Origin of the sequence: Actinomyces lilanjuaniae, assembly GCF_003606385.1 — a bacterium.
Taxonomy (GTDB): domain Bacteria; phylum Actinomycetota; class Actinomycetes; order Actinomycetales; family Actinomycetaceae; genus Actinomyces; species Actinomyces lilanjuaniae.
The window spans coordinates 1,090,961-1,552,333 of record NZ_CP032514.1; the positions used below are offsets into that span (position 1 = coordinate 1,090,961).

A 461,373-nucleotide genomic window follows, 5' to 3' on the forward strand; every position below is an offset into this window, starting at 1 on the left:
GGTGGCGCCACCGCGACTGCCGCCGCCCGCCCCGCCGTCGCCCATGACCCGTTTCTTTAACTGTTTTTATCCCTATCTGCCTCTCATGACGCTTCCGGTCCGAGCTGACCCGCTGCCCTGAGGGCAGAGCCTCACGCAGGAAACAACACAGAAAGGTGCCTCGTGTCCAACGACGAGAATGAGCCAGGGGCCAAGATCGTCTCACCCGTAGCTGGTGAGGTGATTGACCTGGCCGACGTCCCCGATCCCGTCTTCTCCGCCCGCACCGTCGGCGACGGTTTCGGCGTCCGGCCGCCGTCTGCTTGCGACCCCTCCCTGATGATGGTGGCTGCTCCCGTGAGCGGGACGGTGACCATGGTGGCTACCACCAGTCATGCTATCGGCCTGATAACCCCCCAGGGGCTTGAGGTGCTCCTCCACCTGGGGTTGACACGGTAGAGCTGGAGGGCAGGCCTTTTGACCTCAGTGTCGAGGTGGGTGAGAAGGTTGAGGCCGGCCAGCCTCTGGGGACGATGGACCTGGAGGTCATCCAGGCGGCTGGTAAGGACGCCACAGCGATCCTGGTGGTCACCAACACCGCCCAGAGGCTGGAGTCCCTAAGCGTCAGCCTGGGAAGCGCCCCGGTGGGCCAGGAGGTCGCCACGGCCGTCCTTACCCGGGACACGCAGGAGCAGGGCCGGGCTGGCGGCGCTGCCGCCCCTTCCGCCGTGGCCCCGCGCGAGGGTGGCGCGGCACCTGGTGGCCAGGAACTCAGCGGCTACGACGCCACGGCCCACGGCATCATCGCCGGTGTCGGCGGGGCGGACAACATCCGCTCCGTCATCCACTGCATCACCCGGGTGCGCTTCTACCTCAAGGACCAGTCCCTGGCCGACGACGCGGCCGTAACCGGTACCGAGGGCGTCATCGACGTCGTCAAGGCGGGTGGTCAGTACCAGGTCGTCATCGGGCCTGCCGTCGGGGAGGTCTACGAGGCGGTTGTCAGACAGCTGCCCCAGGGGGCTGGCGGGGGTGAGACCTCCGCCGAGGAGCAGGAGGAGGTGGAGCGGCCCACCACCCTGGTCGGCTGGGTCCGCTTCGGCTTCAGCTCGCTCATCGGCGTCATCACCGGCTCCATGATTCCCGTCATTGGCCTGCTGGCTGCCTCCGGCATCCTCAAGGGGATCCTGGCCCTGCTCACGCAGTTCGACCTGGTGGAGGACGGAAGCCCCACCTACACCATCATCAACGCGATGTCGGACTCGATGTTCTACTTCCTGCCCATCATCGTCGGCTTTACCGCTGCCCGGCGACTGGGATCGGACCCGATCGTGGTGGCCATCATCGGAGGCGTCCTGTGCTACCCCTCCATCGTGGAGATGGCCAGTCCTGACGCCGAGGGCTACGAGGTGACCGCCAGCATCGGCCGCACGGTGTTCAACGCCGACTTCTTCGGGATCCCAGTGGCCCTGCCTGAGGGCAACGCCTACAGCTACTCGATCTTCCCCGTCATCGTCGCCGCCTGGCTGGCCGCCCGGATCGAGCCTCTGCTCAAGAAGTACATCCCGGTGGTGCTGCGCTCGATCTTCGCCCCGCTCATTGAGGTCTTCGTGGTCTCAGCCCTCATCCTGGTGGTCTTCGGCCCGGTGGTCATGTTTGTCTCCGGCGGTATCGCCTCCGCGATCAACGCGGTCCTGGACCTGAGCTTCCCGTTGGCGGGCCTGGTCATCGGCGGCTTCTACCAGTGCCTGGTCATCTTCGGGCTGCACTGGGCCGTCATCCCGCTCATCTCCTCTGAGATCGCTGCCACCGGCAGCTCTGCGCTCAACGCCATCGTGTCAGCCACCATGATCGCCCAGGGCGGCGGCGCGCTGGCCATCTGGGTGAGGAGCCGCAACGCGCGTATCCGGACCCTGGCCGGGCCCGCGACCATCTCCGCCTTCTGCGGCATCACCGAGCCCGCGATGTACGGCCTCAACCTCAAGTACGGCCGGGTGTTCCTCACCGCCTCGCTGGGCGGGGCGGTCGGCGGGCTGCTGACAGGGCTGCTCGACGTCAACATGTACGGGTTCACCGGGGCCTTCGTCGGCTTCCCGTCCTTCGTCAACCCCGAGGGCATGGACTCCGGTTTCACCGGCTACTGGATCGCCTCCCTGGCGGCTCTGGTGGTGTCCTTCACCTGCACCTACTTCCTCGGCTACACCGACGCCGACGCCGACAAGGGCCGTGAGGTTAGGAAGGTCCGGCTGGGCAGGCGCGAGCCAGTGGCCTCCTCGTCGTAGCTTCCTCTGCCGTAGCGCGCCGCCTCCTTGTCACCGCGTCACCGTACGCGCCTGCGCCTGCCCTGGGCCGTCCCGGTCCCCGGACCATTCGTCTCAGGGCAGGCGCAGCGCGCTGCCGTGGAACTCGAAGCCTGCCGGGGCGTGGCGTGAGCAGGAGTACTCGAACATGAGCCCGGAGGAGTCAAAGGTGGCGCTGGAGACCACGGCTACGCACCCCATGTCCTCCAGGTCCAGGCGGGCGCGGTCCTCCTGCGTGGCCCTCTCCACAGTGACCGTGCGTGAGGCGCTGACGACCCGCACGCCCAGGACGTCCTCCAGGTAGGAGTAGATCGAGGTCTCCACGACCTCACGGGTTAGCACCGGTACCACCGAGGTCAGCAGCCAGGAGGTGTCCAGGATGAGCGGGCGGCCGTCCAGCAGGCGCAGACGGTGGACCCGCAGGACCGGGGTGCCCGCCTTCAGCCCGGAGCGCTCGGACAAGGGCTGGTCCACAGTGGTGGGCTCCAGGCTGAGCATGACCGTGCGCAGGTCCACCTCGTTGCGCGCAGCAGCCTCCGGCAGGGACTCGATACCGCCCAGCAGGAAGGTGGAGGCTGGCCTGCGCTGGTAGATCACCTGGCTGCCACTGCCCTGTACGGCCTGTACGTAGCCGCGTGAGGCCAGCAGGGCCAGGGCCTTGCGCACGGTGTTGCGTGAGCAGCCGAACTCGGCCGCCAGGGTGTGCTCCGAGGGGAGCCGGTCGCGGAAGGCGTAGCGGCCCTCCTCGATCTGGGAGCGCAGGACCTGGACGATCTGGTCGTACTTGGCCTGGGCCACGGCGAGTGTGTTCCTTCCTGTGCCTGGCTGCGGCACGTGGGTGCTGCGGCCCTGGCTACGGGCCTGCGGACCAGCCGTGCCGAGGGCCTCGGCTGAGGGCCTCAATCTAGCAAGCCGACGGGCAGCTCAGCGCGTGTGGTCTGTCCGGTGCGTGTACTGCGCTACGTTCCTGCAGCCTGGCCCGCAGGGCGGGCTTGCCCCGACGGCGACCTCCTGTGAGAATCGCACCGATCCCGTCCACGGTCCTGTCCGCGCGCCGCGTGAGGACCACGCTGCACAGGAAGGCCTGCCCTTGCCCACCACACCCCACTCGCAGACCCAGCCCCAGGACCGGCCGCAGGCCCGCTCCACCGGGGAGCGCGTCCTTGTCCTCATCAAGCCTGACGCTGTTCAGCGCCGTCTCACCGGTGAGATCCTGCGGCGCATTGAGGCCAAGGGCTACGAGCTGGTGGCCCTGCGGGTCCTGACCCCCGACGCGGCCACGCTGGCCGCACACTACGCCGAGCACGTGACCAAGCCCTTCTACCCCGGGGTGGTGGACTACATGACCTCCGGCCCGGTCGTGGCCGCAGTCGTGGCGGGGCAGCGCGTGGTGGAGGGGGTGCGCTCCCTCATGGGTGCTACCGACCCCACGACGGCCGCTCCCGGCACCATCCGGGGGGACCTGGGACGTGACTGGGGGACCTCAGCCATCCAGAACCTGGTGCACGGCTCGGACAGCGCCGAGTCGGCCGCCCGCGAGATCGCCATCTGGTTCCCTGAGCTGACGTGACCAGGCCTGCTGGCCAGGTGCTGGTGAGGGTGTGGACAAGGTAGACAGAAGGTAGTCGCCAGTCACTGCTGTTCCGTCCGGGAGCGGCGACGTTCCTGAAGCTGCAGGGCGGTCGGAGGTGCTGATGCCAGCGTCACGTCGTGTCGTCGTGTCCAGCCTGTGGCTGGTATTCCTTGTCAATGGGGCCGTGCTTGCCAGCTGGGCCCCGCGTATCCCCGACGTCAGGCAGCGCCTAGGGCTGTCCGACGCCGACCTCGGTGTCGCGCTGCTGGGCGTGGCCCTGGGCGCCGTGCCAGCCATGCTCGTCACCGCGCGCCTGGTGGGGCGTGTCAGCGACGTGGCCGTGTGCGCGGTGGCCGCGCTGGTGTTCCCCGCTGCCCTCCCGCTCATCGACGTGGTCACGGGCCTGCCCGGCCTCATGGCGGTGCTCATGCTCCTGGGCGCGGCCAGCGGCTGCCTCGACATCGCGATGAACACCCTGGCGGTGCGCCTGCAGGTGCTGTGGCGCACGCGGGTCCTGGGGCGCCTCCACGGCGCCTACAGCCTGGGTGTCCTGGCGGCTACGGCCGCCGCTGCCGTAGCGACCTACCTGGGCCTCAGCGTCGGCCGCCACTTCGTGGCCGTGAGCGCCACCCTGCTCCTGGCCGCCGCCAGCGCCTCAGTGGTCCTCCTCACCCGGGCACCCCGCACGGCGCCGACGCGCTCGTCCTCGGAGGAGCGGGCGGGCTCGGTCGGCTCAGGGGACGCGAAGCCCGGCCCGCCCAGGCGGGGGCGGCTGGCCGTCCCCGGGCTGACCTTGGGCGTCGGTGTCATCGCCGTAGGAGGCTTCCTGCTGGAGGGGCTCCTCACCGACTGGTCAGCCCTCCTGCTGCGCCGCGACCTAGGTGCGCAGCCCGCGCTGGCGGCCTCCGTGCTGTCAATGTTCAGCGTGGCGATGTTCGTCTCCCGGTCACTCAGCGACGCCCTCCTGCGACGGGTGGAGGAGGCCACACTGCTGCGTGCCGCTGCGGTGCTCCTCGCCCTGGCGGTCCCGACCGGTCTCGCCACGGGCTCGGTGCCTGCCACCGTGGTCGGCGTGGTGGTCACCGGAGCGTGCGTCGGCCCCCTGTTCCCGCTGGCGCTAGCGCACGCGGGCCGGGTGGCAGCGCACAACGCCGCTGGGGTCGCTGGGGTCGCCGGAGTCACTGCCCGCCTGAGCGTGGTGGGCTACGCGGCCCACCTGGGTGGTCCCGTACTCATCGGCTTCGCTGCCGAGGGGGTTGGCCTGCCCACCACCGTCACGGCGGTGGTGGTGGCGACCGCCGTCCTGCTGGCCCTGACCACCCTGCCCCGCCTCAGGACCTCCGACTCAGGACCTCCCTGAGGGGGACACGTGCGCCTGTCCGCGTCACCGCACGGGTGTAGACCCTGCCTGAGAGTGCGACGAGCAGCGGCAGGGCTACCAGGGACAGGGCCAGGGCGACACTCTGCTCCACCGTGCTGGACACGCCCAGGACCAGCCGTGCGGGCATGAGGAAGGGGGACAGGACCGGCAGGTAGGACAGCACCCGGTACACCACCATCTGGGGGTCGCCGATCGCCATGAGGATGGACACGCCGTAGGGCACTGCGAGGAGCATGGCCAGCGGTGCCGTCACGGTTCCCGCGTCCTCCTGCCGGCTCACGAGGGAGGCCGCCGCGCCGAAGAGCACGGAGACGGTGGCGTAACCGACCAGCATCCACCCGAGCATGGCCAGGAAGGTGGTGTCCAGGTCGAGGTCGGCCTCCGGCATGATCCCGGTGGCGTTGGCAGTGAGCACCGCCGCGCCCCCCAGGAGCGCGCTGGACAGCAGCAGCCACGTCCCAGTGCCCAGGACCTTGCCTGCCAGCAGGGAGGAGGGGCGCACGCAGGCCAGGAGGATCTCCACGATACGGCTGGACTTCTCCTCCACCACGCTCATGGCGATGACCTGGCCGCCTCCCATGATGACGAGGAACAGCAGGACGTCCATGGCCAGGAGGACGGTGTACCTGGTGAAGAAGTCCTCCGCGTCGCTCTGCGGGGGGTCCAGGGCGACCACCTCTGGGGAGGCCTGCTCCAGGACCTGGCCCAGGGAGGAGGGGTCGCCCCCTAGCGAGGTGACCTGGCTGGCCAGGGCCTGCTGCTGGAGCAGGGACGTCAGCGCCGCCGAGACGGCCTCGTCGGCCTCCTCGGCCACGAGCAGACGTGGTGAGGTCCCGGTGGTATCGACCACCATGTCGACCCGCACGTCCTGCGGGGCGTCGGAGTCCAGGGCAGTGGTCGGCTCAGCGCCCTGGAGGTTGACGATGCTGACTGGCTGCCCTGCGGAGTCCACTACCTGGTCCAGGCCGGTGAGCTCCTGGGGGCCGGCGACCGCGACCCGGTAGGGCTGGGTCTCGCCCCCGCTGAGGTGGGCGTAGGCCAGGATGCCGCCCACGACAAGGACCAGCATGACCAGGGTGGAGATGATGGTCGCCCGGTTCACTGCCTGGGTACGCAGCTCACGAGCGGCTACCAGCCGGATCTCCTCCCACCGGCTCAGGTGCGGGGACTCCTGAGAGCCCTGGGATCCCCGAGGCGTGGGGCGTGTGGGGCCAGCCGGGCTGCTCATGCGCGCGCCTCCTTGGCACGTGGGGTCCTGTTGTGCACGGGGTCGTCCGTGTCGTCATCGGTGCCGTCGTCGGCTGTCAGGGAGTCCTGGAAGACCTCAGTCAGGGATCGTCGCACCGCCCCCAGCTCGTGCACGGTGCCGATCCGCTGGGCGGCGGCCAGCAGCGGCTGCTCGTCCGCACCGCCTGCGGTGATGACGAGGCGGCCACTCGCCTCAGCCGGTGTGTGGGGCTGAGTAGTGGGAACCGCGGGAGAGCCCGTGGCGGCAGCAGCCGTGCTGTCTGCGCTGCCTGTGCCGACGGCGCCGTCGGCAGCGCTGACGCAGACCTCGGGCAGGCCCGCCAGCGCCTGGTCGAGCGCCGTCTGGGCCTCCTCGCTGTCGGGGCGGTCCGGCGTGACCACGACCCGCCAGCGTCGCCCGGAGCCGACCTGGAGCTGGGGCACGGTCCCCTCGGCGAGGACCCGGCCCGAGCGGATGACGACGACACGGTCGCACAGGCGCTCGACGACGTCGAGCTGGTGGGAGGAGAAGAGCGTGGGTACGCCCTCCTGGGCGCGCTGGCGCAGCACCTCGCTCATGACGGTGACCGCCACCGGGTCCAGCCCGGAGAAGGGCTCGTCCAGGATGAGCAGCTGCGGGTCGGAGACCAGGGCGGCAGCCAGCTGGACACGCTGCTGGTTACCCAGGGAGAGCCTCTGGACCTCCTCGCCCCGGCGCTCAGCCAGCCCCAGGCGGTCGGTCCAGTGGTGCACTGCCGTCCTCGCCTGTGCGGCACCCAGCCCGTGGAGGCGAGCCAGGTAGGACAGCTGGTGGGTGACCCTCATCCGGGGGTAGAGGCCGCGCTCCTCGGGCATGTAGCCGATGCAGCGGCGCACGGCCGCGTCCACGGGAGCCCCCTTCCAGGTCAGGGTTCCCGAGTCGGCGGTGAGCACGCCCATGATGATGCGCATGGTGGTGGACTTGCCCGCGCCGTTGGCGCCGACAAACCCGACGATCTCCCCTTGGGCCAGGTGCAGGGAGAGGTCGTCGAGGGCCTGGAGCCGTCCGAATCGCTTGGACAGGCGGGACACTGAGAGCACGGGTCTCCTCAGGGCAGGGGCAGGGCTCGCTCAGGGCAGGTGAGGCAGCCGCTGGCGGGAGCGGTAACGGCGGCATATCCTAGCGTATCGGGGGACGGGGCGGGACACCGGGCCTGCCGCACCGTCAGGCTCGTTCAGGCTCGTGCTGCCGGGCCGACTTGGCCGCGGCGTGGAGCGGTACCGTGGCTGCTGGCCGCTATCGTGGGGCCGTGCACCTGAAGACGTTGACGATCAAGGGTTTCAAGTCCTTTGCCTCGTCGACGACCCTGCGTCTGGAGCCTGGTATCACCGCGGTCGTCGGCCCCAACGGCTCGGGAAAGTCCAATGTCGTCGACGCCCTGACCTGGGTCATGGGAGAGCAGGGGGCCAAGAACCTGCGCGGGGGCTCCATGGCCGACGTCATCTTTGCCGGCGCCGGCTCGCGCCCGGCCCTGGGCCGGGCCGAGGTGTCGCTGACCATCGACAACACCGACGGCGCCCTGCCCATCGACTACACCGAGGTGACGATCAGCCGTACCCTGTTTCGCGGAGGGGGCTCGGAGTACCGGATCAACGGCACTTCCTGCCGGCTGCTCGACGTTACCGAGCTGCTCTCCGACACCGGTCTGGGCCGCCAGATGCACTCCGTGGTGGGGCAGGGCCAGCTCGACGCCGTCCTGACCGCCACGCCTGAGGACCGTCGTGGATTCATCGAGGAGGCTGCCGGGGTCCTCAAGCACCGACGGCGCAAGGAGCGTGCCCTGCGCAAGCTGGAGGCCATGCAGGCCGACATGGCCCGTGTCTCCGACCTGGCCCAGGAGCTGCGCCGCCAGCTCGCGCCCCTGGCGAGGCAGGCTGCTGTCGCCCGCAGGGCACAGGTCATCCAGGCGGAGGTCCGTGACGCCACGGCACGGCTCCTGGCTGATGACGTCGTCCAGGTCCAGGCGCTCCTGGGCTCGGGGGAGGAGGATTCCGCCGCCCTGGCGCGGCGCAGCCGCGAGGTGGACGAGGCGGAGACGACGGCCCGCTCCCGCCTGGAGGAGCTCGCCCGGCTGGAGGTCACCTCCGTGGAGAGGCTGTCTCAGGCCACGGACCTGTGGGAGGAGCTCACCCGGGTGGGGCAGTCGCTCACGGCGCTGGCTGAGGTCGCTGCCGAGCGGGTACGGCTGCTGGCCTCGGTCCCGGCACCGGTGCGCGGGACCGACCCCGACGAGCTCGACCGCCGTGCCCAGGCCGCGGCGAGGCAGGAGGAGGCGCTGGCCGAGTCCGTCGAGGCCGCCCGCTGCGTCCTGGACGAGGCCGTCCAGGAGCGGACCGAGGCGGAGAAGGCGCAGGAGGAGGCGGACAGGACGCTGGCCGCCCTGCAGCACGAGCAGGCTGAGCGCCGGGAGCGAGTGGCTCGTGCCGGGGGTCGGGTGGCCTCAGCCCGCAGCAGGTACGAGGCCTCCCTGGCTGCGGTGGAGCAGGCTCGAACCGCCCTGTCCGAGGCCCAGGAGAGGCAGGACCAGGCGCGGGCAGGGCTTGACGGCCTGGCTGAGGCGGGCGGCCACCCCGGGCAGGCTGGCCGGTCAGCCGAGGACGGTGCAGCCGAGGCGGAGGAGACGGGCTCCGCCCAGGCGGCTGCCGCGCACGAGCGGGCCACCCAGGTGCTGTCTCAGGCCCGTGACGCGGTCCTGGCCGCCGCTGACGCCCGTCGTGAGGCGGCGTCGAAGCACGCTACCTGGGTCTCGCGGCGAGACACCCTGGCCCTGTCCCTGCGTAGCCAGGACGGTACCGCGGCCCTGCTGGAGGACCAGCCTGGCGGTGTGCTGGGAGCCCTGAGGCAGTACATGAGCGTGCGCCGCGGCTGGGAGAACGCCGTGACCGGCCTGCTGCGCGGGCTGGCTGAGGCTGGGCTCGCTGCCGACGCCGACGCTGCGCTGCGAGCCCTGGAGCACGCCCGGGACCGGGACGCAGGACCGGTACGGCTGGTCGTGGCCCGGGCTCCCCAGGTCGGGTCGGCAGGGCCTGACGACGCGCCGTCGCCAGGAGGCAGCGCCCCAGACGCTGGTGCCCGCGACGGCGGTCCTCCCGACCCAGGGCCGGGGGCTCCTGGTGGCCCTGACGCCCTGGACGCCGACAGCCGTGAGGCGGCGCCTGTGGCGGGGCGGTCCGGGCCTCGAGCCTGGTGACAGCAAGGCTGCCAGGGCTCCATGGCGTGATGGACAGGCTCCTGGGCGAGGCCTGGGTGGTGGAGGACCTGGGGGCTGCCCGCCGCCTGCGCCAGGCGCGGCCGGACACTGTCGTCGCGACCCGGGCGGGTGAGGTCCTGGCACCCGGATGGGTGGCCGGACCGGGGCGCGCCTCCTCCTCCGTCCTAGAGCTGGCTGCGGCCTACGAGGAGGCCAGGGACGCGGCCCAGGCCGCCCAGGAGGAGGAGTCCCGGGCTGACACCGGTCTTGAGGACGCCCGTCATCAGGAGGAGGTCGCCCGCCGTGCAGTCTCCAAGGCCCTGGACACCCTGCGCCGCGCCGACGCCGAGGCGGCGCGGCAGGCGCAGGCCGTTGCTCGCCTGACCTCGGCGGTCCAGGCCGCGACACAGGAGACCCAGCGTGCTCGGCGACTCCTGGAGCGCGCGGAGGAGGAGGCGGCTCGACACGCTGCCGAGCTGGCCGCGGCCACGACAGCACTGGCTGAGTTCGAGGAGGCCCAGGACAGCCGGGCCACCGGGGCAGACAGGCAAGGGGGGCGACATACCGGAGAGGAGGCTGAGCTGGGGCAGGGCGCTCACGACGTCCTTGAGCAGGCCCGGACCCGCTGCGACCAGGCCCGGGCACAGGCCCGCCAGGCCCGCCAGGACGAGACGGAGGCCAGGCTGGCTCTGCGCACGGCCGAGGAGCGTGACCGCTCCGTGCGGGGACGGGCCGACTCCCTGCGTGCCGCCGCCCGGCGCGAGCGTGAGCAGCGGGAGGAAGCCCGCCGGGCGGCAAAGGCCCGGGCCGCTCGCCTGGAGGTGGCGACCGTGGTGCGGGACCGGGCGCGGGAGGCTGCCCGGGTGGCCCAGGTCGGTACCGAGGAGGCCTCCGCACGTCGTGCCGCTGTCGAGGCCGAGCGGGAGCAGGCCCGCAGCGCTGCCGACGCGGTGCGTGAGGAGATCGACTCCCTGGTCCGGGAGCGGACCCGGCTCAGCGACGCCACCCACCGTGAGGAGGTCGCCCGTGCTGAACGGCGCACGCGCCTGGAGGCGCTGGCGGACAAGGCCATGAAGGACCTTGGCCTCGAGCTCGAGACGCTGGTGGAGGGCTACGGTCCCCACGTGCTGGTGCCCGACCTGTCCGACACGGCAGACCCCGGTGCTGACGCGGGTCCTGACGGCGCTGAGGACGGTGAGGACCTCGACGACAGGCGGCGTGCACACCTGGTCGGCCAGGAGCGGTCGGACGGGGCGGGCAGACCCTACGTGCGCGCCGAGCAGGAGAGACGTCTGGCCCAGGCATCCCGGGACCTGGCACGGCTGGGCAAGGTCAACCCCCTGGCGCTGGAGGAGCACGCCGCCCTGGAGCAGCGCCACCAGTTCATCGCGGAGCAGCTGGCGGACCTCAAGCGCTCCCGGGACGACCTGCTCAGCATCGTGGAGGAGATCGACGCCCGTGTCCGGGAGGTGTTCACCAGCGCCTTCAGGGACACCGCCCGGGAGTTCGCCACGGTCTTTGACCGGCTGTTTCCCGGCGGGGAGGGGCGGCTGGTGCTCACTGATCCCGACGACATGCTCGCCACGGGTGTCGAGATCGAGGCCCGGCCTGCGGGCAAGAAGGTCAGGCGCCTGTCCCTGCTGTCCGGTGGCGAGCGCTCCCTGGCGGCGGTAGCGCTGCTGATCGCGATCTTCAGGGCACGGCCCTCACCGTTCTACGTCCTGGACGAGGTGGAGGCCGCCCTGGACGACACCAACCTGGGCAGGCTTCTGGAGATCATCACCGAGCTGCGGGCCTCCAGCCAGCTGATCATTATCACCCACCAGAAGCGCACTATGGAGGTGGCCGACGCCCTGTACGGAATCACCATGCGCGAGGGGATCACCAAGGCCGTCTCCCAGCGCCTGGCCAAAGGTGGTGAGCGCGGCGGGAGCCGTAGCAAGGAGCACGGGGAGGTAGGCGGGCGCAGCGGCGACCTGGGAGGTGACCGCCGTGGTCCCCACGACGGCGGCGGCTGAGGAGCCTCGACGGCGCTCGCCCTTGGCCAGGTCTCCGGTCAGCCCTCTTTGTCACGGCGTATGGATGGGCGGCTTGACGGACCCCGGGCGACAATGCCCGTCAGGGCGGCGAGGACTGCCGGATTCCCTCAACATCGATATCAGAGATTGATCAGGATCCACTGTATGATTGATGACATCGCCACGATAGGGCTTGGGTTTTTCGTCCCGCCGGTGCAGAATCAGGTCCATGGGTGTCATGATTGTTCCACTGGCCGTCGTCCTGGTTGCCGCGCTGCTCGTCCTGGGCGTGGTGATCGCTGACCGCTACCCTGTGCGCTCCTGGCCGCAGCGGGTACGCGGACTTGTGCAGGATGCTCGTGAGGAGGAGCCTGGCGTGGAGGTCGTCGCGCAGGAGGCCCACCTCTCTGAGCTGATGACCCGTGAGGGCCCTGCCGTCTATACCGGGACCGACTCCTTTCAGGGGCTCGTGGACGTCGTGGAGAAGGCCATGGACTCTGCGGAAAGGGCCAGGGAGAGCGCCGGGAGCAGGGCGCAGGAGCTGGAGGCCAGGCGTCGCCAGACTCGTGCGGCCAAGACCCAGGTCCAGCACAGCGGTCCTATCAACGGCTGAGCAGCACGCGACTAGCGCCGCGGCTGCTGCGCCACGCGCCCGCGCATCCTCAGGTGGACGGCCTGGTCCGTCCGTCGGCACCCTTGTCTTGTCACACCTTCCTGAGCGCCCGCCTGGGAGGCTGTTCCCGTCTTCCCTAGCGGGCGTTCAGGCGTGCCGTGCCCGGTCGTGCTGTCCCCGCTTACGACGTCAGGCCTAGCAGACGCAGGCAGGCTGAAGCCGGTGCTGGTTGATCAGGCATGATGTGACTATGGACCCTATCTATGTCGTACTTGCCGTCCTCGCCGTCTTCCTGCTTCTTGGCGGCCTGTGGCTCTACACTCGCCGGCGAAGGGGGCGGCTGTCCCAGGACCGGGGCACTCCCTCGCCTCCCGACAGGGATACCGCCCCCACTGAGCGGGGGCAGGAGCCGTCGGGCACGTCGTCGGGCCAGGCTGGGGTGGCACCCCCTGTGGAGGCGCCGGGCGGACCGGGCGGGGTCGCTACGGTGGAGGCCCCGGAGTCCATCCCCGGCCGCATGCAGCGCCTGCGGGCGCGCCTGGCCGGCTCCGGAGGTTTCGGGCGGGCCGTCCTGGCTGTCCTGTCCCGCGGCGACCTCAGTGAGGAGGACTGGGAGGAGATTGAGGACACGCTCCTGACGGCCGACCTGGGCCTCGACGTCACGACCGCCCTCATGGAGGAGCTGCGCACTCAGGCCAGGGTCCTTGACACCACTGACCCGCAGGCCGTCCGGGCAGTCCTTCGGGACCAGCTGCTCACCCTGGTGGACCCCACCCTGGACCGGTCCCTCAGTCTGGACCGTCCGATCCCGGCTGAGGGCTTTGACACCTCCTCAGGCTCTCCGGCCGCAGCCATCCTCATGGTCGGTGTCAACGGCACCGGCAAGACCACCACCTGTGGCAAGCTCGCCCGCGTCCTGGTCGCCCAGGACAAGACCGTCGTCATGGGCGCGGCCGACACCTTCCGGGCTGCCGCTGCCGAGCAGCTGGCGACCTGGGGCGAGCGCGTGGGGGTCGAGGTGGTGCGCTCCCAGCGTGAGGGTGCCGATCCGGCCTCGGTCGCCTTTGACGCCGTGCGGCGCGCGGCCGAGCAGGGCAGCGACGTCGTCGTGGTGGACACGGCGGGACGTCTGCAGAACAAGGCTGGCCTCATGGACGAGCTGGGCAAGATCAAGCGGGTCATGGACCGGGCGGCCCCGGTAGGCGAGGTTCTCCTGGTCCTGGACGCCACGACTGGGCAGAACGGGATGCGCCAGGCCCAGGTCTTCTCCGAGGCCGTGGGTATTACCGGTATCGTGCTGACCAAGCTCGACGGTACCGCCAAGGGTGGGATCGTGGTCACCGTGCAGAAGGAGCTGGGCGTGCCTGTCAAGCTGGTGGGCCTGGGGGAGGGGGCTGACGACCTGGCCCCCTTCGACCCGGAGGGGTTCGTCGACGCCCTGCTGGCCTGAGGCCGGGCTTTCCGGCTGCCCGGACAACAGAAACGTCGTAGGACAACGTGGCACCATGGTGTCCTACGACGTTTCTGTTGCCTAGGCTGCGGCGGGTTCGTGGTCTGCCCGCTATCCTGGTGCGCAGCCAGTCCCGGTCGGCTCCGCGCCCTGGGTGACGTACCTGTGCCTGTGCCTACCTTGTCTTACCTCGGCGGGTGTGCGACCGACAAGCAACGACCCCGGCGCCCGGTGCGCCAGGAAGGACCCCACGTGTTCGGCAATCTCTCCGACCGGCTCACTGCCTCCTTCAGCTCGCTGCGAGGCAAGGGTCGTCTGTCCGAGGCGGACGTCAATGAGACCGTCTCAGAGATCCGACGTGCCCTGCTGGAGGCTGACGTCGCTCTGCCGGTGGTGCGATCCTTCACGGCAGCTGTGCGCCAGAAGGCGACGGACGCGGCTCGGTCCCAGGCGCTCAACCCTGCCCAGCAGGTCGTCAAGATCGTCAACGAGGAGCTGGTCGAGGTCCTGGGTGGCCAGAGCCGGGAGATCCACTGGGCACCCACCGGTCCCACGATCATCATGCTGGCGGGCCTTCAGGGCGCAGGTAAGACCACCCTGGCCGGGAAACTGGGGCGCTGGCTGCGCGACCAGGGCAAACGGGTGCTCCTGGTGGCCTCCGACCTGCAGCGTCCCAACGCCGTCACCCAGCTGAGCGTCGTGGCCCAGCGGGCGGGCGTCCACGTGTGGGCACCTGAGCCGGGCAACGGGGTGGGTGACCCGGTGGCCGTGGCCCGCTCCGGGGTGCAGCGGGCGCGTGAGCAGGGCTACGACGTCGTGGTGGTGGACACCGCTGGGCGCCTGGGCGTGGACGCGGAGATGATGGACCAGGCGGTCCGCATCCGTGACGCCGTGGACCCTCACGAGATCCTCTTCGTCCTGGACGCCATGGTGGGCCAGGACGCGGTCAACACCTCGGTCGCCTTCCGTGACGGCGTGGGCTTCACCGGCGTGGTCCTGTCCAAGCTCGACGGCGACGCCCGCGGCGGTGCCGCCCTGTCGGTGCGGGGGGTGACTGGGGCTCCTGTGCTCTTCTCCTCCACCGGTGAGGGGCTGGGGGACTTCGAGCGCTTCCACGCCGACCGGATGGCCTCACGCATCCTGGACATGGGGGACCTCCTGACCCTCATCGAGCAGGCGGAGCGCACCCTTGACCAGAAGGAGGCCGAGGACGCCGCCGCCAAGCTGGCCTCGGGGACCTTCACCCTGGAGGACTTCCTCTCCCAGCTGCGCCAGATCCGCAGGATGGGATCGATGAAGAAGCTGCTGGGCATGATGCCTGGCATGGGCCAGATGCGCGAGGCCCTGGAGAGCTTTGACGAGCGGGAGGTGGACCGCATCGAGGCGATCGTGTGCTCCATGACCCCCGCGGAGCGCAGGGACCTGTCGATCCTCAACGGCTCACGCCGCTCACGTATCGCCAAGGGCTCAGGTACCACCGTCCAGGCCGTCAACGAGCTGGTGGACCGGTTCGAGGCCGCCAAGAGGATGATGGAGTCCATGGCCGCCAGTGGCGGCGGGGCAGGGGCGCTCGGTCCTGGTGGCCTGCCGGGAGCGGGCGCCATGCCCTCCAGCGGCAAGCACTCCAAGGGCCGCCAGGCCCCCCGTTCCCGTAAGAAGGGCAAGGGCGGGAAGAAGGGGCGCTCCGGCAACCCGGCCAAGGCGGCCCGCCAGGCCAGGGAGGTAGCGGCCAGCAGGTCCCAGGCGGCTCAGGCCGCCCCGGCCGCGGACTCAGCAGGTTCTGCCTTCGGCCTGGGTGGAGGCGCGGCGGGCTCCTACGGGATCATGCCTGAATCTGGCACGCAGGAGGCGGCCAGCGAGCCTGCTGACCCGGCTCAGGCGCTCGCCGCGCTCCCGGAGGACCTGCGCCGCCACATGGGGCTGGGCTGAGTGGAGGCGGGAGTCATATAACCTGGGCACATGACCGGCTCCACGTTCTCCAGGTTCAGGCTGAGTCGCCTGAGGTTAAGGAACTACCGCAGTATCCGCTCGTGCAACCTTGAGCTGGGACAAGTCACCATGCTGGTGGGCCCCAACGGGTCTGGCAAGTCGAACGTGCTGGACTCGCTGAGGCTCGTCCGGCAGGCCCTCGGCGAGACCCTTGACAACGCTCTCAGGGACCGTGGCGGAGTCAAGGAGGTCCGGAGACGCTCGACCGGCCGCCCCACCAGCTTCACGGTCACGATCGACTTCCTGGAGTCCGCAGGTGGTGCGGAGGGGACCTACGAACTTCAGGTCGGGGCGGTATCCGGTGGCGGGTTCCGTGTGGCAAAGGAGTCCTGCACCATCACCTCGACGGAGCCCGGCGGTGGGAGGCACTACTATGAGATCCGGGGTGGAGAGGTGGTCTCGACCTCGGAGGACCGCCTCCCGCGCCTGTCTGCCGACAGGCTGGCTCTGGTCTCCCTGTCGGGCATTGAGGTCTTCCGGCCTGTGTACGACGGGCTGTCCGCCATGGAGGTGTTCAGCCCGTCCCCTGAGGCCATGCGGCGACCTGTCGCACCTGATCCAGGTGATCTGCTGCGACGTGACGGCTCGAACATCGCCTCCGTCATTGAGCGCCTTGATCGTGCAAGACCGGAGGTCAAGCGCAGGATCGAGGACTACCTGCACTCGATCGTCCCGGGTGTCGAGTCGGTGCGACGCCTCGCGGTCGCGCGCTGGGAGACCCTGGAGTTCCAGCAGAGGGTACAGGGTGCGTCGGCCCCATGGTCCTTCCAGGCGACGTCGGTGAGCGACGGGACGCTGCGCGCACTGGGTGTGCTGGTGGCCCTCTTCGCCGGAACCGGCACCACCCTGTCCGCCGTGGGGGTGGAGGAGCCCGAGACAGCGCTGCACCCTGCCGCAGCCGGGGTGCTTCTTGACGCGATCCGTGACGCCTCTGAGCGGCGGCAGGTCCTGCTCACTACTCACAGCCCGGACCTTCTTGACTCCGCGTCGATCCGCCCTGACGAGCTCCTTGCGGTCAGGTCGGTCGAGGGTACCACCGAGGTCAGCCGACCCGACGAGGCCTCTCGTATGGCTCTCAAGGAGTCGCTGTTCACTGCCGGTGAGCTTCTGCGTGCTGACCAGCTCCATCCCGAGGTGCGTGAGGTGGTCGCCTCATGACTCCCTGTGTGGGAGCCGTGGTTGAGGGGCATGGTGAGGTCAGTGCCCTCCCTGTGCTCATCCGCCGTATCGCCGAGGAGCATGGTCATTACGGTGTGAGGACCACCCAGCCACACCGGCTGCCTCGAGCCGAGATGACGGGCAGCAAGGTGGCGAAAGCGGTGCGCATGCAGCGGCTGAGAGCCGGTCAGGGTGGTGTCGTCGTCTTGTGCGACGCCGATGACGACGATCCGCAGAAAGTTCGGCGCCTGACCTTAGAGGCCTTGGGCGGGATTCAGACGGTTGTCGCTGTGGCGGTGCGGGAGTACGAGGCGTGGTTCCTGGCTGCCGCCGAGTCGCTTCGTTCTCATACCGCCGTTCGTGACGACGCCAGCTTCGACGGCGACCCGGAGCGTCCTCGTGACGCGAAGGGACGCCTTGAGCAGATCATGACCGAGTCCTACAAGGAGACGCTCCACCAGGTCCGCTTCACAGGAGTGATGAGTCTGGAGGCCGCGCGGGGCCGCAGCCCGTCCTTCGCGGCGTTCGAACACGACCTGCTGGTGGCTTTGGGTGGCAGGGACGGCAGTGCGGATAGGGCATGACGGCGGGCACACGGTGATCCTGGATACTCCTAGGTGTAGGAACCTCTGCGGCGCCTGAGGAGACCGGTTGCAGCGGTGCTGTTGGTGGAGGTTTGTAGGTGGAGGTTTGACGGTCTCGGCTCATTCGGCCGCCCACAGCCACCCGTGTCACAGCCAGCCGTTGGTCTCGGCGGCGCGGGCTGCCTCGGTGCGGTTGCGGGCGTGCGTCTTGGCGATGGCGCTGGAGAGGTAGTTGCGCACGGTGCCTTGGCCAAGGTGGAGCGCCACGGCTATCTCCCGGGCGTCGGCGCCCCTCGCGGCCAGACGCAGCACCGCCCGCTCCCTGTCAGTCAGCGGGTTGGGACCCAGCAGTACCGACTCCTGGGCCAGGGCCGGGTCAATGACCCGCAGGCCCGCGTGGACCCGGCGCACCGCCTCAGCCAGATCCCCGGGAGGAGTGTCCTTGACCAGGAAGCCGCTGGCCCCGGCCTCCAGCGCGCGGGAGAGGTAGCCCGGTCGTCCGAAGGTGGTGACGATGAGGCTGCGGCAGGCCAGTCCCGAGGCGGTCAGTGCCGCGGTGGCTGCCAGGCCGTCCATGTCCGGCATGTCGATGTCAATGAGGGCGACATTGGCACGCTGGTCCCGGACGGCACCGACGACCTCCCTGCCCGTGCCCACCTGGGCCACCACGGCGATGTCCTTCTCCAGGCCCAGCAGTGTGGCCAGGGCGCCGCGCACCAGCGCCTGGTCGTCGGCGACAAGAAGGCGGATGGTATGGGCGCAGGGCGGGGTGGGGGAGGGCACGGAGCCTACGACGACGCTCATAGTCGCACCTCCAGGCAGGTGCCTGGGCGCCCGCCCGCGGCCACGGCTGTCCCGCGGTCCGGGGTGGCGACGCTGGCTGGGGCCGGGCTGGTCAGCACCAGACGGCCACCGGCGGCTTCGACGCGCCGGTGCAGTCCCAGCAGGCCGTTGCCCATGGGTGCCCCTCCTAGGCCCTGGCCGTCGTCGGTTACCCGGACCAGTCCTGGTGCCAGCTGGATGCTCACACGTGTTGCCCGTGCGTGGCGCAGGATGTTGGTCGTGGCCTCACGCAGGGTCCAGGCCACCAGCTCGCGCTGGGGCAGGGGCACTGACGAGGCACTGCCTGACACCGCGACGGTAAGATCTGCCGCGGCAAAAGCGGACCGGGATGACGCCAGCTGGCTGGCTAGGTCGGGCGTGCGCAGGCGCGACACAGTCGTGCGCACGTCGGCCAGTGCCGCGCGTGAGAGCTCAATGACCTGGGCCAGCTCGCGCTCGGCCGCCTGCGGGTCGTGGGCCAGCAGGCGGTGGGCGACCTCCGCCTTGAGGGTCAGAAGGGTCAGGGAGTGGCCGAGGATGTCATGGACGTCACGACTGATCTCCTCGCGCTCCGTGGCGGCAGCCAGGTGGCGATCGGCCTGCGCCTGGCGCCTTGAGGACTCCATGGACAGGCGTGACAGGATGATGATGACTCCCCCCGCGCAGCAGCCGAGGGCCATCCAGCGGGCGTAGGGAGAGGGTGCCCAGGTCAGAATGGCAGCGTCAAGGACACCTATGGCCACCATTACCAGACATATCCCGGGCAGCACTGGCACCAGCGGCGAGATATACAGCAGGAAGGCGCAGAAGAAGGGGAAGAGGTAGGCGGCTAGCCATCCCGTGGCCGCCGTGGTCAGGCCTGTGAACACCATCAGGAGCACCAGCCGGGACAGGGCAGGACCCCGCAGGGCCGACCAGCCGGGGCTGGCCAAGTCGGGCTGATCGGCACTTCTGGTGTCGACCATGAGGAAGGTGGCCCAGGTGTAGGTGAGGGTGAAGCCGATGATCCCGGCTGAGCCCGCCACGCGCCGCCAGGGCTCGACGTGCCCGGTGTGCAGCAGGATGAGGGGAAGGGCCAGGAAGCCGACCCAGACCACCGCCATCCAGTTGACCTTACGGAGGCTACTGACCCATCGGTGCCGTAAGGGCTGTGGCAAGGCTGGCACGGGAGGCCGCGGCACAGGCCGTTCGGTCGCCTCTGCGGTGCTCAGCCACTCTGATGCGGTGTTGATGGCAGTGTCACGCCCCTCGTTGCCGTGACCTGTAGTGGACCCTGTCACCGGCGCACCGTCATCCGGTGCCGGGCCAGGGCCACCAGCGCGGCGAAGATCAGTGTCCACCCCACCAGGTTAACGACCGGGATCCACAGGGGGTCCTGGAAGGACGGGGCGTCGGTGGCATAGACCCACCCGTGGGTCAGGGGCCAGCGGGCAAGTGCCGTGGGTCCGTACATCGGGGTGAGGCGCCCGATGCTCAGCAGCGTCTCACTGAGCGGCATGAACGTGTTGCCGAGAAAGCCGAAGAGGCTGACCAACGAGGTGGCGATCCCCACTGAGGCCTGGGGCGGCAGCCAGAGCCCGACGGCCAGGCCCCACAGGACGAAGGGGAGCGCACTGACCAGGCACAGGAGCGGCCCCAGCACCCAGACCCGGGCCGGCGCCTGCGCGGTGGTCAGGGCACCGGCTGCCACCACCACTCCCACCGGGACGGCTGCCGATGCCGCCGTCGCGAGAACCTTGACCTGGGCGTAGCCCACTAGGCCTCGGGGGGTGAGAGCCATCTGCCGTCCCCAGCCCTCGTTGAGCTCGACGGCGGCCGCGGAGGCGGTGCTGGCGGCGCTCAGACAGGAGCTGAAGCCCGCCATGGCCAGCATGATCGTGGCTGAGATGTAGTCCCCGTCCGCGCCGCTGGTGGCCTGGCCGGACACGATACCGCTGAAGACAAGGAACATGACCAGGGGAAAGGCGATGACGAAGAACAGGTTGGCCGGGTGGCGCAGGGTACGCAGTGTCTCCAGCAGTATGTAGGTGAGCAGGGGACGTACCCTGCCTATCCGGGGGGCGGCCGTGCCTGCCCCAGCGGGAGCGGTCCGCGCAGTGGTGTTGGAGGTAGTGCTGGAGGTGGTGCTGGAGGTGGGGGAGGGCATCAGCTGTCCTTTGCTGCTGAGGGCGCCGGGCTTGTGCCTGAGGAAGTCAGTGAGGTGAAGACCTCGTCGAGGCTGGTGGCGGTGACGCCCAGGTTCCGGGCCGGAGTGTCCGTCAGGAGCCAGCGGGCGAGGCCGTCGGGGTCAGTGGTGCGGATCTCCACGTGCGTACCGCGTACCACGGTGCGCAGAACCGTGGAGGACACGGGGCACCAGGCCAGGGCGGTGCTCAGGACGTGCTCGCTGGCGCCGGGCCAGGAGGCGGTGACGGTGGCCCCTGTGCCCAAGCCACGTACGTCGTCGACGCTTCCGTCGGCCACCACCCTGCCCTGGGCGATGATGACCACGCGGTCGGCGAAGGAGGAGGCCTCCTCCAGGTAGTGAGTGGCAAAGAGGACGGTGCGCCCCCGCCTGGTCTGGGAGCGCATGGTCTCCCAGAAGGTGATACGTGCCGCGACGTCCATCCCGGCCGTCGGCTCGTCCATGACGAGCACCTCCGGGTCGGGCATGAGGGCCAGGGCCAGGCGCAGCCGCTGACGCTCGCCGCCCGAGCAGCGGCTGACCCGCCTGCGCAGCACCTCAGACAACCCGGTGAGGGCCGCAAGGTCGTCCAGGTCCACCCGCCCGCTGCCCATGGAGGCCACCGCCCGCAGGGTCTCGGCCACGGTGAGGTCGCCGAGAAGACCCCCGTCCTGGAGGACGGCCCCGACGGCGCCGTCACGCACCGCCGCAGCCGGTGACCTGCCCAGGACGCGAGCCCTCCCCTCGTCGGGACTCGACAGCCCCAGGATCATGTCCAAGGTGGTGGACTTTCCTGCCCCGTTGGGTCCCAGGAAGGCAACGACCTCACCGGGGGTGACCGTGAGGTCCAGGCCGCTGACGGCGGTCAGTCGCCCAAAGCTCTTGCGCAGGCCCGTGGCCTCGACGGCAGGGGTCCGGGCAGGTCGCGGGACGGTCGGGGCCGGGCTGTGCGTGCCAGGCTGCGAGATGCTCATGGTGCCAGCATGTGCTCGTGGCCGACCTGCCGGTGCTGAGCCCTGTCACCGCCTGGGCATGACAGGTGTCATGCCTGCCGTGCGGCACGCGTGGCACCACGACGGTGTCGTGCCGCAGCCACGAGTGTGTGGGCGATCTCGCACGAGGAGAGAGTGGCTCGTGGTCCCGCACGGTGGCGTCTGTCGGCGCCGCTCTGGCAGAATTTCCGGCTGTACTCGGCTTCAGGTCGGCCCTCTCCCGCCTCCAGCCGCGTCATCGGCCCGTACCGGAGCCTGTTGCCAGCCCCCACCGGGAGCCGGCACGGACCACCTCATCCAGGACCAGGAGTTCAACCAAGTGGCAGTCAAGATTCGCCTCAAGCGCATGGGCAAGAAGTTCGCTCCCTTCTACCGGGTCGTCGTCCTCGACGCCCGCAAGAAGCGCGACGGCCGCGTCATTGAGGAGGTCGGTCTCTACGACCCGACGCAGGAGCCCTCGCTGATTCGTATCGACTCCGAGCGTGTGCAGTACTGGCTCGGCGTGGGCGCCCAGCCGACAGACGCTGTCTTCAAGCTGCTCAAGATCACCGGTGACTACCAGAAGTTCAAGGGTCTGCCCGGGGCGGAGGGCCGTCTCAAGGTCAAGGACGCTGACGCTGCCGCCACAGCCAGGGCTGCCGCCGTCAAGGCCGCGGCTGACGACGCGGAGAAGCGCAAGGCTGACGCGGCTCAGGCCAAGGCGCAGCAGGAGGTGGCCGGGGACGACTCGGCGGCCGACCAGCCTGCCGAGGGCGCAGCACCTGCTGAGGAGTCCTGAGATGCTAGCCGAGGCGCTTGAGCACCTCGTGCGCGGCATCGTCGACAACCCTGACGACGTGACCGTCACCTCCAGGTCCCTGCGCCGCGGGGACCTGCTGGAGGTGCGGGTCAACCCTGAGGACCTCGGCCGGGTCATCGGCCGTTCCGGCCGTACTGCCCGGGCGCTACGCACGGTCGTGGGAGCGCTGGCCGATGCCCCGGTACGCGTTGACGTGGTCGACACCGATCGGCGCTGAGCAGACCTGTGCGACGCGGCGCACGAGGCGCCTCCTCGTTCCACCGTTGTTACTGTGGTGCCCGGCCCCACCAGGGCCGGGCACCACTGCGTCCGTAGACCACGGTAGGTTTAGCACCGACCGTTACCACGACCAGGCAGGAGACCAGGTGCTGCTTACCGTCGCCGTCATCGGGGCCGCTCACGCCCTCAGGGGCGAGGTCCGCCTTGACATCCGCACTGACGACCCCCAGGGGCGCCTGGCCCCGGGGACTGTGCTGCCCACGGATCCCGTGCGGGTGGGGCCGCTGACGGTCACCCGGCTGCGCCGTGACGGCAGGAGGTGGCTGGCGGCCTTCGAGCAGGCCCCCGACCGCACGTCGGCACAGGCGCTGCGCGGCGTCCGCCTGCTGGTGGACACCGATCAGGAGCCGGACCGCGGGCAGGGTGGTTCCGGGCACAGCGAGGAGGGCTGGTACCGTCACCAGCTGGTAGGGCTGAGGGCGCGCCGTGTCGACGGGACCCACCTTGGCGAGGTTGTCGACCTGGAGCGCGGTGTCGCCCAGGACCGCCTGGTGGTGCGCACCCCGGAGGGCTCCCAGGTCTCCGTTCCGTTCGTCGAGGCTCTTGTCCCGGTGGTGGATACCGCCTCCGCCGTGGTCGTCCTGGACCCGCCAGGAGGTCTGTTCCCCGAGGAGGGCGGGACGGAGGCGCAGTGATGAGGTTCGACGTGGTGACAATATTTCCCGACTACCTGCGGGCGCTGGACCTCTCGCTGGTCGGCAGGGCCGTCGCCACAGGCACCCTGGAGGTGCACGTGCACGACCTGCGCCGCTGGGCCCACGACCGGCACCGCACGGTGGACGGTACCCCGGCTGGTGGCGGAGCGGGTATGGTCATGCGCCCTGACGTCTGGGGCAAGGCGCTCGACGAGGTCATGGGCCTGGACGGTACGGGCTCGTCCACGGACGGTGCCGACCCGGCCCCGGGACGTCGGGTGCTGGTGGTCCCCACCCCGTCGGGGGAGCTCTTCACCCAGCGCACCGCCGAGGACCTGGCCTCGGCGGCCACCATCACCTTCGCCTGCGGGCGCTACGAGGGCATTGACGCCCGGGTGGCGCAGCACTACCGGGCGCGTGGCGTCGAGGTCCGTGAGCTGAGCATCGGGGACTACGTCCTGAGCGGCGGAGAGGTTGCGGCACTGGTGGTTATCGAGGCTGTGGCCCGGCTCGTTCCCGGTGTCCTGGGCAACCCGGACTCGGTGGTGGAGGAGTCCCACGGGGCTGACGGGCTCCTGGAGCACCCCGCCTACACCCGTCCCCTCTCCTGGCGGGGCCTGGAGGTTGACCCGGTACTCGTCTCGGGGGACCACGCCCGTGTGCGTCGTCTCCGCAGGGACCAGTCGATTGCCCGCACGGCGCAGCGGCGCCCGGACCTGGTCGCGGTGCTAGGGGCCTCCGCCCTCGACGGCGCCGACCGTGCGGCCCTGGCCGCCCACGGGTGGGTGGTGCCGCAGGGGGCTGACCACCCGGTGCGGGCGCGGGTACGGCACGTCTGCCACGAGGACGTCGGGGCCGTGGCTGACCTGGCGGCACGGACCTTCCCGGACGCCTGCCCTCGGGAGATCACCTCGGACCAGGTTGCGGAGCATATCGCCACGAATCTGACACGCAGCCACTTTGCCTCCTGGGTGGAGGACCCCCGTGCCGAGCTGGTCCTGGCCGAGCTGGAGGACCAGCCGCAGGAGTGCCACCGTGTCGTCGGCTACGCCCTGCTCGTCGAGGAGCAGGCTGACCGGGACGGGAACGTGCCCGCAGGGCTGGATCCCCGGCCGGAGTGCGTCACGGCAGGTGAGGGCCGCAGGGTGGCCGAGCTGTCCAAGATCTATGTCGACTCCTCCATGCGGGGGTCTGGCCTGGCCCGGGCGCTGCTGGACCAGGTGCTGCACTGTGCCACCCAGCGGGGCGTGGACCTGGTGTGGCTGGGGACCAGCACCTCCAACAGACGGGCGCAGAGGGCCTACAGGCATGTCGGTTTCGCCCGGGTCGGCACCCGGACCTACGACGTCGGGGGACGCCTGTGCCGCGACGTCGTCATGGTCCGTGAGGCACGAGCCAGGACGGGCTCGGGGCCTCAGCCCGGGACAGGGCCGGGCGTGACGTCGGCAGGGACGGGAGCACGGTCATGAGCGAGGCCATGTCGGCCAGTCGCGGCCGAGAGTACCCCAGCATCTCCGGGGGCAGGCAGGAGCAGGATGCGGGCACGACGCCGGGCGCTGTAGCGCAGGCGACGAGGGACACGATGAAGAACGTCACTGAGACCACGGAGGAGATAGGAGAAGACGCGGTGGAGGACGGCGTGGATGATGACGTGGACGGTAGCGTGGACGGTGCCGTGACGGACGCTGTGAGGCGCGTGGAGGCCACCAGCCGACGCCGCGACGGTGTGTCAGGTGCTCGCAGAGGGCGTGCAGGCGCAGGCGCCGACGAACCCACGCGTTCCGTCAGCGGCCTCGCCCTGGCGCTGCGGTGGGGCTCGACGCTGCTCTATGTCGGTGTCGCGGTGCTTCTGGTGGCGCTGTTCCGGACCTTCGTGCTCCAGTCCTTCATCATCCCCTCCGGCTCTATGGAGAACACCCTCTCCGAGGGGGACCGGGTGGTTGTCACCATGTATGACTCCCAGGACATTGAGCGCGGTGACATCGTGGTCTTCACCGACCCCGACGGCTGGCTGGAGGTCACCGAGCCCTCTGGGCTGCAGGGCGTCGTCCAGGACGTGCTGGTGGCGATCCGTATCCTTCCCCAGGACGCGGGGCACCACCTCATCAAGCGGGTGATCGGCATGCCTGGGGACCGGGTCGTCGCGGACGGTCAGGGGAGCCTGAGCGTCAACGGCGTCGAGGTCGACGAGCCCTACATCAAGCCCGGGCGCTCCGCCTCAGAGATCGCTTTCGACGTGACCGTGCCGCAGGGGTACGTCTGGGTCATGGGGGACAACCGCTCCAACTCGGCTGACTCCCGCCTCCACCGTGATGACACCCATGGGGGATTCGTCCCCCTGAGCAACGTCGTGGGTGTCGCCAAGGCGGTGGAGTGGCCGGTCACTCACTGGACAGGCCTGGGTGGGGGCAGGGAGGTGTTCCGCTCCGTCCCGGCTCCCCAGGCCTCGCCCCTGCCCGGGGGCCAGGCGCAGGGCCACCCTGTGCTGGCCGGGCCTGGGGCGGCGGTCGCAAGGAACGGCCTGTGGTACGACGAGCTGTGCTACTCGGGCGTGAACTCTGGCACGTCCCTACGGTCTTCCCGCCTGGCGGTCTCTAGCGTGTGGCACACTTAGGCACGCTCTCGTGCGCCGTAGCGCCTCTGCCGCTGGGGAGGCCTGCGCTCAGGCGGCTCGGGGCGTCGCAGACCGGTCGGCCTCGTGGGGGGTCGCACCGCTGAGGTAATCACTCGTGACCAGCGGCATGGGTGTGGAGGAAGCAATGAACCTGATCGACGAGATCGACGCCGCGTCCCTGCGCCGGGACATTCCCGACTTCCGTCCGGGTGACACCCTGAAGGTGCACGTCAAGGTGGTTGAGGGCACGCGGACACGTGTCCAGGTCTTCCAGGGCGTCGTCATCGCCCGGCAGGGAGGGGGAGTCTCCGAGACTTTCACCATCCGCAAGATCTCCTTCGGTGTGGGGGTGGAGCGCACCTTCCCCCTCCACACTCCCTCGATCGACAAGATCGAGGTCGTCACCCGTGGTCGCGTCCGTCGTGCCAAGCTCTACTACCTGCGCAACCTGCGCGGCAAGGCGGCCAAGATCAAGGAGCGTCGCGAGTCGTGACCTTCCTGGTGCCTTGGTAGGTGCCCCGGGACGTCTCCTGGGGCACCCACCACCAGGACCATGAGGTCAGCGGGGAGGGAGACGTGAGCCTGTCGCAGGACGCCGATCATGAGAGCCGGGACCAGCAGGCCAGCGAGGGAGGTGTCCAGCAACCGGGGGACGAGCCGCCCCTGCCGCCCTCTATCCCTCCGCGTCGCAGTCCCGCTCCTGTCATCGTCCCGGTGCGGCGGCGCTCCTCACGCGCGGTGGCCTGCCTGGGGCTCATCGTCACCGTCCTCCTGGTGACGGCCCTGTTCAAGACCTTTGTCCTCCAGACGTACACGATCCCCTCGGCGTCCATGGAGGACACCCTCAGTGTCGGGGACCAGGTGGCGGTGACCATGTATGACTCGGGACAGGTCGAGCGTGGTGACGTCATTGTCTTTACCGATCCGGGCGGGTGGCTCGACGTCACTGAGCCCACGGGCCTGCACAGGGTCCTCCAGGAGGCGCTTGTCGCCCTGCGTCTGCTACCCCAGGACACGGGTCACCACCTCATCAAGCGTGTCATCGGCGTGGGCGGGGACCACGTCGTCTCCGACGGGCAAGGGGTACTGTCCGTTAACGGGACCGTCGTGGAGGAGACCTACCTCAGGGACGGCGAGCTGGCCTCACTGACCGCCTTCGACGTGACCGTGCCGGAGGGGTACGTCTGGGTCATGGGGGACAACCGCTCCAACTCGGCGGACTCCCGCTACCACCAGGACAAGGAGCACGCAGGCTTCGTGCCGCAGTCGAGTATCGTCGGTGTGGCCAGGTACGTCATCTGGCCGCTGGACCGCTGGGAGGTCCTTGACGAGGGGCGCACCGTCTTTGCTGACGTTCCTGGGCACTCCCGGTCTCCCCAGCCGACGGCTGCCTCCGGGGACGGCCAGTGACACCTGCTGCCAGGGACAGGCTGCGGCCTGACCGTTGCCTGGAGCGTGACCTGCTGGTGGACGCGGCCCTGGTGGGTGGCGTCGACGAGGTCGGCCGGGGCGCGCTGGCCGGTCCCGTCAGCGTCGGTGTGGCTATCGTCTCCCGGGAGACTCCTGACGCCTTCCCGCGGGGGCTGGCCGACTCCAAGCAGCTGAGTGCGCCCAGGCGCCGGGCGCTGGTCATGCCCTTGCGCCAGTGGTTGGAGGACTGGGCCGTGGCTCACGCCACCTCCGCTGAGATCGACGCCTACGGGATCACCGGTGCCCTGCACCTGGCGGGCCAGCGGGCGCTGGCGGAGGTCTCCGCCCGCGGGCACACCCCGGAGGCGCTCATCCTCGACGGGGTCTCGGACTGGCTGCGTCCCCAGGATCCCCAGGCCTCGCGCGGGGGCGCTACCGAAGCCCCCGACCTCCTCAGCGGGCTCGGACCCGCTGTCGGCCTGGGCGTCACCGACCTCCGCACCGGTCTCCACGACGTCCCCGGCCAGGTCCGTGGCCCGGGCTGGGCGGGCCCGCGCGTGCACCTGCGGGCCAGGGCTGACGCCACCTGCGCCGTCGTCGCGGCAGCCAGCGTCCTGGCCAAGGTGGAACGCGACTCGGTGATGACACAGCTGGAGGACCCCGGATACGGCTGGGCCTCGAACAAGGGCTACGCCTCGGCAGCCCACGTGGAGGCACTGGGCAGGCTGGGGGCCAGCGAGCACCACCGCCGCAGCTGGCGCCTGCCAGGGCTGAGCGGTCCCCGGACCTGACCCGGGGCGGGCACCCTTGGACCGACTCGCCCGGCTGACCACGCCCGCTGTGCCCGCCGGTCGTGCATGATGGCCTGGTGAGCGCCGACGACCTTGAGGCATATGAGAACGAGCTGGAGCTGGCCCTGTACCGGGAGTACCGCGACGTCGTCTCCCTGTTCTCCTACGTGGTGGAGACCGAGCGCCGCTTCTACCTGGCCAACGCTGTTGACGTCCAGGTCCGTGGCAACGGCGGTGAGGTCTTCTTCGAGCTGGCCCTGGAGGACGCCTGGGTGTGGGACATCTACCGTGCCTCCCGCTTTGTCAAGTCCGTCCACGTCGTCACTTTCAAGGATGTCAACGTCGAGGAACTGACTAAGCTGGAGATGGACATCCCCTCCTGAGGCTGCTTGGGACAGCCTGGTGACAGGCTCCGCCCCCGCTGCCTGAGCCTGCCTGGTCACCACAGGTGCCTGTGCGGGACCGCAGTCCACAAGGCGCCGGGCTCCCCTGCACCTGCTGCCTCCGCCGTGGGCCATGCTCAGGGCACTCAGGGAGGGAGGATGCCGTCGTGGAGGCACACACTACTGTCCGTCGTCTGCAGGAGAGGTCGGGGGGACAAGGAGAGCAGGGCACGGTACCGGTTTCGCAGCCCAGCATTGGTCGCAGTGCCGACCACAGTGCCGAGGTGGGCCGCCGTGGTGAGGACCTGGTCGCCCGCTACCTGGAGGACGCCGGGTGGCAGGTGCTGGAGCGCAACTGGCGGCCGAAGACCAGCAGGCGCGGTGAGCTCGACGTCATCGCGCTCGATCCGGGGACGGGATCGGGACGGGAGCAGGCCGCCCAGGGAGGCAGCGACACCGCCCGACAGCGGCCGGTCCTGGTCGTCATCGAGGTCAAGACCCGGACCTCCCTGGGCCGCGGCTGTCCGGCCGAGGCCGTGGGGGCGAGGAAGATCGCCAGGATACGCAGCCTGGCAGCGCTGTGGGCTGCCACTCATCGTGTTGTCCACGGCGGGACACGCATTGACGTGGTATCTGTCCTGCTACGTTCCCGGCGGCCTGCGCTCCTGCGCCACCACCGGGGGGTGGCACTGTGACAGGCCTTGCCAGGACGCTGGCGGTGACCCTGACCGGGCTCAGCGGGCACCTGGTAGAGGTTGAGGCCCACGCGACCCAGGGACTGCCGGGCTTCACCCTGGTCGGGCTGCCCGACACCGCGGTCAGGGAGTCCCGGGAGCGTGTCAGGGCGGCTCTGAGCACCTGCGGCCTGGCCTGGGGGGAGCAGCGGCTGACGCTCAGTCTCTCCCCGGCGGACCTGCCCAAGTCGGGCAGCAGCCTGGACCTGGCCCTGGCCCTGGCGGTCCTGGGAGCCCGTGGGCGGCTCACCAGCGACGCCTCGGAGATGCTGAGCCGCACGGTCTATATCGGCGAGCTCGGCCTGGACGGGACGGTGCACCCGGTGCGTGGGGTGCTTCCCGCCGTGCATGCCGCCGTGGAGTCCGGTGCGCAGGAGGTTGTCGTGGCTCAGGCGGCCGCTGCCGAGGCCAGGCTGGTCCCGGGAGCCCGGGTCGTGGCCGTGGACCATCTCGGTGAGATGATCCAGCGCTACGGAGGAGTGCTGCCAGCGGGGGCAGCCCACCTGGTGAGCAGCTCGGTCGAGCACGCCTTCCGCCGGTCTGGGGCACCTGCGACCCCCTCGCCTGCCCGGAAGCCGGACCTGGCTGACATCATCGGGCAGGAGGAGGCGCGCCACGCCCTTGAGGTCGCTGCGGCGGGCGGGCACCACCTGCTGCTGACCGGCCCACCGGGCACTGGCAAAACGATGCTGGCCGAGCGCCTCCCCACGATCCTGCCGCCGCTGCGACAGGAGGACGCGGTCACCGTCACCTCGATCCACTCCGTGGCTGGTGTGTTCAGCCCGGAGTCAGGTCTCATGAGTGACCCGCCTCTGCGCGCCCCGCACCACTCGGCGACACGGGCGGCGATGGTCGGTGGGGGCACAGGTATGCCCCGCCCCGGCGAGATCTCACTAGCGCACCGGGGCGTCCTCTTCCTGGACGAGGCCCCCGAGTTCAGCCCCGGCGTGCTGGACAGCCTGCGTCAGCCCCTGGAGTCGGGAACCGTCACCATCGACCGTGTCGGTGGCCGGGCCTCCTTCCCCGCGAGCTTCCAGCTGGTCCTGGCGGCCAACCCCTGCCCCTGCGGCAGGGGAGGCGGCAGGGGGCTGGAGTGCACCTGCACCTCCCTCCAGCGCCGCCGCTACCTCTCCCGCCTGTCCGGCCCCCTGCTGGACCGGGTGGACATCCAGGTGGAGGTCGCTGCCCACAGCGCGGCAGAGATAGCCGCCGCCAGGACAGGGGAGTCCAGCGTCCTCGTGGCCCGACGTGTGCTCCGGGCGCGTCAGCGTGCGGCCCGCCGCCTGGCAGGCACCCCGTGGCAGGTCAGCGCGGAGGTGCCGGGGTCCTACCTGCGTGGTCCCGAGGGTGGTCTGAGCCCGGAGGTGTCACGAGGACTCATGCGGGTGATGGACCGTGGGGACCTCTCCCTGCGCGGGGTGGACCGGGTCCTGCGCCTGGCGTGGACCCTGGCCGACCTCGACCGGGCTGACACGCCCTCCCCGAAGCACCTGGGGACCGCGCTGGCCCTGCGTACCCGGGGAGCGCGACCGTGACCTCCCGGACCTCCCGGACCTCCCGGACCTCCCGGCCGCCCCGGCTGCTTCCCTACGACGTGAGCGATACCAGGCTGGCCCGGGCTACCTGGTCCCGCCTGGCTGAGCCTGCCGATCCCGCTGCCGCCCGCCTGGTGGGAGCCTTGGGGCCCAGTCGGGCGTTGGGATGGCTGCTTGAGGAGGCGCTGACCAGGGATGGGCAGGTGCGCACGGCCGCGCCCCCGCCCCTGCCCGCTCCCGGTGATCCGGGGGAGGCGGGGGTCAGGTGGGCGCAGGCGGCGGCGCGGTGGGCGCCCAGGCTCCAGGGCCTGGACATACGACGTGAGCTGGACGTCCTGGAGCGCCTGGGCGGGCACCTGGTCCTTCCGGGGCAGCGGTGGTGGCCAGGGGGGCTGGACGACTTGGAACAGCCACCGTTCTGCCTGTGGGTACGCGGGGACCCTGCTGTCATGGTCGGTGGCACCCCTCCGGAAGCAGACTGTCCGGAAGGCCCGGGTGCTGTCGCAGTGGTCGGGGCTCGCGCCGCGACACCCTACGGGGAGCAGGTCGCCTCCGACCTGGCTGCCGGGCTGGCTCGTCGAGGCGTCGTCGTTGTCTCCGGTGGGGCCTTTGGGATCGATGCCGCCTCCCACCGGGGCGCGCTGCGCTGCGGCACCACCCTGTCCGTCAGTGCCGGGGGAGTGGATCGGTTCTACCCGCAGGGTCAGGCCAACCTGCTGCGGGCGGTTATCGACCGCGGGGCACTCGTGGCTGAGGTCCCCCGGGGTGCGCGCCGGCACGGCACCGCTTCCTCACCCGTAACCGGCTGATCGCCGCGACGTCCCAGGCCACGGTGGTTATCGAGGCAGCCTGGCGCTCCGGGGCGCTGTCTACGGCCCACCGCGCCCAGGAGCTGGGACGGCCTGTCGGTGCCGTTCCCGGGCCGGTCACCTCTATGACTTCGGTCGGGTGCCACCGGCTCCTGCGCAATGGTGCCGTGTGCGTGACCGACACCGATGACGTCCTGGAGCTGGTGTGCCCGCTGGGGACGGTGGACGCCGACGGGCTCAAGGAGGCTGAGCACTCCCTGGGCAGCAGTCGGCTGCTGGACGGCCTCGACCATGCCAGCGCTGTGGTCCTCGACTCGCTGCCTGCCCGCTCCTCGGCCTCCACCGAGGCGGTTGTGCGTGCCTGCGGGCTTTCACCCCGTGAGACCACGGCGGCGCTGGGGATCCTGGAGCTGGCCGGACGGGTGGAGCGGGTCGGTAGCCGGTGGCGACGACGCCGGTCGGCGCGTGCCTGACGGTGTCTGCCGCGGTCCGCTGCGTGCCAGCCGTGCCCAGGGGGCTCGGCTGGTGCCAAGGGCAGTGAACCGTGAGTGCCAGGAGGCGGCGTGTCGCGGGGCTCCTGGTTGGCGCGCCCTGGGAGTCTATGGGCTCCGTGGTCCTAGCCTGGGCCCGTGTCCGTCCCTGCATCCAGACCTGCGCCCGGCTCTCTGCCCAGTGCTGCTCCCCAGGGGCGCGGTACACCGTCGGGGAGCACGGGGGAGCGTCGCGAGGCTCCAGGTGACCCGGGGCGCTCCCCAGGCTCATTCACACGTGGCAGCCTGGTTGCGGGGTGGCTGCGCCACCTGAGCCTCCAGCGAGGCCTCTCCGAGCACACCGTGCGAGCCTACGCCGCCGACCTGCGCGACCTCCTCGGCTTCCTCGGCGTAGGACCCGGGGATGAGGAGCCGGTCGGGCCGGTGCTGGCCAGCCTGGGCCTGACTGACCTGCGCGCCTGGCTGGCGGAGCAGGCCGCCTCGGGTCGCTCGCGGGCGACGCTGGCCCGGCGGGCGGCGGCGGCCAGAGCCTTCTCGTCGTGGGCGCACGGGCTGGGCCTGATCCCCGCTGACGCGGCCGCCCGGCTGCGCTCCCCACGGCCCGACAACCGCCTCCCCGGTGTCCTGACCACGCAGCAGGCCGGTCACTTGCTTGCGACCGCAGCCGAGCTTGCCTGTCAGGAGGACCCTCTGGCCGTGCGGGACCTGGCGCTGGTCGAGACCCTCTACGCCACCGGGGTGCGGGTCTCAGAGCTCTGCGGTCTGGACGCTGCTGACCTTGACCGCAGCGCCCGCACGCTGAGAGTGCTGGGAAAGGGAGACAAGGAGCGGGTCGTCCCCTACGGCGTCCCCGCCGCGCGCGCCCTGGACCGGTGGCTGGGCACCCGCCCGCAGCTAGCGGGCACGGATGCTGGCCAGGCGCTCTTCCTGGGGGCACGCGGGCGTCGTATCGACCCTCGGGTCGTGCGGCAGGTGGTCCACCGCCTGTGCGCGGCAGCCCAGGTCCCCGACCTCGGCCCCCACGGCCTGCGGCACTCCGCAGCCACCCACGTCCTGTCCGGCGGCGCGGACCTGCGCAGCGTCCAGGAGATCCTGGGGCACTCCTCCCTGGCGACCACCCAGCGCTACACGCACGTCTCCGCCGAACGCCTGCGCGCTGTCTACGAGCAGGCCTTCCCCCGGGCCTGACCCGGCTGCCCGCCGGGGCTGCCAGGCCCGCTGGAGCAGTGGTCGGCTCAGTCTGCGCCTACCGGCTTGAGCCGGATGACGGCGGGCTGCACCAGCCGCAACGGGTTGACATAGCTCGTGGGACCGGTACGTGCACCCCAGTGCAGGGCGTCCCTCCCGTCGGTGCGGTGGCCTGCCACGAGGGTGCCCAGCATCTGTCCCCGGGTGACAGCCTGGCCTGCGCTGACCACCGGTTCCACCGGCTCGTAGGTGGTGCGTATTCCGTCAAGGTGGTCTACGGAGACCACCGGCCGGTCGACGACCACCCCGGAGAAGGCCACGGTGCCGTCGGCGGCGGCCAGGACGGGGGACCCGGCGGGAGCCCCAAGGTCGACCCCGCGGTGCCCGGCCCCCCACACGAGTGCCGGAGGGTCGAAGGGCTGCAGGACGGCTGCCGCCTCCCCGGTGGGCCACCCGTAGCGGGTCCCCGGCTGCGGCGGCACCTCCTCGGAGGGGACAGCGGCTGGCGGCACGGCCCAGGCGCGTGGGAAGCCTCCCGCTCCCGGTGCGGCGGCGAGCAGGAGAGGGGCGGTGGCGGCCAGGAGGACCGCGATGCCTGCCCGCAGCGGCCAAGGAAGCACCCTTGTCCCTGTAGCGGTCCTTGTAGCGGTCCTTGTGTCGGTCCTTGCGGTGCCGGTAGCAGGGCTGGCAGTGCCGGGAGCCTGGTTGGCAGGGGCAGCGGTACCGGGTGGAGTTCCAGGGGGAAGGAGTCTCATGGATGCAGGGTGGGAGGTGGCGTCGCCTTCGGGCCATGTCGGTATCACCGGCCTGTGGCAGCAGCCTGCTTGACCCTCCCTGTGGTGACCGGGACGACGACGGCTCATCCCTGCTCGGCTGCTGGGTGGAGCCTGCCCTGTGGTAGCCTCTGCTCCGCAGCATCCTGCGGATCGTTCCGGCGGCTCGGAGGAGCTGACTTCGCGTGCCCGCACCCGAGGTACCCTGAGGTACTCGGGACGTCCCTTCCGGACGACGCAGCCGTGGTCCCGCACCGTGAGGAGCGGGTGGCTGCGCGTCGCGGGCACCAGGCCCTGTGGCTGCCTTCCGGGGGGAGACCCCTGCGAGGCGGCTGACGGGGGTGAACCCAAGGTACAAGCCGGGACCCCGCTGGCCTCAGCATCAGGGTCCCCTGAACGACACGTGCGTCGAGCAACCTCTCGGCCCACACACGGAAGGACCTTCATGGCCGTCGTCACAATGCGTCAGCTCCTTGAGAGCGGTGTTCACTTCGGGCACCAGACCCGCCGCTGGAACCCCAAGATGAAGCGCTTCATCCTCACCGAGCGCAACGGTATCTACATCATCGACCTCCAGCAGTCCATCGAGGGCATCAACACCGCCTACGACTTCATCAAGGAGACCGTCGCCCGTGGCGGCAACATCCTGTTCGTCGGCACCAAGAAGCAGGCCCAGGCCGCCGTTGCCGAGCAGGCCCAGCGCGTGGGCATGCCCTATGTCAGCCAGCGATGGCTGGGCGGCATGCTGACCAACTTCTCCACCGTGCGCACCCGCCTGGACCGTATGCGTGAGCTCGAGCAGGTCGACTTCGACGACGTGGCCGGGTCCGGCCGCACCAAGAAGGAGCTGCTCATGATGCGCCGGGAGAAGGACAAGCTCCAGCGCACGCTGGGTGGTATCCGCGACATGAGCAGGCTGCCGGCAGCCGTGTGGGTCGTTGACACCAAGAAGGAGCATCTGGCCATCTCCGAGGCCCAGAAGCTGGGGATTCCCGTCATCGCCATCCTTGACACCAACTGTGATCCGGATGAGGCTACCTACGGCATCCCGGGCAACGACGACGCTATCCGCGCCGTCTCCCTCCTGACGCGTGTCGTGGCTGACGCCGCTGCGGAGGGGCTGCTGGCTCGGTCCGCGGGTCGCGGACGCAGCGGGGCACAGGCGCAGCCTGATCCCGTGGACGCCGAGCCGCTGCCGGAGTGGGAGGCCGAGCTGCTTGCCGGCGCGGAGGCCGCCTCGAGCGGGGCGGCTGCCGAGCCTGCCGGGGGCGCTGGGGCTGCCCAGGAGCAGGTGGCCCAGGACGCCGGGGACGCGGCCCAGGCGCCGGTGCAGGCAGAGGTTCCCGAGCAGGCCTGAGCCTGCGGCTGCCAGCCGTGTCGCGCAGTCATGCTCGCAGGCTGCGCAGCGCGGTGCTGGCGTGACTGAGACACGAGACACTTCAGGAGATATCTATGGCGAACTACACCACTGCTGACATCAAGGCTCTGCGTGAGAGGACCGGGGCCGGGATGATGGACGTCAAGAAGGCCCTCGACGAGGCTGACGGTGACGCTGAGAAGGCTGTTGAGATCATCCGGGTCAAGGGACTCAAGGGGATTGCCAAGCGCGAGGGGCGGGCGGCCTCCGCCGGGCTGGTGGTGGCCACGGTGGCTGACGACGGCCAGGGGCAGGTCGGTGTGCTGGTCGAGATCAACGCGGAGACGGACTTCGTGGCCAAGAACCAGAAGTTCCTCGACTTCGCTGACCAGGTCCTGGCTGCGGCTGTGGACTCCGGTGCCCAGGACGCTGAGGCCCTGGCCGAGGTCGAGGTGGACGGCACCTCCGTCAAGGACCTGACCGACGGCATGCAGGCGGTGATTGGCGAGAAGATCGTGGTGCGCCGCCTCGCCCGCCTCAGCGCCCCCGCGGTGGAGCTCTACCTGCACCGCACCAGCCCTGACCTTCCCGCCCAGGTCGGTGTCCTGGTCGGGACCGATGCCAAGGCCGCCGAGGTGGCTCACGACGTTGCCATGCACGTGGCCGCCTACGCCCCGGACTACCTTACCCGCGAGGACGTCCCGGCCGAGGTGGTGGACAAGGAGCGGGCTATCGCCGAGGAGACCACCCGGGCTGAGGGCAAGCCTGACAAGGCGATCCCCAGGATCGTCGAGGGGCGTCTGGGAGGCTTCTTCAAGGAGCACGTCCTACTGGAGCAGGCCTACGCCAAGGACCCCAAGGCCACCGTAGGCAAGATTGTCGAGGCCTCTGGCGGGAAGCTGACCGGCTTCGTCCGCTTCCGGGTCGGAGCCTGAGCCGTGTGGCCGTGGGGTGGCAGCGGGTCCCGCCGGGACCCGCTGCCACCCCACGGCTCCTCCTGTGAGGAGTTGTGCCCGCCCTGCTGCCTGCCGCAGCGTGTCTCGGCTTGTCACGGTCCCCGGCTGCCAGCCGCGCAGCGGCGTGCGGGTGGTGGCGCACGTCTCCGGAGAGGGTAGTCTGTGGCGGACGTCTGACACAACGGAACAACAGCTCAGGAGGCACCGGCATGAGTGAGTCCCCGGCCCGTGACGACCGCGTCGCCCACACCAGGCACCCGAGGCGGGTCCTGCTCAAGCTCTCCGGCGAGGTATTCGGGGGCGGGGAGGTCGGGCTGGACCCTGACGTCGTGGCCGACGCGGCCCAGCAGATCGCCGCAGCGGTGAGCCAGGGCGTGCAGGTCTCCGTCGTCGTCGGGGGAGGCAACTTCTTCCGCGGCGCCGAGCTGTCCGCCCACGGCATGGACCGTGCCCGCGCCGACTACATGGGAATGCTCGGCACCGTGATGAATGCCCTGGCGCTGCAGGACTTCATCGAGAAGGCCGGGGTCCCCGCACGGGTCCAGACTGCGATCGCCATGGGGCAGGTCGCTGAGAGCTACGTGCCTCTGCGGGCCATCCGTCACATGGAGAAGGGGCGCGTGGTGGTCTTCGGGCCGGGGCCGGCCTGCCCTACTTCTCCACCGACACCGTCTCCGCCCAGCGCGCCCTGGAGACCCACTGCGACGAGCTGCTCGTGGGCAAGAACGGGGTTGACGGCGTCTATACCGCTGACCCCCGCAAGGACGCCTCTGCCGTCCTGCTGGAGCACCTGACCTACGAGCGGGCGCTGGCTGACGGCCTCCAGGTGGTGGATGCCGCCGCCTTCTCCTTGTGCCGGGACAACAGGCTCACGATGAGGGTCTTCGGGATGGGAGAGCCTGGCAACATCTCCCGGGCAGTCCTGGGTGAGAAGATCGGTACCCTTGTCAGTCCAGGCTGACCGGGTACCGACCTGCCCTGCCGCCGTAAGAACCCCCACCAAGTTACGCTACCACCACCGGAGGGAAGCACCATGATTGACGACGTCATGCTTGATGCCGAGGACAGGATGGACAAGGCTCTTGAGGCTGCCAGGAGCGGTCTGGCCTCCATCCGTACCGGCCGGGCCAACCCCTCCATGTTCCACGGCATCATGGTCGACTACTACGGGGCTCCCACTCCTCTCCAGCAGCTGGCCTCCCTGACGATCCCAGAGGCGCGTACCGTGCTCATCACTCCCTTTGACCGTTCAGCGACGAAGAACATTGTCACCGCAGTGCGCGAGTCCGACCTGGGTGTCAACCCCACCGACGACGGTACCGTGATCCGGGTTACACTGCCGGCGCTCACGGAGGAGCGCCGCAGGGACTATGTCAAGCTGGCCCGCTCACGGGCAGAGGAGTCTCGTGTCCAGGTGCGCGGTATCCGGGGCCGGTCCAAGAAGGAGCTGGAGGCGATCAAGAAGGACGGCGAGGCCGGAGAGGACGAGGTCAAGCGGGCCGAGCAGGAGCTAGACGCCCTGACCCGGCGCTACGTGGAGCAGGTTGATGCGGCCTTGGCTGCCAAGGAGAGCGAGCTCTTGGACGTGTGAGCTCTTGGGCGAGCGTGCCCCTGGCTCGTCGGCAGTGCGACGTTGAGCTCGCCGCCGTGGCCAGGAGAGCCACGCCTGGACGGGAGGTGACTTTTCGTGACTGGAGGACTACTGATGACCTCAAGACGTGAGCCGTGGGTGTCGTGAGCACCCTGCTAACCCCGCCCCCCACACGTGACCGTGCCCCTCTTCCCGCGACGGGGCGTGCCGGACGCAACCTTCCTGCCGCTGTGGGCGTGGCGGTTGTCCTTGTTGTTCTAGTCGCGGGGTCGTTGCTGTTCTACAGGGAGCTGTTTGTCCTCCTGGCTGTGGTGGCCGTGTGCTCAGCGCTGTGGGAGATGGCAGGCGCGCTAGCCCGTAAGCGGATCCGCCTGCCGCTGGCCCCTCTGTGGCTGGGGACCCTGGGCACTGCCGTGTGCGCGTGGCAGGTGGGCGCCGAGGCAGCCTTTGGCGCCTACGTGGCTACCTCAGGGGCTTGTGTCCTGTGGTGCTTCATGGACCAGGCGGAGGCCGACACCGGTACGCCGCTGGAGGAGTCCGGCAACGCCGTGCCTCGCAGCGACCTCCACGACATGGTGCGCCGCTCCCGGTCCCGCTCTGCGGCGGCATCGGTGTTCGCCGCCACCTACCTGCCCTTCCTGGCCTCCTTCGCGGTGCTGGTGGCGGCGCAGGAGGAGGGGGCGCAGCGGGTGATGATGATGATCGCCCTGCCAGCCGCCAGCGACACCGGCGGCTGGCTGGTCGGCGTCCTGCTCGGCCGCCACCCCATGGCCCCTCGGTGTCTCCCGGGAAGTCCTGGGAGGGTTCATCGGCTCCCTGGCGGCCTCGGTCGCAGCGGGTGCGGGGATCCTGCACCTCCTGGACGGCCCTGTATGGGCGGGCGCGGTCCTGGGGCGTGTGTCGTGGTGGTCTCGACCCTGGGAGACCTGGGGAGTCGCTGCTCAAGCGTGACCTGGGTCTGAAGGACATGGGCACCCTCCTGCCCGGCCACGGGGGATGATGGACCGCCTGGACTCGGTTCTCGTGGCCGCGCCCGTGGTCTACGTCTTCACCCTCGTGGTGTGGTAAGCGGCCCTGAGGCCGCCCGGAAAGGAGCGTGAGGACAGTGAGTCCCACCAGTCACCGTCCTGGTGCCCCGGCCGGGCGCGGTCCCGCTGACCGGGGGCCAGCTCCTGTCAGCCGTACCGGTCCTGCTGGCCCGGCTCCTGGCGAGGCCCAGGTCCTGCCGACCGACCAGCCCCCCGAGGGCGCCACCAGTCCTGACGCCCGCCCCCGGCTGTCCCTGGCGGTGCCGACGCCTCGTGGTAAGGCGCCTCGGCACCTGGCGGACCTGGACCTGGCGGGTCGTAAGGCCGCCTGCCGGGACGCGGGCCTGCCAGGCTTCAGGGCCGACCAGGTCTCACGCCACTACTTCAGCCACCTCACACGCGACCCGGCGCGTATGACCGACCTGCCGGCATCCCAGCGGGACCAGCTGTGCGCCGAGCTGCTGCCGCCTCTCGTCCGCGAGGTCCGTGCCCTGCGTGCTGACGCCGGTCGTACCGTCAAGTACCTGTGGGAGCTCCACGACGGCGTGCGCGTGGAGTCCGTGCTCATGCGCTACGAGGACCGCACCACTTTGTGCGTGTCCTCCCAGGCCGGCTGCGGGATGGCGTGCCCTTTCTGCGCCACCGGCCAGATGGGGCTGACCCGGAACCTGTCCGCTGCAGAGATCGTCGAGCAGGTTCGTCACGCCGCGCTGGCCTCGGCCAGAGGCGACCTCACGGGCGGGCCCGCACGCCTGTCCAACGTGGTCTTCATGGGGATGGGCGAGCCGATGATCAACTACAGGAACGTGGTGGCAGCCCTGCACCGCCTTGTTGACCCCGCGCCGGAGGGCTTTGGAATGTCGGCGCGGAGCATCACGGTCTCCACGGTGGGGGTGGTTCCCCTTATCCGTCGCCTGGCTGGAGAAGGGATCCCGGTCACGCTGGCGGTCTCTCTCCACGCGCCTGACGACGCCCTGCGTGACGAGCTGGTCCCGGTCAACTCCCGGTGGAAGGTCGCTGACCTCCTGGACGCCGCCTACGACTACTTCCGGGCCTCCGGACGCCGCGTGTCCATCGAGTACGCGCTCATCAAGGACATGAACGACCACGCCTGGCGGGCGCAGCGCCTGGCCGAGGAGCTCAGCCGCAGAGGCCGGGGCTGGGCCCACGTCAACCCCATCCCCCTTAACCCGACCCCAGGGTCGATCTGGACCTGCTCTACGCCCCAGGCCCAGCAGTCCTTTGTCGACACGCTGCGGTGTGCTGGAATTACCACCACGGTGCGAGACACTCGGGGCAGTGACATCGACGGTGCCTGCGGCCAGCTCGCTACGGAGGTACTCAACCAGGAGAGGGCAAGGACGCAATGAGCAACATGTTTCCCAAGTCCATGCCCCTGCGACCGGGCTACCGCCCTGAGCAGGTGGACCGCTACTTTGAGACCGCGCGCGAGATCTACGACGCCGGCGAGCTCGACGAGATGGACTCCGAGGGTGTGCGCACGGTTGCCTTCGACATCGTTCCCGGGGGGTACCAGCCCGCTGCAGTCGACGCCGCCCTGGACCGTCTGGAGGCGGCCTTCCTGCAGCGACGCCGCGCCGACTTCGTGGCCCAGCACGGCCGCCGTGCCTGGATGGACCAGGTCACCCAACTGGCCACCACTCTCTACCCCAGGCTGCTCAGGCCCGAGGGGGAGCGCTTCCTGCCCGCTAGCGGTCAGGGCTACATCAAGGAGGACGTGGACGCGCTCATGGACCGGATCGCAGGCTACTTCGACTCGGACAACGCCCTGGCCTCCACCGAGGTCAGGGGCGCGGTCTTTCGGGCGGCGCGCGGCTCCAAGGCCTATGACGAGGCCAGCGTGGACCGCTACCTTGCCCGTGTGGTGGAGGTCCTGCTGTCGGTGGAGTAGCTGCCGGTGGAGCAGGTGGTGACAGCGGCTGGACCTGGTGACAGATCACCTGGGCGCTCCCGTGTAGGGTGTCCGTGGCCGTGCCTGTCGTGCGTGCACGGCAGCATCCACCGGTCCCGGACACAGCCTCCGGGCAGACACCCTCGGGCAGATCCTCATGACTGAACCTTCTCGTCTCGTCCTGCTGGGCTCTACGGGCTCTATCGGGACCCAGGCCCTCCAGGTCCTCACCAGGCTGCGCGATCGCGCACCGCAGGTGGCGGCGCTGGCCGCGGGCGGCTCCCGCCTGGACCTTCTTGCTGAGCAGGCCGTGGCCTGGCAGGTGCCGGTCCTGGCTGTCGCCTGCCGGGGGGAGGAGCAGGACTCTGTCCGGGAGCACCTGCGCCAGGCCCTGTCCCGGGCGGCTGCCCGCAGCGTGATGCCCGACCCTGTGACCACGGTCCTCACCGGTCCGCAGGCCACGGTGGACGTGGTGGAGGCTGCGGCTCCGGCGCGCAACGACACAGTGCTCAACGCCGTCACCGGCTCCGTGGGACTCCTGCCCACGTTGGCAGCCCTGCGCAGCGGTGCCCGTCTGGCCCTGGCCAACAAGGAGTCACTGGTCGTGGGAGGTGCGCTGGTGCGTGACGCCCTGCAGCGTCCGGGACAGGTGGTGCCGGTGGACTCCGAGCACTCCGCCATCGCCCAGTGCCTGCTGTCCGCCCGTCACGAGAGGGGCCTGACCAGTCCTCTGGTTACCGGCCGCAGCGAGGTGCGCAGGCTGGTGCTGACCGCCTCCGGGGGGCCCTTCCGGGGAAGGCGCCGCGAGGAGCTGGTTGGCGTGACCGCGGCCCAGGCCCTGGACCACCCCACGTGGTCGATGGGACCCGTGGTCACCGTCAACTCCTCCACCATGGTCAACAAGGGCCTGGAGCTCATTGAGGCCCACCTCCTGTTCGACGTGGCCCCCGGCGACATCGACGTCGTCGTCCACCCGCAGTCGGTGGTCCACTCCATGGTCGAGCTCCTCGACGGCGCCACCATCGCCCAGGCCTCCCCGCCCGACATGCGCCTGCCCATCGCCCTGGGCCTGACCTGGCCAGACCGGGAGGACCTGTCAGGGCTGGTCGAGCCCAACAGGTGGGAGAACCCGGTGGCCTGGACCTTCGAGCCCCTGGACTCCCAGACCTTCCCGGCGGTGGACCTGGCTCGCCAGGCCGTATCGGCCTCCGACACTCATCCTGCGGTCCTTAACGCGGCCAACGAGCAGGTGGTGGAGGCCTTTCTGACAGGCGGGCTGGAGTGGCTGGACGTCGTCAGCATCGACGCTGCGGTCCTGGCAGAGCACGAGGGCCTCAGCAGTCCTGGTCTTGACGAGCTGCTGGAGGTGGAGTCCTGGGCGCGTGCACGGGCCCAGGAGATGGTCAAGGACCGGTCGGGCGCCCGGACCGGGCACATGGGAGGAGACGCATGAGCCAGGCACTGGCCTACGCCCTGGGTATCGTCGTCATGGTGGCTGGTATCGCCGTGTCCGTGGCCCTCCACGAGCTGGGCCACATGCTGCCCGCCAAGAAGTTCGGGGTGAAGGTTCCCGAGTACTTCATCGGCTTCGGCCCGCGGTTGTGGTCGGTGCGGCGCGGGGAGACGGAGTACGGGGTCAAGGCCCTGTGGCTGGGAGGCTACGTCAAGCTTGTCGGCATGCTGCCGCCGGAGAACCCCGACCGTCCGGACCGGCGCACCAGCAGCGGCGAGCTGGGCATGGTGGGTCAGGCCCGGGCCGACTCCATGGAGGAGATCGCCCCCGGTGAGGAGGCCCGTGCCTTCTACCGGCTCAGCGTCCCCCGCAAGCTGGTGGTCATGGCCGGCGGCATTCTCACCAACCTCCTCCTGGGTGTTGTGCTGCTGGCCGTGAGCCTCGGTGTGGTAGGAGTCCCGACGAGCACCTCCTCCCTGGCCACAGTCGCCCCTGCGTCTCCTCCGACATCGACGCCGCAGCGCCCTGCACCGAGGAGGACCCGGAATCCCCGGCGGCCCGGGCCGGGCTGGAGCCGGGGACCGGATCATCTCCTGGAACGGTGTCCCGGTCTCGACCTGGCAGGAGGTGACTGCCCAGATCGAACGGGCAGGGACCACCCCGGCGGAGGTGGTTGTCGAGCGGGACGGGGCGCTCAGCGCTGTCAGCGTCACGGCCGTGGAGGTGGAGCGTGCCGTGCGCGATGACCAGGGCAGCCTGGTCACCGACTCTACCGGTACCGTTCTCACCCGGTCGCGACCCTACGTGGGGGTTGCTCCCGCCACTGAGATCCGGCGCGTGCCCCTGGGCGAGCTGCCGGGGATGGTCGCTCAGGCCGTCGGGGGGACGCTGCGGGCGATCGCCACCCTGCCGGTGGGGCTGTACCACGTGGTCGCCGCCGGCCTGGGGCTGGAGGAGCGCAGCACCACCGGGGTCATCGGCCTGGTGGGGCTGGGCCGCTACGCAGGGCAGGTCTCCAGCACGGGGGTCGGCGAGGGAACTGTTCCCTTCGCAGGACGGGTGTCGGCCATGCTGAGCCTGCTGGGAAGCCTCAACCTGGCACTGTTCGCCTTCAACCTGGTGCCGCTGCTACCCCTGGACGGCGGGCACGTGGCTGGGGCGTGCTGGGAAGGGCTCCGCAGGCGCTGGGCTGCCGTGCGCGGGCAACCTGACCCCGGTCCGGTGGACATCGCCCGCCTGCTGCCTGTCAGCCAGGTCGTCTTCGCCCTGCTTGTCGTCATGGCGGTGGTCCTGGTGTGGGCGGACCTCGTGGCGCCGGTGACCTGAGCCGTCGGCGCCACGGGAGCCTGGCAGGCTGCGGCATCTGGTCGCTACCTTCAGGGCCGACCCCGCCCGTGCTCGGGAGCAGCTGCGGAGGTCTGGGTGTCGTGGTTGCGCGGTGGTGCCGCAGGCAGGGAGCCATGCCACACGTCCGGGCATGATCGGCGGTGATCGCCGGTGCCATACTTGGGCGCGTGAGCGACGTGATCGATCTTGGTATCCCTTCCGTGCGTGCCGAGGCTCCCGTGCTGGCACCGCGCAGGCCCACGCGCAAGATCAGGGTGGGTGGTCTCGAGGTGGGTGGGGACGCCCCCGTCACGGTGCAGTCGATGACCACCACCAAGACCCACGACATCGGCGCCACTCTCCAGCAGATCGCCGAGCTGACCGCAGCGGGCTGCGACATTGTGCGCGTGGCCTGCCCGACAGACAAGGACGCCGCCGCCCTGCCGGTCATCGCCAGGCAGTCGCGTATCCCCGTCATCGCCGATATCCACTTCAACCCTAAGTACGTCTTTGCCGCGATCGAGGCCGGGTGCGGGGCCGTGCGTGTCAACCCCGGCAACATCCGCAAGTTTGACGACCGGGTGGCTGAGATCTGCAAGGCAGCCTCCGACCACGGCGTCAGCCTGCGTATCGGGGTCAACGGCGGGTCCCTGGACCCACGCCTGCTTAAGAAGTACGGCAAGGCCACGCCTGAGGCGCTGGTGGAGTCGGCCACCTGGGAGGCGGGCCTGTTCGAGGAGAACGACTTCCACGACTTCAAGATCTCCGTCAAGCACCACGACGTGGTCACCATGGTCCAGGCCTACCGCCTGTTGTCCCAGGCCGGGCGCTGGCCCCTTCACCTGGGGGTCACCGAGGCCGGCCCGGCCTTCCAGGGCACCATTAAGTCCTGCGCCGCCTTTGGGACCCTGCTGGCGGAGGGCATCGGTGACACGATCCGCGTGTCCCTGTCGGCCCCGCCCGTGGAGGAGGTCAAGGTCGGCACCAAGCTCTTAGAGTTCATGGGTCTGCGTCAGCGTCAGCTCGAGATTGTCTCCTGCCCCTCGTGCGGGCGCGCGCAGGTGGACGTGTGGTCCCTGGCCGAGCAGGTCGAGGAGGGGCTCAAGGGCGTCACCGCCCCGCTGCGGGTGGCCGTCATGGGCTGCGTGGTCAACGGTCCAGGTGAGGCCCGGGAGGCGGACCTGGGCTGCGCCTCGGGAAACGGCAAGGGCCAGATCTTCGTGCGCGGCAAGGTGGTCGAGACCGTCCGCGAGGAGCAGGTGGTGGAGACCCTGCTGCGCTACGCCCAGGACATGGCCGAGGACATGACCCGCGAGCTCGGCGAGGAGGCACTCGCGGGCACGGCTCCCATGGTCTCTGCCGCTGGCTAGCACGGCGCGGCCCGGCAGGGTGCGGGCCCTGGGGCAGGAGGACAGCGCTGAGCGCGATGCTGAGGACGGTGTTGAGGACGGTATGACCCTGGTGAGTCGGCTGTGGCGCCGAGGCCCGGAAGGAACAGGCCTTGTGCCCGTGTCCGCCGACGGAGTCGGCGGGCTGCTGGACCTGTGCGGTACGGAGCCGGTCCAGGCCACTCCGCTGGCTCACCAGGTGCAGCGCTGGTCCAGGTGGGGCCGAGGCGACGTCGTCGTGGCGGGAGACCCCCGGGCGCCTGTCGGCGCGGCCTGGACCACGGGCGTCGCCATGCCCTTCGGGCTCGCCCCCAGACCCGGTACCGGGCACGGTGGCGTGGCGCGTTCCACGCTCCTGGCCCTGGCCGAGCACACTGGGCCCCGCCTCGGTCGGCACGGCTCGGTGGTTGGTGTGGCCCGCGACGTGGCGGCCCTGTGGGAGCCGCTGCGCGGCCTGGGAGTGGTAGCCCGCGAGGAGCGGTGGAACCAGCCGCTGCTGTGCGCCCCCGCCTCCCTGGAGGGAGAGGGCCTTGCGGCGGGGCAGCGGCGCCGTCGGCCCGCCCTGGGCTGGGTAGCCCAGGGGCTTCACGCTGCCACGCGCCGGGAGGAGCCCCTGGTGATGCCGGCCTCGGTGGCCATGTTCACCGACGAGGTCGGCTACGACCCGACGACCACAGGCTCCTCCTACGCACGCCACGTCAGCTGGTTGGTGTCCACAGGACGCAGCTACGTCGTCCTGGACGACGGCACTGGGGCACCTGCGCGCCCTGGATCGGCTGCGGTGGTGGCCTTCAAGGCGGACGTCGGCTCCGTGTGGCGCAGTGCGCGGGACCACGTGGCCATGCTCACCGGGGTGTGGACCCGGCCGGACCTGCGCGGCCGGGGGGTGGGGGCCGTCGCCACGGCCGCCGTGGTGGACGCGGTGCGTCGCGACCACGTGGGGCCGCAGGGCATGGTGAGCCTCTACGTCAACGACTTCAACACCCCCGCCCTGGCCCTGTACCGGTCGGTGGGTTTTACCCAGGTGGACACCTTCGCCACGGTGCTGTTATGAGCCGCTGCAAGGTGCTGTGAGCGGGTGCACCTGCGGTTGCGCCCGAAGGCCTGCGTGGGCAGGAACCTGTGAGGGAGGATAGAGGCATGGCACCGCTTGTGATCTGGCACAGGCCGTGGTCCGTCCTTGGTCGTCTCGTCGGGGCGGCGGCCTTCGTCGTGGCGGGCATCGTCATGGTCAGCACGGGACTGCCCCAGGCCCAGGAAGGAGGCCTGGAGGGGATGTTCTACGTGCTCGTGGGCCTGGCCTCCCTGGTGTTCTTCGGAGGGGGCGGCCTGGGGATCGCCTGGTTGGCCTGCGGTCCTGCGCTGCGCGTGGACGACAGCGGGATCACTAACCGCACCAGCCTGGTCTGCGTGCAGCACGTGCCGTGGGAGCAGGTGGCAGGATTCTGGACGGGCCAGGATGAGGCGGCAGCTGCGCGGGGTGTGCAGAGCGCAGAGGGCGTGCAGGCCTGTGAGGAGGAAGGCAGGCTAGAGCGCCCACCGGCTTCCGCACAGGCTCCTGCGGCATCGGGACTCCTGGACGGCGTCGAGATCGTCTTCGTCGATCCCCGGTGGCCATGGAGCCGGATGAGGGGCCTCAGGGCGCTGGTCGCGCGTACCAACGCCAGTATGGGCAGCGGACCGGGCAGGATCCTCACCGCTACCTTGGACACCACCCCGGAGGAGCTCCTGGCCCAGCTGGTCCGGCAGCACAGTGCCAGGCGGGCAGGTCCCTGGTCGCCTGGAGCGCCTATCTCCCGGTAAGCGAGGCCGTCGGCGACGCTTGGAGCACGGCGTGTTCGTGTTTCGGTGCCTCAGACAATGTCCGCCTCCAGTGCGTGGGTGCCTTGACGGGCACCTCTGCGTCCCTACCGTGGTGTCGGCGGCCTGGCGCAGGGTATGGATGAAGGCGGTGGCCGCTACAAAAGAGACGCCGCTACCCGCAGGACGGGGGCGGCTACCTGGTTGCGGCTAGTCTGACGGGTGTCGATGTCAGCGGCTCCGTGCTATATCTGCCTGATGTTCTTGGCTGCCTGGCTGACTTCATCTGGGCCGTGTGCACAGGAGCCGCCGGGCGCATACAGGTCCTATACGACACTGAGGCCGATGGGACGGTCTGTGAGCGGGTCATTGACGTGGCTCTTCTCCACGCAGGCCTTGTTGACCGTGCACGGCTGCCACGCCAGCCTGTCTCAGCGGCTGTCTCAGTGGCGGGTCTGCTCACCGTGGCGTCGGTGCGGCGCAGTTCCTCTACGTCGGCCGTTGCGACACCGGTGCGCGCCAGCTCGATGATGGTGCGCCGGGACAGCCCGCCCCGACCTCTGGCGCTGCCGGTATGAACCTGACTGGTGGCTGTAGCGGCCAGGCTGTGGTGAGGACCCTAGTGGGTCCGGCGGGGGCGTCCGGAGGGCGCGGTGCGTTGCGGGCGGGGCTGAGCACGTAGCATGTGCCTGTGATTCAGACGATGTCCACCGCCTTCATCCGCACCTTGCGTGAGGACCCCGCCGACGCCGACGTGGCCAGCCACCGGCTCCTCCTACGAGCCTGCTACATCCGTCGTGCCGCCCCGGGCGTCTACACCTGGCTCCCGCTGGGGCTGCGTACCCTGCGCAAGATCGAGCGCGTCGTGCGTGAGGAGATGGACGCAATCGGCGCCCAGGAGGTCCACTTTCCCGCGCTGCTGCCCGCTGAGCCCTACAAGGCCACCGGGCGCTGGCAGGACTACGGCCCCACGCTGTTTCGGCTACGGGACCGTAAGGACGCGGACTACCTGCTGGCACCCACCCACGAGGAGATGTTCACCCTCGCGGTCAAGGACCTCTACTCCTCCTACAAGGACCTGCCTGCCGTCATATACCAGGTCCAGACCAAGTACCGTGACGAGGCCCGCCCGCGGGCCGGGGTCATCCGTGGGCGCGAGTTCGTCATGAAGGACTCCTACTCCTTCGACCTGGACGAGGCGGGGCTGGAGGCCTCCTACCAGGCCCACCGCGAGGCCTACGACCGTATCTTCACACGCCTGGGCCTGGACTACGTCATCGTCAACGCCGTGGCCGGGGCCATGGGAGGCTCTCGCTCCGAGGAGTTCCTCCACCCCTCCCCGATCGGGAGGACACCTTTGTCCGCACTGACGGCGGGTACGCGGCCAACGCCGAGGCTGTCACCACCCCGGTGCCCGAGGCCGTTGACGCCTCGCGGACGGGACCTGCCCGGGTTGTGGACACCCCTGACGCCCCACGATCGACTCTCTTGTCGCGGTGTGCAACGACCTCTACCCCCGCCAGGACGGGCAGGCCTGGACCGCGGCCGACACCCTGAAGAACGTCGTCGTCGTGGCGACTCACCCCTCGGGCGAGCGCGAGCTGCTGGTCGTCGGCGTCCCCGGTGACCGCGACGTCGACCTCAGGCGGTTGGAGGCCGCCCTGGCTCCTGTGCAGGTGGAGATGGCCTCCGATCAGGACTTTGAGGGCCACCCCGAGCTGGTGCGTGGCTACATCGGTCCGCCGGCTGTCGGCCCCAGCTCGCCTCTGCGCCGTGTGGAGACCGCCGAGGACGGCAGCCAGCGGCTGGTCGGCTCGGTTCGCTACCTGGTGGACCCGCGCGTGGTGCAGGGCACTGCCTGGATCACCGGGGCCAACCAGCCCCAGAAGCACGTCCTGGACCTGGTCATGGGGCGTGACTTCGAGGTGGACGGTACTGTCGAGGCCGCTGAGGTGCGTGAGGGCGACCCCGCTCCCGACGGCTCGGGCCCGCTCCAGCTGGCCCGGGGCATTGAGATCGGCCACATCTTTGCCTTGGGACGGAAGTACTCCCAAGCCCTGGGGCTGAGCGTGCTGGACGAGGACGGCAGGGCGCGCGTGGTGACCATGGGCTCCTACGGCATCGGGGTCTCCCGGGTCATGGCCGCCCTGGCCGAGGCCCACCACGACGAACGCGGCCTGGCCTGGCCAGCCGTGGTGGCCCCCTACCACGTCCAGGTGCTGGCCACCGGCAAGGGGGAGGAGGTCTTTGCCGTGGCCGCCCAGATCTCCGCGGACCTGGATGACGCCGGTGTCGAGGTCCTCTACGACGACCGCCGCAAGGTCAGCGCCGGGGTGAAGTTTGCCGACGCCGAGCTGCTCGGTCTTCCCTACACGCTGGTCGTGGGCCGTGACCTGGGGCGGGAGGGGACGGTGGAGATCCGTGACCGTCGCAGCGGGGAGCGCAGTTCGGTCCTGGCCAGTGAGGCGGCCGTCACGCTGGTCCGCCTGGTCCGTGCCGCCCTGGCGTGAGCCTCTTGTCAGGGTGTTCTCAGGTTGGCTTCTTAGGGCGACTCTGAGGACTCCAGGTAGCCGGGCAGGGAGGACAGCTGTGTCCCCCAGGCGTGTGCGCGCAGGGCCGCGTCGGTCGTCGCCTCCACGGCAGCCTGCCGGGCGGGGGACCCTGCCTGCGTGGAGGCCGTCTCCAGGGCCTCGTGGTCAACCACGTCTGACCACACGGTCTGGGCCCACAGGACGTCCGTGTCTGCTGCAGAGGCCTCAGAAGACTGCTGGGAGGGGCTCGCATAGGACGAAAGACGGCTGTCCTGGCTGCCGGCAGCCAACGCGGCACTGACAGCAGTGGAGGCGGAGGCCGCGTCCTGGGTGGCGCGCTCACGCGTGGCGGCCTGCGCGCGCGCGGCCACCTCCTGGCAGGCGTAGCGGGCTGCGTCGTAGGCAGCGAGCAGCCCGCTGCTGATCTGCTGGGGCGTGTCCAGCGAGCTGCGCGGGACCGAGGTGGTCGATCCGGGGGAGACGGTCTCGTGCTGGACGGCCCAGGAGGCGGCTAGTGAGGCGTAGAGCCGGGCCTCCTGGCCGGAGGGTGCGCTCATGGCCGCCTCCTGGGCCAGGGTGACGCCCTCGCTGAGGAGCGCGGCCAGGTCCTCGCTGGTGGCGGTCGCTGCGGCCGTGGCCGCTGGGCTGACAGTGGGAAAGCGCGTCGGAACCTCGGACGCCCACGGCTCCCACACCCCGCCCAGGGCGTCGAGCTGGGAGTTTGCTGCCGTCTCCACCTGCTGCGCGGCCTCAGCCTGCCGGTCCTCGGATCGGGCCACGACGGCGGCGCTGGAGGAGATGAGCCAGGTGTGCCGAGCCAGTGCGTCGCGCACGGACTCCTGGGCAGAAGGCTGGGGCAGTGAGGCTGGCGTTCCTTCTCCCAGACGTAGCCCGCAGCCGCTGAGCAGCGCCGCGAGGAGCACCACCAGGAGGCAGGTGCTCCCGCGTGCCAGTCGTTCTCCTGCTTCCCGGCCTGTCGGGCGGCGCGAGGCAGGAGCGAGGCGGGGCGGCGTTAGGGGACTCGTCACCTGGTGATCCTCCCACGGCAGGTAGCATGATCCTAGCCAGACCACGCCCGGACAGGGTACGCCTCAGGAGGGGAGCCGACCTTATGGCAGACACGAGTTACGGTGGAGGGGGTCACGACCGTCACGGCAGACATGACAACCATGCCCTTGCCACACTGCTGCGTCCGGTGGTGGAGCGTGAGGGCCTCTTCCTGGAGGGGGTGGAGACTACCAGGGCGGGGAGGTTCTCCGTGGTGCGGGTCCTTGTTGACCTCCCGACGGTCCGGGCGACCTCCCGCTGGACTCCCTGCAGGGAGTCTCCTCGGCGGTCTCGACGGCCCTGGACGAGGCGGACCCTGTCAAGGGCCGCTACACCCTGGAGGTCTCGACCCCCGGGCGGAGCGCAGCCTGACCACGCCCCGCCACTTTCGGCGTGCTGTGGGCCACGACGTGCTTCTGGTCACCGCGCGGGGCGAGGTTAGCGGGACTGTCACGCAGGCGGATGAGACCCACGTGACCCTGGATGTCGACGGAGAGGTGACGGTGGTCGCCCTGGAGGCCGTCACGGCCGCCCGGATGGTGGTATCCGGATTCTGATCCCGTGACGAGGTAGCGACAAGGTAGCGCGGCCGTGCCTGTGGGTACCGTCTCGGGGGAGCGGGCGCAGGGGGCGCAGAGTACCGTGAGCACCATTGGGTTGAGCGCTGTTGAGTACGGTGCTGCAGACGGCGTTGCACGTGACCGCCACGGACGACAGATGGATGAGAGAGGACGATAGGACCCATGGACATCAACATGCCGGAGCTGCGAGGGGCTTCTGACGAGCTGGGGATTGACCTGGACAACCTCCTGCCCGCTATCGAGGACGCCATCTTGGGGGCCTACTTTAAGGTTCCGGGTGCCATCCGGGGTGCGCACGTCGAGATCGACCGCAGGACGGGGCACATGAGCGTACTAGCGCCCGAGGTCGACGAGGAGGACCAGCCGACGGGGGAGTACTTTGACGACACCCCGGACGACTTCGGCCGCATCGCCCAGGCGACGGCTCGCTCCGTCATCGTCCAGAGGATCCAGGACCGGCGTGACTTCGAGGTCCTGGGGACTTTCAAGGACAAGACCGGTGAGCTCATCTCCGGCACGGTTGAGCAAGGGCGGGACCCCAGGGTGGTCCATGTCCGTCTTGACGAGGAGCACGAGGGCATCATGCCCCCGCACGAGCAAGTTCCGGGGGAGCGCTACCGCCACGGCGACCGGCTGCGCGTCTACGTCACGGAGGTCTCCCGAGGCGTCAAGGGTGCCCAGATCATCCTCTCCCGCACGCACCCCGGCCTGGTCCGCAGACTCTTCGAGAAGGAGGTGCCCGAGATCTCCTCCGGGGACGTGGAGATCGTCGCCCTGGCCCGGGAGGCCGGGCACCGTACCAAGATGGCGGTGCGTGCCCGTGTCCGTGGGGTCAACGCCAAGGGGTCCTGCATCGGACCCATGGGGCAGCGCGTGCGCGCGGTCATGGCTGAGCTCGGCGGGGAGAAGATCGATATCGTCGACTACTCGGAGGACCCTGCGCGGTTCGTGGCCAACGCCCTCTCGCCAGCGCGGGTTTCCTCGGTGGAGGTGCTTAGCATGGAGGAGCAGATCGCCCGGGCCGTGGTCCCGGACTTCCAGCTCTCCCTGGCCATCGGCAAAGAGGGGCAGAACGCCCGTCTCGCCGCCCGTCTGACGGGGTGGAAAGTTGACATCCACGCCGACGCCGAGGCTGGTGAGGTCCTGCCGGGGCGGGGTTCCCAGGCCGACGACGTGACGGGCCCCTCAGAGGTGGCCGACTGACGGCGGTGACGCCGAGAGGTAGACTTTTAGCGGACCTTTGCGGCTGCTGCGTCTTCGTGACAGCAGCGTGTCGGCAGGTGGCCCAGCAAGCGGAAGGAACTTCTGTACCTTGGCACGTGCACCACATGTTCCTGAGCGGACCTGCGTCGGCTGCCGGGAACGGGTCCCGCGGGCGCAGCTGGTGCGTCTCGTGCTGGCACCGGGCGGAGTGCTCGATGTCGACCTCCGGGCGGCCGCGCCCGGACGCGGCGCATGGATCCACCCGGATCCTCAGTGCGTCGCCCGTGCTGAGCGGAGGCGGGCCTTCGGGCGTGCCCTGCGTGTCAGCGCACCGCTTGACTCCGACCTGGTCTGGCGGTGGCTGGCTGGGCGGCTCAGCACGGGCCCTGCTGTCCCTCCGGGTAGCAGGCCGACCGATGGCAAAGGCGGGTAGGAAGCTGATGGGCACCCGATGAGTACCCGGCGATGAGCTGCCTCTAGAAGCACCCACCCCTGTCCGGGGTGGGTAACCGGACAGGAGAAAAGTGGCTAAACCACGCGTGCACGAGCTCGCCAAAGAGCTCGACCCCACTGGCAAGAGGGTCACCTCCAAGGTGATCCTTGCTTGGCTCAAGGACCAAGGAGAGTTCGTCAAGGCGGCTTCCTCCACGGTGGAGCCCCCGTCGCTCGCCGGGTTCGCGAGCACTTCGCGGCGCAGGCCGACCAGACGACCCCGTCTCCTCGGGGGGTGCCACCTCCCGTGAGGCAGGTGCGACCCCGCAGGCCGTGCCCAGGCCGGGACCTGGCGGTGCCTCGCCCAAGCCCGTGCCCAGGCCGGGACCCGGTGGTGCCTCGCCCAAGCCCGTGCCCAGGCCGGGACCTGGCGGTGCCTCGCCCAAGCCCGTGCCCAGGCCGGGACCTGGCGGTGCCTCGCCCAAGCCCGGACCCGTAGGCGCCTCGCCCAGATCGGAGGCGCCCGGCAGGACGGTAGAGGACCAGCCGACCGGGACGGCTGCCGCGGCTGACCGTGACCGTCCCCGGCCGCAGCCCCAGGATGCTGTCAGGCCTGGGACTGGTAGTCGTGGTGCGGGGACGTCGGGCTCCCCCACCTCCAGGAAGGCTCCTGTGCCCGGGCCGCGGCGCGGCGCGTCCACGCCCGGGCCCCGGCCCGGCCCGGCCCGGCCTGGTAACAACCCCTACGCCTCCTCTCAGGGCATGCCCCGTCCCGGCGGGACAGGAGGGCGGACAGGGCGCCCGGGCGGCTCGGGCTCCGCGCGTCCCGGCAGCCCACGGCCTGGTAACAACCCCTACGCCTCCTCTCAGGGCATGCCCCGTCCCGGCGGGGCAGGAGGCCCTCGGCCCCAGGGGGGTCCTCGTCCCGGGGGGCCGCGGCCCCAGTCGGCTGGTGGCGGTGGTCGCTCCCAGACGTCGGCCCGTCCGGGACCGGCACGTTCTGGCAGCGCCCGTCCCAACCCGGGCATGATGCCGGGCCAGTCCTCTATCGGACGTCCGGGTGCCCCGGCTCGTTCTGGTGGCGGTGGCCGTGGCGGGCGCCCCGGTGGGGGGCGTCCTGGTAGCGGCTCAGGCCGCCCGGGCGGCGGTTTTGGCGGTCCTCGTGGAGGCCGTGGCGGACGCGGGTCCACCCAGGGCGCCTTTGGCCGTGGCGGCGGCGCCCCGCGCGGGCGCAAGTCCAAGCGGGCCAAGAGGCAGGAGTTCGAGCAGCAGAGCGCCCCGTCGATCGGCGGTGTCGTCGTCCCCCGCGGTGACGGCTCCACCCTGGTGCGTGTTAAGCAGGGCGCTACCCTGACCGACCTGGCGGAGAAGATCAACGCCAACCCGGCGGCACTGGTCACCGTGCTGTTCCACCTGGGTGAGATGGCTACGGCTACCCAGTCCCTGGACGAGGACACCTTCGCGCTGCTGGGTGCCGAGCTGGGCTACAACGTGCAGATCGTCTCCCCGGAGGACGAGGACCGAGAGCTGCTGGAGTCCTTCGACATCAACCTGGAGGCTGAGGAGGCCGACGAGGACGACGCCAACCTGCTCCCGCGTCCCCCGGTGGTCACGGTCATGGGGCACGTCGATCACGGTAAGACCAAGCTGCTGGACGCCATCCGCTCTACAGATGTCGTGGCTGCCGAGGCCGGCGGTATCACCCAGTCGATCGGTGCCTACCAGGTGGGGGTCGAGCTGGCAGGGGAGAGCCGTCGCATCACCTTTATCGACACCCCGGGTCACGAGGCCTTCACGGCTATGCGTGCCCGGGGGGCCGAGGTCACCGACATCGCGATCCTTGTCGTGGCCGCCGACGACGGCGTCATGCCCCAGACGGTCGAGGCCCTCAACCACGCCCAGGCCGCGAACGTGCCGATCGTGGTGGCGGTCAACAAGATCGACAAGGAGGGGGCCAACCCGGAGAAGATCCGCGGCCAGCTCACCGAGTACGGCCTGGTGCCTGAGGAGTACGGTGGCGAGACGATGTTCGTCGACATCTCCGCCAAGCAGCGTCTCCACATTGACGAGCTGCTGGAGGCGGTGCTGCTGACGGCTGATGCCGCGCTGGACCTGCGGGCCAACCCGGACAGTGATGCTCGCGGTGTCACCATTGAGGCCAAGCTGGACAAGGGGCGTGGTGCCGTGACCACGGTCCTGGTCGAGCGCGGTACCCTGCACGTCGGTGACCCGATTGTGGCAGGCAGCGCCTACGGGCGCGTGCGCGCCATGTTCAACGAGCACGGTGAGAACCTGGAGGAGGTCAGTCCCGCGCGTCCGGCACTGGTCCTGGGCCTGACCAACGTACCCAGTGCCGGGGACTCCTTCATCGTGGCTCCTGACGACCGCACGGCCCGTCAGATCGCGGACAAGCGAGAGGCTGCCGAGCGTGCCGCCATGCTGGCCAAGCGCCGCAAGCGGGTGTCCTTGGAGAACCTCTCCGACGTCCTCAAGGAGGGCAAGGTCGACACGCTCAACCTCATCCTCAAGGGCGACTCCTCGGGCGCCGTGGAGGCCCTGGAGGACTCCCTGCTCAAGATCGACGTCGGCGAGGAGGTCGCGCTGCGTGTCATCCACCGCGGGGTGGGCGCGATTACGCAGAACGACGTCAACTTGGCGACCGTGGACTCAGCGATCATCATCGGCTTCAACGTCCGCCCTGCCGAGCGCGTCTCGGAGATTGCCGACCGCGAGGGCGTGGACATGAAGTTCTACTCGGTCATCTACAACGCGATCGAGGACGTCGAGGCCGCTATGAAGGGCATGCTCAAGCCGGTCTACGAGGAGGTCGAGCTGGGGACGGCAGAGGTTCGCCAGATCTTCCGCTCCTCGAAGTTCGGTTCGATCGCCGGGTCCCTCGTGCGCTCTGGCACCATCAGGCGTGGCGCCAAGGCGCGTCTGGTGCGGGCTGGCGTCGTCGTCAACGGTGACCTGTCCATCGAGACACTGCGCCGGGAGAAGGACGATGTCACCGAGGTCCGTGAGGGCTACGAGTGCGGTATCAACCTGGGGTTCAAGGACATCGCTGAGGGCGACGTCATTGAGACCTGGGAGATGCGGGAGAAGCCTCGTTCCTGAGCCTGGCGCTCACGGTCGTGGTGGGGGCCTCCTCCCGGTATCCGGGAGGAGGCCCCCACCACGTCGTGCACCGGCCCGACCTCGGTCGGGGCGGTGCTCTCCAGGAAGGTTCCCCACACCTGGCGGCACATGGCCACCAGCTTCTGGCCGTCAACGAGCCGGACGTCCTTCTGGCGGGCTAGGGAAGTCGCCTCCAGGGTGAACGAGCCGGTCGTCACCACGACCAGGGCGTCGGCGTGCTCGCGGGCGCTGGCGCTGCGCAGCCTCTCGACGACAGGGACATCAACGGGGTCGTGTTGATCGTAGAGGCACTCTACGAGCGAGATGCGCTGGTTGCGCAGCAGGCGCAGGTTGAATCCCCGCGGGCGCGAGGACGGCGTGACCGCAACGTGGTAGCCGTGCGCCCGGAAGAGGTCGGCGCAGAAGGACTCGAAGGCCGTCGGCCTGCTGTCGCAGTGGGCGATGATGGCGTCAAGGCCCCTGTGTGTGTCCCCGGGGTCGGTCTCACTGGCTGCGTGGTCGCCCGCTCCCACGGTAGTGGCGCTGGGTCCCTCGTCTCCTGCCAGGACCGTGAGCCCCTGGAGGGGGTGCACCTGGTCGCGTGCGGCTCTCCGGGTGAGGATCTCATGGTCGGAGTAGGCCACGGGAGTCCCTGCGGCCCGTACCTCCAGGACCAGCTCGTAGAGGTGGTACACGTCATGGCAAAGGATCTTCCACCTGCCGACCTCGAGGACTGACCACGGTCCGCTACCTCGGTCGTCCGTCTCCTCATACCCTCGGGAGCTGCTGCTGTCCGTGTAGGGCCACCGGGGATAGGCCAGGGTGAAGCTGCCTGGCACTTGTCGCCGCAGGAGAGGGAGGACCCGGAACCGGGGGGAGAGCCTGACGGACAGCTGCCTGCTGGCCGCGTCTCGCAGAAGGAGCTGGGTCAGTGGTCCGCTTCGGGTGATAACCAGTGCGGTGAGGCCGAGAAGGATCAGGGCAGGCAGGAGACTTGTGGTCAGCACCGGCCGGACTCCGTGGATGCTGGGGCCGCCGTCAAGATCGTTGCGGAGACTGTTGCGAAGGGTGCCGCAGAAGTCATGGTGCTCCTTGTCCTGATTGGTCCTGGTCGACTCGCTACCAGGCCCTGTGCCTGGTCTGGTCTCCCACGCGCCCGGGGTAGCGGAGGGCCTCCCTGGAGGCCTCCCCGGCGGGTGGCGCTACGTGGTGCCCCTTCTGCTGGGAGGTCACGCCGGGGATGCTAGTGACAAGGAGCAGGCATGAGGCCGGGGTCCCTCGCAGGTTCTCCGGAACGGTGCACAGCTGTCACGGGTTCGTGAGGTGAGGGCGTGGGCGCCGGGCGACCTGGCGGACGGTATCGGTGACCAGGACAGCCACGGCGGCCCACACCAGAGCCATGGCTGCCCACCGGGCCGGGGAGATGTCCTCCCTGAAGACGGCCCAGGCCAGTAGGAACTGGGTAATCGGGGTGAGGTACTGGCTTAGTCCGACCAGGGACAGGGGGACCTGACGGGTCCCGGCGGCGAAGAGCAGCAGGGGCAGCGCCGTGACTGGTCCGGCTGCCACCAGCAGCACCACCAGAGGGAGGGGGAGCGGTGAAGCCTGTACGACCAGGCTCTCGTGAGCTGCCAGCCACCCTAGGTAGGCCAGTGCCAGGGGAGACATGGCCGCGGTCTCCACCGCCACCCCGGTCAGGGCGTCGACCCTGGTACCGACCTGCTTCTTGACCAGGCCGTAAAGGCTGAAGCTGAGGGCAAGGGCCAGGGAGATCCAGGGCAGCGACCCCTGGAGCACGACCAGGACTACGACACCGGCCGCTGCCAGCCCTACTGCCACGACCTGGGCCCTGCGCAGGCGCTCGCCCAGCACCAGGGCCGCCAGCGCCACGGTGGCCAGGGGGTTGATGAAGTATCCCAGGGCGGCGTCGGCGGTGCGCCCGGTGGTGACGCCGTAGACGTAGACCAGCCAGTTGAGGCTCACCAGCGCACCAGAGACGGCCAGCGTCCCCAGCAGGCCGGGCGTGGAGGCCACGGACCACAGCACCCGCCAGCGGTGGCGCACGGCGGTCAGCACCAGGCAGGTAGCCAGGGTCCATACCACCCGGTTGCCGATGACCTCCAGGCTGCCCGCTGCCGACAGCAGGCGGAAGTACAGGGGGAAGAACCCCCACAGCACGTAGCACCCCAGGACCAGGGCAGCCCCGGTACGGGTCGTGGTGGCATGGTGGCCGGGGCCGGGAGCAGGATCGGGGGGAGGAGCGCTGACCTGGCCGGTCCTGTGACTCCTGGTAGCCCAGTCAGCCCGGTTGGTCCTGCCAACCCTGCCAGCCCGGTTGGTCCTGCCAGCCCGGTCAGGAGGTGTCATGAGCGGTCCGTTCGCGTTGGGGAGATAGTGCTGACTGTACCCGGGTCGTGCTCCACCTGGGTCGTGCGCTGCGTAGCATAGGCAGGTGCGCCCCGGCTGACCGGCGGCTGCCGGACGGGCCAGCGGCCGCACACCCGCTGGTGACGTGTGTCGCCCAGACCCCGGCATCCGTGTCACCGGCCCCTGTCACTACTACCTCGCCAGGACCTGACGAGGAGCCCGCGCCCCCAGGAGGATCCGTTATGGCTGACCCCGCTCGCGCCCGCAAGGTCGCCGACCGCATCCACGAGACCGTGGCCCGTCTTCTCCACCGCCTCAAGGATCCTCGGCTCGGTTTTGTCACAATCACTGACGTCCGTGTGACGGGTGACCTCCAGCAGGCGACGGTCTTCTACACCGTCTACGGCTCTCAGGAGGAGCAGGACTCCTCGGCCGCGGCGCTGGAGTCAGCCAGGGGACTGATCCGCTCGGAGGTGGGGAGGGCACTAGGCATCCGGCTGACTCCGGCCCTGTTCTTCCAGCGTGACGCGCTGCCTGACACTGCCAGGACCATGGAGGAGGCCCTGGCCCAGGCGCGTGAGCGTGACCGGCAGATATCCCAGGCCGCTCGCGGCGCCTCCTACGCCGGGGAGGCAGACCCTTACCGCCACGACGATCCCGACAGTCCTGACGAACCAGGCGGCCCTGACGACCTGAGCGGTGGTGACGGCTCCGGCGGCCTCGACGGGCTCCGGTGAGTGCTGGCGCTGCCGCAGCCCGTCCGCGGTTGCGCGTCGCGCGAGCCGGGGTGGCTGCGCCCGACGGCCTCGTCCTGGTGGACAAGCCCCAGGGCGTGACCAGCCACGACGTCGTGGGGGCGCTGCGACGTCTGGCGGCCACCCGCAAGGTCGGGCACGCGGGCACCCTGGACCCCATGGCGACCGGTCTGCTCGTCCTGGGGGTGGGCCGTGCGACCCGCTTTCTCACCTACCTGGTGGGTGCGGACAAGACCTACGAGGCCACTGTGCGGCTGGGGCAGGAGACGCTCACCGAGGATGCTGAGGGGCCGGTGACGGCCAGTACCGGCTGCCAGCCTCAGGATGTGCTACTACCCCGCCTCGAGCAGGCCGTGGCCCCGCTGACAGGGCGGATCATGCAGGTTCCCAGCGCCGTGTCCGCGGTCAAGGTGGACGGTAGGCGCTCCTACCAGCGGGTGCGAGCGGGACAGGAGGTCGGGCTGGCGGCCCGGGAGGTCGTGGTCCACCACATAGGTCTGCTCGGGCAGCCACGCCCGGCCACGGCGCGGGACGGCACCGCGGTGGTCGACGTCGACCTGCACGTGGCCTGCTCCTCTGGGACCTACGTGCGTGCCCTGGCCCGGGACCTGGGCCGGGCGCTGGGCTGTGGGGCGCACCTGGCCACGCTGCGCCGCACCTCGGTGGGACCCTTCGACTGTGGCGAGGCAGCCACACTGGAGGAGCTGAGCGTCCAGGTGGAGGCTGATGCCGCGTCCGGCGACCCGCGGGGGCTGCCGGTACTTCCTCTGGGCGCGGTGGCTCGCCGCTGCCTGCCCACGGTGGGTCTGACCACCTCCCAGGCCCGTGCGCTGGGATACGGGCAGCCGCTGGAGGCGGCGCTCCTGGACCAGGCACAGCTCCCCGAGCGGCCCGTCACCTCCAAGGCGGCCCAGGGGCAGGACGTGGTCGCGGGACTTGACCCGGACGGTACCCTCGTGGCGCTGCTGGCTCGCAAGGGCACCAGAGCCCGTCCAGTGCTGGTACTGGCCCCGGCGTGAGCGGGAGGCCGTCTGCTGGCAGAATCCAGGACTCGGCGGGGCTGGGCCGCCACGAGCGGCCGAAGCGGCCAGTATTGCGAGAATCGTGAGAAGTGCTGCGAGAAGCAGGACTGCGGGGAACAGGCAGGAGCACGCTCCCATGACACAGACAACACAGGCATCAGGTACGACAGCCAAGAGCGAGGAGACGAGGGAAACCGGCGTGAGCCAGGACGGCGTCTCACGACAGGGCTGTAGTTGCGGCTGCGGTGGGCACGGCCAGCCACCTGAGGGCACCGGGGCTCCCGACGCCCCCGAGCAGGAGGCCCCTGCGCAACCGGGCAGTCCTGCAGCGATCGCCCAGGCTGTTGTCTCCGTGCTGATGCAGGCAGAGGGGAGCGCAGGCACCCCGACGACGGCAGCAGGGCAGGCCGCGGGAGTCCTACCGGGACGCAAGGCAGGTAACCAGCTGGGACTGCGAGACGTCTCCGCGGCGCCCTCGGGCGGCTGTGGCTGCGGCGGCGGCCGCGCCGGGCACGAGGAGCACCGCCGGTCCGCCTGCGGCTGCGGCGGGCACTGAGGCGGGTGCCGAGGCCCGACAAGACTGCTCAGGCTGGGACCAGACCCTGGGCCAGGGCGCAGCGCTCCAGACGGGCTTGACAAGACTGCTCAGGCTGGGACCAGACTGCGGAGCCGGGGCTCCCAGCGGTTGCTAGACAGAGTGCCGTCCCAGGGCCTCGGACACGATCGCCAGCCGTGAGGAGGCCTCGTCCTGCCTGAACCCGCCCAGGCTGAGGTCCTCCACCACCGCGCCGTCCACCAGAATCAGCACCCGGTCGGCCCTGGCCGCCACACGGGCGTCGTGGGTGACGACGACCATGGTGGTTCCTGACACGTGGATCTCCGTGAGCAGGTCGAGGATCTGTGCGGCAGTGGCTGAGTTGAGGGCTCCCGTGGGCTCGTCGGCGAAGACGATGTCAGGGTCGTTGATCAGGGCGCGGCAGATGCCGGCACGCTGGAGCTCACCACCCGAGGCCTGGGTGACGTCGGAGCCCATGAGCTCAGCGATTCCCATACGGCTCATGAGCTCACGACCCTGTGACACGACCTCGCGCCGGGGGCGGTGACCGGCCATGAGGCCGGGCAGGACGATGTTGTCCAGCAGGTTCAGGGTCGCCAGCAGGTGGGGCTGCTGGAAGACCAGTCCCAGGCGGGACAGGCGCAGTGCCGCCAGCTCGGGCTCCGTCAGGGTGGTGAGGTCGGTGCCTTCCAGGAGCACTGCGCCTGAGGTGGGCCGGTCCATGCCGCTCAGGCAGTGCAGGAGCGTGGACTTGCCTGACCCGGAGGGTCCCATGACGGCGACGAGCTGTCCCCGCTCGATGGTGAGGTCAAGGCTGTCCAGCACGGGGGTGGTAGAGTCCTCCGGCGCTGTCCCGGCTCGGGGTCTGGCCCAGGCCAGGCTACGGCTCCTGCCGTACCTCTTGGTACAGCTCCTGGCATAGCTCTTGGTGAGCCCTCGGGCTCGGAGCGCGGGGACAGAAGGGTTGGCGGCCTCGTGCTCGACACCTGCGACGGTGGAGGCCGGCGGTCTCGTGGTCCTGCTGTCTCTGGTCGGTTGCGAGGCCTGGGCCGATGTCGTCGTGCTGCTTGTCCTGGGTGCTGTCATGCTGGTTCTCCTGTCCTGGGCTGATGTCGTGCTTGGAGGTGCTTGTGGGTGCTCGCGGCTGCTCTGTGGTGCCTCGTCGGGCACGCCGCCGCGGTACTACCGGGAGGAGGCCGGACGGTAGCGGGCGTGCCCGCGCGGGAGGGCTCCTGCCACCTGCCTCTACCCGGTCTCACTCGCCTGCTCCCAGGGTCGTGAGCGTGGGTGCGGGGAGCCTTCGCAGCGCTACGAGGACGGCCCCCGCCACGCACGCAGCCAGCGCCAGCGGCACGGCCCCTCCGACCAGCCACGGGCGGGCAAGGAGTTGGATCTGCGCGCCTCCTCCGCCCAGTGCCGACAGGACGCCCCCGATGACCTGCTGGCCTGCGGTGGCAGCCACCAGGCCGCCCAGGGCGAGGCCTGCCAGGGTGATGGTCATGAAACGGGTCAGGTACTGGAGGGTGACGTCCCTCCGGGTGCAGCCCAGGGCACTGAGCACAGCGGTAGCCTGCCTCTCCCGGGAGACCAGGAGGGTGGTCAGCAGGGTGGTGACGAGGAAGGCCAGCCCCAGGGCGACGGCGCAGGCCAGGACGGCAACGGTGCGCAGCTGGCTGCTGGTGGCGCCGAGCACCTGTGAGGCGTAGTCGTCGGTCGTCCTGACCTGGGCGTCGGGCAGGCTGGCTCTGAGGCTGTCGACCACGAGGTCGCCCTGCTGCGGATCCTCCAGGTCGGCGTAGACCACCTGCCACAGATCCGGGCTGCCGTCGTCGAGGACGGCCTTGGCCGTGCGCCCTCCGTTGGTGATATCCTGGTAGGTGCCGGTGACGGTGAGGTCGACGGTTCCGTCCGCGGTGCGCACGGGGACCCGCGCCCCTGTCTCGACACCTACCGCCTCCGCCTGGGCGGTGGACAGGGCGACCTCGTCGGGACTGGTGGGAGGCTCCCCCGAGACGTAGCTCAGGGGGATGGCGTCATGGTCGCCGACCTCGACCACGACCGACTCCCACTGTCCCTCGGAGGCGGCCATCTCGTATCGGCGGCTCAGCAGGGTGGTGTGGTGGGTGATGCGGGTCTCGGAGCCGACGACGTCCTCTACCTGTGCCAGGTCGCCGGAACCGGAGTAGACGTCAATACGGATGTCGGCCTCGCCGATACCCAGGTAGGTGATGAAGCGTGGATCCTCCAGGGTGGTGTAGGCGCTGGCCGGAAGAACCATGGTGAGCGCGCACACTGCCAGGACCCCGGTCAGGAGCGCGCTGCTGGGGCGGCACGCCTCACGCACCCCCATCCACACCTGGACGGGCAGGCGGCGCGCCCTGGCGAGGCTCCAGCGGTGACGGCGCCTGGCCAGCCCGCCGCTGGTCGTGCTGCGCAGAGCCTCCACGGCGGGGATCCGTCTCAGTCGCCGCAGCGTGGCCCAGGTGGAGGCAATCAGGCGGCCAGGGTCTCGGCCCGCCCTGTCGCGGCGGCATCGGCGTGGGGCAGCAGGATGGGCTTGACCAGGACCTGGAGGGTACCCAGGAGCAGCGTCATGACTGTCATGAGGCCCACGAGCGCTCTCAGAGCGGGCTGGGCTGCGAGCACCCGCCAGCCTCCCAGCGTGTGGTTGACGACGTCGGCCCGGCTGCCCCAGGCTTCGGCTGGCCTGCGTCCCACCGCCCGCATGACGCTCCAGGAGCAGGCGGCCGTCACCAGGCAGGTGGCGGCGTCGAGCACGAGCAGCGCCCGCAGGCCCGTCAGGGGCAGAAGAAGGCCAGCCAGCGCCGGGGACAGCAGGTAGCGGGCGGAGGATGCCGCCTGCAGGAGCCCCGAGCTGCGGACATGGTCCTGTGGGTCCACCAGGTCGCTCACGGAGGCGCGCAGTGCCGGCTCGGTGAGCGCGGCCAGGCAGGAGGACAGGACCACCCCCAGGAGGATGTGTCCCAGCCGGGGAGAGGGCGTGCTCAGGGCGAGCACGACCACGCCCAGGCCCAGGACGGACCCGCCGTCGCCGAGGACCATCATGAGACGACGGTCAAAGTGGTCGGCTAGGGCGCCGGCCGCGGGGGCCAGCAGCACGACGGGGCGAAGGCGCACAGCTGGACCATGGCCACCGCTGAGGCGGTGCCGTAGGTGGTGTAGGCGAAGACCGCCAGGCCGAAGGCGGTCAGGCCGCTGCCCAGGGAGTTGACTAGGACGCCAGCCAGCAGGAGGTAGAGGTACCTCATGACAGTCTCTCCAGGGCTGGCGCCAGCGCTCCGGGCTCACAGCCCAGCAGCGTCTCGGCGGCGTGGACGATCCCGGCCGCACGTCGCTGGGCCTCCTGCGGCTCACCGGCGAAGATGCCCTCATCCAGGAGCATGCTGGCGCTGGTCAGGAGGATCTCGACGACCTCGCGGGGATGCTCGGTGGCGAAGACCCCCTCGCAGACCCCCTGCTCGACGACCTCGGTGAGGACCGGTACCAGGCTGCGGACCGTCTCGACGATCGACAGGACGTGGAACGCGGCGTTGTCCGCTGCGTGGAGTTCCTCGGCGAGCCGACGCTCTGGCTCGTCGACGCGCGCGGCGGCCACGATGAGCAGGAACCTGCGGATGGTGGGCTCCTGGCTGGTGGCGACGTCTCGGGCCCGCTCAGCCACTCTGCTGGTGGTGCGGGAGATGAGGGCGTGGAGAATCTCCTCCTTGGAGGAGAAGTGGTAGTAGAGCGTCCCCTTGGCGATACCGACCCTGGAGAGGATGTCCTCCATGGAGGTCGCCTGGACCCCCTGGGTGGCGAACAGGTGCTGGGCGGCGTCAAGGATCTCGGTACGCCGCTGGGGCGCAGGCTTGGCGGATCGGGCGGCTGGCACGGTGCGGCCCTCCCTTCTTTCGTTGCTCTTCTTGGATTTCCCTGGGTTTCCTGGACTTTCCCGGGTCTTCCTGGCTGCTGACGTCTCGTCGGTGCTTGGCTCAGCACATCGACCGACCGTCGGTCGAGAAGGGCCATAGCGATGCTCGGCGGTCGGGTCAAGCCGGGGCGTGTCTGGGCAGACGCGTCGGGACGGGTGTGCGAGCACTGGTGTGCCAGGGCGGGCGTGTCAGGGCTGGCGGGGTCGCGCGGCACGGTCTGGTCGTGGCAGGGTTTGACCCGCAAGACCGGCACGGTCCGTGCAGCCTGCCGGGTGGATCGAGAAACAGGATGGGACGCGGTGGAGGTCTGGTACAGCGCGCAGCAGGTTCCTGCGTCCCTGGGCGCGGCCGCAGGGCCGGGCAGCGTGGTGACAGTTGGCGTCTTCGACGGTGTGCACCGTGGGCACCGGGCGGTCCTGGACCGTGTGGTCGAGCGCGCCCACGAGATGGCGGAGGGGACAGGGCAGGGGCGGGTCCGGCCGCTGGCCGTGGCCATGACCTTCGACCCGCACCCCCGTCACGTCCACCACCCCGAGCAGCGCTTCGCGCTCATCACCTCCTTGACGGACCGTCTGGCCTCCCTGGAGGAGGCCGGGCTGGACGCCGTCCTCGTGGTCACCTACGACCTCGACTTTGCCGCCCAGAAGCCGGAGGAGTTCGTGCGTACCTGGCTGCTGGGCACTCTGGGAGCCAGGGCCGTCGTCGTTGGTGACGACGTACGTTTTGGGCGCGACAACGCGGGGGACGCCTCCTACCTGCGCAGGATCGGCCGTGCGGTCGGTCTCGACGTGGAGATCCTGGGTGAGGTCAGCTCTCAGGAGGGGCGCCGGTGGTCCTCCACCTGGGTGCGGCGCTGCCTGGAGAAGGGGCAGGTGCGTGAGGCCGCTGACATCCTGGGCCGCCCTCACCGGCTGCGCGGGAGGGTGGTCCACGGCCAGCGCCGCGGGCGGGAGCTAGGCTTCCCCACCGCCAACCTGGACGCGGCTACCGCCGGTGTGGTCCCTGCGGACGGCGTCTATGCTGGCTGGCTCGTGCGCGGTCGGCGCGGTGAGGACGCCAGGAGCAGCGAGAACAGCGAGAACCAGGGCAGCGGCGGCCGGGAGGCTCTAGGTGCCCAGGCTGTCCGTAAGGTGGGGTACCAGGTGGAGCGCCTGCCCGCGGCGGTCTCCATCGGCACCAACCCGACCTTCGACGATGTTCCCCAGCGCACCGTGGAGGCCCACGTGCTGGGACGCTGCGACCTTGACCTGTACGGGGAGGAGGTTGGCGTCGAGCTGGTGGAGTACCTGCGCCCCATGCTGGCCTTTGACGGACTGGACCCCCTGCTGGTCCAGATGCGCCAGGACGTCGCCCAGACTGCGCAGATCCTGGGCGTGCCCGTCCCCGGCCCGATCCGGCCGGAGGACGTCACGGCCTAGCCCCGTACTGCCGCAGGCGGCTACCGGCCGGGGTGCTTGGCAAAAAACTCCCACATCAGCTCCGAGGCGCCGATCTCCTGAGAGACGGTTCCCAGCTCGCCGAAGTCTGCCTCGCTTCCCGGCCAGGTGTGGCCCGCACCAGTGAGGGTGTAGCCCTGTACTCGCCCGGAGCCGCCGGAGCAGTCGTTGTAGGAGGTGAGCAGCACCTGCTCGCTGACCTGGGTCTGAGTGGGCGGCTCGGTGCACTGGTTGAGCTCCGCCCAGCGCCCCAGAGCGGTGTTCACCGAGTAGCCCCAGCGGGGGTCGGCATTGCCCTCGTAGGGGTTGACCCAGTCGTCGGTGCCGTGAAAGGTGAGCACGGGGACCCCTGTAGCCGGGTCACAGGTCAGAGGGTCGGTCTCGGAGGTGTTGTCGTAGGCGGCCCTGCCCGCGCGCAGCCCGGCCACGGGGGCGATCGCGGCAAGCAGACCGGGCCGGGCGCAGGCCAGGGCGCTGGCCATGCGCCCGCCACCGGAGAAGCCGGTGGCGTAGACACGTTGGGAGTCCACGCAGGCCGTCTGGACCAGGTGGTCCACTACCGCAGTGAGAAAGGCGACGTCGTCACGGGCGTCCTCAGGAGGGTAGTCTCCCGCGACCATCGGGACGCCGGGGACGTTCCAGGCCCAGCTCCCGTCGGGGAGCGGGCTGTCCGACTCCAGCGGGATCGCGGCGGTCGGCTGGGCCACGACGAAGCCGTGAGCGTCGGCGATCTCGTCCAGACCGCTGATCTGCGCCTGGGCGGTAGCGTTGGCACCGGAGCCGTGAAGGTCAAGGACCAGCGCCAGGGCCTCCTGGTCAGTCGCCGGGGTGGCTTGGTCGGGGAGCTCGTCGCGGGTGCCGTCTTCGGCACCCTGGATAGAGGGCTCCTCGGGCAGGTGGACGCGGACGGGGTAGCGCTGCCCGGAGAAGGTGACCTGCACGGTGGTCGTGCCAGGGGACAGCTGCGAGTCGCACCCCGTGCTGGCGGGGCTGGCAGTCGCCGTGGGTGCGGCCGAGGGGCTGTGGGTGCCGGGCTCGGGGAGCAGGTAGGTGGCCATGCCGAGAAACACGACGACGGACAGGAAGACGCACAGAAAGAGGGCAGGCAGGGTGCGGCGGCTCCGGCGGTGCATCGATCGGTCCTTTCCGGTCGTTGGTGCTGGTAGGGGGTCCTGGTCGGGTGGGGGCTGGGAGGATATGGGAGCGGAGGGGCGTAGGGGTGGAGGGATGGCCGGGGCACGGTGTCGGCCCCGCGGCATCTGTGGCGGGAGTGGTTGCGGGAACGTGGCTGGCGCGGCGTCAGGCAGACCGGGCTGGAGTCTACCGTCGTCTCTGATCGTGCCCGCATCCCCTCCCTGCCAGGGTGCCTTCCTGTCGGCTGCCTCATGGAGTCCTCGTGGGCTGCCTGTGGGGCGTTTTCCAGGCGCCCTGCTGGTGCTGTTCGGTAGGTGTTCTGCCCCACAGGAGGTGGTGGCGCAGGACCCCGCCTCCGCTGGTAGTCTTGCGCCGCCGTAGACCGGCCGCGGACGAGTCATGCCCGGGAGAACCTGCCCCGGTGCTCCGCGCAACGAGACTTGAGGAGTCCGAATGTCGATCAGCCCCCAGCGCAAGCAGCAGCTCGTCGCCGAGTACGCGACCCACGAGGGCGACACGGGCTCACCCGAGGTCCAGGTCGCCATCCTGACCGAGCGCATCTCCAACCTGACCGAGCACTTCAAGGGCCATATCCACGACCACCACTCGCGCCGGGGGCTCTACCTGCTCATCGGTAAGCGTCGCCGCCTCCTGGACTACCTCATGAGGGAGGACATCGAGCGCTATCGCTCCCTGATCGCCCGCCTCGGTATCCGCCGGTAGGGCGGGCGGTGGACACAGGCTCGTCCCGGGGCTGCGCCTGTCTTCACAGCAGCGAGGTGTACAGGGTGTGAATGTCCTCGCGGGTGGCGGGGCGTGGGTTACCCGGAGTGCACACGTCGGCGAAGGCGTCGTCGGCCAGGGCATCGATCCCAGAGGCGTCCACGCCGATCTGCGAGATCCTGGTCGGGTTGCCCAGCTCCTTTGCCAGGGTGGCGACGGCGTCGACGGCGGCGGCGCGCGCCTGGTCCAGTGGCATGGTCCGGGAGTCGGCCACGTCGAAGGCTTGGGCTATGTCTCGGTACTTCTCCCCGGTGTGCTCGGCGTTGAAGGCCATGACCGGGGCCAGCAGGATGCCGTTGGCTACGCCGTGAGGGGCGCCGTAGCGCCCGCCCAGCGGGTGGGCCATGCCGTGGACGAGCCCTAGGCCCACGTTGGAGTAGGCCATGCCGTTGATGTAAGCCGCCAGGCCCATCTGCTCTACCGCCTCCGGGTCCCCGTCGGCGGCGGCGCGCAGGCTGGCGGCGATCATCTGGATCGAGCGCAGGCACAGAGCGTCGCTCAGCTCCCAGGCGCCCGGGGTGACGTATCCCTCGATGGCGTGGGTCAGCGCATCCAGGCCAGTGGCCACCTTGAGGGAGCGGGGCATGCCGTCCATGAGGTCGGGGTCGACGACAGCCACAACTGGGATGTCGTGCGGGTCCACGCACACGAACTTGCGCTGCGCGGAGGTGTCGGTGATGACGTAGTTGATCGTGGTCTCGCTGGCGGTTCCTGCGGTGGTGGGAACCCCGATGATCGGCACGCCCGGGTTCCTGGTCGGGGACTGCCCCTCCAGGCTCACGACGTCCTCGAACTCCGGGTTGGTGGCGATGACGGAGATCGCCTTGCAGGTGTCCTGGGGCGAGCCCCCTCCCAGGCCGATGAGGACATCGGCCCCTGACGCCCGGAAGGCGGCCAGGCCTGCCTGGACCTTCTCCACCGGCGGGTTGGGCACGACGTCGGAGAAGATGTCCCAGGGCACGCGGGCCTCGTCCAGCAGGTCGGTGACCCGTCTTACGGTACCGTTGCCCACTAGGGCCGGGTCGGTGACGATGAAGGCCCTGGTCAGGTTCCGGCGGATGATCTCGGGGGCAATGGAACTGATCGAGCCACGACCGAAGTAGCCGGTCTGGTTGAGGATCATGCGGTGGGTCATGGCGGTCTGTCCTCTCTGGGGGCTGACGGTGCCCTCTGGCTTTGTCGGGTGCTGGTTCCTGGTGGTCTTGCTGGCACGATGGCACTCTGGGCTGCGCGGCACCAGAGCCCCAAGGTCCCGGGTTGGTGGCGAGACGACGCTGGGCCGGGGCGAGGGAGGCGTACCTACGCGGCCGATCTCACGTGACCCGCTGGTCACCTTGGCGCCACAGGCTGTGTTCGCACGGTATTATCCACTGCGGCTGCTCTCAAGGCGCCTGCCAGCGCCCCGATCTGAGCGGCCTCGCGCGCGGGGCAGACAGGTCTCCGCGCCGCGGATGTCGGCCGCCGTCGGTTTTCGGTGGTGGCCCCCGGAATCGGGACCTCTTGCCAGGCACGTTGTGGCTCTCAGGGTATGCTCCTTGGGTCACGCAGCGGGTTGGGCGGGGTGGTACCTGCTTGCGTGGGCCTCGATCGAAGGCCACGGCCTGGCCCAGATCACGAGAAAGAGACGCATCGCAGATGTTCATTGATGATCCCGAGGTCACTGCCGCGGAGGCAGTGATTGACAACGGCCCCTTGGCAAGCGTGTGGTTCGCTTCGAGACGGGTCGTCTGGCCAAGCAGGCTGCTGGAAGCGCCATGGCCTACCTCGACGGTGAGACCGCCGTCCTGTCCGCCACGACCGTCGGCAGGCAGCCCAAGGACCAGTTTGACTTCTTCCCGCTCACCGTCGACGTGGAGGAGCGTCAGTACGCGGCAGGCAAGATCCCCGGATCCTTCTTCCGGCGCGAGGGCAGGGCCGGCACCTCGGCCATCCTCGCCTGCCGTCTCATCGACCGTCCGCTGCGCCCCTCCTTCGTCAAGGGGCTGCGCAACGAGGTCCAGGTCGTTGAGACGGTGCTGGCGATCCACCCTGATGACGACTACGACGTCCTGGCTATCAACGCCGCGTCCATGTCCACCCAGATCGCCGGCCTTCCCTTCTCCGGGCCGGTGGCAGGCACCCGTATCGCGCTGGTCAACGGCAGCTGGGTCGCCTTCCCCCGCTACTCCGAGCAGCAGCAGGCCACGTTCCAGATGGTGGTGGCCGGCCGGGTCCTGGACTCCGGTGACGTGGCTATCATGATGGTGGAGGCCGGTGCCACCGAGAACGCCTGGGACCTGATCAGGGCCGGGTCCGTCGCCCCCACCGAGGAGGTCGTTGCCGAGGGCCTGGAGGCGGCCAAGCCGCACATCAAGGCGCTGTGCGAGGCCCAGGGCGAGGTAGCCGCCCACGCCTCCAAGCCCACGGCGGAGTTTCCCCTCTACCTGGACTACACTGACGAGCAGTACGACGCTGTGGAGAAGGCGGCGCAGGCCCGTGGTCTTGCCGCAGCCCTGGCCACCGAGGGCAAGCAGGCTCGTGACGAGGCCGTGGACACGGTTAGGGAGCAGGTGCTCGCCGAGGTCGGTGAGTCCTTCCCCGCCGAGGAGGACCTCAAGGCCCTCAAGGCCGCCTTCCGCTCCGTGACCAAGAAGATCGTGCGCCACCGCACCCTGACCGAGGGTGTGCGCATGGACGGCCGCGGCCTCAAGGACATCCGGACCCTGGCCGCGGAGGTGGAGGTCCTGCCCCGCGTCCACGGGTCGGCTGTCTTCGAGCGGGGGAGACCCAGATCCTGGGGTGACCACGCTCAACATGCTGCGCATGGAGCAGCAGGTGGACGACCTCTCGCCCGTGACCCACAAGCGCTACATGCACAACTACAACTTTCCCCCTTCTCCACCGGTGAGACCGGGCGTGTGGGTGCTCCCAAGCGTCGAGAGATCGGGCACGGCAACCTGGCTGAGCGTGCGCTAGTGCCGGTGCTGCCCAGCCGGGAGGACTTCCCCTACGCCATCCGCCAGGTCTCGGAGGCCCTAGGCTCCAACGGGTCCACCTCCATGGGCTCGGTGTGCGCCTCCACGCTGTCCCTGCTCAATGCGGGCGTGCCGTTGCGCGCGCCTGTGGCCGGTATCGCCATGGGGCTCATGCACGAGGTGATCGACGGCGAGACCCGGTGGGCCACGCTCACCGACATCCTGGGCAGTGAGGACGCCTTCGGCGACATGGACTTCAAGGTTGCCGGTACCCGCGACTTCATCACTGCCCTGCAGCTGGACACCAAGCTGGACGGCCTGCCCTCCGAGGTCCTGGCCGGGGCGCTGGGGCAGGCGCGCGACGCGCGCCTCTTCATCCTGGACGTGCTGGCGCAGGCTATTGACGCCCCTGACGAGATGGCCCCCACCGCTCCGCGGGTGCTGACCGTGCAGATCCCTGTGGACAAGATCGGCGAGGTGATTGGCCCCAAGGGCAAGATGATCAACCAGATTCAGGAGGATACCGGCGCTGACCTCACGGTCGAGGACGACGGCACCGTCTACATCGGTGCTGCGGACGGCCCCTCGGCGGAGGCTGCCCGTGAGGCCGTCAACGCCATCGCCAACCCGCAGATGCCGGAGATAGGCGAGCGCTTCGTGGGGACCGTGGTCAAGACCACGACCTTCGGTGCCTTCGTGTCCCTGACACCGGGGAAGGACGGGTTGCTCCACGTCTCCCAGATCCGTCGGCTGGTGGGCGGCAAGCGTGTTGAGAACGTTGAGGACGTCCTCAACGTGGGTGACAAGGTCCAGGTCGAGCTCGCGGAGATCGACCAGCGCGGCAAGCTCTCCCTCAACGCGGTCCTCACTGACGAGCAGCTGGCTGCCGAGGCAGAGAACGAGGCCGCTCGCAAGGCGGTGAGCCACTCCGAGCACTGGGGCCGCCGGGACCACGATGGTGACGGCCAGCGGCGCGAGCGCCGTCCGCGTCGGCGACGTACGCGTGCGGTGGACTACTCCGAGGACGAGTAGAAGTCCGCTGCGACCAGGGCGTCCTCGGCAGCTGCTGCTGGCACTGCTAGTCGTTGTTGGTCGTTACTGGTCACTACTGCGGTGGGGCCGGGCCGGAAGGCTCGGCCCCACCGTGCGTGCTCGGTCTGTTCCCCTAGTGGGTCCGTGATCCTTCTGTCTGGTAATTCGCAACAGGAGGGTGATGAATAGGGGAGGTGTCGGCCTTGTCGTGACACGGTCGACGCTGGTGAGCGCTGTCGTTGGTGCGGGTCTTCTGGCGATATTCTCCCGATTGACGCTCCTCTCGGTGGTTGTGGCCGCAACCGGCTGGTGATCTGAGGCTCTTCGTGCTTCTATTGTGCTTACCGTCGACGAGGAGGTAATATTTTGGAAAATCCAATTAAACCGAGTGGCGACTCTGGCTCCACAATGGCCAACGGCGCCCCGGCCACGAGCGAGCGTCACAGCATCACCCTAGGACCGGATGGGCCGCTGCTGCTCCACGACCACCACCTGGTCAGTTCCCTGGCTCATTTCAACCGCGAGAACATTCCTGACCGCAAGCCCCACGCCAAGGGCTCGGGAGCCTTCGGTGAGCTGGTCATCACCCACGACATCAGCCGCTACACCAAGGCTGCCGCTCTGCAGCCGGGTGCGCGCACGCGCGCACTACTGCGGTTCTCCACCGTCGCAGGGGAGGCCGGGTCGCCTGACACCTGGCGCGACGTGCGCGGTTTCGCCCTCAAGTTCTATACCAGCGAGGGTAACTGGGACCTGGTGGGCAACAACACCCCGGTCTTCTTCCTGCGGGACCCCATGAAGTTCCCCCACTTCATCCGCAGCCAGAAGCGCCTGGGGGACAAGGGCCTGCGTGACCAGACCATGCAGTGGGACTTCTGGACTCTGTCCCCAGAGAGCGCCCACCAGGTCGCTTACCTCATGGGGGACCGGGGCCTGCCGCGCACCTGGCGGCACATGAACGGCTACGGGTCCCATACCTACATGCTCATCAACGAGGCGGGTGAGCGGTTCTGGACCAAGTTCCACTTCCACACCAACCAGGGTGTGGAGAACTGGGGCGGCCAGGACGCCGAGGAGCTGGCCGGGGTGGACGCTGACTTCCACCGCCGCGACCTGTTCGAAGCCATCGAGCGGGGCGACTACCCGAGCTGGACGCTGTCCATCCAGGTCATGCCCTACGAGGAGGCCAAGACCTATCGGATCAACCCCTTCGACCTGACCAAGACCTGGCCCCACGCGGACTACCCGCTCATCACCGTGGGGACGCTGACGCTCAACGAGAACCCGGAGAACTTCTTCGCCCAGATCGACCAGGCGGCCTTCGCCCCCTCCAATATCGTCCCGGGCATCGGGTTCTCCCCAGACCGTATGCTGCTGGCCCGTGTCTTCGCCTATGCCGATGCCCACCGGGCCAGGCTCGGCGTCAACCACGACCAGTTGCCGGTCAACCAGCCCTTGCCGGAGGTGCGTGAGCACGCCAACACCTACACCTTCGACGGGCCGATGCGCTACTTCCACTCTGGCGGCCAGCCGACCTACGCCGCCAACTCTGGTGGACGCCCCTATGCTGACGAGCAGGGTCGCCTGGAGGACGGGTGGGAGGCTGACGGCGAGATGGTGGTCGCCGCCCAGACTCTCCGGGAGGACGACGACGACTTCAGCCAGGCTGGCATCCTGGTACGTGACGTCTTTACCGAGGCCCAGCGCCGACGGCTGGTGGAGACGGTCTCGACCAGCCTGGTCCAGGTCGAGCGGGCCGAGGTGCTGGAGCGTGCCCTGTGGTACTGGGACAGTATTGACGCGGCTGTCGGCCAGCGCATCAGGGACGCCGTCGCCCGGCTCTCCTCCCAGACAGGGACCGTCTCGGTGGAGCGAACGCCGCTGCGGGAGGGAGACTCAGAGGAGGAGTGACTTACGAGGGGGCTCGGCCTGGGTGCAGCCCCCAGGGCGGATCGCCTGACCTGACAGGTGGGCGCAGCGTCCCGCGAGGAGGCCAGACCTTGTGCTTGATATCACATTCTCTGGGTGGGGCGGGATAGTCCCTGTGAACACTTCCATCTCAGTGGGATCCGTGCCAGCCCACCTGGCACGGATCCCACCCGGGTGGAGAGTGTCAGCAAGGACTGGCTGCGTGCCAGGTGGGTTGACACCTGGGGCCGGCCTGCTGGAGCCCTCGCTGTTCGGTAGGCTCAGCCGGTGATGACCAGTGCAGCAGGTAGTGCGGCACGCAGCGTGACAGCTCGTGCCGCTGACGGTAGGGCAGGTAGTACGGCAGGTGGTGGCGCAGAGCCAGCGTCCGGCTCCTCCCCGGGGGCCGGGGCGGTGACACCTGTCGGCGGTGTGGAGCTCTCTGAGGGATACACCGAGGCCGAGCTGGTGCGCGGCGAGCCCGGACAGGCAGGCACTGAGTTCTCGCTGGAGGATGACGGCGCGTTGACGCGCCGCAGCGTGCTTCCCGGTGGCGTGCGTGTCATTACTGAGTCGGTGCCAGGCCTGCGCTCCACGGCGATCGGTCTGTGGCTGGGGGTGGGCTCTCGTGACGAGGCCAGCGGGCAGGAGGGCTCGACCCACTTCCTGGAGCACCTGCTGTTCAAGGGCACCGCGACTCGCAGTGCCAGCGAGATAGCCGAGGCCTTCGACATGATCGGCGGTGAGGCCAACGCCGCCACCTCCAAGGAGCACACCTCCTACTACGCCCGGGTCCTGGCCCCTGACGCCATGGGGGCTGTGGACGTCGTGACGGACATGGTCACCTCCTCCCTCCTAGACCCCGATGAGGTGGAGACCGAGCGCGGCGTCATCGTCTCCGAGCTGGCTGAGGCCGCCGACGACCCTGCCGAGGTCGCTCAGGAGGCCTTCGCCCGGGCCGCCTTCGGGGAGGGGAGCCCGCTGGGTCGGCCGATCGGCGGGTCCTACGAGACCGTCTCCGAGGTGTCGCGCGACGCCGTGTGGGACCACTACCGGCGCACCTACGCCTCCGACGCCCTGGTCGTGGCTGCTGCCGGAGCGGTGGACCATGACGAGCTGTGCGAGCGGGTCAGCCAGGACCTGGCTCGCGCGGGGTGGGACTCCTCCCCGGTGGCACCCAGGCCGCGTCGTTTCGAGGCCGAGCCCGTCACGCCCCTGGAGGTTCACGACGTGAGGGTGGAGCGTGACACGGAGCAGGCACATATCTACCTGGCCTGCCAGGGCATCCCGGTGCGTGACGAGCGTCGCTGGGCCATGAGCGTGCTGACCACCGTGCTAGGCGGGGGTATGTCCTCGCGCCTGTTCCAGGAGGTCCGGGAGAGGCGCGGGCTGGCCTACACCACCTACGCCTTTGATATCTCCTACGCCGGGGCGGGGGCCTTCGGCCTGTACGCGGGCTGCGCGCCGCGCAACGTGGAGGAGGTGGGGGCAGTCATGCTCGGCGAGTTTGAGAAGCTGGCCGCCCACGGGCCTACGCAGCAGGAGATGGCTCGCGCTCGCGGCCAGCTGCGTGGCGCCATGGTGCTGGGAGGCGAGGACTCCCTGGCCAGGATGAGTCGGCTGGGCCGCAGCGAGGTGGTGACCGGGCGCCTGCGCTCCATGGACCATAGCCTGCACCTCCTGGACCAGGTCACCGCCCAGGAGGTGCGTGACCTGGCGGCGTGGCTGGTCAGCCAGGAGCGCTGCCAGGTACTGGTGGGACCGGGGGACTGACGCGCTCCCCAGGTCCTCCTCCTGAGAGCGTGGTCGCCACGCCTCCCCGGGACCGCGCCCCTGGACGGCACGTCTCGGGTCCTCTCCGCAGGCCCCGGCCTCGCACTGCCTGCTCCGGGCCGCACTCCACGACGATCCGCCTGATGGGGCGCGGAGCCTCTCTCACGGGCATACCGGGTGAGTCTCGCCGGGGGCTTGTCTGTGGCGGTGGTGCCGCGTAGTCTAGGGCATGGTCGTCGGGCCTGTTACTCCGTCGAGGCAAGAACCCGAGGTCGGTAGCGGTACCCAGTATCCTGCGTTCCTGGACGCGGGGTCGTGTGGTGCCACGCCTGAGGCGGCACGCCTCGCGCTGTAGCGTAGGCGCTATAGTGCGTGGTCTTCCTTGGCCGTCACAGGGTTCGACTGTCCCGTTCCGTAAAGGAGAGACCCTCAATGGCTGAGAAGGTCCGCGACTACCCCAGACTTGCCCACGACATCATTGAGGTCGTCGGTGGTGGAGACAACATCCGGCAGGCCTCGCGCTGTGCCACCCGGCTGCGGCTGGTGCTGGGCACCACACCGGAGGGCGCCAAGGACACGATCTCCCAGATGCCCGGTGTCATCACCGTCGTCGAGTCGGGAGGCCAGTTCCAGGTTGTCATCGGCAACCACGTGACCGAGGTCTACGACGCTGTTGCTAAGGAGCTTGACCTGGCCAACCGCACAGGCTCGGAGGCCGAGGTCCCCAAGCAGTCGGTCCTCAACCGTGTCATTGCCACGATGTCGGGCGTCTTCGCTCCCTTCATCTACGTGCTGGCTGCGGCTGGCATCCTCCAGGGGGCGCTGATCATCACCCGTATGCTCTACCCGGACTTCACCGACACCGGGACGGACCAGGTGCTGTCCTTCATGTCCTGGACGCCCTTCACGTTCCTGCCCGTCCTCATCGCGATCACCGCCTCCCGCCACTTCCAGACCAATACCTACGTCGCGGTCCTGTGCTGCGCGGCCATCATGAACCCGGACTGGACCACCATGGCGGAGTCCATCTCGCAGGGGGAGACCATCAGCTTCCTCACTATCCCCATGTCGCCCACCGTCTACACCTCCTCGGTGCTGCCTCCCCTCATCCTGGTGTGGCTGCTGTCCTACCTGGAACGCTTCCTCAACAACCACCTCCCGGCAGCGGCCAAGCAGCTGTTCACCCCTTTCTTCTGCCTTGTCATCATGGTGCCCCTGACCTTCCTGGTCATCGGTCCGCTGTCCAGCTCGACGGCCACGGGTATCGCCAACGGCTACAACTGGCTCGTCGAGGTCGCTCCGGTGATCGCTGGTGCCGTCATCGGAGGTGTGTGGCAGGTCGCTGTCATCTTCGGGGTCCACTGGGGGGTTACGCCCATGGTCCTGGCCAACTTTGACAACTACGGCCAGGACACCTTCCAGGCCTTCCAGACCGCGGCGGTCATCGGCCAGGTCGGGGCGGCCGTGGGCGTGCTCATCCGCACCCGCTCCCGCCAGATGCGCGGGGTAGCCGGATCCGCCGCCGTCACCGGTATCTTCGGCATCACCGAGCCCACCATCTACGGTGTCACCCTGCGGCTCAAGCGTCCCTTCGTCATGGGCTGCCTCGCCGGGGCGGCCGGCGCGGTCGTGGTCGCCCTGTTCGGCTCCCACTACTACGCCTACGCAGGTCTGCCCGGCCCGCTGACCATCCTCAACAGCTACTCCGAGACGGCTTCAGGCTCCCTGGTCGGCGAGGCCATCGGCTGCCTGGTGGCCTTCCTGGGTGCGATCGCCCTGGTGTGGGTCACCGGTTTTGAGGACCCCAAGGACCCTGAGGACCCTGCCGAGGCTGGTGGGGCCGCCGGTGCAGACGGGGCCGAGGCCTCTGCGGCGCCTGGTGCGATGGTCTCCCAGCTGGGGGAGGAGAACTATGACGCCGAGCTGGCAGCGGCCTCCCAGCGCTATGCGGTGGCCAGCCCGGTCTCCGGCGAGCTCGTGCCCCTGCGTGACGTCCCTGACGCCGTCTTCGCCTCGGGTGCCATGGGCAAGGGTGTGGGCGTGGAGCCCAGCGAGGACAGCATCTACGCGCCCTTTGACGGCAAGGTGGTCATGGTGCCGGCTACCAGGCACGCGCTGGGGCTGATCTCCTCCGACGGGGTCGAGCTCCTCATCCACATCGGTATCGACACTGTCGAGCTCGACGGCAAGCACTTCACCAGCCACGTCGAGGCAGGCCAGGAGGTGAGGGCTGGCGACCTGCTGATGGAGTGTGACCGCGAGGCTATCACCGAGGCCGGCTACAAGACCGTCACCCCGGTCATCGTCACCAACGCTGACGCCTATGACAAGGTGCTGCTCTACCCCCAGTCCAGCGTCAGGCACGGTGAGGAGCTGGCTACGGCCCTCCTGACCGGCTCTGAGGGCGTTGAGGACGAGGCTGAGGACGAGGCGCAGGTCTCCGGGGCGGCCGTCTCCCAGGCACAGGCCGGGGACGAGTCCTGACGGGCGGGAGGAGCACAGCCATGACAGCCCAGTCGTCCCAGTCCTCTCGCCCCAGTCCGTCCTCTCCGGGCGCGCAGCCCTTCCGCCAGGACGTGGCTGGCGACCCGTGGGGCCTGCCGCCTGATGTGGCCGACACCAGGCCCCTGCCCGCGGACTTCCTGTGGGGAGGTGCCGTGGCTGCCCACCAGCTGGAGGGCGGGTGGGACGTCGGCGGCAAGGGGCCCTCGGTCGTGGACGTTCTCACCGCGGGCGCCCATGGCGTGCCACGGCGCATCACCGAGCGCGTCGAGCCCGGGGAGTACTACCCCAACCATGAGGCGATCGACTTCTACCACCGCTACCGGGAGGACATCGCGCTCATGGCCCAGATGGGCCTGAGGTGCCTGCGCACCTCCATCGCCTGGTCCCGGATCTTTCCGAGGGCGAGGAGGCCGAGCCCAACGAGGAGGGCTGGCCTTCTACGACGCCCTCATCGACGAGCTCCTGGCCCACGGCATCCAGCCGGTGCTGACCTTGTCCCACTTTGAGATGCCCTTGCACCTGGCTCGCAGCCTCGGCGGCTTCCGCAACCGGGAGGTGGCTGACCACTTCGTGCGCTTCGCCCGGGTGTGCTTCGAGCGCTACGGGGACAGGGTCACCTACTGGATGACCTTCAACGAGATCAACAACCAGATGAACGTGGACAACCCCCTGTTCCTGTGGACGAACTCGGGGGTGACCCTCCAGGCGGGCGACGACCCTGTGGAGGTCATGCTGCGCACCGGACACAACGAGCTGGTGGCCTCCGCACGGGCGGTCGTGGTCGGCCATGGGCTTAACCCTGCCTTACGCATCGGCTGCATGATCTCTTCCCCGACCATCTACCCTGGTCCTGCGACCCGCAGGACATGATGGCCTTTGCCGTCGCCAACCGCGACCGCTTCCTCTTCCCCGACGTCCACGTGCGCGGCCACTACCCGGCCGCCTGGCAGCGGCGCGTGGAGCGGGAAGGGTGGGATCTGGGCGTCCAGCCCGGGGACGCTGAGATCCTGGCAGCCGGGACGGTGGACTACATCGGGTTCTCCTACTACATGTCCCAGGTGGTGCGGGCCGGGGCCCGGGCCGACACCTCCACCAGCCTCAACGGAGGCATGCCCAACTCGGTGGACAACCCTCACCTGGCCTCCACCGACTGGGGCTGGCCGGTGGACCCGGTGGGCCTGCGCTACACGCTCAACATGCTCTACGAGCGCTACGAGCTGCCACTGTTCGTGGTGGAGAACGGCTTCGGGGCTGTGGACCAGGTTGAGCCGGACGGCTCCGTGCACGACCCCCAGCGTATCGACTACCTGCGCTCCCACATCGACCAGCTCAAGCGGGCCGTGCTCGACGACGGAGTGGACCTCATCGGCTACACCCCCTGGGGGATCATCGACCTGGTGTCCTTTACCACCGGTGAGATGCGCAAGCGCTACGGCATGATCCACGTCGACCGCGACGACGCGGGCCAGGGCAGCCTGGAGCGGCGGCCCAAGGACTCCTTCGAGTGGTACCGCAGGGTCATCGCCTCTAACGGCGCGCAGCTCTGGTAGGAGTACGGACCCTCTGGTAGGAGTACGGACCGGGGAACACACGGTCTGCGGAGCGGGATCTGTGGAGCAAGGTCCACGGGACAAGAAGGACACGAGGATGTCGGATAGCGCCGGGGCCAGGGCCTGGCAGATCGTCAGGGTGCTGAACAACAACGCCGTGCTGGCCCGGGACCGTGACGCGGGCCAGGCGGTGCTCCTGGGGCGGGGGATCGGCTACGGCAGGCACCTGGGCGACCCGGTTGACGCCGGGTCCGTCTCAGAGATCTTCGTCCCTGACGCCGAGCACTCGGTGCCCGGGCTGGTGTCCTTCCTGTCTGAGACCCCGCTGGAGACCGTCCGGCTCGCCTCGGAGGCACTGGAGCCAGTGCGCGCCCAGGGGAGGGTCGCGGTCAGCCAGTCGCTGCTGCTGGCCGTGGCCGATCACCTGCGCTTCGCGGTGGAGCGCAGTCGCCGCGGTATCGCCGTGGACCACCCGCTGCGCTGGGAGGTCCAGCAGCTCTACCCGGAGGAGACCCGCTGGGGAAGGCAGGCGGTGCGCCTGGTGGAGGACTGTCTGGGCGTGCGGCTGGACGACGGAGAGGCCACTACCCTGGCCCTGCACCTGGTCAACGCCCAGTTCGCGGGCTCCGACCTGGCTCCCACGGTGCGGATGACCAGGACCATCACCCAGATCCTGGGCGTGGTCTCCGCCGTGCTGGGCATCCAGGTGGATGAGCAGGCTATGAGCGCGGCGCGCTTCGCAACTCACCTGCGCTACCTGTTCGTCCGGCTGGAGGACGGCCGCCAGATATCGGATTCTTTGGAGGACCTGGTCACGCCGATCCGCCAGGCGCAGCCCCTGGCCTTCCGCGCCGCCTCTCGCGTGCGCGCGCTGCTTGAGGTCAACGGGCCGTGCCTGACCGACGCCGAGCTGGCCTACCTGACCCTCCATATCGCCCGCCTGGCCAGCGAGTGCCAGTCCCGATAGAGGTCCCCTGCGCGCTCGCCCTCGCTCTCGTGCTCGGTGCGTGGTCCCGGTGGCGCCCGGTAGGTGCCCAGGCTAAATCAACGGGGATCGGTGTGGGGACGCGGCGGGTCGGCGGAGCAGAGTGTTCTGCGCGCAGCTGGTCAGTGCCACGGCGGGTGTGGCTGTCCCGTGCTGGTGCTGGTCCTGTGACGCCCAGCGTGGTGCTGGACAGGCTGCTAGGCGTGGGTGGTGCCGTGAGTCGGCTGCGGCTACAGCTGCTAGGGTCGGGCCATGAGCATCACTGTTGCTGTCATCGGCGCCGCCGGGCGCATGGGCTCTACCGTCTGCCAGGCGGTGGAGCAGGCCGAGGGGCTAGAGCTTGTGGCCCGCCTGGACGTGGGGGACACCATCGACGTCGAGCACCTGGGCGGCGCCCAGGTCGCTGTGGACTTTACTGTTCCTGGGGTGACTGAGGCCAATGTCCACGCCCTCGTTGACGCAGGGTGTGACGTCGTCGTGGGCACCACCGGGTGGACCGAGGCAGCCTACGAGCGTGTGCGCGAGCACCTGGCCCGCCCTGAGGCGGCGGGGCGCAGCGTGCTCATCGCCCCCAACTTCGCGCTGTCTGCGGTGCTGGCCATGAGCCTGGCTGCCAGGGCCGCGCGCTTCTTTGAGTCCGCCGAGGTCATTGAGCTCCACCACCCGGACAAGGTGGACGCCCCCTCGGGGACAGCGGTGGCTACCGCACGGGGGATCGCCGCCGCCCGGGCGCAGGCAGGTCTGGCACCGGTTCCTGACGCCACCCAGACGGACCTGCACGGCGCGCGGGGCGCGGTCATCGACGGTATCCACGTCCACGCCGTGCGCCTGCGCGGGCTGACGGCGCACGAGGAGGTGGTCCTGGGCAACCCGGGGGAGCAGCTGACCATCCGTACCGACTCCTTCGACCGCTCCTCCTTTATGCCTGGCGTCATCCTGGCGGTGCGCCAGGTGGGCTGGCTGGAGGGCCTGACAGTGGGGCTGGACGCAGTGATGGAGATGTAACGAAGCATAAATGTATGTGATGCATCTCATTGAGAGTAAAGAAAATCGGCAGTATTGTGAACTGCGACACATCCGCGTCTGCTAAACTACTTACATAAGGACCCGCCAACAACGTAGCCCGCAATCGAAACCAACCGCCCAGAGGAAGAGTGGTAACGCATGGTGTCCGAGCGGACAATGCAAGCAGCGCCGCGAGGAACCGCACATGTTTCTCCTAGACTTACAACGGCCCGTCTTCTGTTTCTTGCTGGAGCAGCGTTGTGTTGCGCGTTCCTGGTTGATGCGTGCCTCTCGTCGCAACCGCTTGCTTTTGAGCCTACAAGCGTCAGGGCCACCATTGTAGTCTACTGCGTTCTCATTGTGGAGCAGCTGGTCTGGGTGCGCCTCCTCGCTAGTGCGACTCCTGTCCGAGTCAGGTGGGCAGGGTGGACAGCTTGGGTACATATGGTGTTTTTGTCTCCAATAGTTTACACCAGCAAGGCGATGCGACCATCACAGCGCTGCTGTGCGTATATGCCATGTTCGTAATCAGTACGATAAATGCCATATGTCTTCGAGAAAAGATGATCCTCAATCAGAATCCAATGCTCTAGATGAGCTAAGTCGACAAAAGCGGCATGATGTTACTGACTGATAGGTTGAGGGGAATGGGGGTCGCTGTTATCTGTGCAACTCATAGGAAATCTACGTTGAAATATGCGGACGCTGTTTATGAGATTTCTGGTGGAACTGTTGTAAAAGTTCGCTCCAATAGTTGGACGAGCAGCGTGTAGGCCGTATTTGTTTACGTAGTTTGTTGGGGGTGTAGATGTCGTTAGTTGTCACGTTGATGGATAAAGTCTATGACCACGTCCAGGTGCTTCGGGGCGCTTCCTTTGAGGTTCCCGACGGCGCTGTCACCTGCCTGGTGGGGCCTAACGGCGCCGGGAAGACCACCGCGCTCAAGGCGCTGGGTGGACTGGTAAGGCCTGACGGGGGAGAGGTCCAAGTGGACGGTGCCGCACCGGGGACCTCCTCCTTCCCCCTGGGGCACCTGGGGCTCGTGCTCGGACCGGACCACTGGGTGGAGTCCCGCACCGGCTTCCACAGCCTCAAGGGTCTGGCCATGACCTCCGGGGTCCCGGAGAGCCGGGTCAGGCAGTGCCTGGAAGAGGCCGGTATCGCGGCGGTGAGGGACCGCAAGGTGAGGACCTACTCTCTGGGAATGCGCCAGCGTCTCTCGCTGGCGGCTGCCATGCTGGGCCAGGCCCGCAACCTTGTCCTGGACGAGCCCTTCAACGGCCTCGACCCCGAGGGGGTCCGGTGGCTGCGCGCCCTCCTGCGCAGCCAGGCCGAGGAGGGCAGAGCCGTCCTGGTCTCCTCCCACCTGCTCGCCGAGGTCGAGGACATAGCCGACCGCGTCGTCGTCCTCACGGAGGGGCGGGTCCTGGCCCAGGCCTGGACCGATGACGTGCGACGCTCGAGTGGGGTCCTGGTCCGCTCGGGTGAGCGTGCCCGGGTCCTCGTGCTGGCACGGGCCAGACAGTGGCAGGTGGAGGAGCACGAGGACCAGGACACGGTGCTCATAGACGCGGAGATTGAGGAGGTCCAGAAGGCCTTCTCCCAGGAGGGGCTCTCCTTCACCGAGATGCGCCAGGCCAGCCGCACGCTGGAGGACTGGTTCTTCCACGTGCTGGAAGAAGGAGGCCAGGAGTCATGACTGGTGACCGTGCCGCCCCGTCGACGGTGACCTGGCGCCGGGTGCTGGCTGGCGAGCTCGACAAGGCGGTGAGGACACGCTCGGTCCAGGTCCTGGTTGTCCTCGAGCTGTGCGTCGTAGGCTTCTTCTCCTCCTACGTCGGAGTGCCCGGGGTCCAGGCGGCCTGCGTCCCGGCAGGCCTTGCAGGCATCGTCATCGGCGGGGCGGAGTACGCCTCCGGCGCCATCATGCCCACGGTAGTCGCGGTCGGCAGCCGCTCCAGGCTGTTCTGGGCACAACTGGTCTGCGCCGCAGCGGTCCCGGCCCTGCCCGCGCTGATGCTCATGCTGGGGCTCGCCCTGACCACCAGGCCCTACATGGACTACCAGTCCGTCCCCTTCGACCTGGCCACCTCCCTGGAGGCCGTGGTCCGGGCGGGACTGGTACTGGCCCTAGCCAGCGCGGCTGGCGCCCTGCTGTCCATGGGAACACGCCTGGTCGCGACCGCCTCCATCATCTTCGCCCTGGCGATCGGGGGCGCCCAGGTCATGAGCGCGGTGGCTGTCTCGCTGCTGATGCCCGGGCGGGGAGCGGCGCTGTTGTACCCGGTGTACGCGGTGACGCCCAACGCGGTCCTGGCCAGGCTGCAGGGCGTGGCCAACACCCCCTCCATCTGGCTGGAGGAGCCAGCGGTAACGGTGCTGCTGGCCGTGGCCTGGTGCCTGCCCCTGTTCCTGTGGGGCTACCGCAGCCTCACCAGGAAGGACTTCTAGGAGCTGGCCTGGGGTCTGTGAGGCGCCCGCAGGGTCCCGGCTGGTGCACGCGCGGTGGGTGCCCACAGTCCTGGCACGCTACAGCTGCGCCACCCAGCAGTCCTCGGTGACCCCCTGGCCCACGGGAAGCCCACGGTGCGCCCCGGTGGGGGCCAGGCCGACCGAGCGCAGGAACCGGGCCAACGAGTCGTCACCGCGCACCGCCCAGACCACCAGCGCCCTGGCTCCTCGGTCTCGCGCCGTGTCAGCAGCAGCAGCCAGCAGGCGGGAGCCGTGACCACGACGCTGGTAGGCCGGGTCCACGCCCAGGGCCGTGACCTCGGCTGCGGGCAGGGACGCCCGGTTCTCGGTCGGCCGTGAGTCCCGAGGGACCGGGAGGCTCGGGGGGACCTGCGACCTGTTCGCATCGGTAAGTGCAGGGGGCTTGGTCCCGGCAGCGGCGGGCACGACGGACTCAGAACCGGTGCGCCCTGTAGCGACACTCCCGGTGCCGTCAGCCCCGGTGCTGTCAGTTCCACCAGGCTCGGAGCTGTCAGCCCTGCCAGGCTCGGAGCTGTCGGGGGCAAGGGGCTGGGTACCCACTGACCGGGTCGGGGCCAGCCCCAGCAGGCCGACGACCGTCCCCTCCTGGGTGGCTACGAGCACGTGGTGGTCCGGGGACGGGGGAGAGGTGACAGCCTCCTGCCAGCCGGTGGCCACAACCGGGGGCGCGACCATGGCGCGCACACCTTCGGGCAGGTCCGTGCCGTGGGCGCTGCGGTGGCCTGCCTCCAGGGATGCCAGCATGGACGCGGCGTGGACGGTGCCGATCGCGGGGAGGTCGTTGGGGCGGGCCTCCCGCACAAAGCCGGTGACGCCCGCCGGGCCCGTGCCGTCGGTACCAGCGCCCTGGGAAAGGCCACGACCGGGGCTGTGCTTCGCGGGGGTGGCGTGACCGCTGAGATAGTCGAGGCGGCTGGTGCGGGCGTCCAGGTCCGCGATCGCGCTTCCCGCCATGTCCGGTGCGGGGCTGTCTGGCTGCTGTGGGAGCTGCGTCGGCTCTGGCGCGGCGTCGTCGTGGCCGGTGGGCTCTGGCACCTTGGGCGTGTGGGGGGCGGTCATGCCCCCAGCCTATCCGTCTGCACATCTTCAGAAGGCTGTTGCGCAGTGTAACAAGCTCTGGCGGTAACCGACCGGCGATATTCTGCGGAGAGGCAGTAGCCAGGAAGTGCTGCTGTCCCACTGAAGCCCCAGGCCCGGGCCGGGGACGTGCAGGACTCCTGGAGAGGTCGGGGTAGGTGGCCGTGCGCGATCATGGTCCCAGGAACCACGGAACAGGCGCTGCGGCACCGGTAGGCTTGTTCCATGAGCACCGCTGCCTCCCGCACCTTCGGCTCCGTCGGCGTCGCTATGGTCACGCCCTTCACCCCTGACGGCGAGGTGGACGTGGACGCCGCCTGTGCCCTGGCGGTCAGCCTTGTGGACGACGGCGTGGACACGGTCCTGCTGTCGGGCACCACCGGGGAGGCCCCCACTACCCACCTGCCGGAGAAGCAGCTGCTCATCAGGGAGGTCCGGGCGGCACTGGGGGAGCGGGCTATGGTCATCGCCGGGGCAGGCTCCAACGATACCGCCCACGCGGTACGCATTGGCGTGGGCTCCCAGGAGGCGGGGGCGCAGGGGCTCCTGGTCAACGCCCCCTACTACAACCGCCCCAGCCAGGAGGGTGTCTACCGCCACATCATGGCTGTGGTGGAGGCCACCGACCTGCCGATCATGATCTATGACATCCCCGGACGCACCGGAGTGCGGATCAGTGACCAGACCTTGGCCCGCCTGGCCGAGCACCCCCGCGTCAAGGCGGTCAAGGATGCCACCGGTGACGTCGAGCAAGGCTTTGAGCGCATGGAGTCCACAGGACTGGAGTACTACTCCGGCGACGACGGCCTCAACTTTGCGTGGCTGACCCACGGTGCCTCCGGCGTCGTCTCCGTAGTGGCTCACGCTGATGCGCACTCCTGGCGGGAGATGATCGCTGAGGTCGACTCTGGGGACCTAGCAGGTGCCCGGGCCGTCGCCCAGCGCATGAGGCCCCTGGTACGGGCCATGATGGGGGGTGGCCAGGGGGCGGTCATGGCCAAGGAGGCCCTGGTGCTCCAGGGGCGCCTGCCCTACGCGGGCCTGCGCCTGCCCCTGGTACGCGCGCAGGCGGCGGAGGTCGAGGCGCTGCGCACCACCCTGGAGGCCTGTGGGCTGCTGGCGCAGGGAGCCTGACTGCTGCGTGCCCTAGGTCTGCTGGCCCTGATGGCAGCAGACCGCTGGCACGCGGCTCAAGGGCAGTCCGAAAGGGCGCGGCACGACGGGCTCTGCGGTCGGCCTGGGCGGCCTTCGTCCCCTGCCGACAGTGCTGTGAGGGTGGTCTCCTCCTTCTGGGGAGGCCTGGTTCGGTTTTTCCTTCCCGGGGGTGATTCGCGGTCGGTGCGTCTCTTGTGGAATAGGACGTGTCAGGTCGGCAGCCCGCTGGCCGTCTGCGCCCCCTCCGCAGTCTCCTGGGAGCCCCCGGCTCCTAGGTGCTCGGCCGGGGCTCGACCAGGAAAGGACCGTACAAAGATGCTTCTGTCTCTCAGCCGCCTCGCCGGATGGGTCCTTATGGCCCTGGGGTCCATGATGGTCCCCCTGGCCGCCGCGCTCAACCAGCCGGGGCTGCAGGCCCTGGCCATCATCGTCCTGCTCGCTGCCACGGCCGCCTTAAGCGCCTCGCTCAAGGAGGACAGCACCGGCAGGTGGTGGACAGACGGGCGGGACGCGTCCAGGCCCTGACCAGCACGGGCGGCCGTACGCGAGCCGCCCGCCTGGCACCTACGCCTGGGGACAGAGCGCACACAGAACGCACAGAGAGCTGAGCCGGGTGCCTGTCGTGCCAGTGCCTTGCGGCCCCCACCGGTCAGGAGCCGCTCTCCAGCAGCCTGCGCCTGGCCTCCCGGCGCAGCATGTCGCCGGTGAGCAGCCAGCCGTCCCCTAGCACAGCAGCCGTAGTCGTCCCGGGGTCCTCCCACTACCCGGCGAAGACCTGGGGCCGCGCACCAGGGGCTCGCCCGGCTCGCCGTCGGGCACCTCCCGGGCGAGGTCGGGGCCGTCGGGGTCCGCCACACGCACGTCGGTATATGGCTGTAAATCAACGAAATGAAAGGCCCCCGGGCCGGTGGTGCTGTCGCGTTCGAGCGCACAGCGGCCACCGGCCCGGAGTGCTGTCCTCGGGCGTGGCCGGAGAACTCCGGCTCGCGACCGTGTCTTCCCTTCCACGCCCATCTGACCTACTATCTAGTAACTACTAGATAAGCGGCGAGGGCGCCGCACAGGAGGGCACAATGACGCAGTACCCGGACCGGCTCATCTTCGGAGCGGCCTACTACGACGAGTACACCCCCGCTGCCGCGGGCCCGGACCGGCTCGAACGCGACATGCAGATGATGATGGAGGCAGGCTTCACCACGATCCGCATCGCCGAGTTCACCTGGGGCACCTGGAACCCCGCCCCCGACGTCTTCGACTTCACCCACATCGACCGCGCCCTTGACGCCGCGCAGCGCCACGGCCTCGACGTCATCATCGGCACCCCCACCGCCGCCATCCCCACCTGGCTGGCCTCCCGCCACCCCGAGGTCCTCGGTGTCACCGCCGCCGGACCCAACAAGTACGGGCCGCGCCAGAACATGAACATCCTCGCCCCCGCCTACCGCCGCTACGGCGAGGCGGCCATCCGTGCCCTGGTGGAGCACACCGCGCCGCGTGCGAACGTGGTCGGCTTCCAGCTGGACAACGAGACCAAGTACTACGACGCCGCCAACCCCGACATCCAGCGCGCCTTCGTCGACCATCTCAAGGACCGCTTCGGCGACGGGCAGGAGGGCCTCAACGCTCTGAACTCAGCGTTCGGCCTGAACTACTGGTCCAACCGGGTGGGTGCCTGGCAGGACTTCCCCGACGTCACCGGTACCATCAACGCCTCCCTGGCGGCCGCCTTCGACGCCTTCCGTCGCGGCCTGGTCACTGACTTCCTCGCCTGGCAGCGTGCCATCGTCGACGAGTACCGCCGCGAGGACCAGCTCGTCACCCACAACTTCGACTACGAGTGGCGCGGCTACTCCTTCGGCATCCAGCCCGCCGTTGACCACTTCCAGGCCGCCGACGCCGTCACCCTGGCCGGTGTGGATATCTACCACCCCGGCGAGGACCAGCTCACCGGCAGGGAGATCGGCTTCGGCGGCGACATCTCCCGCTCCCTGAAGGACGGCGACCCCTACCTGGTCATCGAGACGCAGGCGCAGGGGCAGATGGGCTGGCTGCCCTACCCCGGCCAGCTGCGCCTGCAGGCATACTCCCACCTGGCCTCCGGCGCCTGCGGCGTCATGTACTGGCACTGGGGCTCCATCCACAACTCCTTCGAGACCTACTGGAAGGGCCTGCTCAGCCAGGACTACACGCCCAACCCCACCTACCGGGAGGCGGTCGCGATCGGCCGCGAGCTGGCCGAGCATGCCGACTCGCTCACCGGCCTGCGCAAGTACAACCGGATCGCCGTCATGGTCTCCAACGAGGCCTACACCGCCCTGGAGTGGTTCAGCCTCGAGGCCGGCTTCCCCCGCCAGTACGCGGGCGGTGGCGCCAACTACAACGACGTCTTCCGCTGGCTCTACGACGCCCTGTTCGACCTGAACCTGGAGGTTGACGTCGTCCCCGCCGATGCCCCCGTTGAGCGCCTTAACCGCTACGCCGCACTGATCGCCCCCGCCCTGTACGTCACTGCCCAGGCCACCACCGACGCCCTACGCGCCTATGTGGCCGGCGGCGGCCACCTGGTCACCACCTTCCGCACCGGCGTCGCCGACGAGAACCTGCAGGTCTTCACCGACCGCCAGCCCCATGGCCTGTCCGGCCTGCTGGGCCTGGGAACCGACCAGTTCACCCGCCCCGACGGCGTCGCCCTGCGCCCGGTGGGCGCGCTCGCCGCGGCCCTGGACGACGGCGCCGCCGGCCCGACAGATCCGGCAGTCCCGACAGAGCTGGCCGCCTCCACCTTCATGGAGCTGCTCACCCCCGTCGACGCCGACACTCTCCAGGGTGACGCCGAGGTGGAGGTGCTCGCCGAGTACGACCACCACACCTGGTCCGGGCCGGCGGTGGCCACCCGCGCCGTCGGCGCCGGCTCGATCACCCACCTGGCCACCATGACCGCCCCGGCGCTGACCCGCGCCGTGCTGCGGCTGGTGGCAGAGCGGGCGGGCGTGACCGACTGGGCGCAGGACCTGGCCGGCACCGTCACCGTGCGCCGCGGCACCAACGGCCGCGGCCGGGGGCTGAGCTACTTCCTGAACTACTCCCGTGACGCCGTCGAGATCGCCCTGCCGGAGGGCGGTGAGGACGTCCTGGGAACCGTCGTCGCCCCGGGCACTCGCCTGGAGTCCGGCGCCACCGTAACCATTCCCGCCTGGGGCGTCCTCCTCGTCGAGGCCTGAGCCGCCCCGGCAACCCGCAATGAAGCACACAAACTGCACCACTGGGAGAGCACCATGACCGACACCAGCCCAGCCAGCCCCCTCGCCGTCGGCGCCGACGGCTTCCAGTTCTACGCCACCACCGAGGCCGATCCCTGGTTCACCCCGGAAACGCCCGTCACCATCGAGCCGATGCAGACCTTCCCCGGCACCTTCCTGCGCCTGGACGCGCCCGCCCAGGAGATCGACGGCTTCGGCGTCTGCTTCAACGAGCTCGGCTGGGTGGCGCTGTCCCGGCTGTCTGAGGCCGAGCGCAACGAGGTGCTGCGGCAGGTCTTCGCACCCGGCGTTGGCACCGACCTCACCGTGTGCCGCATGCCGGTGGGCGCCAACGACTTCGCCACCGACTGGTACTCCTACGACGAGGTTGACGGCGACTTCGCCCTGGAGCACTTCAGCGTCGAGCACGACGACGCCACCCTGGTGCCCTACATCCAGGCCGCCAAGGCCCACCGGCCCGACCTGACCCTGTGGGCCTCCCCCTGGGGGCCGCCGTCCTGGTTCAAGCGCAACAAGCACTACGCCTGCGCCGCCCCCAACCCGATGAGCGAGCAGACCGCCTTCGACAACGGCCTGCCCCCGGACAACCAGATCGAGGAGGGCACCGACGGGCTGATTCTTACCGAGGAGGTGCTGGACGCCTACGCCCGCTACTTCGGCAAGTTCATCGACGCCTACGCCGAGCGCGGCATCGACATCTCCATGGTCATGCCCCAGAACGAGTTCAACTCCGCCCAGATCTACCCCGCCTGCACCTGGACGCCGGAGGGACTGATCGCCTTCCTGAAGCACCTGGTCCCCGAGATGGAGCGGCGCGGCGTGAAGGTCTTCTTCGGCACCATGGAGCGCCCGGACGACACCATGGTGGAGAAGGTCCTGGCTGATCCGGAGGTGGGCCCGCACATCGCCGGTGCCGGCTTCCAGTGGGACGGAAAGCGGGCGGTGCCCTTTGTCCACCACAACCACCCGGAGCTGAAGATATACCAGTCCGAGCAGGAGTGCGGCGACGGCAGGAACGACTGGCGCTACGCCCGCTACGCCTGGACGATGATGCGCCACTACTTCAACAACGGGGCCTGCGTCTACGACTACTGGAACCTGGCGCTGGACGAGGGCGGCGTCTCCCGCTGGGGGTGGAGCCAGAACTCCCTGGTGACCGTGGACCCTGAAACCGGCAAGAGCCGCTTCACCTACGAGTACTACGTGCTGCGGCACCTGTCCGGCTTCGTGCAGCCGGGCGCCCGCTTCGTGCCGACGCTGTCCTACACCGGGTATGAGAACCTGCTGGCCTTCCACAACCCCGACGGCTCGGTGGTGGTGGCCGCCCAGAATGACATGACCACGCCGCAGGACTTCGTGGTGGGCGTGGGGAACAAGAACGTGTCCTTCACCGCCCCGGCCGACTCCCTGGTAACCGTGGTGGTGCCCGCCGAGCACGTGGAGGTGGCCCCCAAGCCGCTGGCCTGAGCGGTGCGCGGGAGCGGCCCCCGCAGGACGGGCGGGAGCGGCAGAGGCCTTGGTCTACCATCCGTAGCCTTCGCGCCTCGGAGTGCTCCTGCCAAGCCCCGGCCACGCCTGCAGCCCGCTGTTCCCGCCCGCGCTCGCAGCTTGCTGTTCCCGGCTGCGCTCGCTTGTAGGCCCATTCCACGACCTTGGTGACGTTTTACGACCCCGGGGTCGTGCAATGTATGGGGTGCGGCTAGCGGTAGTCGTCCCAGACCGGGGAGGGGAACAACACAGCCTCCCAGCGCGCCCACTCCTTGGTCAGGGAGATGGGCGGGCGGCGGAAGAAGCGGATCTGCGCCCCGTCCATCGCCTCGATCGCCATCTCCACCAGCGGCCGCATCGTCTCCCAGCCGCCCGCCGCGACGATGTCGGGTGGCAGGCGCCAGGTAAAGGTGGAGTAGTGGTCCCACACCTGGTCGGGGCGGTTGATGAAGTGGTCGTAGGCGGGGTGGCGCGGGTCGGTCGCCTCCACGCCCAGCGTCATATAGAGTTCCATCAGCTCCGGGCGGGCCTCGTTGAAGGCCACCAGGTAGCGGAAGTAGGCCGGCAGGCTGATGCCATCGGGATGGGTGGCCGCCGGGTCGCCGGAGTCGATGAAGTCCTGCGGGGTGCCCTGGCGGTCGTAGCGGTTATCCAGCAGCAGCTCCAGCAGGCCGTTCTTGGTACCGATGTAGTGCAGCAGTCCCGCCTGGGTGATGCCGACGGCGTCGGCCACCTCCTGCAGCGACAGTCCGTTAAACCCGTGCTTGGCCACCAGTTCGGTGGTGACCTCCACGATCTGCTCGCGCCGCTGGGCGGCGGTCATGCGGTGACGCTTGGTGGAGGACGCTAGCGGCATGTGCCGATCCTATGGCCAGGGCTTGTCAACTGTCTGAATCCGGGACAAACGCACCCGCAGCGGTGGCCGCCCTACTGCGGGTCGTTGAGATCGTACGGTTCTACAGGTGGTTGAGAAGCGTCCGGCCGACGTTTGGCCCGGGTGGCGACAATAAGGCGCGCCCGGCCGGGCGCGTGCGAGGTTGCGCTCAGCGCACCGAGCGGATCGCCAGGATGGAGATACAGCCAATCAGGGCGCAGGCGATGGATACCGGGAACACCAGCGTGTAGGCACCGGTGATGGTGACGATCGTGGAGGTGATCACCGGCCCGGACATCTGGCCGAGGGTGGTGGACATGTTGAGGATGCCCAGGTCCTTGCCGGCGGTGTCGGGGTTGGGCAGCACGTCCACATTGAGGGCCTGGTCCACCGAGTTGTACACGGAGTAGCCGAAGCCGGCGATGAAGGCGAACAGGTAAATTCCGGTTGTCGTCGGCATGATCCAGGGCATGAGCACACCCAGGGCGAAGCACATGGAGGCCATGACCACCGGCAGTTTGCGGCGCCGCAGCAGGTCGGACAGTGGGCCGCCAATGAAGCCGCCGATCAATCCGACCACCAGCGTAATCGTGGACATCAGCGTCACGGTGGCCGCGGACTCCCTGGTAGACAGGCCCAGGTAGTCCTGGATGATGTAGAGCTGGTAGGCGTTGATCATCTGGTACGAGACCAGCATGGTGAAGCGGCCGAAGAAGGCCTTCCAGAAGTCGGCCGCGCCATGGATCGGCAGGATGAAGGAGCGCAGGAGGTCAACCAGGCCCCCCGCGTCGGTGGCCTCATTCACGGGGGAGCGCTCGCGCGGCCATACCGCAACGGCGAAGATGCCGGCGATGCCCATGAGGATGCCGCCGAGGGTGAATCCGGAGACGGAGGCGCCAGATTCGGAGATGAAGCGGGCGCCGACGATCGCGCCGATCGGGTAGCCGATGGAGACGCCGACGCCCCAGAAGGTGGACATGGTGCCGCGAATTGTCTCCGGCACGCGGTCGGACAGCACGGCGATCGCCGGGGCCAGCATCATGTTGAGGCCCACCATGCACACGCAGTAGATGAAGGTGATGGCGCTGGCGTTGGTCAGGATGCCGATGGCGAACAGGCACAGGCCGCCGAGAACGCCGCCGCTGACCACCCAGGGGCTGCGCTTGCCGAAGCGGGAGCGGGTGCGGTCGGAGAGATTCCCGAAGATGAAGTTGGACAACAGCGACACCAAGGCGGTGACCGCGGATATGGATCCGAGCAGGGCGGTCGGGTTGTCGACGCCGATGTCCTTCAGGCGCTGAGGAAGGAGGACTGCGGCGATGGTGTTCAGGCCGATCGCCCACAGTATGGAGATGCCGAAGAAGCCGATGCCGAAGCGCACCATGGTGGCGCGCTGTAGCGGCAGGCCGGTGTCGGGCGCGAGATTGGAGAGGGCCGAGGTGTCTTCCTCGGCGGGGGACGCGGGCTGCTGTGCCATGTGCGTGGACCCTTTCATTGAACAGCGGTGTTCAACAACGGTCGTTACTTACTACTTAGTAAGTATAACAGGAATACTAATCCCTCGGTGGACGGTCTGTCAACAGGCGACATGTGGGCGGACCCGGCCCCGCCCTCGCGATCTCACAGTGGACGCCCGCCGCCCGCGTCATCCGCATAACGTAAAGGGTCGGCGTCTGTGGGCGGCCAGCACCTGGTCCACGTCGAACTGGGGGGCAGCACCTGGGTTGCCGCCTTGTGCACGGCACTGAGCACGTTGAAGGTCAGCCTGAAGGCTTGGAAGAACGGCAGGAGCGCCAGGAAGGTCTCCGCGCCCTCGTGCGGCATCGGCACCCGGTTCACGTTGGCCCGCAGGTTGGCGTGGGTCAGCAGCGCCGCCTTGGGTGTGCCCGTGGTACCGCCGGTGTAGAGCAGGACCGCGACGTCGTGGACCGCAGGGTAGGGGTGAGCGGTGGGTAGGCGCTGGGCTTGGGCTCGGGCGACCTCACGGTCCCAGCCCTTTCTCTCAGGCCACCAGCACCTGCGCGCCGTCGCCGACCAGCTGGCGCGGACCCCGGCAGCCGGGGCCAGGGGTTGTGCTCGGAGACGATCGCCCCCAGCCGCAGGGCCGCTTAGATGGCGACGACGTGCTGGGGACAGTTTGGCAGCAGCAGGGGCGCCCGGTCGCCGTGGCGCACACCGGCGCGGTGCAGCAGCCAGGCGGCACGCTCGGAGGCTTCCAGCAGCTCGGTGTGGGTGAGGGTGGCACTCTTGAAGTCCAGGGCGATCCGCTGGGGTAGAAGTCCGTGGCCGTCTCCAGCAGGCTGCTCACGCCGGAGTGCTGTCTTTGCCGGGCCTCTGGTCGTCCCTGTGTCCGGGCTCGGTACCGCCCTGGTAGGCCGGACCGTCCCCGGTCTGGCCGGTACCCCCAGCCAGGTGCCCCTTGACAGAGGTGACGGCCGCGGTGGCCGCCACCGAGGCGGCCTCGCGCGCAGCCAGCAGCTCCTCGCGCACCGCCCGGCGCAGGATCTTGCCGATCTGGGAGCGGGGCATCTCGGAGAGGATGGCGACCTGGCGCGGCAGGGCGTAGTGCGACAGCGTCCGGGCGGCCCAGTCGCGGACCTGCTCCAGGGTCACGTTCTGCCCCTCCTTAGGGAGGATGGCCGCGACCACGGACTCCCCACCCGCCTCGCCGGGCAGGCCGACGACGGCGACGTCCTCAACCTGCGGCATGGAGCGCACCGCCTCCTCTACCTCGGAGGGGTAGACGTTAAAGCCCCCTGAGATAATGAGCTCCTTGCGGCGGTCGGCGATGACGTAGAAGCCCTCCTCCTCACGCACCAGGTCACCGGTACGCAGCCACCCGTCCTTGGTCAGCACCTCTGCCGTCTCCTGCGGGTCCTGCCAGTAGCCCGGGAACACCTGCGGGCCACGGACCACCAGCTCGCCAATCTCACCGGGGCCACCTCACGGTCGGGGTTGTCCGGGTCCACCAGCCTCGCCTCGGTGGAGGGATAGGGTATGCCCAGCGTCCCGGGTCTGCGCTCGGGCGAGATCGGATTGCCCAGGACGATGGGGAGGACTCGGTCATTCCGTAGCCCTCGATGATGACACCCCCGGTGGCCTCCTCCCAGGCTTGGGCCACGGCCACGGGGTTGGGAGCGGCCCCGCAGACGGCGATCTTGCAGGAGGACAGGTCCGCACCCGTGGCTGCCGCCCGGGCCGCCAGCCGATCGAACATGACGGGGACTCCGGGGAAGAAGGTGGCAGGTCTGCGCCTCCAGGCCGCCAGGACCATGTCGGTGCCGAACTTGGGCAGCACCACCTGAGTGGCGGCCAGGCCCACGGCGCACAGCAGCGACAGGGACAGCCCGAAGGCATGGAAGAACGGCAAGACTGCGTAGAAGGTCTCCTGCCCCACTACGGTAGTCTGTGAGGCCCACGCCAGGCTCATCTCCGCGTTGGATCGCAGATTGGCGTGGGTCAGGCAGACGGCCTTCGGCGTGCCGGTGGTGCCGCCGGTGTACAGCAGGGCCGCCGGGTCCCCCGCGCCGGGCAGCGGGTGGCTGCTGGCCAGCGCCGGGGCTGAGGCGACCGCGTCGTCCCAGGAGCGGACTCCGGCAGGGACCCGGCCCCGCAGCTCGCGACGGCGCTCCCGGGCGGCGGCGACTGGCAGACGCAGCGCCAGGCGGCTGCGCAGGGGCAAGCCCCGTGACAGGTTCACGGAGTACACCTCCATGTCCGCAAGGCCGGCCTCGCGCAGGGAGCCGGTGACCTGGACCAGGCGCTCGAGGGTCTTCTCCCAGGCGATGAGCACGCGCCCCCGGTGGATACGTACCTGATCGCGCAGCTGGGAGGCCGGGGCCAGGGGGTTGTGCTCGGCGACCACGGCGCCGATGCGCCACGCCGCGTAGGCCAGGACCACGTGCTGAGGGCAGTTGGGCAGCACCACCCCCACAACGTCGCCAGCCTGCACTCCCAGCCCTCGCAGGGCCTGGGCGGCCTGGGACACCTGATGGGTCAGCTGGCTATAGGTGGTGGTGGCACCCATGAAGTCCAGGGCCACCTGGTCGGGGAACTGCCTCGCGGCGTCGCGCAGCATACAGGACAGGGGCTCGGTGACCGGGGGGATGGTGGCAGGGACCCCGGGGCGTAGTGAGGGGAGCGGGGGCAGGTGTGCCGTCGCCGCGGGACTCAGGGGGCACGGGCGTGCTCTGGGTGCTCACGGTCTCTCCTTCGCTCAAGAACACGGGGTGGTGTCGGTACCTGCCCGCCGAGGCGGGCAGGTACCGAGGCAGGTACTGTGCCTGGCGCAACGCTAACCTACGGATGCGTAGCCTCGCGTCCCGTGGGGGAGGAGGCGAATAGTGTGTCGTCACGCTCACGGACAGTGTCAGATGATGCCACGGTGGTCGGCGCGGCCGGTGGTGGTCGGTGTGGTCAGTAGCTGGTGTCAGCGGTGTCGTCCGTCCAGGCCCTGGGGCGGGGTGGAGCGGCACAGGACCCGCAGACGCCGTGTAGGCCGGGTCATGGCCACGTACAGGTCCCCCGGGCTGGCCGCAGCCAGGCGGTCGGGGTCCAGCAGGACGACGACGTCGAACTCCAGGCCCTTGGCCGCTGCCGCCGCCATGACCGCCACACGGGCACGCAGCACGTCACCGCCGGGTGCCTCCATGGCCTGAGCCAGCGCCGGGTCCTGGGCCAGCGCCTGGACCACCTGGTCGGTCTCCTGGTCAGCCTCCGCAGTGATGACGGCGAGGCGTCCACCACCGGGACCGGCCCAGGAGTCCAGGAGGTCACGCTCTTCGCTGACCGCGCTACGCAGCACCTGTGCCCAGGCCTGGTCGTCCTGAGCCGACCGGGTGCCGGAGAGGTCGTCCACGTGCAGGCAGTCAGGCAGGTCGCGCACGGAGCGCACCGGGTAGGGGGTGGGGTGCCCGAGCGCGCCGACCACGGCCTCGGCCGCCGCCATGATGGTGGCAGGGGTGCGGTAGCACACGCTGAGCACCTCCTGGCGCAGGGGCGCTGACCCCGACGTCCTCTTACCACTGTGGCCACGAGATCCTCGCGGGGGGCTCCCACCCGCCGAGGTCCCCAGCCCGGCCAGCGCCTCCTGCCAGCTGGCGGGCGCGTGGGGGCCGGAGTACTGGGCCAGGTCACCGACCACCGTGAAGGAGCGGACTGGGCAGCGGCGCGCCAGGGCCCGCCAGGCCATAGCGCCCAGCTCCTGGGCCTCGTCGACGACCACGTGCCCGTAGGTCCAGCTCCTGTCCGCGCGGGCGCGCTCCGCCAAGGTCAGGGACGGGCCTGTACCTTGGACCCGTTGGGCCAGCATCTGCGCGCTGACCATGCCGTTGCCCAGCTCCTGGGACTCAATGGCCTGGGCTGCGTAGGCCACCAGCTGCTCGTGGCGCTGAGCCTCCAGACGGGCTTGGTGGGCCTGGGCGTCCTCGCTGGGACCTAGTAGCTCGGCCAGCTCGTCCAGGAGAGGCACGTCGGCGGCCGTCAGGGCGGAGCCAGCAGGTCGTCGCAGGAGGCCGCGCTCGGTCGCGGTAAGCTCGGGGGCCAGCGTCTCCAGGAGCTGGGGACGCGTCCACAGCCGCTCCAGGAGCCCCGTGGGCGTGGTCGGCATCCAGCACAGATTGATCTCCCGGCGGGCGTCGCGTGCCGTGCGGATGTCCTCGCGGATCCAGGCGCGCGTGTCAGGGTCCGAGACGTCTTGTCCCGTGGCGGCCGCGTACTGGTCGGTCAGCCTCTCCAGGAGCCACAGGACGAAGGGCTCCCTGGCCTGGTTGTGGGGCTTACCTGAGCGCCGGGCCCGCGTGGCCGCCTCACGCACCTGTGAGGGCTCCAGGACCAGGCTGGTGCCCTCGACCCTGATAGTGCGCGGCCCGTCAGGAACCCGCTGCAGACTGCGCACCGCGCGACGCAGGATCTCCACCCACGCGGAGCGCCCCTTGATCTCTGCCGCCTGTGCAGGCTCGGTGCCGCGCGCCCGCACCCCGGGCAGGAGGTCGGACATGGTGGTGGAGACCACCCCGGTCTCTCCCAGCGAGGGCAGGACCTGCTCGACGTATCGCAGGAACGTCGGCGAGGGGCCGACCAGCAGCACCCCGGAGCGCTCCAGGCGCTCGCGCTCGGAGTAGAACAGGTAGGCCACCCGGTGCAGCGCCACTGCGGTCTTGCCCGTGCCGGGACCGCCCTGGACGACGAGGACGCCCCTGCCGCCGGAGGTGACGACCCGGTCCTGCTCCGCCTGGATCGTGGCCACGATGTCGCCCATGCGGCCGTCACGTGCCGCGGACATGGCCGCGATGAGCGCCCCCTCCCCTTGGAGGTCCTCCTCCTGCAGGTCGTGGGTGCGCCTCCCGCTGCCCCCGTCATCCTGGTGCCCGTCCTTCCCGCCCAGGGCGGTGACGTCGATCAACTCGTCCTCCACCCCCACCACCGTGCGGTCGCGGGTGTCAATGTGGCGGCGGCGCACCAGGCCCATCGGGTCGCGTGCAGTGGCCTGGTAGAAGGCGCGGGCCAGAGGAGCGCGCCAGTCCAGGACTACCTCGCGATGCGCAGAGTCCTGCAGCCCGGTGCGGCCTATGTAGTGGCGTGCGCCGCCGCGTGTGACGGGGGAGGAGCCTCCTGCTGCCTGGGCGGCCTGGGCCGTCATGTCCATCCGTCCGAAGACCAGCCTGGACTCCACTCCTTCCAGGGAGGAGACCAGGCCGGAGTAGTGGACGGCGTAGGCGTCGCGCTCACCGCGCGACTGGTGGGTGCCGGAGACCTCCTGTGCCTCGGTCTCGGCCAGGGACCGGCGGGCCCGGTCCAGCTGGCGGTCCAGTTCGGCGTAGGCGAGGTCGACCACCTGCTGCTCGGTGTCGAGCTCGCGGCGACGGGCGGCCTCAGCAGACTCAGCAGATGCTGGCTGTCGGGGTCCCGGCTGGTCGCCTGAGGAGGGTGGTGTGTGACTCACGTGGCCTCACTGAGGGTCAGGGCGGACGGAGCGCGGTCAGGCTGGTGGCAGCAGAGTGTGCCGCCGTCCGCACGGTATACACGGTGCACGGTGCCGTAGCCTCCCACGGCACAGGGACGCCCTATTATTCTCCTGCTGCTGTGGCGGCGGGAAAGCCGACGGCGAACAGCGGCCGTCGCTGCCTGGTGTGCCGGGAACACATGGGCGCCTCGGCTTGTTCGGCCTACAGACGGCGCTGCTCGTCTAGGCTTCGAGCAGTACGGGTCGCCCCGCAGCGGTCCGACCAGGCAGCACCACACGAGGAGACACGAGGAAGGAGGCAGATCTGTGAGACCACTGTTCAGCGTGCAGCACCCAGCGGACCAGCCGGTCTCCCCGCGCGTCCTCATCCACTACTTCGAGGGGGCCATGGACGCCGGCAACGCTGGGTCGCTCGCTGTCGAGCAGCTCCTCATGACGCTTCCCAACGAGCGGCTGGCGACCTTCGACGTCGACTCCCTTGTGGACTATCGTGCCCGACGACCGGTCATGACCTTCACCCACAACACCTACAGCTCGGTGTCCATGCCTGAGTTGGTCCTGGACCTTCTTCACGACGACAACGGGGAGGACCTCCTGCTCCTGCACGGCACCGAGCCCGACTACCGGTGGGACGAGTTCGTCGGCGCTGTCGCGCACCTGGCGGTGTCCATGGGTGTGAGCCAGGCGGTGGGTATCGGTGGTATTCCCATGGCCGTGCCCCACACACGCCCGACCTACGTCCACTTCCACGGCAGCCAGCCGGACCTCCTGCCCACCCAGGCCGAGATCTTCGGCCACGTGGAGCTTCCTGGCTCACTGGCGGCCTACCTGGAGATGCGCCTGGGTGAGCTGGGGCTGGACTCCCGGGGAGTCTCGGCTGCTATCCCCCACTACGTGGCCCGGGACGAGTTCCCGCAAGGAGCCTCGGCGCTGCTGACAGCCGTCGTGCAGTCCACGGGGCTGGCTCTGCCTGTGGGAGACCTGGAGGCGGCCGCCAGCGCTAATCGTGCCGAGATCGACGCCGAGGCCGCCCAGCAGCCGGAGGTCTCCGCCGTCGTGTCGGCCCTGGAGGCCCAGTACGACGCACTGGCTCCGCGGATCTCGGCAGCTGACGCCTCCGGCGCGGCCCCGGTGCTCGACCTGCCCAGCGCGGATGAGATCGGTGCCCGGCTAGAGGCCTTCCTGGAGGCCAACGAGTCCGGCGACCTGGGGCAGCAGGGCTGGAGCCCCAGCCCAGAGGGCTGAGCTCCTGCTGCCCGACCGGGCTCGCTCGGGGTCCCTCAGCGTCCCTCAGCGACGGGGCAACGCAGTCTCAGCCACGGGTCAGCGGGAGGTCTGCGGGGTCCCAGGCGCGTACGGGGAGGGGCAGGCGTCGCACCGCACGGTCGATCTCCTCGCGTTCGCGGGTGCTGTAGGGGTCGCGTCGCGCGACGGTCACGACGTTTCCCTGTCGTCTGCCCCTAGCGGCAGCAGCGTCAGCCACCACGAGGACACCTCCGAAGATCGCGGTGAGGACGGACAGCTCCTGGTGCAGCGGCGCGCGCGGGGTCGACAGGGAGTTGGTCAGCAGCAGTCCCCCCGGTGCCAGGGCGGAGGAGCAGGAGGTGAGGAACTTCTCGGTGCGGCAGAAGTCCGGGACCTGTCCGGCCGCGAACACGTCACGTACCACGACGTCCCAGCTCCCGGCGTCCAGGGTATCCACGACCTCGGCCGCGTCGCCGACCCTGATTCGTAGCCGAGGTGAGCGTGGCAGGTCGAACCACTGCCGTACCAGACGGGCCAGTACCTCGTCGATCTCCACCGCCAGCTGCCGGGACCCTGGCCGAGCCGCGTCCCAGGCCCGAGCGAGCGCGCATCCCGCTCCGCCCAGGTGCGCGGCCCGGACTGCTGCCTCCGGGCCGCGCAGCACCGTCAGCACCGCGTCCATCTGCTGGTGGTACTCAAAGTCCAGGTGGGCGGGGTCACGCAGGTCGAGGTAGGAGGACTCCGCGCCGTCCAGGAGAAGCAGCACCCCGGTGTCCCTGACGACCAGCTCGGCGGTGGAGCAGGAGGTGGTGACAGGCCCCGAGGGCAGCGTCTGCACAGCGTCGGGCCTGCGGGACTGGCGGGACACGACCCCCTTGAATCCGCGCTTACGTGTCACAGGGACAGGTTAGCCTGGACGAGGATGCCGCGTGCGGGGTGCCTGCCGGGGTGCGCTGCGGAGTGGACGCGGTCGTAGCGTTGTCACCGGCTCTGAGGAGGGGCGCTGTCGGCGGTACCGCTGCGGCTGAGGAAGAGATTGCGGATAGGGAGGTGAGGGTCATGAGCAGGGCTCCGCGGGCGGAGTCAGCCCGTCGCTCCTGGGGGGAGGACGACTCCGGGACCCCAATCCTGCACGTGGACATGGACGCCTTCTTCGCCTCCGTGGAGGTCATGGAGCATCCTGAGCTGGAGGGGCGGCCGGTCGTCGTCGGGGGCTCCCACGGACGTGGCGTGGTCTCTGCCGCGTCTTATGAGGCTCGTGCCTACGGCGTGTCCTCGGCCATGCCCATGGCGGAGGCGCTGCGGCGCTGCCCCCAGGCCGTGGTGCTGCCCGTGCGCCACGAGCTCTACAGCCAGGTGTCGGCCAGGGTTATGGCGGTGCTGGTCGAAGTGACCCCTGTCCTGGAGAGGGTCAGTGTGGACGAGGCCTTTCTGGACGTCTCGGGCGCCAGGCGCCGCATGGGCGGCCCCGTCCAGGTCGCTACCTGGATCCGTGAGCAGGTGCGCGGCCGCGTAGGGGTTCCCGCCTCGGTCGGGGTGGCCTCCACCAAGTTCGTCGCCAAGCTCGCCTCGGCCCACGCCAAGCCTGACGGCCTGCTCCTGATCCCGGCTGAAGCCACCAGGGACTTCCTGGACCTGCTCCCCGTGGAGGCACTGTGGGGGGTGGGTGCCAGGAGCGCGCAGGTGCTCCAGCGCTGGGGTATCAAGGACGTGCGGACCCTGGCCGCCACGGACGTGCGCCGTCTGGAGAAGATCCTCGGTACCGCTGCCGGGCGCCATCTTCACGACCTCTCCCACGGCATCGACCCCAGGCCTGTCAACCCGGTCCGTGAGGAGAAGTCCGTCGGTACCGAGACCACCTTCTACTCCACTATTACCGACCGTGAGCACGCTCGCCGGGTCCTGCTGGACCAGACCCACCAGTGCGCCGCCAGGCTGCGCGCTGGGTCTCTGCGCTGCCGCGTCGTGGTGCTCAAGGCCCGGGGGGCGGACTTCACCACGGTGACCCGCTCGCGGACCCTGGCCGTGCCAACGGACCTGGCCCGTGACGTCTGGCAGGCACTGGGCGGTCTCTTCGACGCGCTGCCCACGCCCCCGGAGGCTTCCGCCTGCTGGGCGTTCGGGTCGAGGGACTGTTCCGCGTCCAGGAGGGTGTCCAGCTCCTCCTGGACGAGGACCCCCGATACGGCGCGCCGGAGAGGGCTGCGGACGCCGTGCGCAGACGCTGGGGCGGGCAGGCCCTGAGGCCAGCCAGCCTGCTGCCCCCGCCGACCTCACCACGTCCCGAGGGATGACCAATCTGGCTCCCAGGTTTTCCCGGGGCACAACAAGGCCTATCCTGGCTGTGGCGGAACAGCGGCCCCAGCCGACCGCGTAGACCGTCCCGCTACGACGCACACGACTCCACCCCCTGGCTCAGAAACGAGGAGCACGATGGCACTGTCAGAGCGAGAGCAGCAGGTCCTGCGTGATCTGGAGTCGCAGCTCCACCAGGAGGACCCGGGACTTGCCGACACGATGGACAGCAGGACGACTGGGCCCCTGCGTCTGTCCCCCAGGCACATCGGGGCCGGAGTCGCCCTGGTGCTAGTGGGGATGAGCCTGGTCGTCGGCGGTGTGGTTGTGCGTAACAGCGTGATCTCTATCCTGCTGGGTGTCGTCGGCTTCGGGATGGCCGTCTGGGGTGTCACCCTCGCCCTGACGCGTGTGGAGGCCGGTGGCGGTCCTGGGTCGTCCCGACGTCCCTCACGGCGTTCCTCCTTCATGGACCGTCAGTCGCAGCGGTGGGACCGTCGGCGCGGTTCTCAGGGCTGAGCGAGCCGTGCCTGACGGGGGTGACGTGTGCGTGCCCACGAGCAGGTGTCCCTGGGTGCCGTGCGCACGCTGCGTCGGCATCGAGTGATGTGTACGCCCTGACCGGGTGCGCCGGTCGTTCCTGTGTGGTGCCGGGTATCGCGTCTCCTCCCTCCACTGTCCTCCACCCGGTCGGCCTCGCCAACGTGCCCGGTAGACGTGGAGGCTGCGGGCTCCCTCCCGCAGCCTCCACATGAGTCCCGCGTGAGAACCTCGCCTGTCCCCGGACCCCTTCCCGGCTCCCTCGATCCCTAAACACCCAGCCTGTCCCTCTTACCTGTCCCTCTCTGATGCCTTTTCCTGACCCTTCCTGACCCGCCCGGGCTGGGGCGTAGTCGTCCCGGCTCTCCTGCGCCCGGTGCCCGGAGAGGTCGGCCGTGACTGGCGTGTCGCGTCCCCCTCCACTTCCCTCCACCACGGCAGATCCGCTTGATCTGGCGGAAGACGACGTCGTGACGTGACAGCCTTCCCGCACGGCGTGGGAAGGAGGGGAGGAAAGTGGAGTAAGGTGGGGGCCAGGGGAAAGCCGAGGGGAAGGAGGTGTCCCGTTGTTCCTGGGCACCCACGCCCCAAAGCTGGATGAGAAGGGCCGTCTCATCCTGCCTGCCAAGTTTCGTGAGGAGCTGGCTGGCGGCGTGGTGATCACCCGAGGTCAGGAGCACTGTCTGTACGCGTTCACCTCTGCGGAGTTCGAGCGCATGTACGCACAGCTCCGTGAGGCACCTCTGGCCCAGAAGCAGGCACGCGACTACATCCGAGTCATGCTCTCAGGAGCGGACTCCCAGGTTCCGGACAAGCAGGGGCGGATCACCCTCCCCGCTCAGCTTCGCAGCTATGCCGGGCTGAGACGGGACCTGGCCGTTATCGGGCAGGGGCCCGGGTGGAGATATGGGACGCCACTGCCTGGAGCGACTACCTGGCCGCTCAGGAGCAGGTCTTTGCCGACACAGCCGAGGAGATCATCCCCGGGTTCTTCTGAGACGCCCCGACGGTGACCCGCCTGACGAGGTCTCCGCCCGATGCCGAGTCCGGCACCTCTTCCCCGGTGCCGGAACCACGGGAGGAGTCCTGGCCAGGTGGCTCACCGGGGCGGGGGCCTTGGCCCCGGCAGGACAGACCGACGTAGCAGGAAGACAGCCGGAAGGAGGACATGCCGTGACCGCTGCTGGCACTACACGCCTACCACCACAGCCGCTGCAGGCGGAGGATGTCGCCCGTCGGCACGCTCCCGTCCTCCTGGGGCGCTGCCTGGACCTCCTGGAACCTGCCCTGGCTACCGCGGACGCCAACGGGGAGGCGGGGCGGGGCGCACCGCTTATGGTCGACTGCACCCTGGGCATGGGTGGGCACACCCAGGCAGCCCTGGACCGCTTCCAGGGCCTGCGTGTCATCGGTATCGACCGCGACCCGCAGGCCCTCCGCCTGGCCCAGGCGCGGCTGGCCCGCTACGGGGGACGTTTCCTCGCTGTCCACGGTACCTACGACCAGGTGGCTGAGATCGTGCGGGAGCATGCCCCCCTCCTCGCAGGTGCAGCCGACGGCACTGTTGACGCCGTCCTCATGGATCTGGGCGTGTCCTCCCTCCAGCTGGACGAGGCCGCCCGCGGTTTCGCCTACTCCAGGCCCGTGCCCCTGGACATGCGTATGGACCAGACCACTGGTCCCACGGCCCGTGACCTCCTGGCAACTGAGGACGCGGCCAGCCTTACCTGGATCCTGCGGGTGTACGGGGAGGAGCGTTTCGCCTCCCAGATCGCCCGGGCGGTGGTGCGTCGCCGTGAGGCGGGGAACCCGGTGACCACCAGCCAGGACCTGGCTGACCTGGTCCGCCAGGTGGTCCCGGCGGCGTCGCGCCGTAGCGGAGGCCACCCCGCCAAGCGCACCTTCCAGGCGCTGCGCGTCGCCGTCAACTCCGAGCTGGAGATCCTGGAGACCGCGGTACCGCGGGTACTGAACTGCCTGCGGGTCGGTGGGCGCGTGGTGGTGGAGTCCTACCAGTCCCTGGAGGACAGGATCGTCAAGCGGGCACTGGTGTCAGGCGCGACCACCAGAGCGCCCCACGGTCTTCCCGCCGTCCCGGACTCCGACCGCCCCTACCTCGAGCTGCTCACCCACGGTGCCGTCAGGGCTGGTCCCGACGAGGTCGCGCTCAACCCGCGGGCGGCATCCGTGAGACTGCGGGCAGCGGCCCGCACCAGGAGCGTGCAGGAGGCGCCCGCACCCGAGCCCCGCGGCGGCCCGTATGCGCGCCGTACAGACACCAGTAACCGACGAGGAAAGGCCGGCAAGAGATGAGCGCAGCCGCGACAGCGCGAGCAACCCGTCCCGCTGCGACACGTCGTTCCGCAGTGTCCTGGGGCGGCTCCCTGGTAGCAGGTGAGGGCGACGCCCGTGGGCTCCAGCACGACGAGGCAGGTACCAGTCGTCCTCGGCTGCGTGTGGTCACAGGAACCGCCCCCGCACGCACCACCCTGCCCTTCCTGGCGATCATCATCCTCGTCCTGGCGGGAGCGCTGGTCGCCTCCATGCTGCTCAACGCCCGCATGGCTGACACCGCCTACCGGATGAAGGAGGCGCAGGTCGAGCTCAACGTCCTCAACGACCACGTGGAGACGCTGCGCACCGACGTCCAGGAGGCCTCCGCCCCGGACTCCTTGGCGACCCGTGCCTCCGAGCGGGGTATGGTCCCGGCGGGGGCGCCCGGAGTGGTGGACCTGGAGCGCTCCACGCTGACGGAGGGCTCCCCTGCCACCGATGACGCGAACCAGGCGGGGTAGCCTGCGGTGAACCCTTCTCGTCGCCAGGCGCTGCGGCTGGCAGGAATCGGCCTGTTCGGTCTTCTTGCGAGTCGTACTGTCTACATCCAGGCCGTCGCCGGACCACAGCTGGCAGCTCGGGCCAAGGCGGAGCGGACCGTGAGCTGGGTCAACCGTGCGCGTCGCGGGGACATCACGGGACGGGACGGGACGGTGCTGGCCTCCAGCGCCGTCACCTACGACGTCGGAGTCAACCAGCAGGCTGTGTCCCAGTACGAGCAGGTTGAGGAGCAGGCCGACGAGGCTACCGGCGGCACGCGAGAGGTCGTAGTGGGCTACGGGGCCGCGGCCGCCGCGGCCCAGCTGGCTGCGGTCCTGGACCAGGACCCCTTGGAGCTGGGGGCCGCGCTGGTTGGTGACTCGTCCTACTCAATCATTGCCCAGGAGGTCGATCCTGACACCTGGCGCCGGATCAAGGCTCTGGGGATACCCGGTGTCGAGCCCGATCAGCGGACCCGGCGCACCTACCCGGCGGGCAACGTCGCCGGCAACGTCCTGGGCTACACCTACGAGGGCGACAGCCGCCAGCTGATCGGCTCCGCCGGCCTCGAGCTGACCCAGGACGACCTCCTGACCGGTACCGACGGGCGTGGCAGCGAGGAGATCGGCCGTACCGGGGCCATCATCCCCACCGGGGACCAGCAGGACGACGAGGCGGTACCCGGCACCACCGTGCGCACCACCCTGGATCCGGACCTGCAGTCGATAGCCCAGGCCGCGATCGACAAGGTGGTTGCCCAGGAGTCGGCGCTGTGGGGCGTCGTCGTGGCCGTGGAGCCGGCCACTGGCAAGGTGCTTGTCCTAGCCGACTCCGGCTCTGTGGACCCCTCCGACCCGGCGGCGACCGCCGAGGAGGACCGTGGCGCGCGCAGCGTGGAGGCCGTCTTCGAGCCCGGAAGTGTCGGCAAGGTGGTGACCTTCGCGACCGCCCTGGAGGAGGAGGCCGTCACTGCCGAGGAGACGTGGAACGTGCCCTACACCTGGACTGCCTCCAACGGCCAGTCCTTCCGGGACTCCCACCCTCACGACCACCAGGTCCTCACAACAGCCCAGGTGCTGGCGGAGTCCTCCAACGTCGGTACGGTCCAGGTCGGCGAACGGGTCTCGGACGAGGCTCGATACTCCTGCATGGAGAGGTTCGGGTGGGGGGCGCCCACCGGGATCGAGATGCCCGCCGAGTCCGCCGGGCTGCTCACCTCCCCGCAGGATTGGGACGACCGCACCCGCTACACCACCATGTTCGGGCAGGGGATCGCCTGCACGAGCCTCCAAGCCGTCCAGGTGCTGGCGACCATTGCCAACGGTGGTGTGCGGGTCGCGCCACGGGTCATCGACGCCTGGATCACTGCGGACGGCGAGGAGACCACGCAGACGGTGCCCGAGGGGGTACGCGTCATCAGCGAGGAGACGGCCGCCACGCTCACGGATATGCTCATCGGTGTCACCCAGGAGGGTGGCACCGCCGAGGCGGCCTCCGTTGACGGCTACCTGGTGGCGGGCAAGACCGGTACCACTGAAATCCTCACTGAGGACGGGACGGTGGCATCCTTTGTCGGCTTCCTGCCAGCCAAGGAGCCCGCTCTGGCGATCGCCGTCATCGTCTACCGCCCCAAGGGGGTGTACGGGGGCACGGTGGCCGCTCCCGTGTTCCGTGAGGTGGCCCTGGCGGCCATGCAGTCCCTGGGAATCGCCCCCGACCCCGCAGTCGTTGCCGGGGCCGCGGCACAGGGGGACGGGGAGCAGGTTGACGGTGTGGACGCGCGGTGACCGGGCTGCGGTGCGGGACAGCACGGGGCAGGAGAGGTAGAAGAGGCGGACGTGACAGCAAGCACCTCCGAGATGCGTCACTGATACTCCATCTGTGGGGGATCGACATCCGGGCTCGCGATAGATTGAGGAACTATGACCAACCACGCCTACGAGTCGGCAGCCTCGCTGCGGCCGCAGCACAACGCGCCCACTTCGCTAGAGGTGCTCGCCCAGCGCCTGGGTGCCAGCCCTGCGACTGACCAGGACGCGGCCGCCCTGGCCGGGCTGGCTGTGGCCGGGGCCTCTGTGGACTCCGCGGACGTGGCACCTGGGGAGGTCTTTGTCGCGGTGCCCGGGTTCACTGCCCACGGTGCCCGGTTCTGCGGTCAGGCCGTGGCCGACGGCGCTGTCGCCGTGCTGACCGACCCTGACGGGGTGTCCCTGGCTCGTCAGACGGCTCCCGGCACCCCGGTCCTGACCTGCCCCGACCCGCGGGCGCTCGCTGGGCCGCTGGCTGCTGAGATCTACCACCACCCCGCCCGGCAGCTGGTGACCACGGCTGTGACCGGGACCAACGGCAAGACCACCACCACCTACTTCCTGGACGCGATCCTCACGGCGCACCTGGGGTCCACCATGCTGGCCGGCACCGTCGAGCTGCGTGTGGGCGGCTCCCGGGTGGAGTCTCCGCGCACCACCGTCGAGGCCCCGGTGCTTCACAGGATGTTCGCCCTGGCGGCGGAGCAGGGGGTGGGCGCGGCCTGCCTGGAGGCATCCAGCCACGCTGTCGTCCTGCACCGGCTGGACGGGACGGTCCTGGACGTCGTCGGCTTCACCAACCTCCAGCGTGACCACCTGGACTTCCACGGCACCATGGAGGGCTACCTGGAGGCCAAGTCCCGGCTGTTCACCCCGGAGCACGCGCGCCGCGGGGTGGTGTGCGTCGATGACGAGTGGGGCCGACAGCTGGCCGCCTCGGCGGCCGTGCCGGTGGAGCGGGTACGGACCTACCCTGGTGACGCGCAGGCGCAGTGGTGGGTGAGCGACGCCGTCGTCTCCCTGACGCAGGCCGCGACCACTTTTGTCCTCCACGGCCCCGACGGGCAGGAGCTCCCCGCCTCCTGTCCGCTGCCCGGCGCCGTCAACGTGCAGAATGCCGCCCTGGCCCTGGTCATGGCCCTGTGTGCCGGGGTCCCGGCGCAGACCGCGGTGGAGGCGCTGGCGGGCGCCCACGCCGTGCCCGGACGGATGCAGCGCATCAGCCAGCGTGACGGGACCCGGGGGCTGTGCATCGTGGACTTCGCGCACACACCGGACGCCCTGGAGCTGGCGCTGCAGGCTGTGCGGCCTATCACCCCGGGGCGTCTCATCGTGGTCTTCGGCTCCGACGGCGATCGTGACCAGGGCAAGCGCCCCATGCTTGGCGCGGTAGCCGCCAGGCTCGCGGACGTCCTCGTCGTCACTGACGAGAACCCCCGTAGCGAGGACCCCCAGTCCATCCGTGACGCCGTCCTGGAGGGGGTGCGCTCGGTGCGTCCGGACCTGCGCGACGTCGAGGAGGTCACGACCTGGCGCGGCGACGCCGTGCGTCGGGGTGTGGAGCTGTGCGGGCCGCAGGACACTGTCATCGTCACAGGCAAGGGCCACGAGCCCTTCCTGGAGGCCGGGGGCGAGTTCATCCGCTACAACGACGCCCCGGTCATGGCCCAGGCCGTCGCCCAGAAGTGGCCCCAGGCATGAGCCGCACCCTGGCGCAGGCTGCTGCTGTCGTCGGCGGAAGCCTCCTCGGACCTGACGCGGTCGTGGACGGACCGGTGGTTACTGACTCCCGGCAGGCTCGACCCGGCTCGCTCTTTGTCGCGGTGCGCGGGGAGCGCACTGACGGGCACGCCCACCTGGCCTCGGCCCTGGAGCGAGGGGCCGTGGGTGCGCTGGTGAGCAGCCCTGAGGCGGGTGCCGACCTGCCCCTGGGACTCGTGGTGGTCCCCGACACGGTAGAGGCGCTGGGTGCCCTGGCCCGTGCCCACCTGGAGCACCTGCGCAGTGCGGCCCTGGCTCGAGGCAGCCGCCTGGACGTGGTGGCGATGACCGGGTCGGTGGGCAAGACCACCACCAAGGACCTGACGCGTCAGGTCCTGGCCGCCTGTGGTCCTACCGTCGCGCCGCGAGCCAGCTTCAACAACGAGATCGGGCTGCCGCTGACGGTGCTGGAGGCTGACGAGGCCACGCGCTACCTGGTCTTGGAGATGGGGGCCTCCGGCCCCGGCCACATCGACTACCTCACCGGTGTCGCGCCCCTGGACGCGGCCGCCGTCCTCATGGTCGGCCACGCGCACATGGGCGGCTTCGGCTCCATCGAGGGCGTGGCCCAGGCCAAGGCAGAGATCCTCTCCGGCCTGCTGCCTGGGGGCACGGCCCTGCTCAACGTCGATGACCAGCGCGCTGCGGCTATGGTCACCAGTGCACCCGGACCGGTCCTGACCTTCTCAGCCAGCGGAGGCCGCGCTGATCTGCGCGCCAGCGACGTCGTCGTGGGCCAGGGAGCCCGGGCGTCCTTCACTCTCAGCCTTCCCGGGCTCGCCGAGCCCCGACGGGTCCACCTGGCTGTTCCCGGGGCGCACAACGTCTCCAACGCGCTGGCCGCGGCCGGGCTCGCGCTGGCTGCCGGGGCCGCTCCCGAGGTCGTCGCCGACCAGCTGGGACAGGTGGAGATCGAGAGCCCGCACCGGATGGACGTGGCTGTGCTCGGGGGTGACCTGCTGCTCATCGATGACTCCTACAACGCCAACATCGACTCCATGACCGCAGCCTTGGCAGCCCTGCCTGCCCTGGCGGGACAGCGGCGGCGTGTCGTCGTCGTCTCGGAGATGCTGGAGCTGGGTGGGGCCTCGGTGGCAGACCACGCTCGGACGGGCCTGCTGGCGGCCCAGGCAGGGGCCAACCTGCTGGTAGGCATCGGAGCGGGGACGGAGCCGGCCCTGGAGTCGGCCCGGGCTGAGGGCGTGGAGGCCGTCGGCCTCGCCGACGCCCAGGAGGCTGTGACACGGTCCAGCACGTTGCTTCGTGACGGCGACGCCGTCCTGATCAAGGGATCCCACGGCTCCGGCGCCTGGCGCCTGGCCGACCACCTCAAGGAGGCTCGCCCCCGATGACCGCCATCCTCGTCTCCGGCCTTGTCGGCCTGGTCGGCACACTCCTGGGGACACCGCTGCTGATCCGCTACCTCCAGGTCAAGGAGTACGGGCAGTTCATCCGCCAGGACGGCCCGCAGGGGCACTTCACCAAGCGTGGCACCCCCACCATGGGTGGTGTCGTCATCATCTTGTCCACGGTGGCGGGCTACGCCCTGGCCAACCTGAGCGAGCTGCGTACTCCCCGGGCCTCCGGGGTCCTCCTGCTGTACCTGGTCGTGGGGCTGGGGCTCATCGGCTTCCTGGACGACTTCGAGAAGATCTCAAAGCAGCGGTCCCTGGGCCTGCGGGCCTGGCAGAAGATCGTCGGCCAGGCCTTCATCGGCATCAGCTTTGCGGTCATGGCCCTGCGCTTTACCGACCGTGACGGCGTCGCCCCGGCCTCGACCCGGGTTTCCTTCGCCCGGGACACCTCCCTGGACCTCGCCTTCGCCGGGGCTCTTGTGGGCCTCCTCCTGTTCATCTTGTGGGCGAACTTCCTCATCACTGCCTGGTCCAACGCGGTCAACCTCACCGACGGACTCGACGGCCTGGCAGCGGGCGCCTCCGCCATGGTCTTCGCTGCCTACACCCTTATCGGGGTGTGGCAGACCAACCAGTCCTGCCTCTACGGGCACTCCGACGTGGTGGCCACGACCTGCTACCAGGTACGCGACCCCCGGGACCTGGCCATGGTCTCCGCAGCGCTCATGGGGGCCAGCTTCGGCTTCCTGTGGTGGAACGCCTCCCCGGCCAAGATCTTTATGGGGGACACCGGATCCCTGGCGCTGGGGGGAGCCGTGGCCGGGCTGTCGATCCTGACCCGTACGGAGTTCCTTGCCGTGGTCCTGGGAGGGCTGTTCCTGGCCGAGGTCATGAGCGACGTCATCCAGATCGCCTCCTTCAAGGCAACCGGCAAGCGTGTCTTCCGCATGGCTCCACTCCACCACCACTTTGAGCTGGGAGGATGGACCGAGGTCAACGTCGTGATCCGCTTCTGGATCATTGCCGGCCTGTGCGTCGTCGCGGGGCTCGGCCTGTTCTACGCGGAGTTCCTCGTAGCCTGAGTACTCTGGGCGCGGCCGTGCCGCGGCACCCACGTCGGCGGGCCGCGGGGCGTACCGACGCCACCGCGTTCAGCACGGTGTTCAGCACAGTGCTGACAGTGTTGACCACAGCCAGGACCAGCAGGAGGGTGTACAGCACCGTGACCACCGCAGCGACCAGCAGTGTGCCCCCGCAGCGGCCTTCTCGGACCACCGGCCCGGTCGGCAGGCCGCTGCGCCAGGACCTGGAGGGTGCCCGCGCTGGCGTCGTGGGCCTGGGGCGCAGCGGCCGTGCTGCCGTGGAGGCGCTGACCACCCTGGGTGCGCAGGTCCACGTCTTCGACTCCCGGGAGCCCTCGGTCGAGTCACTGGGGAGCACGGTGGCGGGTGTCACCGTGGGTGACGCGGAGGCGACGGCGCGGGCGCTGGAGGACAGCGACCTGCGACTGGTCGTGGTCTCTCCGGGAGTTCCCGCCACCGGCCCCGTCCTGAGGACGCTGGCCCGTGTCGGCACGACGACGTGGAGCGAGGTCGAGCTCGCCTGGAGGCTCCAGCAGGACTCCTCCCGCCCGGACGTGGCCTGGCTGGCGCTGACCGGTACGGACGGCAAGACGACTACCGTCTCGATGCTCTCGGAGATCCTGGGCCAGGCGGGCCTGAGGGCACCCGCCGTAGGCAACATTGGTAGGCCGGTGACTGAGGCGGTCCTGGAGGGCGGGGCGGACGCCCTGGCTGTCGAGCTGTCCAGCTTCCAGCTGCACACGACGACGAGCATCTCCCCGCTGGCCTCGGCCTGCCTTAACCTGGCGCCTGACCACCTCGACTGGCACGGGGACCTGGAGGCCTACGCTGCGGACAAGGCCCGTGTCTACGCCCGGACCAGGGCCGCGGCGGTGTACAACGCCGCTGACCGGGCCACTGTCGACATGGTCGACAGGGCCGACGTCGTGGAGGGCTGCCGGGCGGTCGGGTTCACTCTGGGTGCCCCCGCCCCGGGCCAGGTCGGCGTGGTGGACGGCCTGCTCGTGGACCGCGCCTTCCACTCTCGTGGACGCTCTCACGCCGTCGAGCTGGCCACGACCCTGGACCTGGCCCACCTTGCACCGGGTGCAGCCGTGGACAGGCTGCCCGGGCACATCGTGGCCGATGCCTTGGCTGCGGCGTGCCTGGCCCGTGCCGGCGGCGCCGACGAGGAGGCAGTCGCCGCGGGGCTGCGTGCCTACAGCCCGGGGGCGCACCGCAGCGTCACCGTGGCCCAGGCGGACGGGGTGACCTGGGTGGACGACTCCAAGGCCACCAACCCCCACGCGGCACAGGCGGCGCTCAGCGGCCTGCCTGCCGGTAGTGCCGTGTGGGTCGTGGGGGGCGACACCAAGGGCGCCCGGTTCTTCGACCTTGTCTCCGCGGTGAGGTCGCGCCTTCGCGGTGCGGTTGTCATCGGACGGGACCAGACCGACGTCCTGGCGGCTCTGTCGGCACAGGCTCCCCAGGTGCCGGTGCGGCAGGTCCCTGACGCCCCGCCTAGCGCCCTGATGCGCGCGGCGGTGAGCGAGGCCGCCCGCCTGGCCCGCGCTGGCGACACGGTGGTCCTGGCTCCCGCCTGCGCCTCCTGGGACCAGTTCTCCTCCTACGCCCAGCGCGGGGATCTCTTCGCCTCCGCGGTGAGCGCGCTGGTGGAGGAGTCGGGTGACGCCGGGGACCTGTCGGGAGCCGGGGGGCGTAGCCGGGGGCAGAGGAGGTGCCAGGAGTGAGCGTGCCTGTCTCACCGCCGAGGCTGCGTCCTGCTGCGGCTCCCTCCACGTCGGCAGGCCACGTCGGCCAGGACCTGCCTGGTAGCGAGGGGCTGCGGTCCCGGTTGCGGCGGTGGAGGCCATGGAGCGGCTCCTGGAGACGGTCCCGGCCCGACGACGACCGTGGCGCCGCAGGCGGGAGGGGCCGCCGTGGGGGGGAGCAGGCGACACTGACCTACTACGCGCTACTGCTGTCCACCCTGGTCCTGCTGACCCTGGGGCTTGTCATGGTCTTCTCGGTCCAGTCGGTGACGGTGGCCGCCACGGGGGCAACCCGTACACGGACTTCGCCAAGTACCTGGTCTTTGCCGTCGTGGGTGTCGTGGGGATGCTCGCGCTCTCCCGGGTGCCCCTGTCCTGGTTCCCAAGGCTGGCCTGGGTGATGCTGGTGCTGACGATGGGGATGCAGCTCCTGGTCTTTTCTCCCGTCGGCGTGAACGTCTACGGCAACCGTAACTGGATCCAGGTTCCCGGAATCGGCACCGCCCAGCCCTCGGAGCCGATGAAGTTGGCCCTGGCCCTGGCCCTGGGGACGCTGGTGGCCTGGTACGCCCAGGGTCGCCGAGGGCGAGCGGTCATGGCCGGGTGGGTGATGGTGGCCTTGGCTGTCCTCAGCGTCATGGCTGGCCAGGACCTGGGAACGGTGATCGTCCTGGTCCTCATCGTCGCGGGGGCGCTGTGGGTGGGCGGCCTGGCCCGGAGGTGGTTCGCTGCCCTGGGCTGCCTGGGGCTGCTCCTTTTCATGACCGCCTCCCTGCTGTCGGTGAGCCGTCGTGCCCGGATCCTCGCCTGGCTGCGTCCCGACGGCGCCGACCCCACTGGTGTGGGCTACCAGCCGCGCCACGGTCAGTGGGCGCTGGGCACGGGAGGGTGGTTCGGGGTCGGCCCCGGTTCCTCGCGACAGAAGTGGGGCTATCTCACCCAGGCGGACTCCGACTACGTGTTCGCGGTGCTGGGAGAGGAGTTCGGCCTGCTGGGCACCCTGACGGTCATCGCCCTGTTCGCGGTCATCGGGGGCTGCTGCCTGCGGACCATGCGGCGGCATACGGATCCCTGCGTGGTGGCCACCGCCTCGGCCATCGGTGCCTGGGTGGTGGGCCAGGCTCTCATCAACATGATGGTCGTGACCGGTATCCTTCCCGTCCTGGGGCTGCCCCTGCCCCTGGTCAGCCGGGGCGGGACCGCTCTGGTCTCCGTCCTGCTGGCCATGGGCGTCCTGCTGGCCTTCGCTCGTCACGAGCCAGGCGCCCAGGAGGCCCTGAGATCAAGCCCCGGCGCTCTGCGCCGCACCCTGTCGGTGATCGTCCCGAGGAGGAACCGTGCCTGAGCCTGCTGAGTCCGCCGACACCGCTGCCGCTTCCGGCCCTGGCGCGCCCGGTGCCCGGCCGTTGCGGGTCCTTCTGGCGGGAGGCGGGACTGCGGGGCATGTCAACCCGCTGCTGGCCACCGCAGCGGCGCTGCAGGACCCCGGCTGCGGCGGGGACCCTCGGACCCGGGTCCTGGTCCTGGGTACCCGGGAGGGTTTGGAGGACCGGCTGGTGCCCGAGGCTGGTCTCGACCTCGCCTACGTCCCCCGGGTCCCCTTGCCGCGCCGCCCCAGCGGGGACCTGCTGCGGCTTCCGCGACAGATGGGTCGGGCGGTCGGCGCGGCTGCCGAGGCCATTGAGGCCATCGGCGCGGAGGTGGTCGTCGGGTTCGGCGGCTATGTCGCTACTCCCGCCTACCTGGCAGCCCGCAAGGCGGGAGTGCCCGTCGTCATCCACGAGCAGAACGCCCGGCCCGGGCTGGCCAACCGCCTGGGGGCCTCCTGGGCCAGAGCGGTTGCCCTGACCTTCGCCTCGACACGGCTGTCAGCCCGGCGAGGACGCACCGAGGTCACAGGCCTGCCCCTGAGGCCCGCCGTGGCTGACCTGGTGGCCGCGCGCGCCACGGAGGAGAAGGCCTGGCAGGCCCGCCAGGAGGCTGCTACGGCGCTGGGGCTGGACCCCTCGGCCCCGGTGCTGCTGGTGACCGGGGTTCCCTGGGCGCGCAGCGGCTCAACGAGGTGCTCGTTGAGGCCGTCGCTGCCGACCCGCCACGTCTGCCCGCCTCCCTTCAGGTTGTCCACCTCACCGGCCGGGGCAAGGACGCCCGGTGCGTGAGGCCCTGGCCCAGGCGGCTCGCACCGAGGGGGAGGGGACCTGGAGGAGCGCTACCACGTCCTGGACTACCTGACCACCATGGAGCAGGCCTACGCGTGCGCGGACGGCGTGATCTGCCGCTCGGGCGCAGGCACGGTGGCCGAGCTGACCGCCCTGGGGCTACCGGCCCTCTACGTGCCCCTGCCGGTGGGTAACGGGGAACAGCGTCTCAACGCCGCCGACGTCGTGTCGGCCGGAGGCGGGCGGCTGGTCCTCGACGCCCGGCTCACCGTGGACGACGTCCTGGACTTCACGGCGGTGGTGACTGATCCCCGACGGCGCGGCGCCATGGCCCAGGCCGCGGCCTCCACAGGTGTGCGTGACGCCGCTGCCCGGCTGACGGCCCTGGTGCGGGACAGCGCCGGACGGACGGGCGACGTGGACGTGACCTCGGGAGAGGACGAGCCGCGCTAGGTGCGGGTCTGCGGGTAGCCGGCGTAGGACAGCCAGGCAGGAACCTGAGGGAGAGGGACCAATGAGCAGGAGTAAGCGTCGTAGCAGCGGCAGCGAGGCTGGTACGGAGACCGAGGCGGCCAGGGCGGCCGGGGTGATGCCCGTAGCCGGGGGCTCGGGGGAGGCCGCCCGCAGCGAGACGGGCCGGGGTGGTGGTCCGCTTCTGGAGGGCAGGGCGTTCCACCTCCTCGGCGTCGGCGGCGCGGGCATGAGCGTGGTGGCCCGGCTCCTGGCGGCCCGTGGTGCCCGGGTCAGCGGGTCGGACGCCCAGGACAGCCCCGCCCTGAGACAGCTGGCCGAGTTGGGGCTGGACGTGCGTGTGGGGCACCAGCCGTCCCAGGTGCCCACCGAGGCTGTCGTGGTGGTGTCCTCGGCTATCAGGCAGACCAACCCGGAGCTGGGGGTGGCTCGCCAGCGCGGCCAGGAGGTGATCCACCGGTCCGAGGCCCTGGCTCTGGCAGCACAGGGCACCGACTTCGTGGCTGTGGCCGGCGCCCACGGCAAGACGACGACCTCGGGCATGCTGGCCGAGGCCCTGACCCTGGTCGGTGCCGACCCGTCCTTTGCTGTCGGGGGTGTCGTGCGCGCACTGGGGACGGGAGCCCACCTGGGCAGCGGGAGAGCCTTCGTGGCGGAGGCCGACGAGTCCGACCGCTCCTTCCTCAACTACAGGCCTCGTGTCGAGCTGGTTACCAACGTGGAGCCGGACCACCTGGACAGCTACGGCACCGCCGAGGCGTTTGAGGAGGCCTTTGCAGAGTTCGCGCACTGCATGGTCCCCGGCGGGCTCCTCGTGGCCTGTGCCGACGACGAGGGGTCGCTGCGGCTGGCGGTCAGAGCCGTCCAGGAGGGACTGAGGGTGGTGACCTACTCCTCCCAGGGCGTTGAGGGGCTGCCGGGTGAGGTACTGCTGGGGGAGGGCCACGTCCACCTGGATGTGCACGAGCGCACGGAGGCCGCCACCCGGGCTGCCGTGACCCTGACCTCGCGTGGCAGCCACGGCGGTCCCTCCGCTACGGGGCCGGTGCCTCTGCGGCTGTCCGTACCGGGGGACCACGTCGCGCTGGACGCCGCAGGGGCGTGGGCGGTCGGGCTGGAGCTGGGTGTGGACCCTGAGGCGATGGCACGGGCACTGGGGGCCTTCTCCGGTACCGGGCGTCGGTTCGAGGACCGCGGCGAGGCTGCTGGCGTACGGGTCATCGACGACTACGCCCACCACCCCACCGAGGTGGAGGCGCTGCTGAGGACGGCACGCGAGGTCGCCCGCTCCCGTCACGGGCGGGTCCTGGTCCTGTTCCAGCCCCACCTGTACTCACGCACCAGGGCCTTCGCCCAGCGCTTCGGAGAGGCTCTTGCCCTGGCCGACACCGTGGTGGTCACGGGTATCTACCCGGCACGCGAGACACAGGCCGACTTCCCCGGGGTCTCCGGCGCCATGGTCGTGGACCAGGTGGTGCAGGGCCGTGGCCAGGGCGGCGCTCCTGCTGCTTCTGGCGGGTCTGGTGGGGCAGGACCTGCGGCCCTCTACGTGCCTGACCGGTGCAAGGCCGCACGTACCCTCGCCTCGGCTGCGCGTCCCGGGACGTGCTGCTGACGGTGGGGGCTGGTGACGTCACCGAGCTGGGTGTGACAGTCCTGGAGCAGCTGGAGGCCTCCTCCGCCCAGCGGGAGGTAATGCTCTCCCTTCTCCGACGGGCAGGGGACTGAGCCGTGATGAGGAAACCCGCTCGCCCCCGCCCGGAGGCGCCGGCTACCCAGCGGGAGGATCTTCCGCCTGCTGTCCCGCCCGTGCGTGGGGGCTCCTCCCGCCGCGGAGCACCCTCTGCCGACCGACGTCGTTCCCCCGGCCTGACCGAGGCTGCCTCCGGGCGGCAGCGTCGTGGTGGGGCAGCGGCGCACCAGTTCCCGGGCGGGCGGGCTCACCTCCAGCCGCCAGCGGTGCTGCTGCGTCCTCCCCGGGTCCTCCTCGGCTTCTCGCCCGGCCAGGGCCTCGGCTGTGCCAGCCGCCTCCGCGGGTACCGCGGACGCGGTACGTTCTTCCGGCTCACGGGACTCGGCGGGTGCGTCGGGCTCGACCGAGTTGGCCGTCTTCAGCCGTCGCCCGGTCTCCGAGCCACGGCACGAGCGCACCGTGGTCTCCACGGGCCTGGCTGATCGGCTGGCAGAGCGCAGGCACGCCCTGGCCCGTCTGCGTCTGCGGCAGGTGGCCCTATTCGCTGCGGCCGTGCTGGCTACCGCAGCGGTGGCCTGGGTGCTCCTGGCCTCTCCCGCTGTCGCCCTGCGTGGCTCAGCCGTCACGGTGACGGGCTCAGACGGGAGCGTGGAGGATGTGCAGGTCCGTGAGGTGCTTGCTGGCTACCAGGGGGACTCTCTGCTGCTCCTGGATACTGCCGAGATGTCGGCCGCCGTGGAGGACAGCCTGGTTCGGGTCCGTACCGCTGAGGTGACGCGCTCGTGGCCCCACGGTGTGGAGGTGGCTCTGGAGATGCGGGTGCCGGTAGCCTCCTACCGGGGTGAGGACGGCTACCAGGTCCTGGACGAGGAGGCGGTGGTCCTTGAGACGGCTGACTCCGTTCCCGAGGATCTGGTCAGTATCGTGGCGCAGGAGGGTGCCGACTCCGGTGACAGTCCCCAGGGGGCGCTCAGCGCTCAGCAGGTCTCGGCGGTGACGCAGGCCGTGGGCGCCCTGGACCCGGAGGTTCTGGCCCAGGTGTCCAGCGGGACCTCGACGGACAACGGCCAGGTGACTCTGGTGATGGAGGGCGGCGCCACAGTGGTGTGGGGAGGCAGTGAGGACAACGACCTCAAGGCCCGGGCGCTGTCGGTGCTGATGCAGACTGAGGCCGCTGTCTACGACGTGTCCTCACCGCACAACCCGACAACCTCCCAGTCGGGCCTTCCGGAGGACTCCGGCGCCCAGCGGTGAGAGCGGGCGTAGCGGTGACAGCAGTCAGGGTGACAGGTGCTCAGGTGCCTTGGCGCCGTGGTTCCTCACAGCGGCTGGAGCAGGTCGGGGCGGTGGCTCCGGGGGCGAACACGCCGGGGCCTCAATACGTAGCACAACGATGTGGTTCTATAGCGTTGTGTCCGTCGTTCGAAGAATGACATAAGTGTAAACCTTAACTTTAGGTTGAGGGCGCAGGGGAGTCCCGCGCGGGACTCATGACGACCGTGAGGGGAACGCCAGTGGCGGAGAGCATGGCTGTGGACGACACACAGCACTACCAGGCCGAAATCAAGGTCGTCGGCGTCGGTGGCGGCGGTGTCAATGCCGTCAACCGGATGATCGAGGCGGATCTGCGTGGTGTGGAGTTCATTGCCGTGAACACGGATGCCCAGGCCCTGCTCATGTCTGACGCCGACGTCAAGCTCGACGTCGGCCGCGACCTCACCCGCGGGCTCGGGGCCGGGGCCGACCCGGCAATAGGTCGTAAGGCGGCCGAGGACCACGAGTCGGAGATCCGCGAGGCCCTGGACGGCTCGGACATGGTCTTTGTCACCGCAGGGGAGGGGGGCGGTACCGGTACCGGGGGTGCTCCTGTCGTCGCGCGCCTGGCTAAGGCCATCGGCGCCCTTACGATCGGCGTGGTCACGCGGCCGTTCTCCTTCGAGGGGCGCCGACGCTCGGCCCAGGCCGAGGACGGCGTCCAGGCGCTGCGCGAGGAGGTCGACACCCTCATCGTCATCCCTAACGACCGTCTGCTGCAGATCGCCGATAAGAACATCTCCGTGGTCGACGCCTTCAAGCAGGCCGACCAGGTCCTCCTCCAGGGCGTTCAGGGCATCACCGAGCTTATCACCACTCCCGGCCTCATCAACGTCGACTTCAACGACGTCAAGTCGGTCATGCAGGGAGCGGGCAGCGCCCTGATGGGGATCGGTTCGGCCACCGGTGAGGGGCGTGCTGTCACCGCGACCGAGGAGGCGATCGCCTCCCCGCTGCTGGAGACCTCCATCGACGGGGCGCACGGTGTCCTGCTGTTCTTCCAGGGCGGCTCGGACCTGGGCCTGTTCGAGATGAACGAGGCCGCCAACCTCGTTCGCGAGGCGGTCCACCCCGAGGCCAACATCATCGTCGGCAACGTCGTGGACGGTGCCCTGGGGGACGAGGTCCGCGTCACCGTCATCGCGGCCGGCTTCGATGCCGAGCCTGTTGCGGCGGTGGCCGCGGCCTCGCGTGCTGCCCGGTCTGCCTCTGCGGCGGCCTCGGCACCGTCACCCTCGGCTGAGGAGGTCCTGCCCAGTCGGGGAGGTGCCCACGCGGCCCGCAACCCCGTGACTCGCCCGGCACCGGCTGCGCACCTGGTGGAGCTCCCCGTGCCGGAGTCCGAGGTATCAACCAGTGAGGTGCCTGCCTACGTGGACGAGACAGCCGGCCGGGCGGCCTCTGAGCTAGAGGTCCCGGCGGTCCTCGGAGTCGATGCCGAGGACGACGGTATCGACCTGCCTGACTTCCTGCGTTGAGCGGCCCGGCGGCCGACGGGTACGGCGACCTCCTGGAGGTTGACCTGGGCCCTGGTGCCCGCGGGTTCTTCACGACCCGGGGTGCCGGGGCTCGTGCGCGTGGTGCCGGTGACGGCGGGGACCCCTATGCGGGCTGGAACCTGGCGCTGCACGTAGGTGATGACCCTCATCGCGTCGGCAGGAATCGTGCCGAGCTGGAGCGGCGCGTGATCCGCGGCGGCAGGGGTGCCGGGAGCGGGAGCGCAGGGGGCCTGGCCTGGATGGACCAGGTCCACTCCGCCGTGGTCGCTGCCGCCTCGGCGTACGAGGTCCCCACGGCCGACGCCCTGGTGCTCGACACCCGCCAGGACGCAGCCCCGGCAGGTGCCTGCGTCCTGGTCGCTGACTGCGTGCCCCTGCTGCTCGCCTCCGGGGACGGCTCCTTGCTGGCTGCAGTGCACGCGGGGCGTCGCGGGATGCTCGACGGCGTCGTCCCGGCCACCGTGGACGCCCTGGTCGCGGCCGGGGCGCGCGTGGCCGACCTGTGGGCCGCTACGGGACCATGTATCTGCTCGGGCTGCTACGAGGTGAGTGAGCGTATGCGTGCGGAATCCGCGCAGCGCGAACCCGCCTGTGCTGCGGTGACCCGCTGGGGCACCCCTGGTCTCGACGTGGCTGCCGGGGTGGTCGCGCAGCTGGAGCGGTGCGGAATCGAGCGGATCAGCACCGGTTACTGGTGCACCTACGAGGACCCCGGCCTCTACTCCTACCGGCGTGACGGCAGGACCGGTCGTCTTGCCGGAGTCGTCGTGCCACGGTGCGTCTAAGGCGTTGGGAGGAGAGGGGTTTCCTGCCGCGGAAGGGTCCGGGTAGTGTGTGAGAAAAACACAATATGGGAGTATCCTGGACGTAATCTTTCTGGAACCTGGGGTTGGTGACACGCCGACACGGCGTCCCCCTGTGGCGGTGGGTGGGCGGATAACGTCGGCCCACATCCGGAACGCAGGGGACCGGACGAATCAAGGAGCTACCCATGGGCGCGCTGCGCAGTATGAGCAACTTCCTCGGCTACTCCGAGCCGACGGAAGAGGCCTACGAGGACGACTTTGAGGTCGCGGAGTCCGACTATGCCGTGCAGGAGCAGGACGAGCTCGCTGACAACGACTTCCAGGACTACGCCGCCTCGGTCCCTGAGCCCGTCGTCCCAGCAGACCTGCGTAGGATCGTGACGGTCCACCCCTCCACCTACAACGAGGCTCGCGTCATCGGCGAGTCCTTCCGTGACGGGGTGCCGGTGATCATCAACCTCACGGGGATGAGTGAGTCCGACGCCCGCCGGATGGTTGACTTCTCCGCAGGACTGGTCTTTGGTCTCCACGGGGCTATTGAGAGGGTCACGCCTCGTGTCTTCCTGCTGACTCCCGCCAGTGTCGAGATTGACGGCGGCGAGGCGGTCGAGGGCCGGGACCGCTTCTTCAATCAGGGCTGAGCCGCGCACATGGGTCCCATCGCGCTGGTTGCCCGGATACTCTCCAGCCTCCTGAGCCTGTACACCCTGGTCCTTCTCGTCAGGGTAGTCCTGGACTGGGTCCAGATGTTCGCCCGCCAGTGGCGCCCGACCGGTGTCGTCCTGGTCCTGGCTAACCTTGTCTACACCCTCACCGATCCGCCGCTGCGCTGGATCCGCGGGGTGCTGCCTATGCTTCGCATGGGCGGGCTCGGGATCGACCTGAGCTTCCTGGTCCTGTTTCTTGGGATCATCGTCGTCCAGCGTCTGCTTGTCCTCTTGATCTGAGGACGGGCGAGACCGAGACGATATATGCTGCTGCCATGATCCCAACGTGACAGGCAGCGCGCTTGATACGGCCTGGACCCTGAGTTCAGGTACTCTGTCCGCATGAGTGACCGGTATCCCGGTGCTCGTGACCTTTCCCGTAACGACACCGAGGTGACGACTATGACGCTGCTGACGGCAGACGACGTCCTCAACAAGAAGTTCCAGGCCACCAAGTTCCGCGAGGGCTACGAGCAGGACGAGGTCGATGACTTCCTCGACGAGGTGGTTGAGGCCATGCGTCAGCTGGAGGCTGAGAACGCAGACCTCAAGGCGAAGCTGGAGGCTGCCAACCGGCGTGTCGCGGAGCTGGGGGAGGGAGCGGCGGCAGCCCCTGTGGCTCCTGTTGCCGCTATGCCCGAGCCCTCCGTCCCTGTCTCCGGCTCCGTGCCGGTAGTTCCCGGGGCCGACTCCGCGCAGGGCCCGGCTGCTGCCTCAGGCATGCTCGAGCTGGCCCAGCGCCTTCACGACGAGCACGTGGCCAACGGCAAGGCAGAGGGTGAGCGCATCGTCACTGAGGCCCGCTCCACCGGTGAGCAGATCGTTCGTGAGGCCGAGGACCAGCGCAACCGTACCCTGGCCCAGCTGGAGAAGGAGCGCTCCGGCCTGGAGCACAAGATCGACGAGCTGCGTCGCTTCGAGTCCGACTACCGGACCCGACTCAAGAGCTACCTGCAAAACCTTCTCACCAACGTGGAGGACGGCAGCGACGGCGCCACTGCAGGTCTGTAGGTCTGAGCCCTTGCATACCTGAGGTAGCGTCATGCGGACCGTGCTCAAGCGGTGCCTTTTGTCAGCGCCTCTGAGGCGCTGACAACGGCCAGGGGCGGTGTGTGACAGTCCAGCTGAGGCTTGCTGTCACGACCGCCGCCTGGCCCGTCCCGTGATCAGGCGGGGCTACCGGGTGCTGCTGCGTGTTCCGCAGCCGTGGCTGCGTACTGGAGCAGTCACGGCGGCGACCCTTGCTGTCGGACCGTCAATAGCGTTTCTCCGGGTGGGCCGTGGTTTCGCGTGAACATCTTCTGAGCGTCGCTTGAATATTGCCTCAATAGCGGGTGAGTTCTGGGCGGGTACGGTGGCTACCGAGTTAGTGCAGTTAGTTCATTGCGTGGTGCGTTGGTGACCTTGTGCGGCCCGCCTCCTGCCACTGAAAGGATCCCATGAGCGACGGCCAGTCCGTAGAGGCTGACAAGGGCGGTGGCCTGCCTCTTGCTGCCGGCAGACAGGCCGTCCCAGCGACGGTGCTGCTATGGGCGGTTGCTGGTGCCGTGGTGGTCGCGGACCAGGTCACGAAGGCCTGGGCGCTGTCTGCCCTGGGCGACGGGGCTCGCCTCCCGGTTGTGGGTGACGTGCTCGGCCTGGTGCTTGTGCGCAACTCGGGCGCGGCCTTCTCCCTGGCCGCTGGGTACACGTGGGTCTTGTCACTGGTGGCTGTCGCTGTCATCGTCGCGATCGTGCGGGCCTCGCGGAGGCTGGCCTCCACCTGGTGGGCGCTCGTGCTGGGACTGGTGCTGGGAGGGGCTGCTGGCAACCTCCTGGACCGGCTGGTGCGTCCCCCGGGCCCCCTGCGCGGGCACGTCGTCGACTTCATCGACTACGGCGGGTACTTTGTGGGTAACGTGGCTGACATCGCTATCGTGGTGGCTGCGGTGGGGCTCCTGGTGCTGACCCTGGGCGGCCGGGACCGTGACGGCACCCGGCAGCGGCCTGCTGGTGCAGCGGGCGGCCGGGAGGGTCAGGCATGAGCCTGCGTGTCATGCCGGTACCTGAGGGGCTGGTCGGCGAGAGGGCGGATACTGCCCTGGCCCGGATGACAGGGTTGTCGCGCAGCAGGGTGGGTGACCTGTGCCAGCAGGGTGCCGTGCGTCGTGGGGGAGTGGTGCTGGCTAAGTCGCAGCGTCTGGGTGAGGGTGACCTGCTGGAGGTCGAGCTGCCTGATCCTCCGGTCAGCCGGCTGGTGGCTACGCCTGTGGAGGGTATGGGGGTGGTCTACGAGGACGAGGACATTGTCGTGGTGGACAAGCCTGCGGGGGTCGCCGCTCACCCGTCGGTGGGGTGGGATGGGCCCGACGTCCTGGGGGCGCTGCGGGCGATGCGGGTGCGGGTGGCTACCTCCGGGCCGCCTGAGCGTCAGGGTATCGTCTCTCGCCTGGATGTCGGCACCTCCGGGGTCATGGTCGTGGCCAAGGGGGAGCGTGCCTACAGCGTGCTCAAGGCGGCGTTCAGGCACCACCGTGTGGACAAGACCTACCACGCCCTGGTGCAGGGGCACCTGGACCCGTCCTCGGGAACGGTTGAGGCGCCTATCGGTCGTCATCCGGGGCGGGAGTGGAAGATGGCGGTGGTCCCCGGTGGCAGGGAGTCTGTGACGCACTATGACGTCATGGAGGTCATGCCGGGTGCCTGCCTGGTGCAGGTGCGTCTTGAGACAGGGCGTACCCACCAGATCCGTGTGCACATGGCGGCGGTGGGGCACCCCTGTGTCGGTGACGGGACCTACGGGGCGGACCCGCGCCTGGGTGCCCGGGCCGGGCTGGCCCGGCAGTGGCTTCACGCGGTGGGGCTGGGGCTGGCCCACCCGGTCACCGGGGAGAGGATGGACTTCACCTCTGACTATCCCGAGGACCTGGTGCACGCCCTGGAGGTCCTGCGCCTGGTCTGAGAGCTTGTGGGGCCGTGCCGGGGCGGGGGGAGCAGGGGGTGCCCTTCAGTGCGGCTCGCAGTGCGCTGGGTTGCCCGGGGTGCCGGGCTGGGGGCGCGGCTGGTCGCTGCTGTCGAGGCCGCTGCCCTGGAGCGGGCCGCTGTGCCCCTGGAGGGCGCTGTGCCCCTGGAGGGCAGTGCAGCCACCAACGCCGGGGTGGTGCCGGGTACGTCTGGTGTGAGGGTGGTCCTGTCCGCCCAGGAGCAGGCCATGGGCTTCTACCAGCGCTGCGGCTACCAGGCTGTGAGCGGGCGGCGCTACCTGGACGCCGGGATCCCCCACCAGGACATGGCACGTGTGCTGACGCCGTGATCCGGCGCCTGGCTCACGGCTGGGCGCGAAGCAGGCGGTCCAGTGCTAGCGCCAGCGCCGTATGGTTGCCTGAGCCTATCTTGCGCAGCAACGCTGAGACATCGTTCTTCACCGTCCCCTTGGCCAGGACCATCCTGGCAGCGATCTCCCGGTTGGTCAGCCCCTGGGCCACCAAGACAGCAACCTCCCGCTCGGCGGGGGGTCAGGACAGCCAGCTGCGGGTCCTCCGCAGACGGGGAGGTGCTGGGGCCGGAGGATCGTGACCGCAGAGCCGCACGAGCTACCCGAGGGTCAATGACCATCCCCCAGCGTGCACCGAGGTGATGGTCCTGGCCAGGGTTTCGACCGAGGAGTCCTTGAGTACAAACCCTGCGGCACCCGCACCCAGCGCGTCCTGGACCAGTGCGTCGTCGTCGAAGGTGGTCAGCACCACCACTGGAAGTTCCGGGTAAAGGCCACGGCAGCGCTCTACCAGCTCCACGCCGTTCATGCCCGGCATGCGGGCGTCAGCCAGGACTACGTCGACGCCGGTTCGGGCCAGGACAGCCAGGCCCTCGGTGCCGTCAGCCCCTCAATGTCCTCATACAGGTCCTCATACAGGTCGCCGCCCGTGGCCCCTACGGCTGAATGCTTCGTGGCTCCATCCCTTGGTGCGGCAGCGCACCGGCGCACCAGTGCCACGGGTGGGAGGGGGCGTAAGCGGGCGGTCCCGACTGCCCTTCCACGGCTGTCGGGACCGCCTGGGCGGCTCCTCGGGGACAGGGGCATAGGATGACCGCATGGGTAGCACGACGGGTAGCACGGCAGGAGCCAGCAGCACCAGGGGCGGGACCGGTGACGACTTCGTCCACCTCCACGTCCACACCGACTACTCCATGCTCGACGGCGCGGGCAAGATCCAGGACTACGTGGCTGAGGCCAAGCGCCTGGGCCAGCCTGCCCTGGCCATCACCGACCACGGCTACATGTTCGGCGCCTACGAGTTCTACGCTGCCGCCAGAAAGGCCGGGATCAAGCCCATCATCGGGGTCGAGGCCTACATGACCCCGGGCACCTCCCGCTTCGACCGGACCCGCGTGTTCTGGGGGGAGGAGTCCCAGCGCGGCGACGACGTCTCCGCCCGTGGCTCCTACACCCACATGACCCTGCTGGCCCGCAGCAACGAGGGCCTGAGCAACCTCATGCGCATGGACTCCTACGGCTCCCTGGAAGGGCAGTGGGGCAAGGCGCCCCGTATCGACCGCGAGCTGCTGAGCCGCTACTGCGCTGGCCTCATCGGCTCCACCGGCTGCCCCTCCGGGGAGGTCCAGACCCGCCTGCGCCTGGGGCAGTGGGAGGAGGCCCGCCGCTGCGCCGCCGAGCTCCAGGACATCTTCGGGCGCGACTACTTCTACGTCGAGCTCATGGACCACGGCCTGGAGATCGAGCGCCGCGTCACCAAGGACCTGCTGCGCCTGGCCAAGGAGCTGGGTGCCCCGCTCCTGGCCACCAACGACTCCCACTACGTGCGCCCCGAGCACCGAGAGATCCAGGACGCCATGCTGTGCATCAACTCCGGCTCGGTGCTCACCGACCCTGACCGCTTCAGGTTCGACGGCGACACCTACTACCTGCGCCCGGGCCGCGAGATGCGCGAGCTCTTTGCTGAGATGCCCCAGGCCTGCGACAATACGCTCCTTGTTGCTGAACAGTGCGACGTCTCCTTCACCACCGTGGACGAGGGAGCCTCCTTCATGCCGGTCTTCCCCGTTCCGAAGGGGGAGACCATGGAGTCCTGGTTCGTCAAGGAGTGCTGGCGCGGTATGGACGCCCGCTTCCACGGCGACGTCCCCGAGGACTGCCGCAAGCAGGCCGAGTACGAGATCGACGTCATCGTCCAGATGGGCTTCCCCGGCTACTTCCTGGTGGTGGCCGACTACATCAACTGGGCCAAGGCCCAGGGTATCCGCGTGGGCCCGGGGCGCGGGTCGGGGGCTGGCTCCATGGTCGCCTACGCCATGGGTATCACTGAGCTCAACCCCCTCAAGCACGGGCTGATCTTCGAGCGCTTCCTCAACCCCGAGCGCATCTCCATGCCCGATATCGACGTCGACTTCGACGAGCGCAGGCGCGACGAGGTCATCGAGTACGTCAAGGAGAAGTACGGGGACGACCGGGTCAGCCAGGTGGTGACCTACGGTGTCATCAAGGCCAAGCAGTCGCTCAAGGACTCCTCGCGTGTCATGGGCTACCCCTACGCGGTGGGGGACCGCCTGACCAAGGCGATGCCACCCACCATCATGGGCAAGGACATCTCCATCAAGGGTATCTTCAACCCCGAGGACGAGCGCTACGGCGAGGCCGAGGAGTTCCGCAGGCTCCACGCCGACGACACCGACGCCCAGCGCATCGTCGAGCTGGCCAAGGGGCTGGAGGGCATGACCCGTCAGTGGGGGTGCACGCCTGCGCCGTCATCATGTCCTCCCAGACGCTGACCGACATCATCCCCATGATGCAGCGCCTCCAGGACGGAGCCTTCATCACCCAGTTCGACTACCCCACCTGTGAGCACCTGGGCCTGCTCAAGATGGACTTCCTGGGGCTGCGCAACCTTACCGTCATCTCCGACGCCCTGGACAACATCGTCGCCAACGGCAAGGAGCCCCTGGACATCGACCACGTCGAGCTCGACGACCGGCCCACCTATGAGATGCTCTCCCGTGGGGAGACCTTGGGCGTCTTCCAGCTCGACGGCGGCGGTATGCGCACCCTGCTGCGGCTGATGAAGCCGGACAACTTCGAGGACATCTCTGCGGTGGGTGCCCTCTACCGTCCCGGGCCCATGGGGGCGGAGTCCCACACCAACTACGCTCTGCGCAAGAACGGGCTGCAGGAGATCGTCCCCATCCACCCCGAGCTCAAGGAGGCCCTGGAGCCGATCCTGGGGACCACCTACGGCCTCATCGTCTACCAGGAGCAGGTGATGAAGATCGCCACCGACCTGGCGGGCTTCACCATGGGCAAGGCCGACGCGCTGCGCAAGGCCATGGGTAAGAAGAAGATGGACATCCTGGAGACGATGTTCGTCGACTTCGAGGCGGGCATGGTGGAGCGGGGGTTTTCCAGGGAGTCTGTCAAGGCGCTGTGGGACGTGGTGGTGCCCTTTGCCAAGTACGCCTTCAACAAGGCCCACTCCGCCGCCTACGGCGTGGTGTCCTACTGGACGGCCTACCTCAAGGCGCACTATCCCACCGAGTACATGGCCGCCCTGCTGACTTCCCAGAAGGACAACAAGGACAAGCTCGGCGTCTACCTGGGGGAGTGCCGCCACATGGGGATCACCGTGCTCCCTCCAGACGTCAACGCCTCCCGCGCCCAGTTCACCGCTGACGGCGACGACGTGCGCTTTGGCCTGGCCGCGGTGCGCAACGTGGGTCTCAACGTGGTCGAGGCGATCGTGGCGGCACGCAGGGACAAGGGCGAGTTCACCAGCTTCGAGGACTTCCTGGACAAGGTGCCCGCCGTGGTGTGCAACAAGCGCACCATCGACTCCCTTATCAAGGCGGGAGCCTTCGACTCCCTGGGGCGCACCCGTCGCTCCCTCCAGGCCTGCCACGAGGACCTTGTCGACGAGGTCATCGGGGTCAAGCGCAACGAGGCCGCCGGGCAGTTCGACCTGTTCGCCTCGCTCCTTGACAGCCCGGACGGTGCTGACGGCGGCTCGGGCGGCAAAGCCTCCCCGGCCTCCGCCGCAGCCGCCTTCGGCTCGGGGCCGGTCTTCTCCTCGGAGGTTCCCAGCCTGCCGGAGTGGGACAAGAAGGACAAACTGGCCTACGAGCGCGAGATGCTGGGTCTCTACGTCTCCGACCATCCGCTCATGGGTCTGGAGGGCGTGCTGGGCCGCCTGGCCGACCGGGAGATCGCCGAGCTCCACGAGGACGACGCCCTGCCTGACGGCGCGGTGGTTACTGTCGCCGGGCTCATCACCTCTCTGACGCGCAAGACCACCAAGCAGGGCAATCTGTGGGCGATCGCCCAGGTGGAGGACCTGGCGGGCAGTGTGGAGGTGCTGTTCTTCCCCCAGACCTACCAGACGGTCTCTACCATGCTGGCTCCGGACACGGTGGTGACGGTGCGCGGACGCCTCAACCGCCGGGACGGCCAGACTGCGCTGTACGCCCAGGAGATGACGATCCCCGACGTCTCCAGCGCCACCCACGAGGCCGTCCTCATCACCCTGCCTACCAACCGGTGCACCGGGCCCCTGGTGGAGCAGTTCAAGGACGTCCTGGTGCGTCACCCCGGGATGTCCACCGTGCGCCTGACCCTGACCAGCCCGGGGCGGGAGGTTCGCACCCAGCTGGACGCCTCCCTGCGGGTGGAGGCCTCACCGGCCTTCTACTCCGATATCAAGGCCCTGCTGGGGCCGGGGTGCCTGCGGCGCTGACCTCCACCACGGCGGCTACCGGGCCGGAAGGCAGGTCGACCACCACCACGTCGCCGTCATCGAGGTGATGGCCACGCCGGGTCTCCGTGACGGCGTTGACGGTGACGTCGCCCGCCTGGACCGCCGCGCGCGCCTGCGCCCCGTCCCGGACCAGGTCGGCGAGCTTGAGGAACTGCCCCAGGCGGATGCGGCCCTGCACCGGGACCCGGAGCAGGTGAGGAACAGGCGGGCAGGACGGCGAAGGCCGCGATGAGGTCCTTGATGATGAGGGCTGTTGTGTCACGGTGGCCATCATCGCAGACACCTCCCAGGCGCGTCGCGGGCCGGTCCGCCTGCTCCTGCGGGCTGGCGACGGGTTGGTGGCTGGGCGGCGAGTTGTCGGTGCCGCAGAGCGGGCTCTTCCTCACCCTGGAATATCCTGGGAACCAGGTAGCAGGCAGTTCAGGGAAGGGAGACTGCGATATGGTGACGGTATCAGCCGTGCTGAGAAAATACTGAGGAGTATCGGTATGCGTCGTCTTGCCGCCAGCACCGTGGTCCTGCTCCTGGTCCTGGCTCTTCCGTCCCTGACCGCCACCTGCCTGCTCGCCTCCCCGGCTGCGGCTGAGCCCGGGGGAACCACGATCCACGTCTCGGCCCGCAGCGGCTCCGACGACACCGGGGACGGGACGTCTGACAGCCCGCTTCGCACCCTCTCCGCTGCGCTCCAGGCGGCCTCGCACGGGGATGTCATTGAGCTTGCGGACGGCACCTACCGCGAGGGGGAGCTGGTTGTGAGCACATCGGTGACGGTGCGAGCCGCCGCAGGTGCCAGCCCGGTCCTGTCAGGGGCGGTCGTGCCCTCCTCCTGGACCCAGGCGGACGGGAGGTGGACGACCTCCGCGGACATGGTTCGGTTCTGCCAGGTGTGCACGGAGAACGCTGACCCTGCGGAGGAGGGGATGGCCGCCTACCCGGAGCAGGTCTTCGTCGACGGCCAGCCGCTGACGCAGGTGACCAGCCGTGCCGAGGTCACCGCCTCCACCTTCTATGTGGAGGACCCTGAGCCGGTGACGCTCAGGCAGAGCGGGAACAACCGTGCCGGGTACAACGCCAGCCCGCACACCGGCGCTTCCTACGTCATCGGTGTCGACCCGCAGGAGCACCACGTAGAGGTGGTGCAGCACTCCCGGGCCATATCGGTCAGCGCTGACGACGTCACCTTGAGGGGCCTGACCGTCGAGAAGTACTCCCCGGTACAGCGCTGGGACTACGCCGATCCGCAGATCGGTACAGCCACGGGCGGGGCCATGGTGGTGACCACCTCCGACAGGGCGGTCGTGGAGGACTCCGTCTTCCGCTACTCGGCGGCCGGCACCGCCCTGGCGGTCTCCGGCGGCTCGGGCTCGACAGTGACAGGCAGTCGCTTCGAGCGCAACGGCGGGGTCGGGCTGGGCGTCAACTCCTCCAGCAACGTGACTGTTGAGGGCAATGTCTTTACCTCCAACAACACCGCCGGCTTCATCACGACCGGCTGCGGGGCGTACTGCACCATCGGCGACACCAAGGTCACCCACTCTACTGCCGTGCGATTCGCCTTCAACACTGTTGACTATTCCGGGGCCGAGGCCGACGCCTCCGACCCAACCGTCTTCAGGACCGACCGCAGGGTCGGGGTCTGGTTTGACGAGGGGGTTATCGGATCCCAGGTCCTGGGCAACTACTTCGTCAATGTTCCAGTGGCGGTCTTCAACGAGGTCTCCTCCGGCAACCTCGTGGCCTCCAACCTCATTGAGGGGGCCGGCATAGGAGTTCACATCTCGGGGTCTGACTCCACCAAGGTGTGGAACAACACCGTCTCCCACGCCCTGACCAGCATCGTCGTCCAGGAGGACTCCCGCTCCGACGGGTGCAACGCCCGCTCCGAGGACGGGACCTGCACTGCCGTGCAGAACTGGAGCGCCAGCCACAGCCTGTCCTGGGACACCACCGGCACCGAGATCGTTAACAACATCCTGTCCTCGGAGCAGACGACCCCGCTTCCCGGTGACCCGTGGCGCTATGCCGCCATGCTCCAGGTCACCGGTGGTGCCAACGATGACGGCTCAGGAGCCGTCTACGCAAACGAGATGGTCTCCACGGTTAACTACAACGCCTACTACCGGGACCAGGACACCGATCTGCCGTCGACGACGCTGCTGTGGAACTGGGGCGAGGACCTGTCGTCCCAGACCGTCAACGCCCCAACCCTGGCTGAGTTCACTCACAGCCCCCACGTGACGCTGCCCGCGCGGGAGCAGAACGGGCTGGACCTCCATGGCAGCAGGCAGGACAACCCGCTGCTCGTCAGCGAGTCCCCGGACCCCACAGCCTGGAAGACCTCGGACTTCCGCCCGGCAGGTCCCGCCCTCGGGTCAGGCCACCCTCTTCCTGACGACGTCGCCCAGGCCCTGGGGACGCAGGCAGGCACCGCGGTGGACCGGGGGGTGCTGGTCAACGTCGCCTGGCAGGACGGGGCTGGCCAGGGTGCCTGACCCGGGGCGACAGCGCCGCGGTGAGGACCTGCAGGGGCCGGCGCAGCCCGAGTCTGCCGTCGAGGAGGGGCTGGTCCTCCAGGTCGGCTCCCGCTACCCGGTGGGACATCGGGAGCACCTGCTGACCCGGCGCCTGGCCCTGGCCACTGCCCGGGCACGTGCCGTCCTCATTGAGGCTGCCAGCCACGGCGAGGTCATGACCTACGGCGAGCTGAGCGAGGCGATATCGGGGATGGTGCTGCCCCGGCACATGGGTCCTCTGCTCCATATGCTTGGTCATGACTGCGCGGCCCGTGGGGAGCCAGGTCTGCCGTCCCTGGTGGTTACCGCCGCGACCGGGGAGGTGGGGACCCCCGACCTGTCCTGGGCACCGCCGGAACGTCAGGCCTGCTGGGACTACTGGGCCCCAAGGTAGGGGAGAGACTAGCCTACGGTGGCGCGCTCGCTCTGGCGGCGGGGTTGGCCGACGATATCCTGTGCCCATGCTCAGCCGTACCGACCTGCGGGACCTGGACCGTCACACCCGTGACCTGGCGGGGGTGCTCCCTCGTGCCCGCCTGGACGTCTCCGCCGCCCTGGAGGCCGTCCGGCCGGTCGTCGAGGACGTCCGTGTCCGGGGGGCTGCCGCCCTGCGTGACGCTGCCGAGCGTTTTGACGGGGTTCGTCCTGAGCACCTGCGGGTCCCGGCTGTGGCCCTGACCCGAGCGCTGGAGGAGCTGGACCCGCAGGTACGTGACGCGCTGCGGCTGGCTATCGACCACACCCGCAGCGCTCATGCCGCCCAGCTGCCCACGGAGCGCGTGACCGAGGTCGTGACCGGCGGGACGATCACTCAGCGCTGGGTCCCGGTGCGTCGGGTAGGGCTCTACGCTCCCGGTGGTCTGGCCGTCTACCCGAGCTCGGTGGTGATGAACGCGGTCGCCGCCCAGGTCGCGGGCGTCGAGCAGGTCGCCCTGGCCAGCCCCCCCCAGGCCGGGTACGGTGGTCTCCCGCACCCGACGGTCCTGGCCGCGTGCGCTCTCCTGGGTGTGACCGAGGTCTACGCCGTCGGCGGTGCCCAGGCGGTCGCGATGTTTGCCTACGGTGCTTCTGCTGACACGGACACCGACCGTGGCGCCGGGACGGCTCGCTCCTGTGCGAGGCGGTCGACGTAGTCACGGGCCCGGGAAACATCTACGTCGCAGCGGCCAAGCGGGCGGTACGCGGTGTGGTCGGCACCGATGCCGAGGCCGGTCCCACCGAGATTGCCGTGCTGGCTGACGCCACCGCGGACCCGGAGTACGTGGCCGCGGACCTGCTCTCCCAGGCTGAGCACGACCCGAGCGCGGGCAGCGTGCTGGTCACCGACTCCGTTGAGCTCGCTGATGCGGTGGACGCGGCGCTGCGTCGCCGTCTGGCCGGTACCCGGCACGCTGAGCGCGCTGCCACCGCCCTCAGCGGCCCCCAGTCCGGCACCCTTCTGGTGCGTGACCTGGACCAGGGAGTAGCCGTGGTTGACGCCTACGCTGCCGAGCACCTGGAGATCCACACCGCTGGTGCCCCAGAGGTGGCCCGCCGGGTACGCAACGCTGGCGCGGTGTTCGTCGGCCCCCACAGTCCGGTACCGCTGGGCGACTACCTGGCAGGTTCCAACCATGTGCTGCCCACCGGCGGGACGGCCCGCTTTGCCTCGGGACTCAGCGTCATGGCCTTCCTCAGGCCTGTCCAGGTCATCGATTACGACGCCGCGGCGCTGGCGAGCCTGGCCGACCCGCTGGAGGCCCTGGCCCGGTGCGAGGACCTCCCGGCCCACGCGGAGGCTGTCAGGGCCCGCCAGGGCTATTCTGTGTCGCCATGACAGGGTACTGTGCCCGTCACGGCCGCCGGGCCGTGACGATGACCAGGCGGACGGCACTGGGACTGGCTGGCCTAGGAACGCTACCTGCTTTGCTGCCCTCCCGCGCCACGGCTGCGGGACCCGGGCCTACCGCAGGGGGCCGGGTGGTGCTTCACGTCACGGATGGGACCGGGGCCGCCCTGGACCTGAAGGGCGTGCGTGCCGTGCAGTCCAACGGTGTCGGTGAGGACGGCTACGACGACGTCCTGCTGGACGCGAGCACGTTGACCGTGGTCACCCCCTGGCCTCTTCAGGAGGCCGCCGGGACAGGGGTCTGCCTGGACCTTCCTGCTGGGGGACCCTACGTCCTGTCCCTGTCCTGGCCGACCAGCCACGGGTACTCCGCCCTCATGGCCGACCTGCCTGGTCCCGGTGAGTACGACCTCCTGGAGCTGGCCGCCTCTTCGCTGCACGGCAGGCAGGAGGCGGGCGTGGCGGCACTGGGTGTGGAGGCCAGCGCGGGGCTCCTCGCCAGCCGGGCCAGGGCGCAGGAGGCTCTGGAGGCCTGCGGCAGCGCCGTCTCCTGGACCCAGCGAGGCACCTGGTCGCGTATGGCCCTGGAGGCCGCCAGCTCGGCTCAGTTCCTCCTGGACCAGGAGCTGGCAGCCCGGGGTCCGCAGGACGCCGTGGTAGGCGTGACCCTGACCCGTCCTCCCTCACAAGTCGAGCTGGCCTCCCTGGTGGGACCCCAGGGGCCCACGGGTGGGGTGCGGCGGCTGGCGGCGCGCATGGTGGTGCTCGACCCGTCCGACCCTGTTGAGACGGCGGGGTGGAAGGAGGTGGTCGCCGAGCTGCACCGTCACGGCGCCCTCGCCGTAGGGCAGGTCTGTGACTCCCAGCTGATGGGCTCCGTGGACGGGGATGCCTGGAAGGAGCGGGTGGACGCTCTGCTTGATGCGCTGCCGGGTACCGACGTGTGGGAGGTGGGCAACGAGCTCGGCGGGGACTGGCTGGGAGACAGCGCGGTGTCCCGCACCACCTACGCCGCACGCCAGGTTCGTGACAGGACCGGTGCCCAGACGCTGCTCACGCTGTACTACCAGCTGGGCCAGGGCAGCCCGGAGGGCTCGGTGTTCACCTTTCTTGCCGACCAGGTGGGGGAGGACCTGCGGGATCTGGTAGACGTGGTCGGCTTGTCGGTCTACCCCCAGCTCCACCCCCTGGGGACGGCAGCGGACAGGGTCCTGGCCACCCTGGAGCAGGCCTGGCCCGCCGCGCAGGTCGCGCTGACCGAGCTCGGCTACGGAGGTGCGGACCTGGATGACGGACCGTGGTGGTTCGGCTCGTCGAGTAACCTGGCTGCTGCCCGCGAGGCGGTGATCACCCACGCTACCAGCGCCGCTATGGGCCGCGAGACGGCGTGGGGAGCACCGTTTTGGTGGTACTACCTGGAGGACGAGGCAGGCATGGGAGTCGCCGAGGCGATTGCCGAGGCCGCCCGGGGGACGACTGCCTGAGCGCCTGCCCCGGAGTCTGCGGGTTGGTCGGGGTCTGCTGTGACGGGGATCGCCACCACGTCGGGGACAGGGTAGCGTTGGCGGTGGCACCGGGACCGGTGCCTCGTTCAGGGCAGCGCCACGGACCTGCTACTACGCCAGCTGCCTTGAGGCCGCTCCGCCGACGCCCCCGCGCGCCTGGCCCTGTCCAGGAAGGATTCCTGATGTCAACGACGATCCGTACCACCCACGTGGGCTCCCTGCCTCGTAGCGACGCCCTCCGGCAGGCCAATGCCGACCATGCCGCAGGTGGCCTGGACGCCGCCGGCCTGGCCCAGGTGGTCCAGGCCGAGACCGCCGAGGTGGTGCGTCGGCAGGCCGATCTCGGCCTGAGCGCCGTCAACGACGGCGAGTACGGCCACGCCATGACCGAGAAGGTCGACTACGGGGCCTGGTGGTTCTACACCTTTGAACGCTTCTCCGGGCTGTCCGTCCTCAGCCCCGAGGAGGCGGCGGCATCCAGGCGTCCCACGCCTGCAGGCAAGCTGGAGCTGGACGCCATGAGCGACCGGCGTGACTGGGTCGCCTTCGCCGAGGCCTATCAGGACCCCACCAGCGGCATCCACCTGGCCAGCGCCCCGCCGCCTGTGGTCCCGGCCGTCACCGGTGAGCTGTCCTACACCGGGCAGGACGCGGTGGCCCGTGACGTCGCTGCTCTCACCTCAGCCCTGCGCGCCGTGGGCAGGCCTGTCAGCGACGGGTTCCTGACCGCGGTCTCCCCGGCGGCTGCGGCCCGGATCGGCAACTACTACTACGAGGACGACGAGGCCGCCGTCTGGGCCTGGGCCCAGGCGCTGCGCGAGGAGTACCTGGCCATCACCGAGGCGGGCCTGACTCTCCAGATTGACGCCCCTGACCTCGCCGAGTCCTGGGACCAGTTCGTCACCGAGCCCGACATGGGGGCCTACAGGGACTTCTCCCGGGTCCGTATCGAGGCTCTCAACCACGCCCTGAGCGGGATCGACCCCTCGCAGGTGCGGTACCACGTGTGCTGGGGGTCGTGGCACGGTCCCCACTCCACAGATCTGGGGCTTGAGCCGCTCCTCGATCTGGCGGCGATGGTCAGCGCCCACGGCCTGAGCTTTGAGGCCGCCAACGTCCGGCACGAGCACGAGTGGAAACTCTGGCTGGTCCACGAGCTGCCCGAGGACAGGTACCTGATCCCTGGCGTAGTCTCCCATGCCACCAATGTGCTGGAGCATCCCGAGCTGGTGGCCGACCGTATCGAGCGCTTTGCCCGTGCCGTCGGTCCGGACAGGGTGGTGGCCTCCACCGACTGCGGCCTGGGCGGGCGTGTCCACTCCCAGATCGCCTGGGCCAAGTTGGAGTCCCTGGTGGAGGGCGCCCGCCTGGCCAGCGAGAGGTTCTGAGACCCGTTGCCACCTCCTAGACTCCTGCCGTGACCTCTACCAAGCCTCCTGCCTCTGCTGCCGCGCCTTCCGCCCCGCACGCCGGGCGGTCCCGACCACCCGTGCTGCCCGTGCGCCCGGGGCTGGAGGGCTGCCAGCCCTACGGTGCTCCTGAGCTGGACGTACCCGTGCGCCTCAACGTCAACGAGAACCCGCACCCCCCGCAGGAGCAGGTCGTCGCCGACGTCGCTGCGGCTGTGGCCCGTGCGGCCGCGGGACTCAACCGCTACCCGGACCGGGACTTTCCGGCTCTCCGGGAGGCTCTGGCTGGCTACCTGGAGCGTGAGTCCGGTGTGCGCCTGGCGCCGGGAAGGATCTGGGCGGCCAACGGCTCCAACGAGGTCATGCTCCACCTCCTCCAGGCCTTCGGGGGGCCGGGACGGGCCTGCCTGTCCGCAACCCCGACCTACTCCATGTATCCCGAGTACGCCCGCGACACCCTCACTGAGTACGTGACCGTGCCGCGCCGTCGGGACTTCTCCCTGGACCTGGAGGCGGTGACTGCCCTGATGCGGCGCCGTCGCCCCGCACTCCTGGTCCTGGCCAGCCCTAACAACCCCACGGGAACCGCCCTGCCCCCCCAGGACCTGCGTGCCGTCCTGGAGGCCGCTCGCGGAAGTGGGCCCCGGGAGCCTGCGGCTGGTGAGCGGGACCGGGCAGGCTCCCAGGCCGCTGACTGCGTCGTCGTCGTGGACGAGGCCTATGCTGAGTTCCGGCGCCCGGGTGTGCCCAGCGCCCTGGAGCTCCTGGACACCTACCCCCACCTGGTCGTCACCCGCACCATGTCCAAGGCCTTTGGTGCGGCGGGCCTGCGTCTGGGCTACCTGGCGGCCAGCGTCGAGCTGGTTGACTGGCTGCGTGTGGTGCGTCTGCCTTACCACCTCTCCTCCCTCACCCAGGCTGCCGCCCTGGCGGCGCTGGACCACAGTGAGGAGCTGATGGCGCAGGTGGCCTCGCTACGGGCCGAGCGTGACGACCTGGTGTCGTGGCTGCGCGGCAGGGGTCTTGACGTCTGTGACTCTGACGCAAACTTTGTCTTCTTCGGCTCCTTTGCCGACCGCGAGGCGGTCTGGCAGCACCTGTTGGACGACGGCGTCCTGGTACGTGTCGTCGGTCCTGAGGGCTACCTGCGTGTCAGTGTGGGCACGCCTGAGGAGACGGCGCTCTTCCGCCGGTCTCTGTCCGCCGTCCTGGCGTCTGAGGCCCTGAGGCCTGGCGCGGCGGCGTCCAGCGTCGTCGCGACCGTTGTCAAGGAGGAAGCATGAGCACACCTGCCCCGAGGACCGCACGTGTGGAGCGGGCCACCAGCGAGTCCCACGTGGTCGTCGGACTCAACCTCGACGGCACCGGTACCACGGACGTGTCCACAACAGTCCCCTTCTACGACCACATGCTCACGACCCTGGGCAGGCACTCGCTGATGGACCTGAGCGTGCAGGCCACGGGTGACACCCACATTGACGTCCACCACACCGTAGAGGACACGGCGATCTGTATCGGCCAGGCGCTGCGGATAGCCCTGGGGGACAAGCGGGGCATCCGCCGCTTCGGGGACGCTCTGGTCCCCTGGACGAGGCCCTGGCGCAGGCCGTGGTGGACCTGTCCGGGCGCCCTTACCTGGTGCACGAGGGCGAGTCCGACGCCTTTGTCCACCACCTCATCGGCGGCCACTTCACCGGGTCGATGGTCCGCCACGCGCTGGAGGCGATCGCCTACCACGCCGGTATCTGCCTGCACGTGCGCGTCATCTCCGGCCGTGACCCGCACCATGTCGCCGAGGCGGAGTTCAAGGCCCTGGCCCGTGCGCTGAGGGCAGCGGTCGAGGACGACCCCCGTGTTGAGGCGATTCCCTCGACGAAAGGAGCCCTGTGATGAGCCAGGACAGCCGCGACGACACGTGGGACGGCAGGTCGGGGGACGGCCAGGGCAGCAGTGAGGGCACTGGCCGCGGCGACGGTCAGGCCGCTGGCCGGACCAGTGGTCACACCGGTGACCATGACGGTGCCCCGCGCGACGTGGATGCGGAGTTCGCTGCTCTGACCCAGGGCCTGGCAGCCTCTGAGCCAGTAGGCTCTAAGGCTCTGGCTGAGGAGTCCGACCCCGACCAGGGAGATGACGGGCACGAGGAGGCCCGCCCGGCGGGCAGGGGTCAGCCGGACCGGGCTGACGACCTGTGGGACCAGCCGGACCAGGCTGGCGGCTCCCAGGCGCCCAGGGCGGTCAAGGTCGCCGTCGTGGTCACCCCGGTGGCCAGTGCCCAGGCCCTGGCCGCGCTGTGCGCCGTGAGCGACCTGGAGTGCATCGTGGTGCCCTCCACCAGCGGTGCCCTGGCGGTGAGGCAGCTGGTCTCCGCCCACGAGGAGTGGGACATCTCCGAGCTGGTCGGCGGTGCGGATACCGAGCCTGCTGAGGCGGCTGAGCTGGCCGCCAGCCTCTCCCGGGTGTCCCGGGCGGGAGTGGTCCTTATGACGGCCGACCTGGCGACTGATGTCGGTATCGAGTCCGGTCTGTCCGGTACGGTCACCGCCCGTCGCTACGTGGAGGCAGAGGCGGGGGAGGAGGCCTCGGCCGGGCTGCTGCTGGCCTCCATGGACCAGGTCGTGGAGGACGTTCTCCTGGGAGTGACGCCACCCCAGGATGTGCCGGGTGCCGTGCGCTCCACCGAGGTCAGGCCATCGCGGGCTATGCGCTGGCTGGGGCGAGGCCTGCGTCGCCCACCGCGATCCTAGTCTGGCAGTCCTGATGGCGTGCCTTGCCTTGCGCCGCCAGGCAAGCCTGTGGCCTGGAAACCGGTACCGACGAGGACGGCTGGTTCTCGCTTGATTCTCTCCCACACAAGTGATGTGGGGGTAGACTCTTTGCCGCTGCTGTGCCATTATCGTTCTGATGAAAATTGTTCCTTCTAGGGGATAGGCACGGGTAGGGTCCGCATGTTGTCGGTTGTTGTTTCAGTCCTTGTCGCCCTGGTGGCGCTGGTTGTGGTGGTGGCCGTGGTGCACCGGGGCAGCGGGCCGCGCACCCGTCTGCTCCAGCTGGCCGCCGCATCCATGTGCCTGGCGGCCCTCGCCCAGGAGGCTGAGGTGGTCTACGGGGACCAGGTGGTGGTGGACCTGGTCAAGCGCCTGGTGTTCCTGGTCATGCTGGTGTCGGTAATGGTGCTGGTGATGACGTTCCGCCGTGGTGGGCTGTCGCGGCGTGCGGCCTGGCGGGTGGCCGGGCGGGCGCGCTGGTGGGCGTGGTGGAGTGCGTGGCTGCGGCGGCGATGCCGCTGCGTGAGGGCGGCCTGCTCTACTCCTACGACCAGGCGGGGGTCTCGGCCTGGGTGGGGGTCTACTACGGGACCTACGAGGTAGCCCTGGCCGCAGTAGCTATTGCGTGCAGCGTGGGGCGGTGTCGGTGCTGGTGCGCCGGGCCAGCCGGGGCGGCGCGGGTGTCGCTGGTGCTGCTGGTGGCGGCGGCGGGGCTGACGGTGGTCTACGCGGGCGTGGGCGTGGCCTCGCTGGCGGGCTGGTCGGGCCCGGGGCCGGGAGGTGCGTCACGTGCTGTTCCTGGTGGTGCTGGTGCTGATCGTGGTGGCGCTGGCCGTGGGCGGCGTGCGCCGGATCGTGGAGGAGGGCCGCTCGGTGCTGGTGGAGCGCGTGGGCGAGCAGGTGGTGGAGCCGCTGTGGCGGGAGGTCACCCGGGTGCGTCCGGGGGTGCGCCTGTCGGTGGAGGGGCTGTCGGCTGGTGAGCGGGTGGTGCGTCAGGTGGTGGAGACCAACGACGTGCTGCACCTGGTGCGCTACGGGGAGGCCGCTGCGGGGGTGGCCGAGCCCGCCGGCCCGGCGGGCACCGCCGAGCTGGTGGTGGGCCTGGTGGGGCCTGAGGCGGTGCCGCGTCCGCTGGGGTGGTGGGACCGGGTGCTGGTGGGCCTGGGCCGGGTGGTCCTGCCGCGTGACGAGGTCAGTGCCTCCCTGCGCGAGCTCTACGAGCTGCGCCTGGCCCTGGCCCCCTACTACCCCGCACGCACGCGCTAGGCACCGGGGCAGGCCCCACCACCCGCCCGAGCCTTCCGCTAGTACCGACCCTCTCGGCGGCCTCACTAGTGCAGGTAGTGCAGGCTGTCTGTACGTTCGTGTCTGCCTCTCCGGGGCAGAGAGGTGAGACGGGGAGCCAGGGGGTAGGGTTCGCGCCATGAGAGCTCCCCGTGTCGTCGTCCTGGCCTACGGGTCCGGTAATGTCCGCTCCGCCGTGCGCGCGCTGGAACGGGTAGGGGCGGACGTGTCCCTGACACAGGACCCGCAGGAGGCCGGGGAGGCTGACGGGCTGGTCGTCCCCGGTGTCGGTGCCTTCGGGGCAGTTATGGACCAGCTGCGGCAGGTGGGTGCTCCGGGGGTCATCGACCGCCGCCTGGCCGGAGGGCGTGCAGTCCTGGGGATCTGCGTGGGGATGCAGGTGATGTTTGACTCCTCCCAGGAGCACGGGACCCGGGCTGAGGGTCTGGGGCAGTGGCCGGGTACTGTGACACGTCTCCAGGCAGAGGTCGTGCCCCACATGGGGTGGACCCGGGTCCGCCCGCCGGGCTCCTCGGTCCTGTTCGACGGCCTTGACCAGGAGCGGTTCTACTTTGTCCACTCCTACGCCGCTAAGACTGACCCCGCCTCCCTCATGGGGCAGGGCCCCACTCGTGCTCCCCAGGCCACCTGGGCCACGCACGGGGAGGACTTCCTGGCTGCGGTGGAGAATGGGGCACTGTGCGCGACCCAGTTTCACCCGGAGAAGTCCGGTGACGCCGGGGCGCAGCTGCTGCGCAACTGGATGACGACGCTGTAAGGAGTTTGCAAGAATAATGGTGGAAAATAGTGTGGAAAGCAATGCTGTGCTGACTCTCCTTCCTGCTGTTGACGTGGCTGACGGCAAGGCCGTCCGGCTCGTTAGGGGCGAGGCCGGGTCACAGACCGACTACGGCAGCCCCCTGGAGGCAGCTCGGGACTGGGTGCGGGCTGGTGCCCGGTGGATCCACCTGGTGGACCTGGACGCCGCCTTCGGGCGCGGCTCGAACGCCGACCTCCTGGCACGCATCGTCAGGGACGTCGGTGTCAACGTCGAGCTCTCCGGCGGTATCCGTGACGACGACTCTCTCACTCGGGCGCTGGACGCCGGGGCGGCTCGGGTGAACCTGGGGACGGCTGCCCTGGAGGACCCACAGTGGACGCAGCGGGTCATTGCTGAGCACGGGGAGAGGGTCGCCGTGGGGCTGGACGTGCGCGGTACGACCCTTGCCGCCCGGGGCTGGACCCGGGAGGGAGGAGACCTGTGGGAGACGCTCGCCCGACTGGACCAGGCAGGCTGCGCCCGCTACGTCGTCACCGACGTCACCCGCGACGGGACCCTCACCGGGCCGAACACCACGCTGCTCAAGGAGGTCTGCGCCCGCACCAGCGCCGCAGTCGTCGCCTCCGGTGGCATCGCTGACCTGGACGACCTGCGTGCGCTCAGGCGGCTGGTCCCCGACGGGGTCGAGGGCGCCATCGTCGGCAAGGCTCTCTACAGTGGCAGCTTTACTCTCCAGGAGGCCCTGGAGGCTGCCGGGGTGCAGCCGGGGCAGGGATAGCCTGATGTCCCGGCCTCGGCCTCACCGCCTGCCCCACCGCCGGAGGGCGCCTCGTAATGTCGCCCCGAGCGCGACGGCACTCGTGAGCAGGTATCGGCCGTAGTGCTGGCGGGTGATCGGTCCCAGCGGCTTCTCCAGGGCCATCAGGGCTATCGTGACGCCCGCCATGCGCACGGTGCGTTCTCCTGCGGCGTGCACCAGGACCTGTGCCAGGGGCAGGCCGCGCCGTCCTGATTCCGTGGCCAGTAGCGAGACCGGCAGGCTTGTCAGGACCTGGCTCCAGTATCCGTGTGCTCCGGGGCGCAGGAACCGGGAGGCGGCCGCCTCCATCGACGGTGTTGCCCACAGGGCTGACGGGCGCAGGCCGACGCGTGCCAGGAGGTAGGTCGTGGCCACGCCGAGGACCGAGCCTGCAACGACCACCATCCCCCGGCGCCACATCAGCTCGGGACGAGTCAGCCCGATCCAGGCCTGGCTCAGCTCCGCCGGGACAGGCAGGAAGAGCGCGTCGGCCAGCCCCCAGGTGAACATGACGAGGTCTCCTCGCCTGCCCGACATCGCCTGCCGCAGCACCGTGTAGACGTCAGAGACCGGCGCTGGTCTGCGGGGGCGTCTCAGCATCTCGACAACCTGGGCGCGGGCCTCCTGGCTGACGGCGGCGACGTCGTCGCTGGGCATGATCGGGCGCCCGACGCGCACCTCCACGGGGGAGTATCGGGGCAGGCCCCCCTTCTTCGGCATCATCTCCCGCGAGCCCACCAGGGCCACCGGCAGGACGGGGATGCCGAAGTCCCGGGCCAGGCGGGCGGCCCCGGAGTGGAACCGGCCCACGTGCCCATCACGGCTGCGGGTGCCCTCGGGGAAGACCAGGACGCTCATGGATTCAGCCACTCGGTGCGCCAGTATCCCGCGTAGCTCCTCGTAGGCGCCCTCCCCGGTGCGCCGCACCGGGTAGGCACCGAGCAGACCTCGGGCCAGGGAACGGCGCAGCCACGTGGAGAACCAGTAGTCCTGGGCTGCCACGGTCACCACCCTCATGAGCGTGGGGGAGGCGCTCATCATCGCGATGGTGTCCGCGTGGGAGCCGTGGTTGGCCACGACGACGCAGGGACCGTCGGCGTTGAACTCGCCCTCGACGTGGACACCGCCGAAGGGGGCAATGACCGCCGACCACAGCCACTGGCGGGCAACGGCCCGCCATGTCACCTTGGGAGGGGTGAGCACGATAGAACGCGGCTGCTGCGTGCCTGGGGCGCGGGTAGGTGTCGGCCAGGGAACGGGCACCGTGCTAGGGGAGGCCATAGGGCGTACCTTTCTGTGTCGACCGGGATGCCGACACTGTGGTCGTGGTGGGGCAGGCAGGAGGGATTGGCTATCCGAGGGCAGCGGCCACGGGCGCAAGCGGGAGGGAAGGGCTTGTCCCGCCCGGGAGGTCCTCGCAGCCAGAAGAGGAGCCGGGAGGCCGGGCCCTGGTGCTGTCGGCGTCCAGGACCGCCCAGGTGTCAGGGAAGATTCCGAGGCGCGCTGAGTTGCTGACCAGTAGGTCCGGCCACAAGGTGCGCCGGTATTTTAGGGCGTCAAGTGAGGGCACCGTTCCAGGATAACGGTGTGGCAACGCCATGGGGAACTGTACGATCGGTGAGAATCTCTCCTGTGTCTCCTCCCAGGTTTTCCGATGACACCTGCCAGGGGCGCTATTGCTGCTGCCAGGCCGTGCTCGGGAGGAGGCCGTCGACCCTGACGGAGACGCCCAGGAGTTTCTGTGAAGTCACTCACTTGTGGTGGAATGCGCTGAAGGGGTGCGGTGGGTTCCTCGTGAGGGGCGGTCGAGGGGAATAGTTGTGAGGCAGACGCGCCACCGCCTTACCGGATATCGTGCCTCCTGTGAGTACCTCAGCCTCGTCGCACGCTGCCGGGCCTCATCGCAGGCTGGATCTAGCGATGGCGGCGGGCGCCCGCGCCAGGATGGAGCGTCTCCTGGCCGCCCCGGTCTCGTTCCGCGACGACGACGGCTCCGTGGACCCCGATGTGGACGAGGCCCTGGCGGTACCGGGTCTGCCCCGGCACAGGTACCTGGACGCCGTGTGGACGGTACTGGCTGGCAGCCGTCTCCTGGTTCCGGTCCAGGCTCACGGGAGGCCCGGCGGCCCCGCGCGCGTCACGGTCGGTCGGGACGCTGTCGACCCGCCCGCTCGGCGCCGGGACGTGCCCGGTGAGCAGGCTCGCGCCACAGACCCCTGCCAGGACGCGGCCACCCTGGCAGTACGCGCTCCTGACGGCCGCCGGGCGCTGCCGGTGTTCACCTCCGCCGAGGCGATGCGTGCCTGGCGCCGTGACGTGCGACCGGTTCCCGTAACCGCCCGCCGGGCGGCACAGGTGGCGGCGGCCGTGGCCGACATGCTGTGGGCGCTGGACCCGGGGACTCGTGACCTGTGTCTTCCCCGTCCGGCGCTGCTCGCGCTCTCGGAGGGCCGGGAGTGGGTGCCCTCCTGGCGCAACGACGTGGTGCAGGCCCAGATACGTGCCCGACTGGAGTCTGTCGAGGCAGTCCGCAGCGTCTCCTTTGAGCCAGGCACACGTGCTGAGTTGCGGGTCCTGGTGGGCGTCGAGGGCGGCGGTGCTCGCCGCACTGAGGTGCAAGCGGCGGGAGAAGCCAGGGACAGCCACGGGGAGACCAGTGAGGACAGGGCCAGGAGGGCCGTCAGGGACTGCCAGCAGCTCCTGGGCAGCCCCGAGTGGGGACACCTTGTCGACACTGTCGAGCTGTACCCCCTTCCAGCATGATGACGGTCATGTTGACGGTTATGTTGGCGGTTATGTTGACGGTCATGATGGCGGTGCGGCCGTGACCTGGCGCCGTGGACCCGCGCGCGGGGAAGGTGTCGCGCACGGGGGCCAGCACGGGCATCCAGTCCGCGCCGGGCACGTGGGGGCTGGTGCGTGGGAGCCCGACGGGGCCGTCGGCCAGGTCCTGGTGAGCGCCCGGGGCCTTAGCGTCGGCTACGGGGGCGTCGCGGTGTGTGCCCCGGCGTCCCTGACCCTCAGGCCCGGCCAGGTCCTCGCCCTCGTGGGCGTCAACGGCGCGGGGAAGTCCACGCTGGTGCGTACCTGCTGCGGCCTGCTGCCACCTGTGGAGGGAGAGGTGCGGCTGCTAGGGAGGATCCCGGACCCACGCTCTGCCGCCCAGCGGGCGGCCGTGGCCTGGGACCTGGGTGAGGACTCCTTCTTCCCCTCGCTGACTGTCGCCGAGCACCTGGGGCTGGTCTGCTACGGGCACGGGGTCCTCGACGCGGACACGGTGGTGGACTCCCTGCTAACGGACCTGGACCTGATCGGGCAGGCGGACAGCCTGCCCGATCGGCTGTCCTCGGGACAGCGACGACGCCTGGCCCTGGCCTCGGTCCTGGCGCGCCCGCGTCGTCTCCTGGTCCTGGACGAGCCGGAGCAGCGCCTGGACCACGTCATGCGCCGCCTCCTGGCACAGCGTCTGGTCCAGGAGGCCCAGGAGGGCAGGGCGGTACTGCTGGCCTCCCACGACCCCGCCCTTGTGGCGGCCGCCGCCACCCAGGTACTTCTTGTCGGGGCGCACACGTGCGTGCTCAGCGTGGAGGAGGGACTCAGCGCCATGAAGGAGGGACTGTGATGGCCGGGCCGACAGGCAGCGGTCCGGTCGCTCGCCCCACGGGCGGCGTCCCTGGTGGCCCGGCTCCTCACCCTCCTGACCTAGCGCAGGTGCGCCGGTGGACCAGGTACCGGGTCTCCTCGTCCAGGCGTGCCCGCACGTCCTGGCCCGCCCTGGTGAGCAGGATCTACTCAGGCCTGCTGTACCTCGCGGTCCTGGTGACGCTGCTGCTGCCCCACCTCGCCTCCCCGACCTCCTCAGTGCGCAGGGACCCTGTCGGAGCAGGTGCCGGGGCGGGCGAAGCCGCGTCGCCGTGGCTCGGGCTAGACCCGGGGTGGGTGGCCGCTGCCCTCCTGCTGGTGCTGCTTGGTCTTGCCGTTACTCCCCTGAGCCGGGTCGGCCCGATGTTCCTGCGTCCCTGGGAAGCCGTGTGGTGGCTTCGTCTCCCGGGGCGTCGTGACGGTCTCCTGCTTCCTGTGGCGCGCGCCGAGATGGCCGGTGCGGCAGGACTCGCAGCGGTGTGCGGGCTGGTCCTCGCGCTGCTTGTCGGTTCTGGCTGGCTGGCGGGGCTGGCCTGGGCGGTGCTTGCTGCCACCACAGGGTGGGCACTCATGACCGGCCTGCTGCTGGCCCAGTGCCGTGCTGCCCCGGTGTGGCCGGTGCGGGCGGTGCTGACGGCTGCGGCGGCCGGGGCGCTGGCGACCGGGCTGTTCCGTCCTCTGCCGGCAGGCGCGGCTGGCGTGGTGGGTCCTGGCTACCTGGCGGCTGCGGCGGCCGGGGTGGCCTGGTCCACCTGGAGGATGTGGGTGCGTCCGCGGCTCGGTGACCTGCGTGACGCGGATCTTCTGGCTGTGGTGGCGCGCTCCCTTGGAGCCCAGGTCTCGCTGCTGTCCCTGGACACCAGGGCGCTGGGCCGGATTCTGAGTCCCCCGGTGGCATCCCCGCGCCGCTCCAGCCGACTGGCCCTAGCGGCGTGGTGGAGCAGGCGGCTGCCTGCAGGGCTGCGTCCCGTGCCGTGCACGGTACAGGCGGACCTGCTCCTGCTAGGGCGCCAGCCCCGTCGGGGCCTCCAGCTGCTCGCGGGGCTCGGGGGCGCGCTCCTGGCCCAGGCTGATTCAGGGACTGACCCGCTGGTGCGGGTGGTGGCGTTCCTGTGCGCAGCCTGGGTGGCCACGCACGCCGTTGCTGAGCCCGCCCGGTGGGCGTGGTTTGACGGCGTGCCCGACGCCTCCTGGCCGACAAGCCCGATCCTGGTGCGGGCGGCCCACCTCCTGGTCCCGGTGGCGGCGATGGTGCCGTGGTCGGCTGCGGCCCTGGTCCCGGTGGTGGTCGCGGGCAGTGTGGGCTGGGCGATGTGGCTGCCTGTCGTGGTGCTGGCAGGTGCGGGGTGGGCGGGCGCAGCGCTGCGCTCGGGGCTGCGACCTATGCCGGACTGGACTGCCGGGCTGATCACCTCGCCCATAGGGTCGCTTCCTCCAGGAGCGGTCCAGGCGGTGGTTGCTGGCGGGGACGCCGTCGTGCTCGCAGGTCTGCCGACAGCCCTGCTGGCTGGTGGCTGGCAGCCGTCCTACCTGCTCGTGGCGGCGCAGGCGGGGGCGAGCGCCCTGGTGGTGTGGTGGGGCCTGGTCACCGGCCTGCGACGCTAGGTGGGGTGTTGGCGGCGGTGGCCGTTCCTGCTACGATGTCAGCCTGACCGACCGGGGCCAGCCCCGGCGCGCAAGTGGAGAGATCCCACCTTGGTCCCTGTCAGGGTCCGGGTTCATGCAAGGGTGTACCCTTCGTGGTAGTTCGGTGGCCTTGGCCGCCCGGGCTGCCGCGCTCTGTGGAGGCCTCCGACCTGCGTGACAGGGAACGGGGGCCTTTTCCTGTTCCTGAGGTCGTCCGTGACTCTAAGAGTGAGGTACTGTCATCAGCGAGCCCCGTGTCAACGAACGGATTCGTGTTCCAGAAGTGCGCCTGGTCGGCCCCAGCGGCGAGCAGGTAGGTGTCGTGCGTGTCGAGGATGCCCTGCGTCTTGCCGAGGAGGCCGACCTCGACCTCGTCGAGGTCGCCCCCAACGCGCGCCCGCCGGTGTGCAAGCTCATGGACTACGGCAAGTACAAGTACGAGTCAGCCATGAAGGCGCGTGACGCTAGGCGCAACCAGGCCAACACCCAGCTCAAGGAGATCCAGTTTCGTCCCAAGATCGACGAGCACGACTACGCCACCAAGAGAGGCCACGTCGAGCGCTTCCTCAAGGGTGGGGACAAGGTCAAGTGCATTGTGCGCTTCCGTGGTCGCGAGCAGTCGCGCCCTGAGCTGGGGATCCGCCTCCTCCAGGGCCTAGCCGAGGAGATGGCCGAGCTGGGGACTGTCGAGTCCCACCCCCGCCAGGACGGTCGCAACATGGTGATGGTCCTGGCTCCGACCCGGAAGAAGGCGGACGTCAAGTCGGACCAGCGACGTCGCCGCGAGGAGGCTCGTGCTGCCCGCCGTGCTGAGAAGCACGCAGGCAGGAACGAGGAGGCGCACTCGCAGCAGGCACCCCAGCACTTGTGACACCGGCTGCCTGCGCAGGCGTCCTGGCGCTGCCTGGCAGGGGTGCTCCCCCTGGGCACGGTAGGCCGGGTGAGTCTGGGACGATGCCGAAGACCCCGTGTCCTGTACACATCCAGAACCGCCCCCTCACACCCTGTGAGAGGGCCCGCAGTCCCCAGGTCCTGTGGCCGGAGGGGCAGACAAGAGGAAAACATCCATGCCGAAGAACAAGACGCACTCTGGTGCCAAGAAGCGCTTCCGGGTCACCGGCAGCGGCAGGCTAATGCACGAGCAGGCGAACAAGCGTCACCTGCTGGAGGTCAAGTCCTCCCGTCGCAAGCGCAAGCTGTCCAAGGACCAGCCGGTCGCCCCGGCTGACGTCCGCCAGGTCAAGAGGCTGCTCGGTCGCTGACCGCCCCACCACGTAAGGAGTTTTTCTCATGGCACGTGTCAAGCGGGCGGTCAACGCCCACAAGAAGCGTCGTACTGTTCTTGAGCAGGCCTCGGGGTACCGGGGCCAGCGCTCCCGCCTCTACCGCAAGGCCAAGGAGCAGGTCACCCACTCCGGCGTGTACGCCTTTCGTGACCGCCGTGCCCGCAAGGGTGACTTCCGGCGTCTGTGGATCCAGCGCATCAACGCTGCTGCCCGCGCCGAGGGCCTGACCTACAACCGGTTCATCCAGGGGCTGGGCCTGGCTGGTGTCGAGGTCGACCGCCGGATGCTGGCTGAGCTGGCGGTCAACGAGCCTGCTGCCTTCAAGGCCCTGGTGGGTACCGCCCGCGCCGCCCTGCCCAGCGATGTCAACGCTCCCCGGGCCTGACTCGGCCGCAGGCCGGTGATGCGGCCTATGGGAGCACGATGGTGCCGCCCTCCGCAGTAGCGGGGGCGGCACCATCGTCTGCCGGGGGTGGTGGGCGGCGGGCCACTGGCTGACGCCGACTCTCGGTGCCGCGCCGCAGCCCGGCCTCCCGTAGGCTTGACCGCCATGAGCCCCAGGAGCACCTCTGCCGACCTCGACGACCTCCTGCTGGGGGATGACGATGCCCCCGGTGGTGCGGGCGGCCCGCAGGACCTTCCCGTTCGCGGGCCGCGGCGACGTACCATGACGGAGGGGGTCGCGGCCGGGCACGAGGTCCTTGTGAACCCAGGCTCGACCAGGGTGGCGCGCGTCGCCGGACTGGTGCGACGCACCGCCCGCGCCAGGCACCACAGGTTCCTGGTCGAGGGTCCCCAGGGGGTCCGGGAGGCTGTTGCCTACGCCCCTGACCGGGTCCTTGACCTATACATGACGGAGCGAGCGCTTGAGCGCCACCCTGAGATCTGGGTGGCAGCCGAGGAGGCCGGGCTGTACCGCCACCTCACCAGTGAGAGGGTCATGGAGGCGATGAGCCCGGACGCCCAGGGCGTCCTCGCAGTGGCTGCCATGGAGGAGGCCACGGGCAGTGAGGCCCTGGCCTCGGCTGTCAAGGACGCACGCCTGGTCGCGGTGCTGGTCGAGATCCAGGACCCGGGCAATGCCGGCACGATGATCCGTGTGGCTGACGCCGCCGGGGCAGACGCGGTGGTGCTGGTGCGTGGCTGCGTCGAGGCGACCTCGCCCAAGGTGGTGCGCTCCACCGCGGGGAGCCTGTTCCACCTTCCCGTGGTGACCGGGGTGGCTCTTGACGACACTGTCAGCGCCCTGCGCGGGGCGGGACTGGCCGTCCTGGCCGCTGACCGGGGCGGGGAGCTGGACCTGTTTGACGCCACGGACCTGCTGTCGGCCCCCGCAGCCTGGGTGCTGGGCAACGAGGCCCAGGGGCTGGGACCGCAGGTTCTGGAGCAGGCTGACGCCTCCGTGTCGGTTCCGGTCTACGGCAGGGCCGAGTCTCTCAACGTCGCCGCTGCCGCTGCCGTGTGCCTCTACGCCAGCGCCCAGGCGCTGAGGTCCTGAGGCAGGCTGAGGTCCTGGGATGACTGGAACGACCGGGCCCGGTGCCCCGGTCGGCAGTGTCGGTAGTACCAGCGCTGTCGGTGACGTCCTGCGTCGTCGGCCTCACGGGACGGGGTCTCTCCCGTGGACCGCAGCGGTGCTGGTGCTGGTGCTGCTCTCAGCCACCTCGGCCTGGGAGGAGACGGGGCAGTGGCCGGTGGTCGCCGTAGTGTGTGTCCTAGGTGGTGTCCTGTGGTGGCGACGCCTGGACGCTGACGCGGTTGGTACAGTGGTCCTGGCGGCAGGGGCGCTCCAGCTGGCGCTCCTTGACTTCGCCCTGACAGCAGACGTCCTCGTCCTGCTTGCCCTGTTCCGCGTAGGGGCGCAGGGTCGTGCGACCCTACGCCCCCTGTGGGCGGTGGCACTGGTCCTGGGCGCGTTCCTGGCGGCACTGAGATGGAACCAGGACGAACAGGGCGTGGTAGCCGACTCCCTCTACCGTAACGACTTTCGTTCCGTTGTGCTCTTCGTCCTGGGGGGCGGGCTGCTTGCGTGGGGCGCAGGCCGTCTGCTGGCCCTCAGGCGCGATGCTGTCCAGGCGCGTGCCGCAGCACAGCGGGCGCGACAGGCTGAGGAGGAGCAGCGTCTCCTCGCCCAGGTCGCCGCTGTGCGCACCCGCACGGCCCAGGACGTCCACGACGTCGTCGGCCACGCCCTGGCCCTGGTTGCTGTCCAGGCCGAGGCCGGGCACTACCTGGTGACAGCTCCGCAGGAGGAGGTCGACCTGACCGATCAGCAGCGGCTGGACCAGGCCCGAGGTGTGCTGGAGACCGTCCTGACTACCACGCGCAAGGCGTTAGAGGAGACCCGCTCCCTGACCCACGCACTGGCAGCCGGTGCAGACCATGACGGGGCAGCGTCCCTCTACCCGGCGCCGGGCCTGGACGCCCTGCCCGCACTGGTGCATGAAGCCAACCGCTCGGGCGTCCCCGTCCACCTCACGGTCCAGGGCGAGCCTGGCAGCCACGGGCCGGTGGACCTGGGCGCCCAGACTGCCCTCTACCGGACGGCGCAGGAGGGAATTACCAACGCTGTCAGGCACGTGCCCGCGGTGAGCCGTATTGATGTGGCGCTGGTTCATGCTCCGGACAGCCTGACCCTCACGGTCACCAACGACGCCCCGGCACCCCTGGCCGTCCCGAACGACTCGGGCAGCACCACCCTGGCAGAGCGGCTCAGCGGTACGGCAGGGGGACGGGGCTGCGTAGCCTGGGCCACAGGGTGGAGGCTGCTGGAGGTCGGCTGCAGGCGGAGCCGCTGCCTGGTGGAGGCGTGGTCCTCCGGGTGCAGGTTCCCCTTCCTTAGGTGGAGGCGGATCGGGCGGCCCGGCGGAGCCGTAAGGCCGTAAGGTGGCGCAGTGCTCGTCACGGTGGTATCACAGTGGTACACCTGGCGCGGGCAGTCTGAGAACGGAGCGATGCCGTGACGTCATTACCACCGGCCGCAGCGACTGGAGCAGGGTTACCGGGGCCGGGGCCTGCGCCGCGGCCGGTGCGCGTGCTTCTTGCCGACGACCAGGACCTGGTGCGGGCTGGCTTCCGGATGATCCTGGACGCCCAGAAGGACATGGTGGTCGTGGGCGAGGCTGCTGACGGGCAGCAGGCGCTTGTCGCGGCCCAGGCGCTGCACCCGGACGTCATCCTCATGGACGTACGCATGCCCCTCATGGACGGGATCGAGGCCACCCGGGTCCTCGCCCGCAGAGATGCCCAGGTACGCGTGCTGGTCCTGACCACTTTCGACCTCGACGACTACGTGGTCGAGGCGCTGTGCCACGGTGCGTCAGGGTTTCTCCTCAAGGACGTCAGTGCCCCGAGCTCATAGCCGGGGTGCGGGCGGTGGCCCGCGGTGACTCCGTCGTAGCGCCCTCCGCGACGCGGCGCCTGCTCAGCCGGTGGGTCGCAGGCCAGGCCGCCTCCGGCGCCTCCGTCTGCGCTCGCCCCCGGGGGCTACCCGGTCCCAGCGCTGGGGCGCAGGCACCTCCCACGGGCACACCCACCCGCCAGGATGGGCGGCTGGCAGCCCTGAGCGCACGGGAGCGGGAGGTCCTCGCCCTGGTGGGCCGGGCGCTGAGCAACCGGGAGATCGCCGAGCGGCTCGTGGTGGCCGAGTCGACTGTCAAGACCCACATCAACCGGATTCTGCGCAAGCTCGCGGTACGAGACCGTGTCGGCCTGGTTGTCCTGGCCTATGAGACAGGCCTGGTCCGCCCCGGAGACGAGGACTGAGCCTCAGCCCTGACCCGTGGGGAGGAGAGCTGGTGCCACACCCAGTCCAGCCCCGGGTGGAACCTGGTTCGACAGTGTCAGCTCAGGGTTGGAATGACGGGAAAAGCTCTGGATCTCCGTCCAGGCGGGCGCTAGCGTCATGACCGTGACCCCAACCTATTCATCGCCAGCGCCAGGTTCTCTGTCACCCTTAGAGACCGCCGAGGACGCGGGACGGCACCGTCCCGCCCGCCGCTACCAGGTCCTGGACATCCTGCGGGGCTTCGCCCTGTGCGGCATCCTCCTGGTCAACATAGGGGACATTGTGGAGCTCGGCTGGGACCTGCCCGCCGTGGTGGGACAGGAGCCCTCTGCCGCGCAGACGGCGCTGCACTACCTAGTGTCCACCCGTTTTGTGCCGATCTTTGCCTTCATGTTTGGTATGAGCATGACCTTTGTCGCGGACTCTGCCCGTCGACGCGGCTCCTCACCCGGGCGGGTCCTGGCCCGGCGCCTGGGAGTGCTGCTGGTCATTGCTCTGGCACACTCGCTGGTCTACCCCGGGGAGGTCCTCAGAGCCTACGCGATCGTCGGGCTCATGGTGCTGGTTCTGGTGCTGCTGCTTCCCCGCCGCCTCCTGGCGCTGCTGGGGGTGGTGGCTACGGCGGTCAGCTATGCGGTAGCCGGCTCAGGTGTCCTCAATGTCCCTGGCCTGTTTCTTCTCGGCGCGGCGGCTGCGGCCTACGGGCTGCCTGCCTACCTGGAGCGGCCTGACCGTCGTCTGCTGGCAGCCACCGTGGTGGTAGCGCTCCTGACGGTGCCTGCCGTCCTTGCCCAGGTCCACGAGCCCGGTGGTGATCCCCGTTTTGGCACAGCCGGAGGAATCGCCGGCGGGATCATGGCTGTGCTCTACGTGTGCCTGGTGGTCCTGGCCTGCTCGACCTCCCTGCGCAGGCCGCTGGCAGCCCTCCTGGAGCCGTTGGGCCGCACCAGCCTCAGCTGCTACGTGGGAGCCAGCCTCGTCGTGGCACCCATAGGCGTGGTGGCGCACTGGACCGAGAGCCGCGACGTCGTGCCTCTGCTGTGGACGGCCCTGGTCGTGCTCCTCGCCCAGTCCCTCCTGGCGCGGGCGTGGCTGTCCCGCTTCCGTTACGGCCCTCTTGAGTGGATGTGGCGCTGCCTGACCTGGTGGCGGGTCGAGCCCCTGCTCCGCCGGTAGGGGAGGCCTGACCGCTTCCACGCGCCAGCGAGTAGGCGAAGGGCCTGAGGAAGACCAGGGGGAAACGCTTCGCCCTGGCGGAGATGAACTGGCTGGGTGTCACGCCGATGACGGCGGCTGGCTGGTGGCCAGCCGGGTACGTGACTCGCAGCTCGACCGCTCTGCGATATCGACCTGTGATGATCGTCCCAACGGTCTCTCTCGGGCAGATCTCCTGGATGAGGGGCGGCTGGGGTGCTAATGTGCCCCGGACGGCCCGTGGGAACCGGATGGGTCAAGGACCCGGTACGGCCGACGGGGTACGCGTATGACGGAGGAGGAGACGTGCTCAGGCGGATGTGCTGCTGTTGCTGTCACTGACGTAACCGCTTCCGCCCACCTGCCCTGAGACCGTCCCCAGACCAAGACGAGGTGCCTCGTGTCCCCTGCTCCACACCCTGCCCACAGCTCCTCCCCGTCCGGCGCCGCTGCCTCCCCACCACCTGGCCAGCCCCAGGACCCCCTGGTGCGTATCAGCCACGTCACCAAGTACTACGGGGACTTCAAGGCGCTTGACGACGTCAGCCTGGACATCCACCGTGGCGAGGTGGTCGCGGTCATTGGTGCCTCCGGGTCGGGAAAGTCCACCCTGTGCCGCACGGTCAACCGTCTTGAGACCGTCTCAGCAGGCAGCGTCGTCATCGACGGTGTGCCCCTTCCGGAGGAGGGAAGGGAGCTGGCCCGCCTGCGTGCCGACGTCGGCATGGTCTTCCAGGCCTTCAACCTCTTCCCGCACCGCTCGGTGCTGGACAACATCACGCTCGCCCCCACGCGCGTGCGCAAGGTGCCGGTCCCTCATGCGCAGCAACGTGCCCGCGAGCTCCTGGAACGGGTAGGGCTGGCCGACCAGGCTGCCAAGCGGCCCGCCCAGCTCTCCGGAGGCCAGCAGCAGCGCGTAGCCATTGCCCGCGCGCTGGCCATGGATCCCAAGGTCATGCTCTTTGACGAGCCCACCAGCGCCCTGGACCCCGAGATGATCACCGAGGTCCTTGACGTCATCCAGGACCTGGCCACCTCCGGCATGACCATGCTCGTGGTCACCCACGAGATGGGCTTCGCCCGCAGCGTCGCCGACCGCGTCGTCTTCATGGACGCGGGGCAGGTGGTCGAGGAGGCCGAGCCCGCCAGCTTCTTCTCCTCCCCGCGTACCGAGCGGGCGCGTGCCTTCCTGTCCACTGTCCTGAGCCACTGACCCGACCCCCCGAGACCTGCTGACGTCCTGCTGCTGACCCCTTCCACTGATCTCCTCCCGCGACTCCCACCGACCTCCGACCGACCTCTGAGCAACGCGCAGCCGCCCCGGCAGCCGCCGCCAGCCCCTATGAAACCAGCCCCTGCGAAAGGTCTCCTGACATGACTGCCCAGCACGCCCGCCCCGCCCTGACCGTCCCGACTGGCCTGACCCGCCGTCGCCTCCTGGGTGCCAGCGGTGCCGTCTCGCTGGCGGCCGTGCTGGCGGCCTGCGCCGACACCGGTGCCGACGGCCAGGCCGTTGACGCCTCGGGCTCCGGTGGTGCCGACTACGACACCGTCATCAACTCCGGTCCGGTGGCCGCTGACGACGTGGTGGCAGCCTCCTCATGGGCGTCGGCCATCCGTGAGGCCGGGGTGCTCAGGACCGGGGGCACCAAGACCTCCGAGGTCTTCTCCCTGGAGGACGCGACCACTGGTGAGGTCTCCGGCTTCGACGCCGCCTTCGCACAGGCCCTGGCCCGCTACATCATCGGCGGGGACGACGCCCGCTCCCTCCTGGAGGTAACCCAGGTCACCTCTGACACCCGCGAGACCATGATCGAGAACGGGCAGGTGGACGCCGTCCTTGCCACCTACACCATCACCCCCGAGCGCGCTGAGAAGATCGCCTTTGCCGGCCCTTACTACTCCTCCGGCCAGTCCGTCATGGTGCGTGCCGAGGAGACCGGCATCAACGGCGTCGACGACCTGGCTGGCGTGAGGGTGGCCGTCCAGTCCAACTCCTCCTCCGGCCCCGCTCTGGACGAGGCCGCCCCGCAGGCGGAGCAGGTGCCGTTCCAGGAGAACGGCGACTGCGTGGCCGCCCTCGAGGCAGGCCAGGTGGACGCCTACGTCGTCGACCAGTCCCTCCAGCTCAGTGTGATGCAGTCCAACGACGCCGTCACGATCGTGGGCGAGCCCTTCACCGAGGACCCTTACGGCATCGGGCTGCCCAAGGACTCCGACGCCCAGGAGTTCGTCAACACCTTCCTGGAGACCATCTACGAGGACGGCACCTGGGACGCTATCTGGGCGGCCACCATCGGCGCCGTCATGGGCGGTGACGCTCCACAGCCCCCTGCCATCGGCTCCGTCCCCGGCTCACAGGCGGCCGAGGCCTCACCCACCGCGTCGGCTGATGCCTCTGGCACCTCAGATACCGCGACGTCGGAGGCCAGCGACGCTGCGACGTCGGAGGCCACAGACTGACCCGGGGCAGCCCGCCTGACCTGTCCCCAGTCCACACGTGCCGGGTGGCCGGGCCCCGTGGCCCGCACCCGGCCGTCCGGAGGAGGTGCTCGTGACCGTCATCACCGACAATCTTGGCGTGATCGGCCAGGGTCTGGCCACGACCCTTGTGATCGCCATGCTCGGCTTCACGCTTGCGCTGGTGGTCGGTACGCTCATCGCGGTCTTTCGCGTCAGCCCGATCCCGCCGCTGCGGGTCCTGGGCGCCGCCTGGGTGACGGTGGCCTGCAACATCCCGACCCTGTGCCTGATGATCCTGGCGGCCTTCGCCGCCCCGCGTGCCGGGGTGCCGCTGTCCCTGTTTGCGGCAGCTGTCACAGCCATTGTCTTCTCCGCTTCTGGCTTCGTGTGCGAGACGGTGCGCTCCGGTATCAACTCTGTGCCCAAGGGGCAGGTCGAGGCGGCCCGAGCCCTGGGGATGCCCTTCAGGCTGATCATCACCACCGTGGTGCTACCCCAGGCGCTGGCGCGCACCATCCAGCCACTGGTCAACATCTTCATCTCCTGCCTCATCGGCTCCTCGCTGGCTGCCGCCATCGGTGTGCCCGAGCTGACCAACGTCACCCAGCAGCTCAACCTGCGCTACGCGCAGGCGGTGATCACCTTCCTCACCTCGGGCCTGACCTACCTGGCTATCGCCTTCCTTGCCACCAGGCTCGGAGCCGTGCTGGAGCGCCGCGTCACCGGAGGGGAGGCCCGTTCATGAGTCTTCTGACTGCACGCACCTCTTCTCGCCCGCGTGGTACCACTGACGCCGACCTGCTCTTCGATGCTCCCGGCCCCAGGGGACGGCGTCGCATTCTCATCGGCTCAGTAGCCGTCACCCTGGTCCTCGTGGCGCTGGCGGCAGCCGCCCTGGTGCAGCTCGACCAGGCAGGCCAGCTGGCCTATCCCAGGTGGCGCTACTTCCTGGGGCAGTCGGTCGTCAGCTATCTCGGCCGCGCACTGGCTGACACCCTGCTCGTCACCGTTGTGGGTGCCGCCTTGTCCTTCCCCCTGGGGATCGGCCTGGGCTGGGCGCGCATGAGCCGCTCCACGGTGGTGCGCCTGGTGGTCGGCACCTGGATCGACGCCATGCGCGCCGTCCCCATGCTGCTGCTTATCTACTTCTTCCTGCTGGCGGTGCCGCGCTGGGGGCTGACGCTGTCACCGTTGTGGATGCTGACCGTCCCCGTCATCATGTGCTCCTCGGCGACCACAGCGGAGGTGTTCCGCTCCGGGGTGGCCGCCCTGGACCGGGGGCAGAGCGAGGCGGCCTTGGCGCTGGGGCTGAGCCGGGGCCAGACCATGCGCCTGGTGCTGGCCCCTCAGGCGCTGCGCCTGATGCTGCCGACCCTGGTCACCCAGCTGGTGACGATCCTCAAGGACTCCTCGCTGGGCTACGTGGTGGCCTACGCCGAGCTCATGTACGCGGGGCGCCTGCTGGTGTCCTCCGCGCGGGTCAGTGCCCACCTCGACGTGTACCTGCCCGCCTACGTCATCATCGCGGTGGTCTACGTGCTCGTCAACTGGGCGCTGGGTGCGCTGGCGCGGCGTGTGGAGGCGCGTACCCGCTGAGCTCCCGCCCTACAGGCATCGTCTCGTAGCGAGCGCGGCTACGACGCAGGTGTGTGTCACTACAGGCGGGGTGGCTTCGTCATGGCAGCTGGTCCAGCAGGGCGAGAGGGAGGGATTGAGATCCTAGGTGGGCACAGGGTCGAGGACCCAGATCCGGGTGAGCAGGTTACGGTTGGTTTGGGTGGTGGTGCTCCGGGCTGGTTGTCTGAGTCTCCCGCAGTGGCTGCACCAAGGATCGCCGAGTAGGAGGCGGTCGTGGACGTCGCCGCAGCCTAGGAGCGTAGCCAGGCCCAGAGATCCGGGTCTGCGGATCGAGCCACCCTGCTCAAGGATGTCACGGTCAGTGACGTGCTCGATGTAGGAGTCGAGCTGGACGGCTCTCGCCCGGGCCGTCAGCGCGCTCACCGGGACAGGTCGCGGTGCTGGTAGGCGACCAGGCCCAGGAACGTGCCGACCAGGCCGACTGCGGCCTGCACTGCTAGCGGCATCCAGTCGGGGTCGCTGACGACGTCAAGGTGGTGCCCCACCACGCTCAGTTCCTGAGCCCACCGGGGCAGCTCCACCAGGCCGCCGAGCAGCCGTGCGAAGGCGCTCCAGGCAATCACTGCCCACACGATCCCGAAGCGCCGCGGCGCCACGCCGATCACTGCCAGGGTGATGCCAATCGCCGCCAGCACTCCGGGCAGCTGGCTGACGGTGAACACGAAGGCCCGCTCCACAGCATGGTCCGCGGTTACCTGCGTGGCCGTGGCAGTGGCCAGCACCGTCCCGCACAGCACCAGCAGGACGGCCGCTACCACCACCGCCGAGGCGGCCTGGGTCAGGAACAGGCGCCAGCGCGGCATCCCGACGGCGACCTCAGCATCCACCAGCCCGGCGGTCTCATCGGTGGCCAGCCGGCCCGCCTGCCCAGTCGCCGCCACCGCGATCAGCAGTACCAGCAGCACGGTCATCAACGACATGAACTGCGCCATCACGCCGACATCGGCCTGCACCAGCACGTCCACATAGGCGGCGATGCGGTCATCCCGCATCATCTCCAGGATACTCTCGGTCGTAGAACCGAATAGCGCTGAGAAGCAGGCCACTGCTGCCGTCCATATCAGGGTTGTGCGTGTGGACAGGCGCGTGAGTAGGTCGGCGTAGCCGTGGATCCGCCAGCGGCGTCGGCTGGTGGCTCGGTCGGGGAGGTAGCCACCCGCATACTCCCGGTGGGCGTACAGCGCCCCGGCGGTCGCCACCAGCACCCCGCATATCGCGGTGCACGCCGCCAGTGGGACGGGGTCGTCGTCGGTGTAGGGGGCGACCAGGTCGCGCCAGCCTAGCGGTGTGGTCCACCGCAGCCAGGCGGCACCGGATTCATCGGCCAGCACCCGCACCACGAAGGCAGCTCCAACGCATGCCAGTGCCAGAGGGCGGGCGCCGGCAACGCTGCGTGCCAACTGGCAGACCACGGCGGCCAGCCCCGCGAAGCCCCAGCCGACGATCGCGGTCACTCCTGCCAGCGCCCAGGCGCCCGGCGCGGTCAGTGCCTCAATCCCGTGTGCCTCGGCCATGAGCGTGCTGCCCACGAAGGCGGCCAGGACGCCGACCGCCGCCCAGGTCACCAGTACCGGGGCCAGGAAGGGCACCCACCTCCCGGCGCCCGCGCTGCGCAACAGCTCGGTCAGGCCCTCGTCCTCGTCCGCGCGCATCAGGCGGCAGGTCAGCAGCACCGCCATGAGCGCCGTGCACACGAGCAGGTAGGTGGCGCCCTCCCACTCCACCAGCTGGCCTATCGTGCCTGGTTCGGGGAGCTCTCCGTACAGCAGGCGGGTGCCGGGGGAGGCGCGCAGCGCCTCAACCACCGCATTGCCGCCCGCACCACCGGCGCTGTCGGCGTCGGAGAAGTAGGCGTCCTGATACGTCGGTGCGAAGGAAGCCATACCCAGCCACAGGGGAAGGATCCAGGCCAGCACCTGCACGCGCAGCCTCCGGGCGGTCAGCCGCAGCGCGTGGCCCATACCACGCAGGTCATCGTGGTGGATCATCCGCGTACCTCCTCGTAGTGACGCAGGAACAGGTCCTCCAGGCTCGCTGGCCGACAGCTCACGTCGGTGGCTCCCTGCGCGGCGACGGCCGCCAGCACCTGGGGGACACGGGCGGGAGTCACCTGCACGCTCAGGCGGCCGTCCTCTACCGACACATCGCCTTCCAGCTGCGGCAGCGATGCCGCGATGCCGCGCAGCTGATCCGTGTTGCCGCCGACCTCGATCCGGGTACGGGCCAGCTGCTGCAGCCGGGTCAAGTCGCCTTGCTCCACCACACGCCCGTCCTTGATGATCGTTACGGCGCTGCACAGGCGCTGTACCTCGGCGAGGATATGGCTGGACAACAGCACGGTGCGCCCCTGGGCCGCGGCGCGGGTCACCTCATCCATGAATACCTGTTCCATCAGCGGGTCCAGGCCACTGGTCGGCTCGTCGAGAATCAGCAGGCTGGTGGGTGCGGCCAGTGCCGCAACCAGTGCCACCTTCTGCCGGTTGCCCTTGGAGTAGGTGCGTACCTTCTTGCTCGGGTCCAGGGCGAAGCGCTCGATCAGCTCCTTCTCCCGGGCACGGTCTCGCCTACCGCGCAGACCTGCCAGGGCGTCGAGCGCCTGCCCGCCGGTCAGGCTCGGCCACAGGGCCACGTCCCCGGCCACGTAGGAGATCTCTCGGTTGATCTCAGGGGCTGCCCGTCGTGGGTCGGCGCCATGTACCCGCACCGTGCCGCCGTCGGGGTGGTACAGGCCCAGCAGAGTACGGATCGTGGTGGACTTGCCTGCTCCGTTCGGGCCGAGGAAGCCGTGCACCTGGCCGACGGCGACCTTCAGGTCCAGCCCGTCCAGGGCGGTGAAGCGCCCAAAGCGCTTGACCAGGCCCTGGACACGAATCGGGGTGCCGGATGGATTCGTGGCGCCGACGGCGCGGCCCCTGTCTTTGCGTGCTGTCACCAGTGGTGTCCTTTCATGGGAGTGCGAGTGGTGGGATCGGGATCAGGGACGGTCCGGAGGGGGACCGCTTATAACGCGGGCTCGTCACCGGCCAGGCGTTTAAGGACGACGGCAAACTCCGGGTCCGTCATGAGCAGCTTGAGGAATCGGTTGAGGTACAGGTGCTGCGCCGGTCCGGTGTAGGCGTCGGTGATCATCTGGGTCAGCCGCCAGGTGGTGCGCCCCGGCGCCCCGGCCGGAAAGCCCGCGAACGCGGCCAGCGCCGCACGTCGGTGCCGGAGGGTGTACTCCCAGGTCTCCTCGGCCAACTGGATGGCCGAGGTGCGGGCGACGTCCCCATGCAGCTGCTCCAGGCGGGCGATCTCCGTGTAGATGCGCACCCCTGCTTCCCAGTCCGTGGAGTCCAGCTCGGCCAGGAAGGCGTTGATGCTGTCGGGGACAAGGTCCAGGGCAGCCAGGGCCGTCACTACCTGCCGCTCGGCCCGCAGTCCGCGGGCGTTCAGGCCCGCCTCGTCAAGACGTGCCTGGACGGCGTCGTAGAAGCGCACCAGCAGCTGGGGGATGGGCTCGAGCCCCTCCCCGTCCTCGACCCGGGCTATCAGCTCCTCGATGCGGGCCTCCTGCGCCTGCAGCCCACGGCGGCGTGCCAGGATCTCCTCGCGGGTGGCCCGTAGACTGCCCAGCACCGAGTCGCGGTCGGTGCCTCCTGGGTCCTGAGCGAGTACCTCGGCAATCTGCGCCAGGGGCAGCCCGCCCTCGGCCAGCCAGCGTATCCGCATGAGCCGGGCCAGGTGCGCGACGCCGTACTCGCGCTTCCCGTGCACGGTTGGCGGTACCGGCAGCAGCCCGAGCCGGTGGTAGTGGCGCACCGCCCGCGGGGTGGTACCGGCCAGGTCGGCGATCTCCTTGACGCGCATGCATCCATCCCAGCAGGTGACGCCGCGTCACCGTCAAGTTCTACGTCACTGCCAGGCCCTGTGCGTGACCGCGTCCACGTGACGTGTGGTCATGCTGTGCTGGTGCCGTGCGGGTGGTGCGGGTGCCACGGTCCCGAGACGATTTCGGGCGCTCCTGCGCAACAGACTAGTCTGGCCCAGACTACTCTGGACACTCTGACCCACCTGGTGGAAGGCAACCGCATATGACTGACGCCCCCGGTGCGCTCTCGCCGACGGACGAGGTCGGCGTCAACGCCCTCGTCGAGCAGGCCCTGGCCGCCGTCGACGCTGCCGACAGCCTGGCCGGGCTCAAGGAGGCGCGCCTGGCCTACCTCGGCGACGCCTCTGCCCTGGCCCTGGCCAACCGGGAGATCGGTCGGCTCCCGGACCGTGCCGCCAAGGCCGCCGCCGGCAGGCTGCTCGGCGGTGCTCGCGGCCGCATATCCGCCGCCCTGACCGAACGCCAGCAGGTGCTCGAGGCCCAGGCCGAGGCGAACATGCTGGCCACCGAGGCCGTCGACGTCACCGTGCCCACCGCCCGCACCACGCCGGGCGCCCGTCATCCCCTGGACGTCCTCGTCGACGAGGTCTGCGACCTCTTTGTCGCCATGGGCTGGTCCATTGCCGAGGGGCCGGAGGTCGAGCACGAGTGGTTCGACTTTGACGCCCTCAACTTCGACACCGACCATCCCGCCCGCCAGATGCAGGACACCTTCTACGTCCAGGGTGAGTCCGTGGGCGCTGCTCCCGGGCACCCCTCCAACCTCGTCCTGCGCACCCACACCTCGCCGGTGCAGGCCCGGGTCATGCTGGAGCAGGATCCGCCCATCTACGTGGCGTGCCCGGGCAAGGTGTTCCGCTCTGACGAGCTGGACCAGACCCATACCCCGGTCTTTCACCAGGTTGAGGGCCTGGCGGTGGACAAGGGTCTGACCATGGCTCACCTCAAGGGCACCCTCGACCACTTTGCCAGGGCGATGTTCGGTCCTGAGGCCCGTACCCGCCTGCGCCCCTCCTTCTTCCCCTTCACCGAGCCCAGCGCCGAGATGGATCTGTGGTTCCCGCAGAAGAAGGGCGGAGCTGGCTGGATCGAGTGGGGCGGCTGCGGCATGGTCAACCCCAACGTCCTCACCGCCTGCGGCATCGACCCCGAGGTCTACACCGGGTTCGCCTTTGGGATGGGCCTGGAGCGCACCCTCATGCTGCGCCACGGTATCGCCGACATGCACGACATTGTCGAGGGCGACATCCGCTTCTCCCAGCAGTTCGGTACTACCGGAAGGGGACACTGACATGCCCTACGTCCCGATCGAGTGGCTGCGTGACCACGTCGAGGCTCCTGCCAGCCTGACCGCCGCCCAGCTGGCCGTCGACCTGGTGCGGGTGGGCCTGGAGGAGGAGCAGATTGTCCCCCCGGCGGTCACCGGGCCGCTCGTCGTGGGCAGGGTCCTCACCCGCGAGGTCTTTACCGCCTCCAACGGCAAGAGCATTGGCTACTGCCGGGTTGACGTGGGCCCGGAGCACAACGACGCACCCGGCACCGGCAAGGAGCCCAGTGATCTTCCCAGCCGTGGCATCGTGTGCGGTGCCCACAACTTTGACGCCGGGGACCACGTGGTGGTCAGCCTGCCCGGGGCCGTGCTGCCTGGTGACTTCGCCATCTCCGCACGCAAGACCTACGGCCACGTCTCCGACGGGATGATCTGCTCCGAGCGCGAGCTCGGCCTCGGCGACGATCACTCCGGCATCATCGTGCTCGAGCGCTGGCTCGCCGCCCACGGTCGAAAGGACGAGTCCGTCCCGGCCCCGGGCGCCGACGCCACCAGGCTGCTCGGTCTGGGGCAGGAGGTCCTGGAGGTCAACGTGACCCCGGACCGCGGCTACTGCTTCTCCATGCGCGGGATCGCCCGTGAGTACTCCCACGCCACCGGCGCCCGCTTCACTGACCCGGCTGACGTTACCAGTCCGGACCTCTTCCCCGCAGGTGTGGCCCCCGCAGGCCGGGACGGCTTCCCCGTCCTCCTCGCCAAGGACACTGCTCCCGTTCACGGTCGCCCCGGCGTGGACCGCTACGTGGCCCGGGTGGTGCGCGGCATCGACCCCGGCGCTGCCTCCCCGCAGTGGATGCAGGACCGCCTGGTGGCCGCTGGCATGCGCCCGATCAGCCTGGCGGTAGATGTCACTAACTACGTCATGCTCGACCTGGGCCAGCCGCTGCACGCCTTCGACCTGGACAGGCTGTCCGGCCCGATCGTGGTGCGCCGTGCCAGGCAGGGTGAGGCGCTGACCTTCCTCGACGACGTCACCCGGGTCCTCGACCCCGAGGACCTGGTCATTGCTGACTCCCCGGACGGTGAGGGCTCCCGCGCCCTGGTGCTGGCCGGCGTCTTTGGTGGCGCAGCGGCGGAGGTCGGCCAGGACACTACCGACGTCCTCATCGAGGCCGCCCACTTCGACGCCGTGTCCGTGGCCCGCTCAGCGCGTCGCCACAGGCTGCCTACCGAGTCCTCTCGGCGCAACGAGCGCGGTGTCGACACCGCCCTCGCCCCGGTCGCCGCCCAGCGCGCCGTCGACCTGCTGGTCCGCTACGGCGGTGGCACTGCCGAACCGGTCGCCACCGACGTCGACCGCACGGCGAACCCTGAGCCGGTCGTCATCCGCGCTGACTCTGCCGAGCGCCTGACCGGGGTGGCCTACGGTGCTGCCCGGGTAACTGAGCTGCTGCGCCGCGTGGGCTGCACGGTGGAGCCTGTTGGCGTCGATGCCGACGGCAGCGAGCTGCTTTCGGTGACTCCGCCTACCTGGCGGCCTGACCTGGTGGGGGCCGCCCACTTCGCCGAGGAGGTCGCCCGGCTCGACGGGTACGACAACATCGCCTCCACGCTCCCGGCGGTGTCGGCGGGAACCGGCCTGAGCCCGCGGCAGCGGGCGCGTCGTGACGTGGTACAGGCGCTGGTCGGAGCGGGCATGACCCAGGTGCTGTCCTACCCGTTCATCGGTGACGTGCACGACCGTCTGGGTATACCTGCGAAGGACCCTCGCCGCCAGTGCGTGCGCCTGGCCAACCCCCTGTCCGAGGACGCGCCCCGGCTACGCACCTCGGTGCTGGACTCACTGGTCGGTGCGGCCAGCCGCAACGTGTCGAGGGGCTACCAGATGTCGCCGTCTTCGAGGTCGGCAGGGTCACGCTGCCAGAGGGGACGGTCCCCGCGCCGATTCCCGGTGCGGCCCAGCGGCCCAGTCCCGAGGAGGTCGCGGCCCTCCACGCGGGTGTCCCCCTGCAGCCCACGCACGTGGGTGCGGTCATGGTGGGCCAGCGGGAGCACGTTGGCGTACTGGGTGCCGGACGGGCCTGGGACTGGGCCGACGCGGTCCAGCTCGTGCGCGTCGTCACCAGCGCCCTGGGCCTTACCGTGGACGTTCGCGCCCCCGAGGAGCCCCCTGCTCCCTGGCACCCTGGTCGTAGCGCCGAGGTGCGTCTGAGCACCCACCAGGGCCGTGGACCTCTGGCCGGTGCCGACCCTGCTAGTCGTCCCGGCGTCCTCCCCGGCTCTCCCGGTGCCGTGGTCGCCTACGCCGGGGAGCTCCACCCCCGTGTCGTGCGTGAGCTGGGCCTGCCCGAGCGCGCCTGTGCCGTTGAGATCGACCTGGACGCGCTCCTGGACGCGGTGCAGGCCTCCGATGTCCTTCAGGTCAGGGCGGTGTCCACCTTCCCGGCTGCCAAGGAGGACATCGCCCTGGTGGTCGAGGAGTCCGTGAGTGCTCGCGCGGTGGAGGAGGTCGTGCGCCGTGCAGCGGGAGACCTGACGGAGCAGGTCCGTCTCTTTGACGTCTTCCGTGGCCCCCAGCTGGGTCAGGGAAGGAAGTCCCTGGCCTTCTCCCTGGTGCTGCGTGCTCCGGACCGGACACTGACGGCCCAGGAGACGGCTGCTGTACGCAAGCGTGTCGTCAAGCGCGCTGCTGCGACGCTAGGGGCCCAGTTGCGCGGGTAGGCCGGTCCTGTGGCTCTGGACACACCGGGCGGGTACGGGGCCTGGAGGCAGGCGCGGGTCTCCTGCGTCATGAATACTTGCCGCTATGAGACTCCTGCTGACGTCCTCCTCCCGCCACGGCTCCACTGACGAGGTCGCTGCCGTCATCGCCGAGCGGCTGCAGGGCGCGGGTATTGACGTTGACACCTGCAAGCCGGAGGAGGTCGAGTCAGTAGACGGTTACGACGCCTTCGTGCTGGGCAGCGCCGTCTACATGACGCAGTGGACGCCGGAGGCGGTCGAGTTCACCAGGCGCTTCAGCGACGTCCTGTCGGCCAGCCCGGTGTGGGCCTTCTCCGTGGGCCTGTCGGGTCTGCCCCAGGGCAAGGTCTCCGACCCCAAGCGTATCGGCCCCGTCCTGCTGGCTATCGAGCCTGAGGACCACATGGTGTTTCCGGGGCGCTTCGACCCCGGTCGGCTGTCGCTCAGGGAACGGTCGATTGCCCGGCTGGGGGGCGCCTCGGAGGGTGACTTCCGCGACTGGGACCAGGTCCGCCAGTGGGCTGACGCCATCGCCGCCTCACTGGTCGGCTGAGCCTGACGGGAGTCCTGACGAGGCTGCGGGCCGGGCCGCACGGGCAGGTCTCGTACGGCGGTCGTTGTGACGGATGTAATGCCCGCTGGCACGCCTTGCAGTTTCGTATCTCTATGCAAGACGTCGTATGGTTCCTGCATGACCTGGACAGCAGCAGTTGCCGGCGCTACCGGCTACGCCGGCGGGGAGGTTCTGCGCCTCCTGGTGGCTCACCCGCAGATCGAGGTCGGCGCAGTGACGGCGGCGTCCTCGGCCGGAACATGTCTGGGGCAGCACCATCCCCACCTGATGGGGCTGGCGCAGCGTACGGTGGAACCTACTGACCCCGCCAGGCTCGCTGAGCACGACGTCATTGTCCTGGCCCTGCCCCACGGTGCCTCCGGTGAGGTGACCGCCGCTGTCGAGGAGGAGGCGGCCCGCCGTGGTACCTCGCCCCTGGTCATCGACTGCGGTGCGGACCACCGGTTAGTGGACCCCGAGGCGTGGACCGCCTTCTACGGCTCGCCGCACGCGGGTGCGTGGACCTACGGAATGCCTGAGCTCCTCCACGCGGGTGAGGCCGTCGCCCGGGCGCAGCGCACCCAGATCGCAGCTACCAGCAGGCTGGCTGTCCCGGGCTGCAACGTGACGGCAGTGACCCTGGCGCTCCAGCCGGGCGTGGCGGCCGGCCTGGTCGACTGCTCCCAGGGCGCGGCAGCGCTGACAGCGGTCCTCGCCGTGGGCTACTCAGGTGCTGGTAAGGCCCTCAGGCCCCACCTGATGGCGGCGGAGGGCATTGGCGGCGCCCAGCCCTATGCCGTGGGCGGGACCCACCGCCACATCCCCGAGATCATCCAGAACCTGGCCGTGGCGGGGGCGCAGGCTGGGGACCTCCGCCTGTCCTTCACCCCGGTGCTGGTCCCCATGAGCCGGGGGATCCTGGCCACTGTGACCGCGCCGGTGACCCGCGAGGTCCGCCAGGCCGCGGACCCGGGGCCGTGCTGCGCCAGGCCTGGGAGGAGGCCTATGGTGGCCCGGGGGCGGGGGAGAGGCTGGTTCACCTCCTGCCTGTAGGGACATGGCCTACCACTGCATCGGTGTCAGGCAGTGGTGTAGCCGTTGTCCAGGTCACCTTTGACCCGGTAGCAGGTGCCGCCACCGCGATGTGCGCTATCGACAATCTTGGCAAGGGTACCGCCTCTGCTGCGGTCCAGTGCCTCAACCGAGCTCTTGGTCTGCCAGAGACTGAGGGTGTGATCACCGAAGGAGCCGCTCCATGAGTGTCACGGCAGCACAGGGGTTTCGGGCCGCAGGCGTCGCCGCGGGCCTCAAGCCCTCGGCAGCCCCGGACCTCGCGCTGGTCGTCAACGACGGCCCCCACGACGTCGCCGCGGGAGTCTTCACCACTAACCGGGTGGTGGCCGCACCCGTGGTGTGGTCCCGGCAGGCTCTAGCCCCCGCCTGCGGGCAGGAGGGGGGGCGTGCTAGGGCGGTCGTCCTCAACTCGGGGTCGGCCAACGCCTGCACCGGGGTCCAGGGGGTACGCGACACCGAGGCCACCGCCATGCACGTGGCCGGCCTGCTGGGGTGCGACCCTGCGGAGGTCCTGGTGTGCTCCACCGGAGTCATCGGCGAGCCTCTCGACATGCCGCGTCTCCTGGACGGTGCCGACGTAGCGGCGCTCTGCCTGGAGGCCACCGCTGATGCTGGCACTGCGGCCGCCACCGCCATCATGACCACGGACACGGTCTCCAAGGAGGAGGCGCTCACGGTGGGCTCAGGCCCGGGCCGCTGGACTGTCGGCGGCATGATCAAGGGCGTGGGTATGCTTGCACCGGCTATGGCCACTATGCTGGCTGTGGTCACCACGGACGCGGTGGTTACTCCCGATGCTGCCCGGCAGGCCCTGAGTGCGGCGGCTGCCCGCACTCTTAACCGCATCAGCTCTGACGGCTGCATGTCCACCAACGACACTGTCGTGCTGCTTGCCTCCGGCGCCTCCGGCGTCCCCGTCTCCCAGGAGGAGTTTGAGGATGCCGTGACCGAGCTCCTGGCCCGCCTGGGCCGCAGGCTGGTTGCTGACGCTGAGGGGGCCACGCACGATATTGCCGTCACTGTCGCAGGCGCCGTCAGCGAGGCCGCCGCAGAGGCTGCCGCCCGCACGGTCGCTGCCTCCACCTTGCTGCGGTGTGCCGTGGCCGGCCAGGACCCGAACTGGGGCCGGGTGCTGGCCCAGCTGGGCACCGTGCCCGAGTCGGTCTGCCCCTTCGACCCTGACCAGGTGGACGTGGCGATCAACGGCGTGACCGTCTTCCGTCACGGGAACGTGGGCGAGGACCGCTCCCACGTGGACATGACCCCCCGTGAGACCCGCATCGACATCGACCTTCACTCCGGGCAGGCCCAGGCCACGGTATGGACCAACGATCTTACTCACGACTACGTCTCGATCAACGCGGACTACACCACATGACCACATCCGACGCCGAGCACTCTGGCTCCCCGGACCCCTCCGGGTCTTCTGACACTGCTGACACCATGGCTGCCCGGCGGGGACCTCGGCCATCGATCCCCGTCTCAAGGCATCGGTCCTCCTGGAAGCCGTGCCCTGGCTACGCACCTACAAGGGGCCACCATGGTCATCAAGTACGGTGGCAACGCCATGGTGGACGACGACCTCAAGCGGGCCTTCGCCCAGGACGTCCTCTTTCTGCACCAGGTAGGGGTCAGGCCTGTCGTTGTCCACGGGGGCGGCCCCCAGATCAACGCGATGCTGAGTCGGCTTGGTATTGAGCCGGAGTTTCGCGGCGGCCTGCGCGTGACCACCCCGGAGGTCATGGACGTGGTTCGCATGGTGCTGACCGGGTCCGTCCAGCGCGAGCTCGTCTCCCTGCTGAACAAGGACGGGTCGGCAGCAGTCGGTATCAGCGGGGAGGACGGGGGCCTCCTGCGGGCTCGGCGTCGTCCTGCCTCTGTCGGGGGTGAGGAGGTGGACGTGGGTCTGGTCGGCGACGTCGTCGAGGTCAGTCCCCAGCCCATCACTGACCTGCTTGACCAGGGACGGATCCCCGTCATCTCGTCGGTGGCGCCGCTGGCCGAGGACTCCTCCACCGTCCTCAACATCAACGCGGACACTGCGGCGGCGGCTATCGCGGTAGCCCTGGGAGCCAGGTCCCTTATGATGCTGACCGACGTGGAGGGCCTCTACTCCGCCTGGCCGGACCGAGGTTCCCTGGTCCCGTTCATCAGCGCCTGTGCGCTGGAGAAGTTGCTGCCCACTCTTGAGTCAGGCATGATCCCCAAGATGGAGGCGTGCCTGCGGGCGGTGCGCGGAGGGGTCGGCCAGGCCCATGTGGTCGACGGCCGCCAGGCCCACTGCATGCTCCTGGAGATCGTCACCGACGAGGGCGTGGGCACCGTCATCCACCCCGGGGACGCCCCGGTACCACCCTTGAACGGAGGTAGGAGCCTGTGAGCGCCTCGGCTGCCACGACGCCAGCCGCACACGCCCTGGGTGAGGGCGGCGGCAGTAACCAGGCCTGGAGCGCGCGCTATGCCCAGGCGGTGATGAACACCTTCGGCGTCCCGGAGCGGGTCCTGGTCCGGGGGCAGGGGACCTCGGTGTGGGACGCCGACGGCACGCGGTACACGGACATGCTGGCCGGCATCGCTGTCAACTGCCTGGGCCACGCCCACCCCGCGGTCCTTCAGGCAGTCAGTGACCAGCTCAGCACGCTGGGACACGTGTCAAACTTCTTCACCACCCCGGCCCAGGTGCGTCTGGCTGAGGAGCTGTGCTCCTTGGTCTTCCCCCAGGAGGGGCAGGAAGTCCATGACGTACGAGTCTTCCTGTCCAATTCCGGCACAGAGGCCAACGAGGCGGCCCTCAAGATCGCTCGCAGGTACGGGGGTCCGGCCCGCTCCCGGGTGCTGGCATTGGAGGACGCCTTCCACGGCAGGACGATGGGTGCCCTGGCCCTGACGCACAAAGCGGCCTACCGGGAGCCTTTCGAGCCTCTGCCGGGGGGAGTGGAGTTCCTGCCTGTCGGCGACGTTGCGGCCCTGCAGCAGGCTATGGGGCCTGACGTCGCTGCGGTCTTTGTTGAGCCTGTACAGGGTGAGGCCGGGGTTCGGGAGCTGCCCAGCGGGTACCTGGAGGCTGTCCGTAGCCTCACGACGCAGGCAGGCGCCCTGCTGGTCCTTGACGAGGTCCAGTCGGGGATGGGACGTACTGGAGCGTGGATGGCGCACCACCTCGTGGCCCCGGGTGTCGTTCCTGACGTGGTGACCCTTGCCAAGGGGCTGGGTGGCGGCATCCCGGTGGGTGCTGTCGTGGCACGTGGGGAGGCAGCCTCCCTCCTGGGGCCAGGCCAGCACGGCACCACCTTCGGGGGCAACCCGGTTGCCTGCGCTGCAGCCTTGGCCGTGATCGCCACGATCCGCGAGGAGAGGCTGCTGGAGCACGTCAGTGCCCTGGGAGCGCAGTGGGCGGCTCAGCTGGCCACGGTTCCCGGTGTCAGTGAGGTGAGGGGGCGTGGCCTCCTGCTGGGTGTTGGCCTGGTGGATGACTGTGCCCCGGCCAGCGAGGTCGCTGAGGCCCTTGCCCGGGAGGGGTTCATCGTGAACGCACCGCGCCCCGACACCATCCGGCTGGCCCCGCCCCTTATCGTCTCCCAGGAGGAGACGAACGCCTTGACCACAGCCCTGGCCAGGGTCCTGGCCTCGCGGGAGGGGGACTGATGAGCAGCGCTGCCGCGGGCGAGGACACCGGCGGCGACCAGCCTGGGACGGTTCCCGGGACAAAAGCCGCTCGGCACGTGCTGATCGCCCAGATCCTCTCCCGGTCATGGATCCGGTCGCAGGCGGAGCTGCGCGACGCCCTGGCTGCGCGGGGGGTCAGCGCCACCCAGGCCACCCTGTCCCGTGACCTGGTCGAGCTGAGAGCGACCAAGGTGCGCTCGGCAACCGGGGTGCCGGTCTACTCGCTTCCCGAGGTGGGGGCACCGGGGCAGGTCGCGGCGGTCGGCAGCCGCAGCTCGGACTCTGAGTCCCTGTCCGACTACGTGACTGCCCGACTGACACGGTGGTGCGCGGACCTGCTGGTCGCCGCCGAGTTCTCCGGCAGTCAGGTGGTGCTGCGTACCCCTGCAGGCGCTGCCCAGCTGCTGGCTGGCGCTGTTGACGACGCGATGATGCCCGGGGTGCTGGGCTGCATCGCCGGTGACGACACAGTCCTGGTGATTACCCGCAGCGAGCAGGACTCCGCCGAGCTTGTCGCCCTGCTCCTAGCCCTGGCGGAACCAGCATCCCGACGATAGGCCGGGCGCTCCTGCCCGGCTGCCTGGGCTGGTTGCGGGTCCCCTACCGGCGTCGCGCACCGCCACCCCTTCACGCCGACAGGCTTTCTTGCCCTCCCATCCTGACTTCTACTTTTTCCTGCTCTCGTTACTGTCCGCACTGTCTCCAAGGAGGTTTCCCATGAGCGCTAGCACGGACCGTGTCGTCCTGGCCTACTCCGGTGGCCTGGACACCTCGGTGGCCATTGGATGGATTGCGGAGCGGACCCGACGAGAGGTCGTTGCCGTGTGTGTGGATGTCGGTCAGGGGGGCGAGGACCTTGGGGTCGTGCGTCAGCGGGCACTGGACTGCGGCGCTGTCGAGGCCTACGTAGCCGACGCTCGTGAGGAGTTCGTCAACGACTACTGCGTGCCGGCGCTCAAGGCCAACGCCTTGTACGAGGGCCGCTACCCCCTGGTGTCTGCCTTGTCCCGGCCTTTGATCGCGCGGCACCTGGTCAGGGCGGCGCGGGAGTTCGGTGCCGGGACCGTGGCTCACGGCTGTACCGGCAAGGGCAACGACCAGGTGCGGTTCGAGGTCTCAATCACCTCAATGGCGCCTGACATGGACTGCCTGTCTCCGGTGCGGGACCTGGCGCTGACCCGAGACGTAGCCATCGGCTACGCGGAGGAGCACTCCCTGCCGATCGAGACCACGAGGCACAACCCGTTCTCCATCGATCAGAACGTCTGGGGCCGTGCCATTGAGACCGGGTTCCTGGAGGACCTGTGGAACGCTCCGACCAAGGACGTCTACGTCTACACCGACGACCCCACTTACCCGCCGTTGCCCGACGAGGTCGTCATCACCTTTGAGCGGGGGGTACCGGTGGCGCTGGACGGTCGGCCCGTCACGCCGCTGGAGGCCGTTCAGGAGCTCAACCGGCGTGCGGGCGCCCAGGGGGTCGGGCGTATTGACATGGTGGAGGACCGTCTAGTGGGCATCAAGTCCCGTGAGATCTACGAGGCGCCTGGAGCGGTTGCGCTCATTGAGGCGCACCAGGCCCTGGAGGCCGTCACGCTGGAGCGCCAGCAGCGGCGTTACAAGAGACAGATGGAGCAGGCCTGGAGCGACCTGGTCTACGAGGCGCAGTGGTACTCCCCGCTCAAGCGCTCCATGGACGCCTTCATCGAGGACACCCAACGCCACGTCTGCGGTGACATCCGCATGGTCCTGCACGGAGGACGGGCGACGGTGACCGGCCGCAGGACGGACACGGGCCTGTATGACTTCGGCCTGGCTACCTACGACACCGGCGACACCTTCGACCAGTCCTCGGCCCGGGGCTTTATCGAGATCTACGGGCTCCAGTCGCGTCTCGCGGCGGCACGGGACCTGCGGTCGGGTGACGTCGAGGCCTTCTGAGGCCTTCGAAGGTTGCTGCTAAGACCTGTTACGGGGAAGACCGGGTGGTCGGGCCTCGCGCGCCGCAGCGCGTCGTGCGGGGCCCGACCTCACAGCTCCAGGGTGCTCGTATCCAGGGTGCTCGTACTCGTCAGGAGCGGGTAGCCTTCGGCTTCTGGCTGCCTTCCGCCTGTGCGGCTGGCTGGGAGGCTGCGTGCCGACGCAACCAGCGGGAGTCGTCGTTGGCGTAGGCGTAGTAGGCGCCGATAAGCAGCCCGCCACCCACAAAGTTGCCCAGCAGCGCGACGGCGACGTTGCCCATGGCCAGGGGGACCTCGATCCCGTGCGTCATGCCCACTACGGTGAACAGGACCGTGTTGGCCACGGAGTGCTCCAGGCCGAGAAAGGCGAAGACGAACACCGCCATGATCATCGAGAAGATCTTGGACCAGTCCTCGTGGATGAAGCCGTTGTAGATGAGCAGCATCGCCAGGTTGATCATGAAGTTGCACAGGATCGCTCGCACGAGGAGGTCACCGATACCACTGGCGGAGGACAGGTAGGCGAGCTTGGTCTCCACGGAGTGCACTGCCTGGTCCCCGGTACTACCACCCAGCAGGGAGGAGAAGCGGTAGAGCAGGGCAAAGCCCAGCCCGCCCAGGAAGTTGCCCAGCAGGCACATGCCCAGGACCCTCAGTCCCCTCCACCAGGAGATCCTGCGGTAGTACCCGCCGATGACTACCACCATCATGTTGGAGGTCAGCAGCTCAGAGCGGGTGTAGTAGATGAACACCAGTGCCGGCCCGAAGCACAGGGCGCCGAGGACACGTCCCACGCCCGCCAGAGACGCGCCGCCCACGGACAGCTCGTCAAAGGTCCCCACGATCGCGTAGTTGACCACGTAGAACACTGCGACGATCATCCCGGCCATGGCGGCCCGCATAAGATAGCGATGGGCGATCGTCCCGGTCATGCGGGTCTTGGTCTCCAGGGCCTCCAGAACGGTGGAGATGAACTGCTTGCCGGGGAACAGGGGGTTGGACGGTGTGTCAGCCATGGGTCCTATGCTGTCACGTAGCAGGCCGGTGGCGGCTGCTCGTAGCGGCTGGCCCAGGGGATACAGGTACTGGCTCCACGCACGGCGATAGACCATCATGGTCCCATGAGCAGCGAGGACCCCAGCCAGCCAGCACCTCACCCTCCGGGCGCCCAGTCTTCCCAGGCTTCCGGGACCGGCGGCCTGTGGGGTGGGCGCTTCTCCGGCTCCCCGGCTCAGGCCCTGGCCGCGCTGAGCGTGTCAACGCACTTCGACTGGCGTCTAGCCCGGTACGACCTTGCGGGCTCCCGGGCGCACGCTCGCGCCTTGCATCGGGCAGGGCTCCTTGACGATGGCCAGCTCCACGCGATGGTGGACGCCCTGGACCGCCTGGAGGACGACGTCGTCTCCGGCCGTTTCTGCCCGCTTCCTGCTGACGAGGACGTCCATACCGCACTGGAGCGCGGACTTATCGAGCGCGCGGGGGCTGACCTGGGAGGGCGTCTGCGTGCCGGACGCTCCCGCAACGACCAGATCGCCACCCTCATCCGCATGTACCTGCGTGACCAGGCCCGTCACCTTGCCGGTCGCATGCTCGACGTCGTCGACGCCCTCATAGACCAGGCCGCCTGGGCGCAGGACCGTGTCATGCCGGGGCGCACCCACATGCAGCACGCCCAGCCCGTGCTCATCGCCCACCAGCTGCTGGCGCACGCCTGGCCGCTCATGCGCGACGTGGAGCGGCTGGAGGACTGGGATGTCCGTGCAGCTGTCAGCCCCTACGGCTCGGGCGCCCTCGCTGGTAGCACCCTAGGCCTCGATCCTGACGTCGTTGCCGCTGAGTTGGGCTTCGACTCCGCGGCGGACAACTCGATCGACAGCACGAGCGCGCGCGACGTGGTGGCGGAAATGTCCTTTGTCCTGGCAATGACCGCTGTGGACCTGTCGCGCCTGAGCGAGGAGCTCATCATCTGGGCCACGAAGGAGTTCGGGTTTGTCACTCTTGACGACGCCTACGCGACGGGCTCGTCGATCATGCCGCAGAAGAAGAACCCCGACGTCGCCGAGCTGGCCCGGGGAAAAGCGGGACGGCTCATCGGCGACCTGGCGGGACTGCTGGCCACGCTCAAGGCTCTGCCTCTGGCCTACGATCGTGATCTCCAGGAAGACAAGGAGCCGGTCTTTGACGCGGTCGACACCCTGGACGTTCTTCTGCCTGCGGTAACGGGCATGGTGCGCACGATGACGCTGGACTACCGGCGTATGGCCGATCTGGCGCCGCAGGGGTTCTCCCTGGCCACCGACATCGCCGACTGGTTAGTCAGGCAGGGCGTACCCTTCCGGCAGGCCCACGAGGTCGCTGGCGCCTGCGTGCGTACCTGTGAGCGGCGCGGCATCGAGCTGTGGGACCTGAGCGAGGAGGACCTGCAGGGTATCGACCCCCGCCTGGGGCCGGGAGTGCGGGAGGTCCTGTCCGTGGAGGGCTCGGTAGCAGCCAGGTCCGCCCACGGTGGGACGGCGCCGGTGCGTGTGGTTGAGCAGCTGGCCCGGGCGGTGGAGCACAGCGCCGAGCTGAGGGGCTTTGCCTGGGAGGGCTCCCTTGCGTGGCAGGTGGATAGGCCGGGGAGAGGTAGCGTGGGCAGCGCGTCTGGCTCAGGCAGATTGGCGGTGCCGACGCAGGTCCGTGACCTTCTTGAACACGACCCTGTGGAAGTAGCTGCTCGTCTTCTGGGCTCGGTCATTACCTCGTCTACCTCACGGGGGCGGTCAGCGTCCGGCTCACAGAGGTCGAGGCCTACCGGGGTGAGGAAGACCCCGGATCACACGCCTACAGGGGGAGGACGCCCCGCAACGCCTCGATGTTCAAGGCCGCCGGGCACGTCTACGTGTACTTCACCTACGGCATGCACCACTGCCTCAACCTCGTCTGCGGCCCGGCGGGCCAGGCCCGCGCCGTCCTTCTGCGCGGGGGAGAGGTCGCTGGCGGGCATGCCCTGGCCCGGTTGCGCCGGCCTGCTGCCCGCACGGATCGTGACCTGGCGCGTGGGCCAGCGCGCTTGTGCGCCGCCCTTGGCCTGACCCGTGATGATGACGGGACCTGCCTGGGTCCGCCCGGGTCGCACCTGCACCTGCTGCTGCCCACGCGCCAGGACCAGCCGGCCGTGGAGCGGATTCGTCGTGGGCCGCGCACGGGTGTGTCCGGCCCTGGCGGGGACGGCTCTGTCTTTCCCTGGCGGCTGTGGATCGATGGCGAGCCCACCGTCTCGCCCTATAGGCCCGCTCGGCCACAGCCGCGCAGGAGGGGCTGATGGGCGGCTCGACGCGCCCGTGGCGCAGCCTGTTTCCTGAGAGCTACTGGAACCACAACGCTGCCTTCCACGGCGAGCTGGTGGCCCCGGGGTGCAGGCTCCTCGTTATCGGGCTGGCCGCCAGAAAGTCCGTGGCGGACTGGGCTCTGGATCTCCTGGGAGTGGTGCCGACTCGTTGTGCGAGCCTGTGGTACCACGAGACCCCCGACATTGATGTGCCTACAGCACCGGCACGCGAGTCGTTGCGCCACATCGGCGCCACAGCGCGGCGTACCCTGCCTGGCGCTCGTGTACGGCGGCGGTTCTACTGGCGCTACTCAATTGTGTGGGACCGGCCGGATCGGCAGCAGTGGTGACGGCGGCGGCGACCAGGATGGCTGGATCATCCCCGCTACCGGCCCGTGACATCCTGAGAGCCCTGGGCGCCGAGCTGGGGGAGGCTCCGGCCTGGCCAGCACAGTCTCCTTTCGAGTACGTGTGCGGGATCGTCCTGGTGCAGAACGCGGCCTGGACGAACGTCGAGCGCGCGTTGGCGCTGTTGCGTGAGGCGACTGGCTTCGACCCCGAGCGCCTGCTCTGCCTGTCCGACACCGAGCTGACCGCGCTGATCCGTCCTGTCGGCTTCATGCGAGCAAAGTCCCGGGCGCTGCGCGGCTATGCCGCGTGGATGCTCTCGCCAGTTGGCCAGGCAGCCTGGGGCCTGGACGACGACGCGCTTCGGTCTGTGCTACTGGCCCTGCCCGGCATCGGACCGGAGAGCGCTGATGTCGTCGCCCTCATGGTCTTCGGTCGGCGTCGCTTCATCTTCGACACCTACGGGCGGCGGCTGCTGCAGCAGGCCGGGTACGATGTCGGCCGCGACTACGAGACCACCAGAAGGGCACTGGAGACAACCATTGGTGCCGAGCACCTGACCCACGCCGAGCTGGTGGCCCTGCACGGGCTTGTCATCAAGGCGGGGCAGCGTGCCCGTGCTGCTGGCGGCTGGGAAGTTTACGGACCCAGGATCGGTATTGGCGTGTCCTCGTCGTGAGGGTGGTACCACCGGTACGCGCCAGGCGGGCCTGCGGCTCTGTGGGGCGTGGCAGACTAGCCCGCGCCGGGCAGTCGGCCCGACCCCGGACGAGGAGTCCCGGGAGCACCTATGGAAGGCGACAGGACCGTGACCGACATCCTCGACGAGCTGCAGTGGCGGGGCCTGGTCGCCCAGCACACCGACCTTGAGGCGCTACGCAGGGCGCTGGCGGAGGGGCCGGTGACCTTCTACTGCGGGTTCGACCCGACGGCCGCAAGCCTCCACCACGGCCACCTGGTTGCAGTCAAGGTCATGCGTCACCTGCAGATGGCGGGGCACAGGCCGCTGGCTCTGGTCGGCGGGGCGACCGGTCTGATCGGAGACCCGCGTGCCAAAGGGGAGCGCTCGCTCAATACCAGGGAGGTCGTGAGCCAGTGGGCGCAGAGCCTGCAGGCCCAGCTAGAGCACCTCCTCGACTTCGACGGCGACGCCCCAGCCCGCATCGTCAACAACCTGGACTGGACGGCCGACCTGAGCGCTATCGACCTTCTGCGGGACCTGGGCAAGCACTTCCGCCTGGGCACGATGCTGTCCAAGGACATCGTCGCCCGGAGGCTGGCCAGTGAGGAGGGCATCTCCTACACCGAGTTCAGCTACCAGGTGCTTCAGGCCAACGACTACCTTGAACTGTACCGCCGCCACGGATGCACCTTGGAGGTGGGGGGCAATGACCAGTGGGGCAACCTGGTAGGAGGCATGGACCTCATCCACAAGGTTGAGGGGGCGACGGTCCACGTCATGACCAACCCGCTCATCACCAAGGCTGACGGCACCAAGTTCGGCAAGACCGAGGGCGGGGCAGTGTGGCTGGACCCGCAGCTCATGTCGCCCTACGCCTTCTACCAGTTCTGGCTCCAGGTGGACGACGCCGACGTCGTACGCTTTCTCAAGGTGTTCACCTTCCTGGACAGGGAGGAGATCGACCAGTTGGACGAGGACACCAGGCAGCGGCCTAAGGCTCGACAGGCACAGAAGGTCCTTGCCAGGGAGGTAACCCGGTGGGTGCATGGGGCCGACGCTCTGGCCCAGGCTGAGGCCGCGACGCAAGCCCTGTGGGGGAGAGGAGACCTTTGGGAGCTGGACGAGGCTGCTGTCACGGCTGCGACAGCGGACCTTCCTACGGGTGAGCTTGTCGTCGGCAAGACGACGGTCGTGGATCTGCTGGTCAGCACCTCCTTGGAGAGAGGGCGCTCGGCCGCACGACGTACGGTTGCCGCCGGCGGTGCCTACCTCAACAACAGCAAGGTTGTTGACGAGGACCGTGCGGTCACCCGGGAGGACCTGCTGGCCGGAGGACGCGTCCTGGTCCGCAAGGGACGACGGCACCTGGGAGTGGGAGTGGCGGCTCTGGGCACCTGATGGGGTTACTGTGTAACGACTGTCACTCTGATGAGGTTTGACCTCATGGGTGTCGGCGGGTAATGTATTCCGAGGTTCAAGGCGGTGAACGTTGAAGCGAGGCCTGCTGTGCAGGTGGCTTCGATGAACCGAATGGACCATGGCGGTGCTGTCATCCCTGTAGAGACGTGAAGGGTAACCCTGACGCGAGTTCTCAACTCGGATCACAGTCTGCCGGTACTTGTGGATAATCAGGTATGCGAGTGTCTGTGCGTCCACATGGGTGTGTGGTTTGAGATCTCGATAGTGTGTCTTGTTCTTTTATGCCTGTCTGGGTGGGGCTGTCCTGCTGTGGGTGTGCCTGGTTGTGGTCGTGCGTGTGTGCGTGCGGCTGGTCGGGTGTGCGTGTGGTGGGGTGGTTCTGTCTGGTTTTTTTGTGCGGGGGCTGCCTGCTGGTTTGTGGGCGGTCGTCGTGTGGTTCTTGTTTTTTTTGGAGAGTTTGATCCTGGCTCAGGACGAACGCTGGCGGCGTGCCTAACACATGCAAGTCGTACGGTGATGCCTGGTCCGCTGTTGTGGTGGGCTGGGTGGATGAGTGGCGAACGGGTGAGTAACACGTGAGCAACCTGCCCTCCTCTCCTGGATAACCTCATGAAAGTGGGGCTAATACGGGGTGTGCTCGTGCTGGTCGCATGGCTGGTGCGGGATAGGGCCTGCCTTGGGTGGGTCTGGTGGGGGATGGGCTCGCGGCCTATCAGCTTGTTGGTGGGGTGATGGCCTACCAAGGCGGTGACGGGTAGCCGGCCTGAGAGGGTGGGCGGCCACACTGGGACTGAGACACGGCCCAGACTCCTGCGGGAGGCAGCAGTGGGGGATATTGCACAATGGGCGGAAGCCTGATGCAGCGACGCCGCGTGAGGGACGGAGGCCTTCGGGTCGTGAACCTCTTTCGCCAGCGGAGAAGGTCCTGCCCGTGGTGGCGGGGCTGACGGTAGCTGGGTAAGAAGCGCCGGCTAACTACGTGCCAGCAGCCGCGGTAATACGTAGGGCGCTAGCGTTGTCCGGAGTTACTGGGCGTAAAGGGCTTGTAGGCGGCTGGTCGCGCCTGCCGTGAAATGTCCCGGCTCAACCGGGGAGTGCGGTGGGTACGGGCCGGCTTGAGTGCGGTAGGGGAGGCCGGAACTCCTGGTGTAGCGGTGGAATGCGCAGATATCAGGAGGAACACCGGTGGCGAAGGCGGGTCTCTGGGCCGTTACTGACGCTGAGGAGCGAAAGCGTGGGGAGCGAACAGGATTAGATACCCTGGTAGTCCGCGCCGTAAACGTTGGGCACTAGGTGTGGGGGCCTTTTCCGGGGCTCCCGCGCCGCAGCTAACGCATTAAGTGCCCCGCCTGGGGAGTACGGCCGCAAGGCTAAAACTCAAAGGAATTGACGGGGGCCCGCACAAGCGGCGGAGCATGCGGATTAATTCGATGCAACGCGAAGAACCTTACCAGGGCTTGACATGTGGGCGCGGGCCGCGGAGACGTGGTCTTCTCCTGTCCTCTCGTGTTTGCGGGGGGTGGGGGGTGCCCTCACAGGTGGTGCATGGTTGTCGTCAGCTCGTGTCGTGAGATGTTGGGTTAAGTCCCGCAACGAGCGCAACCCCTGTCCCGTGTTGCCAGCACGTGGTGGTGGGGACTCTCGGGAGACTGCCGGGGTCAACTCGGAGGAGGGTGGGGACGACGTCAAATCATCATGCCCCTTATGTCCTGGGCTTCACGCATGCTACAATGGCCGGTACAGAGGGCTGCGGTGCCGCGAGGCGGAGCGAATCCCTTAAAGCCGGTCTCAGTTCGGATCGGTGTCTGCAACTCGACACCGTGAAGCCGGAGTCGCTAGTAATCGCAGATCAGCACTGCTGCGGTGAATACGTTCTCGGGCCTTGTACACACCGCCCGTCACGTCATGAAAGCCGGTGACGCCCGAAGCCCGTGGCCCTACGGGGAGCGGTCGAAGGCGGGGCTGGTGATTGGGACGAAGTCGTAACAAGGTAGCCGTACCGGAAGGTGCGGCTGGATCACCTCCTTTCTAGGGAGACTGCTGTGGCGGGGTGCCTGTCGTGCCCGTGGTCCTGGGTCGTGGTGGCCCGGGGGCTGGTGGGTGCCTGGTCGTGGTGGGGCGTGGGGGGACTGCTGGTGCCGTGCCTGCTGCCTGGGGGTGGTGGGTGGTGCTGGTTCGCCGGGTCGTGTCCTGGGTGGCTCCTCGTGGTCGGGGGCTGGTCCGGGGGCGGTGGCGGGGCACGCTGTCGGGTTCTGGGGCCTGTGCGTCCTGGTGGCCTGGTCCTGGCTGGTGCGCGTGCGTGCGCGTGGTGGCCGGGGCGTGGGCGGGGTGGTTGTGAACTGTATAGCGGGCGCGAGCGTCGGGCTGCCGTGCCGTCCTGCTGCCGTGGTGGTGGTGGGGTGTGGTGGCCTGTCGTGGTGCAGCCGTCGTGGGCGCGCGCGTGGGCGTGTGCCTGCGGCGTGCGTGTTGTGTGGTGTGTTGTGTGTGCTTGTTTGTGTGGGCGCTCGGTGGATGCCTTGGCACCAGGGGCCGATGAAGGACGTGGTGGCCTGCGATAATCCTCGGGAGCCGGCTGGCGGGCTGTGATCCGGGGTCTCCGAATGGGGTGACCTGGCACGAGCTGTGTCGTGCCACCCGTGCGTGGGCGTGTGCCTGTGCGTGGGGGGTGACGCGGGGAAGTGAAACATCTCAGTACCCGCAGGAGAGGATATTCCGTGAGTAGTGGCGAGCGAAAGCGGAGGAGGGCCAAACCGTGCGCGTGCGTTGACCCGGCAGGGGCTGCGCGTGCGGGGTTGTGGGGCCTGGCCGTGGCTCTTCTGCCGGAGGGCCGCGTTGTGCTCGTGCTGGTAGCCGAGTCCTCTGGGAAGGGGAGGCGTAGAGGGTGAGACCCCCGTAGGCTAAGCCGGCCGGGCGCGCGTGGGCCGGGTTCCCGTGGTAGCACGGGGTCCGTGGAGTCCTGTGCGAGTCTGCCAAGACCGCTTGGCTGCCTGAATACCTCCTGGTGACCGATAGCGGACCAGTACCGTGAGGGAATGGTGAAAAGTACCCCGGGAGGGGAGTGAAACAGTACCTGAAACCGGGCGCCTGCAAGCCGTCAGAGCCTCCTGCCCGCGGGGTGGGGGTGGTGGCGTGCCTTTTGAAGAATGAGCCTGCGAGTCAGTGGCGCGTCGCGAGGTTAACCCGTGGGGGCAGCCGTAGCGAGAGCGAGTCCTGTCAGGGGCGGTTGAGTGGCGCGTCGTGGACCCGAAGCGGGTGATCTACCCATGGCCAGGTTGAGGCGCGTGTAAGAGCGCGTGGAGGACCGCACCCACCTGGGTTGAAAACCGGGGGGATGAGCTGTGGGTAGGGGTGAAAGGCCAATCAGACTCCGTGATAGCTGGTTCTCCCCGAAATGCATTTTGGTGCAGCGTCGCGTGGTTCCCGGCGGAGGTAGAGCTACTGGGTGGCTGATGGGCCCCACAGGGTTACTGAGGTCAGCCAAACTCCGAATGCCGTCGGGGTGGAGCGCGGCAGTGAGACCGCGGGGATAAGCTCCGTGGTCGAGAGGGAAACAGCCCAGACCGCCGGCTAAGGCCCCTAAGCGCGCGCTAAGTGGGAAAGGATGTGCGGCCGCGCAGACAACCAGGAGGTTGGCTTAGAAGCAGCCATCCTCGAAGGAGTGCGTAACAGCTCACTGGTCAAGTGGTCGTGCGCCGACAATGTAGCGGGCTCAAGCGCGCCGCCGAAGCCGCGGGCCCGTCGCGTGGTCCCTACTGTCCTGTCCTGGTGGGCGGGGTGGTCAGGGGCGGCGGGTGGTAGGGGAGCGTCCCGCACGGGGTGAAGCCTCGGGGTGACCCAGGGTGGACGGTGCGGGAGCGAGGATGCAGGCATGAGTAGCGATACTAGGGTGGGAAGCCCTAGCGCCGAATGACCAAGGGTTCCAGGGCCAGGCTAGTCCGCCCTGGGTGAGTCGGGGCCTAAGGCGAGGCCGACAGGCGTAGTCGATGGACGACGGGTTGATACTCCCGTACCGGCCTGGTACCGACCGTGCTGACGCGCGGGTGCTGACCTGCCCTCCTGGTGGTGTCCCGGCGGCCTGTGGCCGTGGGGGCGCCCGGGGGCGGGGACCCTCCGTGCTGGTAGGCAAGCGTGTTAACAGGGGTGACGCACAGTGGTAGCCTCCGCGGGCCTGATGGCTTGGCCCGTCCAAGCGCGCAGCCTGTCCCCCAGGCAAATCCGGGGGCGGTCCTCCTGCCCGTGGTGGGTGGGGGGGCGGGGGTGAGGCGTGATGGTGACCCTGCCTGCGGGCGGGGGAAGCAGGGTGATCCTGGGGTGCCGAGAAAAGCCTCGACGCGATGGTGCCGGCCGCCCGTACCCTATACCGACACAGGTGGTCGGGCAGAGCATGCCTAGGCGCACGAGTGATTCATGGTCAAGGAACTCGGCAAAGTGCCCCCGTAACCTCGGGAGAAGGGGGCCCGGGCCCTGAGGCCCCGTCGCGGGCTAGGGGTGAGGGCCGCAGAGACCAGGGAGAAGCGACTGTTTACTAAAAACACAGGTCCGTGCGAAGCCGCAAGGCGAGGTATACGGACTGACGCCTGCCCGGTGCTGGAAGGTCAAGAGGAGCCCTCAGCCCCCTCTTTTTTGGGGTGAAGGGCGAGTCCAAGCCCCAGTAAACGGCGGTGGTAACTATAACCATCCTAAGGTAGCGAAATTCCTTGTCGGGTAAGTTCCGACCTGCACGAATGGCGTAACGACTTCTCCGCTGTCTCGACCATGAGCTCGGCGAAATTGCACTACGAGTAAAGATGCTCGTTTCGCGCAGAAGGACGGAAAGACCCCGGGACCTTTACTGCAGCTTGGTATTGGCGCCCGCCCCGGCCTGTGCAGGATAGGTGGGAGACCGTGACCCCCGCGCGCCAGCGCGGTGGCGAGTCGCTGTTGGGATACCACCCTGGCCGTGGCGTGCGCCTGAACCTCGGTCCGTGACCCGGGCCAGGGACAGTGCCTGGTGGGTAGTTTAACTGGGGCGGTTGCCTCCTAAAGAGTAACGGAGGCGCTCAAGGGTCCCCTCAGCCTGGTCGGCAACCAGGTGTCGAGTGCAAGCGCACAAGGGGGCCTGACTGCGAGACCGACGGGTCGGGCAGGTACGAAAGTAGGAGCTAGTGATCCGGCGATCCCGTGCGGGTGGGTCGTCGCTCAACGGATAAAAGGTACCCCGGGGATAACAGGCTGATCCTGCCCAAGAGTCCATATCGACGGCATGGTTTGGCACCTCGATGTCGGCTCGTCGCATCCTGGGGCTGGAGCAGGTCCCAAGGGTTGGGCTGTTCGCCCATTAAAGCGGTACGCGAGCTGGGTTTAGAACGTCGTGAGACAGTTCGGTCCCTATCCTCTGCGCGCGCAGGAGACCTGAGAGGGCCTGTCCCTAGTACGAGAGGACCGGGACGGACGAACCTCTGGTGTGCCAGTTGTCCCGCCAGGGCACGGCTGGTTGGCCACGTTCGGGACGGGTAACCGCTGAAGGCATCTAAGCGGGAAACCAGCCTCAAGACGAGGTCTCCGCCACCCCTCCTAGGGGGTGGGAAGGCCCCAGCAGACCACTGGGTGGATAGGCCGGAGGTGGAAGCAGGGCAACCTGTTGCGAGCCGACCGGTACTAACAGGCCGACACAAGCACGCACCCGCCGCCAGCCCTGCCACGGCTGCCGGCCGCGCCCGCTGTACGGTCCACGACCACCCCACCACCACCGCCACCTTTGTGCGCGGGTCCCCGGCCACGTCTCGGTGGTCACAGCGGCAGGGCCACGCCCGGTCCCATCCCGAACCCGGAAGCTAAGCCTGCCAGCGCCGATGGTACTGTCCCCGCCAGGGGACGGGAGAGCAGGACACCACCGAGCACACACCACCCCCACCCCGCCCCCCCGGGGGGCGGGGGTGGGGGAGCAAAAGAAAAAAAGGGGGCGGAGGCGCGGGGCGCCGACACCACCCCGGCCACCCCAGCCAACTAAAAGGAGAACACGGTACCAACTATGCTCGGCCTAAGGAGCAGCGATGGCTGACGTTGACGACGGTCGTCGCTCCGGTAGCAAGTCGGGTACTGCGGGTTCACAGCGACATGGCTTTGGTCCGCGTTGGAGCCGTGACCCCGACGAGGCCGAGTTGACTGGGGCTGTGAGGCGTGGGCGTGATATCGTCTCTGACCCTGTTACTGAGCGCAGTGAGCGGTCTGGTATCCGTCTGTCCAACAGTGGGCGGCCGATGGCGCACCGCGAGGGGTCGGGCACCTCTAGGCAGGGGCCTCGGAGTCGGAGGGACAGTTCCGGGCGACGTTCGTCCCAGAGACGTAAGGCACCTGATCTTCCAGACTCGGTGTCTCCTTCGGATCTTGAGCGTGGCGCTCTGAGGCAGTTACGTCCGTTGGGGCGGCTTAACGCCGACAAGGTCGCTCGCCATCTTGTCATGGTTCAGTATCTGCTCGACGAGGATCCGCAGGCGGCCTACAGGCATGCGCGATACGCTGCCGACAGCGCTGGTCGTATCGCGGTGGTGCGAGAGACGGCTGCGGTAGCCGCTTACGTGTCTGGACACTATGCGGAAGCGCTGCGCGACATCCGGACAGTGAGGCGACTGTCCGGGTACGACCTTCATCGTGCTATCGAGGCCGACTGCGAACGGGCACTAGGTCACTACGACAAGGCTCTCAGGGTGGCTCAGGAGGCTGATCCCCAACAACTTGACGATATTGAGCGCGCAGAGTTGGCGATGGTTGTCTCTGGGGTCCGTCACGAGATGGGACAGGTGGAACTGGGCCTGGTCGTTATTGAGGACGCTATTCGTTCTGCTCCCAGGAGCCCTGACATCCTACGGCGGTTGCATTCAGTACGTGCGGACCGCCTGGAAGGGCTTGGCCGCCGTGCTGAGGCACAGGCAGTTCGTCAGCGTATTGCTGATTACGACCTCAACCGCCTGGAGGAGCTAGTCGAGGTGTTTGACATTGAGGACGACTACGACCAGGAGTTCGGCTCCTCCAGTGTAGTACCTGCCTCGCAGGACGGATTGCACCAGGAGGACACCACCGCTGTCACCCCCCCTAGTGACCTGTCGCGTGAGCAGGGCAAGACTTTTGAGCAGCGAGTCGAGGAGGAGGTCGCTGAACTTCTGGGCGACACTGGTCCTGCTTCGCAAGATGAGCGCGATCCCGATGACGCTGCCCAGGTGGAGGGTGGTTATTATGACAGGGCGTCGGGGGATGAAGGCATCGGTGCTCGTGACTAACGACAGGAGTGAGGGCACGACTGGGGCGGCGCCATTGGAACCAGCAAGGCTGCTAGGAAGCAGCAGGCCCTTGTGCGAGGCCTATGACGTGGCGCTGCTCGATCTCGACGGCGTGTGCTTTGCGGGCGAGTCCCGCATCCTGCATGCTGCCGCCTCGGTTAACGCGGCGCGTGACAGCGGTATGACGCTGTCCTTTGTCACCAACAACGCCTCCCGGCCTCCGCAGGCGGTTGTCGACAAGCTGGAAGCCAACGGCATCAAGGCGCGTCCTTCGGAGGTGTTTACGGCCGCTATGGACGGTGCGGCGCTGCTGCGTGAGCACATCCCCCAGGGCTCCACCGTGCTGGTCGTCGGCGGGGAGGGGGTACGTCAGGCTCTGGTTGAGGCAGGGTACGTCACGACATATACGGCGCAGGACCGACCGGTAGCAGTCCTCCAGGGGTGGGACGCCTCCGTCGGCTGGGCGATGCTGTCAGAGGCCGCCTACGCTGTCAGTCAGGGAGCGCTGCACGTGGCCACCAATCGTGACGTGACTCTTCCGACGGAACGAGGCCTAGCCTTGGGAAACGGCAGTCTTGTAGCCGCTGTCGTCTCAGCCACGGGTAGGCAGCCTCTGGTGGGCGGCAAGCCCCATGCCGGCATCTACCGGAGAGCACTGGCACACTCGGGAGGCACTGCCCCCCTAGCAGTGGGTGACAGGCTGGACACCGACCTTACCGGTGCGCGCCATGCCGCTGTCCCCGGTCTCCACGTCCTCACCGGGGTGTCGGACGCCCGGGACGTTATTTTGGCTCCGCCGTCGGCGCGCCCGAGCTTTTTGCACACAGACCTGCGTGGTCTGGTCCAGCCGCACCCAGGGGCAGTGCGGCTCGTAGAGCAGGAGTCGGTCTGGTGGCAGGTGGGGGCCTGGCGCGCCTGCGTGCGTGCCAGCCAGCTAGTGCTGGACACCGTGGGCACGTTGGGCGGCGACTCCGTCCGGGTAAGCCTTGATGCCTACCGTGCTCTCGCCTGTGCCGCCTGGGAGTGGACAGACTCCCAGGCGCCCGGAGCTGCGGCGGGACTCACTGTCCCTCATATCGATGTCGAGGCTTCCATGTCGCAGGCAGCATGACAACGGACATCTCTCTTGTGAGCAGCAGACCATGAGTAGTGGTTCCGCGGGCTCAGCCCGCTCGGCTGATACTCCACCGGCGACACAGGCCCATGATGACATTACCCTGCCTCCTCCCGGTGACGTCGCGGAGGATGAGCAGCGTCTCGCCCAGATCGCTCAGATGGATCCGCAGGAGCAGGTCTCGGCCCTGGCACAGCTCTACGACCGTCTCTCCCGCATGCTCCGCGAGACCGGGGACTGAGCGTGGCCCGTCTCATCCGTATCGACTCCGAGCTGGTTCGTCGTGGCCTGGCTCGCTCTCGTGACCACGCCGCGACGTTGGTGACCAGCGGGCAGGTCACCGTTGACGGTGTCGTGGTGACCAAGCCGGCGCGTCAGGTCAGCCCTGCCCAGGCCCTCCAGCTCGCTGCCCCTGACGGTGACCAGCACACCTATGTCTCCCGGGGAGCCCACAAGTTGGAGGGTGCCCTTGAGGCCCTAGCCGCGCGGGGCCTCGCCCCCGGCGTCCAGGGACGCCGCTGCCTGGATGCTGGGGCGTCAACCGGGGGATTCACCGACGTTCTGCTGCGCCGTGGGGCTGAGCATGTCGTCGCTGTTGACGTCGGTTACGGTCAGCTGGCCTGGTCGCTACGGACGCATCCGCGTGTGACGGTGCTGGAGCGTACGAACGTGCGTACACTCGACCCCCGGCTCGTCGCTCCTGCGCCCGGGCTTGTCGTTGCTGACCTGTCCTTCATATCACTGACCCTGGTCCTGGAGCCCCTGGTGCAGGCAGCCGCGCCTGACGCGGACCTGCTGCTCATGGTCAAGCCCCAGTTCGAGGTGGGAAAGAATCGGGTAGGGCGCAACGGTGTCGTGCGTGACCCCCTGCTGCATATCGAGACGGTGCTTGCGGTCGCCCACCACGCGCACAGCCTCGGGCTGAACACTGACGCCGTGACGGCCTCGCCCCTGCCTGGCCCCGCAGGCAACGTGGAGTACTTTGTGAGCATGCACGCTGCCGGGGCCCCGCACCATGAGAGCCTGACTGGGGCGCGCCTGCGCGCTGAGGCTGAGCGAGCCGTCCGGGAAGGGCCGGCGGAGACGGAGCGGCCCGCTGACTGTAGCAGTGACGACGGGAGGACCCTGTTATGAGCGGCCCTGGGGCCTGGGCTGGGGCGGCACGTGTTGAGGACTGCGGTGGGTATGACGCTAGTTCCTCGGCGGCGACTCACGGCCGGGGAGTCCCTAGCCGTGCCGACACCCACAACCAGCGGCAGGTTGTGCGTCGTGTCATGGTCTTTCGTCGTGACCGCAATGACCAGCCGGTGCCTCGTCACCTCAGGTCTGCCCCCACGGCCAACGCTGTTGCCCGGGCGGAGGCGGCTCTGCGTGAGCACGGCGTGGAGCCGGTCGCCCCGGGCAGTGAGTTGCCGGTAGACATGGTCCTGGTCCTGGGAGGTGACGGCACGATCCTGCGGGCCTGTGAGGAGGCTCGTCAGCGCGACATCCCCCTAGTTGGGATCAATACGGGGCACATCGGGTTCCTGGCTGAGGCTGATCCGGACGCTGTCGAGCAGGTGGTCGCCGACATCGTCGCGGGACGCTTTACCGTAGAGACCCGCACGGCCCTTGACGTCGAGGTTATCGCGCCCGACGGCTCGACCCGGCACCAGTGGGCGCTCAACGAGGCCGCACTGGAGAAACGTGACCGTGCCCGCATGCTGGAGGTCGCCATCGGTGTGGACGGCCAGGCGGTCTCCTCCTTCGGGTGTGACGGCCTCATCGTGTCCACCCCGACCGGGTCCACCGCCTACGCCTTCTCCTGCGGCGGACCCGTCATATGGCCGGAGGTCGAGGCCCTCCTTCTGGTACCGGTCGCTGCCCACGCCCTGTTCACGCGTCCCCTCGTGCTGGGTCCTGACTCCTGCCTCGAGGTCGTCGTACAGCACGGCGGCTTCGGTGGGGCCGAGATCTGGTGTGACGGCCGACGTAGTCTCGACGTCCCCTCGGGCAGCCGTATCCGGGTCGTCCGGGCAGATCGGCCCGTCAGGCTGGCCCGGCTCAACGACGCCCCCTTCTCCACGCGTCTGGTGCGCAAGCTGGGACTGCCCGTCCAAGGGTGGCGCGCCTCGCCTGGGGCAGGCAGCTACGGAACCGCCCAGCGACGGCCACCGGGGGAGCAGACACAATGATCGACTCCCTGCGCATTGAGGACCTCGGGGTCATCCAGGAGGCTGAGGTGTCCCTGAGCAAGGGGCTGACCGCCCTGACGGGAGAGACTGGTGCGGGAAAGACCATGGTCCTGACCTCCTTGGGTCTTCTTCTGGGGCAGCGGGCGGATGCCTCGGTGGTGCGTGCTGGTGCCCGGCGCTGCCTGGTCGAGGGGACCTTCCTGCTAGAGCCCACCTCCCGGGCTGCTGCACGTGCAGTCGAGGCAGGTGCTGAGCTTGACGGAGAGGCTCTCATCGCCTCCCGGGCCGTCCCTGCTTCAGGACGCTCACGTGCCTACCTCGGGGGTCGCTCAGTGCCCTCAGCAGTTCTCGCCGAGGTCGGCACCACGCTCGTCGCCGTCCACGGACAAACTGACCAGCTCCGGCTGCGCTCTGCCTCCGCCCAGCGGGCAGCCCTGGACTCCTTGGGAGGCAACGGGCACGCTCAGGTGTGCCGACGCTACTCCCAGGCCTACCGGCACCGGAAGGAGGCTGCGGAGGAGCTTGCCTCCTGGCAGGCCTCAGCCCAGGAGCGCGCTCAGGAGACGGAACGGCTGCGCGCCTGGCTCAACCAGCTTGACGATCTTGCCCCCCAGCCCGGGGAGGACCATAGGCTGAGGGAGGAGGCCGAGCGGCTGGACAACGCGGAGGACCTGCGCCGTGCGGCCGAGTCGGCCCTAGTGTCTCTCAGCGGGCGTGAGGAGTCACTCGAGGACCCCGCCGACGTCGTCACCCTGGCGGCCAGGGCGGACCGGGCGCTGGCCGCCGTGGCCGCCGTGGACCCGACCCTGGCAGACCTGGCTGACCGTACCCGTCGGCTGGGTATTGAAGCGGCAGATGTCTCTGCCGACCTGGCGGGATACCTGGAGGATCTGGAGGCCGATCCGGCACGCCTGGCCTGGGTCCAGGACCGTCGCGCTGCCCTGGCCCGGGGCTGCCAGGAGATCGGCGGGGTGGCTGAGCACCTAGAGGACGTTGATGCCCTGCTGGCCTGGCAGCAGCGGGCGGTGCGGCGCCTCTGCGAGCTGGACGGCCCCGGAGACACCGAGTCGCTGCTGGTGCAGCGGCTGGCTGAGGCCGACGACGAGCTCTCCACAGCCTGCAGCGAGTTGTCCGGTGCGCGCGCCGTGCTGGCACGTCGCCTGGAGGAGGCTGTCACCGCCGAGCTCAACGGACTGCAGATGGCAGGCTCCCGCCTGGTCGTCAAGCTCACCGCGCTCGACCAGCCGGGGCCTGCCGGAGCCGAGTCGGTGACGTTCCTGCTGGTCGCCCACCCTGGTGCCCTGGCCCTGCCCCTGGGCAAGGGGGCCTCAGGAGGAGAGCTCTCCCGGATCATGCTGGCCCTGGAGGTCGTCCTGGCGGAGGCGCAGCCGCAGGACCGGGACCCGGTGGGAGGATCCGCGCACACCCGCACCCTTGTCTTCGACGAGATCGACGCGGGGGTCGGGGGACGGGCCGCCCGAGAGGTCGGACGACGGCTCGCGCGGCTGTCGCGCCGCCATCAAGTGGTAGTAGTCACTCATCTAGCCCAGGTAGCGGCATGGGCAGACACCCACCTGGTGGTGCGTCGGCAGACGGCCGCACCCACGGGGCACGTGGGTGCGGTGGCTGGTGGCAGCGCCCCTGACACTGCCTCTGTGCAGCCTGATACCGCGGCGCAGACGCTGACGACCGTGACCGCTGTCGAGGGCAGGCAGCGCCAGCGAGAGCTGGCGCGCATGCTGTCGGGGCACGAGGACTCCCAGGCTGCCGTTCGCCACGCTGCCGAGTTGCTCCGCGAGGCCACCGTGGCACAATCCCAGGCGTGAGGAACCCCTTCCGCAGGACGCCGCCGTCAGGCTCTGACCGCTCCACCCGTGTGGTCCGTGTCGACTCGCGTACCAAAAGGCTCACCAAGCGCCTTCAAAGCGGTGAGGTCGCCGTTATCGACCACGCTGACCTCGATCGGGTAGCTGCGGAGGCACTGGTCGAGTGCCGCCCTTCGGCTGTGCTCAACGCTGCCCCCTCGGTGTCCGGCCGCTACCCCAACCTTGGCCCCGGCGTCCTGGTGGAGGCGGGAATACCCCTGGTTGACGACCTCGGCCCGGAGGTCATGCGCTTGCACGACGGGCAGCGAGTCATCATCCGGGACGGGACCGTCCTGCTCCCGGACGAGGAGCAGCCGGTTGCCGAGGGGACGCGCCAGAGCGCCGAGACTGTGGAGGCCTCCATGGCCTCTGCCCGGAAAGGGCTCGCCGTCCAGCTAGAGGCCTTTGCTGCCAACACCATCGAGTACATGCGCGGGGAGTGGGACCTGCTGCTCAACGGTGTCGGTATGCCCGAGGTGTCTACGCAGATGGGGGGGCGGCACGTCCTGGTCGTGGTGCGCGGGTACTCCTACAAGGAGGACCTTAGGGCGCTGCGGCCCTATATCCGCGAGTACAAGCCCGTCATCATCGGTGTCGACGGAGGGGCTGACGCGGTGCTGGAGGCGGGTCTCAAACCCCACATGATCGTGGGCGACATGGACTCGGTCTCTGACAGGGCACTGTCCTGCGGTGCGGAGATCGTCGTCCACGCCTACCGTGACGGCCGTGCCCCTGGTCTTGAGCGTGTGGAAGAGCTGGGCGTGAGCCACCACGTCTTCTCCGCCACCGGTACCTCAGAGGATATCGCGATGCTCATGGCTGACGAGGCGGACGCGGAGATCATCGTCGCCCTGGGTACGCACGCCACCCTCGTGGAGTTCCTGGACAAGGGGCGCTCAGGGATGTCCTCCACCTTCCTGACCCGTCTCAAGGTTGGCGGCCGTCTCATCGACGCCAAGGGGGTCTCCCGCCTCTACCGGACCCGCATCTCAGGGTGGTGGCTGCTCCTGCTGGCACTGGCCGGTGTCCTTGCCCTCACAGCGGCCCTGATGTCAACCCCGGGGGGCCAGACCTTCCTGGGGCTGTTCGGTGCGATCTGGGACGACATCGTCAACTTCTTCCGCTCACTGGTGGGACTGTCCCCACGGCCCCCGACCGTGTAAGGCAGGTTAAGGCACGCTACGGACTTCTGAGGACGTGAGGCAGTAACTATGATCGACTTCCGCTACCACCTGGTCTCTCTCATCTCTGTCTTCCTGGCGCTTGCGGTCGGGATCGTCCTGGGGGCCGGACCGCTCCAGAACTCCCTCGGCACAGCGCTCAACGACCAGGTCACTTCTCTGCGTGAGAGTCGCAACACCCTTAACAGCCAGCTTGAGCAGACAGCATCGGCGCTCAACGAGCGTGACACCTACATCACCCAGGTGGCCCGCTCTCTCCTTCCGGGAACGCTCAGTGGCCAGACGGTGGCTGTCGTCATGCTTCCCGGTGCTGAGGAGGATGATGCCGACCAGATTGTCGCCCAGCTGCAGGCGGCCGGAGCAGCGGCCGACGGACGCTACGCCCTGACGGAGACGTGGGTGGAGCGCTCTCGGGAGAGCTACCGCAGCACCTACTCCGAGCAGTTCACCGACCTGCTGGCAGACCCCGCGTCGTCTGCGCCCAACGCCGTCATGGGGAGGGGGTGGGCAAGGCCCTGACCGGGGACGACGGCAGCGCCAGGGCACTGGAAAACCTGCTCACTGCAGGCGAGGACCCCCTCATGACAACTGAGGCCGAGCCGAGCGGCCCGCCGACATGGTCGTTGTCGTCGGGCCACGGGCGCAGCCCTCCTCCGGCGGACCCTCCGGCACAGCGACACCACAGGCGACTGACGGTACCGAGCCTGGCTCCTGGGTCCCCGTCATGACCGGTGCGGGCTCCGCAGCGACCACGGTTGTCGTGGGATCGGCCGACGAGAGCACAGGCGTCGTCGCCCTGATTCGCTCAGACGACGCTGCTGTCACCACCGTGGACTCGGTGGGGCAGGCCCCTGCGGCGGTATCGACCCCGCTGGCCCTGGTTGCCACCGAGGCAGGCACGGTAGGCCACTATGGCTTTGACCAGGGCGCCACCGCCGTCATGCCTCCTGTGCCGGGGTAAGCTGGTGCTTCACCTACAGGGTCCCTCCTCGGGGCTGCGACCTGGTCCTGGTGAGCCGGTACCCCGCCCTGCTGAGGTCGGCAGCCTAGGCTGGTCCCATGAGACTGACGAGGAGCAGCACCGTTTCCTCACGCCGCCTGGCAACGGCGGCGCTGGGCTCAGCCTGTGCTGCCCTGTGCGCGTGCACGGGGCTGGCTGGCAGGTCCCCCGTGCTCACGCGCACCAACTTCCACGGACGTAGGGTCAGTCTGCGCGGGGGCGCTGGAGCCGCGGTCGGGAGCGTGGTGGCGTGCCTGGCTGCCGGGGAGCAGGCTGCGGGCACGGTGGTACCTGCGGCGGTGGCGACCGGGGCCGGCGCGGTGGCAGGACTGGTTGACGACCTGGACGAGGGTGCTCATGACGGTGAGCACGTTGCCAAGGGTCTCAGAGGTCACCTGGGCGCTCTGGCCCGCGGTAGGGTCACCACCGGGGTCGTGAAGATCGTGGTGATCGGAGCAGGTGCGGCGGTGGCCGGGGGCCTGCTCGCAGCTGACCGTGGCCGCGGGCGGGCAGGGGCGGGCCGCGCCCGACGATGTGCCGTCCTGGGTGACGCCGTGGTCACCACGGTCACGATCGCCTCGTGGGCCAACGTGATGAACCTGCTCGACCTGCGGCCAGGCCGGACGCTCAAGGCGACCGGCCTGGTATCCGCCCTCGTGCTCGTGGTGCCCATTGACCGGGCAGCGGCCTCGCGCCGCCTCGCGGCTGGAGCGCTGGGCGTCGTGGCCGCCTGCCTGCCCGGCGACCTGCGGGAGCGCACCATGCTTGGTGACACCGGTGCCAACGCCCTGGGTGCCCTGGTGGGCACTGCGGTGGCGTCGCACCCCTGCCGGGTTGCGCGTGAGGCGGCAGCCCTTCTCGGGGTGGTCCTTGTCCTGGCCAGCGAGAAGGTCTCCTTCAGCTCGGTGATTGACAAGGTCCCTGCTCTGGCAGCGCTTGACCGCCTGGGCCGCCGCCCCTGATGGCTGGCGGTCCCGCCCGGGGAGGGCTTGCTGCGGCAGGAGGTGTTGCCGGGCTCACCCTCGCGTCCCGTGTGCTGGGGCTGGGACGCTGGGTGGTCCAGGCGGTCACCGTCGGGTCCGGAACAGTCGCAGGCGCGTACAGCACCGCCAACCAGGTGCCCAACGTGCTCTATGAGGTCGTGGTGGGCGGAGCGCTGGCCGCTACCGTGGTCCCTCTCCTGGCGGGGGCAGTTAGTGGCGGTCGCCAGGAGGAGGTGCGTACCACCGCCAGCGGCCTGCTGGGAGTCGTCCTGGCAGTCCTGACCCCCTTGGCGATCCTCCTGGCCGTCCTGGCTGAGCCTGTGTCCGCCGCCTTCCCGGTCTCCCAGGGGGTGGACGCCTCGGTACAGGTCTCCCTCGTGGCTGGGTTCCTACGAATGTTCGCCCTCCAGGTCCCCTGTACGGACTTGGCGTCGTCCTGACTGGGATCCTGCAGGCTCACGGCTCCTTCACCTGGCCGGCGCTGACACCAGTGCTGTCCTCGGTCACGGTCATGGGTGCCTATGGGCTCTACGCGGCGATGGGCGGGTGGCAGCCGGAGGGGGCGAGGCCTCCCTGTACGTCCTGGGCTGGGGGACCACAGCAGGCGTGGCTGCCCTGAGCCTGCCTCTGCTGTGGCCGGTGCACCGCCTGGGACTGGGTCTGCGTCCCACCCTGGGCCTGGGGGGAGCCCTCGCCCGACGTGCCTGGCGCCTGGGGGCAGCCGGGGTGTGGACGCTCCTGGCCCAGCAGCTGAGCGTCGTAGTGGTCCTGGCACTGGCCCGGTCGGCAGGGACCACGGGGACCGTGGCCGTCTACCAGTACACCCAGGCGGTCTACGCGCTGCCTTACGCTGTCCTGGTCGTGCCGGTTGCCACCGTCCTCTACCCGCGCCTGTCGGCAGCATTCGAGACCCGGCAGCACGGGGACCGGCTGGAGGCGGGGCAGGAGCAGCAGGTGCCGACCAACAGCCCCGACGGCTGCGACGGTCGTGCCGGGGAGCGCGGCGGTGAGGGTACCGGGTCCAGGGGGCAGTCGTCTCCCGGGGCTTTTCCTGGGACTGCTCGGCAGCTGGTGGCTGATGCCACCGCCCTGGTGACTGCCGTGGCGCTTGCGGGTGCCGGGATGCTGTTGGTGGTCTCCCAGGTGGCGGAGCGCTTCTTCAGCCTCCTGGCCCCGGTGGAGGGTATGGGACCTGCGCTGGCGGTGCTATCTCCCGCGCTGGTGGGCTACGCCCTGATCTATCAGGTCACGCGTGTGCTCTACGCCGCGGATCATGCTGGTGACGCCGCTAGATCGACAGTGGCTGGCTGGCTGGCTGTCGCGGTCGCCTCGGCCGTGTGTGTCCGCATCCTGGCTCCCCAGGGGGCTGACGCCTCAGGGACTCTGGTGGCTCTGGCACTGGGACAGGGCGTGGGGATGACGGTGGCGGCTGTCGGCCTGGGGGCTGCTGTCGCGCGCCGCTTCGGTGCGCAGGTGCTGGCAGGAAGCCTGGCCGTCCTGGGAGCAGGCATACCGGTCGTGGCGCTTCTTGGTCTCGGCCTGCGTGCTGCCGTGGCGGCCGTGGAGCCGGTGGCTGTCGCGGCGGCTCTCGCCGCTGTAGGGGCCGTCGTGTGTGCGGCGGCGGTGGCTGCGGCAGCCGCAGCGGCACATCGTGGCATCCTCCACGTCCTGCGGGGTCGCCGTGGCCCCGCTGACACGGGTTCTCTGGGTAAGGAGCAGGTATGAGTGCTCAGGCCCGGGGGCGTCGCCCCCACGTGCTGCAGGTCAGCGGGATGGCAGCAGGCGGTGTGCGCGCCCATCTGGCGCAGTGCGCGCGCCTTCTGGCTGCTGACGGCTGCGACGTGCTGGTGGCTGCTCCTGCTGCGGTGCTGGAGGGGCTTGACACCGGGCGGGCGCACCGGGAGGTGCTGGGGATCGGCTCACGGCCCTCGGCCCGCGTGGCGGGTGCCCTGGTACGGCTGCGCCGGTTGGCGCGTGGTGCCGAGGTCCTGCACGCCCACGGCCTGAGGGCGGGGGCACTGGCCGCCGTGGCGGTAGGAGGGCGGCGAGTGGGTCGGCCCAGGCTAGTGGTCACCGTCCATAACCTCACGGTTGGGGGGCGACTGGCTCGGCTCGTGGGGGGCGGCCTGGAGGGCCTGGTGGCAGCTCGCGCCGACCTGGTCCTGGCTGTCAGCCCTGACCTGGCCGGGCGAGCCCAGGGCCGGGGAGCCGCCGCCGTGGAGCTGGCTGTAGTCCCGGCGCCGTGGGCTCCCAGAGGGGGGGCCGAGACCATGGCCGCCTCCGGGGACGTGCCTGAACCTGCTTCCGGGAGCATGTCCGATGCGGCGTCAGACGCCGTGCCCAGTGCGGTGTGGGCACCCGGACTCCGCCGGGTCCTGACCGTGGCCCGGCTGGCGCCCCAGAAGGGCCTGGACGTGCTGCTGGACGCTGCTGCCGTCCTGGGACGTCGTGCGGCAGAAGGCAGGCTGCCCACGCTCGAGTGGGTCGTCGTTGGTGACGGTCCCGCACGGGCGGAGGCCCAGCAGCGCATTGACGCCGAGAGCCTGCCTGTCAGGCTCTTGGGGCGTCGCGAGGGAGCCGCTGCGCTCATGGCGCAGGCGGAGGTCGTCGTCCAGACCAGCCTGTGGGAGGGACAGCCCCTGACTCTCCAGGAGGCCCTGCGAGCCGGGGCAGCCGTCGTGGCCACCGACGTGGGCGGCACGGCCCTCACGGTCCGTGGCGGGGCGGTGCTTGTGCCACCCTGCTCCCAGGAGGTGGCGGAGGCAGTTGGGGCGCTCCTGACCAGCCCCGACAGGCTGCGGCAGGCTCGGGAGCGGGCGCATGGTGCCGCCGCCAGCCTGCCCACGGACGACGATCTTCTTGTGCAGCTGCACCGGGCACTGGGCGTGTGACGCGCCGCTACCTTGGACTCTGCCACGGTGTTGTCAGGGTACTGTCAGGCGCGGTGGCCGACGGCCGCGCGCACCAGCCTGTGGCGTCGTGTCGGCAGTGGTGGTTTGCGCCCCCGCTGCGGTCGTTGACGGGAGGACCGATGAGCGCTCAGGTGCCGGGGACCGCGGACGAGCGGCAGTACCGGGAGGTTGCCGCGTGCCAGCGGGTGTGGGAGGGGCCGATCTTTGCCGTTGGTGCTGAGGAGGTGGTGCTGCGCCCGGGCCAGGAGCCGGTGGCGCGCCAGGTCGTGGCCCACCACGACGCCGTGGCCGTGGTTGCCTTGAGGCAGGGCGGTGACTCCTCCCAGCCCCACGGTGCCGCAGAGGTCCTTATGGTCCGCCAGTACCGCCACCCGGTGCGTGCTGCCCTGTGGGAGGTCCCGGCAGGTCTGCTTGACGTTCCGGGGGAGTCCCCGGTAGAGGCTGCCCGGCGCGAGTTGGCCGAGGAGACCGACTACGCTGCCCAGCGCTGGGACGTCCTGGCGGACTTCTACGCCTCGCCCGGGTTCACCACCGAGGGCGTGCGGGTCTTTCTGGCTCGTGACCTGGACCTGCTGCCCCGCTCCCTCAGGAGGCCGCGTCAGGCCGAGGAGGCGGAGATCGTCCCCACCTGGGTGCCCCTGGAGGCTGCTGTCGAGGCCGTGGTCTCCGGCAGTCTCCACAATCCGTCCACCGTGATAGGACTGCTGGCCGTGCACAAGGCCCGGGCTGAGGGCTACGCGCGGCTGCGCGCTCCTGACGCGCCGTGGCTGCGCAGTCCCTACAGTCTGTGACTGCCTGGACTACCTGGCTCCCGCTCCTGCCAGTGAGGTGTGGTCAGGGCGCGGAGTACGTAGTAGCCGGGCGCGAGGTATTGCCTGCGGGATTTGTAGGCGATGCTTCAATAATAACTGCCTTTCATTGACAGATGTGTTTGATCCCACCCGGTGACACCATGTCGCCAACTTGCGGACTTCGAATTTTGCAAGCACCATATGAGTTAAAGTTGTGGAACGACGATGAACCGCACCCCGGTCCTGATCGGCCGTTGCCACACAGGACCCACGACCCCTGAGCGGCCGTGGTGAGGCCACCAGAGGAGACGGAGAGGAGCACGCCATGGCACAGGCTGACGACGACTCCACCCGCGCCCGGGTCCTTGACCTCATCGCGGAGAAGGGCCCCGTCTCGGCGGCGCAGCTCGCCAAGGTGCTGGGGCTGACTCCCGCGGCGGTGCGCAGGCACATCACCGTGCTGGAGGAGTCGGAGGAGATCGAGGTCCACACCCCGGCGACGCCGTTGCGCCGCGGGCGCGGGCGTCCGGCGCGTCACTACGTGCTAACCTCCAAGGCGCGCACCAGTTTTGCGGACGGCTACTCTGACCTGGCCAGCCATGCCCTGCGCTATCTGTCCCAGGTAGCGGGGGAGCGTGCCGTAGGTTCCTTCGCCGCAGCCCGCGGGCGGGACCTGGAGCGTCGATACTGCGCCGCTGTCGAGGCGGCTGGTCAGGACCCTGCCGAGCGTGCGCGGGCACTGGCTGACGCCTTCACCCTGGACGGCTATGCCGCCTCGGTGCGTGATGTCGGGGATGGCTCCTACGCTGTCCAGCTGTGCCAGGGCCACTGCCCTGTGCGTGAGGTGGCGGGAGAGTTCCACGAGCTGTGCGACGCCGAGACCCAGGCGATCTCCAGGCTGGTTGGCGTCCCGGTGCAGCGTCTGGCCACTCTGGCCGGGGGTGAGCACGTGTGCACCACTCATATTCCTATCGCTGTCCCCGCGCTGCGTAAGCGTGCGGTCAGGGCGGCGAGGAGGAAGGGTCAACAACAGGCCCGACGACCGGAAGGAACCCGATGACGGCACCCACGACCGACACTGTGCGTAGCACTGACGACGAGATCATCGACTCGATACCGACGACCTACGACTTCGGCTGGCACGACTCCGACGAGGCAGGAGCCAACGCCAAGCGTGGTCTTGACGAGCAGGTCGTCCGTGAGATCTCCGCGATCAAGGGCGAGCCCGAGTGGATGCTGGCCAAGCGGCTCAAGGCCTACCAGACCTACGAGCGCAAGCCGATGCCCACGTGGGGCGTCAACCTGTCTGAGCTCGACATGGACGCGGTGAAGTACTACGTGCGCTCCACCGACCGCCCGGCAAGCTCCTGGGACGACCTGCCTGAGGACATCAAGAACACCTACGACCGTATCGGTATCCCCGAGGCGGAGCGTGAGCGGCTGGTGGCGGGTGTGGCTGCCCAGTACGAGTCCGAGGTCGTCTACCACCAGATTCGTGAGGACCTGGAGGCGCAGGGCGTCATCTTCGTGGACACGGACACCGCCGTGCGTGAGTACCCCGAACTGGTCAGGGAGTACTTTGGCACGGTCATCCCCGCCGGCGACAACAAGTTCGCCGCCCTCAACACCGCCGTGTGGTCCGGGGGCTCCTTCATCTACGTGCCCCCGGGCGTCCACGTGGAGATCCCCCTGCAGGCCTACTTCCGTATCAACACCGAGAACATGGGCCAGTTCGAGCGTACGCTCATCGTCGCTGACGAGGACTCCTACGTCCACTACGTCGAGGGCTGCACGGCCCCGATCTACTCCACGGACTCCCTGCACGCTGCCATCGTGGAGATCATCGTGAAGAAGAACGCCCGCGTGCGCTACACCACCGTGCAGAACTGGTCCAACAACGTGTACAACCTGGTCACTCAGCGTGCCACCTGCGCCGAGGGGGCCACCATGGAGTGGATCGACGGGAACATCGGCTCCAAGCGGAACATGAAGTACCCGGCTGTCTTCCTCATGGGCCCCCACGCCCGGGGCGAGGCCCTGTCCATCGCCTTCGCCGGGGAGGGTCAGCACCAGGACACCGGCGCCAAGATGGTGCACATGGCGCCCCGTACCTCCAGCCACATCGTCTCCAAGTCCATCGCCCGGCACGGGGGGCGCTCCGCCTACCGCGGCCTGGTGCAGGTCATGAGGAACGCGCGCAGCTCGAAGTCCAACGTGCTGTGTGATGCGCTGCTGGTGGACGAGATCTCCCGCTCCGACACATACCCCTACGTCGACGTGCGTACTGACGACGTGGAGATGGGGCACGAGGCCACCGTCTCCAAGGTCAGCGCCGACCAGCTGTTCTATCTTATGCAGCGCGGCCTGACGGAGACGGAGGCCATGGCCACGATCGTGCGCGGATTTGTCGAGCCCATCGCCCGCGAGCTACCCATGGAGTACGCCCTGGAACTCAACCGGCTCATCGAGCTGCAGATGGAGAACTCCGTGGGCTGACCGGGGCTCGCCCCCGGGGCCATGACCGTCGAGACACCTGTGAGCCGTTGAACGGCAAGGAGCCATGAATGACTGAACTCGTCACCGACCACTCCAGCGCGGTGCTGGAGGGGGCGCACTCCCACGGGGATCCCCGTGCTCCCCGCTACACCTCTTCCCGGGCCGACCGTGTGACGTCCTTCGACCCGGCGGACATCCCGGTACCTCACGGGCGTGAGGAGGAGTGGCGCTTTACCCCGTCAAGCGCTTCGCCCCGCTCTTTGACGCTGACAAGGTTGCTGCGGGGTCCTCCGACGGGGGGCCGCTCAGCCAGGAGGCGGATCTTCCAGAGGGAGCGGTTGTGGAGACCGTCCCTCGCTCTGACCCGCGTCTGGGACGTGTCGGCGCACCTGTGGACCGGACCGGGGTCGTAGCCTGGACGGGCTTCTCAACCGCGACCGTCCTCACCCTGTCGGCTGGGTCTCGGCTCGAGCGCGCCGCGCGCATCAACGTCATCGGGCACGACAAGGAGCTGGTCCGCCCCACCGCCCAGCACATCCTGGTCCAGGCTGAGGCCGGCTCCCAGGGGACGGTAATCATTGACCACACCGGGGCGGCTCTGCTGACCCAGGCGGTAGAGATCCTTGTGGCTGACGGGGCCGAGCTCACGGTGGTCACCGTCCAGGGATGGGACGACACCGCTGTCCACGCCTCCAACCACCGGGTACGTGTCGAGGGGCGCGGGATCCTCAAGCACGTCGTTGTCTCCCTGGGAGGGGACGTGCGCATCTGCCCCGACTTCGGCTTTGCCGGAGAGGGCGGGCACATCGACGCCTACGGCGTCTACTTCACCGACGCGGACCAGCACCAGGAGCACCGGCCCTACGTCGCCCACACGCAGCCGCACTGCTACTCCCGGGTCACCTACAAGGGGGCGCTGCAGGGGGAGCGTGCCCACGCCGTGTGGGTGGGGGACTGTCTCATCGGAGCCGAGGCCCGCGGGACGGATACCTACGAGCTCAACCGCAACCTGGTCCTCACCGAGGGGGCCAAGGCCGACTCCGTCCCCAATCTGGAGATCGAGAACGGCAGCATCGAGGGAGCCGGTCACGCCAGCGCCACGGGGCGTTTTGACGACGAGCAGCTCTTCTACTTGCGCGCCCGGGGGATCACCGAGACCGAGGCCCGACGCCTGGTGGTGCTGGGCTTTTTCAACGAGATCGTCGCTGAGATCGGTGTTCCCGAAGTGGAGGACCGGCTCATGCGCGCCATCGAGGCCGAGCTGGCGCTGACCGGCGTCATCTCAGCCCCGTTCCAGGACCAGGTATCTGCCTCCTCCTAGGCACCCTCGGGCGGTGTCACGGCGTCACAAAGGCGCCATATGCTGCCGCACCAGTATCCCCAGACACGACCATGACCACAGCCAGCCGAGAGAACTCCTTATATGAGCACCTTGACCATTAAGAACCTTCATGTCCAGGTCGAGACCAACGACGGCCCCAAACCCATTCTCAAGGGAGTGGACCTGTCGATCGACTCCCGCGAGATCCACGCGATCATGGGTCCCAACGGGTCGGGTAAGTCCACCCTGGCATACTCCATCGCCGGTCACCCTGAGTACGAGGTCACCGATGGCGAGGTCCTCCTCGACGGAGCCAACCTGTTGGAGATGAGCGTGGACGAGCGGGCACGTGCCGGCCTGTTCCTGGCTATGCAGTACCCGGTGGAGGTACCCGGGGTGACGGTGGCAAACTTCCTGCGCACCGCCAAGACGGCCCTGGACGGGCAGGCTCCTAAGGTCCGCCAGTGGGTGGGTGAGGTCGATGCCGCCATGGAGAGGCTGCGCATGGACTCCTCCTTCTCCGAGCGTGACGTCAACACCGGGTTCTCGGGCGGGGAGAAGAAGCGCTTCGAGATCCTCCAGATGGAGCTCCTCAAACCCCGTTTCGCCGTCCTGGACGAGACCGACTCCGGCCTGGACGTGGATGCGCTGCGCGTGGTCTCCGAGGGAGTCAACCGTCTTCACGGCTCCTCCGACGCGGGTTTCCTCCTCATCACTCACTACACCCGGATCTTGCGTTATATCAAGCCAAGCCACGTCCACGTGTTCGTTGACGGGCGTGTCGCCGAGCAGGGGGGACCGGACCTGGCCGACCGCCTCGAGGAGGAGGGCTACGACCGGTTCCTCTCCTAGGCGGCAAGCCCTGACACCTGCGACCCACCTGCTGGGAGGCACCCGATGACCCACGCTGCCACGACTCCTACGAGCCCGGAGGAGCTTGCCCGTGTGCGAGCCGACTTTCCCTACCTGGAGCGTCCAGCCCGTAACGGCGCACCACTGGCCTACCTGGACTGGGCCGCCACCAGCCAGAAGCCAGCGGTCGTCCTGGAGGCCGAGGAACGGTACTACCGCATGAGCAACGGGGCCGCTGGACGCTCCACCTACCAGCTTGCCGACGAGGCGACAGCAGTATGGGAGGACGCTCGTGCGGCGGTCGCTGCCTTTGTGGGTGCCCGTCCTGACCAGCTGGTCTTCACCAAGAACGCGACGGAGGCCGTCAACCTCCTGGCACTGGCAGTCGGCCATGCCAGCCTGGGCCGCCCCGCCGCCCGTGGGGGCGCCCCGTCTGCCGGTGCTGACCCTGCGCGCAGGCTGTGCCTAGGGCCAGGTGACGAGGTCGTGGTGACCCGGGCCGAGCACCACGCCAACCTGGTGCCTTGGCAGGAGCTGTGTGCGCGGACCGGGGCTGTCCTGCGCTGGATGGAGCTGGACGAGGAGGGGCGCATCGACCCTGGTTCCGTGGGCGTCCTGACCGAGCGGACCAGGGTAGTGGCCCTGACCCACGCCTCCAACGTCACCGGGGCGGTCACTCCTGTGGGGGAGATCCTGCCGCGTGCTCGCCAGGTGGGGGCGCTTGTCCTCCTGGACACCTGCCAGTCCGCGGCTCACCTGCCCCTGGATTTCGCCTCCCTGAGCGCTGACGGCGTGGACGCCATGGTGCTGTCCAGCCACAAGATGCTGGGACCCACGGGTATCGGCGCCTTGGTTGCCACTCAGGAGCTGCTGGAGGCCATGCCGGCGGTCCTGACCGGTGGCTCCATGATTGAGCACGTCTCCATGGAGTCCTCCACCTATATGAGCGGACCCGCCCGCTTTGAGGCAGGCAGCCAGCCCCTGGCCCAGGCCGCGGGCTGGCAGGCGGCCGTCGGTTACCTGGCCGAGCTGGGTATGGACTGCCTGCACGCTTCTGAGTCCCGCCTCACCACGCGCCTGCTGGAGGGGCTGGGCCAGCTGGACGGGGTCCATGTCATCGGCCCGCGCAGCACGGACGAGCGTCTTGGCGTCGTCGCCTTCAGCGTCGCGGGTGTCCATCCCCACGACGTAGGCCAGTTCCTAGACGCTGAGGGGATCGCGGTGCGTACCGGCCATCACTGCGCCCAGCCTCTCCATGAGCACTTTGGCGTCCGGTCCTCCTCCCGGGTGTCCCTGGGGCCGTGCACCAGTGCTGAGGACGTGGACAGGTTCCTTGCTGCCGTCGGCACTGTCCGGGACTATTTTCTGAGGTGATCATGAACGAGCTCGACCGTCTCTACCAGCAGGTCATCCTCGACCACTCCCGCGAGCGGCACGGGGAGGGGCTCCCGCAGGACGCGCAGGCCACCAGTCACCAGGTCAACCCGACCTGTGGTGACGAGATCGACCTCGGTGTGCGTGTGGAGAACGGGGTGATCGTCTCCCTGGGGTGGCAGGGACAGGGATGCTCCATTTCCCAGGCCTCAGCCTCAGTCATGCATGACCTGGTCGATGGTGCGGACCTGGAGGCTGTGGCAAGGCTGGAACGGGACTTCTCCACCCTTATGCACTCCCGGGGACAAGGAGTTGACGAGGCGATTCTAGACGGGCTTGAGGACGCGGCCGCCTTTGAGGGGGTTTCCAAGTACCCCAACCGTGTCAAGTGTGCTCTCCTGGCCTGGATGGCGCTCAAGGACGCCCTGGCCCGCACGGGTACCTCCCTGGCGACGCACCAGGCACAGGAAGACCCTGAGCAGACGGGGTAGGCGATCGCCTGCTTCCCGGTCACGAATAACCTGGCAAGAGCTGACAGGAGGAGACATGATGACGAGTAACAACCCGACGGCACCTGCGACCCCCGATAACCCTATGGCGGCCCGGCACCAGCCGACTCCTGTGGCCTCACAGGTCGACGTCGCCGCCGTTGAGGAGGCTTTGCGTGATGTCATTGACCCGGAGCTGGGGATCAATGTGGTCGACCTGGGACTGCTCTACGGCGTGTCGATCGAGCCGGACGGCACTGTGGTGCTGGATATGACGCTGACAACTGCCGCGTGCCCGCTGACCGACGTCATTGAGGAGCAGGCCCAGCAGGCCCTGGTCGGGATCGTCGACCAGGTGCGTATCCAGTGGGTATGGTTGCCGCCGTGGGGACCGGACAAGATCACCCCTGAGGGTCGCGAGCAGCTGCGCGCACTGGGTTTCAACGTCTGAGGCTCGTGACTGTCCCGCACAGGACAGGGTGTGTGGGCAGGTCCACGCTCGTGAGCTGGTACGTGCCCAGGAGCCCGTCAGCGCCAGGCTGTTCGGCGTGGTGGTGTCTCCGAAGAGCCTTGGCGACACCGATGTGGTACCTGTGACCAGGAAGTTAATCGGTTGACTAACGCGGTCTCGGGGTCCAGACTCTTGCTGTCGGGCGAGGCTGCCCGGCCCCGCTACCAGCCAGGAGGGGACGATGGCGACTCTTGCTGAGGTTGCGCAGAGGGCGCAGGTCTCCACCGCTACCGCGTCCCTGGTCCTGTCCGGCAAGGCGGAGGGACGCGTCTCCTCTGCCACAGCTAGCCGGGTGCGTGCCGTCTCTGACGAGCTCGGGTACGTGCGTGATGCGCTGGCCGGTAGCTTGCGCAGTCGTAGGACCAGCACCATCGGTGTCCTGGCTGAGCAGGTCCTGTCCACGCCCTATGCCGTGGCAATGATCGAGGCCATCCTCGCTGCTAGCCGGGAGCTGGGCTGGTCGGTGCTGCTGACAGACTCTGGTGGACACCCCGAGCAGACCGGCAGGGCTGTGCGTGAGTTCCGGTCACGGCGGGTCGACGCCGTCCTCTATGCCGCCATGTACCACCAGGAGGTGCACGTGGTTCCCGGGCCGGAGGCCGTCGCCGTGCTCAACGGCTTTGCCGACCGGGACGACGTCGTTGGTGTGGTTCCTGACGAGGAGGGCGCTACCCGAGCGGCTGTCACCCACCTTCTGGCCCTTGGCCACCGGCGGATCGGGCACATCACCCACGACGACCCGGCGCTCGCCGTAGGACTGCGCCGTGCCGCCTACCTCAGGGTCCTTCGCGAGGCCGGGATCGGCACGGACACCTCGCTCGTCGTCAGCGGTGGCAATGATCCTGACTCCGCCGAGGCGACTGCCCGGAGGCTCCTGGAGCGCAGGGACCGTCCTACCGCCGTCTTCTGCTACAACGACGGGATGGCAGCCGGGGTGTACCGTGCGGCGGCGTCTCTCGGGCTGTCTGTTCCTGAGGACCTGGCGGTTGTCGGTTTTGACGACCTGAGGCTCATCTCGACCAATCTGGCCCCCGCCCTGACTACCTTGCGCCTACCGCACTACGAGATGGCTGACTGGCTGGTGCGTCGGCTTGTCACAGGTGACCTGCCCGACCCTCCCGCCGTGCACCGTTTTCCCTGCGAGTTGGTCACCCGTGGCTCCACAGCCGCTCCGCGCGTCGGCTCCTCGCCCTCGGGACCTTGAGGGACCCGCACGCTTTGAACCCTCCTGGTCCCACGACAACCCTCGTGAGAACCCAGTAACGCACAAAGGAGTGCCTTATGACAGTTCCTACTCGCCGTGCCTTCCTCGCGGCGTCGGCTGCTGCCGCTGCAGCGGCCACGACGACCGCCTGCTCCTCCTACCGAGGAGGTGCCAGCCCCGGTGGTGGCATCTCCCTGTGGACCCACAACGGTGGCAACGAGGAGGAGCTCGCCGTGGTCCGCAAGGCAGTCACCGCCTTCAACGAGGCTAACCCCGACACCCCGGTGGAGGTGAAGTCCTTCCCCCAGGCCTCCTACAACGACTCTGTCGCTGCCGCCGCCGTTGCCGGGGACCTGCCGGACGTCCTCGACCTGGACGGACCGATCATGCCCAGCTGGGCGTGGGCCGGGTACTTGGCGCCGTTGGAGGTCTCCTCCGAGCTGGAGGACAGCATCATCAGCTCTGCCAAGGGCTACTGGAACGACACCCTGTACTCGATCGGTCCTTATGACACCTCCTTGTGCTTCTTGGGACGCAGGTCTGCCTTCGAGGAGGCGGGTGTCGCGGTCCCCACGACCGAGCGGCCCTGGACCGGAGAGGAGTTTGATGACGCCCTTGCCAGGCTCTCCAGGCTGTCCGACTACGATTACGTCATCGACTTCTCAGTGGCGGACTCTGCTGAGTGGTGGCCCTACGCCTACGCACCTATGCTTCAGTCCTTCGGCGGTGACCTTATCGACCGGGAGACGCTCGACACCGCTGAGGGCCTTCTCAACGGGGCGGAGGCTGTCGCCTGGGGGGAGTGGTTCCGCTCGTGCTTCACCCGGGGCTACGCCTCTCAGACGCCCGCCACCGACGGGCAGGACTTCCTCCAGGGCAGGGTGCCGCTCTACTACGCCGGGGGGTGGAAGGTCCTGCAGTCGCAGGAGACGTTTGGCCGGGAGGAGGTTCTCATCCTGCCACCTGTCGACTTTGGGCACGGTGCAAAAGTGGGAGGAGGCTCCTGGCAGTGGGGCGTGTCCGCCACGAGTCCCAGCCCTGCGGCCGCCAACGCCTTCATCGAGCTGCTCATGCAGGACGAGTACCTGGTGGAGTACTCCAACGCGATCGGCAACTTCCCCTCGGTGGAGTCCGCCATCGGGCAGACCGACTACTACCGGGAGGGTGGGGCGCTCGAGCCCGTCTACGAGATCGGTCGCACCTACGCCCTGCTGCGCCCGCCCACCCCCGGCTACAGGGTCATCTCCTCGGTATTTGACAAGGCAGCCCGAGACATCGTCTCCGGCGCGGACGTCAGGTCCACGCTGGACCAGGCCGCACAGGACATCGACGTCGACATCAGGTCCAACAAGGGGTACCAGGTCGGCTGACGCCGCCGCGTCCCCACCACCGGCGCCTACAGGCAAACCCTGCCGGGAAGGAGGCTCCCATGCCTGTTCCGTCCACAGCTACCGACAGACGCGGCCGCTCTGCCGCGTCGCGCAAGGAGGCACGAGCGGCTTGGCTCATGTCCTCGCCCGCCCTGCTGCTGCTTCTGCTGTTTATGGGTGTCCCTGTTGTCCTGACGTTCGTGCTCAGCGTCACCAACGTCCGGCTCATCTCACCCAACCCACCTGAGTTCGTCGGACTCAACAACTTCTTCCGGGTCTTCCGCAACGACCCCACGTTTATCCGCTCCCTGACCAACACCGCCTTCTTTGCCCTGGTGGTGGTGCCCTGCCAGTCGGCGCTCGCCCTGGCGCTGGCGATCCTGGTCAACCAGAAGGTCAGGGGAGTCACGGCCTTCCGCACCATGATCTTCATGCCAGTGGTCACCTCGATGGTGGTGGTCTCTATCCTGTGGAGTTTCTTCTACGAGGAGGACGGGCTGTTCAACTCCGTGCTGAACACCGTCACTGGTGGTGGCTGGACCGCTGTCGCCTGGCTCAATGACCCCGGCACGGCCATGCCAGCCATCATCGTGCTGTCCATCTGGCAGGCGGTGGGCCTGCACATGATCATCTGGCTGTCGGGGCTGCAGGGCATCGATCCGACCCTCTACGAGGCGGCCTCCCTCGACGGCGTGAACGGCTGGCAGCGGTTTCGCTACGTGACCTGGCCCGGGCTCCACTCGACCATGGTGTTCATCCTGGTGACTATCACCATTGCCGCGATGGGCCTGTTCGTCCAGGTCGACGTCATGACCTCCGGCGGGCCGCAGGACGCCACCTCCACGATCGTCTACCACGCGGTGCGCAGGGGCTACCGCGAGCAGGACATGGGGTACGGCAGCGCGATCTCACTGATCTTCTTCATTGCCGTCCTTGCCATCAGTGTGATCCAGCGTCGACTCACCCGGGAGGAGGGCTAAACATGGCCGCTGCGGCTGCTACCGAACGACCCGGCACCAGCGTCCTTGTCGTCAGGGGCCGAGGCCGTGCCGCCTCCAGGATCCGCTCCAGGGTCCTGACCTATGTCGGACTGACCGTCGCGGCGGTCGTCGCTGTCTTCCCGCTGCTGTTCATGATCTTCTCCTCGCTCAAGAGCGACGACCAGATCTTTGCTGACCTTGGCACCGTGCGGGCTTTCCTGCCCGTGGGAGAGCTGAGCCTGGACAACTACGAGGGAGTGTTCAACCGCGTCCCCGCAGGCCGGTTCATCCTCAACTCCGTCATCGTTACCGTGCTCATCGTGGGGCTCGGGTTGGTCGTCAACTCAATGATCGGCTTCGCCATCTCACGTATGCGCTGGAGGGGAAGGAACATCATCCTGTCCCTCGTGCTGGCCACCCTCATGGTGCCCTTCGAGACCATTGCCGTGCCGCTGGTCTTCTGGGTCGCCCGGCTGCCCTCAGTCCAGTGGGTCGTCGACGGCTTCCTGGTCAGGCAGGGCATGCTCAACACCTACCAGGTGCAGATTCTGCCCTACGTGGCCAACGCGCTGGCGATCTTCCTGTTCTCTCAGCACTTCGGCGACATCCCCAAGGAGATCGACGAGGCTGCCCGTGTGGACGGCGCCGGGTGGTGGACAATCTACCGCAGGATCGTCGTACCGCTGTCCGGCCCGACCTTCGCTACGGTCGCCATCATCATGATGCTGCCTGCCTGGAACTCCTACCTGTGGCCGCTCATGGTGGTCCAGCAGGAGTCCATGCGGCCGGTGAGCGTGGGAATGCAGTACTTCTTCCAGCTCAACCCGGTGTGGGGCGAGGTCATGGCCTACGGCACCCTTATCACCCTTCCCGTGCTCGTCGTCTTCGTCATCTTCCAGCGCTCCTTCGTGCAGTCGCTGGCGGGTACTGCGGTCAAAGGGTGAACGCCACGGCGGCCACGGTGGTCTCAGAGCCGGTCAGGGCTGACGGCGAAGGTGTCGCAGGCTGACACTGTCCCCTGCTCCATGCCCGTGGTGAACCAGCGCACACGCTGCTGGGAGGAGCCGTGGGTCCAGGAGTCAGAGTCTACTGGCCCCGAGCTGCGCTGCTGGATGTGGTCGTCCCCCACGGACTCGGCGGCGTTGATCGCGGTCTGGATCTCCGCAGAGGTGGGGGTCACCAGGAAGGGCTGCCCGGTGTCCGGGTCCGGCGTCGTCGCGGCGTGACTGACCCACACACCCGCGTAGCAGTCGGCCTGGAGCTCCAGGCGTACTGAGTCTGACGTCGCCCCGGCCCCGGAGCGGTCCGCCGCAGCCATGCTCCCGGTCAGGTGCTGGACGTGGTGGCCGAACTCGTGGGCGACAATGTACTCCTCGGCCAGGGGCGTGTCCTGGGCTCCCAGGGTTCGTTCCATGTCGGTGAAGAAGCTCATGTCCAGGTAGACGCTCTCATCCCCGGAGCAGTAGAAGGGGCCGACGGCGCTGGAGGCGTTTCCGCAGGCCGAGCTGACCGAGGAGCCGTCCCACAGGACGAACTGGGGCTGTCGGTAGGCCTGGCCCGCCTGGGCGGGCAGCTGCGCTCCCCAGACGGCGTCCAGGGACTCTGCGGTGGCGATCATGCGGCACTGGGTGTACTCATTGGCGCTGACCCCGTCCGTGCACACGGAGGTGTCGATCGTGGAGGAGGTTGAGACCTGCGTCGTGTCCTGCTGGGCTCCCAGCAGACCGGTCAGGTCGATGCCGGTCAGCTGGGAGACGAGCATGAGTGCCACGACGGTCAGGACCGACCCGCCGCCGATGAACGCGCCGCGTCTGCCACCGGAACGGGTGGAGACGCGGTTCGGGTCGATCTTGATGTCGCGGTTGAAGGACATGGGCACCCCTGGGGACAAGCGGACGTCACCCCAGCCTAGCGCCCGCTGCCGGGCCGGGCCATCCGCTGCCTGCAGGACGGTGTGTCTGCGTTGCATCCTCCCTGCTGGGGTCTGCCGGGAGGACACAGCGTGGCGAGTACCCTGGGCAGGTGTTCTACGAGCTGTTCTACAAGACCGTCCTGACCCGCGTTGACCCGGAGCGTATCCACGACGTGTGCCTGGAGGCGATCGAGACCGTCAGCCGGGTTCCCCTCGCGCGCGACATGGCGCGCCAGGTGTGGGGGCGGCGTCCGGCGTTCCCGGTGCCCAGCGCCAACCAGGGAGGGCCCTTCGCGCGGCCGGTGCCCGGCCTCCTGGGACTGGCCGCAGGTATGGACAAGGAGGGCGGGGCAGTTGAGGGCCTGGACATGCTTGGCTTCGGCTTCGTCGAGGTCGGGACCGTGACTGCCCAGCCTCAGGAGGGCAATGACAGGCCCCGCATGTGGCGCTACCCGGCGACGCGGGCCATCCGCAACCGCATGGGGTTCAACAGCTCGGGGGCCGACGAGGCCGCCAGGAGGCTGCGTGCGTTGCGCTCCACGGTACGCGGGCGCAGCATCGTTGTGGGTGCCAACATCGGTAAGAACAGGTCGACGTCCTTGGCTAACGCGGTAGGTGACTACCGCTACTGCGCCTCCAGGCTGGCCCGGTGGGTCGACTACCTCGTAGTCAACGTCTCCAGCCCGAACACACCTGGGCTGCGCAGTCTCCAGGACGTCAGCTCCCTGCGCCCGATCCTCAGCGCGGTGCGCCAGGCTGGTGACGAGGCGGCTGGTCGCCACGTCCCGCTCCTGGTCAAGATCGCTCCTGACCTGGCTGACGAGGACGTTGACGCTGTAGCCGCTCTGGTGCTGGACATGGGGCTGGACGGCGTAGTGGCGACCAACACCACCACAGACCATGACCTGGGGGAGGGGGGGCTGTCCGGGGCGCCGCTGCTGTCCCGGGCGCTGGAGGTCGTGCGCCGCCTCCGCCAGCAGCTGGGGGAGCAGCCGACCATCATCGGAGTGGGTGGTATCTCCTCGATCCTGGATGCCGAACTCATGCTTGAGGCTGGAGCCGACCTGCTCCAGGCCTACTCTGCGTTCGTCTACAACGGCCCCGCCTGGCCGGGCCGTGTCAACCGTGCCCTGGCCCTGGGCCACCCCAGGCGCTGAGCCGCGCCGTGAGCGGCGACCAGGGTCTCGTGCAGGTTTTTTCAGGGCATCTGCGGGAGCGCCTGGGTGCCCCTGGGCACCGAGCCCTGCGGGCCCGGGAGGGCACTGCAGGAGTGGGGTTCCCGTGGTGCCTCCCACTGCCCGTGCTTGGCTCCTCAGGTCCCCTAGCCTAGCCAGGCTATGCGGGACGCTCCTGCGGCGAGGTGGTCAGTGCGGGGTCGGTGAGGACCGCTCCCTGGAGCGCCGTGTCTACCGCAGCCATGACCTCGGGGTCCAGGACAACCCCGGAGGCCCTGACGTTCTCCTCTAGCTGCTCGGGTCGGGAGGCCCCGATGATGGCTGCCGAGACGTTCGGGTTCTGCAGGACCCAGGCGAGCGCCAGCTGCGGCAGTGACAGGCCCGCCTCCTGCGCGACCGGCCGCAGCCCCTGCACAGCGGTCAGGATGTCGTCGCGCATCCAGCGCGAGATCATCTGCTGCCCCCCTTTGTCGTCCGTGGCCCGTGAGCCTGCTGGCGGCTTCTGGCCAGGCAGATACTTGCCGGACAGGACTCCTTGGGCCATGGGAGACCATACGATCTGGCCCAGTCCCAGCTCCTTGGAGGTAGGGATGACCTTTTCCTCAATGACCCGCCACAGGGCGGAGTACTGAGGCTGGTTGGACACCAGGCGGAAGCCCATCTGGGTGGCCAGCTCCTGGCCGGCCCGGATCTGGTCCGCCGTCCACTCCGAGACGCCGATGTACAGCGCCTTGCCGGAGCGCACCACGTCGGCAAAGGCCTGCATGGTCTCCTCCAGCGGGGTGGCGTAGTCGTAGCGGTGCGCCTGGTAGAGGTCGACGTAGTCGGTGCCCAGACGCCTGAGCGAGCCGTCGATGCCCTCCATGATGTGCTTGCGCGACAGGCCGACGTCGTTGGGGCCTTTGGGGCCGACAGGCCAGTAGACCTTGGTGAAGATCTCCAGGGACTCGCGGCGTTGCCCCGCCAGCGCCCGCCCCAGGACCTCCTCCGCCACGGTGTTGGCGTAGACGTCGGCGGTGTCAAAGCTCGTGATGCCCAGGTCCAGGGCGGTGTGAACGCAGGCCGTGGCGGTGTCCGCCTCCACCTGGGACCCGTGAGTCAGCCAGTTGCCGTAGGTGATCTCAGTGATCTTCAGTCCGGATGAGCCTAGGTGACGATAAGTAACCATGGCTCCACCCTAGGACGGTAGCGTGGCCGCAACCACACTGGCGTGCACACTAACTTGTTTGTTTCACGGCACGCGAATGAGGGTGTGTCCCTGCCGGAGGGGACAGCCTCCAGGGCCGGAGGCCGCGGCGGGGCTAGGCGGGGAACTCACGTCGGCGCACCTGGGGGGCAGGCTGGCGCCAGCGCCGCAGCTGCATGCAGCGCATGAAGGTGTAGAAGAAGACGGACCCCTGCTCCCGCGCCTTGTCCCTACCGAAGGCCGTGTCGAGCCTGCGGCGTACCTGCCACCAGCACAGGACGGAGTCCCCGATAGCCAGGAGGAAGACGACATAGACTGCGAGCATGAGGTAGGCGGAGGCGAGCGCGAGCCAGGAGGACAGTCCCAGCATAAGCAGCATCAGGAAGAAGGTCAGGGGCATGAAGAGCTCCCCAACGCAGTAGCGCGCGTCCACGAAGTCGCGGACGTAGCGCCGGACGGGACCCTTGTCCCTGGCTGGCAGGTACCTCTCGTCGCCGGTGGCCATGGCCTCGCGCTGACGTTGCCAGGCCTCGTCCCGTGCCGCCCGCGCCTGCCTCTTGGCCGCCTTGCGGTCCACAGGCACGACAGGGCGCAGTCCCCGGGCCTGCGCGTCCTTACGCCGGGGAGTGGGGCGCCCCTTCCCCGCGGACCGGGGGGCGGCGGGTGCTGGTTCCGGCTGGGCGGTCTCACGGCGGCTCTTCGACGGACTCACAGTGACCAGGGTAGCCGTAACGTCGCGATACTCTAAAAACATGATCACCGTTGACGCCCTGCGAGCCGCGACCCGGACGTCCTTCGAGACGGTCCTTGCAGACCTGTCCGAGCTGGTAGCCATCCCCTCAGTGTCCGCCACCAGCCACGACCGCACCCAGCTCAGGCGCAGCGCCGAGGCCGTCGCTGCCCTGCTGGAGGGTAGCGGGCTGGAGGCTGAGGTCCTTTCAGCACCGGGTGATGGCGGCGTCCTGGGTGCCCCGGCGGTTCTTGCCCACAGGCAGGGGCCGACGGGGACGCCGCGCGTGCTGCTCTACGCCCACCACGACGTCCAGCCCGTGGGCCGCCCTCAGCGCTGGAACCAGGAGGACCCCTTCACGGTACGTCACCACGCCGGGCGACTCTACGGCCGCGGTGCCGCCGACGACAAGGCCGGCATCGTTGCCCACGTCCACGCCCTGCGGGTCCTGAGCGCCCTGGGGCAGGGGAGCTGCCCTGCTCGGTGACGGTCCTCGTCGAGGGGAGGAGGAGGTGGGCAGCCCCACCTTCGCGGCCTTCCTGGAGGCCTACCGCTCGCGCCTGGACGCCGACGTCGTCGTTGTGGCCGACTCGATGAACTGGAAAGTAGGCGTACCGGCCCTGACCACGACGCTGCGCGGTGTCCTCCAGGTGGACATCCACCTGGAGGTCCTGGACCACGCCCTGCACTCAGGACAGTACGGCGGCCCCATCTTGGACGCGGTTACCCTCATGTGCCGACTGGTGGCATCCTTTCACCACGACAACGGTGACGTCGCTATCGACGGCCTAGTCTCGCGCAGCCAGACCGCCACCGGGGCACCCGACTACCCGGAGGCCGACTTCCGGGCGGACGCCGGGGTGCTTGAGGGGGTGAGGCTGGCGGGGACCGGAGACCTGACGACGCGCCTGTGGACCAGACCCGCCCTGACAGTGACCGGTATGGACGTCACTCCCCTGGACCTGGCAGGAAACGTCCTGGCCCCCTCCTGCACGGCACGCCTGTCCCTGCGCACCGCGCCGGGCCAGGACCAGGGGCAGGCGCTGGAGGCGCTGACCTCTCACGTGAGGGCGCACGTTCCCTTTGGAGCCCGTGTGAGCGTCTCCTGCCGCGAGAGCGGGCCGTCCTTCGACGGCTCGCAGGACACCGAGGCCTGCCGGGCCGCGCTGTGGGCGCTGTCGACCGCCTGGGAGCGGGAGGCGGTGTCCGTGGGCCAGGGCGGGACCATTCCGTTCATCTCCGTCCTCACCAGGACCTTCCCGCACGCTCAGGTCCTGGTCACTGGTGTGGAGGATCCCGACACCCGCGCTCACAGCGAGGACGAGTCCGTGCACCTGGGTGACCTGGAGAGCGCGGTGCTTGCTGAGGCCCTGCTGCTGGCGCGGCTGGGCGGCGCCGTCTAGCGCTAAGGTACGGTCGGGGCCTGGTCGACGGGAGTACTGGGCGCAGCGGGAGTGACGGCGCCCGGTGACTGGCTGGTACCACCAGGAGGGAGACAACCTATGAGGGTCCTCATGGCCCCTGGCGACATGCGTGCGCAGCCGAGCGGGACTCCCTTGGTGGGGGAGGGCTGCGCTGGGCTGGCGGCGCCGCAGGTCGCGGCAGCCCTGGCCAGAGGGTGGCAGGAGGCGCGCGGTGCCGACGTCGTGGTGCAGGCTCCCGTCGCTGACGGCGGTCCTGGGTCGGCCCAGGTGGTGCCTTCCGACATGGTGACGGTACGTGAGGCTCTTCAAGGGCAGGGGCCTGTGGGCCAGGTCCGGGAGGTGGACCTGCTGCAGCTTGCCCCCGCTTCCGGAGCGGGTCCAGGTGGTGGTAGGGCGTCGGGGCGGACCTGGTTCCTTGATGCCGCACGGCTGGTCGCGCTACCTGCCGACCCGGCCCAGGCCCGCCAGGAGGCGCGAGAGGGGACCACCTATGGACTGGGTGCCGTGGTTGCCCAGGCCCTGCGCCGTACGGCTCCTGCTGACACCCTGCTGGTCGGGCTGTCGCGGTCGGCTGTCCATGACGGTGGTGCCGGTGCTGTTGCCGCTCTGGGAGGTGTCAGGGGTGGTCGCGCCCTCGTGGAGGGGCGCAGCCTGGGCCTGGTGCTGGCTGACGGTGTCGCGCTGGGAGGCATGGACGGTGCCGGAGCGGGCCTGGGCATGACCGTGGGTGTCCAGGAGTGGGAGGCTCAGGAGCGCGACCGGCTGGCCTGTCGCCACGCGGCCGACCTGCTTCGGGTGGCCCAGACAGGCAGGCTTGAGGGGCTGACTGTCCTGGGAGACAGTCAGCCTCAGCGGCTTACACCCACGACCTGGGGGACCGGGGCGGCCGGAGGTACCGCACTGGTGCTACGTGCGCTGGGGGCCTGGGCGCTACCGGGCGCGCGTGTCATGGCCCGGTTGACTGGCCTGGAGAGGTCTGTCCGTAGGCAGGACCTTGTGGTTACCGCTGCTGGAGAGGTCTATGACCTGCTTGAGGACAGCCCGGTGGCGGTGGTGGCGCGTGCTGCCCAGGGCCGGGCGCTTCCCGTCGTCCTGGTGGCAGGACGGAGCCTTCTTCCTCGGGGAGAGCGTGCTGGTGCCGGCGTCTCCTCGGTCTACTCCCTGGAGCAGCCCCACACCGACGGCGGTGGCTGGGACGCCGGAGGCGAGCAGGCTCTGCGGCAGCGGCTGGAGGAGATGGGGGCCCGGCTGGCGCGCAGCTGGTCGCGGTAGGACCCGGCTGGCCTGGCCTACCAGCCGGTGGGCTTTCTCCTGCTTCCTCTTTGCTTCCTCTTTGCCTCCTCTTTGACGACTATCCTTTGACAGAGCCCAGGGTCGAGTCGGCGACGATATAGCGCTGGAGGAGCTGGAACAGGGCGATGACAGGAAGCATCGTCAGGACGGCCCCGGCAGCGAACACGCCGAGGTTGCTGGAGCGGTTGGCGTCGAGCAGCCCGTAGAGGCCGACGGCCAGCGTCTTGACGGAGCCGTCGGTCAGGAAGATCCCTCCCAGGAGGAACTCGCTGATGACACTGATAAAGGCCAGCAGGAAGGTTGTGGCGACGATGGGGCGCAGCGTGGGGAGCAGGACCAGCCAGAACACCTGCCAGTGGGTGCACCCGTCAAGGACGGCAGCCTCGTCCAGCTCGCGGGGAACGGTGTCGAAGGAGCCCTTGATCAGCCACACCTGCCCCAGTGAGCCGCCCATGAGGGCCAGGCTGTAGCCGACCAGGGTGTTGAGACCCACGGCGGGCAGGACCTGGCCAAGGTCGGAGATCATGGTGTAGACGGCGATCATGGACAGGGTCGCGGGGAACATCATGATCAGCAGCACCGTCAGCAGGCCTCCCCGGCGACCGGTGAAGCGGAAGCGTGAGAAGGCGTAGGCGCCCAGCAGGGAGAAGAGGACCTGTGTGCCGGCCACCGTCGTGCACACCAGCATGCTGTTGAGGTACCACCGGTGAAAAGGACCGTGGCGTCCGGAGAGCAGTTCCGTGTAGTTTGCCAGGCTCACCTCGGTGGGGACCAGGCCGGTCGAGGCCAGCGTGCCCTGGGGGTTGAGCGATGCGGAGACGACGTACAGGACCGGGAACGCGGCGAAGGCCAGGGCGAGGAGCCCCACGACATGGCGCCACCCCACTTCCTGCGCCCACCGCCTCAGGGGCATGCGCCTGTCCGGGGCTGTCCTTCCGGGCTGCCTTCCTGGTGGGCTCCCAGGGGGTCTCCTCGCTGGTCCTACAGGCGCTCTGGCCAGTCCTTCCGGTGCGGCGGAAGCTGTCCCCGCCTGGCCGTTGTGGTAGTTGGTGGACCTCATGACTGCCTCCCGGGTCAGCGGATGTCCTCAAGGGTGCGGATGGCTCGGAACTGGACCGCAGCCAGCACCCCCGTGATGACGAAGAGGACCACGGACACGGCCGAGGCGAGCCCGTAGTCCGCCCCCGAGCCGCCGAAGGCGATGCGGTAGACCATGGAGATGAGGATGTCCGTGCCTCCACGGGTGTACTCCCCTGCGGCGAAGGGGCCTCCCTCCGTCAACAGCTCGATGGCGTTGAAGTTGTTGAAGTTGAAGGCGAAGGTGCTAACCAGGAGGGGGGCGACGGCGACTAGCAAGAGCGGCGTGGTGATCCGCCACGTGATCTGGAGGCTGCTGGCACCGTCTATCCGCGCCGCCTCCGTGAGGTCGGAGGGAATAGACTGCAGTGCCCCAGTACACACAATAAACATGTAGGGGAAGCCCATCCACGTGTTGGTGATGAGGACCGCGGCCCTGGCCGCCGTAGTGCTCGACAGCCACGGGACGTCAAGGTGCAGCACCTCGTTGATGAGCCCGAAGTCCTGGTTGTAGAAACTGGACCAGACCAGCAGGGATATGAACCCGGGGACCGCGTAGGGCAGCAGGAGGAGAGAGCGGTACAGCCTCTGACCGCGCATCCGGCGGTCGTTGAGGGCCAGGGCCAGCGCGAACCCGACGACAAAGGTGAGAAGGACGGACAGGAGGGCAAAGGTCAGAGTCCACAGGAAGGCCCCGAGAAACTGGGACGCCAGGTCGGAGCGGGTGAGGAGCCGTTCGTAGTTGGCAAGGCCCACGCCCTGCCTCCAGGACTGGGGGAGGCTTCGACCGTCCTTGTTGACGAAGCGCTCGGACAGCCCTACCTTCTCCACGGAGTAGACCTCGTTGGTGGCGGTGTCCGTGATGGTGTCGGCAGCCTCGTCATAGACCATCCGTCTGGTTCCCTCGAAGGCCGCACGGACCCCCTGGACCCTGATGGCGCTGCTGTCGGACACCGTCAGGGTCAGTGCTGATACGGTCTCATAGGCGTCGTTGACCTCTCGGGGACTCAGTATCGTGTAGCCCGGGGCGGAGGTGACGTACCCGTCGGTCACTGTGACCTCGGGGGCCGCCTCCCGGACAGTCTCTCCATCACCGCCGTAAAGGACTCTGCCGGTGGCAGGGTCGACCAGGAAGAGGGTGAACGGACCCTCGGAGACGCTGCCGACGGTAGCGACCGACAGGTTGTAGACGGGGGAGTTGGCAGTCTGGACCACCGAGTTGTTCGTGATGGAGGTAATAGCCTCCTCCTTGGTGCCACGGAAGCCGTCACCGAAGTTTGTGAAGGAGGTCTGGACTGTCAGGACGGCAGGTACGACAAGGAAGACTGCGAGGAAGAAGGTACCGGGGAACAGGTACTTGCCCGGGACCAGCCTGCGTGTGGAGTACAGCGCGGCTGCTGACGCGGCCGACAGGAGCACGATCACCAGCCACGTCCACATCTGGAACCGGACGAGCAGTGGCACTAGGTAGACCGTGACGGCCAGGGTCATCGATACGACGACGACACGGCCCAGGAGACCTGCCGTGGTCGTCGTCCCGGCAGGCGCGGTGGGAGCAGAGAAGGTCATGACGGTGCTGAGGGTGCTGAGGAGGTGGCTGGCGTGTGTCGGGGCAGCGCTGTGCCCTTACCCGGCCAGGGAGGAGGTGATCTGCTCCCCGGCGCTGGTCATGGTCGACACCGGGTCCGCGCCGGCGACAATGTTGGCCTGGGCCGCTGCCAGGGGCATCCACACGGCTGACATTTCAGGGATCGAGGGCATGGGGTCCGTCTGCGCGGCGAGATCGGAGAAGGAGACCATGTCCGGGTTGTCGGCGGAGAGCCGGTCTGCCAGGTCCTTCTGCGCAGGAGGGAGCTCGTTGAGGGCAAACATCTTCTCCGCGAAGGAGGAGCTGGTGGCGACGTGCGTCACGAGGCTCTCCGCGAAGGCCCTGTTCCTCCCCCTGGAGGCGACGTAGAAGCAGTTGACGCCCGCGAAGGGCAGAGCCTGGCTGTCCGGGACATCCTTGAAGCCAGGGATCTCGGAGAGCTGGTAGTCGATCCCGGCCGCCTTGATGTCAGCCAGCGCCCAGGGTCCTGAGACCAGGTAGGGAGCCTTTCCCTCCGTGAACAGGGAGATGTAGTTGTCGTCTGTCACTGACTTCTTGAGCACCCCGTCACTGCCCAGCTCTGAGATCCGCTCAGCGGCCTGAAGAGAACCCTCCTTGCCTACTCCCAGGTCATCGGGGTTGTAGGAGCCGTCCTCGTTCCTGCCGAAGAGGTACCCGCCGCCGGCGGTGTAGATGGGCTGGAGGTGGTAGGCGTTTCCCTCCTCGCCGACAGGCAGGGACAAGATGGTACCGGTGTCCGCTTCCCTGCCTGCCTCGACGAGTTCCTCGACGGACTCGGGGGCGACGACGTTTGTCAGGGACTTGTTGACGAACAGGCCCAGGGTCTCTACGGCGTAGGGGACCCCGTAGGTCTGGCCGTCATAGGTGACGGCGCTCAGGGCGACCTCGCTGATGTTGCTCCTGTCCTCCTCGCTGATCGTGACAGGAGTGATGGTCCCGTTCTGGACGAGGTTGCCGATCCAGTCGTGGGCTCCCAGCATGATGTCGGGGCCGTTACCTGCCTGGTTGGCCGTGATGAACGTGTCCTGCTGGTCGTCTGCGATCACCTGGACCGCCACCGTGATGCCCTGTTCCTCACCCCAGGCCCTGGCAGCGTCCTCGACGGAGCGCGCCTTCGGCTCGTCAGCCCAGATCACCAGGTCAGCGCTGTCGTCACGCACGGTCGCCTGTGTCGCGGCGCTACCCTCCTCGGCAGCGTCACCGGAGCCACTGCCCGGGGTGTCAGAGTCCGACGTGGAAGAGCCGGAGCAGGCTGCGACCGCAGCCAGTGTGGTGGCGACTGCTGTCAGGGCGAGGAAGGACCGTCGGGGGGGGGGGGGGGGGGGGGGACATGAGGATTCTCCTTTGAACCGTGTTCCGGGTGCCACCGGGCCTGCGGGACAAGGATAGTAGGCAGTATCACATCTGCGCAACGGTCACGTCAGCAGGCAGCCCGGATGAGGCCGCACACAGGCAGGCTGCCCCGGCACTGTCCAGAACAACGGAAACGTCATAGGACAACAAAAGACACGTTGCCCTATGACGTTTCCGTTGCCTGGCTGTAGTCCTGGGGCTGTGGGACAACCACCCCCTAGGCCACGGTGGAGGCCTCGATCCAGGTGGTTGTCGCGGCAGGGACAAGGAGGCTTCCCTCGTCCTGACTCAGCGGGGAGGAGGCTAGAAGCACCCGTGCCTCCCGGGGCAGGACCACCGGGGCGCTGGAGGTGTTGACCAGGACCAGGACCCCGCGCACCAGGAAGGTGAGGGTCTGCTGGGGGCACCACTCCAGGCCGGAGACAAAGGCCAGCGGGGCGCCGGCCAGGTCGTTCTCGCGGCGCAGGTAGGCCGCGTGGCGCACCGTGGCCACGGGGGAGCCGAACTGGGACGCCTGCTGCTGCGCCTGCTGGCTGACCAGGTCGGCCAGCTCGAGGGGGGTGCCGGGCTTGTCCTGGTCCGCCAGGGCGATCTCGTCGCCCTGGCGCAGGTAGACGGAGCCTGGTAGTGCCAGCATCATGGTCTGTAGGGCGTTAGCCCGTCGCAGCCGCTCCTTCCGGGACGCGGAGTACCAGCGCCGCCCGTCTCCCGGGGCCATCTCTGCCAGTACGACGTGTGAGGGAAGGTAACGCCAGACAGGAGGTGCCTGGAACTGGTCGTGCTCGTTGAGGGACCGGCCGAGGTGGGAGGTCAGCGACGAGGCGTCCCAGCGCACCAGGGCAAGGTAGTCGTCACGGAGGTGGTGGACCCAGTCCTCCTGGAGGTGGTGGCGCAAGGAGTCAGGGTAGTCGGTGGAGACGTCTGCCCCGATGACTCCCTCGCTCACGTAGCGGCTCACCGTGTGCCGCAGGAGGGCGAAGTAGGAGCTCAGCACCTCCAGGTCGGTCGCCTGTCTCACCTCCGGGGGCACGATCATCCCCAGGTCGATGCCGTCGGCACCTGCTGCGAGGAAGGCCTCGGCACGGCGAAGCAGGTCCTCACCCTCGGTCTCTTTACCAGTGACGATACGAGTGTCGTGCTGGACGTGCGGCCCGGTCACTGGGCCCAGGGCGCCGGAGACCCGTGCCAGGACGCGGATACCACGCTGGTGGGCGCGCTCGGTGAAGCCGACGACGGCATCCGCCTCGGTGTCGGTGTCGACCAGGCTGGGGCGCACCAGTACCGTGTCCAGCCCAAGGGAGGCGACGTGGTCAAGGAGGGGGCCGGTACGCTCCAGGTCGGTAGCCCCCAGGGCGGGAGAGGCTAGCTCGTAGACCAGTGCCTGGCGCCACCACTGGCGCGGCCCGTCATAGGGCCGGTGGATGAGCGTCGTCGTAGTCGTCACCGCTGGCGTCTCCTTCGGTCCAGTTCCTCTGGTACAGGCGCGGCCTGGGGAAAGTCGAATGCCTGTCTGTTACGGTTCTGCGGAGCACAGCGAGATGCAACGTGCCGGTGCGACAGCGTGCCGGGGCGTGAGTGCCCGCTACGCCCCCGGGACCACCGCGCCGCGGAACCCCGCCATCCTAGCCTGTCGCTGCGCTAGGTTGTGACCATGCCCGTTTGCCTGCCTCTCCCGGAGCCTTCTGAGCGGAACCTGCCACAGCCGGACGGCGAGCCATACGGCAGCCGTACGGGCTACAGCACGCACGACGTCGAGAGGTACGTCCCCGAGTCAGCCAAGAACCCGCAGCGCACGCCCTTTGAGCGGGACCGAGCCCGGGTCCTGCACTCCTCGGCGCTGCGGCGTCTGGGAGCCAAGACGCAGGTCCTGGGCCCCGCTGCTGACGACTTCGTGCGTACCCGGCTGACCCACTCCCTGGAGGTGGCCCAGGTGGGGAGGGCACTGGGACAGGCCCTGGGCTGCGACCCGGACCTGGTGGACGCGGCCTGCCTCTCCCATGACCTGGGGCACCCTCCATACGGGCACAACGGTGAGAAGGCTCTTGACCGTGTCGCGGACGGTATCGGGGGCTTCGAGGGCAACGCCCAGACTGTGAGGATCCTCACCCGTCTTGAGCCTAAGGCCCTCGACCCTGCCGGGCGCCCGGTCGGCCTCAACCTCACACGTGCGAGCCTGGACGCCGTGGCCAAGTATCCCTGGGCCAAAGGGGCGGGACCGGACGAGGGACAGAACCACGACCGCACGTACCGGGTAAAGTTCGGTGTCTACGACTCGGACCTGGAGGTGTTCGACTGGATGCGTCAGGGCGTTCCTGGCACTCGCCGGTGCGTGGAGGCCCAGGTCATGGACCTCTCCGACGACGTCGCCTACTCTGTCCACGACGTGGAGGACGCTGTCGCGCTGGGCCGCATGGACCCTGCTCGTCTCCGTCGCCCGGGTGAGGTCGAGGAGCTGGTGGAGGACACGCGGACCTGGTACGGGACCGAGGTGAGCGCGGACGCCCTGGGATCGGCCTGGGAGCGGTTGGTCTCGCAGCCGTACTGGATCGGCTCCTACAGCGGCTCGGTCGCGGACGCCGCACGCCTGAAGAACCTCACCAGCGAGCTCATCGGTCGTTTCGTGTCTGCCGTGGCCCAGGCCACCAGGGACGATGCAGGGCAGGGGCCGCTGACCCGGCACGAAGCCGATCTCGTCATCCCCCAGGACACCGCTGAGGAGATCCTCGTCCTCAAGGGGGCTGCGGTGCGCTACGTCATGGCCCCGCGGGAGCAGGAGCCGGTCTACCTGCGCCAGCGCACTATTATCTTCGACCTGGCCGAGGTCCTTATGGAGGGTGACGGCAGCGTACTGGACCCGTCCCTGCGCCCCGCGTGGGAGGAGGCCGCTGACGACGCCGGGCGACTGCGTGTGGTGGTGGACCAGATCGCCTCCCTGACAGACACCTCCGCCCGGTCCTGGCACGCCCGTCTGTGCGGCATGTTCTCCGAGGTACCGGCCTGAGGCCCGGTGTCCGGCCGGTCTGCTCCCGGCCGGACCTCCACGCCTCCACATGACGGGCGGGGTAAGGGCGGGGACGCCGTCGGCTCGCCTACGATGTCCTCGTGGCAGGACTGATCAGGCGCGAGGACATCGACACCGTGCGGGAGCGCGCCAGGATTGAGGACGTCGTCGGGGAGCAGGTGACCCTCAGGAGCGCTGGGGTGGGCTCGCTCAAGGGCCTGTGCCCGTTCCACGACGAGCGGACTCCTTCCTTCCACGTGCGTCCCCAGCTGGGCTACTGGCACTGCTTCGGCTGTGGTGAGGGCGGGGACGTCATCACCTTCGTCCAGAGGATCAACCACCTGGGCTTCGCCGAGGCCGTGGAGTACCTGGCGGACCGGTACGGGGTCCAGCTGCGCTACGAGGAGGGGGGACAGGTACGTCGGGGTGTGGAGCCTGGGACCCGACAGCGCCTCATGGATGCCAACCGTCTGGCAGAGTCCTGGTTCCAGGACCAGCTGGCGACTGCTGAGGCCCAGGTAGCGCGTGACTTCCTCACCTCGCGTGGTTTTGACCGCCGTGCTGCGACACACTTCGGGGTTGGCTACGCCCCGGCCGGGTGGGACAACCTGGCCCGTCACCTGCGTGCAGCCGGCTATACCGAGGCTGAGCTGGTGGACTCCGGCCTGTGCAGCCGCGGCGGTCAGGACGGCTCCCGCGTCTACGACCGTTTCCGGGGCAGGCTCGTGTGGCCCGTCCGCGACATCACCGGGGCCACGGTGGGCTTCGGCGCCCGGCGTCTGTCCGAGGACGACCAGGGACCCAAGTACCTCAACACCCCTGAGACCGCCGTGTTCCACAAGAGCCAGGTGCTCTACGGCCTTGACCTGGCCAGGCGAGAGGTGGCGAGGTCTCACCAGATTGTCGTGGTCGAGGGCTACACCGACGTCATGGCCGCCCACCTGTCCGGGGTGAGGACCGCCGTGGCCACCTGTGGTACGGCCTTCGGCGCCGACCACGTCCGCACGGTGCGTCGCCTGCTAGGCGATATCGACGACCCGGCCGCCGGTGTCGTGACCGGCCAGGGGCGTGCCGCCCGTGGAGGTGAGGTGATCTTCACTTTCGACGGTGATGCGGCCGGACAGAAGGCGGCACTTCGTGCCTACGCTGAGGACCAGCGCTTCGCCACCCAGACCTTTGTTGCCGTGGACCCGGAGGGGGCAGACCCCTGCGACCTGCGTATGCGCGAGGGCGACCAGGGTATTCCACGCCTGCTGGCGCGCAGGGTGCCCTTGTTCGAGTTTGTGATCCGGGCTTCGCTGGCTGACCTCAACCTGGATCTTCCCGAGGCCCGGATCAGGGGCTGCGTGCGGCCGCTCCCGTGGTCGCGGGTATCCGGGACCGTGCGCTGCGGCGTGAGTACACGCGGAGGCTGGCAGGATGGCTGGGACTGCCCGACGGCGAGGTGGTTCATGCTGTCCAGGCGGCGGAGAGGCAGCGGCCGCCCGGGAGCACCCACCGGCAGTGGCGCGCCGACGGCCAGCAGGCTCACGCACCAGCATCGTCCCGTGACGCCGCGTCCTTTGGCCGGGGGCTGCCGCCAGTTAGCGACCCTGTGGAGCGTCTTGAGCGAGAGGCCCTGGCGCTCATTATTCAGCAGCCTCAGGCCGCAGCCGGTGCCGGTGCCGACGACATCGGTGCGGACTCCTTCAGCCAGCTCACCCATAAGGCCGTCTACGAGGCAGTGGCGGCCGCGGGCGGGACTGCTGAGGTCCTGGCGCTGGAGGAGCGGGCTCGGCAGGCGGGAGCGGCGGCTGGGCAGGCGGCCCACCGTGCTACGCTGCGCTGGATCGAGCAGGTTCGGGCCGGCGCTGTGGGACTTGTCGATGCCGCGCTCACCGAGCTGGCAGTAGTGCCGTTGCCTCTGCCCACGGTGCGGGGCAAGGACGGTGAGGTGGACTCCTACGCCCTTCAGCGTTACGCCAGGGAAGTTCTCGGCTCGGTCGAGGTGATGGGGATCAACCGGCGGCTGGCCGAGCTGCGCTCGCGGCACCGTCGCCTGTCGGTCGATCAGGAGGGCTACCGGGAGGTCCTTACCGAGATCACGTCTCTGGAGCAGCGGCGTATGCAGGTGCGGCGAGGCTCGTAGGCGTCGGTCACGACACGGCAACGGGCTTGACGGGGAGGCGGACTGGACGGTCTTCCTCCCGTCAGGCATAATTTGAGCGCACGCCGCGCAGCCACAAGCGTATCCGTGTTGGTCGAGACCGTTGGGGAAGGCGAATCTCGAACCAACAAGGAGGCGTTACTTATGGTCGGTGCCTACACCCGCGGTGTTCTTTTCGTGCACTCTGCGCCTAGGGCACTGTGCCCCCATGTCGAGTGGGCAGCGGCTGAGGTCATTGGGTCACGAGTGCACCTGGACTGGACGGAGCAGCCTGCCGCCCCGGGCATGATGCGTGCCGAGACAAGCTGGGTTGGCCCAGTAGGCACAGGGACGACCCTCACGTCGGCACTGCGAGGCTGGGCGAACCTGCGCTATGAGGTGACAGAGGAGGCCAGCGCGGGGACGGATGGCGGACGCTGGTCGCACACGCCCGACCTGGGGATCTTTCACGCCCAGACCGACGTTCACGGCAACGTCGTGGTGCCGGAGGACCGAATCCGTGCCGCCCTGATCCATGCGGCTGACCCTGAGCGCATGCGTCGCGAGCTGGACCTGGCCCTGGGCCAGGCCTGGGACGACGAGCTGGAGCCCTTCCGCTACGCCGGGGCGGGTGCTCCGGTGCGCTGGCTGCACCGCGTGGGCTGACCTCTGGCGGCTGCTAGCGGTTCCTTCCTAGTTGGAACCGGGGCAGTGCGACTGGGACGAAGGAGGCGGGGTGCCTAGAGTCCCTGAGCGCGGAGCTCCTTCATGGCCTGCGCCCGGTTCTTGCGGTCCAGACGGTCCAGGTAGAGGTGACCGTCCAGGTGGTCCAGCTCGTGCTGGATGCATCGGGCCATGAGCTCCTCGCCCTCCACCACAACCTTCTGGCCGTCCAGGTCAACACCCTCAGCCTTGGCATACCAGGCACGCCGGGTGGGGTACCACAGGCCGGGCACGGACAGGCACCCCTCCTCGCCATCCTGGTCCTTGTCCTGCGAGATCTCGACGAGCTGAGGGTTGAGGACATAGCCGATGTCCCCCTCGATGTTCCAGGAGAATGCCCTCAAGCTGACACCGATCTGGTTGGCTGCCAGGCCTGCGCGCCCGTCCGCGTCGACGGTCTCCAGCAGGTCCTCCACCAGGGACCTCACTGGCGCGTTAAAGTCAGTGATCCAGTCACACTGGGTGCGTAGCACAGGGTCGCCGATCAGGCGGATGTCGCGGTAAGCCATGGGCACATCCTCGCACGACTCCGGCACGGTCCCGTATCCGGCGGGCTTTGGTACCTGGTCGGGCCGACGGACGCTGCCCGTGGGGTGAAAGTGAAGAGCGTGTCAGCCTAAGACGCCTTGGCGCGGCGTCCCTGTGCCCGAGACGCGTTACGCGACGTCGTTGCCGCATAACTGCGTGCCTGCTGCTGGAGGGCAGACCCTGCCACGACTTGTGGTTGGCTGGAAGTCGCGCGCGCAGTTCTGCCTGCGCAACTAGCCAGGCCGCGCAAGATCGTCCTCAACGCGTGGGGCCTGGCCACCGGTGTGCCGGTGCAGTGGCTGGAGACGGGGGAGGAGCCGGTTCCCGCCCCCGGGGACGACGGAGCCCCGGCCGGTGCGGGCCGGGGCTCGGGCGGGCTCCCGCGGCTGGACTCGAACCAGCAACCGTCCGGTTGCCACACAGGAGTCATCAGGGCTATCCCCAGACTCGTCCCGCTGCCCGGACGGGCCGCCCCGCTGCCCGCCGCAGCCTGACCGATACCTAGGTCTCATGAGCGCCACAATCTCCCAAAGTCACACACGCACCAGCAGACACAGGGGTAGCACTACAGGTGAGCGCCGGACGCCTCCCCGCAGGCCCCGGGTGCCGCACCTCAGAGTCGTGGGAGGCACGGACGTCCCCGGTCCCGCAGCGGGAGACCAGGAGACACCCATGACCACCTGGACCGAGGCCATCGAGGCATGGACCACCGCCATGAGAGCCGCCGGACGGTCCCCGGGCACCATCCGCGTCTACACCAACCACATGCGCCGCGTACAGGAAGCCGTACCCGCAGGCCCAGCCCAGGCCACCACCGCAGACCTACGACGCGTCCTCGCCGAGGGCGCCTGGGCGCCCGAGACAAGGAAGTCCGTACGCTCAGCCATCACCAGCTTCTACAAGTGGCTGGCCGACGAAGGCCTCACCGACAAGGACCCCTCCACGCGCCTGCCCTCCGTCTCCGTGCCAACCGCAGTAGCCCGCCCCACCCCGGAGGACGTCGTCACCCACGCCCTGGAGACCGCCGACCCGAGAGTACGCGCCATGATCATGCTCGGCGCCTACGCAGGACTCAGGTGCGCCGAGATAGCCACCGTCCACTCCACCAACTGGGACGGACAGGGCCTCTACGTCACCGGCAAGGGCGGCAGGCAGCGCTACGTGCCCGTCGTCCGAGACGACCTGCGCGCACTCCTGCACCAGGCCCAGGGCTGGCTCTTCCCCGGGAAGGTGGACGGCCACATCAGCCCCGGCTGGGTCTGCAAGCTCGTTAGCCGAGCCCTCCCACCAGGGTGGACCGCCCACACCCTGCGCCACCGCTGCGCCACCAAGATGTTCGCAGGCACCCGCGACCTCCTGTCCGTGGGCGCCGTCCTGGGCCACGCCCGCCCCGAGACCACCCAGCGCTACGTCCGCCTGCCCGACGACGCCCTGCGCAACGCCGTCACCGCAGCCGCATAGCAGCGCATACCCCTGCCCCGTTGCAGGACGATTACAGACCACACATACGGTCACGCGCCGCCTCGCGTGGTGGCAGGCTTCTCACGCCAAGATCCCTAACTTCCACAGCGAGGCCGCCGTGACATCCCCTCCCACCTTTCCTCCCCCCGCTCCTAATCCCCAGCCGCCTGAACCGCGACAGACCGGCCAGCCATACCCACCACCCGAGCTGCCCCCAGGCGCCAGGTGGAAGGGGACCCGCCGCACCGTCGTCGGCTGGGTACTAGTCGTGCTAGGAGCGCTGGCCGCATGCGGCGGCGCCGTTGGAAACTACGACCCCGAGGACGGCAACCCCCTACCAGGCGGGCTGCTGCTCATAGCAGCAGGGGCGGGTCTTATCTGGTGGGGCCGCAGGCTCAAGGAGAGACGCATCGTGGTCCTCCCCAGGAGCCGACAGCCGAAGCAGCCTCGCAAGCAGGAGGCGCCAGTACCGACCATAAGTGCCAGGCCAGCCGAGCAGCCAGCATCACAGCCCCAGAACCAACCAGACGCCTCGGTGCCTCTAAGCCGCCCTGTGGTACCGACACCAGCCCCCGCTGACACCATCCGGCCAACAGCCCCACCCCAGGCGCCTCCCGAGCCCACCCCCAGAGGAAAGATCCCAATGTTCGGACGCAAGAAGAAGATCGCCCAACTGGAGCAGCAGCTCGCCACGGGCAGCCAGGCCTACGCTGCCGCGCAGCAGGAGATAGCCCGCCTGACCGCCGAGACCCATCGACTGCTCAAAGAGCGGGACGACCTGCGGACCTTCTTCGACACCCACGGCGGCCGAGAGGTATGGGAGCACGACACCGAGCTGGACAAGGTCCGCAAGCAGATCCAGGACGGCCGCGACGATATCCAGGCCCAGAAGGACACCATCGAGGCCCTCAAGCACATCTACGAGGAGAAGAAGGCCGAGGCCGAGCGCAACCACGAGGAGGCACTCAGAAGCCTCAGGCAGAAGGACGCCGAGACCGAGCGGAAGCACCAGGACACAGTCAACCGGCTCAGGAAGGAGGAGGCAGACCTCAAAGAGCAGATCCGCCCACTGCGGATCAGGGTGCTGGAGGACAAGGCCGGGCTGGAGATGTTCAACCACCCAGCCGAGGACTCCATAGCCCTGGGCGTGGAGCTGGACAGCGTCCGCAAGCGGATCTCAGCGCTCGTCCGCTCCCAGTCCGTCGTCACCAGCCTCGACGCCACCGAGATCCCCCAGACCAAGACGTCCCGCCAGCGGCTCGCCAAGGACACCGCACGCCTGGTCCTGAGAGCCTTCAACGCCGAGGTACAGAACATCATCACCTCAGCCACCGCAGCCAACTACGAGACCAGCGTCAGCAAGATCCACAAGGCAGCAGACGCCATCGCAAAGCTCGGGAAGGACTCCGGAACCACGATCAGCCCCGCCTACGTCGAGCTGCGCCTGCGCGAGCTCAAGCTCGCCGTTGACCACCTCAAGGCCAAGAAACTAGAACGCGAAATCGAGCGCGAGCACAGGGCAGAGATGCGTGAGCAGGCCAAGGCGGAGCGAGAGCTAGAGGCAGAGCGCGAGCGCCTGGAGAAGGAGAAGCAGCACTACCTCAACGTCCTCAAGGTCGTGGAGACCCAGGGTGACGAGGAGGAGGCAGCACGCCTCCAGGAGGAGATCGTCTCCATCGAGAAGGGCATCAACGACGTTGACTACCGGGTGGCCAACATCCGCGCGGGGTACGTCTACGTCATCTCCAACATCGGCTCCTTCGGGGGGCGCATGGTCAAGATCGGCATGACCCGGCGCGTGGACCCCATGGACCGGGTCAAGGAGCTCGGCGACGCCTCGGTCCCATTCGGGTTCGACGTCCACGCCCTGTTCTTCGCCGAGGACGCCGTGGACGTGGAGAACCGCCTCCACCACTACTTCGCGGAGAGACGCGTCAACCGTGTCAACACCCGCCGCGAGTTCTTCTACGCCACCCCCGCCGAGGTCCGCGACGCCCTGACCAAGATCGCGGGCAACCTCCTGGAGTTCACCGAGAAACCGGTGGCGGACCAGTACCGGCAGAGCCTCCAGATCGCCGCTAGCACGACGCAGGAGAAGGAGGACCCTGCCAGCCAGGCACCATGAGCCGCACCAGCAGGAGCGGGTGGGACTGCTCTTAAAGAGAAGGCCCGGGCCGGGGAGAGCACCCCTGGCCCGGGCCTTCTGTGTGTACAGCAAAAGACCCCCGGCAGCCTGTGCGGCGCAGGGGGTCTACTGCGTACCGAGCACGACGCGGAAAGTACCGAGAACCGTCCTGGTAGAATCGTCTACGTGAGGTCCCGCTACCAACGTGCCTCACGTAATCACTGGACTAACTCGTCAGGAGGATCGTGAACGATAACTATGCCATGTTTGCTCTTGTGGTGGGAGAGATGATCAACTCTCCTGAACCTACGGTAGCAGTGCTTCTGCTGCTGCTCATACTGTTGTGGCGAGTGTCGTCAGTCACAACACCGTGGCTGTCGATCAGGTTCCGCGACTAGGCGCGACAAGAACAAAAGAGGCCCCTCGCCCACCAGGAGCGTGGTAGGCGAGGGGCCTCTCTCTGTGCGGCGGGTCTACAGGGTGGTGTCCACGGGGGACTCCAGGCCGTCGACGAGGACGGACAGGCTGGTGTGCTCGGGTGGTACCCACTCCGGGCGTGCAGCCCAGGTGAGCGTGGACTCCAGGGTGGACAGGTCGGCCTCCCACACGCCGGTGGGTGAGGACGGCCCCGTGGACTGGAGTATGCGTCCGCCGCCGAGGTAGATCGCTGTGTGGTACACGTTGCCGAAGTACGGGCGCAGGCTGCGCGCCCGTACCCGCTCCCACGTGGACTCGGGGTCGTGCTGGGAGAAGAACAGGACGTCCCCGGTGCGCAGAGTGGTGGTGTCCTCGACCAGCCAGAGGCGGCCGCGCCGCCAGAAGTGGTGAGCGCACCTGTGAGCCTGCCAGATAGGCGCCCGGTGGGGCTCCAGCCCGAGGGGTGAGTACCAGCCAGTCCGCTTGTTGACGTCCTGGACGTAGGTGGTGGACTGGTACTCCCAGCCAGCGAGGACCATGCCCACCAGGTGGGAGCAGGTGATCGGCATGGGTGTCGTCGTGGTCGAGTGGACCGGGGTGGGTGACAGGCCCGGCCCCCTGCGGGTGGCGTCCCACACCAGGGACGTGCCGCCCTCGTCCATGAACGTCCTGGCACGGTGGACCATGTCGGTCACGGCAGCGGTGTGCGCCGCCGGGGCGGGCTGGTGGGCAGGCCGATGGGCACGGCCCACCTCTCGTCCCCGTGGGCACCGAGGTCAGGGCCACCGGCCCCGGCGGCAGGTCGTGCCTGACCTCCCAGGTCATGCCCCGCCGTCGGTCGCGGACCCCCACCCCGCAGTCACCGCAGTGAAATGGCGTCCAGACAGGTCCATGAGGTCGGAGACGTTCCACAGGTCCTCCACCACCGGCGCCCCCGGCTCGGCCTGGTCGGCCGCCCCGGGTATCGGGTGACGAGCGACAGGTCCGGGGTGCCCGCAGGGAGGGGTTCCTCGGCAGGCAGCCTGAGGACCACCGGGGCGGCCTGCGGGGCGGCTCCACCTGCTCCACGGTCGTGGTCACCCGGTAGGTGCCCCGGCGACGGCCACCTCACCAGTCACGGCCGCCGGGGCGGCCGCAGTACCCGTACCAGTAGTAGTCACTGTCCTGTCTCCTCCAGCACCAGCAGGCGCCGCTCCACCCGGGCCTGCCAGTCGTCGTCGTCCACCACGTGCAGCTCCAGGCGCTGGCCGATCTCGTCCAGCCGCCTGGCAGTGACCTCCTGGGTGTGGAGCAGGATGTCCACGCCCTGCATGATCCGGTCCAGGTCGTCACGCAGGTGGGTGTTGTGGTTGTTGCTGATGCCCTCACGGGCGGCCTCGGACGAGGCGGCCGCGCGCTCAGCAGACGCGGCCGCCTCGTCGAGCTTGCGGTCCTGGCGGGAGGAGCGGGTCAGCAGCCCGGCCACGGCGCCGATGATCGCCGCTAGCCCGCTGGTGACCGCAGTGACCCATAGCGGGTCGCGCCACACCGGGTGCAGCACTTCAGCCGCCGCCGCTGCTGCCAGCAGCTCCACCGGGCTCAGTCCTCCACCACCGGCAGGACATCGGCACCGCCGCCGCGCACCTGGGCGACGTCGGCCGACACCGGGTCAGCCAGGCTGGTCAGCACGCTGATGACCACGGCGGTACCGGTGACCCCCAGCGCGGAGGCCCAGTCCACGTCGGTCAGGACCGTGCCCGTGGTCATCAGGGCCAGCATCGCCTGAGCCCCCGTCTTGAGCCCACGCTCCAGGACACCAGCCCAGAAGCTCCCCTCGCGTAAACAGACATTATTTTCTCCTTTTCTCTAGGCGCCCCTGGTTATCTCTAACTCAGGGGCGCTTATCTCTGCGCTTATCTCTGTGGTCGCACGAGTCGCGACCGGGGTGGTGCTCATGCACACCTCATGTACACGTCATGCACATGAGGTGTGCATGACGTGTACATGAGGGAATTCAGCCGCCCAGGCGGCCCGCGCGCAGGCGGGTCTGGAGAGCTGCCGTGGTGTCACCGTCGATCCGGGTACCCGCAGGCAGCCGCAGGTAGGCGCGCAGCGCCCTGGCAGTCGCAGGCCCAGCGATGCCGTCCGCATCGACCCTCAGGACCCCCTGAAGTGCCGCCATGGTCACGGACCCCTTCGGGGACCGGACGAGCTCCCAGGAGTCGCGCTTGCAGGAGATCAGCGTCCCGTCAGTCTTGCGGGCCTGGTCCTGGGAGGAGATGATCCCGTCGCGGGCCGACAGTCCCAGGACGGTCTGGAGGGCCAGGGTCGTGGAGGCCCCCCAGATGCGGTCCACTATCAGCGCGCCGCGCCTGTCGAAGCCCGACTGGGTGTCAACCTTTGGCGCGTTGGTGGCGGCGGTGCCGTCGTATGCGGGCCGGACGATGGCGCATACGCTGCTGCCCCTGGCCCGCCTGTAGACGCCACCGCCGTTGGACTGCGAACCAACCGACCCCTTCGACGTGTTTCCCTCAATCGTCTGGTACCCGCCGCGGATACGCTTCTCGATCAGGCCAACATGGTCTGCCACACCGTCGGCGTTCCAGTCGAAGAAAATCATGTCGCCGGGCTGACCGTTGCCGGTAGCGACACTGCGGCCAGCGCGCTGGCCCGCCTGGATGCCGTAGGGGCAGTACGCAAAATGACCCCCCGGCGGGGTCATCTCCACCTGCTCCAGCACCCAGGACACGAACATCGCGCAGTAGGGCACTCCAGTGGTACCGAAGTAGGCGCCGAACAGGGAGGCGTACCACCGCCCGTACTTCGTGCCAGCCTCAGGATCAGCCCACCGGGTGTAGCCGATCTCCCCGGCGGCCACGCGAAGCGCGTCACTGGCCCGGGCCATAGTCGATCACCTCCACCTCGGCGATATCGGCCGGACCGTCCGCAAAAGCGGGCTGGTCCCCGGCAACCAGGTGGACGGCCTCCGGGTCATCCAGGTGCACAGGCACAGGACCCGCGACGCCTTTGATTTCTGTGTCTGCCATCAGGCAGGCTCCTTCCTCTGAGAGGGCGTGGGTAAGGGACTGCCCCCGTCACCGTGACCGGTGCGGGGGCAGGGACTGAGAACCGGGAGCAGGGAGGGCTACATCTCCTTCAGGGAGAACGCGCCGCGAATAACTCGCACCCTCCCTGACGTGAGGAGCTGTCGGGCGCGAAGCTGGACCACGTCACCGGCCTGCAGGTACAGCGGGATGCTCCCGATAGGCATCCCGACCTGCGCCGTCGTGGAGACGATCAGCGACGTGAAGTGCTGCGGCCCCGCGCCGGTGGCCCCGTTGACAGCAGCACCGACGTCCACGCGCGCGGTGTCCGACGACGACGCGCTGACCAGCAGGTACCCGCCGACCTCGTAGAGGCTCGTCCGAGGGGGGATGAACGCGGTGCCTCCCTTCATGCCCCCACGGACCCTGATGCCGCTGCCCCCACCAGGCACGAGGGCCGACCACTGCCCAGTGGTCAGCCCGTAGTCGATGTCGCCCGTCATCACACCGGCAGCGGACTCACGGACGTAGCGCCACACGGACCCGTCCCAGACCCCTATAGCCTCCCAGTCCGTGCGCCACACGTAGACAGGGTGCTCCGCGTCCACGGGTATCCCTCCGCCGTCAGGGACGCCACGTACCGGGTCGCCTCAGCCAGCGACGAGACCGTCCGGATCGACGGGATAGACGCGGACAGGTCGAGTATCGACTGGCGGGAGGCGGGGTCGGTGCCTGCGGGCACTGTGTGGCCCGGACGTCGGTGTAGCTCACAGGTCCTCCTCGTAGGAATCAGTGTCATCAGCGGTCATGGCCTCAACGAGCTCCATGACCTCGACCATGAGGTGCTCGTGCCAGAACACGTGGCCTGCGACGTCGGCGACCACGGTCCCGCACAGGGGGCACACCGACCAGCCGCCGCTCACCTGGCCACCTCGTAGGTAAGTGTTAGTGCCATGGACCCGCCCAGGCCGCTGACTCCCCCGTAGCCGCTGCCGACCAGGGCCAGGCCGGTCCCGGCGAGGAGGCCCTCAGCCAGGGGGGTGACGTCAGCGACGGCGGGGGTGGTGCCCGTGACCGTGGCGGTGACCGTGGGGCCGGTGGGGGAGGGGCCGGTACTGGTGCGCTCGGCCGCCTGGACGACGACGTCAAGGTGGGCGCGGGACCCGTTGCCGACCAGGACCAGGTCCGCACTGGTGACCCGGGCAGCCTCCAGGGAGGTGACGGCGCGCCCGTAGTCGGCCAGGCCGGCGAGCGGGCCGGAGGCGCCCTGGGAGCCCTGGTAGAGGTCCGAGCGGCCGCCGTAGCGGTCGAGGTTCCACTGGTCCCACCCACGGTCGTCGCGCCACGTCCCCGTCCACGACGGGGTGACGGTGGTGGTGAACACGGTCGGCTCCGCCTGCGGGGCCTCGGCCTCCAGTGCGCCCACGGGGGCGGGCGCGGGGCCGAGGACGTGGACGGGGCGTCCCGTAGCGGTGTCCATGAGGACGTAGGCGGTCTGGACCCCGGTCCACACAGACGCGGTCGCTGGTAGGGGGACCGGGTCGGAGCCAAGGACACTGACCGAGACCGTGGTCCCGCCCCCGGAGACCCCGGACACCACGCCGACCACAGTGGCTGACCGGTCCGCCCCCGCCCGGGGCACCGGGTCGGTGGGGACGCTGTCGAGCAGGTCAAGGACACGCACCGCTACCACCCCCTCGTCCTCTCGCGGCCACGGGGGTCAGGCCCCCTCCACCTCGACGTCGGTGCGGGCAGTGCCCTCGTGGGTCAGGGGTATCTCCACCGCGCTGACCCGGCCCCACACCTGGGTGGGGGCGGAGGCGGTGACGTCGCGGGTGGACAGGAGCACGGGGTCGTCCAGGCCGACCGAGGGGTCGGGCGCGTGCTCGACGGGCACCGTGGTAGCCCGGCGGACCGAGGAGGCCAGCATCGTGCGGGCAGTGGCCACGGCGACGGGACGGGAGGTGACCAGCGGGGAGGAGAAGAACCTCGTCACCACCCCGTAGGCCCCGTGCACCGACAGGGGGCCGTGCTCCTGCTCGGCGACGGCCTGGAAGGTCGGCTGGCCCTCGTCGTCGCTGTCCTGGGCGCGCGCCACGACCCGGTTGTAGACCTGGGTGCGGTCCCAGGAGGACCTCACGCCGACCACGGTGCCGTCCTGCCCGTCGGTGAGCACCCGCTCGGGGGGAGTGGTGACCTCGTCCAGAGGGGGCAGGAGGTAGAGGACCCCGTCCCTGCCCTCGCGCAGGCGGGCGGGCCAGGCGTCCGCGATCTCGTAGAGGGCGTCGATACGCGACTCCCCCCACGACATCGACGTCGGGCACCACCGGTTCACCAGGGCCTTGTCGATGACCAGGCCCATGTGCCCGGCCAGCAGGCGGCGGGCCTCGGAGGCCACCGACCCTCCCGGCCTGGGGACCACGACCCTGGTCAGCCGGTCCTCCTCCACCCGGTGCAGCAGCGACTTCCCGGTCACCGACACGGTCCCGGACCCCACCTCGGTGGAGGTGACCAGGAACTGGCCGCCCGGGTAGGAGTACTCCGCGCCGTCCACCAGCGAGACCACCGTCAGCACCACGCGCAGGACCTGCCCGCAGCAGGCCAGGGGAGAGTCCCACCGCACCGGCGCCCAGTCACGCTCGTCCTCCAGCGCAGAGGCCGCACCCGTGCGCGGCACGGTCAGGGACAGGGACCCCTGCACCTGCTGGTCAGTGGTCCACGACACCGACCCCCCGGCCACGGGCACCTGCCCCAGCCACCGCGACCCCAGCCAGGAGTCCACGCGCGCACCGTAGGAGTACGCCCCCGACAGGACCTCCGCAGGGATCACGCCCCCTCCTCCTGCCACACCACCCGGTCGAACCGGTCCCACGACAGACCACGCGCACCCAGGCCGTCCCAGGTCATGCCTACCGCGTCAAGGTCGTCCCACACAGAGACCGCCAGCAGCGTGCCCGGCTGGGGCACCGACACCAGGGCACCCTTGATCTGCCAGGACCGCTCGGCCACGTCCAGGCGGGCGGCCCGGGCGTGCGACACGCTGGTGAGGACCATGACCGTCACCAGCGGCACGTCGCACGCTCCCCGCTGGCACTGGTAGCACCAGCGGGGGTTGTGGAACAGGGCCACCGGCACGGGCCTGGCCGCCAGCGCGGCCAGGCCCCGCGTGTGCACCGGGGTGGTACGGGCGGTCAGCGAGACCGTGCCCGCACCCATGGCCGGGGCCATGACCGCCACAGGCGTGGGGCGCCCCGGCACCTCATGAAGGGTGACCCGCTGGTCGGTCTCACGCTCGTCACCGCCCTGCCACAGCAGGTCAACAGCAGACCCACCGGTGACCTCGGTCAGCAGCGAGCGGCCCGACCAGGGGCGCACCACCGGCTCTGAGGCCGCCAACCCGCCGTCCCAGGAGACCCGGTAGACCACGGGGGTGTTGACCGGGGCCAGGGCGTCACCCAGGACCAGCTGGGAGCCGCCCCAGGTACGCGAGCCGCCCCGGACCGGCCACGACTCACCCCTGGCCGTCCCGGTGACCGTGATAGCGGCACCGTCAGGGACGGTCCCCGCCTCCACGACCACCTGCATGACCGGGGCCTGCCCAGCCGGAGCCCTCACCACTAAACCCACCGCGCTCACCCCCTCACAGGACTCAGCGGGCGCGCCCAGACAGCGCCTGACGGGCACGGGCGACACCAGCAGCCACGACCTCCACGTGGGAGTCAAAGCCCCTGGTGTCGTCAACAACGAGACTCACCCTCGCCCCGTCCAGGGCTCCCGCCAGGTCAACCCCACGCGCCGCGAGCGCTGAGACAGCGTCCCACTGGGGTCCGGTGAGGACCGCCTCGGGTCGGCGGGTGAGGTTGACGGCGGTGGTGAGCCCTGGTGGCAGGACGCCCCCGGCGTCGTACTTGCGGCCCCCGTAGCGCCCGACCGAGGGGGACCCCCAGATGGCGGTCTCCCGGCCGGACAGGCCTGCCCGGGGCTCCTCGACCATGGAGTTGCCGCCGGAGTAGATGGCGACGTGCCAGGCTGGTCTGCCCCAGAAGAGGAGGTCTCCAGGGACCTTGGCTCCCCAGGCGACGGGGGCGGAGCCGGACTGGTACCCGGCTGCGGTCAGGCGGGGCCATCCCCAGCCGAGCTGGCGGGCGGCCCAGTAGACGAGCCCGGAGCAGTCCAGCCCTGGCGGGATGGAGCTTCCGCCCCACACGTAGGGGACGCCGATGGCCTTGCGGGCTGCGGCGACCAGGCCGGTGGCCGGGCCGCCTGCCGCGCCGCCTGCTGAGGTCTCGGTCCCCTTCTTGAACCAGCTCCTGATGCTGGACCACCACTTCTTGGGCACAGCCTTGACCGTCTGCGCCCAGAGGTCGGGGCCGAGCTGGTTGAGCAGGGCGTCGGCTGGCTTGGTGACCAGGTTGGTGACGGCTCCCAGGGGGTCGGACAGGATGTCCGAGACGGCGTCGGCGGTGTCCTTGACCCAGGAGACGGCTGAGGAGACGGTGTTCTTGAGGCTGCCCCAGATGCCTCCGTCGGCGAAGGCCACCTGGCCCCGGCGCGACCCGGTGTCCCGACGGTGGCCAGGCCTGCCCCACGGGCGGAGTTGACGGCGTCCAGCCACCTCTTGCCGCCCAGGGCGCGCAGGGCGTCGGGGCGGATGATCCCCTCCCCGCCGGACAGGGCGATGGCCCCGCCCCGTCGGGGGAGTAGAAGTGGTAGACATCCTTTCCCGGGTGTAGCCGGGGGTCATGGTCTGGCCCCACAGGCCGCCTGTGGCGTACCCGGGGATGGGGCTGACCGAGGGCAGCCGCAGTGACAGGCCCACCTTGGAGGCGACCGTGTCGAACATCTTCTTCACGCCGTCGCGGTAGACGGTGTTGATCACGAAGTTCACGGGCCGGGCGGCCGCGCCCCTGACTGCGTCGAACGCCTTCTGGACCGTGGTCCTGAAGGTGCTGAACGCGTTGCCGACGATACGCACTGCGGTCCTGAGCCGGGGGAAGACGGTGCCGGTCAGGAAGCCGACCACGGTGGAGACCACTGTGCGTATCCCGTTGAACGCGGGGGTGACCACGTTGTTCCACAGCCAGGACACCACCGTGCCGACCAGGTTGACCGCGGTCCTGAGCCTGGGGAAGACGGTGCCGGTCAGGAAGCCGACCACGGTGGAGACCACTGTGCGTATCCCGTTGAACGCGGGAGCCACCACGTTGTTCCACAGCCACGTGACCACCGGGGCGACCACGTTGGTGATGAACGCCCGCAACGCGGCCAGCGAGGGTCTGACCACGTTGTTCCACGCCCAGGACACCACCGTGGCGATCCCCCGGAACGCGGGGGCCACTACGTTGTTCCACAGCCACGTGACCACCGGGGCGACCACGTTGGTGATGAACGCCCGCAACGCGGCCAGCGAGGGTCTGACCACGTTGTTCCACGCCCAGGACACCACCGTGGCGATCCCCCGGAACGCGGGGCCACTACGTTGTTCCACAGCCACGTGACCACCGGGGCGACCACGTTGGTGATGAACGCCCACATGGCGGCCAGTGACGGCTTGACCACGTTGTTCCACGCCCAGGACACCACCGTGGCGATCCCCTGCCAGGCGGGTACCACCACACCGGTCCAGAAGGAGCTCACAGCAGGGCGAGGGTGCCGGTGACCCACGTCCACATGGCCGACAGGGCCGGGTAGATCACGTTGTTCCACGCGTCAGACACCGCCGAGGAGATCCCCTGCCAGGCGGGTACCACCACACCGGTCCAGAAGGAGCTCACAGCAGGGGCGAGGGTGCCGGTGACCCACGTCCACATGGCCGACAGGGCCGGGTAGATCACGTTGTTCCACGCGTCAGACACCGCCGAGGAGATCCCCTGCCAGGCGGGCACCACGACACCGGTCCAGAAGGACTGCATCCCGGGGGCGAGGGTGCCGGTGACCCAGTCCCACACCCCGGAGGCGGCGGACCTGACGGCGTCCCACGCGCCCTGGACGACCTCCCGGAAGGTCTCGGACCTCTGGTAGGCCATCACCAGGCCCGCGCCAAGCGCCACCAGGGCGGTGACCACCAGGCCGACGGGGTTGGCGCGCAGGACGACGTTGAGCGCCGCCTGGGCCACCGACCACGCCCTGGTCACGAGGCTGACCGCCAGGACCGTGCCCTTCCACAGCACGAGGGCGCCCACCAGGACCCTGACCACGGACTCGTCGGCCAGCAGCGCGGAGGCCAGGCCGACCGCCCACGACAGCAGCGGGGCGCCGACGAGGACCACGGCCTCCAGGACGGAGGCCAGGACCGGCAGGATGCTGGACGCCATGTCGGCCAGGACCGGGACGAGCACGCCCAGGGCGGACACCAGCCCGTCACCGACCTGGGCGACCAGGTCCACCAGGACCGGGGCGAGCACGCCCAGCAGGCGGGTGAGCACTGGGACCAGGTCCGTGGCCAGCTCGGCCAGCGGCGGCACCACCGCGGTGACCACCCCGGCCAGGGCGTCACCGAGCACGCCCGCCAGGTCGCCGACGGCACCCACGAGCACCTGCGCAGGTCCGGACAGGCTGGACACGACCCCCAGGACCACCCTGAACGCCCCGCCCAGCGCCGAGCGCAGGGCGGGGGAGGCGGCCACCAGGGCGGCGACGGTCCCGGCGACCAGCCCCACCGGGCCGGAGACCGCTGGCAGCAGCCTGCCGATCAGCGGGAGGCTGGCAGCCCACGAGGACAGTATGCCCGCGCCCGCCCCCAGGGCAGGCAGCAGGACACTGACCAGCGGGCCGGTACCGATCTCGGACAGCAGCCCGCCCAACTTCCTGGCATGGGAGGCGACGGTGGCCATGAAAGGCCCGGCCACCGCCTTGAGCCGCTCGGCCCGGGCCGTGACCCGCCCCTCCAGGACCGACCCGACCTGCTCCAGGACCGGCTTGACCCTCTCGGTGACCTGGTCAGCGAGCTCGATGACCGCGCCGAGGGAGGCCCTCACCGCAGGCATCACCGGCCTGAACGCCGCCTCGCCCATACGGGACAGGGCGGCGTAGGTGTTGGCCACCGCCCCACGGACCGTGTCCGCCGACGCCAGCGCCGCCCCCGCCGAGTTGGCCTGGACCGCCTTGAGGAAGTCGTCGGCCGAGACGAGCCCGGCGGAGATGTCCTCCTGGATCTGGGCCAGGGACACCCCTGCCTCCTCAGCCAGCCACTGGAACACCGGGATGCCCCGGTTGGCCAGCTGGTACATGTCCTGGGTCTGGACCTTGCCCTTGGACATGACCTGGTTGAAGACCAGGCCGACGTTGTCCAGGGAGTCCCCGGACAGGGTCGCGACGTCAGCGATGGAGGACAGGTAGGAGGTCAGCTGCTCGCCCTGCTCCACCCCTGCGGCCACGGCGGTAGCGGCCACGGTCGCGGCGTCACCCAGGCCGAAGGCCGTCCCCCGCACCGACTCCAGCGCGGAGTCCATGATCGAGGACACCGACGCGGCGTCGTGCCCCAGGCCCTTGAGCTTGGCCTGGGCGTCCTCAATGTTGAGCGCCCTGCTGATACCGCCCCTGAGGGCGAGACCTCCAACAGCGGCGGTCACCGCCCCAAGACCCGTGGCAGCGGCCCCGGCCAGGGAGGAGAACGCCTGGCCCAGGTGGGCGGTGACCGCCCTGGCGGCCGAGGCGGCGGACGGGGCCAGCTGGCTCAGGTGGCTCCTGGCGGAGGAGACCGCGCTGGCCACCCGGCCGAAGGCCGTCACGGCTACCGGCCCCAGGCGGGAGCCGATCTGGGAGGCGGCCGAGACGGCCCTCTGCCCGAGCTGGCTCACCAGACCGCCCACCTTGCCCAGCCGCTCCCGCAGCGGGGCCGTGGCCGAGGCGATCCGGGTGAACGCCCCGGCAAACGGGGCAACCATGTCCACGGCCCTGCCACCCAGGGTCCTGGCCGCCTCACCCGCCCAGGACAGGTGCCCCCTGAGCGTGGAGGTCGCAGCAGCCAGCCGCCCGAGGGCACCCTGCCCGGAGACGATGCCGGAGCGCATCTCCTCCAGGCCGGAGCGCAGGGACCTCACCCCAGAAGCCACGCCCTCGACGTCGCCCCGGGCCGCAGCCCTGAATATCTGCACGCCCCCGCCCACGGCCTGGCGCAGGCCGCTGACAGCGGAGCGCAGCCCAGAGACACTGCCGACCTGCTTGCTGGTCTCGCTGCTGGCCCTCTGCGTGGCCCGGGCCAGGGCGTCCTGGGCCGTCCGCGACTTGACAGTCGCGTCGTCCAGGTCCCTGCGCGCCCTGAGAAGCGCGCTCTCAGCCTGGTCAGCCTCCCGGTCAGCCGCTGCCACCAGCTCCCGGGCACGGGCGAGACCGGCCTCGCCGTCCGCTATCCCCTGAGCGTCCCCGTTAGCCCGGGCATCAGCCAGGAGGTCCTCCTCAATAACCACCCTCCGGGTCGCCTTGACCTCGCCCTCCCGGGCGGCCTTGACCCTCTGGGTAGCCTTCTCCACCGCCTCCTGGGCGGAGACGACCGCACGCCCGGCGTCGTCGGCCTCCCGCCTCAGGCGGGGCACCGACTTCCCGAAGGCGTCACCGATGTCGTTGGCGACCTTCTCACCCAGGGAGGAGGACGTCTTCCGGAAGGACTCCGTCAGCGCCTTCCCACCAGCCTGCCCGGCGGAGGGCATGCCAGAGGTGACCTCTGACCTCACGCGGCTGGAGAACCCCCTCAGGGAGGGGATGACGTCAACGTAGACCGACCCTGCCTGGTAGGCCACGACACACCACCCCCTCACCGGGCTCCACCTCGGGCACGAGCACCCTCGCCCCGACGGGACGAGGCTCAGCGGCTGGCCAGCGCGTGCGGCGTCATCTGGGCAATCACGTCCTCAAGGGAGGCGACCTGCTGGCGGGTCATCGCCTCGTCGACAAGCGACACCGGGTGAGGGAACCGCACCTTCCTCGCACCCGCGAGCGCGGCGACGAGGTCGTAGAGGGCGGCGACGGCGGCGACCTCGGGAGTCCACTCCCTGAGGGACAGGCCCCTGGGCCGCTGCTCGTCGCTGGTGTCGTCGCTGTCCTGGGCGGCCAGCATCATGGCGGCGATCTCCTCCGACACCTGCGGGTCGCGGACCATGGCGTCCCAGGTGCGTGACTCCGGGGGCAGCTGGTGGACCAGGTCGATGATCTGGCGCCACCGGTGGTCGCGGGCCGATGCAGCCAGGTCCACGCCGTAGTAGGAGTGGAGGTCGGCGCGGACCTGGGGCCGGAACCGGGTCAGGCAGGTGAGGAGGAGCCGTCTTCCCCCGGTGTGCCGACCGCCTCCTGGTAGTACTCCATGAGGGAGCGGATCAGGGCGGCGACCGTGCGCATGGAGGGTCGGGCCTCCTTGAGGAGGCGGTAGTCCTCCTCGGACAGCCAGGACTCCAGCAGGGACCGCATGGAGGGGAGGCCTCCGCTGTCAGCCGCCTCGACCTGGGTGATGATCGTGTCCGCCTTCTCGAAGGGCAGGTCGTTGATGTCGGGGAAGGTGATGAACTTGGAGGCTCCGACGCCGACCCGGAAGGGCTCCCGTGTCGTCTCGTTCTCCAGGGAGGAGAGCCTGGACAGGTTGGTGCTGATCGTGATGCTGTCGCTCACTGGTGCTGCTCCTCCCGGTCCTTCCTGGCAGCCGTCTTGTCAGCCGGGGCCTTGGCGGGTGCGGAGCCGACCACCGCCGAGGCGGGCCTGGAGGTGCCACCGTCGTCGGTCTTCTTCCACCCCTGGGCGCGCAGGGTGACCTCCTCCGCAGGGACGCTGGTCTCGATGGTGAGGGGCTCCTTGATCCCGCAACGGTCCTGGTGAACCTGGTCATGACTGTCCTCTCCTTTGGTATCCGTGGTTACGCGGCGGCGTAGCCGAGGGCGTCCTTGTGGCGGACCGGGCCGGTGCCGCCGAGGTAGTGGCGGCAGGGGTGCCCAGGACCGGGTCGGTGAAGATGTCCAGGGTGACCTGGGCCTGTACCGCGTCGCTGGAGTTCCACGTCTCCTCGGGCACCTCCGCGAGCTTGACCAGCGGGTAGCCGCGACCGACGAGCCACTGGTCGGAGGCGGGGCCGTCCTTGGAGACGACCAGGGCGCGGAACTCCTCCTGGTCGGGGACCGGCATCTCGTCGAAGACCACCGCGCCGGAGGCCGCGTCCTGGGTGACGGTGGACAGGTCCACCCCGTAGATGAGCTGCTGGAAGTTGCGCTTGAGCGTCTCGTAGGCGGTGAACTGGATGGACTTGGCCACCTTGGTGATGTCGGTACGGACCGGCTCGATGTAGCCCAGTGCCTCGACCTCCTCCTTGGAGGTGTCGGAGCCGAAGGTGTACCCGTCAGGGGTGACGAGGCCGACGGGCCACCACGCCTCGTCCAGCTCCCTGAGGCTGGTGGGGCCGTCCATGATGTCCTCGGGCATGTCAGCCGTCGTGGGGGCCAGGAACATGATCGCGGCCTTCGTCTTCCTGACGAGGTTGCGGTTGTCCGCAGCGGTCTTGAGCGCGTCAAAGGTGGGAGCCATGGTGTGGTGTCCTCTCGGTGCTGGCTAGTCGGTAGTTCTATGGACGACACCGACTACCATCGAACAGGTGTCCATGGTGTCGGTGAAGGGCTTGAACGTCGGCAGAGACTCCACCCTCACCTCGTCGACGTACCCGGCGACCGTGTCGTGGGGGCCGCCCGCGAGCGCGGCCAGGGCCTTCTCGGCGAGGGTGGTGGCTGTCGGGGTGTCGGCGGGATCGTCGGTGGTGGGCGCGGGGGCGTAGACGGTGATGCCGACGCGGTCCATGCGGTCGATGTCGGTGAGGGTGCCGCCGCCCGCGTTGTAGACGTGGGTGACGGGCAGGTCCTGGGCGAAGTCGCGAGTGAGGTGGGCTGCGGTGGGCAGGTCGTGGGCCTCCAGGTGGGCGCGGACCATGGCCACGGGGTCAGCTGTCACGGTGATCTCCTCTCCTGGTAGTGGCAGGGGGCTATGAGCGGGCGGTGCGGGCTCCGGCCAGCCCGCCCAGGACGTGGCGCCCGGGCACGACGAACTGGTAGTAGGTCGTCGCCGACGCCGCAGGGGCCACGGCGCCGAGGTGGCCGAACTCCACGGGCGCGGCGTGGTCGGCGGTCATCTCCACGCGCGCCCCGGCCCGCGCCTCGGTGCCCGCGCGGCCGCGATGGACCACCGTGGCCGGGACGGCCTGCACAGAGGCGCGCAGCGCCCCGGAGACCGCTGGTGCTGCTTCCTGGACGACGGGGACCATGTCCTGGGCCGTGGCGAGCACGGCCGCCCCTACGGCGGGGGAGGCCAGGAAGGCGGCCAGCCCCTGGTGGTCGGGCACGTACCTGGGACCAGACACAGCCGACCACCCCCCAGGTCCTCGTCGTGGTGGCCTAGCGGGCTCTGCGCAGGGACACGACCACGCCCAGGGGCCACGAGCCGGGCTCGCCGGTGACGTCCCAGTCACCGGCCAGGGGGTGCCCGGCGGGCACCACCACCCGGTCGGTGGGGGCGACCACCGTGCCCGGCGGGGCGTAGAGGCGGGCCTGGTCGTCGGTGAGGGTGCCCGGGACGGTGGAGGTCGCGCGGGGCTCCTCGGAGGAGGAGAAGGTGACCGCCACACCGGGCAGGACACGCTCCTGCCCGGGACGCAGCCGACCCTCCCGGTCGCGGCCGGGACCGGACACGACGGTGACCGTGGTGCGCCACCAGCGGGGGATGACCCTCAGCCAGTCCACGGGGGAGCCCACCCCCTCGGCCTGCCGGGAGCGGAGAACACCTGCTGGCGGCGCCTCCTGATGCCCAGGGCGCGCATCTCCTCGTCACTGATGTAGAGGCCCCCAGGGTCGTCACCACCGAAGGTAACGCTCCTGGTGAGCGGGCCGGTGGTCTCGCTGGAGGTGCGTATCCTCTCCGGGTTGGAGACCACGCGCAGCACCATGTCCACGACGACGTCGCGGGCGGTGGAGGCCAGGTCCGGGTCGGTGGCCAGGCGGGAGGCCAGGCGGCGGTCCAGGCCGAGCAGGCGGCGCGTGGCCCGCCCGACGAGCCTGGTCAGGGCCTCCTCACCGGGGAGGTCCTCGACGTCGAGCAGCCACGCGTCACGCACGTCCTGCGCCTCAGCCAGGACCGGCATCACCATCGTCATCCTCCTCCGGGTCGCGGTCGGCCTCGTCGGCCAGGACCATGAGGATGTCTGCCTTGCTCCTGGCAGCCCCCAGGCTGACGCCCTGGTGGGCGGCCCAGGCGCGCAGGTCAGCGACGGTCCACGACTGGTCGGGCACCGGCAGCGTCCCCGGAGTAGCGGGCGGGGTGCTGGTGTCCTCGTGGGCACCGGGCTCCCAGCAGGCGGGGTTGGTGATCAGGGCCGCCTCCTGGGCGGAGGGGACCGTACCGGCCGGGAGCATGAGGCTCCCGGCCCGGCCGTGGACCACCACGTGGGTAGCCAGGCGGCGGCCCACCGGTCACAGCACCTTCGCTGCCATCGCGAGGTTCGCGTTGGCCAGGACCGGCAGCGCGATGGCGTCCACGTCCACGGACACGGTCCGTGGGGTGCGGGTGGCCCGGTCCAAGGACGCCACGATGCCGGGCTGCTGGTCGTCGCTGATCCCCATGGACGGCTCGGAGGCGGCCAGGGTCTGACCCCAGAAGGTCGCCCCCAGAGGGGTGGCACCCACGGAGGCCGCGTCCGGGGACACGGGTGGGGGCAGGAGCAGCAGCGTGTCCTCAGGCAGGACCCGCAGGGTCTGCCCGGCCCGCTGGGTGCGGCGGTCGTAGACCGTCAGCGGGGGCAGGCCCTCGGAGTCCAGGACCTGGTTGACCTGCTCCATGGACGCCGCCCGGGTCGCCCCGTCCACCAGCCTGACCTGGAACTCCGAGGCGGAGCGGATGGCGCGGGCGATCCTGGAGGAGACCACCATCGCGCCGGGACGTTCGCCGTTGAGGTCACCGTAGGCGTCAGCCCAGGCGATCAGGTCATCCAGGACCTTCGCGTCCGGGTCGGTCCACACGGTGGCCGCCGTGACGCTCATGGACGGGTCACGCCCGAAGTCGTCCTCGGTGGCGAAGTTCGCCTGGTCGATGGTGGCCCTGCCGGTGGCCAGGACCGTGCCACGCATCCGCTCGGTACGGTCAGACACTCCCTGCACAGAGCGCAGGGCCTCCTTGAGGACCACGTTGCGCAGCGCGTCGTCACTGGCTCCACGGGACCGCAGCTGGAGGTACTCCGAGACGGGCTTGACCGAGCCGATAGCAGGCAGCTCGATCACCACACGCCCAGCGGCCCCGGCCGACAGCACCTCCGGCTCGGCGTCGTAGGCACGGTAGGAGGCCTCGTCCACCAGGCCCGCCTCACCCCTGGCGAAGCGCACCACGATATCGGCCACCTGCGTGTTGGGCAGGAAGGAGGCCAGCAGGCCCTTGGCCCGCTCTCTCTCCTCAAAGGCCTCGCGCACGAACCCGGTCAGCTCGGCGGGCTCGATCAGGTCGGTCCACAGCATGTCTCAGGCCTCCCTCGGTACGTAGGTGCAGGCGGTCGCGTCCCTGTCTGGCGCAGGCACCTCGAAGGCGGCGTCAGGGAGACGGCCGACCACGACGCGGACACGGTCCACCAGCGGAGCCGCCACACGGCCCCGGTCAGCGGGCTGGTCAGTCAGCAGGAACCCCGCCAGCGCCTCGGCGGCGGCGGGGTCCCAGGGGACGGTCCGCCCGTCCCGGTGGGCCAGGGCGGTGCCGGAGGGGATCACCCCGTCCTTCGCCTGGGCTGTGAAGTCCGCAGGGTCGAGGGTGACCGTGCGGGCGGCGTCAGTACCGTGCAGCGACCCGAGCCAGGTCTGGTCGCCCGGGGAGAACGCCTCGGTCCTCATCTTGGGCACGATGAGCTCCTTTCAGGAGATACGTGGTTGGGTGTCAGGAGCCGCTCCCGCCCCTGCGGGAGAAGTGCTCGGTGAACCATGCGCGCCCCGCCTCCAGGCCGCCCCCGCGTCCGCCAGCGGCACCCGCGTCCCGCCCCCTGGGCGTGGTGGCGCCAGGCCCCAGCGGGGCCTGCCCACGGGTGGAGTCCCGCCAGGCGAGCAGGGCGTCAGCGGCCGCCTCGACGGCCTCACGGTCAGTCCCGGCCAGGAACTGGGAGGGGACGCCCTTGGCGGCGGCGACCTCCGAGCGCATCGCCGTGGCCTCAGCAGCCTCGGCACGTGCCTGCGCGTCCCGGGCCGCCTCCTCAGCCTGCTCGGCAGCACCGGCCTTGCGGCGCAGGTCCTCGTAGTCGGAGTACTTGGCCCTCTCCCGGGCCAGACGCTCCCCGATGATCCTGTCCAGCTCAGCCTGCGACGACGGCGGCACGAACCCACCATCCTGAGGACTGTGAGCGGCTGCCCCGTCCCCGGTGGTGTCCCCGCCAGGACCCTGAGATGGCGCCGGGGCAGCAGCCCCGGCAGCGTCCCCGTCACCGGTAAGGAACCTGAGGAGCCGCGAGCGCGAGCGCGTGGTGTGCATGGTCGTGTTCCTCCATGTGGAGTAGTAGGTGGTGGTCCGCGCGATGTGCCGCCGCGCGTAGGCGGAAGACTGGGTAGGCCGCACCCTTGGCCGGGAGCGCGCCCGAGGAGGTATCTTTGCGAGCAGAGGCAGGGGGAACCCCGTGCAAGCCCCGAGATAACGGGCCGTCGGAACGCGCGGGCCTTACCCCCGCCTCCTGTTGTCTGCGGCCCACCTGGTACACTGGGAGCCAGAGGCGGGGGGAACCCCGAACGAGTCTTGAGATAATAGACCGTCGGAAAGTTCGGGCCTTACCCCCGCCTCTTACCGTGCCCGCAGGTGGATCTCCGTCAGCTCGCCAGCGCCCATGACCCACAGCCTGGCGACAGCACTGTCCGGCTGGCGGATGTTGTACTGCTCCAGCTGTGCCCGCAGCCTCGGCGTGAGCCGGTAGGGGCCGATGTCGATCACGAAGGCATCCTTGACGACCCCCTGCTCTGCGGCCTTACGGACAGCGGGCTGGATACGCTGACGGATGCTCTTGTAGCTCGTCGTCGTCGCCTTGAGCTCGGTGGTGATGCCGCCGTTGGTGACCCAGACAAAGTCGTTGGTGGGCAGGCGCCCCCGTCCGGGGACGTAGGGCGCGCGTGATATCCACTGGACCCGTTCACCGAGCACCTCCATGGACTCCAGGAACTCGATCTCGTGGGGGAACAGCGCCTCTCCGGAGGTGTCCGAGGCCAGGGCCGCCTGGCGGGCCGCCCACTGGGCCTCGTCAGCCCCACCACGACGACGGGTGGTTCGCTCGGCCTTCCCGACACGGGACTGACCAGTCCCGCTGGTGCCCTGGGCACTGTCAGCCGCGCTGGGTACACTGGCTGATGTCGTGGTGGTCCGACGGGCCGCAGCGTCCGCCGCGCGCGTGGAGCGCACGTGGTCACGCCACTGGCCCAGCGTCACCACCCCGGAAGGCGACTGCGCAGCCAGCCGCTGCCACTGCTCGTGGAGCCCGGCCACGACCGGGGGCACGTCAGCGGGGGAGAGGACCTCCCGGGCCTGGCAGTGGCAGGAGTCGTGGTAGGACTGACCTGCACGCGCCCTCGACGCCGACGTCGCGCGCACCGCCGTGTCCCTGGCGTAGACGGCGCCACGGCTGGCCAGCATGAGGCAGAACGCGCACGCCCCCGGCCTGGGGACCCTGGCGAAGGCCGTTCCCGCCCGGGCCGTGGACTCATACACCGTCTGCCTCTGAGCCCCGCGCACCAGCCGGTCCACCGACACCGCAGCACGCCTGGCCGGGTCAGACCCGGCCAGCGCGTACCCGGCGACCCCGGAGGACTGGGCCAGGCCGATGACGTCAACCATCTGCGGGGCGGGCAGGTCGAGGCGGCCCGCAGCGGCCCGGGTGGTGGTGAGCGTGTCCACGGTGGCGGCCGAGGCGGCGCGCCCGTACTCGGCCTGGAGCGCCTGGATGAGGTGCGCCAGCTCGGTGCGGGTCATCAGCGGGCGGGTCTCGAAGGCGGTCAGGAGCGCCTGGACGGCTCTGGCGGACAGCTCACTGGTGGAGAAGCGCAGCGCCTCCCACGGGTCCAGCGCCACCACCCCTACTCCTCACCACCGGTCGTGGAGGTGACGGCCTCAGCGTCGGTGCCCCGGTCCTCGACGATGTCTCGGGCGGTGGTGGACACCTGCGCGGCCCCCTCAGCCAGCGACTGGACCAGGGAGGTGGTACGGGCCTGGGCTGCCTCCACCATGAGGCGGGAGACGGTGGGCCGGTCGAAGCCGAGCAGCTCGTAGGTGACCTCGGACGTGGCGGGCAGGACCCCGGCAGAGACCAGCTCCATGACCGACTGGGCCTGGGACGCCCTGGTCGGGGTGGAGGGGTCATGCCACACGGGCCGCAGCCCTGCCATGTCGTCGGGCACCACGGTGGTGCCCCGGGCGGCCTGCACCGCGAGCGCGGCGACCTGCGCCCAGGCGTCGGTGAAGTCGTTCTGGGCGTCCTCGGCCACGGACACCAGGTCGGCCTCGGCGGCCTTGATCGCGTCGGCGGAGGCGGGGTTGTCCTGGACGATGCCGAGGTAGTTCAGGGGGATCGACGTCTCGGAGGCGAACATCGTGGCTACGGCACGCAGCTCACCGGTGTGGGGCTCCATGGACCCCTGGGTGAACTGCCCCGCGACCGGGTTGACCTCGGAGACCTCTCCGGTGGTCTCGTTCCTGGTGGGGCGGGAGGCGACCAGCAGGTGGCCGATGACGGCCTCCCACCCCGGCCTGAGCTCGCCCGCCTCGTCCTCGAAGGCCTCCATGTCCGCGCCCAGCAGGTAGCGCTGGGGCGCGGAGAAGAACTCCGAGGCGACCTCCAGGCGCAGCAGGGTGCGTGCGGCGTGGTCGGTCAGGCGCATCACCGGGCGGGTGATCCGCGAGGTGCCGAAGGGGCGGCCCGGCGTGGGGGCGTAAGCGAGGGCGACCACGGGCACGCGGCCGAAGGCGTGCCACAGGCGCTCTGCCCGCCACGGGGCCGTCGTGGAGTCCCGGGTGACCTCCACCCTGGACTCCGCCGTCCACCACGACATGCCCAGGACGCCCCCGTACTCGTTGCGCTCGTCAACGGTGAGCGCGTACTCCAGGCAGTGGCGGCGCTGGTCCCACAGGCCCGACGCGTCGGTGGCCGTGTAGGGCGTCAGCACGGCGGCGGGCTCGCCCCGGGAGGCGTCCCCGGCAGTGACCGCCACGAAGCACACCCCGTCACGCAGGGCGGCGGTGTGGACCTGGCGGGCGCCCACGGCCCAGGCGTTAGCGTCCAGGACGTCCTGCACCTCGGTGACAAGACCACCCTGCCCCGGCACCGCGAACCCACGCAGGCGCAGGCGGCGGGCCACCGTGTTGACGGCCTTGGCGGGCCACCCCACCACAGGCATGAGGGCCTCCAGGTCCTCAGGCACCGCGATCCCGATGTTGCGGGCCACCTCCTCGCCCTCGTAGTAGCGGCGGCGCAGCCGGTTACGGCGGCCACGGTCGATGAGACGACGCACCACCAGCCGGAACGCCTCCGCCTCCTCACCCAGGACAGCGGACACGGCCTCGTGGCGGGAGGGGTCAGTCATCCAGGAAAGAGTCACCTGAGCACACCTACCTTCCTGCGCCTGCGCGGCCGTGTCGCGGCCACCTTCCCGGAGTCCAGGGCGATCTTGGCGCCCAGCCGGGCACCGACCATGCACACGGCAAGGTCTACCAGCCTGTCAGAGTCCCGGCTGGCCTTCCCCAACGAGTACCCCCACTGGTTGGGCCGCCGCCTGGCGTTGTGGACATGGACCCGCAGCGCCGGGTGGCCGTCGTGGGGAAACGGCGTCCCCTCCTCAGCCGAGTCGATGTCCAGGGCAGTACGCATCGCCATGTCCGTGAACGCCTGGTTGCGCCTCACACCACCGGAGGCGCTCATCCGCATGTCGAACAGGACCGCGCTGCCACCGGCCCCCGGGGTGGCCCACACCGGCAGGACACGCCGGAAGTCGCGGTGCCACCCCTCGATCGCCTCACCCCAGTAAAGCGCCTCGGTGGAGTCGTCCCGCGAGGGGGAGGGGTCCACACCGAACCACACCACCCGGTAGTCGCCCATCGCCCTGCGCACCGCCGCGTCCACCTCACCCCGGGGCGCCAACCACCCCGGCCACGGTGGCCGTGAGGCCGCTGCCACACCCCCAGGGTGAACACGTAGCCGTCAGACAGGCGGCACCCGACCAGCCCAGTCGCGTCCTCCGACTTCGAGCAGTCCAGGAACATCGCGACCCGGTCCTCCGGCCCCACGACCCGGGGGAGGACAGCGCGTCGAACCGGGCGGGGTCCACCCACGCGTCCTCAGCAGCCGCCAGCACGTTAAGGTAGAAGCGCATCGTGTCAGCCACCGACGTGCGCGTGTCCAGCACCTCGTCCCCCAGGCGACCCAGGTCCGCCCACGGGGCGTCGCCGTAGGCCGCCGCCAGGCCCGCCGTCCGCGACCCTTCGTCATAGAGGTCCGTGTCAGGCGGCGCCTCAATGCTGTCGTAGAGGATGTCCCGGCGCGGCGCCCCCGGACGCTGCTGGGCCTGCCACGCCAGGAACGACTGCTCCGCGACACTGTCCTGGCCAGGCTGGTGGGCGTTGGTCAGCTCCACCACCCTCGCGTACACGTACCCGGGGCTCTTGGCCACGTTGCGCCGGGCCACGGCCGCCACCCTGTGGCCTCCACTGGCCTCGGTCATGTGGTGGGACTCGTTGAGGATCACCGCCGTCGCCGGGGCACCCTCCATCGTCCTCTCCGAGGCCGTCAGAAGCTCGATACGCCCCGTCGCCGTCACCGTACGCGTCAGCCCAGGGTCCAGCGCGTAGTCCTCCGCGAGCGCGTCAGAGACCATGTCGTTGGCGACCTGGAGCACCTCTCCGGCCTGCGTCAGCGAGTTCGCCGCTATCTGCACCTTGGAGCGGCCGCGCTCCACGCCCACGGGCTGGCCCGATGAGTCGAGGCCGTCAAGCTGGACAGGGCCGCACGCCTCGATCCACGCCAGGGCCGCAGCCAGAGGGTCCTTGCCCGTGCCCTTGGCCCCCCGCTTTACAGCTGAACGGTAGACCATGCGCCCGGTGGCTGGGTCTACCGCGTACCACAGGTACAGGAACCTCTTCTGCCCCACCGTGAAGGCCCACGGCTCGCCAGTGATCGGGTGGACCAGGTAGTCCTGCGCCCAGGCGATCACCTGCGGCCCCAGGGTAGGCGGCAGCAGGGCGAGCCGCTCCTCGCTGTTCCACGGCAGGGCCGGGTCACCAGGCCAGGGGATGGTCAGCCACGCACCCGTGGCCTCGTCCACCCAGTAGCCGGGCAGCAGGTCAGGTGAGTCAGGTGAAGTCGCTGCGGGCATCACGGATACGGGTCACAGTAGCCCGGGGCGCGTCCTGAGCAGGAGCGGGTGCGACCTCCCACCGCAGGCGCAGCATCGACCACGGGTTGAGCCCCAGGCGGTCGGCGTAGGCCAGGGCCGCCTTGGCCGCCCTGGCGTCCCCGAGCTCAGCCAGCGCCTTCAGCCGACAGTACTGGGCGACCTCACGCGTCCACCTCGACCTCTCCCACTGGACAGCCATCGGTGTCCTCCACGCCTCGCGCCAGACACGGCGCTCCAGCCGGGAGGCCTCCTCGCACTCCGCGCCGACCTGGACCGCCCGAGCCCTGGCCCGGGCCGCACGGTCCACCAGCCGGTTACGACGCCTCCCGTCACCCTCCTCAGCCGCCTGGGCCTCCAGCAGGTCCGCCTGCTCGTCCCAGTAGGCGACCAGGGAGCGGCGCGGGTCCGCCGGGAGAGGCCACGCAGGCGCCTTGCCCTGCCTCCCCTCCGCAGGCAGCTGCACCATCGCGAAGGTCGCGTTGCGCCGCGCCCGGGCCGAGGGGTGCTTGGGGACAGGACCGGACGGCATCACCCACCCCCACCATGACAATCATCGGTACAAAACCGGGAAACGACCAGGAATACAGCAGTAGTAAATCGGGTGAACTAGTGCCACCCAGAACGACGGAACCCGTACACAGCCCGAGGCCCTATGCCGGTCGTAGCCGGGAAGGTGGGGGTGGAGGGGGGTGCCCCGCCCCTGTCCGGGTGCAGTCCCGAGATGCCAGAGCCCTGGGAGGCCGTCACACCGCGCCCGGATGAGGCGGCACCGGCCGCAGCCGCGACCGTCGCGCGCGACCACGAGCAGCCTCCTCGCGAGTCTTGCGACCATGGCACGAGGCGCACACCGCCTGCCCGTTGGCCACGTCCAAGGGCTCACCGCCCTCAGCCACCGCTGTCACGTGGTCAGCCGCCGACGCCCGACGCTGGCAGCCGTCAAGCCGAAGCTGGCAGACGAACCGGTCACGCCGAAGCACCGCCGCAGCCCAGCGCCTGTGCTCAGCAGACGACGTCCGCGACCACCCGCGTGCCCACGCCACAGCCACCACCCCCGGACGAGAAGGCCCCCGTACCAGGCGGGCAGCGGAGGAACCACAAGCCCGACGCCCGTCGTGGCTGCGGGCACACGTGTGCTACTGGCGGCAATCTTGCACCATCCTCGAACGGGTGTCCACCCCAGCCAACACCACCGGCGCGTCGCCACGACGAGAGCACCGACGACGAGCAGCGAGGAACCCAGCAGCCTCTGCCGACAGGACGTCGTCCCAGGCCACCCACGCCTCCCGGCCCACACGGTGACGACGCACCCGGCCGCGCCGCACCCACGAGTCCAGCGTGGACCGCGACAGCCCGGGCAGCCGCCCCACCGCCACGGACGCCCGCACCCACTCAACACCCTCCGGGTCGATCACACCCCCACCCCCGCGACAGGGGTACCCAATCCGAGGGGGGCGGCCTCAACGAGGGGGGTACCTGAAGCAGGGGGACCCGAGCCGAGGGGGCGCCCGAAGCAGGGGGTGTCCCAGGCGAGGGGGCCGACTCAACCACGGGGGCACCGGAAGCGGCCCGGGCCACCGCGACAGCCCACCCCGGGCACGCTCCCATTCCTGCTCCGACAGGACCCGCCCGCAGGCCAGGCGCGAGCACACCACCTGGGACTCACCACCGACCACGCGCACCGGACGCACCACCAGAGACAGCGCCCCGCAGGACGGGCAGCGCACCTCAGTGACCCGACGCTCCGGCTCCTCAACCGGCCACCGCGCCGAGGCGCGCGCCGACGCAGCACCCAGCTCGTCCACCATCACCCCCGCCCACGACTGGGCACCCACCCACTCCAGGTGAGGGTCCAGCCAGCGAACCAGGCCGCGCGTCCCGGAGGGGTGAGCCAGCCCGACCACGTCCTGCCCGTCAGCCGACCACCGCGACCCAGACACCGGAGGCGATGACGCCCACGGGCACTCAGCCGCGACCTCAGCGCACCACGCCCACAGCCCAGCGTGCAGGTCGTCCGCAGCGTCCAAGGCGTCCGGCCACAGGCACCCCGGACCAGGCGGACGACGCACCCCACCAGCAGACCCCGACGGCGAGGCCAGCGACGGCACCGCAGCAGCAACCAGGTGCTCCACCACCGACGGCAGGGTCCGCACCACCCGCTGTAGCCGCGACCAGCACGACGCGCACAGCACCAGGCCAGCCACAGCACCACGAGGCAGACAGCCAGGACACGCCAGGCCGTCATCGGTGGTACCAGGACAGTCCGGGCCGTGCTCACCACGAACCACGCACCCAGCCACACAGACAGCCATCCGGTCTCACTCCTCAACGCTCGTCACGGTCGATACCTGGCACAGGCGGCAGGGAAGACGATCTCCGTGCTCGGTACAGGTCCAGGTCTGCCGGTGCCTGCGGTACCCCCGTCCTCGCCCCTGCCCCCGCCTGCGTCTTCGTCGTCGCCTAGGTGGTGGGTCAGGAACAGGAACCGTAGGTGGCGGCTGGGCAGGTGCCGTGCCCTGCCGTGCCCTGCCCTGCCCTGCCAGGCCGCGCGTGCCCGCGATAGCGGGCGCGTGCGCCCGCGTGCGCCCGCATGTGGGCACGCCCGCGCGCGCGTGCGAGGCAGTCGCGAGAGCGGCGGGCAGGTCGGACTGGGGTGAACCGGCTGCGGGACCAGCGGCCGAGGAACGAGTGGTCGCCACGGCCGTGACCGGGGCGACCTGCTGAGGCGCAGAGCAATCCACGGCCTGGCTGACAACGGGCGCACTGCCGCCCCGGTCCGGGGCAGCCTGCATCACGAGACTGTCCGTGTTTTCTGCTGAGGCGCTGGTACTGAGAGCCTCAGCGAACGCCCCGGAAAAGGGCAGACTCCACCCGTTGAAAGGTGCGATGGGTGTTTTTTGGCGTTCTGGCGTAGGCGGTCTGACCGGCCCTGCCGCCCCCACAGTACTGTCAGACTCCCCACCGGCTCCCGGACTAAAGGGGAAGGAGGGGCCAGGGTCCTCCTGTCCTGCGACTTCCGGGTCGTGCTGTCCCGGACCGGTAGGCGGGCATCCAGCGACCTCCGGCGGACGTGCCGGGTGCGGACGCTCCTCCTCCGGGTCCGGGGCAGCGTCTCCCGGGTGCGGACTGTGAGGACCTGGCTCCTGCTCCTCCTCGTCGTCGTGGGAGGGCGGTGGCGGCGTCTGGACAGGGCTGGGGGCCTCCTGTCCCAGCAAGCTCTCGTCCGAGGCCAGGATGGCCGCGTACAGCCCAGCGGACTCCTTTGAGTGCGGGCGTGAGTCGCGGGCCGCCAAGGCCTCCTCGTGAGCCCTGGTCAGGTGCAGGGTCAGGTTCGCTGCCTTCGGAGGGCGGTTGCCCTTCTGCCGGTTGCACCCGTGGCAGGCGATGACCAGGTTGTCCTGTCCCAGGGCGCGGGGCAGGACGTGGTCGACCTCTGGCGCGAGCCTGCCCTCCTTGGTGGCGCGAGACAGGTGCTTCTGGCAGTAGGCGCACACTGCCTCGTCCGGCCCGTCAGGGTCCTTCTTGCGGTCGTCCGGGAGGCGGTCACGCTCCCACACGGCCTTGTGCATCCGAGGGTCGCTGCGCTCTGTCCTGAGCGCCTGGATCATGCGCTCCTCGTCGCCGGTCTTCTTGTGCCACTGCGTCCAGTCGTGGTAGCGCCACTGGCCCGGCTCGACCGGTGGGCACCGCTCACAGCCGTGCTCGGAGTCGTGCCACAGGCCCACCTCCACCAGGATCGTGGCGAAGCGGTGGACACGGACGGGATCTGGAGCAACCTGGACCACGTCGTAGATGTCGACCACGCCGTCGCCGTGGGCGGCCTTGGCCCGGGAGCCGACCATCATCCACAGGAAGCCAGCACCGAAGGCGTCAGCGTCCCCGCCCAGGCCCCTGCGCATCAGGGCCTGGTGCTTGGGATGCTGAAACGCCTGGTCATCGACCACGAACCAGCTCAACGGGCGGACTCCTCGGACACAACGAACGACAAGACAAATGAAAGGACAGGGACGGTGGGCTGCGCCCGCGAGCGCGGTCGGGGGTCATGAGAGCTCGCTCGGGGGGAACTTCCCCCAGGGGATGACTGCCTGGACCATGGTGCTGAGGTCCTCGATCTCCTCCCTGAGGATGACGGAGCGTCTGTCTTCCAGGGCGTCGGCGACTACCTCGTGCGCCCGGAAAAGGTCGAGCAAGGTCCTCCTGGGCACGAGGACCGGCTCGTCCAGGGCGCGGAGGCGGTTTGCCTCGTGGGTCAGGCTGAACAGCGCGCCGGTGAGGACCTGGTCCAGGGCCTCGTCGTCGAGTCCTGCCGTGCGGGCGGCGACGGCGGTCTGGAAGACAGCCAGACGCTGCGTACGGGTCGGTGCGGGTGTGGGTTCCGCAGAAGACGTCTCGTCCTCGACGGTCACGAGGTCTTGACAACCGTTCCCCTCTGGCGCGCCTGAGATGTCCCTGAGGGTCTCGCGAGCCCTGTCTGCGGCGTCAGCGAGGGTCTCGGCCCTGGCCCCGACGAGGAGGTTCCCCTTCTCCTCGTAGTCCAGGCGGGTGTCGTCAGCCTCCGCCTGAAGGTCGTCCACGAGCGCCTCGACAGCCTCTACAGCCTTGACCTCTGCGGGTCCTCTCCCGGTGACTGTGGCTGTGCCGTCGGCTGCGGTCACCCCTGTGATCCCAGCAAGCACCTCCCGCGCCGTGGCGTCGGTGGGGGCGAGTCGCAGCGGGCGGCGGGAGGCGATGACCTCCGCGAGCGCACGGACGAGGTCCTGGGCGCCGAGCCCGTACCGGCTGGGCACGACGGAGCAGGCCCAGCCGGTGACGGTGTCGTCCTGGGCGGTGACGTCTAGGGAGGCGGTGGAGGTCCTCTCGTCCCCCAGGTAGAGGGTGTACCGGTCGGAGGGGCCTCGGTGTGTACTGAGGGAGCGTACGCAGACGGTGGCCTCCACGTCGCGGATGGTGCCGGTCCACAGGGTGGTGCTCATCGGGTGGCCTCCTCGTGGCGGGCGACCAGCAGGAAGCGGGCCTGGTCGAGGTGGGACACCGGCACGGGGTCAGCGTCGCTAGCGGGGCACAGCCACACCCGGTCGTGCAGGTCAGCGACCACGCGGGCCAGGCCGCCGTCGTAGGCGTACTCGTCGTCGGGGCACACCCAGGTGACCAGGTCACCCGAGCGCAGGCAGGCCGCAGGCACCCAGGTGGGGGAGGGGATCAGGTCAGCGTCCCACGCCTCCTCTGCCTCCTGTGGTGCGGGGTCCCAGGCCAGGGTCACCCCGCTGGCAGCCAGGTCGCGGGCCTGGTGGGGCACGGAGTCGCCAGGGGCGACCCACCCGGCACCGGCCAGGCGCATGAACGGCCACCCCGCACGGTCACGCACGACCGAACGGGCGGGCAGGGCCTCCAGGTCCTCCACCGACAACAGGCGGGCAGCCAGGGGCGCAGGGGTACAGGTATACTCAGCCACGTCTCCTCCTAAGGAGATTCCGGCCCCGCGTACCGCAAGGACCGCCAAGTACTGGCGGTACGCGGGGTTTCTCATCGTCGACGTCGCGGTCCCCTTGGACCGCACGGCCGACCGTAGCCTATCCTCCTGCACTATGCAATCAGAAGGGACCGCTACCGGCTCTTGCGGCCCACGATCCTGTAGAGGTTGTTGCGGTCCGTCCCCGCCGCAGTGGCGATCTCCTGCCTCGGGATGCCCGCGTCCAGGGCAGCCTGGACGGCTCCAGCCCGGACATCTGCAGCCTCCGCCATGATCTGCCGAGCCCGTTCGGTCTCCTGACGACTGTTCCTGCTGGCGTCCTGCACGGCAGCCAGGAGCCTGCGAGTCTCGTCCTGGCCCGTACTCGTCGCCCCCGCCTGACCCAGCCCGGTCTCGGCCGCCACAGGCCGCGCAAGTGGGGTACTGGCACTCTGCTCCCGCTTGAGAATCTGGTAGATGACGTTGCGGTGTACACCTATTGCGTCGGCGATCTCCTGCCGAGGGATACCTGCGTCCATGGCCGCCTCCACAGCCTCGCGCCGAGCAGCCGACGCGGCGTCGGCCTGCTCGCGCAGCGCAGCAGCCCTCTGGGTGGCCTTTCGGGCTGCCTCCAGCAGGGTGCGCTTGGTCTCCTCGTCCACGCTCATCACTCCTGATCCTATCCGCGAGCGCTGTGGTGGTCATGCTGCGGTCTCCTTGGTGGCTGTCCAGACCTGGTCCAGGAGGTCTCGGTCTGTCTCGGTGTAGGCGTAGACCTTGCGTACCTGGCCGTTGCTGATGGACCTGAGGAAGTCCTGGACGTAGAGGGGGCGCCGGGCGGGGTCGATGTCGGGCGCCTCGCCCAGGCCTCGGGCGAGGACGACCCTGGCGCGGGCCTCCAGGTGGTCGGCGTGGACCAGGCCGCGGGCGGCCTGGAGGAGGTCGATCTGGGCGCGTGAGCGGCGCAGCAGGTCGTCAGCCTGGTCGCCGGTGGCGGTGGGGGAGATGTAGCCGCCGTGCTTCCGGATGGAGGGGAGTACCTCGTGGGTCACCCACCGGCGGAACGGGCGGGCCTCGGGCCTGCGGCTGCGCAGGACCAGGGAGTACAGGCCCGACTCGGAGACGAGCAGCGGCGCCCGACCCCCATTTTCCGTTGCAATCTCGCCAATGTGGATAGTATCCGTGTTGGTCAGCTCATCTTCGTCGAGGATCTTCCTGAGGTCTCGGGTTGCGGTTCCGAGGATGTCGCAGACGTCCTTGGCGACGAACCACAGGGCGCCGTCGGTGTCGGTGATGACGCGGACCTGGGTGTCCTCGTAGGTGAACGGGGTGATCTCCGTGGTCATGGTGGGTCCCTCTCTTGTTGCCTGGCTGGGTCAGAACGGGGGCTCGCCGTAGGGGAGGTGCTGCTGGTCCGGCCCGGGTGGTGGCTGGGGGGCGACCTGCCCGGACAGGGCCTGGGCGAAGGAGCCCGGCTGCTGGGGCGTGGGAGCGTGGCCCTCCTGCTGGGCGGCCTGGCCCCCGCCACGCGGGTTGCGGGTGACCTGGGCGCGGGCGTAGCGCAGGGACGGGCCGATCTCGTCCGCCTGCATCTCCACCACGGTGCGCTCGGACCCGTCCCGGGCGGTGAAGGACCGCTGGGTGAGGCGCCCCTGGACGATGACGCGGGTGCCCTTGTCCAGCGACTCCGAGATGTTCTCCGCAGCGTCCCTCCAGGCGGTGCAGCGCATGAACAGGGTTGCCCCGTCCTCCCACTGCCCGCTGGCGCGGTTGTAGGCCCTGGGGTGGAGGCGACGGTGAACGAGGCGACCGCGACCCCGGAGGGGGTGAAGCGGATCTCCGGTGGTGCCGTCAGGTTCCCGACCACGGTGATGACTGTCTCGCCTGCCATCAGAGGTCCTCCTCCCGGCCGTGAGGGGCTGGGCCTCGGTGTAGGTGGCTGCGAAGACGTCTGGCTTGCAGGGGTAGAACTCGCCCCTGACACCACGGATGACCCAGTCTCCCTGCCGGGCTCGCATGACACCCTCCAGGGTGGTGATGAGCAGGTCCCCCGTGTCGGGGTCGATGCTCGCGCTTGTGGTCTCCTGCACCCAGTGGAGGACGGCTGCCCGCAGGGTGGGGCAGCTGGTCCACGGGGCGGCCTCGACCTCGACGGGCCGCTTCACGAAGCGGCGTGGTCTCCAGGTCACCAGGTTCTCCTCTCGATGTGCGGGTAGTCAGACCGAGCTATCAGCCCCTCCGTCGCGCTGATGGCGCGGTGCTCCTTGGGGTGGGTGACGTAGTCGACGACGCCCTGGGCGATGACCTCACCGGTGGTGTGGTCCCTGGTGCGGACCGTGTCCCCGACCCGGATCTCGCTGAAGCAGACCGGCTCCCAGGTCATGGCTGGTCCCCCTTGTCGTAGAGGGCGAGACGGAACTCGTAGACCGCCTGACCGAGCCTCCTGGTGGTGATGTCGGTGGCGCGGCGCAGGTCCGGGCCGAGCAGGTGGGCGGCGTCGTCGTCCGGGAGGACCCCGGCGTCCACCAGGCCGTCCACGATCGGCTTGACCGTGGCCATGAAGTTGTGCGGGTCCCGGCGACGCCGGTCTGGGAAGGCGATCTCCACCGCCAGCCGGGCACGCCGCAGGCGGGGGGCGCGCCCCACCACGGCGGTCTGTGCCGCGACCTGACGGATCGCCCGCCGCCTCGGGGCGGCCTGGGACCAGTGCCTCCTGTCGTTGAGGCTGAGGACGTCGGAGGCAGCCAGACGCACGACGGCCTCCCACACGGGTGCCGCGCTCACCGGCCCACCTCCGGGGTGCTGTGGTCACCCACAAGACGAGGACCGGACGGCACACCACCGTCCCCGGCCCCGGGCTCCGGGCGTGATGCGTGACGGGGGAGGGCGCATGGGTGGCGGCTCACGACGGCGAGCGCCTCAGCGGCTCCAGGCACCTCCGTGCCGCTGCTGCCAGGCCCGGCTGCGGAGGCGGGACTGCCCAGGGCGGGATCTGCGGCAGCCAGGACGCTCCTGACACCCGAGGCGGCCGCGTTCAGGAGGACCAGGGAGCCACGCACCTCCCGCCCCCAGGCGGCGACAGCGTCACTGCGCCCCACGGGCTCCCCGGCAGGGTCGCTGGTCTCCAGGGTCAGGGTGGTCTCCCCCAGGACAGGAGTCGTGACAGTGACTACTGCTCTCACGCGGCGTCACCACCCTCAGGAGCGTCCCCGTCACCGGTGCCGTCCTCCCCGGCGGTGGTCCTGGTGGCGAGCCAGTCCTCCAGCTCGGTGACGACCTTGGAGGCGGCGTCCCTGACAGGCTCCCCGCCGACGGGGACACCGTCGAGGAGGAGACCCATGAGCGCGGACACCGCAGGGCCGTCGTAGGCAGGCTGACCGGTACCCGGCCCCGGGACCTGTGAGACCAGGCCGCACCCCACGACCGCCAGCCCGGCCAGGTCCTCGGTAGCGGCCCCGGCCACGAGCACCAGCTGCCCGGTGGTGGTGACTCTCAGGGGAAGGACACCCAGGGCACGGCCCGTGGCCATCCACGGGCGCATCCTCTCAGCGGACAGGACCACCGCCCCCGTCGCGGCCAGGTCGGCGGCGCAAGCCTCCAGCACCACGCTGGCCGCGTCCACCCGCTCCTGCCCGTCACCGCCCCACGACCCAAGAGCACGCACCCGGACGGACCGGCCGGGGAGCATCCCCGTGACGTCAGTGACCTGCAACGCCGTGGCCCGGCCCTCCTCCAGGGCGTGCTGGAGACTCACCCGGGCGCTGTCGCCCCCGCCTCCGCGCAGGACCGCCACCACCGTCCTGAGGGCCTCAGCGGACAGGTCAGCCTCCACCCAGGTCACCGGACGGCCCTGCCCGTCCACGGGCTCGTCGGCGTCCTCCAGCGGGAGCATGGCCACCACCGCCGAGGCCTCGTTGGCGGCCAGCAGGGCCAGGCGCATCACGCTGGTGTCCACCACCACGCGGACACGCTCCACGCCGCCCCCGTCCTTCTCCCTGCCCACGTGGGGGACCACCGCCGCGACGGCGGTCAGCAGCTCCCCCATCCTGCACACCACGGACACCCCTGTGGTCGTGCTGGCTACAGCACTCATGACCGCAGCCCCTCCTTTCCTTCAGTCTCCTGCATCCTGGTGGTCTCCTGCGGGTCCTCCCCGCCCTGTGGTTCTCACGGCCCACCTCCCGGGCCGGGTCCCGTGACATCTCCCGTGCCTTTTCCCGGCACGGGGACGGCCAGTACCTCCTGGACCGACTCGAACCTGACCTGCCCCTCACGGCGGGCCGCGTAGCGTCGGACCGACTCGTAGCCCTTCCCCGTACGCTCGGCGACGTCACGGGTGGACAGGCCCGCCGCCCGCAGGTCGGCCAGGTGCTCAGCCACCCGGGCCGCAGGCACCATGCGGGGCACCAGCGGGGAGGCGCCCACCGCGTACTCCTTACGACGACGCCGGTACACCGCAGTGCACGCCCGGCACCGGCACCCGTCCTGCTGGGCGCGCGCGTACGTGCCGTGGTCGTGACGGACCCTCACGTGCGTGCAGGGCCGCTCCTCACCCTCCACCGCCCTGGGGCGCTGCCAGCGCGGGGTCACAGCCACTCCTCCAGCCCACGCACGGGCAGGCCGACGGCCCTGGCCCAGTCCGCCTCGACCACCGCGCCGCGCGACCTCTCCCACCCGGGCAGCAGGGCAACCCCGTCACAGATAGTCAGCATCCGCGTGGTGGTGCGCATCCAGGCCACCCACTCCGAGTCCTGCGCCCTCCCGTCCGGGCGGGCGAGACCAGCCGGGTCGCACACGTCATAACCAGCGGCGCGCAGACGCGCAGCCGCGCTGGCGAACGCAGCCTGGTCGTCCTCCACACCGGTGACCGGCCCGGCGACGTAGAGCCTCACGCCTGCTCACCCCCGTCCTGCGGGTCAGCCGCTGCCAGGCGCTCTACCTCGGACAGCTCGTACCCCGCCCCCACCAGGGCACGCAGGTAGCCGGAACGGGCGGACGCGTCCGGCCCGAACGCGCGCTCGACCGTCCAGTAGTCGCCCGTCATGCAGCCCTCCACGCAGGCCGACGCCAGCGCGACCACCCACCGTGACGCGGACGCCGAGCGGCGGGGGCCACCGCGCGTCCCGGCGAGCCCCCTGACAAGGTCGGCACCAAAGAGGCGCTCGGCCGTCTCGCACAGGGACCTCACGGAGACGCAGGTGCATGACAGGTGCCCTACCGCCCAGTCCACCAGGCCGGTCGTGGCGACCATGCCGGTGCGCAGCATCCTGATCACGAACTCCCGGCGCAGGCGCTCCGCAGCGGCCGCCTCCGAGCGGCGGCGGTGCAGGTCGGCGGGGGGCGAGACGACGTCCCGGGCCTCCTCGACCTCCTCCGTGTCACCCTCGGTGGCTGCGGAGGTGCTGGTGGTGCTGACAGGGGGCGTCCTGGACTGGTCGTCGCCGTCGTCGTCCGTGGTGGTGACGGCTGGGGTCCAGCGGGGGGTGTCGTCCGGGACCTCCTCCCCACGAAGGCGGGCCGCGACCGCTGAGCGCACCGGAAGATGCCCGCACACGTCAGGGTCTATGCAGTAGGCGTAGGTGACGACACCGTCCTGATCGAAGGACCACCCGATACCCACGGCATGACCGGGGCAGGACCCGTGGCCAGCCTCGTCGAGGGGCTGACCCGTGGTCCCGTCAGCCAGGACGGACAGGAGGCGGGCCTCGGACATGGAGTCCAAGGCGGCCAGGTGCTCAGAACGGGTCAAGACCCTCACACCGCACGCCTCCAGCTCCTCCCGGCGCAGGCGTGTCTCCCGGGTGCGCCGGGTCTGCTCCCGCCACAGGGCGATCAGCTGCTCACGGGCGGAGGGGTCCCTGGTGAGCTCTGCGACCATGTCCTCCTCGGACAGGTCACAGTCCTCGTCGGCGGCCAGCCCAGCCACGGCGGCGAGGTCCGTCAGTGTCAGGGAGGGCAGGGCCTGAGCCAGGGCGTCCACGTCAGTGCCCGACCCGTCGAGGGCCACCGCAGCGGCGACCTCCTCACGGTCAGCGATCCTGCGCAGCCTCCGCTGGGGCATGCCGGAGCGGGAGAACAGGGCCAGGGCACGCACCCGGTCACCCGTGGTGAGGTTACGGGCAGTCTCGTTAAGGACCAGCTGGCGGCGGGTACGCTCCACCGCCTCCACCCCGGCGGTCTCGTCAACCACGTGCACCGGCACGACCTCCAGACCCGCCCTGCGGGCAGCGTCCAGACGACGGTGCCCATCAAGGACCACCAGGCCGGTCAGCGTGGGATAGGCCAGGATCGCGTGCTGGACACCGTCCTCCCTCACCGAGGCCACCAGACGGTCACGCTGCTCCCTGGGCAGCCGGGTGCGCACGTTGTGACCAGGGTCCAGGGCGTCGGGGACAGCCCACACGTGGTCACCCACGCGCAGGCCGCTGGTGTCGCCACCGGCCTCGACCAGGACCGCACGCCCGTCATCCGCGAGGGCGCGCGCCCGCTCCAGAGTCATCGGGCTCACGCGGCACCACCGCCCTCCACGGACACACGGTCGATGACCATCTGGCCCCAGGTGACGTACCCGCTGCCGTCAGCGTCCCTGTGCTCGAACACCGGGACCATCCCCACCGCCTGGCCGACGTCGTCAGCCCACTCCTCAGGGCGCAGAAGGACCTCGTAGGGCTGGTCCGGGACGGTGAACCCCACCAACCTGTAAGGCTTCCCCCGCCACCAGTCCTGCCTGCCAACCAGGAACGAGCTGGCGTTGATGAACCACGGGTAAGGCAGAGTCCCGTCACCGAAGGCACGGGGCTGGACCATGATCGTGGTGGTCACGACTCCACCCCCTCACCAGCACCAGCGCCGGTCCCTGCGGCATCGCCGTGGCCACGGCCGGTGGTCGGGGGCACCTCGACCAGCAGGGCACCCATCAACCCGGCCACCACAGCGGCCAGGCCCGCCCCGCTGACAGCCGTGCCAGCACTCGCCCCGACAGCGACGTTGACCAGGGCCAGCACCAGCGCCACCCCCAGCAGGGCGTACCCCCACACCCGGGCACCAGGCGCCGGGCGGCTCGCCCGCACGCACGGCGGGACACTCGTCTCAACCATTGATATCCTCTCTCTACCTATCCTTTGCGGGGACGCCTGCTCCTTGTGCACGGGGGCGTCTCCTCCTTGGGTTCCTCGCCAGGGGCACTTCTTGGGTTCCGGCTCCTGGCACCAGCCCCGTCGCTGTCCTTCCTTCGTCAGCGGCGGGGCACTTCCACGCCCGCCACCGGGCGCCCGCACGACCCTCATCACAGGCCCCCTCCAGGCATCTTTGTCCCGGTAGGCTCGTGGCAACCACCAACCACCGACGGCCCGGGGTCCCCGCCCACGGCGCCGTCGCTCCCTGCCGAGGAGGAACCCATGGGAGACATCCCGTCCTGGATCAGCGTCGTCATCGCCGCCGCCTGCGCGGTCGGCTCACTCATCGGCTGGTGGGGGTCCCGGAAGAGCGAGGCCGAGGCGCAGCGCATAGCCGAGCGGTCAGCGGCCGCGCTGGAGGCGCAGGTCTCACAGGGCCGGGCGTCCGCCGAGCAGGCAGCGCAGGCCGTAGAGGTCGCGGAGGAGCACGCCGGTGCTGCGGCACGGTCAGCCGCAGCCTCCGAGAAGATCGCCGCAGCGCTCACCCCGCCACCACTCGTTATCGAATGGTCCTCACGCAACAGCTTCTGGCTGCGCAACACCTCCGACTCACCCGTTGAGGTGGAGGCCTTCACAGATCCCGACGCGTTCCTGCGCGAACCATTCGATGTTCCGGTTACACTCGCAGCCGGAGAGTCCGTCTCGGGAGACGTCACAGAGGCGTGGGGACTACCGTTCCCCGGGACGCTGTCCCTGCGGGTCGCTGGCAAGAAGTCACCGGTGACCGTCCCACTGTCCGGGCGACCGCCCAAGTCCTGAGTCTCAGCCTCCTCCTCTGCCCGCCTGACCCTAGCCTCAGCCCGCGCAGCATCTACCTTTTCGTAGACCCTGTCCCACGCGGCTGCAACCTCAGCCCAGGCGCGCGCCGTCTTCTGCTTCTCCCACCACGTCAGGCAGACGAACAGGCAAGCCAAGACCAGGCTGACCACCTGTATCACCAGAGGAACCCACCTCATCACGCCGCCTCCCCACCGTCAGCAGGAGAGGAAGGGGCCTCCTCGGTAGGGTCGGAAGAACCACCAACCACCGGCACCGCACCATGGGCTGCGGCGCCGTCACCCCCTACCGAGGAGGAGTCTCCATGCCGAGGAGCACCCGGCACCTCGACGACAAGGCGGCACGACTGATCGTGCGCAGCCACGACCGTGAGCACTACTGGGCCACCGACAACGTAGCCCTGTGCGCCGCCATCGACGCCGTCTTCCGCTACAGCCTGTCCATGCAGGAGACCGTCTACCTCTCCGGGGCCGCCGACCCCGTCAGCGGACGCTCCTGGGCCACCGTCATCATGCCGCCCGGCACCAGGCTCACGGCCTCGTACTCGGCCGGAGCGCACTATGACGGTGACACCCTCACCGCCGTGGCCGCCGTCGTCCGGGACCAGGTCGAGCGGCACGGAGGCGTCACCCTCGACGCGGACGACAACATCATCGACCAGCCCGACGTCTGAGGCGCCAGGGCCAGCAGCCGAGGCCAGCTCGTCGTCAACGTGCACCCACGGCATCACGCCACCCCCTCACCAGAGAAGGAGGAGACCGGCCCGGTAGGCTCAGGGCAACCACCAGCCCGCGACGACGCGGGACCCTCCCCGCCGCCGTCGCCACCCACCAGGGAGGAACCACCATGACCGACACCGTCAACCGGGACAGCGCTGACCAGCTTCAACGAGAGATGACCGAATGGGGCGAGTCCCTGGCGCAGGCCGTCCAGAACGGTGACGCCACCGGATTCACCATCAGCCTCATCGGCCAGCAAGGCGTCGCCCTGCGAGCCCAGGCCGTACTGATCCACGACCTCCTTGAAGACACGACCCAGGTCCAGGACGTACTCAGCAGGCTCAGCACCACCGTCGAGCACCTGGGAGGGGTCGTTGACGGCCTGGCAGCGAACCTCGACACCGCAGGCGCGGATAACGAAGTCCGCACGGAACTCAGCACCCTCCGCAGCGAGGTCGAGCGCATGAAGAGCGACATGGCACCCAAGGCGGGCGTGAAGTCGGCACTGCTTGACATCGGCACAACCGGCGCCAAGGCCGCAGCAGGCGCCTTCGGTGCCGCTGGCGGGGCTGCCGCAGGCCTGAGCGTCTTCGGCTCCTGACCCCACCAGCTCCTCGCGCGCCCGCTGCACCGCCTGCCGCAGGAAGCCGCCCATAGCCTCACCGCCGACCGTACCAGCATCAGCCGCCGCGTGACACGTCCCCATACTCACGCCACCCCCTCAGGGGAGCCCGCGAGCGCGGCAGAGCCGTCAGAAGAAGGGGTAGAAGTGGTGTGGTCGGAGGAGTCGGGGGAGGGGGCGGAGGTAACGCGGGGGAGCCTGGCGAGGATCTCGTCGCGGCGGGCCTTCGCGACACGCTCCACCTCCTGCTCGTCGATGAGCCAGGCACCTCGCTTGGTGGGCAGTTTCTCTACGGCCGACATGCGACCCTCCTCGATCCAGCGGATCGCTGTCCTGACGCCGACATTGAGGCGGTACGCTGCCTCTGACGCGGTGATCAGGTGTGTTTGTCTTTGCATGCGACAAGTATTGCCCTACAACTTCGCGTATGACAAGTTTCGTCGTGTTGCGAGTTGATCACGACGATATGAGTCAGTCACTTGCCCTCTCTTGACGCAGGACGTACTCTTGTCGTATGAGCATGCAACCAAGTGTCGGCACGATCCCGCACTTCACGATCTACGACCGCCTGCGCAAGGCGCGGGAGGTCTCCGGGCTCGACCAGACCGAGCTGGCCGAGCGCATCGGCGTCAGCCGGACGTCAGTCAGTTCTTATGAGGCGGGACGTATCGCCAGGCCGCGCAAGATCGTCCTCAACGCGTGGGGCCTGGCAACCGGCGTGCCGGTGCAGTGGCTGGAGACAGGGGAGGAGCCGACTCCCGGTCCCGGGGACGACGGAGCCCCGGCCGGTGGGGCCGGGGCTGGTGGCGGGCTCCCGCGGCTGGACTCGAACCAGCAACCGTCCGATTAACAGTCGGATGCTCTGCCATTGAGCTACGCGGGAATGCGTCTCATGCGGGTGGAACTCTAGCAGCGTCCCGCCCGCGTCGTCGAGTCCGGGAGGAGGAGAAAGGCCACAGGCTGAACTGTGGCGCCTAGCGTATGGGCAGTCCCACAGTACTTCGCGTCTGTCGCTCCAGCTCCCGCAAGGCTTCCTCGTCCTCGGTGCCTGCCACCTGGTGGTGCGGGGGGCTGGTCACCGAGTACAGGATTCCGTTAGGGTCACGTCGCACGCTTGCGGAGGCCACCTGCCCACTGGGCAGGGTGGTGACGGCGCTGTGCACAAGGGCAGCCTCGACGCGTTGGCGCAGTGCTCGCGCGAAGGCCGTCACGTCGACCGGTACGTAGCGGCCCTCCTGGCGCAGTCCGCCTGGGACCTGTAGCACCACCTCCTCCTGTCCCCCGGTTCGGCGCAGGCGAAACACTCGCTCCTCAGCGTTCCAGGAGCCGTGCTCGACCTGGTCCCACGGGAGGTGGTGAGGCTGGCTGTCCAGGGACACGATGACAAGGTGGTAGGCAGTCGCCACAGCCCAGCAGGAGCCATCCTGCGACACAGGGGCCTCCGCCAGGCGGCGCTCGTCAACCTGTGTGGCAAGGACAGTCGGCATCCTGGTGCGGCGAGGACTCCGTCGAAGTCGCATAGGAGCAGACTACCGGTTGGCCCTGTCGCAGCCCTGGGTGCCGGGGGTCATGGAGGCGGGGTGCGGTCCCCACCCGTCGCAGCGGGGCCCCGGGAGAAGACCAGGGCGACGTTGTGCCCCCCGAACCCGAAGGAAGTGCTGACGGCAGCATCGACCCCTCGTAGGGGACGTCCGCCAGGGCCGACGACGTCCAGGCCGGTCGTTGCGATTTGTGGATCCATGCCCGCAGGCAGCAGGGTTGGGGGTGCCCACTGGGTGATCAGGGCCATGATGGTCAGCACGGCCTCCAGGCCACCAGCACCCCCTAACGGGTGGCCGGTGGCTGACTTGGTGGCGCTGACGGCCGCCTGCGGTACCGTTCGCGACAGGACCCCTGCCTCGACTGCGTCCCCCGCAGGAGTGGAGGTTGCGTGAGCGTTGACGTGGCCTACCTGGTCGGGTCCCAGTCCTGCATCCTCCAAGGCGCGGCGCAGCGCCCGCTCCTGCTGGGTGCCGCTGGGCTCAGGGCGTGCGACGTCGAAGGCGTCTGCGGTCACGCCCGTGCCGGACATGATGGCCAGCACATGAGCTCCTCGGCCACGAGCATGCTCGCCCGACTCCAGGACAAGCACTCCCGCCCCCTCGCTGAGGACAAAGCCGTCCCGGTCGGGGGCGAAGGGTCTGGACGCGGTCAGCGGCTCCTCGTTGCGGGTTGACAGCGCCCTCATGGCCGCAAAGGCTGCCACTGTCATAGGGTGCAGAGCCGCGTCAGTGCCGCCGGCGACGACGACGTCTGCACGTCCCAGGCGGATAAGGTCGGCTCCGTATGCGATGGCCTCCGCCCCGGAGGCGCACGCGGATACGGGGGAGTGGATGCCCGCGGCCGCACCTAGCTCGATACCGACGGTTGCAGCAGGTGCGTTGGGCATGAGTGCGGGCACGGCGGTAGGAGCGACCCGGCGAGGTCCTCTGGAGCGAAGTGTGTCCCAGGTGCCCATGACTGAGAGCACAGGCCCCATGCCCGGAGCGAGTGACACCGCCAGGCGCTCAGCCTCGACGCGGGGGCTGCGGGCCTGCACCCAGGCCTCGCGCGCAGCCAGGAGGGCGCACTGGGAGGCTCGGTCCAGCCGACGTCGTTCCTTGACCGTAAGTAGGGCAGTGACGTCTGTTGCAAGCGGAGCGCCAATGCGGACCGGCAGTCTGAACTCGTCTACCCACTCGTCCTCCAGGATGCGCACGCCGCAGCACGAGGCCCGAAGAGCTCGCCAGGTGGACGGCACGTCGCCACCTAGGGAGCTCACAGCACCCAGGCCGGTGACGACGACCTCCCCGGGTCCGTCAGGCCGCGATGGTCCAGGAGGCATGGGCCTGGGCGCTCCTGCCGCCAGCCTGGTCAGTTCCGCTGGCGGACCACGAGGTCCGCCAGGGCACCGACGGTGGGTAGTGTCGGGATGACGGAGTCCTCAATGCTGACTCCAAAATGCTCCTCGGCTTGCGTCGCGACGGTCAGCAGCCCCAGGGAGTCGATGTCAAGGTCGTCAAACCGGCTCTCCCCGGTGATCTGGGAGGCGTCCAGACCCGTCTCCTCGCTGACGATCTCAATGACAGCAGCGAGGACGTCATCGCTGCTGGCGGTGCGGCTGTCGTCTGTCACCAAAGACTCCTTCAGGTGCGGCGGCCCGTGCACGGAGGAGGTTCCGTGCACGCACCGAGACGGTATAGCGTGGGTGCAGGGGCAGTGTAGTGCCGTGGCTCCCGCAATGCTGTCGCGGTCGTGCCGTGCTGTCGTGGCCCGCGGTGCTGTCGTCAGATCTCCCGGTTCTCCCTGAGGCGGCCGACTATGATGGCCATGTGCAGCATCAGGCCGTCTCTGGCGTCGGTGGCGTCCCACCCCACCTGCTCACTGACCCTTCCTAGCCGGTAGCGCACCGTGTTGGCATGGACGAAGAGGCTGCGTGCGGTAGCCTCCAGGCTCCGTCCCAGTGCCAGGTAGGTGGCGACAGTGCTCTCAAAAGGGTCGCCCATCTCGTGTAGCGGAGCATGGACGAGACTGAGGATCTGCTCAGCAGCGAACTCGTCCCCAGCCAGGATCCGCTCAGGGAGGAGGTCGTCAGCATGGACCGGGTTGGGTGCCTCCCTCCAGCCCGGCAGGGACCGAAGCCCAGCCAGCGCAGACCGCAGGGACCGGCCAGCGTGGCCGATGCCGGGCACTACCGTGCCGACCACCGCTGAGCCACCTAGACCTGCGGCCACCTGCATCGCCGCCTGGTCGATGAGCAGCTCTGCGGAGGAGGCGCGCGAACGCCTGGCTGCCCCCTTTCCGGCGCCCTTCTTGGCTGTGGTGGTGGCGGGTGAGGGTGCAGGAGGTTCTGAGTCGTCGGGCTTGCCACCCAGAACGATGAGGACTGAGTCTCCTCGGACGGACACAAGGCAGTCGTTAGCGAGGCTGCGGCACTCATTGCGCAGGCGGGAGACGCCCAGGGCGTCCAGCGTGGTCCGTGCAGCGACCGCAGCCACGGGGCCGGTGCCGTTCCATCCCGCGGTCCCGGCACGGGTGGCGGCATCCTCGGGGGCGTCATGAAGCATGGAGTCCACCGCTACCGACTCCAGGCGGGCGTCCCAGGCCCCGCGCGCCTCAGCCGCCCGGGCATAGACCTCTGCAGCGGCGAATCCGACATCACGTCCGAAGGAGAGCACGAAGATACGGACCATGTCATGGTCCTCCTCCGGGACGGCCTGCGGAGCCTCGTCGACGACCACGTCCAGGACGGTGCGTACCAGGGCCAGGGTCTGCTCCAGCGTGATGACGCCGGTCAGCGCCGCTGGCGCCACAGAGAAGATCTGGGAGGGGGCCGATGGTGCCGCCGGGCTCTCGACGGAGTCCACGAACATGGTGACGCCCAGCCGTGCCACTGCGGCAATCTGCTCGCGATCAGCCTCAGGCAGGGTTCTGTAGAAATCGTGAGCGGAGCTAATGCGGTCCAGTGAGTGCTCGATAAGTGTGTCCTGCGCCTGGCGCAGCGCAGACACTGCCGGAGTGCTCAACTCATCCATGACTGGGATGGTACCGACAAAATCCAGTGAATCACGGGAAGATCTCTTGGGCATGGCGTGCGATGGGCCACGAAGCCACAGTCTTTCCCAGGGATAGCAACAGAAACTCTGGGAGCTAACTGTATTTTTCCTCATGTAACGAGGCTGTAGCTTGGTGCCTGCGCCTGGGATCAGACCCGACTAGGGTGCGGACAGCCTTGGTCGCTTGCACCGGTGGCACGCTGGTCGGGACACCCAGTCGGGGTCCTGGAGCACGGCGGGACGTCCTCCAGGACCCCCTGCCCGGTCAGGCCTGCCCGCCCTGGTTGCCGGAGGAGCCTGCGTTGACGTCGTGCAGGGCGTAGCGAGACGTGGCCTCGCCCAGGACTGACCGGTCCAGACCTCCCTGCTCGACAAGGGCCTGTAGAGTCTTGACCACCACAGACTGGGCGTCAATGAGGTAGTACCTGCGGGCTGCTGAGCGTGTGTCGGAGAAGCCGAAGCCGTCAGCGCCCAGGGTGTAGTAGTTGCCTGGCACCCATGCCCGAACCTGGTCAGGCACCAGGTGGTCGTAATCGCTGGTAGCGATGACCGGGCCTGGGCAACCAGTAAGTCGCGATGTCAGGAACGGCGTGCGGGGCTGGTCCTCTGGGTGCAGCAGGTTGTGCCTGTCGGCCGCCAGGGCGTCGCGGCGCAGCTCGTTCCAGCTGGTCACCGACCATGTTGCCGCCCTGACTCCCCAGTCCTCGAGCAGCAGGCGTCGCGCCTCCTCGATCCAGGGCAGCCCCACTCCGGAGGCGAGCAGCTGGACTTCGGGTCCCTCGCCCTCCGGAGCCGGTTCCAGGCGGTGGATGCCACGGATAATGCCCTCGACGTCAACGTCCTCAGGCTCGGCGGGCTGGTGGATCGGCTCGTTGTAGACCGTCAGGTAGTACATGACGTCACGGTTGCGTCCGGAGTCGGGGCCGTACCAGCGCTCCAGAGCGTCACGCACAATATGACGGATCTCATAAGCGTACCCCGGGTCATAAGTGACGACCGCCTCGTTCGTGGCCGAGATCAGGGGCGAGTGCCCGTCCATGTGCTGGGTGCCCTCGCCGGTCAGCGTGGTGCGCCCTGCTGTGGCACCGATGATGAAGCCGCGGGCCAGCTGGTCGCCTGCCGCCCAGAACTGGTCACCGGTGCGCTGGAAGCCGAACATGGAGTAGAAGATGTAGACCGGGATCATCGGCTGGCCGTGAGTGGCGTAGCTAGTGCCGACAACCTGGAACAGTGCTGCCGATCCGGCCTCATTGATGCCGGTGTGCATCAGCTGGCCTGAGGACGACTCGCGGTAGGACAGCATCATGTCCGCGTCGACCGGGGTGTAGTTCTGTCCCTGGGTGTTAAAGATCTTCTTCGTCGGGAACAACGACTCCAGGCCGAAGGTGCGTGACTCGTCCGGGACGATGGGAACCAGACGGCGTCCAATGCCCTTGTCCTTGATGAGCTCCTTGAGCAGGCGCACGAAGGCCATGGTGGTGGCGACCTCCTGCCTGCCTGACCCCGACTTGAGGATCTCGTAGGGCCTGTCTCCTGGTAGCTCCAGCTCGGTGCCTGCATCCCTGCGCTCGGGGAGGAACCCCCCGAGCTGGCGGCGGCGCTCAAGCATGTAGAGCAGCGCAGGATCGTCGTCCGCAGGACGGTAGTACGGCGGGAACGAAGGATCAGCCTCCAGCTGAGCGTCAGTGAGCGGGATGTGGAGGCGGTCGCGCAGTCCCTTGAGGTCGTTGATACCCAGCTTCTTCATCTGGTGGGTGGCGTTGCGGCCGGCGAAGTGGCTCCCGAGCATGTAGCCCTTGACGGTGTGTGCCAGGATCACCGTGGGCTGGCCCTTGTGCTCGGTTGCGGCCTTGTACGCTGCGTACATCTTGCGGTAGTCGTTGCCCCCGCGCTGCAGCGCCCAGATCTGGTCGTCGGTCCAGTCCTTGACGAGCGAGGCGGTACGGGGATCGCGACCGAAGAAGTGCTCACGCACGTAGGCGCCGTCATTGGCCTTGAAGGTCTGGTAGTCCCCGTCGAGGGTCTCCATCATGAGGTGCTCCAGGGCGTGGTCCTTGTCGGCGGCGAGCAGCTGGTCCCAGCCGCGCCCCCAGATCACCTTGATGACGTTCCACCCTGCGCCCCTGAAGAAGGCCTCCAGCTCCTGGATGATCTTCCCGTTGCCGCGCACGGGCCCGTCCAGGCGCTGCAGGTTGCAGTTGATGACAAAGGTCAGGTTGTCCAGCTGCTGGGAGGCAGCGAGCTGGAGCATGCCGCGGGACTCCGGCTCGTCCATCTCGCCGTCACCGAGGAAGGCCCAGGTGTGCTGAGCAGAGGTGTCCTTGATACCTGAGCCGGACAGGTACTTGTCGAACCAGGCCTGATAGATGGCCTCTGCGGGGCCCAGGCCCATGGACACCGTGGGGAACTCCCAGAAGTCCTCCATACGACGGGGGTGTGGGTAGGAGGGTAGGCCGCGGCCATGGCCGTGCGCCGGGTGCGAGACCTCCTGGCGAAAGCCGTCAAGATCGGCCTCGCTCAGGCGTCCCTCAATGAAGGCTCTGGCGTAGTTCCCGGGGGAGGCGTGGCCCTGGAAGAAGACGTGGTCGCCGCCTCCGGGGTGGTCCTTTCCGCGGAAGAAGTGGTTGAAGCCGACCTCGTAGAGCGTGGCGGTGGAGGCGTAGGAGGAGATGTGTCCACCGACCCCCACCCCTGGGCGCTGCGCCCGGGTCACCATGACTGCCGCGTTCCAGCGCAGCCAGCGCCGGTAGGTGCGTTCAAGGTCTTCGTCCCCGGGGAAGTAGGGCTCGTCGGCGACGTTGATGGTGTTCACGTAGGGGGTCGTCAGCTGTGTCGGCACGGTGACGTTCTTCTGTCGTGCCTCTGCCAGCATGGACAGCAGCACGAACCGTGCTCGTGGACCCCCTTTCTCCGTGATCAGGGCGTCGAGGGACTCGCGCCACTCACGTGTCTCCTCAGGGTCGTTGTCGGTGACCTTGGTCAGGAGGCCGTCAATAAGTGGCGTGGAGTCGCTGGAGGGGCTCACGTAATCCTTCTTCCTCGCGTCGGTGCGGCGGGGCGGTGCGGGTGCAGGAGTGCACCTTCCCCCGCGTCTTTGTGCCAGCATGTGGCCGGTACCGCGCGCCGCTGTGCTCGGTATGCGGTTGACGCACCTAATCTACGTCAATCTGCGCTCTCGGTGGGCTGCTGGTGGGTGGAGGGAGGATGAAGGTCCCCTCGCGTGTGTGAGGTGACGCACCAGTAGCGGGTTGCTGGGTGGCGGGCGGGTTCGTCAGTAGCGCGAGCAGGTAGCGGGTGGCGCGGTGTGTCAGGTCGGGATGGCAACGAGAACGGACAAGAACGAGGGGGAAATGGGAGAGGTCGTGTATAGGGACGCAGATGTGCGTGTTCGCTTGCGTCGATGGCCTCGGTGAGGTGGGCTTGTTCCGCTGTGCCCGACCCGGGGTGCAGATATCCGGGAAGGACGGTGTCAGTAAGTGGTGACTACAGCGGGCGGAGGCTTCGGCTTCCCCTCCGGCCTCGTTGTGCAGGAGTTTGGCTATGACGACGACGTCGACCTGGCACTGCGCGAGGTGGTCGAGGCCGAGACTGGCATGGCGCTGGTCGACGAGGACTATGAGGACGTCGCTGATGCGGCGCTCGTGTGGTGGAGGCAGGAGGACGGTGACGTCGACGACCTGACCGACCTCCTCGTGGACGCGAAAGCGAATCTTGAGGACGGGGCCGGGCTGATCTGGGTGCTGACTCCCAAGGCTCGTACGAGGGGCGCGGTGCCTGCGTCCGAGGTCGAGGAGGCGGCTGCCACCGCTGGCCTGCACGCTACGTCAACAGCCTCTATGGGTGAGCGCTGGAGCGGGACCAGGATCACAACCCGCAGACGCTGACCAGGTCACCCCACTTTTGGTGTGCTACTGCGGCCGCAACTGGTCGGGCTGGCGGGATCTCCTGTAGCATTGCCCGTGCTCGCCCGGACGCTCCCGACACCTTGCAGCAACAGCTGCCCGGCAGTCGCCGGTGGAAGATCTCGACAGTAGCGGCAGGGCGGGTCCTGAAGGACCTGTAGCTCAGCTGGTAGAGCAACGCGTTTACACCGCGTCGGTCGTCGGTTCGAGTCCGGCCGGGTCCACCGCGTCGCCACGGCCGGGCGCCGCTGAGCCTGCTCAGATGGTGCCCCCGGCGGGACTCGAACCCGCACGCCCGGTGGGCAGCGACTTTTAAGGTCGCGGTGTCTACCGGTTCCACCACGGGGGCAGGACGCCCCTGGGATGGTCCGGGGCGCCGGTACAACTCCTCAGCATCGACCCTAGCAATCTGACGGCGCTGCTGGACTTCCGGCGGAAGCTGGCCGCCGGTGAGGGCGGCCAGGCTTGTACCGGACCCAATATAGCGTATCGATCGGGCGCCAAAGGGACAGGTGGTCCAGGAGCCGATGTCAACGAGCCGAAGCCACCCCCGTAGGCCAGGTGCAGCAGAGCCGCAAGGCGAGAACCTGCACCGGCGCGCTACCGCACCAGACAACAGCCTGAGGGACCGGCAGCACGATGAGAGTGATACGCCCGGCGCTGCACCTCACTCACCGCGTGTAGTTAGTCACATCACGCAGACGAAGCTTCGACCCCTCACGACGGAGCGGCGCCAGCAGGTGGCCGACCTGTACCGCGCCGGTGTCCCCGTCAAAGAGATCGTCCGGCAGACAGGCGTCAATCGCTCGACAGCCTATCGGTTGTGTGGGGTGGCGGTGTCGTATCGCGCGGTGTAGAGTTATCAACATTCTAGTTGAGCTTCAATTCTCGACAACTCAGGCCGGGGTCAGTGTTACCGAGAATGCGATGTCGACTATGGATCTCAGTGCTTTCTCGTATGCGTGACTAACCCATGGAATAACACGCTCTTATTAAAGACTCTCTGCTAGTTTTCAGGGAGCTCAAGGCCTTCTTTTTCTTCAACTGTTCGCAAGACCATGAGCGCCACCTCAAACGCTTGGATGGCGTCAACACCGTACATGGTCTGTTTAAACGGCGGCCTTAATCCTGTCGAGCGCATTTCAATCTGCCATTCGGAGTCATTATCCTCCGATACTGGCGACGGTAAAGACAAGGAAAATTTCACATCCTGCCCATTCTTGGGCGAATATCGCCTTATGAACATAGTCTTCCACTCTGCAAACTCTGGCTCCTTAAGGTGCCACTATATTAACCTGTCATTAGAAATCTGTCAAGGTCGTTGTCGAGATTGCGGTGACACAATATACTTCGGGTATATAGTTCAGTTCCGCAGCAACTAAATACTCTCGACATCCACTTTGGAACTTCCGCTCAGAACCCGTGCTGCAGAGGCGTCCGTAGACGCCTCTGCAGCACGGAGCGACTCCGACTCCTTGTGCTACCCATTAGCACCCGCCAAACAAGTAGCGTACTTGGCGGCAATGGCGGCCCAGCAGATGGCACGCCCTCGTGCTCCACCCGGAGCCCTCCTGCACCTTCTACTGTCTCGCTCGTATGCCCGGTCGCAGTCCCGCTTCGTATGTATTGAAAGGGCGCTATTCGTCATGTGCGGCTCCGACAAAGTCGAGACCGCACTGATAGCCAAACTGTCCCATGGAGCGGGGGTTGAAGTCCGGGCGGTTTCGTTGAGCGAGCCTTCCGCCGAGGCTGCCTGATCACTTGCAGCGCAAGTTGCTGCTGACGCAGCAGGCAATGGGGGCATCTTCCGTCGCCGCATCCTGCGGAATACCACTGATAGTTGAAGACAGCAGTGCGATGCTCAAAAGGCCGCTTGCTACAAGAGTCCTACTTTTCATGCTCTTTTCCTGAATTCTTGGGTACGTCAAAACTGGTGCGCCCACCATCGGGCGTCTGGTTGAGAAAACCTCAGAGTGAAGAGCAAATTCGCGGACGTATTCGAAAAGCAACTGCCTCGTAATATCGATCCATGGCTGCACCACATGGGGGACAAAAATGGTGTGCGGCAGGCTGGTGCCATCGGCGGTAGGCAGGCACGGGCAGGTTGCCGGGCGGCGCCAGCTGCTGGTGCCGCCGCAGCCTGAGTGCGTCAGTGTCTGCCTGGTAGCGCATGTCTGTCTCCGTCGTCGCGCTGGGTACGCGCTGGCCCGCATATCGTTCTGGACGTTTGGAACGTATATCACTCCTCACTGTGGGTTCCCATAGGGGGCTTGTTCGTCAGGACAGCGATGGCGGGACGTTGTTGTGGGAAGTGGGCGGACTGGCGCCTCAAGGCCCAAAAAATACCGAAAAATCGACCTCAGGCTATGTATTTTTGTGGCTATCGCCAAAATTTGCAGCAGTTGTCAGTTCTAATGCGCGGGTGTGGCGGTATCCTGCCACCTGACGTTTGTGCTATCGCCAGGCAGGCTGGCAGTGTTAATTCGTCTAGTTTGTGACCGCTGCGTCGGCGCCCCGGCTACGTCCTTGTCCCTCTGTGTGGCTCTGGGGCTGCCCAGCGCATTGGCGAGACGCCGCTACTCCTCACCTTCGTTACCATTCCCATCCAAACTCGCCAAACAGCCCACCATGCACGTCGCGCTGGGTGAGAGTCGCTCTATGCTGGGCATCCAGGACAGTGCGGTTGTGCTGGTTGGCGCTCTGTGGGTGTGCAAAGGGGCTGGCGCAGGTGAACTGCCAGATGCTGGTTGGCACCTCCCCGATGATGCGCACCTGAATGGTGGCCTGCAATGAGCTAGCGCGGAAGGCGCGGATGGTGAGCGAGTCATTAGGCCGAATCGACTTTCACCAGAAGTTTCGCTAGACGAATCGCCACACTCAAGTAGTCCCACTTTCCCGTGCTGTTTGGCGGTTTGGTCACGATCTCTGGCTGCGACTGACAGCCCCTGGTGGGCTACCCCCATCTGCTGTCCACGCCGTCAGGGGTGACCGCTGTCGTCCAGTTGCTTCGCCTCTGCTGGACCGGTGGTGGAATCGGATGGGCCGTCAGCGCTGAGCCACCTGGCTGGTGAACTTCGCATCCCCTCTGTCTCCTCCCGATCCCTGGTCGGCTCCATCTCGCCATACTTCGCACTGGACTTCCTGTGCATTCTGAGCGTTCATGGAAAGAGACGCCAGCCATGGTGGCTGGTATGCCCAGACAAAAGCGGAAGCGAAAGGAGGATGAGGGTATGGAACCAGAAACGACGCAAACTGGTGCGATGGACGGTAGCGCAGTAGGAGGTGCGGTAGCCGCAGGAACTGTTGCTCCCGGTCCCTTCACCGCCATGGCGCCCAGGTCACCCCCAAGCGAGCCGTCTCCTGCATCCGCGTGTCCGCCCGCGAGCATGCCCAGCGCGGCGGACGCCTGGCGGCATGCTGCTGCACGGCATCATGAGCTCCATCGCTGAGTACTACAGCCGCAGTCTCGCTAATGAGATCATCAGGGGAATGGGCGAAAAAGCCAGGAATGACGGGACCTTGGGTAAGGCACCGCTGGGGTACATCAACGTGCGCGCCAGAGACGAGCACGGCAGAGAGATCCGCATCGTCGACCTCAATGAGGAGCGCGCCCAGTTGCATCGTATGCTGCGCCTCCCCTACTACAAGGGCATCGTTACCCTCCAGGGCGTCGAGTACCCCGGGCAGCATGAACCCTGGTCGACGTCGAGACCTGGCAGAACGTCCAGACCGTCCTGGCCTCGCGTCGCTATGGTGAGCGCGAGCGCCAGCACACCCACCACTTCAAAACAACGGTGTACTGCGGTCAGTGTGGCGCCCGCCTGCTGGTGCAGAACACGCGCTGCGGCAGCGCTTCATCAGGCCCTTGACCTGCTCGAGGACTGCCACCGCCTCTACAGCGATGCACCCGGCCATCTGAGGAAGCTACTTAACCAAGTCTTCTTCGACACAGTCCTGGTCAACCCGCTGGTTGATGAGGAGGGGCGGGTTGTTCTGCCGGATGACAGACCGAGCGACGAAGGAGACGGCGGCGTGGACAACGCGAACATAAATCCTGACCCTGCCGATGGTGCGGCTGGCGACCAACTGGCCGATCAGGCTGACGGGGCGGAATCTGCCGACAGCCTGTCGCGCCTCCTGGCCTACGTAAGCAGCAACGCCAGCCTGCAGCCGCCCTTCGACTGAAGGCGGTCGTGGTACCCCCACTGGGATTCGAACCCAGGACCTTGTGCTTATCAGGCACGAAACGAGGTATAAGCTCGCTGCTCTAACCGCTGAGCTATGGGGGCGTCAACCAGCCTGGTGCTGGCGCGTAGGCCGGGGCGCCGTAGGTGGCACCGGCACAACCCTATCCTACCCAGGCACCTGGGTGCTGGCAGCACCGGTACTGCTATGTGGCACTGCGGGGGGACTGTGCCTGCCCCAGCGGCAGGTAGCCGTAGGCTGGACCCGTGAGCAGTGCACCGCACGGGCCAGGGGCCCGACCACCACACTCCTCGGGCTCCCCGACAGTTGCTGACATCGTCGCCATGGTGGACGAGCTGGCGCCCCGTGAGCTCGCTGCCCCGTGGGACTCCAACGGCCTTATCTGCGGCGACCCATCCTGGTCCGTCGGCCACGTCCTGCTGGCGGTGGACCCCGTGCAGGACGTTGTCGAAGACGCAGTGAGCCGGGGGGCGGACATGATTATCACCCACCACCCCCTCTACCTGCGTGGGACAGACTCCGTACGTGCCGACGACGCCAAGGGTCATGTCGTCCACACTCTCATCCGTCGTGGTATCGCCCTGCTCAACGCCCACACCTGCCTGGACGCCGCGCACGGGGGAGTGGCGGACGCCCTGGCTGATCAGGTAGGACTGCGCGACATGGTGCCGCTGGAGCCCAGCGCACAGGATCCGCAGGTGGGGATCGGGCGCGTCGGACAGTTGGAGAGGCCCGTGTCCCTGAGAGACCTGGCTGAGCGCGTCGCTGCAGTGCTGCCAGACTCGGCTCCGGGGCTGCTGGTCGGTGGGTGCCTGGAGGAGGAGGTCGAGACCGTGGCAGTCAGTGGTGGCTCAGGGGACTCACTCCTGGACGCGGCTCGTCGCGCTGGTGCTGACGTCTTTGTCACTGCTGACCTGCGCCACCATCCCGCCTCGGAGCACCTGGAGGCGGGACGCCCTTACCTCCTGTGCGGGACCCACTGGGCCACTGAGTGGGTGGGACTGCCTCCACTGGCCCGCGGCCTCGCGCAGAGGGCTGCGGCACGGGGATGGCGGCTTGAGACAGAGGTGTCGGCTGTCGTCACAGATCCATGGGCACTGCGTGTTCCAACTGGGTGCTGGCGCCCATGAGGCCGTGAGACAATACCGAGGCACCTGCCGCCGACCCTGACGAAGGATACCCCGCCGTGAGGAGTGCACCCATCACCCAGCAGCGGATGCTGATCGACCTGCAGTCTCTGGACTCCAGGCTCGCCCGGCTGCGTCACGAACGCTCCCGGCTGCCGGTTCTTCAACGTATCGAGGCCACTGTGGAGCGTCTGAAGACGAACAGGCGCGAGGCCCTTCTGGCGCAAGCGGCGCTGGCGGAGGCCAGGCAGGAGGCCGAGCGCAGTGAGGAGGAGGTGGCCCAGGTGGTGCGGCGTGCGCAGGCCCTGCGGGAGCGTCTTCACTCCGGTGAGACCGGGGCGCGTGACCTCAGCGCCATCCAGCACGAGATTGACCACCTGGGACAGCGCCAGCAGGTGCTGGAGGACAGACAGGTCAGTACTCTGGAGGCGCTGGAGTCGGCCCAGGCGCAGGCGGACCGCCTGGCCCAGGAGGAGCAGGACATCCGGGCTGCGGGGCGCCAGCTGACCGCGGAGCGGGACGAGCGACTCGCGCAGCTGGACCAGGAGCGCGCTGCCGTGGAAGACCAGCGCAGTGACGTGGTGGGAGGTATTGACGCGGAGCTGCTGGCTGAGTACGAGGAGGTGCGGTCTCGTACAGGTGGCCTGGGTGCAGTAGCCCTTCGCGCGGGGCGCATCGAGGGTGGGTCGCTGGAGATCAGCCCTCAAGAGTATGCACGCTTCGCCTCGGCCCCCGAGGACGCCGTCCTGCGCGCGGAGGAGAACGACGTCATCGTGGTGCGTATGGACATCTGAGATGCGCAGAGGCACACGGTGAGGTACTGATAGTGAGGAGCCGTGCTCCCTGTGGGTACCGGCTGGCCGTGGCACGCTATGTGCTGGCCACTCACCGTGGTTAGTCCTGATCAGTCGTGGATCAGTTGTGGTCAGCACTGTGTCAGTGCCGCGTGACGAGAGTCAGCGACTGTCGGCCCTGCCTGTCCGGCTCGCTCAGCTCCACGTCGCGGACTACGTCCATGCTGGCAGCGGCCTCAGCGACCGCGCTGGTACTGCTCTGCGGGTTCAGGGCGCCTAAGGACAGAGCGCGCAGCAGCGTCCCCACAAGCTGCCCACGTGCTCGTTTGGCGCCGTGGGAGAACACCTGGCGGGCACCACCCGGTCCGGTCCGTACGACAGCCACCCGGACCAGGTGGCTGTGTGCCGAGGCCAGGAGGGACCTGGCAGGCTGCCAGACCGAGGCGTAGGCCGTGGAGCGGCAGTCCACGACGACCCTGCCAGCGGCAGTGGTCTCCAGGACAGGTTGTAGCCGCGGCCGCCAGTAGGCTGCCATTCGGCCCAGCCCGGGAAGCGCCGAGCCTATGGGGAGCCGGTGGTCAGGAATCCGGTCTGTGGGTCGCAGGATTCCCCACAGGCCGGAGATGATGATGAGGTGCCTGTCCATGACCGCGTGGGTACCCTCCTGGCTCCCGAGTCCCCGCAGGTCTGCGGCCTCGTAGAGGACTCCGGTGAACAGGTCGTAGGCCGGAGCGCAGGCGGCTGTCTCAAGACGCAAGTTCGTCTGTACCTCCCCGAGGGTTCGGGGCCCCAGGCCGAGGACGGCAGCAGCGTCCTTGCGGGCGCTGGCTCGCGCGAGCGTGTCCATGACCTGTACTCGGGAGCCAGTGAGTTCCTGCGCCTCCAGCAGAGTAGACAGCCTCAGGGCTGGTCCCTCTCGGGGCGCGGTCTTCCCTTCAGAGGGAGGAAGGAGGATGAGCACGAGCGCATCCTAGGACACGGCAGCCTCAGGTAGCTGCAAGCAGCACCAGGCGCCAGGAGGGCTGCTAGAGGCCGGTAAGGTGGTCAGTACGGTATGCTGCTGCCTGCGGACAAGCTGGCCGGGCGGCCGCGGTATTGTCTGGTGGCCCAGGCTCCTGGAGCACCAGACAGGCTGAGGAACGTCCGGGCTCCACAGAGCAGGGCGGTGGCTAACGGCCACCCGGGGTGACCCGCGGGACAGTGCCACAGAAAGAAGACCGCCGTCCGTGTACCGGGCGGTAAGGGTGAAAGGGTGGGGTAAGAGCCCACCAGCGTGGCGGGTGACCGCTGCGGCTAGGTAAACCCCGCCTGGAGCAAGACCGCACAGCTGACGTCTGAGGGCTGCTCGCCTGAGTCAGCGGGTAGGTCGCGTGAGGCCGTCGGCAACGGCGGTCCAAGATGAATGGTCGCCGCCACCCAGTCCGGTAACGGTGGGTGGTAACAGAACCCGGCGTACAGGCCAGCTTGTCCGCGCCCCTGTCACAGTCACCTTTCTGCCCTTGACACCTTTCTTCCCCTGACAGACGCGGCACGCGGCCCCGGGAAGGGGCCGCGTGCCGCGGTCTGTGGGAGCCTGACGCACCTGCTGCTCAGCTTGGCTAGCCAGGTCCTGGCCAGGCCCGGGGCAGGTGCGGGCCTACTTGGCCTGCACGAACCACTCCTCTCTGTCACTGGAGTAGGTGTCAAAGGCGGAGATGACGAAGTTGCCCGAGTTCACCGAGTCCTCGCTGATCAGGAAGGCGTAGTAGCCGGTTGCCGACCCGCCGTTGCGAGGCATGGACTGGGAGTAGAAGGACTTGTCGTCAATGAATATCTCGGGCTCTGAGGTGTTCCCACCGTCCTCGTAGGTGATGTCCAGGTCGTACTTGTCGAACTGGCCCTCACCTTCGTAGCTCACGGTGATCGGGACGGTGATGTAGACCTGACCCTCGGGCGGCTCCTCGTAGATGTACTCGTTGTCTGCCTTCAGCGTGTCATTAGCGTCCCACGTGACCGCGTCGAAGTGGACGGTGATCTGGATGCCCTTGTCCTTGTCCTCCTCGCGCGTGGAGGGCAGGACCACGTCCTGCTGGGTGGGGTCGATAGCGGTGTCTGCCGAGGTTCCCTCCCCGCCTGACCCGCCACCCGAGTTGTTGTCACTACTGTCAGCGTCGTCGTCACTGCTGCTGCCGGTGTCGCTGGAGCTCTGTGTGGTGGCGCCGCCAGCCTGGTTACTGCTGCTCCGGTTGACCAGCAGGAGGGTCACAACCAGGGCCACGACCAGGACGGCAGCGATAATGGTCCAGAACCACCACTGCCGGGTGACAGGTTTTGAGGCGGGGGCTGGGCTCAGTCCGCCTGCGACGTCGACCGGCTGCCAGCCTCCGGTCTGCCCCTGTGGCCCGCCGGGAGGAACTCCTGGGGCCTGGTTGTGGAAGGGTGTCGGTGCCTGGGAGTAGTCCGCGCCGGGGTCGTAGCCAGCCGGAGCGGAGGAGGGCGCGTAGTCTCCTGAAGGCGCAGAGGCGGACGAGCCTGTGGGGTCAGCCACGTGAGCTGGCATTGAGGCGGTCTCGGCCGACGCGGCAGCAGGCCCGGTGGGGGCGCTCGAGGCACTGCCCGTCGGCGCCCAGGCCGGGTCGGTTCCCGGGACGGCGGCTGAACCGGCGTCGGAGAGACCAGTGGTGGGCGCTGAGTCGTCAACCCAGAGCTGCCAGCCCTCTGGTGCCGGTCCCCAGGCAGGATCAGGCTGCCACCCTGGGGGCGGCTCGAAGCCTTCCGGCGGCCTTGGCCAGTTCGGCGGTGGGTTGAAACGCAGTGCCATGTGAACCTCCGGGAAAAGAAATGACGGGGTAGGGGCAGCGCGGGACGCCGCACAAGAGCCAATCTACACGTCAGTGGCTCATGTGCGAGGCGAGAATGCGCCCTGCAGCTGACGAGACCGATTCTGTGCATCCCATTCAGATGAGGATGCTAACGAAAAATACAGTCACGCCGTTTCTGGAGTAGGACCAGCGGCATATGTTATGCAGCCGATCAGCCACACTCGTGGCGACGGGCGATAACGATACAGGACTGAGCCAGCCCAAGGCGGCTGCGGCAGGACGAACTGCCGCGCCACCAGTCACAAGAGCGTCAGAGTGGGGTCAGACCGAGGCTAGACCGAGGACCGTGTCGATGCCGCCAGGGCGGCCGCGCCCACGATGCCGGCACGGTTGAGCAGGCTGGCCGGCACGATCGGCGTCGTGAGATCCAGGAGCGGAAGGAACTTCTCGTGCTTGCGAGACACTCCGCCGCCGACGACGAACACATCGGGGCTGAAGAGCATCTCTAGGTGGGAGTAGTACCGCTGCAGGCGTCTGGCCCACTTCCTCCAGGACATGTCCTTTCTCTCTCTGACTGCGGAAGAGGCACGTTTCTCCGCGTCGTAGCCGTCGATCTCCAGGTGTCCCAGCTCCGTGCCGGGGACGAGCACGCCGTTCATGACCAGGGCAGAACCAATTCCGGTACCCAGGGTCGTGACGATGGCCAGGCCCTGCACCTCCCTGGCCGCTCCGTAAAGAGCCTCCGCGTAGCCGGCAGCGTCGGCGTCGTTGACGACTGTGGCCTGGCGGCCCAGGACCTGGGCCATCAGCGCCCTGGCGTCGGTCCCAGCCCAGGAGGGGTCGAGGTTGGCCATGAAGGCGACGACCCCGCGCTTGACCGGAGCCGGTACCGCGACCCCCACGGGCACTTCTGCGGGTAGGTCAAAGCTGGTGACGAGGCGGGAGACCACGTCGGCCACCGCATCCGGGGTGGCAGGCTGGGGCGTGGCCACACGCAGACGCTCAGCGGTGAACTCACCGGTGCCCAGGTCCACGGGAGCGGCCTTGATACCGGATCCGCCGACATCGACGCCGATAGCGATATCTGTGCTCATATCTGGATAAGGTCCTTTCGATTCCGGTGTCCGCGCGGAACCCGGCACCTCGGCTGCCCGGCCTGGTGCCAGGCTGGCATCAGGCCGGGAGGGTGAGAACCTCCGCGCCGGTGTCCGTGATCACTACGGTGTGCTCGAACTGGGCGGTGCGCGAGCGGTCGGCAGTGACCACCGTCCACCCATCCTCCCACTGTCTCCACTCGATGTCTCCCAGGGTGAGCATCGGCTCGACGGTGAAGACCATGCCGACCTCAATGACGTCGTCGTAGAGGGGAGCGGCGTCGTAGTGGGGGATGATGAGACCGGAGTGGAACGCCTCGCCCACGCCGTGTCCGGTGTAGTCGCGCACCACGCCGTAGTCGAAGCGGCGGGCGTAGGACTCGATGACCCTGCCGATGACATTGACCTCGCGCCCCGGGCGGGCGGCCTTGATCCCCCTGTCCATGGCGGCTCGCGTGCGCTCGATGAGCAGTGCGGACTCCTCGTCGACCTCGCCCACCGGGTAGGTGGCGTTGGTGTCCCCGTGGACCCCGTCGTAGTAGGCCGTGACGTCCAGGTTGATGATGTCGCCTTCGGACAGGACCGTGGAGTCGGGGATGCCGTGGCAGATCACCTCGTTGACCGAGGTGCAGATGGACTTGGGGAAGCCCATGTAGCCCAGGCAGGAGGGGTAGGCGCCGTGGTCACAGAGGAACTCGTGGGCGATCCGGTCCAGCTCGTCGGTGGTGACGCCGGGGGCGATCGCGTCGGCGGCGGTAGCCAGTGCCTGGGCAGCAAGGCGGCCGGCAGCACGGATGCGCTCCACGGTCTCGGCGTCCTTGACCTCGGCGGCGGTCACCTGCTCGGGTCCGTCGTGGAACAGGTACTCGGGTCGCGGGATCGTGTCAGGGACGGGACGCTGCGGGCCGAGGGTCCCGGGCACGAGGGTGCCGCGTGGTGCCCGGTCAGCCAGGTGGGAGGTCGTAGGTGCCATCATGTGCCCAGCATAGGTATCAGGCCGGGATCCTGGACCCGTGCAGGCCCGACGACTTGGGCCTAGGATGCGCCGGTGGCGAAGATTCACCTGGTCCGTCATGGCCGTACCGTCCTCAACGAGCAGCGTCGTACTCAGGGCGCGTGCGACTCGCCCCTGACCAGGCAGGGGCGCGCAGGCGCCGTTATGTGCCGTGACTACCTGGCTGGGACATCGCTGACAGCGGCCTACACCAGCCCCCAGGGCAGGGCGATGGAGACCTCGGAGATTCTTCTGCAGGCCCACCCCGGGCTCGTCGCAACCCGGCTCAGCGGCCTGCGGGAGTACAACTACGGCCACTACGACGGGGGACCGGACGCCCAGATGCACGCCGCTCTCCCGGTAGACCGGCACCTGCCCGGTGTCCTGGCCGGAACCCACCCCGGGGCACCGGGCGGCATCCATGCCCGTGACTACCTTGCGGACATGGACGGCGCGCTGGCGCGCATCCTGTCCGACTTGCAGGCACAGGCGGCAGTGGCGGGGGCGGATCCGGAGGTCCTAGTGGTCTCCCACGGCATGACCATCACGATCCTGGCCCTGCGGTGGCTGGGGACCCAGGCGGTCCAGGCCCTCGTTGCCAGGCCCTTGGCCAACTGCTCGGTGACCACGGTCAAAGTCGATCCTGGCGCTCCCGACGGTGCTCCTGAGCTGCTCGCCTGGGGGGAGGACCCCGGCCGCCAGGGTGTGACCTTCCAGGTAGGTGACATGAGCGAGTTCCTGGACGCCGTGGTTCCTGCTCCGCTGGACCTGTCCAGGCCGGAGGGGCTGTAGCCGCCGACTGCCGACAGGAGCGGCAGGTCCGTCGCGGCGCAGGGATGAGGCGCAGGGATGACGAGAAGCCAGAGCACCACCGAGGAGGGGGCGCAGGAAAGGCCGTAGGCACGCCGTCAGGCGTCGAAGGTATGCTCCGGCGCGGGGAACGAGATCTCGCGCACCGCCCTGCCGTAGTCCTGCGCAGCCTCCTTGAGTGCATCGCCGACGTGGCCGAACTGCCTGGCGAAGCGGGGGGACCACTCGCTCACGCCCGCCATGTCCGTCCACACCAGGACCTGGCCGTCTGTTCCGGGACCTGCGCCGATCCCGATGGTGGGAGCCGTGACACTGCGAGTCAGCCTGTCCGCCACCGGCGCGGGCACCATCTCCAGGACGAGTGCCACCGCGCCAGCCTCAGCCAGAGCCCGGGCATCGGCCACTAGGCGGTCGGCTGCCTCCTGGCCGCGCCCCTGGACCCGGTAGCCGCCCAGGGCGTTGACCGACTGCGGTGTGAAGCCCAGGTGCCCCACCACCGGGATACCCGCCTCGGTCAGTGCACGCACGGAGGACACCCGGGAGACGCCCCCCTCCAGCTTAACCGCCTGGGCACCCGCCTTCACCAGGCGCACGGCACTGGCCAGAGCCTGCTGGGGCCCGGCCTCGTAGGTGCCGAACGGCAGGTCGGCCACCACCAGGGCGCGTGAGGCCGCGCTGGCGACCGCGCGAGTCGCGACCACCATCTCGTCCAGAGTCACCGGGATGGTGGAGTCGTACCCCAGGGCCACGTTACCCACGGAGTCCCCCACCAGGAGCACGTCGGTGCCGGCCGCGTCAAGGATCCTGGCGGTCACGGCGTCATAGGCGGTGAGCATGACAATCTTGTCGCCACGCTCCTTGGCCTGGGCCAGGTGGTGAACACGGACGCGGCCCCGGGCACCACCCGGGCCGGAGGAGGCTGAAGACACCATGCGACAAGGTTATTACCTGTGGCCGCAGCCCGCGACGCCGTTCCCGGCCACGAGGTCGATCACGGGTGGTGCGACCTCGGTCACGCGGCAGTGCTGCCCGGTTCCTCCCGTGTCCGGCTGCCTCGCCTCACCGGTCGGCTGCCGGGAGACGACACGGTCCCGGCAGGGAGCGCAGCCAGGCGCAGGCGCCAGTGTCCCGGTACACCGCAGCACTGCTGCCGGCATCCGCTAACGTTGGCGGTACCAGGGCACGGCTGAGGAGGCACCATGGACAAGCAGCAGGAGTACGTTCTGCGAGCGATCGAGGAGCGGGACATCCGTTTTGTGAGGTTGTGGTTCACTGACGTCTCCGGTCGGCTCAAGTCGGTGGCCATTGCCCCGGCGGAGGTCGAGGGGGCTTTTGAGGAGGGGATCGGCTTCGACGGCTCGGCGATCGAGGGGCTCACCCGTGTCTTCGAGTCCGACATGCTGCTGGCCCCCGACCCCTCGACATTCCAGATGCTGCCGTGGAGGGACGGGGCCAACGGTGTGGCCCGGATGTTCTGTGACGTACTGACCCCCGATGGGGAGCCTGCCCGCACCGATCCTCGGGCGGTGCTGGAGCGGCAGGTCGCCCGGGTGGCAGAGGCGGGATTCACCTGCTACATCCACCCCGAGATCGAGTTCTACCTGGTCAACCGGGACTCTGAGGGGAGAATCCGTCCCACCGACGAGGCCGGCTATTTTGACCACGTGCCCGGAGGCACCGCCCACGACTTCCGGCGCCGTGCCATCCTCATGCTGGAGCAGATGGGGATCTCAGTGGAATTCTCCCACCACGAGGGAGGTCCGGGGCAGAACGAGATCGACCTGCGCTTTGCCGACGCCTTGTCCATGGCGGACAACATCATGACCTTCAGGGCAGTTGTGGAGGAGGTTGCCCTCCAGGAAGGGTCGGTGGCCACCTTTATGCCCAAGCCGTTCCCTAAAGAGTTCGGCTCCGGCATGCACACCCACTTCTCCCTGTTCGAGGGAGAGCACAATGCCTTCTTCGACCCGGCTGGCCAGTACCAGCTCTCCGCCACCGGGCGTTCCTTTATCGCGGGCCTGCTCCACCACGCCGCAGAGATCACAGCGGTGACCAACCAGCACGTCAACTCCTACAAGCGCCTGTGGGGCGGGGACGAGGCTCCCAGCTACGTGTGCTGGGGGCACAACAACAGGTCCGCGCTGGTGCGCGTGCCCATGCACAAGCCGGGCAAGGCACAGTCAGTACGGGTGGAGTACCGGGGTATCGACTCCTCTGCCAACCCGTACCTGGCCTACGCTGTCATCCTGGCTGCCGGGCTCAAGGGGATTGAGGAGGGTTACGAGCTGCCGCCGGAGGCGGAGGACGACGTGTGGGCGCTGTCCGACGTCGAGCGCAGGGCACTGGGCATCCACGCTCTGCCGACCTCCCTGAAGAGTGCCGTGGCCGCGATGCAGCACTCCGACCTGGTCGCTGACACCTTTGGCGAGGACAGCTTCGAGTACTTCATCCGCAATAAGCGTCGCGAGTACCAGGCCTACGACGCCCAGGTGACCGACTTCGAGATCAGCCAGTTCTTCCCGCGCTCCTGACCTCGGGGCGGGCTGTGGGGAGAAAGGGCGCAGCCGCGGTCCTGCTGGGGCCGGGCAGGTACGGAGGTGCCCATGGAGGCAGACGTGACAGGAAGGGTGGGCGGACGCCCGCCCTCGGCCCGTGTGCGTCTTCTGCGCGCAGGGTTCGCCGACCCCGTCAGAGCCGCTGTGCTCCTGGCAGACCCGGTCCTGGCGGACTACCTTCCTGCTACGGGTCCTGCTGAGCATCCTCTCCCAGGACCGTACCCGCCGGGTGCGCGCGACCTCGCCGAGCCTGACGCCCGTCATGAGGCGCTCCTGACGGCAATGTCGGACACGGCCGACCCGGATCTGGCCCTGCTGGCACTGGTCCGGCTCGCCCAGGCCTGCACCCGTTACAGCCAGTTGCCCGGTGCCGTCGCGGGGCACGGGTCGGGGCGCGTGGACAGCAGGCATGAGCCCGCCCGCCTGCTGCGTCGGCTTCTGGCCGGAGGCGCCGAGGCTAGCGGGGGGCGTGAGGAGCAGGACGGGGGAGAGCAGGACCGAGCCAGAGCCGACAGCGGGGACAGGACCGAGGCCAACCCGGCTCCTGGGGACGTGGAGGCGGGAGCGCTCGGGGAGCACCGGCGTCGGCTCCTCGCGGTCCTTGGGCACTCCCAGGCCCTGGGTGACTTCCTGGTCTCCCACCCTGAGCGACTGACGGCCCTGGCCCCAGCCAGGGCGTGGCAGGTAGCAGCACAGCCCACGACCCGCCAGCTGTTGCGCCAGGCTGTGACAGACGTGCTGGGCGCCCGGTCCCCGAGGTGTCCGGGTCCCGACAGCGCGACCCTTTTGCGCGCCACTGCCGCGCTGAGGTGCGCCTACCGGGACCGGCTGCTGACGATCGTCGCAGACGACCTGACGTGTGAACAGCCAGTTGACCACGTCGCAGTCGTGGGTGCTCGTATGGCTGAGCTGGCTGACGCGGCCCTGGATGCCGGGCTGCTCGTGGCAAGGGCGGCTGTCGGGCCACGGGCAGACAGCGTGGCCCTGGCGGTTATCGCCATGGGGAAGACAGGTGCGTGCGAACTGAACTACGTCTCTGACGTCGACGTTATCTACGTGGTGGGTGCCCCCGGCTCGCAGGAGGCCGGTCGTGGTGCTCGTGTCACCAGCGACGGCAACGATGGGGATCCCAGCCCTGGCGCGCCCCTGAGCGAGGAGGCTGGCGCGCCCCTGAGCGAGGAGGAACTGGTCTCGGTCGGCACCCAGGTCGCCACCGAGCTGGCGCGGGTCGTGTCAGCCACTGCTGCGGAGCCTCCCCTGTGGCCGCTGGACACGGCACTGCGTCCGGAGGGAAAGGACGGCGCGCTGGTACGTACACTGGACTCCCACCTGGTCTACTACCAGCGGTGGGCGGCCTCCTGGGAGTTCCAGGCTCTGCTGAAGGCTCGTCCCAGCGCCGGGGACCGTCAGCTGGGGGCGGCCTACGTGGAGGCGGTGTCCGCCCTGGTGTGGGAGGCCACGCGCAGGGAGAACTTCGTGGAGGACGCCCGGGCTATGCGCCGACGCGTGGAGAGAGAGTCCGCTCCGCAGGGAGAACGGGACCGGCGTATCAAGCTGGGTCCTGGAGGACTGCGGGACGTGGAGTTCACCGTCCAGCTCCTCCAGCTGGTCCATGGTCGCTCGGACACCTCCCTGCGTGTGCGTGGCACCCTGGAGGCCCTGGAGGTCCTGGGTCGGGGCGGTTACGTCGCTCGGCAGGACGCGGCAGCCATGAGCGACTGCTACAAGGCGCTGCGTCTGCTGGAGCACCGCAGCCAGCTCTACCGCCTGCGCCGTACCCACGACCTTCCCTCCCGTGAGGAGGACCTGCGCCGTATCGGGCGAGGTCTGCACCGTCACGTGGCTGACACGGAGTCTCTGTGGACGGTCTTTCGTGGACTGAGGCGGCGGGTGCGCGCCCTTCACGAGGAGATCTACTACCGGCCGCTGCTGGGCGCCGCCGCGTCCCTGAGCGCCGATGAGATGGCGCTGAGCCCTCAGGCCGCCCGCGAGCGCCTGGCTGCCTTCGGCTACGTCGACGCTGAGGGCGCCCTGCGCCATATCCAGGCTCTTACCGAGGGCGTGAGCCGTCGGGCTGCCATCCAGCGACAGCTGCTGCCGGTCATCATAGGCTGGATGGGGCAGGGGGCGGACCCGGACTTCGGGCTGCTGTCGTTTCGCCGTCTCTCCGAGGCCGTGGGCGGCTCCCACTGGTACCTGGCGATGCTGCGCGACTCCCCGGTGGCGGCTCGCAGGCTGTGCCACGTCCTGTCCTGCGCCCACTGGGTCTGTGAACGCCTGTCGGAGCTTCCGGAGGCCATCGCCTGGCTTGACGACGATGACGAGCTGCTTCCTCGGCGGCAGGAGGCCCTGTATGAGGAGACTGTTTCCGTCTTGCGCCGACGTCCTCTGACCGGTCCCGACGAGGCGGCCCTGGAGAGGCAGGCCCTGGAGGCGGTCCAGGCCGTGGTCAGGGTGCGCGCCCGGGAGGAGGTGCGCGCCTCGCTGGCTGACTGCCTGGATGCGATCAGCCCTGAGCGCACGTCCACGATTCTCACCGGTGCCACGGACGCCGTCCTGGCAGGTGCCCTGTGCGTGGCCACCGGACTGGTGATAGCGCTGCGTGAGGGAGCGTCCGCCGTGGCACAGGGGCCCAGCTCCTCCCTGCAGTGGCCAACGGCGCTGGCTGAGCACGCGATCATTGCCATGGGTCGGCTAGGGGGCTTGGAGGTGGGGTACGCCTCAGACGCTGACGTCCTCTTCGTGCATCGGTCACGTCCTGGCGCTGACGAGGCCCAGGCGGCCCAGGAGGCGGACGCGGTCGCACGCTGGACCGTCCGGCTGCTGGCGGCTGCCAGGCCCCACCCACTAGAGGTTGACACAGGTCTACGGCCAGAGGGGCGTCAGGGGCCTATGAGCCGGTCCCTGGACTCCTACGCGGACTACTACGGGCGGTGGGCGGCCGTCTGGGAGAGGCAGGCGCTGCTGCGAGCACGGGCTTGCGCCGGTGACAGCGAGCTCGGTCGGGCCTTTGAGGACCTTGTGGCCGGGCTGCGCTGGGCTGAGGGTGGTCTGAGCGGACAGGAACGGCGGGAGATCCGGCGCATTAAGGCGCGGATGGAGACCGAGAGGCTACCGCGGGCTGTGGACCCGGCTCGCCACCTCAAGCTGGGTCCAGGAGGCCTCAGTGACGTGGAGTGGTGCGCCCAGGTCCTCCAGCTGGCTCACGCCGACCAGGTCGAGGAGCTGCGTACCACCTCGACACTGGCAGCCCTGCGGGCGGCTGCGGCTGCCGACCTGCTTGACACCGAGGACGCGGCATGCCTGACTACCGCGTGGCTCCTTGCCAGCAGGCTGCGGGCGGCGATTGTGCTAGGGACCGGGCGGACTAGCGTGCCCAGGCGCGAGGTCTTGCCGGACGCGATCCGGGAGATCCGTCTGGTGGGGAGGCTGATCGGTTTGGAGGGCGGCCACGAGCGTGAGCTGGAGGACCTCTACCGTCGGAGTGCCCGCCACGCCCGGGCCGTGACGGAGAGGATCCTTTTTGGTGGCTCCAGTGGTAGTACCACCGCTGCGACCAGCAGGGCCGTGGCCCGTCGGAGGCCTCGCAGGGGCGCGGGGGGCGCCTCCGCCCGGGCCGTGCTCGGTCGGGACGCGACGACCCCGGAGAGAGGCAGCCTGCGGGGGACGGGGGTTAAGGAGACGAGGGCCTCGGGCGGCCGACCTGTCTCGTCGTGGCGGCGAAGACCGGGGCCAGGCGGACGCGTCGGTGAGGGACCCTACCCGTGGAGCTGAAGCTGTCGGCGCCTCATGATCCGGTCAGGGCTTGGCAGGGCTGGCAGACCTGGCAGACTTGGCCCGTGAATCTTCTTCTTGTCCGCCACGGTCGTACGATCGGCAACGTCATGAACGCCCTGGACACGGGGTTCCCCGGCAACCCGCTGGACGACGTAGGGGTGGCGCAGGCCGCTGACCTGCCCGGGAGGCTGGAGGCAGCCGGGTGGCTGGGTAAGATCACCACGCTGTGGGTGTCTCCTATCCTGCGGGCACGTCAGACGGTCGCTCCGGTGGAGGAGGCGACGGGCCTGGAGGCACAGGTCCGCAGCGGGCTGCGAGAAGTCCTGGCAGGTGACCTGGAGATGCGCACCGACGTGCGGTCGATGCGCTGCTACAAGGACACGACTCGCTCGTGGATGGTGGGACGTACTGCTGCTCGTGTTCCCGGGTCCCCGGAGGACGGTGCGGACACCTTTGCCCGCTTTGACACCGTCATCACGGAGGTCGCAGCGCAGACACCACCAGCCGCGACGGCGCTCCTGGTTGCTCACGGGACCGTCCTGCGCCTGTGGACCGCCTTGGCTGCTAGCCAGGCAGCAGGAGTGGACCCGGCCTGGGTGGCTCACACTCCCATGGACAACACGGCAATGAGCGTCGTTGAGGGCAGCCCGCACCAAGGGTGGCGGCTTATGAGCTGGAACGACGGCCAGTGGCGGGCCAAGGAGGCGTGAGCGGCAGCCCGTCAGTCAGGGAGGTGTCAACGGCCCGAAGCAGCGACTGGAACAGACACCAGTCATCGCTTATGACACCATGTCATCACAGCACTGAGGACAGGAAGGCCCGCGTCCGCTGAGCCTGAGGCGCGTCCAGCACCTGTGCCGGAGATCCGGATTCGCACACGACCCCGCCGTCCATGAAGACCAGCTGGTCACCGACCTCCCGGGCGAAGCCCATCTCGTGCGTCACCACCACCATTGTCATCCCCGAGCGCGCCAGGTCCTTCATCACGGCCAGGACCTCACCGACGAGCTCGGGGTCCAGGGCCGAGGTCGGCTCGTCGAAGAGCATCAGCTCGGGGTCCATAGCCAAGGCACGGGCGATGGCTACCCGCTGCTGCTGGCCACCGGAGAGCTGGGCGGGGTAGTGGTCGACACGGTCAGCCAGACCCACCCGTTCCAGGAGCTCGATGCCGCGCTGCCGAGCCTGGGTCTTGGGGACCTTCCTGACGTGGACCGGTGCCTCCATGACGTTACCCAGTGCCGTCATGTGGGGGAATAGGTTGAAGCGTTGGAAGACCATGCCGATCCTGGCCCGTTGGGCGGCCCGGACCCGGTCCGGCAGGGCATGGAGTCGTACCCGGCCGTTCCTGACCACCTCACGCATGCCCATGAGCTCACCGTCGACCCTGACGCGCCCGGCGTCGATCTGCTCCAGCTCGTTGATGCAGCGCAGCAGCGTGGACTTTCCTGAGCCTGAGGGGCCTACGAGGACGGTGACAGACCCCGGCTCCACAGTCAGGTTCACACCGCGCAGTACGTGCAGCTCGCCGAAGAACTTGTGCAGACCGGTGATCTCCACCTTCGGTACGGCTGACTTCCTGTCTGCTGCAGGTGCCTCCTGCGTCGGCACCGTCTGCACGCTGCCCGGATCGGCGGGGGCGGGGGCGTGGGGCCGGTCGCGGTCATGGGCTGACCTCCGTGACTCGGTCGGCCGTGGTGTGGGCGTCCAGGATCGCCTGCTGGCGAGCGGACAGGGAGCGTCGGCCGGCTCCCCGGGAGGGGAGCCATTGTCGAAGCCCCTCCCGTAGTAGCGCTCGATGAAGTGCTGACCGACCATGAGCAGCGAGGTGATAATGATGTACCACAAGGCGGCCACGATGAGCAGCGGGATCGTCTGGTAGGTCATGGAGGCGTAGGAGTTTGTCACAAAGGTGAGGTCCAGGGTGAAGGGCACGGCCAGGACCAGGGAGGTCGTCTTGAGCATGGAGATCGTCTCGTTGCCGGTAGGAGGCACGATGACGCGCATGGCCTGGGGCAGGACGATGCGACGCAGGATCTGGGACTGGGACATGCCCAGGGCACCTGCAGCCTCGCTCTGGCCCCTGTCTACCGAGTTGAGCCCCGAGCGCACGATCTCGGAGAGGTAGGCCCCCTCGTTGATCCCCAGGCCGACGACGGCCGCCACAAAGGGGGTGAAGACTGAGGTCGTCCTGAAGGTCAGCAGCTCGGGACCGAAGGGGACGCCCAGGCTCAGGTGCTGGTAGAGAGCCGACAGCGCTCCCCAGAACACCAGCTGGGTGTAGATTGGGGTCCCGCGGAAGAACCACAGGTAGGCCAGGGCCACCCAGCGCAGGACCGGGTTGTCCGAGCGACGCATGACCGCCGTGGTCACGGCCAGGACGATACCGATCACCATGGCCAGGAACGTCAGCAGCAGGGTCCAGCCCACGGCCTGCACGACACGGACCTCGCGGAAGAAGAACCACACCGTGTCCCAGTGGAACCTGTCGTTGGTGACCAGGCCGTGCACCAGCATGGCTCCCAGCACCAGGACCACGGCGGCACTGAGCCAGGTCCCGGGGCGCGGTACCGGCTTGACGTCGTTGAGCCTGACCGGGCTGGTGCGCTCACTCGTGCCTGGTTGGGCACCCACCTGGGTGCCCGGGGTGGTCTCGGATTGTGCCATGTCTCAGTCTCAGCCTTCTACTGCAGGGTTGAGAGCGGCGGTGTCCAGGGCCGCGTCCTCAATGCCCCAGCCAGCCAGGATCTCTTCCCAGACCCCCTCGTCCATGAGGTGCTGGACGGCCGCCTGGAGGGCAGCAGCTAGCTGCGGGTCAGTCTTGGAGATGACGATGCCCTGAGGCAGGGCGTCCTCGACCTCTCCCAGGGTCTGGACCGCCCCGTCGGTCAGCTCCACGGCGTAGTCTGCGACGGTGGAGTCGGAGTACAAGGCGTCGATGACGTTGCTAGCCAGGCTTGTGGCTGCCTCTGACTGTGTGGAGTATGCCCGCACCGACAGCGCCGGGTGGCCGGCGTCCCGGCAGGACTGCGCGAGCTCGTTCATGCTGGTCTCCTGGGCTGTGCCGACCTGGACTCCCACCGTGTAGCCGCACAGGTTCAGGTGATCGGAGACGTCAATACCCTCCGGATTTCCTGCGGCCACGTTGAAGCGTGAGCCCACGTTGATGTAGGCGAGCATGTCCACCTCCAGGGTGCGGGCAGAGGTGATGGTGAAGGAGGAGATACCGACGTCGTACTTGGAGCCGACAGCAGCGATGATGGAGTCGAACTCGGCCGTGTGGGTCTGGGAGCTGACTCCGAGCACCGCCGCGACCGCCCGGGAGAGATCAACGTCATAGCCGATGGGGCTGCCCTGGGTGTCGAGGAACTCGGCCGGGGCGTAGTCGGTGGAGGCGGCCACGTCAAGGACCCCGTCCGCAAGAACCTCCTCGGGCAGCAGGGCAGCGATCTCAGGCTGCACCTGGATCCCTGAGACGTCGTAGGTCCCGGTGGAGGGAGCCGAGGAGTCGGCCCGCCAGTCGGCTGCGTGGGTGCACCCACCCAGAACCAGGCAGGCGACGGCCGCTACGAGCAGCGGGCGGCGGGTCGTCATGCAGGCTCCTTCCTCGTCAGGGTGACCAGAAACAGTATCCACTACGTAGCATAAGCATGCGCCTCGAGTCCCGTCGAGCCGGTGGTGCTCGCGCTCACAGGTCGTAGTAGAGCTCGAACTCGTAGGGGTGGGGACGCAGGCGCAGCGGCTCGATCTCGTAGGCCCGCTTGTAGTCGATCCACGTCTCGATCAGGTCGGGGGTGAAGACGTCGCCCTCGGTGAGGTAGTCATGGTCCTGCTCCAGGGCCTCCAGGGCCAGGTCGAGGGACACGGGGAGCTTGGCGATGTCGTGGTAGTCCTCAGGTGCCAGCTCATAGAGGTCCTTGTCGACGGGGGCCTGCGGCTCGGTCCGGCTGCGAATGCCGTCAATCCCGGCCATGAGTACGGCAGCGAAGCAGAGGTAAGGGTTGGAGGAGGGGTCGGGGACCCGGTACTCCACACGCTTGGCCCTGGGGGAGGAACCGGTGACCGGGATACGGATGCACGCAGAACGGTTGCGTGCCGAGTACACCAGGTTCACCGGGGCCTCGAAGCCCGGGACCAGGCGGTGGAAGGAGTTAACGGAGGGGTTGGTGAAGGCCAGCAGAGAGGGGGCATGAGCCAGGATGCCCCAATGTACCAGCGGGCCAGGTCCGAGAGCTGGCCGTATCCGCGCTCGTCGTAGAACAGGGGACGGCCGTCCTTCCACAGCGAGTGGTGGGTGTGCATTCCCGAGCCGTTGTCCCCGAAGATCGGCTTGGGCATAAAGGTAGCGGTCCGCCCCGCCTGCCACGCGACGTTCTTGATGATGTACTTGAACTTCATCATGTCGTCGCCCGCGGCCAGCAGCGAGCTGAACCGGTAGTTGATCTCCTGCTGGCCGGCGGTCCCGACCTCGTGGTGGGCGCGCTCGATATCCAGCCCTGCCCCAATGCACGTGCGCACCATGGCGTCGCGCAGGTCGGCCATCTGGTCGTTGGGCGAGACGGGGAAGTACCCGCTCTTGAACCGGGTCTTGTAGCCCTGGTTACCGCCCTCTTCCCGGCGGCCGGAGTTCCAGGCGGCCTCTGCTGAGTCGATGGAGTAGCGCGACTGGGCGGGTGTGGACTCGTACTCGATGGAGTCGAACAGGTAGAACTCAGCCTCGGCACCGATGTAGCAGGTGTCGGCGATTCCGGTCGAGCGCAGGTAGTCCTCCGCCTTGGCGGCAATGGACCTCGGGTCGCGGGAGTAGACCTCGTCGGTGAAGGGGTCGACGATGGAGAAGTTGATGACCAGGGTCTTTTCTGTGCGGAAGGGGTCGAGGAAGGCGGTTGTGACGTCTGGGACAAGCTTCATGTCCGACTCGTGGATCGCCTGGAACCCCCGGATGGAGGACCCGTCAAACATGAGGCCCGTGGTCAGGGCTTCCTCCTTGAAGGCGGAGACGGGGATGGTGAAGTGCTGCATCACGCCCGGAAGGTCGCAGAAGCGGACGTCGACAAGAGCCACGTCCTCCTTGTCGATGAAGGCCAGGGCCTGTGATGCGTCCTTGAACATTCTTCCTCCGGGCTGGGGCTCTCACGAGCCTGTGGCACAGGTCGAGTGACCGGGCAGACGTTAGGTGGCCACCGTGTCGCGGGCGTGCCAGCAGTGTTGCCTCGGTGTTTCCTGCCTGGGTGCTTCAGCGTCCGCGCAGTGCCCGGCGGTCGATACGGGCCTTGCTGGGGTCAACGCCCCTGGGCATGGACATCCCTTTGCTGGCCAGGGACTCCAGGCGCTTGGAGACCTGGGAGATCTCGTTGTCAGTCAGCCGGGTGGGCTTGGTGGGCAGCTGGCGCAGGGTCCGGCTCAGCTCCGTGAGACGAACCTGACCGGTGCCGGTACCCACGTGGATGACGTGTACCGGCACAGTTGACAGGACACGGCGCACCTTGCGCTCCTCCTCCTCCAGCATACGTCGGGTATGGGAGACGGCGCCCTCGGCGACGAGGACCACGCCCGGGCGACCCACCATGCGCCAGACCAGGTCCATGGTCCTCGGTGAGACGGCGACCGGCTGCGACTCGACGTACCAGCCCCGGCCAGCCTGGTCCAGGACAGCCTTGGCCGCTCCCGGCGTCCCCTCCAGCTGAGTGTAGGAGGCGCGACGCACAGTCAGGGAGAGGATGACCATGCAGACGGTCAGGGCCAGGAGGACCGCCAGGGGAAGCCAGTACCACAGCGGCTGGCTGCTGAGCACCGAGACCCACACGGCAAGGCCGACAAGGGCGACGGCAGAGCCCAGCATCGCCCATCCCACCCAGGGGTAGGTGCGCCGGGAGATCGTGTAGGAGTCCCTGATGTTCTGCAGGGCGCGCCTCACTCGGTGAAGCCGCCGTGGCCGGGAGGTCTGGTCGCTGCTCACGTCCACACCATAGACGACGGCGCAGATCTGTGCTGAACGCGGAGGGCTAGGAAGCGGTGGCAAGCTGGCGGGCCACGACCCGTGAGGCCTCCTGGCGGGCTGTCACGGGCTCGGCCAGGTCAGCCAGGGCGGGGGGGATCCGCCACCCGCGGCTGACCATAGCCCGGCCCCACAGCATGCCGGCCCGGTAGGAGGAGCGCACCATCGGTCCGCTCATGACGGCAGCGAAGCCCATCTGCTCCGCCAGCTTACTGAGCTCGACGAACTCCTGCGGCTTGACCCAGCGGTCGATCGGGTGGTGAAGCATGGAGGGGCGCATGTACTGGGTGATCGTGAGGATGTCACAGCGGGCCTCGACCAGCGCCTGCATGGCCGCCTCAGTCTCCTCACGGGTCTCTCCCATGCCCAGAATCAGGTTGGACTTGGTCACCAGCCCGGCCTCGGAGGCCGCCGTGATGACGTCCAGGCTGCCCTGGTAGGAGAATGCGGGACGGATGCGCTTGAAGATCCGGGGTACCGTCTCCAAGTTGTGGCCCAGCACCTCCGGCCGGGAGGAGAACACCTCGGCCAGCGCCTGTGGGTTCCCCCGGAAGTCCGGCACCAGCAGCTCGACACCGGTGCCGGGGCACGTCGAGTGGATCTGGCGGGCTGTCTCCGCGTACAGCCAGGCCCCGCCGTCGGGCCGGTCGTCCCGGGCCACGCCGGTGACTGTGGCGTAGCGCAGCCCCATCTCCTGGACCGAGGCGGCTACCCGGCGCGGCTCGTCCTCGTCATATCTGGTGGGACGTCCTGTGGCGATGTCGCAGAAGTCGCAGCGTCGGGTGCATACCTGGCCCCCCACGAGGAAGGTGGCCTCGCGGTCGTTCCAGCACTCATAGATATTGGGGCAGTTGGCCTCGGCACAGACCGTGTGCAGGTTCTTCTCCTGTACCAGGCCCTGGACGTCCTGGTAGGTCTGCGAGACCACGGCCCTGGTTCTGAGCCACTCAGGCTTGGACTCGATCGGGGTCCTGGCGTTGCGCGCCTCGACGCGCAGCAGCCGACGACCCTCCGGGGCGACGGCGTCCGGGCTGGCTGGGCTGGCCACAGCAAGTTCTCCTTCCGTGTCTCCTCAGCATCTGCCTCGTCTGTGCTCGTCTGTGCCTACCTGCCGGTCCGTGTCCGGCCTGTAGCAGCGGTGCACAACACCGTCTATTCTATGCCTCGGCAGCCGAGAGGTAGGACCTTGTGCCTACGTCAGGGGCGGGGCAGGACGTGGGGTCTGCCACCAGGGGACTGAGGCGGGAGGTGAGGGCGTGGGACACCGCGTCGGCGAGGTCGGCTGCCCGCAGCTGGCGACCGGTCTCAGCGCTTACCGAGGTCACCCCGGCGTCCGTGATCCCGCAGGGCAGGATCCGCTCCAGGGAGAACGCCTCCAGGTCCGGGCTCACATTGAGGCCGATACCGTGCATCGTCACTCCCCGGGCCACGCGTACCCCCAGGGCGCAGATTTTACGGTCCTCACGCCGTACCGCCGCCGATGCCTGAGGGTCGCCCGGCACCCAGACCCCAGTGCGACCCTCGACCTGGCGGGTGGTCATCCCCAGGCTAGTGCACACCTGCATGACCGCCTCCTCCAGGGCGCGGACGTACCAGATGACGTCGACCGGGACGGCCAGGCGCAGGATCGGGTAGACCGTCAGCTGGCCAGGCCCGTGCCAGGTTGTCTTCCCCCCACGGTCTACCTCGACCACGGGCACCTGGGCGGGCCCGACACGGCTGCCCTGAGGTCGTTCCCAGGAGTGGGCACGCCTGCCCACGGTGTAGACAGCCTCGTGCTCCATCAGTAGCAGGGTGCTGGGACGCGTGCCGGCCACAACCTCTGCGTGCACGGCTCGCTGCAGCTGCCAGCCCTCCTCGAAGGGCACGAGTCTGCTCCCTAGGTCGACATCCCAGCGCTGCACGCCTCCAGCCTATGCCACCCAGCGGTCGTACGTGAGAGACCGTAGTCCACAGGTGGCCAGGGCGGCGTGGACGTCGGCGGTGCCGGGCATGGAGGATGCCGGGTATGGCACGGGACAGGTACCTAGAAAGCCGTCTGGCGGCTGGCTGGACGGGTGGCGGGGGCGTGGGTGCTCCTCGTGGGGAGGCTCCGGCGGACCAGGCTCTCCAGGTCCTGGCGGCAGCAGGTTTTAGTGTCGGCTCGGCGCTGGGTCGACGAGCTGGGGCCACGTCTCCACGGCGCTGTGTGGACCCGCAGGGGAGGGACGTGGTCCTCCGGGTCCTGCCGCTGCCAGAAGGCGTTGGTGGCGCAGCGGCACTGCGCAGGCTGGCCGGGCTGCGCAGCCTGCGGCACAGGGCGCTGGTGGCGGTACGCCATGTCGTCGCCCTCCCGTCCCACCACGTCGGTGTCGCCGTGGACCTGGTGGACGGTGTGAGCCTTGATGTCGTCTTGGCCGCCCGGGGTAGGCTGTCGGCTTCCCAGCTCGCGCTGCTGCTTGACGAGCTCGGATCGGCCCTGGCCCACCTGCACGAGCACGGCTGCGTCCACGGGGATGTCTCCGCAGGTAATGTGGTAGTCACGCAGGAGGGGCGTCCGGTTCTCATCGACCTTTTTGGCTCAGTCATGGAGGCGGGAACAGGAGACTGCGCTCCGCCTGAACGGCGCTCTGGCGGCCCCGCCACACCGGCTGCCGATGTCTATGCCCTGGCTGCCCTGCTGCGGCAGTGTGCCGGTGCTGGTGGTGCCGCTGGTGACGGCCGTCGGGCACGCCGCGTGGACCGGCTCCTGGCGGACGCGCTCAGCAGTGCTCCCGAGGACCGTCCCAGTGCGCGCGACCTCGCCGCCCGCTCAGCCCAGCTGGGGCAGCCCCGGGGAGTTGACCTGCCCGACGGCGCCCGCCTGGCGGCCGGTTCGTTGCGTGCGGCCGCTGACGCACCCACGCGAGTCGTAGGACCCCGGTCGCGACAGGGACCTTCCCGGTGGTACTCGCTGCCCGTCTCAGGACGTGCGGGTCGTGCACGACGTTGTGGTCCCCGGTCCCGCCGTGGTGAGGGGTCTTCCCGGGGAGGCGGCCGCCACCGCGCCTGCCGACGGGGCGGGGAAGTCCCAGCGGTGGCGCGGACCTCCTGCCTCCTGGGCGCAGCTGCCGTGGCGGCGGCCGTGGTAGCAGTCCTGGTTCTTCAAGTTCTTCAAGGGCCGGGCGGGCCTCTGGCAGGCTATCTGTCTGCCCTGAGGGCAGACACGGTGACGGCCACGCCACCGGGGGCTGCAGCAGAAGAACCGGACCAGGGCTCCCGGACTGCTGCATCCTTGCCCGCTCAGGTCTCCCAGGAAGCGACGCGCGAGACTTCCCAGGGGTCAGGTGCCACCCCGGCGGCGCCAGAGGAGCAGCAGGGGCCAGCCCGGCAGGAGACAGAGGAAAGCCTGGTCAGCGTGGTGGTCTCCCTGGCTGCGGCTCGTGACCAGGCGCTTATGGACGGCGACGAGGAGGCCCTGGCTGCGACCACGGTGCCGGGCTCGCCAGCCGCTGCTGCGGATGCGCAGATCATGCGCGATCTGCTGGCCGCGGGAGAGACCGTGACCGACATGACCACATCCGTGAGCCAGATTGCTGAGGTAGAGGTGCCCGCTGGTACGAGCTGGCCTGGCGCGCGGGCCGTGGTGGTCACCCAGTCTCAGGCCCCGTCTGGGCGGGTCAGCGCCGGGACTCACAGGACGGTCCCGGCCCAGGCCGCTCGCCAGGTAGTTCTTGTCCTGGTTCCACACCCGTGGAGGGTGGCGGAGGTGCGCTCCTACGACCTATGAAAGAAGAAGGCAGGGGGCGCAGGGCGGGGAGGAGTCTTGAGGAGACAAGCAGGGCCTGGTGAGCCAGCTCTGCTGGCTCACCAGGCCCTGCCCGCGTGCACCGCTCAGCGGTTTCTTGCGGCGTCTACTACAGCCCCAGGTCGCTGCGGAAGTCACCCTCCTCAAGACGGCTCTTGACCGTCATGAGGTAGCGTGAGGCATCGGCACCGTCCACCAGGCGGTGGTCGTAGGACAGCGACAGGTAGCACACAGAGCGGATGGCGATGACCTCGTTGCCGTCCGCGTCCTTGATGACCCGAGGCTGCTTCTGGATCGCCCCCAGGCCCAGGATCGCAACCTCCGGCTGGTTGATGATCGGGGTGTCGAGCACAGCTCCGCCCGAGCCGGTGTTGGTCACCGTGAAGGTAGAGCCAGACAGCTCGTCAGGGTTGACAGCGTTGTCCCGTGTGCGGGCAGCCAGGTCGTTGATCCGCCTGGCCAGACCGACGATGTTGAGGTCGCCGGCGTTCTTGACTACGGGGACCAGCAGGCCGCGCGGCGTGTCCACGGCGATGCCGACATGCTCCACGTCGTGGTAGACGACCTCCTTGCCCTCGATCGAGGCGTTGAGCTTGGGGTGAGCCTTGAGCGCCTCAGTGGCCGCCTGGACGAAGAAGGGCAGGAAGGTCAGCTTGGTGCCGTTGCGGGCCAGGAAGTCGTCCTTGGCCTGGGCGCGCAGGGCCGCCACCCGCGTGACGTCCACCTCCACCACCGTCGTCAGCTGAGCAGAGGTCTGCAGGGAGGTCAGCATGCGCTCGGAGATGACCTGGCGCAGACGACTCATCTTCTCCCGCCTGCCTCGCAGGAGCGTATCGACCTGCGGCCTGGTCGAGGCACCGGTCGCAGGGGCGCCAGCGGGAGCGGCCTCGGTGGTGGGGGCAGTGGCGGCGGTCTCCTGGGTGCGGGCAGCAGCCTGCCGGGCCTCCTCCTGCGCCTGAGCCGCAGCCTCGACGTCCTGCTTGCGAATACGTCCTCCGACACCCGTGCCGGTAACGGTCAGCAGGTCCACCCCTGCGTCCCGAGCCAGCTTGCGCACGATCGGGGTGACGTAGGCGGCCGGTGCTGCCGCTGTGGCCTCAGACGCGACCTCCTCCTGCTGGGAGGCACTGGAGCTCTCGGGGCTGCGGGTCCGGGGGCAGGAGCCTCGTCCTGCGGGACCTCCTGGGCCTGGGAGCCTGCTGAGGCGCCTGGCTCCTGCGCTGGTGCGGCGGGCTCCTGCTCAGGAGCAGAGGGCTGGGGGAGCCTCCGGCCTCGGCCGGGTCACCGATGACGGCCAGGACCGTCCCGACCTCAGCAGTCTCATCCTCAGCGACGAGGATCTCCAGGACCGTGCCGGACACGGGAGACGGCACCTCAGTGTCAACCTTGTCCGTGGCCACCTCCAGCAGCGGCTCGTCGACCTCGACGGTGTCTCCTACGGCCTTGAGCCAGGACGAGACCGTCCCCTCGGTCACTGACTCGCCCAGAGCGGGCATCTTGACGGACTCGGACATTCCTGTCTTCCTTCCTTGACTGACCTTGACTGACCGGAACGGCTCTACTGACCAGGGTCGTCCCGGGTCATCCGTGGTTGTGCAGCGGCTTGCCCGCCAGGGCCATGGCGGCCTCCCCGAGCGTCTCGTTCTGGGTGGGGTGCGCGTGGACCAGGGCGGCTACGTCGTCGGCGTCCGCTTCCCAGGAGACCATCAGCTGCCCCTCGCCGACCTGCTCGCCCATGCGGGCACCCACCGCGTGGAAGCCCAGGACCGGGCCGTCCTTGAGGGAGACTAGCTTGACAAAGCCCTGGGTGCCTAGGATCTGGCTCTTGGCGTTGCCCGCAACGTTGAACTCCGCGGTAGTGACGTTGTCCCTGCCGTGGAGCTCCACGGCCCGGGCCTCTGACAGGCCGACTGAGGCGATCTCCGGCTCGCAGAAGGTCACCTTGGGGACCAGATCGTCCTCGACCGGGCGGGGATCCAGACCAGCGATCTTCTCCGCGACCACGATCCCCTGGGCGAAGCCGCGGTGGGCCAGTTGGACTCCCGGGACGATGTCTCCCACCGCCCACACGCCCTCGACGTTAGTGCGACCGTACCCGTCAGTCAGGACGAAGCCACGGTCCATGGACACCCCGGCCTCCTCATAGCCCAGGCCCTGAGTGGCCGGCCCGCGGCCCACCGCGATGAGGAGGACCTCGGCATCAAAGGTCGCCCCGTCCGCGGTACGGACGCTCACCCCGCCCTCGTGGCGGTCCACCGACTCGAACATGGTAGAGGTCCGGAAAGCGATACCGCGCTTGCGGAAGGCCCGCTCCAGCTGCCTGGAGACGGCCTCGTCCTCGTTGGGAACCAGGTGGGGCAGCCCCTCGATGATGGTCACCTGGCTTCCCAGCGACGCCCACGCCGAGGCGAACTCGACGCCGATGACTCCTCCGCCCAGGATGACGGCTGAGGCCGGAACGTGGTCGAGCGCCAGGGCCTCCTCGGAGGTCATGACCGGTCCGGAGACCTCCTGGCCGATGGTCTTGGAGAAGGATCCCGAGGCCAGGACGACGTTCCTCCCGGTCAGACGACGCCCGTCCACCTCGACGGTGTCGCTGGACACCAGTCTGCCCCACCCCTGGACGACCTCGATCCCGCGGGAGGACACCAGGCCCTCAAGCCCCTTGTACATCCGGGAGACGATGCCGTCCTTGTACTTTTGGACGGCGGCCATGTCCACACCCTCCAGGGAGGCGCGTACGCCGACGGCTCCCGCCTCGCGCACGGCGTCAGCCGTCTCTGCCGCGTGGAGGAGCGCCTTGGTGGGCACGCAGCCGCGGTGCAGGCAGGTCCCTCCCACCTTGTCGGCCTCTACCAGGGCCACACTAAGCCCCAGCTGGGCACCGCGCAGGGCGGCTGCGTACCCACCTGAGCCAGCTCCCAGGATGACCATGTCGTACACAGTGTCTGTCACGAGTCTACTCTCCTCAGCTCGCTAGGTTGCTGGTAGTCGCTGGTATCGGCGTACGTGCCGCTGCGAGGCGGCCCGGCACCCGCGTTGTTATTGTTCCATCCGTCTGCACGGCGCACCCTCTAAACGCGGATGCCGTCCCCGACCAGGTCCCCACATTACTATGCGACGCGTCACTGTAGAGAGGTGTCCGCGTGCTGTGTCCCTATGGGTTCCGTGCCTGGGTACAGAGGAGTTCTGTCAGTGTGGCAACTCCCACTCCGGTTCCGCCGACGGGAGTCAGGCCCCACGGAGCAGAGCCGTTGAAGGCGGGACCGGCCACGTCCAGGTGCGCCCAGGGCGTGGACCCCACAAACTCCCGAAGAAACAGCCCGGCAGTGAGCATTCCCGCGGCGCGGTTGCCGACCTTGGCGTTGCGCAGGTCAGCGACGGGAGACTCCAGGCTGCTGCGCAGGTAGGCGGGCAGTGGCATAGGCCAGAAGGCCTCTCCCGCCCGCCTGGCAGCGGCGACGACCTCGTCGCGTACAGCCGGTGTTCCCATGACGGCACACACGCGCTCACCCAGGGCCACGACCTGGGCTCCGGTCAGGGTCGCCACGTCAATGACGCGGTCGGGCGCCTCCGCTACCGCCAGGGCCAGGGCGTCGGCCATGACCAGGCGTCCCTCGGCGTCGGTGTTGGTGACTTCCACGGAGGTGCCGTCAGCCGTGATGACGACGTCGCCAGGGCGCTGGGCCTCGGGGCCCGGCATGTTCTCCGCCAGGGCTAGCCATGCCGTGACCCGCACCGGCAGGCTCAGACGGGAGGCGGCCAGCACGGTGGCCAGGACGGCGGCCGCTCCCGCCATGTCGGACTTCATGTCCGGCATGGCGGCGGGCGGCTTGAGGGACAGGCCGCCGGAGTCAAAGGTGATCCCCTTTCCTACCAGCGCCGTGTGAGTGCGCGCCGTAGGCGGGTCCCACCGCAGGCGCACCAGGCGTGGGGGGCGCGAGGAGCCCTGGCCCACCCCGAGCAGGGCGCCGAGACCCTCCCGAGCCAGGGCTTCCTCGTCCCAGACGGTGACCTCCAGTGAGGCATCCTGGCCCATCTGGGCGGCCCGCTGGGCAAGGGCCGACGGGGACAGCCAGTTGGCAGGCTCGTTGACCAGGTCCCTGGCCAGGGACGTGGCCTGCGCCAGGACGCGCGCCTCCTCCACGACCTGGTGGGCCTGCTGGGTGGTGTCGTCGCGGGCCAGCGGGGAGAGCAGGAGGATCTTGTCCACGGGTGCTGCCGACACCTCTGGTGAGTCCGGTGAGGGGGTCTTGAGCGCCTGGGTCGTGGCGGCTCCGCTGCCTGGAACGGTTTGCGCAGGCTGCTTCGCGCGTGCTCTCCAGGAGTAGGCTCCCAGCAGGGCTCCCTCACACACGCTGCGCAGCTGGGCGAGGTCCTGCGTCGGCAGCGCCATGGCGACGTGGGAGGTGCCACCCAGGGCGCGCGTGGCCCGTCCGGCCGCCCGCCGCAGGAGACCGAGCCGGTCCTCACCCAGGGCCGGGGCGTCGTCGGGCAGGGGGCCAGGAGCATCCGGCTCGGTGCTGAGCAGGTGCCAGGACCGTCCCAGGCCGACCACCAGGACCGTGGAGGCAGCCGTGGGCACGGTCTGCTGCGGGGGCGTGGTCGGCTGGGTGAGAAGTGTCTCTTGCCCGTGGTGCGCGGTAGGGCGTACCGCGCTGGCGGGGACCCGGACCACGGCGTCCTGCTCCGCCGAGAACCCAAGGGTAGGTAGGAGGGCCTCCAGCGCGTCGGTGTCGATAACGGCGGTGCCGTCGCTCATGCGTGGCAGCGCCCCGCCCGTCACGAGCTCGGCGGCCTCCCGGCCGGGGGCAGCGGCCAGAACCAGGACGTCGACGGCATCGGCCGCGGAGCCGGAGGGAAGGAAGGAGGAGAGGCTGACTGTGGTCACGAGACGAATGGTAGCGTCAGCCGCGACGGGGCAGTGCCCGACCAGGCGGCTGCTGGCTGGTTGCAGGGTCGGCCGGAGAATGGAACAGGTGCGTCTGCTGCTCCAGGACCCTTGAGAGGCTGGGATATTTATGGAAGAGCGCCCCCGGGTGCGCACAGTGAGGGACACGCGTCGGCCCGCCTACGGGTGGGGGAGGATCCTCGTCGTGGTCTTCGCGGCCTTTGGGGCGGCCATCCTGGGGCCGGCCCTGCTGGCCCTGGTGCGCCGTCCTGACGAGGCGCCCCTGCTGGAGTCCTTCAACGCCCTCGGTGGCCTGCTCTACCTGCTGCTGTCGGTCTCCGTCGCGCACAACGGGCGCCGGATGCGCAACGTCGGCTGGATGAGCCTGGCCGCGCTGGCGACCATGGAGATCCTCATCGGGGCGCTGTCCCTGTCACCCACGTATACGGGCCTGGATGTGTTGGTGTGGTCTGACGGCGGCAGGTCGCTGGGCTACCTCCCCCTGCTCCTGCCGGTCGTGGCAGCGGTGTGGATGTGGATGTCCGATCCCAGGCGTATCGTGGTCAACGCGGAACGGATGACCGAGCTGTCCGACACGCTCACAGAGCGCTCTCGTGCAGTGTACGAGGCGCACCGGGAGGCGGGGGGTGTCCCCGCCGCAGAGCCCTCGTCAGGGGTCTCTCCAGGAGATCAAGAGGAAGGGGGCCAGCAGGCCTAGCCCTAGCCGCCCTAGCCAGGTCCTAGCTCAGGTTGGCGACGTGGACGGCTGCGCCGTCCTCGGCTGCGGCCTCAATGCCCCAGACCTGCCGGAAGAAGCTGAGTTCGGCCTCGTACTGGCGGCGGATGCTGGCAGCCGTGCGCAGCCCGTGGCCCTCTCCGTGGAAGATCTCCAGGGCGACCGGGGCGCCCTTGGCCAGCAGGGCCTCGTACATGAGGGTGGCCTGCTCGGCGGGGACGACAGGGTCCTCGGACCCCTGAAGCAGCAGGAGAGGCGCGGTGATCTCCTCGACGTGGTTGATGGGGCTGCGCTCGGTCATGACCGGGTCGTCAGTGTCCTGGGTGCCGAGAAGCTGGCCGATGTAGCAGGACTCGAACTTGTGGGTAGTGCGTACCAGGCGGGTCAGGTCGGCAACGCCGGAGCTGGAGGCGGCCGCGGTGAAGACCCGGGAGCGGACCAGGGCAGACAGGGCCGTGAAGCCTCCGGCGGAGGACCCGCGGATCGCGACCCGGGAGCCGTCCACGGTGCCTGAGTCGATAAGGAACTGTGCGCCCGTGACGCAGTCGTCGGCGTCGTAGACGCCCCAGTTGCCCTCCAAGGACCTGCGGTAGTCGGTGCCGTAGCCTGTTGAGCCGCGGTAGTTGACGTCCAGGTAGGCGAAGCCGCGGCTGGTCCAGTACTGGATCCGCAGGTCATAGCCCGGCCAGGCCGAGGCCGTGGGTCCTCCGTGGGCGTTGACGATCAGCGGGGGCAGCTCGTCGGCGGGCCCGACGTGGGTGGCGGAGGCCGGTGGGTAGTAGAAGCCGTGGGCCGTGGCCCCGTCGCTGGTGGGCCAGGACACAGGAGTGGGGAGGGACACGCCAGCGCTGTCAGGGCGGAACTCCCCGGAGTCACGCAGGACCTGGACACGGCTGTTCCTGACCTCGACGATGCTGGGCAGCGCCAGCTCGTTGGAGGCCAGCATGACGACCCGCCCCTCGGAGGAGGCGACGTTGCCCAGCGGCTGCCAGCCGACGTTCCACTCCTCGAGCTCCCCGTTGGCCAGCTTGATGGTTCCCAGGTGCGAGACGGCGTCGCGTGACCAGGAGGTGATGAGGCGCTCGTTGTCGAGGACGTCGTAGGAGTGCGGTCCCAGCTGCCAGGCCGGGTAGCTGAAGGAGGCGTCCGCGGGGTGGAGGGCGCGGGTGCGCAGGGCGGTGGTCCAGCGGTCCCCGCTGGTGCCCCGGCGGGGGAAGCCCTCGGTCCGGTAGAGGTTCCAGCAGCCGGAGGAGTTCGAGCTGTGCACCAGGTCGCACTCTTCGGTCCAGCGTGGCTCGGCCACAGAGCTGCCGCGGCCCCCGTCCAGGACGGTCTGCTCGCCCAGGGAGCCGTCTGGCATCAGTTCGCCCACGTGCAGGGAGGCGTTGTCCCACGGCATCCCCGGGTGGTCCCAGGTGATCCAGGCCAGCAGCCTGCCGTCAGGGGACAGGGTGGGGGAGACCACGAAGTCGGTGCCTGAGACGAGGGTGCGCACAGGGGTGTCGTCGCGGGCCGCGGAGCCGTCCAGGGGGACGGCTACCAAGGTGTTGACCGGCTCACCCTCGCCCCGGTGGTCCTCTCTGACGGCGTAGACAAGGCCGCGGGCAGTATCGATTTCCAGGTCGCCGTGACGAACTTCACCGTAGATAGTGAGGGGGACGAGGCCCCGGATACGGTGGGCGACGTCATAGCGGTAGAGACGGCCGTCCCTGGCGTGGGAGACGACCACGATACCGCTGTCCACGGCGTAGGCCCGTCCTCCGTACTCGTGGACGCGGGTGCGAGCGTCGACGAGCTCGTCAGCGGGGGTAAGCGGCAGCACCTCACCGACCTGTCCGTCCGCGTCGCGGCGCAGCAGGACGTTGCGTCCCGCCTGCGAGGCGCGCTGCTCCACCCAGTAGGTGTCTCCGCCGTCCACGCGCACCTGGGACAGCCGCACGGTCCGGGTGGTGATGGTGCCCGGTGCGATCGGTGAGGGCCAGGTGCCGTAGGGCGCGGTGGTGCTCATGGTTCCTCCTTGGAGCGGGGCGAGGCGGCCCCTGGGACGTGCCGGGCGGTGACGGGGCTGCTGGGGCCGGTGCCCACCATAGTGGCTGGTGCTGGCTGGCGTGAGCCGGGTGACACGGTGCGAGCGCGCCTGCCACCCGGCGCAGGGCTTCCCACCTCGGCAGAGGGGGCGTTGTGGGCGCAGGTGCGCCTATGCTGAGGTACCTGTACCTTCCCGGTCAGCGGGACCGCGCAGCGCCGGTAGAGCCGGGTCGGCGGCGCGGGGCCGTCCCGGGCTGCGGGCCGTGTCCGCGGTTCCGCCCGGGGGAGTGGAAGATGATCAGAAAAGAGAGTGAGGGGGACGCCTGTTGCCTGCTGCCCAGCACCGTGAGCACCATGGCCGCACAGACCGCCCGCAGGCCGTTGGGCCCGTGCTGGGCCTGGTGGGCCAGCCCCGTGACCTGGACCGGCTCACCAGTGACGAGCTGGTGGCCCTGGCCGCTGAGATCCGTGGCTTCCTGGTGGCCAGCGTAGCGCGCACCGGCGGGCACCTGGGTCCCAACCTCGGGGTGGTGGAGCTGACGCTGGCTCTCCACCGCACCTTCCGCTCCCCTCGTGACACGATCATCTTCGACACGGGTCACCAGGCCTACGTCCACAAGCTGGTGACGGGCCGCCAGGACTTTAGCCGACTGCGGGAGCGGGGCGGCCTGTCCGGGTACCCCTCGCGGGCGGAGTCGGTGCACGACGTGGTGGAGAACTCCCACGCCTCGACCTCCCTGTCCTGGGCTGACGGCGTGGCCCGCGCGCACCGGCTACGAGGCGAGGAGGACCGCCACGTGGTCGCCGTCATCGGTGACGGTGCCATGACCGGGGGGATGGCCTGGGAGGCGCTGGACAACATCGCGGTCTCCTCCGACAGGCACCTGGTCATTGTCGTCAACGACAACGGACGCTCCTACGCGCCCACGATCGGCGGGCTGGCCCACCACCTCGACGCGCTGCGTACCAACCCCGGCTACGAGCGTGTGCTAGCCGGGGTCAGGCGCGCCCTGCTCGCCCAGGGCCCGCCTGGACGAGCGGCCTACGACGCCCTCCACGGTCTCAAGCGGGGACTCAAGGACGTGCTGGTGCCCTCGGCCTTCTTCGAGGACCTGGGCATCAAGTACACCGGACCGGTGGACGGCCACGACATCACCGCGCTGGAGTTTGCCCTCACTCGGGCGCGCGAGTACTCCGAGCCGGTGATCGTCCACGTCATCACCCAGAAAGGCCGCGGCTACACTCCAGCGGAGGAGCACGTGGCGGACCGGTTCCACGCCGTGGGGCGGATCCACCCGGAGACCGGCCTGCCTGTGGTGGCTGAGCGCTTCGGCTGGACGGCCGTCTTTGCCGAGGAGGTCCTGGCCATGGCCAGGCGTGACGAGCGGGTCGTGGCGGTGACCGCGGCCATGCAGGCGCCGGTGGGGCTCCAGCCCCTGGCCGACGAGATGCCCGAGCGAGTCGTGGACGTGGGTATCGCCGAGCAGCACGCCCTGACGGCCAGCGCGGGCATGGCCTACGCGGGCATGCACCCGGTGGTGGCCCTGTACGCCACCTTCCTCAACCGGGCCTTTGACCAGGTGCTCATGGACGTCGCCCTCCACCGGGCCGGGGTCACGATCGTCCTGGACCGGGCAGGGCTGACTGGTACCGACGGGCCCAGCCACCACGGTATGTGGGACATGGCCCTCATGGCTCACGTTCCCGGGCTGCACCTGGCTGCTCCCCGAGACGAGGACACGATGCGGGCCGCGCTACGCCACGCGGTCAGCGTCGGGGACGCACCTACCGTGGTGCGCTACCCCAAGGGGGAGCTGCCTGACCCGCTGCCCGCCCTGCGTGTGCTCGACGACCTTGACGGCGGCCACGGCCCCTTCGACGCGGTGGACGTGCTCGTGGAGGAGCCGGGAGACGGTCCTGACGCTCCCCGGGTGCTTATTGTCGGCGTGGGTGCCATGGCCGCGGCCGCGGCCGAGGCCGGGCGGCGGCTGGGCGGCGCCTGGCCGGTGCCTGCGCAGGGCCAGGCGGGGCTGGCGGGCGGGGTCGCCCCGGCCGTCACGGTGGTGCACCCGCACTGGGTCGTGCCCGTACCGTCTCCTCTGGTCAGCGCCGCAGCGGCTGCCGACCTCGTCGTGGTCGTCGAGGACGGCCTGGTCGAGGGCGGTATCGGCTCCCAGCTGCGCGACGCCGTCGAGACCGCCGTCGAGACTGCTGCCGTGCGCGGTGCCGGCGCCGGGGCAGGACACGGTCCGCTCAGTGTCGGTGCGGGCGGCGGCCCGGTCTTCAAGCGCCTGGGGGTCCCCCGCGCCTTCGTGGGCACGGACACCCGCTCACAGCTGCTCCGCGAGCTGTCCATGGACGCCGAGGGCATCGTCACGGCCACCCGCACGACACTGGACGTCCTGGTGCCGGGCCGTCGTGACGCGGCAGCGCTGACAGCGCTGCCGTGGGACGCCCGTCCTAACCCGGCGACCCGGCTGCGCTCCGACACGTCTGCCCCGCCTGCGGCCAGGGCCTGACGACGCCTTGCCCCGCCTGGCATCAGCCAGCTGCTCCGTCGTCCTGCTGCCCCGCGAGCGGGGTCGCCCCGGGCCGGGACCTTTGTCCCCGCACGGCGGTGCTGGCGGGCTTCCTGTGAGTCATCGCACCGAGGTGGGCGGGACCTGCGGCCCAAGGGAGGCGCCGGTGGCTCTAGGCTGGTTATGGCGGCACGCTGGACGTGCCGTCACGCCTCACAAGGGCGTACACAAACCCCGGTGACCCTCGGTCACCCAGCTGAGGAGGGCATGACGGATGACCACCATTGAGGTCACACCATCCGCCACCGAGACTGTCGGCAGCAGCATCCAGGAGGGTGCGTGGGAAGGGTTCGCTGCCGGCCCGTGGACGCGCGACATCGACGTCCGCGACTTTATCCAGCGCAACTACACGCCCTACGAGGGCGACGCCTCCTTCCTGGAGGGTGCCACGGACAAGACCCTGCGTCTGTGGGACACCCTTGAGAAGGACTACCTCTCCCGGGAGCGCAAGGTCCGCATCCTCGACGTCGACACCCACACTCCCGCCGATGTCGACGCGTTCCAGCCCGGATACATCAGCGATGACGATGACGTCGTCGTCGGACTGCAGACCGACTCGCCGCTCAAGCGGGCGATGATGCCCAACGGCGGATGGCGCATGGTGGAGACGGCGATCAAGGAGGCCGGCAAGGAGGTCGACCCCGAGGTCAAGAAGATCTTCACCCAGTACCGCAAGACGCACAACGATGCTGTCTTCGACATCTACACGCCGCGTATCCGCGCGGCGCGCTCCTCCCACATCATCACCGGCCTGCCCGACGCCTACGGCCGCGGCCGAATCATCGGCGACTACCGCCGCGTGGCGCTCTACGGCGTCGACTTCCTGATCGAGCAGAAGCAGCAGGCCAAGGACGCTGTGGCCGACCAGCCCTTCTCCGAGCACTGGGCCCGCTACCGCGAGGAGCACGCTGAGCAGATCAAGGCTCTCAAGAAGCTCAAGCGCATGGCGGAGTCCTACGGCTACGACATCTCTGGCCCCGCGCGCGACGCCCACGAGGCCGTCCAGTGGACCTACTTTGCCTACCTGGCCTCCGTCAAGTCCCAGGACGGTGCTGCCATGAGCATCGGGAGGCTGTCGGCCTTCCTGGACATCTACTTCGAGCGGGACCTCTCCAAGGGCGTCATTGACGAGTCCCGGGCGCAGGAGCTTATCGACAACATCGTCATGAAGCTGCGGATCACCCGCTTCCTGCGCACGATCGACTACGACCAGATCTTCTCCGGGGACCCCTACTGGGCGACCTGGTCAGACGCGGGCTTCTCCGAGGACGGCCGTTCCCAGGTGACCAAGACGTCCTTCCGGCTGCTGCAGACGCTGCGCAACCTCGGCCCCGCCCCGGAGCCCAACATCACGATCTTCTGGGACGAGGACCTGCCACAGGGCTACAAGGACTTCTGCGCCTTGATCTCCATCACGACCTCCTCCATCCAGTATGAGGCCGACGAGCAGATCAGGGACCACTGGGGCGATGACGCGGCTATCGCCTGCTGCGTGTCCCCGATGAGGGTGGGCAAGCAGATGCAGTTCTTCGGCGCCCGCGTGAACTCGGCCAAAGCTCTGCTCTACGCCATCAACGGAGGCCGGGACGAGATGACCGGTAGGCAGGTCGTCACCGGCCTGCCGGGAATCGAGGGCAACGGACCGCTGGACTTCGACGAGGTGTGGGACAAGTACGAGAAGATGCTGGACTGGGTCGTGGCGACCTACGTCGAGGCCCTCAACATCATCCACTACTGCCACGACCGCTACGCCTACGAGTCGATCGAGATGGCCCTGCACGACTCCGAGATCGTACGCACCATGGGCTGCGGGATCGCAGGCCTGTCGATCGTGGCCGACTCCCTGAGCGCCATCAAGTACGCCAAGGTCCTTCCCGTGCGTGACGAGACCGGCCTCGTGGTGGACTACATCACCGAGGGCGAGTTCCCGATCTACGGCAACGACGACGACCGGGCCGACGACATCGCCGCGACCGTGGTCCACACCATCATGTCCAAGATCAAGGCACAGCCCTTCTACCGGGACGCCATACCCACCCAGTCGGTGCTGACCATCACCTCCAACGTGGTCTACGGCAAGGCCACGGGGTCCTTCCCCTCGGGCCACAAGAAGGGTACTCCCTTCTCCCCCGGTGCCAACCCGGAGAACGGCATGGACACCCACGGCATGGTCGCCTCCATGCTCAGCGTCGGCAAGCTCGACTACGACGACGCGCTGGACGGGATCTCCCTGACCAACACCATTACCCCGCAGGGGCTGGGACGCACCCTTGAGGAGCGCGTGGCCAACCTTGTGGGCATCCTCGACGCGGGCTTTGTGCCCGAGGAGGACTACGCAGAGGTCTAGAAGAGGTCTAGAGGTGTCTCGCCCTGCACGGGACGACGACCCTTAGGCAGCGGCCACCTCGGCCACCACCGTGGCGCCTCAGACATCGGCAGATATCTCAGACAACCCACCACCAGAAAGGACCAGTCATGGCTACCTACGAGGAGCGCCTCGCCTCCATGAAGGCGCAGCGGCAGGACAAGGGCGGCGTCAAGGGTCTCTACCACGCCAACATCAACGTCCTTGACCGCAACACCCTTGAGGACGCGATGGAGAACCCGGACAAGTACCCGAACCTCACGGTGCGTGTCTCCGGATACGCGGTCAACTTTGTCAAGCTCACCCGGGAACAGCAGCGTGACGTCCTGGAGCGGACCTTCCACTCTCAGGCCTGAGGCCCCAGGCCGTCGGCAGGCAGCGATACTGAGGTGACGGTGACCCAGTCCGCGACAGCTCTTCGCGACAGCGGCCGGGACCAGGACTTCCTGGCTCCGGCCGCGCGCCTGCGCGGAGCCGGGATCGGCGGGCTCGAGGAGCTCACGGATCTTGAGCGCTCTGAACGTCTGGCCAGGATGCGGTCCGGAGAGCTGGGGTCGATCCACTCCTGGGAGCTGGTGACCGCGGTTGACGGTCCCGGGACACGTATGACCATCTTCCTCAACGGCTGTCCCCTGCGCTGCCTGTACTGCCACAACCCTGACACCTTCCTCATGAAGGACGGTGAGCCGGTCGAGGCGGAGGAGCTTCTACGGCGGATGCGTCGCTACCGGCGCGTGTTCCGCGCCTCCCAGGGCGGTATCACCCTGTCTGGGGGAGAGGTGCTCATGCAGCCGGCCTTTGCGGCCAGGCTGCTGGCGGGAGCCAAGAGCATGGGAGTCCACACCTGTATCGACACTTCCGGCTTCCTCGGCGCCAACGCTACCGAGGAGATGCTGGAGGACATCGACTTGGTGCTTCTTGACGTCAAGAGCGGGGACGAGGAGACCTACAGGAAGGTGACTGGCCGGGCGCTGGCTCCTACGATCACCTTTGGTGACCGGCTCGCGGCCGCAGGCACCGAGGTGTGGGTGCGTTTCGTCCTGGTTCCCGGTCTGACTGATGAGCCGCGCAACGTGGAGAACGTCGCTCGTATCGTCGAGCGCTGGCGCTCGGTCGTGTCCCGCGTAGAGGTCCTGCCCTTCCACCAGATGGGCACGGACAAGTGGGACGCTCTCGGTCTCGACTACAAGCTGAAGGAGACCCGCCCGCCCGAGCCTGAGCTGGTGGAGTCGACCCGGGAGATCTTCCGCTCCCACGGCTTTACCGTCCACTAGGCCTCGACAGTCCCCACCCGCCGTGTACTCCCGCTCTACCTGCGGTCTCAACCTACCTGGCTGACCGGGACCTACCGGGAGAGAGACGTGGCGATCGCTGCCGCCGTCTGCTCCACCTGCCAGGGACGTGCTCCTGCGGCCTCCAGACGCTGGCAGACCTCTGCGGTGCTGATCTGGCGCCGCAGGTGGTCGTGGCGCTCCTCGCCGATATCCCAGGCGATCCGGCGCTGGGCTTCGGGAGCCAGTAGCAGTTCCTGGGGGACGCGTACAGCGGTGGAACGTGCGTGCAGTGCCTGGCGTACCTGCTCCAGGGCGGTTGCTGCCTCCGGGTGGTGGCGCCGCCAGGAGCGGGGGCGCGGCAGCTCGCCGGGGCCCAGCGGGGCGCGTGTGGGGGGAAGGTCGGCGTCAGGCAGCGTCAGCGCCCGCTCAATTGCCCGCCACCAGCGTTCCTGGTGCTGGCGTGCCTGGCGGGAGGAGAACTCCCTGAGCGAACCCATCTTGCGCCGCGAGGTAGGGCGGTAGACGGCGGCAGCCACAAGGGCCTGGTGGGGGAGCACCTTGGAGGGGCTGAGGTCCAGCTCGGCGGCTAGTTCCTCGCGAGCAGTCCACAGCTCTCGCAGGACCGCTAGTGACCGGGGGGAGCGGGAGGCCTTTCCGGCGTGCGGGACCCTGCGCCACGGGTCGGGCCTGGTCTGTCTGGGTGCCCGGGTGCGCAGGTGCTCGAACTCCTGCGCGGCCCACTGCGCCTTCCCGGCACGTTCTAGCTCCTCACCCAGCGCCTGGTGCAGGTCTAGGAGGTGCTCGACGTCCAGGGCGGCGTAGACCAGCCAGGACGGTGGCAGGGGGCGTATGGACCAGTCAGCAGCCGCGTGGTCCTTGGACAGGCGCAGCCCCAGGGTGTCCTCGATGAGCGGGCCCAGCCCGACCCGGTCACGTCCCAGGAGGCGGGCTGCCAGCTCGGTATCGAAGAGGCCGGGTGGGTACAGGCCCAGCGCGTGCAGGCACGGCAGGTCCTGGTCAGCAGCGTGCAGCACCCAGTTCGGCTGGCTCATGGCCTGTGCCAGTGTAGTGAGGCTCCCGGCGCTCAGCGGGTCAACGAGCACGGTTCCCACGCCGTCGCGACGCAGCTGGATGAGGTAGGCGTCCTGGCCGTAGCGGAATCCGGAGGCGCGCTCGGCATCGACGGCCACCGGTCCTGTCCCGGTGGTGGCCAGGGCGTGAGCGGCTGCCGCCAAGGCGGCAGGGGAGTCCGTGACGGCAGGAAGGCCGTCACGTGGGCGCGGGTAGGCGACGACGTGCTCGGGCGGGACCGGGTGGTCAGTGGTTCCGGGAACCACGGCAGGTCGGGGGGCGGCTACGGCCCCTTCCTGGCGAGGTACGGCCGCAGGCACAGGTGGACAAGGCACGAGAACACATGCTACAGCTCCTGCCAGAACTGGTCCTACCGGGGAGTCCCGGCCAGGCTCAGGGGCCTGACCCGGGCTGGCTCGTGCCCGGAGGCCACGAGGATCAGCTCGTACCAGGCCGTGAGGTGGGGGCCCAGGTCGGGGGTGTTGGGGGACCAGGAGGCGCGTATCTCAGCGTGCCCGCAGGCGTCACTGAGATCGAGTCCTCCGAAGGTCTCCGACAGGACCCTGGTGACCGTCCCGACAAGGGCGTGGTAGCCGGCCCTGGCGTCAGCGAGGGAGTCGGTGAGCCAGGACCACGCGGCTGAGCTGAGCAGGGGATCCGCGTGGAGCTCCTCGTCAAGGCGCGCCCTCACCATGGCGACCATGCGGAAGTCCGAGTGCCAGGCACGCTGCCCGGAGGGATCGTAGAGGATGACGAAGCGGCCTGAGCCAACCGGCACCTCGTTGACGGTCTGGACGGTCTCTGCCGTCAGGGCGGCAGTGAATGGCGCCATGCGCCCAGGCCCGGGGACCTCCTCCAGCACCAGCCCCCGGGGGCGGGGCGTGTCGCGGACAGAAAGGAGCGCCTCCTCGAAGCGAGGGGGGAAGGAGCCTGCCCGCCCCTGCCGCGTCCTACCACTGCCAGTCACGGCTCTCACGCTAGCGGCGCTGCGCCGGTCTGCGGTGGTGCCACGCCGCGCGACGGGCGCGGCACGCGGGGCCGCAGTGGTGTCCAACTCAATAGGCTGCCTGGGGTGGGCACACCGGTGCTGAGGGGCTATATCCTGGTCCACTAGTCGGGTGCCGGTTACGGGCCTGGCGTGCTTAGCTGTCACAGACCCCAGGAGGCGCGAGTGCCTGGCCACGACCCCAGCCCAGCAGGAACCACGCAGCCTCGGGGCAGTGTCCCGACGGTACCGGTACCCGAGTTGGTGCCCGTCCTTCTCGGCGGTGATATCGGGGTCTACGCCCTGGCACGCTGCTTCCACGAGGCCTACCGGGTGGTCTCGGTGTGCATCGCTCCCCGGCCGACGCAGGTCCTGACTCGATCGCGTATCGTGCGCACGGTCGCGCTGGGAGAGCACAGTGAGCCGGGAGACTACGTGGAGGCCGCCCTTGACGTGGCCAGGCGCACACCGGGTGCCAGGCGGGTGCTCCTGGCCAACACGGACTGGCACATCCGCGTCATCAACGACCACAGGCAGGTGCTTGCCGAGCACTTTGAGATCCCGGTTGCTAGCGCCCCCGTCGCTGCCCGTGTCTCAGACAAGGCTGTCTTTGCTCAGGTGTGCGCAGAGCTAGGGGTGCCCACCCCCGCCACTGTGGTCCAAGACTTCACAGATGCTGGTGCCCAGGACTGGAAGCCGGCCGACACCGCTGCCCTCGGTTACCCGCAGATCGCCAAGCCCGCGTCCTCCGCGGAGTACAACGACCTGCGCATGGAGGACAAGAAGAAGGTCTTCGTGGTCGCTGACGCCCAGGAGGCTGACTCCCTGTGGCAGCGTCTGCGCTGCGCAGGGTTCCGCGGCCACTTCCTGGCCCAGGAGCTCATCGGCGGGGACGACACCTCGATGCGCTCCCTGACCGCCTACGTCGACTCGTGGGGACGTGCCGTGCTTACCGGGTCGGCCAGGGTCCTGCTGGAGGACCACGCCCCGACGATGCTGGGCAACCCGGTGTCCATGATTACCGAGCCCTTCACCGAGATGATGGAGCAGGCCGTCAGGCTGCTGGAGCACGTCGGCTACAGGGGCTTCGCCAATTTCGACATTAAGGTGGACCCCCGTGACGGGCGAGCGCTTTTCCTGGAGGTCAACCCGCGCATCGGGCGCAACTGCTACTACATGGCTGCTGCGGGCCACAATCCGGTGACCTTCGCCGTGCGCGACCTGGTCCTGGGACGTGAGGTAGAGCCTGCGCGAGTTGACCAGGAGGTGCTCTACTCGCTGCTTCCCCACCGGCTGCTCAGACGGTACCTGCGCGAGGAGTCCCTGCGCAGCCGGGTCAACGCCTTGGTGAGCAGCGGTCGCAGTGCCAATCCGCTGCGCTACCACCGGGACCGCTCCCTCAGACGTAACCTCGTGGTCAGCGCCCAGGAGCTCAACCAGTACCGGAAGTTTGCCCGCTACTACCCGCAGGCCACCGATACCGCCTTCTAGACCTTGTCAGACCCTGCCCTTGTGGCATCTTGCTCTTCCACACCTTGTCACCCACGACCTGCTTTGCCCACAGACACGGCATGACCGAGAAAGACGCACCGATGAGTAGCAGTACCGACAACAAGCCCGCCCAGGTCCCCGCAGCGGCCATGCGCGAGGTCGACTGGCAGACCTTCGCAAGGATCGCGGCTGATGCGGAGGTGACGCTGCCTGTCGAGCAGACGGTGGTCTGGGACTCCTTCGACACCGCTATGGAGGGGCGCCAGCCCTGGGGGCGTGTGGTGTACCAGGGGGCAGACGGCCGGGACCGCGCCCTGGTGTCACTGACGCGGATGACGGTCCGGGGCTTCCCCTACCTGTGGGCGCGTCACGCCCCGGTGTGGCTGGGGGAGGAGCCGACTCCCCAGGAGGAGGCCGAGCTGCGGCGCCTGCTGGTCGCGGGAGTGCGCCACCGCGACCCTCGGGTCGTCTTTGTCCGTCTCCACGCCGCTGTCCAGGGACCGGACTGCCACGAGCTGCTTCAGACCATGACCTACGACCGCACCGTCGTCCTTGACCTGGACCGCCAGGACGACGAGGCCGTCCTGGCGTCCTTCAAGTCCCGGGGACGACGCGATGTGCGCAAGGCGCTGCGCCACGAGGAGCTGACCTTCCACGACGAGACCGACAGGGCGCAGGAGGTGTTCTCTGAGCTCTACGAGATTCTCACCGAGACTGGGGAGCGCGACGGCTTCCGGCCGGCGCCGGAGTCCGTGTACCGCACGATGCTGCGCACCCTGGGACCCGATCACGCTCGTCTGTACGTGGCACGTCGGCAGGGCCAGGAGGCGCTGGTGTGGTCCCTGGTCACCGTCTACGGGGACGGCGCCCTGCGCTACTATGCCGGCTCCTCCGCCCAGGGGCGGCGGCTGCGGGCGGCGGACGCCCTGGTCTACAAGGAGGCCTGCTGGCTGCGCGCCCAGGGGGTGCGGACCTACGACCTCATGGGCGTGGACTCCCCGCGTGTGCCTGAGCTCGCCGGGGTCCGGGAGTTCAAGAACAAGTTCGTCACTGACGGTCCGGTTGACGTGCCAGGTGCGTGGGACGTACCGGTGTATCCCCGAGTCTACGCGGGGCTCGTCCGTGCCCTGGGCCTTAAGCGGACACTCACCACCAGGCTGCGTGAGCGCAGGTCCCGCAGCTCTGCAGACGCCTCTTCCTGAGGCGGCTGTCAGCGCCGGGCTACCACGGTCTGCCCGGGTACCAGGACACGAGGTTGGCCGTGGTGCTGCCAGGCATCTTGCTGCTGCACCTGTGGGCGTGAGTCGGTGCCGGGTGGCTGCCAGCTCAGCAGCACTCTGCCCGCGGGTACGTGCTGGTCCCGGTCGGACAGGTTGGCCGCCACCACGACGTCCTTGTAGGCCACCGTGATGACCCCCTGCTTGTCGTGGACCTGGGGCCAGGACCGGCGGGAGGACCACTCTAGCCTGCGGCGCAGCGCGATGAGGTCCTGGTACCAGCGCAGCATCCGGGCGTGTTCCGGATGGTTGCGCTGCGTCCAGTCCAGCCGTGAGGCCAGGAAGGTGGCCGGGTCCTGGGGGTCAGGAACGTCCTGGGCGTCCCATCCGAACCCAGTGAACTCCTCGATCCGCCCCTGTGAGACGCTGCTGGCCAGCTGTGGGTCGTCGTGGTCAGTGAAGAAGCGGAAGGGCGTGCGGGTCCCCCACTCTTCTCCCATGAACAGCATCGGCGTGTAGGGGCTGAGGAGCAGCAGCGCCGCCTGTGCCGCCAGCACCTCGTCGGGAAGCGACTGGGAGGGGCGGTCTCCCAGGGCGCGGTTGCCGACCTGGTCGTGGTTGGAGGTGAAGACCACGAAACGCCTCGGATCGGTCCCCTCAGGTACGGGCGCGCCCCAGGTCCGACCCCGGAAGGAGGACCAGGTCCCGTCGTGGAGGAAGGCGCCCTGGTAGGCCTTGACCCAGGCCCCGGGCTCAGCGAAGTCGGCGTAGTACCCCTGTGACTCCCCGGTCAGGCGAGCGTGCAGCGCGTGGTGGACGTCGTCAGCCCACTGGGCGGTCATCCCCAGGCTGGGATGCTGGGCGGGAGGGTTCTGCAAGGTCGGGGTGATGACACCGACGTCGTTGAGGTCGGACTCTGCGACCAGGCTCAGGGGCCGCCCTAGCCGGGCACTCAGGGCCTGGACGGCCTGCGACATCTGGGCCAGGACGTGCGGCCCGGGACCGCCGCCGTGGGAGGAGGTGTCCTTGATCTCGTGGATCGCGTCCAGCCGCAGGGCGTCGACGTGGAAGTCGCGCAGCCAACGCAGGGCTGCGTCGATGACGTAGGCGCGGACCTGCTCGCAGCCGTCCTGGTCGAAGTTGACCGCCTCCCCCCAGGGCGTGTGGTGGGCCTGGGTGAAGTAGGGGCCGAAGACGCTGAGGTAGTTCCCGCTGGGGCCCAGGTGGTTGTAGACCACGTCCAGGCACACGCCGATGCCGACGGCGTGTGCAGCGTCGACGAACCGTGCCAGGGCGTAGGGGCCGCCGTAGGCCTCGTGGACCGCCCACAAGGAGACCCCGTCGTAGCCCCACCCCGCCTGGCCCGGGAAGGGAGCCAGCGGCATCAGCTCGACCACGTCCACGCCCAGGGCAGCCAGGTCGCTCAGGCGCTCGGCCGCGCAGTCCAGGGTGCCGCCGGGGGTGAAGGTGCCCACGTGCAGCTCGTAGATCACCGAGCCCAGGACGTCTCGCCCCTGCCAGCTGGTGTCTGTCCACACCTCCTGCCCCCAGGTTCCGGGCAGCACGAGCCGGGAGGGGCCGTGCACGCCCTTCGGCTGGAATGCGCTGCGGGGGTCGGGCCGGTCCGGTGAGCCGTCTACCCGGAAGGCGTAGTCGGTCCCCTCCTCCAGGTCCACCGGGGACAGCCACCAGCCGTCGTGGGCGCGCTCCATCCCGATGAGCCTGTCGCTGGCGGGCAGGTGCAGCTCGACCGCACTGGCGGACGGCGCCCACACCGGGACGCGGGGACCCGGAGGAGGAGCGGGTGAGTACCAGGGCGAAGGCCAGGAGCCCTCGGGCGAGGTTTCTGCGGGCAGGGTCCCGGAGCCGGGACGGAGGGCCTCCTCAGGGGTGCTGTCAGGGGTTGTGGGGTACTGGTGGCCGCTCATACGTCTCATACGTCCGTCTCCTGGGACGTGATCGCCTGGACGGCCCTGGGGACACGGGCCAGGACGACGACCGGAGCCTCCCCGACGACATCGGCCAGCCGTTGGAACCCGCCCTGGGTACGGGCCTCGGACACGACGTCCTGCCAGGTCCCCTCGGGCAGGACGACGCTCTCCTCGCGCCAGCCGCCCAGCTGCTCCAGGCGGTAGCTCAGCCGCCGCGCGATGACGACGACGTCCGGCTCCTCGTCCAGGAGGCGGGCGTAGGCGAAGGCGAAGGAGGTGGTGACCGGGATCGCCCGGTACCCCGAGCGGGGGCCGACAAAGGTCTCCGGGCGCTGGGCACGTAGGCGCAGAATCCTGGCGGTCAGAGCCAGCTTCTCCTCGTCCAGGCCCCGGGGACTCTGCCCGGCGTCCAGGCGCTCCAGGACCGCCTCCAAACCGGAGGCGCCCGTGTAGCTCACCACCCGGCGGTTGTCCGGGTCCACCAGGGAGGTGCGGGTCACCTCACTGCCCTGGTAGACGTCGGCCACGCCCAGCCAGGTCAGAGTCAGGGCCTTGTTCGCCAGGACGCAGGCCCGTACCGCCCGGGCGGTCAGAGAGGCGAAGGCCTCCATCTGGCGGGTCACCTCCTCGTCGCTGAGCAGGTGGGCGGCGTAGTCGGTCAGTGCCTGCTCGCGCTCCAAGTCCGGGGCGGTCCAGCTGGTCCACGTCTTCTGCTCCCGGGCGGCCTTGACCAGGTAGCGCCCCAGGCGGTCGGCATCCATCGGGTCTGCGGAGCCGGGAGCCCAGGTGCCCCACAGCGTCTGCCACAGCAGGTTCTCGCTGCGTCCGTCCAGGTCCACTGGCCTGACCCGCTGGGTGGCGGCACGCAGGCGGTGGACCAGGTCCGTCCACTCCTCGGCGTAGGAGGCCAGGACGTCCAGGCGGGCACGGACGTCCTCGCCGCGCTTGGTGTCATGGGTGGTAGAGGTAACCATGGTGTCCGGCCAGGTGGCCTGGACCCGGTCGGCCCAGGCGTGTGCCTCGTCCGCACTGAGAGCGAAGCCTCCCGGGTTGCCGCCCACCTCGGTGAGGCTGGTCAGGTGGGTCCACCGGTAGAAGGCGGTGTCCTCCACTCCCTTGGCGGTTACGGCACCGCACACTTGCTGGAAGCGGATGACGGCCTCAGCCCGTTGCGCGGAGGAGGACAGCCCCTCAGAGCCCACCGGCTCGCCCAGGAGGAGGGCGACCACCAGGTCCAGGGTTTCACTCTGGTCCGCCTCCAGGCGGGCGCGGGCGACCTCGGCGTCACGGTGCACGACGGCAACGGTCTCCGGCGTGGGTGGTGTCCCGGGAACCACGTAGGCCCGGTACTGCTCGGCGGCGACCAGCAGCTCGATGACGCAGGCCCGCAGGTCCTTGAAGGTGTGGTCTCTCAGGCGCACGTCGCGGGAGGTCAGGTCATCCAGGATCCGTGCCAGGCGGTCCACCTCGGAGGCCAGGGAGCCGGCGATGATCTCCCGCTTGGCCTCCTCGGTCACCCGGCCCAGGTCCACCGGCGCGTCCCCCGTCAGCTCCTGCATGAGGGCGCCCAGGCGGGCCGCGCCGGAGGGGTCTACCTGCAGCTGGTCGATCCGCCAGGCCGCGTCATAGCCTGTGGTCCCAGCCACGGACCAGGAGGTGGGAAGGGACTCGTCGGGAGCCAGGATCTTCTCTGCGGCGATCCAGGCTGCGCCGCTGGCAGCAGACAGCCGTGACAGGTAGCCTCCGGGGTCGGCCAGGCCGTCGGGGTGGTCTACCCTCAGGCCGTTGACAACCCCTGAGCCCACCAGCTCCAGCACCAGGGCGTGGGACCCGGAGAAGACCTCAGGGTCCTCCACGCGGATCGCCGCCAGGGTGCCGACGTCGAAGAAGCGACGGTAGTTGATCTCCTCGTCGCCGACCTTCCAATAGGCCAGCCGGTAGTGCTGGCGCTCGACCAGGACGTGCATGGGCAGGGACTCCGTGCCCGCAGCAACCGGGAAGGCGTGGTCGAAGTAGCGCAGCACGTGCTGGGGGCCCAGGTGCTCCTGGCCGGGGACGACCATGGTCTCCAGGACGAGCTCCTCGTCGGCCAGGACCTCCCCGATGCGCCTGCCCAGGACCGGCATGAGGATCGGCTCGTCCACGGAGACGTCGAACCAGGCGGCGTAGGGGGAGTCCGCCCCCTCACGCAGCACGGACCACAGCGGCTGGTTGTGCCAGGCCGGGGTGGGCACGGCCATGTGGTTGGGCACGATGTCGACCACCAGGCCCATGCCTGCGTCGTGGGCGGTGCGGGCCAGGGACTCCAGGCCTGCACGCCCTCCCAGCACCTCGCTGACCCGCTGGTGGTCGATGACGTCGTAGCCGTGCGTGGAGCCGGGGCGGCGGCGAGCACAGGTGAGAGGTACAGGTCCGTGACACCGAGGCGGGAGAGGTAGGGCACCAGGTTCTCCGCGTCGGCGAAGGTAAGGTCCTCGCTCAGCTGGAGACGGTAGGTAGTCACCGGGGTGCGCCGCCCTGGCCCGGGACGTGGCCGGACCAGGGGGCGTAGCCGCCGCTGGCCTGGGTGGGTGGGTGGGTGGTCCCGGGGAGGGTCTCACCAGTGCCCGGGCCCGTCGAGTGACCGCTGGGTCCTAAGGCCTGGAGCGGTGCAGCCGGGACGTGCCCCGGCTGGTCGTGCTGCGGTGTCGTGGGTGATGTCGTGGGTGACGTGGCTGTCATGACCGCCTCCTCACCGCCTCGGTCGTTACCGCCTTGCCTGCCGCTGTCTCCGTCGGTGCTGTCTCGCTGGGTGCAGTCGGTTCAGACGTCCCAGACGCTGCTGCGGCTGTCTCGTGCGAGGCCGGTGAGTCGGCGCTGACGAGGAACAGCATGGAGCGGGCCTCCACGGTCACCGACTCGCTCGCTGACAGCACCGGGTCGGAGTCACCGTCCACCGCGGGGGCGGTGTCCAGTGCCACGGTCCAGGCGGGTGAGTAGTCGGGGCCGGGCAGGGTGAAGTCGATGTCCTCGGCCGAGGCGTTGATAAGGACCAGGAAGGAGTCGTCGACGACCCGCTGCCCCAGGGCGTCGGGTTCGGCGATGGCCTCTCCGTTGAGAAAGACCATCATGGAGCGCGCGTACCAGGTGGTCCAGTCCTGCTCGGTCATGGACTGGCCCGACGGCGCCAGCCACTCGATCTCTCCCAGCTCGGACTCGCCGCCGTGGCTGGCGTCGCCGGTGAAGAAGCGTCTGCGGCGCAGAACCGGGTGGTCCCGGCGTAGCCACATCATGGTCCTGGTGAACTCCAGCAGCTCCTGGCCGCGCTCGTCCAGATCCCAGCTGACCCAGGAGGTCTCGTTGTCCTGGCAGTAGACGTTGTTGTTCCCCCCCTGGGTGCGGCCCATCTCGTCGCCGTGGCAGATCATGGGGACCCCCTGGCTGAACAGGATCGTGGCCAGGAAGTTGCGAGTCTGGCGGCTGCGCAGCTCATTGACCTCGGGGTCGTCGGTGGGTCCCTCCACGCCGCAGTTCCACGAGCGGTTGTCGGAGTCGCCGTCGGCCCCGCCCTCGCCGTTAGCCTCGTTGTGCTTCTCGTTGTAGGACACCAGGTCGTGCATCGTGAACCCGTCGTGGGCGGTGACGAAGTTGATGCTGGACACGGGTGTGCGCCCGGAGTGCTGGTAGAGGTCGGAGGATCCGGTGATCCGGGAGGCGAACTCTCCCAGGGTCGAGGGCTCACCCCGCCAGAAGTCACGTACCGTGTCACGGTACTTGCCGTTCCACTCGCTCCACAGGGTGGGGAAGCCGCCCACGTTGTAGCCGCCGTCCCCCACGTCCCAGGGCTCGGCGATGAGCTTGACCTGGGAGATCACCGGGTCCTGGTGGATGATGTCGAAGAAGGCGCTGAGCTTGTCCACCTCGTGGAACTGGCGGGCCAGCGTGGAGGCCAGGTCGAAGCGGAAGCCGTCCACATGCATCTCGGTGACCCAGTAGCGCAGGGAGTCCATGATGAGCTGCAGCACGGCGGGGGAGCGCATGAGCAAGGAGTTTCCCGTGCCTGTGGTGTCGAAGTAGTGGGCCTGGTCACCGTCGACCAGTCGGTAGTAGGAGGCGTTGTCGATGCCCCGGAAGGAGAGGGTGGGGCCCATGTGGTTCCCCTCGGCGGTGTGGTTGTAGACCACGTCGAGGATGACCTCGATGTCGGCCTCGTGGAGGGCCTTGACCATCGACTTGAACTCCTGGACCTGCTCACCCTGGGTCCCGTAGGCGGCGTAGGTGCTGTGCGGGGCGAAGAAGCCGATGGTGTTGTAGCCCCAGTAGTTGGACAGGCCCTTGTCCTGCAGGTAGGCGTCGTTGACGAACTGGTGGACCGGCATCAGCTCGATGGCGGTCACCCCCAGGTCCTTGAGGTGCCTGATGACGGCTGGCTGTGTCAGGCCCGCGTAGGTGCCTCGCAGCTCCTCGGGAACCTCAGGATGCAGCTGGGTGAGCCCCTTGACGTGGGCCTCGTAGATGATGGTCTCGTGGTACTCGTGGGCCGGGGGACGGTCGTGCCCCAGTCAAAGTAGGGGTTGACCACGACCGAGCGCATCGTGTGCGCCGCCGAGTCCTGGGTGTTACGCACCTCAGGATCGGTGAAGTCGTAGGAGTACAGCGTGGGGGAGGGCTCGACCTGGCCGGTCATTGCCTTGGCGTAGGGGTCCAGGAGGAGCTTGGAGGGGTCGCAGCGGTGGCCTGCCTCCGGGCTGTAGGGGCCGTGGACCCTGTAGCCGTACTGCTGGCCCGGGCTGACTCCCGGCAGGTAGGCGTGCCAGACGTCTCCGTCCACCTCGGTGAGGGAGACGGCGGTCTCCCGCCCCTCCTCGTCGAACAGGCACAGCTCCACGGCGGTCGCCGCGGAGGAGAACAGGGAGAAGTTGGTGCCTGCTCCGTCGTACGTGGCTCCCAGGGGGTAGGGCTGTCCCGGCCAGATCTGCTGAGTCTGAAGAGTCGGCATGGGTCCAACCCTGCCACGCCCGGTGCCCTGAGTGGAGGACGTTAGGCGATGGGATGCCACCTGTCGCTGCCAGGGTGCCTGCGCGCAGCCCGGGTCGGCGTTGCTGCTGTCGGGGCGACAAGGTCGAAAGGGTGGGGCGAAAGCGTGGTCGGAGGTCTCCGCCCCGGAGGCGCTGTACAGCAAGGTCGACACCACATGGGTGTCACTTGGCGTTGCGGGGCGAGGTTGGTAGAGTTCCGGCTGTCTCCCCGGGGCGGCATCAGACGGCTCTTGGAAGGCGCCACTGCGGATGTGGCTCAGTTGGTAGAGCATCACCTTGCCAAGGTGAGGGTCGCGGGTTCGAGTCCCGTCATCCGCTCGGGCGATTGGCGCAGCGGTAGCGCGCTTCCCTGACACGGAAGAGGTCACTGGTTCGAACCCAGTATCGCCCACTGGTCGCCTGTGCTGGCGGCGACATAACCTGCACGCACTGGATTTCACCCCAGTAGTTCCTTGGGCCAGGAGGTCACGTCACCGGTCGGAGGGCTGAGGTGCGTGGCGGTGCCTACGAAACCCTCAGCAGAGGCTGAGGCCTGGCTTCGGGACGAGGTTTGTCATGAGGACTGCACTGGTCACTGGCGGCAACAGAGGAATTGGCAGGGAAGTCTGCCGGGCGCTGTCGGCGTTGGGGTACCACGTCTATCTTGGCAGCAGGGATGTCGTGGTCGGCCGACGTGTGGCCAGGGCGATCCAGTCGGAAGGCGACATTGAGTGTGTCAGGCTGGACGTCACCTCCGGTGAGGACGTGAGCGCTCTTTCTGAGCACGTGGGCGAGAACCTGGATGTTCTCGTGAACAATGCGGGCATCTACAATGCGCTCCCCTTCCGGAGGCTTTCCGTGGACGACGTCAGGCAGTCGTGCGAGACTAATATGCTGGGGCCGTTCTCTCTCATATCAGAGTTTCTCCCCAAGATGAACCGCCGCGGCCAGGGGCGGATCATCAATGTTTCCTCGGGCTATGGAACGTTCTCTGACAGGATCAGTGGACCCGCCGCGTACGGTATATCGAAGGCGGCGCTGAACGCCCTGACGGTCGTGGCGTCGCAGGAGGCGGAGGGAAACGTCGAGGTAAACGCTGTCTGCCCCGGGTGGGTGCGCACCGACATGGGAGGGGACGGCGCTCCGCGGGACGTCTCTGAGGGGGCGGACACGATCGTCTGGCTCGCGACCCGGCCCGCTGACGGAGGACGGATCAACGGTCAGCTGCTACGGGACAGGAAGGTAGTTCAGTGGTGAGGTTCCACCGGTGAGGCTACGACGTCCTCGCGCGGGTAGTTGCGCGGGTACTTGTCCTTGCAGACGCGAGCCCTCGGGTCGTCAGACCTTCTGGCCTGGCACGCGGGAGCTGTTGGTGACCAGTCTCCCCGCGTCGTCCTGGTGGTAGCACGGTAGCCTGGTGACCGGCGGGGTGTGAGTAGACTGCCCGCCCAGACGGGTGCACCGGTACAGCGCCCCATGACCCATGAGGAGACGACCCCGTGCCATCTCAGCCCACGCCCCACGTCATCGTTGACGGCGTCGAGCGCGCCATCGGTGCCGCAGCCACCGGCGCCACCGTGTTCGAGGAGGAGGTCAGGACCGGGCAGGTGGTCGCCGTACGCGTTGACGGCGAGCCCTGGGACCTGGAGCGGGAGCTACCTGAGGCCGCGGTCGTTGAGCCGATTACCCTTGACTCTGAGGACGGGCTGAACATCCTGCGCCATTCCGCCACCCACGTCATGGCCCAGGCCGTCCAGGAGATCTTCCCCGACGTCAACCTCGGCGTCGGTCCCTTCATCACTGACGGCTTCTACTACGACTTCGGCGGCATCGAGGCAGTGACGCCCGAGCTGCTCCGCGAGGTCGAGAAGCGTATGAAGCGCATCGTCAAGGAGGGGCAGCGCTTCGTGCGCCGCGAGATCACCGAGGCCCAGGGGCGGGCCGAGCTGGCCGACCAGCCCTACAAGCTCGAGCTCATCACCACCAAGGGGGCCGGTGCGGAAGGAGCCTCCGTGGAGGTCGGCTCCGGGGGGCTGACCATGTACGACAACGTCCGTCGTGACGGCACCGTGGCCTGGACGGACCTGTGCCGCGGCCCTCACCTTCCCTCCACCCGGCTCATCGGCCAGGGCTTCGCCCTCACCAAGTTCTCCTCGGCCTACTGGAAGGGGGACCAGTCCGGCGACTCCCTGCAGCGCATCTACGGTACTGCCTGGCCCTCCAAGGACGAGCTCAAGGCTTACCAGCACCGCCTGGCCGAGGCTGCCAGACGTGACCACCGCAGGCTGGGCGCCGAGCTCGACCTGTTCTCCTTTCCCGAGGAGCTGGGAGCGGGCCTGCCGGTCTTCCACCCCAAGGGAGGCGTGCTCAAGCGGGTCATGGAGGACTACGTCCGTGAGGCCCACATCCGCAGCGGCTTCCTCTACGTAGGCACCCCCCACATCTCCAGGGAGGAGCTGTTCCACGTCTCGGGGCACCTTCCCTACTACGCCGACGGCATGTTTCCCCCGATGGACGACGACGGGCAGGCCTACTACCTCAAGGCCATGAACTGCCCGATGCACAACCTCATCTTCGGTTCCCGGGGACGCTCCTACCGCGAGCTGCCCCTACGCCTGTTCGAGTTCGGCACCGTCTACCGCAACGAGAAGTCCGGTGTCCTCCAAGGCCTGACCAGGGTGCGCTCCATCACCCAGGACGACTCCCACTCCTACTGCACCCCCGAGCAGGCCCCCGACGAGGTCCGCCACCTGCTGACCTTCGTCCTGACCCTCCTGAAGGACTTCGGCCTGGACGACTTCTACCTAGAGGTCTCCACCCGGGACGAGGACGGGAGGAAGAAGGACAAGTTCATCGGCACTGACGAGCAGTGGGCCTCCGCCACCGAGATCCTGACCACGATCGCCGCCGAGTGCGCCCGGGACAACGACCTGCTGGTGGTTGACGACCCGGGTGGCGCCGCCTTCTACGGCCCCAAGATCTCGGTGCAGGCCAAGGACGCCATCGGGCGGACCTGGCAGATGTCAACCATCCAGTACGACTTCAACCAGCCCCACCGCTTCGGCCTGGCCTATACCGCACCGGACGGGACCCACCGTGAGCCCGTCATGATCCACTCCGCCAAGTTCGGGGCCATTGAGCGCTTCATCGGGGTCCTCACCGAGCACTACGCCGGGGCCTTCCCGGCGTGGCTCGCCCCGGTGCAGGTGCGTCTGGTCCCCGTCGCGGAGGCCTTTAACGACTATGTTGACTCCGTGGCTGCCAGGCTGCGTGAGCACGGGGTCCGGGTGGAGGTGGACGCCTCCGACGACCGCTTCGGCAAGAAGATCCGTAACGCCTCCAAGGAGAAGGTGCCTTTCACGCTGATCGCCGGAGGGGAGGACGCGCAGGCAGGGGCCGTGTCCTTCCGGTTCCGAGACGGCGGGCAGACCAACGGTGTGCCCGTGGACCAGGCCGTGGCGCACATCGTGTCCGTGATCACTGACCGGGTCAATGACCCGGCAGGGGAGAGGCTGCCCCGTGAGTGACGCAGAGCCGGAGGAGCACACCGGGTCCGGGTGCCACGAGCACGCTGCAGCGCACGGCGGTCGCGCTGCTGAGCCGCCCCTCTACCACGAGGGGGCGCCGTCAGCCTTCCAGCGGCTGTGGACCCCCCACCGGATGGTCTATATCGGGGGCCAGGACAAGCCTGCTGACGACTCGGCCTCCCAGTGCCCGTTCTGTGCCGGCCCGGAGCGGGAGGACGAGGAGGCCCTTATCGTCCACCGCGGGCGGCTCGCCTACGTCCTCATGAACCTCTACCCCTACAACACCGGCCACCTCCTGGTGTGCCCTTACCGGCATGTCTCGGACTGGACTCAGGCCAGCGCCCAGGAGCGTGTCGAGATCGGTGAGCTGACAGCCCGGGCCATGGAGGTCGTGCGCCACGTCTCCCACCCGCACGGCTTCAACCTGGGGATGAACCAGGGGACGTAGCGGGAGCCGGGATTGCCGCCCACCTCCACCAGCACATCGTCCCGCGCTGGAAGGGTGACGCCAACTTCATGCCGATCATTGGCCGTACCAAGCCGGTGCCCCAGCTCCTGGGCGACCAGCGTGACATGCTTGCTGCTGCCTGGGAGGCGGCGTGAGGCGCACGGGCACAGGGGAGGTGCTGAAGTAGCGATGCTGGGTAACCACGGACGCGGCCTGACCAGGGCACTGTTCACCCGGCCTGCCCTGGCTATGGCCAGAGCAGGCGTGACACCCAACGTGCTGACCGTGGCCGGGACCGTGCTGTCGGTGTCCGCAGCGGTGCTCCTGCTGCCTCAGGGCCACTTCGTAGCCGGGCCGCTGGTGCTGGCTCTGGTGCTCGTGGCCGACTCCTTTGACGGAATCCTGGCCCGTGCCACGGGACGCACCTCCGTCTTCGGCGCCTTCCTGGACTCCACGATGGACCGCCTTGCCGACGGCGCGGTCTTCGCCTCCCTTGCCGCCTGGGCGGCGCTGCGTATGGAGGCTGGGGCACTGCGTACTGTGACGCTCGTGGCTGCCCTGTCCTCAGTGGTCCTCGCCGGGGTCGTGCCCTACGCCCGGGCCAGGGCCGAGGCGGTGGGCGTTCAGGCCTCCGTCGGCGTGGCAGAGCGCACCGACCGCCTGGTGGTGGCTCTGCTGGCTACCCTTGCGGTGGGCCTGGGTGCCCCGTTGTGGGTGCTGACCCTCGGCCTGTCCTACGTGTGCCTCGCCTCCCTGGTGACCGTGCTCCAGCGGGTCCGTGCCGTAGCGGTCCAGACCGCCCCCACCCCCTCCTCAGCCGAGCCAGGCCTGGACGGCAGCCCTGCCCCCGGGACGCCTGGTCCTGTTCCGGGGACCGCAGGGACAGCGGCGGACGGGAGGCCCTCGTGAAGCGGGTCCGGGTGAGACAGGTCGGTGCCGAGGACCTCTACCGGCTGGCCTGGAAGGCTGTGCCCCACCTGCCGGGCAGCATCGGCTACGCCCTCTTCCACGTCGGTGCCGACCTGGCCTGGGCACTGCACCGGGTACGTGGCGGGCGCGGAGGTGTGGGCCAGCTGGAGAGGAACCTGGCCCGGCTACTGGACCAGCCTGTTGGTTCCCGCCAGGTCTCGCGCCTCTCGCGCCAGGCCATGCGCTCCTACATGCGCTACTTCTACGAGGCCTTCGCCCTGCCCTCCGTGGGTGCCAGCCAGCTCGCGGCCCGGGTGCGGTTCGAGGGGGCGTCCCAGGTCCTAGAGGACCTGGGACGCGGCAACGTCGTCGTGGCTCTGCCTCACACCGGGAACTGGGACCTGGCTGCGGCCTGGGCCTGCCGTGAGCTGGCACCGGTGCTGACGGTGGCGGAGAGGCTGGAGCCTGAGGATCTCTTTGAGCAGTTCACGCGCTTCCGCGAGCAGCTGGGGCTGCGCATCATCGGCCAGGGTCGTGGTGAGAAGGTGTTTGACCGACTCCTGGAGGCCGCAGGGCAGGATCGGTACGTGATCGCCCTCCTGGCTGACCGGGACCTGTCGTCCTCGGGGGTCAGGGCTGAGCTGTGCGGTTACCCGGTCTACGTTGCCGCCGGACCGGCGGCCCTGGCTCACCGGCTGAGCCTGCCGTTGTACACGGCGGTCATCTACTACGAGAGGCTGTCAGGACGGCGGCGGCGTCAGGCAGGCTCGCCGTGGGGGCTGGTCCTGAGCGTACGCAAGGTCGAGGTCCCCGTCGTAGAGACGGGGCACGACCAGGTAGCAGAGCACACGCGAGCCTGGGTACGGGCCGTTGAGCCCCTGCTGGTGGACCACCTGGTGGACTGGCACATGCTTCAGCCCGTCTTTGAGGAGGACCTCGATCCCGAGCGCCTGGCCCGGGGCCGCTCCCGCGGTGCGGGACACGGGGAAGGGGCCTCGGCCAGCCAGGGCAGTGGCGAGCAGGACGGCGGCGGCAGCGAAGGTAGCGGGCGTGCTGCTGTCTTGGGTGAGGGGAGATCATGAGGATCGGCATCGTGTGCCCGTACTCCTTTGACGCCCATGGTGGGGTGCAGGTCCACGTGACAGATCTGGCGCAGGAGCTGTCCAGGCGGGGGCACGACGTGTCCGTGCTGGCTCCGGCGAGCGAGGGCACCGATCTCCCTAAGTGGGTGACCAGCGCCGGTGACGCCCTTGCCATCCCCTACAACGGCTCCGTCGCCCGGCTCAACTTCGGCGCGGCTGTCGCCCGACGGGCCAGGCGGTGGCTGGCGGCCGGGGACTTCGATGTCCTTCACGTCCACGAGCCCATTACCCCCTCGGTGGGCATGCTGGCGTTACAGGCCGCCACTGGCCCGGTGGTGGGAACCTTCCACGCGGCCATGGACCGCTCCCTGGCCCGAGAACTGGTCTCACCTGTCGCCGTACCGCTGCTGGAGAAGCTCTCAGCGCGCATCGCCGTCTCCGAGGAGGCCCGCAGAACCCTCGTCCAGCACCACGGCGGAGACGCCGTCGTCATCCCTAACGGGGTCAGCATCGCCCCCTTCGCCACCGCCCCCCGGGACGACCCGCGCTTCCGCGGGACGCCCCAGTCTCCTACGATTGCCTTCCTGGGACGCCTGGACGAGCCCCGAAAGGGCCTGACCGTGCTCGCCGCCGCGGTACCTGCGGTCCTGGAGGCCTTTCCGGGTGCGCGCTTCCTGGTGGCTGGACGGGGACAGGCCCAGGAGGTGCGTGACAGCCTAGCCCGATACGGGGATGCAGTGCGCTTCCTGGGAGGCGTCACCGAGGAGGACAAGGCTTCCCTGCTAGCCTCGGCGTCGTGCTACGTGGCGCCGCAGACGGGGGGAGAGTCCTTCGGAATCGTCCTGGTGGAGGCGATGGCGGCGGGGACGTCGGTGGTCGCCTCTGACATCACCGCCTTCTCCGACGTCCTGGGTGCGGGGCGCTACGGCACCCTGTTCCCCCGTGGGGACCCGCAGGGCCTGGCCCACGCCGTTATCACCACTCTGCGTGACACCGAGGCGGCTGCTGCCCGTCGCGAGGCGGCGGCGGCCGTTGTCACACGCTATGACTGGCAGACGGTCACCGACGCCGTGCTCGACGTCTACGATATGGCCCTGTCCGCGGCTCACACGCGGGTGAGCCTGGAGCCGGGATCGCGTACCATGCTGGCGCGGCTACGCGGTAAGAGAGGGGACTGAGCATGCCCTCATCCGCCTGCCTCTGTGTCTGCTACGTGCTGTACGACCTGCCGACAAACCTTTCTCCCGCCTGGGTCGGGGCGGACGCGGTGACGTCTCCCGGGCAGGTGGGACTGCTGGGCCGGGGCGGGTGGAGCGGACTGCTGCTCGTCGTGGTCCTGGTTCTGCTCCTCCTTCTGGTCCTCGGGTGGGCGCTGTACGCCCGCGCCGTGCGCGTGGACCGCCTGCACCGTCAGGTCCTCGGAGCCCGGGCTACCCTGGAGGCCCAGATCCTGCATCGGGCCGAGGCTGCTGCGGACCTGGCCTCCACCGGTGTCCTCGACCCTGCCTCCTGCATGCTGCTGGCCCAGGCCGCTCGGGACGCCCTGGACGCGGAGGGACCGATCGTCAACGACGGCCTCGACCCCGTTCCCCGGCTGGACTCCGCCTACGGTCATGCAGGGGCAGGTGCTCACGGACCGCAGCCGACCAGGAGCCGCTCTCGCTCCCAGCTCGAGTCAGACCTCAGCCGAGTGATACGTACTGTCGTCGACATGCAGGCTCGTGAGGACCTGGACGGCAGCCAGAGGGGCTCACAGGCGCTGGCACGGCTTGACCGTGCCTGCTATCGCATGGTCCTGTCCCGCCGGTTCCACAACACCCACGTGAGGCAGGCGCGCGCCCTGCGGGAGCGGCCTGTCGTGCGTGTTCTGCACCTGGCTGGGCACGCACCCATGCCGCAGACCTTCGAGGCTGATGACGAGACAGCACCGGTGGGGCACGTCGGCCTGGAGCCTGAGCAACCGCGATCGCAACCAGGAGAGCAACCACGACCGTTGCAGGGGGAGGGGTCATGACGCTGCCTCCCCCGAGCCGGTCCTGGGCTCCCCGCAGCGGCTACCGGCGCCCTGGTGCGGACCTTCCGAGCCTGTCAGGGAGCCCGGCCGCACCGGTGGGGGGCGTGCACGCAGGTGCCGGGCAGGGTGCTGGCGTGAGGCTCCCCGGGTGGGGGCGGGTGCCCGGCCCGGCCAACGGTGCCACAGCACCCAGCCTTCAGGACGCCGCACGATGGCGCGAGGTGCTCTACTATGTCCTGGCCTTCCTGGGAGCAGCCGGACTGGCAGGGATGCTGTGGCTGGTCTCCGGGTCCGCCTCAAGTGTCCCCGACCTGGCCCTGGTAGTGCTCCTGGCGACGGTCCCCCTACTCGTCGTGCTGGCCGTGGTCTTCTGGATCGACCGGTGGGAGCCCGAGCCCGTCAGGATGCTGCTGGTGGCCTTCCTGTGGGGTGCCGGAGTCTCGACGGCGGTCTCGCTGCTGGTCAACTCCACCTTTGCGGCGGTGGTGGCCGACGCCACCGGGGACCTCCAGGAGGCCGAGGGCCTCGCTGCCGTCGTGTCCGCCCCGATTGTGGAGGAGACGGTCAAGGGGCTCGGAGTGCTCGTCATCTTCCTGGCGTGGCGGCGTACCTTCAGCGGCGCTGTGGACGGGCTGGTCTACGCTGCCGTGGTGGCAGCGGGCTTCGCCTTTGCCGAGAACATCCTCTACTTTGTCACCAACCGGGAGAACCTCCTCCTGGTCTTCATGATACGTGGCCTCTTCTCCCCCTTCGCCCACGTGACCTTCACGGCGTGCACGGGAGTCGCGATCGGCCTCTCCGCCCGGAGACGGTCGAGGCTGGCGTGGGTGTGGTGGACCCCGGTGGGCCTGGTGGCCGCAGTCGTCCTCCACGCGTTCTGGAACGGTGTCGTCACTGTCGCACCCCGGTACTACCTTCTTGTCGAGGTTCCCTTCTTCCTGGCCTGCATCGGTATGGTGGTGTGGCTGCGCTGGGCGGAGCGCATGACGATGAGGCGTCGGCTGGACGACTACGGGCGCGCGGGCTGGTTCTCCCCGCAGGAGGTCATGATGCTGACCACGGGGCCGGGGCGCTCGGCGGGTCGCCGGTGGGCACGCACGCGAGGGCCTGCCGCAGCCACCGCGATGAGCCGCTTTCAGAAGGGGGCGGCCGAGCTGGCCCAGCTGCGTCAGCAGGCGGTGGACGGGCACGCCGGCTACGACTTCGCTGACAAGGAGCGCGAGCTCCTTGCCCGGATCACCTCCAGTCGTCAGGTCTTCCTCGGTGCCGCGTGAGTGGTGTGTGAGTTGTGTGAGTACTGTGTGAGCAGGCCAGGTCGGCTGCGGGCCAGGACCGGGGCCGGGGGCATCCGGGACGGGTCAGGAATTGTTGCGGTAGAGTGAGAGAGGGCGCACCTGGGTGTCTTGCTGCGAGGCCCCAGCCCGTGAGGACACGTCGTCCAGGTGCCCTCACAGACTTTGCGATAGACCTTTGCGACAGACCTAGGTGAACAGGAGTGCCCATGAACGCCTCACATGCGTCTACCGGTAGCCGGGCCGTCAGGAACGACATGATCGAGTCCCTCAAGGGGGGCGTCATTATGGACGTGGTCACGCCGGAGCAGGCGCGCATCGCCCAGGACGCCGGTGCCGTCGCGGTCATGGCTCTGGAGCGGGTCCCGGCCGACATCCGGGCGCAGGGCGGTGTGGCCCGCATGTCGGATCCCGAGCTTGTCAGCGCCATCATCGAGTCAGTCTCCGTCCCGGTCATGGCCAAGGCCCGTATCGGCCACTTCGTCGAGGCCCAGGTACTGCAGTCCCTGGGAGTCGACTGCGTGGACGAGTCCGAGGTCCTGACCCCGGCTGACTACTCCCACCACATTGACAAGAGGGCCTTCACGGTACCGTTCGTGTGCGGGGCGACCAACCTGGGAGAGGCGCTGCGCCGTGTCGCCGAGGGCGCTGCGATGATCCGCTCCAAGGGCGAGGCTGGCACGGGCGACGTCTCCAACGCGGTGACGCACATGCGCTCCATCCGTGAGGGGATCCTCCGTCTTGCGGCCCTGCCTGACGAGGACCTCTACCTGGCGGCCAAGGAGCTGGGTGCACCTTATGATCTGGTGACTGAGGTGGCTTCGACCGGTCGTCTTCCTGTGACCCTGTTTACCGCAGGAGGAGTCGCGACCCCTGCTGACGCCGCCATGATGATGCAGCTGGGTGCCGAGGGCGTCTTTGTGGGCTCGGGTATCTTCAAGTCCGGTGATCCGGTCAGGCGCGCCCGCGCTATCGTGCGGGCCACGGCCCAGTTCAACGATCCTGAGGCTGTTGCCGAGGTGTCGCGGGGCCTGGGTGAGGCCATGGTCGGCATCAGCGCCGCGGACCTTCCTGTGCCGCACCGCCTGGCCGAGCGCGGCTGGTGAGCCCTGCTCCGGTACCGCCCGGGACCCTGGCCGCCGACGGCCGCCGTGCGGACCTGGTGCCGCCCGACTGGACCGACCTGCTGGACCCCCGGGAGTGGCGGCTGGGCCCTGACGGCCTGCCGCACCGCCGGGCTGCCCGGGTGCTGGTCATGGCCGCCGGGAAGCAGGTGCTCCTCCTGAGGGGGCACGACACTGCCGACTCCTCCCACCGGTGGGTCTTCACTCCGGGCGGAGGACTGCACCCCGGTGAGAGCCCCAAGCAGGGCGCGGCACGTGAGCTGGCCGAGGAGACGGGGCTGGCTGTGGGCGAGGAGCACCTGGAGGGTCCTGTCGCCCGGCGTGAGGCCGTCTTCCGGTTCATGCAGGTCACCTGCCGTCAGCACGAGCTCTTCTACCTCCTTAGGCTCCCTGGCCCGGTGGAGGTGCGCAGGGACGGGTGGACCGACCTGGAGCGTGACGCCGTCGACTCCGTGGGCTGGTGGAGCCTGGTTCAGGTGTCCCAGGCGCAGGCCAGGGGTGAGGCGGTCTACCCGGTCTGCCTGGTCGGCGCCCTGCGTGACCTGCGTGCCGGCTGGGATGGCAGGGTGGTGGACCTCACCGACCCTGCTGACGCTGGTTGCGTCCCCAGCTGCCGGGACGGCGGTGGGTGCTCGTGCTACTCGGGCGAGTGCGGTCAGTGAGGGGAAGCCGGTCCGGGAGGAGAGGCTGAGGTACCTTGCGCAGACTCGCGCTGGTCCAGCGGCCTTGGGAGGACGCTGAGCCGGGCGGTAGGATCAGCGCGGTTCGCACGGCTGCGTCCGTGCCTCCGCCCCCGCTGTGAGGTTGCGGGGGCCAACCGGGTAGGCCATATCCTCGTCTCTGCGGCGGGTGCTGCCTGTCAGCACTTCCCGTCGCCCGCCAGGCCGTACCGGCCATCTGACGAACTTTCAAGGAGAACAAGGAGAACACATGTCGGGTCACTCCAAGTGGGCCACAACCAAGCACAAGAAGGCGGTGATCGACGCCAAGCGAGGTAAGCTGTTTGCCCGCCTTATCAAGAACATTGAGGTGGCCGCCCGCACGGGGGGTGGGGACCCTGCGGGCAACCCGACGCTGTACGACGCGATCCAGAAGGCCCGGAAGAACTCGGTGCCCGCTGACAACATCACCCGCGCCGTCAGGCGGGGCAGCGGCGAGGAGGCCGGAGGAGCGGACTGGCAGACCATCATGTACGAGGGCTACGGCCCCGCCGGTGTCGCCTTCCTGGTGGAGTGCCTCACCGACAACCGCAACCGTGCCGCCTCCGACGTCCGTGTCGCATTCTCCCGCAACGGCGGAAGCCTGGCTGACCCGGGGTCCGTGGCCTACAACTTCGCCCGCAAAGGTGTGGTCGAGGTGGCCAAGGCTGACGGGGTGGATGAGGACTCCATCCTGGCGGCCGTCCTGGACGCGGGGGCAGAGGAGGTCGAGGACGCGGGCGACTCCTTCGAGGTCTACTCCGATCCGGGTGACATCGTCGCCGTGCGCACGGCTCTGACGCAGGCCGGGATGGACTACGACTCCGCAGAGGTCCAGTTCGTGGCCGGGACCAAGGTTGAGGTGGACCTGGAGGCCGCCCGCAAGGTGCTCCGGCTCGTCGATGCCCTGGAGGACTCCGATGACGTCCAGAACGTCTTTACCTCCGTCGATATCTCTGCGGAGGTCGCTGCCAAGCTCGACTCCGGTGAGGAGTAGGGACTCGTGCAGGAGGGCGAGGAGCGCACGGCACGCAGCAGGAGCACCCGGTGAGCCCGGGGCCGGCCTCCAGGCGCGCCCTGGTGAGTCAGCAGAGGGTCCTCGGCATCGATCCCGGGCTGACGCGCTGCGGCCTGGGCTGTGTCGATATCGATCCTCGTCGCCGGGCACGGCTGGTGGAGGTAGGGGTTGTCCGTACCTCGCCGGGCAGCAGTCCGGAGCAGCGTCTGCTGGCTGTCGCCGAGGCCATTGAGGACTGGATCGCCCGCCTGGGGCCTTCGGTCGTCTCCATCGAGCGCGTCTTCGCCCAGGAGAACCTGCGGTCCGTCATCGGGGTGGCCCAGGTCATCGGCGTGGCCATGGTCGCAGGTGCTCGGTCCGGTCTTGACGTGGCCCAGCACACTCCTAGCGAGGCGAAGGCGGCTGTCACCGGGTCAGGTAGGGCGGACAAGGTCCAGGTTCAGCGCATGGTGACGCGTATCCTCAGACTGGACTCCCCGCCGCAGCCAGCGGACGCCGCCGACGCCTTGGCCCAGGCGATCTGCCACGGCTGGCGCGGTGGTGGCAGTGGAGCGGACGACGTCGGAGAGATGGTCTCGGCAGGGGGAGCGGTGCGGGCGTCGGCCCGCACCCCGGCGCAGCGTCAGTGGGCTGCGGCGCAGGCGGCCGCCCGGCGTACGGGTGCGGTCGATCCGCGCCGGGTGCGGCGGTGATCCTGCTGCTGCCGGGCGCGGCCTGCTATTCTCCGAACAGGTGTTCGAGATCCTCGTGGACAGGAGCTGGGCTCACACATGATTGCCTCACTGCGCGGTGCCGTCCTTGACGTCTCTCTGACGGGTGCCGTGATCGAGACCGGTGGCGTGGGGATGAGCGTACAGGCCACGCCCACTACCCTGTCCTCACTCAGAGTGGGCAGGGAGGTCCTGGTTCACACCGAGCTGGTGGTACGGGAGGACTCCCTGACCCTCTACGCCTTTATCGACGCCGACGAGCGCGACTGCTTCCGTGTGCTCATGGGGGTGCGCGGGGTCGGCCCCAGGCTGGCCCTGGCGATGCTGGCTGTCCACACCCCTGACGCACTGCGCAAGGCTGTGGCAGACCAGGACGTGGCTGCTCTTAGGAGGGTCCCCGGCCTGGGACCCAAGGGGGCGCAGCGGGTCATCATCGACGTCGGTGACAGGCTGGGTCCTGCCGCCGGGGAGGCCTCTGGGTCCGGCGGCGGCCCGCACGACCAGGTGGCCGCGGTCTCCGGAGAGCCCAACCCCGACGTCGTGGCCGCCCTGGTCCAGCTGGGCTGGAATGAGGCCACCGCTCGTGAGGCGGTCAGTACCGTGGAGGCGGGGGAGGCGGGGGCCGCTACCACCGTGCCCGGGCAGGCTGCTGACGTGGCTGCCCTTCTCCGGGCGAGCCTGAGGTGGCTGGGAGGTGCACGACGTGGGTGACGGCGGTGCGGTCAGTGGCGACCAGCGCCTGGTGACGGGGGCGGCTGACGAGGTCGAGCGTGCCGCCGAGGCGGCACTGAGGCCGCGAAGGCTGGAGGACTTCACGGGCCAGGAGGTGGTGCGCGGCCAGCTCTCCGTGGTGCTGCGCTCGGCGCTGGCCCGCGGCGTCGCGGCTGACCACGTGCTGCTGTCGGGTCCCCCTGGTCTGGGGAAGACGACCCTGGCCATGATCATCGCCAACGAGGTCGACGGTGCCCTGCGGCTGACGTCGGGACCAGCGATCCAGCACGCTGGCGACCTGGCGGCGGTCCTGTCCTCCCTGGAGGAGGGCGACGTCCTCTTCATCGACGAGATCCACCGTCTGGCGCGGACCGCCGAGGAGATGCTCTACCTGGCTATGGAGGACTTCCGGGTCGATATCGTGGTGGGCAAGGGCCCTGGTGCCACCTCTATCCCCCTGTCGCTGCCTCCTTTCACTGTGGTCGGGGCGACCACGCGGGCAGGGCTGCTTCCTGCTCCCCTGCGTGACCGCTTCGGCTTCACCGGCCACCTGGACTTCTACGGGCCGGGCGACCTGACTCGCATCCTGCGGCGCAGTGCCGGCCTGCTGGGTGTCCACCTGGAGGAGGAGGCTGCAGACGAGCTGGCCCGTCGCTCCCGGGGCACGCCACGGGTGGCCAACCGACTTCTGCGGCGGGTTCAGGACTGGGCGGAGGTCCACGGCGCTCCCGGTCGGCTGGACCTGTCTGCGGCTCGCAGCGCCCTGGAGGTCTTCGAGGTTGACGCCTTGGGCCTGGACCGCCTGGACCGTCAGGTGCTGCACGCCTTGTGCACCCGTTTTGGCGGCGGTCCCGTCGGGCTGGCCACCCTGGCGGTCACCGTGGGGGAGGAGCCGGAGACGGTCGAGACCGTCGCGGAGCCCTACCTGGTGCGGGAGGGTCTGATGGTGCGCACCCCTCGTGGCCGTGCGGCGACCTCTGCCGCCTACGAGCACCTGGGGCTAGTGCCCCCTGCCGAGGGGACGTTGTTCGGCTAGAGTGCTGCGCGGCTCACAAGCATGGGGGAGAGCAGCCTGTGTGGGCGTCGGTCTCTGCGGGCCTGGGTGCGGCCTGGCTCTGAATCGGGGCGGGAGCAGCCGTGATGTGCCCAAGTCCTCGCCCGAAGGCACTGGCGTCCGGGACGAGGTGTCCTAGACTCGCCCCCGTTGGCCTGTGCCAGGGACAGGTCCTGATCGCGATACGGGGAGGCTTCCGTGGAACTGATCTTCATGCTCGTTGTGATGATGGGGGTCTTCTGGCTGTTCTCTGTGCTTGGCCGCAGGCAGCAGCAGAGAATGGCTGAGGAGCAGGCGCGGCGCACTGAGGAGGCCCTCGTCCCCGGGACCTGGGTGCGCACGACGGCCGGCTTCTACGGCAAGGTTGTCGAGGCCGACGGAGACGTCGTCACCCTCGCCACACCCCTGGGCGACGAGACGCTGTGGGCCAAGCGCTCCATCGTCGGTGCTGAGGAGCCTCCCTTCGCTGTCACGGGCGAGGCCGACGAGGATGACGAGCCTGAGGATGATGACCCCGAGGGCGAGCCGGACCAGGACGCAGGCGGGGTCGGTGACATCGACTCCGACAGCGACGCGGAGGCCCATGAGGAGGCTGACGACGGTGGCGACACTGGTGAGGAGGCCGACACGGCCGAGGACCTGCGCCAGCCACGGTCCTGAGACCGCACCTGAGACGTGACTACCCGGCTGACAGGTGTCGGCGGGACTGAGTACTTCACCAGGAAGGGACCAGGTGTCCAGAAAGCAGCGCAGGCGTCCAGGACGTCGTCTTCTTATGGTTGTCCTCGTCATTGCCGTCGGCTTCGCAGTGCTGGCGGTGGGGACGATGAGGGGATGGACTTCCATGACCCCGGGCCTAGCCCTCGACCTTGAGGGAGGTACTCAGATCATCCTGACTCCCACGACGACCGACGGCTCACAGGTCACGGACTCCGACGTGGACCAGGCGATTGACGTCATCCGCCAGAGGGTGGACGCCTCCGGGGTCTCGGAGGCCCAGATCTCCCGTCAAGGCGGGCAAAACATCGTGGTCTCCCTACCTGGTGAGCCTGACGAGCAGGCCCTCGAGCTCGTCCGCACATCTGCGGTTATGTACTTTCGCCCGGTGATCAGGGCCATCCAGTACAACGCCCACCTGATGGCCCAGGCACAGAACCAGCAGGCTACTGCTAGCGACGGCGCCACCGCTGGTGCCGAGACGGACGCCACTGCCGGGGACGAGGAGGCGGCTACCACCGTGACACCCGAGGAGATCGCCACGAGCTATGCCGACGTGGACGGCGACGGCACGATCTCCTCGGACCCTCTTCCCGAGACCTCGCAGGACGCCTCCTCGGACTCCTGGATCAGCGAGCAGCTGCTCTATGAGGCGTACATGACAGACTGCACCCAGGCGGACAACCTCACCGGAGAGACGCAGGACCCCTCCGTCGCCGTGGTCTCCTGCTCCAGGGACGGATCCCCCGGGGCCTATGTCCTGGGGCCGGCTGAGATTGCGGGTACCGAGCTGTCCAATGCCGTCTCTGGCCTGGAGACCACTAGCCAGGGCTCGACCACGAGCAACTGGGTGGTGTCCCTGGAGTTCAACTCCGAGGGGACCCAGGCCTTCGCCGACCTGTCAGGACGGCTCGTCGGCTACCGTGACACCGCATCGGCGTCCGCAGGCGCCTCACCAAGTACCGACGCGGAGAAAGCCCAGTTCGCGATCGTCCTTGACGGCCTGACCATCATGGCCTCGGGATTCAACGAGGAGGTCACCTCCGCGATCACTGATGGCAGGGTCCAGATCACCGGCGACTTCACCCAGGACGAGGCAGCCACGCTAGCCAACCAGCTGTCCTTCGGCTCCCTGCCACTGAGCTTCACCGTCCAGTCCGAGCAGCAGGTCTCGGCGACACTGGGGACGGAACAGCTGCGCAACGGCCTTATCGCCGGGCTTATCGGCTTCGTCCTCATCATCATCTACCTGGCCTGGCAGTACCGAGGTCTCATGGTCGTTGCCGTCTCCTCCCTGCTGGTAGCGGCAGCCGTCACCTACCTGGTCATCGCGCTGCTGAGCTGGGGGATGGGGTACCGGCTCTCCTTGGCGGGCGTGGCCGGGCTGATCATTGCCATCGGCGTCACGGTGGACTCTTTTATCATCTACTTTGAGCGAGTCCGTGATGAGGCGCGCCAGGGCCGTACCCTGTCCACGGCCGTCGATGAGGGGTGGAAGCACGCCCGGCGCACGATCGTCATCTCCGACACTGTCAACATCCTGGCCGCGGTGGTGCTGTACTTCCTGGCCGTGGGCGGGGTCCAGGGATTCGCCTTCACCCTGGGGGTGACCACGGTGGTGGACCTGGCGGTCATCATCCTGTTCACTCACCCCCTCATGGAGTGGCTCCTGCGGTTCCGCTTCTTCAACGAGGGCCACCGGCTGTCCGGGCTCGACCCCGAGCGACTGGGGGGAAGCGCGGTCTCGACCTACGGCCGGGGGCGTGAGGCCCTGGCCCAGGGCGTCACGATGTCCCTGGCACGGCGCAAGGCCGAGGCCCGCAGCACCGCACACCGGGCCGTGGCTGATAACGCGGGTGCCGACACCGATGACGAGGCCGATGGCGAGGCCCATGACGCTCTCGCAGGGACAAAGGACGGTGAGGCCAAATGATGTCTCTAGCCAGTCTCGGTAACGACCTCTACTCCGGCAGGACCTCCATCCCCTTCGTCGGCAGGCGGCGGATCTGGTACAGCGTTGCCGCGCTCATCGTCCTAGGTTCAGCGGTCCTGCTGGCTACCGTGGGCCTGACCCCCGGGATCGACTTCAGGGGCGGCTCGGAGCTGACCGTCACCGGCCTGTCCAACCCGCAGGTGGGCCCTGCTGACACAGTCATGAGCGACAACGGCCTGACCACTGGGACGTCGGTGACGACAATGGGATCCTCCTCGGTGCGCGTCCAGACCGCTGAGCTGAGCAAGAGCCAGCTGGACGAGGTCTCCGCCGACCTGGCCAGCGCCTACGGGGTGGAGCCCGCCGATGTAGCCGCCACGACGATCGGACCCACCTGGTCCTCCGACGTCACCACCAGGGCTGTCAGGGGCCTCCTCCTGTTCTTCGGTCTGGTGGCCCTGCTGATATGGGCCTATTTCCGGACCTGGAAGATGGCCCTGGCGGCACTGGTGGCCCTGGCGCACGACGTCGTTGTCACCGTCGGCGTGTACGCACTGTCCCGCTTTGAGGTCACTCCTGCCACCATTATCGGTGTCCTCACCATCCTGGGCTACTCCCTGTACGACACCGTCGTGGTCTTCGACAAGGTTCGGGAGAACACGGAAGGGTTCGAGTCCCAGAGCCGCTCGACCTATGCTGAGCTCGCGAACCTGGCCGTCAACCAGAGCTTCGTCCGCTCGCTCAACACCTCAGTCGTCGGTGTGCTGCCCGTGGCGTCCCTGCTCGTGGTCGGCACGCTCCTTCTGGGAGCGGGGACTCTCAGCGACATCGCTCTGACCTTGTTTATCGGCATGATCGCGGGGACGCTGTCCTCGCTCTTCCTGGCCACACCGCTCCTGGTGGACCTGCGCTCACGCGAGAAGGCCGTCAGGTCCCAGGCCGAACGGGTCGCTGCTGCCCGTCAGCGGCGTGCTGAGGAGGCTGGCGACGACCCCGAGGCTCTTGCCGCCCTGGCGGCTCTGCCCGCCGCCTCGCCCCTGAGGCCAGGCCACCACCGCGGTGTCTCCGCCCAGCCCAAGAAGAGGAGAAGGAAGTCGTGACTATCGCCGAGACCCGCGCCGACAGCGTCCCCGCCTCGCTGTCGCAGCTGGTCAGTGACCACCTGCGAGTCGTCCCCGACTTTCCTGAGCCCGGGGTCCTCTTCCGCGACATCACCCCGCTGCTTGCTGACGGCGTGGCCTTCGCCGAGCTTGTCGAGGGGCTGGCGGACCACTACCGGGGCCGTGTGGACGCCGTGGCCGGCCTGGAGTCCCGCGGGTTCATCCTGGCCGCACCGCTGGCTGTACGGCTGGGCACCGGCATGGTGACGGTGCGTAAGGGCGGCAAGCTTCCCGGGCCTGTGATCGGGGTGGACTATGAGCTGGAGTACGGGACGGCCCGTATGGAGCTGCGACCGGACAGCGTCGTCAATGGCTCACGGGTCCTTGTCATCGACGACGTCCTGGCCACCGGAGGTACCGCCGCGGCCTCTATCGCCCTTATCGAGCAGGCGGGTGCCCGGGTGGAGGCGGTGTGCATGCTCCTGGAGCTCCAGGACCTGGGGGGACGCTCCGTGCTTGAGGGACGGCACATCGACTCGGTCCTGACTGTGTGAGGCAGAGGCGGTGTGAGGCAGCGGCGAGAGGCCCGGGTGCAGCCCCGGCGGTACCGGTCCTGACGTGGTCCGTGGTGCGGTCGTATACGTCTCATCATGGGGCGCCGTACGGTGATGAAGGCGGTTTCACATATACCATGCCCTAATGACCGAGACCAAAACGACCCCGGACACGGGAGGCGACAGCGTCGTCCCGGGCTCGCGCGTGCGCAGCCGTCTGGCCTGGTTCGGGGGCCGGGGGCACTCTACGCCTGCTGCCATTGAGCCGCTGCTGCGGGCTGTGCGGGCCAACCACCCCAAGGCGGACACCGATCTCATCGTGCGGGCCTACGAGGTGGCGGAGAGGGCGCACTCGGGGCAGCGTCGCAAGTCTGGAGAGCCCTACATCACGCACCCGGTCGCGGTCGCGACCATTCTGGCCGAGTTGGGGATGACCCCTCAGACCCTGGCGGCGGCCGTGCTCCACGACACCGTCGAGGACACCGACTACACCCTGGAGCGCCTGCGTGGGGACTTTGGTGACGAGATCGCGCTGCTTGTGGATGGCGTCACCAAGCTCGACAAGCTCCAGTACGGGGAGGCAGCCCAGGCTGAGACCGTGCGCAAGATGATTGTCGCCATGTCGCGTGATATCCGCGTCCTGGTCATCAAGCTGGGCGACCGGCTCCACAACGCCCGGACATGGAAGTACGTCTCCGCCGACAACGCCGCCCGCAAGGCCAGGGAGACCCTGGAGATCTACGCACCGCTGGCCCACCGTCTGGGTATGAACACGATCAAGTGGGAGCTGGAGGACCGGTCCTTCCGGGCTCTCTACCCGGGGGTGTATGAGGAGATCGAGCACATGGTGGCCGAGCGGGCTCCGGCGCGGGAGGAGTACCTGCGCAAGGTTCGTCTCCAGATCGAGGAGGACCTGAGGGTCAACAAGATCAAGGGCGTGGTCACGGGAAGGCCTAAGCACTACTACTCGATCTACCAGAAGATGATTGTGCGCGGTAAAGACTTTGACGACATCTACGACCTGGTAGCCGTGCGCGTCATCGTCGACTCCGTCCAGGACTGCTACGCGGTCCTGGGAGCGCTGCACTCCCGCTGGACCCCGATGAGCGGACGCTTCAAGGACTACATCGCGGTCCCCAAGTTCAATCTCTACCAGTCTCTCCACACCACGGTGCTCGGGCCCGGGGGCAACCCCGTGGAGATCCAGATCCGGACCCATGAGATGCACCGGATGGCGGAGTACGGGGTCGCGGCGCACTGGAAGTACAAGCAGGACCCTCATGCCTCAGGCGCGGGGTCAGCCAGGAGCCGGGGCGTCGGCTCTGACCAGGCGGAGATGGGGTGGCTGCGCCAGCTGGTGGACTGGCAGAAGGAGACCCAGGACCCTGCTGAGTTCCTTGATGCCCTGCGCTACGAGATGGCGGGAGGGCAGGTCTACGTCTTCACCCCTAAGGGTGACGTGCTCTCACTGCCGTCGGGGGCCACCCCGGTGGACTTCGCTTACGCCATCCACACCGAAGTCGGTCACCGTACCGTCGGTGCACGTGTCAACGGGCGCCTGGTTCCGCTGGACACGCGCCTGGACAACGGGGACTCCGTCGAGGTCTTTACCTCCAAGGCCGTCAACGCGGGCCCGTCGCGGGACTGGCTGTCCTTCGTCGGCTCGAACAAGGCGCGCAACAAGATCCGCTCCTGGTTCTCCAAGGAACGTCGCGAGGAGGCTATTGAGGAGGGCAAGGCTGCGATTGCGCGGGCCATGCGCAAGCAGAACCTGCCTATCCAGCGACTGATGAACCACGACTCGCTCATGGGCGTGGCCAAGACCCTCGACAAGGGGGACATCGACGGCCTCTACGCTGCGGTCGGGGAAGGCCATGTCTCCGCCCACCACGTCGTGGACACCCTGGTCACCACCATGGGGGGTGAGGCCGGTGCGGAGGAGACCCTGGCTGAGGGGGTGCTGCCCACACGGGCTGCCAGCGCACGTCACCGCTCCCGAGGCGGTGACGCCGGTGTGGTGGTCGCCGGGATGGAGGCAGGCGACGTCTATGTCAAGCTGGCACGGTGCTGTACCCCTATGCCCGGAGACCCGATCGTCGGCTTTATCACTCGCGGGTCGGGGGTCTCGGTGCACCGTGCGGACTGTCAGAACGTGGACCAGCTCCAGCACGAGCCGGAGAGGATGATCGGCGTCTCCTGGGCGGACCATGCCCACTCCGCCTACCTTGTCCAGGTGGAGATCGAGGCCCTCGACCGTGGCGGCCTCCTGGCTGACATCACCCGTGTCCTGGCTGACGGCCACGTGAACCTTATCAGTGCCCATATCGGCACCAGCCGGGACCGGGTTGTCACCGGCCGGTTCGTGGTGGAGCTGGCTGAGGCTGGGCACCTTGACCACACTCTGTCCGCGCTGCGGCGTATTGACGGGGTGTTTGAGGCACGCCGGGCAGCACCGTCAGCGTCTGCGGCGCGGAAGGTAGCACAGGCGTGACACCGCCTGGCTGGTGTGGTGTGCTGTCTGCCTGCCTCCAGTGTGCTCATGGCGCTCCTACTGTCGGCCCCGTGAGGGTGTGGCCTGGGCGCCTGGGTAGGTTGCGTCTTGCTCGTAGAAGCCGTCGGCCCCGTGAGGGTGTGGCCTGGGCTTGTCCCGGTGGCATGACGGCGTCGATGATGCGCTGGGCCCGGGGGCGGCCAACAGCGCCTGCGCCCTGGCAGTGCGTCAGCGCCAGGAGCAGCCGAGCCCGGCTGGCTCCTGCGTCACGTGCCCGCATCACCGCGCGTACTGCCTCTACCGGGGGTGCCAGGCGGGCGACATCGACACAGGCCCGTTCCAGCGTGGCACACCGCAGTCCGGCGACCGTCTGCGTGTCTGCTGGAGGTAGACGGGTGCGGCTGATGTCGAGGGTACGCCACCTGCCCCTGGCGTGACCCGTGGCGGCAACCGTGAGCCGTCGAGGACACTCGCCACCGGTGTGTACCCACAGAGCGGTGGCTCCGATCACAGTCGCGCCCTTGGGGACCTGCGAGCTGACGGCACGCATCCTCCCCTCGGGCGAAGCCAGGGTGTCCACCGGGTAGTAGTGGCCCAGGGTCCGGACCAGGACCTGGCTGTCCAGGTGGTGGCAGCGCAGTACGCCCAGTTCCTCCTCCTCTAGCGCGTCCAGGGCCGGCCGCTGGGGGGAGGCGGCAAGGTAGGCCAGGGCGGCGTGGCCGCGGACGGGGATGGGACGTGCCATGGTCCCATGATGGGTCCGTCCCGGAGCCTGGGCCAGCTCGCAGAAAGGCACCTGTGGACAGCCGTGTCGCCTGTGCCTGGCTTGACCCTGACGCAGGGTGAGGCAGGAGGATAGGACTATGGCACAGCGTTATGAGGCCGACCATGTCGGGAGAGCGGACGGGGACGGGTCTGGGTCGGCACCCGGGCCTGTCATGATGACGGTGGGGGAGGTCGCTGCACTGCTGGGAGTCAGTGTCCGTACGTTGCACCACTGGGACGACGTCGGCGTGGTTCGGCCCTCTCGGCGCAGTCAGGTGGGGTACCGGCTGTACTCCTCAGGAGACTGTCAGCGCCTGGAGCAGGTCCTTGCCTACCGCGAGGCAGGAGTACCGCTGGCGCTCATCGGTCGACTCCTGGACGCCCCGCACATGGAGGTGCTGACCCACCTGGTGCGCCAGCGTGAGCTGCTGGAGGAACGTGTCTGCCAACTGACGCGGGCCCTAGGTGTTATCGACTCCATGGTGGAAAGGACAGAAGCGATGAAGAAGGAGAGGAAGACAGAGGAGGGACCGCAACAGCTACCGGAAGACACCAGAACCGCCTTGGCCGGGCTCTGGGGACACTTCTGGGGAGCCACCTGGGACCCTGCCTACGCGCAGGAGGCTGAGCAGCGGTGGGGACGTACCGAGCAGTGGGCGCAGGCTGGCCACCGACAGGCTTCCATGACCTGGGGAGACTGGGAGCAGGCCTGCCAGGAGTCTGAGGCGCTGGAGAGCGAGCTGGTCGAGGCGATGCGTCGTGGCGTGGTCCCGGGGAGCCCGCAGGCCTGCATCTTGGCGGAACGCCACCGCAGCGACCTCAGCCGCTGGTTCGACGTCTCGGTGTCCCAGCAGGTGCTCATCACGCGCCTCTACGAGAAGGACGAGCGTCTTCGCCGTCACTACGACCACCGTGCCCCAGGGCTGGCGGCCTGGCTCCGGGAGGTTGTTGAGGCCTGCGCCAGGATCCAGGGCCTCGACCCGCAGACGGCACGGTGGTCGTAGGGCTGTGGCCGCTAGGCTCGGGCTGAGCGGCGCACCTGCTCCAGCCAGGCGCGCCGCGCGGTCAGGGCTGCCTCCGCCTCGGCCACCTTCTTGGAGTCGCCCGCAGTCCGGGCAGCAGCGAGGTCCGTCTCCAGGGCGGCAATGGCGTCCTGGAGCTGGCCAGCCAGGCCTTCGGCGCGCGCCTTGGTCTCAGGGTCGCTACGACGCCACTCGGCGTTCTCCGCCTCACGCACGGCGTCCTCGACAGCACGCATCCGTCCCTCGACCCGGCGAACGGCACCGCGTGGGACCTTGCCGGCTTCATCCCAGGCATCCTGGATGGGGCGCAGCGCCCTTCTGGCTGCCTTGACGTCGGTAACCGGCACCAGCGCCTCCGCCTTGGCCAGGAGCGCCTCCTTGACCTTGAGGTTTTCGGCGAGCTCGGCGTCGGCAGCCGCGTCCTTGGCTCGACGGGCGTCGAAGAAGACCTGCTGGGCGGCGCGGAAACGTGCCCACAGGGCGTCGTCCTCCTTGCGGGAGGCGCGTCCAGCCTTCTTCCACTCCTCCAGGAGGTCTCGGTACTTGGCTGAGGTCCCGGCCCAGTCCGTGGAGTTCTGGAGCTCCTCCGCCTTCTTGATGAGGGCCTCCTTGGCCGCACGGACCTTGGCCTGCCTGGCGTCCAGCTCGCTGAAGAACTGGCGGCGGTGGCGGTCAAAGGTCGTGCGGGCGTGGGAGAAGCGCTTCCACAAGCCGTCCTCAGTGGGACGGTCCAGCCGGGGGCCGCGGCGCTGTGCCTGCTTCCAGGACTCCAGAAGCTCGCGCAGCTCGGTGCCGGAGCTCTTCCACTGGGTACGAGCAGGGTCCTGGGCCGCGATGGCCTCGGCCCGCTCCACGATGGCCGTACGCTCCTTGAGCGCCTGCTCCTTGGCGGCAGCCCGTTCCGCGGCTACCGCCTCACGGCGCTCAGTGGCGACAGTCTTGAGCGCGGCGAAGCGGGAGCGCAGCCCGTCGAGGTCGCCGACAGCCGCAGGCTCCTTGAGGGAGTCCTCCACAGACTTCAATGTGGAGTCGATCTCCCGGACGCTGAGCTGGGGCAGGCGGGTGGCGAACAGGTCTACCGTCGACTTCAGGTCCAGGAACCGGCGCACGTAGAAGGCCATCGCCTCGGCGACGGGGACATCGGGGAACTGGCCGACCTCGCGCTCGGTACCGCCGTCCTGGACATAGACCCGTCCCTCTCCGTCCACCCGGCCCCACTTGGCGGCGTCCATCGCCTCCTGCGGGTCCACTGTCGGCTCTGAGGGGGCCGCTGGGGCCGACTGAGCCTGGGCGGCCTGGGCAGCAGGCGGGGTCAGACTCTCCTCACCCTTGCTCTCCTCGCCCTTGGCGCCGTCCGGCCCCTCGGGCTGTGCCGGAGGTGCTGGGGACGCCTCGGCAGGCTCAGGGGACCTGGGCGACAGGGAGCTGGAGGGCTCCGGAGTCTCAGAAGCGCCGGGGCGCTCGCCTCCTGCGTCTGGGGCGCCTCGTCGCTGTCCTGATCACTGCCGTCCTGCGCCGCCTGTGCTGTTGTGTCGGGGGCAGCGAGGCTGTCCGTTCCTGTGCGGGTGCCGACTGTCTCAGTGCTCTCAGTGTGTTCGGTGCTCTCGGTGGAGTCGGCGACCTGGGCGGCCTCGGAGGTCGGCTCCTGTGGTGCCTCGCTCGGTGCGGTATCGGGCTGGAGCCCGGTGATGGGCTGTGTCTGCTCGGACACGGGGGTGCTCCTTCATCAGTTGACGGGGTGGAGGCCCGGGCGGGCCTCGCTTCCGTACGCGACCGGAGGCAGGGTCGGCTGGTGACCCAGCCACCGGAAGGCGGCAGTGCCAGGAAGTCTACGTCGTTGTCCTGTGGGGGGCCAGGCCTCATAGCGGTGGGCTGCCAGCTCCCGAGGTGGCTGGCCCAACCTATAACCGACATAGGCCGGTGGCTTAGCGGCCTCTTAGCGGCTTAGGCCTCGGTTGCGTCTGCGGTTTCTGGTGGGGGTCTGGCGTGGGGTGGGGGCTGGGTGGGCTGCTGGGCGGCTGCGGTGATCCTGGCCAGGACCTCCTCGCGGGTCAGCGGCCGGGGTGGTCTGTCTGTGGTGGGGCCTGCCTGGGGCTGGGCCTGTGCTGGTGGTGTTCGTACGGTGGTGGGTGGGTGGGGGAAGGAGGCCTCGCGCAGGCGGGTGGTGCGGGCGAGGTCGGTCCCGGTGGGTGCCTCGCGCCGGTCCTGGGCCACGTGGGACGCGATGTTGGCCAGGACCTCCTCGCGGGTCAGCGGCCGGGGCGGCTGGCCTGCACGGGGCTGGCCCGTCTGGGGCGGCCCAGCCGTAGCGGCGCCGGTGCGGGTGGGGCCTGGCCGGGGTGGCTCCGGCGACGGCTGGCTGGTGGTGGGCTGGCCTGGTCCCGGCTGCCCGGTCCCGGGCCGGGTCGTGGCCGAGGGCGCGGGCTCCTGTCCCCGGGCTGGTGGGTGCCAGGGTGGGTGGCCTGCGGCGATGGTGGAGGCGAGGTGGGTGGGGGTCCACGGTGGCCCCGGGGGCTGGTGGCGCTCACCTGGGCCTGGGTGCGGGGCTCCAGGTGCGCCTGGCCGTGGCGCAGGTCCTGAGCCAGGTCGGGGGAGCCGGTGAGGACGGCGCGCACCAGCAGGCGCACGTGCGGCCTCTGGTCGGGTGGGACCTGGAGGGCGGCCTGCTCCAGGACCGCCACCATGGGCCTGTTCTGGCCGCCGACGGAGGAGTTGACCGCCTTGTGGCCCAGGGAGGGCCAGCCCTCGGTGGTGGCGGGCTGGGAGGGGCCGTAGGTGACCTGGTCGGGCTCGTGGAGGACCACCAGCGCCCGGTCGATCCTGGCCGTCTCCGCCAGCGCACGCTCCTCAGAGAACTGGTGCACACGCTGCAGGTCGTCCACGACCTGTTCCATGAAGAGGTCCCGGGCGTCCCTGGTGGTCTTGGAGGTGGGGTGGCGGCCCTGGGTTCGGTAGGTGCGGATGCCCTCCAGCAGGCGCTCAGCGGACAGCAGGGACAGGGCTGAGAGCTGGCGGTCGAGCTGGCGGGTGAACTCGGAGGCCAGCGCCTGGGTGGAGGCGTGGTGGCCGGTGTGGAAGAACACCTCCACCGGCACCGCGGAGTGCCAGGCCAGCGGGCTGGCCGGGGCTGCCACCGACCCCTCCCACACCAGCACCCCCTGCCCGCCCGCCCTGCCCGGGGTGAACATGTCCCCAGGCGCCAGCGAGGCACCAGGACCAGGAGCCCCGCCCCCGTGGCCAGGGGCCTGGCCACCACCGCTGCCTGCGGGACCAGCGGCGGGGGCGGGTGGGCGCCCGCGCCCGCGCCTGAGCCAGCGGGGCCGGCCCCGCCAGCGCCCGGGCATCACGACCCCGCCCCGGCCCGCCCGTCCCCTCCTCACCGGGGCCACCGGCACCGCCCGGGCCGCCGCCTGTCCCGTCACCGGTGCCCGGGCCGCCTGCGGCGATGCTGGCGGCTGTCTGCGCGGCGGCGGCGGAGAAGTCGGGGCCCAGGACGTGGTCCTGGGCCTGGGCCAGGAAGACCAGGTGCGCGGTAGCGTCCTCAATGCCGACCTGGCTGGTGCTGACACGCCCGGTGAAGCAGTAGGCCGGGGTCAGCCCGTAGACCTGCCCCGCCCCCAGCACCCCCAGGTTGTCTATGGCCCAGTCAGCCACCAGCACACCCGTGTCGTCGTCGTCGATCGTGTCCCTGCGTGGTGAGACCAGGGTGTTGGCGCCCATGCGCTCACGCATCACCGGGTCAGCCATGTCCCGGGCGTGGCCGGAGTGGGGGTAGACGGTTCCCAGGGCGGGGGTGAGGGTCAGGGCGGGGCCGGAGACCTCCCCCACACCTTCATGGCCCCCATCGCGGAGCGGGCCAGGCACCACCACCGCTGCTCCGGGAACGGCACAGGGGTGCCCTCCAGCCACGCCTGGACCACCGGGGCCCACCGGAAGGGGTCAGCGAACCACCACCGCCCCTGCCCGAACCCGTCGAACCCGAACCTCTCCCACAGGTGCAGCACCGAGGCGGGCAGCACACCGCCGAAGTAGCTCACGTGCTCCTCCGTGACAGGGGCACCCACACCCATGGGCGACCACCCCCGCAGCCTCAGTGCCTCCTCCATACGTGCGTCCACCCACTCAGGCGTGGCGTGCAGCCACGCCTCGTGCCACTGAGCCTCGCTCATCCGCATAAACCAAACCGTAACCCTCACCACACCACCACCACAACCCCTCCAGGCACAAGACCCACCCCAGGCACCAACGGAAGGGGCAGGACACCTGAGACCGGTGGCAGATGAGAAGGACCCCTCCCAGCCACCAGCAAGGCACCCACCACGCCCCCCGTGCACCCTGGCTGGTGACCCAGTCACCGGAAGGCGGCAGTGCCAGGAAGTCTACGTCGTTGTCCTGTGGGGGGCCAGGGCTTGGAGCAAGCATCGGGAGCCTGGACCGGCCGGACCTAGGCGGAGGTGTCCCTGGTAACCTGACGGAGCCAGGTCCGGGAGGCAGCCCCGGCCGGAGCCCGGCAGACGCGGGTGTCCCGGCCTGTGTGTTTTGTTACCGGAACGGGAGTACGGAGGGATACCCATGAGCGCGTCTGTACCTGCCGAGCTCGCGGCTGCGGGTGCCCTGGATGCGAGCCGTGAACCGAGCCCACCTGTGGGTATCGCGCTGGGGACGATGCAGTTGGGGACGCGGGTCCCGGCTGATCGGGCCTACGACATTCTTGACGCCTACCTGGACCTGGGCGGGCAGTGGCTGGACACGGCCAACTGCTACGCCTTCTGGTTGTCAGACACCGGCCTGGGAGGTCAGAGCGAGACCGTGATCGGCGACTGGCTCGCCCGTCGCGGTGCGCGCGACAAGGTCCTGCTCAGCACGAAGGTCGGGGCGGAGCCGACCCGCCCGGGAGGGTTCCCCGCCCACGCCGAGGGACTGGCGCCCGAGGTCGTGCGCGACCGTCTCCGGGGCAGCCTCCAACGGCTACGCACCGACCGCGTGGACCTGTACTGGGCACACATGGAGGACCGCAGCCGCCCCGTCCCCGAGGTGGCCGACACCTTCGCCGACCTCGTCGCGCAGGGCCTGACCTCCCGCATCGGGCTGTCCAACCACCCCACGTGGTTCGCGGCGGCGGCCAAGGTCCACGCCGAGTCCAAGGGTGCTGCCGCGTTCACCGCCCTCCAGCTGCGGGAGTCCTACCTCCACCACAGGCCCGACGTCGAGGTCGAGGGTGAGAACCACCCGCACGGCATGATGACTATCGGGAGCAAGGACTTCGCCGCCAGGAACGGGGTTGACCTGTGGGCCTACACACCGCTACTCACCGGTCTCTACGAGCACCCTGACCGCCCCCTGCCCACCGCCTACGACCACCCCGGGACCTACGCCAGGCTGGAGGCGCTGCGCACCTGGTCCCGTGAGCTGGGCGTCAGGCCCAGCCAGCTCGTCATCGCGCTGCTGATAGCGCAGGAGCCCTCCATCAGGCCCATCGTGGGGGTCAGCAGCGTCGCCCAGGTGCGTGACGCCGTGGAGGCCGCGCGCCTGAGCCTGCCCGAGGAAGCGCTGAGGTCACTCAACGCCGCCGGCTGACCCGCTACGGCCCCGTCTCCCGCGTGTTCCGTCCTGCCCCGGCCCTGGCCGGGGCAGGACGGAACACGCGTAGTCTGATCGTATGATCATCGAGCGCACCGTCGCCCCCGTCTTCGCCGCCAACTGCTACGTCCTGGCCCCGCCCCAGGTGCGCCCGCCCTGGTCGTGGACCCCGGTGCGGGGGCGGCTGCCGGGGCACTCGCCCTCCTACGCGCCCACCGGCTCACCTTGGGTGCGGTGCTGCTCACCCACGGCCACGCCGACCACGTGTGGGACACCAGCGCCCTGGTCGCCACCGCCCACGCCCAGGGCCTGCTCGCCCGCGACGACGCCGTGGACGTCCCCGCCTACCTCCCCCAACCGGACCTGTACCGTATGGAGGACCCTGACGCCACCACCGGTATCCGCTCCCGGGCCGCGGGCTTCGCCGACATGGCTGGCACTCCCTGGGTGCGGCCCACGGACCTGCGTGCCTTTCCCGAGGAGGGCTACTCCCGGGCTGTCGAGCCCGTCCCTGGCATCGCCGTCCAGGCCGTGCCCGCGCCGGGCCACACCGAGGGCTCGGCGATGTTCTTCCTCAACGCCGCCCTGGGTGACCACCCGCTGCTGCACGAGGCGGAAGTTCCTGAGGTCGTCAACGCAGACCCCGCGCAGGCCGACCAGCCCCGCAGCTACCTGGTCGCCCTGGGCGGTGACGTCATCTTCAAGGGCTCCGTGGGGCGCACGGACCTCCCGGGCGGGGACCAGTACCAGATGCTGGCCACCCTGCGCCTGCTGGCCACTGCGGTGTCCCCGGGCACGCTCATCCTGCCCGGGCACGGTGCGGCCACCACCATGGCCCACGAGCTGCGTGCCAACCCCTACCTGGCCGAGGCCAGGGTCCGCGGCGGCGAGACCGGACGATGACCGGTATGAACCGGTATGACCCCTGTCCTCCTAAGAGGCGCCCCTGACGGACTCCTGACGGACCGCCATGACACAATGTGCCCTATGGCTCAGGTGCAACAGGCAGTATCCTCCCTCTCCGGCTTTCCCGAGTGGCTCCCCACGGGCCGCCTTGTGGAGCAGTCCTTCCTGGACACGTTGCGCACCGTCTTCGAGCTCCACGGCTTCACCGGTATCGAGACCCGGGCCGTTGAGCCCCTGTCGGCACTGACGATGAAGGGGAGACCTCCAAGGAGGTCTACCTGCTCTCCCGTCTCCAGGCCGGGTACCCCAGCCCGGTGGGGACCTCGACCCCCGCCACCAGCTTGGGCTCCACTTCGACCTCACTGTCCCCTTTGCCCGCTACGTGGTGGACAACGCGGGGGCGCTGTCCTTCCCTTTCAAGCGCTACCAGGTGCAGAAGGTCTGGCGTGGCGAGCGGCCCCAGGAGGGACGTTTCAGGGAGTTTGTCCAGGCCGACATCGACGTCGTGGCCGACGGCACCCTGCCGCTGCACTACGACGCCGAGCTGCCGCTGGTCATGCACGAGGCCCTCACCGCCCTACCGGTACCCAGGGTGACCATCCACGTGTCTAACCGGAAGGTGGCCCAGGGCTTCTACCAGGCTGTGGGCATCAGCCAGGACCAGGTGATCGAGGTCCTGCGCGTGGTCGACAAGCTGGACAAGATCGGGGAGCAGGCGGTGGCTGCCGAGCTCGTGGACGCCGTCGGCACCACGCCACAGCAGGCCCAGCGCGCGCTGGCGCTGGCCCGCGTCAGCGGTACCGATCCCCGCGACGTCTCCGACCAGGTCCACCGTGCCCTGGACGGTGCCCAGCCCACCGAGCTCCTCCAGGAGGGGCTGGGCGAGCTTGCGGCCGTCCTGGACTCGGCCGGGCGCCGACGTCCGGGAGCGCTCCTGGCTGACCTGCGGATCGCCCGTGGCCTGGACTACTACACCGGCACCGTCTACGAGTCCTTCATGGAGGGGCACGAGGACCTCGGGTCGGTGTGCTCCGGCGGGCGCTACGACTCCCTGGCCGCAGGCTCAGGACGGACCTACCCCGGGGTCGGCATATCGATCGGCCTGTCCCGCCTGCTGTCCCGGGTCGTCTCGGCAGGCCTGCTGGAAGTCAGCCGCCCCGTACCCACCTGCGTCCTGGTGGCTGTTACTGACGAGGAGCACCGCTCCCGCTCCGAGGAGATCGCCGACACCCTGCGCGCGCGCGGTATCAGTGCCGACGTGTCGCCCTCGGCGGCGCGGTTCGGCAAGCAGATCCGTTTTGCCGACAGGCGCGGCATCCCCTTCGTCTGGTTCCCGGCCACCGGAGCCGACAGTGCCGACGACGCCCCCCGGGCGGACGGTGCTGACGACCCGGGCGGCTCCGACTCGGTCAAGGACATCCGCAGCGGGGAGCAGGTCCAGGCTGACGCGCGCACCTGGACTCCCCCTGAGGATGACCTGCGCCCCCAGGTGCGTGCCACGGTACTCCAGGCCGGGTACCGGGACAGGTACCAGGACGGGTGCACGGGCTCTGGACGGTGAGGCCCGGTGTCCGCCGCTGCCGCCCCGGGGCCGTCCTCGGAGGGCGTGGTCCAGCAGGCCAGGGAGGCGGTCCGCGTCCTGCGGGAGGAGCTGGGTGGTCTGTACCTTCCCTACGACCTGGCTGGCACGGCCGGGGCACTCAGGTGTCGCGACCGGGTCCGCGACCAGCTCGGTGACTACGTCCTGCCCCGCCTGGCCAGTGCCGACGCCCCGCTCCTGGCCGTCGTCGGCGGCTCGACAGGTGCGGGCAAGTCCACGCTAGTGTCCTCCCTGGTGCGTCAGCCCGTCGCCGCCTCCTCGCCGATCCGTCCCACGACGCGCCGCCCCATGCTCCTGCACGCCCCCGACGACGCCGCGTGGTTCGAGGGCGGACGCGTCCTGGGGTCCCTGGCCCGACTGCGGGTCGATCCACACGCTCCTGCCACTCCGCCCGGCGGGCACACGCCCCGCGAGCTGGAGCTGCGCTCCTGCGAGGCCCTGCCCGAGGGCCTGGCGCTGGTGGACGCGCCGGACGTGGACTCCCTGGTCGAGGACAACCGGGACCTTGCCGCCACGCTCCTGTCCGCCGCCGACCTATGGGTCTTTGTCACCACGGCCTCCCGCTATGCTGACGCCGTCCCCTGGGAGCACCTGCGCGAGGCGGCCCTACGGCAGATCACGGCTGCCGTCGTGCTCGACCGGGTCCCGCCCGGGGCCGGTGAGCAGGTGGAGACGGACCTGCGGCACCGGCTGGAGGCGGCAGGGCTAGGAGGCTCTCCCGTCTTTACCCTCCCCGAGACTGCCAGGGATGCCGAGGGCCTCCTGCCCGGTGAGGTAGTGCTGCCGGTGCGCCGCTGGCTGGAGGCACTCGCAGCCGACGAGCAGATCAGGAGGAACCTGGCCCGCAGGACCGTCGTGGGCGCGCTGGGCCACGCCCTGGGGGAGTGCGACCGGCTGTGCGCGCACCTGGAGGTCCAGGAGCGCCAGCACGACGCCCTCGTCCACGTGGCTGTCTCGCGCCACCGTGAGGCCCTGGAGCGGGTGGAGCGGGTTACCGCGGACGGGTCGATGCTGCGCGGGGAGGTCCTGGCCCGCTGGCAGGACCTTGTCGGCACCGGTGACCTCCTGCGGTCCCTGGAGGGGAGGGTGGGGCGCCTGCGGGACCGAGTCTCCGCCCTGCTACGCGGGCGGCCTGTGTCGGCAGACCGGGTCGAGGAGGCCGTTGAGTCCTCCCTGACGGCCCTTCTCATCGCTGAGAGCCGACGTGCTGCCTTGGAGGTCGAGCAGGACTGGCTCAGGCAGGACTGCGCCTGTCGCCAGCGTGTCCGTGCCCTGGAGCAGCTGGAGGCCGAGGAGGATCTGGCGCTGCGTGCCGCAGAGGTGGTCCGCCAGTGGCAGGGTGACGTCTTGGCGCTTGTTCGCTCGGAGGGCTCCGACCGCCGTGTCACGGCTCGGCTGGTCTCCCTGGGGGTCAACGGCGTCGGCGTGGCGCTCATGATCGTGGTCCTGGCCCACACTGGCGGGCTCACCGGGGCGGAGGTGGGTATTGCCGGAGGAACGGCCCTGGTGGCACAGCGGCTCCTGGAGGCCGTCTTCGGCGACCAGGCTCTGCGGACTATGACGGTGCGGGCTCGTGCTGACCTGGCTCGGCGCTGCGAGGAGCTGCTCGGTGCCCAGGAGCAGGTCTTTACCGGGACGCTGGCGCCTCCCAGCCCGGGAAGCGCCCTGCTGCACGGTAGTGTCGAGACCTGCCGCGCTAGCGCCGCCCTTCTGGAGCAGGCATGAGCACCTCCGTGACGGCAGGCAGCCTGGGCGCCAGTCTGGATACTGCGCTGGCAGGACTGGAACGCGTGGCTGTCCTGAGCCAGGAACTGGGGCTGGAGGCAGAGACGGCTGAGGTCCGCGCACTGCTGGAGCGCGTAGACCAGCGCCGCCGTCTGGCAGCCGAGACCACTGTCGTCGCCCTCATGGGTCCCACCGGCTCAGGCAAGTCCTGCGTCCTCAACGCCCTGGCAGGAGCCGCGGTCGCCTCTACGGCGGTGACCAGGCCCACGACCACTGAGCCTCTTGCCCTCCTGCCCGCCCAGGAGACCGGAGGGGTACGGGTGGAGGAGATCACAGAGCTCATGGACTGGCTGAGCGTGGGTCAGCGTGTCCAGGCGTCCAGGGAGGCAGTTGACAGGCTGGGTCCGCACACCGTGCTGCTGGACCTGCCCGATATCGATTCTGACGAGCCGGCCCACCGCCGTGTCGCCGAGCACCTGGCGGGCATGGTAGACGTGCTGGTGTGGGTCCTGGACCCGCAGAAGTACGCCGACGGGGTCATCCACCACGAGTTCCTGGCTCCGATGGCGGCCCACGCCGAGGTCACGCTGGTCGCTCTCAACCAGGTGGATCGGCTGGACGCCCAGTCTGTCGAGCCGGTCCTGGCCGACCTGCGCCGTCTGCTTGACCAGGAGGGCCTGGACAGTGCTGAGGTGCTGCCACTCAGCGCGCTCACCGGTGCGGGTGTCGAGGCGCTGGGCAGCTGGGTGCGGCAGGCGGCGGCTGGGCACACTGCGGCGACCCTGCGCCTGGCTGCTGACACACGGGCCCTGGCAGCCGGGCTCCGTGAGCGGCTGTTCGGCAGCGGAGGTACCGGGGCGGACAGTACTGGTGGTGCAGCCGGTTCCGGGGATAACGTGAGGGAGCGGCAGATAAGAGCCGAGGCCGACCTGCGCCAGGCTGCAGCCGTGGCTGCTGGCGTGGACGCCGTGGCTGAGGCGGTCCGGGGCTCCTATGTGCACCAGGCTCGCGCCAGGGTGGGGTGGCCGCCCCTGGGCTGGTTGGAGCGGCTACGTCATGACCCACTGACAGCGCTGCACCTAGGGAGGGTCGCTGGGAGGGTCGCTGTCCGTTCTGGTACCTCCTCCGGGTCTGTCACTACTGCCAGCACCACCGGTAGTCCTCGGGTAGGACAGACCGCCCTACCTGTGCCACGTACGTCCCTGCCTCAGGCAGGACCAGCCGCACTGGCCGCCCTGCAGACCGCCGCGCACTCCTGGTGCCTGGCGTCCTGCGCCGCTCTTCCCGGGGAGGTGAAGGCTGACATCGTCGAGCGCAGCGACCAGAGGGCGGCAGCGCTTGCCCCCGCCCTGGACCAGGCGGTAGCTTCCACCGACCTGGAGCAGCGCCACCTGCCCTTCTGGTGGTCCCTGGCTAGGATGCTTCAGTGGTTGCTGGGGTCTGCTGCTCTGGTCGGGGGTCTGTGGCTGGTGGTTGGCCACATTGTTGAGACCAACCTGCCCGTGGTTCTTGACCCGCCCCGCTGGGGGCAGGTGCCCTGGCCCGTCGTCCTGCTGCTGGGTGGTCTAGGACTGGGGGTGCTGCTGGCCCTGCTGGCTGGGTTCGCAGCCTCGTGGCAGGCCCGACGGCGTGGTCGCAGAGTCCTCGCACGGCTGCACCGGGCTACTAGCTCCGTGGTACGGCAGCGACTGGTTCTGCCCCTGCGCCAGGAGCGTGCCCGCTGGGAAGAGCTGAGGGCACTGCTTGAGGACCTGTCCTGACGTGGCCTCGGGGCCATGACCGGCTAGGCGACGTCGAAGGACAGCGTGAGTGCCCAGGGACGTGCCCTGAAGTTACTCCTGGCGCCCAAGGGAGATAGCGACGGTCATGCAGGCTGTTCCTCCGGGGCGACCGTCTCTGTGGACTCGACTGCCTCGGCCAGGGCCGTGCCCAGGCCGTCGTAGATGTTGACGACGGTGTTCACGCCACGTTGGCGCATGGCCTCGGCCTCGTCGTCGTACCCGGCGACCGCCAGTACCTGGCCCTCGAAGCTGGACCGCTCCAGCCAGTCCAGGACGTGGAGGTTGGCGCCCGGCTCCGGCATGGCCAGGACCGCCGTGGAGGCATGGACCGCGTCGAGCTTGTCCCAGAAGTCCTGGTCCGTCGCGTCGGCCTCCAGGACGTTGAGGCCCTGGGCGGCCAGCCCGGCGACCTTGGCGGCGTCGTTGTCGATGCCGAGCACGCCGACCTGGCCGTCCTGGGTCAGACGCGCGTAGGTGGCTCGTCCCACACGGCCCATTCCGAAGATAACCGTACGCACGCCGGTAAGGTCCAGCGGGCGCTCTGAGGGGTGGAGGAAGGAGGGCGGCCGGTGGGGCAGGGCCTGGGTCATCCAGCGCACCAGCCTGGCCGGGTTGTGGTTGACGACTCCCGAGACGACAAAGGACAGGGCCAGTGTCAGGCTGACTGCAGCCGTCCACTCCTCGCCCAGGAGCGAGTGGTCAACGGCGACAGCCACGACGATGAGAGCGAACTCGGAGTAGGCGGTCATGGCCAGGCCGGTGACCACGGCGGTGCGTCGGCGCATCCGTTCCAGCCGCACGACCACGGTGTAGACCATGGCTCTGACCGGCATGAGCAGCAGGAGGGCAACGGCCAGGACGACGGCGCCCGGGCCGGGCAGGCCCTCCATGCCGATGGATAGGAAGAATCCCACCAGGAGGAGCTCCTTGATGGTGAACAGGGCGCTGGAGAGCTCCTTGGCCGCAGGGTGGGAGGCAAGAAGCACTCCCATGATGAGTGCCCCCAGGTCGCCGTCGACACCCAGGATGGAGAAGAGCAGGTACCCGGGAAGAAGGGCCGTGGAGATGCCGAAGAGCGTGCGCATCTCCCGGTGGTCGATGTGGTCGAGCACGCTGCCCAGGATCCTGGCTCCCGGCCACAGCAGCACCAGGCACAGTGCCCAGGGCGAGGGCCGCTGGCCCGAGGCCACCGTCATGTACAGGACTGCGGCGATGTCCTGGACGACAAGCACACCGATGGCGATGCGGCCGTACAGTGCGCCCAGGTCGTCGCGGTCCTCAAGAAGTTTGACGACGACGACCGTGGAAGAGAAGGACAGGGCGAAGCCCAGGGCCACGACACCACCGGGCGTGACTACCCCGATCTGCAGCCCCAGGAGGACCAGGCTGTAGACGAGCGCGGTTCCCAGGAGAGACAGGATCAGGATCGTGGCTACGGCAGTGCCCACCACCTCCCGCCTAGCCAGAGCGCGCAGGTCTACCTTCAGGCCGATCATGAACAGCAGCACCGCCACCCCGACGTCTCCGAGCACCTCGATGGCCTCCAGGTGGGGCGTACCCGAGGCACCCAGCACGAATCCGGCGGCCAGGAAGCCGACCAGGGGCGGCAGGCGCAGGAGCGTCGCCGTGAATCCCAGGAGGACGACGGCGAGCAGGTAGATGGCAGGAACAATGGACAGCGCAGTGTCTGGGGTCACGATCACCTTTCCCGGTTCCGTACCGGTGTCTCCTCCGGTGCATCCCGGTTGGGGAAGCAGTGAAGACAAGGAAGACAAGCTGGAGCCAGTCTACCCCGGGTACGGAAGTGACTAGTACCGGGCTCGGAGGTGCTCGCAGGCCGTCTGCCCTGAGCGGCCCCGGGGCGGCAGCGCAGCAGGGCTCAGCGCGCGTCGCGGTTTCCCCGGTAGCCTCCACCCCGGTTGCCGCCGAAGCGACTGGAGCCGCGGTCGTCGCGTCCGGAGCGGTACCCCCTGTCGCGGTCCTCCCAGCGGCGGCGGGGTCGCTCGTCGCGGTCCCAGCCTCGTGAGCCTCTACCTGACTGGCCGTCGCGGCCAAAGCCCCGGCGCCCCTCACGGTCGCGGTCCTCCCAGCGGCGGCGGGGTCGCTCGTCGCGGTCCCAGCCTCGTGAGCCTCTACCTGACTGGCCGTCGCGGCCAAAGCCCCGGCGCCCCTCACGGCTGCCGGGTCCTGACCACCCGTGCCCCGGACCCTCGTCAGGGCGGATCCTCAGCTCGCGTCCGCTCACGGTCGCCCGGCCGATGACGTCAAGCTGGTCAGGTGTCAGCTCGGTGTGGACCGTAACCAGGGAGAAGGACTGGAGGATGTCGATCTTGCCGATGGCGGATCCGTCAATGCCGCCCTCGTTGGCTAGTGCCCCCACAATGGCGCCTGGCATGACGCGGTCACGGTGACCGACCTCGAGACGGTAGACCGTGCCCGGTCCCTCAGGCTCGCGACGCCCGCCTCTGGTCGCGCCACGCCTGGTGTCGGACCGGTCCCTGCGGTGGCGGTCGTCGCGTCCGCCCTCGAAGGAGGCTGACACGAAGGCGCCGTCGGAGTCGAGGCTCTCCTCCCGGGAGCCCCGTGTCGCACGGTGGCTGGGGGAGCCGCGGTCCCCGTCGTCACGGCGAGCGGGTCCCTCGTCACCGACGGCCAGCGCGACCAGGGTGGCTGCCAGCTCCTGGGTGGTGGTGCCCAGGTCCTCGGCCGTGGAGGCTACCAGGGGCAGGTAGGCGTCCAGACGTCCTCGCTGGTGACGGGAGCGTGCCCGCTCCAGCAGGGTGCGGGCACGGTGCTCGGAGACGTCGGCCGGGGAGGGCAGGGTGATCTCCTCTAGACGCGTCCCGGTCAGCCGCTCGATCTGACGCAGCTTGCGCTTCTCCTTCGGCGTCAGGAAGGTGACCGCCTCTCCGTGGCGTCCCGCCCTGCCGGTACGACCGATGCGGTGCACGTAGGCCTCGGCCTCTCGGGGGACGTCAAAGTTGACTACGAGCCCGATGCGGTCCACGTCAAGGCCTCGAGCGGCGACGTCAGTGGCGACAAGCACGTCCAGGGTGCCTGAGCGCAGCCGCTCGACTAGGCGCTCCCGCTCCCGCTGGGGTACGTCCCCGGAGATGGCGGCAGCCTGGATACCTCGGCCCGCCAGCTCGATGGCGACGTCCTCTGCAGTGGACTTGGTACGTACGAAGACGATCGCCGCCTGGGCCTCCGTGACCGCCAGGACACGGGAGACGGCACCGATCTTGTGACGGAAGGGGACGACGGCGTAGGTCTGGCGGACGGTGGCGACGGTGGAGGCGGGGCGTGAGACCTCCACCTGGACGGGCTCGTGAAGGTGCTGACGAGCCACCTCCTGAATGGCGGGCGGCATCGTCGCGGAGAACAGGGCGGTACGGCGCTGCGAGGGCAGGGAGGAGGCGATGGTCTCCACGTCCTCAGCAAAGCCCATGCGCAGCATCTCGTCGGCCTCGTCCAGGACGAAGTAGCGTACGTCCTCCAGGAGCAGCGCTCCCTTTTCAATGAGGTCGATCACCCGTCCCGGGGTGCCGACCACGACCTGGGCACCGTCCTTGAGCGCGCCGATCTGGGGGCCGTAGGGCGCGCCCCCGTAGACCGCGACAACGTCCAGGCCCCGGGAGCGGGCGGCCATGTCGGTGAGGGCTTCGGCACTTTGCAGGGCCAGTTCCCGGGTGGGAGCCAGCACCAGGGCCTGGACCCTGGCGTCACGGGCCTCGACGGTGTCCAGCAGGGGCAGCCCGAAGGCTGCCGTCTTCCCGGTACCGGTCTGAGCCACGCCGACGACGTCGCGGCCGCCCAGCAGCACCGGGATCGCCTCCCTCTGGATGGCGGTAGGAGTGGTATAGCCCATGTCGGTGACAGCCTTGAGCAGGTCGCCCGGAAGTCCTAGGTCAGCGAAGGTGAGCTCCCCTGGGTCTGCGGCCTCGGTGCTCTCGGAGCCCTCCCCGCGGTCCCCACGGTGCTCCTGAGGAGCAGGAGCAGTGCTTCTCCCGGTTCCCGGCTCCTCGGAGTCCCTGGGACCTCTGTGCTGACCATCCTCCTGGTCATCGGGCCGGTCGTCGTGAAGGTCGTCGTCATGGGAATCCCTGTCCTCGGGGTTCTCGGGGTCGCGCTCGGGGACGTCTCGCTCGATGTCGTCCTCCTCGTCCTCGTGCTCTACGTCGACAGGGTCCTCAGGCGAGTCGGAGGAGGCGGGGGTGGCGAAGTCGTCCGGCGAGGTGGCAGAGGTGGCATGGGGGTCATGGCCCTGAGGAGTGGCGATGCCGTGGCCGGAGGCCTCGGCGGCGAACATAGCGTCGAGGCTCAGTGGCCCGTTGCTGGTTGTCATGAAGTTATCCCGTTCTGTCCCGTGAGTGAGACGGGGACTGCTCTGTGGAGAGTGGGGAGGACCGTGTGTCCTCCGCTCTTGCCGCACCTGACCCACTGCTCCCGCCGCCGCTGCCTGCCCGCAAGCGGGTCCAGGACGGCTGACGGTTCTACGCACAGGCTCTCGGGTCACCGACGCCACCAGGCGGCGCCGTGGTCCTCCGGACGGGGCACCAGCGCGGATCGCTCCAGTGATGAGGTTACGGCAGCCCAGGGAGGGGTTCCACCACCTGGAGCCATGTCACAGGTGAGGTGGGTCTCGGGCCAGGGCGGTTCGTCCGGGTTCGTGTGAGAGGTAATGCAAGAGAGATGTTGGTGACGCAAAAGTAATATCCTATTTTGCAGTGCTTTCGTCTCCTTGATTCTACTTGCGTGTCCAGATCCTGGTAGGTGACTTCTCTTATTTCTGCTGGGCTCCGGGCATTTCTGGTCGTCGTCTCGTGACCTCACTGTGGCCTAGGCTGGTGACGCCACAAGATTCGTGGGATATATCATCACTTTGATGCCGGTGGGGCGCGCAGGTGTTCTCAACCCCTTTCCTTGCGGGGCACGTGCCTGCGGCCTGCCGTCCCAACGTCCCTACAGGTCCCCCACAGTGAACGAGGCCATCTCATGCGACACCCGTTGCAGCCGCCTGCGGCGAGCCACGCGTCAGGGCTGTCGTGGCACGCGGGAGTCGTGCTGCCGGTGACGCTCGTCATGCTTTTGGCGTCTCCGGCGGGAGGGCAGGAGCAGGGCCCATCTGATGCCCCAGAGGTGTCCTGGTCATGTGCTGACGCTGCCCTAGGAGCCTGTGTGCGGCTGCAGGAAGAAGCCGATGGTGACGGGAACACCGACGCCAGGTCCTTTTCCATTGAGGGCACCATGGAGCGGGCCGCGGAGCCGACACCCACCGGAGAGCCTGCCGAGCCTGTGCCGCCTACTGAGGACGAGGAGGCTGCCGAACCTGCTCAGCCCGACCAGGAGGTGCAGTCCCCGCAGTCCCCCCTGCCTGCTGACTCTCCGGCTGGCTCGCTCGGCCCCGATGACCCCGCGGACTCCGCCACGCCGAGGGAGCCCGCCGCTCTCGCTGAGGCCGCCGACACGGCGCAGGCGGGGCCGACCGATCCGCCCGGTCCCGACGAGCCTGAGGCCGCAGGCCCCGGGCAGCCTTCGGCCTCCGAGGAGGTGGGGGCTGGCGCGCAGCCTGAGTCCTCTGACCCTTCTGTACCAGCCCCGGCTGCTGAGGAACGCACCAGGAGCGACGAGAGTCAAGGTGATGGCGCGGACGATGGCGTGGACGAGGTCAGCAGAGGTGTAGCAGAGGATGCGGGTACGGGTGCGGAGTCAGGCACACCTGTCCTGACAGCCCCTCCGACGGCGACAGGGCTGCCAGACAGCGGGAGCGAAAGCGACCTTGACCAGTCAGGCCGCGGCGGTGGTGAGGACAGCTCGCAGGTGCGGGACGGCTCCGGTCCCTCCTCGGACTCGCCTGAGGCCTCCGTCGATGCCCGTGAGCGTCCGTCCTTTGACCCTGTCCCACCCGTCTCGGACACCTCCCAGCTCAGTGCGGACAACGCAGGAGCACTGTCAGGAACCCGTCGGGGAGATGCCGTGGTGCTGATGATTCCCAGAGACCGGGCCTCGGCCGGAGAATGGGTGTCCGTCTTTGTCCTCTCCGACAGCACGCGGTCCCTAAGCGTTTCCGACAGCACGTCGTCAGGCTGGATCCAGATCGACTCGTCCAACAGCGTCACTGTCGATATATCCGGCCTGAGGACTGGTACCTACAGGCTGGTTGTCGCTGACAGCGGCAACAATCTGCTTGGATGGGCGCAGCTGGAGATACAGGCGGGCTCCTCCGGCAGTGACGGCAGCGAAGTCGCCTACGTCATCCCGGGGGAGGCCGCCGTTGGCCAGACGTTACGTGTTGGGCCCGAGGACTGGATGCTCCTGGGAGCCGGGATGCTGCTCGTCCTGGGGACGGCAGGATTCCTCGTGGTCGCACGCCCGGGTGTCCTCAGGTCAGTGGCGCGTGCCGCCTCGGAACTCGGCCGCAGGCGCTAGGGAGGCTATGTGGTCGTCGCAGGCGGAGCCAGGCAGAGTCAGGAAAGGCAAGGCAGAGGAGGAGACGTGTCGCCAGTACACACGGTACCTGGGGTCCTGCCAGCCGCCTGTACCGTGGCCGGTGGCAACGCCGCTGGTGACGTGGCTGCGAGTACTGTGCGGCGGCTCCGGGCGGCTGTGCTCATGCCTTGCACCACCGCCGTGGCTGTGCTCCTGCTCCTGCTTCTGGCCTCACCTGTGATGCCCGTCCAGGCCAGCGCAGACACGACGACGGGGTCCTCTACCACCGGAACAGCCTCTACCGTCAGTCCCTCTACTGTCGCGGTGGGAGGTACGGTGGTCTACACGGTCTCAGGGTTTCCCCGCGGGGCGACAGTTCAGGTGCTCGTAGACGACGGGGCGCTGGCAGCGTCGACCGGCCCGGACGCAGGAGTGGTCACCACGCTCCACATCGACGAGGACGGCACCGCCTCCGGGGCATTCGAGCTGCCTGCCTACGTCGGCCTGGGGGAGCACTGGCTGCGTTTCCGTGCTGTCGCGGGACCGGATGTGGCCACCTCGGACCTGCGGACGACGGAGTACACCAACAAGAGCCCCTACTTCACCGTTGCGGGAGTTACTGTGATCGGGGGCGCCGATCAGGCCTCTCCGGTGCCCACGGAGGATGACGGTGCGCTCGCGTCATCCTCGGACACGGCCACGGAGTCTGTCAGTGCCAGCCACAGACCCACCCCTGCAGTGGCCCTTGCGGAAGCTGAGCGGGGGCCGTCCAAGGACTTCCTCCTTGTCGGGACAGCGGTCCTGGCCGTCTCGCTGGTGGTCTTCATCCTTGCTGGCATCGTCATCGTCAACCGGCGGCGACTTGCTGGCCTGGAGGGTCGCCGGTCCTGATCAGCACCGGGCCGTGCCACATCGTCGGGCGCCTGGACCGCACCAGCCAGCCGGTGGTGCGTGCACCACCGGTCCCGGCCAGGCCGTAGACTTCACCCGGTGCCCGCTGCCGGCGTCGCGGCAGGTACCTGAATCGTCTCCCTGATGGAAGGACTCGGCACCGTGCTGAGAACGCGAGCAGCAGGCTCCCTGCGCACCGGCGACATCGGACAGACCGTTACGCTGGCCGGGTGGGTGGACCGTCGGCGTGACCACGGCGGGGTGGCTTTTGTCGACCTGCGTGATGCCTCGGGGGTCGCCCAGGTCGTCATTCGCGAGGAGGTTGCCCACGACCTGCGCTCGGAGTACGTGCTGAGGGTAGTCGGCGAGGTCAGCGCTCGTCCCGAGGGCAACGAGAACCCGAGCCTGCCGACCGGGGACGTCGAGGTGGTGGTCCGTGACCTCGAGATCCTTAACCCCTCTGCCGCTCTGCCCTTCCAGGTCTCCGACCACGCCGAGGACTCTGGTCAGGCAGGTGAGGAGGCCCGCCTGAGGTACCGCTACCTGGACCTTCGCCGCTCACCGATGCAGCGTGCCATCCGGCTGCGCTCGCAAGCCTCCCGCGCCGCCCGTCGGGTGCTGGACTCCCACGACTTCGTTGAGGTCGAGACCCCCACCCTGACCCGGTCGACACCCGAGGGCGCCCGCGACTTCCTTGTGCCCGCCCGCCTGGCTCCCGGGTCGTGGTATGCCTTGCCGCAGAGCCCCCAGCTGTTCAAGCAGCTGCTCATGGTGGCTGGCATGGAGCGCTACTACCAGATCGCTCGCTGCTACCGCGACGAGGACTTCCGGGCGGACCGGCAGCCGGAGTTCACCCAGCTTGACGTAGAAATGAGCTTTGTGGACCAGGAGGACGTCATCAAGGTGGCGGAGGAGGTGATCCGTGAGGTCTGGGCGCTGGTCGGCCACGAGGTGACCACACCGATCCCGCGGGTGACCTATGCCGAGGCGATGAGGCGCTACGGAACGGACAAGCCGGACCTGCGTTTCGGGTGCGAGCTGGTGGACCTCACCGAGTACTTTGCGGCCACAACGTTCCGGGTATTTCGTCAGCCCTATGTCGGTGCGGTCGTAATGCCTGGGGGCGCCTCGCAGTCGAGGAGGACCTTCGACGCCTGGCAGGAGTGGGCCAGGCAACGTGGCGCCAAGGGCCTGGCCTACGTCACTGTGGCCCAGGACGGGACGCTCGGCGGGCCTGTGGCCAAGAACATCACTGAGGCGGAGCGTGCGGGCCTGGCGCAGGCCTGTGGTGCTGCCGCAGGTGACTGCATATTCTTTGCTGCCGGGCAGGTCGAGCAGGCGCGCGCCCTGCTCGGGGCCGCTCGTGTGGAGGTGGCGCGCCGTTGCGGACTGGTGGACGAGGAGGACTGGAGCTTCGTGTGGGTGGTGGACGCCCCCCTGTTCAAGGCCGCCGCTGAGGCTCGGGCAGACGGGGACGTCACCCTGGGTGCCTCCGCGTGGACTGCGGTCCACCACGCCTTCACCGCCCCCAGGCCGGAGTGCCTGGGGACCTTTGACACCGACCCAGGCTCTGCCCTGGCCTACGCCTATGACATCGTGTGCAACGGCAACGAGATCGGTGGCGGATCGATCCGCATCCACCGCCGTGACGTGCAGGAGCGCGTCTTCAAGGTCATGGGAATCGAGCCGCAGGAGGCCCAGGAGAAGTTTGGCTTCCTCCTGGAGGCCTTCTCCTACGGGGCGCCGCCACACGGGGGTATCGCCTTCGGGTGGGACCGGATCATCGCGCTGCTGACGCGCGCGGACTCGATCCGTGACGTTATTGCCTTCCCGAAGTCGGGAGGTGGCTACGACCCGCTGACGGAGGCGCCGGCGCCCATCACGGCCCAGCAGCGCAAGGAGGCGGGGGTGGACGCCGTACCCGCCCGCCGGGACTCACCCCGGCCCCCTGCCAGCCAGTAGGTACGTGCGAGCCTGAGGCACAATAGGCCCATGGCGCGCTACACCGAGATCCACCCCGTCAACCCACAGACCCGTCTGGTCAGAAAAGTCGTGGACACCGTGCGGGAAGGGGGGCTGGTCGCCTACCCTACCGACTCCGGGTACGCCCTGGCCTGCGCCCCGGGTAACAAGGAGGGACTGGACCGTATCCGCTCTATCCGGCAGCTGGACAGCAGGCACAACTTCACCTTCGTGTGTGCCAGCTTTGCGCAGGTCGGTCCGATGGCGATCCTGGGCAACAACGCCTTCCGCCTGGTCAAGCGGCTGACTCCGGGGCCGTGGACCTTCATCCTCAAGGGAACTAAGGAGGTCCCGAGGATGACGCTCAACCCCAGGAAGCACACCCTGGGGGTCCGTATCCCGCAGCACGCCCTGACGCAGGCCCTGGTGGCCGAGTTCGGGAGCCCCTGCTGTCCTCCACGTTTATCCGCCCCGGCCAGGACGAGCCGGAGACCAGCGGGTGGGAGGTTGAGGAGTCCCTGGGCCACCTTATTGACATCGTCATAGAGGGACCGGTTGGCCGTGGAGAGCCGACGACGGTGGTGGACCTGACTGATGACTACCCCGAGGTCGTGCGGGAAGGGGCCGGGGACGTCAGCCTGCTGTAGGCGACGCCGACTCCACCGCTGACTGTGCTGACTCCGCTGACTCCACGGAGGACGCCGTCCTGTCGGGAAGGGCCTCCTCACCAGCCGGTTGTCTACCAGTCGGCATGCCACCGGCCGCCATGACCTCCTCATCGGGCGCAGCGGACCTGGCAGTCTCCAGTGTCTCGGGGACCTCGGAGGTCTCGGCAGGCTCTCTAGCCTCTCCGTTCGGGTCCTGCTCCGTCTCCTGGTCCACCTCCTGGCGGTCAGCACGGCCCTGTGCCGCGGACGCTCCGGAGGGTCGGAGCCAGCGTGGTGCCCACCAGCTCCAGCGTCCCAGGATCCTCATGACGGAGGGCAGCAGCAGCAGCCGGACCAGCAGGAGGTCCACTGCGACGACGAGGGCGAGCGCCAGCCCGGTCTCCTGGACGAGCGGAAGCCTGCTGACCAGAAGGCTCGTACAGGCAGCCACCGTGACGACGGCTGCTGCGAGAACGGGGCCTCGTGACTGGCGCAGTCCCAGGTGCAGCGCGGTCCGGTGGTCCGTGCCAGCGCTGCGGTACTGGGCGACACGGCTCATCAGGACGACCTCGTGGCTCATCGCCAGGCCCAGCCCGAGGAGCACTGCCGTGACGACAGCGGTGGTGTCCACACCGACGCCTCCGGCCGGGGCCAGTCCCAGCAGGCTGCGGCCGTGGCCCTCCTGGACCACCCAGGTCAGCACTCCCAGGGAGGCGGACAGTGACAGGCCGGTGACGGGAACCGCTACGAGCGGCAGGAGCAGGGAGTCCGTCAGGAGAAGCAGGAGGACGACAGTTGCCAGGACTACTGCCGCCGCCACCACCGGGGCGCTTCCGAGCAGCGAGCCGCGCATGTCGACCTGGCTTGCCGCCTGCCCCGTCACCCACGTCTCTACCGGGGGATCGAGGGCGCGAAGGGCGGTGACGGCCTCCTCGGCGGTGCCTGACCAGCGCTCTCCGGTCAGGTCCAGGTAGACCACCGTGTAGTCGCCAGCGGTCGAGGGGCTCACAACTGCCTCAACCCCGGGGACTGAGGCGACGTGGTCGTTGATGAACTCGGTGACGCTCTCCCCGGTCCCGGCGAGGATGAGCGTGGCGTCCTGGTCCACCGTTGAGGGGTACTCCTGCTCCAGCACCGCTGCGTAGGCCCTCTGGTCGGAGCCGACCGGGAGCTGGTCCGAGGCAGTCGAGGTGAGCGTGTGCAGGCTGCCCAGCGGGACAGCCAGACCGGTCAGCACCAGCAGGCATCCTGCCAGGACAGCCCAGGGGTAGACGCTGCTACGACGAATGCGGGCACCTGCTGGTGTCGTCCCCCGGCCGTCCCTTCTTATGCCTGACAGGCGTCTCAGCGCGGACGAGAGCGTGGGGCGGATGGGGAGGAGGACCGGGGAGACAGGCCGGGACGAGGGGCGCAGCACCTCCTGTCCCGTCAGCGCCAGGAGTGCTGGGACCAGCGTCAAGGAGACGCTGACGGACACGAGGAGGACAACAGCCCCTGTCAGTGCTGAGGCTCTCAGCGTACCCTCGGCTGCCAGGTAGAGACCGCAGAGGCTGACCGCTACCGCCAGGGCTGAGAAGACGACTGTGCGGCCTGCTGTCCGCATCGTCGCTGACAGCAGGCGGGCAGCGGGAGGGGCCTCGGCGTCGCGTCGGTACCGGTGCGTACCCCGCACGGGAGCAGGCCTGTCCGGGGTGGTACCCGAGCCAGGGTCCTGCGTGTGCGTGTCACCTGGCGCGCTGCCTGCTGGGCCGTCCTCCGGCGGTCCTTCTGGCTCTGTCGCGCTCGCGCTCGGTGTGCCCGAGCCGAGCGTCTCCTGGTAGCGGGAGGTGAGCAGCAGCGCGTAGCCCAGAGTCAGGGATGCTCCCAGGACCCAGAAGACAACAGCTGCCACGTAGGGGACCTCGACGACGAGGGACAGCCCGTAGACGGCGCCCAGGGTGCTGGCTGCTGAGACCACGGTAGCCAGGAGGCAGGCGCCGACCTGCAGGAGCCTGCTGACGGCCAGCGCCGTCACCAGCAGGGCCACAGGAAGGAGCAGGAGTCCGGATCGCAGCAGGTCCCGGCCTGCCTCACTGCTGATCGCCTCCTCGACGGAGCCGTCGTGGGAGACGGTGCCTCGGGCGCCCGGAGCGGTTGCGGCGAGCTCTGCAGGCACCTCTTCCAGGCGGTTACTCACCTGGTCCACCAGGGCGGCTACCTCCTGGGCGTAGCGGGTGTCCTCAGGGTCGGCGACCGCGGAGCCGTTGGGGTTGACCGTGACGACGACGACGAAGCCGTCCATGCTGTCGGCCGCCATCGACCGGGCCGCGTCCGAGGTCAGCATCCCCGGGACCACAAAGGGGTCCAGGACGTTGTGTGTGCCCACGAGCTGCCCCAGGTCGGCGTGGGCGGTGGACAGGGCCTGGGCCACCTCCTCCTGCTGCTGGGTCGTGCTCAGGTCCACGTCCGAGACCAGGAGGGTCACGGTGACGGCGTCACCGGACAAGGAGTCCAGGACATAGCCGCCCTCAGCGCTCTGGGTCCCTGGCGTGTCAGCTGTCACGCTGTGGAGGCGGGAGAACAGGTTCTGTCCTCCCAGGCCGGTCAGCGCCGCGACTACCAGGACCGCCGACAGGACGAGCCAGGTCGCGACGACGAGCCAGGCGTCCTTGAAGACACGGTAGGAGAGCCAGCCGAGCATGACGGCATTGTCGCACCATGTGCCGACGCTCATGGGCAGGACGAGGGATGCGCCGCGTCCCCTGCGAGCCAACCGGCGGCACCGAGGCTGAGAAGGCTATGGTCAGGACCCATGGACCTGTTCGAATCTGTGGGTACCGACGACGCCGGGTTGCCGACCCACCGCCACGCGCCGCTGGCGGTGCGCATGCGTCCGCGCACCCTGGAGGAGGTCCAGGGCAGGACCACCTTCTGGGGCCGGGGGCGCCGCTGCGACGCCTTGTGGAGCCGTCAGGGGCAGGTGACGACCGGGGTGCGGGGGTGTCCTCGGTCATCCTGTGGGGCCGCCGGGGACCGGCAAGACGACGCTGGCCTACCTGGTAGCCCGGGCTAGCGGGCGCCGTTTTGTCGAGCTGTCCGCAGTGACCGCCGGGGTCAGGGATGTACGCTCCGTCGTCAGCGACGCCCGCCGTCAGCTGGCGGCGTCGGGGCAGGAGACGGTGCTCTTCGTGGACGAGGTCCACCGCTTCTCACGCTCGCAGCAGGACGCCCTGCTGCCCAGCGTGGAGAACCGGTGGGTGACCCTGGTAGCGGCGACCACGGAGAACCCCTCCTTCTCCGTGGTCTCACCTCTGCTGTCACGTTCCCTCCTGCTGACCCTGCGCTCCCTGGGCCCTCAGGACCTGAGGCTCCTGCTGGAGCGTGCCCTCACCGACGAGCGCGGGCTGGCCGGGGCGGTCGCTCTTGAGGAGGAGGCTCGTGACCAGGTGGTGCGTATGGCAGGCTCCGACGCGCGCAGGGCGCTGACCGTCCTGGAGGCGGCCGCGGGAGCCGTCCTGGCGGAGGGTGCGCGCGGTAGCGGGCACGACGGTGTCCCTGCCACTCCCAGAATCGTCCCCAGCATCACGGTCAAGGACGTGGAGCGCGCTGCCGACACCTCGGCGGTGCGCTACGACCGCCAGGGAGACCAGCACTACGACGTCGTCAGCGCCTTCATCAAGTCGATGCGGGGCTCCGACCCTGATGCCACGATCCACTACCTGGCACGGATGATCGCCGCAGGCGAGGACCCCCGCTACATCGCCAGGAGGATCGTCGTCCACGCCTCCGAGGACGTGGGGCTGGCGGACCCCTGGGTGCTGTCAACCGCGGTTGCTGCCCAGCAGGCGGTGGCGGCGATCGGGATGCCTGAGTCCGGTCTCGTGCTGGCCCAGGCCGCGCTGGCCGTGGCGACGGCACCGAAGTCCAACGCGGTAGCCACGGCCCTGAGCCGGGCTCTGGAGGACGTGAGGGCAGGACGCGGCGGCACAGTGCCCTCCCACCTGCGGGACGCCCACTACGCCGGTGCCCAGGCGCTGGGGCACGGGCGGGGCTACCTCTACCCCCACGACTTCGCGCACTCGGTAGTAGCCCAGACCTACCTGCCTGAGGACCTGGACGGCACCCAGTACTACCAGCCGACCACCAACGGGCACGAGGACCGCGTCTCCCAGAGACTGGCCCGGGTACGGTCCATCCTGAGCTCCGGTGAGAGCCCCGGTGACGGTCCTGGTGGCGCGCCAGGGGCTACCTGGCCCCAGGCTCCCGCGCCCGCGCGCTCCCGGAAGGACTCCCCGGGCACTGGACAGTCGTAGGCTGTCTCGGTGAGCAGCATGCGGGGCGGGACGGGGACGACGGAGACAGGGCGCAACGAAGGCAGGGGAGGCGTAGCCGTGCCAGGAAGGCTGCCAATGGTACTTGTCGGCCTGGCGGCGGGCCTGCTCTCCGGGCTCTTCGGCGTGGGCGGGGGAGTGCTGCTGGTGCCCGCCCTGGTGGCAGTCCTGGGCCTGGACCACAGGCGGGCTGCGGCGACCTCTCTGGTGGCGATCCTGCCTACCTCTGTCGTCGGTGCGCTGACCTACGGCCTGCGGGGTCAGGTCTCCCTGGTAGCGGCCGTCATCCTCCTGGCCGGGACCCTGGTGGGTGCCCAGGTAGGCGCCTGGCTGCTCCACCGGCTGCCCGCAAGGGTGCTCCCGTGGACCTTTGCCTCCTTTGTCGTGCTCGTTCTGGTGTCCCAGCAGGTCGTGCCCCCGGTGCGGCACGCGGACCTGACCCCGGACCCGGTGAGGGTGGTGGCGCTGGTCGTGGTGGGACTGGCGGCGGGTGTCCTGTCCGGCCTGGTGGGGGTTGGAGGGGGCGTCGTGGTGGTGCCGGGCCTAGAGGCGGTCGTCGGGCTGGGGGACCTGCTGGCCCGTGGTACCTCTCTGGCCGTCATGGTCCCCACTGCCGTGTCCGGGGCAGTAGCCCACCTGCGGCGCGGGCACGCGGACCTGGCCACCGCAGTGGTGACCGGCCTGGCCTCCTCCGCGGCCTCTCCCGTGGGGGCGCTCCTGGCGGCCCGTGTCCCTCCCGGGCCGACCTCCTGGATGTTCAGTGCCTTTCTCGTGGTGGTGGCGGTCCTGGTGCTGCGGCGCTCGCCGGGTCGCAGTACCGCTTCCCGCTGACGCCCGCTGGACTGGCGCAGTGTCCCTCGGCTGCCCCGGCTCCCGTCCGACGGCCCGCAGACGGCTCACCTGCAGGGACTGGGTGCGCGCAGGTGTGAGGATCGGCTCACAGCCGGACCGGGAAGGTGCGTGCGCCAACTGGTTCGCGCTAGAGTTCAGCAGCCGCACGACTGGGGCGAGCCCCGCTCCCGAAATGCAGGCCTCCTGGGGTCCTGGCCCGTACCGCGGCTGGCCCCGCGTCGCAGGGCGCTGCCTGTGACGTGCGAACACTACTCCGACAGGAAGAAGCAAGCATGAGCTCATCACGTTCCCGCCGCCAGGTCCGTCTGTCCCGTGCGCTGGGCATCCCGCTGACGCCCAAGGCGGTGCGCTACTTCGAGAAGCGCCCCTACGGTCCTGGCGAGCACGGTCGCGCGCGTCGGCGCACCGAGTCCGACTACGCCGTGCGCCTGAAGGAGAAGCAGCGGCTGCGCGCCCAGTACGGCATCCGTGAGGCCCAGCTCCAGCGCGTCTTCGAGGAGGCCCGTCGTGAGAGGGGACTCACGGGTGAGTCGCTTGTCGAGCTGCTGGAGATGCGGCTGGACGCCCTGGTCCTGCGCTCCGGCATCGCCCGCACCATCGCCCAGGCTCGCCAGAACGTCGTGCACCGCCACATCCTCGTGGACGGAAGGGTGGTCGACCGCCCCTCCTTCCGGGTCAGGCCCGGCCAGACGATCCAGGTACGCCCCCGCTCCCAGGTCATGGTCCCCTTCCAGGTCGCTGCTGCTGGCACGCACCGTGACGTGCTGCCTGCTGTCCCCGACTACCTGACGGTGGACCTGGAGAAGCTGTCTGCGACGCTGGTGCGTCGCCCCAAGCGTGACGAGGTCCCGGTCACCTGCGACGTGCAGATGGTGGTTGAGTACTACTCACGATGACCTGAGGGTGGCCGGTGGACCAGTCTGCCGGGCGGCAGCGCCCGCGCTGGTTACCGGTCGGCTCCCAGCGTCTGCGTGGGCACCGGGCCCGTGCCGAGCGTGACACCGACAACCAGATGAGGAGCTCATGAGAACCTCCGAGATCCGCCGACGCTGGCTGGACTACTTTGCTGCCAACGGCCACGAGATCCGACCCTCGGTGCCGCTGGTGTCCCCGAGCCCTCGATCCTGTTCACCATCGCCGGCGTGGTTCCCTTCATCCCCTATATCCTGGGTACCGAGGAGCCGCCGTGGCCCAGGGCTGCCTCGGTGCAGAAGTGCATCCGTACCAACGACATCGACAACGTCGGCAGGACCACTCGTCACGGGACGTTCTTCCAGATGGGCGGCAACTTCTCTTTTGGGGACTACTTCAAGGAGGGGCCATCGACCTTGCCTGGGGGCTGCTGACCGGGTCCCGGCAGGAGGGCGGCTACGGCCTGGACGGGGACCGCCTGTGGATGACCATCTGGGAGGAGGACAAGGTCTCCTACGACCACTGGACCAGAGCTGTCGGCGTGTCTGCCGACCGGATCCAGACCCTTCCCTTCGAGGAGATCTCCTGGTCCACGGGCCAGCCGGGACCTGCTGGGGCGTGCTGCGAGATCCACTACGACCGCGGTCCTGCCTTCGGCCCTGATGGAGGGCCGGCCGGGGACGCCCGTGGGGACCGGTTCCTGGAGGTGTGGAACCTGGTGTTCGACGAGTTCGTGCGCGGTGAGGGCGAGGGCCACGACTTCGAGCTGGTGGGCGAGCTTGACCGCACTGCGATCGACACCGGGCTCGGGATGGAGCGGCTGGCCTTCCTGCTGCAGGACAAGCCCAACATGTACGAGATCGACGAGGTCCTTCCCGTCATCACTGCGGTGGAGGAGATGAGCGGGAAGACTTACGGCTCCTCAGCCTCCGCGACCTCCTCGACGCGAGCCACCTACTCCGACGACGTCAACATGCGGGTCGTCGCCGACCACGTGCGCAGCGCGCTCATGCTGATCGGGGACGGGGTGAGGCCCGGCAACGACGGCCGGGGCTACGTCCTGCGCCGTCTGATCCGCCGGGCCGTGCGCTCGATGCGCCTGCTGGGGGTGGAGGAGGCGACGATGCCGACGCTGCTGACCACCTCGAAGGACGTCATGAGGGCCTCCTACCCTGAGCTGGAGGAGAACTGGGACACCATCCGCGACGTCGCCTGCGGCGAGGAGGAGGCCTTCCGCCGCACCCTGGCTGCTGGGACCACGATCCTGGATACCGCCGTCGTGGCCGCGAGAAAGCGTGCCGGGACCTCAGGGCGCCCCACCGTCACCGGGGACAGTGCGTTTGAGCTCCACGACACCTACGGCTTCCCCATCGACCTGACCCTGGAGATGGCGGCCGAGCAGGGGGTGGCCGTCGACGAGGCCTCCTTCCGCAGCCTCATGGAGCAGCAGAAGCAGCGGGCTCGCGCCGACGCCCGGGCCAAGAAGACCGGCCACGCCGACCTGCGCGTCCTCCAGGCGCTGGAGAAGGAGATGGGGGGCGGCTCCACCTTCCTGGGGTACACGGACAGCGCGGCCGAGGGCACCGTCACCGGGCTCCTGGTTCACGGGACCCCTCAGACGGCTGTGGCTGCTCCCGCCGAGGTCGAGCTGATCTTGGACCGGACCCCCTTCTGGGCGGAGATGGGCGGCCAGCTGGCGGACCAGGGCGTGATCCGTCTTGCTGACGGCGGTGTGGTTGAGGTCAACGACGTCCAGGCCCCGGTCACGGGCCTGTCCGTGCACCACGGCACCCTCACCGAGGGGACGGTCCGGGTCGGGGAGAAGGCCTTCGCCCAGATCGACACGGACCGTCGCCTAGCCATCGCGCGGGCGCACACCTCGACGCACATGGTCCACCGCGCCCTTCACGAGGTCGTCTCCGCCAGTGCCACCCAGGCGGGAAGCGAGAACTCTCCCTCGCGGCTGCGCTTTGACTTCCGCCACGGCTCCGCCCTGGCCGAGGAGCAGGTTGCGGGTATCGAGGAGCTGGTCAACACCAAGCTCGCTGAGGACCTGGCCGTGACCGACGAGGTCATGGATATCGAGGCCGCCCGGGCCAGTGGCGCCATCGCGCTGTTCGGGGAGAAGTACGGCCGCAACGTCCGCGTGGTCTCCATCGGGGGGGACTGGTCCCGCGAGCTGTGCGCTGGCACACACGTTCCCACCACCGGCACGATCGGCCGGGTGGCTGTGCTGGGAGAGGCCTCCATCGGGTCGGGAGTGCGTCGTATCGACGCGCTTGTCGGCGAGGGGGCCTACGACTTCCAGGCCAGGGAGCACGCGCTGGTCTCCCAGCTGTCAGGAATGGTCGGCGGTCGTCCTGAGGACCTGCCTGAGCGCGTGGACTCCCTCATGAGGCGGCTCAAGGAGGCGGAGAAGAAGCTGGCAGCAGCCGAGCAGCTGGCTACGGCAGCGCGGGCCGCAGATATTGTCGCGGGGACGCGCAGAGTCGGCCAGGTGCGGCTGGCAGCCCTGAGCCTGGGGGAGGTGTCCTCAGCCGATGTCCTGCGGCCCCTGGTCCTGGACGTACGGCAGCGGCTGGGTGACAGCGAGCCGACAGTGGTCGTCGTGGGCGGTGTCGTCTCCGGACGGCCTGTCGTCGTCGTGGCGACCAATGCCCCGGCCCGCCAGCACAGGGTCAGGGCTGGCGCCCTTGTCCGGGTCGCCGCCCAGGTGCTGGGCGGCGGGGGCGGGGGCAAGGACGACCTGGCCCAGGGCGGTGGACGTAGCGCCGAGGCGCTTCCCGAGGCCCTGCGGGCCATCGTGGCGGCTCTTCGGTCCTGAGGCAGGCTCCGTGTCTGCTGTGCGCCCCGGGGTACGTCTGGCCTTTGACGTAGGCACCTCGCGTATTGGTGTCGCCCGCTGCGACCAGGAGGGAATTCTTGCCGTCCCGGCACTCACTCTCAGACGTGACCGCTACGGTAGCGATCTTGACGAGGCAGCCGACCTTGTCGGGGAGTACGCTGCTGTCGAGGTTCTTGTCGGTCTTCCTCGGAGCATGGCGGGCGGCAGCTCCTCCTCAGCGCAGGACTCTCGCCGCTGGGCCCGCAGTCTCGCCGGTACCGTCGCGCCGGTGCCCGTACGGCTGGTCGACGAGCGCCTCACGACGGTGACGGCCCACCGCCGCCTGCACGAGGCAGGCCTGCGGGAGAGGACCTTTCGCGGCGTCGTCGACGAGGCGGCGGCGGTCGTCATACTGGAGCAGGCTCTTGAGACCGAGCGGCTCACCGGGCAGCCGCCCGGCGAGCGAGTCCCCCCGAGCAAGAGAGGCAGCGCGTGAGTCAGGACGACTTCTTTGCTGAGCTTGGTATCCAGCGTCAGGACGGGGCGGATGCCGACCACGGGCCCAGGGGCCGCCGGGCACGGCGTGCGGAGAAGAAGGAGCGTCGTCGGCGCAGGCGCCGTCGTCGCTGGCTGACCTCCGTGGTCCTTGTTGTGGTCCTGATCGCCGTAGGCGTGGTGGCCTACCGGGCGCTAGGCGTCATGCGCGACACCCCCTCCGCGACCTCGGCGGCCCAGGACTACGAGGGAGCCGGTGAGGAGGAGGTGGTCATCACGGTTCCTGAGGGAGCCTCCGGACGTGATATCGGCGCGCTCCTGGAGGAGGCCGACGTGGTCGCCTCCGCCGCCGCCTTCGTCGAGGCCTACAAGGCCAACGAGAAGTCGGGCACCATCCAGCCGGGGACCTATACGCTCAAGACGCACATGTCCGCGGCCAACGCCGTAGCCACGCTCCTGGATCCGGCGTCCAAGGCCGAGCACAGCCTGACCGTCGCCGAGGGCTTCACCAAGAACCAGGTCAAGGAACGGCTTATGAGCGTGGGAGACTTCACCGCGAAGGAGGTTGACGAGGCCTACGCGGACACTGAAGCCATCGGCCTACCTGAGCAGGCAGGTGGTGACGTCGAGGGCTGGCTGGCACCGTCTACCTACGACATCGGCGAGGACGACACCGCCACGGACGTGGTGGCGCAGATGGTCTCCACCACAGTCGCCAACCTACGCTCCGCCGGCGTAGAGGAGGAGGACTACCAGGAGGTCCTGACCAAGGCCTCTATCGTGGAGCGCGAGGTCTCCCAGGCCCAGTACTACGGTCAGGTGGCCCGGGTCATCGACAACCGCATCGCGGATACCGAGGGTGAGACCCAGGGCATGCTCCAGATGGACTCCACCGTCCTGTACGGCCTGGGCCGAGTGGGGGGCATCCCCTCCCCGGAGGACACGGCCGACGCATCCAACGCCTACAACACCTACCAGCACCCCGGCCTGCCGCCAACCCCGATCGGGAGCCCCGGTCAGGAGGTTATCGCGGCCGTGCTGGACCCGCCCGAGGGCGACTGGCTGTACTTCGTGACAGTTGACCTGACCACGGGTGAGACGCTCTTTGCCGCGACGCTGGAGGAGCAGGAGGCCAACACGGAGAAGCTCAACGCCTACTGCCGTGAGAACCAGGAGGTCTGCCAGGGCGCCACTGCGACCGCCACGGCTGCGCCTGATCCGGCCACGGCTACCCCTGATGGCGGGTCGTAGGCCTGCCAGCCCGGTGAGGCCTGTGGCAGGTTCCGGGACTGGTGCTGCCGGGGAGGGTAGCGCCAGTCGGCAGGGGGAGGTACTGGGCCACCGGGCCGCGGTCGTCGGGCACCCGGTCTCCCACTCCCTGTCACCGGTCCTGCACCGTGCCGCCTACGCCCAGCTCGGCCTGGGCACGTGGCACTACACCAGGATCGACCTGCCTGTCACGCGGCTGCCGGGCCTGGTGTCCCAGCTGGCCGCGCCGGTCAGCGATGGCTGGGCCTGGTCGGGGCTGAGCGTGACGATGCCGCACAAGCAGGCCCTGGTGCCCATGCTGGACGTGGTCGACCCTCTGGCCCAGGCGGTGGGCTCGGTCAACACCGTGGTGGCCCAGCGCTCGGGCACGGGACCGGCCCTGCTGGCGGGGTTCAACACCGACGTGACTGGGATCGTCGAGGCGGTACGGGAGACTGCTGCGGCGTGGTCCGCCCAGGCGCTGCCAGCCTTGCCGACCTGTGCACCGGGCAGGGCCGACGGGTGGGGAGTCTCTGGGGCAACAGCCGTCGTCCTGGGCTCTGGGGCCACGGCGTGCTCAGCCCTGGCCGCGCTCACCGAGCTGGGCGCGACACGGATCGTCGTAGCCGCCCGCCGCCATGCCGGCCCTGGCCGCGCCCTGAGTGCAGCACATCGTATGGGTCTGGAGGTGGAGGCCCTCACCTGGACCCCGGGCGAGGTACGTTCTGACTCTGCCGTGGCCGAGGTTCTGGCCCAGGCGGACCTAGCGGTCTCCACCCTGCCCGCAGGTGGTGCGGACACGCTGGCTGAGGCCCTGCCCGGAGTCCTGGGCGGGAGACTTACGGCAGGAGCGGTCCTGCTTGACGTCGTCTACGCGCCCTGGCCGACACCTCTGGCCAGCGCCTGGGAGCGCGGTGGCGGGGCGGTGGCACCCGGCTGGCTCATGCTGCTGCACCAGGCGGTGCCCCAGGTCAGGCTGATGACGGGCCGCGGCCCTGATGTCGCACCCATGCGAGACGCACTGCTGCGTGCCCTGTAGGCGTGCCCTGTAGGGCGCACGCCCGGGCCGGAGAGGTCGGGTGCCCGGCTGTGGGCCACGGTGTGGGATGATCGGTGCCATGCTTCATTGGATGACGGCCGGGGAGTCCCACGGCGAGGCCCTGACCGCCGTGGTCGACGGCGTCCCGGCGGGCGTGGAGATCACCAGCGAGGACATCCGGGAGGCCCTGGCACGTCGTCGCCTGGGTCACGGCCGTGGCGCCCGGCAGTCCTTCGAGCGCGACGAGCTAAGGATCCTAGGAGGGATCAGGCACGGCCGTACGATCGGTAGCCCCGTGTCCCTGCAGATCGGCAACTCCGAGTGGCCCCGGTGGTCCACGGTCATGAGCGCCGACCCGGTGGAGGCCGAGGCGCTCCTGGTGGACGCAGGAACCGGGGACGAGCGGGAGCTGGCTCGCAACAGGCCCCTGACCAGGCCCCGTCCTGGTCATGCGGACCTGCCGGGAATGCTCAAGTACGATCTGCCGGAGGCGCGGCCGGTCCTGGAACGCGCCTCGGCACGTGAGACCGCGGCCCGGGTCGCCCTGGGTGCGGTGGCGGAGGCGCTCCTGGCGCAGGTTGCCGGGATCAGGCTGGTCAGCCATGTCGTACGTGTCGGGACAGTGGCTCTGCCTGAGGACGTCGCCGCGCCGCAGCCGCAGGACACCGCACGCCTGGACGCCGACCCGGTGCGCTGCACCGACCCCGCGACCAGCGCCGCGATGGTCTCGCTCATCGACGAGGCCAGGAAGGCGGGCGACACCCTGGGGGGAGTAGTTGAGGTGGTCGCCACCGGGGTCCCGGTGGGGCTGGGTTCCCACGTTCAGGCCGACCGGCGCCTAGATGCCCGGCTGGCTGGTGCGCTCATGAGCATCCAGGCGGTCAAGGGAGTGGAGGTGGGTGACGGCTTCGCCCAGGCTCAGCTCAGGGGCTCCGCAGCCCACGACGAGATCCTCTCGGTCCGCTCGGGTGGTGTCAGCCGTGCCTCCAACCGCGCCGGCGGGGTGGAGGGCGGTATCTCCAACGGTTCCCCGGTGCGGGTCCGTGCCGCCTTCAAGCCGATCTCCACGGTGCCGCGAGCGCTTCGCACCGTGGACATGGCCACGGGAGAGGAGGCGACCGGACTGCACCAGCGCTCCGACACCTGCGCCGTCGTCCCGGGTGCCGTGATCGCCCAGGCCATGACGGCGCTGGTTCTGGCAGACGCCCTGACTGACAAGACCGGAGGTGACTCCGTGGTGCAGGCCCGTAGCAGCCTCGTCTCCTACCTGGACCGCGTGGCTGAGCGGACACGATGGTGACCGGGAGGGCGGGCAGCGCCAGACAGAGCCAGACGCGCGGGAGCGTGAGCCAGGAGAACACCCGGAAAGGACACAAAGGACACGTAGAGAGGAGCCGCCCGTGAGCACGACAGGCCGCTACAACGACAGGCTGCCTCCTGCTGTTGACGCCGAGGTCCTGCCGCTGGTCCTTGTCGGGCTTCCTGGTGCGGGCAAGACCACGGTGGCACGGCTGCTTGCCCACGCCCTGGGCGTTCAGGTCACCGACACTGATGCCGAGGTACGTCGTAGGTCCCGGATGACCATCCCGGAGATCTTCGCCTCCGAGGGGGAGGAGCGCTTCCGCGACCGTGAGCACCGGGCGGTGCGGGCCGTCCTTGACTCCCCGGCGGCGGCGCACGGCGTCGTGGCGCTGGGCGGTGGCGCGGTGGTGCGCAAGGAGAACCGCGAGCTCCTCAAGGGTCGCGTTGTGGTCTACCTCGAAGCTACCCCCCTCACCGCTGCCGTCCACGTCGGGGACGGGTCCGGCCGACCACTCATGACGACCGGGGACGAGGCACCCGGTGGTGCTGGCACCCTCCCTGCGCGGATCGGTGCCGTGCCGGAGCAGGGCACGTCCTCACCCGGTGCGGCTGACACGGCTGTGGGCCAGGACCCGCAGGACGCGAAGCAGGACGGGGGAGGCGGCAGCCATGACCCGGTCCTGGAACGGATGGAGGCCCTGTACGCGCAGAGGGCAGCACTGTACGAGGAGGTCGCCTCGATCACCGTCCCTACCGACGGGCTGAGCGCCGAACAGGTCGCGGCCCTGGTCCTGGTGGCCCTGGGAGCCAGGCCCCACCGGGTCGCCGGGGCGCTGGCCCCCGTCGCGCCCGGCTCCGGCGACGTGACCGGCTCTGCCCGTGCCGGGGCGCAGTACGAGGAGCCGCCCGTCCCAGAGGCAGTCGGGCTGCGTCGCATCGGCGTGAGAGGGCCGCATGCCTACGAGGTCCTTGTGGGTCGAGGGCTTCAGGACCAGCTGCAGGCAGCGGTGCGCCAGGTGGCGGGCGGCGGCAGGGGCGGGGTGGCGGTGGTCCATGACGAGCACCTTGGTGCCGTCGCCGCCACCTACGAGGCCGAGCTGGGTCGTGCCGGCCTGCGTACCACCCGAATCAGGGTTCCTGCCGGGGAGGAGGCCAAGACCGCGAAGGTCCTGGAGAAGGTGTGGCACGACCTGGGAGTCTTCCGCATGGGGCGTGACGGGGTGGTGGTCGGCCTGGGCGGCGGGGCTGTCACTGACCTCGCGGGCTTCGCTGCCGCCAGCTGGCTGCGAGGAGTGCCCGTGGTCCAGGTCCCCACCTCCCTGCTTGCCATGGTTGACGCCGCAGTGGGTGGCAAGACCGGGATCAACACGGCAGCGGGAAAGAACCTTGTGGGGGCGTTCCATCCTCCCTCTGTGGTCCTGGCGGACACGCAGACGCTGGCGAGCCTGCCGGGTGCCGAGCTGCGGGCCGGCCTGGGCGAGGTCGTCAAGTGCGGGCTCATCGCAGACCCTGTCATCCTGGAGAGGCTCCTGGAGGACCCGCAGGCCTGCACCCGCTGGGACTCCCCGGTCCTGGCCGAGCTGGTAGCCCGTTCGGTATCGGTCAAGGCCGCCGTCGTTAGCGAGGACCTGACCGAGTCCGGGCAGCGGGAGGTGCTCAACTACGGGCACACCTACGCCCACGCGGTAGAGAGGGCCACCGGGTACACCTGGCGGCACGGAGAGGCGGTAGCGGTAGGCTGCCTGTTCGCTGCCCACACGGCTCATCTGGCAGGCAGGCTCGACGCCGAGACCCTGGCCGTGCACTACCGTGTCCTGTCTGCTGTCGGCCTGCCGACCTCTTTCCCGCAGGGACACGGACGCTGGGAGGAGCTTCACGAGATCATGCTGAGTGACAAGAAGGTGCGCGGCGGGGTGCTGAGGATGGTGCTCCTGGAGCGGGTCGCAGCCCCGGTGCGCACGACCGCTCCCGGGGAGCCTGTCCTGCGCCTGGCCCACGAGGCTGTCACCGCTGGTGGGCACGGGGCGGCACGGTGAGGGCCAGTGGTCCCGTCGTGCTCCTGGGACCGCCGGGAGCCGGGTGCTCCAGCGTCGGTCACGCCCTGGCCCAGACCACGGGCCGGGTGCTCACGGACCTGCGGACCACAGTGGCCCGCGAGCTGGGCGTCCACCCGTCAACCGCGCTGGTCGAGGTGCCGGAGGAGCGGTACCGGGAGGCTGAGGCCCGCTGCGCGTGCGCCGCGCTGCGCGAGGCCGAGGACCAGTTCCCGGCAGCCGTGCTGGCCCTGGGCTCGGGCTGCCTGGACCGAGATGAGGTCCGTGCCGCGGTCGGCAGAATACGGGGCGCGGGTGGCTGCGTGGTGGCACTGCTGGCCCGCGCGCGGGCCCTGGCAGCTCGCAACGGCCTGGACGCACCACGCTCCATCGCGCTGGGAGACGTCCACCGGCAGTTCACGCGCATGCTGCGGCAGCGCGAGCAGGCCTGCCGCGAGCTGGCCGACGTCGTCGTCGACACGACGGGTACCACTCCTTGCCAGGCTGCTGAGCAGGTGGTGCAGCGCTGCGCAGCCGCAGCGGGCTCGTGACCGGCTTGACAGGAGCCCGTCTGGGGCAGGAGGACCGGGGGCACGATACACTTTCGCCGTTCCCGGACCTTCCGCAGTCCCCGCACCCAAGACGCCATAGATCCTGAGACAGACCCTGAACAGACAGACCTTGAACAGACAGTGAGGATGTGCTCGTGGCCACGACAAACGACTTGAAGAACGGCATGGTGCTCAACCTGGAGGGGCAGCTGTGGCAGGTGGTGGAGTTCCAGCACGTCAAGCCGGGCAAGGGGCCCGCCTTCGTACGTACCAAGATCAAGAACGTGCTGTCGGGTAAGACTGTGGACAGGACCTTCAACGCCGGTCTTAAGGTGGAGACGGCGACCGTCGACCGCCGTGACATGCAGTACTCCTACAAGGACGGTGACGACTTCGTTTTCATGGACGTCAAGACCTTCGACCAGGTCTACGTCTCTGCGGCGACCGTGGGAGAGGCCGCAACCTTCATGCTTGAGGGCCAGGACGTCACGGTCGCCTTCCACGAGGACGCCGTCCTGTTCGTCGAGCTTCCCCCCTCCGTGGTCCTCACGATCTCGCACACGGAGCCGGGCCTGCAGGGCGACCGCTCCTCCGCCGGTACCAAGCCTGCCACTGTTGAGACCGGTGCAGAGATCCAGGTGCCCCTGTTCCTCAACACCGGTGACAGGGTCAAGGTTGACACCCGTACCGGCTCCTACATCTCCCGCGTCACTGACTGATGACAGATCCTGCTGTCCAGGGCTCCTCACCGCCAGCGGAAGCCGTGGCAGGTAGTGACCGGCCTGGTGCTGGCGTCCAGGGGGAGGATCCGGGCGGCGGGGCTCGGGCCGCGGCGTCATCCTCCCGCCGCGGCAGGCGGGCTAGGCACACGGTCACTGCGCGGACCAAGGCCCGGCGTCGCGCCGTGGAGATTCTCTTCGAGGCCGACCAGCGTGGGCTGCTGGTACCCACCAGCAGAGGGGCGCAGGAGACCGAGGGTGACACTCCCGATCTGGGCGTCCATAACGCCTCTTACCACGACGCCTCCTACCGCGAGGCCTCGCGCAGGTTGAGGAGCTTTGCCGCGCAGCGGGCGGTCCACTCCGCGAACCACACTGAGGCCCCTGCCTACGCCCGACAGGTGGTCGAGGGGGTCTGCGACCACCTGGCAGACATTGACGAGGCCATTCAGACCTATGCCCAAGGGTGGGTGCTCATGCGCATGCCTGCCGTGGACCGGGCAATTGCCCGTGCAGCCACCTGGGAGATTGTCTACAACGACGACGTCGACGTCCCCGTAGCGGTGGACGAGGCGGTGACTCTGGCGCGCCTGCTGTCGACCGAGGAGTCCCCAAGGTTCCTGAGCGGCCTGCTAGGCCGTATCGGTGACCTGGCGGACACGCTGCGCTGACCGGGTGCACCGAGAGATGCGCCGCAAGGGGCGTATCGGGACAGGGTAGGGCTCGTCAGGGGTGCTCAGGGAGCTCCTGAGGGGCTGCAGGACGTTGGGACCTCTCCTGCGCGCTGCGGGTGCGACTGCGCAGGCTGCTGATGGTGGCAAAGCGCTCCTCAGCGTAGGGCAGGCTGACCTCCCGCAGAAAGTTCACCAGCCTCGTCTGCCCCTGCTCCTCCAGGGCGGCGATCAGGCTGCGGATGTCGTCAGGGTGCCGGTTCTGGCTCATCTTGGCCTTGCCCGTCACCTGCTCGACCTGGACCTCCACGGCAACGATCGCGCGGGCCATCCTCTCCAGACTGTCCTCACCGACCCGGTCCAGGACCTCCTGAGGCTCCGTGCGCAGGGTCAGCTCGCGGGCCGCCCTCAGGGCAGCCGCAGGGCTGGGGTCGACCCGGACCCTCCCGGTGACGTGGACGGTGATGTAGTCCCAGGTAGGTACGTTCGCCTTGACCTCGTTGGTGGCGTACCACCTAGGAGCGACGTAGGCGTCAGCCTCATCCAGGATGACCAGCGCGGGTCCCAGGGCCGGTAAGCGGGCCTGGGGGTTGTTGCGTACCAGGTGTGTCACTAGCGTGTCGCGGTCCTGATCAAGGTAGAAGGGCACCAGCGTGGCAGCAGGTCCGTCCGCGTGGACGGTCACGAGGTTGCCAACACGCACCTGGGTGAGCAGGCTGGCGGCGTACCCCTCAGGAAGCTCGAAGTGGCGGGGGACGTACATGCCGAGATGCTAGCGGGGCTGCCGTGGGAGCACCACTGCCGCCCGGGTGGCAACGGCGCGGGCGGGCACGGTTGGCCCCGCTGTCGGCAGGCAGTGGTGAGGTGATACTTCAGAGGTGATGCTGGTCTCTTCACTGGTGCACAGGAGTCCAGGCGCGTGCAGCGACAGGAGTCGTGCCCTAGGGTAGGGCCGACCGACATCCTTTAAGTCCGTCCAGCGAGGCGGGGAAGGAGGCCAGCAGTGGCCGAACGTTTGTCAGGCGCCACAGGCGCACCGTCACAGGGCAAGGAGATCCTTGGCCCTGCGGAGGTGGCCCGGTCCTTGTTCCGGATCGCCCACGAGGTGCTGGAGCGCAACAGCGGAACGGGTGACATCGTCGTCCTCGGGATCCCCAGCGGCGGGGTGCCGCTGGCGCAGAGACTGGCGGCCGCGCTGGAGGCGGCCAGCCGGGGAGAGGACCAGGTAGGCGTGTCCACGGAGGTCCCGTGGGAACCCTGGACATCACCATGTACCGTGACGACCTGGGCCGCCACCCTATCCGGGTGCCTCAGCCCACCTCTGTCCCCCAGGGTGGTATCGACGGCAGGACTGTCGTCCTGGTTGACGACGTCCTCTACTCGGGCCGCACTATCCGTGCCGCCCTGGACGCGATCGGCGCCCTGGGCCGCCCACGGGCCGTCCAGCTGGCCGTCCTGGTGGACCGGGGCCACCGTGAGCTGCCCATCAGGGCGGACTACGTGGGAAAGAACCTGCCTACCTCTCGCAGCGAGACGGTGGTGGTCAGCCTCACCGAGCTGGGCGCCCCCTCCGACTCCGTCGCTATCGTGCGCGCGCCCTCCTCCGGCTCCCTGGACCCGGACACTGTGCAGGCCCGGGAGGGGGACGGCCGATGAAGCACCTGCTTAGCGCCAAGGACCTCAGCCACGACGAGGCCGTGTCCTTCCTCGACACGGCCGAGACCATGGCAGCCACTCAGCGTCACGCCGTCAAGAAGCTGCCGACCCTGCGGGGCAAGACAGTGGTCAACCTCTTCTTCGAGGACTCCACCCGCACCCGGCTGTCCTTCGAGGCCGCTGCCAAGCGGCTCAGCGCCGACGTCATCAACTTCTCCGCCAAGGGCTCCAGCCTCTCCAAGGGGGAGTCCCTCAAGGACACCGCCCAGACCATCATGGCCATGGGCGCCGACGCGGTCGTCGTGCGCCACTCGGCCAGTGGTGCCGCGCACCTGCTGGCGCACGCGGGGTGGATCAACGTCCCGGTGCTCAACGCCGGGGACGGCACCCACCAGCACCCGACCCAGGCGCTCCTGGACGCCATGACGCTGCGGCGCTGGTACGCCCCCGGTCCTCAGGGGCGGGGTACGGGCGCGGACGGCTCCCCGTCGCCCCAGGGCCGCGACCTGGACGGGGCGCGGGTCATCATCGTCGGGGACGTCCTCCACTCCCGGGTAGCCCGCTCCAACGTGGACCTGCTGAGCACGCTGGGGCACAGGTGACGCTTGTGGCTCCCTCCACGCTGCTGCCGGTTGGTATGGAGGACTGGCCCTGCCAGGTCTCCTACGACCTGGACGAGGCTATTGCCCGTATCAGGCCCGACGCCGTCATGATGCTGCGGGTGCAGCGTGAGCGCATGAGCGCCGCGGGTGGCGGGTTCTTCCCCAGCCCCGCCGAGTACTCCAGCGCCTTCGGCCTGGACCAGGCCCGACGCGCGGCCATGCCCGACCACGCCATCGTCATGCACCCCGGACCTATGAACCGCGGTCTGGAGATCACCGCTGAGGCCGCCGACGACCCGCGCTCACGCATTATCGAGCAGGTCGGCAACGGCGTGTCCGTGCGCATGGCCGCTCTCTACCTCCTCCTGGCTGACGAAGGGAACCAGCTGTGACCTCCCACCTTCTGACCGGAGTCCGTCCCTACGGCGAGGACCCGACCGACATCCTCCTGGTCGACGGCGCGATCGCGGCGGTCGGCCCTGAGGCCTCGGCCCAGGCGTCTCAGGACACCGTGCGCCACGACCTAGAGGGGCTGGTGGCCCTGCCTGGCCTCGTTGACATCCACACCCACCTGCGCGAGCCCGGGGGCGAGTCGGCGGAGACGGTCTTTACCGGCACTCGTGCGGCTGCCGTCGGCGGCTACACCGCTGTGTTCGCCATGGCCAATACCACTCCCGTCCAGGACAGCGCCGGGGTGGTCGAGCAGGTCCTGCGCCTGGGCAGGGAGGCAGGGTGGGTGGACGTCCACCCGGTGGGGGCGGTGTCTGCCGGCCTCAAGGGTGACCGCCTGTCCGACATGGGGGCGATGGCCCGTTCGGCCGCCCGTGTCCGTGTCTTCTCCGACGACGGCAGGTGCGTGTCCGACCCTGTCCTCATGCGTCGTGCCCTGGAGTACGTCAAGTCCTTCGACGGCGTCATCGCCCAGCACGCCCAGGACCCTCGCCTGACCGAGGGCGCCCAGATGCACGAGGGCGCCGTGTCCGCCGAGCTGGGCCTGCAGGGCTGGCCCGCGGTGGCGGAGGAGTCTGTCATCGCCCGTGACGTCCTCCTGACCGAGCACGTGGGTAGCCGCCTGCACGTGTGCCACCTGTCCACGGCGGGCAGCGTCGACATCATCCGTTGGGCCAAGGCCCGTGGTATCCGCGTCACCGCAGAGGTGACTCCGCACCACCTCCTCCTGACTGACGAGATGGCACGTACCTACTCTCCGCTGTACAAGGTCAACCCGCCCCTGCGCACCTCGGCTGACGTCGAGGCACTGCGCCAGGCCCTGGCCGACGGCACCATCGACGTGGTCGGTACTGACCACGCGCCCCACCCCCTGGAGGACAAGGACTGCGAGTGGGCGGCAGGGGCCTTTGGCATGACAGGTCTGGAGACGGCACTCAGCGTCCTCATCGAGACCATGGTCTCCACCGGTCGCATGGGCTGGCGCGACCTTGCCCGCGTCATGTCCGCCACCCCGGCGCGTATCGGTCGTCTGAGTGACCAGGGCCAGGACCTGGAGCCTGGTGCCGCGGCCAACGTCACGGTGGTGGACCCCGACGTACGGCGTACCGTGGACGGTGCGGCGCAGTGGACCAGCTCGGACAACACCCCCTACGCGGGCACGGAGCTGCCTGGCCAGGTGCGGGCGACCTTCCTGCACGGGCGGCCTACCGTCCTGGACGGCGTACCGGTGGTGGCCGCGGGCAGCAGGGCGTGACCACGGTGGCTACCGTGGTCACGGGAGGCCGCGGGCGGCAGACCGCCCTGCTCGTGCTGGAGGACGGCTACGTTCTGCGCGGCCGCAGCTACGGGGCGGTGGGACGTACGGTGGGGGAGATCGTCTTCAGCACAGCGATGACCGGCTACCAGGAGACGCTGACGGACCCGTCCTACCATCGTCAGATCGTGGTCCAGACGGCTCCCCACATCGGCAACACGGGGGTCAACGACGAGGACCCAGAGTCCGCACGCATCTGGGTGGCCGGGTACGTCGTGCGTGATCCCGCCCGGCGGGCGTCAAGCTGGCGCTCGCGCCGCGAGCTGGAGGACGAGCTGTGCTCGGCCGGGGTCGTGGGCCTGTGCGAGGTGGACACCCGGGCACTGACCCGCCACCTGCGTGAGGCCGGGGCCATGCGTGCGGGGGTGTTCTCCGGGCAGGCTCTTCCTGCAGGTGCTGAGGACGCCGGGGGTCCGAGCCCGGCTGCGGTGGAGATATGCCTGGAGGCGGTGCGCTCCGAGCCCGGCATGACCGGGCAGGCACTGGCCGCCGAGGTCACGACCAGCCGTGGCTACGTGGTGGAGCCCTCGGGCGAGTTCGAGGGCCGCCAGCCACGGGCTGTCGTGGCCGCCGTGGACCTGGGTATTAAGGCCCGGACTCCCTGGCAGCTGGCTGAGCGAGGCGCTCGCGTCCACGTCCTGCCCCAGTCGACGACCCTGGCGGAGGTGCTCGCACTCCGTCCCGACGGGGTCTTCTTCTCCAACGGGCCCGGCGACCCCGGTGCCTCGGACACCGAGGTGGAGCTGCTGCGCGGGGTCCTGGACGCCCGGATCCCCTTCTTCGGGATCTGCCTGGGCAACCAGCTGCTGGGGCGGGCGCTGGGCTACGGCACCTACAAGCTCGGCTACGGGCACCGGGGTACCAACCAGCCAGTCGTGGACCGTTCCACCGGGAAGGTGGAGATCACCGCCCACAACCACGGGTTCGCGGTCGACGCGCCCGTGGACGAGGCCTCGCTGGCTCCCTTCGACAACGGTAGGTACGGACGGGTAGAGGTGTCACACCTGGGACTCAACGACGGTGTGGTTGAGGGGCTGCGCGCCCTGGACCTGCCTGCCTTCTCTGTGCAGTACCACCCGGAGGCCGCCGCCGGGCCCCATGACGGCGAGCACCTCTTTGACCGTTTCATGCGTCTCATGCGGGACAACCAGGGAAGGTAAGGGTCCCAGTGCCGCTGCGTCCTGACATCTCCTCCGTGCTGGTCATCGGCTCGGGACCCATCGTCATCGGCCAGGCCTGCGAGTTCGACTACTCCGGTACCCAGGCCTGCAAGGTGCTGCGCTCCGAAGGCCTACGTGTCATCCTGGTCAACTCCAACCCGGCCACCATCATGACCGACCCGGACCTGGCCGATGCCACCTATGTCGAGCCGATCACGCCTGAGGTGCTCACCACAGTCATCGAGCGTGAGCGACCTGACGCGCTCCTGCCAACCCTGGGAGGGCAGACGGCGCTCAACGCCGCTGTGAGCCTGGCTGAGTCCGGGGTGCTGGAGCGTTACGGTGTCGAGCTCGTCGGCGCCTCGGCGGCCGCGATCAGGGCGGGGGAGGACCGCGACGAGTTCAAGGCCGTCGTCGAGCGGTGCGGGGCACAGGTAGCCCGGAGCCTCGTCGCCCACTCTATGGAGGAGTGCCGTGCCGGCGTGGAGGAGCTGGGCGGCTACCCGGTGGTGGTACGGCCCTCCTTCACCATGGGCGGCCTGGGCTCCGGGGTGGCCTACGGGCCTGAGGACCTGGAGCGTATCTGCGGCCAGGGACTGTCGGCGTCGCGGACCACGGAGGTACTCCTGGAGGAGTCCGTCCTGGGGTGGAAGGAGTATGAGCTCGAGCTCATGCGCGACTCGGCGGACAACGTCGTCGTCGTGTGCTCCATCGAGAATATCGACCCGGTCGGGGTCCACACGGGAGACTCCGTGACCGTGGCCCCGGCTCTGACGCTGACCGACCGCGAGCTCCAGCGGCTGCGTGACATCGGCATCGCGGTCATCCGGGAGGTGGGAGTCGATACCGGGGGCTGCAACATCCAGTTTGCGGTCGACCCCGCCACGGGACGTGTCATCGTCATCGAGATGAACCCCCGTGTGTCACGCTCCTCTGCCCTGGCCTCCAAGGCCACGGGCTTTCCCATCGCCAAGATCGCCGCCCGCCTGGCGGTGGGCTACACCCTGGAGGAGATCCCCAACGACATCACCGGCTCCACCCCGGCGTCCTTCGAGCCGACCCTGGACTACGTCGTGGTCAAGGTCCCGCGCTTCGCCTTTGAGAAGTTCCGGGGTGCGGACCCGACCCTGACGACCACCATGAAGTCAGTGGGGGAGGCCATGGCCATCGGCCGCTGCTTCACCGAGGCCCTCCAGAAGGCCATGCGGTCCCTGGACAAGCCGGGGACGGTCTTTCACTGGGAGGGTCAGGCACCCGGCGACCAGGAGGTGGCCGGGCTGATGGAGTCCGTGCGCACCCCCAGCGAGCACCGTCTGGTCGACCTCCAGCAGGCGCTCCGGGGAGGCGCCAGCCCCGAGCGGCTGAGCGAGGCCACGGCGATCGACCCCTGGTTCGTGGACCAGGTGCTCCTTGTGGAGGAGGTGGCCCAGGAGGTCAAGGACGCTGCGGCACTGACACCTGAGGTCCTGGCGCGGGCCAAGCGGCACGGCTTCTCCGACGCCCAGGTGGCGAGCCTGCGTGGCATCAGCCGGGAAGCAGTCCGGGAGGTGCGCCACGCCTTTGGACTACGACCGGTCTACAAGACGGTGGACACCTGCGCTGCCGAGTTCGCGGCCCGTACTCCCTACCTCTACTCCACCTACGAGGTCGAGACCGAGGTGGCACCCCGCCAGCGTGAGGCCGTCATCATCCTGGGAAGCGGCCCCAACCGGATCGGTCAGGGGATCGAGTTCGACTACTCCTGCGTCCACGCCTCGATGGCGCTGGCGCAGCGCTATGAGACAGTCATGGTCAACTGCAACCCGGAGACTGTCTCCACCGACTACGACATCTCCGACCGGCTCTACTTCGAGCCGCTGACCTTCGAGGACGTCATGGAGGTCTACGAGGCCGAGCGCCGTGCCGGCCCCGTGGCTGGGGTGGTCGTCCAGCTGGGAGGACAGACGCCTCTGTCCCTGGCGCAGCGCCTCCACGACGCCGGGGTCCCGGTCCTGGGGACCACTCCCGAGGCCATTGACGCCGCAGAGGACCGTGAGGTATTCGGGCTGGTGCTGGAGGCGGCCGGGCTGGAGGTGCCCGCTCACGGGACTGCGCTGAGCGACGAGCAGGCGCGGGCCGTGGCGGCCGACGTGGGCTACCCGGTGCTGGTACGTCCCAGCTACGTGCTGGGGGGGCGCGGCATGGAGATTGTCTACGACGCCGACGGTCTGGTCGACTACCTTGAGCGTGCGGGCCAGGAGCCCGGCGGTGCCTACGGCGGTGGCCCGCTCCTCGTCGACCGCTTCCTGGACGACGCCGTCGAGATCGACGTGGACGCGATCTATGACGGCACCGAGCTGTTTCTGGGCGGCGTCATGGAGCACATCGAGGAGGCCGGTATCCACTCCGGTGACTCCGCCTGCGTGCTCCCCCCTATGACGCTGTCCGATGCCGAGATCTCTCGCATCCGCCGCTCGACGCAGGCCATCGCGTCAGGACTGGGCGTACGAGGCCTGCTCAACATTCAGTTCGCCCTGGCCTCTGACATCCTCTACGTCATCGAGGCGAATCCCCGTGCCTCTCGGACGGTGCCCTTCGCCTCGAAGGCCTCAGGTGTGCCTCTGGCCAAGGCTGCCGCCCTGGTGATGGCCGGGGCCAGCATCGCCTCGCTCAGGCGCCGTGGGGACCTGCCTGCGCAGGACGCGGCCTTCTGGGACCCGGAGGACTCCGTGGCGGTCAAGGAGGCGGTGCTTCCCTTCCGGCGCTTCCGTACGGCTGAGGGGCACGTGGTGGACTCGCTGCTGGGCCCCGAGATGCGTTCCACCGGAGAGGTCATGGGCTATGACCTGGACTTTCCTCGTGCCTTTGCCAAGTCGCAGGCGGGTGCCTACGGCGGCCTGCCTCGCGAGGGGACTCTCTTTGTCTCCGTGGCCGACCGGGACAAGAGGGCCGTCATCCTCCCGGTAGCACGCCTGGCTGAGCTCGGCTTCACCGTGCTGGCCACGACAGGTACTGCCCAGGTGCTGCGGCGTAACGGTGTGAGCGCCACGGTTGTGCGCAAGGTCAGCGAGGGCGTGGGGGCGCACGGGGAGCAGACAGTGGTGGGGCTTATCGAGTCCGGCGCGGTCGACATGGTGGTCAACACCCCCAGGGGGCAGGGCGCCCGTGCTGACGGCTACTCTATCCGTGCCGCGACAACCGCTGCCGACCGTCCTATCATCACCACTGTCCAGCAGCTTCAGGCCGTGGTCCAGGCGCTGGAGGCCCAGCTGCGGGGACCGTTCACAGTTCGCAGCCTGCAGGAGCATATGAGTGCCCGTCTCCGCCGACGTGGTGCAGGCTTCTGCCAGAGCGGGACAGACAGCGTGACAACCATGGAGAACCCGGTGCTATGAGCGCAGCAGCTCGTGATCCGCGTCGCCGTACCGCACGTCCGCCCTTCGGAGCCAGGCTGGCCCAGGCCATGGCAGAGCGCGGTCCCGTGTGCGTGGGTATCGACCCGCACCCAGGCCTCCTGGAGGCCTGGGGGCTGGCGGACTCCCCTGTCGGCCTGCGCGACTTCTCCCTGCGGGTGGTGGAGGCCGTCTCCGGCCGAGTGGCTGCCGTCAAGCCGCAGGCTGCCTTCTTTGAGCGGCACGGCTCCGCGGGGGTGGCGGTGCTGGAGGAGGTCCTGCAAGCGCTGAGGGACGCCGGGACCTTGTCTATCCTTGACGTCAAGCGGGGCGACATCGGCTCCACGATGGGGGCCTACGCCCAGGCCTACCTGGGTGAGGACGCTCCTGCTGCGGCTGACGCGATCACAGTCTCGCCCTATCTGGGCTACGGGTCGCTCGCTCCGGCGCTGGAGCTCGCCTGCGCCACGGGCAGGGGAGTGTTTGTGCTGGCACTGACCTCTAACCCGGAGGGAGCTGAGGTCCAGCACGCGCGCAGCAGCGACGCGCGCTCAGTGGCGGCAGGTGTCGTCGAGGCTGTGGCCCGGTCGAACGCTGCCGCTGACAAGGCGGGCTACCTGGGCAGTGTCGGCCTGGTGGTGGGGGCCACGACCGGTGGCGCCGTGAGGGACCTGGGAATTGACCTGGCTTCGGCCAATGCTGCGCTGCTGGCCCCCGGGGTGGGGACTCAAGGAGCGGGGGCCGCAGAGCTGAGGAGCGTCTTCAGCGGGGTGCGGCACCGGGTCCTGGCCTCGACCTCCCGTGCAGTTTTGGAAGCGGGGCCTCAGGTGTCCGGGCTGCGGCGAGCGGCGGGGCAGACCCGCGAGGCGGTGGCCGCCGCGCTGGCCTGGTAAGCCACCGGGCGCCTGCGCCCGTGGCTGCCTGTAACCCCGGCTGAGGCACGATGTCGTGCCCATGAGGTCGTTCCGTGTGCGCCGACGTCACGTCCATCGTATCCTTGTGTTTCAGGTCACTGAAAGGGGGGAGGGGACTATGGTGCTTCCGGAGCTGACACCGCAGCAGCGGGCTGCTGCCCTGGAGAAGGCGGCAGCGGCGCGGGCACGACGGGCTGAGGTCAAGTCAGTGCTCAAGAGCGGCAGGCTGAGCCTGTCACGCTTCCTGGAGGAGGCCCAGGACGACAAGGTCCTGGGACGGATGAAGGTCAGGGCGCTGCTGCTGTCCCTGCCACGCGTGGGAGACACGACGGCCGACACCGTTCTGGAGGAGGTCGGTATCGCATCGTCGAGGCGGGTGCGTGGTCTGGGCTCTCAGCAGCGTGCCGAGCTGATCAGACGCTTCGGCTGAGGCGACAGGGACGAGCGCCCGGGGCTGTCTCACGGTCTGCCGCCCCACTCCGGCTCCCGCCGGGTGGTGCGGCAGCCCCCTGCTGTGTGCAGGCTGGTACGAGCCGCTCCGGTGAGCCATGATGTGCCCATGAGTGATGCTGCCGCCCCGGCACCCGCTGCCACCGTACCGAGGCCGGCTCGTCTGACAGTCCTGGCGGGGCCGACAGCAGTCGGCAAGGGGACCGTCGTGGCTGAACTGCGTCGCCGTCATCCCGACCTGTTCGTGTCGGTCTCGGCAACGACGCGTCGTCCTCGTCCCGGTGAGGTGGACGGCGTGCACTACTACTTTGTGTCGGAGGCGGACTTCGACGACCTGGTGTCCACGGGGCAGATGCTGGAGTGGGCACAGGTCCACGGGCGCTTCCGTTACGGAACTCCTCGGGGACCGGTCGAGGACCAGCTGGGGGCCGGACGTCCTGCCCTGCTGGAGATCGACCTGGCGGGTGCCCGCCAGGTCAGGGTCGCGATGCCTCAGGCCCAGCTTGTGTTCTTGCTGCCGCCCAGCTGGGAGGAGCTCGTGAGCAGGCTGACCCGGCGCAGCACCGAGGACCGTCGCGAGCAGGAGCGCCGCCTGGTGACGGCCCGTGTGGAGATGGAGGCCGCAGGAGAGTTTGACTACACCGTTGTCAACGACACCGTGTCGCGTGCCACGAGTGAGTTGGAGGCTCTCATGGGACTGGAGGAGTAAACTGGCGGGCCGCAGTACCGTCGTGACAGAACTGGAGCCACGCCATGCTCGGAACCTCCCCGCAGCCCGAGGGCATCACCAACCCGCCGATTGACGACCTCCTGGACAAGGTCGACTCCAAGTACGGGCTCGTCGTGGAGGCAGCGAAGCGCGCGCGTCAGATCAATGCCTACACCCAGCAGCTGGAGGACAACCAGATGGAGTTCTTCGGTCCGCTCGTTGAGGCGGAGCTGGAGGAGAAGTCGCTGGGTATCGCCCTGCGGGAGATCGCTGAGGACAAGCTGGAGGTTATCCCCGGCGACGTAGCGCGCGCCCGTCGCGCCGAGGCGGAGGAGGCCCGGCGGGCGGCAGAGGCGGACATGTTTGCTGACATCGATCTTGGCACCCCGGTCTCAATGACGGAGGTCTCAATGACGGAGACGGAGGACCTGGACGCGGGTGACGTCACCGGTCTTGAGGACATCCAGTTCTGATCCTGGACCGCTCCTGGGCGGTATTGCCGGTGCAAGCGAGCGGTGCCAGGCGGCCAGGGCCGTCCGGGATCCGGTAGGGCAGGGGCCGGACAAGGAGACTGGTGGGAAGGCCCTCGGAGGTGACGGCGCCGTGACAGGAGTTAAGGCCCGGCGGGTGGTGGTCGGTGTCGCCGGGTCTGTGGCCGCCTACAAGGCACCGTCTGTGATTCGCGGCCTCAGGCAGGCCGGGTACGAGGTCCGCACGGTGGCCACGCAGGCGGCCCTGAGATTTATCGGGAAGTCAGCGCTGGCGGCGGTCTCAGGTGCTCCGGTCTCCAGCGGCCTCTTTGACGACCCCGCGGCTGTCGAGCACGTGGGTGTGGCTGAGTGGGCTGAGCTCGTCCTGGTCGCCCCGGCCTCAGCCGACCTCATCGCCCGGGTCCGTGCGGGCAGGGCGGACGACCTGCTCACCGCTACCATCCTGGCCACGACCGCACCGGTGGTCCTGGCCCCGGCCATGCATACGCAGATGTGGCGCAACCCGGCCACGGTGGACAACGTCGCGGTGCTGCGTCGCCGTGGGGTGCGGGTGATCGAGCCCGACTCGGGGCCTCTTACCAGTGGGGACTGGGGGCCCGGCCGTCTGCCAGAGGCTGAGCGTGTGATCCGCGAGGCCGTGGCGGCCCTGGACCGTAGTGCACCGGGCGGCACGGTCTCGAACTCCCAGGATCCTGTCGCTGCCTCTTCCCAGACGACGCCAGCCGACCCGGCTGCGGGCGCCCAGTCAGTGGCAGTGTCGGCGGCACCCTCAGCAGCACCGTCACCAGCGCTGCAGGGTCGTCACGTACTAGTGACGGCCGGGGGCACACGGGAGCCACTTGATCCCGTGCGGTTCCTGGGCAACCGCTCCTCGGGCCGCCAGGGCACAGCCCTGGCGGCGGCCGTGGCCGCACGGGGCGCGCAGGTCACTCTGGTCCACGCCCATGTGGAGCAGGCCGTCCTGGACACCTTGCCGGGAACGGTACGTGTCCTGGAGGCGGGCACTGCCGTCGACATGGAGCGTGTCGTGCGCCAGGAGGCGCGAGACGCGGACGTCGTGGTCATGGCGGCGGCCGTGGCCGACATGCGTCCTGCCAGCGTCTCGGCGACCAAGCTCAAGAAGAGCCTCCCGCAGCCAGAAGACGGGAAGCCTGCGGGGCTGACGACGGTGGAGCTTGTCGAGAACCCCGATATCCTGGCTGGCCTGGTCTCCGACCCGCCCCGACCGGGCCAGCTCCTGGTCGGGTTCGCCGCTGAGACCGGGGACAGCCACCAGGACGCTCTTGCCCACGGCACGGCCAAGGCCCGTCGGAAGGGGGCGCACCTGCTGGCGGTCAACGTGGTGGGGGAGAGCCTGGGGTTCGGGGACGTCCCTAACGCCGTCGTCGTGCTGGACCACCAGGGGCACGAGGTCACCCGTGCCCGAGGTACCAAGGCGCAGGTTGCCGAGGCCCTGGTTGACCTGGTCGTACAGTGCCTGCCTGCGGGTGGGCGGTAGCGGCAGGACTAACGGCGCGACTGCCGGTTCGCGCCCGTGGCCAGTGGTTAGGATGGACTGGTGAAGTCAACGGTGCGGCTCTTTACGTCGGAGTCGGTTACGGAAGGTCACCCGGACAAGGTCTGTGACCGCGTCTCAGACGCCATCCTGGACGCCATCCTGGAGCAGGACCCTGGTGCCCGGGTGGCGGTGGAGACTATGGTGACGACCGGGCTGGTCCACGTCGCTGGGGAGGTGACCACTGAGCACGCCTACGTGGAGATTCCCGAGATCGTCCGCTCGGAGATCTCGAGGATCGGCTACACCTCCTCCCAGGTGTGCTTTGACGCTGGGTCGTGCGGTGTCTCGGTGTCGATCGGCCAGCAGTCCCCGGATATCGCCGCCGGGGTGGACATCTCCTTGCAGGCGCGTGAGGGCGGTGACGATCCGGCCGACCCCCTGGACCTCCAGGGTGCGGGGGACCAGGGGCTCATGTTCGGCTACGCCTGTGACGAGACCTCGGTCCTCATGCCCGCCCCCATCCTTCTTGCCCACCGCATGGCGCAACGACTGGCTGAGGTGCGCAAGGAGGGGATCGTGGAGGGTCTGCGCCCGGACGGCAAGACCCAGGTGACAGTTGGCTACGAGGCAGACCGCCCGGTCAGCCTGGAGACGGTCGTGGTCTCTGCCCAGCACGACCAGGACCGCACCCGAGCCTGGCTCACCGACGCCCTGACTACTCAGGTCGTCGCCCCGGTCCTTCAGGAGCAGGCAGAGCAGGGGCTTGACCTGGCCGCAGACGACACGGAGATTCTGGTCAACCCGTCCGGCCAGTTCGTGGTAGGCGGGCCCGCGGGCGACGCGGGGCTTACCGGCCGCAAGATCATCGTGGACACCTACGGGGGCATGGCCCGTCACGGCGGCGGGGCGTTCTCCGGGAAGGACCCCTCCAAGGTCGACCGCTCGGCTGCCTACGCCGTGCGGTGGGTCGCCAAGAACGTGGTGGCAGCGGGCCTGGCCCGGCGCTGCGAGGTCCAGGTCGCCTATGCCATCGGCTCGGCTCGTCCTGTCGGCCTCTACCTGGAGACGTTCGGCACGCAGACCGTGCCGACGCAGCGTATCGCCTCGGCTGTCGAGGAGGTCTTCGACCTCCGTCCGGCTGCTATCGTGCGTGACCTCGACCTGCGGCGTCCGATCTACGCCTCCACCAGTGCGTACGGACACTTCGGACGCCCCGGGTTCGCCTGGGAGAGGCTTGACCGCACACAGGAGCTTCTCCGTGCCGTCTAGCCTGTCCGGCTAGTATGTCCAGGCCGTGGCGGGCGCCGGTGCGCTGGCACGAGAGCCGCGGTGAAGCGCGGTAAGGGAGGCCCCTCATGGACGTGGTCGGCGGCGTGGCCAGGATCGCGCCCAACCAGGAGAGGCAGCGCACCGGCTCCCAGGGGGAGCTCCTCAGCGTGCCGCGTGGTAACGACCGTCCGCTACAGGTGCCAGGTTCCGGGCTCCCTGTGGCCCGGGTGCTTCTGGACTCCCCGGTACCACACCTGGACCGCACCTTCGACTACAGCGTCCCTGACACCATGACGGAGGAGGCGGCACCCGGGACACGGGTCGTGGTCCGCTTCGGCGGCAAGGAGATGCGCGGCTGGGTCTGGGAACGCGCTGATACCACCACCCACCTGGGACGCTTGGCGCCCCTGCGCCGCGTGATCTCGGACCTGTCTGTGCTGCCAGCCGCCTCCCGGCGGCTGGTGGAGGCCGTGGCAGCACGTAGTGCCGGCGTGCGCTCCGACGTGGTCCGGCTGGCACTGCCCTCACGGCACGCGGCGACGGAGCGCCTGGAGCGGACGTCGTCGCCGCCCGAGGAGTCCCCGGCGTGGGCGGTGCCGTCGGCTGAGGGTACCTGGGGGGTCTACGACGGTGGCGCACAGCTCCTTGCCGACCTGGCCGCGGGAGGCTTTCCGCGAGCAGGGTGGTGCGCGCTGCCCCGTCGGGAAGGTGTCAGCGCGGCGTGGCAGCGCTGTGTGGCGGTGGCTGCGCAGGCAAGCCTGGCCAGCGGCCGAGGTGTGCTGGTGGTGCTACCCACCACGGGGCAGGCGGAGGCTGTTGCCGACGTGCTGCGGCGTGAGCTCCCGGGGGAGCGGGTTGCGCTCCTGTCGGCCGAGCACGGGGCTTCTCGGCGGTATCGTGCCTTCCTCCAGGTCCTGCTAGGGCGTGCCCGTGTCGTGGTGGGGACCCGGTCGGCGGCGTTTGCACCCGTGGCTGACCTGGGACTGGCGGTCGTGTGGGACGACGGTGACAGCCGCCTTGAGGAGCGCCACGCCCCCTACGTGCACGCGCGAACCGTGCTGGCACTACGCTCCTCCCTGGAGGGAGCCGGTCTTCTTCTTGCAGGATACTCACGTTCTGCGCAGACGCAGGCCCTGGTTGAGCGGGGCTGGTGCACCGAGCTGTCGGCGCCACGCGAGGTGGCTCGTCGTGCGACGGCTCGGATCGAGGTCCCCGGTGCCCCCGAGCTCGAGGCCGAGGGGGCCTCCGGCACCGCCCGGGTGCCGTCCCTGGCGCACCGTGCCCTGGTCTCGGCACTGACAGAAGGGCCTGTCCTCGTCCAGGTGCCGCGAGGTGGGTACGCCCCGGTAGTTGCCTGCCTGCAGTGCCGCGAGGTCGCCCGCTGCCCTCACTGCTCAGGACCTCTGGCCATGTCGCGCGGGGGGCGTACCACCTGCCGCTGGTGCGCGCGTCCGGTTGGGCAGTGGCAGTGCCCCCAGTGTGGTGGGACGAGGCTTCGGATGGTCACCGTCGGCTCCTCCCGTACCGGTGAGGAGCTGGGCCGGGCCTTCCCCCACGTCCCTGTCCTGGTCTCAGGCGCCAGGGAGGACCACGGCGTGGTCAGCACCGTGGGGCCACGGCCACGGATCATCGTGGCGACGCCTGGCGCTGAGCCCGTGGCTGACGGCGGATACCGGGCGGTGCTGATCCTCGACGGAGCGGTCATCTCCAGCCGCCCTGAGCTGGGGTCCGCTCAGGAGGCTCTCCGCCTGTGGACGGGGGCGGCAGTTCTTGCTGCCCCCGGGGCACGGGTCATTCTCCTTGGACGTCCGGCCCCGGCTGTGGCTCAGGCGTTCCTGCGGTGGGACCACGTCGGCTTCGCCCGTCGTGAACTCCGTGAGCGTGACGAGCTCCATCTCCCTCCCGCGTGGAGGGCCGCACGGCTGGACGGGCACGAGTGGTCCGTGGAGGGCTTCCTTGCCCAGGCGCAGGAGCAGGGCTTCGAGACCTTGGGACCGGTGCTGCCGGGACCGGTAGGGGAGACCGCGGGTGACGGCGGAGTGGGGGAGGCCAGGGGGCTTATCCGTTGTCCTGCCTCCAGGGGGTCTGAGCTTGCCGCGATGCTGCGCCACCACCTTCGGGAGAGGTCAGTTCGTCGTGAGGATCCTGTTCGTGTTGAGCTGGACCCGACCTCCCTGTGGTAGATGCTGGTGTGGTCGACTGCACCGCGGGACCCGGGTGCGCCCATGCTGTCAGCTGGGAGAGCAGCGTGGTGGCAGTCGCCTTGACGTCGCGGCCCTCGCTGAGCGCAGTGACGGCGGCGCCGTCCACGACGGCGATAACCATCTCGGGCTCCAAGGGGCTGCCGAGGCGCTGCAGCACCCTGCCGACAGCAGTGTTGAGACGCTGACGACCCTGCCGGTAGGCCTGCTCCACGGGCTCGACCTTGCCCGCTCCGATGAGCTGGAGGTAGTGGCCCAGGTAGCGTCCGTGGCTGGGGAGGGTCGCCTGGAGCAGGAGCTCGATCCGTCGTGCGGGGCTGGGAGTCTCGCCCAGCTCTTCCACGCAGTCAGCGACGCGCTCAGCACGCGAGGCCCACAGCCCGATATTGAGCAGACCTGCTTGGTGGAGGAGGTCGTCGAGCCCATCAAAGTAGTAGGTGGTCGCAGACAGCGAGCACCCGGCCCGCCTGGCTACGCTGCGGTGGCTTACGGCAGAAGGACCTGCCTCACGGATGAGAGCGGCAGCGGCCTCGGTAATGGCCTGCTTGCGGTCCTCCCCGCGCGAGGTGCTGCCTGCCTCTGGTCGTGTGCTCCACGAGGAGGGCGCGCCAGCCTGCGTTCCTGGTCCGGTACCGGTCATGACGGGCTCCTTGGCTGTCGGCGGTGGTGGCACTCCAAGACGGTGTCGGTAAGACGGTGTCGGTGCTACGGCCCCATTTATATCGAATTATATCGACAATGACACTGTGCCTGATGCGTCTGCCTCGGCCAGGGCGGGACAGAGGTGCCGCGTAGGCGCTGAGACAGGCCACGCCTGTGCGGCTGCTTGTGTCCCTGCCCGCGTAGCCCCTCCGGGGTCGGCTCTACGACTGGTGTCCACCAACCTGCGTGAGCTCAGAGCCGTGGAGGGTGCGTGACATGGTGATCGCTACCAGGGCGACCAGGGAGACAACGGTGAGGTAGACGGCCGGCGCCAGTCCTGACCCGGTGGCTGTGATGAGCCAGGTCACGATGAAGGGGGTCGTGCCTCCGAGGATCGCGTTGGCGCCGTTGAAGGACAGGGCAAACCCGGAGTAGCGGACGCTGGTGGGGAAGGACTCGGCCAGGAATGTCGCCAGGGTCCCGTCGTTGGCCGTAAGGACGACCGCGAAGACGATTTGGCACGCGATGACGACCAGCAGGTTCCCTGAGGCGTTCATCATGACGACGAACAGCGGGACCGTGAGCACGATGAAGGTGAGGCACGCGGCGATGAGCATCTTGCGGCGCCCGAAGGAGTCCGACAGGTGTCCCATGAGGAAGATCGAGCCGATGTAGACCGTAAGCATGGCGGAGGTGGCCATCGTGGCGGTGTCCTGGGAGAAGCCCAGCTCCTCGTGGACGTAGGTGGGCATGTAGGTCAGCAGCATGTAGAAGGCGACGGCGTTGAGGCAGGAGACACCAAAGGTGATGAGAGTCTCGCGCTTGTGGTGGGCCAGCAGCTCACGCAGCGGCTCCACCCACCGTGTCCCAGGCCGGTCCGGGGTCTCCTGCGTGTCCTCGGCGCCCATGTCCTCGACCATGGACTGGTACACGGGTGAGTCCTCCAGGTGCACACGGATATAGCGCCCGATGAGCCCCAGGGGTCCGGCCAGGAGGAAGGGGACACGCCATCCCCAGGAGGACATCGCCGCGTCGTCGAGGAGCACGAACATACCGGAGACCATAAGGGAGCCGGCCAGCAGTCCACACGCGGTCGAGGCCGGAACCAGGCTGGTGTACATCCCGCGTCGGCTGGTGGGGGCGTACTCCGCGAGGAAGGTGCCCGCGCCGGCGTACTCCCCGGAGGCGGAGAAGCCCTGGACCATGCGCAGCAGGAGCAGGCCCACGGCTGAGCCGAGGCCGATCGTGGCGTAGCCGGGCAGCAGCCCAATGAGGAAGGTGGAGCCGGACATCAGGAGGATGGACCACGACAGTGCCCACCTGCGCCCCTTGCGGTCGCCCCATGCCCCCCATACTACCGCCCCGACTGGCCGCAGCACGAAGGACATGGCAAATACCGCGAAGGAGGACATGATTTGGACCGACTCGTCGCTCTCGGGAAAGAATACCCTACCGATCACAACAGCCAGGTAGCCGTAGGAGGCATAGTCGAACCACTCGATAAAGTTGCCTATAAAGCTTGCCGTTGCCGCCTTTCTTAAGGCTTGGGCGCGGTTGTCGTGCATGTCGGCACGTGTCGTGGATTCAGTCATGCTGACTCTGGTCTCCAGTGTCTGGGGGCGTCCGACCGCGACGTGGGTCCGGACGGGCAGAAAAGGTTATCCGTCCGTCAATTTCGCGGCGGAGCCTAATGGGTGAAGTTCGTCATACTATAGCGTATGATGCCGTGCTGCGCCCAGGACGTGCCGTAAGTGCCTAGGGTATTTTGGAACCCTATTGACGTCGGTGGGCAGCGTCGGCGGCAACAGCAACGCGTGCCCCTTTTATATCTCCACCCCCAGTTCCTGCCCGGCACGCGTCTCCCGCGAGACGTGACGAAAGGTGTTGGCCATCATGAGTAAAGTAACCACAGTATAGGGGAGCGCCCCGATAATAGTTCCTGTCTGGACGGTTCCCACAACGGTCTCGCCTCCGATAGTGAGCAGCAGGAAAGCGATCCCGGCTATTCCTGCTACTAGCGCCACTCGGAACAACCTCGACGGCTGCGCTGCGGAGGAGACGAATCCACTCAGCGCGTGGATACCGGAGTCCAGCGACGTGAGGTAGTACGTTCCCACCAGTATGGTGGCAATGAGGAGGAGCGCCAGGGCTACCGGACGGTAGGGAATCTCGCCGAGCATGACAAAGAGCCCCAGGGAGGTGTCCTGCTGCGTGGCCCGGCTGACGGCTCCCTGCCCGGCGTCGTCGTAGTAGAGCGCTGCCCCGCCCAGCAGCCCGATCCACACGACACAGACCAGGGAGGGGATGCCCAGGACCCCGACAACGAACTCGCGTAGTGAGCGCCCCCGGGAGATGCGTGCGATGAAGGAGCCGACGAAGGTGGAGAAGGCCCAGGACCAGCACCAGATGAACACCGTCCAGGTCCCGTTCCAGCTGGAGTCCCATGATTCCAGGGCGGTGGCGGCCGAGGCGGCGTCTGTCCACGTTCCCATCCACCACATGGACCACAGGTACTGCCCGGTCGTCTGGGGGAGGACGGACAACAGGTAGACCGTCGGGCCTGCGACAAGGACCCCGGCCATGAGGACGATGCTCAGCACAGAGTTGACCTCGCTGACCCTCCTCATGCCTTTCTCGACGCCCAGGTAGACGCTGAGCGCCGCCAGGAGGCCGATGACGCCGATCACGACGGTGCGCACGGCCGGGCCGGGGACGCCACCAAAGGTCTGGCCGATGCCCGAGGACAGCTGCATGGCGGCAAAGGCGAAGGAGGTGGACAGGCCGAAGACGGTGGCCAGGATGACGGTGGTCTCCACGACCACGCCGACCACGCCCCGGACGCGCTCGGGGAACATGTCGGTCACAGCGTCCCTGAACGTCATGAAGGACCCTCGGTTGTGGAACGACAGGGCCAGGCACAGGGCGACGACGCAGTAGATGGCCCACCCGTGGACCGCCCAGTGGAAGTAGGTCCAGATCAGGGCGCCGTCAGTGTCGTCAGTGCCGACCACGTCGCTGAGAGGATTGTCCGACCGGAGCAGGAGAGGCTCGGCAACGGACCAGAAGATGAGCCCGATTCCCTGCCCGCAGGCGAAGAGCATGGAGTACCAGGCAAATCGGCCGTACTCGGGTCTCGCGCCTCGGCCGCCCAGGACAATGGCCCCACGCCGTCCTGTAGCCATGTAGACGCAGAAGAGAAGGGCAAGCGTGGCCAGGACTACGAAGTACCAGGTAAAGTTGCTGGTGACCGCGGTCCTGAAGGAGCTGATGACGCTGGCTGCGGTGTCGCCGTGCGCTACGGTGAGGATAATGACCAGGCTGACAAGCAGGAGACTGACCGTCTTGACCGTCCAGTCCTCACGGCGTCGGCTTGACCCCGCTGCCAGGGGCGAGGGCCTGGAGACAGGACCGGCACTGGTGTCATTGTGGTCGTCGGTGGCGTGATGAGAGGGTGTGGTGCCCATTGGTCCCAGTCCTGTGAGTACTCGTCGTTCGGTGCAGGCAGCTGAGGCATCTGCTGGCAGCGCAGGCCCGGAGGCTAGAGGCCTAGTACCCGCGGTACCCGCACTGTGTGAACGTGTCGGCCGCAACTATATAGCAACGGGAAGAGGCGGCCCGCCGTCTGTCTCAGGGCCATGGTCTACCCTGGTTGTCTGCCCTCATGGTCTGTCCAGGTAGGGCTGGCTTGACAGGCGGCGGGCCACGAGCCCCGACACCTGCGCTACACCTCCAGCCGGTTGCGGACCGCCTGGACGATACCCGGCACGATGGAGGAGGCGAGCACCCTGCCCTTCTCGGCACTGGCCTGCCGCCCGGACGACAGGCAGCCGGAGTCGGGGGTCAGGCCTGGGTCCACGGGGAGCAGGTCGTACAGGGGCAGCTGGGCGGCTGGAAGGTCCATGACCCGGTCCATGGCGACCAGGTCGGGGAAGTACTCCAGCATGAGCGAGGTCTCCATGACACCCCCGTGCTCGACGTCCCAGCCAGGAAAGCCGTCCGGGTAGAGCCGCGAGATTACGTCGTCAGTGACGTAGTCCCAGTAGGAGAGCATCATGACCTGGACCCCGGCTCGCTGCCCGCCAAGCTCACGCAGCGCCAGGTCGACGCCCTCGTAGATGAACTGGTAGTTCTCGTAGTGCCCGTTGACAAAGGCGATACGCCGGGCACCGTGGCGCGCCAGCTCGCGTACCAGGGTCTGGCACACCGACACGACCGTGCTGGCGTCAAAGCCGAAGGACCCGATGATGTGGTTTCCACCCCCTGACCGCTGCTGGGACTTGTAGCCGGTGGTGACGGCGGGGGCGACCAGGGCGGCCCCGAGCTCCTCGGCCACGAGCTCGGTGATCCTGGTGGACAGCAGGACGTCGACGCTGATCGGCATGTGCGGTCCGTGCTGCTCCATGGCCCCGACAGGAATGAGGACCACGGGGTCCTCCTCAGCCAGGACCCGACGGTAGGTGAAGGCGTCCATCCGCGTGATGCTGTGCTCGTCAGTCATGTGTGAGAGTCCTTTTCTTATCAGGTAGGCGGAAGGTTCGTTCCCGGTGGGCTCCCGGAAGGCAGGAGTGCTCGGCGGCGAGTGGACCGCTACCGCAGGACGCCGCCACCGGGGGCGCGGAGTCACCGCGGATGCTGGCTCAGCACTGCCGGGGCCTTCGTGACGGCGTCCTGGTCATCGTCCTCACCGGTCGCGTCATCTCGGCTGACGGCAGAGACCTCCTTGTCCTGGCCGTTGTTTCTCCTGGTGGAGAAGAGTATCTGTGACACCCCGCCCGTGATGATGAGCGCCCCACCCAGCGCCTGCATGAGGGTGAGGGGCTCGCTAAACAGCACCATGCCCAGCAGGGTCGCCATAATCGTCTCCTGGTAGGAGATAGTTGCCAGCTCCCCGGCCAGCAGGATTCGTGACGCGACGGTCAGGAAGAAGAAGGCGCCGAAGCCAGTCACGAAGGCGGCGACCACCAGGGTCAGCCATCCGCGGGTCGTCATCTCACTGAGGTCGGGGCGCATGAAGATGAGGATGACGCCCAGCGTGACGATGGCGAACGTGAAGTTGCAGTAGGAGCGGACGTCGGAGTCGACGTCGGTGCGGTAGCGGCTGAAGAACAGGAACAGGCCGTAGGCCACGCCAGAGGCCAGGGCGACGAGGTTGCCCACCATGTACTGCGGGTCAAGGCTGAGGCTGACGTCGAGCCCACCCTCGGCGGTGTAGTTGATGACACCGATGATCATAAGGCACCCCACCACCACAGCGGCAAGGGAGAAGGCGGTGGTTCTGGTGAAGGGCTCCTTGAGGAATATCGTGGCCAGGAGCGTCGAGTAGATGGGGCCGGTGTAGATGAGGAACGCCGCGTTGGACAGCGTCGTCATCTGTGTCGACATGACGTACAGCCCTGACAGGAGTCCGAGGAACACGCCGGTCAGCAGGACGGCCGGGGTGAGGCGGAACCCCTTGAACTTGTGGAACCGACGGGTGGCGACAAAGATCAGGGTCATCCCGATGAACCCTGCAAAGCTCCTGTTGAAGGAGATGAAGATACCCGGGGCCTCAATGTAGCGGGCGAACGCGCCGATGCCGCCCATGAGGCTGGAGGAAAGAAACATGAAGGCAAAGCCCTTCAGCTTTGCTTGACCCATTGAGTCCAACGTCCGCTCCTTTGCGGTTATCGCCACTGCCGCTCGGTCCTCTCGGCAGGTGGGTACTGTCTGTAGTGATGGGAAGAGCTGTGCCGGTGCGCGCCCTGGGGCGGACGGGCGGCCGGGGCGGCGGCCTGACGGCCACCGCCCCGGTGGTGCCGAGTCAGACGAGGGTCGGGTCCTCGATCTGGTTCGGGAAGTAGTCCTCGCAGGTGCCCTCGCGGTAGACGTCGGCGGTCGCGCAGTGCAGGCCGCCACCAAAGGCGTAGGCGTCACGGAAGGGAACCGGGATGACGTTCATGCCCAGTTTGTCCATCTGCTCCATCTGGTGGACCTCGCTGGCCTCGACGCACACGGTCTTGTGGTCGATGACCAGACAGTTCATGGACAGCCACACGGAGGAGTAGCACAGCGGCGGGGGCGTGTCGTGCGCCGGCTGGGCGGCGTCGACGATCTCCCAGTCGTTGGCCTCGAAGATCTTGCGCTGCTCCTCGGGCAGGCGGCGGTGCGGGTTGTTGATGATCAGGCCCGGCCGCAGCGGCACGAAGGTCGCGTCGATGTGGATCGGGTAGGGGTCACCAGGGAAGTTCACCGCGTGCACCCGCAGGTCGGGGTAGTAGCGCTTGAACCACTCCATGGCCTTGCGGTTGGTGGTCAGGCCGTGCTGGATGAACAGGTCCTTGCCCACACGCATGACGTCGGCGGCGTCCCACATGGGCTCCACCTCGGTGGTGACGAAGTCCTTGGCAGCGGTGCGCTCCAGGCGCTCCTCCAGCGAGATCTGCTCGTCGTAGTAGTTGTGCTTGTAGGACTTGTCGGTCAGACGCGGGCGAGGCGCCTGGGTCCACTTGAACTCCGGGTCGTTGTCGAAGTAGTCGTTCATGAGCGGCCAGTAGGCCAGGTACTCGAAGTAGCGACAGCGGAAGGAGTTCGCCGAGGACATGATCTCGTTGCCGATAGTCAGCAGGATGTCGCGCGGAGGCATCTGCGTCATACCGGACTCGGTGCGGAAGTCAGGCGTGGTGATCGCCTGGTTCCACTGCAGCGGCGTCGGCCGGTCAACCTTGACGCCCAGACCCTCAAGGATCTTGACGTAGTTGTCCAGCTGCTCGTTGGCGGCCTCGACCGTGGCGGTGGGGCGCGGCCCCCACATCCCACGCATCTCGGAGTCGATCGGAACCTTCTCAGAGGTAGCAGGCTCCTCCGGGGGGATGACGGAGAAGTCAGCGCGGCCCACGATGACGTGCTTGAGCGGGTCGAAGTCGTTCCACGAGCTGACGATCTTGGTCATTGTTGTCACTTCCTTGTGCTTGGTTCACGTTGACAGGTGGCGTGCCCGTTCCCGGAGGGCCGGGGCAAGGGCACCGTGCGTGCCATACGGTGTGGCGGGTCGGCATCGCCTCCTCTCCTGTGCGCGGCACGACTCTTGTCGGTCAGGCGGCCCGTGGCTCGTGCCTGCTCCCGTCCTGGGTGACGAGGGTTCCGGACTCGCCCGTGAGGAGCCTAGTGGCGTCCTCCAGGCGTCCGATGGCAGCCATGCCGCCGGTGGCCTCGACAAAGCGGCTCACCGCCTCAACCTTGGGGCCCATGGATCCTGCTGGCAGGCCCATGCTGCGCAGCACGTCGGGAGTGGTGCGGCTGAGGCGCTGCTGGCTGGGGGTGCCGAAGTCGGTGAGGACCCCGTCGACGTCGGTGAGGATGAGCAGAGCGTCGGCCCCCAGTGCCCGGGCGAGGACCGAGGCGGTGAGGTCCTTGTCGATGACAGCCTCGACACCGGTGAGCCTGCCCGCCTCGTCACGGACGACCGGCACACCTCCTCCTCCGGCACAGATGACCACCGTCCCGGCGTCTACCAGGGCACGGACCGTCTCGGTCTCGACGACCTCCTGGGGCTCGGGAGAGCCCACCACCCGGCGGAAGTGCTCACCGTCGGCCCGGACCTGCCAGCCGCGCTCGCGCGCCAGCCGCCTTGCGGTCGCCTCGTCGTAGACCTCTCCGACAAACTTTGTCGGACTGGCGAAGGCCGGGTCGTCGGCCCGGACACGGGTCTGGTTGACCAGGGCGGCCACCTCACGCTGCCCCAGCTCGTTGCGCAGGGCCTGGAGCAGCCAGTAGCCGATCATCCCCTGGGTCTGGGCACCGAGGGTGTCGAAGGGGTAGGGCTCGCTCAGCCGGTCGTCGTTGGCCGACTCCAGGGCCAGGACACCCACCTGGGGTCCGTTGCCGTGGGTGACGACGAGCTCGTGGTCCCTGGCCAGCCTGGCGAGCTGGCCAGCGGCGCGCTCCACGTTGGCGATCTGGATACGGGCGTCTGGTTTGTCACCACGACGCAGAAGGGCGTTACCTCCTAGTGCGGCTACGACACGCATGCTCAGTCCCACTCGCCCAGGGTCGCGACCATGACGGCCTTGATCGTGTGCATACGGTTCTCCGCCTGGTCGAAGGCCACGTTGTGCTCCGACTCGAAGACGTCGTCGGTGACCTCCAGGCCGTCCATGCCGGTCTTGACAAAGATGTCCTCGCCGACAGTGGTGTTGCGATCGTGGAAGGCCGGCAGGCAGTGGAGGAACTTCACGTCAGGGTTGCCCGTGGTCTCCACGAGCGCAGCGTTGACCTGGTAGGGCCGTAGCAGGGCGATGCGCTCGTCCCAGACCTCCTTGGCCTCGCCCATGGAGACCCACACGTCGGTGTAGAGGAAGTCCACCCCGGCCACGCCCTTGGCGACGTTGTCAGTGATGAGGATCCTCGCGCCGCTGGACTCGGCCAGGCGCTGCGCCTCGGCCACGACCTCGGGGGGTGTCTGCAGCTCGACGGGGGCCACCATGCGCACATCCATGCCGGTCAGAGCCGCAGCGACCAGGAGGGAGTTGGCGACGTTGTTGCGGGCGTCGCCCAGGTAGGCGAAGGAGATCTCCTCAATGGGCTTGCCGGAGTGCTCCAGCATGGTGAGCTGGTCGGCGAGCATCTGGGTGGGGTGCCACTCGTCGGTCAGGCCGTTCCACACCGGGACCCCGGACAGGGCGGCAAGCTGCTCGACGTGCTCCTGCTTCTTGCCGCGGAACTCGATCCCGTCGTAGAAGCGGCCGAGTACGCGGGCAGTGTCGGCGACAGACTCCTTGTGACCCATCTGGCTACCCGAGGGATCCAGGTAGGTGACCTGCGCACCCTGGTCGTAGGCGGCGACCTCGAAGGAGCAGCGGGTGCGCGTGGAGGTCTTCTCGAAGATGAGGGCGATGTTCTTGCCCACCAGGCGCCTGACCTCGCGTCCCGCCTTTTTGTCCGCCTTGAGCTGTGCGGACAGGTCGAGCAGGGACTTCCACTCCTCGGCGGTGAAGTCGAGCTCCTTGAGGAAGCTGCGGTTGTGCAGTGGGTGGTGGGTCATCACTTCTCCTTGGTGATAATAGGTGCTGCTTGGGGGAAAGAGAGCAGTGAGGGAGCGAGTATCCTAGTGAGCCCCGGCAGGTCCTGCCTAGAGAGCCGGGACCGGGTCACGCAGGACGGGGCAGCTCATGCAGTGAGGACCGCCGCGTCCCCGGCCGAGCTCGGAGCCAGGAACCGGCAGCACCTCGATCCCGTTGCTGGCGAGGTAGTCGTTGGTCGCCACGTTGCGCTCATAGGTGACGACGACACCGGGGGAGACGGCCAGGGTGTTGCAGCCGTCGTCCCACTGCTCGCGGGCAGCGGCCAGGCTGTCCTGGGGGGTGGTGAGCACCTTCAGGTCGTCCAGGCCCAGGGCCTGGGCAATGACACGGTGCATGTCCTCGGGAGCGTGACGTGTCACGCTCATTCCCGCCCCGTCGGGACGCAGGGTCACGGTGGGAAGCATTCCCAGGTCGGCGTACTTGACGAAGGTGCCGACGTCAACCATTGTCATGACGGTGTCCAGGTGCATCTGGGCCCGGTTCCTGCTCATCTCCACAGCGATCACCTGGGAGACCTCCCCGCTGGTGAACAGCCGTGAGGCCAGCCTCTCGACGCCCTGGGGACAGGTACGCTCGGAGACTCCTACGAGGACGGCGCCGTTGCCGATGACCTCGACGTCGCCTCCCTCCACGGTAGCAGGCCCCGCCGCGAGCCCCTCGGACCACACCGGGAACTCCTGGTCAGCGAAGAAGGGGTGCCATCGGTAGATGGCCTGGTAGTTGACGGTCTCACGCCGACGGGCCTGCTTGGTCATGGAGTTGATGGACACCCCGCCGTACACCCAGCAGGAGGTGTCCCTGGTGAACAGGTGGTTGGTCAGCGGAGCGAGCAGGAGGTCGTCATCCTCCAGGAGGGACAGGACCAGGGAGTCCGCGACGGGCACCCGCTCCTGGAGCTCGCGCCTGGTGGCGCCCGCGACGAGGATCTCGGCCAGCTCCGCGGCGGGCAGCCCCTGCATAAGCCCGTGCAGGGCCTCGGCGGCCCGGGGGCCGCAGGTGTTCTCGTTGAACGTGTTGGCCAGGACGAAGTCGCGGGCCTCGGCGACCTCCAGGGTCTGGGCGAGCAGGTCGCCGAGGTAGAGGACCTCGACTCCCCGGTCGGTGAGAGTGCGGGCCAGCTGGTCGTGCTCCTGCTGCGCCCTCTCCAGCCACAAGACGTCGTCAAACAGGAGACTGTCCTTGTTCTGCGGGGTCAGCCTCAGCATCTCGCGTCCCGGCCGGTGCAAGATAACCTGCCTGAGCCTGCCGATCTCGGAGTCCACAGAGAAACTCATGATTCCCTCTCTGGCACGACGGTGTGCCAAGACTGTCGGTGCGCGCCGCGCGCTGCCTGGTACCGGCCAGCACAGCCGTGGGGCTCGCGCCTTGAAGTGGTACGAGCGTACCAGACTTTGGCGTGAAGGGCGAGTCCAGGACGCGCGGGTCTGCAGGTCGACCTGTAGGTCGACAAGCCTCGGGACCTCACAGACCTCGTAGAGTGTGACCTATGCGCGTCCTGTTCGCCGGAACCCCCGAGACAGCTCTTCCCTGCCTGCACGCCCTCCTGGACTCTGAGCACGAGGTGGTCGGGGTCCTCACCCGGCCGGACGCGCGCCGGGGACGAGGGCGGGCACTACAGCCCTCTCCCGTCGCGGCCCTGGCCCGGAAGGCGGGACTGGATGTACGTACTCCCACCACCTTGAGGGATCCGGGCGTGGGTGAGTGGGTCCGCTCCCTGGACCTCGGGGTCGCCGTCGTGGTGGCCTACGGCCGGCTGGTGCCGCCGACGCTGCTGGAGGTGCCTGACCACGGGTGGCTCAACCTCCACTTCTCCCTGCTGCCCAGCTGGAGGGGGGCCGCTCCTGTCCAGCGTGCTGTTCTCGCAGGTGAGGAGGTCACAGGCGTCAGCGTGTTCCGGCTGGAGGAGGGGCTGGACAGCGGGCCGGTATACGCCAGGCTCCCGGAGCCGGTCGGCCCCCAGGACACCAGCGGTGACCTCCTGGGACGCCTGGCCGCCACAGGCGCCCCCCTCGTCCTCGACGTGCTGCGCTGTCTGGCAGAGGGCACGGCCCGGGCGCAGCCCCAGGACGGGTCCAGGGCCACCCTGGCTCCCGCGCTCACCGCGGAGGAGGGGCGTATCCGCTGGGCTGAGGAGGCCTCGACCGTGGCGCGCCAGGTCCGGGGCGTCACCCCGGCCCCAGGTGCCTACACCACCTTCCAGGGCAGGAGGCTGCTTCTGGGCAGCGTCGTCCCGGTACCGCCGGACACCGTCCTCCAGCCCGGTCAGCTGCGTGTCTCCAAGCACGAGGTCCTTGTCGGTACCGGTAGCTGCGCCGTGCGTCTGGGCAGGGTGGCACCAGCGGGGAGGAGCTGGATGGACGCCGAGGACTGGGCGCGAGGAGCGCGTCCGCCGCAGGGCAGTTTTCTGGGGACTGAGCCGCGCGTCGAGGACGAGGCGGTGTCGTGATGCCCGCACACAGCGGCCGTGACCTACCAGTCCCGTCCCGTGGCCAGCGGGGGCAACGGCCTCGGCGCGGCGGGCCGTCCAGGGCCTCCTCGCGCAGAGACGGCACCCACGACCCGGCCGGCTTCGGCGCACCAGGACGTCCACGGGGACCACGGCAGGCTGATCCCGCCCGCGCCATCGCCCTGGAGGTCCTGACCAGGGTGCGCACCGAGGGCGCCTTCGCCAACCTCGTGCTGCCCTCCCTGGTCAAGGAGGCCCGGCTGAGCCGGCTCGACGCTGGCTTCGTCACCGCCCTGACCTACGGGACGCTACGCCTCCAAGGCCGCTACGACGCCATTATCGGCCTGTGCCTTGACCAGCCGATCGCCACGCTGGACGGCGTCGTCCTTGACGTCCTGCGCCTTGGGGCGCACCAGCTCCTGGGGATGCGCGTCCCGGCCCACGCCGCCGTGTCGACCTCGGTGGACCTGGTGGGGGCACGTCGGGACGCCGGGCCTCGGGACTGGTCAACGCGGTGCTGCGCCGCGTGGGGCGCAGGCCCCTGGGGAGTGGCTCGCCCGGCTGCGCCAGGACACGAACCATGACCTGGAGGCGCTGGCGGCTACCGAGTCCCACCCGCTGTGGGTTGTCAAGGCCATGCGACAGGCACTTCTTGCGCACGGCAGGTCTGCCGAGGAGCTGGGCGACCTGCTGTCGGCGGACAACCAGGACCCTGAGGTGGTGCTGTGCGCACGTCCTGGGCTCGTCTCGGTCCCCGCGCTCGTGGATGAGGCCTCCTCCGACCCCGGGCAGCGGGCGCAGGCCGGGCGTGTCAGCCCCCTGGCCGTCGTCATGGAGGGGGGAGACCCTGGGAGGGTCACCGCGGTCGCCCAGGCCCGGGCTGGCGTGGAGGACGAGGGCAGCCAGCTGGTGGCTCTCCTGCTGGCCCGGGCTGGCATTGATGGCAGTGACTCCCGTTGGCTCGACATGTGCGCCGGTCCCGGGGGCAAGGCGGCGCTGCTGGGCTCCCTGGCCGCCCAGAGGGGCGCGCACCTGGTGGCTAACGAGCCTGCCGCCCACCGGGCTGACCTGGTGCGGGACTCTATCCGCGCGCTACCACCGGGTACTGTCGAGGTCCGCAGTGGCGACGGACGCGACATCGGCAAGGAGGAGCCGGGGCACTACGACCGCGTGCTGGTTGACGCGCCGTGCTCGGGGCTGGGCTCCCTGCGGCGCCGCCCCGAGTCCCGGTGGCGGCGCACCCAGGCCGACGTGGTCGGGCTCGCCGCTCTCCAGCGCGAGCTGCTCTCCAGCGCGCTGTCTGCCGTGCGCCCCGGGGGAGTCGTCGCCTACGTCACCTGCTCTCCCCACGTGCTGGAGACGGTCCTGGTCGTCCAGGACGTCCTGCGGCACCTGGAACGGGAGGACAAGGTCGTCGAGGTCCTGCACGCCGGACGCCTCTGCGCCGAGGTCTCTCCTCATCCGCCCGCGGAGGCGTCCCGTCCGATGCTGCAGCTGTGGCCGCACCTGGACGGCACCGACGCCATGTTCTGCACCCTGCTGCGTCCGGCGGCGCCAGCCGCCTCCCCGCCCCGGCCCGGTGCCGCGGCTGCCAGTCCCTCCGCCTGACCGCGCCCAGCCTTCCGGCAGGCGACTACCCTTAGCCCAGGAGCCACGATGAGGTCACCAGCGATCCACCCCTCAATCCTCAACTGCGACATCGCCCACCTTGCCGATGAGCTGGCCCGGGTCAGCAGCGCCGACGGCGTGCACGTCGACGTCATGGACAACCACTTTGTGCCCAACCTGTCCTGGGGCATGCCTGTCGTGGAAGCGGTGCTGGCGACGACGTCGCTTCCGGTGGACGCCCACCTCATGATCGAGGACCCTGACCGCTGGGCGCCAGCCTACGCGGAGTCGGGGTGCGACGTGGTCACCGTGCACGCCGAGGCGGCGGCGGCTCCTGTGCGTCTGGCCCACGAGCTGCACCGCCTGGGCGCGCGGGCAGGGCTGGCGCTGAGGCCGGCGACCAGCGTCGAGGCCGTGGCGGACGTCGTGCAGGACTTCGACCTCCTGCTCGTTATGACCGTCGAGCCCGGTTTCGGCGGTCAGCGCTTCCTGGAGCCGATGCTGGCCAAGATCGAGCGTGCCCGTCGGCTCGTGGGCAGTGCCGGGATACGCCTCCAGGTCGACGGCGGCATCACCCCTCAGACCATCGAGCGAGCGGCTGAGGCGGGAGCGGAGGTGTTCGTGGCCGGGTCCGCGGTCTACCGGGCACAGGACGCCCAGGCGGCGATCTCCGAGCTGCGGAGCCTTGCCGGGAGGCACTGCTGCTGAGACCACGCGGTCAGTGTGCGGCCGCTTGCACGATCACTTGCGCAGCCACACAGTGCGAGCCTGATCGACCGCGACGCAGCAAGTGACTTGTGTGGTCTAAGGGGTTGGTGTGGTAGATGTGTCCAAAGGAGAGGGTGTCCGCACTCATTGTGGGAAACCTCAAGTTCGCGAGAGGGTCAGAGAGAGGCCTTTCTCGACTCTGTTGCGCCGCGCCGTGCATAGCCTCTCGCCTCCCACCCCAACACCTGCGGGCTTCTTTGTGAGGTTTCCACAAATGGATTCCGGGGGCGTCATCCCGTAACGTCTCGCCTAATAGCGCTTGCCCGACGTTCGTCGCCCTGCGTTCTCGGGTAGGCGGGCCTCGTCTGTCGGCCGCACGTCCTGCTGCTCAGGCCTCGGACGACTCGGCCTGGCTGCCTCGAGGCTGGTGGGTGTCAAGGACGCCTGCACGACCTGGACCAGGGCGGACGCGGGACAACTATGAGTTTTATGAGTTTAAGGAGGCACATCGGTGACCCTCTCCCGTATCCTTGTCGCCAACCGTGGTGAGATCGCCCTGCGTGTCGTGCGCACAGTCCGTGACCTCGGTGCGACATCCCTTCTTCCCTACACCCCTGAGGACCTCATGGGCCCGGCTGCAGAGCTCGCTGACGAGGCCTACGCCCTGCCCGAGGGGTCCTCCTACACAGATGCTGACGCGGTCCTGGAGCTGGCCCGTACCACGGGGGCGGACGCTGTCCACCCCGGATACGGGTTCTTGTCCGAGGACGCCGCCTTCGCCCGGGCCGTCATCAAGGCGGGCCTGACATGGATCGGCCCCTCGCCCACGGCGATGGAGGCGCTCGGGGACAAGATGAGTGCGCGCCAGACCGCAGAGACGGCTGCCGTCGCGCCGGTTCCTGGAGTCACGGAGCCGGTGACCGACCCGCAGGTGGTCACCCAGTTCGCCGCCCGGTATGGCTATCCCGTCGCGCTCAAGCGCACTGACGGTGGTGGCGGCCGGGGCATCACCGTCCTGCGTTCCGACGAGGAGGTGGGCTCCACGCCCGCCCTCCAGTCTGCGGCCGCAGGGAGCGCCACCCTCATTCTGGAGAAGTTTGTGGAGAAGGCGCGGCACGTCGAGACCCAGTGCGCCCGTGACGCCCACGGCGGCTTTGCTGTGGTCTCGACCCGCGACTGCACTCTCCAGCGCCGCAACCAGAAGCTTCTTGAGGAGGCTCCTGCCCCCTTCCTGCCACCGGGCCTGCACGAGCGCCTGGTTGAGGCGTCCCGCCGCCTCATGGACGCAGTGGACTACGTGGGGGTGGCTACCTGTGAGTTCCTCCTTACGCCCGAGGGCGACCTGTGGTTCCTGGAGGTCAATCCTCGTCTCCAGGTCGAGCACTGTGTCTCGGAGGAGGTCACGGGCACCGACCTGGTCGAGCTTCAGCTGCGGCTGGCCCAGGGGGAGCCCCTCGGTGAGGTTGGCACGGTTCGCGGGCACTGCCTCGAGATGCGCGTCACCTGCGAGGACCCCTCGCGAGGGCTGGCCCCCTCCACCGGGGCCATTACCCGACTGCGCTGGCCAGCGGGGCCGGGTATCAGGATCGAGTCAGGCGTGACCGAGGGAGACGTGGTCACCCCGATGTTCGATCCGATGCTCGCCAAGATCGTCGTGACCGGCTCCACCCGTGACCAGGCCCTGGCCCGGGCGCGCAGGGCGCTGCGGGAGACCGTCGTGGAGGGCGTGACCGTGTGCACGTCCCTGCACGAGGAGGTCCTCGGCCGGGAGGCCTTCACCTACCCGGACCGGGAGGGCCGCCTCGGGGTCACGACCCGGTGGATCGAGAACGAGGTGCTCCCGGCCCTGGCCCAGAACCCGCCCGCGGCGGCGGGTGTCCAGGCCGAGCCGCCCTCCTCGCCCCGGACACGTTCCCAGTACGTCATTGAGGTCAACGGCCGTCGCGTGCAGCTGACGCTGCCGGACGGGATCCTCACTGCCTCCGCACCGGGGCAGGGGGTCGGATCTCGGGGACGGCGTATGCAGCCTCTGCGCTCCCGTGGATCGGCGGGTGCTGCCCGCTCCTCCAGACCAGGGGGCGCGGGTGCTGACGCCTTGGGCTCCGAGTCGGGGTCGATCGCTGCCCCGATGCAGGCGATCGTGACCCGTATCTGCGTGGAGCCCGGTCAGCAGGTGTACGAGGGGGACCTGTTGGTGGTATTGGAGTCCATGAAGATGGAGAACTACGTCCACGCCCCCTATGACGGCGCCGTCAAGGACATTCCCGTCAGTGCGGGGCGCACCGTCTCCGCCGGGGAGGTCCTGGTCAACCTGGCTGCTGCCAGCGACAGCCCTGACAGCGCTGGCAACTCTGACAGCACCGACACCACCAGCAAGGAGGCCTGAGCCGTGACCAGCAACGCGACAGCACCGTCAACCGGTGCAGAGGCAACGGCCGCCGGGGGCGGCTCCATGGCGGACTCCGCGGTGACCACAGCGTTCCGCGAGCGTATGGCCAGGGTTGACCGCGAGGCCGAGGAGCGTGCCGCCCAGAGGCAGCACGCCAAGGGCAAGCGGACTGCGCGTGAGCGCATCGACGACCTTCTCGACGACTCCAGCTTCCTGGAGATTGGTCGCTACAGCGGCTCCGGGGCCGGTGACCATGCTCGCCCCTCAGGCGTGGTCACCGGCTTCGGACAGATCGACGGCCGCCAGGTGGCTGTCTACTCCCAGGACTTCTCCGTGTCAGGCGGTGCCCTGGGCACGGTCGAGGGGGACAAGATCGTCCGCCTGCTGGACGACGCCCTGCGGCTGCGCGTCCCCGTGATCGGCCTGATCGACTCCGGCGGTGCCAAGATCCAGGAGGGGGTGGGGGCGCTGCGCCAATACGGCCGGATCTTCAACCGGACCTGTGCCGCCTCCGGGCTCGTGCCCCAGATCAGCGTCATCCTTGGTCCGTGCGCCGGAGGCGCGGTCTACAGCCCGGCCCTGACCGACTTCGTCATCGCTACCCGCGAGGCCTCCCATATGTTCGTGACCGGACCGGACGTGGTCCGCGCCGTGACCGGGGAGTCTATCAGCGCCGAGGACCTGGGCGGAGCACGTATCCACGGCTCCGTATCGGGCGTGGTGCACTACGTGGCCGAGGACGAGGCCGACGCGCTGGGGCAGGTTCGCACCCTGCTGGCCTATCTGCCCTCCTCGGCCGAGCTGGAGGCGCCCCGCTACTCCTATGAGGAGCAGGACTCCGAGGCGGACGCTCAGGCTGCCCGGGAGGTAGGGACCCTGGTGCCCTCCTCGACCCGGCAGGCCTATGACGTCGTCGAGGTCATCTCGGCCCTGGTCGACCACGGCGAGCTGGTCCAGGTCCAGGAGGAGTTCGCGGGCAACGTCGTGGTGGGCTTTGCCTGCTTCGGGGGACGCCCCACGGGGATCGTGGCTAACCAGCCCCTGGTGGACGCTGGGACCCTGGACGTGAACTCCTCGGAGAAGCTGGCGCGCTTCGTCCGGTTCTGTGACGCCTTCGGGCTTCCGGTGGTGACCTTTGTGGACGTGCCCGGCTACCGCCCCGGAGCCGAGCAGGAGCACGCCGGCATCATCCGCCGGGGGGCAAAGGTCATCAACGCCTACGCCACCGCTACCGTCCCCCTGGTCACGGTGGTCCTGCGCAAGGCCTACGGCGGTGCCTACATCGTCATGGGCTCCAAGGCGATCGGAGCGGACCTCAACTTCTGCTGGCCCGGTGCCGAGATCGCGGTACTGGGTGCGGCCGGGGCCGTCGGCATCATCCACCGCAGAGACCTCGCGCGTGTGCGACAGGAGCAGGGCGAGGAGGCTGCCGCCGCCGAGCAGGAGCGTCTGACCACCGAGTACACCGAGTCGGTCATCAACCCTGACAAGGCAGTCGCTATCGGTGAGATCGACGCCGTGATCGCCCCGGAGGACACCCGGACGGTTATTGTTGACTCCCTGGCGGCGCTGAGTGCCAAGAACGAGGCGAGACCCGCTTCTCCCAAGAAGCATGACAATGTGCCCCTCTAGCACCGTGCACCTCGAGGGGGCCTGTCAGGCTTGCCCGCACATCCCCCGTACTACCGCTCAGGACGGACTTATGACCAGCAGCACCTAGGATCAGGGAGATCCTCCTGCACGGTTGTGGTGACCCAGTGACACGTGGGTCACCACAACCGTGCCCCCGACCAGCCCGCATGGCCTCCCGAAGCCAGTACCGACACACTGAAGAAGGACCCGACGATCGTGCACACGACCGCGCACACAGCACCGACCACGTCCAACGCCTCCGTCGCAGACAGGCTGGGCTCCGCAGCAGAGCCCTTCGTCGTCACCTTTGGCGGCCAGGCGACTCCCTGGCGATCCACCCTGGAGGACCTTGTCGGCCTGGACCGTCAACTGGCTGCCACACTGACGGCGGTGGACGACGCCGTGGCGACCTGCCTGGCACCGGTGGCCACCGACCTGCTCACTGTCACCCCGCGCGGTGCCCGTCTCCTGGACGAGGCAGGCTCTCCTGTCGCCCCGGAGCGACGCTCCAAGGCCGACAGTGCTGACGTCTCCGTGCCGGGCATCCTCATGGCCCAGCACGCAGTCCTGGCCTCCTTGCCAGCCGCAGGCGTGAACCTGCTTGCAGTTCCCCCTGCTGCCGCCCTGGGCCACTCCCAGGGGGTGCTGGCGGTCGCCCTCCTGGAGGCGATGCAGCAGGTCGGTGAGGGGAGCGGACGGGATGAGTCCCATCAGGCGGTCGTGCAGGTGCATGCTCTCGCCAGGCTCATCGGGGCCGCCGCCGCCCGGGTGACGCGACGCCTTGACCTGGGGACCGTGGGGGAGTCCACCCCGATGCTCTCGGTGCGTGGGGTACCCCGAAAGCTGCTGGACAGCGTCCTGGAGGGGATCTCCGGCTCGGAGCGGATCGCCGTCGGGGTGACCAACGGCCCCCAGGCCCACATCCTGTCGGGGCGGCCCGCCGATCTGGAGCGGGTGGTCACCGCCCTGCAAGCCGCAGCCGAGCGCAGCGCCACGGCACGTCGGGAGCGTCGTCGCGGCGGCGCTGTACTCAGCCCGGTGACCGAGTTCCTGGCGACATCGGTCCCCTTCCACACCCCGCTGCTGGCTTCCGCCGTCGACGACGTCGTCGCGTGGGCCGACGCCTGCGGGCTGGACCAGGCCCTGGCCCGTGACCTGGCCCAGGCAGTGCTGACCGACCCGGTTGACTGGCCCGCCCTCGTCTCGAGCGCCCTGGAGCCTGGCGAGGGGGGCCAGAGAGTGCGTACCGTGCTGGACCTGGGACCCGGTCACGTCACTGTGCGTCTGACTGAGAGGGTCGTCGCTGGCACTGGGACCACCGTGGTGGCTGCGGGACGGCCAAGGACATCGACAACCTGGACCGGGCCGGAGCCGCTCCCGCACCGAGCGTGGACCGCTCCCGCTTCGCCCCGCGGCTGACCCGGCTGCCTGACGGCCGCCTCACGCTGGATACCGCCTTCACGAGGCTGACCGGCCGCAGCGCCGTGCTCCTGGCTGGGATGACCCCCACCACCGTGGATCCTGCCATCGTCGCGGCGGCAGCCAACGCGGGCTACTGGGCGGAGCTGGCCGGCGGCGGCCAGGCCACCGCCACGGTCCTGGCCGACAACCTGTCGGGCCTGGAGCAGGCCCTGGAGCCGGGGCGGACCGCTGCGTTCAACGCGATGTTCATGGACCGCTACCTGTGGAACCTGCACCTGGGGAGCCAGCGGCTGCTGTCCAAGGCCCGTGCCGGGGGCGCCCCGGTGGACGGCATTGTCATCTCCGCCGGGATCCCCGAGATGGAGGAGGCGACCGCACTGCTGGAGCGCCTCCACGGCGAGGGCTTCCCCTACGTGGCCTTCAAGCCGGGAACCGTCGACCAGATCCGGCAGGTTCTGGCCATCGCCCAGGCCGTCCCGCAGTCCCCGATCATCATGCAGGTCGAGGACGGCCACGCCGGGGGCCACCACTCGTGGGAGGACCTGGACACGATGCTCCTGGCCACCTACGACGCCATCCGGGCCGTGAGCAACGTGGTCCTCGTCGTCGGTGGCGGTATCGGCACCCCGTCCAGGGCCGCTGACTACCTCACCGGGCGCTGGGCCCTGGCCTATGGCACGGCCGCCGCCCCCGTGGACGGGGTCATGGTCGGCACGGCTGCCATGACCTGCCTGGAGGCGCGGACCAACGACGACGTTAAGCAGCTCCTCGTCGACACTCCCGGGATCCCGGAGGACTCCGGAGTCGAGGGAGGCTGGGTCGCTTCGGGCGACTCCGTGGGGGGGATGACCTCGGGCCTGTCCCACCTGCGCGCCGACCTCTACGAGATCGACAACTCCTCCGCCCGCGCCTCGCGACTCATCCAGGAGCTGGCCGGGGACGAGGAGGCCATGGCGCGGCGTCGCGAGGAGATGATCACCGCGCTGTCCAAGACGGCCAAGCCCTACTTCGGTGACGTCGAGGAACTGACCTACCTGGAGTGGGCCTGCCGGTACGCCGAGCTGTGCGTGTCACCGCACGAGGGACGCTCAGCCACCCTGGAGGACTGGGCTGACGAGGGCTGGTACGACCGCTTCCTCGACCTGCTTCACCGCATCGAGGCCCGTCTTGTTCAGGCCGACCATGGCGAGGTCCCCACCCTGTTCGCCGGGTACGACGACGTCATCGACGCCGACGCCGCCCTGGCCGCCTTGGCCCAGCGCTACCCGGCTGCTGCCACGACCCGGGTGGAGCCGGTCGACGCCGCCTGGTTTGTCGACCTGTGCCGTAAGCACCCCAAGCCGGTCCCCTTTGTTCCGGTCCTGGACGCCGACATCCTGCGGTGGTGGGGCACCGACTCCCTGTGGCAGTCCCAGGACCCCCGCTACACGGCCGACCAGGTCCGTATCATCCCTGGACCTGTGGCCGTCGCGGGTATCACGACTATCAACGAGCCGGTTGGCGACCTGCTGGGACGGTTCGAGGCTGCGGCTGTGGAGGCACTGCAGGCTGCAGACGCGACGCAGCAGGAGGCTGCTGGGCGCCTGGGTGCCGGCAGCAGGGCTGAGGTCATGACCTCCTCACCGGTTACCGACGCCACCGAGCTGGTCCGTGCGACCCCGCACGTGCTGTGGAACGGGCACCTCACCGTCAACCCGGCCACGGTGCTGGCTGAGGACGCCTACACCGTCATAGCCCGTCCGGACCTGGCTGAGGACGCCTACGACCTTGACATCCGCCTGGACACCCACTGGGACTCCACCCCTGGCGGGGACGCCGTGCACGCGGTACGTCGACTCGTCGTCCCGCTGCGTCTGGCCCGGGCGTGGGACGGTGCCGCGCCCCTGGTGGACCCCGAGCGAATCTCGGAGACCATGAACGACCTGTTGCGCGCCACGGCCGGCGTGGGCGCGGTCTCTGTCACCGGTGACCACGTGGACCACCTGCCTGAGGTTCGCCCGGCCGTGCCGGGGGCCACCGACGCCCTGGGACGCCCGGTAACGCAAGACTTCGGGACCATCCACGGCTCCTTCACCCTGGCTGCGGCCCTGGGGCACGACCACGCCTCGGTCACCGCTGACGCGCTACCAGCAGACCTGTCCGCGGCACCACTGGTCCCCGACGCCCTCCTGGGGCCCTGCTGGCCTGTCGTCTACGCCGCGCTGGGGTCGGTGGTCGAGGACGGCATGCCCCTCATCGAGGGCCTTCTCGGCGCGGTTCACCTCGACCACACGGTGGATCTTCGCCTTACCTTGGGCCAGCTGGCCCAGGCCGCCTCTACCAGCCCGACTATCAACGTCACCGGATGGGTCGACGCCCTGGAGGACTCCAGCGCCGGACGGGTGGTGGACGTGCGCCTGGAGCTGGTCGACGCCTCCGACGGCACCCTCGTGGCGCTCATGCGGGAGCGATTCGCGGTCCGCGGCCGGGCCTCGGGAACTGACATCCCCACTGCTCCGGATCCCGCTGGTGGCACCGGGCGTCCCACCGCTCCCGCCGCTCGCCGTATCCTGCGCCGTGCCACGGTGACCGCACCTGCGGACATGACGGCCTTCGCCCGGGTGACCGGCGACTTCAACCCGATCCACACCTCCTACAACGCCGCCAGGGTGGCGGGTATGGACGCGCCTCTCGTCCACGGCATGTGGCTGTCCGCCACCGCCCAGCAGGTAGCGGCCGCCACCGCCGTTGACGGGACGCACCACGTCCTGGCGGGGTGGACCTACGTCATGACCGGCCCGGTCGACCTCCTGGACGAGGTCGAGGTCACCGTGGAGCGCACCGGCCTGGTGGTTGGCGGTGGCTACGTCCTGGAGGCGGTCTGCCGCGTCCGCGGAGAGGTCGTCTCGCGCGGCACGGCCGTGACCGTTCCTGAGCCGACCGCCTACGTCTACCCTGGGCAGGGCATCCAGGCCACCGGCATGGGACTGGACGAGCGCAACTCCTCCAGGGCCGCCCGCGAGGTCTGGGATAGGGCTGACGCCCACACCCGTGCCGAGCTCGGCTTCTCCGTCATCAACCTGGTGCGGGACAACCCCACGGAGATGACCGCCCGGGGACGACCTACCGCCACCCGAGGGACTGCTCAACCTCACCCAGTTCACCCAGGTAGCCCTGGCTGTCGTGGCCATGGCGACTACCGCGCGTCTGGCCGAGGCCGGAGCCCTCGTGGAGGGTGCGGCCTTCGCCGGCCACTCGCTGGGGAGTACACGGCGCTGAGCTCCTACGGGCGTGTCATGCCGGTGGAGACCACGATCTCCATCGTCTTCCAGCGCGGCTCTACCATGCACTCCCTCGTCCCCAGGGACGAGGAGGGCGCCTCTAACTACCGGATGGGTGCGCTGCGGCCCAACCAGGCTGGGATCAGGGCCGACGAGGTCGAGGACTATGTCGCCTCGATCTCCCGGGAGACGGGGAGTTCCTCCAGATCGTCAACTACAACCTGGCGGGCGTGCAGTACGCGGTCGCGGGCACGATCAAGGGCCTGGACGCGCTGGCTGCGGACTCCAGGTCCAGGGCCGCGGCCCGGGGTGGCAAGAACCCCTTCATGTTCGTGCCCGGCATCGACGTGCCCTTCCACTCCGAGGTGCTGCGCCCCGGCGTACCGGAGTTCCGTGAGCGGCTCCTGGAGCTGGTCCCCACCGACCTGGACGTCGAACGACTCGTGGGCCACTACGTGCCCAACCTAGTGGCTCAGCCCTTCGCCCTGACCCAGGACTTCGCCCGCTCGATCCTGGAGGTGGTGCCCTCCCAGCCTGTTGAGGACGCCTTGGCGGACTGGGACTCGTGGGCGTCACGCCCCGCTCAGCTGGCCCGTCTGCTGCTGGTGGAGCTCCTGGCCTGGCAGTTCGCCTCACCGGTACGCTGGATCGAGACCCAGGACGTGCTGCTGTCCTCCCCCCAAGAGGGTGGGCTGGGTACCGAGCACCTTATCGAGGTCGGCCTGGCCAACTCACCGACCCTGGCCAACCTGGCGACCAACACCCTGCGCCTGCCCCAGCACGCGGGCCGCCACGTCACCGTGCACAACGTGCGGCGTGACGAGGCCAGGGTTCTGGCCACCGACACCGACCCCGCCGTGGACCTCGGCACCACCGAGACGGAGGAGCCCGGTACCGCTGAGGCCTCCCAGTCCCCCGTCGAGTCCGCTGACAAGGCTGCGGAGCCTGCTGACGCGCCACAGCCCGCGCAGGGAGGGCCGGTGCCCGCCGCGCAGCCAGCGCCGTCGGCCCATCCAGCACCTGCTGCCTCTGGTCCGGCGGAGGACCTCCCCTTCACCGCCACCGACGCGCTGACCGTGCTCCTGGCCCATGCCGCCCGGATCCTGCCCGCCCAGATCGGCGCGACGGACACCACCGAGACGCTGACCAACGGGGTCTCCTCGCGGCGCAACCAGCTGCTCATGGACCTGGGCACCGAGTTGGAGCTAGCCTCCATCGACGGCGCTGCCGACGCCGACATGACGGCGCTGGCCAGCACGGTCGCCAAGGGGGCTCCCGGCTACAAGGCATTCGGCCCGGTGCTCACCGAGGCGATCCGCTCGGGCCTGTCGCGGATCCTGGGACCCTCGGGCGTGCGCGCCTCCCGCGTAGCCGACCGGGTTACCTCCACCTGGGGGCTGGGACCCGGCTGGGTCTCCCACGTCACCGCCGCGATCTTCCTGGGGACCCGGGAGGGCGCCTCCATAAGGGGCGGGGACCTGGCTGCACTGGGCTCCTCCGCACCCCTGACCTCGGCCTCCGCAGTGGACGCGCTCATTGACTCCGCCGTGCAGGCGGTCGCCAGCGACCACAGTGTCACCGTGTCCATGCCCAGCGCTGGCGGTGCCGGTGGTGGGGCCGTCGTGGACTCTGCCGCCCTGGACGCCTTCGCCGCCACGGTGACCGGGGAGGAGGGCGTCCTGGCTACGACCGCGCGCACCCTCCTGGACGCCCTGGGACTGGCGGACAAGACCGGTGTACCAGCCGACGCCGGTGACGAGGAGGCCCGCACCAGGGCTGCCCTGGAGGCGCTGGACGCCGAGCTCGGCTCGGGCTGGGTGAACTCCGTGACCCCGGCCTTCACACCTGAACAGGCCGTGCTCATTGACGACCGCTGGGCCACTGCCCGTGAGGACCTTGCCCGCCTGGGCTCGGGGGAGACCGACCTGGAGGCCGCCCGCGCCACCCTGGCACCTGGGCGCTACACCGGCCTGGGCCAGGCCGTGGCCGACCAGGCGGCCTGGTGGGCCCGCACCCTGCGGGACACGGACCTGCCCGACCGCGCTGAGCGCGCCGCTCTTGCCGAATCCATCAGCCAGGCGGCCGCGACCCGCCCGCAGCCCCAGGACCCCACGGTCCGGTGGGCGCAGGACGTCGCTGTGGTCACCGGCGTGGCACCGGGCTCCATCGCGGCGGCCGTCGTGGGCGAGCTGCTGGCCGGAGGCGCGACCGTGGTCGCTACCAGCTCAAGGCTGACCCATGAGCGTCTCACTTTCGTGACCTCGCTCTACCGTGACCACGCGGTGGCTGGTGCCCGGCTGTGGATGGTTCCCGCGAACCTGTCCTCCTACCGGGACGTGGACGCCCTGGCCCAGTGGATCGGTAACGAGCAGGTGGTCACCTCCGGCGGGAGCACGACTGTCGTCAAGGAGGCCCTGGTCCCCACCCTCCTGTTCCCCTTCGCCGCACCACGGGTGACCGGGACCCTGGCTGACGCTGGTCCCGGGGCGGAGTCCCAGACCCGGCTGCTGCTGTGGAGCGTGGAGCGCACCATCGCCGCACTCAGCGCCATCGGTACCGACACCCACGTGGACCACCGTCTGCACGTGGTCCTGCCCGGCTCCCCCAACCGTGGCACCTTCGGTGGAGACGGCGCCTACGGCGAGGTCAAGGCCGCGCTGGACGCCGTGGTCAACCGCTGGTCCTCCGAGCGGGCCTGGTCCCAGCGGGTCACGTTGGCCCACCCGCGTATCGGGTGGGTGCGTGGCACCGGGCTCATGGGCGGCAACGACCCACTGGTGGCCGCCGTGGAGGCCACTGGTGTGCGCACCTGGTCCACCCAGGAGATGGCGGCCGAGCTGACCGGCCTGTGCAGCCCGGAGGTCCGGGCCCAGGCCGCCACGGCCCCGGTTCTGGCCGACCTGACTGGTGGGATGGGTGACGACCTCGACCTGGTGGCGCTGCGTGAGGCCGCAGCCGCCCAGGCGGAGGCGCCCGCCCCGCCTGACGAGGTGGCCGCGACGATCAAGGCCCTGCCCACGCCCGTGGTACCCACCCAGCCCACCGCGCCGGACTGGGGGGAGGTGGACACCGACCTGGAGGACATGGTCGTCGTGGTCTCCACCGGTGAGGTCTCCACCTGGGGGTCTGCCCGGACGCGTCGCGAGGCCGAGCTGGGGATGACCGGGGGCGAGGACGTCGAGCTGACCGCTGCGGGTGTTCTTGAGCTCGCCTGGGGGATGGGCCTGCTCACCTGGCAGGACAGTCCCAGGGCCGGCTGGTACGACACCGAGGGCGAGATGGTCGAGGAGTCCGACGTCCTGGAGCGCTACCGTGACGAGGTCGTGGCCCGCTGCGGTATCCGCGAGTTCGTCGACGACGGTGTTATCGCGCCGGTGGCCGACGAGGAGGTGGCTGTCTACCTGGACCACGACATCACCCTGAGCGTTCCCGACGAGGCCACCGCCCGCACGATCGAGGACTCCGACCCCGAGCACACCCTGGTGGCACCCGACCCCGAAACGGGGGAGTGGACGGTGACCCGCCTGGTGGGCTCCTTGGCACGTGTGCCCCGCAGGGCCGCGCTGTCACGCACGGTGGGAGGCCAGTTCCCGCGCGACTTTGACCCGCAGCGGTGGGGCATCCCCGCCTCCATGGTCCAGGGCATGGACATCATGGCCTCGTGGAACCTGGTGACGGCAGTGGACGCCTTCCTGTCGGCGGGCTTCACTCCCGCCGAGCTGCTGGCCGCGGTACACCCCTCGGACGTCGCCTCCACACAGGGCACCGGGTTCGGCGGGATGGAGTCTATGCGCAAGATGTTCGTGGGCCGTCTCCTGGGTGAGGAGCGTCCCAGCGACATCCTCCAGGAGGCGCTGCCCAACGTGGTGGCCGCGCATGTTATGCAGTCCTACGTGGGCGGCTACGGCTCCATGGTCCAGCCGGTCTCGGCCTGCGCTACCGCGGCTGTGTCTATCGAGGAGGGGTGGGACAAGATCGCCCTGGGCAAGGCCGACGTGGTCGTGGCGGGAGCCATCGACGACATCTCCATCGAGTCGGTGGTGGGCTTCGGCAACATGAGTGCCACGGCAGAAGCCGCCGCGATGCGCGCCAAGGGGATCTCCGACCGACACTTCTCCCGGGCCAACGACCGCCGCCGTGGCGGCTTCGTGGAGGCCGAGGGCGGAGGCACCGTCATCCTGGCACGCGGGTCCGTCGCGGCCCGCCTGGGCCTGCCCGTGGCCGGTGTGGTCGGTTTCGTCTCCTCCTACGCCGACGGATTCCACACCTCGATCCCCGCCCCCGGGCTGGGGGCACTGGGTGCGGGCCGTGGAGGCCCAGGCTCCCGTCTGGCCCGGGCGCTGACAGCCCTAGGCGTCGAGGCCGACGACATCGCCGTGGTCTCCAAGCACGACACCTCCACCAGTGCCAACGACCCCAACGAGTCCGACCTTCACACCCGGCTGGCTCGGGCACTGGGACGCAGCGAGGGCAACCCGCTGGTAGCGGTCTCCCAGAAGACCATCACCGGTCACGCCAAGGGAGGGGCCGCTGTCTTCCAGGTCTCTGGCCTGACGGAGATCCTCGCCACCGGGGTGGCACCGGGCAACGCCTCCCTGGATGTCGTGGACGCTCCGCTGCAGCGCGACGTCTTCTGGGTGTGGCCGCGCACCCCGATCCGCCTGGCGGGCCGGGGTGGGGAGTCTGGCCGGGTCCCGGGTGCGGGACCGGTGCGTGCCGGCCTGCTGACCTCGCTGGGCTTCGGGCACGTCTCCGGGCTCGTCGCCCTGGTCCACCCCGGAGCCTTCGAGGCCGCACTGCGCCAGGAGGGCGGCCAGGAGGCGGTGGAGGCCTGGCTGGCCTCAGCCAACGCCAGGCTGGCTGCGGGAACCAGGCGCCGCCGTGCCGGGATGATCGGCCGGGCGCCGCTGTTCGAGCCGGTGCAGGGTCGTCGTCTGGGTGAGCAGACCAAGCAGCGTGACCCCCACGAGGTCGAGGCTGCCATGCTGCTTGACTCGCAGGCCCGGCTCGACGCCGACGGTATCTACCACGCCGGTGAGACCGCGGGCGAGCAGGACTGAGCCCCCAGGGGCCTGACCGGCCCGCGTATCGGGCAAGCACCCGATACGCGGGCCGGCTTAGTCCATAATCCGCCTGAGGGCGGGTAGCGAGGTGTCCGCGTGCTACAGCACCTACAGCAGCATCGCTTCGGTGCCCTGGTGCGGCTGGCGGGAGTGGCTGCCAGACGCCCGGTCCTCGCGACCGGCACACTGGCCCCATGAGCCACCCCACCCCTCCCGAGGTCCCGCCGGTCCCTCAGCCGCCGCCCGGGGGGCCGGTCCTGGGCGTCGGCGTCGACCTGGTCCACGTTCCCGGCCTCGCCGAGCAGCTGGACAGCCCGGGGACCGCCTTCGCCACCCGCGCCTTCAGCCCGCGCGAGCGCCGCGAGGCCCGCAGGAGAGCGCAGGCGCGCGGTGCGGGCGGTCAGGGAGAGGTCCAGCACCTGGCGGCGCGCTGGGCGGCCAAGGAGGCCTTCGTCAAGGCCTGGAGCCAGGCACTGGCCCTGCACGCCCACAGCAGCGACGGTGCCCACGGCACCCCCGGGGGCGTGGCACCCGTCATAGCTCCGGAGCGGCTGGACTGGCAGGAGGTCGAGGTCGCCACAGACCGCTGGGGGCGCCCCTGGCTGCGCCTGTCGGGAGAGCTGGCCCAGGCGGTGGAGACCAGCCTGGGGCGGGGGCGGTCCCGTCCTGAGCACTGGCCGGTGTCACTGTCCCACGACGGCGACTATGCTGCCTCCGTGGTGCTGGCGGTGGGATAGTACCGGGGGAAGGCACCACGCCGCGGCAGGCGGCCGGACAGGTGGTGACCCATACCCGGCCGCCTCCTTGAACGGGACGCCTTCGGACAGGATAGTGGTATAAGTCACCTAGGCTACTTGTCATGACATTTGGTCAACGTCCGTGCTAGCGTTGGCTCCGCTTTCGAACCGACAAAGGAGTCACTGTGTCGCATGGCCCCACCACCACCGCCACCCAGGGCGGTGCCGTCAAGCTGCCTCCGCTCACGCCCGGTCCCTACCGCGCCCGGCTGACCGTCGTCGCCCTTATCGCCACCCTGGGCGGTCTGCTCTTCGGGTACGACACCAGCGTCATGAACGGCGCCATGAGCTTTATGGAGCAGCCTGACCAGCTGAACCTCACCTCGGATGGCATCGGCATCGCCGTCAGCTCGCTGCTGTTCGCCAGCGCCGTCGGAGCCCTCACCGGTGGCCGCATCTCCGACAGGATTGGCCGCAAGACCACGATCACCGTCATGGCCACCTTGTTCATCGCGGGTGTGGCCGTGGTCGCCACCGCCCCCAACCTGCTGGTACTCGCCATCGGCCGTGTCATCCTGGGGCTGGCTGTGGGCTCCGCCTCCGTCGTGGTGCCGGTCTACCTGGCCGAGCTCGCCCCCTATGAGATCCGCGGATCCCTGGCCGGGCGCAACGAGATGATGATCGTGACCGGCCAGCTCCTGGCCATCGTCATGAACGCCATCATCGGCAACGTCTGGGGCGAGCAGTACCCCTGGGTGTGGCGCGTCATGTTTACCCTGGCTGCCATTCCTGCCATCCTCCTGCTGCTGGGTGTCACCCGCCTGCCCGAGTCTCCCCGCTGGCTGGCGGACAAGGGCCGTGAGGACGAGGCGCTGGCGATCCTGGACAGCCTGCGGCCTGAGGGCCGGGCCAGGCCCGAGCTGGCCGAGATCCAGGCCACCAGCCGGGAGGAGGCCAGTCGAGTCAAGTTGACCGTCAGGGAGATCTTCTCCAACCGGAACCTGGTGCGCATTGTCCTCATCGGCTGCGGTATCGGCTTCTTCCAGCAGACCACCGGCATCAACTCCATCCTCTACTACGGGGAGCGCGTGCTGGAGCAGTCCGGGTTCTCCCGGGGAGGCGCGCTCATTGCCAATATTGCCCCGGCCACCATCTCCGTCATTGCCGCGATCGTCGCCCTGCAGATGATGGACCGCTTCTCCCGCCGCAAGACCTTCCTGTGGGGCTACGGGCTGGTCGCGGTCACCCACGTGCTCATCGCCAGCGCCGCCAGCCTCCTGCCGGAGGGAGGCATCCGGCCCTTCGTCCTGCTGGCGCTTATCGTGTTCTTCGTCGGCTCCATGCAGCTGTGCCTCAACGTGGCCACCTGGGTGACCCTCTCGGAGATCTTCCCGCTGAAGATGCGGGCCTTCGGCATGGGCCTGTCCGTCTTTGTCCTGTGGATGACCAACTCCTTCCTGAGCCGCTATTTTGACAGCATCCTGGCCGCAGTCGGCCTGTCCTGGTCCTTCATCGGCTTCGCCGTCCTCAACGCCGTCGCCTTCACCTTCTTCTTCCTGTTCGTGCCCGAGACCAAGGGCCGCACCCTGGAGCAGCTGGAGGAGGACGTCATGAGCGGTGAGCTGTTCAATCGGAGCAGGGGCTAGCGTGCCTGCGCTCACGTGCGGAGCGCCTCGTCGTCGCTAGCCGCCACTGGCTGCCTGCCCCCGGGGACCAGGTCCCCGGGGGCAGGTTGTGCACCAGCAGCCGCCAGGCGCACCAGTCTGCCAGTCGGCTCTGCGCGGCAACGCCTCGGAGCCACACCAGACCGCGTACACACGTATGTAACACCACAGGTGGCAGCGGGGGGTAGCCTGTACCTCTTGCGTGGGCGGCTCCAGCGTCGGTGCCGCTCCTCCGCCCATCCCCTGACCCGAGGTACCGTGATGACCACAACGACCTATGAAGCGATCGCGATGATCATCTACTTCGTCGGGATGATCATGATCGGCCTGTGGGCCTACACCCGCACCACTGACATCGACGACTACATGCTGGCCGGCCGTGGGCTCAACCCCTTTGTCGCCGCCCTGTCAGCAGGAGCCTCGGACATGTCCGGCTGGCTGCTCATGGGCCTGCCTGGGGCGCTGTACCTGTCGGGGCTGGTCGAGGCCTGGATCGCTGTCGGCCTGACCGTGGGCGCTCTGGCCAACTGGCTCCTTGTAGCACCGCGCCTGCGGACCTACACCGAGGTCGCCGGCAACGCCATCACCGTCCCCAGCTTCCTGGACAACAGGCTGCACGACTCCCGGCACCTGCTGCGCTGGGCCTCGGGCCTCATCATCCTGGTGTTCTTCACCTTCTACGTCTCCTCGGGGATGGTGGCCGGAGGCACGTTCTTCGAGTCCTCCTTCGGCATGGACTACCGCCTGGGTATGACGCTGGTCGCGGCTATCACGGTGATGTACACCCTGGTGGGCGGCTTCCTGGCCGTGTCGTGGACGGACCTGGTCCAGGGGCTCATGATGGTCTCGGCGCTCATCGCCGTGCCTGTGGTAGGCGTCGTCCACGTCGGCGGCCCGAGCGCGGTCCTTGACGCGGTGCGCGAGGCTGATCCCAGCTACTGGACCCTGGTGGGCCCGAGCGTCTCCGTCCTCGGCGTGGTCTCGGCTCTGGCCTGGGGCCTGGGCTACTTCGGCCAGCCCCACATCATCGTGCGCTTCATGGCGATCCGCTCTGCCCGGGAGGCGCTGCGCGGTGGTGTTATCGGCATCAGCTGGATGCTGTTCGCCGTCCTTGGGGCTATCGGAACCGCTGTCGTGGGGGTGGCTGTCTACCAGCACGACACCCAGCAACTGGCCAACCCGGAGGCAGTCTTCATCACCCTGGGCCAGCTGCTCTTCCACCCCCTAGTTGCTGGGTTCATGCTGGCTGCCATCCTCGCCGCGATCATGTCCACGATCTCCTCCCAGCTCCTGGTGACCTCCTCAGCGCTCATCGAGGACCTCTACCGCACCGTGCGCACGTCACAGCCCTCCGCCTCGCACCTGGTCATCGCCTCACGTGTCTCTGTCCTGGGTGTCGCCGTCGTAGCCGCACTCATGGCGTGGACCCCTAGCGACACGATCCTGTCCCTGGTTGCTTTCGCCTGGGCGGGCTTCGGAGCCTCCTTCGGCCCGACTGTCCTGCTGTGCCTGTACTGGAAGCGCCTGACCTCCTGGGGAGCCCTGGTCGGCATGGTCACGGGTGCGGTCCTCGTCGGGGTGTGGGGCAACCTGGCGGGAGGTCCCGGTGGCATCTTCGACCTCTACGAGATCCTCCCGGGATTTGTCGGGAACCTGGTGGTGGCCTGGGCCGTGTCGCAGGCAGGAACGCCTGAGCCCTCGGTGGAGGCCGAGTTCGACAAGGCGGTCGCCGCAGCTCGCGGGTGAGCGCTTCTCACTTGTCCTGACGCGCCCGGTCGGCTACTCTCCCTGGGAGCACGTGCTCCGGGGTCGGTGAAAGTCCGAGCCGGCGGTAACAGTCCGCGACCCAGGAGCTGGTCCGAGCAGACCGGCTCCTGGCTGAACCGGTGGAACTCCGGTACCGACGGTGAGAGTCCGGATGGGAGGAGGCACGAGGCGCAGGCAGTAGCCGCCCCACGGTGGTCTCTACGCACGGCAGCAGGGCTGCCTCGCGAGCCCCTGGGGACGGGCCAGCCTCCCTGGAACACTCCCTCCCGGACGCGCCTGCCGGGGAGCACCCGCCCCCCGGACGATCCAGGAGGGAGGAAGCGGTGGCCACCCTGACCACGCTGTCGGCAGTGCCGAGGACGTCAGCACGTCATACGGAGCCAGTGGAGCCTCCTCAGCCCGGGGGAGGGTACGCACGCCCGTCCTCCCGTGGTCCGTGGCCCAGCCTGCTCCTGGGCCTTGTGATCCTTGTGGCCTGGTACGTCACGACAGCCTGCGGCGTGGTGCCCCAGATGCTCCTGCCCGGCCCGTCTGAGGTGGCGCAGCGCCTGTGGCTGTCCGTGCGTGAGGCCGGGCTCCTGGGCTACGCCTGGGTCACGCTGCGCGAGGCTGTGCTGGGATGCCTGGCCGCGTCGGCCTGCGCGCTGCCGCTAGCCTGGGGACTCCACCACTGGAGCCTGTTCTCCCGGGCGCTCCTGCCCTACGTGGCGGCCAGCCAGGCTGTTCCTGTCGTGGCGCTGGCACCCCTGCTCGTGCTGTGGGTGGGGTACGGGACGCTACCCGTGGTGCTCCTGTGCGCCTTCATGGTCTTCTTCCCTATTACCGTCAGCGTCCTGCTGGGGCTGCGGGGCCTTGACGCCGACGTGGTTGACGCGGCTCGGCTCGACGGCGCCCACGGGCTGTCCATGGTGGTCTACATCGAGCTGCCCATGGCGCTGCCAGCCGTGCTGTCAGGTGCCCGCACGGGGTTCACCCTGTCGGTGACCGGTGCCGTGGTCGGCGAGATGGTCATGGGCGGTCAGGGACTGGGAATGGCGCTGTCCTCCCAGCGCGACGCGGTGGACACCACGGGGCTGTTCGCCACGATTGTCCTGCTGTGCGGCCTGGCCTCGGCAATTCACTGGATCCTCTACGAGCTGGAGCGGCGCAGCCGCACCGTCAGTGCCCTGCGCGGTCGCCGTGCCACGTGACGGGGCGGAGGCTGGCAGCAACCCGCCCGCCCACGAGCCAGCGCGCAGGCACGCCTGCACGCCCCTACCTACCCGGAGGAGACAGCATGACCCCCGACACGACCCTTGACATCATCGGTCACCCTACGACCCGTCGTCGCCTAGTCGGCACTGCAGGTCTTCTGCCCGCAGCGGTGGCTCTGGCCGCCTGCGCCGACGGCACGACCAGCCGGTCCGGCACAGGCGCTACGGCCTCGGCCGGAGAGGGAGGCCTCGTGATCGGACTGACCTACACGCCCAGTATCCAGTTCGCCCCCTTCTACATGGCGCTGGCGGAGGGCCACTACGACCCCGGTGTGAGCCTGCGTCACCACGGTGCCAGCGAGGGGCTCTTCGACGCGCTTGCCGCAGGCAGCGAGCAGGTGGTTGTCGCGGGTGCCGACGAGGCCGTCGTCGCCGCCTCCAACGGCTCGGACCTGGTGGTGGTCGGCGGGTTCTACCAGGTGCATCCTGCCTGCATCATCGTGGCGCAGGACTCACCTGTCTCCACGCCTGCCGACCTTGAGGGCAGGAGCATCGGCATACCGGGACGATTCGGGGAGAGCTGGTACGCCCTCCAGGTTGCCCTGGACGCTGCCGGCCTCAGTGAGGACGACCTCACCATCACGGAGATCGGTTACACCCAGCAGGCCGCCCTGGTGGGTGGCCGGGTGGACGCCATCATCGGCTTCTCCAACAACGACGCCGTCCAGATCCCCCAGGCAGGCACACCGGTGCGTACGGTAGCCGTCGCTGAGGAGGTCCCCCTTGTCGGGGCTTCCGTGGTGACCACCGGCGCAGTCCTTGACGAGCGCAGGGACGAGCTAGCCCGGCTGGTCAGTGCCTCGGTGGCGGGCATGGAGGCCTTCGTCGACGACCCTGACGGCGCCGTGTCCGCGGCCAGGGACTATGTGCCCGACCTGGCTGACCCCTCGCGTGCCGCTGAGGCTCGCGAGGTCGCCGTCGCCACCGCAGAGCTGATCCGTCCTGGGACGGACACGCCGGTAGGGGCGCTGTCCAGCCAGAGCGTGGCACAGATGCTGGGTTTCCTGGAGACGCATAGCCTTCTGGGCTCCACCGCCACCGAGGTCGCGTCCGTGTGCGACCCCCTGGTACAGGGGTGAGGCCTGCCGGCAAGCAGCGATCACAACCGACAGGCCAGGAGCGAGGACACCAGGACGGCGCGCGCGCCCACCTCGTAGAGCTCGTCCATGACACGGTTGGCCTCCCTACGCGGCACCATGGCGCGCACCGCGACCCAGTCGGGGTTCTGCAGCGGTGAGACGGTAGGGGACTCGATACCCGGGGTGATCTGCGCGGCCAGGTCCAGCCTGTCGGCAGGGACGTCGTAGTCCACCAGGACATAGGTACGTGCCCTGAGCACACCCTGGAGACGGCGTACCAGTGTGGCCAGCCCCGGCTCGTCCTGGAGCTGTCGGGTGGTAATGAGCACAGCCTCGCTGGTGAGGATCGGGTCCGCGAAGGTCTCCAGGCCTGCGGCGCGCAGGGTGGTCCCGGTCTCGACAACGTCAGCGATGAGGTCGGCGACTCCCAGGTACACCGAGGACTCCACGGCACCGTCCAGGTGGACGGTCTGCGCCTGGACTCCATGAGACTCCAGGTACTGGCTGACCAGGACGTCGTAGGAGGTCGCCACCCGCTTTCCCTCGACGTCAGCCAGCGTGGACATCGTTCCTGCAGGTGCAGCGAACCGGAAGGTGGAGCGGGCGAAGCCCAGGGGCAGGTGCTCCACGGCGTCCACGCCGGAGTCCAGGAGCAGGTCCCGTCCCGTGATGCCGGCGTGGACGGTTCCCTGGCCCACGTAGACGGCAATGTCCCTGGGACGCAGGAAGAACAGCTCGACCTCGCTCGCCTCATCGAGCACCACCAGCTCGCGGCCGGAGCGCCTGGTGCGGTAGCCGGCCTCGGTGAGGAGGGTGACGGCGGGCTCCGACAGGGAGCCCTTGTTGGGGACAGCGATGCGCAGCACAATGATCCTGACTACTTGGGACGACGTAGGCGCGGCAGCCGGGGCCACCGAGACCGCCGACACGACGGGCAGAGCGGGAGAACAGGCAGAGCGGTGGGACCTGGGCGAGGCGTCACAGGTAGCGGTAGACGTCCTGGAGCGTGTATCCCTTGGCGACCATCATGACCTGGAGGTGGTAGAGGAGCTGGCTCATCTCCTCGCAGGCGGCCTCGTCGGACTCGTGCTCGCAGGCCATCCAGGCCTCAGCAGCCTCCTCGACAAGCTTCTTGCCGATGAAGTGCACGCCGCGGTCCAGCTCCTCCACCGTAGCGGAGCCCTCGGGACGGGTAGCAGCCTTGTGCTCTAGCTCGGCAAACAGGTCCTCAAAGCTCTTCATAGGCACAGGCTAGCCGAGCCCGGAGGGCGCGGCCGAGCTGGTTCCTCGGGGTGCCCCGGCGTCGCAGCATCTGGGCAGCAGCGGGGCACACGGCCGGGAACAATGTCGTAACTTTCTCGTAATGTCTTGCTAACGTTGGAGCCGTGATCGCCCAGCTTCGTCGCGTCAGCCAGCGCGCGGCAGTCTACGCCCTGGCCCGTCAGGAGGCTCTCACAGAGGTCCTGGGCAGGAGGCTGGGCAAGGACTACCAGTGGGAGGCTGACCTGCCGGAACGCCGTATCACCTTTAGCTCCCCACGGGGCGAGGTTCGTGCTCAGGCGCAGGTCCTGGCCTCCGTCGCGGTGACGCCCCCGTCACTCGTGTGGGGCTTTGCGGCTCCTTTCGCACCCTACGTGGGTCCCGACCCCGCAGCGGCCAGGATTCGCCAGCTCGGCGCAGCCCACGGTATCGAGGTGCTTCAGCAGGAGGAGGCGGGCTACGAGGTCGAGGAGGGCCAGGACCCGGTGGAGGCTGCCGAGGCGCTCAGTCACGACGTGGGGATGCTGGCGACCGTGGTCTTCGGCTCCGGAGCCATGTACTACTCGGGGGCTGTGGGCAGCGGCGGCTCCCGTCAGGTGTTCCTGCTCCAGGGGTTGTCCCTGCCGGTCCCCGAGCCCACGCTGTCGCGGCTCTTCCCCTCCCTGACCCGCTACACCCTGGCCGCTGACGACATCGACTGGTCCCTGGACGGGCTGGTGGACCTTATGCCGGGCTGGAGCCTGAGCCGCCACGTCAGCGGGGCCACCACGACCTACCGGCTGGCTGACGCTGTCGGCCATGTCTACACGCTCTTTGTCACTCGCGACGCCCAGGGACGTGTCACCGACGTCCTCATGACCTGACCTGGCCGAGCCGTTCAAGGAGCCGCAGGCCCGTGCCCTACCTGTAGGTGCTGCCCGCCTGCCGTGTCCGCTGCCTCACCCGTGTGACCCGTATGGGTAGCTCTCGGCGTCCTGGCTGCGCCCAGAGGCTCAGGCCGCAGCCTGCCCCTTGGCCAGCAGGTCACGGACGTGTCGGCCCGCCGCTGCTGCTGCCACGAAGGCAGCCTCGTCCTCCTCCAGGCCCCGGCCCATGGTGGACAGGACTGTACCCGTCTCCCGCTGGGCGTGGTGGAGCGCGGCAACCAGCCCGTCGGTAGCAACCTGCACCAGGTGGTGCCTATGTGCTCCGGCCCGGGGGGCGGTCAGTGCCCGGGCCTGGTCCAGCACCTGGGCGCCAAGGCTACCCTCCAACCGAGGGACGACGACGTCGGCGGCAGCCAGCGCCACCTTCCCGTAGGCGGTCATGGAGTGGTGGGAGACACCTCGGTGCCGCTGTCGAGGATCCGACTGGGAGACCCGCAGGCAGGCCACTGGGTGACCCCCCAGGACCGCAGCTGCATTGATGACTTCGCCGCAGGCGGTGCCGGAGAAGCCCCAGGGCGTGTCCGTGCCCAGGTTGCCCGGCCCCTGGGTGACCACGGCGACGTCAGCACCCAGGACGTGGCGGGCTGCCAGCAGGGCGTTGTGGACGGAGACGGCCTCGACCTGCCCGCCCCAGGCCTGGCCGGCGGTGACCGTGCCGACCAGCCAGTCGGCCTCCACGAGGGCAGATACCGTCCGTGAGTAGGGCAGGGGCAGGGCGCCACCGTCGGTCATGACGTAGACGACCCGTGCGGGTGCCTCCAGGTCCGGGCCGGGTGCGGCCGGGGCGTCCTGCGCCTGGCTGCCGGGGCTGCGCAGGCCCGCCAGCACGGCGGGGAGGCTGGAGTGAAGGTCCGCGACCACCACCGGCATCCCCTCCAGGGTGAGAGCGCCGACAGGGGAGGACAGGAGCCGGTGGTGCGTGGTTCCCTGCTCGTCGACACCGGTAACCATGACCTGGTCAGGCATGTAGCGAGCCTTGACCAGGTGCCCCCGGGGCGGTGAGTCCGGCGGCAGCACGTCGGGGCGGGAGGAGACCATGGCGTGCCCGCCCGTCCCCAGGGCACGGTCCAGTGCGGAGACCTCCAGGCGCAGGCGCTCACCGGTGCCCGGTAGCCCGGTGACCGCCTCGTAGACCAGGGCGCGCACCCGCTCACCGGGCTGGAGCCCACGAGCACCTGTGGGAGCCGCCGATATCTCCACCTCGAGCAGGGCGCATCGCAGGGGCGGACAGCCCCAGGTCCGCAGCAGCCTGAGCACGGTGCCGTCGCGCCACATCATAGGTGCCAGCCTAGCGACCGACCTGTGGCAGCGCAGCGGTCGCCCTCCCACCCTCTACGCTGGGTGCCGTGAGCCAGGACATCACCCCACCGCACAGCCCCGACGAGCGCCTGGTCAGCCTTGTGGTGACCCTGCGCAGCACGGCGACAGGGATGACGACCAGCGAGATTCTCCGAAAGGTTCCCGGCTACGACGCCACGGGCCCGGACTCCGCCCGCCGTAAGCTGGAGCGGGACAAGGAGACGCTACGCGACCTGGGCATCACCCTGAGCACGACGGGCAGCCTGGAGGAGACTCGCTACCGCATCGAGGACCTGGACTATGTGCTACCGCCGCTGAGGCTGGAGCCGGGTCAGGTGGCCGCGCTGGAGCTGGCTGCCTCGGCCTGGCAGGACGGTTGGCTCCCGGCCACCGCCCGTCGTGCGCTCACCAAGCTGCGTGCTGTCAGCCGCTCTGCCCAGGGGGCGGAGGATCCCCTTCTGCCCGCCCTGAGCGCCGACCTGGTGGGCAAGGAGCTTCCTGAGATGCTTGTCACTGCCGTCGACGAGCGGCGACGGGTGACTTTTGACTACCTCTCGGCCCACTCAGGTACCACCCGCTCCCGCACAGTCGAGCCCCACCGGCTGCGTCTGAGTAACGGTGCCTGGTACCTCGACGGTCTGGAGACGGACACCGGCGAGTACCGCACCTTCCGTCTGGCCCGCCTGCGTGGCGAGGTCACGGTAGTCAGTGACAGGCATGCCTTCACCCCTGCCGCGCCGCAGCAGGAGCCGACACCGCACGAGGCGGTGCTCGCTCTGCTTCCTGGTCGCGGGCTTAGCCTGAGGTCGCAGGCCGTGGACTACCTCCCTGTCCGCCAGGCTCACCAGCCCGACCCCTCTGGATCGCTGTGCGAGCCTCCAGTACCGGGACCCTCGCAGCAGCGGGAGCACAGCGGTGCTGGTGACGGTACTAGTGACGGGACCGGTGCGAGTGCTGGCAGCCTGGCAGACCTCTGTCCCTGCGCCCGCCTGGCTGGCTACGACCTGCTGCGCGTGCGCTACGAGGACTCCTACGCCTTCGCCGGGAGCCTGGCCGGGCTGGGGGAGGCCGTGCTGGTCCTGGACCCGCCCCTGTTGCGCGATATGGTGCTGTCCCACCTGCACGGTACTGCAGCGCTGGCAGCGGGTGGCCTGCCACGAGCACAGGCCCTGCACCGGGACGGGCAGGCCGGGCACCTGGCTGCGCACGCAGGAGAGTGCTGAGGTGGCTCGGCAGCCGATGACTCAGCGGCTGGCCCGCCTGCTAGCCCTGCCTGCCTGGGTGGCGCAGCACGACGGGGCGAGCCTGGAGGAGGCCGCGGCGCACTTTGGTGTCACCCCGACCGTCATCAGGCAGGACGTCTACACCCTGTGGGTCTCGGGACTTCCCGGCGGAATGCCCGGCGACCTGGTCGACTTCGACGCCGCACGCTTTGAGGAGGGCCGTCTCAGCCTGGTCGAGCCCCTGGGACTCGACCGCCCCGTACGCCTGTCACGCCCGGAGGCGACCTCACTGCTGCTGGCGGTGCGCGTCCTGCGCTCCGTGCTCGCCCCAGACGCGGCAGCGGCGCAGGTGCTGGCCTCCACCGAGACGGTCCTGTCCGACCTGCTGACCTCTGAGCGACCTGACGGGAAGGATGGTGGGAAAGACAGCGAGAGGGGGACTCAGGACCACGAGACGCACGGTCCCTGGGCGCCTGCGCCGGGAGGTGGTACGCGCACAGCAGACCAGGACCTGCCGGGCAAGCCCGAGGTCAGCCACTCGTCCCAGGTGCTGGCAGCGGTACGTGAGGCGCTGGAGCGGCGACGTCGCCTGCACCTGGTCTACGTCTCAGCCACGGACACCCGTTCCGAGCGCGACGTAGACCCTGTCGAGCTCACCAGCGACGGTACCTTCCTGAGGCTGCGCGGGTGGTGCCTGTCTGCCGGGGCGGAGCGTACCTTTCGCCTGGACCGGGTTCTGGCTGCCACGGTTCTTCCCGTCGCGGCCGACACCCCTGCCTCCTCCCGCGTCACCGACGGCGGGAACAGCGCGACGGCTCAGCCCCTGCCCCGTGCCGTCCTGGTCCTGCGCCCCTCCGGGCGCTGGCTGGTGGAGCAGGTCCCCTGCGACAGCGTCCAGGAACTGCCTGACGGGACAAACCGGGCAGAGGTGGAAGGCCGCGACCAGGTCTGGCTGACCAGCCTGGTCCTGTCCTGCGGAGCGCACCTGGTCAGCGTCGAGCCGCAGGAGCTCTTGAGCCAGGCCGCGGCCTCCGCGAACCAGGCACTGGAGTCCTACTACCGGCTCCTGCCTGACTTCCCGCACGGCGGTGACGTCAGTAGTGACGTCAGCGGTGACGTCAGCGGCGTGGGGCAGCAGGCTAGGAACGGTCGGCAGCAGGTGCCAGGGACGGGGGAGCGCGCGGAGGCAGAACGCACAGAAGGCGCACTAGAGCCTCGGCCGGGCAAGCGGTAGACTCCTACTGCCTCGCTTGGTCCTGGCTCGGGCCGGTCCGCCGCGACCTGGCCCGTCGGCATGCGGGTACACCAGCACGTCGGCCGCCTTCGGGCGCGAGCTTGAGCAGGCGGGCGCGAGTTCGTCAGAGGCAGGAGACAGCCATGGGAGCCTTGAGGCCTACGCACTGGGTCGTCCTCATCATCATCGTCATCCTCATCTTCGGAGCCAACCGGCTGCCCGACATCGCCAGGAGCGTCGGGCAGTCCATGAAGGTGTTCAGGAAGGAGGTCAAGGACCTCCGCGAAGATGAGGACAAGGACAGCGAGCCTGCCGCTCAGATCGAGCAGCCCCAGCAGGGTACCTACTTTACCCAGCCGACTCAGCCGGGGCAGTCTGCTGGCCACCAGGGCCAGCAGACCGGGTCCCGCCAGTAGCCGCCACCCTCTGCAGGTCGGCCCAGCCTGTGTCGGCGCCAGGTCGGCACGCCGCAGGTGTCGTACGTGGCCGTATGCGAGTGCCGTGGCCCCGCCTGGCGGGGCTACGGTGCCCGCGTGAACCAGAGCCAGCACTATCTACTCCAGCACACAGAGGACTCACGCGGTGCCCAAGCTTCCCAGGGTCTCCATGGCCCGACGCAAGGACAACCCCGAGGCGCGGATGTCGGTCGGGGAGCACCTGCGAGAACTGCGCAACCGCCTCATCATCTCTGTCATCGGGATCCTGGTGGGGGCGGTTGTTGGCTACCTGGCCTACGAGTGGGCCTTCAGCATCATCGCCTACCCGATCGAGAACGCCAACGCCAGGGGCGCGGACCTGGCCATCAACTTCAACACCGTGCTGGGTTCCTTCGACATGCGGATCCGGGTCTCCCTGTGGCTGGGGCTTATTCTCTCCTCACCCCTGTGGATGTATGAGTTCTGGGCCTTTGTCGGCCCGGGAATGACCCGCAGGGAGAAGATGTACACCTGGGCCTACGGCCTGGCTGGCCTCCTGCTGTTTGCCGCCGGGGTAGGGGTCGGTGTCTTCATCCTGCCGCACGCCGTGTGGATCCTCACCGGATTCATCCCCTCCTTCGTCACCGCCACCGGGCTTATCGACGCCAGCCTCTACCTGTCCTTCGTCATGCGACTGGTCCTGGTCTTCGGCCTGGCCTTCCTCCTGCCCGAGCTCATGGTGGCGCTCAATCAGCTGGGACTGGTGCGAGGCAGGACCCTGCTCAAGGGGTGGCGCTGGGCCGTGGTGGGCATCTTCGCCCTCATGGCAGTGGCAAACCCGCTGCCGGACCCATGGTCCATGATCTTTATGGCGCTGCCGATCTGTGGGCTGTACTTCCTGGCATGCTTCATTGCTGTGCACCACGACAAGCGCGTGGAGCGTCGGCGTGCCCGGCTTGACGCGGAGCTGGACGCTGCCCTGGCCGACTCCTAGAAGGCTGCCGGCTTGCTCCTGCCCGTATGGTGGCCAGGGCCTGGCAGCAGTGTCGGCAGGGAGACGTAGGGTAGTGCCCATGAGCTCGCCTGCAGAACGCTATGCTGACTCTCGACGCCGCCAGGCAGCGCTGCGCAGTGAGCTGGCCCGGTTCGTCTCGACCTGCCCCTTTCCGCTTGACGACTTCCAGGAGGAGGCCTGCTCGGCCCTGGAGCGAGGCGACGGCGTCCTCGTCGCCGCTCCGACGGGGGCTGGCAAGACCGTGGTCGGCGAGTTCGCGGTCCACCTGGGGCTGGCCCGGGGTCTCAAGACCTTCTACACCACCCCTATCAAGGCTCTGTCCAACCAGAAGTACCTGGACCTGGTCGAGCGCCACGGGGCGGACCGCGTCGGCCTGCTCACCGGTGACACCTCGGTCAACCCCCGCGCCCAGGTTGTCGTCATGACCACCGAGGTGCTGCGCAACATGCTCTACTCCGGCTCGCGCGACCTGGACCAGCTCGGGTACGTCGTCATGGATGAGGTCCACTACCTGGCTGACCGGTTCCGCGGCCCGGTGTGGGAGGAGGTGATGATCCACCTGGCGCCGCAGGTCCGAGTGGTCTCCCTGTCTGCCACGGTGTCCAACGCAGAGGAGTTCGGCGCCTGGCTGGGGGAGGTCCGAGGCTCGACGGCGGTCGTGGTCTCTGAGCACCGCCCTGTACCCCTCACCCAGCACATGATGGTAGGGGGTCGCATCCTTCCCCTGTATGCCTCCTCCGACTCACCAGACCCGGTCGCATACCTGGACGACAACCTGAATGAGGACCCCGGTGCCTCCGGTGGTGCCCCTACGGGCTCGCAGCCGCCCAGCCCGTCCGTCTCCCCGAAGGGAGCAGGAGAGGACAGCCCCCAGATCAATCCTGAGCTGCTCACAGCGGTGGACGCCGCCCGCCGGGCCACCACGCGGCCTGACTCCCGCAGCCTGGGGTACTCCTCGACAGGCCGGGCCTACCGTCCCCGGCGGGCAGGAGGGAGCCGGGTCCCGGGTCAGCGCCGGGGCGGTAGCGTACGGGAGAGGAGACGTCGCGACCGCGCAGGTGCCTCCCGGGCAGGACAGGGACAGGACCGCGGATACGGCCGCGAACGCAGCAGCCGTGACCGCGCATACGGCCGTGGCATCCGCCACGGCCGCCTGAGTCCTCCCTCACGTGTGGCTGTGGTGACAGCTCTTGAGCGGGCCCGGCTGCTGCCAGCCATCGTCTTCGTTTTCTCCCGGGCAGGCTGCGAGCAGGCTGTCAGCCAGGTCGTGGCCGCTGGAACCGTCCTGACCACGCAGAGCGAGGCTGAGCAGATCCGCCAGGTCATCGAGAGACGTACCGCGACCATCCCCTCCGCAGACCTAGACGTGCTCGGCTTCCACGCCTGGACACACGCCCTGGAGCGTGGCGTCGCGGCTCACCACGCGGGTCTGCTTCCAGTATTCAAGGAGACTGTCGAGGAACTCTTCAGCGCCGGCCTGGTCAAGGTCGTCTACGCAACCGAGACCCTGTCACTGGGCATCAACATGCCAGCGCGGACTGTCGTCCTGGAGTCCCTGCGCAAGTGGAACGGGTCCGCCCACGTTCCCCTCAGCCCCGGGGAGTACACCCAGCTCACTGGTCGCGCAGGACGACGAGGCATCGACGTGGAAGGGCATGCCGTGGTCCTGGCGGCTGACGACGTCGAGCCAGACACCGTCTCCTCACTGGCGTCACGCCGCACCTACCCGCTGGTCTCCGCCTTCAGGCCGACCTACAACATGGCAGTCAACCTCCTGGCTCGCACTTCCCGGACCAGGGCGCGAGAGATCCTGGAGTCCTCCTTCGCCCAGTTCCAGGCTGACCGCAGCGTGGTGGAGACCGCGGCCCAGATCCGCCGGAAGCGCCGTCGGCTTGAGGACCTGGAGCAGGCTATGACCTGCTCCCTCGGGGACTTTCGAGAGTACGCACGCCTGCGTCAGGACATCGCCGAGGCCGAGGCCGACCTCTCCCGTCAGGGGGCTGCTGCCCACCGCGCCGAGACAGCGCGGACGATGACCTCCCTGAGCAGGGGAGACGTCGTGACCTACCGCAAGGGTCGTCGTCACCTGCACGGAGTCGTGCTCGAGGTCGGTACCGACCGCAGCGGCACCCCGGCGCTGACAGTCGTGGGTGAGGACGGCCGCGTGCACACCCTGACGCCGGACACCTCCCCGCAGGGAGTGCTGCGTATCGGGCGGCTGCCGGTGGACCAGGGAACAGACCCGCGCAGCACCCGGGACCGCGAGCGGGTGGTCGGCAGACTGCGACACGCCCTGCGCGCAGGAGAGCTGGATACGGGGCGTCGCCCACATCGGTCACGTCCGGGTCGGGCACGCGCGCACGAAGACCGCGCAAATCAGGAGGACGCGGGAAACATAGCAGCCCGCATCGACCAGCTGCGTCAGCAGATGCGCAGCCACCCGTGCCACGGGTGCCCGGACAGGGAGGAGCACGCTCGTACAGGGCGCAGGTGGGCCAAGCAGCTCGCTGAGATCAATCGGCTCCATGCCCGGGTGGAGACCCGCACCGGCACCATCGCGCGTCTGTTCGACGCCGTGTGCCAGGTCCTGGTTGACCTGGGCTACCTGGAGCCGGTCGGAGGGCAGCACGAGCAGCTGCGTGTCACCGGTGCGGGCAGGCTCCTGGCCCGTATCTACGCTGAGCGGGACCTTCTTGTCGCCGAGTGCCTACGCACCGGGGTGTGGGAGAGCCTGGGGTCAGACGAGCTCGCGGCGGCGCTGAGTGCCTTCGTCTACGAGCCTCGTGTACCAGCCCGGCTGGTGGGCCCGCCCGTGGCGCCAGGATCGTCCCTGGGCCAGGCGCTGCGTGCCCAGCACAACGTGGCCCGACGTGTCAACGACCTGGAGCAGCTGGCAGGGATCGAGCCCTCCTCCGGGTCAGAGCCTGCTCTGGCCGGCTCCGTCCTGGCCTGGTGCCAGGGTGCAGACCTGGCTGAGGTCATGGACGGCGGCGAGCTGACCGCAGGGGACTTCGTACGCTGGTGCAAGCAGGTCCTGGACGTGGTCAGCCAGGTCGCCTCCCTACCGACCCTGTCGGCGGACCCGGCCCGGGCACAGGCAGTCAGGACCGTGTCCCAGCGTGCTGCTGAGGCGGCACGGGAGCTGGACCGGGGAGTCGTGGCGTGGTCGGGCGTGTAGCCGGGAACGTCAGGAGCCTGCTTCCGGTGCTCCTGGCCACGGCTGCAGGAGCGCTCACCTGGGCGGGCTTCCCCCCACTGGACCTGTGGCCCGCTGCCGTCGCAGGGCCGGGCGGGCTCATGGCCCTGACCCAGGGACGAGGTGCCTGGGCCGGAAGCGGGCTCGGACTGGCCTATGGGGTGGGTTTTTTTACGCCACTGTTGCACTTCACTGCCGTAGCCATGGGCAATCCCGTGGGCTGGAGTGCTCTTGTCGCCTTCGAGGCCCTCTACCTGGCGCTCCTAGGCAGTGCCTGGGCCACGGTCAGCCGCCTACCGCTCCTGGAGGAGTCCGGGGCGGTCTCGGGTGGGACCGACTCACCCGCGTGGGCTCGCCAAGTCCCGCTCCCGGCTGCGCGCGGGGTGCTTCGCGTGGTGGTCTTCGCCCTCCTGTGGGCAGGGACGGAGGAGCTGCGATCCTCCTGGCCCCTGGGAGGGTTCCCCTTCGGTCGGCTGGCCTTCGCCATGGCGGACGCACCGCTGCTGCCGACAGCCGCCTACGGTGGCAGCCTGGGTCTGAGCTTCCTGGTCGCCGCCGCCGGTGCCTGTGGGGCTGAGGCCCTGAGCGGGCTCAGGCGCGCACGCCTCCTGCCAGTGCTCGCTGGTAGTGCTGGTGCCGCGGTACTGGTCCTGGCCCCCGGTACTGCTGCCGCCTGGGCCTCCTCCGCGCTGCAGGCCCAGGACGAGGGCAGCGTCCGCATCGGTGCCGTCCAGGGCAATGTAGCCGAGGACTTTGAGGACGCCTTCGCCCGCGCCCTGGAGGTGACCAGTAACCACGCTGAGGCCACGCACCAGCTGGCAGCCGACGCGGGCGCCGGTAGCCTCGACCTGGTCGTCTGGCCGGAGAACGCGGCTGACCTGGACCCCCGGTCCCACGCCGCCAGTGCCGCCGTCGTCGATGACGCCGCACGTGCCGTCGGTACGCCCCTTCTCCTGGGAGCCGTCCCCTACGAGGACGGCGTGCGCTACAACGACCTCCTCGTCTGGACCGCAGGGAGGGAGCCGGGGACTACTACCGCAAGCACCGCCCTGTCCCCTTCGGGAGTACGTCCCGGCCCGTGACCTGGTGCGGCAGGTGACGACCCAGGTTGACCGCGTCAGCGTTGACCTGCTGCCTGGCACCGGCCCCCACACTCTCACGGCGCCAGCCGCTGCCCAGGACCGTGAGGTCACCCTGGCGGTGGGTATCTGTTTCGAGGTCGCCTACGACGACACGCTGCGCTCCGGGGTGCTCCAGGGCGGCCAGGCCATCATTATCCCACGAACAATGCCTCCTTCCTGCACTCGGGCGAGGCAGCCCAGCAGCTTGCCCAGGGACGGGTCCAGGCGGTCATCCACGGGCGCAGCCTGGTCCAGGTCTCCACCGTGGGGCACACGGCAGTCATCAGTCCCGACGGGGTGGTGCAGCAGGCCGTCGAGCCGTACACCCAGGCGAGCCTCGTGGCGGACGTCGGGCTGCGCGGCTCGGTGACTGTCGCGGACCGGCTCGGTGACTGGCCCGGGCGTGGCGTGCTCGGCCTGTCAGCGATCCTGGTCCTAGCAGGTATGGTGGGGGCGGCGCGCCACCGGGTGGCAGCGCCACGGCCGGGCTCCTGAGACCCCGGCTGCCGACCGGGCCGCTGTTCGGCCCTGCGTCACAGCCCTGCAAGCCACGCGCCGTTCTGGAGACACCCCGTGCTGACACTTGTCATCATCCCCACCTACAACGAGATCGACTCCCTGCCCACCACACTGGAGGGAATCAGGCACTACGTCCCGCAGGCACACGTCCTTGTCGTTGACGACGGCTCCCCGGACGGCACCGGCGACTACGCCGACGAGCGTTGCCAGACTGACGACCACGTCCACGTCCTGCACCGCTCGGGTAAGAACGGCCTGGGGCCCGCCTACCTGGCAGGCTTCTCCTGGGCACTGGCCTCTGGCTACGAGCTGCTGGTCGAGATGGATGCCGACGGCTCCCACAGGGCACAGGACCTGGCACTTCTTGTGCAGAGGGCGCAGATGGTCGATGAGCCTGACCTGGTGATCGGCTCGCGCTGGGTCTCCGGCGGGGCCACCCAGGGCTGGGACACAAGGCGGGTCGTGCTCTCACGTGCGGGCAACCTCTACATCAGCGCCATGCTGGGCATGCACGTCAGGGACGCGACAGCGGGGTTCCGGGTCTACCGCGCCTCCTTCCTGCAGGGGGTGGGCCTGGGAGAGGTCGAGGCTCTGGGCTACGGCTTCCAGGTCAACATGACCAAAATCATCGACGAGGCCGGAGGCAGCATCGTCGAGGTGCCCATCACCTTTGTGGAGCGACAGGCAGGACAGTCCAAGCTGTCCCGAGGGATCGTCACCGAGGAGTTGGCACTGGTCACACGCTGGGGCCTGGCCAGACGCAGCAGGCAGCTGCGCACGGCCATAGGCAGGGTGGCGCGAGCGGCCCGCTACAACCGCTCGCGATAGACCGCACCGCTGCGCAGCATCTCCAGGCGCTCGTCCAGCAGTGCCTGGAGCTCCTCTACCCCTCGGCGTTCCAGCAGCATGTCCCAGTGCGTACGCGGGATCTTGCGGGGGTCCTCAGAGTCAGACTCCTCGTCCTCCCCGCGCCGGGCCGCTGGCCTGCCGCACTCCGGGCATTCCCAGGAAGCAGGCACCTCCGCCTCGGTAGACATCGGAATCGTAGTGACGTGAGCCACTGGGCACTCATAGGTGACCATCATCCGCTCGGCGAACTCGACGCCGTCCTCCGACTCCATCGACTTCGCGCCAATGGTCATACCCCGTAGTGCTCGGTCTGCCATGTGCTGCCTTCTCCCGTCTGTCGCTGCTGCCGTGCCGTGGCTGGCAGGCACACCAGGTATCAACAGGGAGGTGCCCCAGATTGTTCCCGACGCCATCCGAACCCGGGTCCCGGACGGGCCGCCCTACTGGTCCTACCGAGGGCAGCCCCGACAGGTCACGGTGGGGCACCGTGCCCGGTGACCATGCAGCAGGACGGCACCACGGCACACACGGCATACTTAGCCCATGACCAAGCGCATCGGCATCCTGACAGCGGGCGGGGACGCCCCCGGCCTCAACGCGGCGATTCGGGGACTTGGCAAGGCCACGATCCAGGAGCACGGGTGGGAGCTAATCGGCTTCCGTGACGGGATGCGCGGACTCGCAGAGAACCGCTTCACCAGGCTGGACTCCTCGGCGCTGTCAGGCATCCTCACCACTGGCGGCACCATGCTGGGGACCAGCCGGGACAAGGTGCACCGCATGCTGGTTGACGGCGAGGTGCGGGACATGGTGCCCACCATCGTCGAGAACTACGAGAAGGACCAGCTTGACGCCCTGGTCTGCCTGGGAGGGGGCGGCACCGCCAAGAACGCCCGTAGGCTCATGGACGCGGGCCTCAACGTCGTCCACCTGCCCAAGACTATTGATAACGACATCGTCCACACCGACACGTCCTTCGGATTCGCCACGGCCCTGGAAATCGCCACCGAGGCGGTGGACCGCCTCCACTCCACCGCCCACTCCCACCACCGCATCATCCTCACCGAGATCATGGGTCACCGTGCTGGGTGGCTGGCGCTGGGCGCCGGTATAGCCGGAGGTGCCGACGTCATCCTGCTGCCTGAGATCCCCTACTCGGTGGAGGCCATCGCCAATAAGATCGAGCGACGCAGGGCGCACGGCTCCAGCTTCTCAGTGGTGGCGGTAGCCGAGGGCGCCCTGAGCCTGGCGGACTACCAGGAGCTGGAGCACGCCCGGGCACTGGTCAAGGACGCCTCCTCACCGCAGAGCAAGGCCGTGGCCAAGCGCGGGGTCAAGGCCCTGGAGGCCTCGCACCGCGCCAACACCTTCACCCTGGCCGAGCAGCTGGAGGCGGCTACCGGCCTGGAGGCCAGGGTGTCCATCCTGGGCTACGTGCAGCGAGGCGGGTCCCCGTGCGGGGCGGACCGTATGCTGGCAACTCGCCTGGGCGTCGCCGCCGCCAGCGCTATTGCCGAGGGCAGGTACGGGGTCATGGTCGCTGACCGGGGGCAGGGCACCGCCCTGGTCCCGCTCAAGGACGTCGCCGGGCACGTCAAGTACGTGCCAGCCGACCACGAGTGGATCCAGGCGGCCCGCGCCGTCGGGACAGCGCTGGGAGACTAGAGGCTCGTAAAAGTCGCAGCGGGAGCCGCCCCCGGCAGCGTGCGGCTCATGAGGGTCAGATCCAGGATCTGACCGAACTTCTCGCCAGCCTGGGGGATGGTGCCGACGACGGTAAAGCCGTGGCGCTGGTGCAGTCGCACAGAGACAGTGTTTCCTGCCTCAATGGCTGCCACTATGGTCCGGTCGCCCGCTTGCTGGCAGGCCGTGACGAGCGCGTCCAGAAGCCGACCACCCGTGCCCTGGCCCTGGGCAGCGGGGGAGAGGTAGACCGAGTCCTCCACCGTGCGCGCGTAGCCCTCATAGCTGCGCCACGGTGTGGCGACGGCAAACCCGAGGACCCGCGAGTCGCTGTCGGTGTCCTCGACGGCAACAAGAGCGGTACCTCGTGCAACCTGCGGCTCCAGCCAGGCAGCAGCCTCCTGCGGTGTCTGCTCACGGCTGGTCCAGATAGCCAGTGACTCCCGGACGGCGCGATTGCGGATCTCGCGCACAGCGGGGGAGTCTGACATGACGGCGGAGCGGATGCGGACAGGCTGAGTCACGGCGCCCACTCTAGGACCTGCTCCTACCTGCTCCAGGGACACGGCTGAGTAGCCTGACGCACCGCACCTGACCTACGGGTCCACGTCTGTGGCTGGCCGGGTAGGACTGCGTACGGGCTCTGTGCTAGAGGTGCCAGGTTCCCGGAAGCACGTCGGGGTCGTGGTTGGCGAGAACGCCCAGGCAGCGCGGGTCCTTCCTCACAGAGCGCACCCAGTCGAGAGAGCGCTGCGCCTGGTCGGCGTTGACAACGACGCTGGGACGCAGCCCCTCCTCGTAGGAGGCCTGCCCGTAGCTGGCGTCGGCACTGAGGAGCACAAACCTGCGGGGGTCATGCACCCCGGGAGCGTCGGCCCCGTTGGCCCATGTCTGCGGACCGGCGTCGACCTGCTGGTCCTGGGACCGCAGGACAGTGGCGCACATGCCGTGGGAGTGCCCGGGTAGGGAAACCATGACGAGGCTTGCGTCTCCGAAGACGTCATAGCCTGCGCCGAAGGGGCCGACGACGGTGTTCCATGAGAACGTGTCGATCTGCGCGTCCTTCCACTCGTGCCGGTGGTAGTGGAAGGGGTCGGTGTTACCTGCCTTCCACTCGGGCGCCGACACCAGGATGCGCGGCGCCTCCCTGAGGTGGGTCACGCCGTCGACATGGTCGCAGTGGAGGTGGCTCATAAGCACAAGATCCAGGTCCTGCGGACGGATGCCACGCTCCTCCAGCTGCTCGTGGATGGCAGCACCACTCGGCAACAGTATCTTGGTTATGGTGCGCTGAAAACGGATATTGGCAACCTGGCCCAGCAGCGTCCGGTTGTGGATGCTGAACCCGGCATCGATAAGGACAAGACCGTGGGGTCCCTCAATGAGATAGCAGGACACCGGGATCTCGACCAGGTGGCTGCGGCCCCGGCCGACGTGCGCCCAGGCGAGAGGGCTGTCGCTGTCACGGTAGTACGGGAGCGCCTCGTCAACGACGACCGAGCCCGTCCGTAGGACGGTCAGGGAGGTGGCCGACGTTGCTGCCGACCTGCTGGGGGACAAGATAGTGGATGTAGCAGTGGAGAGCATCAGGGCCTCTTTCCTGATTGACCGGTGCCAGAGGTCAGAGGCCGCCGCAAAGATCCTGGGACCTGTCTGCTCTTGGTCTCACAGGGAACAGGACGCGCAGTCCCCGGTAGCCGACGGGTACCCGGTCGCAAAAGAGACCCCGGACAGCCGTGGCCACCTGGCCCGACCACGTGAGGCGGGTACGGGACCAGGCAGGAGCAGTACCCCTGTCAGCCCATCAACGCGCCAATGACGTTACACCGGAACTGAAATAACATAACTTTGTCCGAGTACCGTAACGCGTATACGCAGTGACCTACTACACATATTAGTCACAATCTCCTCGCGTTCGCTCTCGGCAATGACAGAGTGGCCATGGTGTGGCCATGGTGTGGCCATGGTGTGGCCATGGTCTGGCCTAAGTCGCCCCGGCGGCTCGGCCTTGCGGTGGCGTCAAGGCGGCCTCAGGGTGCCACCCACCTGGAGGTGAGAGGCGGCCATTTGCCGCTGCCATCCGTCGTGCGCAGACGGCTCGGCAGCAGGGGTCCAGCGGGTGAGGTGAGTTCGCGCGTCCCGCCCTCTCCGCTCCCCGTCCACCTGATCCGATAATGTACATTATGTCATTATCGGAGCGACCGACGACCACATCCCTCCCGTCCGTCCCCGCCGACGCCGAAGCCGACGTACCGCCCCCTCGTGCACACGCTGACTCCCGGTCAGCGGCCCGACGCCACCCCGATGCCTGTCGTTCCTGACAGCCTCCCGCCCTCTGGTACGGAGGTTCTGCGTGCTCGGTCGTGTGCCCACCTCTCGGCTGTCGTGTCCTGACGGACGCCCAACAGATATCCGGTGTGCACCTGTAGCCCGCGCGACCGCAGTAACGTGTGTCCTGCGACGCTCAGCCGAGGGTCATCATCACAGGCCTCATCGCCACGGACCTTCGACGACCTCACAAGTCGTGTGACCACAGCACCAGCCACTACCGGCCAGTAGCAAGCCAGCCTGCCCCAAGGAGCTGCGATGTTTCTTGCGCTTCGCGAGATCCGCCACGAGCCGGGCCGCTTTGCACTGATCGTCGCCGTCATCACCCTGGTCTCCTACCTCACCTTCTTCCTCGCCTCCCTCGCCTCGGGACTGGCGTACTCATACAGGGCCGTTGTCGACGGGTGGGATGCGGGCACCATCCTGGTCACCGAGGCCTCCAACGAGAACCTCTCCGCCTCACGGCTGACCAGCTCCCAGGTCGCGGCCTGCTCGGCCCTGGCCGAGGAGGCCGGATCACAGGCGTCCTCGCTCGTCGCGGTCTCCGCTGTGGCTCAACCCAGCGTGGAGGTCGGCAAGGACTCGCAGACTAAGACGGACGTCTTTGCTTTTGGCCTCGACCTGGAGGGACCACTGAGCCCGACGGTTGTCTCTGGCAGGGAGATTGCCGACCCCGGTACGGAGGTCCTGGTCGACGAGACTCTCCAGGCCGAGGGCGTGACAACTGGGGACACCTTCCACCTCCTGGGGTCGGATCACACCTGGAGCGTGGTCGGCCTGACTCGGGGGACGACCTTTCAGGCCGCTCCCGTTGTCACCGTTGACGCTGCCGCTCTGCAGGAGTACGCGCCCCCGGGCCTCTCCCCCGCTGTCAGCGCCGTTGTCCTTACTGACAACGTGACGCAGGACCCCGCTACGGACACAGCCACCTCCGAGGCGGGTCTCACGAGCCTGACCAGCGAAGAGCTGATCCAGACCCTGCCCGGGTACGCGGCCCAGGTGCTGACCTTCTCGCTGATGATCGGTTCCCTCGTCGTCGTGGCCTCGGTAGTCCTGGCCATCTTTCTCTACGTGCTCACGCTCCAGAAGCGCCCTGCCCTAGGTATCCTCAAGGCCCGGGGCGTCCCGACAGGCTACTTGATCCGGTCTGGTGTCGTTCAGACAGTGGTTCTTGCTGCCTCTGGCGTGGTTCTGGGACTGTTGCTGGTTGTGGGCACTTCTCCCCTGCTTCCCAGCGCTGTCCCCTTTCTTCTGTCGCCGTGGCTTGATGCCGTTATCGCCGTGTTATTCGTTGTCGTCTCAGTTCTAGGAGGCGTTGTCTCGGTGAGGGTCGTGGCAGGAATTGATCCCGTGGAGGCTATCGCATGACCAGGGAGACTACCCGTGCCGCGGTGTCGCTAACAGGAGTCGCGCGAGACTTTCAGCAGGGTGATGAGACCATCCACGCCCTACGAGCAACCGACCTGGTCGTGGAAGCCGGCGAGGTCCTGGGCGTCCTAGGACCCTCCGGTTCCGGAAAATCTACTCTTCTCACGGTGATGGGGGGTCTTCGAGCACCGACCCGGGGCAGGGTAGAGATCGGTGGAAAACCGTTCTCGCGGCTTCCGGAGAAGAAACGTGCACAGCTGCGTAGGCAGCACCTGGGATTT

At 69.1% G+C, this 461,373-nt stretch carries 353 protein-coding genes, 6 tRNA genes, 3 rRNA genes, 1 other RNA gene, 45 pseudogenes and 1 riboswitch (1 of these 409 running past the window's edge); of the genes and pseudogenes, 262 read left to right on the forward strand and 146 right to left on the reverse strand.

All coding sequences use genetic code 11. The features are described from left to right. The first annotated feature begins 162 nt into the window (after window positions 1–162). A pseudogene (locus D5R93_RS14955) lies at window positions 163–2,261 on the forward strand (PTS sugar transporter subunit IIABC). A gap of 93 nt (window positions 2,262–2,354) precedes the next feature. On the opposite strand, the gene D5R93_RS04665 reads toward D5R93_RS14955, so the two are convergent. Continuing rightward, complete coding sequence (locus tag D5R93_RS04665; protein ID WP_120204095.1) at window positions 2,355–3,077, reverse strand: UTRA domain-containing protein; 723 nt, start codon at window positions 3,075–3,077, stop codon at window positions 2,355–2,357. Window positions 3,078–3,369: 292 nt separating this feature from the next. Between D5R93_RS04665 and ndk the strand changes: the two genes are divergently transcribed. Both ndk and D5R93_RS04675 read left to right on the forward strand, forming a co-directional pair. Then, entirely contained in the window at window positions 3,370–3,849 is a 480-nt protein-coding gene (gene ndk, locus D5R93_RS04670; RefSeq protein ID WP_119835732.1) for a nucleoside-diphosphate kinase, read from the forward strand. A gap of 124 nt (window positions 3,850–3,973) precedes the next feature. Beyond that, entirely contained in the window at window positions 3,974–5,212 is a 1,239-nt protein-coding gene (locus tag D5R93_RS04675) for an MFS transporter (protein WP_120204098.1), read from the forward strand. Here the strand turns inward: D5R93_RS04675 and D5R93_RS04680 are convergent. Beyond that, on the reverse strand, window positions 5,184–6,461 hold the full coding sequence (locus D5R93_RS04680) for an ABC transporter permease (RefSeq protein WP_119835730.1): 1,278 nt from the start codon (window positions 6,459–6,461) through the stop codon (window positions 5,184–5,186). The two genes, D5R93_RS04675 and D5R93_RS04680, sit on opposite strands and share 29 nt — an antisense overlap. Further along, window positions 6,458–7,540 (reverse strand): ABC transporter ATP-binding protein, encoded by a 1,083-nt coding sequence (locus D5R93_RS04685; protein WP_120204101.1) that lies wholly within the window; start codon window positions 7,538–7,540, stop codon window positions 6,458–6,460. The genes D5R93_RS04680 and D5R93_RS04685 overlap by 4 nt, the downstream gene beginning before the upstream one ends. Window positions 7,541–7,749: 209 nt before the next feature. On the opposite strand from D5R93_RS04685, the gene D5R93_RS13515 reads away from it, so the two are divergent. The 7 genes from D5R93_RS13515 to D5R93_RS04715 all read left to right on the forward strand — a co-directional run bounded on the left by D5R93_RS13515 (window position 7,750) and on the right by D5R93_RS04715 (window position 17,502). Continuing rightward, a complete protein-coding gene (locus D5R93_RS13515; RefSeq protein ID WP_243106946.1) occupies window positions 7,750–9,690 on the forward strand; it encodes a chromosome segregation SMC family protein in 1,941 nt (646 codons plus the stop codon). Window positions 9,691–9,719: 29 nt separating this feature from the next. Then, on the forward strand, window positions 9,720–11,708 hold the full coding sequence (locus D5R93_RS13960) for an AAA family ATPase (RefSeq protein ID WP_243107036.1): 1,989 nt from the start codon (window positions 9,720–9,722) through the stop codon (window positions 11,706–11,708). 229 nt (window positions 11,709–11,937) lie between these two features. Continuing rightward, the gene (locus tag D5R93_RS04695; RefSeq protein WP_243106947.1) at window positions 11,938–12,321 is read left to right on the forward strand and encodes a hypothetical protein; all 384 of its coding nucleotides are present in this window, start codon (window positions 11,938–11,940) and stop codon (window positions 12,319–12,321) included. Between the two features lie 250 nt (window positions 12,322–12,571). After that, a complete protein-coding gene (ftsY, locus tag D5R93_RS04700; protein ID WP_120204104.1) occupies window positions 12,572–13,771 on the forward strand; it encodes a signal recognition particle-docking protein FtsY in 1,200 nt (399 codons plus the stop codon). A gap of 252 nt (window positions 13,772–14,023) precedes the next feature. After that, window positions 14,024–15,700 carry a signal recognition particle protein gene (gene ffh, locus D5R93_RS04705; RefSeq protein WP_120204106.1) on the forward strand — a complete coding sequence of 559 codons (1,677 nt, stop codon included), beginning with the start codon at window positions 14,024–14,026 and terminating at the stop codon, window positions 15,698–15,700. A gap of 30 nt (window positions 15,701–15,730) precedes the next feature. Next, window positions 15,731–16,918, forward strand: a complete 1,188-nt coding sequence (locus D5R93_RS04710) for an AAA family ATPase (RefSeq protein ID WP_119835726.1) — start codon at window positions 15,731–15,733, stop codon at window positions 16,916–16,918. Further along, entirely contained in the window at window positions 16,915–17,502 is a 588-nt protein-coding gene (locus tag D5R93_RS04715; RefSeq protein ID WP_120204109.1) for a DUF4276 family protein, read from the forward strand. Before D5R93_RS04710 ends, D5R93_RS04715 begins: the two co-directional genes overlap by 4 nt. A gap of 147 nt (window positions 17,503–17,649) precedes the next feature. Here D5R93_RS04715 and D5R93_RS04720 read toward each other — a convergent pair whose 3' ends face one another. The 4 genes from D5R93_RS04720 to D5R93_RS04735 all read right to left on the reverse strand — a co-directional run bounded on the left by D5R93_RS04720 (window position 17,650) and on the right by D5R93_RS04735 (window position 21,462). Then, entirely contained in the window at window positions 17,650–18,306 is a 657-nt protein-coding gene (locus D5R93_RS04720) for a response regulator transcription factor (protein ID WP_119835724.1), read from the reverse strand. Continuing rightward, complete coding sequence (locus D5R93_RS04725) at window positions 18,303–19,427, reverse strand: sensor histidine kinase (RefSeq protein WP_120204111.1); 1,125 nt, start codon at window positions 19,425–19,427, stop codon at window positions 18,303–18,305. The genes D5R93_RS04720 and D5R93_RS04725 overlap by 4 nt, the downstream gene beginning before the upstream one ends. Window positions 19,428–19,600: 173 nt before the next feature. Further along, window positions 19,601–20,470 (reverse strand): hypothetical protein, encoded by an 870-nt coding sequence (locus D5R93_RS04730; RefSeq protein ID WP_120204114.1) that lies wholly within the window; start codon window positions 20,468–20,470, stop codon window positions 19,601–19,603. Then, window positions 20,470–21,462 (reverse strand): ABC transporter ATP-binding protein, encoded by a 993-nt coding sequence (locus D5R93_RS04735; protein ID WP_119835721.1) that lies wholly within the window; start codon window positions 21,460–21,462, stop codon window positions 20,470–20,472. The genes D5R93_RS04730 and D5R93_RS04735 overlap by 1 nt, the downstream gene beginning before the upstream one ends. Before the next feature lie 337 nt (window positions 21,463–21,799). Between D5R93_RS04735 and rpsP the strand changes: the two genes are divergently transcribed. The 14 genes and pseudogenes from rpsP (at window position 21,800) to D5R93_RS04800 (ending at window position 33,148) form a co-directional block, all read left to right on the forward strand. Next, window positions 21,800–22,258 (forward strand): 30S ribosomal protein S16, encoded by a 459-nt coding sequence (gene rpsP, locus D5R93_RS04740; RefSeq protein ID WP_120204117.1) that lies wholly within the window; start codon window positions 21,800–21,802, stop codon window positions 22,256–22,258. A gap of 1 nt (window position 22,259) precedes the next feature. Further along, window positions 22,260–22,496 (forward strand): RNA-binding protein, encoded by a 237-nt coding sequence (locus D5R93_RS04745; protein ID WP_119835719.1) that lies wholly within the window; start codon window positions 22,260–22,262, stop codon window positions 22,494–22,496. 148 nt (window positions 22,497–22,644) lie between these two features. After that, window positions 22,645–23,193 (forward strand): ribosome maturation factor RimM, encoded by a 549-nt coding sequence (gene rimM, locus D5R93_RS04750; protein ID WP_120204120.1) that lies wholly within the window; start codon window positions 22,645–22,647, stop codon window positions 23,191–23,193. Further along, window positions 23,193–24,662 (forward strand): tRNA (guanosine(37)-N1)-methyltransferase TrmD, encoded by a 1,470-nt coding sequence (trmD, locus tag D5R93_RS04755; protein WP_120204122.1) that lies wholly within the window; start codon window positions 23,193–23,195, stop codon window positions 24,660–24,662. The genes rimM and trmD overlap by 1 nt, the downstream gene beginning before the upstream one ends. Then, entirely contained in the window at window positions 24,659–25,807 is a 1,149-nt protein-coding gene (lepB, locus tag D5R93_RS04760; protein WP_243106948.1) for a signal peptidase I, read from the forward strand. The genes trmD and lepB (D5R93_RS04760) overlap by 4 nt, the downstream gene beginning before the upstream one ends. A 145-nt stretch (window positions 25,808–25,952) precedes the next feature. Continuing rightward, window positions 25,953–26,300 carry a 50S ribosomal protein L19 gene (gene rplS, locus D5R93_RS04765; protein WP_119835716.1) on the forward strand — a complete coding sequence of 116 codons (348 nt, stop codon included), beginning with the start codon at window positions 25,953–25,955 and terminating at the stop codon, window positions 26,298–26,300. 20 nt (window positions 26,301–26,320) lie between these two features. Beyond that, on the forward strand, window positions 26,321–27,217 hold the full coding sequence (gene lepB / locus D5R93_RS04770; protein WP_243106949.1) for a signal peptidase I: 897 nt from the start codon (window positions 26,321–26,323) through the stop codon (window positions 27,215–27,217). Continuing rightward, on the forward strand, window positions 27,214–28,008 hold the full coding sequence (locus tag D5R93_RS04775; RefSeq protein ID WP_120204125.1) for a ribonuclease HII: 795 nt from the start codon (window positions 27,214–27,216) through the stop codon (window positions 28,006–28,008). Before lepB (D5R93_RS04770) ends, D5R93_RS04775 begins: the two co-directional genes overlap by 4 nt. A 77-nt stretch (window positions 28,009–28,085) precedes the next feature. After that, window positions 28,086–28,391, forward strand: coding sequence for a DUF2469 domain-containing protein (locus D5R93_RS04780; protein WP_119835714.1), 306 nt, complete (start codon window positions 28,086–28,088; stop codon window positions 28,389–28,391). A 254-nt stretch (window positions 28,392–28,645) separates the two neighbouring features. Further along, window positions 28,646–29,086, forward strand: coding sequence for a YraN family protein (locus D5R93_RS04785; protein ID WP_120205815.1), 441 nt, complete (start codon window positions 28,646–28,648; stop codon window positions 29,084–29,086). Further along, window positions 29,083–30,660: a YifB family Mg chelatase-like AAA ATPase gene (locus tag D5R93_RS04790; RefSeq protein ID WP_120204128.1), complete on the forward strand. Its 1,578-nt coding sequence runs from the start codon at window positions 29,083–29,085 to the stop codon at window positions 30,658–30,660. The genes D5R93_RS04785 and D5R93_RS04790 overlap by 4 nt, the downstream gene beginning before the upstream one ends. Before the next feature lie 203 nt (window positions 30,661–30,863). Then, a pseudogene (locus D5R93_RS14960) lies at window positions 30,864–31,612 on the forward strand (DNA-processing protein DprA); the annotation flags it as partial. Next, the gene (locus D5R93_RS14965) at window positions 31,595–31,942 is read left to right on the forward strand and encodes a DprA-like winged helix domain-containing protein (RefSeq protein WP_423243329.1); all 348 of its coding nucleotides are present in this window, start codon (window positions 31,595–31,597) and stop codon (window positions 31,940–31,942) included. The pseudogene D5R93_RS14960 and the gene D5R93_RS14965, both read left to right, overlap by 18 nt. 303 nt (window positions 31,943–32,245) lie before the next feature. After that, window positions 32,246–33,148: a tyrosine recombinase XerC gene (locus D5R93_RS04800; protein ID WP_120205818.1), complete on the forward strand. Its 903-nt coding sequence runs from the start codon at window positions 32,246–32,248 to the stop codon at window positions 33,146–33,148. A gap of 47 nt (window positions 33,149–33,195) precedes the next feature. On the opposite strand, the gene D5R93_RS04805 is transcribed toward D5R93_RS04800, so the two are convergent. After that, on the reverse strand, window positions 33,196–33,903 hold the full coding sequence (locus D5R93_RS04805) for a M23 family metallopeptidase (protein WP_120204131.1): 708 nt from the start codon (window positions 33,901–33,903) through the stop codon (window positions 33,196–33,198). Window positions 33,904–34,366: 463 nt separating this feature from the next. Here D5R93_RS04805 and rpsB point away from each other — a divergent pair, with 463 nt between their 5' ends. From rpsB to D5R93_RS04880, 14 genes and pseudogenes are all read left to right on the forward strand, one after another. Continuing rightward, window positions 34,367–35,278: a 30S ribosomal protein S2 gene (rpsB, locus tag D5R93_RS04810; protein ID WP_119835710.1), complete on the forward strand. Its 912-nt coding sequence runs from the start codon at window positions 34,367–34,369 to the stop codon at window positions 35,276–35,278. A gap of 95 nt (window positions 35,279–35,373) precedes the next feature. Continuing rightward, on the forward strand, window positions 35,374–36,213 hold the full coding sequence (gene tsf, locus D5R93_RS04815) for a translation elongation factor Ts (RefSeq protein WP_119835709.1): 840 nt from the start codon (window positions 35,374–35,376) through the stop codon (window positions 36,211–36,213). Window positions 36,214–36,443: 230 nt separating this feature from the next. Continuing rightward, a pseudogene (gene pyrH, locus D5R93_RS04820) lies at window positions 36,444–37,195 on the forward strand (UMP kinase). 72 nt (window positions 37,196–37,267) lie between these two features. Beyond that, window positions 37,268–37,825, forward strand: coding sequence for a ribosome recycling factor (gene frr / locus D5R93_RS04825; protein WP_119835707.1), 558 nt, complete (start codon window positions 37,268–37,270; stop codon window positions 37,823–37,825). Window positions 37,826–37,968: 143 nt separating this feature from the next. Next, window positions 37,969–38,893 (forward strand): annotated as a pseudogene (locus D5R93_RS04830) (phosphatidate cytidylyltransferase). A gap of 37 nt (window positions 38,894–38,930) precedes the next feature. After that, window positions 38,931–40,223 (forward strand): dual-specificity RNA methyltransferase RlmN, encoded by a 1,293-nt coding sequence (gene rlmN, locus D5R93_RS04840; RefSeq protein ID WP_243106950.1) that lies wholly within the window; start codon window positions 38,931–38,933, stop codon window positions 40,221–40,223. Next, on the forward strand, window positions 40,220–40,765 hold the full coding sequence (locus D5R93_RS04845; RefSeq protein ID WP_119835706.1) for a DivIVA domain-containing protein: 546 nt from the start codon (window positions 40,220–40,222) through the stop codon (window positions 40,763–40,765). The genes rlmN and D5R93_RS04845 overlap by 4 nt, the downstream gene beginning before the upstream one ends. Before the next feature lie 157 nt (window positions 40,766–40,922). Further along, window positions 40,923–42,218, forward strand: coding sequence for a 1-deoxy-D-xylulose-5-phosphate reductoisomerase (dxr, locus tag D5R93_RS04850; RefSeq protein WP_120204136.1), 1,296 nt, complete (start codon window positions 40,923–40,925; stop codon window positions 42,216–42,218). Then, on the forward strand, window positions 42,215–42,964 hold the full coding sequence (locus D5R93_RS13965) for a site-2 protease family protein (protein ID WP_243106951.1): 750 nt from the start codon (window positions 42,215–42,217) through the stop codon (window positions 42,962–42,964). Before dxr ends, D5R93_RS13965 begins: the two co-directional genes overlap by 4 nt. Further along, complete coding sequence (locus D5R93_RS13970; protein ID WP_243106952.1) at window positions 42,954–43,544, forward strand: site-2 protease family protein; 591 nt, start codon at window positions 42,954–42,956, stop codon at window positions 43,542–43,544. The genes D5R93_RS13965 and D5R93_RS13970 overlap by 11 nt, the downstream gene beginning before the upstream one ends. 188 nt (window positions 43,545–43,732) lie before the next feature. Next, a complete protein-coding gene (gene ispG, locus D5R93_RS04860) occupies window positions 43,733–44,914 on the forward strand; it encodes a flavodoxin-dependent (E)-4-hydroxy-3-methylbut-2-enyl-diphosphate synthase (protein WP_120205820.1) in 1,182 nt (393 codons plus the stop codon). 82 nt (window positions 44,915–44,996) lie between these two features. After that, window positions 44,997–45,986, forward strand: coding sequence for a GNAT family N-acetyltransferase (locus D5R93_RS04865; protein ID WP_119835916.1), 990 nt, complete (start codon window positions 44,997–44,999; stop codon window positions 45,984–45,986). 86 nt (window positions 45,987–46,072) lie between these two features. Continuing rightward, window positions 46,073–46,735 (forward strand): hypothetical protein, encoded by a 663-nt coding sequence (locus D5R93_RS04870; protein WP_120204138.1) that lies wholly within the window; start codon window positions 46,073–46,075, stop codon window positions 46,733–46,735. A 700-nt stretch (window positions 46,736–47,435) separates the two neighbouring features. Next, window positions 47,436–49,242, forward strand: a pseudogene (locus D5R93_RS04880) (proline--tRNA ligase). A gap of 32 nt (window positions 49,243–49,274) precedes the next feature. Here the strand turns inward: D5R93_RS04880 and D5R93_RS04885 are convergent. Continuing rightward, window positions 49,275–50,291, reverse strand: coding sequence for a Tat pathway signal protein (locus tag D5R93_RS04885; RefSeq protein WP_243106953.1), 1,017 nt, complete (start codon window positions 50,289–50,291; stop codon window positions 49,275–49,277). Between the two features lie 83 nt (window positions 50,292–50,374). Here D5R93_RS04885 and D5R93_RS04890 point away from each other — a divergent pair. The 4 genes and pseudogenes from D5R93_RS04890 (at window position 50,375) to infB (ending at window position 55,643) form a co-directional block, all read left to right on the forward strand. After that, a pseudogene (locus D5R93_RS04890) lies at window positions 50,375–50,867 on the forward strand (ribosome maturation factor RimP). A gap of 186 nt (window positions 50,868–51,053) precedes the next feature. Then, entirely contained in the window at window positions 51,054–52,094 is a 1,041-nt protein-coding gene (gene nusA, locus D5R93_RS04895; protein ID WP_119835699.1) for a transcription termination factor NusA, read from the forward strand. A gap of 67 nt (window positions 52,095–52,161) precedes the next feature. Further along, window positions 52,162–52,527 carry a YlxR family protein gene (locus D5R93_RS04900; protein ID WP_279221417.1) on the forward strand — a complete coding sequence of 122 codons (366 nt, stop codon included), beginning with the start codon at window positions 52,162–52,164 and terminating at the stop codon, window positions 52,525–52,527. A 410-nt stretch (window positions 52,528–52,937) separates the two neighbouring features. After that, window positions 52,938–55,643, forward strand: a complete 2,706-nt coding sequence (infB, locus tag D5R93_RS04905; protein WP_423243319.1) for a translation initiation factor IF-2 — start codon at window positions 52,938–52,940, stop codon at window positions 55,641–55,643. Here infB and D5R93_RS04910 read toward each other — a convergent pair. After that, complete coding sequence (locus tag D5R93_RS04910; RefSeq protein WP_162933841.1) at window positions 55,553–56,650, reverse strand: restriction endonuclease; 1,098 nt, start codon at window positions 56,648–56,650, stop codon at window positions 55,553–55,555. The two genes, infB and D5R93_RS04910, sit on opposite strands and share 91 nt — an antisense overlap. 301 nt (window positions 56,651–56,951) lie before the next feature. Then, window positions 56,952–58,010, reverse strand: a complete 1,059-nt coding sequence (gene rarD / locus D5R93_RS04915) for an EamA family transporter RarD (protein WP_120204153.1) — start codon at window positions 58,008–58,010, stop codon at window positions 56,952–56,954. Between the two features lie 242 nt (window positions 58,011–58,252). Between rarD and rbfA the strand changes: the two genes are divergently transcribed. The 3 genes from rbfA to D5R93_RS04930 all read left to right on the forward strand — a co-directional run bounded on the left by rbfA (window position 58,253) and on the right by D5R93_RS04930 (window position 60,343). Beyond that, window positions 58,253–58,747, forward strand: coding sequence for a 30S ribosome-binding factor RbfA (gene rbfA, locus D5R93_RS04920; protein ID WP_119835694.1), 495 nt, complete (start codon window positions 58,253–58,255; stop codon window positions 58,745–58,747). Next, window positions 58,744–59,784: a tRNA pseudouridine(55) synthase TruB gene (gene truB, locus D5R93_RS04925; RefSeq protein ID WP_423243320.1), complete on the forward strand. Its 1,041-nt coding sequence runs from the start codon at window positions 58,744–58,746 to the stop codon at window positions 59,782–59,784. The genes rbfA and truB overlap by 4 nt, the downstream gene beginning before the upstream one ends. Before the next feature lie 139 nt (window positions 59,785–59,923). After that, the gene (locus tag D5R93_RS04930) at window positions 59,924–60,343 is read left to right on the forward strand and encodes a hypothetical protein (RefSeq protein WP_147392840.1); all 420 of its coding nucleotides are present in this window, start codon (window positions 59,924–59,926) and stop codon (window positions 60,341–60,343) included. Window positions 60,344–60,475: 132 nt separating this feature from the next. On the opposite strand, the gene D5R93_RS04935 is transcribed toward D5R93_RS04930, so the two are convergent. From D5R93_RS04935 to D5R93_RS04950, 5 genes are all read right to left on the reverse strand, one after another. Beyond that, window positions 60,476–61,429, reverse strand: coding sequence for an ABC transporter ATP-binding protein (locus tag D5R93_RS04935; protein ID WP_120204156.1), 954 nt, complete (start codon window positions 61,427–61,429; stop codon window positions 60,476–60,478). A gap of 169 nt (window positions 61,430–61,598) precedes the next feature. Next, entirely contained in the window at window positions 61,599–62,789 is a 1,191-nt protein-coding gene (locus D5R93_RS04940; RefSeq protein WP_119835690.1) for an ABC transporter permease, read from the reverse strand. 47 nt (window positions 62,790–62,836) lie between these two features. Further along, window positions 62,837–63,481, reverse strand: a complete 645-nt coding sequence (locus tag D5R93_RS04945; protein ID WP_243106955.1) for an MFS transporter — start codon at window positions 63,479–63,481, stop codon at window positions 62,837–62,839. Continuing rightward, window positions 63,433–63,612, reverse strand: coding sequence for a hypothetical protein (locus D5R93_RS13975; protein ID WP_243106956.1), 180 nt, complete (start codon window positions 63,610–63,612; stop codon window positions 63,433–63,435). Before D5R93_RS13975 ends, D5R93_RS04945 begins: the two co-directional genes overlap by 49 nt. Next, window positions 63,609–64,235, reverse strand: a complete 627-nt coding sequence (locus tag D5R93_RS04950; protein WP_119835688.1) for a TetR/AcrR family transcriptional regulator — start codon at window positions 64,233–64,235, stop codon at window positions 63,609–63,611. The genes D5R93_RS13975 and D5R93_RS04950 overlap by 4 nt, the downstream gene beginning before the upstream one ends. 339 nt (window positions 64,236–64,574) lie before the next feature. Between D5R93_RS04950 and D5R93_RS04955 the strand changes: the two genes are divergently transcribed. After that, window positions 64,575–65,693: a bifunctional riboflavin kinase/FAD synthetase gene (locus D5R93_RS04955; protein ID WP_119835687.1), complete on the forward strand. Its 1,119-nt coding sequence runs from the start codon at window positions 64,575–64,577 to the stop codon at window positions 65,691–65,693. Window positions 65,694–65,713: 20 nt separating this feature from the next. Here the strand turns inward: D5R93_RS04955 and D5R93_RS04960 are convergent, their stop codons facing one another. Next, the gene (locus D5R93_RS04960; RefSeq protein ID WP_205570099.1) at window positions 65,714–66,844 is read right to left on the reverse strand and encodes a CE1 family esterase; all 1,131 of its coding nucleotides are present in this window, start codon (window positions 66,842–66,844) and stop codon (window positions 65,714–65,716) included. Window positions 66,845–67,298: 454 nt separating this feature from the next. Between D5R93_RS04960 and rpsO the strand changes: the two genes are divergently transcribed. After that, on the forward strand, window positions 67,299–67,568 hold the full coding sequence (gene rpsO, locus D5R93_RS04965) for a 30S ribosomal protein S15 (protein WP_119835686.1): 270 nt from the start codon (window positions 67,299–67,301) through the stop codon (window positions 67,566–67,568). Window positions 67,569–67,611: 43 nt separating this feature from the next. On the opposite strand, the gene fucO is transcribed toward rpsO, so the two are convergent. After that, a complete protein-coding gene (fucO, locus tag D5R93_RS04970) occupies window positions 67,612–68,763 on the reverse strand; it encodes a lactaldehyde reductase (RefSeq protein WP_119835685.1) in 1,152 nt (383 codons plus the stop codon). 568 nt (window positions 68,764–69,331) lie between these two features. Here fucO and D5R93_RS04975 point away from each other — a divergent pair. The 9 genes and pseudogenes from D5R93_RS04975 to D5R93_RS05015 all read left to right on the forward strand — a co-directional run bounded on the left by D5R93_RS04975 (window position 69,332) and on the right by D5R93_RS05015 (window position 83,791). Then, window positions 69,332–71,614, forward strand: coding sequence for a polyribonucleotide nucleotidyltransferase (locus D5R93_RS04975; protein ID WP_243106957.1), 2,283 nt, complete (start codon window positions 69,332–69,334; stop codon window positions 71,612–71,614). Window positions 71,615–72,022: 408 nt separating this feature from the next. Further along, window positions 72,023–73,525 (forward strand): catalase, encoded by a 1,503-nt coding sequence (locus tag D5R93_RS04980; protein WP_120204157.1) that lies wholly within the window; start codon window positions 72,023–72,025, stop codon window positions 73,523–73,525. A gap of 288 nt (window positions 73,526–73,813) precedes the next feature. Continuing rightward, a complete protein-coding gene (locus D5R93_RS04985; protein ID WP_120204158.1) occupies window positions 73,814–75,295 on the forward strand; it encodes a M16 family metallopeptidase in 1,482 nt (493 codons plus the stop codon). A gap of 432 nt (window positions 75,296–75,727) precedes the next feature. Then, entirely contained in the window at window positions 75,728–77,779 is a 2,052-nt protein-coding gene (locus D5R93_RS04990; RefSeq protein ID WP_120204159.1) for a beta-glucoside-specific PTS transporter subunit IIABC, read from the forward strand. Window positions 77,780–77,799: 20 nt separating this feature from the next. After that, window positions 77,800–79,350 (forward strand): annotated as a pseudogene (locus tag D5R93_RS04995) (6-phospho-beta-glucosidase). Window positions 79,351–79,447: 97 nt separating this feature from the next. After that, window positions 79,448–80,317, forward strand: a complete 870-nt coding sequence (locus D5R93_RS05000) for a PRD domain-containing protein (RefSeq protein WP_120204160.1) — start codon at window positions 79,448–79,450, stop codon at window positions 80,315–80,317. Window positions 80,318–80,587: 270 nt separating this feature from the next. After that, window positions 80,588–81,340 (forward strand): 4-hydroxy-tetrahydrodipicolinate reductase, encoded by a 753-nt coding sequence (gene dapB / locus D5R93_RS05005; RefSeq protein ID WP_119835678.1) that lies wholly within the window; start codon window positions 80,588–80,590, stop codon window positions 81,338–81,340. A gap of 829 nt (window positions 81,341–82,169) precedes the next feature. Further along, window positions 82,170–83,039 (forward strand): ATP-binding cassette domain-containing protein, encoded by an 870-nt coding sequence (locus D5R93_RS05010; protein WP_120204163.1) that lies wholly within the window; start codon window positions 82,170–82,172, stop codon window positions 83,037–83,039. Next, a complete protein-coding gene (locus tag D5R93_RS05015; RefSeq protein ID WP_119835676.1) occupies window positions 83,036–83,791 on the forward strand; it encodes a hypothetical protein in 756 nt (251 codons plus the stop codon). Before D5R93_RS05010 ends, D5R93_RS05015 begins: the two co-directional genes overlap by 4 nt. Before the next feature lie 78 nt (window positions 83,792–83,869). Here D5R93_RS05015 and D5R93_RS05020 read toward each other — a convergent pair whose 3' ends face one another. Next, window positions 83,870–84,892, reverse strand: coding sequence for a GNAT family N-acetyltransferase (locus D5R93_RS05020; RefSeq protein WP_243106959.1), 1,023 nt, complete (start codon window positions 84,890–84,892; stop codon window positions 83,870–83,872). Between the two features lie 243 nt (window positions 84,893–85,135). Between D5R93_RS05020 and dapA the strand changes: the two genes are divergently transcribed. The 4 genes from dapA (at window position 85,136) to D5R93_RS05045 (ending at window position 90,792) form a co-directional block, all read left to right on the forward strand. Beyond that, window positions 85,136–86,044, forward strand: coding sequence for a 4-hydroxy-tetrahydrodipicolinate synthase (dapA, locus tag D5R93_RS05025; protein WP_120204165.1), 909 nt, complete (start codon window positions 85,136–85,138; stop codon window positions 86,042–86,044). Between the two features lie 336 nt (window positions 86,045–86,380). Beyond that, a complete protein-coding gene (locus tag D5R93_RS05030) occupies window positions 86,381–86,590 on the forward strand; it encodes a hypothetical protein (RefSeq protein WP_119835674.1) in 210 nt (69 codons plus the stop codon). 548 nt (window positions 86,591–87,138) lie between these two features. Beyond that, the gene (locus D5R93_RS05040; protein ID WP_120204168.1) at window positions 87,139–89,286 is read left to right on the forward strand and encodes a beta-galactosidase; all 2,148 of its coding nucleotides are present in this window, start codon (window positions 87,139–87,141) and stop codon (window positions 89,284–89,286) included. A 54-nt stretch (window positions 89,287–89,340) separates the two neighbouring features. Further along, window positions 89,341–90,792: a glycoside hydrolase family 30 protein gene (locus tag D5R93_RS05045; RefSeq protein ID WP_120204170.1), complete on the forward strand. Its 1,452-nt coding sequence runs from the start codon at window positions 89,341–89,343 to the stop codon at window positions 90,790–90,792. 232 nt (window positions 90,793–91,024) lie between these two features. Here D5R93_RS05045 and D5R93_RS05050 read toward each other — a convergent pair whose 3' ends face one another. From D5R93_RS05050 to D5R93_RS05070, 6 genes and pseudogenes are all read right to left on the reverse strand, one after another. Then, entirely contained in the window at window positions 91,025–91,669 is a 645-nt protein-coding gene (locus D5R93_RS05050) for a TetR/AcrR family transcriptional regulator (RefSeq protein WP_119835671.1), read from the reverse strand. A gap of 187 nt (window positions 91,670–91,856) precedes the next feature. Next, window positions 91,857–93,164: an MFS transporter gene (locus tag D5R93_RS05055; RefSeq protein ID WP_119835670.1), complete on the reverse strand. Its 1,308-nt coding sequence runs from the start codon at window positions 93,162–93,164 to the stop codon at window positions 91,857–91,859. A gap of 143 nt (window positions 93,165–93,307) precedes the next feature. Next, the gene (locus D5R93_RS05060) at window positions 93,308–93,883 is read right to left on the reverse strand and encodes an AMP-binding protein (RefSeq protein ID WP_162933987.1); all 576 of its coding nucleotides are present in this window, start codon (window positions 93,881–93,883) and stop codon (window positions 93,308–93,310) included. Next, complete coding sequence (locus tag D5R93_RS14715; RefSeq protein ID WP_341466858.1) at window positions 93,796–94,095, reverse strand: AMP-binding protein; 300 nt, start codon at window positions 94,093–94,095, stop codon at window positions 93,796–93,798. The genes D5R93_RS05060 and D5R93_RS14715 overlap by 88 nt, the downstream gene beginning before the upstream one ends. Continuing rightward, a pseudogene (locus tag D5R93_RS14720) lies at window positions 93,992–95,861 on the reverse strand (AMP-binding protein). Before D5R93_RS14720 ends, D5R93_RS14715 begins: the two are co-directional and overlap by 104 nt. 255 nt (window positions 95,862–96,116) lie before the next feature. After that, window positions 96,117–98,630, reverse strand: coding sequence for a HelD family protein (locus D5R93_RS05070; protein WP_120204173.1), 2,514 nt, complete (start codon window positions 98,628–98,630; stop codon window positions 96,117–96,119). Window positions 98,631–98,957: 327 nt separating this feature from the next. Between D5R93_RS05070 and D5R93_RS05075 the strand changes: the two genes are divergently transcribed. Beyond that, entirely contained in the window at window positions 98,958–99,896 is a 939-nt protein-coding gene (locus D5R93_RS05075; protein ID WP_119835668.1) for a PAC2 family protein, read from the forward strand. 67 nt (window positions 99,897–99,963) lie between these two features. On the opposite strand, the gene D5R93_RS05080 is transcribed toward D5R93_RS05075, so the two are convergent. Beyond that, the gene (locus D5R93_RS05080) at window positions 99,964–100,794 is read right to left on the reverse strand and encodes a spermidine synthase (RefSeq protein WP_396027221.1); all 831 of its coding nucleotides are present in this window, start codon (window positions 100,792–100,794) and stop codon (window positions 99,964–99,966) included. Window positions 100,795–100,955: 161 nt separating this feature from the next. Between D5R93_RS05080 and dinB the strand changes: the two are divergent. From dinB to D5R93_RS05190, 22 genes and pseudogenes are all read left to right on the forward strand, one after another. Then, window positions 100,956–102,190 (forward strand): annotated as a pseudogene (gene dinB / locus D5R93_RS05085) (DNA polymerase IV). A 139-nt stretch (window positions 102,191–102,329) separates the two neighbouring features. Further along, entirely contained in the window at window positions 102,330–102,710 is a 381-nt protein-coding gene (locus tag D5R93_RS05090) for a DUF3040 domain-containing protein (RefSeq protein WP_119835666.1), read from the forward strand. A gap of 587 nt (window positions 102,711–103,297) precedes the next feature. After that, window positions 103,298–103,728, forward strand: a pseudogene (gene mraZ / locus D5R93_RS05095) (division/cell wall cluster transcriptional repressor MraZ). Between the two features lie 176 nt (window positions 103,729–103,904). Continuing rightward, the gene (rsmH, locus tag D5R93_RS05100) at window positions 103,905–105,044 is read left to right on the forward strand and encodes a 16S rRNA (cytosine(1402)-N(4))-methyltransferase RsmH (protein WP_396027220.1); all 1,140 of its coding nucleotides are present in this window, start codon (window positions 103,905–103,907) and stop codon (window positions 105,042–105,044) included. Further along, window positions 105,041–105,526 (forward strand): cell division protein FtsL, encoded by a 486-nt coding sequence (ftsL, locus tag D5R93_RS05105; protein ID WP_119835663.1) that lies wholly within the window; start codon window positions 105,041–105,043, stop codon window positions 105,524–105,526. Before rsmH ends, ftsL begins: the two co-directional genes overlap by 4 nt. Window positions 105,527–105,532: 6 nt before the next feature. Further along, the gene (locus tag D5R93_RS05110; RefSeq protein ID WP_119835662.1) at window positions 105,533–107,332 is read left to right on the forward strand and encodes a peptidoglycan D,D-transpeptidase FtsI family protein; all 1,800 of its coding nucleotides are present in this window, start codon (window positions 105,533–105,535) and stop codon (window positions 107,330–107,332) included. A gap of 135 nt (window positions 107,333–107,467) precedes the next feature. Continuing rightward, window positions 107,468–109,054: a UDP-N-acetylmuramoyl-L-alanyl-D-glutamate--2,6-diaminopimelate ligase gene (locus D5R93_RS05115; RefSeq protein WP_119835661.1), complete on the forward strand. Its 1,587-nt coding sequence runs from the start codon at window positions 107,468–107,470 to the stop codon at window positions 109,052–109,054. Further along, on the forward strand, window positions 109,051–110,466 hold the full coding sequence (locus tag D5R93_RS05120; RefSeq protein ID WP_243106960.1) for a UDP-N-acetylmuramoyl-tripeptide--D-alanyl-D-alanine ligase: 1,416 nt from the start codon (window positions 109,051–109,053) through the stop codon (window positions 110,464–110,466). The genes D5R93_RS05115 and D5R93_RS05120 overlap by 4 nt, the downstream gene beginning before the upstream one ends. Next, a complete protein-coding gene (gene mraY, locus D5R93_RS05125; RefSeq protein ID WP_119835659.1) occupies window positions 110,463–111,551 on the forward strand; it encodes a phospho-N-acetylmuramoyl-pentapeptide-transferase in 1,089 nt (362 codons plus the stop codon). The genes D5R93_RS05120 and mraY overlap by 4 nt, the downstream gene beginning before the upstream one ends. 140 nt (window positions 111,552–111,691) lie before the next feature. Continuing rightward, entirely contained in the window at window positions 111,692–113,281 is a 1,590-nt protein-coding gene (gene murD / locus D5R93_RS05130) for a UDP-N-acetylmuramoyl-L-alanine--D-glutamate ligase (RefSeq protein ID WP_423243322.1), read from the forward strand. 121 nt (window positions 113,282–113,402) lie between these two features. After that, window positions 113,403–114,647 carry an FtsW/RodA/SpoVE family cell cycle protein gene (locus D5R93_RS05135; RefSeq protein ID WP_243106961.1) on the forward strand — a complete coding sequence of 415 codons (1,245 nt, stop codon included), beginning with the start codon at window positions 113,403–113,405 and terminating at the stop codon, window positions 114,645–114,647. Beyond that, a pseudogene (locus tag D5R93_RS05140) lies at window positions 114,640–115,914 on the forward strand (UDP-N-acetylglucosamine--N-acetylmuramyl-(pentapeptide) pyrophosphoryl-undecaprenol N-acetylglucosamine transferase). The gene D5R93_RS05135 and the pseudogene D5R93_RS05140 overlap by 8 nt, the downstream one beginning before the upstream one ends. Before the next feature lie 247 nt (window positions 115,915–116,161). Next, window positions 116,162–117,660, forward strand: a pseudogene (gene murC / locus D5R93_RS05145) (UDP-N-acetylmuramate--L-alanine ligase). Window positions 117,661–117,949: 289 nt separating this feature from the next. Then, window positions 117,950–118,879 carry a cell division protein FtsQ/DivIB gene (locus tag D5R93_RS05150; protein ID WP_243106962.1) on the forward strand — a complete coding sequence of 310 codons (930 nt, stop codon included), beginning with the start codon at window positions 117,950–117,952 and terminating at the stop codon, window positions 118,877–118,879. A gap of 272 nt (window positions 118,880–119,151) precedes the next feature. Next, complete coding sequence (gene ftsZ / locus D5R93_RS05155; RefSeq protein WP_243106963.1) at window positions 119,152–120,417, forward strand: cell division protein FtsZ; 1,266 nt, start codon at window positions 119,152–119,154, stop codon at window positions 120,415–120,417. Then, window positions 120,414–121,223 carry a purine nucleoside phosphorylase YfiH/LACC1 family protein gene (locus tag D5R93_RS05160; RefSeq protein ID WP_119835655.1) on the forward strand — a complete coding sequence of 270 codons (810 nt, stop codon included), beginning with the start codon at window positions 120,414–120,416 and terminating at the stop codon, window positions 121,221–121,223. Before ftsZ ends, D5R93_RS05160 begins: the two co-directional genes overlap by 4 nt. A gap of 206 nt (window positions 121,224–121,429) precedes the next feature. Then, window positions 121,430–121,885, forward strand: coding sequence for a cell division protein SepF (locus D5R93_RS05165; RefSeq protein WP_119835654.1), 456 nt, complete (start codon window positions 121,430–121,432; stop codon window positions 121,883–121,885). A 9-nt stretch (window positions 121,886–121,894) separates the two neighbouring features. Continuing rightward, window positions 121,895–122,191, forward strand: a complete 297-nt coding sequence (locus tag D5R93_RS05170; RefSeq protein WP_119835653.1) for a YggT family protein — start codon at window positions 121,895–121,897, stop codon at window positions 122,189–122,191. A 162-nt stretch (window positions 122,192–122,353) separates the two neighbouring features. Then, window positions 122,354–122,962, forward strand: a complete 609-nt coding sequence (locus D5R93_RS05175; RefSeq protein ID WP_119835652.1) for a DivIVA domain-containing protein — start codon at window positions 122,354–122,356, stop codon at window positions 122,960–122,962. Between the two features lie 428 nt (window positions 122,963–123,390). After that, entirely contained in the window at window positions 123,391–123,975 is a 585-nt protein-coding gene (lspA, locus tag D5R93_RS05180; RefSeq protein ID WP_119835651.1) for a signal peptidase II, read from the forward strand. Further along, window positions 123,972–124,892, forward strand: coding sequence for an RluA family pseudouridine synthase (locus tag D5R93_RS05185; protein ID WP_119835650.1), 921 nt, complete (start codon window positions 123,972–123,974; stop codon window positions 124,890–124,892). Before lspA ends, D5R93_RS05185 begins: the two co-directional genes overlap by 4 nt. 51 nt (window positions 124,893–124,943) lie before the next feature. Beyond that, window positions 124,944–125,243: pseudogene (locus tag D5R93_RS05190) on the forward strand (GNAT family N-acetyltransferase); the annotation flags it as partial. Window positions 125,244–125,256: 13 nt separating this feature from the next. On the opposite strand, the pseudogene D5R93_RS13995 reads toward D5R93_RS05190, so the two are convergent. Continuing rightward, a pseudogene (locus D5R93_RS13995) lies at window positions 125,257–125,424 on the reverse strand (LuxR C-terminal-related transcriptional regulator); the annotation flags it as partial. 99 nt (window positions 125,425–125,523) lie between these two features. Further along, window positions 125,524–125,799 (reverse strand): annotated as a pseudogene (locus tag D5R93_RS14000) (response regulator); the annotation flags it as partial. Between the two features lie 223 nt (window positions 125,800–126,022). Between D5R93_RS14000 and dnaE the strand changes: the two are divergent. Then, a pseudogene (gene dnaE, locus D5R93_RS05200) lies at window positions 126,023–129,669 on the forward strand (DNA polymerase III subunit alpha). Here the strand turns inward: dnaE and D5R93_RS05205 are convergent. Further along, window positions 129,632–129,868, reverse strand: coding sequence for an RNA-binding S4 domain-containing protein (locus D5R93_RS05205; RefSeq protein ID WP_243107043.1), 237 nt, complete (start codon window positions 129,866–129,868; stop codon window positions 129,632–129,634). The pseudogene dnaE and the gene D5R93_RS05205 overlap by 38 nt on opposite strands. Before the next feature lie 310 nt (window positions 129,869–130,178). Between D5R93_RS05205 and D5R93_RS05210 the strand changes: the two genes are divergently transcribed. The 12 genes and pseudogenes from D5R93_RS05210 to priA all read left to right on the forward strand — a co-directional run bounded on the left by D5R93_RS05210 (window position 130,179) and on the right by priA (window position 142,556). After that, window positions 130,179–132,182 carry a NosD domain-containing protein gene (locus D5R93_RS05210; RefSeq protein WP_119835648.1) on the forward strand — a complete coding sequence of 668 codons (2,004 nt, stop codon included), beginning with the start codon at window positions 130,179–130,181 and terminating at the stop codon, window positions 132,180–132,182. Window positions 132,183–132,210: 28 nt separating this feature from the next. Further along, complete coding sequence (locus D5R93_RS05215) at window positions 132,211–132,597, forward strand: hypothetical protein (protein WP_182911346.1); 387 nt, start codon at window positions 132,211–132,213, stop codon at window positions 132,595–132,597. A gap of 67 nt (window positions 132,598–132,664) precedes the next feature. Then, a pseudogene (hisD, locus tag D5R93_RS05220) lies at window positions 132,665–134,019 on the forward strand (histidinol dehydrogenase). Beyond that, window positions 134,016–135,515 (forward strand): Tat pathway signal sequence, encoded by a 1,500-nt coding sequence (locus D5R93_RS05225; protein ID WP_243106965.1) that lies wholly within the window; start codon window positions 134,016–134,018, stop codon window positions 135,513–135,515. The pseudogene hisD and the gene D5R93_RS05225 overlap by 4 nt, the downstream one beginning before the upstream one ends. 203 nt (window positions 135,516–135,718) lie before the next feature. Continuing rightward, window positions 135,719–136,924, forward strand: coding sequence for a cobalamin-independent methionine synthase II family protein (locus D5R93_RS05230; RefSeq protein ID WP_119835645.1), 1,206 nt, complete (start codon window positions 135,719–135,721; stop codon window positions 136,922–136,924). Window positions 136,925–137,025: 101 nt separating this feature from the next. Then, window positions 137,026–138,228 (forward strand): histidinol-phosphate transaminase, encoded by a 1,203-nt coding sequence (locus D5R93_RS05235; RefSeq protein WP_119835644.1) that lies wholly within the window; start codon window positions 137,026–137,028, stop codon window positions 138,226–138,228. Beyond that, window positions 138,225–138,835: pseudogene (gene hisB / locus D5R93_RS05240) on the forward strand (imidazoleglycerol-phosphate dehydratase HisB). The gene D5R93_RS05235 and the pseudogene hisB overlap by 4 nt, the downstream one beginning before the upstream one ends. Continuing rightward, a complete protein-coding gene (locus tag D5R93_RS05245; RefSeq protein ID WP_243106966.1) occupies window positions 138,835–139,692 on the forward strand; it encodes a hypothetical protein in 858 nt (285 codons plus the stop codon). The pseudogene hisB and the gene D5R93_RS05245 overlap by 1 nt, the downstream one beginning before the upstream one ends. 201 nt (window positions 139,693–139,893) lie before the next feature. Next, window positions 139,894–140,316: a hypothetical protein gene (locus tag D5R93_RS13525; protein WP_205570100.1), complete on the forward strand. Its 423-nt coding sequence runs from the start codon at window positions 139,894–139,896 to the stop codon at window positions 140,314–140,316. Between the two features lie 186 nt (window positions 140,317–140,502). Further along, window positions 140,503–140,979, forward strand: coding sequence for a DUF6545 domain-containing protein (locus tag D5R93_RS05255; RefSeq protein WP_120203707.1), 477 nt, complete (start codon window positions 140,503–140,505; stop codon window positions 140,977–140,979). A gap of 157 nt (window positions 140,980–141,136) precedes the next feature. After that, window positions 141,137–141,775 (forward strand): imidazole glycerol phosphate synthase subunit HisH, encoded by a 639-nt coding sequence (hisH, locus tag D5R93_RS05260; RefSeq protein WP_119837210.1) that lies wholly within the window; start codon window positions 141,137–141,139, stop codon window positions 141,773–141,775. A 46-nt stretch (window positions 141,776–141,821) separates the two neighbouring features. Further along, window positions 141,822–142,556: a bifunctional 1-(5-phosphoribosyl)-5-((5-phosphoribosylamino)methylideneamino)imidazole-4-carboxamide isomerase/phosphoribosylanthranilate isomerase PriA gene (gene priA, locus D5R93_RS05265; protein ID WP_120204185.1), complete on the forward strand. Its 735-nt coding sequence runs from the start codon at window positions 141,822–141,824 to the stop codon at window positions 142,554–142,556. Between the two features lie 21 nt (window positions 142,557–142,577). Here priA and D5R93_RS05270 read toward each other — a convergent pair whose 3' ends face one another. Beyond that, window positions 142,578–143,858: a 1-acyl-sn-glycerol-3-phosphate acyltransferase gene (locus tag D5R93_RS05270; protein ID WP_120204188.1), complete on the reverse strand. Its 1,281-nt coding sequence runs from the start codon at window positions 143,856–143,858 to the stop codon at window positions 142,578–142,580. A gap of 582 nt (window positions 143,859–144,440) precedes the next feature. Here D5R93_RS05270 and D5R93_RS05275 point away from each other — a divergent pair. From D5R93_RS05275 to D5R93_RS05340, 14 genes and pseudogenes are all read left to right on the forward strand, one after another. After that, complete coding sequence (locus D5R93_RS05275) at window positions 144,441–145,340, forward strand: SseB family protein (RefSeq protein WP_243106967.1); 900 nt, start codon at window positions 144,441–144,443, stop codon at window positions 145,338–145,340. A gap of 61 nt (window positions 145,341–145,401) precedes the next feature. Then, complete coding sequence (locus D5R93_RS05280) at window positions 145,402–146,199, forward strand: ABC transporter ATP-binding protein (protein WP_243106968.1); 798 nt, start codon at window positions 145,402–145,404, stop codon at window positions 146,197–146,199. Then, entirely contained in the window at window positions 146,199–147,824 is a 1,626-nt protein-coding gene (locus D5R93_RS05285; protein WP_162933842.1) for a DUF6297 family protein, read from the forward strand. Before D5R93_RS05280 ends, D5R93_RS05285 begins: the two co-directional genes overlap by 1 nt. A 262-nt stretch (window positions 147,825–148,086) precedes the next feature. Continuing rightward, window positions 148,087–148,716, forward strand: coding sequence for a translation initiation factor IF-3 (gene infC / locus D5R93_RS05290; RefSeq protein ID WP_119837206.1), 630 nt, complete (start codon window positions 148,087–148,089; stop codon window positions 148,714–148,716). Between the two features lie 196 nt (window positions 148,717–148,912). Then, window positions 148,913–149,107: a 50S ribosomal protein L35 gene (gene rpmI, locus D5R93_RS05295; protein WP_119837205.1), complete on the forward strand. Its 195-nt coding sequence runs from the start codon at window positions 148,913–148,915 to the stop codon at window positions 149,105–149,107. A gap of 28 nt (window positions 149,108–149,135) precedes the next feature. Beyond that, the gene (gene rplT, locus D5R93_RS05300) at window positions 149,136–149,516 is read left to right on the forward strand and encodes a 50S ribosomal protein L20 (protein ID WP_119837204.1); all 381 of its coding nucleotides are present in this window, start codon (window positions 149,136–149,138) and stop codon (window positions 149,514–149,516) included. Window positions 149,517–149,798: 282 nt separating this feature from the next. After that, complete coding sequence (locus D5R93_RS05305; protein ID WP_396027250.1) at window positions 149,799–150,629, forward strand: TrmH family RNA methyltransferase; 831 nt, start codon at window positions 149,799–149,801, stop codon at window positions 150,627–150,629. Between the two features lie 19 nt (window positions 150,630–150,648). Then, window positions 150,649–152,016 (forward strand): sensor histidine kinase, encoded by a 1,368-nt coding sequence (locus tag D5R93_RS05310; RefSeq protein WP_120204194.1) that lies wholly within the window; start codon window positions 150,649–150,651, stop codon window positions 152,014–152,016. Between the two features lie 194 nt (window positions 152,017–152,210). After that, window positions 152,211–152,896: pseudogene (locus D5R93_RS14970) on the forward strand (response regulator). A 145-nt stretch (window positions 152,897–153,041) separates the two neighbouring features. After that, window positions 153,042–154,094, forward strand: coding sequence for a DUF418 domain-containing protein (locus D5R93_RS05320; protein WP_243106969.1), 1,053 nt, complete (start codon window positions 153,042–153,044; stop codon window positions 154,092–154,094). 505 nt (window positions 154,095–154,599) lie between these two features. Continuing rightward, a complete protein-coding gene (locus D5R93_RS05325; RefSeq protein ID WP_120205827.1) occupies window positions 154,600–155,325 on the forward strand; it encodes an amino acid ABC transporter ATP-binding protein in 726 nt (241 codons plus the stop codon). Window positions 155,326–155,486: 161 nt separating this feature from the next. Then, complete coding sequence (locus D5R93_RS05330) at window positions 155,487–156,575, forward strand: glutamate ABC transporter substrate-binding protein (RefSeq protein WP_120204199.1); 1,089 nt, start codon at window positions 155,487–155,489, stop codon at window positions 156,573–156,575. 91 nt (window positions 156,576–156,666) lie between these two features. Further along, the gene (locus D5R93_RS05335; protein ID WP_120204201.1) at window positions 156,667–157,320 is read left to right on the forward strand and encodes an amino acid ABC transporter permease; all 654 of its coding nucleotides are present in this window, start codon (window positions 156,667–156,669) and stop codon (window positions 157,318–157,320) included. Beyond that, complete coding sequence (locus D5R93_RS05340; RefSeq protein WP_120204202.1) at window positions 157,317–158,171, forward strand: amino acid ABC transporter permease; 855 nt, start codon at window positions 157,317–157,319, stop codon at window positions 158,169–158,171. The genes D5R93_RS05335 and D5R93_RS05340 overlap by 4 nt, the downstream gene beginning before the upstream one ends. A 123-nt stretch (window positions 158,172–158,294) precedes the next feature. On the opposite strand, the gene D5R93_RS05345 is transcribed toward D5R93_RS05340, so the two are convergent. The 4 genes from D5R93_RS05345 to D5R93_RS05360 form a co-directional block, all read right to left on the reverse strand. Further along, complete coding sequence (locus tag D5R93_RS05345; protein WP_119837197.1) at window positions 158,295–158,576, reverse strand: hypothetical protein; 282 nt, start codon at window positions 158,574–158,576, stop codon at window positions 158,295–158,297. Next, window positions 158,573–160,201: an ABC transporter permease gene (locus tag D5R93_RS05350; RefSeq protein ID WP_120204204.1), complete on the reverse strand. Its 1,629-nt coding sequence runs from the start codon at window positions 160,199–160,201 to the stop codon at window positions 158,573–158,575. Before D5R93_RS05350 ends, D5R93_RS05345 begins: the two co-directional genes overlap by 4 nt. Further along, entirely contained in the window at window positions 160,198–161,145 is a 948-nt protein-coding gene (locus D5R93_RS05355; protein ID WP_243106970.1) for an ABC transporter ATP-binding protein, read from the reverse strand. Before D5R93_RS05355 ends, D5R93_RS05350 begins: the two co-directional genes overlap by 4 nt. A gap of 68 nt (window positions 161,146–161,213) precedes the next feature. Then, a complete protein-coding gene (locus D5R93_RS05360) occupies window positions 161,214–162,062 on the reverse strand; it encodes a MerR family transcriptional regulator (RefSeq protein WP_120204206.1) in 849 nt (282 codons plus the stop codon). A gap of 224 nt (window positions 162,063–162,286) precedes the next feature. Between D5R93_RS05360 and pheS the strand changes: the two genes are divergently transcribed. From pheS to D5R93_RS05405, 9 genes and pseudogenes are all read left to right on the forward strand, one after another. Next, entirely contained in the window at window positions 162,287–163,375 is a 1,089-nt protein-coding gene (pheS, locus tag D5R93_RS05365; protein WP_119837194.1) for a phenylalanine--tRNA ligase subunit alpha, read from the forward strand. Window position 163,376: 1 nt separating this feature from the next. Continuing rightward, window positions 163,377–166,075: pseudogene (gene pheT / locus D5R93_RS05370) on the forward strand (phenylalanine--tRNA ligase subunit beta). 85 nt (window positions 166,076–166,160) lie between these two features. Next, window positions 166,161–166,649, forward strand: coding sequence for a flavodoxin domain-containing protein (locus tag D5R93_RS05375; RefSeq protein WP_119837192.1), 489 nt, complete (start codon window positions 166,161–166,163; stop codon window positions 166,647–166,649). 138 nt (window positions 166,650–166,787) lie between these two features. Next, window positions 166,788–167,908: pseudogene (gene argC, locus D5R93_RS05380) on the forward strand (N-acetyl-gamma-glutamyl-phosphate reductase). Continuing rightward, entirely contained in the window at window positions 167,905–169,101 is a 1,197-nt protein-coding gene (gene argJ / locus D5R93_RS05385; RefSeq protein WP_119837190.1) for a bifunctional glutamate N-acetyltransferase/amino-acid acetyltransferase ArgJ, read from the forward strand. The pseudogene argC and the gene argJ overlap by 4 nt, the downstream one beginning before the upstream one ends. 91 nt (window positions 169,102–169,192) lie before the next feature. Beyond that, a pseudogene (argB, locus tag D5R93_RS05390) lies at window positions 169,193–170,103 on the forward strand (acetylglutamate kinase). Then, window positions 170,100–171,368 (forward strand): acetylornithine transaminase, encoded by a 1,269-nt coding sequence (locus D5R93_RS05395; RefSeq protein ID WP_120204209.1) that lies wholly within the window; start codon window positions 170,100–170,102, stop codon window positions 171,366–171,368. The pseudogene argB and the gene D5R93_RS05395 overlap by 4 nt, the downstream one beginning before the upstream one ends. Continuing rightward, entirely contained in the window at window positions 171,368–171,946 is a 579-nt protein-coding gene (locus D5R93_RS05400) for an arginine repressor (protein WP_119837188.1), read from the forward strand. The genes D5R93_RS05395 and D5R93_RS05400 overlap by 1 nt, the downstream gene beginning before the upstream one ends. A gap of 160 nt (window positions 171,947–172,106) precedes the next feature. Further along, window positions 172,107–173,330, forward strand: a complete 1,224-nt coding sequence (locus D5R93_RS05405; RefSeq protein ID WP_120204212.1) for an argininosuccinate synthase — start codon at window positions 172,107–172,109, stop codon at window positions 173,328–173,330. A 130-nt stretch (window positions 173,331–173,460) separates the two neighbouring features. Here D5R93_RS05405 and D5R93_RS05410 read toward each other — a convergent pair whose 3' ends face one another. After that, a complete protein-coding gene (locus D5R93_RS05410; protein ID WP_119837213.1) occupies window positions 173,461–174,366 on the reverse strand; it encodes a formate/nitrite transporter family protein in 906 nt (301 codons plus the stop codon). 105 nt (window positions 174,367–174,471) lie between these two features. Between D5R93_RS05410 and argH the strand changes: the two are divergent. The 33 genes and pseudogenes from argH to D5R93_RS05565 form a co-directional block, all read left to right on the forward strand. Then, window positions 174,472–175,947, forward strand: a pseudogene (argH, locus tag D5R93_RS05415) (argininosuccinate lyase); the annotation flags it as partial. A gap of 60 nt (window positions 175,948–176,007) precedes the next feature. After that, window positions 176,008–176,654, forward strand: a pseudogene (locus D5R93_RS05420) (DNA-3-methyladenine glycosylase). After that, on the forward strand, window positions 176,654–177,010 hold the full coding sequence (locus tag D5R93_RS05425; protein WP_120204214.1) for a hypothetical protein: 357 nt from the start codon (window positions 176,654–176,656) through the stop codon (window positions 177,008–177,010). Before D5R93_RS05420 ends, D5R93_RS05425 begins: the two are co-directional and overlap by 1 nt. Then, on the forward strand, window positions 176,980–177,687 hold the full coding sequence (locus D5R93_RS05430; RefSeq protein ID WP_243106971.1) for a base excision DNA repair protein: 708 nt from the start codon (window positions 176,980–176,982) through the stop codon (window positions 177,685–177,687). Before D5R93_RS05425 ends, D5R93_RS05430 begins: the two co-directional genes overlap by 31 nt. A 129-nt stretch (window positions 177,688–177,816) precedes the next feature. Continuing rightward, window positions 177,817–179,088 carry a tyrosine--tRNA ligase gene (gene tyrS, locus D5R93_RS05435; protein ID WP_120205832.1) on the forward strand — a complete coding sequence of 424 codons (1,272 nt, stop codon included), beginning with the start codon at window positions 177,817–177,819 and terminating at the stop codon, window positions 179,086–179,088. 466 nt (window positions 179,089–179,554) lie between these two features. Then, window positions 179,555–181,137, forward strand: a 16S ribosomal RNA gene (locus D5R93_RS05440). A gap of 22 nt (window positions 181,138–181,159) precedes the next feature. Continuing rightward, complete coding sequence (locus tag D5R93_RS13180; RefSeq protein ID WP_162933843.1) at window positions 181,160–181,447, forward strand: hypothetical protein; 288 nt, start codon at window positions 181,160–181,162, stop codon at window positions 181,445–181,447. 146 nt (window positions 181,448–181,593) lie between these two features. Next, window positions 181,594–184,769, forward strand: a 23S ribosomal RNA gene (locus D5R93_RS05445). 101 nt (window positions 184,770–184,870) lie between these two features. Next, window positions 184,871–184,987: ribosomal RNA gene (rrf, locus tag D5R93_RS05450) — 5S ribosomal RNA — on the forward strand. Together the 16S, 23S and 5S rRNA genes form the textbook arrangement of a ribosomal RNA operon. Before the next feature lie 562 nt (window positions 184,988–185,549). Further along, window positions 185,550–186,365: a tetratricopeptide repeat protein gene (locus D5R93_RS05455; protein ID WP_243106972.1), complete on the forward strand. Its 816-nt coding sequence runs from the start codon at window positions 185,550–185,552 to the stop codon at window positions 186,363–186,365. Next, a complete protein-coding gene (locus D5R93_RS05460) occupies window positions 186,358–187,476 on the forward strand; it encodes an HAD-IIA family hydrolase (RefSeq protein ID WP_243106973.1) in 1,119 nt (372 codons plus the stop codon). Before D5R93_RS05455 ends, D5R93_RS05460 begins: the two co-directional genes overlap by 8 nt. A gap of 31 nt (window positions 187,477–187,507) precedes the next feature. Further along, window positions 187,508–187,720: a hypothetical protein gene (locus tag D5R93_RS05465; protein WP_119834917.1), complete on the forward strand. Its 213-nt coding sequence runs from the start codon at window positions 187,508–187,510 to the stop codon at window positions 187,718–187,720. A gap of 2 nt (window positions 187,721–187,722) precedes the next feature. Further along, window positions 187,723–188,613: a TlyA family RNA methyltransferase gene (locus D5R93_RS05470; protein WP_119834918.1), complete on the forward strand. Its 891-nt coding sequence runs from the start codon at window positions 187,723–187,725 to the stop codon at window positions 188,611–188,613. Between the two features lie 140 nt (window positions 188,614–188,753). Next, window positions 188,754–189,653 (forward strand): NAD kinase, encoded by a 900-nt coding sequence (locus D5R93_RS05475; protein WP_119835214.1) that lies wholly within the window; start codon window positions 188,754–188,756, stop codon window positions 189,651–189,653. Next, window positions 189,650–191,479 carry a DNA repair protein RecN gene (gene recN, locus D5R93_RS05480; protein WP_120204217.1) on the forward strand — a complete coding sequence of 610 codons (1,830 nt, stop codon included), beginning with the start codon at window positions 189,650–189,652 and terminating at the stop codon, window positions 191,477–191,479. The genes D5R93_RS05475 and recN overlap by 4 nt, the downstream gene beginning before the upstream one ends. Beyond that, entirely contained in the window at window positions 191,476–192,681 is a 1,206-nt protein-coding gene (gene steA / locus D5R93_RS05485) for a putative cytokinetic ring protein SteA (protein ID WP_119834920.1), read from the forward strand. Before recN ends, steA begins: the two co-directional genes overlap by 4 nt. A 48-nt stretch (window positions 192,682–192,729) precedes the next feature. Then, window positions 192,730–193,660 (forward strand): annotated as a pseudogene (locus tag D5R93_RS15110) (copper transporter). Window positions 193,661–193,758: 98 nt separating this feature from the next. Next, window positions 193,759–194,661 carry a hypothetical protein gene (locus D5R93_RS05495; RefSeq protein WP_119834922.1) on the forward strand — a complete coding sequence of 301 codons (903 nt, stop codon included), beginning with the start codon at window positions 193,759–193,761 and terminating at the stop codon, window positions 194,659–194,661. Between the two features lie 71 nt (window positions 194,662–194,732). Next, a complete protein-coding gene (locus D5R93_RS14005) occupies window positions 194,733–195,122 on the forward strand; it encodes a lipid II flippase MurJ (RefSeq protein ID WP_243106974.1) in 390 nt (129 codons plus the stop codon). Window positions 195,123–195,228: 106 nt separating this feature from the next. Then, window positions 195,229–196,407, forward strand: a complete 1,179-nt coding sequence (locus D5R93_RS05500; RefSeq protein WP_243106975.1) for a lipid II flippase MurJ — start codon at window positions 195,229–195,231, stop codon at window positions 196,405–196,407. Continuing rightward, a complete protein-coding gene (locus D5R93_RS05505; RefSeq protein WP_120204219.1) occupies window positions 196,404–197,573 on the forward strand; it encodes a glycosyltransferase family 4 protein in 1,170 nt (389 codons plus the stop codon). Before D5R93_RS05500 ends, D5R93_RS05505 begins: the two co-directional genes overlap by 4 nt. Before the next feature lie 140 nt (window positions 197,574–197,713). Further along, window positions 197,714–198,385: an NUDIX domain-containing protein gene (locus D5R93_RS05510; RefSeq protein WP_119834925.1), complete on the forward strand. Its 672-nt coding sequence runs from the start codon at window positions 197,714–197,716 to the stop codon at window positions 198,383–198,385. Between the two features lie 325 nt (window positions 198,386–198,710). Continuing rightward, window positions 198,711–199,445: a helix-turn-helix transcriptional regulator gene (locus tag D5R93_RS05515; protein ID WP_119834926.1), complete on the forward strand. Its 735-nt coding sequence runs from the start codon at window positions 198,711–198,713 to the stop codon at window positions 199,443–199,445. Then, entirely contained in the window at window positions 199,442–200,881 is a 1,440-nt protein-coding gene (sufB, locus tag D5R93_RS05520; protein WP_120204222.1) for a Fe-S cluster assembly protein SufB, read from the forward strand. The genes D5R93_RS05515 and sufB overlap by 4 nt, the downstream gene beginning before the upstream one ends. A gap of 68 nt (window positions 200,882–200,949) precedes the next feature. After that, window positions 200,950–202,202: pseudogene (gene sufD / locus D5R93_RS05525) on the forward strand (Fe-S cluster assembly protein SufD). Window positions 202,203–202,304: 102 nt separating this feature from the next. Further along, the gene (gene sufC / locus D5R93_RS05530) at window positions 202,305–203,054 is read left to right on the forward strand and encodes a Fe-S cluster assembly ATPase SufC (protein WP_119834929.1); all 750 of its coding nucleotides are present in this window, start codon (window positions 202,305–202,307) and stop codon (window positions 203,052–203,054) included. 45 nt (window positions 203,055–203,099) lie between these two features. Next, on the forward strand, window positions 203,100–204,428 hold the full coding sequence (locus D5R93_RS05535; protein WP_119834930.1) for an aminotransferase class V-fold PLP-dependent enzyme: 1,329 nt from the start codon (window positions 203,100–203,102) through the stop codon (window positions 204,426–204,428). A 2-nt stretch (window positions 204,429–204,430) separates the two neighbouring features. Beyond that, the gene (gene sufU / locus D5R93_RS05540) at window positions 204,431–204,919 is read left to right on the forward strand and encodes a Fe-S cluster assembly sulfur transfer protein SufU (protein ID WP_119834931.1); all 489 of its coding nucleotides are present in this window, start codon (window positions 204,431–204,433) and stop codon (window positions 204,917–204,919) included. Between the two features lie 58 nt (window positions 204,920–204,977). Continuing rightward, window positions 204,978–205,367 (forward strand): metal-sulfur cluster assembly factor, encoded by a 390-nt coding sequence (locus D5R93_RS05545; protein ID WP_120205835.1) that lies wholly within the window; start codon window positions 204,978–204,980, stop codon window positions 205,365–205,367. Between the two features lie 241 nt (window positions 205,368–205,608). After that, complete coding sequence (locus D5R93_RS05550) at window positions 205,609–206,631, forward strand: LacI family DNA-binding transcriptional regulator (RefSeq protein WP_120204224.1); 1,023 nt, start codon at window positions 205,609–205,611, stop codon at window positions 206,629–206,631. A gap of 77 nt (window positions 206,632–206,708) precedes the next feature. Further along, complete coding sequence (locus D5R93_RS05555) at window positions 206,709–208,001, forward strand: extracellular solute-binding protein (protein ID WP_120204227.1); 1,293 nt, start codon at window positions 206,709–206,711, stop codon at window positions 207,999–208,001. 59 nt (window positions 208,002–208,060) lie between these two features. Further along, the gene (locus D5R93_RS05560; RefSeq protein ID WP_119834934.1) at window positions 208,061–208,981 is read left to right on the forward strand and encodes a carbohydrate ABC transporter permease; all 921 of its coding nucleotides are present in this window, start codon (window positions 208,061–208,063) and stop codon (window positions 208,979–208,981) included. Window positions 208,982–208,983: 2 nt separating this feature from the next. Next, entirely contained in the window at window positions 208,984–209,925 is a 942-nt protein-coding gene (locus D5R93_RS05565; RefSeq protein WP_119834935.1) for a carbohydrate ABC transporter permease, read from the forward strand. A 23-nt stretch (window positions 209,926–209,948) separates the two neighbouring features. Here the strand turns inward: D5R93_RS05565 and ypfJ are convergent, their stop codons facing one another. Next, entirely contained in the window at window positions 209,949–210,854 is a 906-nt protein-coding gene (ypfJ, locus tag D5R93_RS05570; RefSeq protein ID WP_119835216.1) for a KPN_02809 family neutral zinc metallopeptidase, read from the reverse strand. A 149-nt stretch (window positions 210,855–211,003) separates the two neighbouring features. Between ypfJ and D5R93_RS05575 the strand changes: the two genes are divergently transcribed. Continuing rightward, a complete protein-coding gene (locus D5R93_RS05575) occupies window positions 211,004–212,050 on the forward strand; it encodes a quinone-dependent dihydroorotate dehydrogenase (protein ID WP_120204228.1) in 1,047 nt (348 codons plus the stop codon). 178 nt (window positions 212,051–212,228) lie between these two features. On the opposite strand, the gene D5R93_RS05580 is transcribed toward D5R93_RS05575, so the two are convergent. Both D5R93_RS05580 and D5R93_RS05585 read right to left on the reverse strand, forming a co-directional pair. Further along, window positions 212,229–213,236, reverse strand: coding sequence for an aldo/keto reductase family protein (locus tag D5R93_RS05580; protein ID WP_119834937.1), 1,008 nt, complete (start codon window positions 213,234–213,236; stop codon window positions 212,229–212,231). 133 nt (window positions 213,237–213,369) lie between these two features. Then, window positions 213,370–213,966 carry a DUF3043 domain-containing protein gene (locus D5R93_RS05585; protein ID WP_119835217.1) on the reverse strand — a complete coding sequence of 199 codons (597 nt, stop codon included), beginning with the start codon at window positions 213,964–213,966 and terminating at the stop codon, window positions 213,370–213,372. Between the two features lie 40 nt (window positions 213,967–214,006). Between D5R93_RS05585 and D5R93_RS05590 the strand changes: the two are divergent. Together D5R93_RS05590 and D5R93_RS05595 are read left to right on the forward strand one after the other, a co-directional pair. Then, a pseudogene (locus D5R93_RS05590) lies at window positions 214,007–215,387 on the forward strand (M20/M25/M40 family metallo-hydrolase). 99 nt (window positions 215,388–215,486) lie between these two features. After that, window positions 215,487–216,680 (forward strand): glycerate kinase, encoded by a 1,194-nt coding sequence (locus D5R93_RS05595; protein WP_120204230.1) that lies wholly within the window; start codon window positions 215,487–215,489, stop codon window positions 216,678–216,680. 79 nt (window positions 216,681–216,759) lie between these two features. Here the strand turns inward: D5R93_RS05595 and D5R93_RS05600 are convergent, their stop codons facing one another. The 4 genes from D5R93_RS05600 to D5R93_RS05615 all read right to left on the reverse strand — a co-directional run bounded on the left by D5R93_RS05600 (window position 216,760) and on the right by D5R93_RS05615 (window position 222,184). Further along, window positions 216,760–217,614, reverse strand: coding sequence for a sugar ABC transporter permease (locus D5R93_RS05600; RefSeq protein WP_119834940.1), 855 nt, complete (start codon window positions 217,612–217,614; stop codon window positions 216,760–216,762). Window positions 217,615–217,775: 161 nt separating this feature from the next. Further along, entirely contained in the window at window positions 217,776–219,347 is a 1,572-nt protein-coding gene (locus tag D5R93_RS05605) for an ABC transporter permease subunit (protein ID WP_120204233.1), read from the reverse strand. A 57-nt stretch (window positions 219,348–219,404) separates the two neighbouring features. Then, entirely contained in the window at window positions 219,405–220,547 is a 1,143-nt protein-coding gene (locus tag D5R93_RS05610; protein WP_243106976.1) for a sugar ABC transporter substrate-binding protein, read from the reverse strand. A 410-nt stretch (window positions 220,548–220,957) separates the two neighbouring features. After that, on the reverse strand, window positions 220,958–222,184 hold the full coding sequence (locus tag D5R93_RS05615; protein ID WP_120204236.1) for an alpha-amylase family protein: 1,227 nt from the start codon (window positions 222,182–222,184) through the stop codon (window positions 220,958–220,960). Between the two features lie 207 nt (window positions 222,185–222,391). On the opposite strand from D5R93_RS05615, the gene D5R93_RS05620 reads away from it, so the two are divergent. The 3 genes and pseudogenes from D5R93_RS05620 (at window position 222,392) to D5R93_RS05630 (ending at window position 226,532) form a co-directional block, all read left to right on the forward strand. Beyond that, a complete protein-coding gene (locus D5R93_RS05620) occupies window positions 222,392–223,741 on the forward strand; it encodes a deoxyguanosinetriphosphate triphosphohydrolase (RefSeq protein ID WP_120205839.1) in 1,350 nt (449 codons plus the stop codon). 101 nt (window positions 223,742–223,842) lie between these two features. Beyond that, window positions 223,843–225,869, forward strand: a pseudogene (dnaG, locus tag D5R93_RS05625) (DNA primase). Window positions 225,870–226,031: 162 nt separating this feature from the next. After that, the gene (locus D5R93_RS05630) at window positions 226,032–226,532 is read left to right on the forward strand and encodes a DUF3145 domain-containing protein (RefSeq protein WP_119834945.1); all 501 of its coding nucleotides are present in this window, start codon (window positions 226,032–226,034) and stop codon (window positions 226,530–226,532) included. Window positions 226,533–226,606: 74 nt separating this feature from the next. Here D5R93_RS05630 and def read toward each other — a convergent pair whose 3' ends face one another. Then, entirely contained in the window at window positions 226,607–227,098 is a 492-nt protein-coding gene (gene def / locus D5R93_RS05635; protein ID WP_119834946.1) for a peptide deformylase, read from the reverse strand. A 691-nt stretch (window positions 227,099–227,789) separates the two neighbouring features. On the opposite strand from def, the gene D5R93_RS05640 reads away from it, so the two are divergent. Together D5R93_RS05640 and D5R93_RS05645 are read left to right on the forward strand one after the other, a co-directional pair. Continuing rightward, window positions 227,790–228,578, forward strand: coding sequence for a tyrosine-type recombinase/integrase (locus D5R93_RS05640; RefSeq protein WP_162933844.1), 789 nt, complete (start codon window positions 227,790–227,792; stop codon window positions 228,576–228,578). A 643-nt stretch (window positions 228,579–229,221) separates the two neighbouring features. Further along, the gene (locus D5R93_RS05645) at window positions 229,222–230,703 is read left to right on the forward strand and encodes an SNIPE associated domain-containing protein (RefSeq protein WP_243106978.1); all 1,482 of its coding nucleotides are present in this window, start codon (window positions 229,222–229,224) and stop codon (window positions 230,701–230,703) included. A gap of 473 nt (window positions 230,704–231,176) precedes the next feature. Here D5R93_RS05645 and D5R93_RS05650 read toward each other — a convergent pair whose 3' ends face one another. The 46 genes and pseudogenes from D5R93_RS05650 to D5R93_RS05870 all read right to left on the reverse strand — a co-directional run bounded on the left by D5R93_RS05650 (window position 231,177) and on the right by D5R93_RS05870 (window position 266,038). Next, window positions 231,177–231,815: an NlpC/P60 family protein gene (locus D5R93_RS05650; RefSeq protein ID WP_162933845.1), complete on the reverse strand. Its 639-nt coding sequence runs from the start codon at window positions 231,813–231,815 to the stop codon at window positions 231,177–231,179. Between the two features lie 461 nt (window positions 231,816–232,276). Further along, on the reverse strand, window positions 232,277–232,693 hold the full coding sequence (locus D5R93_RS05655; RefSeq protein WP_120204244.1) for a hypothetical protein: 417 nt from the start codon (window positions 232,691–232,693) through the stop codon (window positions 232,277–232,279). A gap of 5 nt (window positions 232,694–232,698) precedes the next feature. Next, window positions 232,699–232,917: pseudogene (locus D5R93_RS05660) on the reverse strand (holin); the annotation flags it as partial. A gap of 196 nt (window positions 232,918–233,113) precedes the next feature. After that, window positions 233,114–234,004 carry a CHAP domain-containing protein gene (locus D5R93_RS05665; protein ID WP_120204249.1) on the reverse strand — a complete coding sequence of 297 codons (891 nt, stop codon included), beginning with the start codon at window positions 234,002–234,004 and terminating at the stop codon, window positions 233,114–233,116. Further along, window positions 233,988–234,146, reverse strand: a complete 159-nt coding sequence (locus D5R93_RS13185; RefSeq protein WP_162933846.1) for a hypothetical protein — start codon at window positions 234,144–234,146, stop codon at window positions 233,988–233,990. Before D5R93_RS13185 ends, D5R93_RS05665 begins: the two co-directional genes overlap by 17 nt. A 98-nt stretch (window positions 234,147–234,244) precedes the next feature. After that, entirely contained in the window at window positions 234,245–234,751 is a 507-nt protein-coding gene (locus tag D5R93_RS05670; protein WP_120204252.1) for a hypothetical protein, read from the reverse strand. 159 nt (window positions 234,752–234,910) lie between these two features. Next, window positions 234,911–235,066 (reverse strand): hypothetical protein, encoded by a 156-nt coding sequence (locus D5R93_RS13190; protein WP_162933847.1) that lies wholly within the window; start codon window positions 235,064–235,066, stop codon window positions 234,911–234,913. Next, a complete protein-coding gene (locus tag D5R93_RS05675; protein WP_120204255.1) occupies window positions 235,063–235,836 on the reverse strand; it encodes a hypothetical protein in 774 nt (257 codons plus the stop codon). The genes D5R93_RS13190 and D5R93_RS05675 overlap by 4 nt, the downstream gene beginning before the upstream one ends. 27 nt (window positions 235,837–235,863) lie before the next feature. Beyond that, window positions 235,864–236,973 carry a hypothetical protein gene (locus tag D5R93_RS05680; protein ID WP_120204256.1) on the reverse strand — a complete coding sequence of 370 codons (1,110 nt, stop codon included), beginning with the start codon at window positions 236,971–236,973 and terminating at the stop codon, window positions 235,864–235,866. Then, complete coding sequence (locus D5R93_RS05685) at window positions 236,970–237,758, reverse strand: hypothetical protein (RefSeq protein ID WP_162933848.1); 789 nt, start codon at window positions 237,756–237,758, stop codon at window positions 236,970–236,972. Before D5R93_RS05685 ends, D5R93_RS05680 begins: the two co-directional genes overlap by 4 nt. A 34-nt stretch (window positions 237,759–237,792) precedes the next feature. After that, window positions 237,793–239,631, reverse strand: a complete 1,839-nt coding sequence (locus tag D5R93_RS05690; RefSeq protein WP_162933849.1) for an NlpC/P60 family protein — start codon at window positions 239,629–239,631, stop codon at window positions 237,793–237,795. A gap of 145 nt (window positions 239,632–239,776) precedes the next feature. Beyond that, a complete protein-coding gene (locus D5R93_RS05700; RefSeq protein ID WP_120204265.1) occupies window positions 239,777–242,881 on the reverse strand; it encodes a tape measure protein in 3,105 nt (1,034 codons plus the stop codon). Window positions 242,882–242,946: 65 nt separating this feature from the next. After that, window positions 242,947–243,333 (reverse strand): hypothetical protein, encoded by a 387-nt coding sequence (locus D5R93_RS05705; RefSeq protein ID WP_120204268.1) that lies wholly within the window; start codon window positions 243,331–243,333, stop codon window positions 242,947–242,949. A 47-nt stretch (window positions 243,334–243,380) separates the two neighbouring features. Beyond that, a complete protein-coding gene (locus D5R93_RS05710; RefSeq protein WP_120204270.1) occupies window positions 243,381–243,743 on the reverse strand; it encodes a hypothetical protein in 363 nt (120 codons plus the stop codon). Between the two features lie 210 nt (window positions 243,744–243,953). Continuing rightward, the gene (locus D5R93_RS05715) at window positions 243,954–244,646 is read right to left on the reverse strand and encodes a hypothetical protein (RefSeq protein ID WP_120204273.1); all 693 of its coding nucleotides are present in this window, start codon (window positions 244,644–244,646) and stop codon (window positions 243,954–243,956) included. Window positions 244,647–244,670: 24 nt separating this feature from the next. Then, on the reverse strand, window positions 244,671–245,063 hold the full coding sequence (locus tag D5R93_RS05720; RefSeq protein WP_120204275.1) for a hypothetical protein: 393 nt from the start codon (window positions 245,061–245,063) through the stop codon (window positions 244,671–244,673). A 31-nt stretch (window positions 245,064–245,094) separates the two neighbouring features. Further along, on the reverse strand, window positions 245,095–245,469 hold the full coding sequence (locus tag D5R93_RS05725; RefSeq protein ID WP_120204277.1) for an HK97 gp10 family phage protein: 375 nt from the start codon (window positions 245,467–245,469) through the stop codon (window positions 245,095–245,097). A gap of 34 nt (window positions 245,470–245,503) precedes the next feature. Then, entirely contained in the window at window positions 245,504–245,848 is a 345-nt protein-coding gene (locus D5R93_RS05730; RefSeq protein ID WP_162933850.1) for a hypothetical protein, read from the reverse strand. Continuing rightward, window positions 245,836–246,258, reverse strand: a complete 423-nt coding sequence (locus D5R93_RS05735) for a Gp19/Gp15/Gp42 family protein (protein ID WP_120204282.1) — start codon at window positions 246,256–246,258, stop codon at window positions 245,836–245,838. Before D5R93_RS05735 ends, D5R93_RS05730 begins: the two co-directional genes overlap by 13 nt. Beyond that, window positions 246,230–246,571, reverse strand: coding sequence for a hypothetical protein (locus D5R93_RS05740; RefSeq protein WP_120204285.1), 342 nt, complete (start codon window positions 246,569–246,571; stop codon window positions 246,230–246,232). Before D5R93_RS05740 ends, D5R93_RS05735 begins: the two co-directional genes overlap by 29 nt. A 3-nt stretch (window positions 246,572–246,574) precedes the next feature. Next, window positions 246,575–247,609 (reverse strand): major capsid protein, encoded by a 1,035-nt coding sequence (locus tag D5R93_RS05745; protein ID WP_120204287.1) that lies wholly within the window; start codon window positions 247,607–247,609, stop codon window positions 246,575–246,577. Window positions 247,610–247,612: 3 nt separating this feature from the next. Beyond that, on the reverse strand, window positions 247,613–247,984 hold the full coding sequence (locus tag D5R93_RS05750) for a hypothetical protein (protein ID WP_205570101.1): 372 nt from the start codon (window positions 247,982–247,984) through the stop codon (window positions 247,613–247,615). Window positions 247,985–248,018: 34 nt separating this feature from the next. Then, window positions 248,019–248,603 (reverse strand): hypothetical protein, encoded by a 585-nt coding sequence (locus D5R93_RS05755; RefSeq protein ID WP_120204290.1) that lies wholly within the window; start codon window positions 248,601–248,603, stop codon window positions 248,019–248,021. Between the two features lie 303 nt (window positions 248,604–248,906). Next, a complete protein-coding gene (locus tag D5R93_RS05760) occupies window positions 248,907–250,184 on the reverse strand; it encodes a VG15 protein (protein ID WP_120204292.1) in 1,278 nt (425 codons plus the stop codon). Between the two features lie 2 nt (window positions 250,185–250,186). Beyond that, a complete protein-coding gene (locus D5R93_RS05765; protein WP_120204295.1) occupies window positions 250,187–251,689 on the reverse strand; it encodes a phage portal protein in 1,503 nt (500 codons plus the stop codon). An 11-nt stretch (window positions 251,690–251,700) separates the two neighbouring features. Continuing rightward, window positions 251,701–252,279: a hypothetical protein gene (locus tag D5R93_RS05770; protein ID WP_162933851.1), complete on the reverse strand. Its 579-nt coding sequence runs from the start codon at window positions 252,277–252,279 to the stop codon at window positions 251,701–251,703. Next, on the reverse strand, window positions 252,227–253,477 hold the full coding sequence (locus D5R93_RS05775) for a hypothetical protein (protein ID WP_162933852.1): 1,251 nt from the start codon (window positions 253,475–253,477) through the stop codon (window positions 252,227–252,229). The genes D5R93_RS05770 and D5R93_RS05775 overlap by 53 nt, the downstream gene beginning before the upstream one ends. Beyond that, window positions 253,452–254,027: a hypothetical protein gene (locus tag D5R93_RS13195; protein ID WP_162933853.1), complete on the reverse strand. Its 576-nt coding sequence runs from the start codon at window positions 254,025–254,027 to the stop codon at window positions 253,452–253,454. Before D5R93_RS13195 ends, D5R93_RS05775 begins: the two co-directional genes overlap by 26 nt. Before the next feature lie 211 nt (window positions 254,028–254,238). Next, on the reverse strand, window positions 254,239–254,535 hold the full coding sequence (locus D5R93_RS05785) for an HNH endonuclease (protein WP_162933854.1): 297 nt from the start codon (window positions 254,533–254,535) through the stop codon (window positions 254,239–254,241). A gap of 93 nt (window positions 254,536–254,628) precedes the next feature. Beyond that, window positions 254,629–254,907 carry a hypothetical protein gene (locus tag D5R93_RS13200; protein ID WP_162933855.1) on the reverse strand — a complete coding sequence of 93 codons (279 nt, stop codon included), beginning with the start codon at window positions 254,905–254,907 and terminating at the stop codon, window positions 254,629–254,631. Between the two features lie 45 nt (window positions 254,908–254,952). After that, window positions 254,953–255,804 (reverse strand): hypothetical protein, encoded by an 852-nt coding sequence (locus D5R93_RS05790; protein WP_120204307.1) that lies wholly within the window; start codon window positions 255,802–255,804, stop codon window positions 254,953–254,955. Window positions 255,805–255,810: 6 nt separating this feature from the next. Beyond that, entirely contained in the window at window positions 255,811–257,448 is a 1,638-nt protein-coding gene (locus D5R93_RS05795) for an HNH endonuclease (RefSeq protein WP_120204309.1), read from the reverse strand. An 84-nt stretch (window positions 257,449–257,532) separates the two neighbouring features. Next, on the reverse strand, window positions 257,533–258,465 hold the full coding sequence (locus tag D5R93_RS05800) for a hypothetical protein (protein WP_120204311.1): 933 nt from the start codon (window positions 258,463–258,465) through the stop codon (window positions 257,533–257,535). After that, a complete protein-coding gene (locus D5R93_RS05805; RefSeq protein WP_120204314.1) occupies window positions 258,462–258,944 on the reverse strand; it encodes a hypothetical protein in 483 nt (160 codons plus the stop codon). Before D5R93_RS05805 ends, D5R93_RS05800 begins: the two co-directional genes overlap by 4 nt. 152 nt (window positions 258,945–259,096) lie before the next feature. Next, window positions 259,097–259,609 carry a helix-turn-helix domain-containing protein gene (locus D5R93_RS14010; RefSeq protein WP_243106980.1) on the reverse strand — a complete coding sequence of 171 codons (513 nt, stop codon included), beginning with the start codon at window positions 259,607–259,609 and terminating at the stop codon, window positions 259,097–259,099. A 33-nt stretch (window positions 259,610–259,642) separates the two neighbouring features. Next, window positions 259,643–260,287 carry a BRO-N domain-containing protein gene (locus D5R93_RS05820; protein WP_120204316.1) on the reverse strand — a complete coding sequence of 215 codons (645 nt, stop codon included), beginning with the start codon at window positions 260,285–260,287 and terminating at the stop codon, window positions 259,643–259,645. Between the two features lie 30 nt (window positions 260,288–260,317). Then, window positions 260,318–260,832: pseudogene (locus D5R93_RS05825) on the reverse strand (single-stranded DNA-binding protein). 294 nt (window positions 260,833–261,126) lie between these two features. After that, the gene (locus D5R93_RS05830; RefSeq protein ID WP_120204318.1) at window positions 261,127–261,324 is read right to left on the reverse strand and encodes a hypothetical protein; all 198 of its coding nucleotides are present in this window, start codon (window positions 261,322–261,324) and stop codon (window positions 261,127–261,129) included. Next, a complete protein-coding gene (locus D5R93_RS05835) occupies window positions 261,321–261,725 on the reverse strand; it encodes a hypothetical protein (RefSeq protein WP_120204321.1) in 405 nt (134 codons plus the stop codon). The genes D5R93_RS05830 and D5R93_RS05835 overlap by 4 nt, the downstream gene beginning before the upstream one ends. Further along, window positions 261,722–262,123: a hypothetical protein gene (locus D5R93_RS05840; RefSeq protein WP_120204323.1), complete on the reverse strand. Its 402-nt coding sequence runs from the start codon at window positions 262,121–262,123 to the stop codon at window positions 261,722–261,724. Before D5R93_RS05840 ends, D5R93_RS05835 begins: the two co-directional genes overlap by 4 nt. Then, the gene (locus D5R93_RS05845; RefSeq protein ID WP_120204325.1) at window positions 262,120–263,034 is read right to left on the reverse strand and encodes a hypothetical protein; all 915 of its coding nucleotides are present in this window, start codon (window positions 263,032–263,034) and stop codon (window positions 262,120–262,122) included. The genes D5R93_RS05840 and D5R93_RS05845 overlap by 4 nt, the downstream gene beginning before the upstream one ends. A 74-nt stretch (window positions 263,035–263,108) precedes the next feature. Further along, entirely contained in the window at window positions 263,109–263,531 is a 423-nt protein-coding gene (locus D5R93_RS05850; protein ID WP_120204327.1) for a hypothetical protein, read from the reverse strand. Next, window positions 263,528–263,833, reverse strand: a complete 306-nt coding sequence (locus tag D5R93_RS05855; RefSeq protein WP_120204330.1) for a DUF4406 domain-containing protein — start codon at window positions 263,831–263,833, stop codon at window positions 263,528–263,530. The genes D5R93_RS05850 and D5R93_RS05855 overlap by 4 nt, the downstream gene beginning before the upstream one ends. Then, window positions 263,830–265,440: a ParB/RepB/Spo0J family partition protein gene (locus D5R93_RS05860; RefSeq protein ID WP_120204332.1), complete on the reverse strand. Its 1,611-nt coding sequence runs from the start codon at window positions 265,438–265,440 to the stop codon at window positions 263,830–263,832. The genes D5R93_RS05855 and D5R93_RS05860 overlap by 4 nt, the downstream gene beginning before the upstream one ends. A 5-nt stretch (window positions 265,441–265,445) precedes the next feature. Next, on the reverse strand, window positions 265,446–265,763 hold the full coding sequence (locus tag D5R93_RS05865) for a hypothetical protein (RefSeq protein ID WP_120204334.1): 318 nt from the start codon (window positions 265,761–265,763) through the stop codon (window positions 265,446–265,448). Further along, complete coding sequence (locus tag D5R93_RS05870) at window positions 265,760–266,038, reverse strand: hypothetical protein (RefSeq protein ID WP_162933857.1); 279 nt, start codon at window positions 266,036–266,038, stop codon at window positions 265,760–265,762. Before D5R93_RS05870 ends, D5R93_RS05865 begins: the two co-directional genes overlap by 4 nt. Before the next feature lie 300 nt (window positions 266,039–266,338). Between D5R93_RS05870 and D5R93_RS13205 the strand changes: the two genes are divergently transcribed. The 3 genes from D5R93_RS13205 to D5R93_RS05880 all read left to right on the forward strand — a co-directional run bounded on the left by D5R93_RS13205 (window position 266,339) and on the right by D5R93_RS05880 (window position 268,213). Then, window positions 266,339–266,875, forward strand: a complete 537-nt coding sequence (locus D5R93_RS13205; protein ID WP_162933858.1) for a hypothetical protein — start codon at window positions 266,339–266,341, stop codon at window positions 266,873–266,875. A gap of 322 nt (window positions 266,876–267,197) precedes the next feature. Then, window positions 267,198–267,566 (forward strand): hypothetical protein, encoded by a 369-nt coding sequence (locus D5R93_RS05875; RefSeq protein WP_120204338.1) that lies wholly within the window; start codon window positions 267,198–267,200, stop codon window positions 267,564–267,566. A gap of 173 nt (window positions 267,567–267,739) precedes the next feature. Then, on the forward strand, window positions 267,740–268,213 hold the full coding sequence (locus D5R93_RS05880) for a hypothetical protein (protein WP_120204340.1): 474 nt from the start codon (window positions 267,740–267,742) through the stop codon (window positions 268,211–268,213). A gap of 107 nt (window positions 268,214–268,320) precedes the next feature. Here D5R93_RS05880 and D5R93_RS05885 read toward each other — a convergent pair whose 3' ends face one another. Further along, window positions 268,321–268,632, reverse strand: a complete 312-nt coding sequence (locus tag D5R93_RS05885; protein WP_120204342.1) for a helix-turn-helix domain-containing protein — start codon at window positions 268,630–268,632, stop codon at window positions 268,321–268,323. Window positions 268,633–268,754: 122 nt separating this feature from the next. Between D5R93_RS05885 and D5R93_RS14975 the strand changes: the two genes are divergently transcribed. Next, entirely contained in the window at window positions 268,755–269,084 is a 330-nt protein-coding gene (locus D5R93_RS14975) for a helix-turn-helix domain-containing protein (protein WP_423243330.1), read from the forward strand. Here D5R93_RS14975 and D5R93_RS05895 read toward each other — a convergent pair. From D5R93_RS05895 to aceE, 6 genes are all read right to left on the reverse strand, one after another. After that, a tRNA-Asn gene (locus D5R93_RS05895) sits at window positions 269,046–269,117 on the reverse strand. The genes D5R93_RS14975 and D5R93_RS05895 overlap by 39 nt on opposite strands. A gap of 91 nt (window positions 269,118–269,208) precedes the next feature. After that, window positions 269,209–269,754 carry a hypothetical protein gene (locus D5R93_RS05900; RefSeq protein WP_243106981.1) on the reverse strand — a complete coding sequence of 182 codons (546 nt, stop codon included), beginning with the start codon at window positions 269,752–269,754 and terminating at the stop codon, window positions 269,209–269,211. Window positions 269,755–269,801: 47 nt separating this feature from the next. After that, the gene (locus D5R93_RS05905) at window positions 269,802–271,097 is read right to left on the reverse strand and encodes a beta-ketoacyl-[acyl-carrier-protein] synthase family protein (RefSeq protein ID WP_119834948.1); all 1,296 of its coding nucleotides are present in this window, start codon (window positions 271,095–271,097) and stop codon (window positions 269,802–269,804) included. Window positions 271,098–271,126: 29 nt separating this feature from the next. Continuing rightward, window positions 271,127–271,387, reverse strand: a complete 261-nt coding sequence (locus tag D5R93_RS05910) for an acyl carrier protein (RefSeq protein WP_119834949.1) — start codon at window positions 271,385–271,387, stop codon at window positions 271,127–271,129. A 152-nt stretch (window positions 271,388–271,539) separates the two neighbouring features. Next, window positions 271,540–272,787, reverse strand: a complete 1,248-nt coding sequence (locus D5R93_RS05915) for a PucR family transcriptional regulator (RefSeq protein WP_119834950.1) — start codon at window positions 272,785–272,787, stop codon at window positions 271,540–271,542. Window positions 272,788–273,073: 286 nt separating this feature from the next. Next, window positions 273,074–275,833 (reverse strand): pyruvate dehydrogenase (acetyl-transferring), homodimeric type, encoded by a 2,760-nt coding sequence (aceE, locus tag D5R93_RS05920; RefSeq protein WP_120204347.1) that lies wholly within the window; start codon window positions 275,831–275,833, stop codon window positions 273,074–273,076. A gap of 451 nt (window positions 275,834–276,284) precedes the next feature. Here aceE and D5R93_RS05925 point away from each other — a divergent pair, with 451 nt between their 5' ends. Both D5R93_RS05925 and D5R93_RS05930 read left to right on the forward strand, forming a co-directional pair. Beyond that, a complete protein-coding gene (locus D5R93_RS05925; protein ID WP_119834952.1) occupies window positions 276,285–276,692 on the forward strand; it encodes a DUF3052 domain-containing protein in 408 nt (135 codons plus the stop codon). Between the two features lie 169 nt (window positions 276,693–276,861). Continuing rightward, window positions 276,862–276,934 (forward strand) — tRNA-Val (locus tag D5R93_RS05930). Window positions 276,935–276,973: 39 nt separating this feature from the next. Here the strand turns inward: D5R93_RS05930 and D5R93_RS05935 are convergent. Beyond that, window positions 276,974–277,059 (reverse strand) — tRNA-Leu (locus D5R93_RS05935). A 178-nt stretch (window positions 277,060–277,237) separates the two neighbouring features. On the opposite strand from D5R93_RS05935, the gene D5R93_RS14015 reads away from it, so the two are divergent. Continuing rightward, window positions 277,238–277,567 carry a helix-turn-helix domain-containing protein gene (locus D5R93_RS14015; protein ID WP_120204349.1) on the forward strand — a complete coding sequence of 110 codons (330 nt, stop codon included), beginning with the start codon at window positions 277,238–277,240 and terminating at the stop codon, window positions 277,565–277,567. Between the two features lie 149 nt (window positions 277,568–277,716). On the opposite strand, the gene D5R93_RS13215 is transcribed toward D5R93_RS14015, so the two are convergent. Further along, window positions 277,717–277,917 carry a hypothetical protein gene (locus D5R93_RS13215; protein WP_162933860.1) on the reverse strand — a complete coding sequence of 67 codons (201 nt, stop codon included), beginning with the start codon at window positions 277,915–277,917 and terminating at the stop codon, window positions 277,717–277,719. Window positions 277,918–280,124: 2,207 nt separating this feature from the next. Between D5R93_RS13215 and D5R93_RS05950 the strand changes: the two genes are divergently transcribed. Continuing rightward, complete coding sequence (locus D5R93_RS05950) at window positions 280,125–280,895, forward strand: serine integrase family protein (RefSeq protein ID WP_243106982.1); 771 nt, start codon at window positions 280,125–280,127, stop codon at window positions 280,893–280,895. Between the two features lie 9 nt (window positions 280,896–280,904). Here D5R93_RS05950 and D5R93_RS05955 read toward each other — a convergent pair. Next, window positions 280,905–280,999: transfer RNA gene (locus tag D5R93_RS05955), tRNA-Ile, on the reverse strand. A gap of 162 nt (window positions 281,000–281,161) precedes the next feature. Here D5R93_RS05955 and D5R93_RS05960 point away from each other — a divergent pair. Together D5R93_RS05960 and D5R93_RS05965 are read left to right on the forward strand one after the other, a co-directional pair. After that, entirely contained in the window at window positions 281,162–282,046 is an 885-nt protein-coding gene (locus tag D5R93_RS05960; RefSeq protein ID WP_279221410.1) for a Nif3-like dinuclear metal center hexameric protein, read from the forward strand. Window positions 282,047–282,102: 56 nt separating this feature from the next. Further along, on the forward strand, window positions 282,103–282,837 hold the full coding sequence (locus D5R93_RS05965) for a zinc ribbon domain-containing protein (protein WP_119834954.1): 735 nt from the start codon (window positions 282,103–282,105) through the stop codon (window positions 282,835–282,837). A 142-nt stretch (window positions 282,838–282,979) separates the two neighbouring features. Here D5R93_RS05965 and D5R93_RS05970 read toward each other — a convergent pair whose 3' ends face one another. Further along, the gene (locus tag D5R93_RS05970) at window positions 282,980–283,798 is read right to left on the reverse strand and encodes a YaaA family protein (protein WP_120204354.1); all 819 of its coding nucleotides are present in this window, start codon (window positions 283,796–283,798) and stop codon (window positions 282,980–282,982) included. Between the two features lie 110 nt (window positions 283,799–283,908). Here D5R93_RS05970 and rnpB point away from each other — a divergent pair. Further along, an RNA gene (gene rnpB / locus D5R93_RS05975) (RNase P RNA component class A) lies at window positions 283,909–284,308 on the forward strand. A gap of 165 nt (window positions 284,309–284,473) precedes the next feature. On the opposite strand, the gene D5R93_RS05980 is transcribed toward rnpB, so the two are convergent. From D5R93_RS05980 to map, 3 genes are all read right to left on the reverse strand, one after another. Continuing rightward, window positions 284,474–285,376, reverse strand: coding sequence for a hypothetical protein (locus D5R93_RS05980; protein ID WP_243106983.1), 903 nt, complete (start codon window positions 285,374–285,376; stop codon window positions 284,474–284,476). 594 nt (window positions 285,377–285,970) lie between these two features. Next, entirely contained in the window at window positions 285,971–286,732 is a 762-nt protein-coding gene (gene ppgK / locus D5R93_RS05985) for a polyphosphate--glucose phosphotransferase (RefSeq protein WP_119834957.1), read from the reverse strand. A gap of 79 nt (window positions 286,733–286,811) precedes the next feature. Next, a complete protein-coding gene (gene map / locus D5R93_RS05990; protein ID WP_119834958.1) occupies window positions 286,812–287,708 on the reverse strand; it encodes a type I methionyl aminopeptidase in 897 nt (298 codons plus the stop codon). 72 nt (window positions 287,709–287,780) lie between these two features. Between map and D5R93_RS05995 the strand changes: the two genes are divergently transcribed. Further along, window positions 287,781–288,518, forward strand: coding sequence for a histidine phosphatase family protein (locus D5R93_RS05995; protein ID WP_119834959.1), 738 nt, complete (start codon window positions 287,781–287,783; stop codon window positions 288,516–288,518). Between the two features lie 116 nt (window positions 288,519–288,634). Here D5R93_RS05995 and panB read toward each other — a convergent pair whose 3' ends face one another. Further along, window positions 288,635–289,468: a 3-methyl-2-oxobutanoate hydroxymethyltransferase gene (panB, locus tag D5R93_RS06000; protein ID WP_120204356.1), complete on the reverse strand. Its 834-nt coding sequence runs from the start codon at window positions 289,466–289,468 to the stop codon at window positions 288,635–288,637. Window positions 289,469–289,735: 267 nt separating this feature from the next. On the opposite strand from panB, the gene D5R93_RS06005 reads away from it, so the two are divergent. The 3 genes from D5R93_RS06005 (at window position 289,736) to D5R93_RS06015 (ending at window position 295,578) form a co-directional block, all read left to right on the forward strand. Beyond that, window positions 289,736–291,067 carry a glutamine synthetase family protein gene (locus D5R93_RS06005; protein ID WP_119834961.1) on the forward strand — a complete coding sequence of 444 codons (1,332 nt, stop codon included), beginning with the start codon at window positions 289,736–289,738 and terminating at the stop codon, window positions 291,065–291,067. A gap of 84 nt (window positions 291,068–291,151) precedes the next feature. Further along, complete coding sequence (locus D5R93_RS06010) at window positions 291,152–294,865, forward strand: bifunctional [glutamine synthetase] adenylyltransferase/[glutamine synthetase]-adenylyl-L-tyrosine phosphorylase (RefSeq protein ID WP_243106984.1); 3,714 nt, start codon at window positions 291,152–291,154, stop codon at window positions 294,863–294,865. Between the two features lie 65 nt (window positions 294,866–294,930). Beyond that, complete coding sequence (locus D5R93_RS06015; RefSeq protein WP_119835219.1) at window positions 294,931–295,578, forward strand: histidine phosphatase family protein; 648 nt, start codon at window positions 294,931–294,933, stop codon at window positions 295,576–295,578. 85 nt (window positions 295,579–295,663) lie between these two features. On the opposite strand, the gene D5R93_RS06020 is transcribed toward D5R93_RS06015, so the two are convergent. The 7 genes and pseudogenes from D5R93_RS06020 to lipB all read right to left on the reverse strand — a co-directional run bounded on the left by D5R93_RS06020 (window position 295,664) and on the right by lipB (window position 302,767). Continuing rightward, window positions 295,664–296,425 (reverse strand): amino acid ABC transporter ATP-binding protein, encoded by a 762-nt coding sequence (locus tag D5R93_RS06020; RefSeq protein ID WP_162933989.1) that lies wholly within the window; start codon window positions 296,423–296,425, stop codon window positions 295,664–295,666. Window positions 296,426–296,528: 103 nt separating this feature from the next. Then, a pseudogene (locus D5R93_RS06025) lies at window positions 296,529–297,532 on the reverse strand (amino acid ABC transporter permease). A 9-nt stretch (window positions 297,533–297,541) separates the two neighbouring features. Next, complete coding sequence (locus D5R93_RS06030) at window positions 297,542–298,459, reverse strand: transporter substrate-binding domain-containing protein (RefSeq protein WP_120204362.1); 918 nt, start codon at window positions 298,457–298,459, stop codon at window positions 297,542–297,544. A 94-nt stretch (window positions 298,460–298,553) separates the two neighbouring features. After that, a pseudogene (gene glnA / locus D5R93_RS06035) lies at window positions 298,554–299,977 on the reverse strand (type I glutamate--ammonia ligase). A 124-nt stretch (window positions 299,978–300,101) separates the two neighbouring features. Then, window positions 300,102–300,824, reverse strand: coding sequence for a DUF4191 domain-containing protein (locus D5R93_RS06040; protein ID WP_119834967.1), 723 nt, complete (start codon window positions 300,822–300,824; stop codon window positions 300,102–300,104). 46 nt (window positions 300,825–300,870) lie between these two features. Further along, window positions 300,871–301,911 carry a lipoyl synthase gene (locus tag D5R93_RS06045; RefSeq protein WP_119834968.1) on the reverse strand — a complete coding sequence of 347 codons (1,041 nt, stop codon included), beginning with the start codon at window positions 301,909–301,911 and terminating at the stop codon, window positions 300,871–300,873. 109 nt (window positions 301,912–302,020) lie between these two features. Further along, window positions 302,021–302,767 (reverse strand): lipoyl(octanoyl) transferase LipB, encoded by a 747-nt coding sequence (gene lipB / locus D5R93_RS06050; RefSeq protein ID WP_120204364.1) that lies wholly within the window; start codon window positions 302,765–302,767, stop codon window positions 302,021–302,023. Window positions 302,768–302,871: 104 nt separating this feature from the next. Between lipB and D5R93_RS06055 the strand changes: the two genes are divergently transcribed. After that, entirely contained in the window at window positions 302,872–304,611 is a 1,740-nt protein-coding gene (locus D5R93_RS06055; protein WP_243106985.1) for a protein kinase domain-containing protein, read from the forward strand. Between the two features lie 127 nt (window positions 304,612–304,738). On the opposite strand, the pseudogene sucB reads toward D5R93_RS06055, so the two are convergent. The 4 genes and pseudogenes from sucB to D5R93_RS06070 form a co-directional block, all read right to left on the reverse strand. Continuing rightward, a pseudogene (gene sucB, locus D5R93_RS06060) lies at window positions 304,739–305,713 on the reverse strand (2-oxoglutarate dehydrogenase, E2 component, dihydrolipoamide succinyltransferase); the annotation flags it as partial. Window positions 305,714–305,726: 13 nt separating this feature from the next. Next, a complete protein-coding gene (locus D5R93_RS14980) occupies window positions 305,727–306,143 on the reverse strand; it encodes a biotin/lipoyl-containing protein (RefSeq protein WP_162933861.1) in 417 nt (138 codons plus the stop codon). Window positions 306,144–306,210: 67 nt separating this feature from the next. Next, complete coding sequence (gene lpdA / locus D5R93_RS06065) at window positions 306,211–307,584, reverse strand: dihydrolipoyl dehydrogenase (protein WP_120204367.1); 1,374 nt, start codon at window positions 307,582–307,584, stop codon at window positions 306,211–306,213. Between the two features lie 202 nt (window positions 307,585–307,786). After that, entirely contained in the window at window positions 307,787–309,520 is a 1,734-nt protein-coding gene (locus D5R93_RS06070; protein WP_120204369.1) for a leucyl aminopeptidase, read from the reverse strand. A gap of 130 nt (window positions 309,521–309,650) precedes the next feature. Between D5R93_RS06070 and D5R93_RS06075 the strand changes: the two genes are divergently transcribed. Continuing rightward, window positions 309,651–310,238, forward strand: coding sequence for a hypothetical protein (locus D5R93_RS06075; protein ID WP_243106986.1), 588 nt, complete (start codon window positions 309,651–309,653; stop codon window positions 310,236–310,238). 22 nt (window positions 310,239–310,260) lie between these two features. Here the strand turns inward: D5R93_RS06075 and D5R93_RS06080 are convergent, their stop codons facing one another. After that, a complete protein-coding gene (locus D5R93_RS06080) occupies window positions 310,261–312,264 on the reverse strand; it encodes an alpha/beta hydrolase family protein (RefSeq protein ID WP_120204371.1) in 2,004 nt (667 codons plus the stop codon). Window positions 312,265–312,610: 346 nt separating this feature from the next. On the opposite strand from D5R93_RS06080, the gene dxs reads away from it, so the two are divergent. From dxs to pflA, 4 genes are all read left to right on the forward strand, one after another. Continuing rightward, on the forward strand, window positions 312,611–314,803 hold the full coding sequence (gene dxs, locus D5R93_RS06085) for a 1-deoxy-D-xylulose-5-phosphate synthase (RefSeq protein ID WP_120204374.1): 2,193 nt from the start codon (window positions 312,611–312,613) through the stop codon (window positions 314,801–314,803). A 274-nt stretch (window positions 314,804–315,077) separates the two neighbouring features. After that, window positions 315,078–317,210 (forward strand): pyruvate formate lyase family protein, encoded by a 2,133-nt coding sequence (locus tag D5R93_RS06090; protein WP_119834976.1) that lies wholly within the window; start codon window positions 315,078–315,080, stop codon window positions 317,208–317,210. Window positions 317,211–317,338: 128 nt separating this feature from the next. After that, window positions 317,339–317,584 carry an autonomous glycyl radical cofactor GrcA2 gene (gene grcA2, locus D5R93_RS06095; RefSeq protein WP_119834977.1) on the forward strand — a complete coding sequence of 82 codons (246 nt, stop codon included), beginning with the start codon at window positions 317,339–317,341 and terminating at the stop codon, window positions 317,582–317,584. A 39-nt stretch (window positions 317,585–317,623) separates the two neighbouring features. Then, on the forward strand, window positions 317,624–318,502 hold the full coding sequence (gene pflA, locus D5R93_RS06100; RefSeq protein WP_120204376.1) for a pyruvate formate-lyase-activating protein: 879 nt from the start codon (window positions 317,624–317,626) through the stop codon (window positions 318,500–318,502). A gap of 71 nt (window positions 318,503–318,573) precedes the next feature. Here the strand turns inward: pflA and D5R93_RS06105 are convergent, their stop codons facing one another. After that, window positions 318,574–319,908 (reverse strand): HRDC domain-containing protein, encoded by a 1,335-nt coding sequence (locus D5R93_RS06105; RefSeq protein WP_243106988.1) that lies wholly within the window; start codon window positions 319,906–319,908, stop codon window positions 318,574–318,576. Between the two features lie 35 nt (window positions 319,909–319,943). Then, window positions 319,944–320,540 (reverse strand): DUF3000 domain-containing protein, encoded by a 597-nt coding sequence (locus D5R93_RS06110; RefSeq protein ID WP_119834980.1) that lies wholly within the window; start codon window positions 320,538–320,540, stop codon window positions 319,944–319,946. Window positions 320,541–320,744: 204 nt separating this feature from the next. Here D5R93_RS06110 and D5R93_RS06115 point away from each other — a divergent pair, with 204 nt between their 5' ends. Beyond that, window positions 320,745–322,049, forward strand: coding sequence for a carboxylate--amine ligase (locus D5R93_RS06115; RefSeq protein WP_119834981.1), 1,305 nt, complete (start codon window positions 320,745–320,747; stop codon window positions 322,047–322,049). 101 nt (window positions 322,050–322,150) lie between these two features. After that, entirely contained in the window at window positions 322,151–323,251 is a 1,101-nt protein-coding gene (locus tag D5R93_RS06120; protein ID WP_120204382.1) for a lipid II:glycine glycyltransferase FemX, read from the forward strand. 8 nt (window positions 323,252–323,259) lie between these two features. On the opposite strand, the gene treZ is transcribed toward D5R93_RS06120, so the two are convergent. From treZ to glgX, 3 genes and pseudogenes are all read right to left on the reverse strand, one after another. After that, the gene (gene treZ / locus D5R93_RS06125) at window positions 323,260–325,203 is read right to left on the reverse strand and encodes a malto-oligosyltrehalose trehalohydrolase (RefSeq protein ID WP_243106989.1); all 1,944 of its coding nucleotides are present in this window, start codon (window positions 325,201–325,203) and stop codon (window positions 323,260–323,262) included. Further along, window positions 325,200–327,747 (reverse strand): annotated as a pseudogene (gene treY / locus D5R93_RS06130) (malto-oligosyltrehalose synthase); the annotation flags it as partial. The gene treZ and the pseudogene treY, both read right to left, overlap by 4 nt. A 167-nt stretch (window positions 327,748–327,914) precedes the next feature. After that, window positions 327,915–330,175 (reverse strand): annotated as a pseudogene (glgX, locus tag D5R93_RS06135) (glycogen debranching protein GlgX). 285 nt (window positions 330,176–330,460) lie between these two features. Here glgX and D5R93_RS06140 point away from each other — a divergent pair. From D5R93_RS06140 to D5R93_RS06240, 21 genes and pseudogenes are all read left to right on the forward strand, one after another. Then, window positions 330,461–330,533 (forward strand) — tRNA-Gly (locus tag D5R93_RS06140). Between the two features lies 1 nt (window position 330,534). After that, window positions 330,535–330,606, forward strand: a tRNA-Val gene (locus tag D5R93_RS06145). A 164-nt stretch (window positions 330,607–330,770) separates the two neighbouring features. Further along, window positions 330,771–331,451, forward strand: coding sequence for an SDR family NAD(P)-dependent oxidoreductase (locus tag D5R93_RS06150; protein ID WP_120204387.1), 681 nt, complete (start codon window positions 330,771–330,773; stop codon window positions 331,449–331,451). Between the two features lie 242 nt (window positions 331,452–331,693). Beyond that, window positions 331,694–333,721: a threonine--tRNA ligase gene (gene thrS / locus D5R93_RS06155; RefSeq protein ID WP_119834987.1), complete on the forward strand. Its 2,028-nt coding sequence runs from the start codon at window positions 331,694–331,696 to the stop codon at window positions 333,719–333,721. Continuing rightward, window positions 333,687–334,324, forward strand: a pseudogene (locus tag D5R93_RS06160) (HIT family protein). The gene thrS and the pseudogene D5R93_RS06160 overlap by 35 nt, the downstream one beginning before the upstream one ends. Window positions 334,325–334,358: 34 nt before the next feature. Continuing rightward, the gene (gene pgsA / locus D5R93_RS06165; RefSeq protein WP_119834989.1) at window positions 334,359–335,078 is read left to right on the forward strand and encodes a phosphatidylinositol phosphate synthase; all 720 of its coding nucleotides are present in this window, start codon (window positions 334,359–334,361) and stop codon (window positions 335,076–335,078) included. Next, window positions 335,075–336,160, forward strand: a complete 1,086-nt coding sequence (locus D5R93_RS06170; RefSeq protein ID WP_243106990.1) for a phosphatidylinositol mannoside acyltransferase — start codon at window positions 335,075–335,077, stop codon at window positions 336,158–336,160. The genes pgsA and D5R93_RS06170 overlap by 4 nt, the downstream gene beginning before the upstream one ends. Then, the gene (locus tag D5R93_RS06175; protein WP_119834990.1) at window positions 336,157–337,338 is read left to right on the forward strand and encodes a glycosyltransferase family 4 protein; all 1,182 of its coding nucleotides are present in this window, start codon (window positions 336,157–336,159) and stop codon (window positions 337,336–337,338) included. The genes D5R93_RS06170 and D5R93_RS06175 overlap by 4 nt, the downstream gene beginning before the upstream one ends. Before the next feature lie 2 nt (window positions 337,339–337,340). Next, window positions 337,341–338,174 (forward strand): hypothetical protein, encoded by an 834-nt coding sequence (locus D5R93_RS06180; protein ID WP_243106991.1) that lies wholly within the window; start codon window positions 337,341–337,343, stop codon window positions 338,172–338,174. Continuing rightward, window positions 338,171–339,448, forward strand: coding sequence for a PrsW family intramembrane metalloprotease (locus D5R93_RS06185; protein ID WP_120204389.1), 1,278 nt, complete (start codon window positions 338,171–338,173; stop codon window positions 339,446–339,448). Before D5R93_RS06180 ends, D5R93_RS06185 begins: the two co-directional genes overlap by 4 nt. A 227-nt stretch (window positions 339,449–339,675) precedes the next feature. Beyond that, window positions 339,676–340,572: a pyridoxal 5'-phosphate synthase lyase subunit PdxS gene (gene pdxS / locus D5R93_RS06190; RefSeq protein ID WP_119834992.1), complete on the forward strand. Its 897-nt coding sequence runs from the start codon at window positions 339,676–339,678 to the stop codon at window positions 340,570–340,572. Next, window positions 340,569–341,252: an NUDIX hydrolase gene (locus tag D5R93_RS06195; protein WP_243106992.1), complete on the forward strand. Its 684-nt coding sequence runs from the start codon at window positions 340,569–340,571 to the stop codon at window positions 341,250–341,252. The genes pdxS and D5R93_RS06195 overlap by 4 nt, the downstream gene beginning before the upstream one ends. A 268-nt stretch (window positions 341,253–341,520) precedes the next feature. After that, window positions 341,521–342,285 (forward strand): YebC/PmpR family DNA-binding transcriptional regulator, encoded by a 765-nt coding sequence (locus D5R93_RS06200; RefSeq protein ID WP_119834993.1) that lies wholly within the window; start codon window positions 341,521–341,523, stop codon window positions 342,283–342,285. A 107-nt stretch (window positions 342,286–342,392) separates the two neighbouring features. Next, window positions 342,393–342,998 (forward strand): crossover junction endodeoxyribonuclease RuvC, encoded by a 606-nt coding sequence (gene ruvC / locus D5R93_RS06205; protein WP_182911308.1) that lies wholly within the window; start codon window positions 342,393–342,395, stop codon window positions 342,996–342,998. A 78-nt stretch (window positions 342,999–343,076) separates the two neighbouring features. Further along, window positions 343,077–343,727 (forward strand): Holliday junction branch migration protein RuvA, encoded by a 651-nt coding sequence (gene ruvA / locus D5R93_RS06210; RefSeq protein ID WP_119834994.1) that lies wholly within the window; start codon window positions 343,077–343,079, stop codon window positions 343,725–343,727. Beyond that, window positions 343,720–344,763: a Holliday junction branch migration DNA helicase RuvB gene (ruvB, locus tag D5R93_RS06215; RefSeq protein WP_120205849.1), complete on the forward strand. Its 1,044-nt coding sequence runs from the start codon at window positions 343,720–343,722 to the stop codon at window positions 344,761–344,763. The genes ruvA and ruvB overlap by 8 nt, the downstream gene beginning before the upstream one ends. A 216-nt stretch (window positions 344,764–344,979) precedes the next feature. Continuing rightward, window positions 344,980–345,441: a preprotein translocase subunit YajC gene (locus D5R93_RS14985; RefSeq protein WP_243106993.1), complete on the forward strand. Its 462-nt coding sequence runs from the start codon at window positions 344,980–344,982 to the stop codon at window positions 345,439–345,441. Between the two features lie 73 nt (window positions 345,442–345,514). After that, window positions 345,515–347,431 carry a protein translocase subunit SecD gene (secD, locus tag D5R93_RS06225; RefSeq protein ID WP_120204392.1) on the forward strand — a complete coding sequence of 639 codons (1,917 nt, stop codon included), beginning with the start codon at window positions 345,515–345,517 and terminating at the stop codon, window positions 347,429–347,431. After that, window positions 347,428–348,531, forward strand: coding sequence for a protein translocase subunit SecF (secF, locus tag D5R93_RS06230; RefSeq protein ID WP_120204394.1), 1,104 nt, complete (start codon window positions 347,428–347,430; stop codon window positions 348,529–348,531). Before secD ends, secF begins: the two co-directional genes overlap by 4 nt. Then, the gene (locus D5R93_RS06235) at window positions 348,528–349,085 is read left to right on the forward strand and encodes an adenine phosphoribosyltransferase (protein WP_205570103.1); all 558 of its coding nucleotides are present in this window, start codon (window positions 348,528–348,530) and stop codon (window positions 349,083–349,085) included. Before secF ends, D5R93_RS06235 begins: the two co-directional genes overlap by 4 nt. 145 nt (window positions 349,086–349,230) lie before the next feature. Beyond that, the gene (locus tag D5R93_RS06240; protein ID WP_119834997.1) at window positions 349,231–351,576 is read left to right on the forward strand and encodes a RelA/SpoT family protein; all 2,346 of its coding nucleotides are present in this window, start codon (window positions 349,231–349,233) and stop codon (window positions 351,574–351,576) included. Between the two features lie 46 nt (window positions 351,577–351,622). Here the strand turns inward: D5R93_RS06240 and D5R93_RS06245 are convergent, their stop codons facing one another. Next, window positions 351,623–352,321 (reverse strand): hypothetical protein, encoded by a 699-nt coding sequence (locus D5R93_RS06245; RefSeq protein ID WP_205570104.1) that lies wholly within the window; start codon window positions 352,319–352,321, stop codon window positions 351,623–351,625. A 118-nt stretch (window positions 352,322–352,439) separates the two neighbouring features. Here D5R93_RS06245 and D5R93_RS06250 point away from each other — a divergent pair, with 118 nt between their 5' ends. Next, the gene (locus tag D5R93_RS06250) at window positions 352,440–353,345 is read left to right on the forward strand and encodes a MerR family transcriptional regulator (protein ID WP_243106994.1); all 906 of its coding nucleotides are present in this window, start codon (window positions 352,440–352,442) and stop codon (window positions 353,343–353,345) included. Window positions 353,346–353,356: 11 nt separating this feature from the next. Here D5R93_RS06250 and D5R93_RS06255 read toward each other — a convergent pair whose 3' ends face one another. The 5 genes from D5R93_RS06255 to D5R93_RS06275 form a co-directional block, all read right to left on the reverse strand. Further along, window positions 353,357–354,784: a DUF349 domain-containing protein gene (locus tag D5R93_RS06255; protein ID WP_479722555.1), complete on the reverse strand. Its 1,428-nt coding sequence runs from the start codon at window positions 354,782–354,784 to the stop codon at window positions 353,357–353,359. Window positions 354,785–355,307: 523 nt separating this feature from the next. Then, window positions 355,308–355,577: a hypothetical protein gene (locus D5R93_RS06265; RefSeq protein WP_120204400.1), complete on the reverse strand. Its 270-nt coding sequence runs from the start codon at window positions 355,575–355,577 to the stop codon at window positions 355,308–355,310. A gap of 35 nt (window positions 355,578–355,612) precedes the next feature. Continuing rightward, on the reverse strand, window positions 355,613–356,446 hold the full coding sequence (locus D5R93_RS06270) for a polymorphic toxin type 15 domain-containing protein (protein ID WP_162933862.1): 834 nt from the start codon (window positions 356,444–356,446) through the stop codon (window positions 355,613–355,615). Next, window positions 356,343–357,191, reverse strand: a complete 849-nt coding sequence (locus tag D5R93_RS13225; protein WP_162933863.1) for a hypothetical protein — start codon at window positions 357,189–357,191, stop codon at window positions 356,343–356,345. The genes D5R93_RS06270 and D5R93_RS13225 overlap by 104 nt, the downstream gene beginning before the upstream one ends. Continuing rightward, the gene (locus tag D5R93_RS06275; protein WP_162933864.1) at window positions 357,164–357,532 is read right to left on the reverse strand and encodes a GAD-like domain-containing protein; all 369 of its coding nucleotides are present in this window, start codon (window positions 357,530–357,532) and stop codon (window positions 357,164–357,166) included. The genes D5R93_RS13225 and D5R93_RS06275 overlap by 28 nt, the downstream gene beginning before the upstream one ends. 403 nt (window positions 357,533–357,935) lie before the next feature. On the opposite strand from D5R93_RS06275, the gene D5R93_RS06280 reads away from it, so the two are divergent. The 5 genes and pseudogenes from D5R93_RS06280 to D5R93_RS06300 all read left to right on the forward strand — a co-directional run bounded on the left by D5R93_RS06280 (window position 357,936) and on the right by D5R93_RS06300 (window position 364,934). Next, entirely contained in the window at window positions 357,936–358,940 is a 1,005-nt protein-coding gene (locus D5R93_RS06280; RefSeq protein WP_120204408.1) for an aldo/keto reductase, read from the forward strand. A gap of 82 nt (window positions 358,941–359,022) precedes the next feature. Beyond that, a pseudogene (locus tag D5R93_RS06285) lies at window positions 359,023–359,846 on the forward strand (MBL fold metallo-hydrolase). Between the two features lie 75 nt (window positions 359,847–359,921). Continuing rightward, window positions 359,922–361,410 (forward strand): annotated as a pseudogene (hisS, locus tag D5R93_RS06290) (histidine--tRNA ligase). 6 nt (window positions 361,411–361,416) lie between these two features. Next, window positions 361,417–363,174, forward strand: coding sequence for a dynamin family protein (locus D5R93_RS06295; protein ID WP_205570106.1), 1,758 nt, complete (start codon window positions 361,417–361,419; stop codon window positions 363,172–363,174). Next, window positions 363,171–364,934 carry a GTPase gene (locus D5R93_RS06300; protein ID WP_120204410.1) on the forward strand — a complete coding sequence of 588 codons (1,764 nt, stop codon included), beginning with the start codon at window positions 363,171–363,173 and terminating at the stop codon, window positions 364,932–364,934. The genes D5R93_RS06295 and D5R93_RS06300 overlap by 4 nt, the downstream gene beginning before the upstream one ends. Window positions 364,935–365,038: 104 nt before the next feature. Here the strand turns inward: D5R93_RS06300 and D5R93_RS06305 are convergent, their stop codons facing one another. Together D5R93_RS06305 and D5R93_RS06310 are read right to left on the reverse strand one after the other, a co-directional pair. Then, complete coding sequence (locus D5R93_RS06305) at window positions 365,039–366,652, reverse strand: cation:proton antiporter family protein (RefSeq protein ID WP_243106995.1); 1,614 nt, start codon at window positions 366,650–366,652, stop codon at window positions 365,039–365,041. A 182-nt stretch (window positions 366,653–366,834) separates the two neighbouring features. Then, window positions 366,835–369,300, reverse strand: coding sequence for a DEAD/DEAH box helicase (locus D5R93_RS06310; RefSeq protein WP_120204412.1), 2,466 nt, complete (start codon window positions 369,298–369,300; stop codon window positions 366,835–366,837). Between the two features lie 833 nt (window positions 369,301–370,133). Here D5R93_RS06310 and D5R93_RS06315 point away from each other — a divergent pair. The 4 genes and pseudogenes from D5R93_RS06315 (at window position 370,134) to D5R93_RS06330 (ending at window position 374,884) form a co-directional block, all read left to right on the forward strand. Beyond that, a complete protein-coding gene (locus D5R93_RS06315) occupies window positions 370,134–371,384 on the forward strand; it encodes a hypothetical protein (RefSeq protein WP_120204414.1) in 1,251 nt (416 codons plus the stop codon). Between the two features lie 66 nt (window positions 371,385–371,450). Further along, a complete protein-coding gene (locus D5R93_RS06320; RefSeq protein ID WP_243106996.1) occupies window positions 371,451–372,275 on the forward strand; it encodes a DNA-directed RNA polymerase II in 825 nt (274 codons plus the stop codon). A gap of 162 nt (window positions 372,276–372,437) precedes the next feature. Next, entirely contained in the window at window positions 372,438–374,237 is a 1,800-nt protein-coding gene (gene aspS / locus D5R93_RS06325) for an aspartate--tRNA ligase (protein WP_119835006.1), read from the forward strand. Between the two features lie 30 nt (window positions 374,238–374,267). After that, a pseudogene (locus D5R93_RS06330) lies at window positions 374,268–374,884 on the forward strand (L-threonylcarbamoyladenylate synthase). Here the strand turns inward: D5R93_RS06330 and D5R93_RS06335 are convergent. Beyond that, the gene (locus D5R93_RS06335) at window positions 374,871–377,597 is read right to left on the reverse strand and encodes an MMPL family transporter (protein WP_120204416.1); all 2,727 of its coding nucleotides are present in this window, start codon (window positions 377,595–377,597) and stop codon (window positions 374,871–374,873) included. The pseudogene D5R93_RS06330 and the gene D5R93_RS06335 sit on opposite strands and share 14 nt — an antisense overlap. A 78-nt stretch (window positions 377,598–377,675) precedes the next feature. Here D5R93_RS06335 and D5R93_RS06340 point away from each other — a divergent pair. The 12 genes and pseudogenes from D5R93_RS06340 to nusB all read left to right on the forward strand — a co-directional run. Further along, window positions 377,676–379,062 (forward strand): annotated as a pseudogene (locus tag D5R93_RS06340) (replication-associated recombination protein A); the annotation flags it as partial. 132 nt (window positions 379,063–379,194) lie between these two features. Then, window positions 379,195–380,025 (forward strand): sulfite exporter TauE/SafE family protein, encoded by an 831-nt coding sequence (locus D5R93_RS06345; protein ID WP_120205861.1) that lies wholly within the window; start codon window positions 379,195–379,197, stop codon window positions 380,023–380,025. Between the two features lie 293 nt (window positions 380,026–380,318). Then, entirely contained in the window at window positions 380,319–380,942 is a 624-nt protein-coding gene (gene rpsD / locus D5R93_RS06350) for a 30S ribosomal protein S4 (RefSeq protein ID WP_119835010.1), read from the forward strand. A gap of 127 nt (window positions 380,943–381,069) precedes the next feature. Then, a pseudogene (alaS, locus tag D5R93_RS06355) lies at window positions 381,070–383,782 on the forward strand (alanine--tRNA ligase). A gap of 19 nt (window positions 383,783–383,801) precedes the next feature. After that, on the forward strand, window positions 383,802–384,278 hold the full coding sequence (gene ruvX, locus D5R93_RS06360) for a Holliday junction resolvase RuvX (protein WP_119835231.1): 477 nt from the start codon (window positions 383,802–383,804) through the stop codon (window positions 384,276–384,278). Further along, window positions 384,275–385,528 (forward strand): endolytic transglycosylase MltG, encoded by a 1,254-nt coding sequence (mltG, locus tag D5R93_RS06365; protein WP_119835012.1) that lies wholly within the window; start codon window positions 384,275–384,277, stop codon window positions 385,526–385,528. The genes ruvX and mltG overlap by 4 nt, the downstream gene beginning before the upstream one ends. Before the next feature lie 82 nt (window positions 385,529–385,610). Further along, window positions 385,611–386,564, forward strand: a complete 954-nt coding sequence (locus D5R93_RS06370; protein ID WP_243107050.1) for a shikimate dehydrogenase — start codon at window positions 385,611–385,613, stop codon at window positions 386,562–386,564. Window positions 386,565–386,643: 79 nt separating this feature from the next. Then, window positions 386,644–387,864 carry a chorismate synthase gene (gene aroC / locus D5R93_RS06375; protein WP_205570107.1) on the forward strand — a complete coding sequence of 407 codons (1,221 nt, stop codon included), beginning with the start codon at window positions 386,644–386,646 and terminating at the stop codon, window positions 387,862–387,864. Window positions 387,865–387,964: 100 nt separating this feature from the next. Then, window positions 387,965–389,902, forward strand: coding sequence for a 3-dehydroquinate synthase (aroB, locus tag D5R93_RS06380; protein WP_243106998.1), 1,938 nt, complete (start codon window positions 387,965–387,967; stop codon window positions 389,900–389,902). After that, window positions 389,899–390,450 carry a shikimate kinase gene (locus tag D5R93_RS06385; protein ID WP_119835015.1) on the forward strand — a complete coding sequence of 184 codons (552 nt, stop codon included), beginning with the start codon at window positions 389,899–389,901 and terminating at the stop codon, window positions 390,448–390,450. The genes aroB and D5R93_RS06385 overlap by 4 nt, the downstream gene beginning before the upstream one ends. A gap of 155 nt (window positions 390,451–390,605) precedes the next feature. Beyond that, window positions 390,606–391,169: an elongation factor P gene (gene efp / locus D5R93_RS06390; protein ID WP_119835016.1), complete on the forward strand. Its 564-nt coding sequence runs from the start codon at window positions 390,606–390,608 to the stop codon at window positions 391,167–391,169. After that, window positions 391,169–391,840, forward strand: coding sequence for a transcription antitermination factor NusB (gene nusB, locus D5R93_RS06395; RefSeq protein WP_119835017.1), 672 nt, complete (start codon window positions 391,169–391,171; stop codon window positions 391,838–391,840). Before efp ends, nusB begins: the two co-directional genes overlap by 1 nt. 55 nt (window positions 391,841–391,895) lie before the next feature. Here nusB and D5R93_RS06400 read toward each other — a convergent pair whose 3' ends face one another. After that, window positions 391,896–392,603 (reverse strand): FMN-binding negative transcriptional regulator, encoded by a 708-nt coding sequence (locus tag D5R93_RS06400; protein WP_120204424.1) that lies wholly within the window; start codon window positions 392,601–392,603, stop codon window positions 391,896–391,898. Between the two features lie 240 nt (window positions 392,604–392,843). Here D5R93_RS06400 and pyrR point away from each other — a divergent pair. From pyrR to D5R93_RS06460, 12 genes and pseudogenes are all read left to right on the forward strand, one after another. Next, window positions 392,844–393,496, forward strand: a pseudogene (pyrR, locus tag D5R93_RS06405) (bifunctional pyr operon transcriptional regulator/uracil phosphoribosyltransferase PyrR). Next, window positions 393,493–394,490: pseudogene (locus tag D5R93_RS06410) on the forward strand (aspartate carbamoyltransferase catalytic subunit). The pseudogenes pyrR and D5R93_RS06410 overlap by 4 nt, the downstream one beginning before the upstream one ends. Then, window positions 394,487–395,803, forward strand: a complete 1,317-nt coding sequence (locus D5R93_RS06415; RefSeq protein ID WP_120204426.1) for a dihydroorotase — start codon at window positions 394,487–394,489, stop codon at window positions 395,801–395,803. The pseudogene D5R93_RS06410 and the gene D5R93_RS06415 overlap by 4 nt, the downstream one beginning before the upstream one ends. 5 nt (window positions 395,804–395,808) lie before the next feature. Continuing rightward, on the forward strand, window positions 395,809–397,023 hold the full coding sequence (gene carA, locus D5R93_RS06420; RefSeq protein WP_119835233.1) for a glutamine-hydrolyzing carbamoyl-phosphate synthase small subunit: 1,215 nt from the start codon (window positions 395,809–395,811) through the stop codon (window positions 397,021–397,023). 8 nt (window positions 397,024–397,031) lie between these two features. Further along, entirely contained in the window at window positions 397,032–400,397 is a 3,366-nt protein-coding gene (gene carB, locus D5R93_RS06425) for a carbamoyl-phosphate synthase large subunit (RefSeq protein ID WP_120204429.1), read from the forward strand. Then, complete coding sequence (gene pyrF / locus D5R93_RS06430; RefSeq protein ID WP_120204431.1) at window positions 400,394–401,287, forward strand: orotidine-5'-phosphate decarboxylase; 894 nt, start codon at window positions 400,394–400,396, stop codon at window positions 401,285–401,287. Before carB ends, pyrF begins: the two co-directional genes overlap by 4 nt. A gap of 139 nt (window positions 401,288–401,426) precedes the next feature. Then, window positions 401,427–401,738 carry an integration host factor, actinobacterial type gene (mihF, locus tag D5R93_RS06435; protein WP_119835024.1) on the forward strand — a complete coding sequence of 104 codons (312 nt, stop codon included), beginning with the start codon at window positions 401,427–401,429 and terminating at the stop codon, window positions 401,736–401,738. Window positions 401,739–401,867: 129 nt separating this feature from the next. After that, on the forward strand, window positions 401,868–402,467 hold the full coding sequence (gene gmk / locus D5R93_RS06440; RefSeq protein WP_119835025.1) for a guanylate kinase: 600 nt from the start codon (window positions 401,868–401,870) through the stop codon (window positions 402,465–402,467). Between the two features lie 44 nt (window positions 402,468–402,511). Beyond that, window positions 402,512–402,940: a DNA-directed RNA polymerase subunit omega gene (gene rpoZ, locus D5R93_RS06445; protein ID WP_119835026.1), complete on the forward strand. Its 429-nt coding sequence runs from the start codon at window positions 402,512–402,514 to the stop codon at window positions 402,938–402,940. Between the two features lie 130 nt (window positions 402,941–403,070). Continuing rightward, window positions 403,071–404,456, forward strand: a complete 1,386-nt coding sequence (locus tag D5R93_RS06450) for a bifunctional phosphopantothenoylcysteine decarboxylase/phosphopantothenate synthase (protein WP_120204434.1) — start codon at window positions 403,071–403,073, stop codon at window positions 404,454–404,456. A 60-nt stretch (window positions 404,457–404,516) separates the two neighbouring features. Beyond that, window positions 404,517–405,725: a methionine adenosyltransferase gene (gene metK, locus D5R93_RS06455; protein WP_182911294.1), complete on the forward strand. Its 1,209-nt coding sequence runs from the start codon at window positions 404,517–404,519 to the stop codon at window positions 405,723–405,725. Between the two features lie 86 nt (window positions 405,726–405,811). Continuing rightward, window positions 405,812–407,908, forward strand: a complete 2,097-nt coding sequence (locus tag D5R93_RS06460; RefSeq protein ID WP_205570108.1) for a primosomal protein N' family DNA-binding protein — start codon at window positions 405,812–405,814, stop codon at window positions 407,906–407,908. Between the two features lie 430 nt (window positions 407,909–408,338). On the opposite strand, the pseudogene D5R93_RS14020 reads toward D5R93_RS06460, so the two are convergent. The 9 genes and pseudogenes from D5R93_RS14020 to D5R93_RS06505 form a co-directional block, all read right to left on the reverse strand. Further along, a pseudogene (locus D5R93_RS14020) lies at window positions 408,339–408,566 on the reverse strand (TetR/AcrR family transcriptional regulator); the annotation flags it as partial. Between the two features lie 223 nt (window positions 408,567–408,789). After that, the gene (locus tag D5R93_RS06470) at window positions 408,790–410,160 is read right to left on the reverse strand and encodes an MFS transporter (protein ID WP_119835029.1); all 1,371 of its coding nucleotides are present in this window, start codon (window positions 410,158–410,160) and stop codon (window positions 408,790–408,792) included. A gap of 231 nt (window positions 410,161–410,391) precedes the next feature. Beyond that, window positions 410,392–412,032 carry a BCCT family transporter gene (locus D5R93_RS06475; RefSeq protein WP_119835030.1) on the reverse strand — a complete coding sequence of 547 codons (1,641 nt, stop codon included), beginning with the start codon at window positions 412,030–412,032 and terminating at the stop codon, window positions 410,392–410,394. 257 nt (window positions 412,033–412,289) lie between these two features. Continuing rightward, window positions 412,290–413,066 (reverse strand): creatininase, encoded by a 777-nt coding sequence (locus tag D5R93_RS06480; RefSeq protein ID WP_120204436.1) that lies wholly within the window; start codon window positions 413,064–413,066, stop codon window positions 412,290–412,292. 122 nt (window positions 413,067–413,188) lie between these two features. Then, complete coding sequence (locus D5R93_RS06485) at window positions 413,189–414,205, reverse strand: DMT family transporter (RefSeq protein WP_259390573.1); 1,017 nt, start codon at window positions 414,203–414,205, stop codon at window positions 413,189–413,191. A 163-nt stretch (window positions 414,206–414,368) separates the two neighbouring features. After that, on the reverse strand, window positions 414,369–415,496 hold the full coding sequence (locus D5R93_RS06490; protein WP_119835032.1) for a serine/threonine protein kinase: 1,128 nt from the start codon (window positions 415,494–415,496) through the stop codon (window positions 414,369–414,371). 142 nt (window positions 415,497–415,638) lie between these two features. After that, window positions 415,639–416,574, reverse strand: a complete 936-nt coding sequence (gene arcC / locus D5R93_RS06495) for a carbamate kinase (protein WP_119835033.1) — start codon at window positions 416,572–416,574, stop codon at window positions 415,639–415,641. Between the two features lie 2 nt (window positions 416,575–416,576). Further along, window positions 416,577–417,587: an ornithine carbamoyltransferase gene (argF, locus tag D5R93_RS06500; protein ID WP_119835034.1), complete on the reverse strand. Its 1,011-nt coding sequence runs from the start codon at window positions 417,585–417,587 to the stop codon at window positions 416,577–416,579. An 87-nt stretch (window positions 417,588–417,674) separates the two neighbouring features. Beyond that, entirely contained in the window at window positions 417,675–418,901 is a 1,227-nt protein-coding gene (locus D5R93_RS06505; RefSeq protein ID WP_119835035.1) for an arginine deiminase, read from the reverse strand. A 212-nt stretch (window positions 418,902–419,113) separates the two neighbouring features. On the opposite strand from D5R93_RS06505, the gene fmt reads away from it, so the two are divergent. The 12 genes and pseudogenes from fmt (at window position 419,114) to D5R93_RS06560 (ending at window position 442,655) form a co-directional block, all read left to right on the forward strand. Next, window positions 419,114–420,073 (forward strand): methionyl-tRNA formyltransferase, encoded by a 960-nt coding sequence (gene fmt, locus D5R93_RS06510; protein ID WP_120204439.1) that lies wholly within the window; start codon window positions 419,114–419,116, stop codon window positions 420,071–420,073. After that, window positions 420,073–420,657 (forward strand): transcription antitermination factor NusB, encoded by a 585-nt coding sequence (locus D5R93_RS14025; protein ID WP_243107051.1) that lies wholly within the window; start codon window positions 420,073–420,075, stop codon window positions 420,655–420,657. The genes fmt and D5R93_RS14025 overlap by 1 nt, the downstream gene beginning before the upstream one ends. Window positions 420,658–420,709: 52 nt before the next feature. Beyond that, a complete protein-coding gene (locus D5R93_RS14030) occupies window positions 420,710–421,681 on the forward strand; it encodes an RsmB/NOP family class I SAM-dependent RNA methyltransferase (RefSeq protein ID WP_243106999.1) in 972 nt (323 codons plus the stop codon). 48 nt (window positions 421,682–421,729) lie between these two features. After that, window positions 421,730–422,389 carry a ribulose-phosphate 3-epimerase gene (gene rpe, locus D5R93_RS06520; protein ID WP_119835038.1) on the forward strand — a complete coding sequence of 220 codons (660 nt, stop codon included), beginning with the start codon at window positions 421,730–421,732 and terminating at the stop codon, window positions 422,387–422,389. Window positions 422,390–422,900: 511 nt separating this feature from the next. Next, window positions 422,901–424,775: an ATP-binding protein gene (locus D5R93_RS06525; RefSeq protein ID WP_120204441.1), complete on the forward strand. Its 1,875-nt coding sequence runs from the start codon at window positions 422,901–422,903 to the stop codon at window positions 424,773–424,775. A gap of 66 nt (window positions 424,776–424,841) precedes the next feature. Then, window positions 424,842–426,410, forward strand: a complete 1,569-nt coding sequence (locus D5R93_RS06530; RefSeq protein WP_120205866.1) for an acyl-CoA carboxylase subunit beta — start codon at window positions 424,842–424,844, stop codon at window positions 426,408–426,410. Window positions 426,411–426,626: 216 nt separating this feature from the next. Then, window positions 426,627–436,152, forward strand: a pseudogene (locus D5R93_RS06535) (fatty acid synthase subunit beta domain-containing protein). Between the two features lie 197 nt (window positions 436,153–436,349). After that, window positions 436,350–436,892 carry a holo-ACP synthase gene (locus tag D5R93_RS06540; RefSeq protein ID WP_120204443.1) on the forward strand — a complete coding sequence of 181 codons (543 nt, stop codon included), beginning with the start codon at window positions 436,350–436,352 and terminating at the stop codon, window positions 436,890–436,892. Between the two features lie 185 nt (window positions 436,893–437,077). Then, window positions 437,078–438,538 (forward strand): sugar porter family MFS transporter, encoded by a 1,461-nt coding sequence (locus tag D5R93_RS06545; protein ID WP_120204446.1) that lies wholly within the window; start codon window positions 437,078–437,080, stop codon window positions 438,536–438,538. 279 nt (window positions 438,539–438,817) lie between these two features. After that, window positions 438,818–440,302 (forward strand): sodium/proline symporter PutP, encoded by a 1,485-nt coding sequence (gene putP, locus D5R93_RS06550; protein WP_120204448.1) that lies wholly within the window; start codon window positions 438,818–438,820, stop codon window positions 440,300–440,302. A 49-nt stretch (window positions 440,303–440,351) separates the two neighbouring features. After that, a riboswitch (FMN riboswitch) is annotated at window positions 440,352–440,491 on the forward strand. A gap of 293 nt (window positions 440,492–440,784) precedes the next feature. Further along, window positions 440,785–441,513 (forward strand): ABC transporter permease, encoded by a 729-nt coding sequence (locus D5R93_RS06555; RefSeq protein ID WP_310732056.1) that lies wholly within the window; start codon window positions 440,785–440,787, stop codon window positions 441,511–441,513. 86 nt (window positions 441,514–441,599) lie between these two features. After that, window positions 441,600–442,655, forward strand: coding sequence for an ABC transporter substrate-binding protein (locus D5R93_RS06560; protein WP_119835044.1), 1,056 nt, complete (start codon window positions 441,600–441,602; stop codon window positions 442,653–442,655). A gap of 20 nt (window positions 442,656–442,675) precedes the next feature. On the opposite strand, the gene hisG is transcribed toward D5R93_RS06560, so the two are convergent. Continuing rightward, window positions 442,676–443,521 (reverse strand): ATP phosphoribosyltransferase, encoded by an 846-nt coding sequence (gene hisG, locus D5R93_RS06565; RefSeq protein ID WP_119835045.1) that lies wholly within the window; start codon window positions 443,519–443,521, stop codon window positions 442,676–442,678. A gap of 112 nt (window positions 443,522–443,633) precedes the next feature. Then, window positions 443,634–443,897 carry a phosphoribosyl-ATP diphosphatase gene (locus tag D5R93_RS06570; protein WP_119835046.1) on the reverse strand — a complete coding sequence of 88 codons (264 nt, stop codon included), beginning with the start codon at window positions 443,895–443,897 and terminating at the stop codon, window positions 443,634–443,636. 143 nt (window positions 443,898–444,040) lie between these two features. On the opposite strand from D5R93_RS06570, the gene D5R93_RS06575 reads away from it, so the two are divergent. Further along, window positions 444,041–444,778, forward strand: coding sequence for a DUF6882 domain-containing protein (locus D5R93_RS06575; protein ID WP_120204450.1), 738 nt, complete (start codon window positions 444,041–444,043; stop codon window positions 444,776–444,778). Between the two features lie 129 nt (window positions 444,779–444,907). Here D5R93_RS06575 and D5R93_RS06580 read toward each other — a convergent pair whose 3' ends face one another. After that, window positions 444,908–446,119, reverse strand: a complete 1,212-nt coding sequence (locus D5R93_RS06580) for a DUF3866 family protein (RefSeq protein WP_119835048.1) — start codon at window positions 446,117–446,119, stop codon at window positions 444,908–444,910. 68 nt (window positions 446,120–446,187) lie between these two features. On the opposite strand from D5R93_RS06580, the gene D5R93_RS06585 reads away from it, so the two are divergent. The 8 genes from D5R93_RS06585 to D5R93_RS06615 all read left to right on the forward strand — a co-directional run bounded on the left by D5R93_RS06585 (window position 446,188) and on the right by D5R93_RS06615 (window position 455,692). After that, the gene (locus D5R93_RS06585) at window positions 446,188–447,363 is read left to right on the forward strand and encodes a helix-turn-helix transcriptional regulator (RefSeq protein ID WP_120204452.1); all 1,176 of its coding nucleotides are present in this window, start codon (window positions 446,188–446,190) and stop codon (window positions 447,361–447,363) included. A 16-nt stretch (window positions 447,364–447,379) separates the two neighbouring features. After that, on the forward strand, window positions 447,380–448,597 hold the full coding sequence (locus tag D5R93_RS06590; protein ID WP_243106644.1) for a WYL domain-containing protein: 1,218 nt from the start codon (window positions 447,380–447,382) through the stop codon (window positions 448,595–448,597). 143 nt (window positions 448,598–448,740) lie between these two features. Continuing rightward, window positions 448,741–449,013, forward strand: coding sequence for a Sec-independent protein translocase subunit TatA (tatA, locus tag D5R93_RS06595; protein WP_119835050.1), 273 nt, complete (start codon window positions 448,741–448,743; stop codon window positions 449,011–449,013). A gap of 166 nt (window positions 449,014–449,179) precedes the next feature. Beyond that, entirely contained in the window at window positions 449,180–450,007 is an 828-nt protein-coding gene (tatC, locus tag D5R93_RS06600) for a twin-arginine translocase subunit TatC (RefSeq protein WP_119835051.1), read from the forward strand. 79 nt (window positions 450,008–450,086) lie between these two features. Then, window positions 450,087–453,206 (forward strand): DEAD/DEAH box helicase, encoded by a 3,120-nt coding sequence (locus D5R93_RS06605; protein WP_120204454.1) that lies wholly within the window; start codon window positions 450,087–450,089, stop codon window positions 453,204–453,206. Further along, entirely contained in the window at window positions 453,191–454,306 is a 1,116-nt protein-coding gene (locus tag D5R93_RS06610) for a hypothetical protein (RefSeq protein WP_341466802.1), read from the forward strand. The genes D5R93_RS06605 and D5R93_RS06610 overlap by 16 nt, the downstream gene beginning before the upstream one ends. Before the next feature lie 303 nt (window positions 454,307–454,609). Then, window positions 454,610–454,840, forward strand: coding sequence for a hypothetical protein (locus D5R93_RS14750; RefSeq protein WP_341466803.1), 231 nt, complete (start codon window positions 454,610–454,612; stop codon window positions 454,838–454,840). Window positions 454,841–454,918: 78 nt separating this feature from the next. Further along, the gene (locus tag D5R93_RS06615) at window positions 454,919–455,692 is read left to right on the forward strand and encodes a polyprenol monophosphomannose synthase (protein WP_120204457.1); all 774 of its coding nucleotides are present in this window, start codon (window positions 454,919–454,921) and stop codon (window positions 455,690–455,692) included. On the opposite strand, the gene D5R93_RS06620 is transcribed toward D5R93_RS06615, so the two are convergent. Next, entirely contained in the window at window positions 455,674–456,030 is a 357-nt protein-coding gene (locus D5R93_RS06620; protein WP_119835054.1) for an RNA polymerase-binding protein RbpA, read from the reverse strand. The genes D5R93_RS06615 and D5R93_RS06620 overlap by 19 nt on opposite strands. Before the next feature lie 226 nt (window positions 456,031–456,256). On the opposite strand from D5R93_RS06620, the gene D5R93_RS06625 reads away from it, so the two are divergent. Continuing rightward, window positions 456,257–457,378 carry a 6-phosphofructokinase gene (locus D5R93_RS06625; RefSeq protein WP_119835055.1) on the forward strand — a complete coding sequence of 374 codons (1,122 nt, stop codon included), beginning with the start codon at window positions 456,257–456,259 and terminating at the stop codon, window positions 457,376–457,378. Here the strand turns inward: D5R93_RS06625 and D5R93_RS06630 are convergent. Together D5R93_RS06630 and D5R93_RS06635 are read right to left on the reverse strand one after the other, a co-directional pair. Beyond that, window positions 457,375–457,920, reverse strand: coding sequence for a GNAT family N-acetyltransferase (locus tag D5R93_RS06630; RefSeq protein WP_341466804.1), 546 nt, complete (start codon window positions 457,918–457,920; stop codon window positions 457,375–457,377). The two genes, D5R93_RS06625 and D5R93_RS06630, sit on opposite strands and share 4 nt — an antisense overlap. A 124-nt stretch (window positions 457,921–458,044) precedes the next feature. Continuing rightward, a complete protein-coding gene (locus D5R93_RS06635; RefSeq protein WP_119835056.1) occupies window positions 458,045–458,983 on the reverse strand; it encodes an N-acyl homoserine lactonase family protein in 939 nt (312 codons plus the stop codon). A 999-nt stretch (window positions 458,984–459,982) separates the two neighbouring features. On the opposite strand from D5R93_RS06635, the gene D5R93_RS06640 reads away from it, so the two are divergent. Further along, window positions 459,983–461,092, forward strand: coding sequence for an FtsX-like permease family protein (locus tag D5R93_RS06640; RefSeq protein WP_119835057.1), 1,110 nt, complete (start codon window positions 459,983–459,985; stop codon window positions 461,090–461,092). Further along, a protein-coding gene (locus D5R93_RS06645; protein WP_120204459.1) for an ABC transporter ATP-binding protein crosses the window boundary here: on the forward strand, window positions 461,089–461,373 show its 5' portion. The gene runs 411 nt beyond the window's last position; 285 of the gene's 696 nt are visible here — the first part of the coding sequence; it begins with the start codon at window positions 461,089–461,091; the stop codon falls past the right edge of the window. Before D5R93_RS06640 ends, D5R93_RS06645 begins: the two co-directional genes overlap by 4 nt.

Coding starts and splice junctions, on each gene's coding strand:
- D5R93_RS04675 (WP_120204098.1), top strand. CDS start 3,974: ATGCCAGCGTCACGTCGTGTCGTCGTGTCCAGCCTGTGGCTGGTATTC.
- D5R93_RS04680 (WP_119835730.1), bottom strand. CDS start 6,461: ATGAGCAGCCCGGCTGGCCCCACACGCCCCACGCCTCGGGGATCCCAG.
- D5R93_RS13960 (WP_243107036.1), top strand. CDS start 9,720: ATGGACAGGCTCCTGGGCGAGGCCTGGGTGGTGGAGGACCTGGGGGCT.
- D5R93_RS04695 (WP_243106947.1), top strand. CDS start 11,938: ATGGGTGTCATGATTGTTCCACTGGCCGTCGTCCTGGTTGCCGCGCTG.
- ftsY (WP_120204104.1), top strand. CDS start 12,572: ATGGACCCTATCTATGTCGTACTTGCCGTCCTCGCCGTCTTCCTGCTT.
- D5R93_RS04710 (WP_119835726.1), top strand. CDS start 15,731: ATGACCGGCTCCACGTTCTCCAGGTTCAGGCTGAGTCGCCTGAGGTTA.
- D5R93_RS04715 (WP_120204109.1), top strand. CDS start 16,915: ATGACTCCCTGTGTGGGAGCCGTGGTTGAGGGGCATGGTGAGGTCAGT.
- D5R93_RS04720 (WP_119835724.1), bottom strand. CDS start 18,306: ATGAGCGTCGTCGTAGGCTCCGTGCCCTCCCCCACCCCGCCCTGCGCC.
- D5R93_RS04725 (WP_120204111.1), bottom strand. CDS start 19,427: ATGGCGGTGGTCTGGGTCGGCTTCCTGGCCCTTCCCCTCATCCTGCTG.
- D5R93_RS04730 (WP_120204114.1), bottom strand. CDS start 20,470: ATGCCCTCCCCCACCTCCAGCACCACCTCCAGCACTACCTCCAACACC.
- D5R93_RS04735 (WP_119835721.1), bottom strand. CDS start 21,462: ATGAGCATCTCGCAGCCTGGCACGCACAGCCCGGCCCCGACCGTCCCG.
- D5R93_RS04745 (WP_119835719.1), top strand. CDS start 22,260: ATGCTAGCCGAGGCGCTTGAGCACCTCGTGCGCGGCATCGTCGACAAC.
- trmD (WP_120204122.1), top strand. CDS start 23,193: ATGAGGTTCGACGTGGTGACAATATTTCCCGACTACCTGCGGGCGCTG.
- lepB (WP_243106948.1), top strand. CDS start 24,659: ATGAGCGAGGCCATGTCGGCCAGTCGCGGCCGAGAGTACCCCAGCATC.
- rplS (WP_119835716.1), top strand. CDS start 25,953: ATGAACCTGATCGACGAGATCGACGCCGCGTCCCTGCGCCGGGACATT.
- D5R93_RS14965 (WP_423243329.1), top strand. CDS start 31,595: ATGACTTCGGTCGGGTGCCACCGGCTCCTGCGCAATGGTGCCGTGTGC.
- D5R93_RS04805 (WP_120204131.1), bottom strand. CDS start 33,903: ATGAGACTCCTTCCCCCTGGAACTCCACCCGGTACCGCTGCCCCTGCC.
- rpsB (WP_119835710.1), top strand. CDS start 34,367: ATGGCCGTCGTCACAATGCGTCAGCTCCTTGAGAGCGGTGTTCACTTC.
- tsf (WP_119835709.1), top strand. CDS start 35,374: ATGGCGAACTACACCACTGCTGACATCAAGGCTCTGCGTGAGAGGACC.
- frr (WP_119835707.1), top strand. CDS start 37,268: ATGATTGACGACGTCATGCTTGATGCCGAGGACAGGATGGACAAGGCT.
- D5R93_RS04845 (WP_119835706.1), top strand. CDS start 40,220: ATGAGCAACATGTTTCCCAAGTCCATGCCCCTGCGACCGGGCTACCGC.
- dxr (WP_120204136.1), top strand. CDS start 40,923: ATGACTGAACCTTCTCGTCTCGTCCTGCTGGGCTCTACGGGCTCTATC.
- D5R93_RS13965 (WP_243106951.1), top strand. CDS start 42,215: ATGAGCCAGGCACTGGCCTACGCCCTGGGTATCGTCGTCATGGTGGCT.
- D5R93_RS04865 (WP_119835916.1), top strand. CDS start 44,997: ATGACCCTGGTGAGTCGGCTGTGGCGCCGAGGCCCGGAAGGAACAGGC.
- D5R93_RS04870 (WP_120204138.1), top strand. CDS start 46,073: ATGGCACCGCTTGTGATCTGGCACAGGCCGTGGTCCGTCCTTGGTCGT.
- nusA (WP_119835699.1), top strand. CDS start 51,054: ATGGACATCAACATGCCGGAGCTGCGAGGGGCTTCTGACGAGCTGGGG.
- rarD (WP_120204153.1), bottom strand. CDS start 58,010: ATGACACCTCCTGACCGGGCTGGCAGGACCAACCGGGCTGGCAGGGTT.
- rbfA (WP_119835694.1), top strand. CDS start 58,253: ATGGCTGACCCCGCTCGCGCCCGCAAGGTCGCCGACCGCATCCACGAG.
- D5R93_RS04930 (WP_147392840.1), top strand. CDS start 59,924: ATGACACAGACAACACAGGCATCAGGTACGACAGCCAAGAGCGAGGAG.
- D5R93_RS04935 (WP_120204156.1), bottom strand. CDS start 61,429: ATGACAGCACCCAGGACAAGCAGCACGACGACATCGGCCCAGGCCTCG.
- D5R93_RS13975 (WP_243106956.1), bottom strand. CDS start 63,612: ATGAGGTACCTCTACCTCCTGCTGGCTGGCGTCCTAGTCAACTCCCTG.
- D5R93_RS04960 (WP_205570099.1), bottom strand. CDS start 66,844: ATGCACCGCCGGAGCCGCCGCACCCTGCCTGCCCTCTTTCTGTGCGTC.
- rpsO (WP_119835686.1), top strand. CDS start 67,299: ATGTCGATCAGCCCCCAGCGCAAGCAGCAGCTCGTCGCCGAGTACGCG.
- fucO (WP_119835685.1), bottom strand. CDS start 68,763: ATGACCCACCGCATGATCCTCAACCAGACCGGCTACTTCGGTCGTGGC.
- D5R93_RS04980 (WP_120204157.1), top strand. CDS start 72,023: ATGGCCAACGGCGCCCCGGCCACGAGCGAGCGTCACAGCATCACCCTA.
- D5R93_RS04985 (WP_120204158.1), top strand. CDS start 73,814: ATGACCAGTGCAGCAGGTAGTGCGGCACGCAGCGTGACAGCTCGTGCC.
- D5R93_RS04990 (WP_120204159.1), top strand. CDS start 75,728: ATGGCTGAGAAGGTCCGCGACTACCCCAGACTTGCCCACGACATCATT.
- D5R93_RS05000 (WP_120204160.1), top strand. CDS start 79,448: ATGTCGGATAGCGCCGGGGCCAGGGCCTGGCAGATCGTCAGGGTGCTG.
- dapB (WP_119835678.1), top strand. CDS start 80,588: ATGAGCATCACTGTTGCTGTCATCGGCGCCGCCGGGCGCATGGGCTCT.
- D5R93_RS05010 (WP_120204163.1), top strand. CDS start 82,170: ATGGATAAAGTCTATGACCACGTCCAGGTGCTTCGGGGCGCTTCCTTT.
- D5R93_RS05015 (WP_119835676.1), top strand. CDS start 83,036: ATGACTGGTGACCGTGCCGCCCCGTCGACGGTGACCTGGCGCCGGGTG.
- D5R93_RS05020 (WP_243106959.1), bottom strand. CDS start 84,892: ATGACCGCCCCCCACACGCCCAAGGTGCCAGAGCCCACCGGCCACGAC.
- dapA (WP_120204165.1), top strand. CDS start 85,136: ATGAGCACCGCTGCCTCCCGCACCTTCGGCTCCGTCGGCGTCGCTATG.
- D5R93_RS05030 (WP_119835674.1), top strand. CDS start 86,381: ATGCTTCTGTCTCTCAGCCGCCTCGCCGGATGGGTCCTTATGGCCCTG.
- D5R93_RS05040 (WP_120204168.1), top strand. CDS start 87,139: ATGACGCAGTACCCGGACCGGCTCATCTTCGGAGCGGCCTACTACGAC.
- D5R93_RS05045 (WP_120204170.1), top strand. CDS start 89,341: ATGACCGACACCAGCCCAGCCAGCCCCCTCGCCGTCGGCGCCGACGGC.
- D5R93_RS05050 (WP_119835671.1), bottom strand. CDS start 91,669: ATGCCGCTAGCGTCCTCCACCAAGCGTCACCGCATGACCGCCGCCCAG.
- D5R93_RS05055 (WP_119835670.1), bottom strand. CDS start 93,164: ATGGCACAGCAGCCCGCGTCCCCCGCCGAGGAAGACACCTCGGCCCTC.
- D5R93_RS05090 (WP_119835666.1), top strand. CDS start 102,330: ATGGCACTGTCAGAGCGAGAGCAGCAGGTCCTGCGTGATCTGGAGTCG.
- ftsL (WP_119835663.1), top strand. CDS start 105,041: ATGAGCGCAGCCGCGACAGCGCGAGCAACCCGTCCCGCTGCGACACGT.
- D5R93_RS05115 (WP_119835661.1), top strand. CDS start 107,468: ATGACCAACCACGCCTACGAGTCGGCAGCCTCGCTGCGGCCGCAGCAC.
- D5R93_RS05120 (WP_243106960.1), top strand. CDS start 109,051: ATGAGCCGCACCCTGGCGCAGGCTGCTGCTGTCGTCGGCGGAAGCCTC.
- mraY (WP_119835659.1), top strand. CDS start 110,463: ATGACCGCCATCCTCGTCTCCGGCCTTGTCGGCCTGGTCGGCACACTC.
- D5R93_RS05135 (WP_243106961.1), top strand. CDS start 113,403: ATGGAGCGGCTCCTGGAGACGGTCCCGGCCCGACGACGACCGTGGCGC.
- ftsZ (WP_243106963.1), top strand. CDS start 119,152: ATGGCTGTGGACGACACACAGCACTACCAGGCCGAAATCAAGGTCGTC.
- D5R93_RS05165 (WP_119835654.1), top strand. CDS start 121,430: ATGGGCGCGCTGCGCAGTATGAGCAACTTCCTCGGCTACTCCGAGCCG.
- D5R93_RS05170 (WP_119835653.1), top strand. CDS start 121,895: ATGGGTCCCATCGCGCTGGTTGCCCGGATACTCTCCAGCCTCCTGAGC.
- D5R93_RS05175 (WP_119835652.1), top strand. CDS start 122,354: ATGACGCTGCTGACGGCAGACGACGTCCTCAACAAGAAGTTCCAGGCC.
- lspA (WP_119835651.1), top strand. CDS start 123,391: ATGAGCGACGGCCAGTCCGTAGAGGCTGACAAGGGCGGTGGCCTGCCT.
- D5R93_RS05185 (WP_119835650.1), top strand. CDS start 123,972: ATGAGCCTGCGTGTCATGCCGGTACCTGAGGGGCTGGTCGGCGAGAGG.
- D5R93_RS05210 (WP_119835648.1), top strand. CDS start 130,179: ATGCGTCGTCTTGCCGCCAGCACCGTGGTCCTGCTCCTGGTCCTGGCT.
- D5R93_RS05225 (WP_243106965.1), top strand. CDS start 134,016: ATGACAGGGTACTGTGCCCGTCACGGCCGCCGGGCCGTGACGATGACC.
- D5R93_RS05230 (WP_119835645.1), top strand. CDS start 135,719: ATGTCAACGACGATCCGTACCACCCACGTGGGCTCCCTGCCTCGTAGC.
- D5R93_RS05245 (WP_243106966.1), top strand. CDS start 138,835: ATGAGCCAGGACAGCCGCGACGACACGTGGGACGGCAGGTCGGGGGAC.
- D5R93_RS13525 (WP_205570100.1), top strand. CDS start 139,894: ATGTTGTCGGTTGTTGTTTCAGTCCTTGTCGCCCTGGTGGCGCTGGTT.
- hisH (WP_119837210.1), top strand. CDS start 141,137: ATGAGAGCTCCCCGTGTCGTCGTCCTGGCCTACGGGTCCGGTAATGTC.
- D5R93_RS05270 (WP_120204188.1), bottom strand. CDS start 143,858: ATGGCCTCCCCTAGCACGGTGCCCGTTCCCTGGCCGACACCTACCCGC.
- D5R93_RS05285 (WP_162933842.1), top strand. CDS start 146,199: ATGGCCGGGCCGACAGGCAGCGGTCCGGTCGCTCGCCCCACGGGCGGC.
- rpmI (WP_119837205.1), top strand. CDS start 148,913: ATGCCGAAGAACAAGACGCACTCTGGTGCCAAGAAGCGCTTCCGGGTC.
- rplT (WP_119837204.1), top strand. CDS start 149,136: ATGGCACGTGTCAAGCGGGCGGTCAACGCCCACAAGAAGCGTCGTACT.
- D5R93_RS05305 (WP_396027250.1), top strand. CDS start 149,799: ATGACGGAGGGGGTCGCGGCCGGGCACGAGGTCCTTGTGAACCCAGGC.
- D5R93_RS05310 (WP_120204194.1), top strand. CDS start 150,649: ATGACTGGAACGACCGGGCCCGGTGCCCCGGTCGGCAGTGTCGGTAGT.
- D5R93_RS05330 (WP_120204199.1), top strand. CDS start 155,487: ATGACTGCCCAGCACGCCCGCCCCGCCCTGACCGTCCCGACTGGCCTG.
- D5R93_RS05340 (WP_120204202.1), top strand. CDS start 157,317: ATGAGTCTTCTGACTGCACGCACCTCTTCTCGCCCGCGTGGTACCACT.
- D5R93_RS05350 (WP_120204204.1), bottom strand. CDS start 160,201: ATGATCCACCACGATGACCTGCGTGGTATGGGCCACGCGCTGCGGCTG.
- D5R93_RS05360 (WP_120204206.1), bottom strand. CDS start 162,062: ATGCGCGTCAAGGAGATCGCCGACCTGGCCGGTACCACCCCGCGGGCG.
- pheS (WP_119837194.1), top strand. CDS start 162,287: ATGACTGACGCCCCCGGTGCGCTCTCGCCGACGGACGAGGTCGGCGTC.
- D5R93_RS05375 (WP_119837192.1), top strand. CDS start 166,161: ATGAGACTCCTGCTGACGTCCTCCTCCCGCCACGGCTCCACTGACGAG.
- argJ (WP_119837190.1), top strand. CDS start 167,905: ATGAGTGTCACGGCAGCACAGGGGTTTCGGGCCGCAGGCGTCGCCGCG.
- D5R93_RS05400 (WP_119837188.1), top strand. CDS start 171,368: ATGAGCAGCGCTGCCGCGGGCGAGGACACCGGCGGCGACCAGCCTGGG.
- D5R93_RS05405 (WP_120204212.1), top strand. CDS start 172,107: ATGAGCGCTAGCACGGACCGTGTCGTCCTGGCCTACTCCGGTGGCCTG.
- D5R93_RS05410 (WP_119837213.1), bottom strand. CDS start 174,366: ATGGCTGACACACCGTCCAACCCCCTGTTCCCCGGCAAGCAGTTCATC.
- D5R93_RS05425 (WP_120204214.1), top strand. CDS start 176,654: ATGGGCGGCTCGACGCGCCCGTGGCGCAGCCTGTTTCCTGAGAGCTAC.
- D5R93_RS05455 (WP_243106972.1), top strand. CDS start 185,550: ATGGTTCAGTATCTGCTCGACGAGGATCCGCAGGCGGCCTACAGGCAT.
- D5R93_RS05465 (WP_119834917.1), top strand. CDS start 187,508: ATGAGTAGTGGTTCCGCGGGCTCAGCCCGCTCGGCTGATACTCCACCG.
- D5R93_RS05475 (WP_119835214.1), top strand. CDS start 188,754: ATGGTCTTTCGTCGTGACCGCAATGACCAGCCGGTGCCTCGTCACCTC.
- recN (WP_120204217.1), top strand. CDS start 189,650: ATGATCGACTCCCTGCGCATTGAGGACCTCGGGGTCATCCAGGAGGCT.
- D5R93_RS05495 (WP_119834922.1), top strand. CDS start 193,759: ATGAGACTGACGAGGAGCAGCACCGTTTCCTCACGCCGCCTGGCAACG.
- D5R93_RS05505 (WP_120204219.1), top strand. CDS start 196,404: ATGAGTGCTCAGGCCCGGGGGCGTCGCCCCCACGTGCTGCAGGTCAGC.
- D5R93_RS05510 (WP_119834925.1), top strand. CDS start 197,714: ATGAGCGCTCAGGTGCCGGGGACCGCGGACGAGCGGCAGTACCGGGAG.
- D5R93_RS05515 (WP_119834926.1), top strand. CDS start 198,711: ATGGCACAGGCTGACGACGACTCCACCCGCGCCCGGGTCCTTGACCTC.
- sufB (WP_120204222.1), top strand. CDS start 199,442: ATGACGGCACCCACGACCGACACTGTGCGTAGCACTGACGACGAGATC.
- sufC (WP_119834929.1), top strand. CDS start 202,305: ATGAGCACCTTGACCATTAAGAACCTTCATGTCCAGGTCGAGACCAAC.
- D5R93_RS05535 (WP_119834930.1), top strand. CDS start 203,100: ATGACCCACGCTGCCACGACTCCTACGAGCCCGGAGGAGCTTGCCCGT.
- sufU (WP_119834931.1), top strand. CDS start 204,431: ATGAACGAGCTCGACCGTCTCTACCAGCAGGTCATCCTCGACCACTCC.
- D5R93_RS05545 (WP_120205835.1), top strand. CDS start 204,978: ATGACGAGTAACAACCCGACGGCACCTGCGACCCCCGATAACCCTATG.
- D5R93_RS05550 (WP_120204224.1), top strand. CDS start 205,609: ATGGCGACTCTTGCTGAGGTTGCGCAGAGGGCGCAGGTCTCCACCGCT.
- D5R93_RS05555 (WP_120204227.1), top strand. CDS start 206,709: ATGACAGTTCCTACTCGCCGTGCCTTCCTCGCGGCGTCGGCTGCTGCC.
- D5R93_RS05560 (WP_119834934.1), top strand. CDS start 208,061: ATGCCTGTTCCGTCCACAGCTACCGACAGACGCGGCCGCTCTGCCGCG.
- D5R93_RS05565 (WP_119834935.1), top strand. CDS start 208,984: ATGGCCGCTGCGGCTGCTACCGAACGACCCGGCACCAGCGTCCTTGTC.
- ypfJ (WP_119835216.1), bottom strand. CDS start 210,854: ATGTCCTTCAACCGCGACATCAAGATCGACCCGAACCGCGTCTCCACC.
- D5R93_RS05580 (WP_119834937.1), bottom strand. CDS start 213,236: ATGGTTACTTATCGTCACCTAGGCTCATCCGGACTGAAGATCACTGAG.
- D5R93_RS05595 (WP_120204230.1), top strand. CDS start 215,487: ATGAGGGTCCTCATGGCCCCTGGCGACATGCGTGCGCAGCCGAGCGGG.
- D5R93_RS05600 (WP_119834940.1), bottom strand. CDS start 217,614: ATGCCCCTGAGGCGGTGGGCGCAGGAAGTGGGGTGGCGCCATGTCGTG.
- D5R93_RS05605 (WP_120204233.1), bottom strand. CDS start 219,347: ATGACCTTCTCTGCTCCCACCGCGCCTGCCGGGACGACGACCACGGCA.
- D5R93_RS05620 (WP_120205839.1), top strand. CDS start 222,392: ATGCCCGTTTGCCTGCCTCTCCCGGAGCCTTCTGAGCGGAACCTGCCA.
- D5R93_RS05630 (WP_119834945.1), top strand. CDS start 226,032: ATGGTCGGTGCCTACACCCGCGGTGTTCTTTTCGTGCACTCTGCGCCT.
- def (WP_119834946.1), bottom strand. CDS start 227,098: ATGGCTTACCGCGACATCCGCCTGATCGGCGACCCTGTGCTACGCACC.
- D5R93_RS05640 (WP_162933844.1), top strand. CDS start 227,790: ATGACCACCTGGACCGAGGCCATCGAGGCATGGACCACCGCCATGAGA.
- D5R93_RS05645 (WP_243106978.1), top strand. CDS start 229,222: ATGTTCGGACGCAAGAAGAAGATCGCCCAACTGGAGCAGCAGCTCGCC.
- D5R93_RS05665 (WP_120204249.1), bottom strand. CDS start 234,004: ATGGCCCGGGCCAGTGACGCGCTTCGCGTGGCCGCCGGGGAGATCGGC.
- D5R93_RS13185 (WP_162933846.1), bottom strand. CDS start 234,146: ATGGCAGACACAGAAATCAAAGGCGTCGCGGGTCCTGTGCCTGTGCAC.
- D5R93_RS05715 (WP_120204273.1), bottom strand. CDS start 244,646: ATGGCTCCCACCTTTGACGCGCTCAAGACCGCTGCGGACAACCGCAAC.
- D5R93_RS05735 (WP_120204282.1), bottom strand. CDS start 246,258: ATGACGATGGTGATGCCGGTCCTGGCTGAGGCGCAGGACGTGCGTGAC.
- D5R93_RS05745 (WP_120204287.1), bottom strand. CDS start 247,609: ATGCTGTGGACCGACCTGATCGAGCCCGCCGAGCTGACCGGGTTCGTG.
- D5R93_RS05755 (WP_120204290.1), bottom strand. CDS start 248,603: ATGCACACCACGCGCTCGCGCTCGCGGCTCCTCAGGTTCCTTACCGGT.
- D5R93_RS05765 (WP_120204295.1), bottom strand. CDS start 251,689: ATGACTGACCCCTCCCGCCACGAGGCCGTGTCCGCTGTCCTGGGTGAG.
- D5R93_RS05790 (WP_120204307.1), bottom strand. CDS start 255,804: ATGGCTGTCTGTGTGGCTGGGTGCGTGGTTCGTGGTGAGCACGGCCCG.
- D5R93_RS05800 (WP_120204311.1), bottom strand. CDS start 258,465: ATGAGCACCACCCTGTGGACCGGCACCATCCGCGACGTGGAGGCCACC.
- D5R93_RS14010 (WP_243106980.1), bottom strand. CDS start 259,609: ATGAGCGTGGACGAGGAGACCAAGCGCACCCTGCTGGAGGCAGCCCGA.
- D5R93_RS05820 (WP_120204316.1), bottom strand. CDS start 260,287: ATGACCACGGAGATCACCCCGTTCACCTACGAGGACACCCAGGTCCGC.
- D5R93_RS05830 (WP_120204318.1), bottom strand. CDS start 261,324: ATGACCTGGGAGCCGGTCTGCTTCAGCGAGATCCGGGTCGGGGACACG.
- D5R93_RS05845 (WP_120204325.1), bottom strand. CDS start 263,034: ATGAGTGCTGTAGCCAGCACGACCACAGGGGTGTCCGTGGTGTGCAGG.
- D5R93_RS05860 (WP_120204332.1), bottom strand. CDS start 265,440: ATGACTCTGGAGCGGGCGCGCGCCCTCGCGGATGACGGGCGTGCGGTC.
- D5R93_RS05870 (WP_162933857.1), bottom strand. CDS start 266,038: ATGGTTGAGACGAGTGTCCCGCCGTGCGTGCGGGCGAGCCGCCCGGCG.
- D5R93_RS13205 (WP_162933858.1), top strand. CDS start 266,339: ATGGGAGACATCCCGTCCTGGATCAGCGTCGTCATCGCCGCCGCCTGC.
- D5R93_RS05875 (WP_120204338.1), top strand. CDS start 267,198: ATGCCGAGGAGCACCCGGCACCTCGACGACAAGGCGGCACGACTGATC.
- D5R93_RS05880 (WP_120204340.1), top strand. CDS start 267,740: ATGACCGACACCGTCAACCGGGACAGCGCTGACCAGCTTCAACGAGAG.
- D5R93_RS05885 (WP_120204342.1), bottom strand. CDS start 268,632: ATGCAAAGACAAACACACCTGATCACCGCGTCAGAGGCAGCGTACCGC.
- D5R93_RS14975 (WP_423243330.1), top strand. CDS start 268,755: ATGCAACCAAGTGTCGGCACGATCCCGCACTTCACGATCTACGACCGC.
- D5R93_RS05900 (WP_243106981.1), bottom strand. CDS start 269,754: ATGCGACTTCGACGGAGTCCTCGCCGCACCAGGATGCCGACTGTCCTT.
- D5R93_RS05905 (WP_119834948.1), bottom strand. CDS start 271,097: ATGCCTCCTGGACCATCGCGGCCTGACGGACCCGGGGAGGTCGTCGTC.
- D5R93_RS05915 (WP_119834950.1), bottom strand. CDS start 272,787: ATGGATGAGTTGAGCACTCCGGCAGTGTCTGCGCTGCGCCAGGCGCAG.
- D5R93_RS14015 (WP_120204349.1), top strand. CDS start 277,238: ATGTCAACGAGCCGAAGCCACCCCCGTAGGCCAGGTGCAGCAGAGCCG.
- D5R93_RS05950 (WP_243106982.1), top strand. CDS start 280,125: ATGCTGCTGCACGGCATCATGAGCTCCATCGCTGAGTACTACAGCCGC.
- D5R93_RS05980 (WP_243106983.1), bottom strand. CDS start 285,376: ATGCCAGCTCACGTGGCTGACCCCACAGGCTCGTCCGCCTCTGCGCCT.
- ppgK (WP_119834957.1), bottom strand. CDS start 286,732: ATGAGCACAGATATCGCTATCGGCGTCGATGTCGGCGGATCCGGTATC.
- map (WP_119834958.1), bottom strand. CDS start 287,708: ATGATGGCACCTACGACCTCCCACCTGGCTGACCGGGCACCACGCGGC.
- panB (WP_120204356.1), bottom strand. CDS start 289,468: ATGGTGTCTTCAGCCTCCTCCGGCCCGGGTGGTGCCCGGGGCCGCGTC.
- D5R93_RS06005 (WP_119834961.1), top strand. CDS start 289,736: ATGGACAAGCAGCAGGAGTACGTTCTGCGAGCGATCGAGGAGCGGGAC.
- D5R93_RS06030 (WP_120204362.1), bottom strand. CDS start 298,459: ATGACGACCCGCCGCCCGCTGCTCGTAGCGGCCGTCGCCTGCCTGGTT.
- D5R93_RS06055 (WP_243106985.1), top strand. CDS start 302,872: ATGGCACGGGACAGGTACCTAGAAAGCCGTCTGGCGGCTGGCTGGACG.
- D5R93_RS14980 (WP_162933861.1), bottom strand. CDS start 306,143: ATGTCCGAGTCCGTCAAGATGCCCGCTCTGGGCGAGTCAGTGACCGAG.
- D5R93_RS06075 (WP_243106986.1), top strand. CDS start 309,651: ATGGAAGAGCGCCCCCGGGTGCGCACAGTGAGGGACACGCGTCGGCCC.
- D5R93_RS06080 (WP_120204371.1), bottom strand. CDS start 312,264: ATGAGCACCACCGCGCCCTACGGCACCTGGCCCTCACCGATCGCACCG.
- D5R93_RS06090 (WP_119834976.1), top strand. CDS start 315,078: ATGACCACCATTGAGGTCACACCATCCGCCACCGAGACTGTCGGCAGC.
- grcA2 (WP_119834977.1), top strand. CDS start 317,339: ATGGCTACCTACGAGGAGCGCCTCGCCTCCATGAAGGCGCAGCGGCAG.
- D5R93_RS06120 (WP_120204382.1), top strand. CDS start 322,151: ATGAGTAGCAGTACCGACAACAAGCCCGCCCAGGTCCCCGCAGCGGCC.
- treZ (WP_243106989.1), bottom strand. CDS start 325,203: ATGAGACGTATGAGCGGCCACCAGTACCCCACAACCCCTGACAGCACC.
- D5R93_RS06150 (WP_120204387.1), top strand. CDS start 330,771: ATGAGGACTGCACTGGTCACTGGCGGCAACAGAGGAATTGGCAGGGAA.
- pgsA (WP_119834989.1), top strand. CDS start 334,359: ATGCTGGGTAACCACGGACGCGGCCTGACCAGGGCACTGTTCACCCGG.
- D5R93_RS06175 (WP_119834990.1), top strand. CDS start 336,157: ATGAGGATCGGCATCGTGTGCCCGTACTCCTTTGACGCCCATGGTGGG.
- D5R93_RS06180 (WP_243106991.1), top strand. CDS start 337,341: ATGCCCTCATCCGCCTGCCTCTGTGTCTGCTACGTGCTGTACGACCTG.
- D5R93_RS06185 (WP_120204389.1), top strand. CDS start 338,171: ATGACGCTGCCTCCCCCGAGCCGGTCCTGGGCTCCCCGCAGCGGCTAC.
- pdxS (WP_119834992.1), top strand. CDS start 339,676: ATGAACGCCTCACATGCGTCTACCGGTAGCCGGGCCGTCAGGAACGAC.
- D5R93_RS06200 (WP_119834993.1), top strand. CDS start 341,521: ATGTCGGGTCACTCCAAGTGGGCCACAACCAAGCACAAGAAGGCGGTG.
- ruvA (WP_119834994.1), top strand. CDS start 343,077: ATGATTGCCTCACTGCGCGGTGCCGTCCTTGACGTCTCTCTGACGGGT.
- secF (WP_120204394.1), top strand. CDS start 347,428: ATGATGTCTCTAGCCAGTCTCGGTAACGACCTCTACTCCGGCAGGACC.
- D5R93_RS06240 (WP_119834997.1), top strand. CDS start 349,231: ATGACCGAGACCAAAACGACCCCGGACACGGGAGGCGACAGCGTCGTC.
- D5R93_RS06245 (WP_205570104.1), bottom strand. CDS start 352,321: ATGGCACGTCCCATCCCCGTCCGCGGCCACGCCGCCCTGGCCTACCTT.
- D5R93_RS06250 (WP_243106994.1), top strand. CDS start 352,440: ATGGCACAGCGTTATGAGGCCGACCATGTCGGGAGAGCGGACGGGGAC.
- D5R93_RS06275 (WP_162933864.1), bottom strand. CDS start 357,532: ATGAGCGAGGCTCAGTGGCACGAGGCGTGGCTGCACGCCACGCCTGAG.
- D5R93_RS06280 (WP_120204408.1), top strand. CDS start 357,936: ATGAGCGCGTCTGTACCTGCCGAGCTCGCGGCTGCGGGTGCCCTGGAT.
- D5R93_RS06300 (WP_120204410.1), top strand. CDS start 363,171: ATGAGCACCTCCGTGACGGCAGGCAGCCTGGGCGCCAGTCTGGATACT.
- D5R93_RS06310 (WP_120204412.1), bottom strand. CDS start 369,300: ATGACAACCAGCAACGGGCCACTGAGCCTCGACGCTATGTTCGCCGCC.
- D5R93_RS06335 (WP_120204416.1), bottom strand. CDS start 377,597: ATGAGCGTCGGCACATGGTGCGACAATGCCGTCATGCTCGGCTGGCTC.
- D5R93_RS06345 (WP_120205861.1), top strand. CDS start 379,195: ATGCGGGGCGGGACGGGGACGACGGAGACAGGGCGCAACGAAGGCAGG.
- rpsD (WP_119835010.1), top strand. CDS start 380,319: ATGAGCTCATCACGTTCCCGCCGCCAGGTCCGTCTGTCCCGTGCGCTG.
- aroC (WP_205570107.1), top strand. CDS start 386,644: ATGCTTCATTGGATGACGGCCGGGGAGTCCCACGGCGAGGCCCTGACC.
- nusB (WP_119835017.1), top strand. CDS start 391,169: ATGACAGATCCTGCTGTCCAGGGCTCCTCACCGCCAGCGGAAGCCGTG.
- D5R93_RS06400 (WP_120204424.1), bottom strand. CDS start 392,603: ATGTACGTCCCCCGCCACTTCGAGCTTCCTGAGGGGTACGCCGCCAGC.
- pyrF (WP_120204431.1), top strand. CDS start 400,394: ATGAGCGCAGCAGCTCGTGATCCGCGTCGCCGTACCGCACGTCCGCCC.
- mihF (WP_119835024.1), top strand. CDS start 401,427: ATGGTGCTTCCGGAGCTGACACCGCAGCAGCGGGCTGCTGCCCTGGAG.
- gmk (WP_119835025.1), top strand. CDS start 401,868: ATGAGTGATGCTGCCGCCCCGGCACCCGCTGCCACCGTACCGAGGCCG.
- rpoZ (WP_119835026.1), top strand. CDS start 402,512: ATGCTCGGAACCTCCCCGCAGCCCGAGGGCATCACCAACCCGCCGATT.
- D5R93_RS06460 (WP_205570108.1), top strand. CDS start 405,812: ATGGACGTGGTCGGCGGCGTGGCCAGGATCGCGCCCAACCAGGAGAGG.
- D5R93_RS06470 (WP_119835029.1), bottom strand. CDS start 410,160: ATGACTGAATCCACGACACGTGCCGACATGCACGACAACCGCGCCCAA.
- D5R93_RS06475 (WP_119835030.1), bottom strand. CDS start 412,032: ATGGGCACCACACCCTCTCATCACGCCACCGACGACCACAATGACACC.
- D5R93_RS06480 (WP_120204436.1), bottom strand. CDS start 413,066: ATGACTGACGAGCACAGCATCACGCGGATGGACGCCTTCACCTACCGT.
- D5R93_RS06485 (WP_259390573.1), bottom strand. CDS start 414,205: ATGGGTCAAGCAAAGCTGAAGGGCTTTGCCTTCATGTTTCTTTCCTCC.
- D5R93_RS06490 (WP_119835032.1), bottom strand. CDS start 415,496: ATGACCAAGATCGTCAGCTCGTGGAACGACTTCGACCCGCTCAAGCAC.
- arcC (WP_119835033.1), bottom strand. CDS start 416,574: ATGCGTGTCGTAGCCGCACTAGGAGGTAACGCCCTTCTGCGTCGTGGT.
- argF (WP_119835034.1), bottom strand. CDS start 417,587: ATGACCCACCACCCACTGCACAACCGCAGCTTCCTCAAGGAGCTCGAC.
- D5R93_RS06505 (WP_119835035.1), bottom strand. CDS start 418,901: ATGAGTTTCTCTGTGGACTCCGAGATCGGCAGGCTCAGGCAGGTTATC.
- fmt (WP_120204439.1), top strand. CDS start 419,114: ATGCGCGTCCTGTTCGCCGGAACCCCCGAGACAGCTCTTCCCTGCCTG.
- D5R93_RS14025 (WP_243107051.1), top strand. CDS start 420,073: ATGCCCGCACACAGCGGCCGTGACCTACCAGTCCCGTCCCGTGGCCAG.
- D5R93_RS14030 (WP_243106999.1), top strand. CDS start 420,710: ATGCGACAGGCACTTCTTGCGCACGGCAGGTCTGCCGAGGAGCTGGGC.
- rpe (WP_119835038.1), top strand. CDS start 421,730: ATGAGGTCACCAGCGATCCACCCCTCAATCCTCAACTGCGACATCGCC.
- D5R93_RS06530 (WP_120205866.1), top strand. CDS start 424,842: ATGGCGGACTCCGCGGTGACCACAGCGTTCCGCGAGCGTATGGCCAGG.
- D5R93_RS06540 (WP_120204443.1), top strand. CDS start 436,350: ATGAGCCACCCCACCCCTCCCGAGGTCCCGCCGGTCCCTCAGCCGCCG.
- putP (WP_120204448.1), top strand. CDS start 438,818: ATGACCACAACGACCTATGAAGCGATCGCGATGATCATCTACTTCGTC.
- D5R93_RS06560 (WP_119835044.1), top strand. CDS start 441,600: ATGACCCCCGACACGACCCTTGACATCATCGGTCACCCTACGACCCGT.
- D5R93_RS06570 (WP_119835046.1), bottom strand. CDS start 443,897: ATGAAGAGCTTTGAGGACCTGTTTGCCGAGCTAGAGCACAAGGCTGCT.
- D5R93_RS06580 (WP_119835048.1), bottom strand. CDS start 446,119: ATGATGTGGCGCGACGGCACCGTGCTCAGGCTGCTGCGGACCTGGGGC.
- D5R93_RS06590 (WP_243106644.1), top strand. CDS start 447,380: ATGACTCAGCGGCTGGCCCGCCTGCTAGCCCTGCCTGCCTGGGTGGCG.
- tatA (WP_119835050.1), top strand. CDS start 448,741: ATGGGAGCCTTGAGGCCTACGCACTGGGTCGTCCTCATCATCATCGTC.
- D5R93_RS06605 (WP_120204454.1), top strand. CDS start 450,087: ATGAGCTCGCCTGCAGAACGCTATGCTGACTCTCGACGCCGCCAGGCA.
- D5R93_RS06620 (WP_119835054.1), bottom strand. CDS start 456,030: ATGGCAGACCGAGCACTACGGGGTATGACCATTGGCGCGAAGTCGATG.
- D5R93_RS06625 (WP_119835055.1), top strand. CDS start 456,257: ATGACCAAGCGCATCGGCATCCTGACAGCGGGCGGGGACGCCCCCGGC.
- D5R93_RS06635 (WP_119835056.1), bottom strand. CDS start 458,983: ATGCTCTCCACTGCTACATCCACTATCTTGTCCCCCAGCAGGTCGGCA.
- D5R93_RS06640 (WP_119835057.1), top strand. CDS start 459,983: ATGTTTCTTGCGCTTCGCGAGATCCGCCACGAGCCGGGCCGCTTTGCA.